The following is a 458,327-nucleotide window of genomic DNA, read 5'->3' as shown; positions in this document are numbered from 1 at the left end:
CCGATGACCATCCATTCGCCCAGCGGGATCGGAAAGGTATCGTCGTAATTGATGTCAGGGTTGGCGGCCAAAAACGCCTGCGGGTCGGCATACGCCTGTGCGGCTTCGTCTGCGATCCGGGCGACATCTTCTGGCAACATGCAGCCCGAGCTAATTTTACTGATCAGTTCTTCGAGCTGGTTTTTCATAGGGTGAATCCTGCGGCAAACAAATGGCCGCAAAGGATAGCCCGAAATCCGTCGGTAGGCGCTGCGTTTCGCATAGGAGGGCTGTTAAGCTGCGCGTTTTTCAGATGCGTACTATGGAGTTTGTGTGAGCGCTCGCATTCACCCGCTGGCCGGTCAACCGGCACCCGCTACGATGCTGACTGATATTCAACGCCTGCTGGTGGCCTACCATGAACAGCAGCCAGATCCGGCCAACCCGGCACAACGCGTAGCGTTCGGCACCTCCGGCCACCGTGGCAGCTCCTTCAATGGCAGCTTTAACGAACAGCACGTACTGGCCATCAGTCAGGCGATTTGCGAGTACCGCGCTGCACAGGGCATCACTGGGCCGTTGTTTATCGGCGCAGACACCCATGCACTGTCCCTGCCTGCGCTGGAAAGTGCGATTGAGGTGCTGGCTGCTAACGGCGTTCACACGCTGATTTCGGCAGGGGGCGAGTTCACCCCAACGCCAGCCGTGTCTCAAGCCATTCTGGTGTACAACCGTGGCCGCAGCAGCGGTCTGGCTGATGGCATTGTTATCACGCCATCGCACAACCCGCCGGATTGCGGCGGCTTCAAGTACAACCCCACCAATGGTGGTCCGGCTGACAGCGATATCACCACGTGGATTCAGAACCGCGCCAACGCGTTGCTCGAAGGCGGGCTGCGTGAGGTCAAGCGCATGCCACTGGCCCAGGCGCGACAGGCCGATAACGTGCGTGAGTACGACTATCTCAGCAGCTATGTGAATGACTTGGGCAATGTCATCGACTTTGACCCAATCCGCAGTGCAGGACTGCGCCTGGGCGTCGACCCGCTCGGTGGAGCCGGTGTGCATTACTGGGGGCGGATTGCTGAGCAGTATGGCCTGAATCTGGATGTGGTCAGCCAGGTAATTGATCCGCAGTTCGCCTTTATGAGCCTGGACTGGGATGGTCAGATCCGCATGGACCCATCCTCCAGCCACGCCATGCAGCGCCTGATCGGTTTGAAGAACGGCTACGACATCGCCTTTGCCTGCGATACCGATTACGACCGTCACGGGATTGTCACCCCGAGCGTCGGCCTGATGCCTGCTAACCATTTCCTCAGCGTGGCGATTGATTACCTGTTCCAGCACCGCCCGCAGTGGTCTGCCAACGCGGCCGTAGGCAAAACGCTGGTGAGCAGCGCCATGATCGATCGTGTAGCCCAGCGCCTGGGCCGTCCGTTGCAGGAAGTGCCGGTGGGCTTTAAATGGTTCGCCGCTGGCCTGTATGACGGTTCGCTGGGTTTTGGTGGCGAGGAGAGCGCCGGGGCGACCTTCCTGCGTCGTGACGGCCAGGTCTGGACGACGGATAAGGACGGCATTGCGCTGGCCCTGCTGGCAGCGGAAATGACCGCTGTGCGCGAGCGTGATCCGGGTGAGCTGTATCGCGGCCTGGAAAACGAGTTCGGAGCTATTTACGCCGACCGTCAGGATGCTCCGGCAACGCCGCAGCAGAAGGCTGCGCTGAGCAAACTGTCGGCGGCTCAGGTGCGCAACAGTGAGTTGGCTGGTGATGCCATTGTGCAGGTGCTGGACAAGGCGCCGGGTAACGGCGCCGGTATTGGCGGCATCAAGGTGATCAGCGAAGGTGGTTGGTTTGCTGCTCGCCCGTCGGGTACTGAAGATATCTACAAGATCTACGCTGAAAGTTTCCGCGACGAAGATCATCTACAACGCATCTTTAGCGAAGCCCAAGCGCTGGTCAGCGCGGCGCTGTAATACCTGCTGCCGGAGGCTCGCTCAGTCCAGCTGAGCTTCCGGCATCGTCAGCACCCGTGGGATGCGCGCAGCGTCCCAATGCTCCACAGCCCATTTCAATACTTCTGCTGGCTGGCCATAGGCTGCGCCGTCCGGTATCTGCTGGCCGAGCGCACGCAAGGCTCGAATCAGCAGTGGGGTTGCCTGATCGGCTGGCAAGGGCGGTGAGCGGTAGGATTTGCCCAGCTTGTGCCCATCCGGTTGAGTCAGCAGCGGTACATGCAGATAACGCGGCTGTGGCAGTCCCAGTAGTTCCTGCAAATAAAGATGACGTGGCGTGGAGTCCAGCAGGTCGGCGCCGCGCACGATATCAGTGACACCTTGCCAGGCATCATCCAGTACGACTGCCAGTTGATAGGCATATAAGCCGTCACGGCGGCGGATGATGAAGTCACCGGATTCGCGGCCCAGATGCTGGCGAAAATCGCCTTGCACCCGATCGGTGAAGTGATAGACCAGCTCAGGGACTCGGATGCGGATCGCAGCGTTATCGTATGCGTGGCCCGCATTGCGGCAGGTGCCTGGGTAAATGCCGTTGGTGCCTTCCAGCTGCTTGCGTGAGCAGGTGCAGGCATAGGCCAGGCCTTGGCTCAGCAGTTTGTCGATGATTGCCTGGTAGGCGTCATGGCGCTGGCTTTGCCTGACCACTTCGCCGTCCCACTCAAAGCCGTAGGTTTCCAGCGTTTGCAGGATCGCGGCTTGTGCACCGGGCATTTCTCTGGGCGGATCAATATCTTCCATACGCACCAGCCATTTGCCACTGGCGGCGCGGGCATCCAGATAGGAGGCGAGCGCAGCAACCAGTGAACCAAAATGCAGGTAGCCGCTGGGAGTCGGGGCAAAGCGCCCGATATACACAGGTCTGTTCATCTCAGGCAACAAATACAGCAGGCCAGAAACAACAAAGGGTGCCGAAGCACCCTTTGGGTCAGATCAGGAGCCGATCTGCTTTTCCTTGATTTCTGCCAGCGTCTTGCAATCAATGCAGAGCGTGGCAGTCGGGCGGGCTTCGAGTCGGCGGATGCCGATTTCAACGCCGCAGGAGTCACACCAGCCGTATTCGTTTTCCTCGATCAGGGCCAGTGTTTCGTCGATTTTCTTGATCAGCTTACGCTCGCGATCGCGGGCACGCAGTTCAAGGCTGAATTCTTCTTCCTGACTGGCCCGATCCGCCGGGTCCGGGAAGTTAGCCGCTTCGTCCTGCATGTGATGCACGGTACGATCAACTTCCTCCATCAGTTCCAGCTTCCACTTATTAAGGATGCCGGTGAAGTGGGCGCGCATCGGCTCGCTCATGTACTCCTCACCTTTAGTTTCCTTATAAGGTTCGAAACCACGAGTCAGGTGACTGCTTGTCGCTTTTGCTTTAGTGGGCATAGATGGCCGCCTCTCACTCTTTCTTATCCCCGCGCAGGACGGTATCCCTCACCGACAATCTTGTCGGCCCTGCGCCTGCAAGCGGGCGAACTTACCAGAACAATATGTCCGGCGCTACTCCCTGTTGTCGATGGCGCTGACGTTTACTGCGGGCCATGGTTTAGAATCGCTCTATTTCAACCCGCTCAGGCAATCCCATGGCTTTCTCTTTCAGTGCACGTAGTCGCGCCATCGAACCCTTCCATGTGATGGCGCTGTTGGCGCGCGCCAATCAGCTCCAGGCCGATGGCCATGACGTCATCCACTTGGAGATTGGTGAGCCTGACTTCACCACCGCCGCGCCAATTGTGGCTGCCGGGCAGGCTGCATTAGCCGCCGGGCATACCAGCTATACAGCTGCCCGAGGGCTGCCCGCTCTGCGTGAAGCCATCGCAGGCTTCTATGAGCAGCGTTACCAACTGACGATAGATCCTCAGCGAATTTTGATTACGCCCGGTGGCTCAGGCGCGCTACTACTGGCTTCCAGCCTGTTGGTTGATCCCGGCAAGCACTGGCTGTTGGCTGACCCAGGCTACCCCTGCAACCGCCATTTTCTGCGTTTGGTGGAAGGCGCCGCGCAACTGGTGCCGGTGGGACCAGAGGTGCGCTATCAGCTAACCCCTGAGCTGGTTGAGCGTTACTGGGATGCACACAGTGTGGGTGCGTTGGTGGCATCACCAGCCAACCCGACGGGCACGGTGCTCAGTCGGGATGAATTGGCGGGCTTGTCCAAGGCCCTGAAAGAGCGGGGCGGGCACTTGGTGGTGGACGAGATTTATCACGGCCTGACCTACGGTCTGGATGCCGCCAGTGTGCTGGAAGTGGACGATGATGCTTTCGTTTTAAATAGTTTCTCTAAATATTTCGGCATGACCGGCTGGCGTCTGGGCTGGCTGGTGGCACCGCCGGAAGCGGTGCCTGAGTTGGAGAAGCTGGCGCAGAACCTGTACATCAGTGCGCCTTCTATGGCCCAGCATGCTGCCCTGGCCTGTTTCCAGCCTGAGACTCTGGCGATTCTTGAAGAGCGCCGTGTGGCGTTTGCCCAGCGCCGTGACTATTTGCTGCCTGCGCTGCGTGAACTGGGTTTTAAAATTGCCGTGGAGCCGGAAGGAGCCTTCTATTTATATGCAGACATCAGCGCCTTTGGCGGCGATGCTTATGCGTTCTGTCAGCACTTCCTTGAAACCGAGCATGTGGCCTTTACGCCGGGGCTCGATTTCGGCCGCTATCTGGCTACCCAACACGTACGCTTTGCTTACACCCAGGACTTGCCGCGCCTTGAGCAAGCGGTAGAGCGTATCGCCCGTGGTTTGAAAACCTGGCAGGCCAGTCATGCGCTTTGAGCCCACGCTTGAGCAGGGCCGTTTGCTGCGCCGTTATAAGCGTTTTCTAGCGGATATTGAGACGGCCAGTGGCGAGCAGCTGACCATCCATTGCCCCAATACTGGCTCCATGCTCAATTGCATGGCAGACGGGGCTCGGGTCTGGTTCAGCCGTAGCAATGACCCAAAGCGTAAGTTACCGGGCACTTGGGAGTTGGGCGAAACGCCCCATGGGCGCCTGGCTGTGATCAATACCGGGCGCGCCAATGCGCTGGTCGAAGAGGCCTTACGTGCGGGCATCATTACTGAGCTGAACGGTTTTACCGGGCTTAAGCGCGAGGTGCCGTATGGGCAGGAGCGCAGCCGTATTGATTTTCGTCTGGAGTACCCGCAAGGCCCGGCTTACGTTGAGGTGAAAAGCGTTACGCTGGGCTTTGCCGACAGCCGTGTCGCTGCCTTCCCCGATGCCCGTACCGAGCGTGGCAGTAAACACTTGCGTGAATTGGCCGCGTTGGCCCGTGAAGGCACGCGAGCCGTGCAGCTTTACTGCGTCAATCTGACGGAGATTGATGCGGTCCGTGCAGCGCAAGAGATCGACCCAGCCTACGCCGCCGCCTTGCTTGAAGCTAAGGCTGCGGGCGTAGAGGTGCTTGCTTATGGCGCTGAGATCAGTGCGGATGTGGTGCGCCTGGTGCGTCGTCTGGATGTAATGATCTAGGTGCGTTCAGCGTTTCCGGGAGTGGGGCTGCGCTAGGCTCAATAGCGCTGTGCAGGAAATGCTCAAACAACTCGATAATCGCTGACCAGCCTTGTTGTGATGCATGCGCGCGCGCGTTCAGCCGCACCCGGCGCAAGGTTTCAGGGCTATCAAGCAGCCAGTTAGCGGCATAGATAAAATCATCTTCATCGTCCGGAGCGGCCAATACGCCGTTATGGCCGTGGCGAATATGCAGGGAGGCTGCCGCCAGGTCATAGGACACAACGCCAAGGCCTGATGCCAGCGCTTCCAGCACCACGTTGCCAAAGGTTTCAGAAAGGCTGGGGAACAGGAAGAGGTCACCGCTGGCGTAATGGGCAGCCAGGGCCTCACCACGCTGTATGCCGCAGAAGATGGCATCGGGTAACTGTTCCTCCAGGCTTTTGCGCTGAGGACCATCGCCCACCAGAATCAGTTTCATCGTCTGCTCTGGATGGGCCGTTTGCATGGCGTGAAACGTTTTGCCGAGTAGCAACAGGTTTTTCTCAGGTGCCAGGCGTCCCACATGGATGACGGCGATATCCTCTTCCTTCAATCCCCATTGGGCCCGCAGCTGAAGGCTACGTTTACTTGGGTGGAACAGCTGGCTGTCTACGCCGCGGCTAAGCAGGGCAAGGTTGTCATAGCCCTTGCGTTGCAGCTCAATCTGCTGGCTGATGCTGGGCACTAACGTTATCTGCGAGCGGTTGTGAAACCAGCGCAGGTACTGGCTCAGCAGCTTGGTAATCAGGCCTGCCCGATAGTGCTCGGTGTATTGTTGGAAGTTGGTGTGAAAGCCTGTGACCACAGGAATTTTCAAGCGCAGTGCGGAGCGCAGCGCCGACAACCCCAGTGGGCCTTCTGTGGCGATATAGAGCACGTCAGGTCGCTGCATTTTCCAGCTACGCAGCAGTTTATGCATGGATGACTGTCCCCACTGCAAACCCGGATAGCCGGGCAGGGGCCAGCCACGAATGAGGAGTGTTGAGTCATCCATCCGGCCTTGGTCAGAACCTTGACGAGGGCGGATTACCTGAACGCGGTGGCCTTTCGCACGTAAACCCTCCACCAGGCGACCAAGGGTGTTCGCCACACCGTTGACCTCTGGTGGAAAGGTTTCGCTGATGAGGGCAATACGAAGAGAAGATATGTTCATGGCAGCAGTGTCGGCTGCTGCCGTTTAGCTAGTGTGACGTTATTGCGGCGATGCTGTGACAGCGACCTGCGAGCGCTCACGCACCCAGAACACGGTGGCGCCGGCCACTGCGGCAGGCATCATCAAAATATTCAGGCCCGGGATCATCAGAGCCAGGTACGTCATGCCGCCGAAGCTCATGCTCTGCCAGCGGTTGGCGCGCAACCAGGCGAGCATGTCCTGCCAGCTCATTTTGTTGTTGTCCGCGGGGTAGTCGATGTATTGGATGGCCATCATCCAAACGCCGAAGATGATCCACAGCGGTGCAGCGATCAGGTTGACGACCGGGATAAAGGTCAGGATCAGCAGTGGGATTGCGCGCGGCAGAAAGTACGCAAGTTTGCGCATTTCGCGGCCCATTGTGCGCGGAACCATGGCCACCAGTTCGCCCCAGCTGAAGGGGGGGAAGTCATCCTTACCCCGAACAACGACCTCCACTTTTTCTGACAGAAAGCCGTTAAAAGGCGCGGCAATCAGTGTGGCAAGCAGGGTAAAGGTGAAAAACACCATCACCATGACCAGCACCACGAATAATGGCCACAGCACGTACTCAAGAAAAGACAGCCAAGTGGGCAGGGACGGGATGAAAGCATCAACCCAACCGCTGAACTGTTGAACGGCAAGCACGATCAGGCCGGTGAAGACGATCAGGTTGATCAATACCGGCAAGATCACGAATAAGCGCAGGCCAGGACTGAGAACCAGCTTTAAGCCTTCGCTCAGATATTGCGGGCCGGACAGTACAGGTGCAGGCATTAGAACAGTCTCCATGAAGTTACGGCGCGACCTTACCGGCTTTACAGGGTGGGTTAAAGCCTCTGAAACGGTCGTTAACGATTTAAAAAGTTGTCTGATAGGTCAGGACTATGTGAGGCATTAAGAATCGAAATTTCCTACCCACCTGCCAGAAGCATAATCTGCCGCCAGGTTTCCACCACCCCTTCCGGGGCCTTCATGCTCCTGCCACCCCTCTGGCTTATATGAAGGCTCCTTTTTATTTCCGCTGGTTGCTTAGAGGTTTGCATGGCTGCGTTACGTCATTCCCGTTTGATCATTTTGGGTTCCGGCCCGGCGGGCTACAGTGCAGCTGTTTACGCGGCCCGTGCCAATCTAAAACCATTGCTGATCACAGGCTTGCAAGCGGGCGGTCAGCTCACTACTACGACCGAAGTCGACAACTGGCCAGGTGATGTTGAAGGGCTGACAGGCCCAGCTCTGATGCAGCGCATGCAGGCTCATGCTGAGCGTTTCGATACTCATATCGTTTACGATCATGTCAATGCGGTTGATCTTGAGAGCAAGCCTTTCCGGCTGATTGGTGATAATGGTGTCTACACCTGTGATGCGCTGATTGTGGCTACCGGCGCCAGTGCCCGTTATTTGGGACTGCCCAGTGAAGAAAAGTTCATGGGCAAAGGTGTTTCTGCGTGTGCAACGTGTGACGGATTCTTCTATCGCAACCGTGAGGTGGTTGTGGTGGGCGGTGGTAACACGGCCGTTGAAGAGGCACTTTATCTGTCCAATATCGCCAGCCGCGTGACGCTGGTGCATCGGCGCAACAGCTTCCGTGCCGAGAAGATTTTGCAGAATAAGCTCCAGGCCCGCGTGGCTGAAGGCAAGATTGCACTTAAGCTAAACGCCGTAGTAGATGCGGTGCTGGGGGACGACATGGGCGTCACCGGTGTGCGCCTGTTGCATAACAACGGCATCCAGGAGGCATTAATCACCGATGGCGTGTTTGTGGCGATCGGGCATACGCCTAATACCAGTCTGTTTGAAGGCCAGTTAGTGCTTCGCGATGGCTATGTCGTGGTGAATGCAGGTCGTGATGGTAATGCCACAGCCACCAGTGTCCCTGGTGTGTTTGCTGCTGGCGACGTGGCTGATCATATCTATCGTCAGGCCATTACCTCGGCAGCATCGGGCTGTATGGCGGCATTGGATGCTGAGCGTTACCTCGACAGCCTGTGATGTCATGCCTTTAAAACAAACGCCCCGCAGATGACGGGGCGTTTGTTTGTGTGCGTGTCAGCAAAAGCCGTCGCACAGATGTATTTAGCTTAGGCTGCCTTGCGGCTTAGCGGCTGCTGGCTCAGCTTGACGCCAGCCAGGCCGTTGCTGATCAGGGCGCGAATGTTGGCGTGGTCCGACCCTTCAGGCGTTGCCAGCACGCTGCGGTAATGTTCGCCGAAGCACAACAGGGTTTCCTCCAAGTTGAAACCTTCCAGCAGGGCTAAGCCCAGCGTTTTGCACGAGCCTTCGTTTTGCCCGGCAGCATTTTCTACGTTGCCGTTAGTAAACGCGCTGGGTTGGTAATCGTAATGTTCGGCAATAAAAGCTAGGGTTTCTGCAAACTCAAACTGCTCGTTGTGCAGTTTGCTGCGGAAATCGTTAAGTGCGGTCATGCTTTACTTCCTTTATCGAAGGCAGCCTTTTGTTCGGCAGTGGCTTCTTTTTGGTATTTGGCTTTCCACTCGGCATAGGGCATGCCGTAGATTTCTTCGCGGGCCTCGTCTGGGGTGATGTTGACACCCAAGTCATCCGCGGCACTCTTGAACCATTTGGACAAGCAGTTCCGGCAGAAGCCGGCTAGATTCATCAGATCGATGTTCTGTACGTCAGTGCGCGAGCGCAGGTGTTGAACCAGGCTGCGAAAGGCGGCGGCTTCAAGTTCCAGGCGTTCTTGCTCGGTCATGTTGATGCTCTCTTTGGCTGGCTGGGAGTGTTGGCGGCGATGATAGGAGCTTGCCTGTTCAGCTGGCAACGCCTCTAGCTCAGCTATTGGATGTGGAAGAAGGCACTGTGACGTGACCCACGGCCTGCAAACCTACAGACCGTGGTGGCTGTCAGCGCTGTGCTGCAAGGGTGATCGAAACAGACTCGGCAAAGCGCAGTGCGTGGGGTTTATCTACCTCCACCTCGGCGTAGTGCACAGCCTGATTAGACATGACTAAATCCAGAATTTCCTGGGTTAAACGCTCAAGCAGAGCGAAGCGATTGCCTTCAACGTGTTGAATGATCGCTTTTGTGATGGTGCGGTAATTCAAAGCATGGTCGATGTCGTTATCGCGCACAGCTTCTGCGGCCGGGTAGAGGATGGTCAGGTTGATCAATATGTCCTGCTTGTTATTGATCTCTTCTTCCTTGATGCCGATGAAGGTGCGCAGGCACAGATCCTTGACGCGAATACGCGCCATACCGGGTTGCAGTTGCGGCATTACTTGCTCCGTCCTATCAATTGCAGAAATTCATGGCGGGTGTTGCTGGAGTCGCGGAAGGCCCCAAGCATCACTGAAGAGGTCATCACCGAGTTCTGTTTCTCCACACCGCGCATCATCATGCACATGTGCTTGGCCTCTACGACGACAGCGACACCGGCAGCCTGCGTCACTTCTTGGATGGCATCGGCAATCTGCTTGGTCAGGTTCTCCTGAATTTGCAGGCGGCGGGCGAACATGTCGACGATACGGGCAACTTTTGACAGTCCCAGTACTTTGCCAGTCGGAATGTAAGCAACATGGGCCTTACCGATAAAAGGCAGCATATGGTGTTCGCACAGTGAGTACAGCTCGATGTCCCGCACTATGACCATCTCATCATTATCGGATTCGAACAGCGCGCCATTGACCACTTCTTCAAGGCTTTTGCTGTAGCCATTGCACAGGTACTGCATGGCTTTTGCCGCACGTTTTGGCGTGTCCAGCAGGCCTTCGCGCTGTGGGTCTTCCCCCACACCCAAAAGGATTTCGCGGTAATGATCGGGCAGTTGTGAAGTCATCAAAAAATCCTCGGGCCGGCTTATTTAAGGTGGCGGCCGCCGTTTACGGTCAGAGTAGTGCCGGTGACGTAAGGGTTATCCAGTAGGTAGCGTAGGCTCTGGTAAATCACCTGGGGGCCAGGTTCGATGCCCATCAGTGATTTGCTCAGGGCTTTTTCACGGTAGGCGTCGTCATCGTCGGCGTTGAACATGATCAGTGCCGGGGCAATGCCATTCACCTTGATGGCAGGGGCATAGCGGGCGGCAAATGAGAGGGTCAGGCTATCCATGCCTGCTTTGCTGGCGCAGTACGCCGGGCGGTTGGCGCTGCCTTTACGCACGACGTCGTCGCTGATGTGAACAATGTCTGCGGGGCTGCTGCGTTCGAGCAACGCCTGGCAATGCAGGTTGATCAAGTAGGGCGCGAGCATATGCACATTGAACAGCTGGGTGAAGGCCTGGCCTTCGTTACCCGCACTTTCGGTCATCCAGTCCGAAGCGTTGTGCACAATGGCACGCAGGCTCTCAGTGTGGCTTTTGAGCTGTTCGATAAGCCTCAGGATGCCTGCTTCGGTAGAGAAGTCAGCCTTAAGAGCCGTTACACCGCGTTCCCTGAGGGCTGAAATGCTGTCGCGCTCGGTGCGGTACGTAACAATCAGCTTGAAACCGTCATCCAGCAGACGCTCTGCGCAGTACAGGCCAATACGCTGGCTGGTGCCGGTGATCAGAATGGGGGCTTTGCTGGAACTCATGTGCGACTCTGGCAAGCAATGGGATGCCAGCCTGAAGCTGGCTGAGCCTGATTAAGTGTATACCAGCACGCAGTAATGAGGCGCGCTTGTCTGGGCAAGGCAAGCGTTTGTTTGAAGTAGTGGTGTGTTACGGGGGATTTCAGCGATGAGGCTGTTTGCCAGGCGCTTTGGTCTTAAGGTGTTGCTGATAGATAAACTGGCGCAAGTGCTCGTCGCTAAGTGGGTCGCAGGCGTGCATCCAGTAGGCAGCAAAACCTTCATCGGTAGTACGCACGAGTTCACCTGCTACGGCGATCGGCGGGTAACCCTCGACTTCAATATATTGCTGGAAGCGCTTGGGTGCCGGGCGAGTTGTGATGCATTCCACCAGCGCACTGTTCATGGACAACTCATGGATCAGCAAGCCTGTGGTTGAATGGTCTTTTTTGCGCAGAGGTAATGGGGTATTCAGCTTGCTCCGCCAAGGGCGTTGGATATCGCCCTGGTCGTAAATCTGGGGGGCACCGAGCTGCAGGCTTGGCTGATTTTGCTCGTCCTGATGGATATGCAAGTCAAATGTCAGATGCTGATTGGCCAAGTGTGCGTGCAGGGTTAGTTTTTCTTCTGCTGCGTAGCGAGCGAATAGCTCAGTCAGTTGTTCGCCAATCTCAACCAATTGCAAACGTTCAGACGCAACTTCACCGGCTTCCCCTTCAGGGGCGCGGTTGAGTTGGCGTATGAAAGCCAATTCTGCTTTGGTTAGAAGTGACTGCTGGGAAGACATGACCTTGCTCATTTAGTACGGGTTTTCAAAATGTCAGACAGGATAATCAGTGTTTAGTTACTGCCATTCGTCGCGAGTTGAATGATAATTTCGTCGAACTTCTGACATGTAGCACACATCTAGTACATGTGTGCTTTTTGAGTGGCTTTCATGCCTCTTGAGTCGGTTCAATCATATTTATCTGATAACGTCATTTTTCCCGTACGGCATAATGCGTGTCTGTAGGAAATTTCCCCTCTGCTGGAGAGTTTGATGAAAGTCGCACTATTTTCCGGGTCTGTTTATGGCACAGCTGAAGAAGTGGCCCGACACGCTGAGCGCTTGTTGAAAGAGGCTGGCTTCGAAACGCGCTATGACCCACGTGCAACCCTGGAGGATATTCAAGCTTTTGCTCCTGAGGCGCTGTTGGCTGTTACCTCAACGACAGGTATGGGTGATCTGCCGGATAATCTGCAGCCGCTGTTCTATGCGATTCGTGATCAGTTTCCGGCTTGGGGCGGCTTGCCTGGAGCAGTGATTGCTTTGGGCGACTCCAGCTATGGCGATACGTTCTGTGGCGGTGGCGAGCAGGTGCGTGAGTTGTTCGCTGAACTGGGGCTGCGTGAGGCGCTGCCCATGCTGCGCCTAGATGCCAGTGAAACCGTTACCCCTGAAGTGGATGCGGAGCCTTGGTTGGCGGACCTGATCAAGACCTTGAAGGCATAATCCCGACTGTTGATAAGCGGCTCGTGCAGGTTGAGGGCGATCTGGTAGATTCGCACTCAACTTGACCCGAAATGTCAGCAGGCTGGCCGCCAGAGCAACTAACAGCTTCGCGAACTGTGTTTAGACTCCTTAGCACCAATAAAAACGAAAGCTGAGGTCACCGTAATGTCTGTAGCTCAAGCAGTATCTGTTGAAAGCGTTAAAGACCAGGTTTCCGCTGCCGAGTGGCAGACTCGTGTCGATCTGGCTGCCTGTTATCGTTTGATTGCCCTCTATGGTTGGGATGATCTGATCTTCACCCATATCTCGGCGAAAGTGCCGGGCACCGAAGATTTCTTGATCAATCCATACGGCCTGATGTTTCACGAGATAACAGCCTCTAGTTTGGTGAAGGTTGACCTCACGGGCCAAAAACTGATGCCCAGCCCGTACGACATCAACCCTGCGGGATACACCATCCACAGCGCCGTTCACGAAGTGCGCCACGATGTAGGTTGCGTACTGCATATCCATACGCCGGCTGGTATAGCTGTTTCTGCTCAGAAACAGGGGTTGCTGCCACTCTCTCAGCAGTCGCTATTTGTGCTTTCAAGCCTCGCGTATCACGGCTATGAAGGCGTTGCACTGCATCACGAGGAGAAAGCGCGCCTGCAAGCGGATCTGGGTGACAAGAATTTTATGATTCTGCCTAATCATGGTCTGCTGACCGCATTTGGCACGATTGCTGATGCATTTTTAGGCATGTTCACCCTGCAGCGTGCATGCGAGATCCAGATCATGGCGCAAAGTGGGGGCGGCGAGTTAATCCATATACCTCAACAGATTCTCAGTGGCGCCAGTGCGATGCTCGCCGGGGTTTTGAAATCTTCACAGGGGCTGGGGGGCGCATTGCCTTGGCCAGCTTTGTTACGCAAGCTCGATCAACAGATGCCAGGGTACGACGCGTGACTGCGCTGCCGGGTATTGCACTGGATGAATGGCGAAGCCAGGGACTGAGCTTCACGTTTGGCAAGCATGTCATTCGCTACTGGGTAGCAGGGGCGGAAGATGCTGAGCCCTTGCTGCTGATCCATGGTTTTCCGACTGCGAGTTGGGACTGGCATTACCTGTGGGCTCCGCTGGCGGCTCGTTATCGGGTAATTGCCTGTGACATGCTCGGTTTTGGCGACTCAGACAAGCCGCGCCCTCACCGGTATAGCCTGATGGAGCAGGCTGATATTCAGCAGGCACTGCTTAAGCATTTGCGCATCAGTGGGCCGGTTCATGTGCTGGCTCATGATTATGGTGACAGTGTTGCGCAGGAATTATTAGCGCGACATCTGGAGGGACTTTCTAAGCTGGCGAGCTGTGTGTTTCTCAATGGCGGCCTATTTCCAGAAACCCATTATCCGGTGCTCGCACAAAGGCTTTTACTGAGCCCGCTAGGTGTGGTGTTCAGTCGGTTGTTCACCCGGGAAAAAATGGCCAGTAACTTTGCCGCAGTGTTTGGTCCGAAGACCCAACCGACTGAGTCTGAGCTGGACGACTTCTGGAGTTTGATCGCCACGAATGATGGCGCGGGTGTCATGTACCGTTTGATTCATTACATCCCGGAGCGAAGACTGCGCCGTCATCGCTGGGTGCATGCCATGCAAAATACTGAGGTGCCGATGCGGGTTATTGATGGCGCGGTCGACCCGATTTCCGGCGCTCACATGGTTGAACGCTACCGCCAGCTGATTCCGGATGCCGATACTGTTTTGCTTTCCGACATTGGGCATTACCCGCAGGTTGAAGCGCCGGATCAAGTGTTGGAGCACTACCTGCAATTCCGACAGCAACTGGAGCAGGCATGAACAGACGGCAACTGCTGAAGTGGAGTGTGTTAAGCGGTGTTGCAGTGGCAGGGACAGGCTATTGGGCGTTACCCAGTGGTCCTCGGCCTGCCACTTTGAGCCTTGAGGGGGCGCAAAGCCTGTTGCGGGAGCTGGAAACGAAACAGCTGGTGAGCGTCAAGGGGTGGAGCCCGATGGAGGTGTTCAACCACTGTGCGCAAAGTATCGAATATTCCATCAGCGGCTATCCGCAAATGAAACCGGAATGGTTTCGCAAGACGATAGGGCCTCTGGCCTTTGATGTATTTGCTGCCCGTGGCGCTATGCGTCACCCGCTTGATGAGGTGATTCCGGGCGCTGCGGCGTTGGATACGCCAGATTCAGAAGCAGCAGCCCTAAAGCGCTTACAGAAAGCTTTCGCTGATTTTGCGGCTCACACCGGTGAGCTCAAACCGCATTTCGCCTACGGGCAACTGAGCCGAGCGGAATACGCCCAAGCACACGTCATGCATTTGTATAACCACCTGAGCTTATTGCGTCCTGCCTGAGCGGTAATATCCTGCTGCTTTATTGGGTGCTATTCAGGCTGGTTCGTTTTGGTTGTGACTATAAATAGCTTGTCGGACACTTTCAGGGATCGATCACTATTCAGAGGAGTGGCACATGGGTGATGTCGTTGGCTTTAAGGATCAGGTTGTCATCGTCACCGGCGCAGGTGGTGGTCTGGGACGCGCCCACGCGCTGTTGTTCGCAAAACATGGGGCTAAGGTTGTGGTCAACGACCTCGGCGGTAGCACCCACGGCGAAGGCGCCAATGCCTCTGCGGCTGACAAGGTCGTCGAAGAGATTCGAGCAGCAGGCGGCACGGCGGTGGCTAACCACGACTCAGTGACCGAGGGCGAGAAGATCGTTCAATGCGCTCTGGAAAACTTTGGCCGCATTGACGTGGTGGTTAACAACGCCGGGATTTTGCGCGACAAGACCTTCCACAAGATGGAGGATGCTGACTGGGATCTGGTCTACAAGGTGCACGTTGAGGGCGCCTATAAAGTCACCCGGGCTGCCTGGCCGCACATGCGAGAGCAGGGCTATGGTCGGGTCATCTTCACTGCATCTACGTCTGGCATTTACGGCAACTTTGGTCAGTCTAACTACGGCATGGCCAAGCTGGGGCTGTATGGTCTGACCCGTACGCTGGCGCTTGAGGGGCGCAAAAATAATATTCTGGTCAACGCCATTGCTCCGACTGGCGGAACCCGCATGACTGAAGGCTTGATCCCGCCGCAAGTATTTGAGCAGCTCAAGCCGGAGCTGGTCAGCCCGCTGGTGGTTTACCTAGCCAGCAGCGCTTGTGAAGAAACAGCGGGCCTCTTCGAGGTGGGTGGTGGCTGGATGGGTAAAGTGCGCTGGGAGCGCAGCCTTGGCGTTGGCTTTGACCCGCGTGAAGGTTTTAGCCCTGAGGATGTCGCGGCCAACTTCAGCAAAATCTGTGATTTCGAAGGCGCCGCGCACCCTAAAGACAACATTGAAGCCATGAAGGAAATGATGGCGAACTTGCAGAAGTTTGCTTAAGTCTGACCCACACTAAGGCACAGATTCTCAGGATTTAAGCGTGCCCCCGTAGGGCGGAACCGCGAAGCGTTTCCGCCGTTGAGATGGTGGTTGCGCCAGCGGAACCCGGATTACGCCTGCGGCTAAGCCAGGCTACGGCGGAGTCTCTCTGGATTAAAACGTACACCGAAGAAACTGCAGGCTAGGTCTTGGGAATTCCGTATTTGCGCAGGCGTGTGGCGATGGCGCTGTGGGATGTTTTCAAGCGGGCGGCAAGTTGCCGGGTAGAGGGGTGATCTGGGTAGAGCTTTTCCAGCAGGTTACGCTCGAACTCAGACACCGCTTCATCCAGGCTATTGATCTCACTACTGGCTTGCTCGGCGGCTACTGACGTGCCTGCAATGTCCAGATCATCAATCTGCACCAGATTACTCTCGCAAATTGCAGCGGCGCGGAAGATCACGTTTTGCAATTGCCGCACATTGCCCGGCCAGCGGTTGTTAAGGAGTGCTGGATAGGTTTCGGGCGTCAGCCGGCACGGGAGGCGCTGAATTTGCGCGCAGGCTTGCTGCATAAAGTGCCGGGCTAGCAGCAGAATGTCCTGTCCGCGCTCGCGCAGCGGCGGTACTTCCAGCTTGAGCACATTGAGGCGGTAGAACAGGTCTTCGCGGAATGTGCCCTCGTTGACCATCGCCTCAAGGTCGCGGTGGGTAGCGCTAAGAATACGTACGTTTACCTTCACTTCACGCTCACCGCCAACGCGACGGAAGCTGCCATCGCTGAGAAAGCGCAGCAGCTTGGCTTGCAGATAGGGCGACATCTCACCGATTTCGTCGAGAAACACCGTGCCTTGGTGTGCCAGTTCCAGCAGGCCGGGCTTGCCACCGCGTTGTGCGCCCGTAAATGCACCGGGGGCATAGCCGAACAGTTCGCTTTCAGCGAGGTTTTCCGGCAGTGCGGCGCAGTTCAGGGCCAAAAACGGCGCCGTACTGCGCGAGCTGCTGGCGTGACAGGCTCGGGCTACGAGCTCTTTGCCGGTGCCGGTTTCACCCTGAATCAACAGAGGGGCATCCAGCGTCGCAATACGATGGGCGCGGGCCTTGAGGTTTCGAATGGCGGTTGAATCCCCTAGCAGTGCATCAAAGCCTTCGGCATGGTCGTGGTGCAAGGCGGCCAGACGCTCACCGATCCGGTTGGGAGCATACAGGCTAAGCAAACCGCCTGTTAGGCGGCGTGTGCCGATATCAATGCTTTCTGTAATGGGCTGCGCATCCAGCAGCAAGGCTTGGCCCTTTACCGTGATCTCGCGCATTGGCAGACGAAAGTCTTGGCTGAGCAGCTCTTTTTGCAGCGGCTCATCTGCAAACAGCTCCCCAATGCTCAGGCCGTCGGGCTGGCAGCCACACAGTTCAATCAGGGCTGGGTTCGCCAGTAATATCCGGCCTTGACTGTCCACTGCCAGTACCGGGTCGGTCATGGCGGCAAGCAGGGCGTCCAACTGCAGGTGCCGACGTTGGCCGGGGAGGATATCGACAATGGTGACCGCTTGAACGCCTTGCACGTTGAACAGGGCTTCACGCAACTCATCCAGCACTTCGCTGCTTAGCGTTGGGGCGTCGATGTAAACGTTCGGCGGAACCATTTCCACCGCATCCAGATTGAGATTGCGTCCACCCAGCAGTGCCAGAACTTCCTGGGTGATGCCGACGCGATCGATAAAGGTGACGTGAATGCGCATGGATAAAAAGACTTGAGAAAGACGCTGTCAGTATGCCCGCTCAGGACGCCAGCGTCAGTGGCTTAGCCGCACGACAGGCGGACGATGACTTCATTTTCGTCGATGTCGATGTTCAGGCGCTGCGGGTTGAAGTCCCGCGTGGAGCGGTCACCGGGAGCCAGAACACGAACGGTGCTAGCGTTGGCGTCTTGCTGAAGCTCATCAACGAGATTGCCGTCGATTTGCTTGCCGCGCATTTTTTGCAGGTGCTCAACATTGCACTGAGTCGAGTCGGTAGGCGCTGAGCTGCAGCCCGCCAGCAGTGCAAGCAGCGTAAGGCCGGTAAGCGTCGGGCGAAGCACCATATGATCGGTTCCTTTGTCATGGCGTGGTTGCTCAGCCTAGCAGTGCAGTCCACTTGTACTCAATGACTGTCGTATTTGAGTACTCAAACGGTGAATCAGGTAACCGTTGGCACTGTTTGGATATCGTCGAGCTGCCTGACGCCCTAAACTGTGCAATTTTTTACGGTTAAGGTGGTCGTCCTGTGTCGGCAGTGATCTCTATTCAGCAACTCAACAAGACCTATGCCAGCGGTCATCCGGCTTTGCAGGGCATTGATCTGGAAATCCGCAAAGGCGAGATTTTTGCCCTGTTGGGGCCCAATGGTGCTGGCAAAACAACGCTGATCAGCATCATTTGCGGCATCGTCAACCCCGGTGGCGGACGCGTGTTGGTGGGCGGTAAAGACATTGTTAAAGACTACCGCGCAGCCCGTCAGCAAATCGGCCTGGTGCCGCAGGAGTTGGTCAACGAGGTGTTCGAAACCGTCTGGGCGACGGTGAAGTTCAGCCGAGGGTTGTTCGGTAAAAAGCCCGATCCGGCCTATCTAGAGCGGTTACTGCGTGACCTTTCCCTGTGGGAAAAACGCGATGCGAAAATCTTCGAATTGTCCGGTGGTATGCGCCGCCGGGTGATGATCGCCAAGGCGCTGTCCCATGAGCCGGAAATCCTGTTTCTGGATGAGCCTACAGCCGGTGTAGACGTGGAGCTGCGCCGCGATATGTGGAACATGGTGCGGACCCTGCGTGAACGCGGTGTGACCATCATCCTGACCACCCATTACATCGAAGAAGCCGAGGAGATGGCCGACCGTATCGGCGTGATCCGCAAAGGCCAGATCATTCTGGTGGAAGACAAGCACACCTTGATGCAGAAGCTCGGCAAGAAGCAACTGACGCTGCACCTGCAACAGCCCCTGAGAAGCATCCCCAGCGGCTTGTCCCACTATCCCCTGGAGTTGGCTGACGACGGCCACAGCCTGGTGTTTACCTTTGATGCCCAAAGCGAGCAGACCGGGATTGCCGAACTGCTAAAGGAGCTCGCACAGCACGGCATCGACTTTAAAGATTTGCACTCCAGCCAAAGCTCGCTGGAAGAGATTTTCGTGTCGCTGGTTTCCGAACGCTAAGCGCAGCCGTAACGATTTTAAGGACGTACAGACTATGAATTTTTACGCCATCAAGGCGATTTACCTGTTCGAGCTGGCCCGTACCTGGCGCACTCTGTTGCAGAGCATTGCCACGCCGGTGATCAGCACTTCGTTGTATTTCGTGGTGTTCGGCTCGGCCATCGGCAGCAGCATGAATCAAGTGCAGGGTGTGAGCTACGGAGCGTTTATCGTACCGGGGCTGATCATGCTGGCGCTGCTGACGGAGAGCATTTCTAACGCCTCGTTCGGCATCTACATGCCCAAGTATTCGGGCAGCATTTACGAGATTCTTTCTGCCCCTATTTCCTATCTGGAAATCCTGATTGGTTATGTCGGTGCGGCTGCGACTAAATCTGTGATTCTGGGCACGATAATCCTGATTACTGCCCGTATGTTCGTCGATTTTGAAATTCAGCACCCCGTGTGGATGGTGTCGTTTTTAGTGCTGACAGCGCTCACGTTCAGCCTGTTTGGTTTCATCATCGGGGTGTGGGCAGATGGTTGGGAGAAGCTGCAAATTGTGCCGGCACTGATCGTCACACCGCTGACGTTTCTCGGTGGTGCGTTTTACTCCATCAGCATGCTGCCGGAGACCTGGCAGACGGTAACGATGTTCAACCCTGTTGTGTACCTGATCAGCGCTTTTCGTTGGAGTTTCTTCGGCGTTTCCGATGTGAATGTGGGCTTGAGTCTGGCCATGATTGGCGGATTTTTGCTGCTGTGCATTTTGGCCGTGGGCTGGATCTTCAAGACGGGCTACCGCCTGAAAAGCTGATCTGCAGGGCTCTTTCTGGTGGTATATCTGCCATTTGATGCGCTGATAATGCCGAAATGAATTGTTTGAATTATCAGCGCATTAGCTCAGAGGCACAGGGCATCAGGGTTTCAGCCCTTTGTTTTTTTGCGGATGCAGGTTCCATGGCCTAGATCAATATTTTAGGGCTTGCCTCAGGGGGGGCTGATTGGCGTAGGCTGAAGCCGTCGCCCTGAGAAGCGGCGCAATTCGCAAGGTTGAAGAAGGAAAGCGTCATGCAAATCCAAGTTCATAGCGATCACAACATTGCTGGCAGTTCACGTCTGGTTGATTGGGTAAGTGCAAGTGTAGCCAGCCGCCTTGAGCGTTTTGATGAAGAACTCACCCGCATTGTCGTCCACCTGCACGACGACAATGGCTCGAAAGCTGGCGCCCACGATAAGCGCTGCCAGATCGAGGCCCGGCCAAAAGGCCTGCAGCCTGTCTCAGTCACCCATAAAGCTGAATCACTGGAGCACGCGATTGACGGTTCGATCGAGAAGCTGCACAGCGCCCTTGATCACCAATTCGGCAAAATGCGCAGCAAACGCGTTGCCTCCCAGCAGGCTGCTAAAGCAGCCGGAGTAGCCGATCTGGTTCTGGAAGAGGAATGATTAAAGGCTACTGAGCCAACTCCTCTATAAACCACTGGCTGCTGAGGCCAGCCAGTGAAACAGCCAAGCGCCCCCGCCTAAAACGGGGGCGCAGTCGTTTCAGGGGCTGGTTTCCTACGCTGAGCTGAGCCAAGATCGTCAACCTCACCAGACTCCTGTGTGGGTACTAACAGATTGAGGAACAAGCATGGCAACCGGTTTTTCCATGAAGGCGTTTCTGGCCTTGTCCCTGACCTTGCTAAGTGGCTTGGCGCAGGCCTCTGAGGAGACTCAGCTTATCGGCCTGATCAACCACTACCGCAGCCAGCCCCAGGCTTGTGATGGCGGCGTCTCACAGGAGTTGCCAGCGCTGAATGCTGATAGCCGTCTGGTGCTACCGGCGATAGGCGCAGTGGACTTGCAGGAGTCGATGGCGCGTAAAGGTTATCCGATGGTTAATGTGCAATCGGTCACGCTGTCTGGCCCACGGGATGCCGCCTCAGCACTGAAGGTGCTGAAGGAAAGTTTCTGTAAGGTTTTCCTTGATCCGCAATACGTTGACATTGGTGTCAGCCGTTTTGACCGTGAATGGCGCATTCTGGTGGCTCGCCCGCTGTTGGCCAGTCGCTTAGGTGAATGGCATGCTGAAGGGCAAAAGTTGCTGGAAGCCATCAACAAGGCCCGTGGCACTGCACGCCAGTGTGGCAGTGCAGAAATGCTGCCTGCTGCTGGTCCTTTGAGTTGGAATGAAACCCTGGCCAGCACAGCAGAGGCCCACAGCCGTTATATGGCCAATCACAATGTCTTCAGCCACATCGACGCTGACGGCCGTACACCGGGTGACCGCGTGGAGATTGCTGGTTACAGCGGCCAGGGTGTGGGGGAAAACATCGCTGCCGGGCAGGATACTGCGGCCAAGGTAGTGGACGGCTGGCTAAGCAGCCCTGGCCATTGCACCACCCTGATGCGGGCGCAGTACAAAGACTTTGGCGCTGCCTACGCCAGCGATCCCAAGAGTGACGCGGGCATCTACTGGACCGCCGTATTCGGCGCGCCGTGATGCCCGCTATGCCTTACTGAGCGATACCGAACACGTCACGCAGGTGCTGCTGATAGCGCAGCACGTCGTTTTCAATGTTCGGCACCTTCATCACATCGTTACAGATAAAGGTGGGCAGGGCTTGCATGCCAAGGAAGGCATTGGCCTTGTGGAACGGGAAGTAAACGGCGTCGACACCTTTGCCCTCAAAGAAATCGGTTGGGTCTTCAAAGGCCTGCACCGGGGCATTCCAGGTCACTGACAGCATGTAGCGTTTGTCATGTACCAGACCGCCGCTGCCGTATTTTTGCGAAGCATCGGAGCGGGTACGTCCATCGCTGGCATACAGGCTGCCGTGGCCTTCGGTGAACACTTCATCCATGTACTTCTTTACGGTCCAAGGTGCGCCCATCCACCAGCTGGGCATCTGCCAGACGATCACGTCGGCCCAGAGCATTTTTTCGACCTCTTCCTTCACATCGTAACCACCGTCAATAAAGGTGGTTTTGACCTCAAAACCAGCTTCTAGCAACAGCGCTTCAGCAGCGTTGTGCAGGGTAGTGTTGTATTGGCCTTGGGAATGGGCGAACGCTTTGCCGCCATCGAGCAACAGAATCTTTTTCATGGGTATCCAAATAAATCGTACGGCGCATGGCCGGTTACAGAAGGCTGCTGCGTATGCAAAAGCCTGAGCCATGGGCTGGCTCGATTGATGTTCAGGCTCAGTAGATGTGGGGTGCTGGAGAGAACTTCAAGGGGAGGGTGGTTCGTCCCTGAGAAACAGAGACGAACGGAGGGTACAAGCGTAATAACGACTGCGCGTCAGCGGGCCAGTTTGGACTCCATAACGCCTTTTTGCCCCTCGCTTTCCGATACCTCTTCTAGCTTGGCTCCCCCAACGAATACGCCGACTTTGATGGATTGGCGAACGTAATGATTCTTTCCTGCCTGGGCATCCAGAATCAGGTTGTTATTGCCGAACTCTGACTCAGTTGAGAGCGTGTGCTGACCGGGAGTGATGAGACGGTAAAAATAGGTTTTAGTCGCAGTTTCGCCAATCAATTGGTCATCAATGTAGAGACTCTTTTTGAGGGCAGGACCAAGAGACGAGTCACGGAATATGTAAAGCCCGGCTTGATTGTTAGCGGGGGACGGGAACGCTTTCAGCTGTTGATCTTTATCAGCCGACTCCATCGGCACCGAGGCGCAGCCAGCTAAAAAGAGAAAGGCGAGGGATGCAGCGGAGAGTTTCAGAGTGTTTAACATGGATACTCGTTCCTGAGTCGTTATGGCTTAGGCGGTGACATCAATGTGCCGCCGATCGGAACTGTATCTGCACTTATGTGTGTTGGAAACTGAAAATTGATGGCCTAACGCTATTAAGTACGCCTGTGCTCATCGAGCGGGCAGGCGTACTCAGAGTGGTTTATTGCTGCTTAGCAACGGTCGCTTCCGGGGTGGCTGACCACACCCGATAACGCACCTCAACATCGGCAGGGGTGTACACAACAATTGGCAGCTTGCTGTTGTAACGAACCAACTTAGCTTCGCCGCCTGCCGGGACAAATGCTTTCTTTGGCTCATTGTTTGGGCAGCCCATCATTGTGCTGATGCCGGGGCCGACATCACTCAATTCGTAATAGCTGTAACCCCAGCCTTCGGCTGTCTTGTCTTGCCACTGGCCGCCCAGACGGTGAATGTTGCAATCCACCTCCATGGTTTTACCCGCTAGCAGTTCAACCTTGTGGTCGTTCTCGTTATCCAGCTTTGGCAGGTCGATCACATGGCGCGTGTACCCTTCTGTCGGCGCTGGGTAAGGCTTGAGTGCCTCAGGCGTGGCCGCGCAGGCCATCAGCGGCAGGGTGCAGATCAGGGAGGCGAAGACTTTATTGAATTCGTACATAAAAATCCGTTTCCTGGGCTATCACGTAATAGCCGTTACAGAAGCCCGAAGGCGCTAGGTTTTACTGACCCATCTAAATAGGTCAAGTTCCCGCTTGTCGCAAGTTGGATTGTCGGCCCACATATAAGGGAACTCTTCGATGGAGAGCTACACAAGGGCCGACCGGACGTGTGCATGAGGTTGATCGCTCAATGCAACGCCATGTAAGCCCCCAGTGCAATCAGGCCGATAAAGAACAGGCGGCGAAAAGTCGTTTCGCTGATATACCGGCGCAGGTGCTGGCCGACTGACATGCCCGCTAGTGCGGCCAGTAATGCGATGAGGCACTGGCTGTAATCAATTTGCGCTAGTTGATTGTCCTGCCCGAGCTGAAGGGCAAGCCCCACAGTAGAGGCTGTAAACGCCAGGCCCAGTGCCTGGATCAGGTCATCTTTTGGCAACCTCAGGGCTTGCAGGTACGGCACCGCCGGGATAACGAAAATGCCGGTCGCAGCACTGATACAGCCCGTGATGTAGCCCAGAGTGGGGGATAGCCACCGCTCATGGCGGCCTGGATTTGGTGTGCTTTTGGCCAGTAAGCCCCATACGCCATACATAATCAGCACCACTCCCAGCGCTATTTGCGTTAACCCTGAACCAGCGCTGAGGGTTGGCAGCGGGCTAAACAACGTGCCGAGGATGATTCCGGCGAGCAGAGTCCACAAGCGCCGGATCAGCCCGAAAAAGTCAGGGCCAATCAGTAGCTGCCAGGCATTGGTGACCAGTGACGGAATAATCAGCAGGCTGGCCGCTGCGCCGGGTGGCATCACCAGACTCAGCAGGCCCATGGAAATAGTCGGCAGGCCCAGGGCAATCACACCCTTGATCACACCAGCCAACAGGAACACCAAAATAATTGCAGTCATCAATCGCTGTGCCCGGTTGAGGGGTTATACAGCGCACAGGAGGGAATGGCACTTAGCCTGATCGCCCGTCCATGAGCGGCTTCAGGCAGTTTGGTGATGGGGCTTGGGGTTGTCCAGCGTGTGCTGATCAGCAGCACCTTGAGGCGTGCAGATCAATTTTTTCCCAACCACCAGCAGAGCACGCTCGCACCCAATCAATGGTTTGTGGGCATCTTTTGCTGGGGGCGGGTGGCGGTCTTGCGCTTGGCTTTTTTGCTGGCGACAGACATTAAACGCTGGAATTTAGGACAACTCAGGTGATTGTCCTCCGAGCATTGGGCTGCGTGCTTTAAGCCATCGCGTATTGCGCTTAGTTGGCGGATGCGGTTGTCCAGTTCATCTGCCTGTTGGAGCAGGCGATCACGGTCAATGCTTGGCGTGCGGCTGTTGCCGAGCATTAAAGCAATGTCTTCGAGTGAGAAACCTGCGTTACGCCCCAACGCAATGAGGGCGAGGCGTTGAAGGACTGAATCATCAAAAACGCGTTTAAGGCCGTTTCTACCAATGGAACGGATTAATCCTTTCTCTTCGTAATAGCGCAGGGTTGAGGCCGGTTGGCCAGACCAGCGCGCAACCTGGCTGATATCCATCTCACTCATCACTTGACCTCAAGTTGGCTTGAAGTAGCAGGCTTGTATCACCGCTATTGCCGGAAGAATAGGTAGAGGATGCTATGAAAGTCGAGTTGCTGCTTCAGGTACTTGTGCTGGGTGTGGGGGCCACATGGTTTATGGATATGTGGGCGCTGCTGCGTTGGCGACTCTTTAACGTGCCGTCCTTGGATTACGCCCTTGTCGGACGATGGATCGGGCATATGCCCCGTGGTGTTTTCTATCACCCGAACATAGGCAAAGCTGCGGCTATTAACGGTGAGAAATGGATGGGATGGGTATTTCACTACCTCACCGGCGTGGCTTTTGCGGGGCTATTTGTTGTGCTGACCAGTCCGCAGTGGCTGGCTCGGCCAACCCTGGTACCGGCCCTGCTGTTTGGTGGCTTTACCGTGCTGATTCCCTGGTTGGTGATGCAGCCAGCCTTCGGCTTAGGCCTCGCTGCATCGAACCTGCCCAAACCATGGCAGGCCAGATCAAGAAGCCTTGTGACGCATTTGGTGTTTGGTTTGGGGCTCTATCTGGTGGCCGTTTTCGTTGCCGCCGCCTGGACGTGAACAAGCTGCTTGTTCGGTAGAGGCGTTACTGATGCACAGGCCAAATTAACGGCAGCACATGCTCCCGCAGCAACGGTGCGAGGGTGTCCGGGCGCGGTTCGTCCGCTGCCAGCCAGCGCAGCTCCTCCAGCTCGGCAGCCGGGCTGACAGGGTGGGGCAGATGAGCTTTATAGATACAGGCATCAATCCAGGTATCCGCCTCGTTGGCGGCTGGTGCCTGGAATCGGCCTAGGTGACTCAGGGCTTCTGCAGGTAGGCGTAGATTCAGCTCTTCTTCAAGTTCGCGCTGTAAGGCGGTGACCGCATCTTCATCGGGTTCGGCTTTGCCGCCGGGGAGCATAAAGGCGCGGGTGTTGCGTTTGCGTACCAGCAGAAGCCGACCGTTATCGTCGAACAGGCAGGCGGCGGAGATGGTGAGGGTGGTGGGCATAGAGGCTGTGTTGGATTGGTAAAACGGGGTGGGGATTTTAAACCTGTGGAAGTGGCTGGGGCGCTTTATCTAGCCCGAGGTTGTGCGAAATCATCAAAGTCAGCTTGGACTCACCTTATGTGGCGCTGTGTCCGATCATGTAGGAACACATAATTGTAAGCACAGTAAAAATTGATGTAACTCGACCTGATTTTGTTTAGTCAAACAAATTAGCCCAGTGGTGGCACGTGTAATCAAGGAAGGTTTTTAAGTGATGAAGTTAAGGATGGCAGTCGTCGCAATTTTGTTGAGTTGGTGTTCTGGTTGTGGAACTGCTGGAGCCGCGATAATGAATGGGCCGTTCTGTCCATATCAAGGAACTCATCTTGACTTACATATGATGACTGACTGGCAGTCTATCAAGATGACTGGTGGCCTGATTATTCCTCTGGCCATCATTGATTTACCGTTCAGCTTTGTTATCGACACGGCTTCATATATCAGTGAGTCATCCAGGATGGACTCTGATAAATGCCCCCGGAAATTTTGATCGTTGACTGAGAGTAGGGTGGATGACGCCTTATTCATCCACCAACGCTGGCCACGGCAACGGTTAAATCACGTGGTGTGCGCAGATCATTCGCCGTAGCCTTCGGTTCTAGGTGAAGGTTCGGTGTGCCAGTTGGCGGGGTAGATACCCATTTTTACAGCGCGGTGAAAGGTCGAGTAGGGCCAGTCGGCCAGATGGTGTACGTGGCCGTGTTTGAGCGGGTTGTAGTGGATGTAATCGAAGTGACGTTGGTAATCCTGATCGTTACGGATCAGGTGTTCCCAATATCGGCGTTGCCAGATGCCGCGTTCGTTGCGGCGGTATTGGTTTATGGTTCGGTGTTCGATAGCGGGCAGGCGTTTAGCGAAAGCGAATTTTATGGATTTCCAGCGCTTGGCAAAGTCGGCATCGCCCGGTGGCAGCGTCCACATGCAGTGCATGTGATCGGGCAACACAACCCATGCATCAATATAAAAGGAATGTCGTTCCCGCGTAACGCGCACAGCCCAACGCAGTAAATCAATTTCCCGAATCAGCAGATCGTCCGAGCGATTGCGTAAGTTGACGGTAAAAAAGTAAGTCGCCCCAGCAATACGGGCGCGGCGGTAGTTGGGCATTGCGAATGATCCACGGCAACAGAAAACCGGGACGTTGATGGGGCGGGGCGGTGGTATCCATCAGGTGATTCACAAAAATGCGATTTTGCGGAAAGCGTCCCGCAAATTATTCAAATCCCAAACGTTCCCGAGCAGGTACACAGTAAGTGAGTTAATTGCGTACCCGTAGGGTGGATGACGATTTTTTCATCCACCAAAATTGCATGTGCGACGCAAGTTATGTGGTGGGATTGCGTGCGTAATGGTGGATAAGCCTTCGGCCTTATCCACCCTACTTGCTTTCTAAGGTTTATGTTCTGAATTTTCTATCAGGTAGTTAATAAATGCTGAGCAAGTTACCAGCATGAATTTGGCGTCAGATTTTGTTAGCGTGGGCTCATCGAGTAGCGCGTGCCTTATGCCGCTTGCATCATTCGTATAGCCATAAAGTGATGATAGAGATGCTTTAAAGGCGGGGTGAAGATTTTTGGATTCTTCAAGTTTTTTCAATGCTTGGCCAAGTGTTGCCTTAGAGTCGTTGGTCAATATTTTTACTAGGCACTCAACGGCTGATATTGACTCCTTAATCGAGTTTCGAAAGTCGGGGTTGTTTCGACTGTTAAGAAGGCCTAGTGCTGTAGTTAGGTGATGATTAACGGCGGAGTACTTGGATTTTGATGCAGTTTCTACTGACTCTATTTCTTCTGGAGATGTGATTTGAGTGATTTCTTCGCACACAAAACGATATGCAGAGTTTTCTCTCTCTAGAAATGCATTGCATATTTCTATGAGGTCTTTTTTGACTCCAGTTGGGCCTGCTTTCGAAATGTACTCTATGAAATCGTAAACTTCATACCACTCACAATCAAAAAAGTACTTTCTTAATACGCTTAGGGTGTCATCCCAGTCGTACGGGATTTGATCAGTAGGAAGCTTGAAGTAATGGATCCATAGCATTTTTACTAGATTTATCAGGTTGCAATCTCCAGTTACTCTGCGTGAGTACTGAAATTTTGCTCTTTCAAAATATGTTGCGACTAAGGCGTTCCATAGACTGTTTCTAAGATCCGTATCTATAGATTCATACTGTGCAAGTTTTTCACTGGATTTTATTCCCTTGCGCTGAGAAAAGAGCATGTTATTACCTCAAGTCATAGTGCATTAGAGTTTTTATAGGTATAAAAAACCCCTCATATTTAGAGGGGCTTATTGTTCGCGCTCTAAAAACTCAGAGGGCTTAGAAAGCGGGAGGAATCAATCCCAGCTCAACGCCCCACCAGTCTGATACTCAATCACGCGGGTCTCGAAGAAGTTTTTCTCCTTCTTCAGGTCCATGATTTCGCTCATCCATGGGAAGGGGTTGGTGGTGCCTGGGTATTCTTCTTTCAGGCCGATCTGGGTCAGGCGGCGGTTGGCGATGAATTTGAGGTAGTCCTCCATCATGGCCGCGTTCATGCCCAGTACACCGCGTGGCATGGTGTCACGGGCGTATTCGATCTCCAGCTGAGTGCCTTGCAGGATCATCTGGGTGGCTTCGTCTTTCATTTCGGCATCCCACAGGTGTGGGTTTTCGATCTTGATCTGGTTGATCACGTCGATACCGAAGTTCAGGTGCATGGACTCGTCACGCAGGATGTACTGGAACTGTTCGGCGGTGCCGGTCATCTTGTTGCGGCGGCCCATGGAGAGGATCTGGGTGAAGCCGCAGTAGAAGAAGATGCCTTCCAGTACGCAGTAGTAAGCGATGAGGTTACGCAGGAACTGGCGGTCGGTTTCCGGGGTGCCGGTGTTGAACTGCGGGTCGGAAATCGAGCGGGTGTATTTGAGGCCCCAGGATGCCTTTTTCGCAACGCTCGGGATCTCGTGGTACATGTTGAAGATTTCGCCTTCGTCCATGCCCAGCGACTCGATGCAGTACTGGTAGGCGTGGGTGTGGATCGCTTCTTCGAAGGCCTGGCGCAGGATGTACTGGCGGCACTCCGGGTTGGTGATCAGGCGGTACACGGCCAGCACGAGGTTGTTGGCAACCAGGCTGTCGGCGGTGGAGAAGAAGCCGAGGTTGCGCTTAACGATGCGGCGCTCGTCTTCGGTCAGGCCGTCAGCGCTCTTCCACAGGGCGATGTCGGCGTTCATGTTTACTTCTTGCGGCATCCAGTGGTTGGCGCAGCCGTCGAGGTATTTCTGCCAGGCCCAGTCGTACTTGAACGGTACGAGTTGGTTGAGGTCGGCACGGGCGTTGATCATCTGCTTGTCGCCCACGTGTACGCGGGCGCTGGCGCCTTCCAGATCGTCCAGGCCTTCCTGGATGTCCAGCTCGTTCAGCGCGGCTTTAGCACGGGCTACGGCGTCGGAATCACTGGCGTCGATGGCGCGGGCTTCCTCTACGGAACCGGCGGCTTGGTTGTCCAGCTTGTCCAGGCCAGCCTCTACGTTGGCCTGTTGTGCGGCTGCCTTGGGTGCAGCGCCTTCTTCGGGTTTGTCGAATTCATCCCAGCTCAGCATGATGCGTCCTCCTGATCGGGTGCCGGTTTGAACCGGTCATAAAATATAGGTGCATGGTCTGCACGCAAAAACAAAGGGTGTTCGGCTGCGAGCGGCTGCGCGTCGGCATTACTGCGTTAGAAACCGGCTCGGATTGCTCATTTGCTACAGCAAACTGCGCATCCTCGCCGCTTTCTGCCTTGTACTGCTCTAGCTCGCTAGCTCTTGATCTGTAGCGTCTGCACGAAAAGAAAGGGCAGTGACGCTAGGTAAATCTTTCAACTACACATTTAGTTCATTAGACCTTAGCGATCTCACCAGCGTGGAGCTGAGCGAGTGAGCGCTAGGCACCTGCTTCGTCGAAGCCCCTGAGCGTACTTATGTACGTGATGGGGTTCGGCGGAGCAGGTAACAACGCGCGCGCCGTTCAGCTACGCGCGTTCACCACCTTATTGGCAGGCTTCGCAGTCTGGCTCGTCGATAGCACAGGCCTTTGGCACTGGAGCCGGACCCGCACTGGTGAACTCATTGCTCGGCGCCTGCGGCTTGGCCTGCAACCCTTCGGTGCCTGCGCCACTGGATACGGCGTTGAGTTTGCCGGTGTTGATGGTGGACTTCTCGGTGCTGGTGGCGGCCAGGGCACGGAGGTAGTAGGTGGTTTTCAGACCACGGTACCAAGCCATGCGGTAGGTCACGTCGAGTTTCTTGCCCGATGCGCCAGCGATGTACAGGTTCAGCGATTGAGCCTGGTCGATCCACTTCTGGCGGCGGCTGGCTGCGTCCACGATCCACTTGGTTTCCACTTCAAACGCGGTGGCGTAGAGGTCTTTCAGGTCTTGCGGGATACGCTCGATCTGCTGCACGGAACCGTCGTAGTACTTCAGGTCGTTGACCATGACCGAGTCCCACAGGCCGCGTGCTTTGAGGTCGCGAACCAGGTACGGGTTGATCACGGTGAATTCGCCGGAGAGGTTCGACTTCACATACAGGTTCTGATAGGTCGGTTCGATCGACTGCGATACGCCGGTGATGTTGGCGATGGTGGCGGTCGGTGCGATGGCCATGATGTTGGAGTTACGGATACCTTTCTTCACGCGCTCGCGGATCGGTGCCCAGTCCAGAGTCTCGGCACGGTCGACGTCGATGTATTTTTCGCCACGGGCCTCGATCAGCAGTTGCAGGGAGTCCAGCGGCAGGATGCCTTTGCTCCATAGCGAACCATCGAAGGTCGAGTAGCTGCCGCGCTCATCTGCCAGGTCACAGGAGGCCTGGATGGCGAAGTAGCTGACGGCTTCCATCGAGCGGTCGGCGAATTCTACAGCGGCGTCGGATCCGTATGGGATGTGCTGCAGGTACAGTGCGTCCTGGAAGCCCATGATGCCCAGACCCACCGGACGGTGCTTGAAGTTGGAGTTACGAGCCTGCGGTACGCTGTAGTAGTTGATGTCGATTACGTTATCAAGCATGCGCACAGCGACGCGGATGGTTTTCTCCAGCTTGGCGGTGTCCAGCTTGCCGTCAACGATGTGGTTCGGCAGGTTGACGGAACCCAGGTTACATACGGCAATTTCATCGGCGTTAGTGTTCAGGGTGATCTCGGTGCACAGGTTGGAGCTGTGAACCACGCCAACGTGCTGCTGCGGGCTGCGCAGGTTGCACGGATCTTTGAAGGTCAGCCATGGGTGGCCAGTCTCGAACAGCATCGAGAGCATTTTGCGCCACAGGTCTTTGGCCTGAATGGTTTTGAACAGCTTGATCTTGCCGTATTCAGTCAGGGCTTCGTAGTACTCGTAGCGCTCTTCGAAGGCTTTACCGGTCAGGTCGTGCAGGTCCGGTACTTCGCTCGGGCTGAACAGGGTCCACTTGCCGTCATCGAATACGCGCTTCATGAACAGGTCCGGAATCCAGTTCGCGGTGTTCATGTCGTGGGTACGGCGGCGGTCGTCACCGGTGTTTTTACGCAGCTCGAGGAATTCCTCGATGTCCATGTGCCAAGTTTCCAGGTAAGCACATACAGCGCCTTTGCGCTTGCCACCTTGGTTTACGGCTACGGCGGTGTCGTTGACGACTTTCAGGAACGGTACAACGCCCTGGGATTTGCCGTTGGTGCCTTTGATATAAGAACCCAGCGCACGCACTGGCGTCCAGTCGTTGCCCAGACCACCGGCAAACTTGGACAGCATGGCGTTGTCGTGGATGGCGCCGTAGATGCCCGACAGGTCATCCGGAACGGTGGTCAGGTAGCAGCTGGACAGCTGCGGACGCATGGTGCCGGCGTTGAACAGGGTCGGCGTGGACGCCATGTAGTCGAAGGACGAGAGCAGGTTGTAGAACTCGATAGCACGGGCTTCTTTGTCTTTCTCTTCGATCGCCAGGCCCATGGCCACACGCATGAAGAAGACTTGCGGCAGTTCGAAACGGATGCCGTCTTTGTGAATGAAGTAGCGGTCGTACAGGGTTTGCAGGCCCAGATAGGTGAACTGCTGGTCGCGCTCGTGGTTGATTGCCTTGCCCAGTTTTTCCAGGTCGAAGGAAGCCAGTTTCGGGTCGAGCAGTTCGAACTCGATACCTTTAGCAACGTAAGCAGGCAGCGCCTTGGCGTACAGATCAGCCATTTCGTGGTGGGTGGCGCTGGTGGCAACACCGAGGAAGCCCAGGCCTTCAGCACGGATGTTGTCCATCAGCAGGCGGGCAGTCACGTAGCTGTAGTTTGGCTCGCGCTCAACCAGGGTGCGGGAGGTCATGACCAGGGCGGTGTTAACGTCGCTCTGGGCTACGCCGTCGTACAGGTTCTTCAGGGTTTCTTTCTGAATCAGCTCGCCATCCACTTCGGCCAGACCTTCACAGGCTTCGCGGATGATGGTGTTCAGGCGGCCCATGTCCAGCGGCACCAGGCTGCCGTCAGCTTGGGTCACACGGATGCTTGGGTGTGGCTGGGCGATGTCGCCAGCTGCGTTGGCGCTCTTACGCTCTGCGGCGCGGGCTTCGCGGTAGATCACGTAGTCGCGGGCAACTTTTTGCTCGCCTGCGCGCATGAGGGCAAGTTCAACCTGGTCCTGAATTTCTTCGATGTGGATGGTGCCGCCGGATGGCATACGACGCTTGAAGGTCGCAGTCACTTGTTCGGTCAGGCGGGCAACGGTCTCATGGATACGCGACGAAGCGGCAGCAGTACCGCCTTCAACAGCGAGAAAGGCTTTGGTGATGGCAACAGTGATCTTGTCGTCGGTGTAAGGCACAACGGTGCCGTTACGCTTGATCACTCGCAACTGACCCGGAGCGGTGGCGCTCAGGGTGGCGTTGTCATCGCTGGCCTGCGGCGCGGTGGCCTGCGGGTTCTCGCGGGAAGTGTCGGTTTGCATGAAGGTCTCCATGGTTCTGTAATTGTCTGTATGCGTTACCGCAAATCTTGGGGTGGTACCGCTCATTCCATTTCTTACAATGCCGCCGCTCGGCTTACGCCGGGCCACGGGGACTTGCAAATAGGGCAGGTTGGCAGTCTTCGCCATCCTGGCTTTTTAGTCACAACGCAAGGCGTTTCCGCCTGAACCACTATATCTAGTAGTACCACCCGCTTGGGGTTACTGCTTTGTTCCCCCCGGCGGCCAATCGGGCCTTGCCGAGTAATGTCCTGCTTATACCGTGCAGGGGACTTGCCTAAAGAGCGTATCGGGTTTCCGGTGACAGCCTGGGATCAGGCCGTGTGCGCGTCATTCTTCTTGTGTCCGGTTACCTAGTGACACCCAATATATGGTGGGTGTCGCGTAATTGGCATACAAGATAATGCGCTAATTGGGGTAATGCAAGTTGGGAAGTTACGAACAACCTGTGGATAACGTGTGCGTGTTTTGTGGGTTGCTACTGAGGTAGGTTGGTTAGCCCGCGTACTTACTGGGTTATGCCGTCCATCGTTGTCATTTGGTACTAATAGGCTTTTTGTCTGGGTTGTGGTGCTGGCGTGCGTGAATACTATATCTAGTGTTTTGTCAAAGACGTGTCAGGCGCTATGCAGGCGAGTACGCGTTGATACAATGCAGGCCGTTCTGGCGCCGTCTTGGAGGTCTTGGTGGAACAACAGTCGTGGCACATTCTGATTGTGGAAGACGACCAGCGTCTGGCTGAGTTGACCCGTGAGTATCTTCAGAGCAATGGCCTGCATGTCTCAATCGAGATGGATGGCGCCAAAGCCGCTGCGCGCATTTTGCAGGAGCAGCCCGACTTAGTAATTCTCGACCTGATGCTGCCCGGTGAGGATGGCTTGTCCATCTGTCGCGCTGTGCGCGGTGAGTACGAGGGGCCGATTCTGATGCTGACCGCCCGTGGCGATGATATGGATCAGGTGCTGGGGCTGGAAATGGGCGCGGACGATTACGTCTGTAAGCCGGTTCGCCCGCGTGTGCTGCTGGCCCGTATCCGTGCGTTGTTGCGGCGCTATGAGGGGGCAGCCGAAGAGGTTGCGACAGATCGTCGCCGTCTGCAATTCGGCCCATTGGTCGTGGACAGCGCCATGCGTGAGGCCTGGCTGAAGGAGCAGAGCATCGAGCTGACCAGTGCCGAGTTCGACTTGCTGTGGCTGCTGACTTCCAATGCCGGGCGCATTCTCTCCCGCGAAGAAATCTTTAGCTCATTGCGTGGTATTGAGTACGACGGTCAGGACCGTTCCATTGATGTACGTATTTCCCGCATACGACCCAAGATCGGGGATGATCCGATGCATCCGCGTCTGATCAAAACAGTGCGCAGCAAAGGCTATCTGTTCGTTGCTGAGGCGGCGGAAGCACTTGTGCTTTGACGCAGAGGGAGTCGGCAAGCGCCTTATTAAAGGTGCTGCCGGGTATTTGTGCAGCCTGGAGCTGTGGTCACGATGAATTCGATATTTGTACGGATCTACGGCGGCATGCTGGTGGTGCTGGTGCTCGTGGGGTTGCTGGGGCTGGGCGCTTTGCAGTTGCTCAACGAGGTGCGGGTTGATCAGTACCGCGAGCGTCTGGCGCAGGGCACTTTCCGTCTGATGGCCGATAACCTGCATCCGATGGTGGATGTGGAGCGGCGTCGGGCGATGTCGGTGTGGGGACGTTTGCTGGGGATTCCGCTGCGTATCGACACGCTTGAGCAAGCCGGGCTGGATGCGAGCGACCGTGCATCGCTACGTCGCGGCAAGGTCTTGGTTGAGCAGACGGGCGAGCACGAGGCCAATATCTACAGTCAGTTGTCGATAGACGAGCCCAAGTTGTTGGTGGGGGAGGTGCAGCAGATCAGTGAGCAACTGCTGCGGGCCATCAGTTTTTTAGTGATCGACGAGCTGGTGCGTTATCCCTGGGGCGAGCAGCCAAAACGGCTGGCGGCCCTGCACAACGACAAGCAATTTGGCTTCGATATGCGTTTAGTGCGCTTAAGTGAAGCGGCCCTCGACCCAGACCAGCGTCGCCGTGTTGATGAGGGCGATACCGTGATGGCGCTGGGGCGTGGTGGTGACAGCGTTTACGTGTACTCCGGCATTGTCGAAACGCCTTGGGTGCTCGAAGTCGGCCCGATGTATCAGATGAACCCCTATCCGGCGCACTGGATTGTGGTGATTGGCCTTTTGAGCCTGTGCCTGATCGGCTTGATGGTTTACCTCTTGGTGCGCCCGCTGGAGCGTCGCCTGCGAGGGTTAGAGCGGGCAGCCAGTAAGATTGCCAGCGGCAAGCTGGACGCCCGTGTGCCGACCCGGGAGGGCGAGATGGACTCCGTGGGGCGTCTTGCAGCTTCCTTTAATGGCATGGCTGAGCATTTGCAGCGCTCACTGACTATTCAGCGGGAGATGGTGCGGGCGGTGTCTCACGAGTTGCGCACGCCAGTGGCGCGCTTGCGCTTCGGTCTGGAGATGGTGGCCGATGCTGACACAGAACACGCGCGGCAGAAGTACCTAGAAGGTATGGACAGCGATATTCAGGATCTCGACAAGCTCGTCGATGAGATGCTGACCTATGCGCGCCTGGAGCAGGGCTCGCCTGCGCTGAACTTCCAGCCGGTGGATCTCGGTGCGTTGATTAAGCAAGTCATCACCGAGTTGGCGCCGTTACGGGCCAGCGTACAGGTCGAAATTGGCCCCTGCCGTGATGCGCAGGATGGTGCGGGGGCGGTGGTGGAAGCTGAGTTCCGCTACTTGCATCGCGCCTTGCAGAATCTGGTGAGCAACGCCATGCGCCACGCCGAGTCGCGGGTGCGGGTGAGTTATCAGGTTGGGCCGAACCGTTGCCGCTTGGATGTTGAAGATGACGGCCCCGGTGTGCCAGAGGACGCTTGGGAACATATCTTTACCCCCTTCCTGCGACTGGATGACAGCCGTACCCGCGCTTCAGGCGGGCATGGTCTGGGGCTTTCCATTGTGCGGCGGATTACCTATTGGCACGGTGGGCGTGCAGCAATCAGTCGCAGCGAAGCACTGGGCGGCGCCTGTTTCAGCTTGATCTGGCCGCGTCGTCAGGCCTGAGGTTCAGAACGGGGCTGGTGACTCAAAGCGCAGCCGTTCACCTGTTTGTGGGTGAGTCAGGCTGAGCATGCTGGCATGCAGGCACAGGCGCGGGTAGGCAGCCAGCGCTTCAGGGTGGGCATACAAGCCGTCGCCCAGCAGTGGGTGACCAATCGACAGCATGTGCACGCGTAATTGGTGCGAGCGCCCAGTAATGGGGGTTAGCTCAACCCGACAGTGAGTGTCGTAACGCTCAACAATGCGCCAATAGGTGAGGGCGTGTTTACCCAGCTCATGGTCGACCACGTGGCGTGGTTTGGTGGGCGGGTCGTAGCGCAGGGGCAGGTCGATGCTGCCACTGTCTTGCTCCGGCTGGCCCCAGCACAGGGCGGTGTAGGCTTTTTCGGTTTCGCGGTCGTGGAATTGCCGGGACAGCTCGCGGTGGCTGTCGGCGTCGCGGGCCAGCACGATGATGCCCGAGGTTTCCCAGTCCAGTCGGTGCACGATGCGGGCTTCCGGGTAGCCGTTTTCCTGCAGGCGGGTGACCAGGCAATCGCGGTTGTCTTCGGCGCGCCCGGGTACGGACAGCAGCAAAGTGGGCTTGTTGATCACCAGCAGGGCGGCATCCTGATGGATGATTTGGACATTCGACAGCGGCATGGGTATTCCACAAACGGAAACGGCGGCCAGAGCCGCCGTTTCAGGTTATCAGAGCCTGTCTGCTGCCTTGGCAGGCGTGACAGACAGGTTCGCCGATCAACGATCGGGCAGGGTGATGTTCAGTTCCAGAATGGAGCAGTTGCCCTGGTTTTCCAGCGCGACCTGCACTTGTTCTGAATCAATATTTACGTACTTACGAATTACAGCCACCAGTTCTTGCTGAAGCGCTGGCAGGTAATCGGGCTGGCTACGCTGGCCACGCTCGTGGGCAACAATAATCTGCAGACGCTCTTTCGCGATTGCGGCAGGAGTTTCCTTCTTGCGTTCACGAAAGAAGTCAAAAATATTCATTCGCGACCTCCGAACAAGCGTTGGATGAATCCTTTCTTCTGAACGTCAAGGAAGCGATGAGGGACTTCTTTGCCGAGCAGGCGTTCAACTGCGTCACTGTAGGCCTGACCGGCGTCGCTTTGTTCATCAAGGATGACCGGGACGCCCTGGTTGGACGCTTTGAGTACGGCTTGCGACTCAGGGATTACACCGAGCAGGCGGATGGCGAGGATTTCTTCAACGTCCTCAACGCCCAGCATTTCGCCTTTAACAACGCGCTCTGGGTTGTAGCGAGTCAGCAGCAGGTGCTCTTTGATTGGCTCTTTGCCTTCCTCGGCGCGGCGCGATTTGCTCGCCAGCAGGCCCAGCATGCGGTCGGAGTCGCGAACGGAGGAGACTTCAGGGTTGGTCACGACAATCGCTTCATCCGCGAAGTACATGGCCAAGTGGGCACCTTTTTCGATACCCGCCGGAGAGTCACAGATGATGAAATCGAAGTTTTCACTCAGTTCAGCAATAACCTTGGCTACGCCTTCCTGAGTCAGTGCGTCTTTGTCGCGGGTCTGGCTGGCAGCCAGAACGTATAGATTCTCCAGACGCTTGTCTTTGATCAGAGCCTGGGTCAGGGTGGCTTCGCCGTTGACGACATTGACGAAGTCGTACACGACGCGGCGCTCACAGCCCATGATCAGGTCGAGGTTACGCAAGCCAACGTCGAAGTCGACGATGACAGTCTTATGCCCGCGCAGGGCAAGGCCGGTACCGATGGCGGCGCTGGTGGTGGTTTTACCAACGCCACCTTTGCCGGATGTAACTACGAGGATCTTGGCCAAGGTGATTCACCCCAAAATGTAGAAAAAAGCTGGCATTCCGTGACCTTTTGCAGGCTTCAGGTGCCTTGTTGGTATACCGAAAAGTGGCGAAAGTATCCGTTAAAGACGTTTGATGTTCAACACGTCACCGGATAGGAATACGTGGACTGCGTGTCCCCAGAGCGGATCACGCCTCAAGTCTTCGGCTACTTTGTACTGTCCGGCAATGGATAACAGTTCTGCGCCCATCTGTTGGCAGAAAATCCGCGCTTTCTGATTGCCTTTGACACCAGCAAGCGCACGCCCACGCATGGGCGCATATACATGGATGTTTCCATCGGCCAGAAGTTCGGCGCCGGAGCTAACTGGAGCGAGAACGACCAAGTCGCCACCCTGGGCATACACCTGCATACCACCCCGTACAGGGCTGGTGATCACTTTGGTAGGTTTAACTTCTGGCTCAGCCGGTTTGGCCGGGACTGGCGCTGGTGCCGGATCAATCAAACGTTCGCGGGCACCGGACGGCGGCAACACGGGCAGGTCAAGGGCATTGGCGGCTGCGATGTCGCCATCCCTGTTAGCACGGATAGCCAGGGTGCGCAGTCCATGCTTGCGGCACACGTCCATCAATTCGCTCAGGTTAATGTCGCCTTCTGCCTCTGGTAGTTTGTCCAGCGCAAGAACAAGCGGGGTGTTACTGAAGAAGGCAGGGGCCTGTGCAACTTTGGCGCTGAGCTGTTGGTCGAGGCGCTCAAGGTCGTTGTGCGACAGTTCCATCACGGTGATGGCCAGCATGCTGCCCTTCAGTTGAAATACGGGATCTTGGTCGAGTAGATCGGCTTGGCTCATGGTCTGCCTGATACGGCTGGGTAAAAGTAACGGACTTATAACGACAACGCCGCTTGGCCGCAAGTTGCGTGCAGTGTTAAAGCAGGTTGCCAGTGAAGTCCTGCTAGAATGCCGCGCTTTGTTGAGTGTATCGGACCTGATTGGTATGGATCGTCCTGTTTTTCGTTCGGAATTTTTGCACCCGCGCTACTGGCTGTTATGGCTGGGGCTAGGCTTGCTATGGCTGGTGGTGCAGTTGCCTTATCCGCTGTTGCTTAAATTGGGGCGGCTGCTGGGCAAAGTGATGTTCTTAGGCGCAGGCTCGCGTCGGCGTATTGCCCGGCGCAATTTGGAGTTGTGCTTCCCGCAGCTTTCCAAGCAGGAGCGTGAGCGGCTGTTGCGGGAGAACTTTGCATCGACCGGTATCGCTTTCTTTGAAATGGCGATGAGCTGGTGGTGGCCCAAGGCTCGACTGGCCAAGCTCGCCCATATAGAAGGTCTTGAGCATTTGCAGCAGGCCCAGGCAGAAGGGCAAGGCGTGATTTTGATGGCGCTGCACTTCACTACGCTGGAGATCGGTGCGGCGTTGTTGGGCCAGGTGCACACCATTGATGGTATGTACCGCGAGCATAAAAATGCGCTGTTTGATTACATTCAGCGCACCGGCCGTGAGCGGCATAACCTAGATGCCACCGCCATTGAGCGTGAAGATGTGCGTGCCATGCTTAAGGTGCTGCGGGCCGGAAGGGCAATATGGTACGCGCCGGATCAGGACTACGGGCGCAAACAGAGCATTTTTGTGCCACTGTTTGGAATTCAAGCGGCCACGGTTACAGCAACCACCAAGTTCGCGCGATTGGGGCGTGCGCGGGTCTTGCCTTTTACACAAGAGCGTTTGGCTGACGGCAGTGGCTATCGTTTAGTGATTCATCCGCCGTTGGCAGGCTTCCCAGCTGAAAGCGAAGAAGAGGACTGCTTGCTGATTAATCAGTGGGTGGAGCGATCGGTTTCAGCCTGCCCGGAACAGTATCTGTGGGCGCATCGTCGCTTTAAGACTCGCCCGGAAGGTGAGCCCAAGCTGTATAAAAAGAAGTAGTACGCATCGGTACTCAGGGGCCAGGATAGCGGGGCAGCTTATCGGTGTTGAGGCTGCCCCTAGAGGGCTCTATATTGGCTGAAACCCAAGGAGTGGTTTATGCAGGACTCTGCTTCAGTCACTCAGCCCGCCACAACCGGGCTTATTCTCTCTGGCGGCGGCGCCCGTGCGGCCTATCAGGTCGGGGTGCTGGCTGCCATAGCCGATCTGCTGCCTGACTCACGCAACCCATTCCCTGTGATTGTGGGTACCTCGGCGGGTGCCATTAATGCGGTCAGTCTGGCGTGTGGTGCGCTGGACTTTCCCGAAGCGGTGCGGCGGCTTAAGGGCGTTTGGCAGGGCTTTCATACCCATCAGGTGTATCGCAGTGACTGGCCCGGCGTGGTGCGTCAGGCCAGCCGCTTTATTGGGCGTAGTCTGCTTGGTCTGGGCAAAGAGGTTCCGGTCGCGTTGCTGGACAGCTCGCCGTTGGGTGAGTTGTTGAGCCAGCATCTGGATTTCAGTGGGATTTCCGCTGCCGTGCGCCAGCGCCGCTTACATGCCGTGGCGGTAACCGCCTTTGCCTATGAAAGTGCCCAGGCGATGACCTTCTATCAGGGGCGTGCCACCATTGATCCCTGGTTCCGCCACCGCCGCGTCGGGGTGCCGACGCGTTTGGGGCTTGAGCATCTGTTGGCCAGTGCGTCGATTCCTTTGATATTTCCGCCGGTGAAAATCGGCCGTGAATATTTTGGTGACGGCGCAGTGCGGCAGGCGGCCCCGATTAGCCCTGCGTTGCACTTAGGCGCCAGTAAAATACTGGTGGTCGGTGTGAGTAACTCTGAACCACCCGCAGAACCTGACTCTCCGAGCCGTGGCCGCTTGCCTAGCCTGGCGCAAATCGGAGGGCATCTGCTTAACAGTACCTTCATCGATAGCCTGGAAAGCGATATTGAGCTGCTGGAGCGTCTGAACTATCTGGGCAGCTTGATTCCTCCTGAAAAGCGCAGGCGCGGTCTGGGTCTGGAGCCGGTGGAGGTGCTGGTGATCGCACCGAGCCAACCGCTGGATGTGATTGCTGCGCGGCACCGTCAGGAATTGCCCCGATCCCTGCGCCTGTTCCTGCATGGTCCGGGTGCGACTCGGGACAGTGGGGCTGGTGTCTTGAGCTATCTGCTGTTCGAGTCCGGCTATTGTCACGAGCTGATTGAGTTGGGTTATCAGGATGCAATGGGGCAAAAGGCGCGGCTGAGTGAGTTTCTTGGGTTGGCGACGCCTGTTACTGAACCGCACGCCTCGGTGGGCGCATAAAAAATCTTCATTTCCCCGTCAGATAACTGCACCAAGAACGCAGCCTGCATTTAAACTGCACAGCGCCGACGCTTTATGTCGCTTTTACGCAAGTTCCGCTGTGTGCGGGGAGTGTGCTGTAAGAAGTTGTCGCATAGTGGCAAGGTCCACCCGGATTCAATCCATACAATCCTTCATACCACCTGCACCCTCAGGTAGGTGTTCCTTTTCAGGAGAACTGTAATGTCCGTTCAGCACGACGCGGTGCAACGCACCGATTTCGACCAGGTGATGGTGCCTAACTATGCACCCGCAGCTTTTATTCCAGTACGCGGCGAGGGTTCGCGAGTCTGGGATCAGAGCGGTCGCGAGCTGATCGACTTTGCCGGTGGTATCGCCGTGAATGTGTTGGGGCATGCGCATCCTGCGCTGGTCCAGGCGTTGACCGAGCAGGCCGGTAAGCTCTGGCACGTGTCCAATGTATACACCAATGAGCCAGCACTGCGTTTGGCGAAGAAGTTGGTGGACGCCACGTTTGCTGACCGCGTGTTCTTCTGCAACTCCGGCGCAGAGGCCAACGAGGCTGCATTCAAACTGGCGCGCCGTGTTGCCTTTGATAAGTTTGGTGAAGATAAGTACGAAATCATTGCGGCTACTAACAGCTTCCACGGCCGCACGCTGTTCACTGTTAACGTGGGTGGCCAGCCGAAGTATTCCGATGGTTTCGGCCCGAAAATTCAGGGCATCACCCATGTGCCGTACAACGATATTGAAGCGCTGAAAGCCGCTGTTTCCGACAAAACCTGCGCCATTGTGCTGGAGCCCGTGCAAGGCGAGGGCGGTGTGCTGCCGGCGGACCTGGCGTATCTGCAAGCTGCCCGCGAGCTGTGTGATAAGCACAACGCGCTGCTGGTGTTCGATGAGGTGCAGTCTGGCATGGGCCGTTGTGGCGAGCTGTTTGCCTATATGCACTACGGCGTAACGCCGGATGTGCTGTCCAGTGCCAAGAGCCTGGGCGGTGGTTTCCCGATTGCAGCGATGCTGACCCGCGACGAGTTTGCCAAACATCTGGCAGTCGGTACCCACGGTACGACCTATGGCGGTAATGCGCTGGCCTGCGCAGTGGGCGAAGCCGTGATTGATATCGTCAACACCCCGGCTGTTCTCGACGGCGTCAAAGCCCGTCATCAGATTTTCAAAGCCCGCCTGCAGCAGATTGGCGAGCAGTACGGCCTGTTCAGTGGTGTGCGTGGTCTCGGTCTGCTGATTGGTGCGGTGCTGTCCGATGCCTGGAAAGGTAAAGCCAAAGAGGTTCTGGATGCTGCTGTAGCAGAGGGCCTGATGGTGCTGCAAGCAGGACCGGATGTGGTGCGTTTTGCTCCGAGCCTGGTGGTGAGTGAAGCAGATATCGAAGAAGGCCTGGAGCGTTTCGAGCGCTCCGTGGCGAAACTGACTCGCGTTTGACCGTCAACCGGGCAGCGTTAACTGCGCTGCCCGGTTGGATTGTGCTCACTCTTGGATGGGATGAGCCTGCGCGGGAGCTTTGGATGTTCAGGGTTTCTTGTTTACGGTTTCTCAATTTAGGAGTGACACCATGCTGGTGATGCGACCGGCGCAAATGGCCGACCTTGCGCAAGTGCAGCGTCTTGCCGCAGAAAGCCCGGTGGGCGTGACCTCGCTACCGGATGACGCGGGCCGCTTGGGCGAGAAGATTGCCGCCGCAGAGGCATCCTTTGCCGCTGAAGTCAGCTTTAATGGTGAAGAAAGCTACTTCTTCGTGCTCGAAGACAGCGAGACAGGTCAATTGCTCGGCTGCTCGGGCATTGTCGCGTCGGCCGGATACTCCGAGCCGTTCTACAGCTTCCGGAATGAGACATTCGTTCATAATTCTCGTGAGCTTAAGATTCACAACAAGATTCACGTTCTGTCTCTGTGCCATGACCTGACTGGAAACAGTCTGCTGGTCAGCTTTCATGTCGACCGCTCCTTGGCCAATACCCCGTGGGCAGAGCTGAACTCACGCGGCCGTCTGCTCTTTGTCGCCTGTCACCCGGAGCGATTTGCTGATGCGGTGGTGGTGGAGATCGTCGGCTACAGCGATGACGCCGGTGACTCGCCGTTTTGGGATGCAGTCGGGCGCAATTTCTTTGATATGAATTACGCCGAGGCTGAGCGTTTGTGTGGCCTGAAAAGCCGTACCTTCCTAGCCGAGTTGATGCCGCATTACCCGATTTACGTGCCGCTGCTGCCGGATGAAGCGCAGGAGGCCATGGGGCAGGTGCATGAACGGGCTCAGGTTAGCTTTGACATACTCATGCGCGAAGGCTTTGAGACTGACCACTACATCGACATTTTCGATGGTGGCCCGACCCTGCATGCGCGAACTTCAAGTATTCGTTCTATCGCTCAAAGCCGAGTGGTGCCGGTGCGTATCGGTGAGCCGGAAAAGGGCGGACGTTCGTATCTGGTGTGCAATGGCCAGTTACAGGACTTTCGGGCCATTGTCGCTGAGCTGGACTGGGTGCCGGGCCGACCGGTTGTGCTGAGCGCAGAGGCTGCAGAAGTGCTGGGCGTAGGTGAAGGCACCAGTGTACGCCTGGTTGCGGTTTAAGGAGCGTCCCATGATTGTCCGGCCTGTTCGCAATACCGATCTTCCATCCCTGTTCCAACTGGCACGCAGCACCGGTGCTGGGCTGACCACGTTGCCGGCCAACGAGGAGCGTTTGGCTCACCGGGTGGCCCTGGCAGAGAAGGCCTTCACTGCTGATGTATCCCGAGCGGACGCGGATTATCTGTTCGTGCTGGAGGATGACACGGGGGCTGTGATCGGTATCTCCGCAGTGGTGGGGGCCGTTGGGCTGCGTGAACCCTGGTACAACTACCGGGTTGGTCTGACCGTCAGTGCTTCCCAAGAGTTGAACATTCACCGCCAGATTCCCACGTTGTTTTTGGCCAATGACCTTACTGGCAACTCTGAGCTGTGCTCACTGTTCCTGCATGCCGATCACCGCAGCGGCCTGAACGGGCGTTTGCTGTCCAAAGCGCGCTTTCTGTTTATTGCCGAGTTTCCTGAGCTGTTCGGAGACAAGGTGATTGCTGAAATGCGCGGTGTTTCGGATGAGCAGGGGTTGTCGCCATTCTGGGAGTGCCTGGGACGGCACTTCTTCAAAATGGAGTTTAGCCAGGCGGATTATTTAACTGGAGTCGGTAACAAGGCCTTTATTGCTGAGCTGATGCCTAAGTTCCCCTTGTACACCTGCTTTCTGTCCGAGTCTGCCCGAGAGGTGATTGGACGCGTTCACCCTGACACCGAGCCTGCGCTGGCTATGCTCAAGGCAGAAGGCTTCAGCTATCAGGGCTATGTCGACATTTTCGATGCCGGGCCTGCTATTGAGGCGCCCACTGGAAAAATCCGCGCCGTGCATGAAAGCCAGGTGTTGCCCCTGAGCATTGGCGAACCCGGCGCGGATGCCGAGTCGTTCTTGATTCACAACCGCCAGCGTACCGCGTGCCGGATTACGGCCGCTGCAGCGCGGATTGTCGAGGGGACGCTGCGGGTGGATGCGAAAACTGCAGAGCGCTTGCAGCTGGCAGCGGGCGATGAGGTTCGCGCAGTTACCTTGTCGGCACGGGACTGAACCTATCTATGCAGCTGTAACGCGTCGCGTGGAGTTGCATTCGCCCGGATGGGACTGGGCAATATTTGCTTGGAGTGATAACGCATGAGTACGCATTTTATTGCGGGCGGCTGGCATCAGGGGGATGGTGAGGAGCTAAGTTCGCTCAATCCCGTCAACCAAGCCTGTATCTGGAGTGGTCGCGCTGCATCAGCAGAGCAAGTTGATGCGGCTGTTCAAGCGGCCCGTGCGACTTTTCCTGGTTGGGCGATGCGCTCTCTGGAATCGCGTATTGCAGTGCTTGAGGCTTTTGCGGCGAGCTTGCAACAGCGAGCCGGTGAACTTGCTCAGTGCATTGGTGAGGAAACGGGGAAACCCCTGTGGGAGGCCAATACTGAAGTCACCAGCATGATTAACAAAGTGGCGATCTCGGTGCAGGGCTACCGTGAGCGCACGGGTGAAAAGAGTGGCCCTCTGGGGGACGCGACGGCTGTGTTGCGCCACAAACCCCATGGGGTGGTGGCAGTGTTCGGACCGTACAATTTTCCTGGCCATTTGCCTAATGGTCACATTGTTCCGGCACTGCTGGCGGGCAATACCGTGGTATTCAAACCCAGCGAGCAGACTCCGAAAGTGGCAGAGCTGACTGTGCTGTGCTGGATCGAGGCGGGGTTGCCGGCTGGTGTTCTCAATTTGCTGCAGGGCTCAAGGCAGACCGGTATTGATCTGGCCGCACACGACGGTATTGATGGCCTTTATTTCACAGGCTCAAGCCACACCGGCAACCAGCTGCACAGCCAGTTTGCAGGGCGTCCAGGCAAAATTTTGGCCTTGGAAATGGGCGGCAATAACCCTCTGCTGGTCGATGAGGTGGCTGATCTGAATGCGGCGGTGTACTGCATTATTCAGTCTGCCTTTATTTCAGCCGGCCAGCGCTGCACCTGTGCCCGGCGTTTACTGGTACCGCAAGGCGAGTGGGGCGACCGGTTATTGATGCGCTTGGTGGAGGTTTCCGCGAGCCTTAAGGTCGGCAACTATGATGCTGAGCCTGCACCCTTTATGGGCTCGGTTATTTCCTTGGATGCCGCCCAGCATTTGCTTAAAGCTCAGCAGCAGCTGTTGGCGCGTGGCGCAACACCACTCTTGCAGATGACGCAGCCATTGGCCGGCTCTGCTTTGCTGACACCGGGGATTATTGACGTTACCTGTGTGGAAGATCGGCTGGATGAAGAGTTCTTCGGTCCGCTGCTACAGGTATACCGCTACCGTGATTTTGCCGAGGCCATAGACGAAGCCAACAATACTCGTTTTGGTCTGGCCGCCGGTTTGTTATCTGACTCACGGGAGCGCTATGAGCAATTCTGGCTGAGCAGCCGTGCCGGTATCGTCAATTGGAACAAGCAGCTCACTGGCGCAGCCAGTAGCGCGCCGTTTGGGGGGATCGGTGCGTCGGGTAATCATCGCCCGAGTGCGTATTACGCCGCTGACTATTGTGCTTACCCCGTCGCCTCACTTGAGGCCGAAAGCTTGACGCTGCCCGCGAACCTGACGCCAGGAGTGAGCTTGTGAGCAGTGCATATGAGGTGAATTTCGACGGACTGGTCGGGCCAACCCATAACTATGGCGGGTTGTCCTACGGTAACGTTGCCTCACAGAATAACAGTCAAGCTTGCTCCAGCCCGCGCCAAGCGGCTCAGCAGGGGTTGGCGAAGATGAAGGCCCTTATGGATATGGGCTTTAAGCAGGGTGTGTTTGCCCCTCAAGAACGTCCTGATGTGGCTGCGTTGCGCAATCTCGGCTTCACCGGCAGCGATGCGCAAGTGATCGCCAAGGCTGCCAAAGAGGCAATGCCGCTTCTGGTCGCCACCTGCTCGGCTTCCAGCATGTGGACGGCTAATGCCTGTACGGTAAGCCCGGGCGCAGATACTGCAGACGGTCGGGTGCATTTCACGGCGGCGAACCTGAACTGTAAGTTTCACCGCAGCATCGAACACCCCACCACCAGTCGCATTCTTCAATCGATGTTTAATGATGAGCAGCATTTTGCCCATCACCCGGCGCTGGCAGCAGTCAGTCAGTTTGGTGATGAAGGTGCAGCTAACCACACACGCTTTTGCAAAAGCTATGGCGAACCGGGTGTGGAGTTCTTTGTATATGGCCGCAGTGCTTTTGATGCGCGTCTGCCCGCGCCGCAGCGTTATCCCGCCCGGCAAACGCTGGAGGCATCACAGGCCGTCGCCCGTCTGCACGGCTTACACGATGACAATGTGGTCTACGCTCAGCAGTCACCTGCCGTGATTGATCAGGGCGTGTTCCATAACGATGTGATCGCCGTGGGGAACGCCGAGCTGTTGTTCTACCATCAGGACGCCTTCCTTCATACGGAGCAGGTGCTGGCTGAACTGAGCGCCAAACTGGGGCGTACAGGAGGTCACTTCAAAGCGCTTTGTGTACCGCGGGATGCGGTCAGCGTTGACGATGCTGTTAAGTCCTATCTGTTCAACAGCCAATTATTGTTGCGTCCGGACGGCAAACACTTACTGATCGTGCCGCAAGAGTGTCGGCAAAATACGAATGTCTGGAACTACCTTCAACAGCAGGTCGGCCCACAAGGCCCAATTGCTGATGTACAGGTGTTCGATCTAAAACAGAGCATGCAAAACGGTGGCGGTCCTGCCTGCTTGCGTTTGCGTGTTGCGCTCAGGGAATCGGAGCTGGCTGCTGTTAATCAGGGAGTAATTCTGACACCGGCACTACACGCTACGCTTAGTGCATGGGTCGAAAAGCATTACCGCGACCGCTTGAGTGAGGCTGATTTGGCTGATCCTCAACTGTTGACGGAATGCCGCACTGCATTGGATGAACTGACGCAGATCCTTAAACTGGGCTCGGTTTATCCCTTCCAACTTGTTTAATTGAGTACTTATTAATGTCTGACGCCCTGCAACTGATCCTTGAAGACACCGACGGCACCCAGCTGGAGACCTCTTGCACCCGCTTTGCCGTGATCTGGCAAGGTCAGGAAATCTGGATTCAGCAAGTGGGTAACAACCAACTGATGATCGGCGTGGATGTGGAAGAGGGGGCTAGCGAATACGCTAACCTGCTGCTGCGTCCGCTGGCGACCAATTTGGTCAGCCTGGAGCTGGAGATGGAACCGGCGGGGCTGGGTGATGAAGACGATCACGTCCACGGCCCGGACTGCAACCACGACTGAGGTCACGCGTATGCTAGCCCTTGGAAGATTGCTTGAGCTGACACTGGCAGGCCATGAGCCTGCAGCGAAGATTCAACTGACCCCCGAGGGCACGCGTTTGCGTTGGCTGATGGAGGGGGCGCTGGAAGTGACCCCTCCTGCTGTAACGGATTCAGGGCTGGATCTGTTGTTATCCGCAGGTATCCATGGCAATGAAACGGCCCCCATTGAGCTGCTGGACCGTTTACTTCAGGACATAGCCAGTAGCCGGCTCAAGCCCCATGCCAGGGTGCTGTTCCTATTTGGCAACCCTGAAGCCATGCGTCGGGGGGAGCGTTACGTAGAGCATGACATCAACCGTCTGTTCGACGGCCAACATGACCTTCATGCTGGTCCGGAAGCTATCCGCGCCAGCGATCTTGAGCATGTATCGGCAAGTTTTTTTAGCCAGCCCGGCCGTATCCGCTTGCATTACGACCTGCACACCGCCATTCGTGGCTCCAAGATTGAGCAGTTTGCGCTGTATCCCTATCAGCCTGATCGCCCCCGCAGCCACGTAGAGCTGGAGCGCTTGCGCGCTGCTGGAATTGATGCCGTGCTGCTTTATAACAAAGGTTCTGTAACGTTCAGCGCCTACACCTACGCCAAGCTTGGCGCCGAGTCTTTTACTTTGGAGTTGGGCAAGGCACGTCCGTTCGGGCAGAACCAGCAGGTGAATCTGGACTTACTCGAACAACAGCTTCAGGCGCTTATTGAAGGGCGTGCGGTTGAGACCGCTGAGCGGCCAGCGCTGCAATTGTTTACGGTCGCCCGGGAAGTGATCAAGCACACGGATGACTTCAAGATGCACCTGCCTGCGGACGTTGAGAACTTCAGCGAGCTGCCCGAGGGTTACCTACTGGCTGAAGACATTGCAGGTACGCGTTGGGTTGTTGAGGAGCAGGGTGCACGCATCATTTTTCCCAATCCCAAGGTCAGAAATGGTTTGCGTGCGGGGTTACTCATTACGCCTGCTGCCCCTGGCAGTGTTCTCATCGGGTAGTACGTTTGCGCAAGCATAAGTTGCTTGTTAGAGCAGTTGGGGGCCTTTAGGATCAGCTATCCGCTTACCCTGAGGACAACTGGAATGTCTGTTATTGATCTGCGCAGCGATACCGTTACCCAACCCACTGCTGGTATGCGTGAAGCCATGCAGGCTGCCGAACTTGGCGATGATGTGTATGGTGAAGACCCTACTGTCAATCGTCTGGAGCAGTATCTGGCGGCCGAACTGGGCTTTGATCGTGCGCTGTTTGTACCGACGGGCACCATGAGCAACTTGCTGGGGATAATGGCTCACTGTGGTCGCGGTGATGAATACATCGTTGGCCAGCAGGCTCACACCTATAAATATGAAGGGGGTGGTGCGGCTGTGCTTGGGTCTGTTCAGCCGCAGCCGATTGACGGCGAGGCCGACGGCTCACTTGATCTGGCTAAAGTTGAAGCCGCTATTAAGCAAGATGACTTCCACTTCGCCCGCACCCGCTTACTGGCATTGGAAAACACCATGCAAGGCAAGGTGTTGCCATTGTCCTACTTGCAAGCTGCTCGTGAGTTGACTCAGCGACGTGGCCTGGCGTTGCACCTGGACGGGGCGCGACTTTATAACGCAGCAGTTAAGCAGGGTGTACACGCCAGAGAAATTGCCCAATATTTCGATTCGGTATCCGTCTGCCTGTCCAAAGGCTTGGGGGCGCCGGTCGGCTCGGTGCTATGTGGCAGCGAAGAGGTCATTAGTCGGGCGCGGCGTATGCGCAAAATGGTCGGCGGCGGTATGCGCCAAGCGGGTTTGCTGGCCGCAGCCGGTCTGTATGCCCTGGAAAATCAAGTTGAACGCCTTGCCGATGATCATGCAAACGCTCTACGGCTAGGGCAGGGGTTGGCGGAGTTGGGCTACGAAGTTGAGCCCGTACAGACCAATATGGTCTATGTAAACATTGCGCAGCGTGCCGCCGAACTGAAGGCATTCTGCGCGCAGCGGGGGATTACTCTGAGTGCGGCACCACGTCTGCGTATGGTCACTCACCTGGATATTTCCGCTGAAGACGTTGAGCAAGTTATCGCCGCATTCGCTGCATTTCGATAATATTGATTTCTTTTGAGCGGCATATAGCCGCTCTCTATCAATAAAGGCACTAGCCCCGTCGCGCAGGCCCGATATAATGCGGCCCTTTGCCGGCTTTGTCGTGGCCGCAGGTTTTTGGAAGATTCCTATGAAAAGCGCTGAAATCCGTGAAGCCTTCCTCAGCTTCTTTGAACAGAAGGGACACACCCGTGTCGCTTCAAGCTCCCTGATTCCGGGTAATGACCCGACGTTGCTGTTTACCAATGCGGGGATGAACCAGTTCAAGGACTGTTTCCTCGGCTTGGAAAAGCGCGCATACACCCGTGCGACCACCAGCCAGAAATGTGTCCGCGCAGGCGGTAAGCACAACGACCTGGAAAACGTCGGCTACACGGCGCGTCACCACACTTTCTTCGAAATGCTGGGTAACTTCAGCTTCGGGGACTATTTCAAGCGTGATGCCATTCATTACGCCTGGGAATTCCTAACCGGCGACAAATGGCTGAACCTGCCCAAAGAAAAGCTCTGGGTGACGGTTTACGCCACTGATGACGAAGCCTACGACATCTGGAACAAAGAAATTGGCGTTCCGGCTGAGCGCATGATCCGCATCGGCGACAACAAAGGTGCCCCTTACGCTTCGGATAACTTCTGGGCGATGGGCGATACCGGCCCGTGCGGCCCGTGCACCGAGATTTTCTTCGACCACGGCGACCACATCTGGGGCGGCCCACCCGGCTCACCGGAAGAAGACGGTGACCGTTACATCGAAATCTGGAACAACGTATTCATGCAGTTCAATCGCACTGCTGACGGCGTTCTGCACCCGCTGCCTGCGCCGAGCGTGGACACCGGCATGGGGCTGGAGCGCATCAGTGCTGTGCTGCAACACGTTAACTCGAACTACGAGATCGACCTGTTCCAGAACCTGCTGACCGCAGCCGCTAAAGCAATCGGTTGTGCAAACGAAGGGCAAGCTTCGCTGAAAGTGGTGGCTGACCACATCCGTTCTTGCAGCTTCCTGATCGCTGATGGCGTAACGCCTTCCAATGAAGGCCGTGGCTATGTGCTGCGCCGTATCATTCGTCGTGCTTGCCGCCACGGTAATAAGTTGGGCGCTAAAGGCAGCTTCTTCTATCAGATCGTGGCCGCACTGGTCGCGGAAATGGGCGAAGCGTTCCCTGAGCTCAAGCAGCAGCAAGCTCATATTGAGCGCGTCCTGAAAACTGAAGAAGAGCAGTTCGCCAAGACCCTGGAGCAGGGCCTGAAGATTCTTGAACAGGATCTGGCTGAGCTGAAAGGTAGCGTGATTCCGGGCGACGTGATCTTCAAGCTGTACGACACTTACGGTTTCCCGATGGACCTCACCGGTGATATCGCCCGTGAGCGTGAGCTGACCCTGGATGAAGAAGGCTTTGAGCGTGAAATGCAGGCTCAGCGTGAGCGTGCCCGTTCCGCCAGCTCCTTCGGTATGGATTACAACTCGCTGGTTAAAGTAGACAGCGACACCAACTTCCTGGGCTACACCGGCACCAGTGGCAGCGGCAAAATTATCGCTCTGTTTAAAGATGGTGCAGCTGTAGATAGCCTGAGTGAAGGCGAAGAGGGTGTTGTGGTGCTGGATCAGACTCCGTTCTACGCCGAGTCTGGTGGTCAGGTTGGGGATTGCGGCTACCTGGAAAGCGCCGGTGTTCGCTTTGATGTGCGTGACACCACCAAAGTCGGCGGTGCTTTCCTGCATCATGGCGTAGCGGTTAAAGGCGGTTTGAGCGTGGGGACTTCAGTTAAGGCTGAAGCTGACGCGTCTGTTCGTCAAGCAACGGCCCTGAACCACTCCGCCACTCACCTGCTGCACGCTGCACTGCGTCAGGTGTTGGGTGAGCACGTGACCCAGAAGGGCTCATTGGTTAACAGCCAGCGTCTGCGTTTCGACTTCAGTCATTTTGAGGCTGTAACCGCTGAGCAGATCAAAGCCCTGGAAGATATCGTTAACCGTGAGGTTCGTGCCAATAGCGATGTCGAGACCCTTGAAACTGATATCGAAACCGCTAAGGCCAAGGGCGCCATGGCGCTTTTCGGCGAGAAGTATGGCGATCAGGTTCGCGTACTGAGCATGGGCGGGGATTTCTCGGTTGAACTGTGTGGCGGTACTCACGTTAAGCGCACTGGTGATATCGGCCTGTTCAAAATTATCAGCGAAGGCGGTGTGGCTGCGGGTGTTCGCCGTATTGAGGCGGTCACCGGTGCCGCGGCTCTGAATTATCTGAATTCCGCTGAAGAGCAGCTCAAGGAAGCCGCAACGCTGGTAAAAGGTAACCGCGACAACCTGCTGGATAAGCTGGGTGCTGTGCTTGAACGCAACCGCCAGCTGGAAAAAGAGCTGGAGCAACTGAAAGCCAAAGCTGCCAGCGCAGCAGGTAACGATCTGGCTGGCTCTGCTGTCGAGATCAAGGGTGCCAAGGTATTGAGTGCACGTCTGGACGGCCTTGATGGCAAAGCACTGCTGGCAATGGTTGACCAGTTGAAGAACAAACTGGGCAGCGCAGTGATTCTGCTTGGTGGTATTCAGGACGAAAAAGTCGTGCTGGTTGCCGGTGTAACCCAGGACCTGACCAGCAAGCTCAAAGCCGGTGACCTGATGAAGCAGGCGGCTGCGGCTGTAGGCGGGAAGGGCGGTGGCCGCCCGGATATGGCGCAAGGTGGTGGTACTGACGCAGCGGCACTGGACGGTGCCCTGGAGTTGGTTAAAGGGTTCGTTGAGCAGGGCCTGTAAAGGTCGTCTTAACAGCAGGTGCCAAGGCTCGATGCACGCCCTATGAGCCTTGGCTGTAGTTGTATGTTTAATGGGCGCCCTTCACGGGCTGAGGCAGCTTTGAAATGGCTTTGATCGTACAAAAATTCGGCGGCACTTCTGTCGGCACTGTTGAGCGCATTCAGCAAGTGGCCGAAAAAGTGAAAAAATTCCGCGAAAACGGCGACGACATTGTGGTTGTGGTTTCCGCCATGAGCGGTGAAACCAATCGCCTGATCGATCTGGCCAAACAGGTCAGTGATGGTCAGCCGGTACCGCGTGAGCTCGACGTGATGGTTTCCACTGGAGAGCAGGTCACCATTGCCCTGTTGTCCATGGCGCTGACCAAGATCGGCGTCCCGGCAGTTTCCTATACAGGTGCGCAAGTTCGCATCCTGACGGACAGCTCCTTTAATAAGGCGCGAATTCTGCACATTGATGATCAGAAACTGCGTGCCGACCTGAGTGCAGGTCGTGTCGTAGTCGTAGCTGGTTTTCAGGGTGTTGATGAGAACGGCAACATCACCACGCTGGGTCGTGGTGGTTCCGATACAACAGGCGTGGCACTGGCTGCAGCCCTGAAGGCGGATGAGTGCCAGATTTACACGGATGTTGATGGTGTTTACACCACTGACCCGCGCGTTGTTCCACAAGCTCAGCGTCTGGAAAAAATCACCTTTGAAGAAATGCTGGAAATGGCCAGCCTTGGTTCAAAGGTGCTGCAGATTCGCTCGGTGGAGTTCGCCGGTAAGTACAACGTTCCGCTGCGCGTACTGCACAGCTTCAAAGAGGGGCCAGGCACCCTCATTACCCTTGATGAAGAGGAATCCATGGAACAGCCGATTATCTCCGGCATCGCCTTCAACCGCGACGAAGCCAAGCTGACTATCCGTGGCGTACCGGACATCCCGGGCGTGGCATTCAAAATTCTTGGCCCGATCAGTGCCGCGAATATTGAAGTGGATATGATCGTGCAGAACGTTGCCAACGATAACACCACAGACTTTACTTTCACTGTGCACCGCAATGACTACAACGCAGCGCTGGAGGTATTGGAAAATACCGCTCGTGAGCTGGGTGCTCGTGAAGTGGCGGGTGATACCAAAATTGCCAAGGTTTCCATCGTTGGCGTTGGCATGCGTTCGCACGCCGGTGTGGCAAGTCGTATGTTCGAAGCGTTGGCCAAGGAAAACATCAATATCCAGATGATCTCGACTTCGGAAATCAAGGTTTCCGTGGTGATCGAAGAGAAGTACTTGGAGCTTGCTGTTCGTGCCTTGCACACAGCCTTTGAGCTGGACGCACCTGCAACTCAGGGCGAGTAATCCCAAAAGGCGCGTGTATTCGCGCCTTTTGTCTTTTGGGCGGTATGATTTGGTGCTTTATTGCCAGTTCTACTGGTCAAAATTAACCGAATAGCTCAGTCTGTTAAGGTTAAGTTTCTATCTTAATTTTGCAGACTGTATGAACTGATATCCGTAAGGAGAATGGAATGCTGATTCTGACTCGTCGGGTCGGAGAGACCCTGATGGTCGGTGACGAAGTCACTGTAACTGTGCTGGGCGTTAAGGGTAACCAGGTGCGTATTGGCGTAAATGCCCCTAAAGAAGTAGCGGTTCACCGTGAAGAAATCTACCAGCGCATCCAGAAAGAAAAGGATGACGAACCAAACCTCTAATTTTATTGAATTTTTTTAAAATTCAGCTTTGCAAACGGGGAAAAGATGGTTATTATGCGCCCCGTGTTGCGGAGAGGTGGCCGAGTGGCCGAAGGCGCTCCCCTGCTAAGGGAGTACACCTCAAAAGGGTGTCGGGGGTTCGAATCCCCCCTTCTCCGCCATTATTCAGTGTTGCAGACGCTGACTTCAGTTAAGCCCTACGGTATTGGCTGAAATAGGAAATCTGCAATACGCATCAGATGTGGACTCATAGCTCAGCTGGATAGAGTACTCGGCTACGAACCGAGCGGTCGGAGGTTCGAATCCTCCTGAGTCCGCCACATCGAATGGCTTGCTAAGGCAAGCCATTTTGTTTCAACCAGCGGTAATCTGGTCTAAAAGTGCCAACGGACTCATAGCTCAGCTGGATAGAGTACTCGGCTACGAACCGAGCGGTCGGAGGTTCGAATCCTCCTGAGTCCGCCATATTGAATGGCTTGCTACTGCAAACCATCTTGTTTCAACCAGTGGTGATCTGGTCTAAAAGCGCCAACGGACTCATAGCTCAGCTGGATAGAGTACTCGGCTACGAACCGAGCGGTCGGAGGTTCGAATCCTCCTGAGTCCGCCATACAAGGCTTGCAGTGATGCGAGTTAGAAAGGGCCTGCAGAAATTCAGGCCCTTTTTTATTGTCCACTTTTTCCCCTCTGTCTCTTTGGGCTCGCGCCTTTGGTGCACCCGTACTCGTCAAAACTGACGCTGATGCTGCGCTCGCCGTTCCTGCTGCGTTTTGTTGCTGGTTGGTACAGGTAACGAGATTGTCCGTTGCTCTCAATGATTCTGTTAGGCCTGCCTAGGCTGCTTTCCACCTCTGCTTTAGTCATACCCTGGCGTATTTGTTTGCGGATGATGGCTCGGCGTTTCTCCTCCGCGCTGAGGGTGCTTTCACAGGGTGGCTCTTTTGAGCCTATCACGTTGATGATTGGGGTGCGCCGCTGCCCATTACTGGTGCTTTCTGGCATTGGTTTTAGGGATGGGGGGATGCTGCCGGGAGGAGGGTTGTGGGCGTTTTGCAACTCTAAGCTTTGTCCGGGGATGCAGCCTTGCAAGGTGTAGGTGATGTGGCCGTTAGCGTCTTTGCAGCGCATAACTTCTGTGGCAGCACCAAGAGTGGGTATGAAAATAAGGGCGTGTAAAGCGCAGTAGTAGCCTAGTCTTATCATTATTGTCGTCCTCGATGGTTAACCGATTGTCGAGAGACGATCGATTAATGCACATCAGACGTGTCTTGCTTGAGGTCATCTGCGTCGCAACTGCTGAGAGATAATTCTGCTCAGGAAAATCATGCAAACACTTGTTTTGTGTTTGTTTTTGTCACAACTGAGCAACCGGGCAGTGTTATCATTCGACTGTCAGCCCCGCCGGGGCTTGTGGAAAACCACCATGGACTTACCCAGTAGTTACTTAAATTCTTGCAATAGCAATCACGTGTTGTTTGATTGACCCTCCTCGGTGTGCTCGCCGCTGGGGGCGGAGCGTGCCATGACTGAAGTAGAAGCAAAAAAGCCGCAGGAAAGCCTGCAGGATCGCCTGTCTCAGGTCGTAGACCTGCTGCATCGCCATAAGGTTGTTGAAGACCTGACCCACCGTCAGGAAGGTGCTCACCACGAGCGCGTTGAGAACCTTGTTCACCGCCAGAATTTGGCAGAGCTGCAGCGAAAGCTGGATGAGCTGCACTCCGCTGACGTTGCCCACATCCTTGAAGCGTTGCCGCTGGATGATCGATTAACTGTCTGGCAGATGGTTAAGGTTGAGCGTGATGGTGACATCCTCCTTGAAGTATCCGATGCGGTTCGTGAGACCCTGCTTGCGGACATGGATGATCACGAGATTCTCGCTGCGGCCAGGGAGATGGATGCCGACGAGCTCGCCGACCTGGCTCATGAGCTGCCGCGGGATGTTGTCCATGAATTGATGGAGTCGCTGGATGCGCAGCAGCGTGAGCGCGTGCGCTCGGCTCTGTCCTATGAAGAGGATCAGGTTGGCGCCCTGATGGACTTCGAGATGGTGACCATTCGTGAAGATGTCAGCCTCGAAGTCGTTCTGCGTTATATGCGTCGCCTTAAAGAGCTGCCGGGTCAGACGGACAAATTGTTTGTTGTGGACTATGACGGTGTGCTTAAGGGCGTTTTGCCGATCAAGCGCCTGCTTGTCAACGACCCTGACAAACTGGTCAGCGAGGTCATGGCCACTGACCCGGTGAGTTTTCAGCCTGACGAAGATGCTTATGAAGCTGCTCAGGCGTTCGAACGTTATGACTTGGTTTCTTCACCAGTTGTGGATAAGAACGGCAAGCTGATCGGGCGTCTGACCATTGATGAAATGGTCGACTTGATTCGTGAGGAAAGCGAAAGCGAAGTCCTCAATATGGCGGGTCTGCGCGAGGAAGAAGATATCTTCGCCTCGGTCTGGAAGTCGTTCCGCAACCGTTGGGCTTGGCTGGCTGTAAACCTGGTGACGGCATTTCTGGCGTCCCGTGTGATCGGCCTGTTTGAAGGCTCGATCGAGAAGCTGGTGGCACTGGCTGCGTTGATGCCAATTGTGGCCGGGATTGGTGGTAACTCGGGTAATCAGACCATCACTATGATTGTGCGGGCGATGGCGCTGGATCAGGTCAGTACTGGGAATACATCCCGTCTGTTGCGTAAAGAGCTGGCGGTTGCGCTGCTCAACGGCATTGTGTGGGGCGGTGTGATCGGTGCTGTGGCATATGTGCTGTATGACAGCTGGTCACTGGGCTTAGTCATGACGGCTGCGATGACTCTGAATTTATTACTGGCCGCACTGAATGGTGTATTGATTCCAATGACCCTGGCGAGGCTCGGGCGTGACCCGGCAATGGGCGCCAGTGTGATGATCACTGCCATGACTGACAGCGGTGGGTTCTTCATCTTCCTGGGATTGGCCAGCCTGTTCTTGCTCTAAGCGCAAGGCCTCCTTAAGTGGAGGCCTTTATCGGCATCATAAAAAAACCGCCTGTAGGCGGTTTTTTTATGTGCGTAAATTGAAAGACCAGCCGGAGCTGGTCTTCTGGGTTGTAGATATCAGGAGTTGTCGCCGGCAGCCAGTTCGGTGTCGTGAGCGATCAGCGATACCAGGGCGTTTTGCTGACGGCGGGACAGCTGGCGGAAGCGTTGCAGCAGCTCTTTTTCGTGCAGGGACAGTTCGGGGCTGTCCAGGCGCACGTTGACATCATCACTCAGAGCGCTTTCTTGCAGCATGCTTTGTTCGAGACGCGCAATGATCTCGGAGTTCATGCTGCGGTGGTGGTTGCGGGCTACGTCCGCGATACGTTCGCGCATGCCATCAGGCAGGCGAACAACGAATTTGTCTGCGGTACGGCTGGAGTAGATAGCTTGTTTCATAGGGCGCGTACATTAAACCGGTAAGTTAATAAACGATAGCTGGCAATTTAATACTGCATTGTCAGCATTGTGACCGCCAATCGCACTAACCGTTCGCCTTGGTAACTATTTGAAATACCTATGCCTTGGGCATAAAAGGCCGGTTATTTGGCGTCAAATTCATGCCATCATTGTGCCCCTATTAAAGGCTTTTTGCTAGCACCAATTGTCCAAAATGCGGCTTGTTCAACAAAAGGCCACATATCCAAGGTTCTGAGCAACTCAGAGCAATGGTCACTGAAGTGTCATGACTCGTTAATCGGGTTGACACAGGATCTGCCTACCTTGGTCTACACCAACGCGGCTGGCTGCCGTCGTTTAAGACCAATTAACGGAGGCATTCCAATGGGCGCTGTAATTCGGGTTGATAAGCTGAACAAGACTTTCTCGGGCAAGCAGGCGCTGTTCGGTCTGGATCTTTCAGTTGAAGCCGGTGAAATGGTGGCGCTGATCGGTGCCTCCGGCTCGGGGAAGTCGACTTTGCTGCGTCATGTAGCGGGTCTGGCATGCTGTGACCGCAGTGCTGGCGGCAATATTGAGGTGCTCGGCCAGCAAGTGCAGGCTGACGGCAGGCTCAATAGTGATGTTCGACGCCTGCGTTCCGATATTGGCTACATTTTTCAGCAATTCAATCTGGTGGGCCGACTGAGTGTCTTGCAGAACGTTCTGTTGGGCTATCTGGGGCGTACGCCGCGCTGGCGTGGCACATTGGGGTTATTTACCGCTGAAGAAAAACAATCAGCCCTGAAGGCTTTGGAGCGTGTAGGCCTGGCGGGGCTTGCACAGCAGCGCGCTTCGACGCTCTCCGGTGGCCAGCAGCAGCGTGTGGCGATTGCCCGCGCCCTGTGTCAGCGGGCCAAGGTCATTCTGGCCGATGAGCCGATTGCCTCGCTGGATCCTGAGTCGGCTCGCAAAGTGATGCAAATTCTGGCGGACATCAACCGTGAAGATGGCACCACTGTAGTGGTCACCCTGCATCAGGTGGATTACGCCATGCGCTACTGCCAGCGCGCCGTTGCCCTGAAATCGGGCCGTATTCATTACGACGGCAACGCCAGTGAGTTGCATACCGACTTCCTTAACGATTTGTACGGCGCAGAGCTGACTGCTGATGCAGCCGTGTCTGCGCAATCGCTTGCTGCACCTTCCTCTAAAGCAGCCTGAGCCGTAGTTCCGTTCCTGCTGCGTAGAACCACTGCCAAAAACTAAATCACAACCTGTACCAGGAGTGCTTCGCATGTTTAAAAAAGCGAGTCGTGTTCTTGCTGTCTCCACATTGCTGGCCGGCTCTTTTTTCGGAGTTGCTCAGGCTGAGCAGCAGATCAATTTCGGCATCATCTCCACTGAGTCTTCGCAGAACCTCAAAAGCATGTGGGATCCGTTTCTGGAAGACATGAGCAAGAAGACTGGCTACAAGATCAATGCCTTCTTCGCGCCTGACTATGCCGGGATTATCCAGGGCATGCGCTTCGATAAAGTCGATGTGGCCTGGTATGGCAATAAGGCGGCGATGGAAGCAGTCGACCGGGCTGGCGGGGAGATCTTCGCCCAGACTGTGGCCGCCAATGGCGCTGAGGGTTACTACAGCTTGTTGGTCGCGCACAAAGACAGCCCGATCAACTCCGTCGAGGACATGCTCAAGAATGCCAAGAGCCTGACCTTTGCCAACGGTGATCCAAACTCCACCTCTGGCTACTTGGTGCCGGGCTATTACGTGTTCGCTCAGAACAAGGCCGATGCCAATACCATTTTTAAACGTGCGCTGATTGGCAGCCATGAAGTCAACGCCCTGTCGGTGGCCAACAAGCAAGTTGATGTGGGCACCTTCAACTCCGAAAACATGGAGCGCCTGGAGGTTACCGCGCCAGACAAGGCTGCTCAGTTGAAGGTTATCTGGACTTCGCCGCTGATTCCTGCGGACCCGTTGGTATGGCGCAAGAACCTGGATGAAGGCACCAAGGCCAAGCTGCGCGATTTCTTTATGACGTACGGCTCAACGGCTCAGGAGCTGAAAATTCTTGAAACCCTGCAATGGGGCAAGTTCAAGACCTCAGACAACGACCAGCTGCTGCCGATCCGCCAGCTTGAGCTGTTCAAGCAGCGTACCGATGTGGCCAACAACGACAAGCTCAAGGCAGACGACAAAGCTGCACAGCTGAAAAAACTAGATGACGAGCTGGCCAAGCTGGAAAAACGCATGGCTGAGCTGGCCGCCAACACCTCTGCCGGTTAACCACGGTTGCGGCCTGCGTCGGGCAGGCCGCGTTTTTTCGCTGTTTGATCGAGATGGGCTTATGACCACTGTAACTACTGCTCCAGCTCCGCATATGGCGGGCAAGCGTTCATGGATGCAACTGATCGGTTGGGGGCTGTTTCTGGCGTTCCTGGCCTGGTCATGGAAAGGGGCGGAGATGAACCCGCTGGCGCTGGTGCGCGACGCCGGCAACATGGCGACCTTTGCTGCCGACTTCTTCCCACCGGATTTCAGCAATTGGGAGCTGTACCTGAAAGAAATGATCGTCACCGTACAGATCGCCTTGTGGGGCACTGTGCTGGCGATTGTCTGTGCCATCCCGCTGGGCATTATGAGTTCAGAAAACATTGTGCCGTGGTGGGTGTATCAGCCGGTTCGCCGGGTGATGGATGCCTTTCGCTCCATCAATGAAATGGTCTTCGCCATGTTGTTTGTGGTGGCGGTGGGGCTCGGTCCTTTTGCCGGTGTTCTGGCGCTGTTTATCGGCACCACAGGGGTGCTGGCCAAGCTCTTTGCGGAAGCCGTTGAGGCGATCGACCCTGGCCCGATTGAAGGCGTGCGTGCGACAGGTGCCAGTGCTCTGCAAGAAGTGATTTACGGGGTGATCCCACAGGTACTGCCGCTGTGGATCTCCTACTCGCTGTATCGCTTCGAATCTAACGTGCGTTCAGCAACGGTGGTCGGCATGGTCGGTGCCGGTGGCATTGGGGTGATTCTCTGGGAAGCGATACGTGGCTTCCAGTTCGGCCAGACCTGCGCACTGCTGATCGTGATCATTCTGGTGGTGAGCCTGCTGGACATCCTGTCCCAGCGTCTTCGCAAGCAATTTATCTGACGGAGAGAAGGTGTCTGCGGACGCCTTTTATTAGCCATGAACTTGTCTAGACAACCTGAACCGCTTTATCGCGAACTGGCTGCCGTACTGCGGGATGAGCTGGCCTCGATGAAAGCAGGTGATTACTTGCCGCCGGAGATGCAACTGGCTGCACGGTTTTCGGTAAACCGCCACACCCTGCGCCGCGCTATGGATGAGCTGGTGCTTGAAGGGCGCCTGTTACGCCAGCAGGGAAAAGGCACCCGGGTGCTGCCTAAGCCGGTGATTTATCCGGTGCAGGCTGATAGCACCTACAGCGCATCGCTGTCTGCACAGGGGCACGAGGTTGAAGCTCGATTGCTTGAGCGTCGTTTACGTGTAGCCAACCTCGAGGAGCGTGAACAGCTGGAGCTTGAGGAGGGCGCCGAGCTGGTTGAGATCAGCACGTTGCGCCTGATTTCCGGACAGCCAGTAAGCCTTATCCGCCATGCCTTCCGAGTTGAACATGCCTCTCGCTTGTCGGATTACCGTGGTGGCTCATTGCGCCAACACCTGAACCAGAGCGGTTTGGAACTGGTGCGCAAGTCCAGCCTAATTGGTGCTCGCCTTCCAACTCAAGAGGAGGCCAACCGCTTGCTGATGCCCAGACATGCACCGCTTTTGAGTGTGCAAACCCTTTCCTGTGATGCCGATGGCCGACCGGTGGAGCTGTCGCTCTCAACCAGTCGTGCTGACCGCTTCAAATTCCAGCTAGCCCTTTGATGGAGGCATGTTGATGACCTGCAATGAGCTGCACAGTGATCCGCAGATTGCGGCCCGCCAGCGCTGGATGAGCGTACTGGCCCGTGCCGGTAACCAGCTGGTGAATTATGAGAGTGCACTGAAAGACGCGGATTACAGCCTGATCCGCGCCCCTGAAAGCGGAATGGCGCTTGTGCGTGGGCGCATGGGCGGCACGGGCAACGCGTTCAACCTAGGCGAAATGACCGTGACCCGCTGCGTGGTGCGCCTGAGCGATGGTCGCACGGGCTACAGCTACATCGCCGGGCCTAACAAGCAGCACGCCGAACTGGCCGCATTGGCTGATGCCCACCTGCAAGGGACTGACCAGCAACAGTGGATGTTGCGACTGATCGAGCCACTGCGCGCTGCCCAACAGGCACAGCGGGCAGCCAAGGCTGCTGAAACCGCAACCACCCAGGTTGAATTCTTCACCCTGGTCAGAGGAGAAGATTGATGAACCCGGCTAACAGTTCGCAATGGCTGCAACTGGCTTTCAATAATCCGGTTCTGGATGCCCAAGCCAGCTTCCGCAGCGCGCTTAAAGCGCTGGCCGAGCCGGGGCTGGTGCAACCTTTGGATCGAGCGCAGGCCCTTGATGCTCTGCATCCTGCCACCTACGCCTTGTGCCTGGCGTTCCTGGATGCAGACACACCGCTGTGGCTGGCGCCTTATTTAGACACCCCAGCGGTACGCGCCAACCTGTCGTTCCACTGCGGTTGCCCGATTGTGACGCAGCGCGAGCAGGCCCTGTTTGCGTTGCTGGATGAGTCCGAGCTGGGTGATCTGTCTGGCTTTGATAACGGCAGCGAGCGCTACCCGGATCAGTCCTGCACTTTGCTGGTTCAGTTGCCTGCTCTGGAGGGCGGGAACCGTTTGGATTGGCGCGGTCCGGGGATTCAGGACGTACGGCAGGTTTCGCTGCCACTGCGCGATGCCTTCTGGCAGCAGCGCAGTGCTCGCACTTCATTTCCCCGTGGTCTGGATGCATTTCTGGCATCGGGTCAGCAGGTGATCGGCCTGCCACGCAGCACACAGGTGCTCAACAATGCAGAGGAGGCGGCCTGATGTATGTAGCCGTTAAAGGTGGCGAGCGCGCCATCGACAATGCCCACGCACTGCTGGCCAAAACGCGCCGTGGTGATACCTCAATCCCTGAGCTGAGTGTTGAACAAATCCGCGAGCAGATGCCCCTGGCGGTTTCGCGGGTGATGACTGAAGGCTCGCTGTATGACCCGCAACTGGCTGCACTGGCGATCAAGCAAGCTGCGGGGGATCTGCTCGAAGCTATTTTCCTGCTGCGTGCTTACCGCACCACTTTGCCGCGCTTTGGCGCAACGCAGGGGCTGAACACCACGCACATGCAGATTGAGCGACGCATTTCTGCGACCTTCAAAGACCTGCCCGGTGGTCAGTTACTCGGCCCAACCTTTGATTACAGCCACCGTCTGCTGGACTTCACCCTTCTGGCTGAAGGGCAGCATCCAGGGCCGCAGCTCAAGCCTGATGCTGAGCTTTCCGCTTGTCCGCGAGTGCTGGATTTCCTAGCGGATGAAGGCCTGATGCAGCGTGAAGCGGATGACGGCCAGCCAGTGCCGGACATCACCCGCGAGCCATTGGACTTCCCCGCCAATCGGGCGCAGCGCCTGCAAGCCTTGGCCCGTGGCAATGAAGGATTCCTGCTGGCGTTGGGCTATTCGACTCAACGTGGTTATGGCCGCAACCATCCGTTTGCCGGGGAAATCCGCATTGGTGAAGTGGAGGTTTGGCTGGAACCTGAGGAGCTGGGTTTCGCGGTGCCGCTGGGTGATATCGAAGTCACCGAATGCGAGATGGTCAACCAGTTTGTGGGTGGCAAAGGTGTGGATGCGCAGTTCACCCGAGGCTATGGCCTGGCCTTCGGCAACTGTGAGCGCAAGGCCATGGGCATGGCCCTGGTGGACCGTGCGCTGCGTGCTGACGAGTACGGCGAAGAGCGTGAAGGTCCTGCGCAACAGGAAGAGTTCGTGCTCATGCATTGCGACAACGTAGAGGCCGCGGGCTTTGTCTCGCACCTGAAACTGCCGCACTACGTCGACTTCCAGTCCGAGCTGGAGCTAATCCGCAAGATGCGCAAGCAAGCCGCCGAGGAGCAACCGGTATGAACCTCACCACACCGATGACGTCTGCCCAGGCGACAGAAACCGGCTACAACTTTGCCTATCTGGATGAGCAGACCAAACGCATGATTCGCCGTGGCCTGCTTAAGGCCGTGGCCATTCCGGGTTACCAAGTGCCGTTTGGCGGCCGCGAAATGCCGCTGCCCTATGGGTGGGGCACCGGCGGTATGCAGGTGACTGCGGCCATTTTGGGTGAAGATGATGTGCTTAAGGTCATCGACCAAGGCGCGGACGACACCACCAACGCCGTCTCGATCCGCCGTTTCTTTGCCCGCACCGCTGGGGTCAAAACCACCATGTGCACGCCGGAGGCGACTGTCATTCAGACCCGTCACCGCATTCCGGAAACCCCGCTGAGCAATGATCAGATTCTGGTTTATCAGGTACCGATCCCTGAGCCGCTGCGCTTTATCGAACCCTCGGAAACCGAAACCCGGACCATGCACGCGCTGGAAGATTACGGCGTGATGCACGTCAAGCTGTATGAGGACATCGCCACCTTCGGCCACATTGCCACCAGCTATGCGTACCCGGTGACAGTCGATGACCGCTACGTGATGGACCCGTCGCCCATCCCGAAATTCGACAACCCCAAGCTGCACATGAGCCCGGCGCTGATGTTGTTCGGCGCGGGGCGTGAGAAGCGCCTGTATGCCGTACCGCCGTACACCAAAGTGGTGAGCCTGGACTTTGAAGACCACCCGTTTGCGATCCAGAGCTGGGAGGAATGCTGCGCCTTCTGTGGCAGCCACGACTCCTATCTGGATGAGCTGATTGTCGATGACGAAGGCACCAAGCGCTTTGTCTGCTCCGACACCGATTACTGCATGCAACGCCGCGATGCCATAGAGGAGGGCGTGCAATGAGTGCTGCCGAGAAATTGCAGGTACAAACCGAAACTGCTCAACCGCTGTTTAGCGTGCGTGATCTGACCCGTCTGTATGGGCCGGAGAAAGGCTGCCAGGGCGTTTCGTTCGATCTGTACCCAGGCGAGGTATTGGGCATTGTCGGTGAGTCTGGCTCGGGCAAATCAACCCTGCTCAGCCTGCTGTCAGGGCGCTGCCCGCCGGATCGCGGCAATGTCAGCTACCGCGACAACAACGGTCAGTGGGTTGACCTGTACAGCGCCAGTGAAGCCCAACGCCGGACGTTGCTGCGCACCGAATGGGGGTTTGTCGAACAAAACCCCCGTGACGGTTTGCGCATGGGTGTGTCGGCCGGGGCCAACATCGGCGAACGCCTGATGGCCCAAGGCGTTCGCAATTACAGCGAGTTGCGTGCGGCAGGCCTGGAATGGCTGAAGCAAGTGGAGATTGACCCGGCCCGTATCGACGATTTGCCGCGCACCTTCTCCGGCGGCATGCAACAGCGCTTACAGATTGCCCGCAACCTCGTTTCCAGCCCACGTCTGGTGTTTATGGACGAGCCCACTGGCGGCCTCGATGTGTCGGTGCAGGCGCGCCTGCTTGACCTGCTGCGCGGTCTGGTGCGGGAGCTGGACCTAGCTGTGGTGATCGTCACCCACGACTTGGCGGTCGCCCGTCTGTTAGCCGACCGGCTGATGGTCATGCGTCGCTCCCATGTGGTTGAGGCGGGGCTGACCGATCAGATTCTGGATGACCCGCAGCACCCCTATTCGCAGTTGCTGGTGTCGTCCGTCCTGCAACCCTGACCTGATTTCGCCATGGCTGTTTCTTAAAGCTGTAACAGCCTGTGCGGACAATGCGTGTCTCCCGTGCTGCAGCCGTTCGCAGCACGGTCTAGGAGAGGTTTATATGAACAACCTGATTGAGGTCAGCGGCCTCAGCAAAACCTTCACCCTGCATCAGCAGCATGGGGTTGTGCTGAATGTGCTGAGTGAATTGAGTTTTTCCGTCAGTGCCGGTGAGTGTCTGGTACTGCATGGCCAGTCTGGCGCAGGTAAGTCGACCTTACTGCGCACCTTGTACGGAAACTACCTCGCTGCAGGCGGCAGCATTCGTGTTCTGCACAATGGCCAATGGGTTGAATTGGTGGATGCCGAGCCGCGCCAGGTGCTGGAAGTCCGTCGCCAGACCTTGGGGTATGTCAGCCAGTTCCTGCGGGTCATTCCACGGGTCTCGACCCTGGATGTGGTGATGGAGCCAGCACTGGCGCGTGGTTGGACGAAGGACGCCGCCGAGGCGCGGGCCAAGAGCCTGCTGACCCGTCTGAATATCCCGCAAGCACTGTGGCAACTGGCGCCGGGCACCTTCTCCGGTGGTGAACAGCAACGCGTCAATATCGCCCGCGGTTTTATGGTGACCTGGCCACTGATGTTGCTGGATGAACCAACTGCATCGCTGGATGACGTTAACCGTCAGGTGGTGCTGGAGCTGATCGCTGAAGCCAAAGCTGCTGGGAGTGCACTGATTGGCATCTTCCACGATCGCACCGCCCGTGAGGCAGTGGCAGATCGTTATCTGGACATGACCCCAGAGCTATCCAAGCAGCAGGAGTATGTTTATGCAGGCTGAACAGGTACTGACCAACGCGCAGGTGGTCACCGCCAATGAGGTGTTCACCGGCACTGTCGTGCTGCGTGATGGTGTCATCGCAGATATCCAGCCGGGTGTCAGTCAACTGCCGCACGCGCAGAACCTTGGCGGCGATTACCTGTTGCCGGGGTTGGTTGAACTGCACACGGATAATCTGGAAAAGCACATGGCTCCGCGTCCAGGTGTGGATTGGCCGTCCCGTTCGGCTGTGTTTACCCACGATGCGCAGATTGTCGCCGCGGGTATCACCACGGTGTTTGATGCACTCTCCATTGGCGACGTAAACCCCCGTGGACGGCGCATGCAGCAACTACCGGCCATGCTGGAGGCGATTGCCGCTACCAGCGCGGCGGGGCAAACGCGGGCAGAACATCGCCTGCATTTGCGCTGTGAGGTGTGCCACCCGAATACATTGGGCGTGTACCGGGATCTGGTTGAAAACCCACTGGTGCAGCTGATTTCTGTCATGGACCACTCGCCGGGCCAGCGTCAGTTCGCCAATGAGGCCAAGTACCGCGAGTACTACATGGGTAAGTACAACCTCAATGAGCAGGAAATGGCCGAGTTCGCCGCCGAACAGAAGGCCAACTCCATCGAGTTCAGTGACCGTAACCGGCGCAGTATTGTGGAGGACTGCCACGTACGCGGTCTGTCTATTGCCAGTCATGATGATGCGACACTGGCCCACGCGCAGGAGTCTGCTGGTTTCGGTATGTCCATCGCTGAGTTCCCTACCACCATGGAAGCGGCCAAAGCCAGTCACGAGCTGGGTTTGAATGTGCTCATGGGCGCGCCAAATATCGTGCGCGGCGGCTCTCACTCGGGCAATATTGCAGCCTCTGAACTGGCCAGTAAGGGGGTGCTGGATATCCTGTCCAGCGACTACTACCCCTCAAGCCTGCTACAGGCGGCCTTTATGCTCGCTGAGCAAGACAACGACTACGATCTGCCCAAGGCCATCGCCACCGTTAGCCGCAACCCAGCGAAGTCAGCGGGTTTGACTGATCGCGGCGAAATTCGTGTTGGGTTGCGTGCCGATCTGGTGCACAGCCAGTTGTATGAAGGCCAGCCGGTGATTAAACAGGTGTGGAATAACGCAAAAAGGGTGTTCTGATGAGCGGCCGCCTGATCTACCTCATGGGGCCTTCTGGGTCCGGTAAAGACAGCCTCCTGCAAGCCGCGCGTGAGCGCCTTGCAGAGCATGGATGCCGCATTGTCCGGCGGGTTATCACCCGCTCCAGCGAAGCCGTCGGAGAGGACGCTGTATCCCTGACGTTGGACGAGTTTGAGTTGCAGGAAGCAGCCGGTGAGTTCGCCCTGAGCTGGCGTGCTAACGGTCTGGCTTATGGCATCCCCAAACAGATCGACGAGTGGCTCGCGGCGGGGCTGGATGTGCTGATTAATGGATCACGCGGCTATCTCGCTGAAGCACGCCAACGTTACCCGCAACTGATTGCGGTGTTGCTGACAGTGGACAACGACGTTCTGCGTGAACGTCTGCAACGTCGCCAGCGTGAAACACCTGAGCAGATCGAGCAGCGTCTGGCGCGTAATGCCCTGTTTGACCCCGCTGCAGCGGAGGCTGATGGTTTGTATGTGCTGGATAATTCCGGTGAGTTACAGCTAACCGCCGACCGTTTGTGCGCGCTGCTCGGGACGTGTCGTGCATGCGCATGACCCTACTGGGTAGCGGTGATGCACGCCAGGTTCCGGTCTATAACTGCCACTGCGCAGCCTGTGAGCGAGCCCGCTTGCAGCCTGCGCATCGGCGTGGGCCCTGCTCGGCATTGATCGAGTGTGGTGACCAGCGTTGGTTGATCGACGCCGGTTGGACGGACCTGTGCGAGCGTTTTCCACCGCAGAGCCTCAGCGGCATTTTGCAAACCCATTACCATGCTGACCATGCTCAGGGCTTATTGCACCTGCGCTGGGGGCAGGGGCTGATTATCCCGGTGCACGGCCCGGCTGACCCCGAGGGGCTGGCTGATCTGTACAAACACCCAGGTATTCTCGATTTCAGCCAGCCGTTCAGTGCTTTTGAGCATCGCCAGTTAGGGGCGCTGAGCGTCACGGCGTTGCCACTGAACCATTCCAAACTTACCTACGGCTATTTGCTGGAAGGGGCCGACGAGCACGGCGCTATAAGGCGAATCGCTTACCTCACGGATACGGTGGGCGTACCGGCAGACAGCGCTGCGCTGTTGTGTCAGCAGTCGCTGGATGTGCTGGTGCTGGATTGCTCCATGGCGCCGCAACCCATTGCACCGCGCAACCATAATGATCTGACCCGGGCGTTAGAAACCATCGAGTTGCTGCAACCCGCGCACGCAGTGCTGACCCATGTCGGCCACAGTTTTGACGCCTGGCTGATGGAAAATCCCGAGGTATTGCCCGCTAACGTCAGTGTGGCTTGGGATGGACGCGTACTGTGATCTGAATGCCGCTAATCCAGCGGCAATTCAGTGGTGCGTTTAACCTCGCTCATGGCGATATGGGTGTGGGCTTCCAGTACATGGGGACGTTGCAGCAGGTGGTCGCGTAAAAAACGCTCGTAGCTGGCAATGTCTTTGGCCACCACCTTCAGCTTGTAATCCGATGCACCGGCCATGGTGTAGCACTCCATCACTTCCGGGTAGCCGACCACCGCTTTCTCAAACTCTTCCAAGTTGCTGCGACCGTGGGCCGATAGTTTGATGTCGACAAACACGATGATGCCGAAACCCAAGCGCTTGTGGTTGAGCAGGGCGACTTTGCGCTCGATGTAGCCTTCTTCTTGCAAGCGGTTGATGCGCCGCCAGCAGGGCGACTGTGACAGCTCGACCCGCTCGGCAATTTCTGCGGCTGAAAGGTCGGCATTATGTTGCAGCAGGCGCAGAATCCTGCGATCGGTGTGGTTGAGTGGCTCTTGCATGATCGTTCCCTGATTTTTGTATTTGTTGGATAAATCATGCGCAGTATTGGCCTTTATTTCAAAAAATAGAAAGGAAATATCTGCAAGGCCGGTCCATATTTATACGCAGGTTTGTGTGGTCGTCGATCTGTAACAGGCGCCGCATTGCTACGACCGTGATCTGAGTGGTGATCCCGCTCAGGCCAATAACCGAAAGACGTTTACCCGCGTCTTTCTTGCTCTAAAAATAATAAAAGGAGCGCAACTATGTCTCTGGCCGAGATCCGTCTGGACGATAAGTACCGCCTTGCAACCGGACACCTGTACCTCACCGGCACCCAGGCCCTGACCCGCCTGCCGATGCTGCAAAAACAGCGTGACACGGCCCATGGCCTGAACACCGCCTGCTTCATTTCCGGCTACCGTGGCTCACCATTGGGCAATCTTGACAAGAGCCTGTGGGATGCCCGCGAATACCTCAAAGAGAACCACATTCACTTCCAGCCCGGCATTAACGAGGAGCTGGGCGCCACTGCCGTGTGGGGCAGCCAGCAAACCAATCTGTTTCCCGGTGCCCGCTACGACGGCGTGTTTTCCATGTGGTACGGCAAGGGGCCGGGGGTAGATCGCTGCGGCGACGTGTTTAAGCATGGCAACTCGGCAGGTGTATCACCCCATGGGGGTGTGCTGCTGTTAGCGGGGGACGACCACGGCTGCAAATCGTCCACCATCGCCCACCAGAGCGAGCACGCCTTTATTGCCGCATCCATTCCGGTGCTTAACCCGGCCAACGTTCAGGAGCTGCTGGATTACGGCATCATCGGCTGGGAGCTGTCACGCTACAGCGGCTGTTGGGTCGCGCTAAAAACCATCGCTGAAAACGTCGATTCTTCTGCGGTGGTAGAGGTCAACCCGCTGCGGGTGCAGGTCACTTACCCGGATGATTTCAAACTGCCGGACGACGGTGTGCACATCCGTTGGCCTGACCCACCACTGGTGCAGGAAGCACGCCTGAATACCTACAAAATCTACGCTGCACGGGCTTTTGCCCGGGCTAACCAGCTGGACAAAGTGATGCTGGATTCACCCAACCCGCGTTTGGGCATCATCACCACCGGCAAATCTTATCTGGATGTGCGCCAAGCCTTGGATGACCTCGGACTGGATGAAGCGCTATGCGCCAAGATCGGCCTGCGGGTGCTGAAAATTGGTATGAGCTGGCCGCTAGAGCCGGTCGCTGTGCACGAGTTTGCAGAGGGGCTGGACGAGATTCTGGTGGTCGAGGAAAAGCGCAGCATCATCGAAGACCAGCTCACCGGTCAGCTCTATAACTGGCCAGTCGGTAAGCGTCCTGTGGTGGTGGGGGAGTTCGATGAACAGGGCAATTCGCTGCTGCCGAACCTGGGGGAACTGACTCCGGCGATGATTGCTCGGGTAATCGCCAAACGCCTGGAGCCGATCTACACCAGCCCAGTGATTGTTGAGCGTTTGGCCTTTCTGGCGGCCAAAGAGGCCTCCTTGGCCGCACCGAAACACACCACTGTGCGTACCCCGCATTTCTGCTCAGGCTGCCCGCACAACAGCTCGACCAAAGTGCCCGAAGGCAGCCGCGCTCAAGGCGGTATTGGTTGTCACTACATGACCCAGTGGATGGATCGCAGCACGGACACCTTCACCCAGATGGGCGGTGAAGGTGTGACCTGGATCGGCCAGGCGCCCTTTACTGACACGCCCCATGTATTCCAGAACCTGGGCGACGGCACCTACTTCCACTCCGGGCAACTGGCGCTGCGGGCAGCGGTGGCCTCTGGGGTCAACATCACCTACAAGATTCTCTACAACGACGCCGTGGCCATGACCGGTGGCCAGCCGATTGACGGCGAGCTGCGGGTTGATCAGCTCAGCCAGCAGGTGTTTGCTGAAGGGGTGCGACGGATCGCGCTGGTCAGCGACGAGCCAGAGAAGTACCCGAATCGCGCCACTTTTGCGCCGATTGTTACCTTCCATCACCGCCGTGAGCTGGATGCCGTGCAGCGAGAGTTGCGCGAGTTTAAAGGCGTCTCGGTGATCATCTACGACCAGACCTGCGCCACCGAGAAACGCCGTCGGCGCAAACGCGGCAAGATGGTTGATCCGCAGAAGCGTGCCTTTATCAACTCCTCCGTCTGTGAAGGCTGCGGCGATTGCAGCGTGAAGTCCAACTGCCTGTCGGTGTTGCCGCTGGAAACCGAGTTAGGGCGCAAGCGTCAGATCGACCAGAACGCCTGCAACAAAGACTACGCCTGCATGGATGGCTTCTGCCCGAGCTTTGTCAGCGTTCACGGTGGCACGTTGCGTAAGCCTGAGGCTGTGGGGCTGGGCGCCTTGTTTATTGCCGTGCCGGAGCCGCATCAACCGTCGCTGGAGCGTCCATGGAATATCCTCCTGCCCGGTGTGGGCGGCAGCGGTGTCACCACCGTCGGCGCACTGCTGGGGATGGCAGCGCACCTGGAGGGCAAGGGCTGCTCGGTGCTGGATCAGGCTGGTTTGGCGCAGAAGTTTGGTCCGGTGGTGACGCACATCCGTATCGCTGCGCAGCAAGATGATATCTACGCTGTGCGTATTGCAGCCGGTGAGGCTGACTTGCTCCTAGGCTGTGATCTGGTGGTATCCGCCAGTGAAGATGCCCTGGCCAAACTCAACGACAAGATCGCCCATGCGGTGATAAACAGCCACGAAGCGCCGACAGCTGAGTTCACCCGTAACCCAGATGCTCAGGTGCCTGGGGCTGCCATGCGTGAAGCCATCATCGAGGCGGTGGGGGCGAGCAAAACCCACTTTGTCGACGCGACTCGCCTGGCGACTCGCCTGCTGGGTGACAGCATTGCCACCAACCTCTTTATGCTTGGCTTTGCTTATCAGAAAGGCTTGGTGCCGGTTTCAGCTGAGGCGATTAATAAAGCCATTGATCTGAACGCGGTGTCCGTCGAGCTGAACCAGCAAGCGTTCCTCTGGGGGCGCCGTGCCGCCCACGACAGCGCCGCTGTTGAGCGTCTGATTAAGGCCGATACAGCGGAAGCGCCGCACTGCGAGAGCCTCAGTGATTTGCTGACCGATCGTATGCAGCGGCTGCGCGACTTCCAGAGCGCCGCACTGGCGCTGCATTACCGTGAGCAGCTGGAGCGGGTTATTAAACTGGATAGCGACCCAGAGCAGCGCCTGAGCAAAGCCGTGGCGCGTAACTACTTCAAGGTGTTGGCTTACAAAGATGAGTACGAGGTGGCGCGGCTGTACAGCGATGGCAGCTTTACCCGTCAGCTGGCGCAGACCTTTGAAGGTGACTACCGCTTGGAGTTTCATCTGGCGCCTAGTTGGCTGAGTAAAGCGGATGCTAAGACCGGCGAGCCCCGTAAACGCACGTTTGGCCCGTGGATGCTCAAGGCATTTGCTGTGTTGGCGAAGTTCAAGTTCTTGCGGGGCTCGATGCTGGACCCATTCGGCTATAGCGAAGAGCGCAAGCAGGAGCGGGAGCTGATTGCGGAGTATGAAAATAACCTGAGCTTTATTCTCCGCCACCTCAAGGCTGACAACTATGGCGCAGCGGTGGAGTTGGCCAGTCTGCCTGAACAGGTACGCGGCTATGGCCACGTCAAACAACGCAGTGTGGAAAAAGCGAGGGGGCAGGCCGCCGAGCTGAAAGCCAGCATGCAGGTACAGAAAGTGAAGGTTGTGCAGTTGTTTGAGCCTGCGGCATAAAGTCGCAAATTCAGGTGGCGCCGGGTTGCACCGGCGCCATCGGGCGGATTAATCCAGCGGCAGCATCAGGCTGTAGCCATGGAGCTTGAATCCTAGGTTTTCATAGAAACGATGGGCTTCTTCCCGCTTTACATTACTGGACAGTGCAACTTTGTAGCATCCCCAGGCTTTTGCGCGCTCAATCGCCTTGCCCATCAGCGCCTGGCCAATCCCCAGCCCACGGGATTCGGCGTCTACCACCACATCTTCGAGAATCGCGGAGCGGGCAAAGTTATGCGACAGGTGTTCAATCAGGTTAATGGTGCAGGTGCCCAGCACGCGGCCGTCGCGCTCTGCGACCAGAATCTCCCGGTTGGGCGCATGTTCGGCCAAGCGTAGGGCCAGCAGCTTGCTGTCCAGTAGCGGCTCATCAGGCACCAGTTGCTGCATCAGGCCTGCCAAAGAAGGGGCGTCCTCCTGGCTGGCGCAGCGTAATTCAACGGTGGCAAAGGGTGAATCCGGGATGCTTTGGGCGGTTGCGCTGGACATGGTGAACTCCTTCCTCAATTTGCCCCGAGTATGTGCAGCAGTGATGGCAGCTGCATGACAAATCCGTCTGGTCTGGTAAGATGCGGGCCGCTGTCGACCACGCCAACGGTCAGTGTTCCCATAGTTCAATGGATAGAATAAGCCCCTCCTAAGGGCTAGATACTGGTTCGAATCCAGTTGGGAACGCCATCTCCAGCGCGTAGGCATGCAAATGCCTGCATCACTTTATTCCGAGTACACGAGCCCGCGTCCCTGTTTTTCCAGCTGCCTGCTGGGGGGCTCATGAGTGCGCTGAATAAGGAACAGGAAAGCGTTATGCACTTTTTTGCACCTGATGCGGGGGTAGAGGGTGTCTTTTTGGTGCTTGCTGTTGCGCTATAAGTGCCTGTTTTACGGCGGGTATTTATAGATTTGCACCATTAAGTTTCAAGCAGGCGACATTGTGCACTGTTGCAGCACAAGACCGACTGTTAAAGTGCAGCGCGATTTTTTAGACGATAAGCCCAGCAAAATGGGCAATGTTAGAGGTACCACATGAGCGAATCTGTCGAGCTTTTCCTCGCCCGTTTGAAGCAGCGGGATCCTAATCAGCCAGAGTTCCATCAGGCTGTTGAGGAGGTACTGCGAACACTGTGGCCATTCCTCGAAGCCAATCCTCAATATCTTGAAGCCGGTATCGTCGAGCGCATGGTTGAGCCAGAGCGCGTTGTGATGTTCCGTGTTTCGTGGGTTGACGACGCCGGTCGCGTGCAAGTGAACCGTGGTTACCGTATTCAGATGAGCAGCGCCATCGGCCCGTACAAGGGCGGTCTGCGTTTCCATCCTTCGGTAAACCTGGGCGTGTTGAAGTTCCTGGCCTTTGAACAAGTCTTCAAGAACTCCCTGACCTCGCTGCCAATGGGCGGTGGTAAAGGCGGTTCCGACTTCGATCCGAAGGGCAAGAGCGAAAACGAAGTGATGCGCTTCTGCCAGGCGTTCATGAGCGAACTGTACCGTCACATTGGTGCAGACCTCGACGTTCCGGCCGGTGACATCGGCGTAGGTGGCCGCGAGATCGGTTACATGTTTGGCCAGTACAAGCGTCTGGCTAACCAGTTCACCTCCGTACTGACCGGTAAAGGCATCACTTACGGTGGCAGCCTGATTCGTCCGGAAGCGACTGGCTACGGCTGTGTGTACTTCGCTCAGGAAATGCTCAAGCGCATCAACAAGGGCTTTGAAGGCAAGCGCGTCACCATTTCTGGTTCCGGTAACGTGGCTCAGTATGCTGCGCAGAAGGTCATGGAGCTGGGCGGCATGGTGATTTCCATGTCCGACTCCGAAGGCACCCTGCACCTGCCTGACGGCATGACAGAAGAGCAGTGGCTGTACCTGATGGACCTGAAGAATGTCCGTCGTGGTCGTCTGAAAGAAATGGCTGCCGAGTTCAAGCTGAACTTCCTGCCAAATCAGTGCCCATGGCATCTGCCATGCGATATCGCGCTGCCTTGCGCAACTCAGAACGAGCTGGATGCAGATAGCGCCCGTGCGCTGCTGAAGAACGGCTGCTTCTGTGTGGCTGAAGGCGCCAACATGCCTTCCACGCTGGAAGCGGTTGATCTGTTCCTCGAGGCCGGTATTTGCTACGCGCCTGGTAAAGCTTCCAACGCAGGCGGCGTAGCCACCAGCGGTCTGGAAATGAGCCAGAACGCCATGCGTCTGAACTGGAGCGCCGGTGAGGTTGATGAGCGTCTGCACAGCATCATGCAGAACATTCACAACGCCTGTGTGCGTTACGGCGAAGAGCCGGACGGCAGCATCAACTACGTGAAGGGCGCGAACATCGCGGGCTTCGTGAAAGTAGCTGATGCCATGCTGGCACAAGGCGTGGTTTAAGAATCAGGTAGAGCGCCGGGCCACAAGCCAGGCGTGATGCTCAAGAAGATACCCGCTCTACAGAGTGGGTATTTTTTTGCCTGGAGTTTGGGATGTGTAGTTGCTTGAGAATGGGTTTCGCCCTTCTCGGGCGAGTCCCTTTTGTCAGTCTCGACAAAAGGAACCAAAAACGCTTGCCCCTGCATCCGGCCCTGCAGCTTCGCTGAGGGTTCGTGCCCGGAATCACCGCTCCAGAGTCCCGCAGCGAAGGGCCATCCTTGGCCCATCGCTTCTCTCGCGGCATCCATGCCGCTCAACCTCTTCCACGGCAATTCCGGTCACCCTCCTGAAGGGGCGGTTGGCGGTGTTCTTACAGTTGGGGAACTGTTCTTGGGCCTCTGTGCCTTTGAACAACTTTGCGCATGTTTGCGGTTGTGTGAGCACCACCCGAATCCCCATCAGTAGGCCAAACGCAGGTGCTGCGTAGGGGCGAGCCGCATGGATGCGGCGAGAGCCATAAAGGGCCATGGACGGCCCTTGTATGGCGACCCCGGAGCGGTGCCGGAGTGCGGAAGTTTCGCGCAGCGAAACCCGGATGCTGGGGTGCATTTCTTTGCTTACTTTTCTTTGTGCAAGCAAAGAAAAGTGAGGCGTCCGTAGGGGACGCAACCCGTAGGCGCAGACAACCCGGTGCTGATAGTTATGTCCGTTCGCTCGGCTGGCCTGGTGTGTCAGGACTTGAGAATGGGTTTCGCCCTTCTCGGGCGAGTCCCTTTTGTCAGTCTCGACAAAAGGAACCAAAAACGCTTGCCCCTGCATCCGGCCCTGCAGCTTCGCTGCGGGTTCGTGCCCGCAATCACCGCTCCAGAGGCCCGCAGCGAAGGGCCGTCCATGGCCCATCACTTCTCTCGCGGCATCCATGCCGCTCAACCTCTTCCACGGCAATTCCGGTCACCCTTCTGAAGGGGCGGTTGGCGGTGTTCTTACAGTTGGGGAACTGTTCTTGGGCCTCTGTGCCTTTGAACAACTTTGCGCATGTTTGCGGTTGTGTGAGCGCCCCCGAATCCCCGCCAATGTGTAGGGTAGATAAGCCCGCAGGGTTATCTACCGTGCGGTGGCGCGGCCGGTATTAGGAGAAAGCCTTGCGGTGCTTACTGAATCTCCACCTGCAACTGCGCGGTGGCGATGGCGTTGGAGGCGACCTCAAGGGATAGAGCGGTGACGTGCACCTGTTTCTGCTCAAGCTGGTCGATCCACTGAATCAGGTTGTTCAGTGGGCCTTCCAGGGACAGGCTGATGCGCTCCGGCGTTTCATTATCCATGCGCTCTAGGTTCAGCCCCGCCAGGTTGCTGGAGCGGGCGATATGACCGGGTAGGGTGCTGGGGCTAAGGGCCGATTCGTCATTAGAGGACGCATCGAGGGGCAGCTGCTGCAATTGTTGTTGCAGCAAGGAAACCTCGCTGAAGCGATCTCTGGCCCGCTCTAATGCCTGCTCTTGTGGCTGCCAGATCAGCCTGTAAAAGCCCACCAATGCGAAGAACAAGGCAAGGCCAAGCAACGCCTGCTGTTCGCGTTTGGCTAAGCGCTGCCAGTGTGGTTGGACGCGATGCAGCACGGTTTTGAACATCGCCATAGTCACTCCTTGATCTGAAAGCGTGCGCTGACGCCCTGAATATCGCGTACCGACGAGTCGGTGCTGGCCTCCAGCCCTTGAGCGGTCAGGTTTTCCCGCAGCTGCTGAAGGTCGGAAAAAGCCGCCGCGTTGACCTGCAGGCTCCAGCCTTCATCCGCTTGATAGTCCAGGCGTTGGACTTGAGCCAGCGCGCCGTGGCTGCTGCTCCACAGCTGAGCCAGTTCGGACAGGCGCAGCGCTACGCCGTTGTAGTGGGTGGTGCTGCTGTGCTGATGACTGCTGATGTAGCTGGCGAGATCATCCAGCGGCCCGGCATCGGGAAAATGCTGACGCCACTGAGCGTCGGTTTCGGCCTGAATTTGCTCGCTTTGGTGGTTCAGGTAGGTGCTCAGAAAGATGCTTTGTAGCAGCGTGGCAAAGGCCGCAATGACCAGGGCTGACACCACCAAACGCCAGGCTGGTGGCTGTGGGATATGTTGCTGGAACTCCCCCTGAAGCAAGTTAATGGCCGCAGACGAGCCCTGGCTGAGCACATGCCAGGGTTGATCCTGCTGCTGCCAGTCGATGCAACTAGCTGTCATCTGTAGCGGCGGTTCTGGGCTTTGCCAGTGCAGGCTTTCAGGCAAAAAGGGACGAAGCCCCACCAGCTCATCTGCTGTCAGCGCGAAGCGTAGCGAGGTATCACCCCCCAGCAGCCAGCGCCCGGCAAACTCCAGGGCGTGCTCTTTGTCGGCAGGCAGGCAATCGGCATCCAGGTAGGCGCGTAACGGGCGCAGGTTTACTTCAGCGAGTTGTTCCAGGCAGCGGCTTAAAGCATCACGGTTGATGGCGGCGACGGCGCACTGACCCTTGTCCTTCAACGGGCCATGGGCAAGGTGCAGCGTGTCGATTTCGTCGATTACCTGTTCTTCCACAGCATTGCTCAGGGCTTGGCGCATCCATCGGCCACTGCGGGGCGGGATGCTGACGCAGTGGTAGCTGGCCATTTCCATCGGCAGCAGCAGGGTCAGTGGTTGTCCGGCAAGCGCGACTGCTGCTTGTGCCAGATCGCCCTGATGCAGTGGACCTTCGGCCTGCCACCAATAGCAGCAGGTGGGCTGCACATCCGGCAGCAGGTAAAGCCAGTGGCTCATTTGGGTTTATCCGCTTGGGGGTTAGTAACAGCTGGGGCCCGCAGCAGCGTGCGTTGGCGGACCTGTACGGTGTGGTTGTCGATCAGGCTCAGGTCGCTCACCAGGCTCAGCCGCTGTTGTTGGCTGTCCACGGTCACGGTGGCGCGAAACTGACGGCTGCTCACACCGAGGCCGCTGGGGTTGATATCGCGGCCTTGCAGCATGGGGTTGGAGAGAAATGCTTCCAGCGAGGGGTAACCTTTAGCGGGGCGTGATTTGGCCAGCGTGCGAGCAGTGGCCGGGTCGATGCCCTCGATACAGGCGAGGATCTCTGCGGGGGCGGTGTTGATGTTGATGCTGCTGGTATCGAAAGCCGCCACCAGCGGTGTTAGTTGTTGCAGGGCTGTGCGGTTTACGTGGGGTAGCTGGCGCAACTCGCTGATGTCGCCCAGCCTGTTGCTTGAGGACTGGTTAAACAAAATCGCCGGATCATGGGCGCTGATGCCTTGCTGAGCCAGCAAGCGCTGATAGCGGGCGCGCTGGGTGCGGTTGTTGCCCTGGCTCAGGCTGTTGAGGTTAAGGCGGGCGCTGAGGTCTTCCAGACGCACGTGGATTATTGCCCCGTCGATGTCCAGCACTGGAGCGTTTTGAGCCCACTTCTGGCCCAAATGAGTCATCAACAGGCCACCTTCGCTGCGGGCATCTTCCAGCAGCCTTTGTTGCGCCAAAACCTCACCGCTAAGGGCCAGTTGCCAGAGGGTTTGCTGGGTTTGCAGGTTGGCGCTGCTGTGCAGGTTAAAGCGCTGACGGGCGAGGATATTGCTGACTACAAGCACCACCAGTGCAGTAATCATCAGGACGCTGAGCAGGGCGACACCCATTTGGTGGCGGGGTTTATTCATCGTCCACCTCGGCTGGTGTGCGGTCTCCCGGCAGCAGGATAAAGCGGCGGATTCCAGGGTAACCGGGTGTGTTCAGGCGCAGCTCAAAGGCACTGGGCAAGGTCAGGCGATCACTGCCAGCAGGCCAGAAATCATGGAACTGGCCTGCACCGTCAACAAAGCGCAGGCTTTTCAACTCCACGTTCTGCATCAGTTGCTGCACATTGCCGGTGTTGGCCGCGTCTGGGGTTGGCGTCATGGCTTTGCTTTCCCGTACCCATACACCGTTTTGCCAGCGGTGGCTGACTTGCAGCAGCTCGCTGCGTGGTGTGTCCAGCGGGTTGCGCCAACCGCCACGGACTAAGGTCAGGCCATCGGGTTGGCTGACCATGGCCTGGCTGTGGCTGGGGTCGTCCGCCAGTGGCAGATGGCGAGCCTGCACCAAATCACGCTCTAGGATGCTCATGGCCCGTTGCAGGCGGCGCATTTGCGTTTCGTGCTGGTCCAGGCGCTTGTCGCTGCGCATAACGCGGTCGAGCATCTGCCAGGTGGCTAAGGCCAGCATGGCGAAAATGGTGATGGTGATCAGCACTTCGAGCAGGGTAAAACCACGCTGTTTCATGGGCGTGCCTCGATAAAGCCCCTGAGCTGGGCACGGCTATACTGGCGCGCACGCTGTAGGTTTTCTTCTGCTGAAACCTTGAGCTGGACCAGTAGCAGGTTCGGGATTCGGCTGGCTTTGATGGTGCTGAACAACCACCACTGGCGGCCGCCAAACTCGATGTGCTCCTGCGTCGAACCAAGCCGCGCTGGCTGTATACCGGTGCGTAGTTCGTTCATGCGGTTGTCGCTGACCCATATGGCCAGGGTGCGCTCAGAGAGTGCTGCGCTGCTACGGGTGATATGTTGCAGCGCACTGAACAGCGCCATCGACAAGGTGGCGAAAATGGTCAGGGCCACCATCACCTCAAGCAGGGTGAAGCCTCGTTCAGTTGAGAAGTTCAAGTTCTGCATCCTCAATGCCGTCGCTGGAAAGGCTCAACAGGGCTTTGTTGTCCTGTTCGATCCAGAGGGTGAAAGCGCTGATTTCGTCACTGGAAAGCAGCAAAATATGGGGCACGCCGCTGGCAACCTCGTGATTGCCCAGGCTGCTACCTGCCTCGTTGAGTTCAAGGCGAAAGCGCATCAGGTGCGGCAGGTTATGCAGGCGAAAACGCTGGTCTGGCTGCCACTGACCCTGTTCATCCAAATGCATAACGCTGTAGCTGGCGGGTTCAATACGCAGGCCGTAATCGCTGAAATTGAGCACCGCCTCATGGCGCAGCGACTGCAACAAGTCCTGCAACTGGCGGCCTTCGTAACGGGCCAGGCGGCTGCCGGATTCTGGGCTAACCAAGCTGATCATGCTGGCGCTCAGGGCAACCAACATGATGACCAGCAGCAGCTCCATCAGGGTGAAACCGCATTCAGGCTGTCGGGCCACGTTTACTTTTCCCAGTTGCCGATTTCGGCATTCAGGCCTTCGCCACCGGCTTTACTGTCTGCGCCAAAGGAGAACAGGTCGTAGGCGTTACCCCGGCTGCCGGGCAGGCGGTACTGGTAGTTGTTGCCCCATGGGTCGACGGGCAAACGCTTGAGGTAGCCGTCCGGGTTCCAGTTGCGCGCAGCTGGATTGCCACCGGGTTTAGTTACTAGCGCCTGCAAGCCTTGCTGGGTGGAAGGGTAGTGGTGGTTATCAAGTTTGTAGATATCCAGGGCCATGGCGATGGCGTTGATGTCGCTTTGGGCCGCGGTGACTTTGGCCTGATCAGGGCGGCTCATGATCTGAGGCACCACCAAGGCGGCGAGTACGCCAAGGATGACGACCACCACCATGATCTCAATCATGGTGAAGCCACGTTGTTTGCGAGGTGTGTACACGGTGCGAATCCAGGTCAGGTGATCAGTTGGTTGAGGCTGAGGATCGGCATCAGGATCGCCAGCACGATGACCAGAACCGAGGCACCCATGAACACCAGCATCGCTGGCTCAAACAGGCCCATCAGCAGCGCAATGCGCCCGGACAATTGTTCTTCTTGTTGTCGTGAGGCCCGTTCGAGCATGTTGTCCAGTTCGCCGGAGCGTTCGCCGCTGGCGATCATGTACAGCATCATGGGGGGGAAACTTCCGTTAAGTTCCAAGGCTCTGGTCAGGCTGATACCTTCGCTTACGCCCTTGACGATGTCTTTCAGACCGGTACGAATTTTCTGATTGGCAACCACTTCACTGGCGATTTCCAGCGCGTCCAGTAGCGGGACGCCGCTGCGTCCGAGAATCGCCAGGGTGCTGACAAAACGCGTGCAGTTGCTGGCTCGCACCAGTTCACCCAATAGCGGCATGCGCAGCAGCAGTTCGTGCCAGCGCGCTCGGCAGGCAGGCTTGCGCAGCAATACGCGAATGGCGGTAACGAGCGACGCGATCAACAGCAGCAGCCACAGTCCATTGCTTTGCAGAAAGCTGCTGCTGGCCACCAGCGCGCGGGTGAGTAGGGGCAGGTCTTGGCCGCTGTCGATGAACACCTTGATCACATCCGGTACGACAAAGCCCATGAGGAAGCCGACGATGCTGATTGCGGCAACCATCAGGATGCTCGGGTAGAGCATGGCCAGCTGGATTTTCTGCCGTGCTGCCTGGCTGCTTTCGGTGTAGTCCGCCAGGTTCAGCAGCACCTGGTCCAAATGCCCGGAGCGTTCGCCAGCGGCCACCGTGGCCCGGTACAAATCAGGAAATGCAAGGGGGTAATCACCCAAGGCCCGAGCCAGCGTGTGGCCTTCCAGCACGCGGCCACGAATAGCCAGCAGCATGCTTTTTATAAATTGCTTGTTGCTCTGAGCCGCCACGGCTGCCAGCACTTCTTCCAGAGGCAGTGAGGCCTGTACGAGGGTGGCCAACTGGCGGGTGAGTAAGGCCAGCTCGGCGCTATTCAGGCGCCTGCCAGACGGCTTGCCGTTGCTGGCGCTGAGGCTGCGTTTGCCCTGTACGGCGACCTTAAGCGCAATCAACTGACGTTCACGCAGTAGTTGCCGGGCTTGGCGGGTACTGTCGGCTTCGAGCACGCCGCTGGATTTTTTTCCGGAGCCATCCATGGCCAGGTATTCGTAGGCCGCCATCGTTAATCCTTCTGGGTGACGCGCAACAGTTCTTCAAGGCTGGTGAGCCCTTGCAGCACCATGCGCTGGCCGTCTTCAAAGAGGCTGGGGCTGTGCTGGCGGGCGTGGGCGGTGAGTTGGTGTTCACCAGCGCCGGTGTGGATGAGCTGGCGCAGGGTGTCGTCCAGCAGCACCAGTTCGTAGATGCCACGACGACCGCGATAGCCCGATTGCTGGCATTTGGCGCAGCCGACTGGGTGGTAAATCTGCGGAGCCTGCTGCGGATCGGCCCCCAGACGTTCGCAGGCCAGTGGGTCGGCCGGGTGAGCTTCTTTGCAATCCGGGCAGAGCAGACGCACCAGCCGCTGAGCCAGCACCCCGAGCAGCGAGGTGCAGAGCAGAAACGGCTCAATTCCCATGTCGACCAAGCGAGTGACGGCACCAATGGCGCTGTTGGTGTGCAAGGTGGACAACACCAGGTGGCCGGTGAGGGAGGCTTGCACGGCGATCTCTGCGGTTTCGCGGTCGCGGATTTCGCCCACCATCACCACGTCCGGGTCTTGCCGCAGGATGGCGCGCAAACCTCGGGCGAAGGTCATATCGACCTTGGCATTGACCTGAGTCTGGCCGATACCGGTGAGGTGATATTCCACCGGGTCTTCAATGGTCAGGATGTTGCGTTCCAGGCTGTTGAGGCTGGCCAGCCCGGCGTACAGCGTGGTGGTTTTACCGGAGCCGGTGGGGCCGGTGACCAACAGGATGCCGTGGGGTTTGTGCAGCGCAGTGTGGAGGCGCTCGCGCACCTGGGGGTTAAGCCCCAGCCGGTCCAGATCAAGGCTGCCCGCCTGTTTGTCGAGCAGGCGCATCACCACCCGTTCGCCATAGCTGGAGGGCAGGGTGGAGACCCGCACATCCACTTCATGCCCGGCAATGCGCAGGGCGATGCGGCCATCCTGCGGGATGCGCTTTTCGGCGATATCCAGCTTGGCCATGACCTTGATCCGCGACACCAAAAGCGCTGCCAGTTCGCGGCGTGGGCGCAGCACTTCGCGCAGCAGGCCGTCGATACGCAGGCGTACAGACAGATGCTCTTCGAAGGTTTCCAGATGCACGTCAGAGGCTTTGCTTTTCACCGCCTCACCGAGGATGGCGTTGATCAGGCGGATGATCGGGGCGTCATCTTCCTGCTCCATCAGGTCAGTGGTTTTCGGTAACTGATCGGCTAGGTTATCCAGGTCGAAGGCTTCGTCGAAATGCTCGCCCAACCCATCCGCCACTTGCCGCGCATCGTTCTGACCGTCGCGGTAATGGGCGGCCATGCGCAGGGCAAAGGTGGCCTCATCGAGAATTTCACTGCGCAGCGGTGCGCCATTTACACGGCGCACCTCGGCCAGTACCGACCAGGGTGTATCAGCCCGGCAGTAAAGGATGCTGCCACCCGCCTGTTGTTCAAGGATCACCCCATGACGGCGGGCGTAGGCGAAGCTCAGGCGGGGCGTGGCAGCCAGACTCATGGGCGTTTGCCTGCCGGTTGGCGAATGTCGATCAGGCCCTGATCACCTGCACTGTTCGAGTCAAACAGCTGGTGCGGGTTTTGCGGCAGGTGGCTGTCGGTCTTCTTGCCGTTAAGGCGGATCGAACGCAGGTTGTTGTACTTCTGTGCGCTGAGGCTGTCGGCATTGACCGTATCGCGCAGCAGCGTCGGACGCAGGAAGACCATCAGGTTGGTTTTTTCGGTGACTTCCTTGGTACTGCGGAACAGCTTGCCTACCCATGGAATATCCCCCAGCAGCGGCACCTTGCTGACTTGCAGCTTGATGTTGTCCTTGATCAGCCCGCCGAGCACGATGATCTGCCCGTCGTTGGCGAGAATGGTGCTCTTCACCGACCGTTTGTTGGTGATCAGGTCATTGCTGCTGATGCCCGGTGGCGCAGCGGCCAGCTCGGAGCTTTCCTGCTCGACTTGCAGGCGCAGGAAGTTGCCTTCGTTGATGTGCGGCGTGACCTTGAGGTTGATGCCCACATCCTTGCGTTCAACCGTGGTGAAGGGGTTGCTGGCGCCTGCGGTATCGGTGGTGTAGGAGCCGGTTTGGAAGGGCACGTTCTGGCCCACCAGAATCTCCGCCTGTTCGTTATCCAGCGTCAGCAGGCTAGGGGTCGACAGCAGGTTGTTGTTGGAGTCGCTGGAGAGTGCCGATATCAGCGCGCCGAAGTTGCTGCTGCCGATACCGATCAGGGTGCCGTCCGGCATTGTCGGGCGCTTATCGGCATCCAGACTTTCCAGCAACGTGCCGATGGACATACCCGCGCCGTTGAAGTTGGTGGCCCCGGCCCATTTGCCATCGGCTCCGGCCCACTGCACGCCGAGGGCTTCGTTGATGTCGCCGCTGACTTCGACAATGGCCGCTTCCACCAGCACCTGCGCGCGGGGTTTATCCAACTCGTTGATGATGCTTTCAAAGGTGGCCAGTTGCGCCGGGGAGGCCATCAGCACCAGGGCGTTCTGGCTTTCGTCGGCGCTCACCAACACCTGATTGTCCTGCCCTTGACCTTGCCCGTTGCGGCTGCCGGATTCCATACGTTTGCCGATGCCGCTGAGCAGCTCTTCCAGCTTTTTCGCATCGCTGTGATTAAGGCGGCGCACGCGGGCGTTTTCTGCCACGTTGTTGGGGACGTCGAGGCGCTGTGCCAGTTGCTGCATTTGCTGGCGCAGGGAGGCCGGGCCGACCAGAATCAGGCTGTTGCTGCGGGTGTCGGCAATCGCCTGTTTGTTCTGCTGCTCGCCGGAGCCACCGCTGAGGCTGTCGTTAAGCGTCTTGGCAATGTCGCTGGCCCAAGCATGCTTGAGCTGCAGAATGTTGTATTCGCGGCCACCGGCTACATCCAGCTGCATCACCAGTTGGCGCACGCGCTGGACGTTGTCGGCGCTGTCGGAAATCACCAGTGCATTGGAGGTGGTGGACGGCGCCAGGTAGGCATCAGCTGCCACCAGCGGGCGTACCGCGGCGGTGATCTCGTTGGCGTTGGCGTTGTGTAGTTCGATCACTTCAGTGATGAACGCGCCAGCGCTGGCTTTACCCGGTACGTAGGCTTTGGTCTTGGCTTCGGCAACCGGCAAGATCAACACCTTGTCGCCCTGATCCATGGCGGCGTACCCCTGGCTGCGCAACACGGTTAGGAACAGCGAGTAGATGCCTTTCTGGTCCATGGCCGTGCTGGATTGCACGGTGACTTTGCCTGTCAGCTGCGGGTCGAGAATCATGGTCTTGCCGGTGATCTGGCCGACCTCATTGATCAGATCGCGCAGCTCGGCATCCTGCATGTTCAGGGTCCATTGCTGCGGCTGGTCGGTCCTTTCTGCTGCATTGACGGAGCACAGCAAGGTGCTCAGGGCCAGCAGCGGGCCTGCAATAAAGGTTCGTTTCATGGCGTTCGCACGGTCACTTGGAAAGTTGCACCAGACGCCCAGACGCAGCGTCGGCGGGCTGCTGTTCAGCCTCGCTAATGGGCGTCAGCAGGCTGGAATTTGGGATGTTTAGGGGCAGGCTTTGCTCGTTGCCCAAGCGCTGAATCAACACGTCAGTGGCATTTATCTGGCGCAGGACTGCACCGCCGGGCAGGAGCTCGCCAAGGTGGTAAAAACGGCTGCCCTCCGGCGAGGCAATCAGCGCACGAGAGTGCTCAGCGGTGTGTGCCTGAAGGATGGCAAGTACGCTTAATGGCACTTCGGGTCGGCTGTCATCTGCCGTCTCCGGGAGCACACCGAACAACTGGGCAATGGCCAGCGGATCAGGGGTTTCCCTGGGCGCAGGTGGTGTCACAGGCGGGGCGATATTGGCTTGGGTTTGCAGGGTGTGCAGTTGCTGCCAGGCGTCATACCCGAGCCAGAGCAACCAACCCAGCAGAAGCAGGGCTGTAGCACCCCGCATCAGTGTACGTAGCGTGAGTGCTGGCACGTTCACAGGCTCATGCGCTTGAGGATTTTGTCGCCGCAGACGTGGTGGGCGATGACGGCGCCAATGTGGCCGACAATCAGCACCGCCATGACGATGCACGCGTATTTGTGCTGAGTGTTGAAGAACCGGGTCAGGGCAGGGTCTTGCAAAGGCTGGGGCAGTTGCACCAAGCCGAAGATATCCACTGGGCGCTCCATCATCAGCACGCCGGTTATCAAGGTCAGCGCGGTGACGATGTAGAGCAGCAGGTGACCGGTTTTGGCCAGCAGGCACAGGCCACGATGGCCGCTGTCCATTTCACGCCGGTCGAGGGCGCAGAGAATGCGCAGGGCAAACAGCGGGATCAGGAGTGCCGTCAGGGATACGTTAATAAAACCGATGGCGTTGCTGACTGAAGCAGGCAAGGAGTACAGCGCGTTGGCGAAGCCGCTGAGGGTTGCCCAGATGATGATCGTGGCAAAGGTCCAGTGCAGCAGCACATGCAATCTTGAGTAGTGACGAGTCATAGCAATACCGGGCAGCAAGGGCCTGGCACGCGAGGTGCCAGGCTTTGGGAGGGGCGAGGGCTACAGGCGATCCCAAGCCATCTTCCAGGAGTGGCCTACACCGGGTTCAAAGGCGTTAGCGCCTTGTTTCCACTGCACGCAGTAGCCGCTGTACGGGAATGGTTTGCACTGATAGCGCTGGCCATCTTTGGGTTGCAGGACCACGGTGCCGGCGGTGTAGCTGCTCAGGCCTTCCGGGAATACGTGGTCGTACTTGCCGGTGCTGCCGCCATTACCGCCTCCGGTGTTGGTTTCTTCTTTCAGCTTGAAGCGCTGGCTCTGCTGCAACACTTCATCGTTTTTGCCGGTGGCCACGACGGTTAGGTCGAAGTCGCCGGGCTTCTGACCTTTGATAGTCATGGAGAAGTGCGGTGTGTTGCCAGGCTGAGCCTGCTGGTAAGCCACCACTTCATTGTTTTTGTTAAATACGGTGGCTTTGATGGTGTATTCGCCGCCTTTGGCAATGGCGTTGAAGTGAATATCAGCTTGGCCGTTCTTAATCAGGTATTCAGGCTGCAGGCCGCTGATGCTCAGCTCACCCGGCTTGGCAGCTTGTTGTTTTTCGATAATCACGCTGGTGATATCGCTGCCTTTCTTAACCAGAATGTCGTTCTTGCCATAGGTGGGTACAACTTGATCCTGAGCGTTGACCACACCCATCAAGTAACCCTTGTTGGCCGCATTGACGCGTTTGGACAGCTCGTATGGCCATACATCTGCCTTGGCCAGCTCAGCGTTGCTGATGTCCAACGTGACCTGCTTGGTTTGGTCTTCATTTTTGGCGGTGAAGACACGGGTCTTAACCTTATCGCCGATGCTCAGTGCTTCCGGCTGCACGGTACCCACGTTATTCCAGGTGGACGGGGCTACGTTGTCGTTTTGGATATCCAGGTCAATAACTTGGTAGAAGGTGGCGTCGGTGTCGTGAACCTTCCAGGTTGCCAGCAGCACGTGGTAACCGCTGCGATCAGCCGGAATGTTGACTGTGTGATGGGTACGCTGGCCGCTTGGAACTGGCGCGTTCAGGGCTGGCCAGGCTTCATCTAACAGCGGCTTGGCTTCGAACGAAGCGCGGGTCAGCGGCTGGTTAGGGTTCCAGTCTTTCTTGGTGATGTAGAACTGCCAATAGCGAGTGGCGTGGGATGCACGGTACAGCCAGCTGACGTTCAGCGGGCCTGGCTTGACCAGGTTTTTAGTCCAGCGGGTGGCGGTCTGCTCGTTGAGTGCAGAGAAGCCCGACAGGCCACCTGCCGCGATGGTGCCATCTGCCGGGCCGCACTTGGTGAAGTCACCGGTGCAAGCCTGTGCATCACTTGGGAAGTGAGAGTGAGAGCCGCCAGGACGGCCAACGTATTCCACGCTTTGTGGCTCATAGGCAACTGAGCCGCAATTGGTATTCAGCTGGCCACCTTCCGAGTGGCACATGAAGGTACGGGACTTTGGAGATTCGACGAAGCCATGAGCAGATGCCTGCTGGCTGGCCAGAGCAGCTGCGCCAATGGCCAGTACCAAAGGCAGCTTCAGAAGGGCGTTGGCGCGGGAGGAGTTGGACATTCGATAAGCCTTGCTTTGTGTTGTTTGAGACACCACCCAGGCAACAGTCAGTTGGGATTCAGAGCACCTGACGGATGCCTGGGTGGGACTCTGCAAAGGCTACGGATCACACCTCATAGGGCCCATTGGACGAGTACGAGAGTTTTAGGCCAGGCTGGCCAGTTCCTCTTCAGCCCCTGCGCGCAGGCGATGCAGGGCCTCCTTAAGACGGGTTTGGGCTTGGCGGATGGCCTGAGCGTCTTGCTCATGGCTTTGCTCCAGGGCATGACAAGCCACCGCCAGCGCGTGGGAGTCGATCATGCAGGCTAGCCCGGAAAGGCGATGGCTCACCTCGCGGATGGCCTCTGGGTTGCGGGATAAATCCAGCGCCTGCAATGCCTGCCAGTCAGTACTCAGATTGCTGACCACCTCCGTGAGGATGCGTTGACGCAGTTGTGGGCTGTTGTGGTCTGCACCCAGAAGATGATCGAGGCTGTACAAGGACTCTTCTTCATCAGCACTGCTCAAGCCACTAAGGGCTTCGCGCAGGCGGGCCAGGGTTACCGGTTTGATCATCAGATCATCCATCCCGGCTTCGCGGCACTGCTCGGCTTCATTGCTCATGGCATTGGCGGTGTAACCGATGATCAGGCGTGCGGGCAGTGACGCCTGCTGCTCCTGCTCGCGTACGGCACGGGTTAAGGCATAGCCATCCATATCAGGCATGTTGCAGTCGCTGATCAGCACGTCGTACTCGCCCTGTTGCAAGGCCAGTAGCGCCTGCTGGCCGCTGCTGACATGCTCGGCCTGATGGCCAAGCTGAGCCAGTTGCAGGCTCAGCACCAGGCCGTTGGTGGACACATCATCCACCACCAATACCTTCAGCGGACGTTGTGTGGCCGCATCGGTGGCAGGCTCCTCGCAGAGCTGTTCCGGGCCGTGTTGCCAGTCAAGCGTGACCTCCACATGCACGCTGCACCCTGCGCCGGGTGCGCTTTGCAGCCAAATGCGTCCGCCCATCAAGGCGGTCAGTTGCTTGCAAATGGTCAGCCCCAGGCCGGAGCCGCCGTAGCAGTGCACGGTTTGCGCCGTGGCTTGGCGGTAGGGCTCGAAAATCTGTGGCTGCAACTCCAGCGGAATCCCAATGCCGGTATCGCAGACACTGAACCTGAGCAGGCTGGAGCCTTGCGCTAAGGTGGTTTCGCGCACCTGCAGCTGCACGCTGCCGTGCTCAGTAAAACGCAGGGCATTGTTCAACAGGTTATGGATGATCTGTTGCAGGCGCAGGGTGTCCACCCAATAGCAGCGTTGAGGGTCAGCTTGAAAATCCAGGCTGAGTGCCAGCTGTTTTTCCTGAGCCTGGGCCGAGAACAGGCCTAGGCTGTTGCTCAGTAACACCTCAAGTGCCGTGAGCTGGGGCGCCAGCTGCATTTGCCCGCTTTCGATCTTATCCAGATCGAGAATGTTGCCGATCAGGTCGATCATCGCCGTAGCGGACTGCTGGGCGATACGTAGGTTGCGCGATGTGTTTTTGCGGTCGCTGGTTTCCAGTTCCAACAAGCCCACCAGCGCGTTCAGCGGTGTGCGCAACTCATGGCTCATGGATGCAAGAAACTCACTTTTCGCCGCGTTGGCATCCTGAGCGACTTGCTTGGCTTCGCGCAGCTCGATCTCCAGTTGCTTACGTGCGGTGATGTCCAGCCAGCCCCCTAGCGAGCCTTGCAACTTGCCACGGGCGTTGTAGAAGGGCACCAGCCACAGGTACAGGTAATGCTCTTCGCCGTTGATGCTCAGGCAGGTGTCGAGAAAGCGCGGCTGATGGTCGAGCAGTAACTGTTGGTGCTCGTTTTCCAGGGTTAAGGCAAAGTCATGGGGAATACTCTGCTGCTCGCTGGGTAAGGCACCCTCAGCGCACTCCTGCGTGGTGGAAAAAAACTCTTCGTAAGCGCGGTTACACGCGTTGAGGCGGCCTTTGAGATCGCACACGTAAAGTGGCGTCGGCATACCGTTGAACAGCGAAAACTGAAAGGCCAGTTTGTCTTGCAAGAGGTTTTGCGCGCTGATCCGTTTTCGCACCTGAATCTGCAAGCGCCAGTTCCACAGCATCGACAAACCAAACACCAGCGCCACCGCCAGCCCGACCTGCCAGGCTTTGTCAGCCAGCCATTTCCACAGTGCGTTGCCGGGCGTCTCTGCGATGACCTGAATCTCACTCTGGGGATTGCGCGACATCGCATCCAGCAGCTTATTGATGATGCTCATCAACTCCCGTGAACCAGGCGCGACAACAAAACGGTGTGGCGTTGGCGTGGCTTTGATCGACAGGCCATATTGCAGCCCCGGCTCGGGCTGATGATCAGTAGAGGCCGTGCTGACCAGCGTGGCATCGACCTGTCGGTTCAGGATCAGGCTCATGGAGTGGCGGAAGTTTTCTGTGCCGATGAGGCGGATGTTCGGGTAGCGCTGGCGCAGCTGCTGGTACAACGGATGATCGCGGGACAACGCTAATTTGCGCCCCTCCATGGCCTCCAGTGAGCTAGGGGAGCTGTCGCCATCGCGGATCAGGAAGGTCCAATTGCGGGTGCCGTAAGGCAGGGTGAAGAGGGCGTCTTTGTCGTGGATACCCAGCGAGCGGCTGGCAAGATCGGCGCTTCCGTTGCGCAGATGGATGAGGTCATTCTCTGCCGACTGGCTGGCCATGAAATTCACCTTCAGCCCGTAGATGCTCTCCAGGGACTCCAGCAGTTTTACGCTGAGCCCGGCCCAGTGATATCCGGCACGGGAACGGTACATATAAGCCGGGGTATCGTCCGCCAGTACAGTGATCTGCTGGTGTTGTTTTAGCCATTGCTGTTCGGCTGGGGTGAGGATGTAAGCGTCGGTATAAAAATACGGAAATCGGCCGTCGCGGGCCTGCTCCTGTATCCGGTTCTTTTCGGCTTCAGGAATGCTGCGCAACACATAGTTGATCAACGCCAGCAGCACCGGCTCGTTATTGCGCACGGCAAAGGAAAACCCGGTGGGTGGCAGCTGAGCGACAAACTTGTTCTGCAATTGCAGGTCGGTGCGCTCATGCAGGTACAAATTGGCGCGGAACTGGTCAGCGATAAAGGCATCGGCTTTGTCACTGGCCAGTAATTCAAACGCCATCGGCGTGTCGCTGACTAGGCTCACCTTAGCTTTGGGATAAGCCGCCTGCACGCTGGCCGCTGGCAGGTATTCGTCCAACGTCAGAATTTGCACATCACTCAAATCCAGCGGCTGGGACTGATCAGCGCTCCGGCCAATCACAATCGGCTTAGTCGGCAGATACGGCAGGGTCAGCATCAAGCCAGGGTTCTGTTTCTCGAAACCCGTGGCGCGGGTCAGTACATCCACGTGATGGGCGATCAGCGCATCCACCCCGGCCTGGGGGGAAGCCACATCAACGAACTCAATATTCAGATCAAGGTACCGGCTGATCTGCTTCAGGTACTCGTCCGAGATGCTGTTAAGCACCTGATTCTCTGCGCGCTCTTGTTCCCGTCCCGAAGGCTGGATGCGCGCCACCCGCAACGTCTGGCTTGGCAAACTGCTGCGCATACTCAGCAAACGGTTTAACGACGGCGCTGGCACCGGCAGCATGGACGCCGCATCCGTATCCGCTTGGCTGTTGGCCGGGGTGAGCAGAGCGGCCAGGGTCGCAAACAACAAGGCACAGCACAGCAACCCCCGGCGCGTCAGGGTAGGCAAGGTGCACAACATAAAAGGCTCCGGGGGCACGGCTCAGGCGAGGCCGTGTTCCTGAATGTAGAGAAACAGACTGGCCGAGGTGTCCAGTCCGAGCTTGCGCATGGCACTGCTCTTTTGTGTGCTGATGGTCTGCTTACTGCGGCACAGGTACTGGGCAATGTTGTTCACACTCATGCCGCTGCCGTACAGGCGCAGCACCTCAATCTCGCGGGGCGTCAACTGCTCCGGCTCCATCAGCGGCTTGCCGTGCACCGCCTTGCTGGTATCCAGCAGGCTCTTCAGCGAAGGCGATATAAAGGGTGACCGGTTGCTGGCATTCACCGCCTTAGGCAAGTCATTCATCAGCCCGCGCTTACTCACCAGCCCTTGAATCCCCAGCTTAAGCACGCTGTTTAACAGCGCCGGGTTATCCAACATGGTGATCACCACAATCCCCATCTGCGGGTACTGCGTGCGCAAACGGCGGATCAGGCGGATACCGTCCACCTGCTCACTGCCCGGCATCATCAGGTCAGTCAGCAACACCTCACAGGGAAACGCCTGCAAATTGCTCAGCAGCTCATCCACGCTGAATGCCTTGGCGGCAATCTGAATATCCGGGTGGCTATCCAGCAGAGTCTGAATCCCGATCAGGGTAAGAGGATGGTCATCGGCAAGCTGCACATTGATTGGCATAGGCGTTTAACTCTCTTTTCCAGGCAATAGGACACCCAAACGCCAGACTTTAAGAAAAGTGGCGTTGACAACCGGGCAAGTAAAAAGGGCGCGCAGAATAGCACCGGGAAAAGAATTCAGAAGATTCGCTCAGAGGTTTGGGAATCTTCCTACAGATATTAGGAGTTTTGGGTTAGATGGGGCGCCCGGATGATTATTGGGGCATCGGGATTATTGCGTTGATGTGCGGATTGCTATTTGGGGCAGGGTTTTCGACACTTTGTCGACACCCTGGCGGACGCCAGAAACAAAAAAGCCCCGACGGCGTGAGCTCGGTCGGGGCTTTTAGATTCTGCGATTTGGAGCGGGTGATGGGAATCGAACCCACGGAGCTATCGCTTACCCATTAAGGCCTTGATTCTACTGGACTTGCTGCAGTTGTTTCCTTGGATTCTGTACCAGTTTTTTGTACCACGGCAACCCCTGCTTGGCTGTTCTAGATCTGCCCGACTCCCTCACCGACCAGTGCATGAGCCTTTGGCTAAACTCATCTAGCAGCTTGTGAGGAGAGGGGCGGATTTTTTACAGAGATTTTTGAGCCGGCATTAGCGGGGTGCTCTGACCGCCTTTCCCCCTCGTGCCCCGGTCAGGCTCTTGGGTTTTCCTCTGCCCCGGTAGTTGCTTGGATGAGCTGTAGCTCTGCCCCGTTGCTGGCGTAGATCCTTACGTATCCACCGCAGAACCGACCCTGTAGCTTGATGGCGCTCTCAGGTTCGCCAAGAGCTTCTCTGATAGCTGCTTCGTATTGCCTGAAAAGGGCTTCCAGATAGTCCAGTTCGGCGTACAGCCGCTGGAGCTTCATAACGTCGGCCATTGCTGTGCCATTACTCATGAAGCCTCCGCCGGGGGCAAACAATGCGCCGCCTGAGGTATTCGATACGGTGACGTTTACACGTTTTTTTCTCAGATTGCGGCGCTGTATCAGTGACAGTTGGTCTGGTGTCATTCCTACTGCACTGCTGGGTAGCAGCTCCGGCCAGTTTTGATCAATGAGGTGGACGAGATTTTCTTGAACCCAGGTATCTGGGTGATCTGGGCCATGAGGCATGGAGTCGATGAAGTAAACACAAGCGTCATTGACTAGTGCGAATGCTACATCCTTGGTGCCGGAGATCAGGCCACTGGCTTGCATGTTCTCCCCCAAGTGGAAGTGGAGGATGCCCCAGTCGTCCAGAAGACCGTCCGATTTGGCAGGGTTGAAGGTTTGACGGCTGAGGTATGGCTTGAGTGGGTCGCCTCTGTGAATGGCCTCTACTAGCCGGTCAAACCCTCGTTGCAACTCTGCAGGTACTTTGAACGTAGCTGCGAGTGCTGTGTTCCTAGGGCGTGTATGTGGGCAGCGACGCTCCAACTTGAAGAGCAGGAGGGCGCACTCGGTTAGGTCATTACTTGGTGGCTGGACGCCAAGTGCCTGTAACTCGGCAACGACGTGATCCAAAAAGTCAGCCCTCAGATCAATCTGCATGTCGTTCTTCCGCGTCTAGCCAGTGCTGATTATACCAAGAGGCCTTGCTGGTATGCGGCAGCGGTGATGGCTCAGTAAGTGTACCTTCCGAGCCAACCTGAGCACAGCTTGAGCCAGACGAAACGCTGCAGCCTTCGCATGGATCAGAACTGTTGATTTATACCGATCCATCCAATAGCATCTTGAGCTAGCTTTGTGATCCACCTAGCGCTCAAGGAGCTATTAGCCATGACCGCCACCATTGCCTACGTCCGAGTCAGCACCGACGACCAAACCACCGAGGCCCAGCGCCACGCCATCAGCCAACGCTTCAATGTCAGTGAGTGGTTCTCCGATGAGGCCACCAGCGGGGCCACCAAGGCACTGCAACGGGAGGGCTTCAAGGCACTCCACGCCTACGCCAGGAAGGGAGACACGGTTGTCGTGGCAGCCATCGACCGCCTGGGCAGGGATACCATCGACGTGTTGGAAACAGTGGAAGCCCTGAAAGCCAAGGGCGTGACCGTGGTCTCGATGCGCGAAGGCTTCGACCTATCCAGCCCAGTCGGCAAAGCCATGCTCACCATGCTGGCTGCCGTGGCGGAACTGGAGCGGGCCAATATCAAGGCACGACAGATGGCCGGGATCGAGCGAGCCAGGGCGCAAGGCAAGAAGCTGGGTGCTCCGAAGGTGATCGATGATCAGGCCGTGGCAGTCTGGAGGAAGGAGAACAAGGCCAGCATTGCGGATACGGCCAAGCACTGGGGGATCTCAACGGCTGCCGTGAAGCGGGCTTGCAGGGTACTGCGAGTGCCACAAGCGCCAGCCGTGTAGACGAGGTTGCGGGTTTGGGGGCGCATTATTTTTTGCTGTAGGCCTCATCAGAGATGAGCCTATCCACTCCTACTCATATCCGGCCTCAAACGGCCAAAAGCAGTCACTTGGATGCGTCTACGAAACCAAGGGCGATTCAATGCGATGGATCTGGACATACAATCAAGAACGGCCAAATATGGCCTTGGGTGGCATCACCCTAAAACAGAAGTTAGCCCTCGTGGCATGACCTTTACTTCTGGTGAGTGCTAAAAATGGGGGATTACCCTGGCAAGTGCTCAGCACGTACCTCAAAAGCCTAAGTCGGCTCGCGCATCTTTAATCCATACCCGAGCGCCATTTATGCCTGCCACGGCCTTTAACGGCATCGCTGGTGGCAAGCGCATCCAACTCAGCGGCTGCAAGCTAAAGTCGGCACCTTCGAGCGAGCCCTCTAATAGCAGCACTTCTAAGCCTCGTGGGTTTTCCACACTTAGTTCGGTGTAGACGCTGAGATGTTGAATCCAGACACGCTCATGCTCATTTTCAAACAGCAACTGCTCACTCTCAGCTTGTACACAACTAACCAAGTGCACGCTGTCATCTGGGTGAAACTGCCGCAGCCGCACAAAAATCACACATCCCTCAGTCGCTCCAGGCGTATGCCGACTACCGGGAGGGTTACGCACATAACTGCCCGCTGGGTAGCGGCCGTGCTCATCCTCAAACACGCCTTCAAGCACTAAAAACTCTTCACCGCCGCCATGTACATGCTCACTGAAATAACTACCCGGCGCGTAACGCACCACACTGGTTGCGCGCGCCTGCTCAGCACCTAAACGGTACAAAGGTTTTCTTTGCACCCCGGGTAGTGGGCTATCAATCCAAGAAAGCTCCGCACTGTGCTCAATGGCCCGCAGGTTAAGGTCAGCATGTAAGCGTTCTGGTATCACAACAACTCCTATCTCTAAGATCGCCGCCCGACATCACAGTCTGCGCGCATAACTGACTGCTCATGCGTAGCGCATGCGCGAGCCTCATCAGTATTAAGTCTACACAACCACGAAAACTCACACTGGCGGCAATCTGCGCCACATCTGCATAGCACAGCATTTGTACTATGAATCGCCCTTGGTTTCGTAGACGCATCCAAGCGGCTGCTTCTGGCCGCTTTGAGCCTGTCGCATCAGGCGGAGGACGGCCAAAAGTGGACATAGGCTGCCTAGGGATGATCTGAAAAAGTCCTTTCTCGAAAAATGCAGCCCAGTAACCATGCGGGATACAGGGCAGCGGTTTCGCGAAAAACGGGCTTTTTCAGAGTTTCCCTAGGAAAAGCGGGGCTATTCACGATTCATATTGACCATTTGTGCACACCTGTACTAAAAGAATGTCCTCATTAACCGCAAGAGATGTGTGACATGAAAAGACCGTTCCTCCTCCCTTTGGCTGCTCTCGCAACCGCTCTCACCTCAGGCCAGTCAACAGCAAGCGTTCCTACCGCCCCCGCACTGGAACCTGAAATGCCTACAGCACCTAAGGCTCAAACTACCGAAAACGAAGTTATTGCTGCCAAGTCTGACAGTGGGAACGTCTTCAACTTCGTGCTCAAGCGCGGCGCTGGTGGCGTTATGATGGCTTACCACTCATCCCATGCCTCGCACGCATCTCACGCATCTCACGCCTCACATGCTTCGCACGCTTCGGGGTACTGATGACATCTGTCTTTCTGAGTTTTGACGAAAAGCTTTACAACCCAGAGTCGATTCAGAAAGCAGCTTACCGAGGACAACACGCCTTCACATTGAGCCTTTGCGCCCAAGGTGGAGCGTTGACCTGTGAGCTGCTTGCAAACATTACAACTTCTGAGGAGGCCTTTAGAGTTGCGGTCGAGGAGTTCCGAAAGGACGTTCTGGATTACCAGCTGAGAATTAAGCTACAGGAACAAACTGCCAATATTAGAAACATGATCCTTGGCGTAGCATTCTCTAATAGCGGGCTAATTCAGTGAGCAAATTTCAGGGCATTGACGCCTTCAAGACTGAGGGTGCTTACGAGCTGCTGCCTTTTCAATTCGACAGGCTTGCTGACGACTCATATGTTGTCAGCAACATGGCAGGAGAGCATTTGGTCTTGGACGGCGGCACCCTATATGGGCTGGTGAATAAGACTCTCACTGAGGGCAGCAAGTGGTTCTCCGATCTTAGGTCAAAGCACTTCATTCGCTATCCGAATGAAATTTCCCCGGTGAACCTGCTGGCACTGAAGGTTCGAACTAAGTATTCGCGCCTACCAAATTTCACCAACCTCCACATTTTTGTGGTCACACTGCGCTGCGACCATAGCTGCCCTTACTGTCAAGTCTCCCGCCAGATGGAAGGTGCAGGAGCGTTCGATATGACCAAGGAGATGGCAGATAAAAACCTAGACTTCGTTTTCCGCTCACCGAATTCGGCTATAAAAATAGAGTTCCAAGGTGGCGAGCCGCTGCTGAATTTTGAGATGGTTAAGTATGTGGTGTTGGAGGCTGAGAAGCGCAACATCACTGAGCGGCGAGAGCTTCGTTTTATTATCGCAACTACCCTTTCGCTGGTGACAGACGAGATTCTAGATTTCTGTCGTGATCATGACATCCACATCTCAACCTCACTTGATGGCCCTGAGGATCTCCACAACTCAAACAGGCCTCGCCCAGGTAAGGACAGCTATCAGCGCTTCATCAGAGGCCTCAGCAAAGCGCGAGAAGCTCTGGGGTATTACAGCGTATCGGCCCTGATGACGACTACGGAAAAGAGCCTTGATCGCCCCAAAGAGATCATCGATGAATTCATTGATCTTGGCTTTGAGGGGATATTCTTGCGGTCGCTTTCGCCTTACGGGTTTGCTATCAAAACCAAGAAATACTCTGGCTATGACGTAGATCGCTGGATGGATTTCTATAAGAAAGGGCTTGAGTACATCCTTGAGCTGAACAAGCAAGGCACCCGATTTGTGGAGCACTACGCCATGCTAGTGCTTAAGAAAATGCTTACAAGCCAAGACCCTGGCTATGTTGACTTGATGAATCCTGCCGGTGCGGGTATTTCAGCCATCGTGTTTAACTACGATGGTTCGGTCTACGCATCAGATGAAAGCCGCATGTTGGCTGAGATGGGAGACGAATCGTTCAATTTAGGCAACATCATGACTGACTCCTATGAGCAGATCATGCTGTCTGACAAGCTTCTAGACGCCCTTGAAGGTTCGTTCACCCTAAGTGCACCGATGTGCTCGGAGTGTGCATTTGAGCCGTTCTGTGGCGCTGATCCAGTCTTCCACCATGCCATGTACAAGGACATTTTAGGCCGTAAGTCCGAGTCGGCTTTTTGCCGGAAAAACATGGCTGTGTTTAAGTATCTGATAAATCTGATGCAGACAGACCCCAAGGCCAAGGAAATTTTCTTAGGATGGGTTAGCCAATGATGAAGCTGGGTGGGAAGCTGGATTTGATCCCAGCCGTCGATGTTGGCCTACGGTCTTTGCTCCTTCAGGTTTCGACCGCAACGAACATGCCCGATGTTCTGAAGAAAAAGCGTGCATACCTGTGTAAGGACGAGAATGACAGGCCGGTAGGATTCTCTCACTACCTTTTCGTGAATAAGGCAGGCAAGCACCTTGAGTCAGCAGGCAATTTCATTGTACTGCCAGGCGATTACTACTATCTCGACCATGACGACATTGTGAGGATTGCAGCCGAAGGCTCAACCATTCGAGTGCTTTACCGGGCAAGCTCTCCGCATAATTTCCTGCTAATGACTGAGCAGTGCAACCACTACTGCTTGATGTGCTCTCAGCCTCCCAAGGCTGCTGACGACTCATGGCTTTTGGATGAGCTTGAACAAGTCATTCCCATGATTCCAAAAAATGCTTTCGAGATTGGCTTTACAGGCGGTGAGACTACACAGTCGCGTGATCGCTTCCTGAAAATCATCAATATGACCAAATCATATCTGCCGAGAACCGCCGTTCACATTCTCTCGAATGGGCGCTCTTTTGCGGATGAGGCATTTACCGAGAAATACTCTAAGATTGGCCATCATGACGCGATGGTTGGGATTCCGATCTACTCGGATGATCCGACCATGCATGACTACATCGTGCAAGCAAAGGGGGCTTTTGATGAAACGATTCAAGGCATCCTCAATCTGAAACGTTACGGTCAGCTGGTCGAGATCCGGATTGTTCTCCATAAGCTCTCAATTCAACGCCTGAAGGAGCTATGTGAGTTCATTAGCAGGAATCTACTTTTCGTGGATCATGTTGCACTCATGGGCCTTGAGATGACGGGGTTCACTAGAGCGAATCTTGATGAACTTTGGATTGATCCCCATGACTATAAAGACACGCTCAGCGAAGCAGTGAAAATCCTCGCTGCAACGGGGATCCGAACCTCGGTCTACAACCATCAGCTCTGTCTAGTAAATCAAGACGTGATGCCGTACTACCGCAAGTCCATTTCTGACTGGAAAAACGATTACGCATCAGAGTGCATGGACTGCGCCAAAAAGGATGAGTGCGGAGGATTCTTTGCCTCAGGCATCAAGCATGGCTACAGCCAGAAGCTGATTCCGTTCGCGAACTGAAGGGAGTCGCCCCTGGCTACCCCAAGCCTCAGCAGAGATATGTTTCATCACTGTAACGTTGTCTGCCCAGGTTGCTTATGCTCACCGTGCTCCTTTCCACCTAGGCAATCGCTTGGGATGGCTACGACTACGAAAACAGCAAGTAGGTTGAAATCGGGAAAGGCAATCTAGTCGGCCCTGGCCAAGAAATTGAATTTTACGATTATGACTCCGGCGAGTATCGCTATGGCGATGTAGAGTCCATGGAGTGCAATAGCTCTAGCGTGGAAGTTTAGGTCTATGACCAAAAAACTGGCGAGCACAGGATATTTTAAATAGAAGTCTGAAGGGCGGCCGCGAGATTATCCAAATAAACCCCTCAGCCTTAGAAGTGGCTCGCGGCTTAGAATTTTATAGACCGCAGAGCAGAGTAAAAGAACAAGTTACATATAAGGAAAATACGATGAAAACTAAAATTCTGGCGCCATTGATCTTGATCAGCGTGACTTCCGGCCATGTTGCCGCAGATAACTCCCAGGCCAACAAGGCTTACGAAGATATAATGGTGTGCCAATATAAGGCAGCCATCGAGTTAGATGACGGTATCTCAGGGGTAGAATCTATAGTGCCGGCCGTCGCCAATTCCTGCCAGAATGAAACCAATCGGTTCTATCATGCGCTGCGAAGCAGTATCAATGGCCCCATTGATGAAGCCGCTGTCCAGCGAGCAACTAGAGAGAAGGCATTGCAAACGGCCAACAGTATTATACTGATGAAGAGAGCGGATGAGAGAAAGGCGAGAGGGCAACAATAATCCTGCAAAGCACCTTAAGTAGAGATGCGCTTTCGCCCAGCCTATAAAAGATGAATCTCCCCGTTTTTTTAGACACGGGACGGCAGCTTTTGGCCGCCCCTCAAGCCAGCTACTACTGAAGACAGGGAGGCGTCGCTGGGGCGTCTAAAGCATAGGCCAGGTATGTTTACTAGAACGGGGTAGTCCACTCAAGGTGATGCGGTGTCTGAAAAAATTGTTGCGATAGGATCTACAGGCTCTGGAAGACAACCATCAGGTGATGACGGCCGGAAGCGCTGGGTAAGCGAGATGCGCTACACGTGGATACTGGTACTGCTGCTGTCTGTAGTACCTGCCGTGATTTATGGCACAGCTTTCCCGGCTGGGCTAGTTCTGATGGCTACAGTCGTTTTTGGTCTTCCGACGGGACTTGCTGCACTTCTTGTCAAAGACAAAGCCTGGCGAGGCAGTCTGTGGCGCCGGTTGGTAGTGTTGGGTTTAGTCTCTGGGGGCGCCGTTGCGCTGGTCAATCAGGCCGACAAACTAACTCCAGGCATGGCGACCCCCATCGTGCAGGCGATCGAGCAGTTCAAGCTGGACACGGGGGCCTATCCGAATACGCTTGCCGAGCTGAACTCGAAGTACCTAGAGCACCTACCGGCCGTGCGAGTGGCATTCCAACAGCCTGAAGTTACCTACGTTCTCCGAGAAGGACACCCCAAGCTCAAAATTCCCTCAGCGGCGGGTGATGCGTTCGCAAGTCACGAATATAACTTCGAAGAGAGGCGCTGGGAGCACAACAACTAGGCGCAGCCCACATCCAGGCGATCCGCCAAGTTTTGGGTTCACTCAATCCACTGCGAATGTCCGCTTCTGGCAGATAGGCGTCGCTGCGAGGATAGAAGCTCATCACCACTTCCTCTCATGGCCTCTTTTCAAGATCGCAGCACGTTCGACGAAGATCGATTACCACACTGTTATGGAGGAAAGAACGCGCAATCTCGCACGTTCGATCCTCAACCATGACGCTCGATCTTCACCGCCGGAGGAGCTGATCGAGCCAGGGAAAGGCAACAGCCCAGCGAGGCGACCGCCGAGTACCTACTGCTACTTTGAGCTTCAGGCGTACAGCCCCTCTCACTGCCCCGACCAATCGGCCAGCAGTCACGGGTGATGACGAACCTGACATAGCTGGCTGGGAGGTGATGGCACCCAGTCGAGGCTGGCTACCTGCGATGACTCGCGGGGTGTAGCGGTGGATGGCGAAGCCACTCTAAGAGTGTCTTTGAGCTGTCCTTCATCCATGGTCATTACCATCAATCCATCAATGAAGAACGAAGCAATGAGACAGCATCAAGTCTGTCTTGCGGAGGACACTGGCAGGTGCTCTTCAAGCTGCACCGCAAGTTGCTCTTGATGCCTCCCCAACTCTGCTGACACAGGATCGATGATCACCGATGACGATGTTGTCAGCGATCATCCCCGTCAGTGGTTGTCAGGAAGCCCAAGCCCCTCTGCCAGACCACCTCCTGCTCATCTTCATGTACCTCCAGATGACTCCGCCCAGGAGTTTCCTCATTCGCCTCTGTCATCCATCAGCCCTGGCCTCAGCACAGTAGCGACCTAGGCAACCACTGCTGCCCAGGCCTTGGCCCATGGACGACATCCAGGCACCGGGGATCTCCTGGGCAAGTCACCAAGCATCAACCCTGCATCCCTTGCAGATTCCCCTGAAACCCAGCCCGTTTTGTCCAGCCGTCCGAGCCGTCCGTGTTTCCCTTGTAGATGGGAGCTGGTGGCATGGATGGAAGGGACTCTGACGGCTGAACAAAAAGGAACATCTACGTTATGCAAATCGCACCCAAAGGCACTCACAACGCGACCAACACCCTGCCAACCATCGTCTACGCATTTGATGGCAATGAGATCCGCACTGTCCTGATCAATGATGATCCCTGGTTTATAGCCAAGGACGTAGCCGAAGCACTGGGCTACTCGGATACCGATGCAGCGATCCGCAAGCACTGCAGAAACGCAATGACCTGCCCCGACGAATCGACGGGTCAGGTTCGCCATATGAAGATAATCCCCGAACGCGACGTCTACCGCCTGATCTTCAGTTCACGGCTACCTTCTGCCGAGCGATTCGAGGACTGGGTTGTGACTGAAGTACTGCCCTCGATCCGCAAGCGCGGCATGTACATCATGGGCCAGCAGAAAATCCGAACTGAGCTTCTGGATGCGCTGGCAGAGAACATCCGTGAAAAGGCTCTCCCGGCGCTATGAGAGTTCGACCGCCTCACCGAACATGACCACTGGCTGGCACACAAGAATCCAGAGAAGTACAGGCGTCTCTGCCAACTCGCAATCGACAGGATTGCCCTCGACTTCGATCTCCCTCGATCCGTTATGGAAGCTATTGCCCTGACGGGGCTGGGAGCGATTACCGAGCAGCACATGGAGGTAGCCTGATGCGTCTACCTGAACTGATCTTCCTGGGCGCTCTGCTGCTCTGGCCTCTGGTTCCCTTGGTGTACCTACTCTGCATCGCCTGGCAGACCGACTTCAAGTTGGTTGCTCGATCCAAGCAGAGAACCACAGAAGGCTCTCGCTCATGAAGAGCATCGCCAGCGAAGTAAGGAAGGCCAGGAGTCGGAGAGCTTCGGGCTTGGCTACGACTGCCGGAGGCACCGCCCAACATCCGCTGCTGAGCGAGATACTGGCCGCAGACAAACGCAGATGGAAAGCAGCCCAGCAGATGAACCTTCCGGTGCTCCGGCTTTTACGAAGAGCCGCAGCCAACTGAACAGAACATCAGGAAATCCAGGCTAACCAGTACATCTGACCCAATTACCACACAGGTATGGAAGACCTTACCGACGGATTACCACACAGGTATGGAAGACCCGCCCCCGGTATGCCACACGCTGCCGGGGGTTTCTGTTTCAAGACCCACGACAACTGTGAGGAGAAACTCATGATCAATTCGAAAATCCGCTCTTTGTCCATCAAACATGAACTGATCCAGAAGACTATCGACGTGCTCGAACAACAGATCGCCGACAACGATGTGGAGATCAGCTGCAACAACGAACAGATTTTCTGCAATGCCGAGCAGACCAACCGACTGGAAGAGCGCAACCTGCTGCTGATTGCAGAAATCGACGAAGCCAGGGAGACCGTCGAGAGCCTCAAAGCCCTGATCGGTCAGTAAACAACCCCCTCACTACCAACTAACACCCATAGCCCGCCTCTGAGCGGGCTTCGTCTTTTCTGGAGGACAGAACATGAGCAAGCAACTGATCACCCGCGAGTACAACGGCAACGTATTCACCTTCCGCGAGGACGGCTACTTCAACATGACCGACGCTGCGAAGAAGTTCGGGAAAGATGTCTTCGAGTTCCTACGACTGCCGAGCACTGTGGAATATGTGGAAGCACTAACCGGGATTATCCCGGTATCTAATCTAACTGAGGCCAAACGCGGTGTAGGCACCTGGGCACACCCGAAGCTGGCCGTCTTCTTCGCCCGCTGGCTGGACGTGAAGTTCGCAGTCTTCTGCGACATGGTCATCGACGACATCCTCAACAAGAAGGCCGAGCTGACAATCACCCAGCCCGCCGAGTCGATGGCAATGAAGGTTCCCCAGTCGTTCCCCGAGGCGCTACGTCTGGCTGCCGAGCTGGCAGAGAGAAACGAGCAGCTCGCGCTGGAGAACAAGGAGATGGCACCGAAGGCTGTCGTCTTCGACAACTGCGTGGCGCTGCGTCAGGAATCCCTGGCCACCTTCGTGCGTACCCTGGAAGGCGTCAACACGATGGCCATCAAGGGCGATCTGGCTGACCAGGGCTACCTGTACCGCACCAAGAGAACCAATCAGTACCGGGTGTATGCCAGGTACCGGGACACGCTGTTCGTCGAGAAGCTGAAAGCACATCCACCAGTCCAGCCTTACTACCAGATCATTCCTACTGCAGAGGGTAAAAAGCTGATCGTCCAGCTCTATTTAGAAGGAAAGCTGACCATGAAGAAGGGATTCGCTGCGTGACCTGCAGTTTCGCCACTGCACTTCAACTACCACCAGCCCGTTTAGTCCTGCCGCTTGTGTCCGTCTGCGCTGCCCTCTGTGGTAGGCGCTGGTGGGCGTAGGCGGTGGCGACCACAAGCGGCAGAACTAAGAGGAATACCACATCCATGCAACATCAACGCATCATTCAGATATTCACCGATGGTGCTTGCCTCAACAACGGTAAACCCCAAGCTCGTGGAGGCTGGGCGGCCATTCTGCGAAACCCTGAGGGGCGCACAATGGAGATCACAGGGCCGCTTGAGGGCGATCAGCAGACCAACAACCGGGCCGAGCTGACTGCGGTCATCACGGGGCTACAAGCCCTGAAGACCCCTGGTTCGATGGTGGAGGTAGTGACTGACAGTACCTACGTTAGGAACGGCTGCACCTCTTGGCTGGCCAAGTGGAAGCAGAATGGCTGGCGCACCGCTGACAGAAAGCCGGTGGCCAATGCTGACCTCTGGCAGCTCCTCGATCAGCTACTGGCCGAGCACACGATTCACTTCAAGTGGGTGCGTGGCCATAGCGGTCATCCCGAGAATGAGAGGGCTGATGCCCTGGCTCAACGAGCTGCTCTGAGTGAGCGCGTCGAGCGTTATGGTTGAGCCTAGTGACAGCCTTCTGCTGTCTACTGCGGTAGCAGCCCTGCAGCCTTAGCTATGCTCGGGAACTTCTCCAGTTCGTTGGCCATCCGGCGAAGCGGGTTGCTCCCATAGGTCGCGCCCACATTCGGTGCCGCATGTCCTGTGATCCAATCGCTGACAGCGGTCTCGATACCGACCTCCCGGCACAGCGTCTTAAAGGTATGGCGGAAGCCGTGAGAAGGGCTGGCTTGGCTATCCAGCTTCGCCACATCCTTCAGGTACTTGCTCCATAGTTTGCCGAACGAGTGTCCATAGCCGTCCTGGCGGTGCTTCTCCAGTTTCGGGAATAGCCGTCCCTTTTGGGGGAGGCTGTCCTTGTACCCAAGAAAACCAAGCGCCAATAGGTCTTTGTAAAGTGGGATTTTCCGTCGGCTGCTCTGAGTCTTCACGGACTTGTCTTCGCCCGGTGCGATGCTCAGATACCAAATCCCGAGATCATCATCCTTGCGCACGTCGGCCACTTCCAGTTGTGCCAGTTCTTCGCGGCGTGCTCCGGTGTAGGCCATCAGAAGGGGCAGCCAGTAAAGCGCTTCGCCAACATCAGCTCGTGCGGGTTTCCACCCCGTAGTGAACAGAGGGCTGGTGAAAATGGTGACCAGCTCTGCTTGGCTGTAGCCCTTGTCTTCGATGCCCTGGGTCTTTTGTGCCGCCCTGGCCACTCGCTGGATTAACCCAGCAGCGGTGACCGGGTTCTCTTGGATGTACCCAAGGCGACAGGCTACGGCTAGGACTGCAGAGAAACTCTTGAGCCTGTTTTTGACCGTCACCAAGCTGGCAGTGGGAAGACCTTCAGCCTCGGCCTTGGCGATGAGCTGGTGTGCTGACAGGCCTCGGGTTCCTGCGCCCTTGGTAGGCATCTTCGCCAGTTTGGAGCTGAACTCCTGGCACATCGGACGGGTGATCCTGCTGACAGGCATATCGCCGAACAGCTCGGTGAAGATGGCAATGGTTGCCCCGAAGGTACTGATCGTCTTCGCTGTGCTGGGGTTGTCCCCATCGAGCTGGCGCTTGTCATCTGCCCAAAGCGTGAAGACCTCCGAGAGTTTCGGTGAGTGAGCTTCTTTCTGTTGGGCTGAGCGCTCGATAGTGAGGGGCTGCTCTGCGGCTGGAAGGCTGAGATTGGATAGCCAGTCCCCGTGATGACGGGCGAAGGCGAGACGGCACAGCTCACACCAGCGGATGTAGAAGGCGTCTTCAAGTGCTCGCCTTGCAGGATCGGCTGGTACAGGAAGCGGCAGGTTGAGCTGATGAAGTGTGTGACTGATGAAGCCGGAAAGCGCCTCGGTAAGGGCCACGGGTGTATCCATGCCCACAAAGTCAGAGGCAGGGAGGTAGTCGAGATCCGAGCCTGTATCGGACACAGCCAAGAAGTCTTTCACCTTCTCGGGGTTGGTTTCCCATTCCTGCAGAACAGCCTTAGCCCATCTGTCGGCCAGCTTGATTGCATCTGAAGGTAAGACGCGGGAGATCCCTGCGAGTTGGTCTCGCGCTGCAGTGAAGGCTTCTTCGCAGCGTTGTGCTTCCCCAATGAAGCGAAGACGTGCTTCGGGGAGATGCCGTGTCTTGAGGGAGACCTTCCATTCACGCTTGCCGATGATTCGGCGGATGTCTTCGGGGACTTCTCGGCGGAAGTAGAAGATACCGTTCTGTGGATGTTTCCAAGGTTGCGCCATGATCGCCACTGTACCAGCCCTCTGTACCAATCAGCAGAAGGGCAGCAAGCAGTCAGAAACTAAAAGCCCCTGAATCCGTTAAGAATCAAGGGCTTATGGAGTCTGGAGCGGGTGATGGGAACAAATCCGCGCATCCAACCCATTGATTAATAACGGGTTTCCCCAGTTCGGATGTCCGATTTGGGCCACAAATGATACCAGTTTTGCCCTCCTGATGGATAGATGCATCCACTGCTGTCTTAGGGCAGCTACATGTCGTTTTCAGAAGACGGCTGCACTGAACGTCAGAAGCCGACTGCACTATAGCAGCGGAGGGGTTGGATCCATCAGGCAACGACGGGCTGCTGCCGGCCATCAGCGGACGCAGGGAGGACTTTCCGCAACCGGCCGTTCGATGCGGCACCGATGGCCTTCGCGCAGGGGTAGTGAATCCGCCAGGATTGACTTGCGCTGCCCTACCTCTCACTAGTGAGGGGCGGCAGCGCATCAAGCGGTGAGCGCACTCCGGCACCGCCAACTTTCAGCACATGCGTGTAAATCATCGTCGTAGAGACGTCGGAATGGCCGAGCAGATCCTGCACGGTTCGAATGTCGTAACCGCTGCGGAGCAAGGCCGTCGCGAACGAGTGGCGGAGGGTGTGCGGTGTGGCGGGCTTCGTGATGCCTGCTTGTTCTACGGCACGTTTGAAGGCGCGCTGAAAGGTCTGGTCATACATGTGATGGCGACGCACGACACCGCTCCGTGGATCGGTCGAATGCGTGTGCTGCGCAAAAACCCAGAACCACGGCCAGGAATGCCCGGCGCGCGGATACTTCCGCTCAAGGGCGTCGGGAAGCGCAACGCCGCTGCGGCCCTCGGCCTGGTCCTTCAGCCACCATGCCCGTGCACGCGACAGCTGCTCGCGCAGGCTGGGTGCCAAGCTCTCGGGTAACATCAAGGCCCGATCCTTGGAGCCCTTGCCCTCCCGCACGATGATCGTGCCGTGATCGAAATCCAGATCCTTGACCCGCAGTTGCAAACCCTCACTGATCCGCATGCCCGTTCCATACAGAAGCTGGGCGAACAAACGATGCTCGCCTTCCAGAAAACCGAGGATGCGAACCACTTCATCCGGGGTCAGCACCACCGGCAAGCGCCGCGACGGCCGAGGTCTTCCGATCTCCTGAAGCCAGGGCAGATCCGTGCACAGCACCTTGCCGTAGAAGAACAGCAAGGCCGCCAATGCCTGACGATGCGTGGAGACCGAAACCTTGCGCTCGTTCGCCAGCCAGGACAGAAATGCCTCGACTTCGCTGCTGCCCAAGGTTGCCGGGTGACGCACACCGTGGAAACGGATGAAGGCACGAACCCAGTGGACATAAGCCTGTTCGGTTCGTAAGCTGTAATGCAAGTAGCGTATGCGCTCACGCAACTGGTCCAGAACCTTGACCGAACGCAGCGGTGGTAACGGCGCAGTGGCGGTTTTCATGGCTTGTTATGACTGTTTTTGGGGTACAGTCTATGCCTCGGGCATCCAAGCAGCAAGCGCGTTACGCCGTGGGTCGATGTTTGATGTTATGGAGCAGCAACGATGTTACGCAGCAGGGCAGTCGCCCTAAAACAAAGTTAGTCCCTGCAGGGGGGGAAGTCGGCGCTTTGAGCGTCTCAGCCTGCGTTGAAAGTTGTAGTTCCCACGCCTAGCGCCGGAGATCAGCAGATAACCTCAAGACATTCACAAGAAAGGTTAGGTATGGAACAAAGTAGTAGTGAGGTCAGTTCTACAGATGCTGGCCGGCAGTTCACGCTCCCATTTCGCTCCACGTTCGGCCTGGGAGATCGCGTGCGCAAGAAATCTGGCGCGGCTTGGCAGGGGCAAGTTGTTGGCTGGTACTCCACAAAACTAACCCCTGAAGGCTATGCCGTCGAGTCCGAGTCTCACCCAGGCTCAGTACAAATCTATCCTGTGGCCGCGCTTGAACGCGTAGCCTAACCCTTCCATCGAGCTGACATGCCCCGGCAAGCCGGGTCATGCAGCTCATGTCAAACGTTAGGCAGCACAGAGCGACCATTTCATGTCCGCGAGCACCCCCCCCATAACTCTTCGCCTCATGACCGAGCGCGACCTGCCGATGCTCCATGATTGGCTCAACCGGCCGCACATCGTTGAGTGGTGGGGTGGTGACGAAGAGCGACCGACTCTTGATGAAGTGCTGGAACACTACCTGCCCAGAGCGATGGCGGAAGAGTCCGTAACACCGTACATCGCAATGCTGGGCGAGGAACCGATCGGCTATGCTCAGTCGTACGTCGCGCTCGGAAGCGGTGATGGCTGGTGGGAAGATGAAACTGATCCAGGAGTGCGAGGAATAGACCAGTCTCTGGCTGACCCGACACAGTTGAACAAAGGCCTAGGAACAAGGCTTGTCCGCGCTCTCGTTGAACTACTGTTCTCGGACCCCACCGTGACGAAGATTCAGACCGACCCGACTCCGAACAACCATCGAGCCATACGCTGCTATGAGAAGGCAGGATTCGTGCGGGAGAAGATCATCACCACGCCTGACGGGCCGGCGGTTTACATGGTTCAAACACGACAAGCCTTCGAGAGAAAGCGCGGTGTTGCCTAACAACTCATTCAAGCCGACGCCGCTTCGCGGCGCGGCTTAATTCAGGTGTTGGGCGCACAATAAGGCTCCTTGCAGAGTTGCTTGAAAGTTGTTACGATTCAAATTTAATCATGAGATAGTCAGCAGATGAGCACTTCCAAGAACGCAGACAAGTAAGCCGCAACATCAGAATTGTTGTTGCGGCGCTCTGTAAGACCAATCCCATCTGATTGCTGACGAGCAGACGCTGCCCGGTATCCTTAATCGAGCGGTTGATTCGTCATGACCACCACACGCCCCGCGTGGGCCTATACGCTGCCGGCAGCCTTGCTGCTTATGGCTCCCTTCGACATCCTCGCCTCGCTGGCGATGGATATTTATCTTCCAGTCGTTCCGGCGATGCCGGGCGTCCTGAACACGACTCCATCCATAATCCAACTCACGTTGAGCCTCTACATGGTGATGCTCGGTGTGGGCCAAGTGATCTTTGGGCCACTCTCCGATCGCGTCGGGCGACGGCCGATCCTGCTTGTAGGCGCAACGGCTTTCGTTGCTGCGTCTCTGGGAGCGGCTTGTTCTTCAACTGCATTAGCCTTTGTTGCGTTTCGTCTGGTTCAGGCTGTTGGAGCATCGGCCATGCTGGTGGCCACCTTCGCGACCGTGCGCGACGTATATGCCAATCGTCCCGAAGGTGCCGTCATCTACGGCCTTTTCAGTTCGATGCTGGCGTTCGTGCCTGCGCTCGGCCCTATAGCCGGTGCGCTGATCGGCGAGTTTTGGGGATGGCAGGCGATCTTCATCACACTGGCTGCACTGGCTTCGCTCGCACTCTTAAACGCCAGTTTCAGGTGGCATGAAACCCGACCGTTGGATCAGGCCAGAACGCAACGATCTGTTTTGCCGATCTTCGCGAGTCCGGCCTTTTGGGTTTACACGGTCGGATTTAGTGCCGGCATGGGCACATTCTTCGTTTTCTTCTCGACAGCCCCCCGTGTTCTCATAGGCCAAGCCGGCTATTCCGAGATCGGATTTAGCTTGGCCTTCGCGACTGTCGGGCTGGTCATGGTCACGACAACCCGCTTCGCAAAGTCCTTCGTTGCCAAATGGGGTATCGCGGGATGCGTAGCGCGCGGGATGGCGTTGCTCGTTTCCGGCGCGATCCTGTTGGGGATCGGCCAACTTTTCGGATCGCCGTCATTTTTCAGCTTCATCCTGCCGATGTGGGTTGTCGCGGTCGGCATTGTCTTCACGGTGTCCGTTACCGCCAACGGCGCACTTGCGCAGTTCGACGACATCGCTGGATCAGCGGTTGCGTTCTACTTCTGCATCCAAAGCCTGATAGTCAGTATCGTCGGGACATTGGCGGTGACGCTGTTAAACGGCGATACAGCGTGGCCCGTGATTTGTTACGCCACGGCAATGGCAGTGCTGGTGTCGTTGGGGCTGGCGCTCCTTCGATCCCGTGATGCTGCCACCGAGAAGTCGCCAGTCGTCTAGCCGACGACTGGAAGCAAGCCCGCTCCGATGCGGCGCAATAATCTTCGAAACCTCGTGAATGGCGGTATCCTGTCTGGCAAGATACCGCTCATTTCCCTTGTCCCGTGGCGGCCGGTCATCGACCGCCAGCTCGGCCGTGAGGTCATGGGCATCGTGCAAAGCGGATCGGTGTCGTGGCAGTTGGGGCGGCAAAGGGGCATAAGCCTCTAATCTGTTGTAGATGAACGCAGCCGCTCGAAACCAGCGATGAGGCTGTCGAGTCCGAAGTTGAACGCAGCATCCATGCCGTCTGTTTCCAACTCGTGAAACAGATCGTGCAGGAAGGACGACGGTGCTTGCTCGGACACATCTGGCCTGTCCGGAACTCTCTCATCGGCATCAGATGCCTGCTGCTCGAGAACGGAACCGACCACATAGTGACTGACCGCCCGGAGCGCCCAAACGGCGCGCTTCGGACAAAAGCCCTCCGCGCAGAGAAAGCGTATTTGCGTCTCGGCGGTGCCAAAATTCGGTTCTGTCGGTCGAGTGCCGGCATGGATACGCGCGCCGTCCCGATAAGAGAGCAACGCCGTTCTGAAGCTCAGGGCATTCTCTTTCAGGAACACCCGCCAGTCCTCATTCTCTTCGGGTAGCGAGCGGGTATGGCGTTCCGCCAGCATCGCCTCGGCGAGCGCATCAAGCAGCGCTCGCTTGTTCTGGAAATGCCAGTAAAGCGCAGGCTGCTGAACCTTGAGGCGTTCAGCGAGCTTCCGCGTCGTCAGGCTGTCCATGCCAACCTCGTTCAACAGCTCTAGCGCCGCCGCGATCACGGTGCCCTTGTCCAGTTTGGTCATTCACGTTCCTTCGCCAGTGCTTGACAATTTATCACCGATAAGTTATATGTCCATCTCCTTATCGTTGATAAAGTCGCTCCATTGAGCGGCGCTGGAGTTTCAGGTGCGCAGCTCTGCCATCATTGCCCTGCTGATCGTGGGTCTTGACGCCATGGGTCTCGGCCTCATCATGCCCGTCCTTCCGACGCTTCTGCGTGAGCTTGTGCCAGCAGAGCAGGTCGCTGGACACTATGGTGCCTTGCTGTCGCTCTATGCATTGATGCAGGTCGTCTTCGCGCCCATGCTTGGACAGCTTTCGGATTCTTACGGTCGGCGTCCGGTACTTCTGGCTTCTCTTGCAGGAGCCGCAGTCGATTACACGATTATGGCATCAGCGCCGGTCTTATGGGTGCTCTATATCGGCCGACTCGTGTCCGGCGTCACGGGCGCAACCGGAGCTGTAGCAGCCTCAACCATTGCCGATTCGACGGGGGAAGGTTCTCGCGCACGCTGGTTCGGCTACATGGGGGCCTGTTATGGGGCGGGCATGATTGCCGGGCCAGCACTTGGTGGCATGCTCGGTGGTATCTCTGCTCATGCCCCGTTTATCGCCGCCGCCCTTCTCAACGGGTTCGCGTTCCTGCTTGCCTGCATTTTCCTCAAGGAGACTCATCACAGCCATGGCGGGACCGGAAAGCCGGTTCGCATCAAACCATTCGTTCTGTTACGGCTGGATGATGCATTGCGCGGGCTAGGTGCGCTTTTCGCAGTTTTCTTCATTATTCAACTGATCGGCCAAGTGCCTGCAGCCCTATGGGTCATATATGGCGAGGACCGTTTTCAGTGGAACACCGCGACCGTTGGTTTGTCGCTCGCGGCGTTTGGGGCAACACATGCGATCTTCCAAGCGTTTGTTACCGGCCCGCTTTCAAGCCGGCTTGGAGAGCGGCGCACGCTGCTGTTTGGCATGGCTGCGGATGCGACTGGCTTCGTTCTTCTGGCTTTTGCCACGCAGGGATGGATGGTGTTCCCGATTCTGTTGCTGCTTGCCGCCGGGGGTGTTGGCATGCCGGCCTTGCAGGCAATGCTCTCAAACAATGTCAGCAGTAACAAGCAAGGGGCTTTGCAAGGAACGCTAACGAGCCTCACCAATCTAAGCTCTATCGCAGGACCGCTTGGCTTCACAGCACTCTATTCTGCCACCGCCGGGGCATGGAACGGTTGGGTTTGGATTGTCGGCGCGATCCTCTATTTAATATGTCTGCCAATACTACGCAGACCATTCGCAACTTCATTGTGATTTAGTCATGGCGATTTGGCATGCGTAGACTTAGGAGAAATGACGGATTAAATCTGTTGAGCAATCATCTCCTTTCGGGGCGAGTGCCAATGATGACCTTAGTTCACACTCTCGCTGTCGCCGAATATCTCAACTTCCGTCACGCCGCCAACGCGCTCGGCGTTGCACAGTCCAGCGTCAGCGCCCGCGTGAAGGCACTGGAAGAAGACCTCGGCATCCTCTTGTTCGAGCGTCATGCGCGCGGCGTTCGGCTGACCGAGGCCGGACGCCATTTCGTCGAGCGGATAGCCGTAGGTATTGACCAACTCGACCATGCGGTGAAAACCGCCGGCATGGCGGCAGCCGGAGAAAGCGGCCGGCTTCGTATCGGTATCCATGCCCTGATTCCGCATAGCTTCCTCGCAAAGCTGATCGGCCAATACCGCAAGGATTACCCCGATGTTGAAGTCGAGATCGCCGAAGGCCCGGCCCGTGAAGCGGTGGTGCAGCTTCGCGCCGGCAGGTTGGACGTGGCGTTCGTCGCGGGCACGCCCCAACCACCCGACTGCCATTCCCGTCGCACATGGACCGAACCGCTCTTGGCGGTGCTACCGGAACGGCATCCGCTCGCCAAGCGGTCAGCCGTCACATGGCCCGATTTGGCAGGCGAGACGTTCCTTGCGTATAGGAAGTTCAAACGCCCTTTTCGGGCAGTCTGCTGGGTAGGCGGCGGTCGCGCAAGCCCCGTTTTGGGCACGGATCGGACGTCTGTGAGTGGGATTTCGGCATCGCGGGGCCACGCAGCGGCGTTGTCAGCAGCCATGCTTCGCTGATTCCCGACAGCGGGCCGAGCGCCGCCCTGCGGATCGTGGCCGCATCGGCTCGGATTCCGGTTTCGCCGTCGGCTGTGCAGCCGGCAGATCGTCACGCGGCTTGCACTGGCGGCGCGCGCGCTGCGGGCCTGTAGTGCGCTTCTTCCCGCGCGCCGTGCTTCTCGAAGTGGGCGAGGATGGCGCGGATGGCGGTGGGTTCCTCGATGCTGGCGACGATCCGCACGGTGCCACCGCAGTGGACGCAGGCGGTGACGTCGATGGAAAAGACCCGCTTGAGCCGTTGCGCCCAGCTCATCGCACGGCGCTTCTCCTCGGGGCTGCGCGGCGCGTCGTGGGCGCTGACGTCCACTGGCGCCGCATCGCCCGCAGGCCGCTTGCCGCGCCCCGAGGGCGTCAGCTGCGCACGCAGGTTTGCATTCGGGGCGAATACGCCGTGGAAGCGGGTGAGATGCGCGCGAGGTGGCGGGACCAACGCCGCCAGCTTGGCGATGAAATCCACCGGATCCCATTCCACATGCGTGGTGCCATTGCGCCACGGGGTCTTGAGCTGGTAACGCACCCTGCCCTGGAGCGCTATCGACAGCCGCTTCTCGCTGATCGCCGGGCGCGTGATGTAGCGGCACAGCTTTTCCAGCTTGTGGCTTTCGTGTGCTTCGGCCGCCACGCCGGCATGCAGTGAGAAGCCGCCGACCTTGCCGGCTTCGCCCTCCAGCGAACCGGCGTCACCGGGCAGCGTTTGCAGCGTGACGACCTTGCAGCCAGCGTCGCGGCCGGTGGCGATGCGGTAGGTGATCGAACTCATCCGCAGCCCATCCATGCTGTCGTCGCCTGCAGCGCTGTCTGCCAGGAAGGCCGATTCGCCCTCCCCTTCGAGCCAGCCTTTGCGCGTCAGGTGCCGACACACCCGGTGCGCGATGGTAGCTGCCAGCTGGGTCAACTGCGCGGTGGTGGGCGCACGGGCGCGGTGCAGGCGCAGTTCGCGCCGCGGCAGCTCGGTGGCTTCCACGTACACGCCGTCGAGCCACAGCATGTGGAAGTGGATGTTCAGGTTCAGCGCGCTGCCGAAACGCTGGATCAGCGTCACCGCGCCGCACTGGGCGCTGGCGCGGTCGATGCCGGCTTGATCGGCCAACCAGCCGGCGATCACGCGCTGCACGATGCCCAGCACCGGGCCAATGGCTTCTGGCTTGCTGGCGAACAGGAAACGCAAGGGGTACGGAAAGCTCAGCACCCATTGCCGCACAGGCCGCGGGCCGAACACCTCCTCGACCAGGTGCCGCGCACTCTCGGCCATGCGTCGCGCGCCGCAACTCGGGCAGAACCCGCGCTTCTTGCAGGAGAAGGCCACCAGCCTCTCTGCACGGCAGTGCTCGCACACCACCCGCAGGAAGCCGTGCTCGAGTACGCCGCAACGCAGGTAGGCATCGAACGCCTCGCGGACATACCCGGGCAGCGAGCGGCCCTCCGCTTCGATCCGTGCAATGAAGTCCGGGTAGTGCGCCTCTACCAACGCGTACAGCAGCGTGCGCTCGGGCGCGTGGCGCGCGTACCGCGAACCGGTGTGGGCGGACGGCAGTGGCGCGCATCCCGCGGCTTGCCGCCGGGATGTGGCGAGGCGCGGCACGCAGCGCTCCGGTGCGGGGACGGCTGCTCAGTGTTGCGCCTGTGTTCGCACGTTCGTATCGGTGCGTTCTGATCTTCGCGTCAGACATTGCCGCGGCGCGGGCACAACAAAAAGCCCGGCATCGCTGCCGGGCTCCGGCCCCGTCCTTGGGGCCTTGATGTCGGGTCGTTGCCGGGATCGGACCGCGCTGGCGCGGTCCGGTTCCCTGACGACCGGGCCAACCGGATCAGAAATCCATGCCGCCCATGCCGCCCATACCGCCAGCACCCGGCATGGCCGGCTCTTCCTTCTTCGGCACTTCGGCCACGACCACTTCGGTCGTGATCGCAAGGCCGGCGACGGAAGCGGCGTGCTGCAGGGCCGAGCGGGTCACCTTGGTCGGGTCCAGGATGCCCATGGCGATCATGTCGCCGAACTCGCCGGTGGCGGCGTTGTAGCCGTAGCTGCCTTCGCCGGCCTTGACGTTGGCCACGATCACGCTCGGTTCTTCACCGGCGTTGGCCACGATGGCGCGCAGCGGGGCTTCCAGCGCACGGCGGGTGATGGCGATGCCCAGGTTCTGGTCTTCGTTGATGCCCTGCCAGGGCAGATCCGTGCACAGCACCTTGCCGTAGAAGAACAGCAAGGCCGCCAATGCCTGACGATGCGTGGAGACCGAAACCTTGCGCTCGTTCGCCAGCCAGGACAGAAATGCCTCGACTTCGCTGCTGCCCAAGGTTGCCGGGTGACGCACACCGTGGAAACGGATGAAGGCACGAACCCAGTGGACATAAGCCTGTTCGGTTCGTAAACTGTAATGCAAGTAGCGTATGCGCTCACGCAACTGGTCCAGAACCTTGACCGAACGCAGCGGTGGTAACGGCGCAGTGGCGGTTTTCATGGCTTGTTATGACTGTTTTTTTGTACAGTCTATGCCTCGGGCATCCAAGCAGCAAGCGCGTTACGCCGTGGGTCGATGTTTGATGTTATGGAGCAGCAACGATGTTACGCAGCAGGGCAGTCGACCCGCGTCCTTTGAGACAACTGAATAAGGTTTCAATTTCCCAGCGTAATGCATAATCCTGAATAGCATTGGCATTAAACTGAGGAGAAACGACGAGTAAAAGCTCTCCATTTTCTAACTGTAGTGCACTTATATATAGTTTCACCCGACCAACCAAAATCCGTCGTTTACGACATTCAATTTGACCAACTTTAAGATGGCGAAATAAATCACTAATTTTATGATTCTTTCCTAAATGATTGGTGACAATGAAGTTTTTTTAACACGAATGCAGAAGTTGATGTCTTGTTCAATTAACCATGTAAACCACTGCTCACCGATAAACTCTCTGTCTGCGAACACATTCACAATACGGTCTTTACCAAAAATGGCTATAAAGCGTTGAATCAAAGCAATGCGCTCTTTCGTATCTGAATTTCCACGTTTATTAAGCAATGTCCAAAGGATAGGTATCGCTATTCCACGATAAACGATTGCGAGCATCAGGATATTAATATTTCGTTTTCCCCATTTCCAATTGGTTCTATCTAAAGTCAGTTGCACTTGGTCGAATGAAAACATATTGAAAATCAACTGAGAAATTTGACGATAATCAAAATACTGACCTGCAAAGAAGCGCTGCATACGTCGATAAAATGATTGTGGTAAGCACTTGATGGGCAAGGCTTTAGATGCAGAAGAAAGATTACATGTTTGCTTTAAAATGATCACAAGCATGATGAGCGTAAAGCACTTTAAATGTGACTTGTTCCATTTTAGAGATTTGTTTAAGATATGATATAACTCATTGAGATGTGTCATAGTATTCGTCGTTAGAAAACAATTATTGTGACATTATTTCAATGAGTTATCTATTTTTGTCGTGTACAGAGATCTATTTACTAGGCCTCGCATTTGCGGGGTTTTTAATGCTGAATAAAAGGAAAACTTGATGGAATTGCCCAATATTATTCAACAATTTATTGGAAACAGTGTTTTAGAGCCAAATAAAATTGGTCAGTCACCATCGGATGTTTATTCTTTTAATCGAAATAATGAAACTTTTTTTCTTAAGCGATCTAGCACTTTATATACAGAGACCACATACAGTGTCTCTCGCGAAGCGAAAATGTTGAGTTGGCTCTCTGAGAAATTAAAGGTGCCTGAACTCATCATGACTTTTCAGGATGAGCAGTTTGAATTCATGATCACTAAAGCGATCAATGCAAAACCAATTTCAGCGCTTTTTTTAACAGACCAAGAATTACTTGCTATCTATAAGGAGGCACTCAATCTGTTAAATTCAATTGCTATTATTGATTGTCCATTTATTTCAAACATTGATCATCGGTTAAAAGAGTCAAAATTTTTTATTGATAACCAACTCCTTGACGATATAGATCAAGATGATTTTGACGCTGAATTATGGGGAGAGCATAAAACTTACCTAAGTCTATGGAATGAGTTAACTGAGACTCGTGTTGAAGAAAGATTGGTTTTTTCTCATGGCGATATCACGGATAGTAATATTTTTATAGATAAATTCAATGAAATTTATTTTTTAGATCTTGGCCGTGCTGGGTTAGCAGATGAATTTGTAGATATATCCTTTGTTGAACGTTGCCTAAGAGAGGATGCATCGGAGGAAACTGCTAAAATATTTTTACAGCATTTAAAAAATGATAGACCTGACAAAAGGAATTATTTTTTAAAACTTGATGAATTGAATTGATTCCAAGCATTATCTAAAAATACTTAATTGTCTTTTTACGACGCTAAATTTTAAATAAATAAGTGAAGAGCGTTAGTGGAGCCATCGCTGTGCATTCCTCAAGAATAGAATGTGTCGGAAGGGTGGCGTCATTGGTGTTAGTCATCGCTTAGGATTTCTCAATCTGGCTTACACGGGCGCCTGTACCGATATCCCCGCGGATGGCGACGTATCGATGTTGAATTCCTCGCCAGACGAAGTGCAATGAGCTGCGGCTATAGGCTTGCGCAGCCTTAGATAGCCGGCCGTCGCAGGCGCGCCGGTTGGCCGGGATCTTCTTCTGCCCGTCAGGTGTCCGGTCGGAACTCCAGCACGAACGCTACGACCTTTTCGGCGGACATTTCGCACGGCTTCAACAATGTCCTGTCTGATGTAACGCGGAAGAGGTTGAAGCTGACAATGTCAGTCCCGTCCAACTCCCTGGCGAACAGACTGTTGCGACGTCCGTCCCCAGATCGCCGGACGATCAAGCTGAAACGCCGGCCTTCATAAGTCCCTTCTCTGTATCCCTCCGCAAGCTTCGCGAAAGCGGCATCGAACTCGGAATGCTCCATGTCATCCATCCTTATTGATAGAACAGAGGCGCGGCGGGTGCGAGACCGCCAGTGCCGGGTCGCGCTAAGGTGCCGGGCAGATTCCTGCAGCCGACGAGGCCCGGGGTGGGCAGGATAATTGAGATGTCGGCGCCCGCATGGCTATCAGCGAAGTCGTCCGTCCAGTCTGCTAGGCAACGTCCACGCCTTTCCAGAAAGCGATGTAATCCCGGATACCCTCGGCATCCGGAGTGGGGGCGGGATAGGTCCAAGCGGCGTTCACGTTGAGCGCGTCACCCGCGCGAACATGAAAGAAGCGCGCGGCGCCTTTGATCGGACAGACAGATGTGTGCGGGCTCATCTCAAGCAGGCTCAGGTCGACTCCTGACGGTGGGAAGTAGTGATTTCCCTCGACGATGACTGTTTCGTCGCTTGTGGCGATAGTAGTGTCTTTCCAGATGGCTGAGACCAACGGACTCTCCTTTTGTATTCATCAACCGGCGAAGGCTCGCGGGCTGGCTGCCCCAAGCCGCACCTCCTCAGGTGGCAGGCGGGTTGCGCCCGAGAAGTTTGTCGAGCTCGCCTCTGACATCGAGCGCGAATAGCTCATCGGAGCCACCGATAAGGGTGCCATTGATGAAGATCTGCGGCACGGAGCTTCGCCCCGACGCTTCCGCCATGGCCTGCCGGTGAGCCGGATCCGCCTCAATATCGAGCTCCTTCCATCGCACGCCCTTTTCCTTGAGGAGCGCCTTCGCTCGGCGGCAGAACGGGCACCAATTCGTGGTGTACAGCAATACATCAGTTGTCATATTGCATCTCCGGCAGTTGCACGCGGATCGCTGTCATGGCGTTGATCTCCAATTCGCGGCGTTCAAAGATGGCGACTGCACCTTGGCCGACATCGGAGCAGATGCTGACGATTGGCCGCTATCCAGGCGACATGGCCCAAAGTGCTTTCACCGCCAGGCAGAGGCCGCACGCGCCTCCTGTAGCGCCGAGCCGATGCTCTAAGGTAACCGAGCCTCGATTGGGACGGAAGCGGTCCCGCTCGAATCGCCCATCATGCTGGTCGAGCATATCAGGACGACGGATAGTGCAGGAACTTTCAAATTGAGCTTGATGTCGAGCCAGGTATCGCGAGCGAAGGCGTTCTAGAGGCCGGGGGGTACGAAGACTGTGTTCGGCAAAACGGTTCACGTTGATCGCCAAAGCTTCCCAGGGCGCACGTCTACGATCGGCGCGACGTGAGATAGCTCGCGCCGCTAGCCCCCGTAGCGCTCCGTCTTGATGATGGAGGCGTCCAAGCCCGCCAGCAGCGCGCTATCGGTTGCGATGTTGACGAATCCGTTAGACCCGCAGACGAACACTTGCGTCGGCTTTCCCTGAAGCCTGGTTAGAATTTCTTGGACCATCATGCCGTCGATCCGTCGCGCAAAGTCCGATGCGCGAACCGGTTTCTCGCGCGTAATCGCGAGCGCCAGGACGAACGCCGGATCGCTGATTTCGATGCAATGAAGTTCTTCTGAGAAGAGAACGTCCTCGGCGGTTCGTGCGGACAGGAGCAACGCTGTCGGAACGGCTTGGGCCAATGCGCGGCGCTGCCGGATCATTGCCATCAACGGCACGAGGCCGGAGCCTCCCCCGATCAACAGAACCGGATCTATGGCAGGCTCAGGCCAAAGGAAATGGCCACCGAGCGGACCGCGAACTTCGATTTCGTCACCAATCGCCGCGATGTCGTGAAAAAACGGCGAAACTTCGGCATCCGGCATGCGCTCGATAGCTATCTCGACGATCGGGGTCGAAACTGCCGATGACGCGATCGAGTAGCTGCGCATTGCACTGTAGCCGTCGGGCGCGGTCAGCCGGATATCGACGTGCTGACCTGCGGTGTGCGCGAACGGCTTGCTCAACCGAAGGAAGAAGCTCTTGATACTCGGTGTTTGCTGGATGATGTCGTCGATCACGCATGATTGCCACGAACGGACTTGCGCTTCGTTTTCAGTCATGGGTGTATCGTTGTTCGCGCCACGGATCGCCGTAGATGTGATAGCCGTGCAGCTCCCAAAAGCCGGCCTCGTCACGCGTCGTGAATTGCAGCGCATTCACCCATTTGGCGGATTTCCAGAAGTAAAGGTGCGGCACTAGAAGACGCGCCGGCCCCCCATGATCGCGGGAAAGTGGCTTGCCCGCATAACTGAGGGCGACCATCGCTTTCCCGGAAAGCAGATCCGTCAGAGGGACGTTTGTCGAATAATTATCGTAGCAGTGCGCCAAGACGAAATCGGTAGGCCGATCAAGCTCTGCATCTGCAAGGATGTCTTCAATGAGTACACCCTCCCAAACGGTATCCAGTTTGGACCAAGAGGTGACGCAGTGAATATCCTTTGTCACCTGGGTCTTTGGTAGAGTGTTGAATTCGCCCCAATTCCACGTTTTGACGGGCTTCGGACCAATTTTGACTGTGAATTTCCAGTCGGAGGGCTCTACCCTCGGCGTAGGGCCGGCCGACAGAACAGGGAAATCCTCCACCAGATGCTGACCTGGCGGAATCCGATCGGACTGGTCGCCTGAACCGCGACCGGTGAAACCTCTGGTGACCATAGTGACCCCTCTTGCTCGAGGCTCTGTTGCAAAAATCGTGAAGCTTGAGCATGCTTGGCGGAGATTGGACGGACGGAACGATGACGGATTTCAAGTGGCGCCATTTCCAGGGTGATGTGATCCTGTGGGCGGTGCGCTGGTATTGTCGCTATCCGATCAGCTATCGCGACCTTGAGGAAATGCTGGCGGAACGCGGCATTTCGGTCGACCATACGACGATCTATCGCTGGGTCCAGTGCTACGCCCCGGAGATGGAGAAGCGGCTGCGCTGGTTCTGGCGGCGTGGCTTTGATCCGAGCTGGCGCCTGGATGAAACCTACGTCAAGGTGCGGGGCAAGTGGACCTACCTGTACCGGGCAGTCGACAAGCGGGGCGACACGATCGATTTCTACCTGTCGCCGACCCGCAGCGCCAAGGCAGCGAAGCGGTTCCTGGGCAAGGCCCTGCGAGGCCTGAAGCACTGGGAAAAGCCTGCCACGCTCAATACCGACAAAGCGCCGAGCTATGGTGCAGCGATCACCGAATTGAAGCGCGAAGGAAAGCTGGACCGGGAGACGGCCCACCGGCAGGTGAAGTATCTCAATAACGTGATCGAGGCCGATCACGGAAAGCTCAAGATACTGATCAAGCCGGTGCGCGGTTTCAAATCGATCCCCACGGCCTATGCCACGATCAAGGGATTCGAAGTCATGCGAGCCCTGCGCAAAGGACAGGCTCGCCCCTGGTGCCTGCAGCCCGGCATCAGGGGCGAGGTGCGCCTTGTGGAGAGAGCTTTTGGCATTGGGCCCTCGGCGCTGACGGAGGCCATGGGCATGCTCAACCACCATTTCGCAGCAGCCGCCTGATCGGCGCAGAGCGACAGCCTACCTCTGACTGCCGCCAATCTTTGCAACAGAGCCTCCGTCGCCATGCTCACCTCGCTTTGGTGCACACGAGTATTGAGCATAGTCGAGATTGGTGCAGATCACTTCTGATATTGAACTGTCAGGAGCTGGCTGCACAACAGCCATTACGCCCAATCAACTGGTGCAGTCGTCTTCTGAAAATGACACTACAGGCAGCCACTGAGTTGTGTGCCCTGCGACCTGCTCCTAAGCGAAGTGGTATCAGGCGCCCTGAGCTTGTGCTACATGCAGAGCTCTGCTCTCGAATCGCTCGGAAACAGAGTTCGCTTGCCCTTGGGGTCTATGCAGGTGCGTCACGATCTCGTAGGGACCGTCGTCCAGCGGGCGCATGCTGATTCCCCATCCATGGGCGCGCTTGATGCGCGATTGCGCGGATACCCCGACACCGTAGCCGGCAGAAACCCATAGCGCCATCATCTCGAAAGACGTGACGTACTGAAGATTCTGCTGGTCAGCAGGCGGGTGCGAGAGCAGCCGATGATCCAGCAGAGAACACGTCTCAGCCCGCCAGCGAAAGATCGGGTAGTCCTGTAGATCGGCGACGGTGAGCGCTGCCTGGTCAAGCAAGGGAAACCGCAGCGGCATCGCAACAGCCATGTGCTCAATCCACAAGGGCCGGGTTTGGATGGCCGGATCGCTCGACCCTTGAAGCGACACCCCTACGTCATAGCGGCCTTCACGAAGTCCATCAAGCAGCTCGTCACCTGCAACCTCAAAGAACGCGATGCTGACCTCTGGCTCTTGCGCGCGTTGCAGCGCGAGCAGCGCCGAAAGCTGAGATGACGATACGCCTGGCGCTATCGCAAGCCTGAGGTGGGCAGGTTGGCTGGTGATGTTGTCCATGGAGAACCCACAGAAGCGACGAAGCAGGTCAAGGGCAAACCAGCATCATAGTAAAGAGAGAACTTTAACGTCTATATGTTTAACGTGGTTAATTTAAGTGGATTGTTTGACGCTTCTGTCGATGCAGAAGCTTACTATTCAGCCAGGTCGTCCACCTGGCACACCGACCTATGAATCCGAACCAGCATTAGCTTTCGGGCGGGCCGTTCGTGCCGCTCGCGTCGCGCAAGGCGTCGCTCAAGACGACTTTGCATTTCAGGCTGGAATATCGCGTTCGCACATGGGCAAGATCGAACGCGGGGAGCATGTGCCGACGCTTCCCCTGATACTGAAAATTGCTACCGCGCTCGGGATCAGCGCCAGCGAGTTGATGGCGGCGACTGAAAAGAACCTCAACTCTGGCAGTGAGCCGCAAGGCTCGCCATAAGCGGCCGCGAACTTCAGTTACGGCCCTTGCCGCCGCATCAATCGCCCGAGTGCTCGCGCAGGCGCGCGATGAACCGCTCCACCGATACCGGCATGCTCTCGCTGGTAGGTCGCAGCAAGTAGGTCGTGATGATCGCGGAATCCATAGCCAGGGGGCGGATCACCACATCGGGGCGCGGGCTCGCCGCGACCCTGGTTGCCGTGATGAAGCCTACCCCGTAGCCCGCACCGACCAGGGTAAGCATCATGTCCAGCGAAGACACATGCTCGACAACGTCGGGCTCACGCTCCAGCGGCCGCAGGAGCCGCACCAGTTCGCGGTAGCAGCCTTCGCATATCTGCGGATCGCATAAGACCAGTGGGTAGCTCGCAAGCTGATGCAGCGGAACGGCCTTGTGTGAAAGCAATGGGTGCCGGGCGGGCACCGCGACCACCAGCGAGTCGTGCCAGAGCGGCTCGGTCACGATGTCATCGCCGACCTCCGCCGTGTGCGCGAACCCGATCGAGAAGTCGCCCGAGCGCAACCCGCGCAACTGCTCGGCCAACGGCACTTCGGACAGGCGAATCTCGATCTCCGGCTCCTCCTCGCGGCAGCGGGCCAGGAGGGTCGACAACCGGGGATCGATTGCGCCATCGGACACGGCGATGCGAAGGCTTCCGCTCAGGCCCGCCGCGACCGCCCGGACATTCTCCTGAGCCTGTTTCAGCGCGGCGAACACCCTGCGCACGTCTTGCAGGAAAGTTGCGCCCGCCTCGGTAAGCACCGTACCTCGGCGGTTGCGCACGAAGAGCACCGCGCCCAGGTCGTCCTCAAGCTCCTTGATGGCGCGGGACAAGGGTGGCTGTTCGATATGAAGGCGCTCGGCGGCCCGTGTGAAGTGCAGCTCCTCTGCGAGAGCTACAAAGCAGCGAAGGTGTCGCAGTTCCATGGGCCGTGCTCCTGTTCCCTATCAAGGATCTATTCGCACCAGTTTTCGTCCGCAGGAGCCTGCTGGATGCACGCTATTCCACGGCGTTCCTGGTGCGATCCGATGGACCATCACCTACTCGTCCATGCCAGATCACTGCATTTGCGCCTCAAAAAATGGTTATCATAATGCAGCGCACTAGAAATCCAACTTAGATTTATAGACGTCTTTTCAAGCAGCTCATATACTTTCTGCAGAAATCCGCATAAGCATTCGCTAACCCGAACGAGCCAACCAGGATGCCCCACGAACAGCTTGCCGATCTAACCCAGCCACAGCGCGACCGGCTCGCGTTCGTGGAGTTGCGCGTGCGCTTCATTGGGGAGATGCGCCGCCAGGACTTGGTCAGGCGCTTTGGTATCCAGTCCGCCGCCGCATCCAGGGACTTGGCGCTGTACAAGGACTTGGCTCCGGGGAATATCGACTACGACGGCAAAGGCAAGTTCTACGTCCTCGGCCCGAGCTTCCAGCCGATCTTCGATTTCCCGCCCGAGCGGGTGTTGTCGTGGCTGACGCAGGGTTTTGGCGACGGTGAACCGATGCACATCAAGGCCTGGGTGGCCAGCGAGAGCCCGTCCCGGCTCACCCACCCTGACCTGGACATCCTGGCGAGCGTGACTCGGGCCATCCACCGCGAATGCCCGCTCGGCATCGAGTACCACTCCATCTCCAGTGGCCGCACCGTGCGGGAGATCGTCCCGTTCGCGCTGATCGACAACGGCCTGCGTTGGCACGTCCGCGCCTTCGACCGCAAATCGCAGGAATTCCGGGATTTCGTCATCACCCGGATCAAGCGTCCTGTGGTGCGCAAGGGGCAGCCCGTGGCGCCCCACGAGATGAGCGATCAGGACATTCAATGGACACGGATCGTCGAGCTGGAGCTGGTTCCTCACCCGGATCAGCCCCGGCCAGAAATCACTGAAATGGACTACGGCATGCGAGGCGGCGTGCTGCACATGAAGCTGCGCGCCGCCACCGCTGGCTACATCCTGCGCAAATGGAGTGTGGACTGCTCCCCCGACCATAGCCTGCGCGGCCCTGAGTACCGGCTTTGGTTGAAGGACCACCTCGCCATCTACGGCGTGCGCAATGCAGTGCTGGCGCCGGGGTATGCATCGCCGAGTGCAGAAACGTCGATTGCTGACTGAACGGAAACGACCATGAAGCTGATCCAAAACACCGGAACACAGCGCGTCATCGACTTGATGCAGCCCCACCTCAAGCACGGCAACCGACTCGACTGTGTAACGCCTTCGTTCTCTCTCTACGCCTTTGCAGAAATCCGGGAGGCGTTGTCTGCTCTGGATCGAGTTCAATTGATCGTGCCTCCTGACAACGAGGCACTTGAACTCTTGGGTACGGAGAGCGACCGCGCTGCACGCAATCGTCTGCAGGCACGCTGGTTGGCCAATCAATGCGCGAAATGGATCACAGAGAAAGTGGCGCTTCGGCGGGCATCAAAAGGGGTGCCACAGGGAGCTGCCGTTATGCGCGGGCCGGACGGGGCTCCTGCGCAAGTGATTCTGGGTTCTTTTGCCTTCAACACGTCTGGCCTTGGTCTGACGCCGGGCAACCCTCTGAACCTGATTCAGGCATCAGAAACGGTCGACGAAGCCGCGCAGCTCGCCCAATGGTTTGATCACCAGTGGGCAGGCTTGCATGGTGCTGATGCCACCGACTCCAAAGGCCAGCGCAACGAGAGCGAGTCCATCCTTGAAGCACTGCAGGCGCTGGGCGAGCACCGTGACCCCTTCACCATCTACACCTTGATGCTGCACCGCCTGTTTCAGGACAGCGGTGACGAGATGGACGAGGAGCGCATCGTCAAGTCCGCCACCGGCATCCGCAATACCGTGGTGTGGAAAAAGCTCTTCAAGTTTCAGCGCGACGGTGTGGTGGGTGCCATCGACAAGCTGAACCGCTTTGGCGGCTGCATCATCGCCGACAGCGTGGGTCTGGGCAAAACCTTCGAAGCCCTGGCCATCATCAAGTATCACGAACTGCGCAACGACCGCGTGCTGGTGCTGGCGCCCAAGCGCCTGCGCGACAACTGGACGCTCTACAAGGCCAACGACAAGCGTAACGCCCTGGCGGCCGACCGGTTCAACTACGACGTGCTCAACCACACCGACCTGTCGCGCGATGGCGGGGTATCTGGTGACATCGACCTGTCGCATGTGAACTGGGGCAACTACGACCTGGTGGTGATCGACGAGTCACACAACTTCCGCAACAAGGCCACGCACAAGGGCAAGGAATCGCGCTACGACCGCCTGATGCGACGCATCATCCGCGAAGGCGTCAAGACCCGCGTGCTCATGCTTTCGGCCACGCCGGTCAACAATCGCCTGGCCGACCTGCGCAACCAGATCGCCTTTGTCACCGAGGGGGATGACACTGCCCTGATGGAGCACGGCATCGCCAGCATCGAGGCCACGACCCGCAAGGCGCAGGCGCAGTTCAACCGCTGGCTGGCACTGGACGACGCTGAAAAGACACCCACCCAGTTGGTGGAAATGCTGGGTTTTGACTACTTCACCTTGTTGGATCATCTCACCATTGCCCGCTCCAGGCGGCATGTGGAGAAGTACTACGGCACCAGCGAGACCGGCCGCTTCCCCGACCGACTGCCGCCCATCAACATCAAGGCCGACGTGGACCTTGCGGGCGAATTCCGTGCCATCCGCGACATCAACCAGGAAATCCGCCGACTCACGCTCGCCAGCTACGCGCCGCTGCGCTATGTGCTGCCCCACAAGCAGGCGGCCTACGACGCCAAGTACAGCACCCAGGTGCGTGGCGGCGAAAGTTTCTTCCGTCAGGCGGATCGCGAAGAAAGCCTGATCCACCTGCTGCGTGTGAACGTGCTCAAACGCATGGAAAGCTGCGTTTCGTCCTTCACCCTGACCGTGCAGCGCCAACTCAAGGATGTAGAGAACACGCTGGCGCGCATCGAGTCCCATGCCGAAGCGCTGGAGGAAATCGACATTGCCGACGTCGATATCGACGACCCGGCGTTCGAGACCTTGTTGGTCGGGCGCAAGGTCAAGGTGCTGCTGGGCGATGTGGATCTGATTCGCTGGAAGCAGGATCTGCTGGAAGACCGCAACCGCCTGGCGACCTTGCTGGCGGCAGCGCGCCAAGTGGATGCCGCGCGTGATGCCAAGCTGGCGGCCTTGCGCGACATGATTGCCCGCAAATGCGCCCAGCCCATCAACACGCACGATGGCAAAGCCAACCGCAAGATCATCGTGTTCACCGCCTTCTCGGACACTGCGCACTATCTCTACGCCCAGCTTGCTTCCTGGGCCAGGGATACGCTGGGCATGCATACGGCCGTCGTCACCGGCAGCGCCGGCATCCAGGTCACGCTGCCGGGCCTGCGCAAAGGCATGGGCGATGTGCTGTCGGCCTTCGCGCCGCGTGCCAAGGAGCGCCCGCAAGACATGGCGGGTGAAGGCGAAATCGATCTGCTGATCGCCACCGATTGCATCTCCGAAGGGCAGAACCTGCAAGACTGCGACTGGCTGATCAACTACGACATTCACTGGAACCCGGTGCGCATCATCCAACGCTTCGGGCGTATCGATCGCATCGGCTCGCCCAACCAGCGCATCCAGTTGGTGAACTTCTGGCCCAACATGGAGCTGGAGGAATACATCAACCTGGAACAGCGCGTCAGCGGCCGCATGGTGCTGCTCGATGTCTCGGCCACCGGCGAAGAGAACCTGATCGAGCAACAGTCCGGCAACGCCATGAACGACCTGGAGTACCGGCGCAAGCAACTGCTCAAGTTGCAGGACACGGTGATCGACATGGAAGACCTGTCGACTGGCGTGGCGATCACCGACCTCACCCTGACCGACTTCCGCATCGACCTAGCGCAGTTCCTGAAAACGCACCCCGGCAAGCTGGACACCCAGCCGCTGGGCGCTTATGCAGTCACCACCACGCTGGATGCCGACATTCCGCCCGGCGTGATCTTCTGCCTGCAAGCCTGCGGCCCGGCAGCAAGGCCTGCCACGACGTCCGACTACCCACTGGCACCGCACTACCTGGTACATGTCGGCGATGACGGCCACGTGTTGCTGCCTTACCCGCAGGCCAAGCGCATTCTCGATCGTCTCAAGCGCTTGGCGCTGGGGCGCGAACGGCCGGATGACAGTGCCTGTGCGCGCTTCGACAAGGCAAGCAAAGGCGGCGAAGACATGCGCCACGCCCAGAAGCTGCTCGCAGCGGCTGTGGCATCCGTCGCCGGCAAGCACGAGGAGCGGGCCGTGGCCAGCCTGTTCACGCCCGGCGGCACACACTCCATGAAAGGCGAGTTCGCCGGCAGTGGCGACTTTGAGGTGGTGGCATTTCTCGTCGTGCTGCCCGATGAACAAAGTATTTGATTACAAGGACCCGCATGAGCTTTCGCACCGCCGAACCCGCATTGAAAGATGTCCTCGATGGCATTGCATCGGGGCAAATCCAGCTTCCTGACTTCCAACGCGGTTGGGTGTGGGATGACAACCATATTCGGTCATTGATTGCGAGCCTCTCGCTGTCCTACCCGATTGGCGCAGTGATGTTTCTGGAAGCAGGCGGTGTGCCGTTCAAACCTCGCCTGTTTGCCGGCGTCAACCTGCAGCCTGCGCCTGCTCCAAAAACCCTCGTACTTGATGGTCAGCAACGCTTGACCTCCATGTACCTGGCGCTGCGCAGCGGCCAGCCCGTGCCGACACGCACGGAGAAAGGCGCGAATATTCGCCGCCTGTACTTCCTTGACATGACCCAATGCCTGGATGAGTCGGCAGACCGGGAAGACGCAGTTCTCTCGCTGCCGGAGACACTGCAAGTCACGTCCGACTTCGGCCGTAAAGTCGATCTGGATGTCCGCACACCTGATTTGCAGTACGACCAGCGGCTCTTCCCGGTGGCATTACTCTTCGATATTCAAGGTTTTATGGCCTGGGAAAGCGGCTTCAGCGCGCACCATCAGTTCGCAGCGGAAGCCATGCAGTTCATGCAGCGGTTTCGTAACGAAATCTGGCTGCGCTTCCAACAGTTCAAGGTGCCTGCCATCGAACTGACCCAGGACACGCCGCGCGAAGCCGTGTGCCAGGTCTTCGAGAAGGTCAATACCGGTGGCGTGACGCTCACCGTCTTCGAGCTGATGACGGCAACCTTCGCGGCCGATGAATTCAATCTTCGTGATGACTGGGAGGCGCGGCAGGAGCGGCTGACGGCCAAGCATGACGTGCTCACGGCAGTGGACGGCACCAGCTTTCTCACCGCAGTGACCCTGTTGGCCAGCTACCGGCGGCACAAGGTGCAGAGCACGCCCGTCAGTTGCAAGCGCGCCGACGTGCTGAAGCTGCCGCTGGCGGACTTCAAGGCGCTGGAATCTGATTTGGAGAAAGGCTTCAAGCGGGCAGCCGAGTTGCTGGCGGAGGAAAAAATCTTCGACGACCGAAGCCTGCCTTATGCCACGCAACTCATTCCGTTGTCGGCCATCTGCGCTCATTTGGCAGACCGCACCACGCAACATGGCGTCAAACAAAAGCTGCTGCGCTGGTACTGGAGCGGTGTTCTGGGTGAACTGTACGGTGGCGCCAACGAAACCCGTTTTGGCATGGACATCCAGGATGTGGTCGCCTGGGTCGAAAGCGGCAGCGAACCGCGCACGGTGCGCGACGCCAACTTCGCGCCGACGCGCCTGCTGTCCCTGCAAAGCCGCCTCGCAGCCGCCTACAAGGGGCTGGCCGCCTTGCTCATGAAACATGGCGGCCGGGATTTCGTCAGCGGTACGCCGATTGACCTCAACACCTACTTCAACAACGCCATCGACATCCACCATGTGTTCCCCCGTGCCTGGTGCGAAAAGCAGAAATTGCCCAAGGAGAAATGGAACAGCGTGGTCAACAAGGCCCCTCTGGCCGCTGGCACCAACCGTTTCATCAGCGGGGATGCGCCCAGCATGTACCTCGCCCGCATCCAGAAAGCCAAGCAGGTGGCCCCCGATAGCCTGGACGAGTTTCTGCTCTCCCACGTGATCCCGGTGACCGCGCTGCGCTCTGACGACTTCGATGCGTTTATCCGCCAACGCGCCGCCGCACTGTTGAAGCTGATCGAACAGGCCATGGGCAAAACCATCGCCGGGCGCGACAGCGAAGAAACGGTCAAGGCATTTGGGGCGGCACTCTCGTCATGAACAGGTCGGATGTCGTCAGTGCCCTGAATCTCCCGGATAGCGCACGGGTGGGCCAGCGCGTGCCCAAAAAGCTGTTGCTGGAGAACGGTGCGGCCACGGCGTCCGACAAGCGCTTGATCACCGATGCCATTGAAGACATCCAGTGGCTGGCCGCCCTCAAGCCCAACACCATCGGCGTGCCCGAGTACCGCGATACGCAGCGCGAGTACCTGGAAATCGCGGTGCTGGCGGTCACCTTGCGCGGTGCCATCAAGCCCACCAGTCTTTCACGCCTGGTCGAATTGGTGCATCGGGCCGTGCCTTACCCGGTGCTGTTACTGCTGGATGAAAGACGAGCTGACGGGCCCACGCTGACCCTCTCGCTGGCGCATAAACGCTGGGCGCAGAACGAGGCAGAAAAAATCGTGCTCGACGGCGATCTGGTGTCGGCCTCTTTATCCCGCACGGCCAGTGGCACAACCGAGGCTGATACGAAGGCACGTCCCGAAGCCGAACATGCCTTCGTGCAATCCCTCGCAATTGCGCGTCAGCCCCAGGCCTCGCTTCATGCCCTTTATCAAGGCTGGATCGAATGCGTGCAGTCCCTGCACGCAGCGCGACGCACAGGAAGCTATCAAACCGCTGCAACACCCGAACAGACCGCGGCGCGACGACAGGCATTGATCGATTGCCAGCGGCTGGAAGGCGAAATCAGTCGCCTGCGGGCCGAGGCGGCCAAAGAAAAACAACTGGCGCGCCAGGTGGAACTGAACCTGACGCTCAAGCGCATCCAGTCCGAACTGGCCGCTGCACAACAACAGCTTTGAAGATTGAACGAATGACGGAGAAGACCATGGAAAAACTCACGGCAGCCAGCCCCGAAGCCCAATCCGCCGACCTGGTGGCGGGCAATATCGAACAGCTCAAGGCGTTGTTCCCGGAACTGCTCACGGAAGGCAAAGACGGCGTGGCCGTGAATGTGGATGTGCTCAAGGCGCTGGTGGGCGATGCCACCGTCACCGATGCTGATGAGAAGTACGGCCTCAACTGGCATGGCAAGCGCCGCGCCCGCCAACTGGCGCTCACGCCCAGCACCGGCACGCTGCGCCCCTGCCCGGAAGACAGCGTGGACTGGGACACCACCCAGAACCTGATGATCGAGGGCGACAACCTTGAGGTGCTCAAGCTCCTGCAAAAAAGCTATGCCGGCAAGGTCAAGCTGATCTACATCGACCCGCCGTACAACACCGGCAAGGATTTTGTGTACCCGGACAACTTTCAGGACAACATCAAGAACTATCTGGAATTGACCGGCCAAATCGAGGGCGGGCAGAAGATTAGCAGCAATACCGAAGCCAGCGGGAGGTTTCATACGGACTGGCTGAATATGATGTATCCACGGTTGAAGCTGGCAAAGGGTTTGCTCAAGAAGGATGGAGTCGTTTTTATCTCGATTGACGACAATGAGCTTCATAATTTCCGCATGCTCGCGGATGAAGTTTTTGGCGAAGAAAACTTCGTTGCCACCGTTGCCGTTGTCAACAATATGAAGGGGCGCAACGACAAAAAGCACATCGCCGCTTGTCACGAATACGTTGTTGTCTACGCAAATCCTGGCTTTGTTTCTAACGGCCTACCGCTGACTGAGGCGCAGCGCGCTGCATTCAAGCACGAGGATACAAATGGCCAAAAATATGCGCTTCGAGACTTGAGAAAACGTGGAGGCCCGGATCGTCGCGAGGATCGCCCCAAGATGTATTTCCCTATTTATTGGGATGAGACGACTGGCGTATGTTCACTGAGTCGAAAAAGCAACACCGATGTCGAGATTTTCCCTCTGCGTGGAGACGGTTCTGAAGGGTGCTGGCGCTGGGGATATGAAAAAGTGGAACAGCATCTGGATTGGATGCACGCAAAGCGATCTGGGCGTAGTGGCAGGCTGGATGTTGATCATCGAGTGTATCTTGATCCGTCGATTGCGGTGGATGACGCCGATGATGAAGCTGATGATGACGAAGATGAAGCCATCGAGCGCACGTCGAAGCCGAAGTCGGTGTGGTTTGGCGGCGAGTTTTCGACCGATAGCGCCAAGCGAGCATTGAAGGAGTTGATTCCGGGCGAGTCGTTCGACTTTCCGAAATCAATCGATTTTCTTCGTACGTGTGTGCTGCTCGGTTCGAGTGGGAATGACATTGTTGCCGACCTGTTTGCGGGTTCAGCAGCAGCAGGACAAGCCGTGATGCAGCAGAACGCAATCGACGGTTCTGCGCGACGCATCCTGACAATTCAACTTCCTGAGCCGTTGAATCCAACTGAAAAAAACCAGAAGGCAGCCGCCACGATATGCGACAAGCTTGGACTTAAGCGAAACATCGCTGAGTTGACGAAAGAACGTCTACGTCGCGCTGGAGACAAGGTTAAAGCGGACAACCCACTGTTCGTTGGCGACACCGGCTTCCGCGTCTTCAAACTCGACACCTCCAACATCCGCGCCTGGAATCCAAAACCGGATAATCTGGAAGCCTCGCTGTTCGACCATCAAGATCACCTGCTCGAAGGCCGCTCCGAGGCCGATGTGCTGTACGAGCTGCTGCTCAAGCTCGGCCTGGACCTGTGCGTGCCCATAGAGCAGCGCAGCATCGCGGGCAAGGCGGTGCACGCCGTCGGCGGTGGTGTGTTGCTGGCCTGCCTAAGCGAAAACATCAACGCCGCCGAGGTCGAAGCCCTGGCCGATGGCATTGCTGCCTGGCATAAGGAACTGGCCCCCGCCGGTGACACTACCTGCGTATTCCGCGACAGCGCCTTTGCCGATGACGTGGCCAAGACCAATATGGCGGCGATCCTGCAACAGCACGGCATCGCCACCGTGCGCAGTCTGTGAGGCCCGCCATGCAGCCCTATGTGCCCGATGCACTACCCCTGAGCGAACTGGATTACCGCCTGTTGCTGCCCTTGGTCGGCCAGGCCAATGCCGCACTGGCCCGTTATGACGGCTTGCTGGCGGGCATCCCCAATCCGGCGGTGATGCTCTCGCCGCTGACCACGCAGGAAGCAGTGCTGTCGTCCAAAATCGAAGGCACACAGGCGACGGTGGACGAGGTGCTGGAGCAGGAGGCGGGCTTGCTCAAGGAGGGCGAGAAATACAAGGACATCCAGGAAATTTCCAATTACCGCCACGCCTTGTTCAAGGCGCGGGAGTATCTGGAGGTGTACCCGATCCGCCTTGGTTTTGTGCGCGAGTTGCATCGCATTCTGATGAACAGCGTGCGCGGCCAGGACAAGACGCCCGGCGAATTTCGCCTCGATCAGAACTGGATCGGTCGCCAGGGCTGCAGCATGGAGCAGGCAACATTCGTGCCGCCCAACCCGTTACAGCTGCCTGACTATCTGCAGGCATGGGAGCTGTACCTGGATAGCGATGACGTGGACTTTTTGCTGCAGGTGGCGGTGGTTCATGCGCAGTTCGAGTTGCTGCACCCGTTCAAGGACGGTAATGGCCGTATTGGCCGCATTCTGATCCCCCTGTTTCTCTACCAGAAGCGCGCGCTGTCGCAGCCGATGTTCTACCTGTCCGAGTACCTGGAAAATCACCGGGATGAGTATTACCAACGGCTCAAGGCGATCTCCACCGAGCGCGATTGGGATGGCTGGATTGCCTTCTTCCTGCGCGCCATCATTGAGCAGGCGGGGCAGAACATTCGCCGGGTGGAAGCCATCAAGACGCTCTACGACGAGATGAAGGTGGCCATTCAGGAAACCACCCACTCCCAATATTCGGTGCACTTGCTGGACGCCATTTTCAGCAAGCCCATTTTCCGCACCTCGGATCTGGCGCAGCAGCTGGCGGCGGACTATGGCATTCACGACAAGACCGCCCCCGCGTTGCTGCGGCAGTTGCGCGATGCCGGCATTTTGCGCGAGCTGCAGCCCGGCAGCGGCCGCCGTGCCGCCACCCTGTGCTTTCCCCGCCTGATCAACCTTGCCGAAGGCCGGGAGGTTCTATGACGGGCTTGTGTAGCGGCTGGACTCCACAAAGATGTTTGTGGAGTCTGATTGTATTTTTGCGCTCCGCAAACGTGTTTGTGTCGTTTGCGGACTCCACAACGACCAGGATGGCCCATGAAGCTGCATTTTGAACCCGATCTCGACTACCAGCTTCAGGCCATCGAGGCGGTCTGCGACCTGTTCCGCGGCCAGGAGCAGTGCCGCACCGAATTCACGGTGACCATGAGGCTGCCCGACGAGGCGCAGATGTCGCTGGATGTGGCGCAGTCTGACCTTGGCATGGGCAACCGCTTGACCCTGCTGGATGATGAACTGCTCAAGAACCTGTCAGACATCCAGTTGCGCGGTGGCCTGCCGCCCTCCGGCGCGCTGACCTCGGGCGATTTCACGGTGGAGATGGAAACCGGCACCGGCAAGACCTATGTGTACCTGCGCACGATTTTCGAGCTGAACAAGCGCTACGGCTTCAGCAAGTTCGTGATCGTGGTGCCGTCAGTGGCGATCAAGGAAGGCGTCTACAAAACCCTGCAAATCACCGAGGAGCACTTCAAGGGGCTCTACGCGGGCGTGCCCTTCGATTACTTCCTGTACGACTCGGGCAAGCCCGGGCCGGTGCGCAACTTTGCCACCAGTTCCAACATCCAGATCATGGTGGTGACGGTGGGCGCCATCAACAAGAAGGATGTGAACAACCTCTACAAGGAGAGCGAGAAGACCGGCGGCGAGAAGCCCATCGACCTGATCAAGGCAACCCGGCCGATCATCATCGTGGATGAGCCGCAAAGCGTGGACGGCGGCCTGGAAGGCCGTGGCAAGGAAGCACTGGACGCCATGAACCCGCTCTGCACACTGCGCTATTCCGCCACCCATGTGGACAAGCACCATATGGTGTTCCGCCTGGATGCCGTGGATGCGTATGAACGCAAGCTGGTCAAGCAAATCGAGGTGGCCTCGGCCACGGTCGAGGATGCGCACAACAAGCCTTTCGTGCGCCTGGTGAAGGTGGAAAACAAGCGCGGCCGCATCAGCGCCAAGATCGAGCTGGATAAACAGGCCGCCACTGGCGTGCAGCGGGTGGAGGTGACGGTCAGCGATGGCGACGACCTTCAGCAGAGCGCCGATGGCCGCGCGATCTACGCCGATTTTCGGGTGGGCGAGATCAATACGGCCAAGGGCGAAGAGTTCATGGAACTGCGCTACCCCGGCGGCGAAGTGTTCTTGCAGCCTGGCCAAGCTCACGGTGATGTGGATGCGCTGGCCGTGCAACGCGAGATGATCCGTCGCACGATCAAGGAACACCTGGACAAGGAAAAGCACCTGCGCCCATTGGGGATCAAGGTGTTGAGCCTGTTCTTCATCGACGCGGTGGACAAGTACCGTCAGTACGATGCGGACGGCCAGCCGGTCAAGGGCGTGTATGCGCAGATGTTCGAAGAGGAATATCGCCGTGCCGCCAAGTTGCCGGCCTACCAGAGCTTGTTTGCCGAGATCGACCTGGCGTCCGCCGCCGAAGAGGTGCACAACGGCTATTTCTCCATCGACAAGAAAGGCGGTTGGACTGACACCGCCGAGAACAATGCGGGCAACCGGGAGAATGCCGAGCGCGCCTACAACCTGATCATGAAGGAGAAGGAAAAGCTGCTGTCCTTCGGCACGCCGCTGAAGTTCATCTTCTCTCACTCCGCGCTCAAGGAAGGCTGGGACAACCCCAACGTGTTCCAGATTTGCACCTTGCGTGACATTCAGACCGAACGCGAGCGCCGCCAGACCATTGGCCGTGGGCTGCGCCTGTGTGTCAATCAGGACGGCGAGCGGGTGCGCGGCTTCGAGGTCAACACCTTGACTGTGGTGGCCACGGAAAACTACGAACAGTTTGCCGAGAACCTGCAAAAGGAAATCGAGAAGGACACCGGCATCCGTTTTGGCATCGTGGAGCAACACCAGTTTGCCGCCATTGCCGTGACCGGTGCTGACGGGCATGCCACGCCGCTGGGTATCGAGCAATCGAAGGCGCTGTGGGAGCACTTGAAAGCCACCGGCCATATTGATGCCACGGGCAAGGTGCAGGATTCGCTGAAAACGGCGCTGAAGAACGGCACCTTGGAACTGCCGCCTGAGTTTGATGCGCAGAAGGCTCAGATTGCCGAAGTGCTGCGCAAGGTGTCGGGCCGGCTCGACATCAAGAATGCCGATGAGCGCAGGCAAGTGCCGCTGCGAAAGGGCAAAGATGGCAAGGCCGTTTATCTGAGCGACGAGTTCAAGGCACTGTGGGACCGCATCAAGCACCAGACAACGTACCGCGTGCAATTCGATAACGCCAAGCTGGTGACGGATTGCATTGCAGCGTTGCAGAAGGCTCCGGTGATTGCCAAGGCACGGCTGCAATGGCGCAAGGCCGACATTTCTATCGGCAAGGCGGGTGTCGCCGCGACGGAAAAAGCGGGCGCGGCGACCGTGGTGCTGGACGAGGCGGATATCGAGCTGCCGGATTTGCTGACCGACCTGCAGGACCGCACCCAGCTCACCCGACGCACCATCGTCAGCATCCTGACGGGAAGCGGCCGCCTGGACGACTTCAAGCGCAATCCGCAGCAGTTCATCGAATTGACCGCCGAAACCATCAACCGTTGCAAGCGCTTGGCCCTGGTCGATGGCATCAAGTACCAGAAGCTCGGCGACCAGCATGTCTATGCGCAGGAGCTGTTCGAGAAGGAAGAGCTCACCGGCTATCTCAAGAACATGCTGCTGGATACCCAGAAGTCGATCTACGAGCACGTGGTGTACGACTCGACCACCGAGCGGGACTTCGCCGATGGGCTGGAGAAAAACGAAGCCATCAAGCTCTACGCCAAGCTGCCAGGCTGGTTCAAGGTGCCCACGCCACTGGGCACCTACAACCCCGACTGGGCCGTGCTGGTGGAAGAGGATGGTAGCCAGCGCCTGTACTTTGTGGTGGAAACCAAGAGCAGCCTGTTCACCGACGACCTGCGCGACAAGGAAAGCGCCAAGATCGAATGCGGCAAGGCACATTTCACTGCGCTGGGGGTTGGTGAGAACCCCGCCCGGTATGTGGTTGCGCGCTCGGTTGACGATCTTTTGACCGAGGCGGCAAAGGGGTAGGTTCTGCCGTCGTTCACAGCGAGATACATAAACCACAAGGAGCAGAGGCCCGAAATGAAGATCCAATCCGTTCGCATCCGAAACTTTCGCACGTTGAAAGACGTAACGATTCCGTTCGATTCCGTCACGACTTTCATCGGGCCGAACGGTGCCGGCAAATCAACGGTGCTTCGTGCGCTTGACTGGTTCTTCAATGGCAAGCCCGGCTCGCTGACAGAAAAGGATTGCTCTTTTGGGGCGACGGACGAAGACATCGAGGTTCAGGTCACCTTCGCAGACCTCACCGAAAAGGATCGCGAGGCACTCGGCAAGTACGCACCTGAAGGAGTAGTCACGTTCACTGCATGGAAGCGCCGATCCCCTGACGGCGCCGATGTGCTCTCCGCCAATGCAAAGGGATTCCCAGCTTTCAATGCTATCAAGGCGGCAGGCGGTGTGACTGCGAAGAAAGATCTGTACGCCACTCTCCGGCGCGAGCGCCCGGAGCTTGATCTTCCTGCTGCGAATACCGGCCCGGCCGTGGAGCAGGCGATGACAACTTGGGAGGCGGCTCATACGGATCAACTTCTCGATGCCCCCGAAGCTTTGCAAACCAATTTCTTTGGGTTCAACAGCGGCGGCAAGATGAGTGGGCTCTTCGACTTCGTTTTGGTGACGGCCGACCTTCGGGCAAGTGAGGAGTCGATCGATGGCAAGGCAAGCATCATTGGGCGAATCCTTGAGCGCTCGATTGATCGAACTGCTGCTGATGAGGCGATCGCGGAAATCGTTGCCGAGTCACGGGCAAAGCAGCAACAGGTTTATGAAGAGAAGTTCAAGGAGCAACTCGGGACCATCACAACGCAGCTCAATGAGGTCGTCACAACCTATGCGCCAGGCCGGGCAATCACGGTTTCTCCGGCAGAAGTGGAGCTCAAGGCTCCCCGCACAACCTTTGATGTAGCCGTGCTCGATGGCACCACTGAAACAGCTGTAGAGCGGCAAGGGCACGGTTTTCAGCGCACGCTCCTGATCTCGGCTCTGCAGCTCTTGGCGCAATCGGGCGCGGCCTCCGCTGAGGGTGTCATCTGTTTGGCCATCGAGGAACCGGAGCTTTTCCAGCATCCGATCCAAGCGCAGACCTTTGCGAAGGTGCTTAGGTCGCTCGCCGAAGATACTGGCAAGCGCATCCAGGTAACCTATGCCACGCATAGCCCCTACTTCTTGGAGGCACGGCAATTCCACCAAGTCAGACGGCTGACGAGATCAACTGACGAAGTCCCGGTGGTGACGGTTCACTTTGCAACGGTTGAGGATGTGAAGGGCAGGCTACATGGAACAGTGGATGGCGATGTGATTGATCGCAGGCTCGACCATAACGTGGCTGACCAGCTTGCCATAGCACTCTTCGCGAATCGCGCATTTCTTGTGGAGGGGACAACCGAATCGGCTGTGTTCTACGGTATTGGCGATAGAACTTCTCCGGGGGCTCTTGAGGCAGCAGGTATCTCGATTGTTCCAGTCGGCAGCAAGACATCAATACCTCTCGCGCATGCGATTCTGAAATCTATTGGTGTTCCAGTCTATGCGCTTTTTGATGCTGACGGTGGATTTGAAGTGCGCGCCAAAGCTAAAAACAAAAAGCAAGATGACATAGATCGGGAGCGCAAAAATCATGCGGTAGAGAACCGCAGGTTAATGCGGTACTTCGGCTTGCCTGAAGAAGATTTTCCACCTGCCACCATTTCCGAAGTCGCCGCGATATTTGATGATCACCTTGAGGCGTTTCTGTCCGCGAACTGGGATGAGTGGATATCTGCCTGCAATATTATTGAGACTGATGCCGGAATAAATCTTGCGAAGAACCAGCTCGCATACCGGACTGCGACACTCCGATCAGGAGGCGAGGTGCCAGAAATGCTTGCGCAGATTTTGGTCAAAGTGGAAGGTAAGTAACCATGCATGAAATAATCTGCCCTCACTGCAGGAAAGCATTCAAGATCGACGAAGCTGGGTACGCGGACATCCTGAAGCAGGTTCGAGATAGCGATTTCGAGAGACAGTTACATGAACGGCTAGAGTTGGCCGAACAGGAAAAACGCAATGCGGTTGAGCTGGCTGAGGCCAAGGTTGCCAACGAATTACAGAAAGCCGCATCCGCCAAGGATGCCGAGATTCAGGAGCTGAAAGCCAGGCTTGATGCCGGAGAGGTTGCGCGGCAACTCGCCGTGGCCGAGGCATTGAATGCGGTGGAAAAAGAGCGTGACACGCTTGCAAATGAATTAGAACAGGCGAAGCGCGACAAGCAAGCTGTATCCAAGTTGGCAGAGGTCACGCTCATAAGCGAAGTGCAAAAGGCCGCTGCAGCAAAGGAATCGGAGATACAGGAACTTAAGGCGAAACTCGACGCCATTGTTATTGAGAAAAAGCTTGCCATTACTGAAGCAGTCAACGCAGTCGAGAGAGAGCGTGACGAAATGAAGAGCGGCTTGCAACGGGCAGAACTTGAAAAGCATCTTGCCGAGAAATCTTTGAAAGAAAAGTACGAGACGCAGATCAAGGATCGCGATGACGCAATCGAGCGTCTACGGGACATGAAGGCGCGATTATCGACCAAAATGGTTGGCGAAACGCTAGAGCAGCATTGTGAGACCGAATTCAATCGAATTCGCGCTACCGCATTTCCAAGGGCGTATTTTGAGAAGGACAATGATGCGCGCAGCGGAAGTAAGGGGGACTACATATTTCGCGACTCAGATGAAGCTGGAACTGAGATCGTCTCGATTATGTTTGAGATGAAGAACGAGAATGATGAAACCGCCGCCAGGAAGAAAAATGAAGATTTCCTGAAGGAGCTTGATAAGGATCGCACTGAGAAGGGTTGCGAGTATGCAGTGCTGGTTTCTCTGCTCGAACCTGAAAGTGAGCTATACAATACGGGAATCATTGATGTGTCCCACCGTTACCCAAAAATGTATGTTGTCCGGCCGCAATTCTTCCTCCCCATCATCACCCTGCTACGAAATGCGGCAATGAATTCGCTCAAGTACAAATCCGAGCTGGCGCTCGTGAAGGCGCAAAATATCGATATCACGAATTTCGAGGCCCAGCTGGATACGTTCAAGACTGCATTCGCCAAAAACTACGACCTCGCCTCCAGGCGATTTCAGACGGCAATCGATGAAATCGACAAGTCGATCGATCACCTACAGAAGACAAAAGAGGCCCTGCTTGGCACCGACAGAAATCTTCGACTCGCGAACGACAAGGCGCAGGACGTGACGATCAAGAAGTTGACTCGGAGTAACCCAACAATGGCTGCGAAGTTTGCCGAACTCAAGAATGGCGGATCTTCTGGTGCTGAATGAGTCTGGTCATTTACGTCGGAAGCACGGCCAGGTAGGGGTTGTTTTGTGGCATTTCACAGAATACCGATTGTGGCGGAAGAAGCAGGTAGCCGTGTAGCTTCCGTGATTTTCTGGGGCCTGTGACTTCGCAGGTCCAGATGTTCAGACCACTCGGCTGTTTGCGATGCAATTGCAGTCGCTCGAAACGCTTCTGCACCCACTGCCAATCCTGCAGGTTCTCCTGTTTGGCCAGTTTCCCTACCTGCGGGTGCTCCTGCGCATAGCGCTGAAATACGCCAGGGCTGACCAGGTAGGCGGTGTCGCTCACGGAATGCACCAGTGCTTTCGCATCGTTGATGATGAGCCGCCGCGTGGCGATGCCCTGTTTCAGCCACGCCATGAAGTGCTCGCCGGATGGCTGTGTCGTCGAGGACGTGGAAACCGGCCGTGAAGGCGCAACGTCGGCCAAGGTCGGCGGGGGCGTATCGGCAAGAACGATGGGTATTTCGTCCGGGACGGTTTCCACATCCTGATCGGTGGTTGGCGAGTTTTCCGTTCCCACCATCGCCAGCATGTCCTCCATGGCGTCGGGTATGGCCTGTGCCTTGGATGGAGGTGCCGATGCGATGCCACTACCTTCCGCTGGCGGAGCGTTTTGGTTTTCCAAGGCTGACGCCGCGCCGTCCGCAGAAAGGGTGGCCGCTACCTTGGCATCTTCACCTGCGGTGGGCGTGTCGATCGTCACCATCCCTGCAAAGGGTGCTGGTCGCTCACCAGATTCCCAGATCAGCGCTGGCGCGAGGCGGAGCAGCGTGAACGAGTGGCTCCAGCCGGTGGAACTGGTCACGGTAGCGCGCCAAATCGCTTTGCCGTCTGCTGTGGGCTGCAACATGCCGTGGTCCTGCAGCACGTTGAACACCGCGGTGTTGTTCACAGGAATACCGTTGATGCCCTGGGACAGCAGGTGCGCGCGCAGCTTGTCCGAGACCGTCTTGCTCACCAGCCACAAACCATCTTCGGTGAGCCAGCCATCGGAGGCTTCCGGCTGGTTCAGCTTCAACTCTTCTTTGAGCAGATAACGCAGCCCGTCTAGCAGCTTGCGTTGCAGCGCGTGCTTGGGCGCAGCCATGGCGCGTGTGGGGTCGCCGCCCAGTTCCTGGGCCACGGAAGCCCGGTCGGCCTGCACCACCAGTTCGCCCAGCACCCCAGCGTGCTCGTACTGTCCGGCCAGGACGTAGAGCAGCGGTGCCCACAGCGACGGATAGCCGCTGAGCCAGTCCAGGACTTCGCGGTCAAGCAGTTGGCGATAGAGCAAGCCCGTCGCGGCGCTGTGCAGGCGGTACTCGCGATCGTCACGGTAGCGGAAGCGGTATGGCTGGTGCAGTGGGCCGTGCCACGGATGCCAAGTGCTGCCGTCGGCCTGTTCGACGTGCAGATCGACGGCGAGCTTGCCGATGTCGTGCAGCAGTGCGGCGTAGGCGACGGCAGCAGTCCAGACCTCGGCTTGCGCGGCCTGGTCCTCGGGGTTGGCGCCGATGGGCAGCAAATGGGACTGCCGCAGCTTGAGGCTGTAGGCGACGATTTCCAGCCCGTGGTCGAGCATGCCGCCTGGGTAAGCATGGTGATGCGCTTCGGAGGCGGGGAAAGCCTGGACCAGCTCGGCATAGCGTTCCAGCGGCGCGCGGTACAGCGCGGCGAACTGCCTGCGCGAGAGCGAGGTGCGCTGCCAGATGTGTTCCAGCAGCTTCTGTCGGCGCGGTGTCGCCAGCAGCGACGCGGCTGATTCCGGCCAGATCAGCCCTTTCGGGAGATCGGTGGTGGGTGCTGGCGATGGAGCGGCAGCGTCCAGGGGCCGTTTTCGCTGGAACAGAGAGAGCATGTGGGTGTCCTGGTTGCGGGCCAAGCGGGAGGCCTTTTCGCCTTTTCGGGTAGGGCCTTTCCCCTTGCACCCCATTCCCTTGCCATTTCGGCCCTTTGGCCTTTAGAAGCCTTTGGATATAGAGCGGTGAGCATTGGTCGTCCACCGTCAATGCGGGTGTGGCGGGGCCAGATTGATGCGGGAAGGCTGGCTGTCCCGCCCTACGATGAGATTCATTGTTGGATGCTGGAGAACCCCGGTGAGACCTCTCATTGACACGGTAAGGATATTTCCTTACAATATAGACATTGCGATCAGGAGAGCCACCATGCCTGCCATTCACGAAGTTGCCACGCTGACCTCCAAAGGCCAGATCACGCTGCCCAAGTCCATCCGGCAGGCGCTTGGCGCCGATACCGGTAGCAAGCTCGCGTTCGAGCTTCGTGGCAGTGAGGTCGTCGTGACCCGCGCTGATGCCGAGCACGAGGACCCGGCCATTGCCGCGTTCCTGACCCTGCTGGCCCGCGACATTGAAGCAGGCCGGAATGTGCGTGGCCTGCCCGAGGATCTGGCTCGCACCATGCTGGAGCACGCGGGGCACAAGGTGGACCTGGGTGATGATTTCGATGAGGACGTGGAAATCTGATGCAACAGCATGGCTGGACACTGCTGTTCCACGACAACCTGATCGAGCAGATGATGAAGCTGCGCGCGGCCGTGCTGCGCGCCCAAGACAACGATCCGGAAGGGTTCGGATCGAACGCCAACGTCAAGTTCTTCCGGGCCTTGACCCAGTTGATACAAGACGTGGTGCCGAGTGATCCGGCGCGCGATGACTACCGTCAAGGCAACACCATGGGGCCGGCCTATCGTCACTGGCGGCGGGCCAAGCTCGGAAGGCGATACCGGCTGTTTTTCCGCTACGACTCGAAGGCGAAGGTCATCGTGTACGCCTGGGTCAACGATGAACAGACCCTGCGGTCTTCGGGAAGCAAATCGGACCCGTATGCCGTGTTCGAGAAGATGCTCGGGCGCGGGAACCCGCCGGACGAATGGAGCGCATTGGTACAGGCAAGCCAGCAGGATTGGAGCAAACTGGAGTAGCAATTTCACATGTAGAAGGTGACGACCATGAACACGACGACCCGCATCAGCACCGCAGAACGCCTCGGCCGCGCCTTGGGCCGCGGATGGCGCGCCTATGTGCGTGGCGAACGGCGAGCGTCGAACTGGTTGGTATCCAAGGGCGTGCCGATGGCAGGTGCCACCGTGCTGCTGTGGACGGTCAAGCTGGTTGTGCTGGGATTGCTGTTCTATGCAGTCTTCTGGATGGCGCTGCTACTGGTGTTCGTCATGGTGGTTGCCTGGATGGCGCGCAATGCCGACTTGAACGATGAACTGCCCGAACCAGAATGGCGAAACGGGCCTGCCGGATTCGGCCTGTACACCTACGATGGTTTTCGCATTGACCCTCATGTCCAGGACGATTAGCTGTGCTCACTTCTTCGGCACCGCGCTGATTGCGGTACTTCCTCCCTTTCCGCCAGCGGCCTTGGCATCTCCGGTAGCTCCAGCCAGGCCTTGTAAGACGTTACCGGCGCGAACGCCCGCCCAAGCCAGGGCCATGATCCAGAACGTAGGCAGCACAATAAACATCGTTCCCGTGACGAACATCAGCAGCATGTCGCCAAAGGCGTTGTTCATCCCCACCAGCGGGTCGAAGTTGCTGTGTGGCCGGTTCCAGCCGAATCCCCAGCCATAAAGCGCATCGAGGATGGTGCTGTCGATCCAGCGCGCGAGCTGGAACCAGAAATCGACGAAGAACAGCGCGAACTGCACGACGCTGACGGTGACGACGGTCTTCAGGTCATAGGTGCCCACAACCAGCACGAGCGGGATGCAGATGACCAGCGCCATCTTGAGCAAGGCGAGCACCATGGGCAGCGCCTGGCGCACCACGTCCATGGCGGGAAACGCGGCCATCGCGCCGACAGCCATCCCTACGTCGCCCGTGGCCCGCGTCACGGTGTTCGGCAGGGTCTTGTCGATCTGGCCGCCGTAGTCCGTATAGACGCTGCCCTGGTTCAATTTCTGCTGCCGTGGCGAGGCGATGGTGCGGATCACCGAGTCGTCCACATCGGCACGGGTCAGGAATCCGGCCCAGCCCGCTAGGCGATTCAGCAGGCTTGGGTCTACCTGCCCCAGCAGGCGTGCGCGCAGGCCATTGCCGGCATCGGCCCACCATTGCCTGCAGGTCGGGTAGCCGCCACCACTGGCCACCTGCGCAAGCCCCGCGTCGCGGGTGCTGTCGTAGGGCCAATCGTCGCGTGGCGTGCTGGAGCGGTAGGTGTCGTAGTAGCCGCCGGTGTCCGTGAAGAAGCGCGAGCCGATCCAGGTCACGTCGTGCATCTGCGCCTCATCGAGGTTTGGGCGCTGCATGAAGAGCTTGGCGCGCGCCGATCCGTAGCAGTCTCGCGAGAAATCCGCCACTTCCTGAGCCAATACCGGGTCGTCGATGCGGGTCGCGTCGATCTCCATCCTCATCTGCCGTAGATCGGTCCCGCAAGGGATCGCCGCCACCGAGGCCCCCGTGACGGCGCGCGAGAGTGTGTGCATAAAGGCCCACCAGACGGGCACCTTCGCCGACTGGTTGTTGATAGTGCTGAAGGACTGCGACCAACCGGTATCTGTGGGCTGCGGCACGCTGACCTGGCATTGGGCCGAGCGTGCGCTGTCGTAGCGGATGGTGTTGAGGTCCACGTCGATGAACGGTATGCCGGCGAACATCACCACCACGATGGCGACGAACACCCGGTTCTCGATGCGCGCAGCCGAGAGCACGCCCTTGTTGCCTTCGTCGGCACCCTCCGCACGGGCCTTCAACCATTCCTGCACGATGATGGCAATGAAAGGCAGCGCGAATACACCGCTCGCCACCAGTACCGCCCAGATGCCGTTGTGGACGATCCACGACACCAGCGTCAGGTAGTACTCCAAGTAGTCGGTGGTGAAAAGCGTCATGTCCTCGCCCCTTCAAGCGGCCTGCATCAACAGGCTGGCTTCCAGCGCCACAATGGCGGCGACGCCGGCGATCTCGCTGCGCAGCAGGCGCCGTCGCGCCTGCCTATCAGCCCCGCGTTGGGCCTCACGCGCCAGCAGCCGGCGGCGCATCCAGACCCAGCCGTAGGCTGTCGCGCCGTACAGGCACATCCGCCACACTAGAAAGTAGCCTGCCGTGGCCGCCAGCCACCGCTCCCAGTTGGCAACGCTGCCGACGAGATAAATGCCGACGATGTTGGCGCCCACAGCGGCGGCAACGAGCAACACCGTCCACAGCAGCGCCTTCATCGCGCGCCGGTTGAACAGCCAGCGCGGGCGCAGCCAGCTGGCACGCGACGGGTTCATGGGTTGCCTCCCGGATTGCCCTTCTGGAGCCGGTCGAGGCGGTCGGGAATGGGATCGCCTTCGTAGATGCCACGTGAGCCAGCCGCGCGTGTGCCATGGCGCTGGATGATGGCCATGGGCGAGTTGTTCGCCAGCTCGCGGCGCAGCTCCAGCTCGGTCTTGAGGTTGCGGATTTCCTGGTCGAGCGTGTCGCTCTCGTGGTTCACGGCCTCGACCGCCAACTGGTTCGCCGCGACGTTGGGCTCCTTCTTGCCGGTCAGCAGGGTGCGCTGGAGCAGCAATGCCTTCTCCAGCACCGACGCCAGCGCGACCTCCGAGGCCAGGCGCCGCGCCAGCAGGTCTTGATCCGGCTCGTCGCGCAGCGCCTCGATGACGCCGCGTGTGATGGGCAGCGAGGTGCTGCCAGCCGCACGCAGGTTCTCGAAGGTGGTGTTGCGCGTTCCCGAGACCAGTTCCTGCAAGGCTTCCAGCTTTGCCTCGTACTCCTCCTGGATCAGCGGCGTCAGCCCGACGCCGGGCACCGTTTCGGTCTTGGTGCAGGCATCGCAAGTGCGCTGCACCTGTTCGCCGAGAACCCGTGTGGCCCATTCGGTCGCCTGCTGTGGCGAGGTCCAGGTCTGGCAAGACAGACTCGCGCAACTGGCGGCAGCGATGGACGATGTGTCGGTCACGCTGCGGCCGTTGACCAGGTTGTAGCCTGCGCGGGTGACGTCGCCGACCACGCGGATGGCCGACTGGCCTGCGCCGCCCGCATTGCTACCACCCACCCAAGGCACGCCGTCGTTGCCGCGGCGCGTCTCCGCCTGTTCAATTGCCGACACGGCATCCGTGCTCGACACCGCATCGCGCAGTGCCATGCCTTCGGCCATCTGGCTCCAGCCGAGTTGTCCGCCCGCCGTGTCGGCCATCTTCTCGGCCATGGCACGGCAGGTCAGCTTGGAGCGGTCGAAATCCAGGCGCGCCTGCAGCACGCCGTTGGTCAGCAGGTTGTACAGGCCGGGATCGGCGCGCTGGATGATCAGCGCAGGCAGCGATGCCACCGCGCTGGTGGCGCTCTGGATCACGTTGCTCATGATCTGCTGAAAGCCGTTGGTGACGCCGTTGAGCTGGTTGCGCAGCGTGGTCTGGATGCTCATGTCGCCGCAGATCAGGTTGCTGTTCCAGCCCACGCCAACGCCGATCGAGCGCATGCCGGCCGCGCGGCCCATGGACACCGCGCTGCCGCCGCCAATCGAATACATCACTTCGTCGCCGATCACGGAGCCGCCGGTCTGAAATCCGGCCTGCGCCCACGCCAGGCCGCCGCCAAGAACGAGTGCGCCAGCCAGCGCCCCGGTCAACACCCCAGTCAATACCGTGGGACGCAGCAGGCGGCACGCCTTGATGGAGAGGTTTGTCAGTTCAGGACGCTTCATCGCCGTACCCTCATTGGAAATCGACGCTGCCGAGGAACACCTGGCCCCGGCGTTCGCAGCACGCATAGGGCCGCCACAGCGCCCAGGCGTAGTCGCCTTGCTGCGCCTGGGTCAGAAAGCCGCTGCGCGGGAACACCGTGCAGGACGAGGACAGGACGGGCGTGAGTTCCTGCCATTTGCCCGTCGAGGCATCGCTTTCCATCAGCGCGCCGGCAGGCCAGTAGCCGGGCCGCGAGTTGGCGAGCAGCGGCTGATAGACGTGGATTTGTCCACGGCGGGTGACGACATCGCCAGCGCGCTGGGCCACCACGGCGCCAGCCTTGTGGTCGTCGGTCTGGTGCAGGAAGCCGCCACGCGGATACACGTTGCCCCAGAGGTTCATCGTGGTGCGCGCGCCGACCTCGCGCCTGCCCGGAATCAGTGCCTCCGGGTAGGCCATCTCCGGCACGTTGTAGCGCCAGGCCAGTGTGTCCAGGGTGCTGAGCAGGTACGGCATGAACGCCGTACCCGCACCCTCGCAAAAGTAGCCCAAAGACGAGACGAACTGGTTGAACACCTCGACACCGGGGTGGCCGATCACATCTGCATTCTTGAACTTTGCGAGATTGTTCTCGTGGTCTTCGTTGGTGGTGCCGTCCCCGCCAGCCTGCGCGGATGGGTTGGGCGCGCTCATCGCCCGGACTTCGACCCAGGGGTTCTCGCCGGTGTTGCTGTAGCTGGAGACGACCGCATCGGGGATGTAGTGGCGGACCTTGATCGACGTGCGCACCGTGCAGCCCGTCCAGGTGCAGTAGAGCCAGTAGCAGATGCCGACAACGCGGTATTCGAGGCAGTCCGGCGATGCCACTGAACCAACGATGGTTGCGGTGTTGAGGGCGTAGCTGCCCGTGGCGCTGAGCAGCAGCATTGACGCCACGCCAGCACGCAGGCGGCGCATACGCTCGAAGGGTCGGGTCATGGCTGCGGCCTCCGGTGTTGCGCAACGCGCGCGACGGCACGGGCCACGTCCGGCTCGCCATAGACCACGTAACGCTGATCCACCACGACCGCCGGGATGCTGGTGACGCCCATGCTCCATGCGTCGAAGACGCCCTGGTATGCGGCAGCGATGCGGCGCTGGAGGTCGGCACCACCGTTGTTCAGGCGGCGCTTGACGATGGCCGTGGCCTGCTCAGGATCGGCGGGCAGCTGTGCGGAAAGCTCGGCTTCGATGCGCGGGCCTTCATCCAACTCGATCAACCGCTCTCCACCCATGGTCTTGACCGGGTGGCGGCTGTCGGTGACGACCACCACATCGGTGGCGAAGGTGGCTGGGCTGAAAACGGCCAAGGATGCCGGCAGTGCAACGGCCAGGCCAAGGGTTCGCCAGCCGGATGCGAAGCGGAATAAAGATGCTGGCATGTCGCGTGCCCTGTAAGTTGATCAGAGCCATAGTCGAACGCGAACCCGCTGCCGCCCCAACAAACAATGCGCATCGCGGGCACCCCGCATACCTGTTCGGTGCTGCCGCATGGAAAAAAGCGGAGGCCGAAGCCCCCGCTGTGATTACAGAAGACCAGACTCGGCGAACGAGTACGGTGCGCCCTGACCAATCACAAAATGGTCGAGTACCCGCACGTCGATAAGCGCCAAGGCCGTCTTCAACTGATCGGTCAGCAAGCGATCCGCATTGGATGGCTCGGTGGTGCCCGAGGGGTGCTGATGCGCGAAGATGACCGCAGCGGCGTTCAGTTGCAACGCTCGCTGCAGCACGACACGTGGATAGACCGAGGTCGCATTGATCGTTCCATGGAACATCGGCTCCACGGCCAGCACGTCGTGCATGCTGTTCATGAACACGACGACGAATATCTCATTGGGCTCGGCGACCAGCTTCAAGCGAAGGTAGTCCCTGACTGCAGCGGGCCGTTCAAGACGTGGCCCTGCTTTGAAAACCCGCCGCTCCAGCAACACGATAGCTTGCTGAACGATCCAGTCCTCGTTCTGAATAGAAATATCGGAAAGCGACTCCAGGCAGGAATCATTGATGACGACAGACATGGCGAACCTCCAGGCAGGAAAATCGGAGGGCGCACATGCCCCAGGAGGGCAGGCCCTCCTGGGAATGGAACAAGGGAACAAGGTGCATCCATCACCACAGCAGCGGTGATCGTTCGCGGCCAGGATGCGAGGCGAACGGGTAGCGGTCTGCGCAGCGTGCTGCGCCGTAGCCTCAATGACCGCGGGCTACCTGGGCATGTCGCCGACGACGTCGGCAGGCATTTCGGTAGTGGGTGAAGCGACCGAATCCTCAGCCGCCAGCATGTCCATGGCCGACAGCAGTGCATCGCCTTCGATCGGCCCTTGCAGCAGGATCGCCTGGCCGGTCTGGCGATCCTGTAGTCGCAGGGATGGCGTCGCGGTCACGCCACCCTTCATGGCTTCCTCGGCCTGAGCGCGAATCAACGCTTCGGGTCGCTCGCTTGCCAAACACTGCTCGACGGCTGGGTTGAGGCCGGGATAACGCAGACCCTCGGGCAAGCCCAGGCCGTCGCTGCGCGTGTGCGCATAGACCCATTCAATGGCCTGCCAGAAGGCCGCATGCCCACCTGTCTCGGCGGCGCACTCGGCCAGGCGTGCCTCGGCAGAGGCGGCCGGCTCATGCGCGGCCAACGGCAGGTGGTGCCATTGCAGGGATACGTCCGTGTTGGCACCCACCCAGCGCTTGAGCTGCGGAAAGTACTCCCGGCAGAACGGACATGCGAGGTCGGCATAGAGCGTCAGCGTGAACCGTCCCTCGGGGTTGCCCATCTGCCAGGGAGGCCCGGCCACCTGCGCGGTGCTGACCTGCGCGGGAGCCTGCGACGCAGGTTCGCTGGGTGCGCGGGACACCAGCCAGATCAGCAGCGTGATCAATCCAGCGGCCAAGAACCAGGACCAGCGCTTGCGCGAGCGCCGACGGCGGAGCGCCTGGACTGGCATCGGAACGGAAGGACGTTTCGGTTTCACGGCAGTCTCCGACGGCTATTGCGGCAGGCCCAAGGCTGGCGACTCGATGCCGCGCGCCTGGTCGATCTTCTCAGCCACCTTGAAGGCCGCGTCGAGTTCACTGATGCCGTGCTGCTGCATGAGTTGGTAACGCTCGGCTTTCTCCTCGGGTTCGGTCTGTGCGAGCGCGAGATAGAGGCTCGGCGGCACAGCCCGGAACAGCACTTCCAGGCTCTTGGAGAGGATGACGCCCTCGGTGAACTTCCCGGCTTCCTTGCGCGCGGAAAGCATCAATGCTTTCTGCGCAGGCGAGAGTTCGCGGAACCGCGCGATCTTCTCCACCTCATCGGGCGGCATCGACAGGCAGATCCACCACTCGATCATGTTGAGCATGGGCTCTGCGGCGCGCGGAAGATCGTCGATATTTTGTGTGGCAAGCCAGAACCAGGCCCCCAGCTTGCGCCACATCTTGGTGATCTTCACCACGTAGGGGGCGAGCAGCGGGTTCTTGGTGATGATGTGTCCTTCGTCGGTGACGTTGATGATCGGGCGGCCCAGGTACTGATCGCGCTCGGCAATGTTGTTCACCGTGCTGATCAGGCTGATGTAGGCAATGGAGAGCTGCGCGTTGTAGCCCTCGCGGGCATAGGTCGCCAGATCGACCAGGGTGATGTCGGCTTCGGGCCAGGGCGAGCCGTCGCGGTCGAACATCTCGCCGTCCGTGCCCTGGCAGAACATGTCCATGGCGTCGGCCATCTCCAGCAGTCGCACACGCCGCAGCTCCGGCAGCGTCGGGTCCTGACTGCGCGTTCGCAGTGCGTTGCGCACATCGCGCGTGAGCACGGTGCGCTTTTCGCCATCCTTTCTGTGGCAGTGCTCTGCGGCGTCAAGGATGCACTGACGGATCAGCGAGCGGTCGGCCCGTGTCATCCGGGCTTCTTCCTTGTCTTCGCCGCCGGTGATCATCAGCCGCGCGGTGATCTCCAATTCGCCCAGCACGTCGCGCTGCTCATCCGCCTCCATGGCCACAGCATCGGGTGGAAGGTCTTCGTCCAGCGCATCGGCGTCGAGCGTCTGCACGCCGCTGGGCGTCTCGATCAGCCGCCGCGCATCCGCGAACGGCGCGAGCGTCACACCCGAGCCTGGGGCCAGTTTGACCCGGTTCACGGTCAGACCCAGGCGCCGGGCAAAATCGCTGAACAGGCCGAAGCTGTTGCCGGCCTCGACAATGAACAGCCGTGGCCGGTAGATCGCCGTGACCTGATTCAAGAGGTTGTTGAGGGTCGCCGACTTGCCCGAACCCGTCGGGCCGAACAGAAACAGGTGGGCATTCATCTGCCGGTCAAGGCGGTTGAGCGGGTCGAAGGTGATCGGCCCGCCGCCGCGGTTGAACATCGTGATGCCGGGATGCCCCGTGCCCTGGCTGCGCCCCCACACCGGCGAGAGGTTCGCCGCGTGCTGGGCGAACATCAGTTGCGTGTACCACTTCTTGCGATCCTGGCTGGGGTTGTAGCAGCACGGTAGCCAGCGCAGGTAACTGTTGAGCGGCGCTACTTCGTCGTCCTCGCGCACCGGCTGCAAGCCAGCGTTGAGCATGACGTTCGCCAGGTCCAGGCCGCGTCGGTCCAGTTCCGCCTCATCGCGCCCGCGCAGGTAGAACGCCAGCGTGCCGCGATAGAGCTTGCGCGCGCTGCCGATCAGGGAGCGGGCTTCATGCACGTCCTTGAGCGTCTGCTCCGACGCCAGCGTCTCGCCCACGGCCTTCTTCGCCAGGTGGTTGAGATCCGCTTCCAGAACATCCTGGGGCGTGGCGACCATCGTCAGGCAAAGGGTGGTGTCCTCGGGCATCTGGTCGAACAGCGTGTTGATCGCATCGCCCTTGCGGGTCTCGCCGGTCAGGTGCCCCGTGCCCGGCGGCATGCGCAGGCGGTCGGTGATCAGCACGCGGTGCGGCAGGCCGTCGAAGTACCAGGTGCCATGCGCCACGTCGGAGCGCGGCTGGCCGAAGAACAGCCGCTGGCTGAAATCCCGCCCGCTCGCCAATTCGATCTCGCCGTCTTCGCCGGCCTCCGTACTTTCGGGGTAGCGCGCCAGCGCATAGAAGCGCTCCCGGTCTTCGGCCCCAGGCCCAAGCAACGTGGGACGCGGGTTGAACCAGCGCAGCAGCCAGTCGTGAACATCCGCAGCCACCATGCGCCTGGCCTGAATGCCGGCGTTCGCCAGTCCGCCGCACAGGCGGTCGCAGACGATATTGAGCATCTGCTCGGGCGTCTGGCCGCGGCGGCTGTTTTGCCCTTGGCCGGTCACGCGGCGATAGACCACCATGCGCACGCGCCGGGTCTGGCCGCGCCAGCGCAGCCGTGTGACCACCGTGTCCTCGAACAGACCGCCCGGCTTGGCCACCGCGCGCAGGTGGTGGCCGAAGAAGCGCAGGTAGAACTCGCTGAACGCCGTATCACGGGCGCGCGGCTGCACATAGTCGCGCAGGGTCTGCATGTACTGGTCGAAACTGGGCTCGTCCTGAGCGTAGAGCTGCAGCACCCAGGGGTTCTCGTCCAGTTCATCGAAACTGTCCTGCAGCGCGTTCTCCAAGGCATCGCGGGCCTGCGCGAGCCAGCCAGGTTCCCGGCCTTCGGTGCCCAGCGGCACCAGCTCGTAGAACGCCGCCACCGATTGCCCGTCCTCCAGCAACATGGCCTTCGACTGCGGCAGGAACTCCACCCAGGGCAGCAGTTCCACGAACGACGGCGCGACCTCGTACAGCGCCTGCTCGTCTGCCAGGGTCGCCGACCTGCGAGCTTGCACCGCCGTGCCGGGTTCGGGGATGCCGGCCTGACGCAGTGCCTCGACGTGGCGCTGCCAGCCGTCCGGCTGCTCGTCATCGCCAGCGCCGGACGCGTCCAGCTTCGGTGCGGCCAGCTTCGGCCAGGAGAGTTTCCAGCGCATCAGTAGTCCTCCACGCGCTCGCCTGGCATGGCGTACTGCACGCGCTGGTACAGCGGGAACACGGTCGTATAGCCCGGAATCGGCACCGGGTCGGTGCCCGCCAAATGGGGATACACGTACATGACCAGATCGGGGTTGGGCAGGCGCTGGAACTGGCGATAGACCTCGTTGCGCGCCGTGCGCGTATAGCGCATCTGCTCGACGGGCGCGGCTTGCACATCCATCTCGGTCAGCGGACGGCGAAGGCTCTGGCGCGCATCGAGCAACTGCCTACGCGCCACCTGGCCGCCGCCACCGCCGCCGTCACCGGCGTTCTGCTGCCAGATGTCCATCATCGTGCTGTCGCCATGAGGCAGCAGCTTTTCCTTGCTGGTGGCGCAGCCGCCGAGCAGCGCGACGGTCAAGGCCAGCGCCAGGCCCTGAGCCCAGCTATTCAAGTTCGAGAGCATGGCTTTCTCCTGCGCGGTGATCGACCTTGCGGCCTTCGGGATCGAAGTCGATGGCGAGCGGCTTTTCGAGGTGGACGGCGACCTTGGCGCCGGGCTGCACATAAACGGCAGCGAAGGCCTGGCCGTAGAGCTTGTTGACCCAGCTCGACATGTCCTGAACGCCACTGGCGAGAATCCGGCCCACGGCTTCCTGGCCGCTGATGCCCACGCTGCCGATGGAGCCGTCGGCGCCGACATAGGACGCCCTGCCGCTGTCGGATTCGATCAGTGAGGCCACGCCAGCGCCTGCCGCCGTGATCAGCGCCTGGGTGCCGAGGTACTGCTGCGCATTGCTGCGCCGCTCGCCGCTGACACAGGGAATGCCGTGCGGATCGCTGATCCAGCCCAGGCCGTCGCGTTGTTGGTTGTTTTGCTGGTTGCCCTCGCGATCCTCGGGAATGGTGCGGATGGTCCCGTCATGGAACACGAAGGTGATGCTGCGCACCTGGCCGCGCACACACGAAAGCGTCCAGTCGCCCGATGCGGTGCCGGAGAACACGGCTCCGGCCACATCGGGAATGTCGATGCCGTTCGCGGTCAAATTGTCAGGCCCGACCAAGACCTTGAAGGGGTATGGATCGTTCACCGTGCCGTCGATCGGCACGCGGCCAATCAGCGCCGTCATTGCCACCGACCCCATCAGGGTCGAGTTGGTCGGCACGGTATAGACGGGCGTCGCGCTCTTGACGCCAGCGGCGCGTGCACCCGCGTTCGCCACGGTTTGCGCTGTGGTTTCCAGCGTGCTCTGTGCGGAACCGAAGCTGGTGGGGAAGCTTATGCCGCCATTCGACCTGCCGCGCCCGTCGCTTTGTTTCGCGTCATCAGGCTCCACCCAGCGCATACCGCCTTCCATGCCAGCCTCGTCGCCGTCACGTAGGCCCAGCCCCACCGGCAAATCGGCATGGCCACCGCCACGTCCGCCGATGCTGTCCAGGCGCTGCTGCAGGTCGGCGAGCAGCCCCTCGGTCTGCTGGCGCGTGCTGGCCGCCTGCTGCTGGTCACGGCGCAGGTCGGAGCGCTCGGATTCGAGGGCCGAACTGATGCGCTGGTCGATGGCGCTCTCGCGCTGGCGCAGTCGCTGATTCTCCTCGCGCTGCGACCTGTTGTCGGACAGCGCGGTCTGAAGCTCGGTGCGCAACTGCTTCACCTGGGCAACCAGCGTCGCCACGGTGTCGCGCGGGGTGTCACCCTCGATGCCCAGCGCCTTCATTTCTTCCGGCGTAAGCCTGCCGCCGCCATCCGCGACAGGCGGTGCCGACGCACCGCCACCGGAAAACAGCCGGATGGCGACAAACAGCACCAGCAGGGCCACGGGGATCAGCAGCCACTTCAGGAGTCCGTTACTGCGCATGGCGGGCCTCCCTGTCGTCGCTGGCTGCTGCTTTGGGCTGCGGGAGATGCACAGCGGGGTCGAAGCGATGGATCGCCGGCAGCAGCGATTGCGCGAGGCCGTGCCCGCGCGTCACCAGGTACAGGACGGTGGTGTCCTCGGGGGTTCCGCGCGGGCCAAGCGCCTCGTGCTGGAAGGTGGCGGTGAGGAAATCCCCTTGCAGCACGCGCGGGTCGAGGCTGATCCAGTCGCTGCTACTGTTGGTCAGGCGCACGGCAGTGACCCACTGGTCTTCCAGGCGCCACGAGGCGAGCGCGACCGCGCGTGCCGGCAAGGTCGGCATCAGCGTGCCGAGGTCGAGGTCGCGGCGCAGGTTGACCCGCATGACGCCTGGCAAGGCTTCCACGGTGCGCAGCGGTGCGTAGAGGTTCTGCGCAGCAAAACGTGTCAGCACGACGGGGATTGGCGTTTCGCGCCGCGCCGTCCGGGTGCCCGCCTGCTCCTGAGCGCGTGCATGGGGCGCATCGGCACCGTCAGGCTGATCGCCATAGCGCGCTGTTGAGTTGTTGCCCTCGACGATTCGCACCGGTTCCAGCTCGGCTTCGCCGTCCTTGGGCGGCTCCGCCGCAATGTCGAGCAGGATCAGCGCGCCGGTGTCGGCGTCCTGCAATTGCAGCCGAGTGGGCTCGATCGGCTCGCTGGCGCGCAGGTACACCGCGCCGCCCGCGCTCTGCACGCGCAAGCGCTCACCGACGCCTGCGGGAACGCCCACGCGGACGTTTCGGTCGATGAACACGATGCGCTCCTGGCCGACCTTCAACGGCACCGCCAGCGGCATGCGCTCCCAACGCAGGATCTCCACCGCCTGGACAGCGGGGGACACGACCACTGCGGCGGCCACGGCCAGCAGCCCCAGCAGCGCGAGTACAGGATGCTTCATGGGCTTCATGGGGAATTACCTCCTTGAGGCGCTTGCGGCGTCAGGCCACCAGGCACCGGGCGCGTCGGCTCCGGTGCGCTGATGCGCTGGGGCGTGCCCTCGTAGCAGTCGATCACCAGGCCGAACGGGTTGCGTGCGGGATCGACGTCCACCCGCGCGACCTTCACGGGGTAGCGCACCAGGGCGCGCTTGACCTGCTCGGCGCCGTAGTACTCGTCGGCGCTGATGTCCAATGTCACCACCCAGTCGCGGTCGGAGATCACACGCACGCGCGCCGTGGGGTTGTCGCCATAACTGCGGCCGGGGATTTCGTAGATGCCACGCACACGCTGGCGCAGTTCGCCGGTGCTGCGGCGGTAGTCGTAGTCCGCCTTGAGGAATGCCTGGCAGGACGGGGTGAGGTATGGCGAGAGCGTGTGGAGGTTGCGCGGGTAGTCTTCTTCGCCATTTGTGGGCCAGCGATTGAGGGTCTGGAACACGTAGAACGTGAACGCATAGATCGACTCGGGCGGCACCTCCCACCACTTGCGGGTACTGCCGGAGCGCAGGTCAGGCGGGACGTGGATGGTCAGGTCGCGCGGCGCGCTCCACCAACCGCCGCCCATGACCAGGGCGACGATGACCAGCGCACCCGCGCCGAGGCGCAGCGTCTTGATGTGCGCCTGCAGGTGGGTGATCTCGTTCTTGAAACGGCTCATCGTGCGCCCCCATGCCTGCCCCTGCGGGTGGTCCAGAAACCGGAGCGCGAGATCAGCACATGGCCGCCCACCCAACCGGCCATCAGCGGATGGCGCGTGGCAATCCGCCATTGCAACTGCCGGTACAGCCAGGTGTCGGGACGCCCACGCTTGAGGCGGCGCAGGATGCCGCCGCCGATGAAAACGCCCAGCGCCACGCCCAGGACAACAAAGGTCGGCGCGATGGCAATCGTGCGGAACACCCAGGACAGCGGCGCGCCGACCACCAGGCCGGCAGCGCCGGACAGGCCGCAGCAAATCCACAACTCGTCGGCGGTGAGGCCGCGCACGACCACCGGGTGCCTGTTGAGCCGGTGTGGAAGGAACGTGACCGTCCCATCGGCACGGACATGCTGTTGCTCGGACATGGCCCGTCCTCGCTTACAGGATGCCGGTGGCTTCGGTGAGCAGCCAGATGCCGATCACGAGCAGGACGGCGCCGATGGCGACCGTGAGGCCGAACTGGCCCCAGGTCTTGCGCCCGGTGTGGATTTCCGCGTAGGTGCCGTAGGCGTGATAGCACACGCCAATGAACATCGACGCCACCACCAGCAGAGCCACGAGCATGATGATGTCGTAGCCGTAGTTCCTGATCGTTTCCATGATGCCGCTGCCAGCGCCGCGGGTTGGGTTTTCCAACTGCGGCAGCCCTTGCGCGAACGACAGCGCGGGCAGCGCGGCGGCACCCAGGGCGACGGCGGCGCGTTGGACAAAACGAGTAGTGAGGATGCGGTTTTGCATGGTCAATCCCTTCAGGTCAGGAGAGGAGGAAGAAAGTCAGCACGAGGTACATCGCGACGAAGCGGATGCAGACGCCGAGGAACTGGCGCTGGTTGAGGCGGTTCTCGGCCCACCCCACGTAGGCCGTTCGGATGGCCCAGACGCCCCAGACGAGCAGAACCGCGAACACGACGCCGACCAGGACGGTCGCCATTGCGGACGGCGCGATGCCGCTGTTGGCTTGAAATGCCGAGACCTGGGCACCGTTCATGGCCTGCCCTGCACAGTCGTCGGCAGCGATGGCGGGACGGCCCGCTCGGTGCGGTACTCGCCGGCCAGTTCGGAAAGGTCGCGCGGCTGGGCGCGCGACGGGTTGAGATGGGCCTGGATACCAGCGCGCACACGGGCCAGATCAGTCAGCAGTCGTGGGTAATCGAAGTGGTAGCGCTCGCCCGGCTGGATGGCGGTTTGCACGGAGCTGTCCTTGACGGTGCGCTCCAGCGCATCGAGCTGGCGCAGCGCAGCAACCAGCTCCTGACGCTGCGCCGGGGACTCGGCCAACGCCATCGAAGACTGCCCCATCAGCAGGGCCGTCACGAGAAAAGTGGGCACGCCGCGATGCGCGGCGCGCAGCCAGATCGGAGCCAACATCGCGCCATTCCTGTGTGATCAGCAATGGCTTGATCGTGGCGATCAGAGACGTATCAGGCCGCAAACAATAAGAACCTGCGGATGACCGGATTGATGGCCTAGAGGTACTTCTTGAAGCTCCCTGCAGTCAGGCTCACGGCCAGTCCCAGCAAGCCGGCGCTGGGCAGCAGGATCAGGAGCGGATGCACCGAGATCGGTAGCGCCAGGTACGTCACCCAAGGCAGTACGGCCAGCGGCATCAGACTGGCTTTCGCTCGGTGGTAGATAAAGCCGGACTCGCGGCCCGCGCCGAACCGGCGCACATCCCGCCTCACCAGTCCGTCGATCAAACCGACAAATGCCGCCGTGAAGATCAGCGGAAGCGTGAGCGCCAGGACCAACAGACGCACCAAAAAAGTGAGCGTGGTGAAGGCGGCAGCGATCAGGTAGCTTTCGGCCCAAACATAGACTTGGCTGATGAAGTAGCGGAAGTTTCGTGTCTGCCCCTGACTGGGCGCGCGGGCGCGCTCGGCGGTCTGGCTCATGCGCTCCAACAGCCCCGATCGCACGAACACCCATTCGTAGCCGGTGTCCACCAGCTCGTGCGCCGTTCGCCCCGGCTCCTGCACGACCACGCTGCGCGTGAAATGCTTGGACAGGTGCCCCAGCTCGTACTGCAACATTTGCTGGGAGTGCTGCCAGCCCTGGTCTTTCCAGAACAGGTGCATGCCGATGCACTCCATCAGGATCGAGAACAGCAGCGAGCCGACCAGTACCCCGAGCAGCCGGAACGGCAAGGTGATGGTGCCGACGGTCAAGCCCTGGCGGCGGTTCTGCTCGCGCTGCGCAGTCGAGGCGGCATCGCTCATGGCGCGGCCTCTTCGCTGGCCGTGTCGCCCGTGTCGGTGATGGGTGTGGCGATGGCCGCCTCATCGATCAAGTCGTCCGGCAAGGCCGCGTCCTGCAAGACCGGGGAGCTGGTGAACTCCCACCATTGCGTGGCCTCGCTGTAGCTTTGGCGCATGTGCCCTGCCAGTTGCTGCAAGTCCGCCGGCATCACTTCATCCGGGTCTGGCGCCGGCAACGGCATGCGCACCTTCCAAAGCTGGCCGCCCTGCAGCAGCGCGAAGCACTGGCCTTTGGGCAGGCCGACGATGTGCGATGGCTCGATCATCGGCACGCTGGACATGCTGATGCGGTCCTGGGTGTTTGACGTAAAGTCTGTCGCTCCACGAATATCGGAGCTGTCGGTCGCGCCGCTGACGATGGTGGTCGTATAGACCTCGACCTTCGGCAACTGCCGGGTCAGCAATTCAGCGGTAGCCGTCTCGCGCACGCGCAGCATGAACAGGTTGTTGAAGTTGCCGATCACCTGACCGGCCTTCGCGCGGTTGCCGATGCGGGCTTCGATGTCCGAGAGCGTCTGTGTGTACGCGGTAACTTGTAGGCCAGCGCCGCCGCCCTTGTTGATCAGCGGAATGAACTCGTCGCCCATCAACTCGTTGAACTCATCGGCGTGGACGTTGATCGGCACGCGCGTGCCAGCCGATGCGCCCGGCAGACCGTCGTCGATCCCGTGCTTGTAGATGTGGCCGGCGACCGAAACCAGGTCGGAGAACATGGAATTGCCGACCGCCGCGGCGACCTCGGCGTCGGACAGCGCGTCCAGGCCGACATAGACCACGGCGCGCTTTCGGATGACCTGCATCCAATCGAAGATCGGACGCGGGTCGGCCAGGTCGGAGTAGTTCGGGGCCAGAAGCTGGGCGATCTTGCCGCTGGTGAGCTTCTCCAGCAGGGGCAGCAGCGATGCGACGATCTTGTCGAAGTAGGTCTTGTCGTAGCGCACTGCCGAGCGCAGGCCGTCGAGCACCGGGTCATAGTTGCGCGCCTGCGAGAGGTACTGCTCCAGCGCCACCACGCGCTTTTCGCGCCCGATCATGTTGCGCGGGATGTTCTTTTCGTTGAGCTTGGCCTCGATCTGGACGATCACCTCCCAGGCCTTGGGCTCGGTCTTGGCGAAGTAGTGCTGGGCGTACTCGATGAACAGCGCATCGATGTTGATCACATGGCGCTGGATCAGCATGTAGTCCGGGCGCTGCCCCAGTTCCACCAGGGCGCGGGCGATGATGTTGACGAAGCGCCACGCAAACTCGCGAAATGCCGCGCTGTTGCCTTCCCCGGAGAGCTGCCCTGCAACACGGGTGGCCACCTCGCTGATGCGCCCAAAGCGGCCCACGGCGTTGTAGCGCGCGGAAATGTCCGGCCAGCCCAAATGGAAGACATAGAACTCGCCCTCGCGGCCCGCACGCTTGGCCTCGACGTACACCCGCTTCAAGAGATCGGCGTCGCCCTTGGGATCGATGACGATGACGACCTCGTGCTCGCCGTCGGCGTTCTTGCGCCGAATGTCCTGGGTCACGAACAACTCGGCCAACCGCGTCTTGCCCACGCGCGTGGTGCCCAGCACCAGCGAATGCCCGACGCGCTCACCCAGCGGCAGGCTGACGTCCACCTCATCGGGTTCGATGCCGTGCAGGCGCGGCAGGCCGCCCACAGGCGGCAGCGGGCGCACCGGGTTGAAAGGCACATCCCAGCCCGTGAGCGCGGGCAGCCGGGACAGCGGGAACGGCGCGAACTCCAGCCGTTCCTCCAGCCTGCGTGCCAGCCGGTAGGCCGGCGTTGGCTCGACGTAGCGGCGAAATTCCGGTCGGTACGTCTGCATGAGCCTATGGGTGTGTTTCTGCTCCCACAGAAACCCGCGCCCCACGAACAGACGCTGCTGGCTGACCGGCACGTCCTTGCTGGTCATCACGTAGCGCGGCAAGCGGCGAATGTTGCGCCGGTAGCGCAGGATGACGCGGGCATCGCGGTAGCGGATGGCACCGTAGGCGCAGAACGCCAGCGCACTGCCGACGCCCATGGCGGGGCTCAGCGCGAGCGACCACGGTGCCACCAAGGACAGAAACGCGGCGCCTGCACACGCCGCGACGGTATAGAACTCCACCGCTGGGCGCAGCAGAACCTCGACCGGCTGTTTCCCCGACATGGCTTCATTGCTCGATGCCGGTGGCTGTGATCAGCACCGGGTAATGGCGCAGACCCAGGCGCTCGGCCAGGTCGTCACCGACCACAGGCGCAAGGGGCACGCCCGGCACCAGGGCGCGCAGCCGTGCCAGGCCCTGCACGGTCTCGACGTTAACCACCAGGCCCACCGCGCCGCGCTCGCGCAGGGATGTTGCCTGGCGGCGCAGCCAGGCTTGGGACGCCTCGTCGTCGCCGACGACCACGAAAGGCCGCAGGCCCGGTGCCTCGATCACCCGCCGCGCGACGGTGCCAAGCGTGAGCTTGGCACTGCGCACCGGCAACATCGCGGCCTCGTCCATGGGCGTGGCGGGCACCGGGAGCATCGGGATAGGCTGTCGGGCCGGAGCATCGGCGCGCGGCTGAAGGTTCAGAGCCTCGTAGTACGGCAGCGCCGATGTGCCGCCACGGTCTTCGACCACGATCAGCGGCTCGCCGGCGCTCGAGGCCAGTGGCAGAGCCGCCAGCAGCAAGAGCAGGCCCTTCAGCGTGAGGTTGGCCAGAGGGGGCTTCGTCATGGGGATGTCTCCTGGTGCGCGGCGAGGGCCGCGGCGGTTGGGTGCGTGCCCTGCACACGGGCAAGGTGGCGCGACACGCTGCGCCGGTAACGTGCGGCAGGTTCTCCGCCCGCAGGGCGGTGGTAGCGACCGATTGCCAGTAACCAGTCCTCGCCAGTGGTGTGCTGCTCCTTCAGAATTTCAGCGGCGAGGGCGAGGTTGCGGTATGGGTCGAGCAAGTCGCACGGGCTGACATAGCGCTGCTGGTGGTAGCCGAGGTTGATCTGACCCAGGCCCGCGTCGATGCGCGTGTGCGGCGTGGCGCGCATCGCCTGCTGCAAACCGGCGCAAGCGTCGGCGCGTGTGGCGTAACGACGCGACTGGCCAGCGACGTTGAGCGACCACGGCCATGGGACGATGCGCCCGTTGCGGCGGATGCCGCTCTCCTGCAAGGCCACGGCGTAGAGCACCGTCGAGGGGATGCCTGCGCGCTGGGCGGCGAGTTGGTAGGCCGGTGGCGGAACCTCTTGGGCATGGGCGGCGCAGGCGTACAGGCCAGCAGCGAGCACCAGTGCGCGTAAGCACTGCGAAACGGAGGTGGCCGCTATGGCTGGCGTTGCCATTGGCCGTTCACCTCGCGCACGACTGCTGGAAGGTCGCCGGGCAAGCTCAGCGACAGCCACCGCCCGCCATCATGGTTGAGCGTGATGCCACCGCTGCGCACGCGCGCCGGATCGACGTTCGCACGCTTGGCCCAGTCGCGGATACGTGTGTCGTCTTGGCGGCTGCCAACCATGTACAGGTCGAACTCGGTGCCGGAGGATTGCAGGCGCTGCACAAGCTGCCCGCAGGCCGCGCAGCCGTCCTTGACGAACACTGCTGTGCGGCCTGAACCGCGCAAGGGGTTGGCGCTTGTGCCGGCGCCGGGTTTTTCGTCAGGCAGGCTCACCCGCTGCATGCCGGGATTTAGGCGCTGCCAGGCCTCGTCGTAGGCACGCTGGTAGGCGAGCAGCTTCTCGACACGGCGCGCCTCGATCTGCACCTGCAGTTCGGCGTAGCGGCGCCGTTCCTCGTCGGTGCGCGCCTCGATGCCCAGGGCGGACAGTGGGTCCAGGTTGGGCGAGTAGATGCCCAACGGCCCGTCCATCAGTTCGCGATAACGCGCCCACTCCTGCGGTTGCAGGCCCCAGTTGCTTGCCACACGGTCGTCCAGGGTGCGGGCGATCAGCGAGCGCTCCTGACTTTGTGCATTGCGGGCGGGAGCCGTGGCCGGCTGCTGCGCCCAGGTGGGCAACTGGGCAGACGCGAGCAGAAGCGCGGAAAGGATGATGGCTGGCTTCATGTCGTGTCCTCAGCTCAAGGGATCGCCACGCGACGGGTCTGGTCGCCGGCCTGAAACACGGCGGAGTTGCCCTCGACCGCCTGAAAGCGCCATGGGCCGAGCGAATCGCCGGGCAGCAGCACCTCAAGCTGGTCGGGCGTGTAAGACCCGGCGCTCGGCGCAACGGACAGGCTGCGTTGACCAGCGCGAAGCTCGGCACCGACGATGCGAAATGGCAGTGGCGGCGGTTCTGGTTTGGCGGTGGGCCTGCTCGGTGAGCGCGGCTGAGCGGGTGCTGCTGCGCGCGCAACGGTCTGGCGCGTCTTGATTTGCTCGACCTCGGTGCGCAGCGCCTGAAGGTCGTCAGCAGCGGCATAGCCGCTCAGCGTTTTCTCGAACTGGGCAGCGCGTGCTTCCAGGAGTTCGCGGGTGTCTTTGAGGTCTGCCGCCGTTGCGACGGCTGGACGCTGCTGGATGGCATCAATGGTCTCGGCCAGGCCCATCGCCTGCGCTTCGAGACGTTGCAGGCGGGTATCAAGCTGATTCTGGTCGGCCTGCTCGTTCACCGCCTGGTAGCCGAGAGCGACGAAAACGCTGAGGCCGATCAGCCAGAGCCACATCAGGCTCTGCAACACCACGGCGGTGATCGGGCGACGGGGAGACTGCGCGGCATTCATGGCTGGCCTCCCGAAACCGAAGGCATCAGCGGAAACGTCTGCACCGCCTCGGCAACAGGCGGCTCGTGTGCGTGCTCGGCGGTCGCGCTGCCTCCAGCCTGCTCAAAGCAAATCTGCCGTGCCCGGTCATTCGCATGCAGTTCCCAGGCCGGGCCAGCCAGGGTGAGCAGCGCATCGCGCAAGGTCATGGGGCCAAGATGCAGGTGCGCCGCCGGCAGCGGGAGCGCATACAACTCGCTCACGGCGCGGGACGTCTCGCAAAGCTGGTAGCCGCTGCGTTTGAGCACATGCCGCAGGCCATCGCCCACCGTGGTGCGGGCGTCCTCGGGCATGGACACGTCGATGGTCTGCAACAGCAAGTCACGCTGCGCCGCCGTGGGTGCCAGCTCGACCAGCGTGTAGCGGCCATAGCGCACGACGGGAATGAACTCGAGTGCCTCGGGTTCGGGAACGGAGGCGACTTCTTCTATGGCGTCTGGCACCAGCGGCGCGGTCGTGGTCGTGCAGCCGCTGGCCAGCGCTGCAGCCAGGAGACCAGCGCCGACCAGACACCGTGATACAGGGATTGCGGGCATGGCATCGGCTCTTCTGTTGCGATGCCGATACCTTGGCGGCGCGTCGCTGCGCGGTCAGCCAGGAATGCGAACTGGGTGGTGCCCGCTTTTCTGTCTTGGGGTAGTGCCGGGGGTGGCAATACGAAAGCGGAGACCGTCTCTATCTGTCATTCCTCGCCAACTTACTTTGGGTTACATTGCCCGAGCATGTGCCTTTATTGGCCTTGCCTGCAAGGAATCGATCTGGATCAGGATATGCCCACAGGATCACTGCTCGCATGCTGTTGTGGGTCGATGGAATTTGGCGACTACCAAATTAGGTTCTAGGAGAAACAAAGCGGCATGACGATTCGGTCACCTCATCGCGATGCACTGCGAATTTTGTTCGTCTTAAGAGCAGGAGGCAGCCCTGTCGAACCACCGACGGCTGAGCATGCTCTCGTCTTCAAAGGCGAAGCACGTCTACAAGCTTTCGATTTTTGGATGCGAAATCCAGACTATCTTGCGGCGGAGTTGCTTGATTTGTTCGCAGAGACAAAGGACAAGAGCTACTACAAAGCAGCGCAGGTGATCTTGGACGACGAGGAGCCTGACCTCCGCCGTGTTCCTATGGTTCGGTACTTCTTTGGTGCCTATGAGCGGCTGGATGATGCCCTCTCGCTGCTAAGGTCCCGGGATCTGATTCGCATCACTGGCACCAAGGGAGCCAAAAACAAGGTCTTGGAGACAGATTTCGTTCTTACGAAGTCCGGCTATGACGTCTGCTCGACCGCAGTGTCGCAGGAGCCCATTCTTCAATGGTATGCGGATAGGGCTGCATTGGTAGCCAAGATCGCGGGTCCTATGGGTGGGACAGCTTTGAAACAAAAACAGTATCAGCGCGCGAGCTACGCAGAAACCAAGTTGGGCGGAGTTATCCCGGCCATCACCGAAGATGTACGAGTTCGCCTGATACAGCTGAAATCCGTGTAACGATGGGGAGAAATATGGCAAAACCCAAGGAAGAATGGCTGCGCGCGATAGCAAATCGAGCAGAAGTGGAGACTGCCGCAGTTGAGGGCGTCCTTTCCGCTCACCGAATTCAACCATCACCTGTACTTGCCCAGCCTCGCAGACTTGTTCTGCGAGAGATCGAGTTTTCTGGCGAGAAAGATGGCATCGCGAATGCTGGCCCTTTCGCGTTTTCCTGGACGGCCCTTGATCACGGTCTGTGGGCCATGCTTTCTGAGCATAACCTACGGGGCAAATCAACCATCATCGAAATTGTTCGATGGATGATAAGAGGAAGACCATCAAGCAACTTGCAAGACGATGTGCGACGATGGGTTCATGCCGTGAGGCTGGGATTCCTCCTTGATTCAGACGAATACGAGATCGTTGCCAGAACTCAGGGTGAGCCTATCGGCAGCCTGTACCGTATTCGTGCGCCCAGCCCTAGCGGAGGCAAACCGGGGAAAACCGTTCTTGCCGACTTTGCTACCGATGGCGAGTTCGAAGCAGTCATGGCAGATTTCTTCATGCGCACGTTCGCGATGGATCCGATATCGACTTGGCGACAGGGAAAAGAAGACGAAGGTCAATCGGTAACACATAGCTGGGTATCCTTTTCAGGCGCCATGTTCATCGGCACTAACTACGAGGTACTCCTTGGCGACATGCCCGTCACCACTGGCCTCACATCGCGGTTAATGCAGATGTACCTCGGCGTTCCGTGGGTTTCAACACTCGCTGCTGCGAAGACCGCGCACCAGATCGTTGAGCAAGCTGTTCAAGTTTTTGCGAGAAAAAATGAACAGGGGCATGAGGCAAGCAAAGAGCGCATTGCAAGCATTAGCGCCCAACTGGCAGAGAAACGTGCCGACCTAGCGAAGATTCCAAGCGATGAGGCCTTGCGCAACGCCATTGATGCGGATGCGGCCGAGCTAGCTGATATTCGTCGCCAAGAACGAGCCATGGTCGAACATGCGGAACGCGCCGTTGCCGCGCTCCGAGAACTCACGGCCATTCATCAGGAGGATCGGCGGGACCTTCAGACACACATGGATGCCATGTCCGCAATGGCAGTGTTTCGTCGTCTGGAACCCAAGTGTTGCCCTCGTTGCGACCACACGATCTCCAAGGTGAAGAAGGAACTTGAAAGTTCCAACCACTCATGCTCTGTTTGCGGTGAGTCGATCACGAGCTCCGAAGATGGCGAGACGATCAAGGCTGAGCTGCAGGAGCGGGTTGCGGAATCTGATTCCGCAGTAGCGCGCGCCTCGACCAAAAAAGAAGAAGTGGAGGCTGACTTAGCCACCCTTCGAGAAAAAATTGACATCTTGCAAAGTCGTCTTGAATCAGCTTCTAAAGAGCTAGGTTCCGCAGTGCGACGGCAAGAGGTCGCAATAGCCGTAGCTGCTCTGGAAGGTCGGCTGGCGGAGGCCTCAATAAGCCCAGTTGCACAAGCTGACAACCGAAGCGACGAACTGAAAATTCTGTCTGCTGTCGTGGCGGAAACAGAGGCTCGGGTTAAGGCCGTGAGAGATGGTTTGCTCACCGATGTTTCTGCACGCCTGGTTGAATACGCCAAGGCCTTCGGAATGGAGAACTTGTTGGAGGCGTCACTGAAGGGAAACGCAGCTCTATCTTTGGTCAAAGGAGGAGTGCCCACGAGCTACAGCAAGGTAACGGAAGGCGAGAAGTTACGTCTGAAGGTGGCGACCGTTCTTGCGATGATTGAAATCTCTGAAGCGCGGGGTATTGGTCGGCACCCGGGATTGCTCATGATTGATTCGCCCGCTGCTCAAGAAGTATCCCCTGTCGACGTCGATCACCTTATTGCGGGGCTTCAGGAAGTTTTTACCAAGCTGCCGCATTTTCAAGTGTTTGTTGCCGGTATCTCGTCCAAGGCTATAACCGATCACATACCGGAGACGAATCGCCGTGAGGTTGCCGGCAATGCGTTCCTGTGGTGACCAACATGCATCCGATTGAAGCAGAACTTATAGAGGCCGTGAAGAGCGGGCGGGACTGGCAGTTGGAAGATCTTGGCGGGATCACGAAGCTTGCGTCGGCAGCACGATCGCTCGGTAGCACGCCCATGATGCCCGAACTGCTTCACCCGCTTGTGTTGGGGTGGAACGATGCAAAAACAGCAGATCGGGACGTGTACAAAGGCGTCCTGCACGATCTATTGGAGGTCGCAACAACAGATTTCGTACTCCTTGAAGCGGTCGATATCCTAGAACATCATCGCCCGCTGCCGGACGACGGAGATGAGTGTTGCTTCATGCTCTTCCTTGCAAAGGCCGCAACCGGCGACCATTCGCTCTCTGGGCTATCGCGCGGCGCGGCGCTTGATGGCGCGTTTCGCTGGGCCGGAGACAACAGGCGCTGGCAACTTCGCTTACTGGACTTCTTCCTCGGTCTTGCGCCAAGCGACGATACAGAGTTCCTGCGGCGGGCCGCCAAGATTGTCGGTGTCGCTTTTTCGCACTGGCGTGACAAGGAGTTGGTCGAGGTTTTGCACAAACTCGCCCAACTCGAAGCGGTCCGGCCCGAGGCAGCATTCGAGTTGGGAATGGCGGCTCTTGCTGAAGCCATGGATAGAGGGGACAGCAACGCGGCAGTCACGGCATTCCGTGACGCCAGAGACTGGTTTGGAGAGTCCGACGGAGTGTCTGATCACCATCCTGAAGCCAGCTTGTACCTCGATGGCCTCGACCTACTCCTGAGCTTCCACAGCGGGGCCGCAAGCGCATCGATCAGTGTCGTAAGCACTCGCGTTCAGCAGCATGCGTTCGAGCTCCACGCCTGGTCCGGAGGTTCCGGCCCTCCGTGGCTGGGGGCGAGGCAGACCGAAGCGGTGTGTTGGAGTGTGTTGGCCAGTGCTGTTGCGGGACTGGCAGGCGCACTTGACGAACCGAGTTGGTGGGAACCGGCTGTTGTCATCGAGGAAGGTCTCCTGTCGGTGTACAGCGCAAGTCGATCGATCTTGCGTCGAGATCAGCACGGTGGCGTCGAAGCGATGGTCAGGCCTCGAATACGTGCAAGTGTCGCCACTCGGGCCGGACAGGTGCATCAAGTTCGCATGTGGCTCCAGCAAAACGCGACCCATGAATGGATTGCGGAAGCGCAGGATCTGATTGCACAGATTGATGCCTTCGTTGAACAGTCAGGCGGTCGGGAAAACCCTCCTGAGGCGGCGAATGAACGGGCCCGGCTCGCCGCCATCATCGCAGGGTCCAGCATTCCAGAAGAACAGAGGAATGTCCTTCTGGGTGTAGTCGCGAACGCCATATCTCTGCAACTTTCCAACATGACAAGTGCCGAAGCCGATGTCATAGAGCGCTGCTGTAACGAAGTTCGTGGGCACTCCGACTACAGCGCGAACACGAACGGGGCACGTCTCTTCGATACCGTGCTTCTCTGGTTGGTTCGTTTTATTTTCAATCGTCTGGAATTGACTAAGGGCGATGACCCAACTGGCGCCTATCTCTTCGAACGCGATGATGGTTCACTGCCTCACGAGGATGAACTACAGCAGGACTTTTTTCGCTGGGTGGCAACGTATGCAGCAGGGAGCGACCTTGAACCGACAAACATTGCGAGTGGCAGAGCCGATATACGTCTGAAGTCTGGCCCAGAACGTCTCGTTGTCGAGGTGAAACGTGAGGAAAAGGACTGTTCTTTCGATGCGCTTTTTAAGTCATATGCAGCACAAACGGCGGACTACCAGAACGTCAGCATCCGATTAGGCGTACTGTTGGTGCTCGACTTGGCGACACCCAACCGCGAAGGCACCCCGCATTTGACGAGTTTATTTGAGGCTCGCCGCGTTCATCGCTCAGGCGAGGATCAGTCGCGGTTTATCCTAATTGTCAAGATTCCCGGTCGGCGCAAGAGACCAAGCGATCTTACAAAGCTTGCCAGAACCAGCCGGTAGCAGTTGCTCTGCGCTTGTTGGCGTTCATGGAACTTGTTGGGATAAGAAAAAGCACAGCCATGTCCACGTAAGCGTGGGCATGGCTGCAAGGTGGAAATGAGTGAGCCGGCGGCGCTAGGCCGACGATGGCGTGGAAATCAGGCGGTGACCAACTGCCGGGCCAGTGCGACCTCGACGGAATCACCGTCCTGGTTCAGAACATCCAGCCCCGATTCGGGCACATCGCCCGAGGTGGACTGCGAGACCATGATCTTCTTGGCCATCAGTTCCAGGCAGGTCATCTGCGAGGAACCGGCGTAGCCGAGGTAGATCACGCACACGGGCTGTTTCTGCCCAATGCGCCAGGAGCGGCGTGCTGCCTGTTGGAGCGAGTACACGTTGTAGCCACTTTGCATGAACACAATCGTCGGGAACTCCAGCAGGTCCAGCCCCGTCTTGACCAGCTCGGGATTGGTGACGAGCACGTCGATGCCCCGGTCCAGTTGCTCGGCGATCCAGTCCTCGCGGCGGCTGGCATCCACGCTTGCGCGCAGTACCGCCACCTTGAATCCTTCCTGCTCCAGCAGCCCCTTCAGGCGCGACGTGGTGTCGCGCGTGCCGGTATAGACCGTGTAGGCCAGAACCTTGCGGCCCTGTGTCTTCTCCTGCTTGCAGATGTCGATCAGCTCACGCTCCTTGGGGCTGATCTCGAACTCATTGAACTGAGCCGGGACAAACGCCAAGGTGTTGCGCGTGCGCGGATGCACCACGGTCTCCGACCGGAAGCAGCAATCCGGCCAGGCCAATAGCACGTTGAGCACCACACCCAGCAAGGTCGTGTCGCGTCGCGCCAGAGCCTGTTTCAGCTCTGCGGTCAGCCGACCCGCCAGATCGCGGTAGGCCGCAGCTTGCGCCACGTCCATCTGGACTTCACGAAACTCCTCGTCATACGGCGGCAGGACGTTGCCGCCGATGTCCTTGAGCTTGAGGAAAATCGTGAACGGCAGGATGCAGCGCAAGACGCCTTTCGGGCCGAAGCCGGGAGCCTTGACCGTGCGCACCGATACCTTGGTGCCATTGGCTGTCTTGTGCGCCGTGCCGGTGCTCTCGGAATAGATGTCCTTGAGGACGCCGTGATCGCGCATGAACGCCATCGCAGCCGAGGTCATGCTGCCGCTCGTGGTCGGGCGGTAGCCGTCTTCGATCATCCGTCCAGGCAGCGCCCGGAACAGCAGGTAGAACAGATCATCGCCATAGCCGCCCATCAGCGTGCCGGTCAGCAGCAAGGTCTTGCGAGCCTTCGCCGCCAGCACGCCCATGGCCTGGCCCTGGGCACTGCCACCGTTCTTGTACTCGTGCGCCTCGTCGGCGATGAGCAGGTCGAACGTGCCTTGCGGCAGGTAGCGCTTGATGAACTCGGACGGTTGGTAGCCGCCTTCGCCAAAGCCAAACTCCATGTTGGCCATCGCACGTTCCATGCGCGTGGCCTGACGGTCGGAAAACACCAGCTCGCCGTTGCCATCCATGAGGTTGATGAACTCATGGATGTTGTCGCCCAGCATCGAGGCCAGGAAGCCGTCACCGAACTTCTGCATCAGCTTCTGCGCGGTGACCTCCCCGATGGTCGGGATGCGCTTCAAGGCTTTGAGGACGACCGAGGACTGGTCACTGCCGGACAGGCTGCGCGGGCGGATCAGCGTCCACAGGGGCGCGGCGCAGTGGCTGCACTTCCTGCGGGACTCCTCGGCTTCGAGCGAGATCGGGTTGACCGGCTCGCCGTCGAGGTCGGTGATGAGCGTGCCGCAGTCCGGGCAGGCTGCCACGTCGCCGTGGCGGGTGCGCCGCTGGGTGAAGACCGGCTTCCAGTGGAACCCCATCCGCATCCTGACGCGGCCCAGGATGAAAAACTCCTGGCCCGTGGGCTGCACACCCAACTGCTCGCGCAGCTTGATGAGCTTGACCAGCGTGTCCGGGCCATTGAGCACCCAGACCTTGGCGCCGGCCACCGTCTCCTGGATCTCGCGCCGCCACTTGTAAACCAGGTGGGGTGGCGAAAGCACCAGGGTGCGGCGGTAGCCTTCGGCGTTGAGCACGGCGGCCGTGGCGATGCCGACGGTCGTCTTGCCGCAGCCCATTTCACCGTTGACGATCGCAGCGCGCTCGCCTTGATCGACCAGCAGCTCGGCGGCGGCATGGACAACGTCGGCCTGGGCCTGGAACAACTTGCGCTTGAGGCTGGCGACGACGAGTTGTCGCTGCGCCTGTGCTTGACCGGCATAGACCGGCGGGTTGGCGCGGTTGAGAGAGTCGAGCAGTTCGTCGCCGAACTCGCCGACAAAATCCTGAAGGCTCAGGGTGAGAGGGTTGGATTCCGCTTCGAGCAGTTCGTCCTGTACGGGCGCTGAATCGTTGGCGGTGGTGTCGAGATCGAGGGACATGGTGATGCTCCAAAGAAAAATGGGACATGCACCACCCCAGCGGGGCGATGGCATGCCCCGTGATGGGAAGATAGACGGCGAACCGTCGGTGGTTGGACAGTGCAGGCGCTCGCGGCCTACGGTGACAACTCGCGGTCAGTACTCGGACGGCAGCACGATGCGGGTCGCTCTGCGATCTGCTTCGGTGAAGATGCGGATGCTCAGGTCACGGGTGACGACGTAAAACGAATCGAGGCGTTCGCCAGACTCCAACGCAGCGTTGTTCTGTTGCCATTGGTTATCTGCGACGTCGCCCCAGTCGCCACGCATGTGGCGTTCGAAAAGCGGCATGGGATCGAGCCGGCCTTCGTTCATCAGGCGTTCGACGCCTTCGCTGAACTCCAGTGCACCGATCTCGAACAGCCGTTTGCGGCGGTGCTTGTCATGTTGGTTGGATGTCATGTGGCTTCCTTCTGAGTGAAGGGGCTACGGCACCCTTGCGGGGTGTCGGTGGCCCCGCGTTGGAGAAGATCAGTACTCGCTGGGCAGCAGCAGCGTGGTGACGCTGCGATCCCATTCGGTGATGATCCAGAGCTTCAGGCCGGGTGCGACCTGGTAGGAAGAAAACAGACGATCCTCGCCGGACTTCAGCGCGGCATCGTTCTGCCGCCTGTCGCTGTCGTCGAGGTCGCCCCAGTCGCCACCGAAGTGGCGGCGCAGATACGGAATCGGGTTGAGCCGGCCCTGTTGGACCAGGTCATCGACGCCGCAGGTCATGACCACCTGGCCGGGCGAGAAGCGCAGGCTCGGTGTCTGGCTGATGGAAAGTGCTTGGGCTGCCATGGAAGGCTCCTTGATATGGAAGGGCCGCGGCACCCCATCGGGGCGACTGGACCCCGGTGGGTGGAAAAAATCGACGGCGAACCGTCGGCGGTGGAGAAACGATCAGCGGATGGTCAACACCTCGCCCCGCGTGGCGGAACCCGGCGTCATGTCCCAGGCGCGGATGACGGGAACGAACTTGTCGGTGAGGATGCGCGTCTCGGCAATCGAGCCGTCTTCGCGTTCGGTGAATTCCCGCTGGAGCGTCTTGTCCTTGTGGGTGTCACCTTTGACGACGAGCACGCGCCCCGTCTTGGATTGCACGACTCCCGAGATCGCGCCCGCAGCCAAAGCCAGGGCGAGATGCCAGTGGGACAAGGCCCGCGCCGGTGGACGCAGCGTCTGCTGCGCGGCCCCCAACTGGGTATCCCGCGACGGCCAGAGGCCTTGCAGCCTGCCAACCTCATCGGCGAACTGCTCCGGCTCCATCGTCACGCGGAAGAAATGCCCCGGCTCCGCCGGGCTGGTGGGGACGATGTACGGCAGGAACGGCCATTCGCTCGGCAGCTCCTCGGCTTCGACTTCGCCAAGCCCAACCTGCAGCAGCAGATTGCGCACGGCCTTGACGCCATCGGGCGTCTGCTCACGCTGGCGCACCCGCCGTCCGAAGATCACCACCTGCTTGAACTGCGTTTCCACCGCTCGGTAGATGCGCAGATCGGTGTAGTGGCGCGTCAGCCAGCCAACCAGCTCCGCGTCGAGCACGTAGCCGGGGACGATGAAGACCAGCACGCCGCCGTACTGCAGCAGGGGCAGCGTGCGCTGGTAGAACAGTTTTTCGAGGCGGGCACGGCCCTGACCCTGATAGCCAATGTTGCCGTTGACATCCTTGGACAGGTCGCCATACGGCGGATTGAGCCAGAGCAGCCCAAAGGACTGTTTGGAGATCATCGTGTCCATCAGGTCCGCGTGCAGGCAGTGATCGACCAGGCTGCGGGCATGGCGCGCCCGCTCTGCGTCGAACTCGACGGCGAACGCCCTGGCCTGCTCGCGCCCGAGGGCATGAGCAGCTTCGGCGATTGCCACGCCTTCGCCGGCGCAGGGATCGAGGATGCACATCGGCCCATTGGATTCAGGCGCACTGGGCATCAGTGCATTGAGGGCTCTTTCGAGCGTCGGTTCGTCGGTCGGGAAGTACCCGTTCTTCACGAAATTGCGGGCGAGCCGCGGGAACATGAGAGCCATGGAAGTCTCCTGGTTGGCGGGGATGAATAGAGAAGGCGCGCCTTGGCGTGCCTGCGCAGGTGGGTCAAGCCGCTACCGTTTCCGGCGTCCAAATCTTGGCCGGATAGGGATAGGCGGTGAGCACGTCACTGCGGATCAGCGAGCCGAGCGCCTGGGTCAGCGCCGGCACGTCGATGGCGAGCCGATGGCCCACTAAAGGCCCGAGGGCGAATGGCAGACGGGTCAGCATCTCGCGGCTTTGCAGCAGTTCCAGCACGGTTTCGCGCCAGTGGTCGAGCAATGGCAGTGGGCAGGTGTCCTGCACCAACGTCCACAGGCGGTCAAGCCGGTGGTCGCTATCGCGGGGCAGCAATGCCAGTGCGCTGGCGTTGGCCTTGTCGGGCTTGACGCAGCGCCGATCGAACAGCCACACGTTGGACAGCGAACCGAACAGCGTTCGCCGGTAGGCGCGGGTCATGCGCTTTTCCAGGCGATCGACGTTGCCGACGAACACCGGGACGCTACCGTCCTGGTCGGTGATGAGGTGGAACTGCTCCAGCCCCTGCTCGTCGCGCCCGAGGGTCAGGCGAGCCAGGAACTGCTGGACGGCGGTGTCCCGCGCCCAGATCGACAGGAAGATCAGGTTGCCCTGGTCATCGCCGACGCAAGCGTCGGCCATCACGTCCGGGCATTCGTCGATGCGGTACAGCGTGGTGGAAGAAGTGTTTGCGGGCATGGTGGTGTCCTCGGATGAACGGGAACAGCACCGCCCGCAGGGGCAAGTGCTGCCCCTTGGGGTGGAAGTAAAACGCTCTGGTTCAGGCCGTCAGCGCCGTAGCTGGGGCTGTGGTCGCCTTGGGTGCGCGCCGCCGTGCGTGGTAAGCGCGAACGCCTGCACGCCAGTCGGCGGACTGCTCCGGTGCGAGGTTCAGATAGGACAGCGGGCACGAGTAGTAGTACGGGTGCATGGATTCGTCCAGCGGCTTGTAGCCCCACTGGCTGCCGCTGCGTTCCAGCAGATCGCAGCGGATGGTGCGCAGGGACTGGCCCGGTGCGAGATCACGGTGTACGCCTTCGGCCTTGGCCGTCACTTGCACAACGGACCAGAGGACGTTGCCACGCAGCGCGTGGGCGATGACCTTGACGCTGGCGCGCTCGGTCTCTTGCGGTGCGATCAACTCCGCGATCAGTTCAGACCGCGATTGGGGTGAGAAATACCAGCCCATGAGAGGCCTCCTGGAAAAATTGAGCCAGAAGCCTCCCCGGTGGGGAAGACCCCCGGCGGGTGGATGAACACCGCAGATGCGGTGTCCAGTACTACGCAGGTTGCAGTTCGGCCTGGCGGCTCCACTCCTGCGTCTTGAAGTCCAGCGCGTAGCCCAGTTCGCCCAGGCGGACGATCTGCGCGCGCAGGGTGCGGCGGTCGATGGTCGAATCCAGTTTCACGGACTCGCCCAGTGGCCAGAGCAAGCTGAACAGCGCGGCGTCGCCATCTTCGGTACTGCCGGGAGCAGTTGCCGCAGCGGGCGTCGGCGCATCCACGCCGAAGGGCGTGGTATCGACCAGCGGATCCGTGGATGCCTGCACGGGTGCGGGCTTGGCGGGCTTGGACGTTTTGGCAGTCTTGGCCGGTGTTGCCGGCGTTACTGCAGGCTGCGCGCCCAGCTCTTCATCGAGCGGATCGACGTCCTGGGTGGCGAAGCTGCGTGCCTCGTCACGGCTCAGTTTGTCGATGTCGTAGAGCGTCATCCCGTCCAGGCTGGCACGGATCTCGAAGCGCATGCCGCCACCGACCGGGTAGGACTTCGGGAAGATGTACCTGATGATGAATTCCCCGTCGTACTTGCCTTCGGGGTATTGCTCCAGCTCCGGGTCCTTGACCTCGAAGGTACCCAGGTGCGTGGCGAGGCGACCGACCGTGAAGGGGCCGTTCTTGCCGCGGATGGTGCGCAGCGTGAGCTGGCCGGGGACGACGATGGGCGAGACCGATTTCTCGGATGCCGATGTGGCTGCCATGATGGTTCTCCTTAGCGATTGGGAAAACGACAAGGCCCGCGAGGGCCTTGCCGATCAGAACGAAGCAGCCAATGCCGGCTCCTGCTTCTCGACTTCACCTTCGGGCTCGCGCTCGGCGGGCTCGGCAGGCTGATCGGCAGCGGGGTCGGCGTCCTCGGCTTCGGACGCGGATGCGTCCTGGGCTGGCGGCGTCTCGGCTTGCGCGGGGCTCGTCGGATAGACCTTGGTGCCGTCGATCTTGATCAGGCCGATGTGGATCAGCGTCGATTCCAGGCTTGCGGCCGGTTCCCCAGCGCGTTCACCCTTGGTGCGGATGTACGGATCGATCTTCATGTCGTTGAGACGGAAGGCGATCAGCACCTTGCAGTCCCCTTCGATGGCCTGCACGCACCGGCGAACCAGATGCTCGGCTTCAGGGGTGGTGACGATGGTGTCGAAGTACCGATACTCCGGTTCATCGACAGGCCCGGCCAGCGCGGCGACGGTGCAAGAGAGGAACGGGTCGCCATCTTTGGGCGTGACGTCCTTCGGACGGCTGAGGTAGCCGATGCCGCGGGTGATCAGCTCGTGCTGCCTGATCGAAGCCAGTTCGGCCCGGTCAAGCGGCTCGGCCTTGAGTAGGCGCGCCTTGAGGGACGCGGCGGCTTGACCTTTCTGATCGCCCTTGTCACGGATGTATGCATCGCCCCACAGGTCGCCGAGGCGAAAGCGCACCAGTGGGCGCTGCTTGGGATCGTCAACGCCGATGTAGCGCTCGACCAGCTTCTTGGCCTCGGCACCCGAGACCTTGACGTCGCAATAGCGATAGCTGGGGTCCTTTGCGGAACCGACCAGCGCGGCGATGGTGCATGCCAGGAAAGGCTGCGCGCGGCGGCCGCCCCGGACAGGCACTTCACGGGCACGCTGGATGTAACCGATGCCCGAGGTGTGGAGGTCGAAATACGATTTCTCGTTGGACGTGGTGCTCATGGTGAATCTCCATAGGGATGAAGCGGAGACACACCGGCCCCACGCTGCGGGGAAAGGTGCGTAACCCCGCGATGGGTTGATAAGGCGAAAGCATCCACCACCAGAGACTGGTGGCCGCTCGCGGATGGATGTGGTGCGAGCTGGCTCGGTCACGCAGTGGGAACTGCGCCGCAACCTCGAAGACCGATGGTTGCCTGGCATGTCGCTGACAACGTCAGCAGGCATGGGCTCAGCATGGCCGGGCCTCGCGCGCGAGACAGCCATCAATCGGCATCCGGTCGATTCCCTTTGATGAAATCTCCCAGGCAGAAAAAAGGCCCTCCTTCCGAATGGAGGGAGAGCCTGTGGGGGGGGCATGTCGCCTGGTTCTTTTCGTGGTGTCACGCCGGTACAGCGCGGCGCCGTCGGGACGTCTCCGCGCCGATCACGCTCACATCGATCAGACGCCAGCGCCCGTCGTCGATGAGCCGCTCCAGCACTTCGCCGAGGATGTCGAAATACACCTCGTCGTGCCGATCGACCAACTCGCCGTCGCGGCGCAGCTCCACCGCATAGGTATCGCTGCCGCGCTGGTAGAGGATCGTCACCTGGCCGGCGAACTTCGCGGTCGAAACCGTGAAACTGATCGCCGGAGGCGTTTCGATGATCCTGGACGGCTTCGGATCGACCCAGGTGAAGTCGTGGGCGCCCGCATCGACCAGCATGTGGGTGATGCGCCGGAACCCGTCGGGCGCCGGCATTTCCTCCAACTGCTCGATGAGCTGACCCAGTTCCATGCACTGCGGCTCGGGAATGGGCAGCTTGGCCGGCGCGGAGCCGAGGATGTGTGTCTTGACGGTGTAGGGAGTGCCGTCGGACATCATCTCGGTGCGCTCTTCTGGCGTGTCCGCACGCAGACCGTCGAAACGACGACGGGCATAGGGTTGGACATGCACCTTGGTGCCCTCACTGGGAATGCTGGTCACCAGGTTGGGATCGAGTACCGCGAACTCGCTGGGCTTGAGCTTGACGACGATGGCGTCTTCGCTGGCTGCGACCACCTTGCCGTCGAAGGGCTGGGGATCAATGATGAAGCCCAGTGTCGAGGACTGTGGCTGATCATCGAACACGCGGTACTTGAACGACCGCACGTTGCGGGGCACATGGCCTGCGACCAGCGAAGGCATCAGGGTCTTGATAAGAGAGCGATCCATGTGAATCTCCTTGAGGAAGAACAAGGGATTCCCCGCCCGCAAGGGAGAGGTCCCTTGTGGGTGAATGGGCGCAATGCGTCCGTAGGAAGAAACAACCAGCACGGTTTCCCGCGCTTGCAGCCTTGAAGGTCTTGGCTGCCTGGGCATGTGTCGGCAACGCCGACGAACATGGGGCAAGGATGGCCCTGGAGTGAGCCGCCTGCGCTCAGGAAACCGCACCGCGCCGCACCCGCTTTCCTGCGTCGCGACAAGAAAAGCCCCTCGAAAGGGGCTGGGTGGTCAGGCTTGGTACACGAAGTAGTGTTCGCGCTGACGTGGAAAGAACACGTGCTTCCACGTGTCGCCGCCGGTGTTGCCACCGTCGAAGACGACCATTTCGTAGGCATCAATGTCGGTGTCTGCCAGATCGGCGCTGGCGATATGGCGCATGTGCAGCATGCCGCTCAAGCGCTCGAATACCAGGATCTGGCCGATGGCGTCGTCCTGGCCCATGGCGTTGACGCAGGCTCCAAGCTGATGCTCGAAGTCGCGTGCGGGCGAGATGAGGTCGGGGAACATAAAGTGCTCCTATGGAATTGGACCAGCCCGGCTCCCAGAAAGGAGACGGGCTGGCATGGAGGACAAAGAGGAAGGTGGGCGCGTGGTGTGTTTGCTCTAGGACTCGGCCAGCGGCAGGCCCAGCAACACGGGCGCGTCAGCGTCGAGGATGAGGATGCGCACATCGGCCTGCCCAGCCAGTTCCAGGATGTTCGCCAGGTCGTCTGGCATGCCCTTGCTGCGGTGCTCCTGCCGAAGCTGCTCGGCGGTGATGCCCTCGGCGTGCTCCAGGTTCTTGTCCGTCCAGGGTGTGGAGATCAGCTTGACGCCGATCGCCGGGCTGTACGGAACCCGAAAGGCGATGAACAAAAAGGCCTCCGGCGTGGCAAGATCCGCCAGATTGGCGAGGTACTGGTCGGTTTCCGGGCTGATGTGCGCGCTGCTGATCTCCCAGCATCGGCTGTAGTAGCCGGTCTCGAAACTCAGGCGCTGCACGACTTCCCGCGCGGCCTCGACCGAATAACTGTCACCAACGTGGATCAGGCGACCGTCGAAGTCCTCGCCATGAATGGCATAGACCACGGCATTGATCACGCCTTCGCCGTTAACGCCTTCATCGGCATCGCATTCGGCCAGTACCTCGGCACTCACAGGTTCAGAGCCGTTCGTGACCACCGCGAAATCGCTGGTGACGATGCAGGACGATGAAATCAGTTCCTGGTCGGAAAGGTGTTGCTGGCTCGGGTGGATGTTTCGCCAGACATGCGGGCTTCCGTCCTCGTAGCTGATGGACAGCGTGCGGACGATGTTCAAATTCCAGTAGCCGCGCAGAAAGGGATTTGGATTCTGAGACATGGGAACGCTCCTGATTGAATAATGGAGCCAATTCCCGCCACCGGGAATTGGACCCGGTGGGTTGAAAGTGGAAAATGCGTCAGGCAGAGGTGATCGTTGGCTTTGATTCAGCCTTACGCTGGGCAACGGAAAGGAAATTGAGGGACATGACCGTGTAGGCGCATGTCTCTCGTGGGGAACGAAAAGGCGATGGTGTGCCGGAAACGGGGTCACCAACCGCTGTAGTTCAGCATCAAGTCGGCAATGACCTTGCGGCGTTCCAGGTCGAGACCGTCGAAGTCCGACAGCCCGTGGAAGTGGCAGCGTTTGAGCATGGCACCGCCCTCGCGCGCGTTGTAGAAGCTGACCATGGCGGACAGAAACATGCGTTGCCCGCTGCTCAGGACACCGAGGGCGTCGTTGAGCCGCAGCATGTTGGGACGCAGATCCCACTTGCTCTTGGCCTGGTTCAGGCCGTCACGGGTGCCATCGCCAAACCATTCGGGGCCAGCGATCTCGGCACCACGCTTCCAGGCCTCGAAGAAGGCTTGGGGCGCGGCAGCGAAATGCTGCTCTTCCCGCATGATCTGATCGACGACTTCCTGCGGCAGCAGTTGATTCATGGCGTGATTCCTCCAGTTGGATCAGGGAATGGCGAGCTGGGACCAGCCGCCTCTTTCGAGGGCACGTTGAGCCGCCGCATGGCTGCGGAAGTACTCGTGCGATTCCCGCGAAACGGGACCTTCGGTATCGCGCGTGCCGATGTAGTGGCCGGCGGCGCTTTGCAGGACTTCGAGCGGCAGGAACTTGCCGCAATAGGTCAAGGCCAACTGGCCGAAAGAGGCTATGTGGGACATGGGTAGGCTCCTTGGAAAAGCGAGGCCTTGTCCCTCACGGGATGGCAGCTCCCGCACGCGGTGGATAAAAAGCATCGGCGTCACGGGGACGCGCGTCCGCAGACTTGATGCGATACGGACTGGCGGGTTACGCGGGAAGAACCCGCGGCAGCCAGGAACCCATGGCTGCTGGCATGTGCTGACGAATCAGCGAACATGCGGGCAGCTTCATGCGGGGGCCGCGCTGCGTCAGTTGGAAAACGGCATTCGGCCCAGCCCGGATTGATCGGCGCAGAGAAAGAAAACCCGCATCAAGTGCGGGCTGTCAGGGTGGTGCGTGGGTGCGTTGGCTCACTCGGGCGTGTCGCCCAGGACATGCTGCTTCCACAGGGCGAATGCCTCGTCCTGTCCCAGTTCGGCCAGGACCACAATGGGTTGCGCCTGCCGCGCACGCAGCGAAGCGAAATACGCCTTACGGTCGGCGATGGCCTTGAGGTTGATGCCATCGATGAACAGCAGTTTGCCGCCCTTGATGAACAGCACCTTGTTGCCAAGGTCGCGCTCGAACGCGGCTCGTACTTTCTCCGGTTGTTGCATGCGTCGGTTTCCTGTTGCTGTGGCCGTCCATTGGGTCGGAATGTTGATCGGCGAGATAAAGACGCCGAAGGCTCGCTGACCTTCGGCTCGGGAGGAAATAACCACCCGTGGGCTGTTGCAGGCCCGGTCGTCGCTAGAACCGTCTGCTCATCAGCAATCACACCCGGCCCATGTCGTGGCTGGGGCCGGCATCGTCTGGCGCACATCCGCGCACAAAGGGAGCCCGTTTTTGCGCCGGTGGGCACCGGCACCGAATACCGCTGACCACAAAGGGTCTCCGGAGGGTTCGCGCAGCCTGGCAAGCCATCGGGGGACCCTTCGCAGTGGGCGGGAGAAACACAGACCAGCAGAACACGCGGGAGACGGTTCGCGGAAAAGCTACCTTCAGGTCCCGCAGCCGGGGACGGCTGGACGGGACGCGCACACGGACAAGAAGGCGTTGCGCGCTGGGCGACCCGCAGGGGCGTGCGGGACACGGGCCACGCCTTTGAAACAGAGCGCGGCCCACGGGAAACGGAGTCGGTCAGGTGCCTTTGCGGCCGCTGCTATGCGAGCGCGAAGCGCCACGCTTGGGCGTACCGGATTCGACCGGCAGCGTGCCTTGGCAGTCGGGGTAGCGACTGCACGACCAGAATGGGCCGCTCTTGCCGGTGCGCTGGCGCGTCGGTGCGCCGCACTGCGGGCATATTGGCCCATGGGGAAGCTTGATGGACAGGGACATGCTGCCGTACTGCGCGGTCAACTGCGAAATCCAGGTGGCCTGCTTGCTGAGGAATACGTCCAGGGTGAGCTGTCCGGCCTCGATCATGTCGAGCGCCTGCTCCCACACCGCAGTGGTGCCGGGATCTGCAATCGCTGCGGGCACGGCGTCGATCAGCGTGAACGCCGCATCCGATGCGCGAATGGAGCGTCCCTTCTTCACGATGTAGCCACGGGCGATCAGCACGCTGATGATGTTGGCTCGCGTCGCCTCGGTGCCGATGCCCGTTGTGTCCTTCAGCTTCTGTTTCAGACGCGGGTCGGTCACGAAGCGCGCAACGCCCTTCATCGACTTGACCAGTTCGCCCTGGGTGTAGGGCTTGGGCGGCATCGTCTTGAGCGCCTTGATCTCGACCTCGGCCACCTGGCACGCCAGGCCCTCACGCAGCGGGGGCAGCACCTGGCTGCGCGTCGCGTCGTCGCCGTCCTCATCCGCTTTCGGTTCGGCCAGCACCAGACGCCAACCCTTGACGACCACCTGTTTACCGGTGGCCACCAGCGTCTGCTGCCCGCAGGAAAACTCAGCCACGGTACGGTCGAACTCGTGGTGTGGGAGGAACTGCGCCAGGTAATGCGCCCGGATCAGCCGGTACACCGCCAGCTCCTTCTCGCTCAGAGCAGAGAGGTTCGCGGGTTCGAGCGTCGGAATGATGCCGTGGTGCGCCGTGATCTTGCCGTCGTTCCAGGCGCGCGAACGCTGGGAGCGGTCGAGCTGACCCATGATCGGTCGCAGCGACGGGTCGGTCTTGAACAGGCTGTCCAGGACAGTGGGCACCTCGGCGAACATGCTTTCGGGCAGGTAGCCGGAGTCCGAGCGCGGGTAGGTCGTGGCCTTGTGCGTCTCGTACAGGGCCTGGGCGATCTGCAATGTCTCCTGCACGTCCAGCCCGAGCTGCCTGGAACAGACCTCCTGAAGCGTCCCCAGGTCGAACAGCAGCGGCGGGCCTTCGCGCACGCGCTCGGTCTCGACCGACACCACCTGGGCGCTGCCCGCAGCGCGAATCTGCTGCGCCGCCTGCTGGGCGACCGGCTGTTGCAGGCAACGACCGGCGTCGTCGGTGCAGCCGTCGGGCGCAACCCACTGCGCGGCGAAAGCCTGACCCTCTGCGGACAGAGACACGTCGATGGCCGAGAACGGCACCGACTTGAAAGCCGCGATTTCGCGGTCGCGGTCCACGACCAGCTTCAGGGTCGGGGTCTGGACACGTCCGACCGACAGCACGCCGTCGTAGCCCGCCTGCCGCCCGAGCACAGTGAAAAGACGGCTGAGGTTCATGCCGACGAGCCAGTCTGCCCGCGAACGTGCCAGCGCCGAGTAATACATCGGCAGCGTATCGGACGACGGTCGCAGCTTGCCGAGCGCAGTGCGGATCGACGCATCGTTGAGTGCCGATAGCCACAAGCGCTCGATGGGGCCACGGTAGCCGCACAGGTCGATGATCTCGCGGGCAATCAGCTCGCCCTCGCGGTCGGCATCGGTGGCGATGACGAGATGGGTCGCCTTCGCCAGAAGCGCCTTGACGACCTTGAATTGCGTGGCGGTCTTGGGTTTGACCTCGACCCGCCACTGCTGGGGAATGATGGGCAACTGCTCCAGTGACCAGCGCTTGAGCGCCGCGTCATAGACCTCGGGTGCTGCCGCTTCTACGAGATGGCCGATGCACCAGGTAATCGTGACGCCGGAGCCGTTGAGGCAGCCTTCACCGCGCTGTGTCGCGCCGAGAATCCGACCAATATCCTTGCCCTGGGAGGGCTTCTCGCACAAGAACAGCCGCATATCCGTCCATCCGATTTCCGTGGTTCATTGAGTTGCTGGAATCGAGGATGCCGGGCACCGCCAGGGGCAACAGCAAACAAGTCGCAAGCGGTGGCGACCACTTTCACGGGATGGAATGGCTGGGGCGGAGATGGCGTGCAGCTGGGGTGTGCGGGCCGGGAGCCGCGATTTTCGGGAGCGCGTGGAAGCCGGTGGACGTTGATGGAGCTATCCCCTGGGGATAGCTCGCAGGTGCATGGATAGCAGCGAAGCACCGCAACCGCCTCCATGCCGGATCACTTCCTGCGCTTGACCTCCTTCGGCGCAGCCGGTTCCTGGGCTGCTTGGGGCTTCGGCTGCGCGTCCTGCGCGGTCTTGGGGCTGAGGGTCACGGACTCGACGCGGAACGGCAGGATGCCAACGCTGCGCGCGTTGATCTGCCAGGTTTCGCGCGGCTGATCCTCGTTGTCCGTCCAGGGTTCGCGCTCCATGCGTCCGACGACCAGGACGCGCATGCCCTTCTGGTAGAGGTTCTTCCAGTGCGCGGCGTCGCGGTGCCAGATTTCCACCGGTGCCCAGAAGCCGCCGCGATCCTCGAAGTCACCGCCTTTGGTGGGAATGGGGTTGTCGAAATACACGTTCAACCGCAGCAAGCGCCGCGGCTCGTCGTTGCCGTTGGGGAACTCCCGGTACTCGGGCGGGGAGCCAATGTTGCCTTCGCCCCAAAAATGCGTGCTCATGTTGCAATCTCCATGGTGGTTGAAATACCCGTGCCACGTCGGTGCCGGGCGTGTACTGGGGTGTCCGGTGCAATCACCGATCACGCATTCCAGGTGGGATGGACTTGAGCCTGCGCAGGTAGGCGTCTTCCGCCTTGGCGGCCTTGCTGGCGCACTCCTGGGCCTGCCTGCCCAAGGTGTGCAACAGGCTGATCTGCATGTTCAGCGTGATGCGCTGAAGCTCGATCGCGTGCAGCTCGGCCAGCAAGTTGACCGGCGTGCCGGTGCTCGCCATCAATTCCTGCCACAGGGCTACGCCCATGGCTGAGCGGTCGTGCTTGCGCCAGCGCAAAAACGCCGTGCCTGCGCCAGTGGTTTGCTGGGCCAACTCCACGGGCAGCAGGTGGAAGGGATGCCCGACTGCCTGTTGCAGCACCTGCCGCTGCGTCAAGCCAATCAACTCGTCGCGCATGGCGAAGCACTGGCTGGCCCAGGCCTCAAGATCCCCCTTACCCTTAAAAGGCTTCAAAAGGCCTTTTAGAGAGGCAGCGTGTTCCAGCTTCATGAAGGCAGCCTGTTGCAGGCCCTGGAAGTAACGGGGTTCGCGATTCGGATCGCTCATGCCTGCTCGCCCTCGACCTCGCCGGCGCTGACTTCGGGTGCTGCGTCAGTGGCGGGCTCGTCGGTGGTGGCCGCGTCGTTGTGGGCAGGCGCTGCAGCAGGACTCTCAGCACGCTGTTGCAGGCCACGGCGCACGATGGGCGGCGCGAACTTCGAGCGGCGCGTGCCTTCCAACACGTCCTGCGGCAGTTCGCCGAATTTCTCCAACGCCGCCCGTGCTGCGGCGTTCTTTGATACGAAGTCGTCGCGCGTGCAGCCCGAATAGCGGTATTGCTGGGCCAGCGAGAACAGGCTGCGCAGTGCATGGGCGCCCTCGTTGAGCCAGCGCTCCAAGGTGCTGCGGTCGATGAGCGCCGTGTGGTGGGCGAGGATCAGTTTGCGGGCGATGTCGTCGTAGTCGGCCAGCAGATAGACGGCGGCAAAGCCGAGCTGCGCATTGACGAACAGCGGCAACTTGACGGGCTGCACGTTGAGGTTTTCGCCCAGGCTGAGTGCCGGCGGCACGCTCGCCAGCGCCTGATCCACCTGCTCGCGCAGCGATTGCAGCGTGGTCTTGGTCTGGTCGAGCTTGACCTCGATGCGCAGCATCCACCAATCCGAGTACGGGTCGTCCTGTTCCGAACCGCGCCGCATCTTGTTCATTTGGGCGATGTAGCCGTTCAGGCCAACGATGCCCGGTCGCCCCTCGGCGGCGGCACGGCCATGCCAGATGCGCGAAGCGTGGTGCGTGTGAAGCGTCAGCGACATCGCGCTGCGCAGGGAGCCGAGATTCAGTTGCAGAGGTTCATTGGTTGCCATGGTGTCCGCTCGTTGTGTGGAAAGGAGCGGTCAGCTTCGGCAGGAAGCGGAAGGCCGTCAGTCAACAAACCGAAACCTGCCAGACCCCGGTTCAGCGCGTGGTGGCCGCCTGCGGCGCGAGCTATCCCCTGGGGATAGCTCCATGGAGCGCCAACGAACGCTGCACGTCGGGATCAGGGCGGACAACGCCGATGCTGCTGCAGATGTTCGAGGCCAGGCTTGCGACTGCACGGCATCCGCCCCAACGGTGGAACTATCCCCAGGGGATAGCTCTATTGGCATCCATGGGCGTCCACTTCACGGCCTTGTCGGCCGGCTCACTTGCTGGCGAGCAGATCTCGCAGCCGCTCGATGTGCTGCCTGGCGACTTCTGGTGGCACCGGCTTACCCTGCGTTTGGGCCGGCGGTGTGGGTGGTGGCCGTTCGTTTGGCGGAGCGGGTGCCGGTGGCGGGTCTTTCTTGGCCCAGGCATTGAACTCGCCGTGGATAGCTCGCTGGATGATGCCGAATAGATACCCAGCGGGATTGCGGATGCCGTGGTTGCTACAACGCGCGGCCCATTCGTCCAGCACGTCCTGCCTCAGCGAGGCATCAACCTGCTGCAATGCCACCTTGGCACCCGCCTGCTGTTCCGCCTTCAGTTGCGCAAAGCGCTTGGGCCATTGCAGATCGTCCAGCGCGCGCGCCTGCGCAGTAGTACGTATTTCATTAATACAACTACTACGTACTGTACGGGCCTGCTTCGGATTCCGAAGAGAGACGTCTGGCGCGGGTTCCGACCCTGCTTCGGAATCCGTAGCGGGTCGTTCACGATTCCGAAGAAGGCTCGGAGCCCCTTCTTCGGAATCGTGAATGGCGTCTTCCTGTGGATAACTATCGCTGGCCGTGAGGTCCTGGTTGGCGAGACGTTCGGCCATCACCTGCAACCGTGACGGGAGGGTGCGTCCGACCAGTAATGGGTCTTCGCCGATTTCCTTGAGCGTGTGCAGGCCCACGATCTGCACGGCCTTGGCAGAATGGCCGAGTGCCTGGCTGACGAGTTGCAGGTAGTCCGGGTCGAGCTGCATGGCCTCGAACGGTGTCAGGGGTTCGTCGTGCAGCACGTACAGATTGCCGAGGATGCGGCCGGTCTTGGGGTCACGCCGTCGCCGAACCAGGCTCAGCCAGCGGGTCAGGCGCATCAGTGTCAGCGCCCGTGCCACGGTTTCATGCGAGGCCTGCCCTGCGCAGGGCATGGACGCCAGCCAGGGCCGCAACTGCTCGTAGGTGGGGAATGCGGTCACGCCATCGTCGTTGAGCATCAGCCGGAACACTTGCCAGGCGTTTCGTTCCAGCGGCGTCAAGCGGCGGTCGAGGAACAGCTTGCGTGGCACCGTCTCGTGCCGGTTGCCACTGAACAGGAAAGCATCGCCGGAGGTAGGCGTGGGCGACTGTGCAGGTGTAGACGCAGGTGTGCTGGGGGCGGGCTTGGGCGCAAGGTCTTTCAGCGCAGCATCGAACAGCTCTGCGAGTGCGATGGGGCCTTGGCGTCGGACTCGTGGTGCGGTGTCGTCCACGGCCATGACTCAAGCCAATCCCTGATCGACCCAGCTCTTGATCGAGGCCCAGACCACCGACAGAGGCAGCGACATGCCTTCGGCCAAGTCCATGGCGGCATCGAGGATGGAGGTTTCGTCTTCGAGATCGACCGTTCTGCTGTTGGTCACGGCCTTCCATTGCCGCCACAGCTCCGTGTCCTGCTCCTCGTCCAGCACGGGGTGCCGACCCTTGCGTTTGGGCAGACCGAGGATTTCACGGCGAAGTGCCACTTCCTGATGCGTCAAACCATAGAACTTGCTGACCATCTCCGTGCTCGCGCCCAGCCTGAGCATGCGATCGACTGTGGCGATTTCCTTCTCCACGTCCTGCGCCTGCTGGAGCAGCCGCCGCAGCACTTCGCGGTTGACCGTCACTGAGCACCAGGAGACGTTGGCATTGGCCAGCACGCTGATCAGCGCGGGATGCTTGAGGGCGTCCAGCTCTGCCTCGCCAAACCCCATCAGTTTGCAGCGGCGCAGTTGCCCATTGCGCAGGTCATAGAGGGCCTGGGCGATGACAGCCTGGTTGAGTGGGTGTGCTGTGGACATGCTGGCCTCCCTCGCTTAGGTTCCAGAGTCCGCAGCGCCGGCTTCGAGATCGAGCAGGCGGCGGGCCAGTCGCAGCAGGCGAAACAGCTTGACCAGCGCGGTGTCGCTCAATCGTCGGGTTACGTCGCCCTGGCCGTGCAGCAGCGCCGGCAGGTCGATGACGAGTTTCCCGTTGTCCAGACCGACGTCGGCGGGCTGCTGATCGGCCAGGCAAGCTAACAGCGCATGGACGGCACGGCCCAGCGGCGCTGGGTTTGTGGTGCGAGCGCGGCAGGCGAAGCCGATGCCGTCTGGGCGGTCATCGATGCACTCGCCCAGGTCTGCCTCGACCGCAATCTCGCGGGCAAACTGCGCGATGTGGATGCGCAGGTGCTCGGGTGTGTCCAGGCCAGGGGTGATGTACCAGACATCCGAGATCGGATAGAGCCCGCCGGCCTGCACCGGGATGGACTGCAAGACGTTCGCTGAGAAGGTGGGCGGCAGCGCATCGCCCAACTGGTCGGCGACCATGCGTTGGATGGACTCAAGTCGCTCCGTTGTCGGCGCCGGGGAAACAATGTGCTCCCGAAGCAGGTCGCCATCTGCCGCCGGACTGACCGCGCCCGAATGACTGGCATCCGCGTCGCTCTCGCCCGTCGAGGGCGTTGCCGTCGGCCTCGCATCAGGTGGCGCAGTATCGGCAGGAGGGCGCGCGATGGCTTCTGGCTCTGGCAAGGCGGGCGGCGTCGAGGGCGGCGTCGGCTCGCTGACCAAGGCACGCTGGCGGCTCTCGGATTCGGTCATGTCTAGAGCGAGCACGTCGTAATCAACACCCAGCAATTCGGTCATCTGGCCGATCAGTTCGTCCTGTACGCGTTGCGCAGAGAATTCGTCGGCCTGGGCATCGAATTGCGACAGCACTTCCTGAAAGAACTCGTCGAATTCCTGCACCAGTGAGCGGCCTTTGGCGTAATGCTCCCAGGTGCGCTCGCAGGCCTTGCGCATGACCGACAACCGCTCGACCTGGTGACGCCCCAGGCCGGCGTAGAGCACGGTCGGGATTGCGGGCAGCAGGTAGCGTACGGCGTCGGCCATCCGGCTGATGTGCGACTGCTGCACGGGGTATCCATCGGCGGCCAGGCGGCGGGCCAGCTCGGACTGGCTCAGGGGGGAGCCGCTTTCCAGTTCGTAGAACTCGCGCGCTTTCTCGACGCCCAAAGCGCGCTCGATGAAGGTGAGGCCACCGCGCAGTTCGTTTTCCGCAAGATGCCCGGTGAGCGCGACGATCTCGCCACGCTCGGGCCACGGGCGGAACAGGCATGAGACCCGAAAAAATCGTTCGTCCCTGGTCTCCGACCAGAGTTCGCGCAGGATTGCCAGTCGCGTGTTGCCGCCATTGCGGATGATGTAGTGATCGTCGCCGGGCCGCCGGGTGATGGCCGGTGCCGCGTCCAGACCACGCTCGCGGATGGATGCCTTGATTTCCTCGTACACCGGATTGCGCTTCTTGCGCGGGTCGTGGTCGTAGGGGCGCAACTGGTCCAGGGTCACGACCATGGGCGTGTCGGCGATCGGGTCGCTCAAGGACGTTGCTGACGGGCCGCTGCGCTCGAACCCGGATGCAAGCAGTTTGCCGGCCATCTGCTGGGAGGTGATCTCAGTCATGGCCGCCCCCCTGCGCTTGGGACCGGGTCTCGCGCTCAGCACGACGGATCTGCGCACGGGCGTTGAGGGCTGCCCGGTGATCGCTGGCCGTCGAACTGGTGTAGATCGCGGCGCAGCCTGCCTTGGTGAACTTGAGGTGACCGCCCGCCGTGCGCTTGACGTGCCAGCCTTCATCGACGGCGAACTCGATCAGGGCGCGCAGCCGGCTGTGGCCTCGGGCCAGTTCATGTGCGTTGGCCATGGGACCTCCTGGTATCAAGAGGCTGTAGCGGACGGCCGGGCACGGCGGCAAATCGATCCTGCCACTGCGGGAGCAATTCGCCGGCAAGATCGCGCATGGTGGCGAGCGCGGCGGGAGCGACTCTGCCCACTGGTTGGCGGTACTCGACCCGATGCACCGGCAGGCCGCGCGTCGCAGCACGCGGATAAGCCTCAATGGCCGGTACGTCGGTGGCCAGAATCCGAATGTCGGTGTGGCCCTGGAAAAGATCGCGCAGCGCCTGCTGGATCAGCCGGGCGTTGGCGGACACCGGATGGACGCGGTTGATGAGCAGGTACAGCGGCGGCGGCCCGATACCCAGGTGCCGGTATGGTGCAATGTCCTCCAGCAACTGCATGGTGCCGCGCCGCAGTTCGCGGGCGGCGAGGATTTCCGGAGTCACGGGCGACAGCGCGAGGTCGGAGGCAAGCACCGCCATCTCCAGCAGCACCGAGCGCGCGCCCTGGGTGTCGATCAGCACCAGGTCGTAGAGGGGGTTCAGTATCGGCAGCAGATGCCGCAGCCGCAGGCGCCCGTCTGGCGCATGCAGCAGCAAAGTGTTCAGTTCTCCTCGGTGGTCGTTGGAGAGCACCAAGTCCAGGCCCGCGATGATCGTGCGGGACACAAGCTGGTCGAGGTCGCGCTCGTTGAAGGCCAGCAATTCATAGATGCCGCCGGGCGCGCGGTGAGCCAGCTCATAGTAGGAGGACAAGGTGGGCTGCACATCGAGATCGAGCAGCAGCACGCGCAGTCCGGCGTCCGCAGCGAGACCGCCCAGGTTTGCGGCCGTGGTGGTCTTGCCGACCCCGCCTTTGGTTGAAATGATGGATACGACCTGCATGGTGTTCTCCGTATGAGGATGGAAAGTCCGCGGGAGAACGGATCAGGCCCGGTTGTTGACGCGCTCGTCGATCCACTGATCGATTTCGATGGAGTCCCAGCCCACGGCGCGCACGCCCAGACGCAGCGCTTGCGGGAACTGGCGTTTCTTCATCAGGTTGTAGATGTGGGCGCGCTTGAAACCGGATTTCGCTTCGACTTCTTCCAGGCGCAGGATGCGGCGCTCGTTTGGCGGCAGTACAGGTGTTTGCGACATGGCGGTCACTCCTGAACGCTCAGTGGCGTTTGTTGGCGTGACCTCTATTCAATAGACACGGCAGCGAAAAGACATTGCAAATGCAATCTCCGCTACTGCACATACAAGCTGGCAAATCTCAGCGGGAGGCGCTACGCAACCGGCGCCTGGCGGTGGCGAACTTGCCGTTCAATGTCCGCTCCGCGATACCCATGGCGCCGCTGTGATGGGCGACCAGCGCGCTGACCACGGCCTCCTGCGTCTTGAAGCTGGAGTACGGCGTGCCCGATGGCGACTGGCCGAGCATCAGCTCTAACAGGCCGCCAACGATGTTCAGGTAGGTGGCCTCGGCCCGATCACTGATCGGACACTGCGCGCATGCCGAAATCACCGTGGACTGCTTGAGCAGCGCGTCATGCTTGTCCTGCAACTCGCGAAGCTGACGTTTGGTCTGTTCCAGGGCGGATTTCAAAGCCTGGCGTTCGACCAGCATGGCTTGCCCTGTTTCTAGGGAGATGAAGGGATGGATGATGCGCTCGCTGCGGGAGAAGAGAAAGCCGGGCCGCTGCTCGGGGTAGTGCTGGCGCATCCAGCACTTCAGATCGACATGGCGTACCGTCAGATCAGGCGATTCGATCAACGCGGTGTCGCGTGTCGTGATGCCATGCTGCCCGAAGGGCAGTTCCCCGTTGAGGATGCCGTCATAGATGCGGTCGGTGTACAGCCGCAGTTCGCCCAAACGCGGGCAGTCCAGCGACTGCGGCAGATCCATAGGCGACGAGACCGAAGCCAGGATCACCTGCTCGTATCGCAGCAGTCCGGCCCAGCGGATGGACGCTTCGAGCGGGCGGTAGAACACCTTTGATGTTGGTGCATCATTTTTGTTCTCGTGCATGCTCCGTCTCCTTCCAGGAGAAGAACTACAGGGCCGACTGCTTTTGCAGCCGTCCTCATGGTCGGCCTGTTGTCCGCGCAAGACGCGAGTGATGACGCCCGCTTTTGATGACTTCTGATCAGTTCGCGCAACGAGTAGGCGTTGTGTGCTCGATGTGCAAAAATCCATCGGGCACAAGAAAACCGAGCGTCTGTCGCGGCTCGACAGTGACGCTTGCGCTATCAGGATCGTGAGAAGTGGCTGCTCTCGCAAAACCGTATCGGTATGGTCTGATGCGCCAGCGGTTTCAAAAAGCGGCGAACGCTCGGAATCTATTGATCGGGGCTTGAGATTGGCAACGAAAATCCGCTGGTGTCATATCCGATCGAGATACTGATATAGCGAGATAGCATTACCGAGAAGTCGCCTATGGTGACTGCCGAGCGCTGATCCGACGCTAAACGCTGCCTGCCAAAACGTGGAAATTGCGAGTTGGCCGCGCAGAAGACGGATGGGCGGCCATGCGAAGCGATCGACGTTCCCTCCTTTGACCTTGACCGGACGGTGCTGCCGCCCGGCCTCAGCTCAACGGGCGACGGGATCTTCGGGCATATCAACCAACATTGCCGTTTTTACCAGGCGCTCTACAGTCTGCCTGGCCAGCACCGGAGACGCCTCCGATTGCTCTGCAAGCTCATCGGTTTCTATGGCATGTGCGGCGACCAGTCGAGCTGCAAGATGCAGGTTGGTCGGATCGACGGCCTCGATGACTGGACACTTGCCCAGGGCATCGTATGGCCGCAGCAGTGCGTGATAGATGTGCCAGGTGTCGATACCGCGCGGCACCAGCTTCAGGACAGCCTGAATCAGCTTGCGCTTGATGGGGTCGAGTTGCCAGTCCGGGACGCGCTGCCCACGGTGACCCAGATGGATCGACAGGAGATTGCCGGCCTGAATCTCGTAAGTGATCCAGCGGCGGGACTTGCCAACCAGCTTGGCGTAATCGGCCACCGACAGGTTGTGGGATGCCTCGAATATCTCCAGCAATTGCAAGCGCTCGCGCTGCACCTCTGACAGCGTGGGTCGCGCGTACTCGGGCAGATGCACCGCCGAAAGTCGATAGACGGAAGCTGGAACCGCTGGTGCATCGGGTGCAGGCGCAACGATCAACTGAGGGGCGTTTGGATTCAGGGCGGGCGGCTGCGCTGCCGCCTGTCCGGCGATTGTGGGCAGGCCCTGCAACGTGATGGTCAAGTGCGTGCTGGCAACTTCGACCTGATTCTGCTCGAACAAGTCCAGCCGGTCGGCCCAGTCCTGCATCATGACGCGGCGTTGCTCGACGTACTCGGCGTGGTTGTAGGTCGCGCTGATCCGATCCGGATCGGCATGCGAAAGTTGGGCGTCTACCCACTTGGGCGGATACCCCAATTCATTGAGCGCAGTCGAGATGGTGGCGCGAACGCCATGCCCAGTGAGTTGGTCTTCATAGCCCATACGCTTGAGCGCGCCATTGAGCGTGTTCTCGCTCAGAGGGTTTTTCAGGCACCAATCACCGGGGATAAGATACACCTGTGCTGGCTTCAGATTTCCCAGCAAATGACGAACGACCTCTTGTGCCTGCAACGACAGTGGCACGATGTATGGCGGGATGTCGGCGAAACGCTGGCGCTTCTTCTTGGTGAGCTGCTTGCGTTGCTTGAGCCTGACAACCGGGATGATCCACAGACCGCGCTCCAGATCAAACTGATCGGGCGTGGCGTAGCGCAATTCACCGGTGCGCACGCCCGTGAGCAGCAGCAGACGTAGACCCAGTTGCGTATTCAGGCGACCGCTGTACTTGCGCAACGTCTGCAGCATTGCCGGCAGCTCGGGCATGCGCAAAAAGGGATTGTTCTCCACCGGGGGCAGCGGCATCGCCACCACGTCCAAATCCTTGGCCGGGTTGTCGCCCATGTTGGGCACCACCACCGAGGCGTAGGTGAATAGCTGGCTGAACCAGGTGCGCAGCTTCTCGGCCACCGACAGCGAGCCACGCTTTTCCACTCTGCCGATGATGTCCAGCAGGTGGGCGCGGGTGACGTCGTAGATGGTCAGGTGGCGCAATACGGGAAACACGTCCTTGGCGAAGACGCGCCCGATCTGCTTGGGCGTACTTTGGCGGCCCTCATTTTCCAGAGAGAGGCTGCGGTGGGCCAGCCATTTGTCGTAGATGGTCTGGAAGGTGTGCTCGCCAGCCAGGACAATCACGTGACGTTTGCGCTTGCGTTCCGAGTGCGGGTTGATGTCCTTGGCCAGCAGCGCCCGCGCCTCTTCACGCAAGTCGCGAGCCTGTTTCAAGGAGAGGGCCGGATAGCCGCCAAAGGTGATGCGCTCACGCTTGCCCAGCCAGGAATAGCGGAAGTGCCATACCTTGCTGCCGATGGCGGAGACGTAGAGGTAAAGGCCGTCGAAATCGGCAAGCGAGTACGGCTTGCCGGTGGCCTTGGCTTGCCGAGCCATGAGGTCCGAGAGCATATGTCCAACTCCAGAAGGCGAGTTGAATGCAATCGTTCTCTTCTAGCGCCAGCTCCTCCAGCAACAATGCGGATTGGGAACCTCGCACATTGTTTGGGCCACTTTTTGTACCAGTTTGGGCCGGTTGTCAGTGGTTCTCGCTGGATGTCAGTGGATCGAGGCTGGGTGAAAATCCTCAATTCTGACAATGACTTACGGTGTTCTATGGACTCCGGTGGAAGTCCCTGGAAAGTCGAAGTGGAGCGGGTGATGGGAATCGAACCCACGGCTCTAGCTTGGGAAGCTAGGGTATTACCATTATACGACACCCGCAGAGGGTGCCCTTTATACCGGAAGTCGCTGGCAAAAAGAAGCCCCGGCGTTTTTTGTCTGATCAGCGTCACGGTCTTAAGGCGTTGATTTATCAGCCTGTTTTAGCAGCTAGCGATTTCTGCGGCGGTCAGTGAGCGGTACTGGCCGGGGGCGAGGCTGGGGTCTAGCTGGATGGCGCCCATGCTCAGACGGTGCAGGCCGATGACCTTGTTCTGGAAGTGGCCGAACATGCGTTTGACCTGGTGGTAGCGGCCTTCGTGCAGGGTGAGCAGGGCCTGGTGGCTGCTGAGGATTTCCAGTTCGGCGGGCAGGGTGGTGAGGTCTTCGTAGGCGAAGTACAGGCCTTGGGCGAAGACGTCGGCGTATTCCTGTGTGATGGGCTGTTCGGTATCGACGCGGTAGACCTTGCCCAAGCGGCTGCGCGGTTCGGTGAGGCGGCGGGACCATTGGCCGTCGTTGGTGATGATCAGCAGGCCGCTGGTGTTAAGGTCCAGCCGCCCGGCCAGGTGCAGGTCGTGTTTGTCCGGCTCATCCAGCAAGTCCAGCACGGTGCGGTGCTCGGGGTGTTCGGTGGCGCTGACCACGCCAGCTGGTTTGTGCAGCATAAAGTAGCGGGCGGGTTTGCCGAGTTGCAGCACATCGCCGTTCAGCTCTACGCGGTTGAACTGGCTGATGTTGTAGAGGCCATCGGTGATGGTGGCGTTATCCACCTGCACGCGACCTTCCAGCAGGAGCTGGCGCACTTTTTTGCGGTTGAGGTGGGGTTGGCTGCTGAGCAGGCGATCCAGGCGCATGGCTACTGGCTGTCGCTGTCGGCAGCTTTATGCCCACGTGCGCAGGCGGGGCAGAGGCAACTTAAATCAACGCTATCGCCTGTCTGTACGGGCAGGTGCTGCCGGTCGATGGTCACATCAAAACACCAACAATGGCTGACCGGCGCTTCTGCACCTGCTTGGGCGCATTGGTTGCTTTTGCCGCAGCTCGGGCAGATGGCTGGGTTGTTGGGCTGTTTGGACACGGCGGAATTCGGCTGCAGGTGGCGATGGCGCGGATTGTAGCGCGGCGGGCTTGTTGGAGGAGGGGCTTTAGCCACGAATTTCGGCGGGGTGGGTTATTGGATTAGAGCTTCACGGCTGAAGCCGTTCCCACGGAGGGCGCTGTTATGGGCGCCGATAGCTGAGAATTTTTTGTGGGCTGCGTCGCACTTATTTGTGGAACTCGTGTCTTATTTGCTGGGGTGAATGCCCTGGTTCCGACATGGGTCGGCGCCGTCTAGCGGTCTTAGGAGGCCGCCATGCGCTATTACTCGTTTTTGCCGTTGTTGCTGGTTGGTTCGCTGACTGGTTGTGCTGTGTATGGTGGCAGTTATGGCCATTCCGTTTACGAGCGCTCTTATGGGCCCGCCTATGAAGTGCGCAGGGCTCCGGTGTATGTGGCGCCGCGCTATCCGGTGCGTTATTACGACTCGCGCCGTGATGACTACCGCCAGCCGCCCCGGCACTACGCACCACCACCGCCGCCACCACGGGCCTATCGCCCGCCGATGCAGCAGGGCTGGAATAGCCCGCGCTATCCGGATCGTTCGTGGGGAAACGCCTTCGAGCAGCGTAATCAGCATCGTCCGCCACCACCGCCGCCGAAGCAGCGTTATGACAACCGCCGTGGTGAGGTCAGGGGCTGGGAGACGCGTCGTTAAGGCTACTGAACAGTTGTTCGTCGCGCAGGATTTCTGTGCGGATCGCCTGCGCAGCCGGTGACAGGCTGCGCCCGGCCTGAGTGATCAGGGCGTAGGCGGATTGGCCCATCATCACTTCGGGTAAGGGTAGGTTAGCCAGGCGACCTGTCTGTATGTCTTCGGCTACTACATCCCAAGGTGCCAAGCTCAGTACATCGCTGCTGGCGACCAAGGTTTTCAGCACCATAAAGTTGTCGCACTGAATGCTCAGCGGCTCGTCCCGTGCGGTGATGGTTTGCAGGTGTTGGCGCACTTCCTGCGGCAGCTGGGTGCTGGCCATGGGGTAGTCGAACAGGTCGTTAAGCGTGGGGGTGGGTTTTCTCAGCAGCGGGTGTTCCGGGCGGCAGAAAATCACGCCACGGTAAGGGCGCAGGGGTTCAACGTTCAGGCGCGGGTCGTTGAGCAATTCACGGCTGTCGGCCACAAACAGTTCCAGTGCGTTGTCCAGTAACTGGTCGCGCAACTCCAGCCAGTTATTGATCTGCAACGTAATGCGCACCTTTGGGTAACGCTTGGCCATGCGCCCGATGGCATTGGGGATCAGCCGTGCCGCCGGGTAAGGCCCCGAACCTAAACGCAGCTCACCGGCTTCTAGGTTGTCGAGCTGGCTGACGGCGTTCTTTAGCTCGCGATTGCCCGCCAACAAGCGTTGGGCATGTTCCAGCACCAATTCACCGTGGGTGGTGAGGCTGATGCCCCGCGTGTTGCGGTCTAGCAGGCGGCAGCCGAGGTTGCTCTCCAGCGCTTGGATGCTGCGGCTGAGCGCGGGCTGGCTCAAGTGCACGGCATCGGCGGCACGGGCGAAGTTGCCATGCTCGGCAAGGGCAACAAAGTGGCGAAGCTGACGAAGATCGCTCATGTGTTTTTTGCATCACTCTGTGATTGGGAATGCATTGGAATTATTGGTACGGATTGCTCAGTCTGCCAAGGTCTAATAAGAACGAGTGATCCCCGATGATTTCCATAAGCCGATTGGCCGTTGCTGTACTGAGCTTTAGCTGTGCTTTGGGCGCACACGCCGCACTGCCGGATGAGCAGATCAAACCGTCGATTCACCCTGAGTTAGCGGCCCATGGAAAACTATTCGCCCCCCATGTGTACAAGGTGGCGGACAGCGTGTATTCCGCTGTGGGCTGGCAGCTGGGCAACGTGGTGATGATCGAGGCGCCGGAAGGCTTGATCATCGTGGACACTGGCGAGTCGGTCAGTGAGTCGCGCAGGATCATGGCGGAGTTTCGCAAGCTCACCGACAAGCCGGTCAAGGCGGTGGTTTACACCCACTTCCACCCAGATCACATCAACGGCGTTAAGGCGTTTGTCACTGAAGAGCAGGTGAAGAGCGGTGAGGTTGAGATCATCGCCCATGACACGCTGTTGCAGAACGTGGTGGCGCAAGGGGCGCTGGTGGGGCCGATTCTGTCGGTGCGTTCCGGCTACAGCTTTGGCGTCGCTTTACCGGGGGCTGACCATGAGCAGATGAACTCGGGCATTGGCCCATTGGGCAAGGCGGAGGCGTCGAGTTTTATCGCGCCGACGCGGACCTTCAAAGATCGTCTGGATACCACCATCGCCGGGTTGGATCTGCAATTTCTGCATGTGCCCAGCGAGGCGCCGGATGAAATCGTGGTGTACCTGCCGGGCAATCGGGTGTTGGTCAGCGCAGAGGTGATCCAAGGGCCGACCTTGCCGAATATTCACACGTTGCGTGGCACGCGTTTCCGTGACCCGGTGTTGTGGGTTGAGAGCATCGATAAGCTCCGTGACTTTAAGGCTGAGCACATGGTGCCGCTGCACGGCAGGCCGGTGTCCGGTGCTGAGAAGGTGGAGGAGGTGCTGCGCATGAGCCGCGACGGCATCGCCTATATCCACGACCAGAGCGTACGTTGGATGAACAAAGGGCTGACCCCGGACGAGCTGGTTGAGAAGGTCAAACTGCCGCCTCACCTGGCCGGTTATACGCCGTATCTGCGGGAGTATTACGGCACGGTGAAACACAGCGTGCGGCAGATTTATAACGGCTATTTAGGCTGGTTCCAAGGGGACCCGGTGGCGCTAAACCCACTGCCACCCAAAGACAAGGCCGAGCGCCTGACTGAGCTGATGGGCGGGCGTGAGAAGGTGATGCTGGCGGCTGGGCAAAGTTATCTCAAAGGTGACTATCAATGGGCGGCAGAGCTGGCCAGTTACCTGATCCAGATTGACCCGCAAGACGCCATGGCCCGCGATATCAAAGCGCGCAGCTTTCGTAAGTTGGGCTACGCCAGTATGAATATCAACTGGCGCAACTGGTACCTGATGAGTGCCATGGAGCTGGAAGGCAAACTGCAAGGCGATGAAGTGAAGGCGATGTCGGCCGAGCTGCGCAGTGCATTCCTGTCACCGGACATGCTGCGTAACTTCCCGGCTGAGGTGTTTTTGCAGAACTGGATCACCCGGGTTGATCCGGATAAGGCCAACGACGTGCACATGAGTCTGGCTTTTGTCTTCCCGGATATCGGTGAGGAGTGGACTTTGGAAGTGCGTCGTGGCGTGGCTCAGCTGCACAAGGGGATTGCTGAGGGCACCACGCTCAGGCTGACCTTGGATAAGGCCTATCTGGACACTGTGATGAGCGGTGAGAACGGTTTACTGAAAGGGGCGCTGCTGGGCGATGTGAAGATCGGCGGCAATCTGTTGGATCTGAAAACCTTCCTCGGCTGCTTTGATTTCAGCGAGGACGCCATAGCGCTGACGGTGCGCTAATTCGCGGTTGAAACCGCTCCTACAGTGAGTGAAATGCTCTGTGGGAGCGGCTTTAGCCGCGAATAGCATGACAGGCGTCAGGCGCCGTTGAGTCTACGCGGCGAGGGTCGGTTGTCTTGGTATTCATCAAGGCGAAGGCTGATCTGGCAATCTTTCGGGCCAACCCCGTAGCCTGGATTAGCCGCAGGCGTAATCCGGGGGACGCCGTCGCAGCCAACACCGCAACGGCGGAAACGCTATGCGGTTCCGCCCTACGACCTGACTGCGTGCGGCTCTAGCCGCAAAGCAGACGACGTTTGATCCGGGCTTAGATCAGCCCTGATTCGTCTTCGTTGATCAGGCGGTTGAGGCCGCCGAGGGCGTCCCGCGCTTTACTTCGGCCGATCAGTTTGCTTTGTGCGGCTTCTGGCAGATCAGTAATACGGACCACGCCTTTGCGGATCAGCGCGTCGATCAAGTCTTCCAGTACCCGGATCATGTCCAGGTCACTTTGCTTGAGTTGCAGCAGGCTGTTTTGGGCGTACCAGGCTTGTGCTTCAGGGCTGTCGACAGCTAGCTCTTCGGTCATCCCGGCGAAGGGTGCTGTTTCTACCTGTTGGAGATTGCCTTGTTCGTCGCGCTTTGCGTACAGCATTTATCCGCTCCTTTATTGTTCTTGGCAGAAGTCAGCCTTGCCCGAAACTGCGAGATTACTTTATCTGGAACAAAATTCCCAAATTTGCCCAGTGTGTTGACCTTGGGCTCAAGCTGCAAGTGAGTAGGGGGATGCGATAAAGCACGACACCCCGAGCGGGGCGTCGTGTGGTGGGGCGGGCTTATTCGACAAACAGCTGTTGAACGACTGAGAAGTCCTGTTTGCCTTTGCCTTGTTTGATCAGCAGGCGGTACAGCTGCAGGGCAAGGGCGCCCATTGGGGTGCTGTTGCCACTGGCCTGTGCGGCTTCCTGAGCCAGACCGAGGTCTTTGGTCATCAGTTCGGCCATAAAGCCGCCGCTGTAGTTGTTGGATGCCGGGGCGTGCGGCATGACACCGGGCCACGGGTTGTATTTTTCCAGCGTCCAGTTGCCGCCGGAGCTTTGCCGCATGATCTCGGCCAGCACGGCTGGGTCCAAGCCATTGGCAACGCCCATGGCCATGGCTTCAGACGTGGCGATCATCTGCACGGCAAGCACTTGGTTGTTGCAGACTTTGGCGACTTGGCCAGCACCTTCCGGGCCTGCGTGGAAGATGTTTTTACCCATGGCTTCGAACAGCTTGCGGGCTTTTTCCAGGGTGCTGGCTGCACCGCCGATCATAAAGGTCAGCGTACCGGCCGCTGCACCGCCGGTGCCGCCTGATACAGGAGCATCCAGCAGCTCAATACCGCGTTCGCGGGCGGCTGCGTGCACATGGCGGGCGGCATCCGGCGCGATGGTGGAGCACTCCAGCACCAAGGTGCCGGGGGCCAGTTTGGAGAACAGGCCGTTCTCACCCAGGTAGAGCCCCTCAACATGGCGGCTGGCGGGCAGCATGCTGACAACCGCGCTGGCGCCTTGTGCGGCATCCTCGGCGCTGCTGGCGGCAATGGCACCTTCAGCGGCCAGTTGTTCAACGGCGTTTTTTTGCAGGTCAAAAGCTTTAACGGCAAACCCTGCTTTGAGCAGGTTGCGCGCCATAGGCAGGCCCATGTGGCCGAGGCCGATAAAGGCGATGTGTGTCATTGTTATTCTCCTGCCGGTAGTGTCTGTGAATTACAGGTCCGCTAAGGGATGTGGGCCGTCCCATACGGGTTGGAAGTGTGCGTCGATGACGCCGCTGGCGATGTTGCTGACGTCCGGCCAGTGCCAGTGTGGTTTCTGGTCTTTGTCGATGAGGCGGGCGCGCACACCTTCCGGGAATTCCGGGTGGCGGCAGCAGTTCAGGCTCATGGCGTACTCCATGCGGAACACTTCGGCCAGGGACAGGTGGCGGGCACGTTTGATTTGCTCCCAAACCAGATGAGCTGTCAGCGGTGAGCCTGCGGCCAGAGTCTTGGCTGCGCGGGCGATCAGAGCGTCTTCGTCGTTTTGCAGGGCGGTCAGCGCTTGCCAGCAATGGGCGACATCGGACTGGTCGAGCAGGGCGTCGATGCGTTCGCGGCGCGGCAGCCATTGGGCTTCCGGCAGGGATGGGCGCGCCTCATCTTCCAGGGCTTTAAGCAGGCTGTGCAGCTGCGCCTGTGGGTTGTCGTGCCAGTTGAGTTGGCTGAGCCCTGCGATCAGGTCGTCTTGCTGAGTGTCGAGCAGAACGCGGTCTGCCAGATTCAAATCCAGCGCGTCGCGGGCGTTGATGGTGCTGGCGGTCAGGCCGAGGAACAGGCCGAGTTTGCCCGGCAGGCGAGCGAGGAACCAACTGCCGCCCACATCCGGGTACAGGCCGATGTTCACTTCTGGCATGCCGAGGCGGCTGCCCGGTGTCACGATGCGAATGCCTGCGCCCTGCATCAGCCCCATACCGCCACCCAGTACGTGGCCGTGGGCCCAGCAGATCAGCGGTTTGGGGTAGGTGTGGATGCGGTAGTCGAGGCGGTATTCATCCTCGAAGAAGCGCCGCGCCAACGGCGGTACTTCGCCGGGATGCTCGCGGCATTGTTGCACCAGTTGCACCACGTCGCCGCCGGCGCAGAACGCTTTAGGGCCATTGCCGCGAAGGATGACGCAGGCAATGGTCGGGTCGTCGGCCCACTTGTCGAGCTGCGCGCTCAATGCCTCAATCATCGGCATCGACAAGGCGTTCAGGCTCTTTTCTGCATCCAGCGTAGCAATGCCGATGGACTGGCCGTGCTGCGCTGCACAGGTTTCAAATTGCACATTCATGGTGGGGCTTCCGCTTATTTGTTGTTCCACTTGGCGTCGCGTTTTTCCAGAAACGCATTCACGCCTTCGCGGGTGTCGGCAGAGTCAAAAAGGTCGACAAAGCGTTCACGCTCTTCGCTCAGCCAGGAGTTCGGTCCGCGCTCGCGGGCACCTTGAATCAGCGGTTTGATGGTGCGCACGGCAACCGGGCTTTGCCGCGCGACGTTGGCGGCCAGCAGCAGGGCGTGATTACGGGCTTCGCCGGTGTCGACCACTTGCTCAACCAGACCAATGCGTTGCGCGGTTTCGGCGTCTACGCGTTCGCCACACAGGATCATGCGCTTAGCCCAACCTTCGCCCACCAGCCATGGCAGGTGTTGGGTGCCGCCTGCGCAAGGCAGCAGGCCGACGGTGGCTTCTGGCAGGGCCATTTGTGCCTGGCGTTCGGCAATGCGGATGTCGCAAGCCAGTGCGCACTCAAGGCCACCGCCCATGGCGTAGCCGTTGATGGCGGCGATGGAGACGCCACGGAAATCGCGTAGGGCTTCAAAAGCCTCACCGAAGCGGCGTGCCATTTCGCGGGCGCGGGCTTTGTCGCCATCGGCAAACAGGTTGAGGTCGGCGCCTGCGCTGAAGAATTTAGTGCCTTGGCCGGTGATCACCAGCGCGTAGATATCATCGTCGCGGTTAAGGTGTTCCATCAGCTGCTTGAGGCCGATCAGAGAGTCGCGGTCCCAAGTGTTGGCTGGCGGGTTGTTGATGGTGATCAGTGCTGTGTGGCCGTGTTTTTCTACGGTCAGTTTGTGGGTCAGGTCGAACACGCCGGTTTTGTAGGTTTCGAGTGCGGTAGACATGATGATCCTCGTCAGTGATTGCTGAACGCCCGCGTTGGCGGGCGCGATCTGTTTTAGAGCAGATTATCTAGCATGCCACCTTGTTCTAGCAGGCGGCGAGCAATGATGACCCGCATAATCTCGTTGGTGCCTTCCAGAATCTGGTGCACGCGGCTGTCACGTACCCAACGTTCCAGTGGGTAATCGTTGAGGTAACCATAACCGCCGTGCAGTTGCAGGGCCTCATTGCACAGGTTAAAGCAGTGGTCGGTAGCAAAGCGTTTAGCCATGGCACAGTAGAGGCTGGCTTCACCGTGTTGATGATCCAGCTTATGCGCGGCCAGGCGGACCATTTGCCGGCTGGCGGTAAGGTCGGTGAGCATGTCGGCCAGTTTGAATTGCAGGGCCTGGAAATGGCTGAGGTTTTTGCCGAATTGCTTGCGCTCATCAACGTAACGCAGGGACTGTTCCAGTGCGGCTTGCGCTGCGCCAAGGGAGCAGCTGGCGATATTGATGCGGCCACCGTCGAGGCCTTTCATGGCGTAGACAAAGCCCATGCCTTCTGGGCCAATGCGGTTGCTGGCCGGGATGCGTACACCTTCAAAGGTGATGGTGCGGGTGGGCTGGGCGCACCAGCCCATTTTCAGTTCGTTGCGACCGTATTTCACGCCTTCGCTATCACCCGGTACAAGGAAGCAGGAAATGCCTTTGGCGCCGTCTTCACCGGTGCGTGCCATGACGATCAATACATCGGTGCTGCCTGCACCTGAAATAAAGCATTTGCTGCCGTCGATGATGTAGTCGTCGCCGTCACGTTTGGCGCGGGTGCGCAGGTGGGCAGCGTCGGACCCTGCATCAGGTTCTGTCAGGCAGTAGGAGGCCAGCCGCTCCCCGCTGATCAGGCTGTCCAGCCAGGTGTCTTTGAGGCTCTGATCACCGAATGAAGCCAGCATCCACGTGGCCATGTTATGGATGGTGATGTACGCCGTTGTGGCCACACAGCCTGCGGCCAGTTGTTCGAAAATGAGTGAGGAGCTGAGGCGGGATAAGCCCAGGCCACCATCTTCTTCGTTGATGTACAGGCCTAGATAGCCCTGTTCAGCAGCGCGTTTAATGACGTCTACCGGGAAGTGGTGGTCGCGGTCCCAGTCCGCAGCATGGGGGCTGAGTTCATGGGCGGCAAATGCGCGGGCGCTATCAACCAGCAGGCGCTGTTCGTCGCTGAGTTCGTAGTCCATAAATCCTCATCGCGGGCGGTGGGGCCCGGTCTTTGTTTTACTTGTTATCCCTGAAAGGCCAGCAGCGCTGGGCTGTGGCCTTTCTGCAATGATCTGTTTATACCTCTGAGGCCCGGCCTTTGCACTGTGGGTAAAGGCCGGGCTGGAGGTTTACTTGAGTTGAATGGTCAGGTTCGGGCCGTTCACGTCGTCTTCATCAAACCAGCGGCTGGTGACGGTTTTTGTTTCGGTGAAGAAGCGCACACCTTGTTTGCCATAGGCGTGCAGGTCGCCGTAGAACGAGCCTTTCCAGCCGGTGAAGGAGAAGAACGGCAGCGGCACCGGAACCGGAACGTTCACGCCAACCTGACCCACTTCTACCGCGTGCTGGTAATGACGGGCGGCTGCGCCGGAGCGGGTGAAGATAGAGGTACCGTTGCCATACGGGCTGGCGTTGACCAGCTCAATGGCTTCCTCCAGCGTGTTCACTTCCATGCACACCAGCACTGGGCCGAAGATTTCTTCACGGTACAGGCTCATGTTCTGGGTCACGCCGCGGAACAGGGTCGGGCCGACCCAGTTGCCATTCGGATAACCTTCAACCGTGCAATGGCTGCCATCGAGCAGGCATTCGGCGCCTTCGGCTTTACCTTCTGCAATCAGGTGCAGCACGCGCTGTTTGGCTTGTTGGCTGATCACCGGGCCGTAGGCGGAGTGGCCGTCGCGCCAGTAGCCGGGTTGCAGGGCTTCCATTTGTTCTTTGAGTTCGCCGATCCATTGCTTGGAGTCACCGACAAACACTGCGACGCTGATGGCCATACAGCGTTGCCCGGCGGCACCGCAGCTGGCACCGACCAAGTTGCTCAGCACCTGCTGCTTGTTCGCGTCAGGCATGATCACCATGTGGTTTTTTGCACCGGCGAAGGCTTGCACGCGCTTCATGTGAGCGCTGCCGGTGCGGTAAATGTGCTGGCCTACCGGCACGGAGCCAACGAAGGAGATGGCGCGTACGTCAGGGTGCGTCAGCAGGGTGTCGACCACTTCGCGACCGCCATGCAGCACTTGCAGGATGCCTTTGGGCGCGCCGGCTTCGATAAACAGTTCTGCCAGGCGATTTGGGGTCAGCGGGTCTTGCTCGGACGGCTTGAGGATAAAGCTGTTACCGGCCGCGATGGCCAGTGGGAACATCCACAGGGGAATCATCGCCGGGAAGTTGAAGGGGGTAATACCGACGCACACGCCCAGCGGTTGAATCCAGCTGGCGGTGTCGATATTGCGGGCGACGTTTTCCATGGTCTCGCCCATCATCAGGCTGGCAATATTGCAGGCCTGTTCAACCACTTCAATGCCACGCCAAACGTCACCTTTGGCATCGGCCAGGGTTTTGCCGGTTTCGCTTGCCAGCAGCTCGGCGATTTCGTCCTGGTGTTCTTTGAGCAGGTGCTGATAGCGCAGCATCAGGCGGGCGCGATCTGAAACCGGGACTTCACGCCAGCTCAGAAAAGCAGTTTTGGCGCTGGCAATTGCCGCTTCGATTTCTTCTGAAGTGGCCTTTGGCGCAAGGGCGAGAACTTCTTGGGTGGCAGGGTCGGTGACTTCGATGAATTCACGGCTGCGACTTTCACACCATTCACCGTCGATCAGTTGTGCGACTACTTTGCTCATTCTTTTCTCCCAGCGAATCTCAACGGATTCGGTTGTTGTTTTGCGCTTTTATAAGCGCCTTTTGCGGGTTTGTGGATTGACGATCTTGGTAGGTGGATGGATTATCTTGGGATTGAAGTGCTCGTGGGGTGTTGAGTGATCGAACAAGTAGAAACATCCAGCTGGCCACTTCCGGCCAATGGCGTACGGTTTATTACGCCCCCACGACTGCGCCGTCAGTTACTCCGTCATAGCCTGACAAGTGCTTGTTACCCGCTCGCGCTGGGGTTTTATCCGAATGCCCACGAGCACCGGATGCAGCGGTTGCAGCCGGAGGATCATTTGATCATTTACTGCCGTTCAGGGCAGGGGTGGTTGGATATTGGGGATGGACGATTAGCAGTCAGTGGTGGCGATTTGCTGGTGCTGCCCAAGGGGCTCGCCCATGCCTATGGGGCCGATGAAAACCGGCCCTGGACCATTTATTGGGTGCACTTCGAAGGGGAGTTGGTTGAGGAATATTTGCAGCCGCTCGGGCGGGGTCCCATTTTGTCCATTGGCGTGCAACCGCGCCTGTTGGCAGAGTTCGATGCGTTGCTCGGGCTGCGCAAACAGGGCCTGAATTTCCCGCACTTTATCCACGCGACGCATCAACTGCAGGTGCTGCTGACTTCACTGGCGGTGATGCCCGCGCGGACCACCCTTAAGTCTGGGCGGGTGTTGGATGTGGATGCAGTGCATGCGGTGATGCGTGCACACTTGCATGACTCACTGAACCTCGACGAGCTGGCGGCGCAGTTCAAGTTGTCGCGTTTTCATTTCGCCAAAACCTACCGTGCCCTCACTGGGCATGCGCCCATTCAGGATTTTATTCAGCTGAAGATGGCCCACGCCTGTCGTCTGCTGGATGAGGGCAGCCAAAGTATTCGCCAAGTGGCCGAGCAGTTGGGGTACGAGGACGTGTACTACTTCTCCCGCTTGTTCCGCAAAGTGGTGGGCACGGCGCCGAGCCATTATCGGGCACTGCATCAGGGTTGACTTGGGGCGGGGTGAGCTCTAGCGTGCCGCTTTTGTTTTTACAGGCAGGAGCCGCCATGAGCGCCGCAGATAAAGTCAAACTCGAAGCCGGATGGAAACAGGCGTTGCACGAGGAGTTCGATAAGCCCTACATGCAGGAGCTGGGGGATTTTCTGCGGGCGGAAAAGGCAGCAGGCAAGGTCATCTACCCACCGGGACCGCTGATTTTCAACGCACTCAATTCCACTCCGTTGGATCAGGTGAAGGTGGTGATCATCGGCCAGGACCCGTACCACGGCCCAGGGCAGGCGCATGGCTTGTGCTTCTCGGTGCAACCGGGCGTCAAAACGCCGCCCTCACTGGTGAACATTTACAAAGAACTCAAGCGTGACCTGAACATCGACATCCCATCCCATGGTTGCTTGCAGCATTGGGCCGATCAGGGCGTGCTGCTGCTCAACACGTCGTTGACCGTGGAGCAGGCCATGGCTGGCTCGCACGCTGGTCGCGGTTGGCAGCCGTTTACGGATAAGGTCATCGAAGTGGTCAGCGCCCACCAGCCGCATTTGGTTTTCCTACTGTGGGGCTCCCATGCCCAGAGCAAAGAAAAGCTGATCGACACCACTAAGCACTTGGTGTTGAAGTCGGTGCATCCGTCACCGTTGTCTGCGCATCGTGGATTTATCGGTAACGGTCATTTCAGCCGCTGCAATAAATTCCTCGAACAAAATGGCCTGGCGCCCATTGATTGGAAGTTGCCGGAGCTTTGATCGTCAACGTCACACGTGCAGCGGTGGGTAAGCCTTCGGCCTTACCCACCCTACGGAGCGTACACCTAGTGTAGGGTGGTATTAGCCTGCGCAGCAGGTTATCCACCATGGATTGTCGCTAGGCTTTTTCACCCTTGCGCAGCCACAGATTGAACACCGGTCTTGCCAAAAACAGTTGCAGAAACAGGCGCAATATCTGCAAGGCTGAGACCATCGCCACAGACAGGTGCAAGGCCTCAGCTGTCAGGCTCAGTTCGGTAATGCCGCCGGGCATCAGGCCCAGCATCAGCGAGACTGACTCAACCCCACTGATCCAGCCCAATCCGAGCCCCAGCAGCGCAGCGCCCGCAATGGCCAGCAGGCTGAACACGAAGATGCGCGTCATAAATGCCGGAGCAGTGCGAAAGAACTCTCGGCTGAAGTGGCAGCCCAGCGCGCAACCAATCAGCCATTGCCCCACATGGCCGAGCCACGAAGGCAGCCCCAAGTGCAGGTTAAACACCACACTGGCGGTTGCACTGACGATGATGGGGCCAAGCATCCACGGGCTGGGCTGCTTCAACAGTCGCCAGACCCTGGCCAGCACAGCACCCGCAAAGAGTAAGCCAAGCAGCCACGGCCAGTTGACCTCGGCGGGTTGAGGTGGCTGCACGGCGGGCAGCGACCAAGTGAACAGCGCCGGAATCAGCAACACCACCATCAGCAGGCGCAGGCTGTGGGCCGCAGCGATTCGGGCAGAGTCGGCGTCGTAACCGCGCGCCATGTTGACCATTTCCGTCGCGCCGCCGGGCATGCTGGCGAAGAACGCGGTGGCTTTATCCGTGCCGCCCCGGCGCAGAATGACGATGCCGATCAGGCTTAACGCCAGTGTGCCGAGTGATCCGATGATGATCAGTGGCAGGTGCGTGATCACCTGCTGGAATACTTCGTAAGTGAAATGCAGGCCGATGCTGGTGGACACAAGCCATTGCCCGGTTTGCCGACCGCCGGGGATTTCGCGGATGGCCGGGCCGAAACAGCGGAACAGAATAACGGCCAACAGGGAGCCGATGATCCAGGGCAATGGCCAGCCAATTAGGCTGGCCAGGTACCCGCCAAGCCCACCTACAAGCGGCGTTAGCCACCAATTGCGGATGTGCTTGGGATTTTCGTGCGGGTCGGGCATTAATCAGGCTACTTTTGGTTGGCTGCGTTTACGCCAGTTGCGCCAGAAGGGCAGAGCAATCATGACCGCAATCAGTGTCCATACGCCCCATGTAATCGGGCTGGCAAAGAGGATGCCCAGTTCACCGTTGGAGATGGATAGAGCGCGGCGCAGATTTTGCTCCATAAGCCCGCCCAGAATAAAGCCCAACAGCACCGCAGACAGCGGAAAGTCCATCTTGCGTAGGATGTAACCGGCAATGCCGATGCCCACCATCAGGAACAGATCGAAGGTGGTGGCATGCACGGCGTAAACGCCGATAGAGGTGATGATCGCAATCGCCGGAACCAGCGCCCAGTAGGGGACGGCCAGAATCTTGGTGAAGATTTTGATCATCGGGATATTCATCACGATGAGCATCACGTTGGCCACGAAGAGAGAGGCGATCAGCCCCCAGACAATATCCGGCTGGTTCTGGAACAGCAGCGGACCCGGTGTGATGTTGTACAGCGTCAGTGCGCCAAGCATCACGGCGGTTGTGCCTGAACCCGGTACACCCAGGGTCAGCATCGGGACCATGGAGCCGCAAGCTGAGGCGCTGTTGGCGGTTTCCGGGGCTGCCAGACCGCGCAGGTCGCCATCACCGAATTTGTTTTCTTTAACCGCCAGGCGTTTTTCTGTCATGTAGGCCACGGCGCTGGCCAGGGTCGCACCGGCGCCCGGCAAAATGCCGAGAATAAAGCCAAGGCTGCCGCTGCGCAGATTGGTCAGCAGAACGGAGGCGCCTTCTTTGAGGTTGAACAGCATGCGGCCTTTGGCTTCAAGGGTTTTCTGACCGTGATGGGTGCGCTCCAGCAGCACCAGAATCTCGCTTACTGAGAACAGGCCGAGCACCAACACGACAAACTGGATGCCATCGGACAGACCGAGGCTGCCGAAGGTGAAACGGTACACGCCGCTGTTGGAGTCGATGCCGACGCAGGACAGGAACAGACCGATACAGGCGGCAATCGCCGTCTTCATCGGTTTGTTGCCGGCCATCCCAGCCAGGCAGACGATGGCAAACACCATCAGCACAAAGTACTCAGCCGGGCCGAAGGCCACCGCCCATTTCGCCAGCAGCGGGGCAAAGATGACTACGCCGCAGGTGGCAATCAGACCGCCGACAAACGAGCTCCAGGCCGAGATTGACAGGGCAATCCCCGCTTTGCCCTGACGAGCCAGCGGGTAGCCGTCCAGGGTGGTCATTACCGCAGAGGCTTCACCAGGGATATTGAGCAGGATTGAGGAAATCCGTCCGCCGTATTCGCAGCCCAGATACACCGCAGCCAGCAGAATCAGCGCCGTTTCCGGTGGCAGACCGAGGGCGAAGGCAATCGGGATCAGCAGTGCTACACCGTTGATCGGTCCGAGCCCCGGGAGCAGGCCGACGACGGTACCGATCAGTGTGCCGCACAGGGCTGTCAGCAGGTTGTAAGGGCTCAGAGCGACACCGAAGCCCTGGCCAAGATAGTTAAGCGTTTCCATGTCTTAGTTCTCCAGAGCTGAAAGCAGGCCAAGGGGCAGCGGCACATCGAGAATTTTGTCGAACAGCAGGTACAGCCCGATCGACAGCAGCACACCGGCAATCACACTGGCGACCCAGCGACCGCCGTACAGCCGGGACATGGCGACGCCAAAAAGGGCACTGGAGATGACAAAGCCCAAGGTTTCAAAAAACGCTGCATAGAGCACCATGATCAGCACGCAGAGGCCGATCTTGAGCAAAACGTGGGAGGTCAGAGGCCCTTCCTCACCATGGTCAATTTCGCCACCTTTTATCAGCAGGTAGATGGCGCCGAGCCCGGTCAGGGTTAGCAGCAGCAGGGGATAGGCGCGTGGGCCTACAGGTTCATAGGAGAAAGGCGCGTGATACGTCCAGGCAACGATGCCCAGTCCGATACTGATGAGTAGCAGGACGAGCCCGAATATACGTTGAGACATTGCTAATGCCCTCATTTATGCAATAGCAGGCCCATTCCCCGTATTAAACGGGGAAGGTCTGTCGTAGCGAGGTTGGCGGTAGCGGGCTGAACTACTGGATCAGGCCGAAGTCCTGGGCAAGCTTCTTGTAGTCGGCTACCTGTTTTTTTACGTAGCTGTCCAGTTCTTCGCCCGTCATGGCGAAGGGGTACAGCTCGCGTTCGGTGCGCAGCTTGGCGAAGTCTTCTGAGGCCAACAGCTGATCGAAGGAGCTCTTCCACCAGGCGTATGCCTCGTCGCTGACTTTAGGGCCGAGATAGAAGCCGCGGATTACCGGCCAGACCACGTCGAAGCCTTGCTCCTTAGCGGTCGGAATGTCTGCCACGACTTTGCCGGGCAGGCGTTCTTCTGACATCACCGCAAGGATGCGCATATCGCCGCTGGCAATGTGTGGCACGGAGTCAGAAATATCGGTGCTGGCGACTTGGATATGGCCGCCCAGCAGGGCTGTGGCCAATTCACCACCACCTTCCATGGCGACATAACGCAACTCTCGCGGGTTAATACCGGCGGCCTTAGCAATCAGCGCGGTTTGCATCCAGTCCTGGCTGCCAACCGTGCCGCCTGAGCCGATGACAACTTTGCCAGGGTTGGCCTTGATGGCATCAACCAAGTCCTTGAGGTTTTTGTAGGGGGAGTCGCTGCGCACAGCAATGGCGCCGTAGCTGCTGCCAATCGCTGCAATCCACTTCACGGCACCTTCGTCGAAACGGCCAAACTTACCTTGGGCAAGGTTGAGCAGTGATCCGCTGGAAAATGCAGTGATGGTGCCAGCATCAGCAGGGCGTTGAGCGACCACGGCGTTGTAGGCCACAGCGCCCACGCCACCAGGCATGTAAGTGACACGCATGGGGGCTTTTAGCAGTTTTTCCTGCACGAGAGCGCTCTGCGCCAGTTTGCAGGTCAGGTCAAAACCGCCACCGGGCGCAGCAGGTGCAATGCATTCAGGGCGTTTAGGTTCGTCCGCCAAAATCGGCGCAGCAAGGGCCATGCAGGCAGTGGCAAAGGCAATGCGGGTGATTGAAGTTTTCATGCTGAAATCCTTTTGCCGTGATTACCAGATGGGGAGGGTGTAGCCGACGATGATGCGGTTTTCATCGGCGTCGCGGGCGAAATCTGAGCGGAATGTGGCGTTGCGCAGGCGTACATAGACGTCTTTGAGCGGGCCACTTTGCACCACGTATTTGATCTCGCTGTCACGCTCCCATTCGCTGCCGCGCTTGTTGCTACCTGCAATCTGAGCATCATCGCCAGAAATATAGCGTGTCATAAAGGTTAATCCGGGAATTCCGATGCTGGCCAGATCAAAGTCGTAGCGGGCTTGCCATGAACGCTCGTCGGCGTTGGCAAAGTCGTTGATTTGTACGAAGTTGATCAGATACGGGTCACTGCCATCGAGGTAAGCAAAGCCAGTGTCACCGCCCATGTCCTGGTAGCCAAGCCCAAACTTGTGCGCGTCATAGCTGTAGGTAAACATGGCGCCGAACGCGCGGTTATCCACCTTGCCACCTGTGGCTGCACCGGTGTCCTTACTGAGGGCCAGGCGGATGTCGGCGGACAGGGTGCCGGGGCCGATCGGGTGGGATCCTAGCAGGCCGAAATAATGCTGGCGATAAACGTCATCCAGCTCTGCGGCGTGATAGCGCCCCGTCCATTTGTCGGTGAATGCATACTCGGCGCCGATTAGATCCATGTGATCGGCGCGGGCATCACTGCGGAAACGCTTGTTCTTGCTGTTGAGAACCAATTTTTCAGAGTTAGTGGAGGCGCGATCGACCACTTTGGTCAGGCGTCCACCGAGCAGCTGCAGTCCGTCAATCTCTTTGGAGGTCAGCAGACCGCCTTCAAAAACTTGTGGCAGCAAACGGCTTTGGCTGGATTTAGCCACGGGCAGCTCAAGAATATGGGAGCCGTAGCGGAATTCAGTTTGGGAAACTTTGATTTTCCCTGTCAGGCCCAGGTGTCCGAAGGTGTCAGGAGCGCCGCCGTCATCTTGGGTGGGTAACAGGTCGGTGCCGGAGGTGCCTCTGCCTGAGTCGAGCTTGATGCCCATCAGGCCCAAAGCATCTACCCCTACGCCCACAGTTCCGTCGGTGTACCCGGATTTGATGTCCAGAATAAAACCTTGGCCCCATTCTTCACGTTTATTCTGACCTTTGTTCTCACGGAAATCCCGGTTCAGGTAAATGTTGCTGGTTGTCAGGGAGGCGGAGCTGTCTTCGATAAAGTCGGCTAAGGCAGCAGGTGAGGCGGTAGCGGCGAGGCCCAAAGTGAGCAGTGAAGCTGGCGTGCGAGCCGTTAGTGATGCGATACGCATTCTGTGGTCTCCATTGTTATTTTTGTAACGAACGCTCTCCACTGAGCCGTTCGTCTTAGCGCGGAAGTTCCATCCACTTTTCGATCCTAGGAGTCCAACCTTTCGCCAACCTTTCACTATCCTGACAGCTATTAAAGTTTTGATATGGCTCAAGACTTCAACGTGGTTATTCACAATCTCTGGCAGCTCTGTAAACTTGCCTCCCCCTTAATAAGGGGCATTAGGTGAGCTGGTTCAGGTGATATGGACAGGTGCGACAAGGACAGGAGGTATTCGTGCGAATTCTGCTGGTTGAAGACCATGTGCAGTTAGCTGAGAGCGTGGCTCAAGCACTGAAAAGCGCTGGCTGGACAGTGGACATGCTGCACGATGGGATTGCAGCGGATCTGGCCTTGAGCAGCGAAGACTATGCACTGGCCATCCTGGATGTGGGCTTGCCGCGCATGGATGGATTTCAGCTGCTGGCGCGGCTGAGGGAGCGTGGTAAAAACCTGCCTGTGCTGATGCTAACGGCTCGCGTAGAAGTGAAAGACCGGGTTCACGGCCTTAATCTGGGAGCTGATGATTACCTGGCTAAACCGTTTGAGCTGTCCGAGCTTGAGGCGAGAGTTAAAGCCTTATTACGCCGTTCTCTGATGGGTGGTGAACGTCAACAGCGCTGCGGCAGCCTTGTATATGACCTCGACACACGCCGCTTCAGCCTCGATGGTGAGCTGTTAGTGCTGACATCCCGTGAGCAGGAGGTCCTGGAGGTCATGATTGCCCGACCGGGCCGAGTCATGAGCAAAGAGCAGCTGGCGTCGCAGGTGTTCGGCCTGGATGAAGAAGTGAGTACGGATGCGATTGAAATCTACATTCATCGCCTGCGAAAAAAACTGGAGGGCGGGCAGGTGCGGATCGTAACGTTCCGTGGGCTAGGGTATCTGTTAGAAGCCAACAATGTTTAAAAGTGGCAGCCTGCGCGGTCGACTGCTGCGTCGACTGGCCTTCTTACTGGCCATCATTCTGCTTATCAGCAGTTTTACTGCTTACTGGAGTGCAAGGCGTGCTGCCGATACCGCCTATGACCGAACGCTGCTGGCGTCTGCTCGTGCGGTGGTCGCAGGGCTGTATTCGGAAGACGGCCATCTCAGTGCCAATATCCCTTATATCGCGTTGGACAGCTTTGCTTACGACAGCGAAGGGCGCATTTACTATCAAGTCCTCGATCCCAAGGGGGCCTTGGTCTCGGGTTATGAAGGTTTGCCAGGCCCACCTGCCAGTGTTGAGCTGACGCGGGACTATCCGGCATTGGCTCGTTTCTACGATGCGGAATACCTAGGTCAGGGGGTGCGGGTCGTCAGCCTGATGAAGCCGGTGAGTGAGCCTGACCTGACGGGCATGGCGGAGATTCGTGTGGCGGAGACGTTGGGCGCGCGTGAGCGCTTGGCTCGTGATCTGCTGATGGGGACGCTGTGGCGTATGTTGTTCCTATCGTTGACCGCGTTATTGCTGGTTTGGCTGGCGGTAAGTGTGGCGCTGCGGCCGTTGAATATTTTGCGTCGTCGCCTGGATATGCGCAGCAGTGATGAACTGCGACCGCTGCCGGTTGAAAGCATGCCTCGTGAGTTGCAGCCTTTGATTCTGGCACTCAATCAGTTCAATGAGCGGTTGCGTAACTTGTTTGAACGCCAGTCGCAGTTTATTGCTGACGCCTCCCATGAGCTGCGCACGCCGCTGGCTACGATGAAAGCGCGGGTTGAGTTGGGGCTGCGCTCTAGTGAGCCGGAGGTTTGGCTCGGCACTTTGCAGGCAACCGCGCAAAGTACTGACAAATTGACTCACTTGGCGAATCAGCTGTTGTCGTTGGCGCGTATTGAAAGTGGAGCAAGGGCGATTCTTGAAGGCGGCGCACAGCCCCTTGATCTGACTGAGCTGGCCCGTGAGCTGGGCCTGGCCATGGCGCCATTGGCTCATGGCAAAGGGATCGCGCTGGCGCTGGAGGCCGAAGAGCCTGTATGGGTGAGGGGGGAGCCCACGCTGTTAAATGAGCTCCTGTCTAACTTGCTGGATAATGCGCTGGCCCACACACGCCCTGGCGGTAACGTGATTTTGAGGGTGCTGCCGGCTGGGACGCTTGAGGTTGAGGACGATGGCCCTGGTATTCCAGAGGCTGAATATGAGCGGGTGTTTGCTCGATTTTACCGGACGACAAACCGCAGCACGGGCGCTGGATTGGGGTTAGCTATTGTCGGTGAAATCTGTCGGGCCCATCAGGCCAATATCAGCCTGCATCAGGCAGCCTCGGGTGGGCTTCTGGTGCGCGTGACGTTTACGTCTGTAGGTTAGGCCTCAGGGCGTAGCCGCTCTGAGGCCTTTGGCGTTACCAGGTTACTGCAACATGGTCATGGCAGCTTCCATGGCAGCTGACAGGTCCTCGTCGTCATTGAGGTTCTGGCCTGGGTCGAGTCCTAGTTTGCGGAAGGACGCGATTGAGCTCCAGTCCAGCTGAGTGTAAGGGTGCTCAGTACCCAAGTAGCTTTGCAGGGTGGCGACTTGAACGATATCGGTGTAGTCGACTTTGTTGCTGTCGCGGTTAAAGTCCAGGTAGTTGCCCGGCACGTTGGCAATCATTTCCGGGAAGTCCCAGGTACGCAGAATCTTTTCGCCAATGATCGGGTGAATCTGCTCAATCACGTGGTTAAGGCTGATTGAGTCTGCCAACAGCTCACTGTGCTCTTCAGCGTAGGTAAGAATGGGCAAGACGCCGATCATGTGCACAAGGCCTGCGAGTGTCGCTTGGTCGGCTGGCAGGCGCGTGTAGTTTTTGCAGAGTACGTGACAGATACCTGCAATCTCAGTGCTCTTGTTCCAGACTTCGCGCATTTTGCGATCAATCACGTCACTGGTGGCTTGGAACATTTGCTCCATGGCCAGGCCGGTGGCCAAGTTGCAGGTGTAGTTGATGCCCAGGCGGCTCACAGCCATTTGCAGGTCTGTGATTTCTTTGTTGGTGCGCAGCAGAGGGCTGTTGACCACTTTGATGATGCGGGCAGTCAGGGCGGCATCATTGCCGATAACCTTGCACAGTTGTGGGACACTAATGTCCGGGTCTTCTGCGGCCTCTCGTACGCGCAAAGCAACTTCCGGCAGTGTAGGCAGTACCAGTTCATCGCGCTCGATGGCCTGGGTCAGATCCTGTAGGACTTTTTCAGATAGCGTGCTCATTTGTGTACTTCTCTTAACTGCCGAAGCAGTTGCAGGGAGCGGTGGCAGAACCGCAGATTATTATTTTTAACGCTGAATTTCGCGATCAGAATCAAGGGTATACGGCAAACTTAGAAGCTTCAGAGGCTGTCCATCGCCTGAGTTCAGTGTAATGCGACCGTCGACAACGGCATCTTCCTGCAATACGGCCAGCAGCTCCACGGTTGTATCGGTACGGGCAGCCAGTACGACTTCTCCGACGCTGGAGCTGTGTACCGGAGAGAATAGCTCGGCGCCCGGCGCAGGTAGATCGGCAGAGGAAAGCTCCAGACGGTAGAGGCGTCGTTTGAGTTTGCCCAGATACTGCATGCGCGCCACAATTTCTTGGCCGGTATAACAGCCCTTTTTAAAGCTGACGCCCCCCACAGCCTGCAGGTTGATCATCTGTGGGATGAACAGCTCGCGAGTCTGTCCGGTGACTTGACCAATACCGGCACGTATTTGGGTCAGAAGCCACTGATTGAGTGGCGCTTCCTTCAGCTGCGAGGACAGTTTGTTTTTAATGTCGTCCAGTTGGTTGTTTGGTACCCACAATTCCGCCCGGCCATCGCTCAGGCGTATGGCTAGAAGGTCGCCCTGACGAGCAACCGAGTCGGTTTCATTGGGTAGGTCAATATTGAGGTCAGCCAGCAGGGCGTCGGCCCCAACAAGACCGAAGCGCGACCAGTCATGACTGACATCACTCAGTGTAGCTTTGCTGAAGACAGCATATTTTTTCAGGTCAGCAAGCTGTCCTTCCAGCAATTCACTGGCTAGGGCGAGAAAAAAACCATCATTGCTGCTGACAATGCGAAAGCTAGACAGCATGCGTCCTTTAGGCGTGCAGCGTGCGCCTAGGCTGCTGTGCGAGTCACTCAGATAATTGATATTGCAGGTGATCTGGCCCTGAAGAAACTTGCCGGCATCCGGCCCACTTACAGCAAGAATACCTTCGTGACTGAGCAAGCAAAAAAACGGGGAATTGGCCATGTGGGTATCGCAGGGGAAAAGTTAGGTTGCTCATCATAGAGCGAGCACTGCCTCTTGTCAGCGCTTGAACGATTTAATCGGTTCATGGCGGAACCATGTTTTATGCGGTCAACAGAGGTGTTTTCCCCGTATACTTGGCGTCTAGTTAAAAGGAGCCTGTACATGGTTGATTCGGTTGAACTCAAGCGCCTCTACTGGCACAGCCGTCGTGGCATGCTGGAGCTGGATGTGCTGTTGGTGCCTTTTGTCGAGGAGGTTTACGCGACTCTTGATGAAGAAGATCAGGCGCGTTTCCGCAAGCTGCTCGAATGTGAAGATCAGGACATGTTCGGCTGGTTTATGCAGCGTGGCGAGCCTGAAGATGCTGATCTGAAACGGATCGTGCGGATGATTCTGGACCGTGTCCAGCCTAAGTGATTACTTCGAGTGTCGCTGGCGGGCTTCCCGCTGGCTGTTGTGTATTTATGCACTGTTGCAGGCAATGCTGCTGTGTTGCCTGTACCCGCTTGATCTAGCGGTCTGGTGCAAACTGCTTATTGTATTGATGTGCATTTCCCACGCCGTTTGGGTGGTTCCCCGGTACTTATTAAACTCGCGGCGCAGCGCCTATCAGGGGTTACGTTGGACGGAATCAGGCTGGCAGGTCTTCAGCGAGTCCGAGGGGTGGCAGGCGATCGAGCTACACCCAGACAGCTTGGCGTTACCGTTAATGGTCTTTTTACGCTTCAGGCTGGCGGGGCAGCGGAGAGTGCGCTCGCTGTGTGTTGCCCGTGATAGCCTTTCCTATCACGAGCATCGTCGGTTGCGTGTGCGGCTTAAGTTCAGTCGCTATAGGTGGGCGGTTGCAGAATAGTGTCCCTAGCTTCAGGTAACTGTTGCGGGTAGTCGAGGGTGTAATGCAGGCCACGGCTTTCACGGCGCTGCATGGCTGAGCGGATGATCAGTTCCGCGACCTGGGCCAAGTTGCGCAGCTCAATCAAGTCCCGGCTGACTTTGTAGTTGCTGTAGAACTCATCGATCTCGTCCAGTAGCAGCCGTACCCGATGTTCTGCACGCTGTAGGCGCTTGCTGGTGCGCACGATGCCTACGTAGTCCCACATAAAGCGCCGTAGCTCGTCCCAGTTGTGAGCGATGATGACGTCCTCATCGGAGTCTGTAACCTGGCTGGCGTCCCAGCAGGGCAGCTGAGGTGGTTCTTGGACCGTGTCCAGTTGGGCTGTGATATCAGCGGCAGCCGAGCGGCCATAAACAAAGCATTCCAGCAGAGAGTTACTGGCCATACGGTTAGCACCATGAAGGCCGGTAAAGCTGGTTTCGCCAATGGCATAAAGCCCAGGGATGTCGGTGCGCCCATGTTGATCAACAACAACGCCGCCACAGGTGTAGTGGGCAGCGGGGACCACTGGGATGGGTTCTCGGGTAATGTCGATGCCAAATGTCAGGCAGCGTTCATACACGGTCGGGAAGTGTGATTTGATGAAGTCAGCGGGTTTGTGGCTGATGTCCAGATAGACGCAGTCGACACCCAGTCGCTTCATTTCATGATCAATGGCGCGCGCTACGATATCGCGAGGGGCAAGCTCTGCGCGTTCATCAAAGCGTGGCATAAAACGCTCGCCGTTAGGCAGTTTAAGCAGAGCGCCTTCACCGCGCAGGGCTTCGGTAATCAGAAAGCTCTTGGCCTGAGGGTGATACAAGCATGTCGGGTGGAACTGGTTAAATTCAAGGTTGCCAACCCTGCACCCAGCGCGCCAAGCCATGGCAATACCATCACCACAGGCGCTGTCTTGGTTGCTGGTGTACAGGTAAACCTTAGCGGCGCCGCCAGTAGCAAGTACGACAAATCGGGCATTGTAGGTGTCGACTTCACCGGTCTCGCGATTGAGCACGTATGCGCCGAGGCAGCGTTGCCCTGGCAGACCGATCTTACGCTCGGTAATCAAATCGACGGCGACGCGCTGCTCCAGCAGCTCTACATTGCTACGTTTGCGGGTTTGTTCAAGCAGTGTGTTAAAAATGGCGGCGCCAGTTGCATCAGCAGCATGAATAATGCGGCGGTGGCTGTGACCGCCCTCGCGGGTCAGGTGAAACTCAAACCCGCCGTCTTCTTTATGCGGTTCATCGTCACGGGTGAAGGGCACGCCTTGGTCGATAAGCCACTGAATGGCTTCGCGGCTGTGCTCAACGGTGAAGCGCACAGCATCTTCGCGGCATAGACCTCCACCCGCGATTAACGTGTCTTCAACATGGGACTCGACAGTATCTGTTGTGTCCAGAACTGCGGCAACGCCACCTTGGGCCCAATAGGTCGAGCCATTGGACAGGTTACCCTTACTGAGGACGGCAATACTCAAGTGGCCTGGCAATGTGAGTGCCAGGGTCAGTCCCGCTGCGCCGCTGCCGATAACCAGTACATCGTGTTGGAAGTGTTGGCTCATGTCAGAATTCCCGCAAAGTGCGCCGCTAGTATATAGAGGGGGCGGACGGCACAATAGCGTAGAGTGGTTTAGTAAGTTGATAGGGAACTTCTAAGCTAGTTTTTGTTCTATAAGCGGTTGTTTAGAGCTATTGGGCCTATCAAGGTTTTTTTTATAACGCTTGTGAAGCTATTTAACCGGTTTTGCCAGTGTTTCAGATTATTGATGCAGCCAATTTGCTAGGCGCTGCATTTTTTCCTGACAAAACGACATCAGAATTTGCAGGAAGGTTGTTTGAGGGAGAGAACTTTTGCGAATTGCCCAAGTCTATTCAGGCAGATCGATGCAAGGGTTGGTGTTACGCTCCTTTGGACTTAATTAAGGAGATTTCATGCTAACCCAGGAAGAAGATCAGCAGCTGGTCGAGCGCGTGCAGCGCGGCGATAAGCGCGCATTTGATCTGTTGGTGATGAAGTATCAACACAAGATTCTCGGGTTGATTGTGCGTTTTGTGCATGACAGCCATGAGGCTCAGGACGTTGCGCAGGAAGCTTTCGTCAAGGCTTATCGGGCGTTAGGTAACTTTAGGGGCGACAGTGCTTTCTATACCTGGCTTTACCGAATTGCCATCAATACGGCGAAGAACTATTTGGTATCGAGAGGACGTCGTCCGCCAGATAGTGATGTCAGTGCAGAGGATGCTGAATTTTATGATGGTGATCATGCCCTTAAGGACATTGAATCGCCTGAGCGCGCACTGCTGCGCGATGAAATTGAGGCAACTGTGCATCGCAGTATTGAGCAGTTACCAGAAGACTTGCGCACGGCGCTGACGCTGCGAGAGTTTGATGGGTTGAGTTACGAGGATATAGCCAGTGTTATGCAATGTCCTGTCGGTACCGTGCGTTCACGTATTTTCCGCGCGCGGGAAGCCATAGATAGATCCTTGCAACCATTGTTGCAGGAAGCCTGAGACAGCGGCGAAAGCCTAGAGAGGAACCGCAATGAGTCGTCAAACCATGCAGGAATCGCTGTCCGCGGTGATGGATAACCAAGCGGATGAGTTAGAGTTGAGGCGTGTATTGGCCGCTTGCGAGGACGGGGAAGTCCGCGCAACGTGGGCTCGCTATCAACTGGCACGGGCAGCTATGCATAAAGAGCTGCTGGAGCCCCGTTTGGATCTGGCGTCTGCGGTATCTGCAGCCATCGCCGATGAGCCTGTGCCTGTGGTTCAGCAGCGTGTTGCTGGCAGCCGTATGCGTACGGTTGGGCGCTGGGCTGTTGCTGCTTCTGTGACGGTGGCTGTTCTGGCCGGAGTTCGTCTGTACAATCAAAATGATATTGCGGGTTTGGAGATGGCACAGCAAACTGTCGCTCCATTGTCGATGCCGCAGTCAAATAGTCTGGCGATGTTGGCGACGTTCAAAACATCTGAAGATACGGTGCCGCCCTCTGTGAGTGCCGCAGATCAAGAACAGGCTCAGTGGCATGAGCAGCGCTTGCCAATCTATTTACGTCAGCACGCTCAACAGGCTGCTGGTGCTAGTGATGTTGCGTTGCCTTTCGCCCGTGCTGCTAGTTTGGAAGGTCGTTAAGGGGCCTCATGCGCTTTATTCCTTTTAGCGTTGTATTGGTTGCCGCTAGCTGGTTGAGTCAACCAGCTAGCGCAGCAGACGGGCAGGATCTATTGCAGCGTCTCAATGATGCACAGCGCAAGCAGAGCTTTCATGGCACATTCGTTTACGACAGTAATGGCGCTTTCTCAACGCATGGGATCTGGAGCCTCGTTGGGGATGATGGTCATGCGCGCTTACGTTTGTTGCAGCTAGATGGTGCAGAACAGGAAGTTCTGCGCGTCGATGGTCAGGTTGAGTGTGCCAGTGGGGAAATGGGGGATGAGCTGAGCAAGAGCCAGTTATGGTCAGCTCGGCAGCTTGATCCCAAGCAATTGAACGAGTGGTATGAACTGATTGTTTTGGGGGACTCACGTGTTGCGGGTCGTCCAACTACAGTGCTTGCGCTTGTTCCGCGTGATCAGAACCGCTACGGCCTTAAACTACATTTAGATCGTCAAACGGGCTTGCCGCTGAAGTCTCTGCTTGTTAATCAAAAAGGCCAGCTGCTTGAGCGATTTCAATTTACCCGCCTGCATCTAGAAGCTCCCACGTCCGCTGCCCTTGAACCAGGCGCGGGCTGTAGGCCCGTGCAGGATACCAAGCAGCCCGTAGCGCAGGCGTCTGAGTGGATAACTGAATGGTTGCCTCCAGGATTTGTCCTTAGTTCAACTTCCCAGCGTTTAAGTCCTGTGTCAGATGAGCCCGTTGCTTGTCAGGTTTATGGTGATGGGCTAGCAAGCTTTTCTATTTTTGTTGAGCCGTTGAAAGGCGCAGTAGCTGGGGATTTTCGCACACAGCTGGGGCCAACTGCTGCAGTGTCCCGTCGGGTGCAAACTGCTGATGGTGACGTGATGGTGACTGTGGTGGGGGAAATCCCCGTTGCGGCGGCCGAGCGTGTGGCGTCATCACTTAAGATACCTAGGGGTTCCGAGTAGTGATTGAAGAGCGAGGGCGTGTTGTTGCGCTCGAACCTGGAGCTGTCTGGGTTGAAACTCGGCGACAAAGTACATGTGGCAGTTGTTCTGCCAAGGCTGGCTGTGGGCATGGTGTTTTGCAGCAGCTAGGATTTCGAGAGCGTTATGCGAGGGTTCGGGCATTGTCTGATCTGGACCTGCAGCTAGGGGATTCTGTTGTCATTGGTGTTCGTGAGGACACTTTGGTGCGGGGTTCTCTGATGGTTTACCTGTTGCCGCTGCTGGGGCTTTTTGCAGCAGCTGTTTTGGTAGAGCAGATGGCGGTGGACGAGCGCTGGGTCATTCTCAGTGCGTTGTTGGGTTTTGTTGTGGCTGGCGGTGTGGTGCGTTGGCGAAACCGTTTCTGGGTCAATGATGCTGCCATGCAGCCTGTGGTGTTGCGCGCATATCTTGCGGTTGGCGCAACGGAATATTGAGACTTTTGCCTGCTTGATAGGGGAGATGTATGTCGAAGTCTAGTCTGAAGTCTTGCTTTGCCGGGTTGTTTGCTGTGCTGCTCTACGGCCAGGCCATGCTCGCTGAAGCAAGTCTGCCTGATTTTACTGAACTGGTTGAGCAGGCATCACCTGCGGTAGTCAACATCAGTACGCGTCAGAACATGCCTGATCGGGTCGCTGGTGGTGCTCAGTTGAATATCCCTGATCTTGAGGGGTTTCCACCTATATTTCGTGAGTTCTTTGAGCGGAGTATTCCTCAGGCACCACGTGCGCCGGGTGGAGGCGGGGGGCGCCAGCCAGAAGCTCAGTCTCTGGGATCCGGCTTCATCATCTCGGATGATGGCTATGTGCTGACCAATAACCATGTCGTGGCTGATGCTGACGAGATTATTGTTCGTCTGTCAGACCGCAGTGAGCTTGAGGCCAAGCTTATTGGTGCTGATCCGCGCAGCGATGTGGCGCTGCTTAAAGTTGATGCTAAAGGTTTGCCGACAGTCAAAATCGGTAAGTCTGACAACCTCAAAGTAGGTGAGTGGGTGCTGGCTATCGGTTCCCCCTTTGGTTTCGACCATTCCGTAACTGCCGGGATCGTCAGTGCTAAGGGACGTAGCTTGCCTAACGAGAGCTATGTGCCGTTTATCCAGACTGATGTGGCCATTAATCCAGGTAACTCAGGTGGTCCGCTGTTTAACCTGGCAGGCGAAGTCGTAGGTATCAACTCGCAAATTTTCACCCGCTCGGGTGGGTTTATGGGCTTGTCTTTCGCTATCCCGATGAGTGTTGCGATGGATGTAGCTAACCAGCTTAAAGCGGATGGCAAGGTAAGTCGTGGCTGGCTGGGCGTGGTGATTCAGGAGGTCAATAAAGACCTAGCTGAGTCCTTCGGTCTAGAAAAGCCTGCAGGCGCACTGGTCGCTCAAGTTCTTGAGGGTGGTCCGGCTGCCAAGGGTGGTTTGCAAGTGGGCGATGTGATCCTGAGTCTTGATGGTCAGCCGATCATCATGTCTGCTGATCTTCCGCATCTGGTTGGTTCCATGAAGCCTGGTGCTACCGCCGAGCTGAATGTAGTGCGTGATGGTTCACGTAAGACGCTTAAACTGGCCATCGGGGCGTTGCCAGAAGATGGTGAAACCATTGCAGATGCGGGGCAGTCCGGCGTTGAGCGCAGCAGCAACCGTTTGGGTGTCAAGGTGGCCGAATTGACTGCAGAGCAAAAGAAAAGCCTCGACCTGAAGGGTGGGGTGGTCATTTCCGAAGTTCTCAATGGCCCTGCTGCGCTAATTGGTCTGCGTCCGGGTGATGTGGTAACGCATCTGAATAACCAAGCGATCAACTCTGCTAAGACCTTTACTGAAGTGGCGCAAGCTCTACCGAAGAATCGTTCGGTGTCCATGCGTGTGCTGCGTCAGGGGCGCGCCAGCTTTATTACCTTCAAGCTGGCTGACTAAGAATCAGCACCAAAAAAAGGGCGACTTAGGTCGCCCTTTTTTTGGTGCCGCTTTTAACCTGTGGTGACGTAGCAGCGGGGTTTCAGGTAAACTTCGCGGCTATTTTGGCGGACTGCCGCCTGTAACCTTTTTGAGTGATGATCCGTGAGTGATTTGAGTCATATCCGCAACTTCTCCATCATCGCCCACATCGACCACGGTAAGTCGACATTGGCTGACCGTTTTATTCAGATGTGTGGCGGTCTTGCTGATCGCGAGATGGAGTCCCAAGTATTGGACTCCATGGACCTCGAACGCGAGCGTGGAATTACCATCAAGGCCCACAGCGTTACCCTCTACTACAAGGCCAAAGACGGTAAAACCTATCAGCTGAACTTCATTGATACGCCGGGCCACGTTGACTTTACCTATGAGGTGAGCCGTTCACTGGCCGCCTGCGAAGGGGCGCTGCTGGTGGTTGATGCGGGGCAGGGGGTTGAAGCTCAGTCTGTAGCCAACTGCTATACCGCTATTGAACAGGGCCTGGAGGTAATGCCGGTCCTGAACAAAATTGACCTGCCGCAGGCTGAGCCTGAGCGTGTTAAGGAAGAGATCGAAAAGATCATCGGCATTGATGCGACTGATGCAGTGACATGCAGCGCCAAGACCGGCCTAGGTGTCGATGAGGTACTGGAGCGACTGGTTCATACTATTCCAGCACCTGAAGGCGAGATTGATGCTCCGCTGCAGGCGCTGATCATTGACTCTTGGTTCGACAACTATCTGGGCGTTGTGTCTCTGGTTCGTGTGCGTCAGGGCCGTGTCAAAAAAGGCGACAAAGTTCTGGTCAAGTCCACCGGTAAGGTGCACTTGGTCGACAGCGTTGGCGTGTTCACACCTAAGCACACCGCTACAGCTGATCTAAAGGCTGGAGAAGTGGGCTTTATCATCGCTGGCATCAAAGACATTCATGGGGCACCGGTAGGTGACACACTGACCCTCAGTTCAACGCCTGAGGTCGAAGTTCTGCCGGGTTTCCAGCGTATCCAGCCGCAAGTTTATGCCGGTCTGTTCCCGGTCAGCTCCGATGACTTTGAGGACTTCCGCGAAGCGTTGCAGAAGCTCACGCTGAACGACTCGTCGTTGCAATACACCCCGGAAAGTTCCGATGCATTGGGCTTCGGTTTCCGTTGCGGCTTCCTCGGCATGCTTCACATGGAAATCATCCAGGAGCGCCTGGAGCGCGAGTACGACCTGGACCTGATTACCACGGCGCCGACGGTAATTTATGAGCTTGAACTGAAGACGGGTGAGACGATCTACGTTGATAACCCGTCTAAGCTGCCAGATATTTCGGCAATCATGGACATGCGTGAGCCTATTGTCCGCGCCAATATCCTGGTGCCGCAGGAGCACTTGGGTAACGTGATTACCCTGTGTATTGAAAAGCGCGGTGTGCAGCGTGATATGCAGTTCCTGGGATCGCAGGTTCAGGTGACCTATGATTTGCCGATGAACGAGGTGGTGCTGGACTTCTTCGATCGTCTGAAGTCGACCAGTCGCGGCTATGCTTCCTTGGACTACCACTTCGACCGATACCAATCAGCTAATCTGGTGAAACTGGATGTTTTGATTAACGGTGACAAGGTTGATGCATTGGCCTTGATTGTTCACCGTGACAACGCTCACTACAAAGGGCGTGCGTTAACGGAGAAGATGAAGGATCTGATTCCACGTCAGATGTTCGACGTGGCAATTCAGGCAGCCATCGGTGGTCAGATTGTTGCGCGTACAACAGTCAAGGCTTTGCGCAAAAACGTATTGGCCAAGTGCTATGGCGGTGACGTAAGCCGTAAGCGCAAACTGCTCGAAAAGCAGAAGGCTGGTAAGAAACGGATGAAGCAGGTAGGTAACGTGGAGATCCCACAAGAAGCCTTCCTTGCTGTACTGAGGTTGGAAAACTAGGCCCTATGTCATTCAATTTCCCGCTGTTACTGGTCATCGCCGTTGCCGTCTGTGGTTTGTTGGCGCTGTTTGATCTTGTGTTCCTGGCCCCTCGTCGTCGTGCAGCCATTGCGGCTTACAACGGACAGGTGAGTGAGCCGGATGAGGTCGTGATCGAGCGTCTTAACAAAGAACCTTTGCTTGTGGAATACGGCAAGTCGTTCTTCCCTGTGCTGGCAATTGTGTTGGTGTTGCGCTCATTCTTGGTTGAACCGTTTCAGATCCCATCTGGTTCGATGAAGCCAACCCTTGAAGTTGGTGACTTCATTCTGGTGAACAAGTTCGCCTACGGTATCCGTCTACCGGTGTTGGACACCAAGGTGATTGAGGTGGGCAACCCGCAGCGCGGCGATGTAATGGTGTTCCGTTATCCCAGTGACCCGAACATTAACTACATCAAGCGGGTGATAGGTTTGGCCGGCGACCGGATTGCCTACAGTTCGGACAAGCGCCTGACTGTTAATGGTGTGCAGGTTGCTGAAACACTGATCGGTGATGAACCTGGAAGCTTGGGCAGTGCAGTGCTGTTCAAGGAGAAACTGGGGGAAGTTGAGCATCAGATCCGCAAGGAAATGAAGCGCTACCGGGTTGAGCCAGGACGTGAATGGGTTGTGCCAGAAGGTTATTACTTCATGATGGGGGATAACCGTGACAACTCAAACGATAGCCGTTATTGGAATGATCCGAACATTCCACAACCTCTGCATGGCATGGTTCCTGACCAAAATATTGTGGGCAAGGCATTCGCGGTTTGGATGAGCTGGCCGGATCCGAAATCCAGCAATCTTCCCAACTTTTCACGCGTGGGCCTGATTCACTAATTTGTGGGTTGAACAGAATGCTGCTTCGGCAGCATTCTCTGTTATGCGCAGTCCTGTCTAAGCCGCACGGCAATCAATAACACTAAAAGGTAGGGGCAATATGAAGTCTGCACGTTCACAACGGGGCATGTCGTTTCTCAGCTGGCTGGTTGTTTTAGGCCTAGTAGCGTTTATTGCCAGCGCTCTGTTCAAAGTTCTGCCGCATTACTTTGATTTTATGTCGATGGAGAAAATCATCACCTCCGTTGAGACTGACAAGGCTTTGGAAATTAATACCGTGGGTGAGTTCTACTCCCACATAACTAAGGGTATGCAGGTCAATAATATTCGCGATCTGAATGCTCAAGATGCAGTGAATATCAAGATCGAAAACAACCAGTTCTTGGTTCACGTTAAGTACGAGAAACGTGAGTCCCTGATTGAGAATATCGATCTGGTTGTGAGCTTTGATAAAGAATTTCGTGTGGGGATGCCGTGAGTGTTTCGTTAAGTCGGCTTGAACGCCGGCTGGGTTATACCTTCAAGGACCAGGATCTGATGGTGCTGGCCTTGACCCACCGTAGTTTCGCAGGGCGCAATAACGAGCGCCTTGAGTTTCTCGGTGATGCCATTCTGAATTTTGTTGCGGGTGAAGCTCTATTTCAACGCTTCCCCATGGCCCGGGAAGGGCAGTTGTCACGTCTCAGAGCTCGATTGGTAAAAGGGGAAACCCTGGCTATATTGGCTCGGGGCTTCGATTTGGGTGAATACCTGCGTCTGGGTTCAGGCGAGTTGAAAAGCGGCGGTTACCGTCGTGAGTCGATCCTTGCTGATGCGCTTGAGGCATTGATCGGTGCAATCTATTTGGACTCTGGTATGGAGGTTGCGCGTGAGCGCGTGCTGGCCTGGCTAGAGGGGGAGTTGGAAGGTTTAACGTTGGTTGATACCAACAAAGACCCGAAGACCCGTTTGCAGGAGTTTCTGCAATCCCGCGGTTGCGAGCTACCCCGCTATGACGTGGTAGATATTCAAGGCGAACCGCATTGCCGGACATTCGTTGTTGAGTGTCAGGTGACCTTACTGAATGAAAAAACCATGGGCCAGGGCGGCAGTCGGCGAATAGCCGAGCAGGTCGCGGCGGCGGCAGCGCTGATTGCCCTAGGTGTGGAGAATGGCAATGACTGATACACCTGTTACACGCTGTGGCTATGTCGCCATCGTCGGCCGGCCCAACGTGGGCAAGTCGACATTGCTCAATCATATTCTCGGGCAGAAGCTGGCCATTACTTCGCGTAAGCCGCAGACCACTCGGCACAACATGCTGGGTATCAAGACCGAGGGTGATGTGCAGGCGATCTACGTGGATACGCCCGGCCTGCACAAAAACAATGAGAAGGCACTCAACCGCTACATGAACAAGAACGCGGCCTCGGCACTTAAAGATGTCGATGTGGTGATTTTTGTGGTGGATCGTACCCGCTGGACTGATGAAGACCAGATGGTGCTTGAGCGTGTCCAGTATGTTCAGGGGCCGGTGATTCTGGCAATTAACAAAACTGACCGCCTAGATGACAAGGCTGAACTGATTCCGCACCTGAAATGGCTGGCCGAGCAGTTGCCTGATGCTGAAATCGTTCCGGTTTCAGCTCAGCAAGGCCACAACCTTGAGACGCTTGAAAAGCTGGTGGGGGAACGTCTTCCTGAAGGGATCCACTTCTTCCCAGAAGATCAAATCACTGACCGCTCTGGCCGTTTCTTTGCAGCAGAACTGGTTCGCGAAAAAATCATGCGCCAGTTGGGGGCTGAGCTGCCTTACCAGATTACGGTTGAGATTGAAGAGTTCAAACGTGAAGGTCGCATTCTGCACATTCATGCGTTGATTCTGGTGGAGCGTGAAGGGCAGAAGAAAATCATCATTGGCGACAAGGGTGAGCGCATTAAGCGTATTGGCCAAGATGCGCGCCGGGATATGGAGTCGATGTTTGACACCAAAGTCATGCTGAACCTGTGGGTCAAGGTGAAAGGTGGCTGGTCCGATGATGAGCGTGCATTACGTTCGTTGGGCTTCGACAACATCTGATCCATTCCGGCCTGAGTGCCGGTTCGCCGAGTAAGCCTTATGCTGGGTCAACCTGCCTATGTTCTGCACACCCGGGCCTATCGGGAAAGCAGCGCGCTGGTTGACTTTCTGACTCCGCAGGGCCGACTGAGAGCTGTGTTGCGGGCTGCTCGGGGTAAGAAGGGCAGCCTGGCGCGTCCTTTCATTCCGCTTGAGGCCGAGTTTCGCGGCAATAGCGATCTCAAAAGCGTGTCACGCCTTGAGCCCGCCGGTATACCTAATCTTCTTTCGGGGGAGGCGCTGTTCAGCGGTATTTACCTCAATGAACTGCTGATTCGCCTTTTACCTGCAGAAGATCCGCACCCTGTACTGTTTGAAACCTACGCACTGACCGTTGCTGCACTGGCTCAGGGGCGTCCGCTTGAGCCATTGTTACGTGCTTTCGAGTGGCGTCTGCTGGATGAGTTGGGCTATGGTTTCGCCCTCGATATTGACAGTGAAGGCGTTCCTATTGCGTCTGCCGGTTTATATCGGCTGGATAATGAGAAGGGGTTGGTGCCTGTCGGGCAGTTGCAACCCGGTGTTTTTCATGGAGCTGATTTGCTGGCAATGGCTGAAGCTGACTGGAGCGCGGTGGGTGCGCTGGCGGCGGCCAAGCGATTAATGCGCCAGGCATTAGCTCCCCATTTAGGTGGCAAGCCGCTGGTAAGCCGCGAACTTTTCATGGCGCTCAAGGAGCCAAGTCGTGACTGATGCAAATCGTATTCTGCTGGGCGTAAATATCGACCATGTGGCCACACTGCGCCAGGCTCGTGGCACCCGCTACCCTGACCCAATTAAGGCCGCGCTGGATGCTGAAGAGGCGGGGGCGGACGGTATTACGATCCACTTGCGTGAAGATCGTCGGCATATTCAAGAGCGCGATGTGCGAGTGCTTAAAGAGGTCATGCAAACGCGCATGAACTTCGAGATGGGCATCACCGATTTCATGCTGGATTTTGCAGAGCAAATTCGCCCTGAGCACATCTGTTTGGTGCCAGAAACCCGCCAGGAGCTGACCACTGAGGGTGGCTTGGATGTAGCGGGGCAGGAAGATCGTATTCGTGCGGCTGTGGAACGTTTGAGCCGTATTGGTTGTGAAGTGTCATTGTTTATTGATGCAGAAGAGCGCCAGATTGAGGCTGCCAAACGCGTTGGTGCTCCTGCTATCGAGTTACACACCGGACGCTATGCCGATGCGGTGACTGTGCAGGATCAAGCGCTTGAATTGGCGCGGATTGCACAGGGTGTTGAACTTGGGCTGGAGCACGGCTTGATCGTTAATGCCGGTCATGGGCTGCATTACCACAATGCTGAAGCGGTGGCGGCCATTGCGGGTATCAATGAGCTGAACATTGGTCATGCGCTTGTAGCTCACGCTCTGTTTGTCGGTTTCAAGCAGGCTGTTGCTGAGATGAAAGCGCTGATTGTCGCTGCGGCAGAGCGACGTTAACGGCTTGTAACGGGGGAGGGGGAGCGTAACCCGGGCACTTCCTCTCCTGGCAGCCACCGTTGGTAAATTTTACGGAATGTGCCATCGCGCTTCATTTCATCGAGTGCTTTTTGCCAGCGCTCAATTTCATTGTCGTCAGTTCCTTTCCAAAAACTGATATAGCCGTAGGCGCGCCGGTATGGATAAACCGCTTTAACGTCTTGGCGGCTTAGATGTCCAACCAGTGGTGCTGCGTTGCCCTGAGCATGAAAGCTCAGATTGTCGGCGAGTATGAGTTTGACTCGGCCCTGTCGGAGTAGGTGGAACATTTGCGCGGGCTCGGTGACACCGAGCAAGTTTTTCATGCCATCGGCATGCAGTTCCTGATAGCTGAACCAGTCTCTTGGCACTGCAATGTTGTCGATTTGAGCCAGTTCCTGATCGTTTCGAATGCTGATATCAGTCGTCTTAAGTGCGTAAAAACTGTCCATCGATACCATGATGGGCCCCACCCACTTGAACAGTGGTTCACGCTCAGCCGTGCGCATGGTGACAAACGCTGCGGTGTCAGGATTATTCTGGGCAGAGTGATAGGCGCGAGACCACGGCACCACGTGTATTTCAGCTTTACGATCGAGTCGCTTCAGCAACTCACTGACCACTTCAGGTGCAAGTCCGTGGATATGGCCTTCATGGGAGAAGCTAAGAGGCGGGTACTCCTCTGTGTACAGCTGAAGTGCTTGTGCTGCGTTCAATGACAGCCAAGCTGCTATAAGAACTGCAGGCTGATATGCCTTCATTTAGCAATGCCCCGAGCGGAATTAGCGTAATCCACAAATGTGGTCACTCTTACTTACCATGCCGCTCGGCTGATTGTCCTACGATTTCCTTTGTGCGGCTATCCCTATGCCGCAGAAGTTTTTGCCTCAGCGGCCCTCACAGAACTGCAAGATCTTTGCACAGTTGAGTCAGGGTTTTCTTGCCAGAATGACTGCACGAGTCGGTGAAGGGAGGCCTTCGATCGTTCGGCTGTGATCGCTTGGGTCAAGGAAATCGGGCAGCGACTGGAAGCGCATCCAGTCGGTAGCACGTTGTTCTTCAATGCTGGTGGTGCTTACATCTACACAGCGGACATCTACGTAGCCGGCCCGCCGTAGCCATAGCTCAAGCGCAGGCACTGAAGGCAAGAACCACACGTTACGCATCTGTGCGTAGCGGTCTTCAGGAACGAGAACCTGTTGAGCATCCCCTTCGACAACCAGGGTTTCCATAACCAGCTCGCCACCTTTTACCAAGCAGTCTTTGAGATCAATCAGGTGGTCGATTGGTGAGCGGCGGTGGTACAGAACGCCCATGGAGAAGACGCAATCGAAGCCTTCCAATTTGGCTGGCAGCTCTTCAAAAGCCAGCGGCAGGTGCCAAGCGGGGAGGTCGGGTAGGTAGTTCTTCATGGCTAAGAACTGGCAAAGGAACAACCAGTTGGGGTCGATACCGACCACGCTTTTGGCACCAGCGCCGAGCATGCGCCACATGTAATAACCGTTGCCGCAGCCAACATCAAGGATGCGTTTGTGTTTGAGGTTCAGGTGCGGCGCAACCCGTTGCCATTTCCAGTCCGAGCGCCATTCAGTATCCACATGCACGCCAAACAGATGGAATGGGCCTTTTCGCCAGGGAATTAGCCCCTTCAGGGCGTTTGTCAGGGCTGCGCGGGTGTCGTCGTCGCAGGCCCCGTTAAAGCTGAATTCTTTAACCAGCTCAAGCTGTTCAACTGTCAGCGGAGGGAGAGCCTGTACAGCGCCATACCAGCGGGCTAGGTCACCATGACCGATGGCTAACTTGCGGTCAATTTGGCCAGGCAAATCGGCTGCCCAGTCTTGCAGGGGGGGGCCTGCAAGTTGGGCTTGCAGTGTGTCTAAGTCAAAGCGGTTGATCATGGCAATGCAATCAGGGAGGCGAAGTTAAGGCACTGGAACCAAGGAACGACCTGAGTGAAACCGGCTTCAAGCAGGCGCTCGCGGTGTTTCTCGAAACTGTCCGGGAGCATGACTTTTTCGATGGCACTGCGTTTCTGGGCAATTTCCAGTTCGCTGTAGCCATTGGCGCGTTTGAAGGCAATGTGCAGGTCTGTTAGCAGGTCATGCTGACTGGCATCTTCGAAACGAAGTTTCTCAGATAGGATCAGGGCGCCACCTGGCAGCAGTGCTTGATGGATCTTTTTGAGCAGGTTGCAACGATGTTCCGGCTGGATGAATTGCAGTGTGAAGTTCATCGCAATCAGTGAGGCCGGTTGGAATTCAAGTTCAAGAATATCGGCTTCTACCACTTCGACTGGCAGCAACTCTTGAAACATGGAGTCCTGTGCGTGCAGATATTCGCGGCAGCGCTCGACCATCGCGCTGGAGTTATCCACGGCAATGACCTTGCAGCCTTCAACTTGCACATGGCGGCGTAATGCTTGTGTGACGGCGCCAAGTGAGCTGCCAAGGTCGTACAAAACACTGTTGGGTTGCGCAAACTGGCCAGCCAGCACGCCGATGTTTTCGACAATGGTGGGATAGCCCGGAACAGAGCGCTTGATCATGTCCGGAAAAACCCGCACCACGTCCTCGTTGAACACGAAATCAGGCACCTGATCCAGAGGCTGAGCAAAAAGACGATCGGGTTGTTTGGTCACGATGGGCTGCGCATGGTTTGGGAAAGCCGACCATTTTAGCCAACATCGGCGCTGAGCTGAACGCTGATTGCACAAATGGTCGGAAATAGCTGCGCAGAATTTGCCTACGACGGGTTATCTGGCCTTTCTGTGGCTTGCGAAAATGCTGATGCGGCAATTCCCCACTGGCCGAGCCAGTAGGTGGTGATAATGGTGAAGGTAGAGGCCTCGAACGGCCAAACGAAGCGGTTGATGGCGATCATGCCGTCAGATAAGACGAAGAGTGCGGCTCCGCCAGCTGCTAACTGGGCAGAACGAACGCTTATGCCAGGTTGGGTCAGGCGGGCTAATGCTCGCCAAAGCATGATGCTGATGACCAAGGCGTAACAACCTACCGGAATTAACAATGGTCCAAGGTTGTAGATAGAAACGATGGCAAACATGCCGCCGCCTGTCAGCAGTGCGACGAGTAGGGCTAGCCAGGCTGGGCGTTTACAGTCGATGATATAGGCGCTTAAGTAGGCCAAGTGGGCTATCAGGAATGCACTCAGCCCGAACACGAACAAGTCATCGGGCCAATCGAGCAACAGGTCGCCGGCCAGCGAGAACAGTAAGCCAATGCTGATCCAGCGGCGGTATAGGCTGGCTGGCGCCTCGCGCAGCCATAGAATCAGCAGGATGACCGGGATGCCTTTGCTGATGAAGCTTAAAGCATGCAGGTCGTTGTACTGTGCGTAGAGATAAGCAGCGGCTGCCATCAAGGCGAGCAACAGATAGCGCATGGTCTGCGTCCTTATTATTGTCAGGGGCAGACTATGCCTGTTTGTCAGGGATTTGACCAAGCTTCCTATGCCAGCCTAGGCGTCAATGTGCGCCAATCCCCTCTATTAGATGAGTCAGTGCGCTGCCAGTTTGCAATTGAAGCTCTGTGCGGGTGCTACATTGGGTTCCCAGGGTTGGGAATAGGCCAGTTTCAACTCGGCCTTGCCCTCGTTAGCAACGCGAAAACGCCAGGTGGAAATTCCGCCACTGCCCACTAAGCCTGTGTCTTCCGGGTTTGTGTAGACCTCAGGGCCAAGCTTTTCGAGCACGGGGGCTCCTGCGTCGAGCATCTTCCAGCGAAAACCTGTGGTGGGGTTGCTGGGCAGCGTCAGAATAAATTGCTGGCCGACATACAGGTCCAGCGGGCATTTGCTCTGTTGATCGTGCTGGAGAGTGACTGTGGCGGGCTTGTGCGAGCAAGCCGCAAGCAGGGTGAACGCAAACATGAACAGCAGGCGAGGCATGACTGACTCCTGATTCTTGTAGTGCGGACAGAATATCGGTTCCTGAACGCCAATGCTAAGGGGGGGCTAAAGGGTACCTGAAGATTGTGTCGGGTCGTTTGTCATGTCGACTGTAGTCACGGCGGGGAAAAGGGTAAAGTAGGCAAAGGTACTACTAGGTTGCACCTTATGCTGACTGCCCGTCTGATGAGGCTTGATGATCAGGCCCACAAACATACCCATGATCACCACCAGCTCGTGATGTCTTTGGCTGGGCGGGCGGAGTTCGAGGTAAACGGTCGTGGTGGGGAAGTCAGCCGAATGCAGGCTTGCTTAGTACCCGGTGATGCAGGGCATCAATTCGCAGGGTTAGGTGATAACCGCATGCTCATCATTGATTTGGATGGGCAAGGGGCATTGGGTGATGATGCTCAATTGCTCTCGCGTTTATTTGAAAGCCCACGCTACCCGCAGTTGGACACCGATTTCCAAAACTTGCTGAATTATGCCGGTGCTGAGTTGCAGCGCTATGGTTCTGACCCTGTATTAACTCGTGATCTCAGCGGTTTGCTGCTGCGGGCGCTGTATTTGCGGTTGTTTGGTGAGCAGCCCGCTCCGCGTGTCAGTGGCCTCAATATCGAACAGCTTGATAACTACATCGCTAAGCACCTGTTTAGGCGTATTAGCGTTGCAGAGCTTGCCCATACTGCATGCTTGAGCCCAAGCCATTTCCATGCTTTGTTTAAAGACAGCCTAGGGTTAACCCCGCATCAGTATCTGCTCAAGGCCCGACTGGATCGAGCCAGCCAACTACTGCGTGAAAGCAGTTTGCCGCTGATTCGTATTGCCGAAGAGTGCGGCTTTTCCAGTCAGAGCGCTTTGACGACCGCCATGCGCCGCTATCTAGGCTTAACCCCTAAACGCGTACGCGACAGTGCAAGTCTTGGTTGGAATGAATAACTCAGCGAAGTGACTGGGCGAGCAGCTGAATGTCATGTTGATGGCTGCTGAGCAATTTCAGTGTGCCGTCGTCATCGATTTCATTTAATGGGGGCGGAAGTTTTTTCCAGGCAGGCAGCTCCTCCAATGACGGAAGTTCATCCTCGGATGCACGGCCTTGAGCGATGTGATGAAGCGCCAAGTTGACCACGTCAATCACTTGTAAGGTGTTGCCCTTGGTGTAAAACCAATTGCCGGTCTCGCGGGTTATCTCGATATATTCATCATCAACAGCCCACTTTTTCAGCACGATGACCCCCAGAGATTTTCCGTACTCTCGGCAAAGTTTTTCGTAAAGCGCTTTGCTGGGGATCTCTTCTGCGCTCTTGAAACCCGATAGAACAGTAAGGCTACCCACTTCACTGAGCAGGCTGGCTAACAGGGCATGCTCAGCGCTGATTCGACCAACCAGCCGGGCGAGCATTGCGCTGGTGCTGGCTTTGTTAATCAGCCTTTCCCATGCTTCTAGGAATAGGTTCTTATGAGCCGCGCTGTGCAAGGTAAATAAGCTTTTGACGCTGTGTAGCATGGTGATGCGACCCACTTCGCGGAGGCCGAGTTGATTAACCACATCATTAAGCGTTTTGGGCGCCTGGACTTGGCGATACAAAGGGCTGGATGCATGCTTCATCAGCAGTGCACTGAGTCCAGGATCACGGCTGATCAGGCCTACAAGAGCCGAAATCGAGATCGTGTCATCATTCAAAGCACGGCGAATTTCCAGCGTTATGTTAGGAAGGCTTGGCAGCTGTTCCTGATCGTGCATGAGTTGTGTCACTAACCGACGGTAAGTCGAATAAAGCGATTGTTCCGCCTGCAAAGCCGGGCTCCTGATAAGAGTATGTTAATAGTCTAGGACGTTTCAGATGAACGTGGGAGTCTCATCTGTTTATTGAGGAAACCTGATCGCCTTTCGACGGAATAGGACTTTTTACGGGGCTCTGGGCTGCGATTTTGGAGTTTTTTGAAAAAGAACAGGAGTTTTTTGCAAGAATCTCGTGGCGTCGAGCCACTAAATTCCGTCACCTGTTTTTGCATATAAATAGCCGTTGTGGGCATTACACTCCTACGGTTTGCAATTATTACGCTACACCTATACAGGAAGAACCGCTGATTTCAGGTAATAGATGCTGATTGATGCGTAGGGGTGATGGGCTTCTGAGTCATTGCACGGAAGTCAGGTGAACTATGGATAGCGCCACGTAAGTGAGACAGGCTTGCAATCTGTTTTTCAGCATTACAACACCTGCTGGATCAAGGGTGTGGACGTTTACGTTGGCGGCGGGGCTGTTCCCCTACGTCGAATAACAACAATTCAAGAGGGAGCTCTTAATGACAGCTAATACACCGATGATTGTCACCTTCGTGGTGTACATCGCGTTGATGGTATTGATTGGCTTATTTGCCTATATGCGTACCAATAACCTGTCCGACTATATTCTCGGCGGCCGTAGCCTCGGAAGTTTCGTCACTGCTCTGTCGGCTGGCGCTTCAGATATGAGTGGTTGGTTGCTGATGGGTTTGCCCGGGGCCATTTACCTGTCCGGTCTTTCTGAAGCCTGGATTGCTATCGGCCTGATCGCCGGTGCCTACCTGAACTGGCTGTTTGTAGCGGGTCGCCTGCGTGTACAGACTGAGCACAATGGTAATGCGCTGACGCTGCCTGACTATTTCACCCACCGTTTTGAAGACAACAGCCGCGTGCTGCGTATCTTCTCGGCTCTGGTGATTCTGGTGTTCTTCACCATCTACTGTGCTTCCGGTGTCGTCGCGGGTGCTCGTCTGTTCGAAAGTACCTTTGGTATGTCGTACCAGACTGCATTGTGGGCTGGCGCTGCGGCCACCATCGCTTACACCTTCATTGGCGGATTCCTGGCGGTGAGCTGGACTGACACGGTTCAGGCTACCCTGATGATCTTTGCGCTGATCCTGACGCCAGTTGTTGTCATGGTTGCTACCGGCGGTATTGATCCGACCTTCGCCGCCATTGAGCTGCAGGACGCCACCAATTTCGACATGCTTAAAGGTGCAACCTTTGTTGGTGTGATTTCCCTAATGGCGTGGGGCTTGGGCTACTTTGGTCAGCCGCATATCCTGGCGCGTTTTATGGCGGCTGATTCGGTCAAATCCATTCCGGCTGCACGCCGTATCTCCATGACCTGGATGATCCTGTGCTTGGGTGGTGCTGTAGCCGTGGGCTTCTTCGGTATTGCCTACTTCTCGGCTAACCCGTCTGTAGCGGGGCCGGTTACTGAAAACCCAGAGCGTGTGTTCATTGAGCTGGCCAAGATCCTGTTTAACCCATGGATCGCTGGTGTGCTGCTGTCGGCCATTCTGGCTGCGGTTATGAGCACCCTGAGCTGCCAATTGCTGGTGTGCTCCAGTGCGCTGACCGAGGACTTCTACAAGGCCTTCATCCGCAAGCAGGCTTCACAGAAAGAGCTGGTGTGGGTCGGTCGCGCCATGGTGATGCTGATTGCAATCATCGCCATCATGCTAGCTGCTAACCCGAACAACCGTGTACTGGGCCTGGTGTCCTATGCGTGGGCTGGTTTCGGTGCTGCGTTTGGTCCTGTCGTGATCCTGTCATTGGTTTGGAAACAAATGACGCGTAACGGTGCTCTGGCCGGCATGATTGTCGGTGCCGTGACTGTGATCCTGTGGAAAAACTACCTGGCGCATCTGGGGCTGTATGAAATCATCCCTGGCTTTATCTTCGCGACGCTGGCCATCCTGATCTTCAGCAAGGTCGGTAATGGTCCATCGGCCAGTATGCTCAAGCGCTTTGATGAAGCTGAGAAAGAATACCGCTCAGCCTAAGGCTGGACGTTACGGCAGCTGAGAGGTCGCTCAGCTGTCGATGTAGTTGAGTGCGTGCGACCATTCATGACCGGCCCGGCTAATTAGCCTGGCCGGTTTTTTATTGGCACATATTTTTATATCAGTGCTTTCAGTCTCAAGCTGGCTTGGCTAAGGTGTCGGCGTATTTTGTATAAGGACAAAGGTTTGCATGAGTCACTCATCAAATAACCCGCTGCATGGTGTCACCTTAGAGGCGCTGCTCAATGAGCTGGTGTCCCGCTACGGGTGGGAGGGGCTGGCTCAGCGCATAGATATTCGCTGTTTCAAAAACGACCCGAGCATCAAGTCGAGCTTGAGCTTTCTTCGTAAAACGCCTTGGGCGCGGGAAAAGGTTGAAGCGTTGTACATCCGCATGAAGCAGGCATAAACCGGTTTTAGACCCTGTCTGAACCTTCTACTCATAAATCTGGCATCTTTGTTGCACTACCTCATGCAAACGCCGCGAAGCGTCAAAAAAATCGCGGCCCGTGGAGGTAGAGATGAGCCAAGGTATTGAATTCAATCGCTTAATGTTGGAAATGCGCTCGCTGCAGGCTGATGCCATGGCGCGTCAGAAGCCTGTGAGCAGTGTCCCGGAAGCGGGGATGCCGAGCTTCTCCGACATGTTGGGGCAGGCGGTTAATAAGGTGCATGAGGCCCAGCAGGCTGCTAGCCAGCTGGCGACAGCCTTTGAAATGGGTACCAGTGGTGTTGATTTGACCGATGTGATGATTGCGTCGCAGAAGTCCAGTGTTTCCTTTCAGGCTATGACCCAGGTTCGTAATAAGCTGGTTCAGGCCTATCAAGACATTATGCAGATGCCGGTATAAGGGTGGAGCTGAATCATGGCTGAGGCTGCTGCAAACGTTCCTGCCACCACAGGTGGTGAAGAACCGAAAAAACCACTGTTCGGGCTGACATTCCTGGAAAACCTTTCCGATATGTCGATGCTGCGGCAGGTTGGCCTATTGGTAGGGTTGGCTGCCAGTGTGGCAATCGGTTTTGCCGTTGTGCTGTGGTCGCAACAGCCGGATTACCGTCCTTTGTACGGCAGCCTGGATGGTATGGACGCCTCGCAGGTTATGGAAACGCTCTCTGCCGCGGACATCCAGTACACCGTTGAGCCTAACTCCGGTGCGCTGTTGGTTAAGGCAGATGATTTAGCCCGCGCCCGTATGCGTCTTGCTGCCGCGGGTGTGGCCCCGCGTGACACCAGTGTCGGCTTTGAAATTCTCGATCAGGAGCAAGGCCTGGGTACCAGCCAGTTCATGGAGAGCACGCGCTACCGCCGTGGCTTGGAAGGCGAGCTGGCTCGTACTATCTCCAGCTTGAACAACGTTAAATCAGCACGTGTTCACTTGGCCCTGCCCAAAAGCTCCGTGTTCGTTCGTGATGAGCGTAAACCGAGCGCTTCGGTACTGGTTGAGCTGTATTCCGGGCGTGGCTTGGAGCCGAGCCAGGTCATGGCCATTGTGAATCTGGTCGCAAGCAGTGTGCCGGAGATGAACAAGAACCAGGTCACTGTGGTTGATCAGAAAGGTAATTTGCTTTCCGACATTCAGGAAATGTCTGAGCTGACCATGGCTGGCAAGCAGTTCGAGTACAGCCGCCGTATGGAAAGCCTGTTTACCCAGCGTGTACACAATATTTTGCAACCGGTGCTGGGCAACGGCCGCTACAAGGCTGAAGTGTCGGCAGATGTAGACTTCAGTGCAGTTGAGTCCACTTCGGAGTCCTTCAACCCGGATCAACCTGCCCTGCGCAGCGAACAGTCGGTCAATGAGCAACGTACTAGCAGCCAGCCTCCCCAAGGCGTACCAGGAGCCCTGAGCAACCAACCTCCGGCGGCGGGTGCTGCGCCGCAACAAGCTACAGCTGCTGCCGCGCCAACTGGTCCAGTGCCGGCTGGTCAGCCCTTACTGGATGCCAACGGTCAGCAGATCATGGACCCGGCTACCGGCCAGCCGATGTTGGCTCCGTATCCTGCTGACAAGCGTGAGCAGGCTACCCGAAATTACGAGCTGGACCGTTCTGTCAGCTACACCAAACAGCAGCAAGGACGTCTGCGTCGACTTTCTGTCGCGGTGGTGGTGGATGATCAAGTCAAGGTCGATCCGGCTACCGGTGCGGTTACTCGTACTCCGTGGAGCAGTGAGGATTTGGCACGCTTTACCCGTCTGGTGCAAGATTCCGTCGGTTTCGATGCCACCCGTGGTGACAGTGTCAGTGTGATCAATACGCCGTTCAGTGATACCGGTCTGGAGGAAGAAATCGACATTCCGTTCTATACCCAGCCGTGGTTCTGGGACATCGTTAAGCAAGTGCTCGGCGTCGCATTCATCCTGATTCTGGTGTTTGGCGTCCTGCGTCCAGTGCTCAAGAACATTACTAACCCGAACAAGCCTGCTGAAGATGAGCGCGATGGTGAGTTGGAGTTGGGTGAAATGGGCGCGCTGGGCTCTGATCTCGCAGAAGACCGGGTCAGCATCGGTGGCGCAGCACAAAGCATTCTGCTGCCGAGCCCGAGTGAAGGGTATGATGCACAGCTAAATGCCATCAAAAATCTGGTGGCAGAAGACCCGGGTCGGGTGGCTCAAGTAGTTAAAGAGTGGATTAACGCCGATGAGTGATAATCGAGCCGTCAGCAAAATGAACAAAGTCGACAAGGCAGCCATTCTGTTGTTGTCGCTGGGCGAAACCGACGCTGCTCAGGTCTTGCGTCACCTGGGGCCAAAAGAGGTGCAGCGCGTCGGTATGGCGATGGCGAGCATGCGCAACATTCAGCGCGAGCAGGTTGAGCAGGTGATGGCTGAGTTCGTCGAAATTGTTGGCGATCAGACCAGCCTGGGCGTTGGTGCCGACGGCTACATTCGTAAGATGCTTACCCAGGCGTTGGGTGAGGACAAAGCGGGCAGCCTGATCGACCGTATTCTGTTGGGTGGCAATACCAGTGGCTTGGACAGCCTGAAGTGGATGGAGCCGCGTGCGGTCGCGGATGTGATTCGCTACGAGCACCCACAGATTCAAGCCATCGTAGTGGCCTATTTGGATCCTGATCAGGCGGGTGAAGTGCTCAGCCACTTCGACCACAAGGTGCGACTGGATATTGTCCTGCGGGTTTCTTCCCTGAACACCGTGCAGCCAGCCGCACTGAAAGAGCTGAACCAAATTCTCGAGAAGCAGTTCTCTGGCAGTTCCAACACTTCCCGCGCGGCCTTGGGCGGCGTGAAGCGGGCTGCAGACATCATGAACTTCCTCGACAGTTCGGTGGAAGGTCAGTTGATGGACGCCATTCGCGAGATCGACGAAGACCTGTCCGGGCAGATCGAAGACCTCATGTTTGTATTCGACAACCTGGCCGATGTGGACGACCGTGGTATTCAGGCGCTTCTGCGCGAGGTCTCGTCCGATGTATTGGTTCTGTCCCTGAAAGGGGCAGACGATGCGGTCAGAGAAAAGGTCTTCAAGAACATGTCCAAGCGTGCTGCCGAGTTGCTGCGTGATGATCTTGAGGCTAAAGGCCCGGTTCGCGTCAGTGATGTGGAAGCAGCGCAGAAAGAAATCCTCACCATTGCCCGCCGTATGGCTGAGGCAGGGGAGATCGTTCTGGGTGGTAAGGGTGGCGAGGAAATGGTCTAAACCATGACGACCAAAGAGTCCTCCAGCGATTTGATTCGCGCGCAAGACCTTAAGGGTGTCGATGTCTGGCGACTGCCCAGCTTTGACCCGGATGTGCCTGAGCCGGAACCGGAGCCCGTTATTGTCGAAGAGGCCATTCCTGAGCCCGAGCCTGAGAGCCAGGAAGTGCCTATCGAGGAAGTCAAACCTTTGACACTCGAAGAGTTGGAGGCTATCCGTCAGGATGCCTACAACGAAGGTTTTGCCACGGGTGAGAAGGACGGTTTCCGTGCCGGTCAGCTTAAGGCCAGGCAGGAGAGTGAAGAGGCGTTGACGCCTAAGCTGGCCGCTCTTGAAACTCTGCTGAAGAACCTCTTTGCGCCGATCGCCGAGCAGGACCAGCAGCTGGAAGAGGCCATGGTCGCATTGGTTGAGCACGTCGTCCGTGAAGTGATCCAGCGTGAGCTGGAAATAGACTCCAGCCAGATTCGTCAGGTCCTTACGGAAGCGCTCAAACTGCTGCCCATGGGGGCCGAAAATATTCGCGTCTTTGTTAACCCCCAAGACTTTGAACTGATCAAGGCTCTTCGTGAGCGTCAGGAAGAAAACTGGCGCATTCTTGAAGATGCATCGCTGTTGCCCGGCGGTTGTCGGGTCGAGAGCGAGGTCAGTCGCATTGATGCAACGATGGAAACGCGCCTTGATCTGGCCATCAAGCAGTTGCTGGATCAGAAGCGTGAGCAGCGCACCAATCCGCAAGACCCGGACATGGACATTGACCTAGAGGCTCCGGTTGATGAGGACGCCCCGGATGCGCCTTGAGCGAACCAGCTTCGCCAAACGGCTGTTTGGCTACACCGATGCTGTTCAGTTGCCGTCCCAACCTGTGGTTGAAGGACGGCTGCTGCGCATGGTTGGTCTGACGCTGGAGGCCGAAGGGTTGCGTGCGGCATTGGGGAGTCGCTGCTTGGTGATTAACGACGATAGCCATCATCCGGTGCAGGTTGAGGCCGAGGTGATGGGGTTCTCGTCCGGCAAGATATTCCTGATGCCGGTTGGCAGTCTGGCAGGTATTGCACCGGGCGCGCGCGTTGTGCCTTTGCCGGATACCGGGCGCCTGCCCATGGGCATGTCGATGCTTGGCCGTGTGCTGGATGGGGCCGGTCGCCCCCTCGACAGCAAAGGCGGGATGAAAGCCGAGGACTGGGTGCCGATGGATGGGCCCACCATCAACCCGCTCAATCGACACCCGATCTGTGAGCCGCTGGACGTGGGTATCCGCTCTATCAACGGTTTGTTGACCGTAGGGCGTGGTCAGCGTCTTGGTCTGTTTGCCGGTACCGGTGTCGGTAAGTCGGTGCTGCTGGGCATGATGACGCGGTTTACCGAGGCTGAAATCATCGTGGTCGGCCTGATCGGTGAGCGGGGCCGCGAAGTAAAAGAATTCATTGACGAAATCCTGGGGGAGGAGGGCATCAAGCGTTCTGTCGTTGTCGCTTCCCCTGCAGATGATGCGCCACTGATGCGCCTGCGTGCTGCTCAGTACTGTACCCGTATCGCTGAATATTTTCGGGACAAGGGCAAGAACGTCCTGCTTTTGATGGACTCCTTGACCCGTTACGCGCAGGCCCAACGGGAAATCGCCCTGGCCATTGGCGAACCCCCCGCGACTAAGGGCTATCCGCCTTCGGTATTTGCCAAGCTGCCGAAGCTGGTAGAGCGCGCCGGTAACGCCGAAGAAGGTGGGGGTTCTATTACCGCCTTCTACACCGTGCTGTCTGAAGGTGACGACCAGCAGGACCCGATTGCCGATGCGGCGCGGGGTGTGTTGGACGGTCACTTCGTATTGTCCCGCCGCTTGGCTGAAGAGGGGCACTATCCGGCTATCGATATTGAAGCGTCCATCAGCCGGGTTATGCCACAAGTGGTGAGCCCTGAGCATTTGCGTCAGGCTCAGCGCTTCAAGCAGTTGTGGTCGCGTTATCAACAAAGTCGCGATCTGATCAGCGTCGGGGCATATGTGCCTGGCGGTGATCCGGATACTGATATGGCCATTGCCCGTCAACCGGCCATGGTCAGCTATTTGCGTCAGGGCCTGCACGACAATGAGAGCATGGAGGCTTGCCGCACGTTGTTGGCCGCAACCTTAAATCCGCAAGCTGCGGGCGGTGCTTGATAAATGTCAAAGGCCCGTGCCGCACGCCTGGCACCAGTGGTGGAAATGGCTGAGAAAGAGGAGCGAGACGCTGCGACTCTGCTTGGCCGTTGCCAGGGGCAGTTGCAACAGGCCGAACGTCAGCTCGGTGATCTGCAAAACTACCTTGGTGACTATCAGCAGCAGTGGATCACTGAAGGCCAGCGTGGTGTATCGGGGCAGTGGCTGATGAACTATCAGCGCTTTCTTTCTCAGTTGGAAACCGCGATTAACCAGCAGCGCAATAGCGTCGAATGGCACCGTTCCAATATGCTCAAGGCTCGTGATGCTTGGCAACAGCGCTATGCCCGCCTGGAAGGGTTGCGCAAACTGGTCAAGCGCTACCTTGATGAGGCCAGAATGGCTGAAGATAAGCGCGAGCAGAAACTGCTGGATGAACTTGCGCAGCGTTTACGTCCGAACAACCATCCCGATTGAGATGAGTCCATCCCCTCAAAAACGCTGAAAGTACTGCAATTAACCCTGTGCGTAGCGTTTTAAAAGTAGCCCCTGCATAATCCCAAGTCCACGCCAGCGGAGGGCACAGGTGTGTCTGATATCCACGTAGATGATGACGTTTTAACGACTTTGCGGGACGTTATGGAAGATGAGTATCCGGCTTTGCTGGAGGCTTATCTGGTTGACGCTGAAGAACGTCTGAGTGTGCTGCGCGAGACCCTAGCTCGGGCAGATGCGGAGGGGATGCGCCAGGCTGCACACAGCTTCAAAGGTAGCTGTGGCAATTTAGGGGTGGCGCGGCTGGCAGAGTTTTGCCAGCAACTGGAACGTGTTGCGCGGGCGGGCGAGCTTGAGCTCGGCCAGCACTTGCTGGCGCAGATGGAGCTGGAGTTTGTCTTGGTTCGTGGCCTGTTCGAGGCAGAATTGAAACGCTTTATTGCGTAATCACACGCCATAAAAATTAAATCTGTGTAAGTTGGCCCGCCGTTTGCTTTGACATAGGCATCACCCACTTGTACGGAGAGTATGCATGTCGGTTGCTCCCGATCTGCTGTTGAATACAACGGCAGAAATCAAAAACCGGAACGCTCCATCTCAGACACCTGCGAGACAGGCAGAGCCCAGTCAGAATGAGTCTTCCAGCTTTTCTCAGGTCTACGCCAAAGAGCGTCAGGCTCAGGTTGCCGAGCGCCGGGATGCTGCCGCCGAGCGGGTCCGCGAGAGCCAGGCAAAGGATCAGGCTGTCAAAGAACCAGCACCAGAGGACGCCGTTGCGGTCGATGACGTTGCCGAAAGCGGCAATGACTTGCCGGAAGACGAAGTCGAAACCTCAGCACTTGACCCGCTGCTGCTGTTTGGCATGACTGGTGAGTTGCCGGATGCTGCTCTGCCCGGCCAAGTGGATGCTGACGCTTTCTTGGCAACCGCCAATCTACAAAGCTCCGGCCCAGCTTCGCTGACTGAAGCCAGCTTTGATCCTGAGCAAGACGCACTTAACCAGATGCAGGCTGTGAAAATGGCCCTGAACATCGGCCAGCAAGCGCAGGGTAAGCCTGGGAGTCCATCTGCAGAGCTGAGTGACGATCTGTTGGCTCAGCAGCTTATCGCGGATGGAGCAGATGCTGAAGGCGGTGATTTGGAACTGACTGAGTTCGACTTACAGGGTTTAACCGGTAAATCGCTGGAAGCCCTGAAGGAAGGAACGGCCAACGCTGCGCCTGAGAATTTCGTCAGTAAGTTGAGTGCACTGAGTCAGGCTGTGACCCAGCAAGCCTCTGCGGCGCGTAGCCCTATCGTCGGTCAGCCGGTTGCTATGCAGCAGGGGGGCTGGACTGAAGCAGTGGTCGACCGGGTGATGCTGATGTCCAGCCATAACCTAAAAACCGCTGAAATTCAACTCGACCCAGCGGAGTTGGGGCGTCTCGATATTCGTATCAGTGTGAATCAGGACCAGAGTTTGGTGACCTTTGCCAGCCCTCATGCCGGGGTGCGTGAAGCGCTGGATTCACAAATGCATCGCCTACGGGAAATGTTCGCTCAGCAGGGCATGGGGCAGGTGGATGTGAATGTCTCCGATCAGTCACCTAACCGTGGTTGGCAGGGGCAGGAGAGCCAAGCTGAAGGGGGGCAGCGTGGCTTGGGGGCTGAAGGCGGGCTGGCTGAGAGTGAGGGCTCGCATCAGTCAGTCGCTGCTGAACCCACAACTCGGGCTTCGCTATTAGCGCGTAGCTTGGTTGATTATTACGCCTGATGCGTCTGCTGCTGTAGTTGTAAGCCGCTCTGTTCTAAACTGCGTGTCGCCCGCTCCCGGCTTCGGGGCGGGCGATTTTGTTTGTAAGATGGCGATAAACTATCACTGCTCTTGTTGATCGGGTTTAAAGGTCATCACGCATTTGGGCGGGTTTGCTGAAAGTCTGGCATAACACTTGCTCATAACCCATTGAATACGGATAACTCTCCGAATAACGACGGATTATTGGCATGGCTAAGAAAGGTGCAGCGCCTAACCCTGCGGGTAACGAAAAGCCGGCAGGCAAGTTCAAACTGATCATTGTGATCTTGATCGCCGTTTTGGTGGCGATGGCGCTGTCGGTTGCTGGAACTTGGTTTTATCTGAGCAAACAGTCTGGTGGTGATTCTGAGCCATCGGCGAGCGCGGAGCAGGCTGCCCCTGTCGGTAAACAACCCGCCATTTACGAAGAGCTAGCGCCTGCTTTTGTGGTGAATTTTACACATGAGGGCCGCGCTCGCTACATGCAGGTAAGTGTTGCTTTGATGGCGCGGGATAAGGCTGCGCTAGACGCGTTAAAAGTACATATGCCGGTACTGCGTAATCGTCTAGTCATGCTGTTTGGCAATGCCGACTTTGGTACTTTGATGAGTGCCCCCGGCCGAGAATTACTGCGTCAGCAGGCCACTGTCAGTGTGCAAGAGCTGGCACAAAAAGAGACCGGCAAAGTGACGGTCGAGCAAGTATTGTTTACCAACCTCGTATTGCAGTAACCAGGAGCCCTGTATGGCTGTGCAAGACCTGCTTTCCCAAGATGAAATTGACGCGCTGTTACATGGTGTCGATGACGGCTTGGTTGAAACCGAGGACGATGCCGAACCGGGCAGTGTCAGGCAGTATGACCTGACCAGTCAGGACCGAATTGTCCGGGGACGCATGCCGACCCTGGAAATGATTAACGAGCGTTTTGCCCGTTACACCCGTATCAGCATGTTCAACCTGTTGCGTCGCTCCGCCGATGTGGCCGTGGGTGGCGTGCAGGTGATGAAGTTTGGTGAGTACGTGCATTCGTTGTACGTGCCGACCAGCCTCAACTTGGTCAAGATGAAGCCTTTGCGCGGCACATCGCTATTCATCCTGGATGCCAAGTTGGTGTTCAAGTTGGTGGACAACTTCTTCGGTGGCGATGGCCGTCATGCCAAGATTGAAGGCCGTGAGTTCACGCCCACTGAGCTGCGGGTAGTGCGCATGGTGCTGGATCAGGCGTTCACTGACCTGAAGGAAGCCTGGCATGCGGTGATGGATATCAACTTCGAGTACGTCAACTCGGAAGTGAATCCGGCCTTGGCCAACATCGTCAGCCCCAGTGAAGTGGTGGTGGTGTCCACTTTCCATATTGAGCTGGACGGTGGCGGCGGTGACCTGCACATCACCATGCCGTATTCGATGATTGAGCCGATCCGTGAAATGCTCGATGCCGGTTTCCAGTCGGATGTCGACGATCAAGACGAGCGCTGGGTTAAGGCTTTGCGCGAAGACATCATGGGGGTCAGTGTTCCTCTGGGGGCCACCATTGCCCGTCGCCAGCTCAAGCTGCGCGATATCCTGCATATGCAGCCGGGTGATGTGATCCCGGTTGAGCTGCCTGAAGACGTCATCATGTGCGCCAACGGAGTGCCAGCCTTTAAGGTCAAGCTGGGTTCGCATAAGGGCAATCTGGCTTTGCAGGTGCTCGATCCGGTCGAGCGTCAGCGCTAATTTTTTATCCCATTCAACGCCAGCCGAGGAAAGACCATGGCAGACGAAAATCAAAACGAAGGCACTTCCGCCGAACAGGCGTTAGCCGATGAGTGGGCTGCTGCATTGTCAGAGGCTGGATCACCGGCCAGTCAGGATGATATTGACGCTATGTTGGCCGCCAGCGATCCGGTCCCAGCTCCGCCGCGTGCGCCGATGGAAGAGTTCAACAGCGCTCCTAAATCAAACGTGCCTGTGAATCTGGATGGCCCGAATCTCGATGTGATTCTGGACATTCCGGTGTCCATTTCCATGGAAGTCGGTAATACCGACATCACCATCCGCAACTTGCTGCAGCTCAATCAGGGGTCGGTGATTGAGCTGGACCGGTTGGCCGGTGAGCCACTGGATGTGCTGGTCAACGGTACGCTGATTGCTCACGGTGAAGTGGTTGTGGTCAACGAGAAATTCGGTATCCGCCTGACTGATGTGATCAGCCCGAGCGAACGTATCAAGAAGCTGCGCTGACATGCATAAGTGGATTCTTTCAAGCCTGCTTCTACCGCTGACGGCTGTCGCAGCTGAGCCCGCGACGCCTCAAGTCAGCAGTGGCGATATGGGCAGCCAGCTGGGTCAGATGCTGTTTGGCTTGCTGTTGGTGATCGGCCTGATCTTCGCATTGGCCTGGCTGATGCGCCGGGTGCAGCGCATTGTTCCGCGTGGCGGGCAGGTGGTTAAGGTGCTGGCGACCCAGCCCTTGGGCCCGCGGGACCGTTTGCTATTGGTGCAGGTCGGCAGTGAGCAAGTGCTGCTTGGATTTACCCCCGGCAACATCACCACGCTGCATGTGCTTAAAGAACCTGTGCATTTGCCGGATACCGAGCCTGCAACCGGCGAGTTTGCTCAGCGGCTGATGGAGCTGTTGGGCAAAGACCAGAAGGACAAGTCTTGATGAGCGTGCTGCGCCTGTTGCTGTTGCTGGTTGCTTCTTTGGCTGCGCCGCTGGCGCTGGGGGCTGATAACCCGCTGTCGATCCCAGCCATAACCCTGAGCACGGATACAGAGGGGCAGCAGGAGTATTCGGTCAGTCTGCAAATTTTGATGATTATGACGGCGCTGAGTTTTATCCCAGCGTTCGTCATGCTCATGACCAGCTTCACCCGCATCATCATTGTGTTTTCCATCTTGCGTCAGGCCCTGGGCCTGCAGCAGACGCCATCCAACCAGATTCTGGTGGGTATGGCGCTGTTTCTGACCATGTTCATCATGGCGCCGGTGTTCGATGAGATTAACCGTGATGCTTTGCAGCCGTATCTGAATGAGCAGTTGCCCGCGCAAGAAGCGATCCGTAAGGCCGAGCTACCGATGCGCAACTTTATGTTGTCGCAGACCCGTGAGAGTGACCTTGAACTGTTTGTGCGTCTTTCAAAGCGCACCGACATTGCCAGCCCAGACGAAACCCCGCTGACGATTCTGATCCCGGCGTTTGTGACGTCTGAGCTAAAAACTGCGTTCCAGATCGGCTTCATGATCTTTATTCCGTTCCTGATCATCGACATGGTGGTGGCCAGTATCCTTATGGCGATGGGTATGATGATGCTCTCGCCACTGATCATTTCCCTGCCGTTCAAAATCATGTTGTTTGTGCTGATTGATGGCTGGGCTTTGATTATGGGCACGCTGGCCGCTAGCTTCGGAGGAACCTAGCAATGACGCCTGAAGTTGCAGTCGACATTGTGCGTGAGGCGTTGTGGCTGACCTCCTTGATCGTTGCGGTCATGGTTGTGCCGAGCCTGGTGGTCGGTTTGATTGTGGCCATGTTTCAGGCGGCCACCCAGATAAACGAACAAACCTTGAGCTTTTTGCCCAGGCTGCTTGTCATTCTTCTGGCGCTGATTTTTGCTGGCCCGTGGCTGGTGCGTCAGTTGATGGAGTACACGCAGAATTTGATCATGAACATTCCCATGTTGATCGGCTGACATGCTGGAGTTAACCAACGCGCAGATCGGGGCCTGGGTGGGGAGTTTTATCCTGCCGTTGTTCCGCATCAGTGCCTTGTTCATGTTTATGCCGCTGATTGGCACGCAACTCGTTTCAGCGAGGATTCGACTGTACCTGGCGCTGGCCATCTGCATAGTGATTGTGCCGACGCTTCCACCGATGCCGCAGGTGGATGCGATCAGCCTCAAGGCGATCTGGTGGATTGCTCAGGAAGTGCTGATCGGCGCGATGATGGGGTTTGCCCTGCAGCTGTTGTTTCAAGTCTTCACCATTGCCGGTCAAATCGTCGCCATGCAAATGGGCTTGGGCTTTGCTTCCATGGTCGATCCGGCCAACGGGGTTTCTGTGGCGGTCATCGGTCAGGCCTTCATGATTTTGGTGACCTTGCTGTTTTTGGCCATGAACGCTCATCTGGTGGTGTTCGAGGTGCTGGCCGAAAGCTTTGTCACCCTGCCGGTGGGCAGTGGATTTCAGGTGGAGACCTACTGGGGGATCGTAACCCGGTTGGGGTGGGTGTTTGGGGCTGCGCTGTTGTTGGTGTTGCCTGCGATTACTGCGCTGCTGGTGATCAACCTGGCTTTCGGCGTAATGACCCGTGCGGCCCCGCAGCTGAATATCTTTTCCATCGGCTTCCCCCTGACGCTGGTGCTGGGGTTGGTGATCGTCTGGTTGGGGGTGGCGGATGTTCTCAGCCAGTACCAGTTGTTTGCGACTGAAGCACTGCAATTCATGCGTGATCTGGTGCGGGTGAAATAAACCATGGCCGAATCCGAAAGTGGTGCCGATAAGAGCGAGGAACCCACGGAGAAACGCCTGCGCGAATCCCGTGAGAAGGGCCAGATTGCCCGTTCCAAAGAGCTCAATACGTTGGCTGTAACCCTGGGTGGATTTGGCGGCATGCTGGCGTTCGGGGGCGGCATCGGCAACGCGATGCTGGACATCATGCGCGGCAACTTTGAGCTGAGCCGCGATGTGATCATGGATGAAAACAGCATGGGTCTATGGTTGGCGGCTTCTGGCCAATTGGCGCTGGAGTCGCTGATGCCGCTGTTGGTGCTGCTGCTGATTGTGTCGATTGCCGGTCCGATCTCGTTGGGGGGCTGGCTGTTTTCCGCCGAGTCGATGGCACCTAAGTTCAGCCGAATGAACCCCTTGTCGGGGCTTAAGCGCATGTTCTCCATGCAGGCTCTGGCTGAGCTGCTCAAGGCGTTAGCTAAGTTTCTGGTGATTTTGATTGTTGGTGTCAGCGTATTGTCATCCTGGAAAGGGGATTTGCTGGCCATCGCCCATGAGCCGATTGAAACCGCCATCATCCATTCCATGATCATTGTGGGCTGGAGTGCGTTGTGGATGTCTTGCGGGTTAATTCTGATTGCTGCTGTGGATGTGCCGTTCCAGCTGTGGAGCACTAAGCAGAAGTTGATGATGACCAAGCAGGAGGTTCGTGACGAATACAAAGACTCTGAAGGTAAACCTGAAGTTAAATCGCGTATTCGCCAGATGCAGCGGGAAATGGCTGAGCGCCGTATGATGCAGGCGGTGCCGGAGGCTGATGTGGTCATTACCAACCCGACCCACTTTGCGGTGGCGCTCAAATACGATGCGGATAAGGGCAACGCACCGATTCTGCTGGCCAAGGGGGGCGACTTCACTGCCTTGAAAATCCGTGAAATCGCCAATGAGCACAAAGTCATGGTGCTGGAGTCCCCGGCGCTGGCTCGGGCGGTGTATTACTCGACGGATTTGGATCAGGAGATCCCAGCAGGGCTCTATTTGGCCGTGGCGCAGGTACTGGCTTACGTCTACCAGTTGCGCCAGTACCAAGCTGGCAAGGCAAAGCGCCCTGGTCCGTTGCCGGATCTGCCGATTCCGCCGGATCTACGTCGCGACGAATAATTTTTACCCCTCAATACCCTGATTTCCATCTGATTTTTGCAATGAGTGCAAAGTTGGAAGGGTTCTTGCAGACCTCAGCTGAAAAGGCGTAATCGCGTCAAAAGTTTGATAGGTCTGGGGTATGGCAGTGGCAATCAATCGCGCACAACTGGTAAGTGATGCTCGCAGTAATCTGGCGGGCTTGCGGCATGGCAATCTGGGGATTCCCTTGTTGCTGCTGGTCATGCTGGCGATGGTCATGCTGCCGGTGCCGCCGTTCCTGCTGGACGTGCTGTTCACCTTCAGTATTGCCTTGTCGATTGTGGTCCTGCTGGTTGCCATCTACGCCTTGCGGCCGCTGGATTTCGCCGTCTTCCCAACCATTTTGCTGGCTGCCACGCTGCTGCGTCTGGCGCTTAACGTTGCCTCTACGCGGGTGGTTTTGCTCCACGGTCAGGACGGTCATGACGCTGCCGGTAAGGTGATTCAGGCCTTCGGTGAGGTGGTGATCGGCGGTAACTACGTAGTGGGTATCGTGGTGTTTGCGATCCTGATGATCATCAACTTCGTGGTGGTCACCAAGGGGGCTGGACGTATTTCCGAGGTAAGTGCCCGCTTTACCTTGGATGCAATGCCCGGCAAGCAAATGGCCATTGATGCCGACCTTAACGCTGGTCTGATTGATCAAGCTGAAGCCAAGAAACGCCGTAGTGAAGTGGCTCAAGAAGCCGACTTCTATGGCTCCATGGACGGTGCGAGTAAGTTCGTCCGTGGTGATGCCATTGCTGGTCTGCTGATCCTCTTCATCAACCTCATCGGTGGTATGGCCATCGGTATCCTGCAACACGACCTGACGTTTGCGGACGCGGGCAAGATCTACACCCTGCTGACCATTGGTGACGGTCTTGTGGCGCAGATTCCGTCGCTGCTGCTCTCCACTGCTGCCGCAATCATGGTGACCCGTGTCTCCAGCGCTGAAGACATGGGTGCCCAGGTTAACCGTCAAATGTTTGCCTCACCTCGTGCGCTGGCCGTAACAGGGGCGGTGATGATTGCGATGGGATTGGTGCCGGGCATGCCTCATGTACCGTTCATTGGCCTCGGACTGATCGCAGCGGGAGCGGCCTATTGGATTGCCAATAAAACACGCAAAGTTAAGGAAGAAGAGGTTAAAGAAGCGGCTCGTCAGCAGGAGCTGCTGCCTGCTCAGCGCGCCCAAGAGGTCAAAGAACTGGGGTGGGATGACGTGCAGCTGGTGGATATGGTCGGCTTGGAAGTGGGTTATCGCCTGATTCCGCTGGTGGACCGTAACCAAGGTGGTCAATTGCTGGCGCGTATCAAGGGCGTGCGTAAGAAATTGTCGCAAGAGATGGGCTTCCTGATGCCGTCGGTGCACATCCGCGACAACCTTGATCTGCAACCCAATGGTTATCGCTTGACCCTGATGGGGGTCAGTGTGGCTGAGGCTGAGGTGTATCCAGAGCGTGAACTGGCGATTAACCCTGGTCAGGTGTTCGGCCCGCTTAACGGCATTGCGGCACAGGACCCAGCGTTTGGTCTGGAAGCGGTGTGGATTGAGCCAAGCCAGCGTGATCAGGCGCAGTCACTGGGCTACACCGTGGTAGACGCAAGCACTGTAGTGGCTACGCACCTGAACCAGATTCTGCACAAGCATGCTCATGAATTGCTGGGGCATGAAGAAGTGCAGCAGCTCATGAGCCTGTTGGCGAAAAGTTCGCCGAAGCTGGCCGAGGAATTGGTTCCCGGGCTGGTGTCGCTGTCGACCTTGCTGAAAGTGTTGCAGGCGTTGTTGCAGGAGCAGGTGCCAGTGCGGGATATCCGTACTATCGCTGAGGCCATCGCCAACGTCGCGCCTAAGAGTCAAGATCCCGCCGCGATGGTAGCAGCAGCCCGTGTCGCATTGTCCCGTGCAATCGTGCAAAGCATTGTGGGACTAGACTCCGAGCTGCCTGTGATTACCTTGGAACCAAGGTTGGAACAGATATTGCTTAATAGTATCCAGAAGGCCGGACAAGGTTCCGAGGAGGGCATCCTCCTTGAACCTGGAATGGCAGAAAAGCTGCAGCGTTCGTTGATAGATGCAGCCCAGCGTCAGGAAATGCTCGGCAAGCCAGTCATTCTGCTGGTGGCCGGTCCTGTAAGGGCAATGCTCTCGCGATTCGCGCGGTTGGCAGTTCCGAGTATCCATGTTTTGGCATACCAGGAAATTCCGGATAACAAGCAAGTCACCATCGTTGCGACGGTAGGACAGAACTAATCGAGGTTACAGGCCATGCAGGTCAAACGTTTTTTCGCAGTCGATATGCGCACCGCTATGAAATTGGTACGCGATGAGCTGGGTGCCGACGCCTCGATTATTGGTAATCGTCGAGTGGCCGGAGGTGTTGAGTTGACCGCAGCGCTTGATTATCAAGCACCGCCTGCGGCGACCCGCCAGGCTAACCCGGCACTCGAAGCCGAGCTGCGTAAAACTCAGGCGAAAATTGCCTCGGCTCATGCGGAACTGACCACTCGCGCCACCACTAACGCGAGCAAGGATCGTCAACTGTTTGGCGCAGACTTGCCAAATGTTCAGGCGGACCAATTAAGTGAGGCCCTTCGGGGTAAAGCTGCTGCAACTGCGATGCCTACCAGTGCCGCTGCGGTAGACCAGAATGCGCTCGATGCAATGCGTTACGAGCTCAATGGTCTGCGTGAATTGATTGAGGTGCAGTTGGGCTCCATTGCCTGGGGGCAAATGCAAAGCCGCAAGCCGCAGCAAGCTAACCTCTGGCGTCGGCTGCAGCGCATGGGGATTCCTGCTGACTTGGCTAAGACGCTGCTTGATCGCGTTGCGACGATTACTGAACCGCGTCAGGCTTGGCGCATGCTATTGGCTCATTTGGCCCACAGCATCAAAACCCCGCAGCATGAGCCGATGGAAGAGGGCGGTGTGATTGCCCTTGTCGGTCCGGCAGGTATGGGCAAAACCACAACGCTGGCCAAACTGGCAGCACGTTATGTGCTCAAATATGGCGCCCAAAATATCGCGCTGGTCAGCATGGACAGCTATCGTATCGGTGCGCAGGAGCAGATCAAGACGCTGGGGCGCATTCTCGATGTGTCGGTGACCTTGGTTGATCCAACCCAGTCATTGACTCAGGCGCTGGCCCCTCTGGCACGTAAGCGCGTGGTATTGATTGATACCGCTGGACTGCCGGTGAATGACCCGGCTCTGCGCATGCAGCTCGAAGCGCTGGCTAGTCGTGGTATCAATGCAAAAAATTATCTGGTTATGGCAGCGACAAGTCAGGGCCAAGTGCTCAAAGCGGCCTACCATAGTTATAAGCGCTGCGGTCTTGCTGGTTGCATCATTACCAAGGCTGATGAGGCTGTCAGCATGGGTGAGGTTTTAGGGCTGGCAATTAGCCAGTGTCTACCGGTAGCCTATCTCACCGATGGGCCGCGAATTCCAGATGACCTGCAGGTTCCACGCAGTCATCAATTGGTCAGCCGTGCTGTAGGTCTGCAGGCTGGTCAGGAGCCGAGTGAGGATACAATGGCTGATATGTTTGCTGGGCTGTATCAACAACCTGCCCGGCAGGTCGGTTAATAGCCCGCTCAGCTGGATCAAGATTAGATGGCCAGGTGGCCGGTCGAAGTTAGACAAGGTGTGTAAAAAATATGGGTATGCATCCCGTTCAGGTGATTGCGGTGACCGGCGGCAAAGGTGGCGTCGGCAAAACCAATGTGTCAGTCAATCTGGCACTGGCGCTGGCCGATCTCGGGCGTCGGGTCATGCTGATGGACGCTGACCTGGGCCTGGCCAACGTCGATGTGCTGCTCGGCCTCAATGCCAAGCGCACCCTTGAAGATGTGGTAAGTGGCGAGTGTGACTTGCGTGATGTTCTGATTCAGGGTCCCGGTGGTATCCGTATCGTGCCGGCTGCATCGGGTATCCAGAGCATGGTGCAACTGTCTCCGATGCAGCATGCGGGGCTAATTCAGGCGTTCAGCGAAATCAGTGACAATCTGGATGTTCTGATCATCGATACTGCGGCCGGGATTGGTGATGGTGTGGTCAGCTTCGTTCGCGCTGCGCAGGAAGTACTGGTGGTGGTCTGTGACGAGCCCACTTCGATCACGGATGCCTACGCTTTGATCAAACTTCTCAACCGTGATCATGGTATGACGCGTTTCCGGGTGTTGGCCAACATGGCTCACAGCCCTCAGGAAGGACGCAATCTGTTCGCCAAACTGACTAAGGTCACTGATCGCTTTCTGGATGTTGCCCTACAGTATGTAGGTGCGGTCCCTTATGACGAGTCTGTGCGCAAAGCTGTGCAGAAGCAAAGGGCCGTTTATGAGGCGTTCCCACGCTCTAAGTGTGCTCTGGCATTCAAGGCTATTGCGCAGAAGGTTGATGCCTGGCCACTGCCAGCCAACCCGCGTGGCCACTTGGAGTTTTTTGTTGAGCGCCTGGTACAACAGCCGGTTACGGATTCTTCTGTATGACAGTTGCTTCGGGTCTTCGTATGTACAGTAAAGCGCAGGCTCAGGACTCCAAATATCAGTTGGTGGAGCGCTATGCGCCCCTGGTAAAGCGCATTGCTTACCACATGTTGGGGCGTCTGCCAGCCAGCGTACAAGTCGATGACTTGATTCAGGCCGGTATGATTGGCCTGCTGGAAGCTGCGCAAAAATATGATGCGACTAAGGGCGCCAGTTTCGAAACATTTGCCGGTATTCGCATTCGTGGCTCCATGCTGGATGAGGTGCGCAAGGGCGACTGGGCGCCACGTTCGGTGCACCGCAACAGCCGTATGGTCAGTGATGCCATACGAAAAGTTGAGGCTAGAACAGGCCGTGATGCTAAAGATCAGGAAGTTGCTGCCGAACTCCAATTGAGTCTCGAAGATTACTACGGCATTCTTGGCGACACTTTGGGCAGCCGTTTGTTCAGTTTTGATGACCTGTTGCAGGACGGTGAACATGGGGGGATGTCCGAAGACGCTAGCAACACCAACCATGAACCCTCGCGTGATCTGGAAGATGAGCGATTCCAGGCAGCACTGGCGGATGCCATTGCCAACCTGCCGGAGCGTGAGCGACTGGTTCTTGCACTTTATTACGACGAAGAATTGAACCTTAAAGAGATCGGTGAAGTGCTGGGCGTGAGTGAGTCGCGTGTTAGCCAGTTACACAGTCAATGTGCTGCGCGTTTGCGGGCTCGCCTGAGCGACTGGCGCGCACATTGAATAAAGCCGGTTTCACGATTAAAAGCGCAAACAGAATGCTGAGTGCGTTTGGGACTGTACGGAGGTCGACTTGGACAAGAATATGAAAATCCTCATCGTTGACGATTTTTCGACGATGCGACGGATCATTAAGAACCTCCTGCGTGATTTGGGGTTCACCAACACTGCAGAAGCGGACGATGGCACCACTGCGTTGCCGATGCTGCAAAGCGGCAATTTCGATTTTCTGGTAACGGACTGGAACATGCCTGGAATGACCGGCATTGACCTGCTGCGCGCAGTGCGTGCAGACGACCGTCTAAAGTCCATGCCAGTGCTGATGGTTACTGCTGAAGCCAAGCGTGATCAGATCATTGAAGCGGCCCAAGCCGGGGTAAATGGCTATGTGGTCAAACCTTTCACAGCGCAGGTCCTGAAAGAGAAGATCGAAAAGATTTTCGAACGGGTCAACGGCTGAGGTTCGGCATGAGGCTGCTATGGAAAATAAAGACTCCGTGCAAGGCGAACTTGAGTCGACCTTGAAACAAAATGCCCGGCAATTGGTTGAAAGCCTTGAGCAGGGTAAGTTCGGCGATGCGGTCCAGCTGATTCACGAGCTTAATAAGGCGCGTGACCGTGGTCTTTACCACGAAGTCGGCAAATTGACGCGTGAGCTGCACAACTCCATCGTCAATTTTCAAATTGATCCACGGGTTCCGTACGCCACAGAAATTTCTCAGATCACTGATGCAACCGAGCGCCTCAACTACGTAGTGACGATGACTGAAAACGCAGCCAATCGCACTATGGATCTGGTTGAGGAAAGCGCTCCAGTGCTTAACGACATAGCCGATGAAGCTAAGAGCTTGAGCGAGGACTGGGGGCGTTTCATGCGTCGTGAAATGAACGCAGAAGGCTTTCGTGATCTGGCTAAGCGGGTTGATCAGTTCTTGGCGCGTAGCGTTCGGGATAACCACACCGTATCCAGCAATCTGAACGATATTTTGCTGGCTCAGGACTATCAGGACCTGACCGGCCAAGTCATCAAACGCGTTACGCAACTGGTGACAGAGGTTGAGCAGAACCTGCTGAAGCTGGTGATCATGGCCAGCCAAGTCGACCAGTTCGCCGGTATTGAGCACAACTATGAGTTGCTGCGCGCGGAACAGGAACAACTAAAAAAACCTTCTCAAGGTGAAGGTCCGCAGATTAATGCCGATAAGCGTGAAGACGTCGCATCGAGTCAGGATGATGTCGACGATCTGCTTTCCAGCCTGGGATTTTAGGAGTAACCCTTATGAGCTTTGGCGCCGATGAAGAGATCCTCCAGGACTTCCTGGTGGAGGCCGGCGAGATTCTTGAACAATTGTCCGAGCAGCTGGTAGAGCTGGAAAGTCGTCCGGACGACATGGATCTGCTCAATGCCATCTTTCGTGGTTTTCACACCGTTAAAGGTGGCGCGGGTTTTCTCCAGCTCAATGAGCTGGTCGAATGCTGCCATGTTGCAGAAAACGTTTTTGACATCCTTCGCAAGGGCGAACGTCGTGTCGACTCCGCTCTCATGGATGTGGTGCTGGAAGCACTGGACGCTGTTAACGGTATGTTTGCCGAGGTGCGCGAGCGCACCGATCTGACACCGGCCTCGCCTGAGCTGCTTGAGGCATTGGCACGCTTGGCTAAACCTGGCGATTCAGAGGAGGCAGCGCCTGCGCAAGAAGAAGTTGTGGCAGAACCCGAGCCTGAGCCCGTTGCTGTTGTAGCGGAATCTCCTGTGGAGGACATTACCGACAGTGAGTTCGAACAGCTTTTGGGCGCGCTTGATGAGTCAGCCAGTCAGGCCGCTGCCGCTGCAGGCAACGATGAAATTACTGACGACGAGTTCGAATCGCTGTTGGATCAGTTGCATGGCAAAGGTCAGTTCTCTGCCCAAGCAGTGACACCTGCACCCGAGCAGCCTGCTGCAAGTGGCGATGAGATTACGGACGATGAGTTCGAGTCATTGCTGGACCAGTTGCACGGCAAGGGCCAATTCTCACCGCAAGCTGTGGCACCTACGCCTGTGGCTAGTGAGCCAGCTAGCGACAACATCACCGATGATGAATTTGAAGCGCTGCTGGACCAACTGCACGGCAAGGGTAAATTCGGCGAGGCTGATACTGCTGCACCGGCTAGTACCGTAGCTCCTGCTGCCAAGGCTGCAGAGCCTGTTAAACCTGCCGAACCGGTCAAGGCGGCACCTGCACCTGCACCTGCAGCCAAGCCTGCTCCTGCAAAAGTAGCTCCAGCCAAAGCGCCTGCGCCCGCTGCTGCGCCTGCCGACAAAGCGGCTCACGCAACCGAGGCAGAAACGACTGTTCGCGTGGATACTGCACGCCTCGATGAAATCATGAACATGGTTGGCGAGCTTGTGCTGGTGCGTAACCGCTTGGTTCGGTTGGGGGCTAGCAGCTCGGATGAAGCCATGTCCAAGGCCGTTTCGAACCTTGACGTGGTGACTGCCGATTTGCAAACGGCAGTGATGAAGACGCGTATGCAGCCGATCAAGAAAGTATTCGGCCGCTTCCCGCGCCTGGTTCGCGACTTGGCTCGTAACCTTAAAAAAGAGATCAACCTGGAACTGGTCGGTGAAGAAACCGATCTGGACAAAAACCTGGTTGAAGCGCTGGCCGATCCGCTGGTGCACTTGGTTCGCAACGCGGTTGACCACGGCATTGAAACCCCGGAAGAGCGTGAAGCGTCCGGCAAGTCTCGCAGTGGCAAGGTCGTGCTGGCAGCCGAACAAGAAGGCGACCACATCCTGCTGACCATCTCTGACGATGGTAAAGGTATGGATGCCAATATCCTGCGTGCCAAAGCGGTTGAGAAAGGCATGCTGGACAAAGACGCCGCCGAACGATTGAGCGACTTTGAGTGCTACAACCTGATCTTCGCGCCGGGCTTCTCGACCAAAACTGAGATTTCCGATGTGTCGGGGCGTGGTGTGGGCATGGACGTGGTGAAAACCAAGATTTCCCAGCTCAACGGCACAGTCAATGTCTACTCCAGCAAGGGCCAGGGCTCCAAGATCGTCATTAAGGTGCCGCTGACATTGGCGATCATGCCAACGCTGATGGTGATGCTGGGTAACCAGGCGTTCGCTTTCCCGCTGGTGAACGTCAACGAAATTTTCCATCTGGACCTGTCCCGTACCAACGTGGTGGACGGTCAGGAAGTGGTGATCGTTCGTGATAAGGCCCTGCCGCTGTTCTACCTCAAGCGTTGGTTAGTTAATGGCGCTGCGCATGAGGAGCAGAGGGAAGGTCACGTAGTCATCCTCACGGTGGGCAGTCAGCGTATTGGTTTTGTTGTCGATCAATTGGTCGGGCAGGAAGAAGTGGTCATTAAACCACTGGGCAAAATGTTGCAGGGTACGCCGGGTATGTCTGGTGCAACCATTACCGGTGACGGCCGTATTGCCCTGATCCTTGATGTCCCCAGCATGCTTAAACGTTACGCTCGACGTATCTGATTGTTTGCGGTGCAGAGGTATTAGTTGCACCGTTTGGGAGTATTTATGGCTGTTAAGGTGCTGGTAGTTGATGACTCCGGTTTTTTCCGTCGGCGTGTGTCGGAGATCCTTTCAACTGATCCGAACATTCAGGTTGTAGGCACTGCTACTAATGGCCGTGAGGCCATTGATCAGGCCCTTGAGCTGAGGCCGGATGTCATCACCATGGACTATGAGATGCCGACCATGGACGGCATCACCGCTGTACGTAACATTATGCAGCGCTGCCCGACGCCGGTATTGATGTTCTCCTCACTGACACATGAGGGTGCCCGGGTAACGCTGGACGCCCTTGAGGCCGGTGCTGTCGATTTTTTGCCGAAGAACTTCGAGGATATTTCCCGTAACCCGGAGCGGGTTAAGCAACTGCTGTGCGAAAAGATCAATACCATTTCCCGCAGTAACCGCCGTGGCCTCAGTTCATCCCTGAGTTCGTCGGCACCCACACCGGCTTCAACTGTCGGTACTGGTAGTCGTCTGGGCCCTCGCCCAGCACCGACAACAAGTGCGCCTCGCACAACGGCTGCGCCTGCCGCAGCGGCTCAAGGTAGCAATGCTCCTGCTAATAGCCCTGCGCCTAAACGCAGGTCCTACAAACTGGTGGCTATTGGTACTTCGACCGGCGGGCCTGTTGCATTGCAGCGGGTTTTGACACAGTTGCCGGCCAGCTTTCCTGCGCCGATTGTTCTGATCCAGCACATGCCTGCAGCCTTTACCAAAGCTTTCGCAGAGCGCCTAGATAAGCTGTGCCGCATCAGCGTTAAAGAGGCTGAAGATGGTGATGTAGTGCGCCCCGGTTTGGCGTTGTTGGCGCCTGGGGGCAAGCAGATGATGATCGACGCCCGTGGCGTAGTGAAAATCCACCCCGGCGATGAGCGCCTTAATTACAAACCTTGTGTCGACATTACCTTTGCCTCGGCTGCCAAGTCATACGGTGACAAGGTCCTGGCTGTTGTGCTGACCGGTATGGGGGCCGATGGACGTGAAGGTGCTCGCTTGCTGAAACAGGGCGGAAGCCAAGTGTGGGCGCAGGATGAAGCCAGTTGTGTGATTTATGGCATGCCAATGGCCGTGGTCAAAGCCAACCTGGCCGACGCGGTTTATTCATTGGATGACATGGGCCGGTATCTGGCGGAGGCCTGTTCCTGATGGATGTATTGAGCATCATCGGGTTCATTCTGGCCTTTGTTGCAATTCTGGGTGGTAACTACCTAGAAGGCGGGCATATCTCGGCATTGCTCAACGGCCCGGCGGCCTTGATCGTGATTGGCGGTACATTGGGGGCGGCACTGCTGCAAACCCCGATGTCCGTGTTCAAGCGGGCGCTGTCTATCATCGGCTGGATTTTCTTTACCCCTCATATTGATTTACCCGGCGGTATTAATCGCGTGGTGGGCTGGAGTATGACGGCGCGTAAGGAGGGGCTGTTAGGGCTGGAAGCAGTCGCGGATTCAGAAGCGGACCCATACGCCCGTAAGGGCTTACAGTTGCTGGTTGATGGTGCAGAGCCTGAGGCCATTCGCAGCATTCTTGAGGTCGATCTGTATACCCAAGAAGGGCGCGATCTTCAGGCTGCCAAGGTGTTTGAATGCATGGGTGGTTATGCTCCGACCATCGGTATCATCGGGGCAGTGATGGGCCTGATCCATGTAATGGGCAACTTAGCTGATCCAGCTATGCTCGGTAACGGTATTGCCGTTGCATTTGTTGCGACTATTTACGGTGTGGGTATTGCTAACCTGCTGCTGTTGCCAGTGGCCAATAAACTCAAGTCGGTCGTGCAGCGTCAGTCCCGTTATCGGGAAATGCTGCTTGAAGGCATTTTGTCCATTGCTGAAGGGGAAAACCCTCGCTCCATCGAACTTAAGCTGCAAGGCTTCATGGACTGATGGGGAGTTGCTATGGCTCGCAGACGCCAGCAAGAAGAGCATGAAAACCACGAGCGGTGGTTGGTTTCATACGCTGACTTCATAACCTTGTTGTTCGCTTTTTTTGTGGTCATGTACTCGATTTCATCCATCAATGAAGGCAAGTACAAGATTCTCTCCGACTCACTTACAGGCGTATTCACTGAGCCTGATCGTGCGATCAAGCCCATTCCTGTAGGTGACGAGCGTCCGCGAACCACGGAGCCGGATCGTTCATTGGTTGATGAAAGTCACCCGTCACAAGGGGACTCTCTGGAGCGTATTACTCAGAGTGTGAAGGATGCCTTCGGTGATCTGATCAATTCTGACCAGTTGAAAATCAGTGGCAGTGAAACCTGGATCGAAATCGAGCTGAGTTCTAGCCTGCTCTTTGGTAGTGGCGATGCGGTCCCCAATAATGCGGCCTTCGATATTATCGAGCGCGTTGCCAAAATTCTGGCGCCCTACGAGAACCCCATTCAGGTTGAAGGCTTTACCGATAACCAGCCGATTCAGACGGCGGCTTATCCAACCAACTGGGAGCTGTCCACTGCCCGTGCGGCCAGTGTGGTGCGTATGCTGGCAATGGATGGTGTAAATCCGTCGCGTATGGCTGCTGTGGGTTACGGCGAGTTCCAGCCGGTGGCGCCTAACGAAACCGTGGCTGGGCGAGCGCGTAATCGCCGGGTTGTGCTGGTGATCTCCAGGGATGTGGACGTACGCCGCCGACAAACCAAGGCTGACGATACGCAAAGTAGTAAAACACCGAGCAACCCTCAGGCTGGCACGCAACCTGCACCAGTGCCTGCAACAACACTCCCGCAGGCGGGAGTCGTCAATTCACCGTCGCCAGCCCTCTGAAACGGGGCGTTGATCTCGGACTGGCAGTTGCCACGCCGGGAGGAAGAAAACGATGAAAGTCTGGGCAGTAGCCAATCAAAAAGGTGGAGTCGGTAAGACCACCACATCCATTGCGCTGGCAGGGTTGCTGGCGGATGCCGGCCGCCGTGTGGTCGTGGTTGATCTCGATCCGCACGGCTCGATGACCAGTTATTTCGGGCATGACCCGGATACCTTGGAGCGCAGCTGTTTTGATCTGTTTCAGCACAATGGCAGCGTCCCGGAGGGACTACCGAAAAGTCTGCTGCTGCCCACCAGTCATGAACAAATATCGCTGCTCCCTTCTAGCACTGCGTTGGCCACGTTGGAGCGGCAATCACCCGGGCAAAATGGCTTGGGACTGGTTATTTCAAAAAGTTTGGCTCAGCTGTGGCAGGAGTTTGACCACGCGATTATCGACAGTCCGCCTTTGCTGGGAGTGTTAATGGTCAATGCCCTGGCTGCAAGTCAGCAATTGGTGATCCCGGTGCAGACTGAGTTTCTCGCGGTCAAGGGCTTGGAGCGTATGGTCAATACGCTTGAGATGATCAATCGTTCACGGCGCCAGGCGCTGCCTTACACCATTGTGCCAACGCTGTTCGACCGTCGTACGCAGGCATCTTTGGGTACATTGCGGGTATTGCATGAGGCATTTCCGCAGCAGCTATGGCAGGCCTATATTCCTGTTGACACGCGTTTGCGCGATGCCAGTCGGGCAGGGCGTACACCGTCGCAGTATGACAAGAACAGCCGCGGCGTGATTGCCTACCGTGCTTTGCTTAAGCATCTGCTGTCGCAGCCGCTGGCTACACAGGTCGCTTGAAATGCACAGGTGTAAATTGCAGTTAGACTCAAGTCAGACACAGAGTCGGCCGATAGCCTCTAGACTTTGTCATTTCAGGTTGTGCCCATGAGCCGTCCACTTGCCACCGCCACCCGTACTCAACTGGCCTTGCAGTCCTATTTGGACGATCTGTTGCAAGAGGCGACTGAAGAGTTGCCCGTCGTTGAGAGCTCCAGTGTCAGCGCTGATGAGTTTGAGCTGGCTGTGCTGGAAGAGCAGGTGCGCGATTCCCGCTTACACTCCCTGTCAGTCCCAGCTAATCTGACAGTTCAGGAGCCAGTTGCTCCTGCGCCGCAAATTGCGCTTGTTGCGCCTGCGCCGATTGAAGCACCTGTAATCCGTGAAGAACGGGTTACGCTGGTGAAGCTTGACGAGCAATCGATGCCTGTTGTGCAGAAGGGGCAGCGCCCGGCATGGGCTGATGGGCCTTTTGAGTGTTTGTTATTTGATGTGGCGGGGCTAACCCTGGCTGTGCCTCTGGTGTCGTTGGGTTCTATCTATCCCCTTGAGGGACAGGAGCTGACACCTTTATTCGGCCAGCCGAACTGGTTTCTCGGTATCCTGCCGTCCCAGGCAGGCAACCTGAAAGTGGTGGATACGGCACGCTGGGTGATGCCTGACCGCTACCGCGACGAGTTTCGCGACAATTTGCAGTATGTGATTTCTGTGGGGGGCTATGAGTGGGGGTTGGCCGTGCATCAAGTCAGCCGCTCCATTCGCATAGACCCTGATGAGGTTAAATGGCGTAGCCAGCGCACGCAGCGGCCTTGGCTTGCCGGTACAGTGATTGAGCATATGTGTGCACTGCTGGATGTGGCCGCATTGGCCGAGTTGATTGCCAGCGGAGCGACCCGGAATATGTCTGCTGGGCAGGCACATTGATTACGCAACGCTGTACGCGGTTTACAGCTTTGCAACTATAGTAATGCGCGCGGGGCCAACACCCGCCAACGCCGTGAAAGCGGTTATTGATGAGGCTAGGGAATATGAAGAAGAGTTCTGCACAAGGTTCTGAAGATCCGATTCTGCAGTGGGTAACCTTCCGACTGGACAATGAGACCTATGGCATCAACGTGATGCAGGTCCAGGAGGTATTGCGTTACACCGAGATCGCTCCGGTACCTGGGGCTCCGAGTTATGTGCTGGGTATCATCAACCTTCGCGGCAATGTCGTTACCGTGATCGATACCCGTCAGCGCTTTGGTCTGGACTCCAGTGAAGTCACCGACAATACCCGCATCGTCATCATCGAAGCGGATAAGCAAGTGGTGGGTATTCTGGTTGACAGCGTGGCTGAAGTGGTTTACCTGCGTCAGTCTGAGATTGAAACCGCGCCTAACGTCGGTAATGACGAGTCTGCCAAGTTCATTCAGGGCGTGTGCAACAAGAACGGCGAGCTGCTGATTCTGGTTGAACTCGACAAGATGATGACTGAGGAAGAGTGGTCAGAGCTGGAGAGCATCTAAACCATGCTGGATGTGTTGCTGGTTGTATTACTCGTCGCGGTGCTCTTGCTCAGTATGGGGCTGGCAGGGGTATGCGTCTGGTTTGCCAGGCAGTTGCGCGAGTCAGAAAGCCGGCAGCGTGAGCGTGATGCTCTGCATGAGCGGCGGGTGAAAGAGCTAAACCGCCGCCTTGATGCCTACCTGACGGGTAGCGTCAAAATGGGTGAGGAGCTGCAAGAGTTGCGGCATGTGGTAGCGCCATTACCCGACAAGCTCAATCAGATTGAACAGCGTGATCCCGGCAGCTTGTCGTTCACTCAGGCTGCACGTTTGGCCGGGATGGGGGCTAGTGTCGATGAGTTGACGCAGTCTTGTGGTTTGAGTCAGGGCGAGGCTGAGTTGATCAGCCGTATGCAGCACGCACGGCGCTAATCCAGCTGCCGCTTATACCGAGTCGAGCCGTGCCTTTGCAGGGGGCAATTGCGCAGCGCTTCCGCCGTGGCGGTGTAGGCTATGACGACGAAATCCGGATTACGCCTACGGCTAATCCAGGCTACACGCTCACTTAATTCTGTGGCCCAGGCAGGCGGGGCAGGTACTCGTTCGTGTCGTCTGCTCCTGCAGGGGTAAAGCCTTCAGGACATTTGCCTTTCAAATACCAGGCAAAAGCGATGATTTCGGCAATGCAGCGATACAGCTGCTCAGGAATTGCGTCACCTAGTTCCATTCGCGCCAACAGTCTGACCAGCTCTGCGTTTTCGTATATCGGCACCTCATTCTCACGGGCAATGGCGAGGATGGCTTCGGCCAGTTCGTCATCACCTTTAGCGCTGAGAATCGGCGCGTTCTTGCCGTCATAATTCAGGGCTATGGCCTGGCGCGGGGCTTTCTTCTTCATGCGGTTTCATCCACCCAGCGCTGTTCTAAACTGGTACGCGGGCCTTGGGGGGGGATGCCACGGTTGCAGACCAGTTCAGCAATGTTGACCCCTGCATCACTGAGGCGTTGGCGCAGATTGTTCAACTCACTGTTGATCAGGCGTGCGGTGGTTTCCCGTTCGGCCCAGAGCTGACTGGACAGCTGTGCATGCAGCAGCTGTGCCTGTACTTGCATGGGGCCTAAGGGGTCAATGTCGAATGCCAGCTCGATTTTCCACAGGGTTTCCTGCTTCTCCTGTTTTCGCTCGTTACTGTCTTCGCGTTGTAGTTTGACCTGAAGTGGAACCACGTCGTGCTGGTTCCTCATGGGGATTTCAAGCTGCCAGGTGGTCAGCAAGTTGCCATCTGGTCCGACCTGACTTTGTGTCAGGCTCGATAATTGGTGAGTCTGTAGGCGGGAAATGGCAGCTGCAGCCAGTTTCAATGTGGCTTCAAGATCATCTTCGCCTTCTTCGTTTTTCAGCAGCCGATTGGGTAGAGGGAAGCTCAGGCCCAGTTGGCGGGTACTGTCTTTGCTTAGCGATTGCAGGAGGTCGCGAGCTACGGAAGGTAGCGCTTGAGCTAATGCTGCGCTGCTTTGAGTCGAGTTGAGCGCCGCACCAGGCGCCATGCCTGGCATGATCTGCGAAATCAGGCGTAACAGGTTGGCTTTAAGGTCTGTCGATAAGCCCTGAGTCTGGCCGCCGAGCAGCTTTCCTTCGAGGAAAACGCCACTGTCCTTCAGCGCCTGTGCCAGACCTTTGGCGGTGCTCAGTTGCCCTGCGTCAGGTAAACCGGCAAGCAGTTTGTCGATGCTGGAGAGTAGGCCGTCACTGAGCCCGCCACTACCGCGCAAGCCTTGCAGGGCACCAAGAAGCCCCTCCAGAGAACCCTGGCGATTAAGCTGATTACCCAATTGCTGACTCAGTGCCAGTTGGTCAAGTCGTCCGCTGAGAGGGAGAAAACCGAGCGACTGGTTGCCTTGTACTTTGGCGCTGAGGAGGCTGCCGATGGGCAGGGCATTTTCACTGTCGATGGCCAGTTGGCTACCGGCCAGTGAGGTATTGAGCAGGTTTACCACAACACGATAAGTCGCTGTGCCCGGCAACTGGCTGCTTGAAACGACTTTACCTTGGATCAGCGTACCGACGGGCAGTTGTTCTAAGTCCAGGCTAGTCATGGGTTTATTACTGCCACCAGTCAGGGCTGACAGCGCCAGGCGCGTCTGGGACAAGGCGGTGACGGCCAAGGTGCTACCTTGTTCAACCGGGCGCGGGCTATTGGCTTCCAGCAGGGCCTGACGGCCATTGTCGAGGGTTAGCCGCAGTAGCACCTGAAAGTTCTGCGCCAGTGCTTTCTGGGCGATCACTTCTGCCTTGGCTGATTCACCATCTGCTAGCAAATCCTGCATGGGTTGCAGGAGTTTTACCGACAGATCGCTGCTCGGCGCGGCGGGGCGGCTGGGGGCAGCGGAGGGCGCTATTGGCCGGGAACTGCTGATTTCACTCATCGGTGGGTTACACCCTGTCGAAAATGCCCGCTGCGGTAGGCGGTGGCAGGCATGTATAATCACGCCCCGTCGTGCGGGTACGCATGTCTATTGCGTCAGTATATAGCGGCCAATGTCTGTCTGACTTGAAGCCTTTTAGTCCTTGATTGTAGGTGTCGATGTTTTGACCAGCCCTGTTCTTGAAGCCGTTGCGCTCGCCTGTGAGCGGGATTGGCGCATGCTGTTCGAGCAACTGGATCTGCGCCTGATGCCCGGCGAAATGCTTCAGGTGGTAGGCCCTAATGGCAGTGGCAAAACCAGCCTGCTGCGCTTGCTCGGCGGGCTGATGCCGCCAACCGATGGCGAAATTCTGCTGAACGGTTGTCCGTTGCATGAGCAGCGGGCAGAGTTGGGACGCACGCTATTGTGGATCGGGCATGCAGCTGGCATCAAAGGGCTGCTGACTGCGGAAGAGAATCTCACCTGGCTGTGTGCACTGCATCAGCCGGTTAGTCGCGACGCTATCTGGAGTGCTCTAGCCGCTGTGGGGTTACGTGGCTTTGAGGATGTCCCGTGCCATACCCTGTCGGCTGGGCAGCAACGTCGTGTTGCACTCGCCCGTTTATACCTGCCGGGGCCCAAACTGTGGGTGCTGGATGAGCCATTTACCGCACTGGATAAAGCCGCTGTTGCCCAGCTGGAAAATCACTTGGCACAACATTGCGAGCAGGGCGGTCTGGTGGTGCTTACCACGCACCATGAAATGACCTTAAAACCTGCGGGTTACCGTGCATTGGATCTGGGGCAGCGTGAATCATGAGCAATGTGTTTACCTTGTTGCTTGCCCGCGAGTCGCGCCTGCTGTTTCGTCGTCCCGCGGAACTGGCTAATCCGTTGGTTTTCTTCGCCATCGTGATCGCGTTGTTTCCATTGGCAGTCGGCCCACAAACCCAGTTGTTACAAAGCCTTTCTCCCGGACTGATCTGGGTGGCTGCGTTATTGGCCGTGTTGCTCTCGCTGGATGGGCTGTTTCGCAGTGATTTTGAAGATGGCTCACTGGAACAGTGGGTCCTTTCGCCGCACCCCCTGCCTCTTCTGGTTCTGGCAAAGGTGCTGGCACACTGGCTGTTTTCTGGCTTGGCTCTGGTTCTATTAGCGCCGTTGTTGGCCTTAATGCTGGGGCTGCCCGGTCGTTGTCTGCCGGTATTGCTGATTTCTCTTTTGCTGGGTACGCCTGTACTGAGCCTGTTGGGTGCTGTGGGTGCGGCGCTGACGGTTGGGTTAAAGCGAGGTGGGCTGCTGCTGGCACTGCTGATTCTACCGTTGTATATCCCGGTGCTGATTCTTGGCAGCGGGGCATTACAAGCCAGCCTGCAAGGATTGCCGGCGGTCGGCCACCTGTTATGGCTGGCCAGCCTTACCGCCTTGGCGGTGACCCTGACACCTTTTGCAATTGCTGCTGGTCTGAAGATCAGTGTTGCAGAGTAACCATAAGCCGTAATCGTCGGTTGAGCTGCCCAGGCATGTACCTGCCAGCCAATCTACATAGCATTGATGAGTAACCTGATGAACTGGACGTGGTTTCATAAACTCGGCTCGCCCAAATGGTTTTACGAGATCAGCTCGCGCTGGTTGCCTTGGTTGGTCGTGGCTACTGCACTATTGCTGACTGTCGGACTGGTTTGGGGTTTGGCGTTCGCACCGCCGGATTACCAGCAAGGTAATAGCTTTCGCATTATCTATATCCATGTACCTGCTGCATTTTTGGCTCAGTCCATTTATGTGATGCTGGCTGTAGCCGGGATTGTTGGTCTGGTCTGGAAAATGAAGCTGGCCGATGTCGCCTTGCAGCAGGCAGCTCCAATCGGTGCCTGGATGACAGCCATTGCATTGGTGACCGGAGCCGTGTGGGGTAAACCGACCTGGGGCACCTACTGGGTGTGGGATGCGCGCCTGACCTCCATGCTGATCCTGCTGTTCCTGTATTTCGGGGTGATTGCTCTGGGGCAGGCGATTACCAACCGTGACAGCGCGGCTAAGGCTTGTGCTGTGCTGTCGATCGTCGGTGTCGTGAACATTCCGATCATCAAGTACTCAGTGGAGTGGTGGAACACCTTGCATCAGCCTGCCACGTTCAGCGTGGTGGAAAAGCCTGCCATGCCATTTGAAATGTGGATGCCCCTGCTGATCATGGTGTTGGGCTTCTACTGTTTCTTTGCCGTCGTACTGTTCCTGCGTATGCGTCTTGAGGTGCTCAAGCGAGAGTCCCGCAGCAGTTGGGTTAAGGCTGAGGTCAAAGCACTGGTGGAGAAAGGCCAATGAGTTTCGCCAGCTTTAGTGAGTTCATCGCCATGGGCACCCATGGTCCTTACGTTTGGTCCTGCTATGCCATAACCTTGGCTGTGTTGGCGCTGAATGTGGCGCTGCCGGTTCTGGCACGTCGCCGTTACCTGCAAGATGAGGCGCGTCGTTTGCGTCGGGAGGAGAACAAGTGAATCCGGTGCGTAAAAAACGCCTCTTTATCATTCTGGCGATTCTCGCTGGTGTGGGCATTGCGGTGGCCTTGGCCCTCAGTGCGCTGCAACAGAACATCAATCTGTTCTACACCCCGACTCAAATCGCCAATGGTGAAGCGCCGAAGGACACACGTATCCGCGCAGGCGGTCTGGTCGAGGCCGGTTCGGTCAAACGTTCCGATGATTCGTTGGAAACCCGTTTCGTAGTGTCCGATGGCGCGCACAACGTCACTATCAGCTACACCGGTATTCTTCCTGACCTATTCCGCGAAGGGCAGGGCATTGTGGCTATGGGCAAGTTAGATAACAGCGGCTTGCTGATTGCTGACGAAGTGTTGGCTAAACACGATGAAAACTACATGCCGCCCGAAGTGATGCAGGCGCTGGAGCAAAGCGGTATGAAGCAGAAGCATGATGCTGCCACGCAGGGGAGCGCTCAATGATTCCTGAACTTGGCCATCTGGCTCTGATCCTGGCGCTGTGCATGGCAGTGGTGCAGTCCACTCTGCCGATGATCGGTGCCTGGCGTGGCGATCGTCAGTGGATGGGCCTGGCCCAGCCAGCGGCCTGGGGGCAGTTCGCTTTCATGCTGTTCTCCTTTATCTGCCTGACGTACGCGTTTTTGGTGGACGACTTTAGCGTTGCCTATGTCGCTCACAACTCCAACAGCATGCTGCCCTGGTACTACAAGTTCAGTGCCGTGTGGGGTGCCCACGAAGGTTCGCTGCTGCTGTGGGGGCTGATCCTGGCAGGCTGGACTTTCGCGGTGTCGATTTTCTCCCGGCAGTTGCCGGAGGAGATGCTGGCTCGCGTACTGGCCGTTATGGGCATTATCAGCATCGGCTTTTTGCTGTTCCTGATCATCACATCTAATCCGTTCGAACGTATCCTGTTTGACACGCCCGCCGATGGTCGCGATCTGAACCCGCTGTTGCAGGACTTCGGTCTGATTGTCCATCCACCCATGCTGTACATGGGCTACGTGGGCTTCTCGGTTGCCTTTGCCTTCGCTATTGCTGCCCTGCTGGGTGGCAAGCTGGATGCAGCGTGGGCGCGCTGGTCGCGTCCGTGGACCATCGTAGCGTGGGCTTTCCTCGGCATTGGTATCGCCCTGGGCTCGTGGTGGGCTTACTACGAGTTGGGTTGGGGCGGCTGGTGGTTCTGGGACCCGGTGGAAAACGCCTCCTTCATGCCATGGCTGGTCGGCACTGCGCTGATTCACTCACTGGCTGTGACTGAAAAGCGCGGTGTGTTTAAAAGCTGGACCGTGCTGTTGGCCATTGCTGCGTTCTCCCTGAGCCTGCTGGGTACATTCCTGGTGCGTTCTGGTGTACTGACGTCGGTGCATGCATTTGCCAGTGATCCTGAGCGGGGGAGCTTTGTACTCGCGTTTCTGTTGGTGGTGGTGGGCAGCTCACTGACGTTGTTCGCTGTCCGAGCGCCAGTGGTGAAGAGCCAGGTGGGGTTTGCGCTGTGGTCGCGGGAGACATTCCTGCTGGTCAATAACCTGATTCTGGTTGTGGCGGCTGCCATGATCCTGCTGGGTACGCTGTATCCACTGGTACTGGATGCAATCAGCGGCGCCAAGCTGTCGGTTGGTCCTCCTTACTTCAACGCATTGTTTGTGCCGTTGATGGCGCTGCTGATGGTCATGATCGCTGTTGGTGTGATCGTGCGCTGGAAAGACACGCCGCTGAACTGGCTGATGTCCATGCTCAGCCCGGTGCTGATCGGCAGCATTGTGTTGGCAGTGGTTGCCACCTTCATTGTCGGTGACTTCAACTGGGGCGTGCTGGCGGTATGGCTGTTGGCAGCCTGGATCATTCTTGCCGGGGTGCGCGACATTCTCGACAAGACTCGTCACAAAGGCTTGCTTAAAGGCTTGCCGAGCTTGGGCCGCAGCTACTGGGGCATGCAAATGGCCCACCTGGGGATGGCGGTGTGCGCGCTGGGTGTGGTATTGACCAGTGTTGGCAGCTACGAGCGCGATATGCGCATGGCGCCGGGCGACAGTGTCGAAATTGGCGGTTATCACTTTGTCTTCGAAGGTGCTAAGCACTTCGAAGGGCCTAACTTCACCTCCGATCGCGGCACGGTTCGTGTCTTGAAGGACGGCGAAGAGCTTTCCGTACTGCACCCAGAGAAACGTTTGTATGTCGTTCAGCAAGCGACCATGACGGAAGCAGGTATTGATGCAGGGCTGACCCGTGACCTGTTTGTTGCACTGGGGGAGCCACTGGAAAATGGTGCCTGGGCGGTACGTGTACACATTAAACCGTTCGTTCGCTGGATCTGGTTGGGCGGCTTGCTGATGGGCTTCGGCGGCTTCCTGGCTGCCGCTGACAAACGCTACCGCATGAAAGTCAGAACCCGTGTGCGTGATGCATTGGGCATGGCGGAGGCCAAAGCATGAAGCGTCTTTTACTGTTACTGCCACTGGCGATCTTTTTAGGTGTAGCGGTGTTCCTCTACCGCGGCTTATTCCTTGATCCTTCAGAGTTGCCATCGGCCCTGATCGGTAAGCCATTGCCAGCGTTTACCCTGCAGTCCGTGCAGGGCGAAAAGCAGCTGACAGAGGCTGACCTCAAGGGCAAGCCTGCGCTGGTCAACATCTGGGCAACCTGGTGTGTGGCCTGCCGTGTGGAGCATCCGGTGCTGAACAAGCTGTCTGAGATGGGTGTGAACATCTACGGTGTGAACTACAAGGACTACAATGCTGCCGCTCAGAAATGGCTGAAGGACTTCCACAACCCGTATCAGCTTAACGTGGCTGATACCAGTGGCAGCCTGGGCCTTGATCTGGGGGTGTACGGTGCACCGGAGACTTTCCTGATCGACAAGGATGGCGTTATCCGTCACAAGTTTGTCGGCGTGATTGATGAGCGAGTATGGCGTGAGCAGCTGGCGCCGCTTTATCAGCAGTTGGTCGATGAGGCTCAGCCATGAAGCGTTTTCTGAGCGCAGTGGCGCTGGGACTGGCTGTATTCAGCACGGCTCAGGCGGCAATCGATACGTATGAGTTTGCCAGCGAGGCAGAGCGCCAGCGTTATCGCCACTTGGTTGAGGAGCTTCGTTGCCCTAAGTGCCAGAACCAGAACATCGCCGACTCCGATGCGCCGATTGCCATGGACCTGCGTGCACAGATTTACCGCATGCTGGAAGAGGGTAAAAGCGACAAGGACATCGTCGATTATCTGGTCAGCCGTTATGGTGATTTCGTTCTCTACAACCCGCCTGTCACGAGCCGCACCTTGTTGCTCTGGTACGGCCCCGCGGGCTTGCTGGTGGGCGGATTTGTCCTGCTCGGCGTGATCCTGCTACGCCGTCGCCGCGTCAGCAAAGAGGCTCCCGCTTCGGGCCTTTCTGCGGAAGAACAACAGCGTTTGTCTGCTTTGCTCAATCAACCGCCTCTGGATAAGAAAGACTGATGATTGAATTCTGGTTGTGTGCAGGGCTGCTTTTGTTGGTAGCCCTGGCTTTTCTGCTGATCCCTGTTCTGCGTGGCCGAAAGGCTCAGGCCGAAGAGGACCGTACCGCGCTGAACGTGACCCTTTATCAGGAGCGTTTACAAGAGCTTCAAGCGCAACATGAAGCCGGGGCGCTCAACGATCAGCAACTGGCTGACGGTCGCGATGAAGCAGCCCGTGAGCTGCTGGCGGACACTGAAGGTGCACAGGCGCTGCCTCGGCAACGCCGCTTGGGCACGGCTGTGCCGCTAATCGCATCGCTGCTGGTGCCGTTTGTGGGCATTGGCTTGTATATGCATTGGGGCGCTCAGGAAGAGATTGAACAGGCGCGTCAGTTTGCTCAGCAGCCGAAAAATATTGAGGAAATGACCGAACGCCTTGAGCTGGCGGTCAAGATGAACCCTGAGTCGCCTGAGAGTTGGTATTTCTTGGGGCGTGCTTACATGGCTCAGGACCGTGCGGCTGAAGCAGCACCTGCTTTTGAAAAGGCCGTGAACTTGGCCAATCGCGCCCCAGAACTTTTGGGCCAGTGGGCTCAGGCACTGTATTTCGCCGGCAATAAGCAGTGGACTGATCAGCTGCAAAAACTGAGCGACGAGGCACTTAAGGCCGACCCGAACGAGGCGACTACGCTGGGCTTGCTCGGCATTGCTGCCTTTGAAGACGGTCGCTATGCAGAAGCCGTTGAAAACTGGCAGAAGCTGGTGGCGCTGCTGCCTGCTGATGACCCTTCTCGCCAGGCTATCGATGGTGGTATTCAGCGCGCACGTGAGCAATATGCGGCTGAAACCGGTAAGGAGCTGGAACAAGCTGCACCGGCTGCTGTTCACCAACTGACCGTTCGCGTAGATCTGGCTGCCGAGTTGAAAGACAAGGTACAAGCCGATGATGCTGTATTTGTCTTTGCCCGTGCCGTGTCGGGCCCGCCGATGCCTCTGGCGGTCAAGCGCCTGAAGGTTTCAGAGCTGCCGGCAGAGATAACCCTGTCTGATAACGATGCGATGATGCCGCAGATGAAAATCTCCAGCTTCCCTCAGGTACAGCTAGGTGCACGGATTTCCCGTAGCGGAAATGCCACTGCGGGTGAGTGGGTGGGCAATGGCCAGCCTGTCGCTAGCAACAGCAGTGAGCCACAGACGCTGCTGATCGATACGGCGGACAGTGCCAAGTGATGACCTGGCTGTGTCGTGCAGGCTTGTTGCTGGGCATTCTGAGCCTAGCAGCCTGTGTGCACAGCCCTATCACGCAACCCGCGCCGACGATCAAGCAAGGCTCAATCAGTAACCATCCGCGTTTTGCGCCGCCACCAGGTGTGAAAAGCCAGTGGGATGCTGCACTGGGGGCCTATGTGGTGTCGGGGATGCCCCATGTGTTTTACCGCGAGCGTACTTACTATCGCTGGAATAACGGCTGGAGCTGGTCGACCTCGGCCAATGGCCCGTGGACGCCGACCGATACCAGCGGCGTGCCCCCAGGCCTGTCCCGTTATTACGATCAGTAGGTAATTGCTGAATGCAAAAATGCCGCAAGGAGCAATCCCTGCGGCATTTTTTTTGATGCGATGTCAGTCGGCAATTTGCAGCTTGCGAGCTTCTGTATAAACGAAGCGCACTTTTTCATACTCGAAAGGAGAGTTCAGCTGGCCATAGCGGAAGTTAACGGTGGAACGCTGATCAATCACTTCCAGTAGTGTGATTTCCGGATGGTCACTGCTGCTTTCGGCTACATCGAGCCAGTTCACATAATGTTTGGTGCTGTAGTCCACTACCAGACCACCTGCATCACGCAGATCAGAAGGGCCCAGCAGCGGCAGGATCAGGTACGGGCCAGCAGGCACGCCGTAATAACCCAAGGTCTGGCCGAAATCCTCGGAGTTGCGGTGCAGGCCCATCATGGTTGCAGGATCCCAAATGCCACCGACGCCGATAATGGTGTTGATCATCAGCCGAGCTGTGGTCTCCATGGAGCGCTGTGCCTTGAGCTGCAAAACGCTGTTGACCAATGTCGGCACTTCACCCAAGTTACGGAAGAAATTAGTGACCCCTTTTTCAACTAAATCCGGCGTGACATAGCGATAGCCCTTAACAACCGGCAGAAACACCCATTCATCGAAGCGGTAGTTGAAGTGGTAGACACGTCTGTTCCACGACTCCAGCGGGTCATAGACATTTAGGGCGTTGAGGGTGGAACGCTCAAATTCGCGTTGATCAAGGCCTGGGTTAAATTGCAGCTGCTGCAACGGATTTTTGAAGCCGTCAGCATCAGGTGTGGTTTCGGCCTTAACGGTAAGGCTGGCCAGCAGTGCAGTCGCCAGCAGGCAGAGGTTCAGAGACTTAGCCACGGAAAAACTCCAGCATAGCGTCACTGTTGACGCGGTAGTTGAGGTTGCCGCAGTGGCCACCGTACGGGTAGAGAGTCAGGCGGTCGCCAAAGGTGTCGCGCAGAAAACCGATATCACCCGGGCCGAGAATGATGTCGTCGGCGTTATGCATGACGGCAATCTTGCTGTTGGTTTTCAGGTAGTCCTTAAGCGCATACAGGCTGATCTCATCGACCAGTTGCGTGACGCTGCCACCTCCAGTGCGGGCGCGCCACATGGGGATCAGTTGTTCTGTCATGTAGCAGTCAAAATCGCAGTACAGCGCGTTTTTGAAGAAGGGTGTGAGGCTGGTGCCTTCCTTGATCGGATAACCGATGGGCGTGACCAACCCGCGTCGGTTGATCAAGTCGGAGGTAAAAGCAATGTCCGCCGAGGAGAAGCGAAATACAGTACCAATCAACATGGCCAACTGTTCGTTGGTGAGATGTTCTTTGGACTGCTGGAAATCAAAGAGCATGGCCTCATTGATATCCACGTACCCTTTGCTCTGGAAGTAGCGGGCCAGCTTGCCCAGTACCAGTTCATAGAAGGTGGTAGTGTCATCCACATCTTTCACGTGGGTCTGGACCAATTTGTCCAGATTAGTGATGGAGGTGTATAGGTTCACGGGTGGGTTAAGCAGCAGCACACGCTTGAAATTGAAGCTCTGCTTGGTCTCGTCCATCTTGCTGACAAAGGCGGCATTTAACGCCCCTAAGCTATAGCCGGTCAGGTAGAAGTCGCTGACCTTGAGGTTATGGTGCTCAGCGCGGATGCTTTGCATGGCCAGGTAGAGGTCGGCCGCATCATCTTGGCTGATGCCCGGTGTGGCGGTGCGGGATGCAGAGACGATGAAATCGAAGCTGGTTGGCGAGGACAACTGCACCACATGGTAGCCAGCCCCGTAGAAGAGCTTCTTCAGGTAGTCAGGGGTACTGCCGGAATAGGGCGTACCGGTGCCCGCGATGATGAAGATCAGCGGTGCTTCGCCGGGCTGTTCGGCCAAGCGGTAGTGCATCTTGGTGACAGACCAGAAGTTTTCCGGGACTTCAAACTGACGCTCCGGGCGCAACTGAATCTCATAGTCCGCCTGCTTGATGTCCTTATCCGCAGGCAGCGCGGGCTGCAACATGGAGGGGGTAGTCGCGATGGTTGCTTCAAATGGGTTGGTCAGGGGGTAACCATAGGTGCTGGCATCTATGTCAGCAGCGTGCAGCTGGCTCGCAAGGGCCAAGCATCCTACTAAGGCAAGCAAGCGTGATCTGTACGACATGGCAAAGTCTCTGGCACGGGACAACGGAATGTTTAGTACACACTTGGACTGTAGAAAACGGTCTAAGTGCAATTCCTTTATATTGACTGGTTCTTAAAACAGCGAAGTTTTTAAGTATTTTCTTGGGATATCAAGGCGGGAAACGTCCTGTTCGTCGGCGAATGCCGGTATGGCGCATCCTGATGTTTATGTAGTGTAGATAGGCATTGGCACTTAGCGGTAATTTTGAGTGCCAGCGACCGCTACTGAGCATATCCTTGGCGCCTCTTGATGCCTGCCCTGAGTTTTTATGAAACGTTACCTGCCTTATGTTGCTTTTTTTGTGCTGGCGGCCGCTGCACTGTATGTCAGCCTGATCCTGCGTACACAACTGATGGAGAACGACCGCTGGGTAGGTTTGTGTTTGGCCGAGCCTGAGCGCTTGGAGTGCCAGATACGGGCTTCACTGGGCTGGCTGATTCACTTCAGCGTCATCGCCTATTCGGCGTTGGCAGTCGCTGTGATTGCCTTTATCTGGCGTGGCCGTGCAGGGCAGGTGTTGGCCGGGCTGTCGCTGTTGATAGGTCTGCCAGCGTTGGTGCTCTACAGTGCCAGCCTCGGTGTGATTGCCGTGGTATTGGCACTGCTGCGTCTGGTTCGCGCTACTAAATCAGCATAGTTATATGGTTTGAGGGCTACGTCTTAGGCTGCGCCACAAGGCGATGACCAGTAGCGTTGAAACCAGTGCCCAGCCAATGGCCTGCATGTTGTGTGGGCCTTCTTGGTACAGCTGAGGCGCGATACCCGCTGCAATGAGTAGCGTGAGCAAGGCTATTTCGCGGCGGTAGCCAGTAGTTGGTTTAAACAGGTAAACAACCGCTGGTAGCAGCAAAGCGGCGCTCGGGAAGCTGCGATAACGGGCATCAACCACCAACGCCAGCATCATCACCGCGCCAGCAAAAGCGCTGAGAACCAGCCACAGGCCGCGCTTGCTCTGTAGCCAATGGTACAGCGGCAGTCGGCGTTGGCTTTTACTGCCTAGATGCAGGGCGGCATAAGCCAGAACCACCAGGTTGACGCCCAACAGTGCAGCGGCCCACAGCCATTCCCCGATAAAGCGTGCGGTGACCAGCGTCAGCTCTGCATACAGCCCTATGCAACCAGCGCCCAAGGCTGCCAGCAGCGGTAGCGCGACGGCCGAGCGGTGAGACTCTGGGCGGCCAGCCAGCAGCAAGGTGCCGGCGAAAATGGCCAGGCTCAGCCCCAGCCAAGCCGGCCACTGCGGCAGGTTGGAGACTGGGCCAGCGAGGATAGATTTCTCCTGCCGGTCGGCATCAAACAATCCCCAGTAACCGCCAACAGCACCTTCACTGATGCGTTTCCAAGGTTGGTCGAAGGCTTCGATCAGGTTGTATCGCCAGCCGTTTTCTTCGGCCATGGCAACAAAGCCGCGCATGAACTTGGCCTGATTGACCCGGCTCGGTACCGCGGTTTCGCGCTGACGCCCTTCGCTGGGCCAGCCAGTTTCACCAATCAGGATGTCTTTAGGGGCATAAGCGTTGCCAAATGTCTGGCGCACGCTGGCAACTTTCTGCAGTGCCTCGTCAATGCCTGCTGGGTCGTCTTCCCAATAGGGCAGCAGGTGGATAGTGATGAAATCCACGGCTGGAGCGATTTCCGGGTGTTTTAACCAGAACTCCCAGACATCGGCATAGGTCACCGGCTGCTGAATGTGCGCTTTGACCTTATCAATCAGGGTTACAAGCTGCTGGGCCGTAACCTCTTTGCGCAGCAGCGTTTCGTTGCCGACGATGACGGCCTGAATCACATCCGGGTGGGCGTTGGCGATCTTGATCGCGTTGTCGATTTCAATCGCTGTGTTTTCCTGACTACGACTGACCCATGCGCCGACCATGAGCTTCAGTCCGTATTTACGCGCCAGATCTGGCAGAGCCTCCAGCCCGGTTACGGAGTAAGTACGCAGACAGGTAAAGCGTTTCGACAGTTGGGCCAGATCCGTCTCCATCTGCTCGGGGCGCAGCTGCATGGGTTGATCAAACGGCGATTGGTCCTTCGCGAAAGGCGTGTATGACGCGCACTGCAGTTTATGTGTGGGTGTGGCGACATCAGGCAGCGTCACGGCTTTGCCTAAGTTGTACCAGAGGGCAAACAGGGCAATTAGCGCAACGAGACAGGAGCAAACAAAAGTGGCGGCAAGGCTGCGGGATTTGGTGGGCATGATCAGGCGTGCATGGGGACTGAAGCGCGCATAGTAGCGGATACCTTCAGCCTCATGCTGCCAGTTTTACGTGTTGCTTCGGGATTAAGACGAATGTTTCCCGGATCATGCCTGATGATGCAGCCATGCATGGCTGGGCTGATTTTCTACAGGCTGCGATCGGCCTTCAATGCGCTGCCAGACCTTCTCGTGGAGGTAGAAGCCAACGGAGTTGCACAGTGGCTCAATCGCAGCAACCAGGCCACTGGCCGCTACGCTGCCAGTCAGCGCGTAGGTCACACCGAATGCAATGCAGAAGTGCATAACGGTGAAGGTCAGTGTCTTGAGCATGGTACACCTCGATTGAGAATCATTCCTTGTTGCGAGGAATCTTAATCATCAGGTTTTGGTTGATAAAATAATTCAATGAAATGGCTCTAATAGATTTTTCGTATCAGTGGCGTGCATCCAATCTAGAAACGAGCCAGCCTGAAGGCCCTGAGCAGTGCCAATTCCGGTTGTTTGAGAGCGTGCGGGTAGGCATTCAGGCGTGCAATCAACTCGGCTGTGTAAGCGGCCTGGGTTAGGCCTAAATGTTGGTGACCAAAGGCTAGCAGCACCTTGCCGTCGCAGCAGCTGTCGATAACCGGCAGAGAGTCAGGCAACGACGGACGAAAGCCCATCCACGGACTGGCATTGACGGGGCTCAAGTCTTCGTTGAATAAGCCTTTGCTTAGGTGGTGCAACTGCCAGGCTCGCTGCATGTTGGGTGCACGTTCAAGCCCAGCGAACTCAACTGTGCCTGCTAGTCGCAAACCTTCGCTCATGGGCGTCATGATGAACTTGCGTTCAAAGGACGTTACCGGGAAGGGCAGTCGTTCGTGTTCATGGGGCAGCATCAGGTGATAGCCGCGTTCTGTTTCTAAAGGCACCTTGCATCCGCTCAGGGCCTCTGTCAGTGCGGCCGAGTGGGCGCCGCAAGCAATCAGCACTTTGCTGCTGTTGAATGTGCCCTGATCGGTAAGCAGGCTGACGCCACTGATTGTCAGGTGTGCGTTTTGCACCTGACGCCTGAGGAAGTGCACGCCAGCCGCTTGGCAGGCCCTTACCAGCTCTTCGACGACGCGGTACGGGTCAATAAATTGCCCCGTTGCTGGAAAGTACAGCCCACCCCTGATTCGTTGGCTGAGTTGCGGCGCGCTGTTACGTACAGCCCGTGACTCCCACAAATCGACTGGAACACCTTGCTGTAGCATACGCAGCTGCAACGCTTCGATGGCGGTGCGCGACTCGCTGCGCTCAAACACCAGCAGTGAGCCTTCTTCGCGCAGCAAGTGCGGATGGGCGATCGAGTTCAACAGCCGTTGCCAGGCATGCAGGCTGCCTTCATTGAGGGCGCGCAGCCCGGCGACTGAGCGCTGAAATGGCTCCGGACGAAGGTTGGCCAGCAGTTTGATAAACCAGGGTAGTGCCTTGGGCAGGTATCTCCAGTCCAGCCGCAACGGCCCTTTCGGGTCAAGCAGCATGGCAGGCAGGCGCATGAGAATGGACAGGTCAGCTATTGGGAACACTTGCTCCGTGGCCAGATGCCCGGCATTGCCGAATGAGGCGCCGTGGCCGGGGGGCTGCTGATCAACCACCACAACGCGCAGACCCTGCCGGGCCAGTTGTAGGGCGCAGGCCACGCCGATGATGCCAGCACCGACGACGGTGATATCCGGGTGGTCATTCGTTACGGTTGAATGGGCTGAGAGATTCATCGTCTCAGGCCTCCCTTTGACCATCGAGCAAGCGACGCAGGTGCATTGGGTTGTCATGGCGCAGTGCCGTGGGGAGCAAGTCGTCTGGGAAGTCCTGATAGCAAACGGGGCGCAGAAAGCGCTGGATAGCAGCGGTACCGACCGATGTACTGCGCACATCTGAAGTGGCGGGGAAAGGGCCGCCATGAACCATGGCTTCACACACTTCGACGCCGGTTGGCCAGCCGTTGACGAGCAGGCGACCGGCCTTGCGTTCCAGGGTAGGGAGCAGGGTTTGGGCGAGGGGTAGGTCGTCCGCATCCAAGTGCAGGGTAGCGGTCAGTTGTCCTTCCAGATGTTCGCAGACCTTGCGAACTTCCTCTGCATCACGGCACTGCACCAGCAGTGAGGCCGAGCCGAATACTTCAGCTTGCAGGTTTTCGTCGCGAAGGAAGTCTTCTGCTGAGGTACTGAACAGGTGGGCCTGACACTGGTTGGGTGCTTCGCTACTCAGACCGGCGGCAATCAGTTGGGCCTTGGGGTTAGCTTTGAGCTGACTGACGCCGTGCTGGTAAGCGTGAAAGATGCCAGGGGTAAGCATGGTTTGGGTCGGGATGCGTTTTATAAGCTCACCCGCGCTGCTGATGAAGCGCTCAAGGTCTGGGCCTTGCTGGGCAATAATCAACCCTGGATTGGTACAGAACTGCCCTGCACCTTGGGTCAGCGAGGTTACAAACCCCTGGGCCAGTGCTTCGGCCCGTGTCTGTAAGGCTGAAGGGAATAATAGAACCGGGTTGATTGAGCTCATTTCTGCATACACCGGTATGGGATCTCGGCGCGCCTGAGCGGCTTTGCTCAGGGCTAAGCCTCCACTGCGCGAACCGGTGAAGCCGACCGCTTTGATGCGCGGGTCGCTGACCAGTGCAGTACCGACTTCGCGGCCCGAGCCGTACAGGAGAGAGAACACGCCCTCCGGCAGGCCGCAGTTTTTCACCGCTCGGGCAATGGCATGGCCGACCAGTTCGCTGGTGCCCGGATGAGCGCTGTGGGCTTTGACGATTACTGGGCAGCCTGCGGCGAACGCCGAAGCGGTATCGCCGCCTGCTACGGAAAAAGCCAGGGGGAAGTTGCTGGCGCCAAATACCACCACCGGGCCGAGCGGCACCTGACGCTGGCGCAGATCGCTGCGGGGCATGGGTTGACGCTGAGGCAAGGCCGGGTCGATCCGTACATCCAGCCACTCGCCTTTGCGCAGTACAGTGGCGAACAGGCGCAACTGCTGGCATGTACGCCCGCGCTCACCTTGGATGCGGGCGAGGGGAAGGCCGCTTTCTGCAACGGCGCGTTCAATCAGCTGATCGCCCAACGCTTCGATTTCATTAGCGATGCATTCCAGAAAGAGGGCGCGCTCAGCGGGTGCGATTTCGCGGAACGAGTCAAATGCTGCGCTGGCCAATGCACAAGCCTGATCCACATGGCTGGCGTCGCCACCGGGATAGTCGGGCGCCAACGGCGTATTGGTGGCGGGGTTGATGGCGTGAATGATCTCGCCGTTGCCGGTTACAGTGCGGCTGCCGATAAGCAGTTGGCCAGTCAGCGTCATGTCGACTCCTGAAAATGAGGGCCGGGCAATAGGCTGGCCCGGCAGGCATAAATGAGCGGCGGTGCATCCGGGCACCGCCGTGGTGGGGCTGATCAGGCGAAGTTCTGTTCGGTATTCCAGTTGCTGTACCACTGGCGGAACAGCGCGTATTGGTTCTCGGCGTAGTGACGTTGGGCGTCACTGAGCACATCGGTTTCGTTGAAGTGCAGGGTGTATTCCTTGTCGCCGTTGAGCACCATCAAGTACTTGTAATAGAGGACAAGGTCAGTGCCTTCATCGAAGGACGACAGAACGCTCAGCGCATTCTCAAGCTCCTGTGCCTGACGGCGGGCTTTGGGGTCACCCTTGGCGGCCTTCTTGCTCAGCTCGACCAGTTGCAATACTTCGCGCGGTAGCACGTTGCCGATCCCGGTTATGGAACCGGTGGCATTGCAGTTAACGAAGCCGTGCACGACTTGGGTGTCGACCCCAACCATCAGGGTGATGTCATCGTTGGTGGAGGTGATGTGCTCGGCGGCATAACGCAGCGGTTCAGCGCCACCAAACTCTTTGAAACCAATCAGGTTCGGATGGGCGTTGCGCAGTTCGAAGAACAGATCGGCGCGGGTGGCGAAGCCATAGTGAGGGCTGTTGTAAATCACTGCTGGCAGATTGGGTGCAGCCTGAAGAATCGCTTTAAAATGGGCTTTTTGTGCCGCCGGGGATACGGCCCGGGACAGCAGACGAGGGATCACCATCAGGCCCTGGGCACCGACTTGAGCAGCATGTGCAGCATGGGATACGGCTTCTCGGCTGTTGACCGCACCGGTGCCGACGATGGTTGGAACGCCAGCAGCAACCAAGCGGGCCACACCTTCCTGACGCTGTGCTTCGCTCAGCAGCGGCCAGTCGCCCATGGAGCCGCAATAGACCACGGCGCTCATGCCCAGCTTGATCAGCTCTTTGCCTTTGGCTACCAGTGCATCAAAGTCTGGCTGGCGATCAGTCGTGCATGGGGTCATCAGGGCCGGAATGCAGCCGGTGAAAATATTATCGCTCATGGGTTTTCTCCTTGTTTAAACAGTGGGGCGCGGGGGTTCAGATGCCCCAGGCGAAAGGGTCTTGCTCGTCAATCAGCAGGGTGCTGTCTGCGGTCATGTAGGCGCGGCCAGTTAGGGTGGGGCGGATGTGTTCGCCCTCCCACTGGTAGCTGCCGACAAATTGGCTTCCGGTGATGCTGGCCTGCACCCATTGCTCTCCGGGAGCCAGCTTGCCGTCAGCGGCCAGACACGCCAGCTTGGCGCTGGTGCCGGTGCCACAAGGTGAGCGGTCGTAGGCCATGCCGGGGCAGAGGACGAAGTTACGGCTGTCGGCCTTGTCGTCATCGGCGAACAACTCAATGTGGTCGATAGGGGCACCGTCTTCGCCCTGGATTCCCTCGGTGTGCAGGGCCTTGAGCAGCGCGCGGGTGAAGTGAGTCAGCGCTTCGACGTTATCCAGCTGCAGCCGTTGGCCGTGCTCGGAAACCAGAAAGAACCAGTTGCCGCCCCAGGCGATGTCGCCCAGAAAGTAGCCGTAGCCCGGTACTTCCACAGGTACTTGTTTGCGGTAACGGAAGGCCGGCACGTTGCGCAGGGTTACAGCGCCATCTTCGTGCAGGGTGGCATTGACCGGGCCGACCGGTGTGTCGATTTTGTGTTCGCCGGGGCTGATCAGCCCTTGGTAGTGCAGGGAGGCTACCAGCCCGATGGTGCCGTGGCCGCACATGCCTAAGTAGCCTGCGTTGTTGAAGAAAATCACGCCGCAGGTGGCATCTGCTGAAACCGGCTCGCAGTACAGCGCGCCGACCAGCACATCATTGCCTCTGGGCTCAAGCAGGCAGGCGCGTCGCCACTGATCATGCTCGTTGCGCAACGCCTCAAGCCTGGCTGTCATGCTGGTGGCGGGCAGCTCAGGGAAGCCTTTCATCACCAGACGTGTCGGTTCGCCGCCGGTATGGGAGTCGATGACATGCAGCTGTTTCATATAGGTATCCACTGGATAAAAAACGGGTGTTCAGTTCAGGAGCTGTTCGATGTCGCGCAGCAGGGCCGCGTCTACCCACACACCGTCGCGTTCCGAGCGCTTACGTGCGGCAAAGCGGCGTTGCGAAGGCAGGCGGGCCCCCTGATCGGTGATGGCACTGAACAGCGTCTCTGCGCGTTGTTGATTAAGGGCCAGCTCATCACCCAGGAAACGCTGTGGATCGAACGCCAGCAGCAGTTCGCCATGGCACGGCGTGGCGCCTGTACCTTGGTCAAACGCCATGGATTCGGCACTGGTCATATCGCCAATCAGGGCGGCTGCCATCAACTCGATCATCGCGGCCAGTGCTGAGCCTTTATGTCCACCGAATGTCTGCATGGCGCCTTCGAGGACAGCTCTGGCGTCTGTGGTGGGATTACCGTTGGTATCGACCCCCCAGCCGAGTGGGATCGGTTTGTTCTGGCGGGCATGCAGCTCGATATCGCCTCGCGCAATGGCACTGGTGGCGAAGTCGAAGACAAACGGCTCAGTCGGGTTTGGGCGCGGCCAGGCGAAGGCCAGCGGGTTGGTGCCAAATACGCCTTTGTGACCGCCCTCCGGTGCGACCCAGGCGTGGCTCGGAGTCATGGCCAAACCGACCAGCCCGTGACGGGCGATGGCTTCGACCTCCGGCCAGAGCGCAGAAAAGTGGAAACAGTTGCGGATCACTAACGCAGCCACACCTTGTTGGCGAGCCTGTTCGATTAGGGATGGCAGACCGGTCTGAAAGGCAAGCAACGAATAGGCCTGATGGGCATCTACGCGGGTGATGGCCGGAGCAGGTTGGGTCACTGTAGGCAAGGCATCCGGGGATACCTTGCCTGAGCGCAAAGTACGCACGCAGACCAAGACACGGTAAAGACCATGGGAGTTGCATTCATCGCGCTGCCCCTGGGTGATGACATCGGCAATTGCAGCTGCGTGGGCTGCACTCATGCCATTGTGGGTCAGTGCCAGTAGCGCCAGATCGTAGACCTGATCGAGGCTGAGGTTGATTTTTTCACTCATGGTCTTGCTCCATCTGTTTCTGCTAAGCCCTTGCTTCGGGCATACCTTCCCTGTCATCCGGCTGGCCTGGGCCGTCGGACTTTTCGGGAGCTGGGTAGTGGCTGCCGTAGCAGCCGTTGATCAATGACTGTGTTTCGCTGCGCCAACTGGCAGTTGAGGGCGAGCAGAGGCGGGGCTTTCCTGCTCGTCTTCGTCGAGGGACAGATCAACCAGGTGTGCTGGAACACCGGTGGCGGCGCCCCAGTAGTAGATGCCTAGCGCACATACCGCCACAGCCAAGGTGTCGAATGGGTGCGTCAGGACGCCGATGCCACCGAAGGAGCCGAGCCAGGACAGCAGGATGGCGACGGCGTAGAAGCCGATCAGCCATAGTGACGAGCGCACCTGTTGGCGGATATTCAGGCGTGCGGTTGGCACGTAACGGGCGCACAGCAGGTACAGCACAAACATCAGGATTTGCAGGCCCAACAGCCAAGACACGGTATTCCATCCAGACCAGTACACGATCAGTGAGGCGATCACGAACGACAGCGGGCCTAGAATTGCGAAGTTTTTGACTCGGAATGGACGTGGCATGTTTGGCGCATTGCGGCGTAGCGCTGCAACAGTCACCGGTGCCACTGCGTAGCTGAGTACCAGTGCGGCGGAGACGACGTTGATCAGCGCTTCCCAGGACGGGAAGGGCAGGGTCCAGAACACTGACAGGCCAAAGGTCAGCCACAGGGCTGGGCGCGGGATACCGTTTTCTTCAATACGTGTGAAATAGCGGAAGAAGGTGCCGCTTTTGGCCCAGCCATACACCACGCGGGGTGTGGCATTCATATAGATGTTGCCGCAGCCGCTCGGGGAAATGACCGCATCCGCCACCACCAGATAAGCCAGCCAGCCAATGCCCAGCGCCATGGCGATATCGCGGTAAGGCAGAGAAAGCTCTTTGGATACGCCGGACCAACCATTAGCCAGCATTTCGGTGGGAATGCCGCCGAGGAAGGCCGTCTGCAACAGCACATAAATGGCGGTGGACAGCAGCACTGAGAGGATCAGGGCAAAGGGAATGGTGCGCTGCGGATTTTGCACTTCGCTGGCCACGGAAATGATCGGGGTCAGACCGAGAAAGGCAAAGATCACCCCGCCAGCCGATACCGCCATTTCTATGCCCGACAGGCCGAAGGGAGCAAAGCCCTGAATCTTGAAGTTCTCCGGTTTGAAAAAGGTGAACAGTACGCCGATGACCAGCAGAGGTACGATGAACTTGAAGATGCTGACCAGATTGTTGGCCTTGGCAAAGGTCTTCACGCTACGGTAATTGAGCATGAAAAACAGACAAAGCAGGGCAAACTGCACAAGCCAGCCAATAATGGTCGGTGAACTTGAACCCGGGTGAGTCAGGGATGGGAACCACGCCGCTGCGTATTGGCGAGACGCGACCACTTCAATAGCGATCAGGCTGGAAAACGCAATCAGCGTGATTGAGCCCATCAGGTAACCCAGCAGTGGGCCGTGGGAGTAAACCGGGTAGCGCACCGCGCCGCCTGCCACCGGCAGGGCCGCGCCCAGCTCGCAGTAGACAATGCCTAGCAGCAGCACGGCAAAACCACCCAGCAGCCAGGAGAAAATGCCGGCTGGTCCGGCAATCGCGGATACATGGCTGGCGGCAAACAACCAGCCGGAGCCGAAGATGGCCCCAAGGCCAATAAAGGTGAGGTCTATCAGTGAGAGTTGTTTCTTGAACTTGCCGTTGCCTGACATAGCGGTCGCCTTCTTGTGGGTTATTGAAGAGGCATGTTGGATGTCACGTTGAAACGTTCCCGGTTCGTGCCGGGCAGGGCAGGCCGGCACATGCAGACAGGCCGTGTAGGGCCTGGCAGCAAAGGAGGTCGGTATAGAGTGAGTGCTTCGGATTTGCAGCGATTGATGCTATTCGCAGGCAGGCATGACGAAATCGGCACAATTCCTATTTTTGCCCGGCCTCTGTACGGCTAGGCTTGTTTCTATTCGACAAGAAGAGACACAGCGATGGATTCGAGTGTTTTGGCAACGTTTGGGCAGGGGCTCGGTGGCAGTCGGCCACGCTCGCTTGAGGAGTTGCTGGTGGGTGTCATGCAACTACTGCCTATGCTGGATGTACTCCCCAATGCCACCATCTTTATCAAAGACCGAAAGGCGCGTTATGTGCTGGCCAATAACACGTTGGTGCGGCGCTGCGGGCTCAAAGCGTTGAACCCCCTGTTAGGCAAAACCAGCGCTGAAGTCTTCCCTGCACAATTAGGGCCGGGTTATACCGAGCAGGATCAGCGAGTGCTGGAGCAGGGGCACGTACTTGAAGATCAGCTTGAGCTGCATCTGTACGGTTCGCAGGAACCGGGCTGGTGCCTCACATACAAATGGCCGCTTTATAGCTGCGAAGACAAAGTGATCGGTCTTGTCGGTATTTCAGTCGATCTGCAGGCAGCCAGAGAAACCCATCCGGCCTATCAGCGGCTGGCTGAGGTGGATGACTATATTCGGGCAAACTTCCATCGACGTGTAACCATGAGCGAGTTGACCTGTATCGCCGGGGTTTCAGTGGCGCAGCTTGAGCGCTACTGCAAACGGGTTTTTCAGCTCACACCCCGGCAGATGATCCAGAAAGTTCGTCTGGAGCATGCCCATCGCCTGCTCCAGACCGGTCTGCCGATCACCGAAGTGGCCCTGCAATGTGGTTACACCGATCACAGTGCTTTTACCCGGCAGTTCAAGGAACTGACGGGATTCACCCCGAGTCAGTACAGGCAGATGGCTGCCGGGTAGATCCTAAACCCGGTTTACGCCCGCGGCGCGTGCTAATCCAGGCTACGAGGGGTAGGCGACACGCCAGCGGTGTGTCGCCCGGGGCGATGTCTTACTGCACGTCAAGATAATCTGCCGGTAACGCAGAACTGGCGAACTCTTCTAGGCGACTGATCAGGCTGTCTTTCACGGTGTAGACCTGCACCCATTGCTGCTGCAACACATCAGAACCGTCGAGTTTGGTGAACTTCTCCTCCCCAATGACGATTACTACATTGCCTTGCTGATACAGCTGCTTAACCCGGAAGTAGTCTGTTCTGAGGGTTGAAAAGTTAGTCTCAAAGAACTGTTTGACGCCGTTCTTACCGATAAAGCGCACGGAGGGGAGTTTCTGAGAGCCGTGATGGATCCACACGACATCTTCTGAAACCGTGTCGACAGCGGCAGCCAGATTCTGATCGGCAAAAGCGGCAAACATTTCTTCGACGATGGCACGTTCAGGTGTACTCATGATGTGCATCTCCTGCTCAGGTGGAGGTGCAGTCTATAAAGTAGACCAGCTGAATAGCACTCTCAGAGATGATAGTAAGACAGGAATTACCGAGGATTTCGAATTTGGCTCCGCGACCTGGACTCGACAGCGCAGCTGAATGCGCTTTAGCGCGGCCCCGGAGGGGTGAGCGAAGCGAATAACCGGGGACGTAGTCCCTGGTGAGAGTCCGCGGGCAATAAAAAACCCGGCCTATTGACCGGGTTTCTAGAATTTGGCTCCGCGACCTGGACTCGAACCAGGGACCCAATGATTAACAGTCATTTGCTCTACCGACTGAGCTATCGCGGAACAACGGTGCGTATCCTACTGATTAAAAAGGAGAAGTCAACACTTTGACCTCTCCTTTTCGCAGGTTACAGAACCTTCGCAATCGCCTGAGTAACAGCTGGCAGGTTGCTCTGGTTCAGTGCAGCGACGCAGATGCGACCGGTGCTGACAGCATAGATGCCAAATTCGTTTTTCAGGCGCTCTACTTGCTCGGCGGTGAGGCCAGAGTAAGAGAACATACCGCGCTGGCGGCCAACGAAGCTGAAGTCGCGTTTGTCGGTCAGGGCGGCCAGTTGCTCAACCATAGCCATGCGCATGCTGCGGATGCGATCACGCATGCCAGCCAGCTCTTCTTCCCACAGGGCGCGCAGCTCAGGGCTGTTCAGTACGCTAGCAACCACGGTTGCACCGTGAGTTGGCGGGTTGGAGTAGTTGGTGCGGATAACGCGTTTGGCTTGGGACAGAACGCGGCCTGCTTCTTCCTTACTGCCAGTGACGATAGTCAGTGCACCGACACGCTCGCCGTACAGCGAGAAGGATTTAGAGAAGGAGCTGGACACGAAGAACGGCATGCCAGAGGCTGCGAACAGGCGCACGGCGAAGGCGTCTTCGTCGATGCCTTCACCAAAGCCCTGGTAGGCGATGTCGAGGAACGGTACGTGCTCGCGCTCACGCAGCACTTCCAGAACGGCTTTCCAGTCGTCCAGGGACAGATCAACGCCGGTCGGGTTATGGCAGCAAGCGTGCAGCACAACGATGGAACGAGCTGGCAGGTTGCGCAGGTCTTCCAGCATACCAGCTTGGTTTACACCGTTAGTGGCGGCGTCGTAGTAGCGGTAGTTCTGCACCGGGAAACCAGCGGACTCGAACAGGGCACGGTGGTTTTCCCAGCTTGGGTCGCTGATGGCGACCACTGCGTTTGGCAGCAGGCGCTTAAGGAAGTCTGCACCGGTTTTCAGTGCGCCAGTGCCGCCCACCGCTTGGGTGGTGATGACCTGGCCTGCGGCGATCAACTCTGAGTCTGCACCCAGCAACAACTTCTGTACGGCGCTGTCGTAGGCTGCGATGCCTTCGATTGGCAGATAGCCGCGCGGAGCATGGGCTTCAATACGTGCCTTTTCCGCCTCAGCTACGGCGCGCAACAGTGGGATGCGGCCTTCCTCGTTGTAGTAGACGCCTACACCCAGGTTGACCTTATTGGCACGGGTGTCTGCATTGAATGCTTCATTGAGGCCCAGAATGGGGTCGCGCGGAGCCATTTCGACGGCGGAGAACAGACTCATGGATACGGCAGCTCGAAAATGAGGGTGAGTATCAGCAATCCCCTGTTAGGGAATTGCGCAATTGGCCCGGTAGTATACCGGGGCTAAACCTGTGCTGCGACAGCAGGCACACCTTTATGTGGGTTTTGACGTAGGCTTTTCGTTTGCGTCACACCTGTTTGCCGAGGTTTGTTATGTCCGAGTTTCAATTGGTCACCCGTTATCAGCCAGCAGGCGATCAGCCCGAGGCGATTCGGCAGATGGTCGAGGGCCTTGAAGCGGGGCTGTCACACCAGACACTGCTGGGTGTGACAGGTTCTGGTAAGACCTTTTCCATTGCCAATGTGATCGCCCAGGTACAGCGCCCGACGCTGGTGCTGGCCCATAACAAAACCCTGGCTGCCCAGCTGTATGGCGAGTTCAAGAGCTTCTTTCCGAACAACGCGGTGGAGTACTTCGTTTCGTATTACGACTACTACCAGCCAGAAGCCTATGTGCCGTCCTCGGATACCTTTATCGAGAAGGACGCGTCGATTAATGACCACATCGAGCAGATGCGTCTTTCCGCGACCAAAGCCCTGATTGAACGCAAGGATGTGATCGTGGTTTGCACCGTGTCGTCGATCTACGGCTTGGGCAGCCCCGAGGAGTACCTGAAGATGGTGCTGCACCTCGATCGTGGCGACAAGATGGATCAGCGCGCCTTGCTGCGCCGTCTGGCCGAGTTGCAGTACACCCGCAACGATATGGATTTCGCCCGCGCCACGTTCCGTGTGCGTGGCGATGTAATCGACATCTTCCCGGCGGAATCCGATCTGGAAGCGATCCGCATCGAGTTGTTCGATGATGAGGTGGAAAACATCAGCGCCTTTGATCCGCTGACGGGGGAGGTTATCCAGAAGCTGCCGCGTTTTACCTTCTATCCCAAGAGCCACTATGTGACGCCGCGGGAGACCCTGCTTGAAGCGGTCGAAGGCATCAAAGCTGAGCTGCAACAACGGCTGGAGTACCTGCGCGATAACAATCGACTGGTCGAGGCGCAGCGCCTTGAGCAGCGAACCCGCTACGACTTGGAGATGATCCTGGAGCTGGGGTACTGCAACGGTATCGAAAACTACTCGCGTTACTTGTCCGGCCGTGGACCGGGTGAGCCCCCACCGACTTTGTATGACTACTTACCGGATGAGGCGCTGCTGGTGATCGACGAGTCCCACGTGTCGGTTCCTCAGGTCGGCGCCATGTATAAAGGGGACCGCTCGCGTAAGGAGACCCTGGTGGAGTACGGCTTCCGCCTGCCATCGGCATTGGATAACCGACCGATGCGTTTCGAAGAGTGGGAGGCTGCCAGCCCGCAAACTATCTTTGTGTCAGCCACACCAGGGCCTTATGAGGCAGAGCACTCTGGTCGAGTCATTGAGCAAGTGGTGCGCCCGACAGGCTTGGTAGACCCGGAAATTGAGGTTCGTCCGGCCCTGACCCAGGTGGATGACCTGCTCTCGGAAATCAACAAGCGCGTGGCGGTTGAAGAGCGGGTGCTGGTCACCACGCTGACCAAGCGCATGGCTGAAGACTTGACTGATTATCTGGCGGACCACGGCGTTAAAGTGCGTTACCTGCACTCGGATATCGACACGGTCGAACGGGTTGAGATTATCCGCGATCTGCGTACCGGTACGTTCGATGTGTTGGTGGGGATTAACCTGCTGCGCGAAGGTCTGGACATGCCGGAAGTGTCGCTGGTGGCCATTCTCGACGCAGATAAGGAAGGCTTCCTGCGCAGCGAGCGTTCCCTGATTCAGACTATTGGCCGTGCAGCGCGAAACCTTAACGGCAAGGCGATTCTGTATGCCGACCGTATCACCGGCTCGATGGAGCGGGCGATTAGTGAGACCGAGCGACGCCGTACCAAGCAGATCGCCTTTAACGAAGAGCATGGCATCGTGCCTAAAGGCGTTGTACGGGACATCAAGGACATCCTTGAGGGTGCCGTTGTGCCTGGGGCGCGCAGTAACAAGCGCAAAGGCATGGCCAAGGCTGCTGAGGAAAGTGCCCGTTACGAAAGCGAGCTGCGTTCGCCGAGTGAAATTACCAAGCGTATCCGTCAACTGGAGGAGAAGATGTACCAGTTGGCCCGCGATCTGGAGTTCGAAGCGGCTGCGCAGCTGCGGGATGAAATCCAGAAGCTGCGTGACCGCTTGCTGCAGGTTTGAGCTTGGTCAGCGGCGTGCAAGGATGATCAGCACCACGCCGCCTAAGGTAATGGCACACGCTAGCAGGGCGGTCAGACTGAGTTGTTCACCGAGTAGGATATAGCCGAGCAGCAGGGCAACCACCGGGTTTACAAAGGCAAAGGTGGATACCAGGCTCGGCTTTACCTCCCGCAGCAGCCAGAAATAGGCCGGATAAACGCCTAGGCTCACCGGAACGATGAGATAGGCCAACCATAGCCATCCATGAATACTGATCTGGCTGAAATCAGCGTGCTGCCAGTCACCGTGCCACAGGCCAAATAACCCCAGTAATACTGCGCCGATAATCATCTGCAAGCTGAGCCCAAGCCAGCTCGATTTGAACGGCGGGCGCTGGCGCATCATCCAGGCACCACCAGCCCAGCACAGGGTGGCAGCCACCACTAACAGTCCAGCGAACCATTGATCGGCTGAAGCGCGCTGGTCCAGCCCATTGCTCATCAACAGGATGATGCCTGCAAAGGCCAGCGCCAGCCCTGCAATGACCCAGAATGGCGGGCGCTCTCCCAGTACCCACTCAAGGGCCACACTCCACAGCGGTAGGGTGGTGTAAAGCATCGCCAGCATTCCGGTGGGCAAGTACTGGTTGGCATAGATCAGTGCCCCTTGTCCAACCGCAATCAGGGCCAGGCTGCCAATCAGCACGCCACCCCAGTCGCTGTGTTGAATATGCAGTTGCTTGCTGGCAATCACCCAACCGAGGGCCAGCAGGCCGGCAATCGCAAAACGCAGCGTGCCGATAATGAAGGGTGGCAGCTCCCTAAGCAGAAAATGGTTGGCCAGATAGGTTGTGCCCCAGCCGATATAAATAATGGCAAAGGCAAGCACTAACAGCAGGTTGCGAGCTGGTGATGTGTTTGAAGGCATGAGTTAACCGAAGGGCTAAAAAGGAAACATCCGTGTTGCGAGCCGGTTAATGGGCTGCGGTTCCCGCACTGCCAGCAGGCAACTTACGGGTGAGAAGAACGGCAATCATACTGATACCAAGGACAATGCCGATACAGTGAAAGGCGTCATTGTAGGCCATGATTGCAGCTTGCTGATGGGTGATCTCACTGAGTTTACCCAGTGCCGCCTCTTCACTACCGAGGGTCTCCGTCAATAGTGACAGTCGCTCCGCAACCTGCGGGTTAGCCGATGTCAGCGACTCACGTAGGTAGTCGAAATAGACCTTGGTTCTGCTGTCGAGCAAGGTTGAGAGCAGGGCAATACCGATAGCACCACCCAGGTTTCGCAGAATGTTGAACAGGCTGGAGGCTGAACCGGCATCCTGCGGCTGGATATATGCCGTTGCGATCAGTGAGATTGTCACCATCACGAATGGCTGGCCCATGGCGCGCAGCATCTGGATATGGTTGAACTGCTCGCCTGCGAAGTCCGGGTCCAGCACGCCGGAAAGAAAACTCGCTAGGCCGAACAGGGCAAAACCCATGGCGCACAGCCATTTGGGCGAGACTTTCTTCATCAGCAGCGGTACCAATGGGATCAGGAACAGCTGGGGAATACCCATCCACATGATAACTTCGCCGATCTGCAAGGCGTTGTAACCTTGAATTTGCGCCAGATACAGCGGTAGCACATAGATCGAACCGTACAGCCCCATGCCCAGACCAATGCTGGAGATACTCGACAGGCCGAAGTTACGCTCACGTAAGACACCGAGGTTGATCAGTGGATTTTCCCGGGAGGTTTGCAGGATCACAAACAGCATTAAGCTGACGGCGGCGATGCTGCCCAGCCCGGCGATCAGGCTGGACTCCAGCCAGTCTTTGCGATGACCTTCCTCAAGGAAAACTTGTAAGCAGCCAAGGCCAAGGGCGAGGGTGAAAATGCCCGCATAGTCGGTACGTTTAAGCAGCTCCCAGTGCGGTGGCTTTTGGTCCAGGCCGTAGAGCAATCCGGCAATCATCAGCAGGCCCGGAGGCACGTTGATATAGAAGATGTATTCCCAGCCAAAACTCTCTGTCAGCCAGCCGCCGATGCCGGGACCAATTGAGGGAGCAAAAGTCGCCGTCATGGCAAAAAGAGCCATGCCTTTGGGGCGGTGATGCTCAGGCAGTTTGATCAGCGTCAGAGTGAATGCCAGTGGGATAAGGGCTCCGCCGGTGAAGCCCTGCATGGCACGGAACACGATCATGCTTTCAAGGTTCCACGACAGCGAGCACAGCAGTGAAGACACCAGAAAACCAAGCGACACCCACAGCGCAAGTCTGCGTGCCGACAGCAACTGCACCAACCAGGCGGTCAGTGGAATCATGATGATCTCGGCGACCAGATAGGACGTGGAGATCCACGAACCTTCTTCTAGCGTGGCTGACAGCGCGCCCTGGATATCTTTCAGCGATGAGTTGGTGATCTGGATGTCCAGTACCGCCATAAAAGCGCCGAGCATGGCGCTCATCACTGCGATCCAGTCGCGCCGGCTGGGTTCCCCGGTCGGACGAATCAGCGAATCAGCCGCCATGTTGGGGCTCTGATTTGATATTTACCGTGGCCTCAACCGACATGCCGGGGCGGATCAGCCCCTTGAGCGGGTTGTCAGGCTTGAAGGTCAGTTTCACCGGAATCCGTTGCACGACTTTAGTGAAGTTACCGGTGGCGTTATCCGGTGGCAGGAGGCTGAACTGCGCTCCGGATGCTGCGAACAGGCTATCGACCCGGCCTTCAATCGGTGTGTCAGGGTAAGTGTCGAATACCAGCTCGGCAGGCTGGCCGGGGCGAATCTGGCCAATCTGGGTTTCTTTAAAGTTGGCTTGCACCCAGATTTCCTCATCCGGCACAAGTGACAGCAAGTAGCTACCGGTTTGCACGTATTGACCCTCGCGGGCTGAACGTTGGCCAATATGGCCGCTGATGGGGGCGCGGATTTCTGTGCGGTTGAGGTTCAGTTCGGCCTGTGCCAGTTCGGCTCTGGCGCTTTGAATCAGGGCATCGAGGCGTTTGATCTCGGCTTGCAGCGCTGCTACTTGCTGATGTTGTGCCTGCAGGTCGGCACGGGCTTTAGCCACTTGAGCATCGGCGATGCGCCCGTCCGCGTTCAGGGTGGTGACCCGTTCTTCCGACACATAGCCGGATTTGCGCAGGGTTTGTGCGCGGGACAGATCAAGTTGGGTACGGCTGTGTGTCGCTTGGGCAGCTGCAACGTCGGCCTGGCTCGCTGAGATCAAGCTGGTTTGCTGTTCCAGTTTGGTATGCGCCTGATTGAGTTCGGCCTGGCGGGTTTCCAGCGTCGCTTCGGCGCGCTGGCGGGCCAGCTCGAAGTCTGCCTGCTCCAGCACTACCAGCAGGTCGCCCTTACTAACAGACTGGTTGTCCTCGACCAGTACTTGCTCAATGCGTGCAGAAAGCTGGCTTGAGACGCGGGTAATTTCACCCTGCACGTAGGCATTGTCCGTACTGACCCGATAACGGCCTGTGAGAAGCCACTGAGCCAACAGCGCTGAGCCTACAAGTAGAACGAGGAGGGCGAAGACCAGTAGGCGGCTTTTGAGTTTAGAGGGCATAGAGGTATGAGCAGGCGTTATATGGAATTTGTAAGCAAATTTAACAGGCTTCATTGTGCCTTTACAGACACTGCTGTCTGTAAAACGGTATGAGCACTCTTAAAGTGGTATGTGACTACCTGTAGGAGGTTATAAGTCGGGATTCTCAGAGCTGTTTGTCACGGTCGCGATGGGTCTTGCTGGAGCCATCCGGGTCTGGCCTGCTAACATTCCGCTTTTAATCGCGTTCCTTGCAATTCTTCGAGAACTTCCATGACCACCGTACGCACCCGTATCGCGCCGTCGCCAACCGGCGATCCGCACGTAGGTACCGCCTATATCGCTCTGTTCAATATGTGCTTTGCCCGTCAGCACGGTGGCGAGTTCATCCTGCGTATCGAAGACACTGACCAGCTGCGCTCGACCCGTGAGTCCGAGCAACAGATCTTTGATGCTCTGCGCTGGCTGGGTATCGAATGGAGCGAGGGGCCGGATGTTGGTGGTCCCCACGGCCCGTACCGGCAGAGTGAGCGCGGCCACATCTACCAGAAATACAGTGCCGAGCTGGTCGAAAAAGGCCATGCCTTCCACTGTTTCTGTAGCGCCGAGCGTCTGGATAAAGTGCGTGCTGAACAAATGGAAGCCAAGCAGACGCCGCGTTATGACGGACACTGCATGCACCTGTCAGCTGAAGAAGTGCAAAAGCGCTTAGCCGCAGGCGAACCCAATGTGGTGCGCATGAAGGTGCCGACCGAAGGTGTCTGTGTGGTACCGGATATGCTCCGTGGCGACGTCGAGATTCCGTGGGATCGTATGGACATGCAGGTTCTGATGAAGACCGATGGCCTGCCGACTTACTTCCTGGCCAACGTGGTCGACGACCACTTGATGGGTATCACCCACGTACTGCGTGGTGAAGAATGGTTGCCGTCAGCACCTAAACTGATCCTGCTGTATGAATACTTCGGCTGGGAGCAGCCCAAGCTGTGCTACATGCCGCTGCTGCGTAACCCGGACAAGAGCAAGCTGTCCAAGCGCAAGAACCCGACTTCGATCACTTTCTATGAGCGCATGGGCTTCCTGCCTCAGGCGATGCTTAACTACCTCGGTCGTATGGGCTGGTCGATGCCGGACGAACGCGAGAAGTTCACTCTGGATGAGATGATCGCCAACTTTGACATCAACCGTGTGTCGTTGGGCGGTCCAATCTTCGATTTGGAAAAACTGTCCTGGCTTAATGGCCAATGGATGCGTGAGCTGAGTGTTGAAGATTTTGCTAGAGAAGCTCAAAAATGGGCTTTCAACAGCAATTACATGATGCAGATTGCTCCGCATGTGCAGGGTAGGGTTGAAACGTTTAGCCAGATTGCGCCACTGGCCAGTTTCTTCTTCGCTGGTGCTCTGAACCTTGATGCCAAGCTGTTCGAAAGCAAGAAGCTCTCTGCTGATCAGGTGCGCCAAGTGATGCAGCTGATTTTGTGGAAGCTGGAAGCCCTGCGTCAGTGGGAAAAAGACAATATCACAGCTTGCATCCAGGCTGTGGTTGAGCATTTGCAACTGAAGTTGCGCGATGCCATGCCGCTGATGTTCGCCGCAATTACAGGGCAGGCCAGCTCGGTTTCGGTGCTGGATGCCATGGAAATTATCGGCCCTGACCTGACCCGTTTCCGCCTGCGCCAAGCCATCGAACTGCTCGGTGGTGTGTCGAAGAAGGAAAACAAAGAGTGGGAAAAGCTGCTGAGCGCGATTGCCTGATCAGCAGCAGTGGCTGGTCGGCGCGATGCGACGATCGGCCATATTGGGTAAGTGTTTGTTCTGTCAGCAGAAAATATTGTGCTAGCGCATAAAAATTTGTTGACACAGGCGGGGCGCGCTCTTAACATGCGCCCCGTCCTTGAGATGGGGCTATAGCTCAGCTGGGAGAGCGCTTGCATGGCATGCAAGAGGTCGACGGTTCGATCCCGTCTAGCTCCACCAATCTCAAAGCCGAAAGGCTTGCCACAGTGGGCTCAATATGAGTCGGCTGTTTTGAAGGGTTTTTGCGTCCCCTTCGTCTAGTGGCCTAGGACACCGCCCTTTCACGGCGGTAACAGGGGTTCGAGTCCCCTAGGGGACGCCACTATTTCCAGCCCAGTGCTTCGGCGCTGAGTGTCGAGAGACGTTAAATCCGGGGCTATAGCTCAGCTGGGAGAGCGCTTGCATGGCATGCAAGAGGTCGACGGTTCGATCCCGTCTAGCTCCACCAATTTCACGACAGGTCAGCAAAATCGCTGGCTTTGTTCTCGAAGGTTTCCGTCCCCTTCGTCTAGTGGCCTAGGACACCGCCCTTTCACGGCGGTAACAGGGGTTCGAGTCCCCTAGGGGACGCCATTTTTACCTGCCTTGCAGGCTCTGAAAGGGTCATTCGTATGAATGGCCCTTTTGTTTTATCTGGCTCCTGCACACTAATCCCCAGCATTAATGGCGCTGCGAATGATGCATTGTCATCTTTGGCGTTCAGCATTTTTGTAGCGCATAGGGTTATCGGCTCTATATCTGCCGTTATAGACTGCCCAGCTGTTGTGCCCTGTCATACTCAGTAGAGTGTCATTCTGCGCTCTGGAGCGGGGGCAGGCATTTTGTTCGCAGAAAGACAGGTGTGGAGAGCAAGGTATGAGCCTGACGATGGATGCAGTACTCCGCCAAGCCCGTCCGGTTTTACCGGTTTTGGTAATCGAAGATGTGAGCTTGGCTGTTGATCTGGCTGCTGCATTGCAGGCAGGCGGGATCAGTGTGCTTGAGGTGACGTTGCGGACGCCCGTTGCACTTGATGCGTTGCAGGCCATGCGTAAAGCACTGCCGGATTTGCTCATTGGTGCGGGGACACTGATCCATGTCGAGCAATTCGAAGAGGCCAAAGATGCTGGGGCTCAATTTGCCGTCAGTCCCGGATTTACTGAGCGTCTTGCAACGGCTGCAGATGCATCAGGGTTGCCTTACCTGCCCGGTGCTATGACGCCTTCTGAAGTGCTAATGGCGCTGGAGCATGGTTATCGCTCACTGAAATTGTTTCCAGCGGATGGCGCCAGCAGCATCAAAATGCTGAAAAGCTTCAAAGGGCCCTTCACCGGCATCCGCTTTTGCCCGACAGGTGGTGTTAACCCTGACAACCTTCTGAATTTCTTGCACTTGCCCAATGTGGCTTGTGTTGGCGGGACTTGGATCGCTCCGAGTAATTTGGTGCGCGCCCGCGCATGGGATCAAATCACTCAGTTGGCCAAGGAAGCGTGCGAGCTGGCCGGTAACTTGGAGCAAACCTTATGACTTGGGACTACGCCAATCCATTTGTGATTGATTTGCGCGTCAATGCTGATGACATTGATGGATTGGGGCATGCGAATAATGCGGTTTACGTCAGTTGGCTCGAGCGCTGTGCATGGCGTCATTCGCAGTTTTTGGGCTTGGACTTGGCAGAATACCGTCGCCTGGATCGCGCCATGGCTGTTGTGCGGCATGAGATCGACTATTTAGCCAGTGCCTATGAGGATCAGCAGTTGCAGATGGCGACCTGGATCGTTGAGTCAGATAACCGATTGAAGATGAGTCGGCATTTTCAACTGATTCGCCCTGAGGACGGCCTCACCTTGTTGCGGGCGAAAACGACATTCGTTTGCATCGAGTTATCCACTGGCAAGCCAAAACGCATGCCGCCTGAGTTTGTTGAAGGTTATGGTGGTGCTCTGCTGTCCGCCGATTTGCTGCAGTAATTGGTTACTGGCTGTTCATCAGAAAAGCTACGCCGCGTACACTACGCGGCGTTTTTTCGAGAGCTGACCTGATGCAGATTGCCTTAGCCCCGATGGAGGGGCTGGTTGATGAAATTCTCCGTGATGTCCTGACCCGTGTTGGTGGCATCGACTGGTGTGTGACCGAGTTTATTCGCGTCACTGAGCGTGTGTTGCCGACCAGTACCTACCAAAAACTGGCCCCTGAGCTGTTTGCCGGTGCGCAGACCGCGGCTGGAACGCCAATGCGCGTGCAGTTTCTGGGCTCCGATCCGACTTGCCTGGCGGATAATGCGGCGTTTGCTTGCACCTTGGGGGCGCCGGTCATCGACCTGAACTTTGGCTGTCCGGCCAAGACTGTTAACAAGTCTCGGGGTGGCGCCATCCTGCTGAAGGAGCCGGAGCTGCTGCATGCCATTGTTCGTGAGGTCCGTCGCTCGGTTCCGTCCCATATACCGGTGACTGCCAAGATGCGTCTGGGGTTTGATCACAAAGACTATGCGCTGGAGTGTGCAGAGGCGTTGGCGGAGGGCGGGGCTGCGCACCTTGTGGTGCATGCCCGGACTAAGGTCGAGGGTTATAAGCCGCCTGCACACTGGGAATGGGTGGCCAAGGTTCAGGAAAGCGTCAAGGTTCCGGTGTTCGCTAACGGTGAGGTGTGGACCTTGGACGATTGGCGGCGCTGCCGTGAAGTAAGTGGTGTCGAAGACATCATGCTGGGGCGGGGCCTGGTGGCTCGCCCTGACCTGGCCAGGCAGATCGCGGCGGCAAAGGCGGGGACCGAGGTGGCTGCAATGACTTGGCAAGAGCTTCAGCCGCTTTTGGCTGATTTCTGGTTGCAGGCTCGTCGTAAGCTTTCGCCGCGTTATGCGCCGGGGCGAATCAAGCAATGGTTGGCCATGCTGACCCGCAGTTATCCAGAGGCCACTGAGCTGTTTAGTGTGCTGCGCCGTGAGACAGACTGCCGGCGTATCGATCAGTTGCTGGGTGTTGATTGCCCTGAAACCCCATGGCTGCATGCTCATCTCTAAGGGGGTGTAAGAAATTTTTTCAAGGTCTTGAAAACCCTTTGAGTGACCACATGTTTATTAGCGTGGGATGCCGAAGTCGGGTCCCGCGTGAAATTACTCGCTGAATATCAGGAGATTTAAACATGAGCACTGCATTTTCTCTGACCCCACTTTTCCGTCATTCCGTTGGCTTCGACCGTTTTAACGATCTGTTTGAATCGGCCATGCGTAATGAAAGCGGTAGCAGCTACCCACCCTACAACGTTGAAAAATATGCCGATGACAAATACCGCATTGTGGTTGCGGCGGCAGGTTTCCAGGAAGAAGACCTGGAGTTGCAGGTAGAGCGTGGCGTGTTGACCGTGACCGGTAGCAAGCGCGAGTCTCAAGGTGAGAGCGTAACGTACCTGTATCAAGGCATCGCCCAGCGCGCATTCAAACTGTCGTTCCGTCTGGCTGACCATATTGAAGTTAAGTCGGCAGCCCTGGCAAACGGCCTGCTGAACATTGATCTGGTACGCATCATCCCGGAAGAGGCGAAGGCCAAGCGCATTCCGATTGGTGCAACCACACCGGCGCTGCAAAACTAAGCCGCCATCTGGCTGGTAGCCGTCTATTAACCAACAAGGGCACCTTACGGTGCCCTTGTTGTTTCAGAAGGTATTTGGCAGTCGGTTTTCGATCAGCAACTCTGCGAACTCATCTGCAGGCACTGGTTTGCTGAAGAGATATCCCTGATAGTCGTTGCAGCCCTGCATCTGAAGGAACTGCAGCTGTTCAACTCGCTCCACGCCTTCAGCGACTACGCTCAGCCCCAAGCTACGAGCCATGGCAATAATGGCGCGGATGATACCGGCATCATTGCTGTCCAGTACGGCGTCACGGACAAAAGATTGATCGATTTTCAGTGTCTCGACTGGTAGACGTTTCAGGTAAGTCAATGAGCTGTAGCCGGTGCCAAAGTCATCCATAGCGAAGCTCACGCCGATACGTTTCAGGCGGTGCATCTTGGCGATCGTGTCATCCAGGTGCTGAATGACAATGCTTTCCGTGATCTCTAGCTTGAGCATGCGCGCAGGCAGCTGGGTTTCACGAAGAATTCCTTCAACTTGCTCAACGAAATCAGGCTGGCGGAACTGGCGGGGGCTGATGTTGACGCATAGGCTGAAATCCAGAGGGCTGATCAAGTCTTTTTGAACGAGCTGTGCGCATTCAGAACAGGCCTTTCTCAGGACCCAGTTTCCCACCTCGATGATGAGGCCGCTTTCTTCAAGTACATGAATGAACAGTGCGGGGGATTGCTGGCCGTTAAGTGGGTGAAACCAGCGTAATAGCGCTTCACAACCGATAATTTTGTTTTCGCTGGCATTGATTTGTGGCTGAAAAAACAATTCAAACTCATTGCGGGCAAGTGCCTGCCCGAGCTCGTTTTCCAGTCGCAGTCGTTCACTGGCTGCCTGCTGCATGGACTCATGGAATAGCTCGGTGGTGTTTCGTCCGCCATCTTTGGCTCGGTACAGGGCGATATCGGCGCGCTTGAGCAAGTCGTCTGGGTTGTCTCCGTGGTCGGGGATTAGGGCAATACCAATACTGGGGGTAATCCGCAGTTGGTGGCCGTCTACTTGCATGGGGTCAATTAACAATTGGCGCAGTTTTTCAGCCAATTCACGAATGTGCTTGAGGACTGATGCGCGTCTCCCTTCAAGCCCGGAGATGAGGATGACGAACTCATCTCCACCCAATCGCGCGACGGTGTCTTCCTGGCGTACGCTGGCCTCCAAGCGTGCGGTAATCAGTTTCAGTACAGCATCACCTACCGGATGTCCCAAGGAGTCGTTGATGTGTTTGAAGTGATCCAAATCGATAAACATCAACGCGCCGCGGAGATTGTGGCGCTTTAGCAGGGCAATTTGCTGAGTGAGTCGATCTAGCAACAGAGCGCGGTTGGGTAGGTTGGTTAGAGGGTCGTGGTAGGCCAGATGTTGTACCTGTGCTTGTGCCTCTTTCAGGTCGCTAATATCACGGGCGGTGAGGAGTAGGCAGGGTTTGCCGTGGAGGTGAATAGGTTCGACGGAGACTTCGACCACGCGCACTTTTCCATCGCGCTGACGGCCATGCATTTCCATGTGATACACGTGTCCGTCCTCTTTTACACGACGGATCATCATTTCGCGTTCGTGGGGATAAACCCAGACATTTAGCTCTTCAGTTGTACGGCCTATCACTTCCTCTGCGCTGTAACCTGTCAGGCGGCAGAATCCTTCATTAACTTCCAGGCAGCGGCCAGTATCGCGTTCGGTGATGGTGATGGAGTCAGGGCTGGAGTGGAAAGCAATGGCAAACTTTTCTTCACTGGCTTTCAGCTCTTCCTGCGCTTGTTGCAGCTGGGTAATGTCCCGGAACGTGCTGAGCAGGCATGGTTGCTCGTTAATCATGATGGCTCTGGAGGAGACTACGCAGGTGATCGGTTTGCCGTTTCTATCCAGATAGTGGGCGACTTCGTTGTCCAGTCGCTGGCTAAGCTGAATTTTTTTATAGAGCTTCTGGCGTTCTTCAAGGTCTGCCCACAGCTTCACATCCGTCATCTTGCGACCCAGAACTTCCTCCGGCGTCCAACCAAAGGTCTGAGTGAAGCTGGAATTTATTTCTAGGGCGATTCCATCAGGAAGTGTGGTGAGTGTCACCGGGTCAGGGCTGGCTTGGAACAAGCTGGAGAATTTGGCTTCGGAGGCAGCTAAATCTTTTTCGCGAAGAACACGGTCAGTGATATCGATCAGGATGCCTGCCATGCGCTCAGGTTTTCCGTCTGCGCAGCGATACAGTTTGGCGGTGCTCTCTAGATAGCGAACCTGATTGTCAGGTAGTAGAGCTTTGTAGGTGATTTGAAAGTTTGCGCGAATTCCTTGCAAGATTTGCTCGTACTGTTCGCGCATGCGCCGGCGATCCTCCATTGGGATCACCGAGAAAAAGTCTCCGAAACAGTCCTGGAATGGTTCTTCTGGTAGGCCGTGTAATTGTGCTGCCCGGGCTGAGCCGAATAGGGTATTGCTTGGGATATGCCACTCCCATGTGCCTAGGTCCACAGACGCTAAAGCAAGATTAAGCCTTTCTTGGCTGTTTCTGAGTTCTTCTTCTTGCTGACGTTGCAGTGTGATGTCGCGTAGCGACAGAACAAGGCATGGCTTATTTTCTAGGTTGATTATCCCGCCGAATATCAGGACGCGACATTGGGTGCCGTCACGGTGATAAAGCGAAACCTCCAATCCATTGAGCCGGTCTGTGCGAGCTGCTTCAACCATGCGCAGACGGTCTTCGTTGCTTCCCCACAAGTTGAGTGCAGTGGACGTCTGGCCAATGGTTTCCTCGCTAGTCCAGCCGAACTGCTGTTCGAATCCACGGTTTACTTCTATAAAACGGCCTTCGTTGAGCGTGGTGATGACCACTGCGTCGGGTGTGTAATGAAAGGCTTGAGAGAACTTGTCTTCGCTGTTGCGTAAGGCCTGTTCTTGAGTTTGCTGCTGGGTAATATCCCGAATAACGCCCATGACCCGCTGTTTACCATCGGCGTCCTGTTGCATGCTGCCGCTGATTTCCAGCCAGTGCAGGGTGCCGTCAAGCCAGTAAATGCGGTGACGAATTGCGCTGCGAGCTGGGTTGCCTTTGAGGAATTGTTCAAAGACCTCAATAACAGCCGGGCGGTCATCTTCATGGATCAGGTCGATGTATTCGACGGGGCTGCTCAGTGGGTGGTTGGGATCGAGCCCAAACAGGGCTTGGGCGCCGCGTGACCAGCAAATAGCGCCGCTCTCGATATCCCAGTACCAGGCTCCTAATTTGGCGCCAGTCAGGGCTCTCAAAAGCCTCGGAGCATCGTTCCAAGTGCTTTCGAACTCGGCAGGGTCAGTGGCAGGAATATACGGTAGACGGGGATGGCGATCAGTGGGTGTGGCCACATCCGCGTTTCCTTCTGGTTAGTGAGATGCGCTGAACAGCCACTGGGGCTTATTCGTGCAAACCCTTTCTTATATTTGTATACGCAAGTTAGCGTTTTGTCGCTTCCCTATGCAAGGTCGTCTCGGTGTGAATCCAGAAGCTGCATAAAGGCCCGCGCCGCGTTGGACAGAGTTCTTTCACCATGAAAGATATAGCCCAGTTGTCGCGAAAGTTGAATGCCGGGTAAGGGGAGGCGGAAAACCTGATCGTCCAGCATGGTGCGCGGTAGCACGCTCCAGGCGATGCCGATCGAGACCATCATCTTGATGGTCTCTAGGTAGTTGGTGCTCATGCCAATATTGGGTGTCAGGCCCTGGGCTTCGAACAAACCGCTGACGATATGCCGGGTAAAGGTATTGCCCCCAGGAAACACCGCTGGGTGGCGTGCCACATCTGTCAGGGTGATGGCGTCAATCTGCGCCAGTGGGTGGCCAGGGGCTGCTACGAAGTCTAAGGGGTCATCCCACACCGGTACGGCATGCACGGGCTCGCGGGTTTGAGGGGCGAGGGTGATAACTGCCAGTTCGGCTCGGCCGTGGAGGACTTCCTCGTAAGCCACCTCTGAGTCCAGAAACTGAATGTCCAGTGCGACCTTGGGGTGGGCCTGGGTATAAGCCCGCAGCAGCGGTGGTAGCCGATGCAGACCAATGTGGTGACTGGTGGCCAAAGTGAGGCGGCCGCTGATCTCGCCGTTGAGGTTGGTCAGGGCCCGACGCGTATCATCGAGCACGTTAATTATTTGGTAGGCTCGGGGCAGCAAGGCGCGGCCTGCCTCGGTGAGGCTGATTTCCCGGCCAAGGCGATCAAACAGGCGCATTTCCAGTTGTTGCTCTAGGCTGGCGATGCGTTTGCTCACGGCGGGCTGAGTGAGGTGCAAGTGTTCGCCAGCTTCAGAAAAGCTGCCGTGTTCGGCCACGGCGATAAATGCGTGCAGGGCGGCTAAGTCCATGGCGCCTATCTCACGGGTTGGAGGATGGGGGATTTAAGTATTCCAAGTGGGAATCCATAAGATGAAAAATATGAATTTGAGTAATTTAACTCAAAATCATAGGATTGACACATAAGCCAGAGGGCTATTGGCCCTGGCATATAAATACGCTGATGAGGATAGGCTGATGGCCGGCAAAACGCTGTATGACAAGCTTTGGGATATGCATGAGGTCAAACGTCGTGACGATGGTTCGTCACTGATCTATATCGACCGTCACATTCTTCACGAAGTGACTTCGCCGCAAGCGTTTGAAGGCCTGCGTCTGGCTGGCCGCAAACCTTGGCGCATTGATGCCAACATCGCGACGCCTGACCACAACGTGCCGACCAGTAAGGACGAGCGCGAGGGCGGTGTAAGCGCCATTGTTGACGAGGTGTCCCGCATCCAGGTGCAGACGCTCGACGAGAACTGTGATGCCTTCGGAATTCTTGAGTTCAAGATGAACGACATCCGTCAGGGTATCGTTCACGTAGTTGGTCCAGAGCAGGGCGCGACTCTGCCAGGCATGACTGTTGTGTGTGGCGACTCCCACACTTCGACTCATGGCGCTTTCGGTGCTTTGGCTCACGGCATTGGTACCTCTGAAGTGGAGCACGTGCTTGCCACTCAGTGTCTTGTAGCCAAGAAAATGAAAAACATGCAGGTGCGTGTTGAAGGCAAGCTGCCGTTTGGCGTGACTGCTAAAGACATCGTATTGGCTGTGATCGGTAAGATTGGTACTGCTGGTGGTACTGGCCATGCGCTTGAGTTCGCGGGTAGTGCCATCCGTGACTTGTCCCTCGAAGGCCGCATGACCCTTTGCAACATGTCCATTGAAGCCGGTGCCCGCGTTGGCTTGGTGGCTGTTGATGAAAAGACTATTGCCTACGTGGAAGGCCGCCCGTACGCACCGAAAGGTGCAGATTGGGAAAAGGCCGTGGCTCAGTGGAAGGGGCTGGTTTCCGATGCTGACGCGCACTTCGATACAGTTGTCGAGCTGAAAGCTGAAGACATCAAGCCGCAAGTCAGCTGGGGCACGTCCCCTGAGATGGTTTTGGCTGTCGATCAGTGTGTGCCGGATCCGGCCGCTGAGGCTGACCCGGTCAAACGTGACTCCATCGTGCGCGCACTTAAGTACATGGGCCTGACTGCTAACCAGCCGATCACTGATATTCGTCTGGATCGTGTGTTTATCGGCTCTTGCACCAACTCACGGATTGAAGACTTGCGTGCGGCAGCTGAAGTTGCCAAAGGCCGCAAAGTCGCAGCTAACGTGAAACAGGCATTGGTTGTACCTGGTTCGGGTTTGGTTAAGGCTCAGGCTGAGAAAGAAGGTCTGGACAAGATCTTTATCGAAGCGGGTTTCGAGTGGCGTGAGCCGGGTTGCTCCATGTGTCTGGCCATGAACCCGGACAAACTGGGCAGCGGTGAGCATTGCGCCTCCACCTCCAACCGTAACTTTGAAGGGCGTCAGGGTGCCGGTGGTCGTACTCACCTGGTTAGCCCAGCCATGGCCGCTGCAGCTGCCGTAGCAGGCCACTTTATTGACGTACGTGAATTTCTCCAGGCCTGAGGACACGATCATGAAAGCTTTTACTCAACACACCGGTCTGGTCGTACCTTTGGATCGCGCTAACGTCGATACCGATCAGATCATCCCGAAGCAGTTTCTGAAGTCGATCAAACGTACCGGCTTTGGCCCGAACCTGTTTGATGAGTGGCGTTATCTGGATGTTGGGCAGCCCAACCAAGACAACTCCAAGCGTCCGATTAATCCGGAGTTCGTATTGAACTTCCCGCGTTACCAGGGTGGCAGCGTCCTGTTGGCACGCGAAAACTTCGGCTGTGGCTCCAGCCGTGAGCACGCACCGTGGGCATTGGACGAGTATGGCTTCCGTGCGGTGATCGCACCGAGCTTCGCTGATATCTTCTTTAACAACAGTTTCAAGAACGGCCTGCTGCCGATCATCCTCAAAGAGGATGAAGTGGATGTGCTGTTCCAGCAGGCTGAGGCCACTGTCGGGTATCAGTTGACCGTTGATCTGGCGGCACAAACAGTAACCCGTCCGGACGGTGTGCAATACAGTTTTGAGGTAGATGCTTTCCGTAAGCATTGCCTGCTTAATGGTCTGGACGATATCGGCCTGACCTTGCAGGACGCTGAAGCCATTAAGGCATTTGAAAGCAGCTATCAGCAGAGCAGCCCGTGGCTGTTCGGCGCTATTAAGTAATAAGTCGGGTGAGTGCGAGGCGCTCGCCCCATTAGAAGAATTGAGGAAAGCATGTCCAAACAGATTCTGATTCTCCCAGGCGACGGTATTGGCCCGGAAATCGTGAACGAAGCCGTCAAAGTGCTGCGTACCGCGAACGAAAAATTCCAGTTGGAGCTTGAGCTGAGCTTTGACGAGCTGGGTGGCGCTGCCGTAGATAAATACGGAGTGCCGTTGGCTGACGAGACGTTGGAGCGTGCCCGTGCAGCAGACGCCATTCTGCTGGGGGCTGTTGGCGGCCCGAAATGGGACAAGATCGAGCCTGCAATCCGTCCGGAGCGTGGCCTGCTGAAGATTCGTTCTCAACTGGGTCTGTTTGCTAACCTGCGTCCGGCCATTTTGTATCCGCAACTGGCTGCAGCTTCTTCTCTGAAGCCTGAAGTTGTATCGGGTCTAGACATCCTTATCGTGCGTGAACTGACCGGCGGTATCTACTTCGGTCAGCCTCGCGAAAGCAAGGTGCTGGAAAATGGCGAGCGTATGGCCTTCGATACGCTGCCCTACAGCGAGAGCGAAGTCCGTCGGATTGCCCGTGTCGGTTTCGACATGGCGCGTGTGCGCGGCAAGCGTCTGTGCTCGGTAGACAAGGCAAACGTGCTGGCCTCCAGCCAACTGTGGCGTGCAGTCGTCGAAGAAGTGGCCAAGGACTATCCAGACGTAGAGTTGTCACATATGTACGTCGATAATGCCGCCATGCAGCTGGTACGTGCACCGAAACAGTTTGATGTGATGGTTACTGACAATATGTTCGGTGACATTCTCTCGGATGAGGCTTCCATGCTGACCGGTTCCATCGGTATGCTGCCTTCCGCATCGCTGGATGCCAACAACAAGGGCATGTATGAACCTTGTCATGGCAGTGCCCCGGATATCGCGGGTCAAGGCGTTGCTAACCCGCTTGCAACCATTCTGTCCGTATCGATGATGCTGCGTTATAGCTTCGGTCAGAGCGCCGCTGCTGATGCGATCGAGCTGGCAGTCAGCAAGGTTCTGGATCAGGGCCTGCGCACGGGTGATATTTACAGCGAAGGTACGACCAAGGTTGGAGCTGCCGCGATGGGTGACGCTGTAGTCGAAGCGTTGCGCAATCTGTAATCTTTCTGGCCCGCCGGGTACCTCCGGCGGCTAGCTTATATAGGTGTAGTTGTTATGAAACGTGTAGGTCTTATCGGCTGGCGCGGCATGGTTGGTTCCGTGCTGATGCAGCGCATGCTGGAAGAGCGGGATTTCGACTTGATCGAGCCTGTCTTCTTCACCACTTCCAATGTTGGCGGTCAGGGACCGGCTATTGGTAAGGAAATTGCGCCTCTCAAGGATGCTTACAGCATCGATGAGCTGAAAAACCTTGACGTTATTCTGACCTGTCAAGGTGGCGACTACACCAATGAAGTATTCCCTAAGCTGCGTGAAGCAGGTTGGCAGGGCTACTGGATTGACGCTGCATCCTCGCTGCGCATGGATGATAGCTCCGTTATCGTGCTGGACCCGGTTAACCGTAAGGTTATAGACCAGCAGCTGGATGCAGGTGTTAAAAACTACATCGGCGGTAACTGCACCGTCAGCCTGATGCTGATGGCGCTTGGCGGTCTGTATGAAGCCGGCTTGGTTGAGTGGATGAGCGCCATGACCTATCAGGCGGCTTCCGGTGCTGGTGCGCAGAACATGCGTGAGCTGATCAAGCAGATGGGGGCGATCAACGCTTCCGTTGCTGATGAGCTGGCAGACCCGGCCAGTGCAATCCTGGATATCGACCGTAAAGTGGCTGAAGCCATGCGTGACGACGCCTTCCCGGTCGATAACTTCGGTGTGCCACTGGCTGGTAGCCTGATCCCCTACATCGACAAGGAACTGCCTAACGGTCAGAGCCGTGAAGAGTGGAAGGGCCAGGCTGAAACCAACAAGATTCTGGGTCGCTTCAAGAATCCGATTCCGGTTGATGGTCTGTGCGTACGTATCGGCGCCATGCGCTGCCACAGCCAGGCGCTGACCATCAAGCTGAACAAAGATGTGCCACTGTCGGATATCGAAGGCCTGATCAGCCAGCACAACCCTTGGGTTAAGTTGGTGCCGAACAACCGCGAAGCGAGCATCCGTGAGCTGGGGCCGACTGCCGTCACTGGCACTTTGAGCGTGCCTGTTGGTCGTTTGCGTAAGTTGAACATGGGCTCTCAGTATTTGGGCGCTTTCACTGTAGGTGACCAGCTGCTGTGGGGGGCTGCTGAGCCTTTGCGCCGTATGCTGCGAATCCTGCTGGAGCGTTGATGCGCTGAGGCCAATGCCTCGAAGTAAATCCGCTGAAGCGGGCTGCTGGATATTGACTTAGGTCGGTGTCTGGTAGCCCGCTTCTTTGCATTTGCCTGTCTGATCTATACAGTGCTGCACCTATTTGCTTAGCGACGTAGACCAATGAGTAAGACATTTGATATCGCCGTGATCGGCGCCACGGGCAGTGTGGGGGAAACGCTTGTACAGCTCCTCGAAGAGCGGGAGTTTCCCTTAGCAAACCTGCATTTGCTCGCCAGTGCAGAGTCGGCCGGTCAATCAGTGGCCTTTAAAGGTCGGAACCTGCGCGTCAAGGATGTACAGACGTTCGATTTTTCGACCGTGCGCATTGTCTTTTTTGCTGCAGGCAAGTCTATTACCCGTACTTACGCTGCCCAGGCCAGTGCAGCGGGTTGCTCGGTCATCGACTTGAGCAATGCCCTGGCGCCCGAACAGGCTCCTAGGGTTGTGCCTGAAGTCAATCCACAGTGTCTGGATGAGCTGAGTGCGCCTTATGTGCTGGCAAGTCCTACCCCGGCCAGCATATCTCTTGGCTGCACGCTCGCTGCTTTACCTGAGTCAATCAGCATCAAACAGGTGACAGTCACAGCCTGTATGGCGGTTTCGAGTCGAGGGCGAGAGGGCGTTAGTGAGCTAGCGCGGCAGACCGCGGAGTTGTTGAACGCACGTCCTTTGCAGAACCATGTGTTTGACCGGCAAATGGCATTCAACGTACTGGCTCAGGCCGAGTCAGTTGAAAGTGATGGGCATAGTGCCACCGAGCGACAGATTGCCGCTGATTTGAAGGGGCTACTTGGTCTGCGTGAGTTGGATGTAGCAATTACCTGTATTCAGGTTCCGGTTTTCTTTGGTGATAGCCTCAGCGTCTCTCTGCAAACTGAAAGTGATATAGACCTTCAGCAGGTCTTGGCAGCGCTAGAGGCCGCGCCTGCTCTTGAATTGGTTGACGCTGATGATTACCCGACTGCTGTCGGTGATGCAGTTGGTCAAGACGCTATTTATGTCGGAAGAGTGCGTTCTGGTTTTGACAAGCGTTCTGAACTGAATTTGTGGATTACGTCTGATAATGTGCGTAAGGGCGCTGCGCTAAATGCTGTGCAACTAGCAGAATTATTGATAAAACACTATCTGTAAAAGATACTTACCAAGAAATTTGAAGAAACTTTCGAGCTTGGCAATACTGCTTCGAAGCATTGCTGGACGGGGGAGCACGTTAAGCGTGGAAGTTCAGCGACGCTCAATTAACTCTCGCAGGCTGAGATAAAAAGATAATCAAGGGATAACGCTATGGTTCGGGTTCGCAAACTTGTGCTGGCAATAGCAGCTGCTTCGGCACTGTCATCCGGTATGGCGCATGCTCTGGGACTGGGGGAGGTCACACTGCGCTCAGCTCTGAATCAGCCGCTGCTTGCAGAGATCGAGTTGCTGGAGACGCGTGACCTCTCGTCCAATGAACTCGTGCCCGCGCTGGCCTCTCAGGAAGATTTCAGCAAGGCCGGCGTTGACCGTCAGTACTTCCTTTCGGACCTGAAGTTCACCTCTGTTGTGAAGCCTAACGGCAAGAGCGTGATTCTAGTGACTTCTAGTAAGCCAATGCGCGAGCCATACCTCAACTTCTTGGTGGAGGTGCTATGGCCTAACGGCCGTTTGCTGCGTGAATACACCCTGTTATTGGATCCGCCGCTGTACACCCCGCAAAGCGTTATTCCTGCCAATACCCAGATGCCAGTGGCCTCTGCGCCCGCGCCTCGAATTCAGCCCGCCCCTGTTACATCCTCCCCACTTCCTGCTGTTGCCGTAAATCCTGCCCCACGTCCCAGTGCCGCTGCTCCCGCAGCCGTGCCAAGCCAAGCCAAGCCAGCAACGAGGGCGCTGAGTGACAGTGAGTACCGGACAACGCCTCACGATACCTTATGGGAAATAGCCCGAAGCTCCCGTGGTAACAGCAACGTGCATCAGGTCATGTTAGCGATTCAGGATCTGAATCCTGGGGCGTTTATTGATGGAAACATCAATCGGTTGAAAAGCGGGCAGGTTTTGCGTTTGCCGAGTGATGAGCAGATTCGCAGTCGTTCCCGTAATGATGCGGTTGCCCAAGTGGCTGAGCAGAACAACGCGTGGCGTGAAGGTCGCAGGATTGCAGCAGCTCCCAGTGCCCGACAATTGGATGCCACTCGCCGTACTGCGGCTGAGCCAGCTCCTGCAAAAGTTGAGCAGACAGACAGCCTGAAACTGGTTGCTGCAGACACTGGCAAGGCAGCTGTTGGTAGCGAGGCAGGGTCGGCAGATAGCAAGGCATTGGCCGATAAGCTGGCCGTTACGCAAGAGAGCCTGGACTCTAGCCGCCGGGAAAGTGCAGAGCTCAAGAGCCGTCTTGAAGACTTGCAAAGTCAGCTGGACAAGCTACAGCGCCTGATGGAGCTTAAAGACAGCCAGCTGGCGAAGCTCCAAGCTGACCTTGCTGCACCAAAAGAGCCTGCTGTGGCTCCAGCTACTGTAGCCGAGACGCCTGTTGCGGCGCCTGCCGTTGCCCCAGCGGCTGAAGCTCCGGTTGCCGCGTCAGCACCGGTAGTGACCGAGGCTCCGGCTGAGGAAGTGGCGGAAGCTCCGAAAGTAGCAGAAACTCAGCCAGCTGCCGAAACAGATTACAACTACGCAGAAGAGCCCGCCGCTGAACCTGCTGCTCCGACCGCTAGTGCTGAGCCGGTTGTCGAGGCGCCGGCCGCTCCAGCTGCCCCGGCAGCACCTGTTGCTGATGCGGACGACAGTACTGCGCCGAAAGACGATATTCTCGCCAGTATTTTGGCCAACCCGTTGTGGCTTGGCCTTGCCGGTGGAGCTGCGCTGTTGGCGTTGCTCTTGGCGCTGATGATTGTTTCGCGCCGCAATGCGCTGAAAGAAGCTGAGTTGCAGCAAAACCTCGCTGCTGATAGCGACAAGCCCGATGACCTTGATCCCGACATGCAGCTGCCGGACGATAGTTTCGAAGGGCTGAATGACAGTGCTGAAACCGCCCAGGCAGAGTCTGCAAGCGATGAGCGGGTTACCGCACAAACCGCCGATGTTCTTGGCGAGGCTGATATTTACATCGCCTATGGCCGTTTCCCGCAAGCGGCAGAGCTCCTTGAGGGGGCTATTAAGGAAGAGCCTCAACGCACTGATCTTCGCCTAAAACTGATGGAAGTCTATGCGGAAATGGGCGAGCAGAGCGCCTTTGCCAGTCAGGAAGAAGCGTTGCGCTCGTTGGGTGCAGCTCAGTCTGATATTGATCAGCTCAAGAGCAAATACCCCTCAGTTGCACCAATGGCTGCTGCAGCAATTGCTGGCGGTGCGTTGGCCGCAGCCCCAGAAGCAGAAGCTGATGAGTTGAATCTGGATGACTTGGTGCTGGATGAGCCAGCAGCCTCGGTCGCGCAGGAGGTTGAGGCTGCTCCAGTGCAGGCGATGCCTACAGATCTGGATGATGCATTTGATCTGAGCTTGGATGATCTTGAGGCTGAGCTTGATCGTGAGTTGCAAGCCCCTGCACAGGCTCCAGCTGACGCTGAGCTTGATCTGGATGCGCTCTCTCTGGATAGTGATGAGTTCACCGCATCGTTTGATGAAATCCAGAGTGCTGAACTGGCTACAGCGGATACCTTAGAATTTGATTTGGGGCTGAGCGACGAGCGCGATACTGGCGCTACGCTTGAAAATGACCTAGCTGACTTCAGTTTGGATCTTGAGGAGCCCGCTCAGCCGACGGCTGCAAGCTTGGATGATGAGTTCCTGCTCAGCCTTGATGACGAGCCCGTAGTAGAGCCTGTTTCCGCTCCAGCTGCACCAGTGCCAGATACCGAGGCATTAGCCCAAGACAAACTTGAGCATGACTTTGATCTGGCTGCTGAGTTTGATCTGGCTGAAAGTGATGAGCCTGCTGCACAGCCGTCGGCCGATACTTTTGCCGCTCAGTTGGATAAGGTCAGTGCCGAGTTGGATGGGCTCAGTGTGGATCTGGCGCAGGCTGATCAAACCGGTTCGGAACTCCCTGCATTTGATGATCTGGATGCAGACGACGACTTCGATTTCCTCTCGGGTGCAGATGAGTCCGCTACAAAGCTTGATCTAGCACGTGCATATATTGATATGGGCGATGCTGACGGAGCCCGTGATATCCTCAACGAAGTCATCAACGAAGGTAATGAAGGTCAGCAACAGGAAGCCCGTGAGCTGATCGCTAAATTGGTCTGATACATGTCTGATGGTGTTACTACAGCGGCAGCCGAATCGGCTGCCGCTGGCGTTTTTAAGATAGCGCTTGGCGTTGAATATAAGGGCTCGCGGTACCGTGGCTTTCAGCGGCAGTCTGCTGGGGTGCCTTCCGTTCAGGGAGCGCTGGAGAAGGCTTTGACCAAGGTGGCCGGTGGCTCTCCTATAACCATCAGTTGCGCGGGGCGTACTGACGCCATGGTGCATGCTTGTGGTCAGGTCATCCATTTCGAGACCACGGTTGCGCGTCCTCTGCATGCATGGGTTATGGGCGGCAATATGAACCTACCTGGTGATATCAGTGTCACCTGGGCCAAGGAGATGCCGGCTCATTTCGATGCGCGATTCAGTGCCATGGCCAGACGTTATCGTTATGTGATTTATAACGATCAGATTCGCCCTGCCCATCTTGCCGAAGAGGTGACTTGGAATCATCGCCCGCTTGATGTGGCGCGTATGCGTGAGGCGGCCAAAACGTTGATTGGCACACATGACTTCAGTTCGTTCCGGGCTAGTCAATGTCAGGCCAAGTCGCCAGTCAAAACCATTCATCACCTTGAGCTGATCGAATTCGGGCGTTTACTGGTGCTGGATATTCGCGCCAATGCGTTTCTGCATCATATGGTGCGCAATATTGCAGGCGTTCTGATGACTGTCGGTGCGGGCGAACGTCCGGTGGAATGGGTGCATGAAGTCCTCGAACGCCGAGAGCGTCGCGCCGGTGGGGTCACGGCTCATCCCTATGGGCTGTATTTGGTTAAGGTTGATTACCCGGAAGAGTTTGAGATTCCCCAGCGTTACTTGGGGCCACACTTCTTGTCCGGATTGCCTGATGTGGCGGCTGACGCCTGAGAGGCTATTTGTTAGCATCCGGCGATTATTGAATGGATTGAGGTCTGCCTGTTGTCAGTCGTTCGAAGCAAAATTTGCGGAATTACCCGCGTAGAAGACGCTCTGGCTGCTGTGCAAGCTGGTGCAGATGCCATCGGCTTTGTGTTTTACGCTAAAAGCCCGCGTGCGGTTAGCGTACAGCAGGCTAGGGCGATCATTGGTGCTTTGCCGCCGTTTGTAACAACGGTGGGTTTGTTTGTGAACGCCAGCCGCTGCGAGTTAGGCGAGATTCTGGATGCCGTTCCGCTGGATTTACTGCAATTTCACGGTGATGAAACACCGGCTGAGTGTGAGGGTTATCACCGCCCTTATATCAAGGCGTTGCGGGTGAAGGCGGGCGACGATATTGCGGCTCAGGTTGCTCGTTACAACAACGCCAGCGGTATTTTGCTAGACACCTTTGTGCAGGGGGTACCGGGGGGGACGGGTGAAGCGTTTGACTGGTCACTGGTACCTGAAGGGCTGAGTAAATCTGTAATTTTGGCTGGAGGGCTGACGCCCGACAATGTCGCTGACGCCATTGCACAGGTTCGACCCTATGCCGTTGATGTCAGTGGTGGGGTGGAGAAGGGTAAGGGCATTAAGGATGCTGAAAAGATTCAGGCCTTTATGCAGGCAGTGCACAGCGTAAAAGCGCGCGGCTGAATGTGACGATGCGGCCAGCTGGGCCGTCCATACACCTATTGCAGGTTATGGGAACACTGCGGGCAGCTGTAAAGGTGGCGTGTGAGGGGTAAGTGGTTAGGTGTCACCCTGAGCCGGCCCCTTAAGTGGCTGTACTTATGAATTTATCTGGATGGGCAAAGCCCTGTTGGCGCAGCCTGTCCGGTCAATAGCTTGGAGAGTCAAGAGCATGAGCAACTGGTTGGTAGATAAACTGATCCCATCGATCATGCGTTCCGAGGTCAAAAAGAGTTCGGTTCCGGAAGGTTTGTGGCACAAGTGCCCGTCTTGCGACGCAGTGCTGTACAAGCCCGAGCTGGAAAAGACGCTGGATGTCTGCCCCAAGTGCAACCATCACATGCGCATTGATGCGCGGACCCGCTTGGATATTTTCCTGGATGTTGACGGTCGTGAAGAGCTGGGTGCCGACCTGGAGCCAGTTGATCGTCTGAAGTTCCGTGATAGCAAAAAGTACAAAGACCGCCTGACTGCGGCCCAGAAACAAACCGGCGAGAAAGATGCTTTGGTTGCCATTCGTGGCACCTTGGAAGGTATGCCGATTGTAACGGTCGCTTTCGAGTTTTCATTCATGGGCGGCTCCATGGGCGCTATCGTTGGTGAGCGCTTTGTCCGTGCGGCCAATGTGGCTCTGGAGCAGCGCTGCCCGCTGGTGTGCTTCTCTGCTTCGGGCGGTGCTCGTATGCAGGAAGCGCTGATCTCTCTGATGCAGATGGCCAAGACCTCTGCGGTGCTGGCGCGTCTGCGTGAAGAGGGTATCCCGTTTATTTCCGTGTTGACTGACCCGGTTTACGGTGGTGTGTCGGCCAGTCTGGCGATGCTGGGTGATGTGATTGTTGCTGAGCCGAAGGCCCTGATTGGCTTCGCCGGTCCGCGCGTTATTGAGCAGACTGTGCGTGAGAAACTGCCTGAAGGCTTCCAGCGCAGTGAGTTCCTGCTGGATCACGGTGCTATCGACATGATTATTCCGCGTGCTGAGCTGCGCCCGCGTCTGTCCCGCCTGCTGGCTCAGTTCATGGGCCGTCCGTCTCCTGCGGCGCTACCGGAATCTGCATGAGCAAGCGGTCCCTTGCTGAGTGGCTGAGCTACCTTGAGCAGCTGCACCCCAGCGCCATTGATATGGGGCTGGAACGCTCCCGTGCGGTACTGGATCGACTAAACCTCGGCGCTGTGGCGCCGAGGGTCGTTACGGTCACGGGGACCAATGGCAAGGGTTCTACCTGCGCCTTTATTGCGTCATTGCTGGCAAGCCAAGGCCTGCGGGTCGGTGTCTATAACTCCCCCCACCTGCTGCGTTACAACGAGCGTGTGCAGGTCGCGGGTGTCGAGGCATCCGATGCTGAGCTTTGTGAAGCATTTGAAGCAATTGAAGCGGCTCGCGGTGATATTTCACTGACCTATTTCGAGATGGGGACTCTGGCTGCCTTCTGGTTGTTTAAGCAGGCTGATCTGGATGCTCTGGTTCTTGAGGTGGGCCTCGGTGGCCGTTTGGATGCGGTGAATCTGCTGGACGCCGATGTGGCTGTGGTGACCAGTATTGGTCTTGATCATTCTGACTGGCTGGGTGATACCCGAGAGTCGGTCGCATTCGAGAAAGCCGGTATATTCCGTTGCGGAAAGCCTGCGGTTTGTGGTGATGTGCAACCGCCGCAGCCACTTCTGGATCAGTCTGATTTGCTCAAAGCGCCGTTTTATTTGCGCGGTCGTGACTTCAATCTGAAGGTTAAGGCTGGCAATTGGTCATGGCAGGGCTGTAATCAGCAGGGTGAGTCACTGGTTTTGGAGCAGATCCCGCTGCTTGACCTGCCGATGGAGAATGCTGCTCTGGCGCTTCAGGTCTATGCCTTGCTGGATATGCCCTGGCAGCCGCAGACTGCGATGTCGGCATTGTGCGCTGCCCGGGTTACCGGGCGCCTTGATCGTCGCGCACTCACCTGGCAGGGCAAGAAGCTGACGTTGCTGCTGGATGTCGGGCACAATCCGCATGCGGCTAACTACTTGGCGCAGCGTCTGGCAGCGCGTCCATTGACACATAAGCGTCTGTCTGTGTTTGCTTTACTGTCTGATAAAGATCTTCAGGGAGTGGTTACGCCGCTGCTTGGGGAGATCGCTCATTGGGCCGTGGCACCACTGCCGACCACCCGCACCCGTGAGGCCGCTGAGTTGCAGCAGTGTTTGCAGGGGCTAGGAGCGCAGGCAGAGGCGTTTGATTCTGTTAAAGCGGCGCTGGAAGCGCAGCTAACAAAGGCAGCAGACGGTGACGAGGTGCTGCTGTTTGGTTCATTCTATTGTGTGGCCGAGGCCCTTGAGTGGCTTAGCCACCAGGCTGATGAGGACGTGCAGGATGGCTTTGCTGGATAAAGGATTGAAACAGCGCATGGTCGGTGCGCTGGTTTTGCTGGCGCTGGCAGTCATTTTGCTGCCCATGCTGCTTTCACGCCAGGACGAGCCGAGAGTCGTCGAGGTGAATGCACCTGAAATGCCCGAAACGCCTCAAATTGTAGAGATTGAGCCCGAGCCGGTTGCTGTTCCCGAACCGCAGCTTGTGCCAGAGGAGCTGGTCGTGCAGCAGGCGGAGCCTGTTGTGCCCGAGCCTGTCGTGAGCAATCCTGCACCTGCACCTGCACCTGCACCTGCACCTGCACCTGCACCCGCCAAGCCTGCTGTTGTCGAAAAACCTGTTGTAACCGCCCCTGTAGCTCAGCCACAGAGTCGTCTGGATGCCAACAGTCTGCCGATCAGTTGGTCGATTCAGGTGGCCAGCTTGTCCAGTGCCGAGGGCGCCAACAAGCTACAAAACACCCTGCGTGGCCAAGGCTATAACGCGTACGTACGCTCTTTTGATGGCATGAATCGTGTGTTTGTCGGCCCCGTAATTGATCGTGCTGAGGCTGAGAGAATGCGCGATCAGTTAAACCGCAAGCACAAAGTAAGCGGTTTCTTGGTGCGCTTTCAGCCAGAAAGTCGTTGATTAAAGGCCCGGTTTTACCGGGCTTTGTCATTTTCTGATCAGCGATTGCGGCTGATATCAATCCTTTGCTTACGCCTGCCCTGTGGCTCTGTTAAAATACTGCGCCTTTCCCGTAGGTAATCAGCATCGTGGCTTTCACCTGGGTCGATTGGGCGATCATCGCCATTGTCGTCATTTCAAGTTTGATCAGTTTGAGCAGAGGTTTCGTTAAAGAGGCCTTATCCCTGCTTAACTGGATAGTTGCAGGCGTTGTGGCCTGGATGTTTGGCGGGGCGCTTGCCGGGCATCTCGCGGCTTATATCGAAACGCCATCTGCGCGGGTTATTGCTGCTTGCGCCATTCTTTTCGTCGTCACACTTTTAGTTGGCGCGCTGATCAGTTATCTGATCGGTGAGCTAATCCGTGTCACTGGCTTGTCTGGCACTGATCGATTTCTGGGCATGGTCTTCGGCGCGGCCCGTGGCGGCTTATTAGTGGTCGTACTGGTGGGCCTGTTGAGCCTGGCACCGGTGCAAGAGGATCTGTGGTGGCAACAGTCGACTCTGTTGCCACATTTTCTGATGGTGGCTGATTGGTCCAAGAATTTGATTTTGGGGTTGTCCAGTCAGTGGCTTGCCAGTGGTGTTACGGCGCCAGTGGAGTTACCGTTCAAAGAGGTATTGCAGCCATAACGGCCGCAGTGCATTGAGATTCACGTGTTTCATTAAGTAGGGGTTGCGTCACATGTGCGGCATTGTCGGTATTGTCGGTAAATCAAACGTCAATCAGGCGCTGTATGACGGTCTGACTGTCCTCCAGCACCGCGGCCAGGACGCTGCCGGTATTGTCACCAGTCACAACGGACGTCTTTTCCTGCGTAAGGATAATGGTCTGGTACGTGATGTGTTCCAACAGCGCCATATGCAGCGCTTGGTTGGTAACGTCGGTATCGGTCATGTGCGTTATCCGACCGCTGGTAGCTCCAGCTCGGCTGAGGCTCAACCGTTTTACGTCAACTCGCCTTATGGCATCACCTTGGCGCACAACGGTAACTTGACCAATGTTGAGCAGTTGGCCAAAGAGATCTACGAATCTGACCTGCGCCATGTGAACACGAATTCCGATTCGGAAGTGCTGCTCAACGTGTTTGCCCACGAGCTGGCGGTGCGCGGCAAACTGCACCCGACTGCTGACGATATTTTTGCCGCGGTCTCCAGCGTGCATGAGCGCTGTGTAGGCGGTTACGCTGTGGTGGCAATGATTACCGGGTATGGCATTGTTGGCTTCCGCGACCCTAACGGTATCCGCCCGATCGTTTTCGGCCAGCGTCACACTGATGATGGCGTTGAATACATGATCGCTTCGGAAAGCGTATCCCTGGATGTATTGGGCTTCACCCTGATTCGCGACTTGGCACCGGGCGAGGCTGTATACATCACTGAAGAAGGCGAGTTGTTCACCCGTCAGTGTTCGCAAAATCCGAAATATGCCCCTTGCATCTTTGAGCATGTTTACCTGGCGCGCCCAGACTCGATCATGGACGGTGTCTCGGTTTATAAGGCTCGTCTGCGCATGGGCGAGAAACTGGCTGAGAAAATTCGCCGCGAGCGCCCGGATCACGATATCGACGTGGTCATCCCAATTCCTGATACCAGCCGAACCTCTGCGTTGGAGCTAGCCAACCATCTTGGCGTTAAGTTCCGCGAAGGCTTTGTGAAGAACCGCTATATCGGCCGTACCTTCATCATGCCGGGGCAGGCCGCACGTAAAAAATCCGTGCGCCAGAAGCTCAATGCGATTGAGCTAGAGTTCCGTGGCAAGAACGTGATGCTAGTCGATGACTCGATTGTGCGCGGTACCACCTGCAAACAAATCATTCAGATGGCCCGTGAAGCGGGTGCTAAGAACGTGTATTTCTGTTCGGCAGCGCCAGCCGTTCGTTACCCGAACGTGTACGGTATCGACATGCCAAGCGTGCACGAGTTGATCGCCCATAACCGTACCACTGAAGAAGTGGCAGAGTTGATCGGTGCCGATTGGCTGGTGTATCAGGACCTGCCGGATCTGATCGATGCAGTGGGCGGCGGCAAAGTGAAGATTGAGAACTTCGACTGTGCTGTATTTGATGGCAAGTATGTCACCGGCGACGTGGATGAAGCCTATCTGAACAAGATTGAGCAAGCGCGCAATGACGCCACTAAGTCGAGTGTGCAGTCCGTCAGCGAGATCATTGATCTGCACAACAACTAATGGAAGCGCGGCTCGATTGCCGGGCCGCTGAGAGGGTGCAATGACGATTGAATGGGATGCCGGGCGTCTGGACAGTGATCTGGATGGCGTGAGTTTCGATACCCTGGCGGTCCGTGCCGGTCAGCAACGTTCGCCTGAGGGCGAGCACAGTGAGGCGCTGTTCCTGACCTCCAGCTATGTGTTCCGTACGGCTGCCGATGCGGCGGCGCGTTTTGCCGGTGATGTACCGGGCAATGTGTATTCGCGTTACACCAACCCGACTGTGCGTGCTTTCGAAGAGCGCATGGCGGCGTTGGAGCAGGCAGAACAGGCAGTGGCGACATCCTCCGGGATGGCTGCAATTATGTCTGTGGTTATGAGCCTGTGCAGTGCGGGTGACCATGTGCTGGTTTCACGCAGCGTGTTTGGCTCGACCATTAGCCTGTTTGAAAAGTACTTCAAGCGTTTTGGGGTTGAAGTCGACTACGTGCCGTTGGCTGATCTCGATGCTTGGGCTACTGCTTTTAAGCCGAACACCAAGCTGTTGTTCGTCGAGTCGCCGTCCAACCCGCTGGCTGAGCTTGTGGATATTGCCGCTCTGGCTGAGTTGGCTCATGCCAAGGGCGCACTACTGGCGGTAGACAACTGTTTCTGCACTCCTGCATTACAGCAGCCGTTGACCCTGGGCGCGGACGTTGTGATTCACTCCGCCACCAAATATATCGACGGCCAGGGCCGTAGCATGGGCGGAGTTGTGGCCGGTCGTGCAGAGCTGATGAAAGAGGTGGTTGGTTTTCTGCGTACTGCAGGCCCGACGTTGAGCCCGTTCAATGCTTGGCTTTTCTTGAAAGGGCTGGAAACCCTGCGTATCCGTATGCAGGCGCACTGTCAGAGCGCTTTGCAGCTGGCTCAGTGGCTTGAGCAGCAGCCGGGGATTGAACGGGTGTATTACGCGGGCCTGACCAGCCACCCGCAACATGAGCTGGCTAAGCGTCAGCAGCGTGCATTCGGGGCTGTGGTCAGCTTTGAAGTTAAAGGTGGTAAAGAGGCTGCTTGGCGTTTTATTGATGCAACCCGAGTGATCTCCATCACCACCAACTTGGGTGATACCAAGACCACCATTGCCCATCCTGCGACCACTTCCCACGGTCGTCTCAGCCCTGCTGAGCGCGCCAATGCGGGAATCAGCGACAGCCTGATTCGCGTTGCCGTTGGGCTGGAGGATGTCGCCGATTTGCAGGCCGATCTGGCCCGTGGTCTGGCCGCCATCTGATCCGCTGCAAACTCACTGGCGTGCCAGTGAGTTTGTCTTCACCGAGTCATTTTCCATTGGTTCTGCTTTAAAGCGTGTAGATTACAACTAGAGACCCTTGTTAAGGGCCGCTAGTTGTTTCTATAGAAAGAAGACAGAGTCGGATAAAAAGTTATTACCGAAAAGTGCAGATAAAAAGGCCCTGCATAGGCGGAGCCTTGATAACTGCACCTCGTTTAACGCAGATCAATGGTGCTAGCTTTATCCGACTTGTCGAACAGCAGTGTTGGGTCGCGGGGCAGAATGCCCGGTTTGTAGTCTTCACGACCGTCACCCAAGACACGTATATCGCTGTACTTCTTGCCTGACAATGCAGCCAGGCCTGCCGCGTCACGAACCACGGTAGGGCGTAGGAATACCATCAAGTTACGCTTAACACGTGTTTCTTTGCTGGAGCGGAACAGACGGCCCAAAAAGGGGATATCGCCCAATAGTGGCACCTTGGAGTCTGCTTGGGTGACGTCATCCTGAATCAGTCCGCCGAGCACGATGACCTGGCCGTCCTCGGCGAGGATGGTGCTCTTAATTGAGCGCTTGTTGGTGATTAAGTCGACAGCTGATATGCCTTGTGTAGTAGGGGCGATGGATGAAATTTCCTGTTCGATCTCCAAGCGTAACGAGGCACCGTCATTAATATGCGGCGTAACTTTGAGCGTTACACCAATATCCTGGCGCTCAATTGTGGTGAATGGATTATCTGCACCCGATGAATTGGTGGTGAACGATCCTGTTTGGAAAGGAACGTTCTGACCCACCAGGATTTCAGCCTTTTGGTGGTCCAGAGTCAGTAGGCTTGGTGTTGATAACAGGTTGCTCTTACTGTTAGCCGATAGGGCAGTAATGAGCATGCCGAACTTATCAGTACCCACACCTATAATTGCACCATCTGGCAAGTTGCCGATGGCACTGTTATCGGAGCCTTCGCTCTTGTCGAGAAACGCTTGCAACACTTTGCCGACAGAGAGGCCGGTACCGCTAAAGTTTGTACCACCCAAGCCCCCAGTGCTGCCTCTTGCATCGATTGCCCATTGCACCCCAACGGCATCAGAAATGTCGCCGGAGACTTCAACGATTGCGGCTTCGACCATCACCTGGGCGCGGGGCACATCCAGCTGTCGTACAATATCTTCGAGTGTCGCGACCACGTCGGGCTCTGCAAGCAGAACCAAGGCATTGAGGCTTTCGTCTGCGCGAATGAGCAGGTTTTGCGGTTTACCGGTCCCGGCTTCGCCGCTGCCTTCTGGCTTGAGCTTCTCAGACAGTTCGCCCAGGGTTTCAGCGAGACTTTTAGCATCGCTGTGACGCAGTCGGATGACTCGTGTGTTGGCTGAGCGGCTGGTGGGCGTATCGAGGGAATGGGCAAGATTGATCAGTTTGGTTCGTGCGGCGGGTGGGCCGAGAATAATCAAACGATTGGTCCGCCCGTCAGCAATTACCTGAGTGCCGGACGCGCCTTTGGTCTGGCCTCGATCGATGGAGTTACGCAGTACTTCAGCGGTATCCATAACCCAGGCATGTTGCAGGTTCATGACGCTGTAGTCGTTCTGGCCTTTTTGATCCAGCTGGCGGATCAGGTCTTCGATGCGCTGAATATTCGCGCTGCGGTCGCTGATGATGATCGCGTTAGCACTGGTGATTGCAGCCAAGTGGCCATATTGAGGTACCAGTGGTCGGATTAACGGAATCAATTCAGCGGCAGAAGATTGCTGGACCTGAATTAGGCGGGTTTCCAGGCGATCAGGCGCAGCGCGACCGCTGTCGGCCTCCGCTTTAGCTTCAGCGTTGGGCACGATCCGGGCCTGATCCCCTTGGGTGATCACGGTAAAACCGTGAGTGGCCATGACCGAAAGGAACAGCTGATAGACCTCAGTCAAATTCAGTGGGCTGTTTGACACAACACTGACTTGACCTTTCACCCTGGGGTCGACTACGAAGGTCTGTCCGCTGATCTGGGCAACCTGGTCGACAAACTCCCTGATATCAGCGCCTTTGAGGTTGATCGTCCAGCTTTCCTCTTGCTGACTGTTGCTGGGCGTAATGCCTGTGGGGGCCGCAAGCGCTGGTAAGGGGCTGAAAACTAGGCCGGCAAGCAGCAGGGCAGAGGTAATTCGCGAGAGAGTCGGAGTCATCGGTTCACTGGCTTTCCGTGTCAGATTCACTGTTGGCAGCAGGTTCCGCGGCACTGTCGGTTCCCTGCATTTGCTGTTGGAGTTCGCGCATGCGTTCGCGCAATTGCTTCAAATCATCGGACTCAAGCACTTCAAGCTGCTCAGGTGTCAGGTTTTCTTCTGCTGCCTGAGGCTCAGTGGCCATGTCTGTCACGGCAAATGAACTCGATTTTGAAACCGGAAAACTGAGACTCTCGCGCCGTCCGTTGCGCATCAGTTCAACCTGGTTGGTGGATACAGAGTGCAGGGTTACACCGCTGCTGATTTCATCGCCGACGCGGTAACGTTGCGCGGTTGCACCATTGAGAATAATAGCGCTGGATTGTTGCGAATCAGGGTGCACGAAGCTGCCAAGCAGCGTCAGATTTAAGTTGGTGCTGGGCGCCGGGCCCTGTTGAGTCGCGGCGCTTTTGCCGAAGAGTTTGTTCAGCTGCGGGTCTAGGGTGTTGTCATGCGCGGCATTAGCTGCCGTGGGCGCAGACGCAGGTTTGGACTGGATCAGCCGCATCCAGTCGACACTCTGCCATGCCAGGCTGATGCTCATGGCAATAATCAAGGCTAACCCTACTAATGTAGGGGCATGCCTGTGCAGCCAGCGCTGTGAAGCTGGTAGAGGCAAGGGGTGTCACTCCATGGCTTATTATTATATCGGTGTCGCAATGAGGCCGATCATAACGCCTTGAACTCCATTTGCCAGCCCCTCGTAAGGATGGTGTTTCGTTCAGCGCAATGTGCTAAAGATAACGCGCTGCTTTGAGGAGGTTGCGGTCAAATAATAACAATTAGCACGCAGAATCCATTTTGAGCCTGTCAGAGGATTGGTCAGGTTGTTAATGGAGCGTATGTGTCAAAAGAAAGGCAACTTAGGGATGAATGCGCTGCTCACCGATACGCCATTAAGGCGTCTACCATTTAGTTTCGCCAAGCGCCATGGCGTGCTTTTGCAGTCCACTAACGGGCTGCCCGGGCTTGCATACCGGCCAGGTGTCGACCCGGTTGTGCTGGCTGAAGCCCGGCGATTTTGTGGATGTAATCTGGCCCTGATTCCCCTTTCCAGTGAGGCGTTCGATCAGGCACTTGGTGCGGCCTATCAGCATGACTCCGCCTCAATGCAACTGGCTGAAGACATTGGCGGTAGCTTGGATCTGGCCGCGCTGGCGGATCAGGTTCCGGAAACCGAAGACCTGCTGGAGCAGGAAGACGATGCGCCGATTATTCGCCTGATCAATGCCATTCTTGGTGAGGCGATCAAGGAGAACGCCTCCGATATTCACTTGGAAACCTTCGAGAAACGCTTGGTCGTGCGCTTTCGCGTGGACGGTGTATTGCGTGAGGTGCTGGAGCCTAAGCGCGAACTGGCCGGTTTGCTGGTGTCCAGGGTCAAGGTGATGGCGCGGTTGGATATCGCCGAAAAACGTATTCCTCAGGATGGGCGAATCTCACTGAAGGTCGGTGGGCGCGAGGTGGATGTGCGGGTGTCGACATTGCCTTCTGCAAATGGCGAGCGGGTGGTGCTGCGTCTGCTGGATAAACAGGCCGGTCGTCTGAATCTTCAGCATTTAGGCATGAGCCCACGAGATCGTGACCTGATGGAAGAAACCGTGCGTAAGCCTCATGGCATTTTGCTGGTAACGGGGCCTACCGGATCGGGTAAGACAACCACGCTGTACGCCAGTTTGACCAGCCTTAACGACAGTACGCGCAACATCCTGACCGTCGAAGACCCGATTGAATACCACCTCGAAGGCATCGGTCAGACCCAGGTTAACTCCAAAGTTGATATGACCTTTGCCCGTGGTCTGCGGGCAATCCTGCGGCAAGACCCGGATGTGGTGATGGTCGGTGAAATCCGTGACCGGGAAACCGCCGAAATTGCGGTCCAAGCATCGCTGACCGGGCACCTTGTGTTGTCCACACTACACACCAACAGCGCTATTGGCGCCATTACTCGTTTAGTCGACATGGGTGTGGAGCCATTCTTGCTGTCGTCCTCGCTTTTAGGCGTATTGGCGCAGCGTTTGGTTCGAGTTCTATGCCCGCACTGCAAGGAACCTTACCAGGCTGACGAGGCTGAGTGCCGATTGCTGGGAGTAGGTCCTGATCAAGCACCGACATTGCATCGTGCTCGTGGTTGTGCGGAATGCCATCAGCAGGGGTATCGAGGACGTACCGGTATCTACGAGCTGGTGGTGTTCGATGATCAGATGCGTACCTTGATTCACAACGCAGCCTCTGAGCAGGAGATGAACCGGTATGCCCGCAGCCTTGGGCCGAGTATCCGCGATGATGGTCGGCGTAAGGTGCTGGAAGGGGCCACGACCATCGAGGAAGTGCTGCGTGTGACGCGGGAGGAATAGCTTTGGCCGCGTTCGAATACATTGCGCTGGACGGCAAAGGCCGTCAGCAGAAAGGTGTGCTGGAGGCCGATAGCGCGCGACAGGTTCGGCAGATCCTTCGCGAGCGGCAAATGGCGCCTCTGGAGGTCAAGGCATCGCGCAGCCGGGAAAACACCAGCACGGCGGCTCGGTTCAGTTTCAATCGGGGCATTTCCGCCGCTGATCTGGCCTTGATCACCCGCCAGTTGGCGACACTTGTGGAGGCTGCCTTGCCGATCGAAGAGGCCTTGCGGGCTGCTGCTGCACAGGCCACTTCCTCCCGCGTGCAAAGCATGCTGCTGGCGGTACGTGCGCGGGTGCTGGAGGGGCATGACCTAGCCAGCAGTCTGAAAGAATTCCCTTCGGCATTTCCCGAGCTTTACCGCGCAACTGTTTCAGCGGGTGAGCATGCCGGACATTTGGGGCCGGTACTGGAGCAACTGGCGGATTACACCGAACAGCGTCAGCAGTCACGGCAAAAGATTCAACTGGCGTTGCTGTATCCATTGATTCTGATGGGCGCTTCGCTGCTGATTGTCGGCTTTCTGCTCGGCTATGTGGTGCCGGATGTGGTGAAGGTCTTCATTGATTCCGGGCAGACCTTGCCAGCGCTGACCCGTGGCCTGATTGCTCTGAGTGACTGGGTCAAGGGCTGGGGGTGGCTCGCTGTTTTACTGATTGCGGCTGGGGTTGTGGCGTTGCGTGTTGCCTTGCGCGATGAGTCTTTCCAGACCCGTTGGCATGCATTTTTGCTGCGGGTGCCATTGGTTGGGCGCTTAATCCGTGCGACGGATTGCGCTCGCTTTGCCTCAACGCTGGCAATTCTGACTCGCAGTGGCGTGCCTCTGGTTGAGGCGTTGCACATTGCAGCGCAGGTGATCGCCAATCGGATGATTCGCGCCGATGTGTTGGTGGCCGCGCAAAAGGTGCGCGAGGGGGGGTCGCTGACCCGTGCGCTGGAGGTCAGCGGGCAGTTCCCGCCGATGATGCTGCACATGATCGCCAGTGGCGAACGCTCTGGTGAACTGGATCAGATGCTAACGCGCACCGCAGCGAATCAGGAAAGTCAGTTGGGTGCGCAAATTGCGCTGTTGGTTGGGCTTTTTGAGCCCTTTATGTTGGTGTTTATGGGAGCGGTGGTGCTGGTCATTGTGCTGGCTATCTTGTTGCCAATTCTCTCTCTCAATCAGTTGGTGGGTTAAGTAATGAAGAAACGTCAGAGCGGTTTTACCCTGATCGAAATCATGGTCGTGGTGGTCATCCTCGGCATCCTTGCAGCGTTGGTAGTTCCACAGGTGATGAGTCGCCCGGATCAAGCCAAGGTGACCGCCGCGCAGAACGATATCCGCGCCATTGGTGCAGCACTGGATATGTACAAACTCGACAACCACGCCTACCCAAGTACCCAGCAGGGGCTTGATGCGTTGGTGAAAAAGCCCAGTGGCAATCCGCAGCCGAAAAACTGGAACCGAGATGGCTACCTGAAGCGCCTGCCAATTGATCCGTGGGGTAACCCGTATCAGTACCTGGCGCCGGGCACTAAAGGTCCGTTTGATCTGTACTCCTACGGTGCCGACGGTAAAGAAGGCGGCAGCGATCAGGATGCTGATATCGGTAACTGGGATCTCTAACCAGCATGAGCCAGCGGCGGACAAAAAACAGGGGATTTACCCTGATCGAGTTGCTGGTTGTGCTGGTGATTCTGGGCGTGCTGATTTCGCTGACAGCCTTTAGCAGCGGTATCGCCGGGCCGGGGCGTAAGCTGCAAGGGGAGGCTGAGCGCCTGGCAGGTTTGATAGGTGTACTGGCAGAGGAGGCCGTATTGGATGACCAGGAATATGGTTTGTTGTTAACGCCAAACACCTATCAGGTCTTACGTTACGAGCCCTTCAAGCGTGAGTGGCTACCTTTGCCCGGTAAACCCTATGCCTTACCGGACTGGGCCGAGCTGACCATGGAGCTGGAAGGGGCAGCGCTCGCGCTACCTGAGCAAGAGAAAAAAACGGCGAAGCCCGGCAAACCAGTACCACAGTTATTACTGCTGTCTAGCGGGGAAATGAGTCCTTTCCGGTTGCGTGTGGCAGAGCGCAGGCCGGATGGATTGCGTATGCAGTTGGTCAGCGACGGCTTCCAGTTGCCTAAGGCTGAGCTGGAGCAGACAACGGGAGCGCGCAAATGAGGCGTGCACGCGGTTTCACCTTGCTTGAGGTCTTGGTCGCACTGGCCATTTTTGCCCTAGTGGCCGCCAGTGTGCTTAAGGCTGGCAGCGGCAGTCTGCAAACCGCAGCCCGGCTTGAGGAAAAGACCTTGGCCATGTGGGTGGCGGATAATCGTCTGGTTGAAATGCAGCTGTCACAAGAGCCGGTTGCCGATGGCCGTGAGCAGGGCGATACCGAGCTGGGCGGCCGTCGTTGGCAATGGATGAGCGAAGTAAAGAATACCAGTGAGCCGGACATGCGCCGGGTTACTTTGTGGGTTGCACTGTACAACCCGAAAGAACTCACCACGGATATTAGGGAGCGTGCCGTGGTCAGCCTTAGTGGCTTTATCGGGCTGGCACCATGAGGCGTGTACAAGGTTTTACCTTGCTGGAGCTGCTGATAGCCATAGCCATCTTTGCGCTGCTGGGGCTGGCGACTTACCGCATGCTCGACAGCGTGATGCAGACCGATAAGGTTACCCGCGCCCACGAGGCGCAATTGCGCGAACTGTTGCGAGGTATGGCTGCATTCGAGCGGGATGTGGTGCAGGTGATTGCACGACCGGTGCGTGACCCTTTTGGTGAATCCCGGGCCGCCTTGATTGGTGAGGATTTGAACGGTGCTGTCATTGAACTGACCCGTAGCGGCTGGCGTAATCCATTGGAGCAACCTCGCTCCAACCTGCAACGCGTGCGCTGGCAGCTCAGTGGTGAGCAATGGCAGCGCCGCTACTGGACCGTGCTGGATCAAGCACAAGACAGCCAGCCGCAGATACAGCAAGCGTTAACGGGGGTAACTGAGGTGCGCCTGCGGTACATGGATAAGGATCATAACTGGCAGGAAACTTGGCCTCCGCCCAACAGCAGCACTCAGGAATCCCTCACGCTGCTGCCACAAGCAATAGAGTTGCGTTTGCAACATGAGCGGTATGGCGAACTTTATAGGTTGATTCGCTTGCCCGAGGGCATACCGGAAAAAGCCCGTCAGGCGGGTGGCACTCCACCTGATGAGGAGTCCGGTGAGGCTCAGCCCGAGGTGCCGCAGACATGAAACGGCAGCAGGGTATGGCCCTGATCACCGTGTTGTTGGTAGTGGCTGTCGTGACAGTAATTAGCGCCGGCATCATCGCACGTCAGCAGGTGTCGATCCGCAGCAGCGGTAACCAACTCCATGTGCGCCAAGCCCTGCATTACGCGATGGGCGGTGAAATTTTGGCGAAAGCCATACTGCAACGCGACCTCAGCCAGGGAAATCCGCGAGAGCCGGTCGATCACCTTGCTGAGCGCTGGGCCCGGCCCAATAAGCCGTTTGCATTGGACGAGGGAGGGCAGCTGCAAATGCAGATTATCGACCTGTCCAGTCGCTTCAATATCAACAGCCTGGTACGCAATGGGCAGCCGAACCAGCCCGCTGTGGCGCAATTCCGCCGGTTGCTGCTAACCCTGCAAATTGATGCGCCCTATGCTGAGCGGCTGATTGATTGGATCGACGCGGATGACCAGCCCTCCGGTGGATTCGGCGCCGAAGACAACCAGTATCTACTGGACCCGCCTGCTTATCGTGCGGCCAATCGCGAATTTGCTGATGTCTCCGAATTGCGCTTGATTTTGGATATGACACCGGAGGACTACCAGCGCTTACAGCTGTATGTCACTGCGTTGCCAGCGGATGCCCCCTTGAACGTCAATACGGCCAGTGCCCGGGTACTGACGACGCTTGCGGATGGCATTTCTTTCAGTACGGCGCAGGGGCTAGTGGCGGCTAGGGGGGCAGAGGGGTTCCCCAATATAAAAGCATTTGAAGCCCAAGTGGGCGGTATGAAATTGCAAAGCCAGCGTCTGGATGTGGGTAGTCGTTATTTTCAGGTGATTACGGATGTGACCGTCGGTGATCGTCGCCAGGTATTGCGCAGCAACCTGTATCGGGGCGCTGATGGCAAGGTATACGTACTAAGCAGGGATTTGGGGCAGGGGGCGTTAATGCCAGTGGTCGTTGAGGAAGAGCAACAATGAATACTCGTATCTTTCTGCCGCCAGAGGCGTGTGCGGAGGTAAACGCAGAACTGCTGGTTTGGTTAGTGACTGCCGAGACCAGTGAAGCCCTTAGCTTTGCCGAAGCGCAGTCACGCATAAGTGGCAGTTGGACGTTGGTGTTACCGGTGGAGGTAGTGACCGCGTGCGCCGTCAACCTGCCTACCCGCAAAGCGCGCTGGTTACGCCAAGCGTTGCCGTTTGCCGTGGAGGACATTCTGGCTGATGACGTAGAGCTGATGCACCTGGCGTTGGGGGAGCAATTGGCAGATGGGCGTCATCGTGTATATGCCGTTCGCAAAAATTGGTTGGCTGGTTGGTTGAGTGCCTGCACGCATGCGCCCCAAGCGATAGCAGTGGATGCTGACCTGTTACCGCACGAAGGTTGTAGCCTGTTGATGCGTAATGATCGATGCCTACTTGGCGGTGAAAGCGCCGCCCGGCTCGCGTTCAGCCTGCAAGACTGGGAGCACTTGGGAGCGCTTGTTGCTCAGCCCGTTCGGGCATGGCATGAAGAAGATGTGACTGTTCCGGCAGATATAGAACAGCGCGAATCGCTGGCTGATTCCTACCGGTGGTTAGCGCAGCAGCCGCTGCGCAACAATCTTGCCCAAGGTGAGTTTGCGGTGCAGAGCAGCAATGGCCAATGGCAGCGGTTTAAGCCTGTGGCGGCGGTGGTAATCCTATTGCTGGCCATGCAATGGGTGTTCAATCTCGCCCAGGGGTGGCACCTGCAGCGTCAGGCGGATGTCTATGCCGAAGCCAGTGAGGCGTTGTATCGGGAGTTATTTCCGGATGATACCCGCTTGGTGAATGTCCGGGCGCAGTTCGATCACCATCTTCAGGGAGCAACAGAGGGCGGTCAGTCTCGTATGCTCAATCTGCTTAGTCAGGTCAGTGTGGCGCTCAATCAGAGTGGTAGACGGGTTGAGATTGCTCAGGTCGATTTTAGTGAGGTGCGGGGAGACTTAGCCATGCAGGTTGTAGCCAGTGGTTTTGCTGATCTGGAGCAGTTGCGTGAGCACTTACAAAGCAGTGGTTTAAGTGTGCAGCTAGGCTCCGCCACGCGTGAAGGTGAGGGGGTAAGTGCAAGGGTGGTGGTCGGAGGATGAGCATATTAGCGAAGACCCAAGGGCTAACCCGCCAGTTTGAAAACTCCCAGTTACTGCAACGCTGGCGCACCTTGGCGCCCCGTGAACAGGTTGCATTGGGTGGATTACTCATGTTTCTGGTGTTGGTACTGCTGTATCTGGCGCTTTGGCAGCCTGCCCAGAAGCATGTCCAGCAGGCTAAGCTGGCGTTTGAGTCGCAGCGTGATTTGCATGCCTATATGCAAGCCAATGCCGAGCGGGCCAAAGCGGCCATAAACGTTCCGCAAGTAGCCGTTGACCCTGCGCGTCTCCAAGGCCTGGTTACCTCTACCGCCGCTGCTCAGGGGTTAATGGTTGAACGCGTCGACAGTGATGGCAGCGGTGTCGTCCAAGTGAACCTGCGTCCAGCTCCTTTTGCCCAATTGCTACGCTGGTTTACCCTGCTGCAGGAACAAGGTGTGGGGATTGCCGAGGCTGGGCTGAATCGGGGGGATGACAATCTTGTTACGGCTCGACTGAGTTTGCGAGTGGCTAACTAAACCCCACAAGACCTCGGAGGATGCTCCGAGGGGGGAGGCTGCGCAGTGAGATGTTTTTTCTCTTTTTTAGAAAAACTTCAAGCAGGGTGTTGACTTACGTTCGGTTCATCCGTACATTGCGCACCTCGCAAGCAAGCGGGTGATTAGCTCAGCCGGGAGAGCATCTGCCTTACAAGCAGAGGGTCGGCGGTTCGATCCCGTCATCACCCACCACTTGCTGTGAAGGACATTATGTCCAAACCGACGCGCAGCGGTAGTTCAGTCGGTTAGAATACCGGCCTGTCACGCCGGGGGTCGCGGGTTCGAGTCCCGTCCGCTGCGCCACATTTTCCATCTCAGGCATGCTTGGGATGAGGCAGAAAAGCAAAGCTTAGCTGCCAGACGAAGCAAGAGTTGTACTGGGCATTATGCCCAAACCGACGCGCAGCGGTAGTTCAGTCGGTTAGAATACCGGCCTGTCACGCCGGGGGTCGCGGGTTCGAGTCCCGTCCGCTGCGCCATATTTAAAAGCCCTTTTTAGTAAGGGTTTTGATGAGAAGTAAAACCGGGTGGTTAGCTCAGCCGGGAGAGCATCTGCCTTACAAGCAGAGGGTCGGCGGTTCGATCCCGTCACCACCCACCATTTTTGTTGTACCGGGCGTTATGCCCAAACCGACACGCAGCGGTAGTTCAGTCGGTTAGAATACCGGCCTGTCACGCCGGGGGTCGCGGGTTCGAGTCCCGTCCGCTGCGCCATACAAGAAACCCTCAGGTAGCAATACCTGAGGGTTTTTTCTTGCCTGAGACAAATTGTCATATTGCGTTCATATTCATTCTTTAGCTTGATACCTATCATCTTTTAGAGCGGAACCTCCGCTACAGGGATGAGTCAGAGCTATTAATCAATAAAGGAGAATGAAATGGACGAGTATCAGGAAGAACTGCTGGAGGCCCGTGCTGCTGAGTACGATCCCGCAGAGTTGGACGAAGACGCTACCGAGCTTTAACGAGGTAGCGTTTTTTATGGGGTTCGGCGCTGTTCGCGTCGGTATTCACCCGGGGTCTGCTGGTTCCAGCGTTTGAAGGCCCGTTGAAACGCCTCGGCTGAGGCAAAACCCAGCAAGTAGGCAATCTCCCCAAAACTGAGTTCGGTATCGCGGATGTAGGCGACCGCCAAGTCTCTGCGCGTGTCATTAAGCAAGGTGCGGAACTGTGTGCCTTCTTCTGCCAGCCTACGGCGCAGTGTCCAAGGTGGTAGGTGCAAGCGTGTGGCGACTTCCTCTAAGTCGGGCTCGCGGCCCTGCAATAGCGCTCCCAGCAAGTGTGTGATGCGTTCGCTGAGGTTGCGTGTGCGTGTCAGTTGTTCCAGTTCCTTTTCGCATATCTCCAAAAGATGAGCCCATGTACCCGGGCAATGCTCTGGGTTGCGCAGGTTGAGTGCCTGTTGGCTCAGGCGAAGCTGGTTGTGACTGGCTGAAAACTCCACCGGGCAGTTAAGCAGGCTGCTATAGCGCTCAGCATAATCTGGCTCTGCAAACTCAATCTGCACCTTGTCGACTTCGATTGGCTGCTGCGCCAATTTACTCAGGTGGTGCAGCCACCCGGAGAGCACAGAGTCAACCACAAAACGGTTGTAGGCGTTGTAAGGGCTGATGGAATAGAAGCGCAGCCAGGCACCCCGTGTGTCCTCGTGAAAACTGGATTGACCGCGGTAGTTGGCAGCATACAGCGGCTCAAAGCGAATGATCGTTCGCGCGGCTTCGCGTACCGTGGGCGCTTGGGCTGCGGTAACGCCTGCCAGCCCAAGTTGGCTCAGGCGCGCATGCTGGCCCATCAGCAGCCCAAGCGCCGGTTCGTTGCACTGTTGGATAGCGCTGTGCCCCAAGCGCATAAAGCGCGGGATCGACAGTCGAGCTCTAGGTTCGGCCAGTCGACTTGCATCCAGTCCGTAGGCTTCAAGCATAGGCTCCGGAGCATAGCCGCACTGCTTCATGGCATCGGCTAGCCCGTAGACAAAGCCCACTGATAAGTTGCCGAGTCTGATCCGGGCCTTGTTCATGTTTTTGAGCCTGTCTGATTGCGAGCTGGCGCTGTGAAGGTAGGTGACTGCTTTGGTTTTGCCAAGCCTATCTGTAACTTTTGATCAGTATCTTGTTATTTATGGTCATTGAGCGCTCAGGTGCGGGTGACTATTGTCATGTCCATATCGACTGGCACCCAGTAAGAGGTGCTGGCGCTTCCGTGTAATGCCAAAGCCCGATGTGGAGATTGTCATGACTGCTTACCCTAATTTGTTGGCCCCGCTGGACCTCGGCTTCACCACGCTGCGCAACCGTACTCTGATGGGTTCCATGCACACAGGGCTGGAGGAAAGGCCAGATGGCTTCGAGCGTATGGCAGCCTATTTTGCTGAGCGTGCCCGTGGTGGTGTTGGCCTGATGGTGACGGGCGGAATTGGACCGAACGTGGAGGGCGGTGTGTACTCCGGCGCAGCCAAGCTGACAACGCCGGAGGAGGCCGACAAGCACCGTATCGTGACCCGTGCCGTGCACGAAGCGGGCGGTAAAATCTGCATGCAGATTCTTCATGCTGGCCGTTATGCCTACAGCCCGAAGTCGGTAGCACCGAGCGCCATTCAGGCGCCGATCAACCCGTTTAAACCCAAAGAACTGGACGAAGAGGGCATCGAGAAGCAGATCGCCGATTTTGTGACCTGCGCAACGCTGGCCCAGCAGGCTGAGTATGACGGCGTTGAGGTGATGGGGTCGGAAGGTTATTTCATTAACCAATTCCTGGTTGCGCACACCAACCACCGTACTGATCGTTGGGGTGGTTCTTACGAAAACCGTATGCGCCTGCCTGTGGAGATCGTGCGCCGTGTGCGTGAGGCGGTGGGGCCGAACTTCATCATCATCTATCGGCTGTCCATGCTCGATCTGATCGAGGGCGGCAGTACCTGGGATGAAATCGTGATGCTGGCCAAGGCGATTGAAAAGGCCGGTGCCACCATTATTAACACCGGTATCGGCTGGCATGAAGCGCGCATCCCGACCATCGCCACCAAGGTGCCGCGTGCGGCCTTTACTAAGGTCACTGCCAAACTGCGTGGTGAGGTGAGCATCCCGCTGATTACCACCAACCGTATCAACACCCCGGAAGTGGCTGAGCAAGTGCTGGCTGAAGGGGATGCGGACATGGTGTCGATGGCCCGACCATTTCTGGCTGATCCTGAATTCGTCAACAAGGCGGCTGCTGGTCGGGCGGACGAAATCAATACTTGCATCGGCTGTAACCAGGCCTGCTTGGATCACACCTTTGGCGGCAAGCTGACCAGTTGCTTGGTTAACCCCCGTGCCTGCCATGAGACTGAGTTGAATTACATCCCCACCACTCAGGTGAAAAAGATAGCCGTGGTAGGTGCAGGCCCTGCGGGGTTGTCGGCAGCCACTGTAGCGGCAGAGCGCGGCCATAGTGTTGTGCTGTTTGATGCTGCCAGTGAGATCGGCGGGCAGTTCAATGTCGCCAAGCGCGTACCGGGCAAGGAAGAATTTTGCGAGACGCTGCGTTACTTCAAGAACAAGCTGAAATCCACGGGCGTGGATGTGCGCCTGAACACCCGCGTCAGTGCGGATGATCTGGTTAAGGGCGGTTATGACGAGATCATTCTGGCAACGGGTATCGTGCCGCGCACACCAGCAATTCCCGGTATCGAGAGTGAGAAGGTGATCAGCTATTTGGATGCGATCCTTGAGCGTAAACCGGTAGGACAGAAGGTCGCGGTGATTGGCGCAGGCGGTATTGGTTTTGACGTCTCCGAGTTCATTACCCACCAAGGCGAGTCCACCAGCCTCGACCGCGATGCGTTCTGGAAAGAATGGGGTATCGACAAGGCATTGAATGCGCGTGGTGGCGTTGCGGGCGTTAAAGCAGACGTTCATCCGGCGGCTCGTCAGGTGTTCTTGCTGCAACGTAAGAAAAGCAAAGTCGGCGATGGACTTGGCAAAACCACCGGTTGGATTCACCGCACTGGCCTGAAGAACAAGAACGTGCAGATGCTCAACTCGGTCGAGTACTTGAAGATTGATGAGGCTGGTTTGCACATTCGTATAGCTGAAGGCGAGCCTCAGGTATTGCCGGTGGATACGGTAATCGTGTGTGCGGGCCAGGATCCGCTACGCGATCTGCATGGTGGGTTGGTGAATGCTGGCCAAAGTGTGCACCTGATTGGCGGTGCTGATGTGGCAGCTGAGCTGGATGCTAAGCGTGCGATCAATCAGGGCTCGCGCCTGGCAGCAACTCTGTAAACATGAAGCCCCGCGTGATGCGGGGCTTTTTTATGTGTTGGTAACGCTGTAGTGATCGAATAAGAACAAGGAGAGGATCATGAGCTGTGAATTGCAATTGCAGCCCGCTGCTGCCGCAAGTCTGGCCCGCTGGCATCAGTTCGTTGAGCAAAAAGACCTGAGCGGTTTGCCGGGGTTGTTGCATCCACAGGCTGTTTTTCGTTCGCCTGTCGCGTACAAGCCTTATAGCGGAGCCCCTGTGGTTTCGCTGATTCTAAATACCGTGATTAAGGTGTTTGTCGATTTTACTTATCACCGTGAGTTGGTCACAGTGGATGGGTTAAGTGTGGTGCTGGAGTTTAGTGCCAAGGTCGCAGGGCGTGACTTAAAGGGTATCGACCTGATCCGTTTCGATGAGGAAGGCAAGATTGTTGAGTTTGAAGTGATGGTACGCCCAATGAGTGGCTTGCAAGCGTTGGGGGAGGAGATGGGGCGTAGGTTGGCACCGTTTCTTTCGGCCGGGAAACCTGATTCAAATTAAGAATGCTATTTGACTAATCTGATAGTTTGTAGCGATGACGCTGTTAACGGGGTGAGTGATAACTGTGTCACATGGTTCGCGGGTTCTTTCCCATAGACTTGCGGTCATAGGGCTTAAGCAAAGGCTGTAGATCGCCAATTCTAGGGCTGTCTGATTGCCGCTATTTGCTAAATAAATATGAAAACGCACTCAACACGTGCCAACCGTGTTGCAGGCTGGACAGGCATTCTGTTCGGGCGAGGGAGATTCGATGGGGCTGAAAAAGAAACCTCAGATGGTCGAGGCGGTTTTGTTCTTCAATGAGCAGGGCGGCATCGGCAAGCAGATGATGTTCACCGAGTTCGAAGCATTGCTGGATGGCGTGGTGAACATTGCAGAGTTTGCTGATCAGCAAAAAAAAGTGGCGTATGTCCTGATCACGCCGCGTTTGTTGGTTAAGTCTGTGGTCTGTTTCTATCTCGATTTTGATGAAGATGGCGCGCCGGACCGGGGCTGGAACATTCCTCTGCAACTGCTTGCGGATAAAGCCCAGTTTGGCCCTGATTTAGGTGGCGGCCCTATACGCCTTGTATCCCGTGATAACTGCTCAGTTAGCAGTCATCACCATTTTCTTTGGGAGCCTGATTTTGCGGCGCAAAAAAATGAGTTGGTGCTGCTAGCGGAGGCCGTCAAGCGCAACTCGCTGGGTATTCTGGTTGAGGAGGAGCCCCGGGGCACTCAGGCTGCCTTGAATATCGCTGGCACTAAAGACGATACACAGCTCCGGCTAGACCGTGACCAGCGGATGAAAAACGCCGAGCTGCTAAAGCAGCAACGTCAGCTTCTGGAAACATTGACCCGGGAGCACGAGGCAGAGTTGGGGCGCCTCAAGGACGAGCTACAGCAACAGAGTGCGGGTTTTCACCAACAGATCGCCCGCCTGCAAAGTGAGCTGTCACAGCAGCAGGCTGAAAATGCTGCATTACGGGTGCAGATTGCCGAGTTGCAGGCTGAATCTGCGGCGCAGGCTGCGCGTTTTCAGGCCAGTCGAAAGGAAATGGGCGACCAGTTACGTAGCCTTGAACAGGATGCGCGTCAGGAAACTGAGCAATTGCGGATGCAGTTTGAGCGGGTAATGCAGGATAAATTGGACAAGCTGCAAGCTCAGCATAAAGAGCAACTGTCCATTCGTGATGTTGAGATGGCTTATCTGCATGAGCAGGATGGTCATAACCAGCAGGAAATTAAGCGCCTGACAGAGGCTAATACACAGCTGTTAACCCAAGGTGGACTGCGCTACCTGGAAGGGCTTAATGCATTGGGTGTGATGTTTGTGGTGTATCACCCCGGAGCTGGGCATTTGACGATACCGATACAGGACATTGCTCATTATCAGGACAACCCGATGGCGTACGCAGCGAGCAAATGTTTTGTCAGCGAAGAGCAATATCGCTTGTGGGTCGAGCACTACCAGCAGCCCACTTGCATTGCTGTTATGGCCAATGGTGAACGCTGCGCTATCCCGCTGGATCGGGTGGATGTACCTGGACGGTTTATCGCGGGTGAGTCCAATTGTTGTTCTCGCCACAAGACAGGTGCGCGTCTGCGCAGTGCAGGCTGATTTTGCCGGTCATCCTGCCCGCCTGGGCTCCTCAGGCGCCTTTGCAATCGCTGAGCTTTGACTGGGCAGCAGCGGCCGGTGTGCAACTGGCCGTGTTGCGTCTGGATCTGCTTGACCCGCTGATCAGTGGAAATAAATGGTTCAAGTTGCGCCATCATCTGCAAGCAGCCGCTGAGTGCAAGGCTGCTGGAGTGATCAGTCTGGGCGGTGTCCATTCCAATCACCTGCATGCACTGGCCGCTGCGGGTAAGCGGTTCGGCTTTAAAACTGTGGGCCTGCTACGCGGCGATGAACAGGACACACCGACCGTTCGCGACCTGCGCGAGCTGGGTATGCAGGTGCACTGGCTGGGTTATGGCGGCTATCGCCAGCGGCATGCTCCGGGTTTTTGGGCGCCTTGGCTGAAGCGTTATCCGCAGTTTTATCCGGTGCCGGAAGGCGGCGCGGGCGAGCAAGGTATGGAAGGCTGCGCCCAGATCGTAACGATGATTCGCCAGCAGCTGCCTCTGCTTGGCTGGGATGATTACGATGCCTGCTGGCTGGCCGCAGGCACAGGTACAACCGCCGCAGGTATGCTGCTGGCTGAGGAGTTAGGGCGAACTGTGCACGTCGCAGCGGCGGTGCCTCCTGGGCATGGCGTTGAAGCGTGTCTGAAGGCTGTTGCCGATCAGGCTCGTGCGGGGTACGTCTTGCATGATGCCAGTTGTGGCGGTTTTGCCAAAACCAGTCAGGCGTTATTGGATTTTATGTTGGCTGCGGAAGTTGAAAGTGGCGTGCCGCTTGAGTCGGTGTACACCGCCAAGGCATTAATGGCATTGCGCCATTGCGTGCTGGGCGATTACCTTGCCGCCGGTAGCCGTCTGGTGTTTGTTCATACCGGAGGTTTGCAAGGTCGCGCCGCGGCTTTGAGTGCCGTTGCAAAGATAGCTAAGTGAGACCGCTCAGGCTTGTGTAAACCGCAAGTTCACTTGCCGACCGAAGTTAGTCGTAATTCATCCCGATGACTGGAGAGACTATGGTTGCCACACTTAATCCTGACCAGCTGCGTAGCCTGACTCCGCTCAATGTGTTGTCCGAACAGCAATGGCGTGAGTTGCGTCCACAGCTCTCGCCACAGCCCTTGCTTGCCGGGCAGACGCTGTTTGCGCTGGGGGATCGGCAACCCCGCACCTATTACCTGTTGGCAGGCGAACTTCAGCTCACCGCTCAGGATGGCCAAATAGAAACAGTCCGCGCAGGTAGTCAAAGCACGTGTCATCCGCTGTCGCCTGTTTTGCCGCGTATTCACGAGGCACGGGCACTCAGCGATTGCAGCTTGCTGGTGCTGGACAGCGCTGATCTTGATCGTCTGGTTACCTGGCAACTGGCGTTTCAGGATTTGTTGCTGGAGCTGGGGCAGAGCCATGATGACCTTGAGTGGTTGGAGCGTTTGTTGGAGAACCCCTTATTCGCCAAAGTGCCGCCAACCAACGTGCGCAGCATGCTGGAACGACTGAAGCCGGTGGCGCTGGCAGCGGGCAACCAAGTGTTGCGCGAAGGTGAAATAGGTGACTGCTGCTATTTCCTTAAGCAGGGGCGTGCTGAGGTGATTCGCGGTGCTGACAGCTCACTGCAATTGCTGGCGGAGCTGGAGAGTGGCGCCTGTTTCGGTGAGGAGGCATTGCTTGCCGATAAACCTCGAAATGCCACTGTCACCATGCTTGAGGACGGTGTGGTTATGCGCCTGGATCGGCAGGACTTCTTTGAGCTGCTCAAATCGCCTGTTGTGGCCGAGGTTGGGTTGAATGAAGCGCAGAGCCTGATTGAGGCGGGAGCGCAATGGTTGGACGTGCGTTTGCAGGATGAATACGAGCGTGGCCATGCCAGCGAGGCCTTGAACATGCCGTTGCAATTGCTGCGCCTGAAGGCTCGCCTACTTGACCCTGCACGCACTTACCTGTGTTGCTGTGACAGCGGCAAACGCAGCACCAGTGCAGTGTTCTTGCTCTCGCAGTTGGGTTACCGTGCTTTTGCCTTGCGAGATGGCCTTGATGCACTCTCGGCAGAGCAGCGCGAGCAACTGTTGTGCGAGCAGGGCGCTGGTTATTTGGTGCGTTCAGGCGGGCGGATTGAGCGCAGCTTGTAACTTCAGTTCGGCTGCGGCCAGTGGTCATTGACCAGAAAGGCCCGCTCAGCTTCTACCCATTCACCGTTGTTACCCGGTTCCAGCTTGACCAGCAGTTGGGCGTTGCTGTCCGTTTTCAGCCCTGAGCGCCAGGTTTCGAACTGCTCGATGCTCCAGACTTCTTGCGGGGGAAGGCGTGCCGGTGCGAGCCAGGCTAGGCGTGGTAGTGGTTGCCAGTTTACGGGGTTGTTTCCGATAAAGTCTGCCCATTGCCGCTGATGCAGCCATCGACCTTTGTGATGTTGTGGGTTATGCCCCAGAGGCCCACCGCAGGGCTGATCCCAAGGGCTGAACAGATAACCGGACAGCCATAGCGTGGCCTGAGGTGGCTCAATCTGCAAATTCGCCATGCTTGCCAAGGCTTCTGGGCTGGAAGACAGCGGCAACTGATGGCTGATGAGATGGTGCAGTTTGATATCCAGGCGGTCGTGGCTGCCGGGGCCGAGCCAGTCAGCATGCGCCGAGCCGCCAGTATCACGTCGCGCGAGGTAGAACTTCACGGCTAACTCAAGGTGATGAACGCCTTCGTCGTCGCGCAGCAGTAAGTCCATTTCCCCCAATGTGTGGCCGTGCTGGCGAATCGGCAAATTAGCGCTCAGCACCTCGACATCGGGCGCGGCTTGCAGGGCAAATTGCCACAGCTGCTCGTAATACAAGCCCAAGCGTCGTACCGGTCTTTGCTGCAAGTGTCGATTAAGCGTTGAACCGTCCGCATCCAATGCCAGCAGCCAGTCTGTGAGCGCAGTGTGATCCCGCATCCAGCGGCTGGCTTGCAAAGGGTGGCGCTGTGAAGCTGGCAGATCGCTGAGCAGTGCGGGCGATAGCAGTGTCCAGGCCAGGTCGCGTACGGCACTCTGGCGCAGTTCAGCCATCAGATAGTCAAGGGTAGAGGAGTTGTCCATGCAGCGAGCATAGCGCTAATCAGCGACCTGCACAGGCCTTCGGTTTGCTGCCATAGCGGGCTTTCGCCCATAATCCGGTATTGGTTTTTGAGTCGGCGGGAGCATCATGGAACAGTTTCGTAATATCGGCATCATCGGGCGTCTGGGCAGCAATCAGGTGCTCGACACCATCCGCCGGCTGAAGACGTTTCTGCTTGCCCGCCACCTGCATGTGATTCTTGAGGACACCATTGCCGAAGTCCTGCCGGGTCATGGCCTGCAAACCTGTTCGCGGAAGATTCTAGGTGAGGTGTGCGACCTGGTCATCGTCGTGGGCGGCGATGGCAGCATGCTCGGCGCGGCCCGTGCGCTGGCACGGCATAAGGTACCGGTCTTGGGTGTTAACCGGGGCAGCTTAGGGTTTCTCACCGACATTCGCCCGGATGAGGTGGAAATCAAAGTAGCCCAAGTGCTGGAAGGGCACTACACCACTGAGACGCGCTTTTTGTTGGAGGCCGAGGTGCGCCGCCACGGTGAAGCCATTGGCCAGGGCGACGCCATGAACGATGTGGTACTGCACCCTGGCAAGTCCACCAAGATGATTGAATTTGAGTTGTATATCGACGGCCAGTTTGTCTGCAGCCAGAAAGCGGATGGCCTGATTGTGGCAACGCCGACTGGCTCCACCGCGTATGCCTTGTCTGCGGGTGGCCCGATTATGCACCCCAAGTTGGACGCTATTGTCATCGTACCGATGTACCCGCACACGCTGTCCAGCCGACCGATTGTGGTGGATGGCAACAGTGAGCTGAAAATCGTGGTGTCCAAGGATTTGCAGGTGTATCCGCTGGTTTCTTGTGATGGGCAGAACCACTTCACGTGTGCGCCCGGTGACACCATCACGGTGGCCAAGCGTCCGCAGAAACTGCGCCTGATTCACCCGCTTGATCACAACTACTACGAGGTGTGCCGTACCAAGTTGGGCTGGGGCAGCCGACTCGGCGGGGGTGACAGCTAATGGAGCTTGATCCCGCGCGTGGTTATGACCTGATTGGCGATATCCATGGTTGCGGCAAGACCCTTGAGCGTCTGCTGAGCGATATGGGTTATGCGAAGCAGGATGGTGTCTGGCGTCATCCTAAACGGATGGCGATTTTTGTCGGTGACCTGGTAGACCGTGGCCCACGCATCCGCGAAACGCTGCATTTGGTGCATGACATGGTTCAGGCCGGTCAGGCCCTGTGTGCCATGGGTAACCATGAAATGAACGCGTTGGCATGGAATACCCTGGCGCCGCCGGGCAGCGGTCGGCAATACGTACGCGAGCACTCGCCGCGCCACACCCGCTTAATCAAAGAAACCCTGGAGCAGTTCGAGGCCTACCCGGATGAATGGCAGGCTTTTCTGGATTGGTTCTATGAGTTGCCGCTGTTTATTGATGCCGGGCATTTCCGTGTTGTGCATGCCTGTTGGGACCAAAGCCTGATTGATCCGTTACGGGCGCAGTTCCCCGATGCCCGCATCACCGAGGCTTTCATTCAGGAGTCGGCTGAGCATGGCAGCTTTGCCGATATCGCTCTGGATCGGCTGTTACGTGGCACCAACATGCGCCTGCCGGATGGTATGACGTTGACCAGTTATGACGGCTTTACCCGTTCTTCTTTCCGTACCAAGTTTTGGGAAGAGAACCCGCAGACGTACGGCGACATTGTCTTCCAGCCGGATGCCTTGCCTGAACTGGCTGCGCAGATGCCACTGAGCGAGTCGCAGAAAACCGAATTATTGAAATACCCGGCCGATGAGCCACTGCTGTTTGTGGGGCACTACTGGCGCAGTGGGAAGCCCACGCCGATCCGTAGCAACTTGGCCTGTCTGGATTACAGTGCGGTGCTCAACGGCAAGCTAGTGGCTTATCGACTGGATCAGGAAACCCGCCTGGATGCCGACAAGTTTGTCTGGGTGAATGTTGACCGGCCGGAGGCCCGCCCATGAGTGCTGTTGTAGCCATGCGTCTGCCTGAGCAGGTGGACTTGAGTCAGTTTGTTGCCCTGATGCGCCGTTTGCAGGTGCCGCACCGTGTTGCGGAAGAGGCGGGTGAGCAGGTGGTGTGGGTGCCGGATGAAACCTTGGCGGAGCATGTGCGAGAGTTGTACGCCCGCTATCCGCAGGGCGATCAGGCCATTAGTGCTGCAATAGATGAGGCGACTACCCACGGCGCGGCTCAGAGCACGCGTGCAGGCTTTGTTCAGCAATTAGCAGCCAGCCCGATGACGGCCGCAGTGTTGGTTATCACACTGCTGTCAGCGCTGGTCACTATGCTTGGTGACAACCTGGACACTGTGCGCTGGCTGAGCTTTGTTGATTTCCAAGTACAGGGCCAATACATCTACTTCGCCACGCTGGAGCATACCCTGAGCAGTGGCCAGTGGTGGCGTCTGTTGACGCCGATGTTTATCCACTTCGGCATTCTCCATCTGGCGATGAATACCTTGTGGTATTGGGAGTTGGGTAGGCGTATTGAATGGCAGCAGGGGCGGCTCATGCTGCTGGGTTTGAGCCTGCTGTTCAGCCTGGCTGCCAACTTTGCCCAGCACCTGTACGGTGGTCCATCGTTGTTTGGTGGCCTCTCCGGTGTGCTTTATGGTCTGCTTGGGCACTGCTGGATTTACCAGCGCATAGCACCGAATAACGCTTACCGTCTGCCACCCGGCGTGCTGGTGATGATGCTGGTCTGGCTGCTGATCTGCATGACCGGGGTGTTTGAGCTGCTGCAATTCGGGGCCATTGCCAATGCGGCTCACGTTGGTGGACTGGTCGCAGGCTGTCTGACCGGGCTGTTAGGCGGTGCACTGGCCCGCAGTCGCCGGTAAACTGGCCATTATTTTGAGTATGGAGGTGCCTATGTCGACCTTTCTCGACGCGATTGCGAATATCACCCCTGAGATTTATCAGAACCTCAAACTGGCGGTGGAAATCGGCAAATGGCCCGATGGACGCAAGCTGACTCAGGAGCAGAAGGAGCTGACTTTACAGGCACTGATAGCCTGGGAGATGCAGAACCTGCCTGAGGAGGAACGTATCGGTTACATGGGGCCACAGGAATGCAGCTCCAAGTCCGCGCCGATCCCTAATCTGTTGTTTAAGTCTTCGGACACGATGCATTAATTTTTCCTGATTAAACGAGTGTGTAATGAGTGAGTTGGCTCGCGGTTCCCTGAGCAAAATGGCGGCGCAGTTAGACGCGCCTGTGCAGTACAGCTTTCGCTTGGGCGATGAACTGCTGCCGGTTAATCCGCTGATCGGTAAAACCCTGCGTCTGGAATACCTGGGCGCGATCCATTGCAGCCACTGCGGGCGCAAGACCAAAACCAGTTTCAGCCAGGGTTATTGCTACCCGTGCATGCAGAAGCTGGCCCAGTGCGATGTCTGCATCATGAGCCCGGAGCGCTGCCATTACGATGCGGGCACTTGCCGCGAGCCGAGCTGGGGTGAGCAGTTCTGCATGACGGATCACGTGGTCTATTTGGCCAACTCCAGCGGCATCAAAGTCGGTATTACCCGTGCAACCCAGATTCCAACGCGCTGGATTGATCAGGGCGCCAGCCAGGCCATGCCAATCATGCGTGTGGCGACACGTCAGCAGTCAGGTTTTGTTGAAGACCTGCTGCGCACCCAAGTAGCCGATAAGACCAACTGGCGTGCGTTGCTCAAAGGCGATGCAACGCCGCTGGACCTGCCCGCTGTGCGGGATGAACTGCTCAATAGCTGCGCTGAAGGCATCACTGCCCTGCAACAGCGTTTTGGTATCCAGGCCATTCAGCCGCTGGCGGAATCACAGGTGGCGCAGATCAATTACCCGATTGAGGCCTATCCAGCCAAGATCAGCAGCTTCAATCTGGATAAAAATCCGCTGGCCGAAGGTACCCTGCTGGGCATCAAGGGCCAGTACCTGATGTTTGATACCGGCGTGATCAACATCCGCAAATACACAGCGTATCAGCTGGCCGTCCACGAACTGGCCGTCTGACAACTCTTACCGTGAATCCGGCGTACCACCGCCGCAGAGAAAGGGCCACAAGCCATGCGTACTGAACAGCCTAAGATGATTTATCTGAAGGACTACAAGGTTCCTGATTATCTGATCGACGAGACTCACCTGACCTTTGAGTTGTTCGAGGATCACACCCTGGTTCATGCGCAGTTGGTAATGCGCCGTAACCCTGAGGCGGGTGAAGGTTTGCCCGCCTTGACGCTGGATGGTCAGGAGCTGGAGCTGCTGAGCATCTCCCTGAATGACCGTGAGCTGAGCAGTGCGGACTATCAGCTGACTGACAGCCACCTGACTCTGCAGCCGGACAGCGCCAGCTTCGTCATCGACAGCAGCGTGCGCATCCACCCAGAAACCAACACGGCGCTGGAAGGCCTCTATAAATCTGGCAGCATGTTCTGCACTCAGTGTGAAGCTGAAGGCTTCCGCAAGATCACCTATTACCTCGACCGCCCGGACGTGATGAGCAAATTCACCACCACGGTCAGCGCTGAACAGCATCACTATCCGGTGCTGCTGTCCAACGGCAACCCGATTGCCAGCGGAAGCGAAGAGGGCGGCCGTCACTGGGCGACCTGGGAAGACCCGTTCAAAAAGCCTGCCTATCTGTTTGCATTGGTTGCAGGTGATCTCTGGTGCGTCGAAGACACCTTCACCACCATGAGTCAGCGTGAGGTGGCACTGCGTATTTACGTTGAGCCGGAAAACATCGACAAGTGCCAACACGCCATGGACAGCCTCAAGCGCTCCATGAAGTGGGACGAAGAGGTCTACGGCCGCGAATACGATCTGGACATCTTCATGATCGTGGCAGTCAACGACTTCAACATGGGCGCCATGGAGAACAAGGGCCTCAACATCTTCAACTCCAGCTGCGTGCTGGCCAAGGCTGAAACCGCCACTGACGCGGCTCATCAGCGTGTTGAAGCGGTTGTAGCGCACGAATACTTCCATAACTGGTCGGGCAACCGCGTGACCTGCCGTGACTGGTTCCAGCTGTCCCTGAAAGAAGGCTTCACTGTGTTCCGTGATGCCGAGTTCAGTGCTGACATGCATTCACGCACGGTTAAGCGCATCGAAGATGTGGCTTATCTGCGGACTCACCAGTTCGCTGAAGATGCAGGCCCAATGGCGCATCCGGTACGTCCTGATGCCTTTATGGAAATTTCCAACTTCTACACCCTGACCGTTTACGAGAAGGGCTCGGAAGTAGTGCGCATGATCCACACCCTGGTCGGCGCAGAAGGCTTCCGCAAAGGCAGCGATCTGTACTTTGAGCGCCATGATGGCCAAGCCGTGACCTGCGATGACTTCATCAAGGCCATGGAAGAAGCCAATGGCATCGACCTGACTCAGTTCAAGCGCTGGTATAGCCAGGCCGGTACGCCGCGTGTTGTGGTCAGCGAGAGCTACGACGCGGCTGCTAACAGCTATCGCCTGAAATTCCAGCAGAGCTGCCCGCCGACGCCAGGGCAGGCTGAGAAGCTACCATTTGTGATTCCGGTCGAGTTGGGATTGTTGGATGCTCAAGGCCGTGAAATGCCGCTGCAACTGATCGGTGAAGATGCGCCGGTTGGCCGTAGCCGTGTTCTGCAACTGACCGAGGCAGAACAGACCTTTACCTTCGTCAACTTACCGGAAAAGCCGCTTCCGTCGTTGCTACGCGGCTTTTCAGCCCCAGTGAAGCTGAGTTTCCCCTATAGCCGTGATCAGCTTATGTTCCTGATGCAGCATGACGCTGACGGCTTCAACCGTTGGGAGGCTGGGCAGCAGCTCAGTGTGCAGGTTCTGCAAGACCTGATCGCTCAGCAACAGCGTGGCGAGCAGATGGTGCTTGACCAGCGTTTGGTAACGGCACTGCGTAGTGTGCTGGAAAACGACAGTCTGGATCAGGCGATGGTGGCAGAGATGCTGTCACTGCCGGGTGAGGGCTATCTCATCGAGATCAGTGAAGTGGCTGACGTTGACGCCATCCACGCCGCCCGCGAATTCGCTCGTGAGCAACTGAGTGCTGAGCTGTTTGATCTGCTCTGGCAGCGCTACCAGCGTAACCGTGAGTTGTCCCGTAACAGCGCGTACGTGGCGCAAGCCGAGCATTTTGCCCGCCGTAGCCTGCAAAACATTGCCCTGTCTTACCTGATGCTCAGCGGCAAGCCAGACGTACTGGCGGCCTGTCTGGAGCAGTTCGAGAAGGCTGACAACATGACCGAACGCCTGACTGCTCTGGCGGTTCTGGTTAACTCACCTTTCGAGAAAGAAAAGGCACTGGCGCTGGAAAGCTTTGCCGACTACTTCAAGGATAATCCGCTGGTGATGGATCAGTGGTTCAGTGTTCAGGCCGCCAGCGCGCTGCCGGGGGCGCTGCAACGTGTTGAGCAACTGATGCAGCACCTTGCGTTCACACTGAAGAACCCGAACAAAGTGCGTGCGCTGATTGGTGCATTTGCCGGGCAAAACTTTGTTGGCTTCCATGCCGCAGACGGTTCGGGGTATCGCTTCCTGGCTGATCAGGTGATTACGCTCAACGGGTTGAATCCACAGATCGCTTCGCGCCTGCTGGCGCCATTGACCCGCTGGCGCAAGTACGACAGCGCCCGACAGACCCTGATGAAGGCGCAATTGCAGCGCATTCTGGATTCAGGGGATCTGTCCAGTGATGTCTTTGAGGTCGTGAGCAAGAGCCTTGCGGGGTGATTGATCCAGCCTCTTAACGATCTAGAGCAGTAAACATGGCTCGGTGTGTGATGCATCGGGCCATTTTTTTTGCCGGTAGTTCGAGGCTGACAAGTGTTACCCATCTATCCAGGTAACAAATAAGTGTTACCTACGCCATCTGACTGGATTCGACAGGCTGTAAAGTTTTGTACAGGGCTTGATCTTTCTGCGACGAGGTGAACAAGAAGATCGCTCTATGTCGGTGTTCTTGTCTGCTTTGTAGGACGATTGTTTCTTATTTGTACGTTTTGTTCAGTATTTGTTTGGTGAATGTACAGTCATTTTATGAATTCATTGAGTTGTTCATGACTGTGTAGATATTTCTCAAATTTCGCCGAGTTGGCGTGATGGTTGCTTTGACTCGAGCGAATGAGTTTTCGGCACTAGAGTTTTGATTAAGGGCGCAGGGGGAAATTGCGCTCAAGCGGGATTGAGGTCGGCCACTGGTGGTGACCTTTTGCTATGCGCCGGAACGCTAATAAAAAGAGATTTGTTTACGGAGTAAATTTCAATGGGGATTCTCACAGGTAAGTCCGTGCTGTCTTTTGCGCCAGCCAAGGCCGGTTTTGCCCTGGCAGGTGTGCTGCCATTGCTGTTGGCAGCCCAGGCGCAAGCAGTAGAGTTCAGCTTTGCCGAGGGAGAAGTGTCAGGTTCCATCGACACCACCGTTTCGTATGGTCAACTGTGGCGTGTTCAGGGACAGGACAAAAGCAACAACGACGTCAACACCAACGATGGCAATCGTAATTTCGATACCGGCTTAGTATCTGAAGTGTTCAAGATCACTTCTGACCTGGAAGTGACTTGGCAAAACTACGGCGCCTTCATCCGCGGTACTGCGTTTTATGACACGCAGATCATGGATAAGCGCAATGACTTCTATGACAACAACTCGCCGGTACAGCCTAGCCAAACGTATCCGCGTGATAACACCTTTACCTACGAGACCCGCCACAAGGCTGGCCGCGATGCGCAGATTCTGGATGCCTACCTTTATGGCAACTGGGATATCGCCGACATGCCGGTTACGGGGCGCATTGGCAAGCAGGTGTTCAACTGGGGTGAAGGCTTGTTCTACCGGGGCGGTGTCAACACCACTAACCCGATCAATGCCGGGCAGTTCCGCCTGCCAGGTTCTGAGCTGAAAGAAGTTTTGGTGCCGGTTGAGGCGCTGAGCTTCAATATCGGTTTGACTGACAACCTGTCCATGGAAACCTTCTACCAGTTCAACTGGAAAGAAAGCGCTCTGGACCCGGTCGGCACCTATTTCGCTGAAACTGATCTGTTTGCCGATGGCGGCAGCATTGCTTACACCAGCTTGGCAGGTACCGCGTTGACTGCACCTCAAGCTGCACTGGGCGGGGCTTCACTGACTCAGCTATATGGGGCAGGTGCGGGCGGCCTGTGTGGCTTCCAAGTGGGGGGGCTGTGTGGCAACGGGCAAAACTTTGTCTACGAAGGTGACCAGATTGTTCGCGTGGCTAATGTCGGCCCTGACATTAATGCCAAGAACGATGGCCAATATGGCGTTGCCTTCCGCTACATCGCTGAAGAGTTGAACTCGACGGAGTTCGGCTTCTATTACATCAACTACCACGCCAAAGAACCGACCATCTACGCAGATCTGGGCAGCTATCAAGGCGTCAACTTGGATGAGGTTGCCAGCTTTATGCCGGGTGGTCTGAGTGTGGCGAACGTGACCGCAGCGGGTGGTCTGGCGACTCTGGACACCCTGGGTAACGTACAGGCTCGCCGAGAGTTTGCGGAAGATATCCGCATGATGGGCCTGAGCTTCAACACCACCATCAACGAAACCTCGGTATTTGGTGAGTTGGCGTACCGCCCGAACATGCCGATTGGTATTTCAACCACCAACGATTTGCTGGGTGATTTGATTGGGCAGGCGGCCAAGCTGTCGAATACAGGGCCAATCGCCAATGCGCTGGGTGGTCTGGATGGTTCTGCACTGCTCGCAGGTGAAACCCTGCGTCTGGGCGATTCTGTTCATAACTACGAACGCGTGGAGATGTTCAATGCATCGCTGGGTGCGATCCACAACTTTGGTCCAAGCCTGGGCTTTGACTCGCTGATCGGCGTGGCGGAGCTGGCTTCGGAGCATGTACGCGGTAGCGACCTTAAGTACACCGACTTCAACGGCAATACCCGTTACTATTCTGGCCGCCCTAACAACTCTTATGTTGCGGGCTACGATCGCGATTCGCAGATCGACAAAAATGCTTATGGCTACACCCTGGTGGTATCCGGTACCTGGAACGACGTTTATGCGGGTGTGAACCTGTCTCCGTTCGCCGTGTACAAGGATGACTTCAAGGGCAACTCGCACCAGACCGGTAACTTTATTGAAGGGCGCAAGGCGTACACCTTGGGCGTGCGCGCCAGCTACATGAACAGCCTTGAGGCCGAGTTGCAGTACACCGAGTTCTATGGCGCAGGCCAGGACAACTCCGGTCGTGACCGCGACAACATCGGCTTTAACGTTAAGTACTCCTTCTAACGACATATTTAAGCCGGAGTCTTAGGGTTCCGGCACCTGAACAGCTTCGGAGATTGAAGATGCTGAAGAAACACACGCTGATCGGAGCCGCTATTGCGCTGACTCTGTCTGCGGCCAACGCTCTGGCGGCGGCAGCCCCAGAAGACGTCGCTAAACTGGGCAAAAGCCTGACGCCGTTCGGTGCTGAAAAAGCGGGCAACGCGGCCGGTACCATCCCTGAGTGGACCGGTGGTATCACTCAAGCGCCTGCTGGTTACAAGGGCTCGGGCAGCCACCATGTTGATCCGTTTGCAGAAGACCAGCCCCTGTTTACCATCACCAAGGCTAATTTGGATCAGTACAAGGCCAACCTGACCCCTGGTCAGATCGCCATGTTCAACACCTATCCTGATACTTATCAGATGCCGGTGTATCAGAGCCGTCGCTCTGGTTCCGCGCCGCAGTGGGTGTATGACAACACCATCAAAAACGCCGCTACTGCCAAGCTTTTGGATGGTGGCAACGGTTTCTCCGATGCCTACGGTGGTATTCCGTTCCCAGTGCCGAACAATGGTGTCGAAGCGCTATGGAACCACATCGCCCGTTATCGCGGTTCTTATGTCGTTCGCCGTGCTGCGGAAGTAGCCGTACAGCGTAATGGCAGCTACTCGCTGGTCACCTCTCAGCAAGAGGCCATGTTCAAGTTCTACGATCCTAAAGGTAGCGCTGAAACATTGGGCAACATCATGTTTTACTACCTGACGTTCACCAAGAGTCCGGCGCGTTTGGCCGGTGGTGCAACCCTGGTGCATGAGACGCTTGATCAAGTCAAAGAACCTCGTCAAGCCTGGGCATACAACGCCGGTCAGCGCCGTGTACGCCGCGCTCCCAATCTGGCCTACGACACCCCGATCGCCGCTGCTGACGGCCTGCGTACTGCAGACGACACCGACATGATCAACGGCTCGCCGGATCGTTATGACTGGAAACTGGTTGGGAAGAAGGAAATTTATATTCCTTACAACAACTACAAAATCACCAGCCCTGACGTGAAGTACAGCGAACTGCTCAAGCCAGGGCACGTTAACCCGGCAGTGACGCGAAACGAACTGCACCGCGTATGGGTGGTTGAAGGCACGCTGAAACCGGGCGCTCGCCACATCTATTCCAAACGTACCCTGTTCCTCGATGAAGACAGCTGGCAAGCCGCTGTTGTAGACCAGTATGATGGTCGTGGTGACCTGTGGCGCGTTTCAATCGCCTACCTGAAGAACTATTACGACCTGCCTACCACCTGGACTGCCCTGGATACCTTCCACGATCTGCAAGCTCGTCGCTATCACGTACAGAATCTTGATAACGAAGAGCCCGGCACAATCGATTTCAGCCAGGTAATCCCGGACGATGGCTACTTCAAGCCGGCGGCATTACGTCGTCGTGGAACTCGCTGATTTTCGTGTGAGTGACGCAAAAGGCCGCTACTGTTGTAGCGGCCTTTTGCTATTTGAGGCGTTTGTAGTTCATTTAAGTAAACGGGCTTAACAAAACATAACGTCACGCTGATTGTCAGCGCTTTTCAAAGCTAAGTAGGATAGGTGTACTGCTTAAATAGTTAGTACTGCCTAATAAGAATAAGGGGGAAAGTATATGAGTGAGCCCGTCATGTGGCGCACCCTGATCGGTCATGCAGCAGGATCGCTTCGCACACCGATGCCGCGGGTACGTACGCCAATGGCCAAAGCGCTTCGCCTGTGCGGTGCCCTTTCTGTGGTAGTGCTGGCTGGCCTGTCTCAGCCTCTGTTGGCTGAAACTGCTTCGGCTGAGGTGCTGGCTGTCGAGTCTGCCAAAGCCCAACATTCCCTACTGGTCGATATTGCCAATTTGGGCAAACGTCTGGTTGCGGTCGGTGACCGTGGCCATATTCTCTATTCCGATGACAACGGTAACAGCTGGACACAGGCCAAAGTGCCGACTCGCCAGTTGTTGACGGCGGTCTATTTTGTCGATGACAGCCACGGCTGGGCTGTCGGCCATGACGCACAGATTCTGGCGAGCACAGATGGTGGCGTGACCTGGACCAAGCAGTTTGAAGACCTTGAACTTGAGGCGCCGCTGTTGGATGTGTGGTTCAAGGATCGTAATACCGGTTTTGCAGTGGGGGCCTACGGTGCGTTGCTGAGCACCAACGATGGTGGCGCTCATTGGGAAAACGTCAGTGATCTGATGGATAACGAAGACGCCTATCACCTCAATGCCATTACCGAAGTGAGTGGCCAGGGTCTGATTGTGGTGGGAGAGCAGGGCGTTATTTTCCGCTCGCCTGACTATGGCCAGACATGGGAAACCTTGGAAAGCCCCTATGAGGGTTCTCTGTTTGGAGTTCTCGACGCGGGTGAGCCGGGTGCGGTCCTCGTTTACGGCTTACGTGGACATTTGTTTCGCTCTGCTGATTTCGGCAGCACTTGGCAGCGCATAGAGCTGAAGCGGGAAAACAATGGGCCGCTTGAGTTTGGCCTGGCCAATGGCAGCAAACTGGCAGATGGCAGTTTGGTCATCGTCGGCCACGGCGGCACGATCCTGCGCAGTACTGACAATGGGCGCAGTTTCACCGTACAAAATCGCCCTGATCGCTTGTCTCTGGCTGGCGTAGCGGCCGACGGCAAAGGTCGATTGATCTTTGTCGGGCAGGGCGGCGTGCAATTCTCTGCGCCGACTGAAACCAGTCGTGGTCAACAATAATAAGCTGGGGTAGCGTTTGATGAGTAACCATCACCAGGATAAGGCTAGCTTTCTTGAGCGGCTGATTTTCAACAACCGGCCTGCAGTTATCTTGATCTGTACGCTGGTCAGCATTTTCCTGTTCTATCAGGCGACGCAAGTGCGTCCCTCGACCAGTTTCGAAAAAATGATCCCGCTGAGCCATCCGTTCATTCAGAACATGATGGAGCACCGCAACGATCTGGCTAACCTCGGTAACACGGTGCGTATTTCGGTATCGGTGAAAGAGGGCGACATCTTCACCAAGGAGTACATGGAGACCCTGCGTCAGATCAACGACGAGACCTTCTATATTCCCGGTGTTGACCGTTCCGGCCTGAAATCCCTGTGGACCCCAAGCGTCCGCTGGACTGAAGTGACTGAAGAGGGCTTTGCCGGTGGCGAGGTGATCCCGCAGACCTACGATGGCAGTGCTGAGAGCCTTGAAGAGTTGCGCAGCAACGTACTCAAGTCGGGGCAGGTTGGTCGTCTGGTGGCGAACAACTTCAAGTCGAGCATTGTTGATGTGCCGCTGTTGGAGTCCTATCCAGACCCGAATGACCAGAGCAAACTCGTTGCGCTGGATTACCGTCAGTTCTCCCATGAACTCGAGGAAAAAATCCGCGAGAAATATCAGGCGCAAAACCCCAACATTGAAATCCAGATCGTTGGTTTCGCCAAGAAAGTCGGTGACTTGATTGATGGTTTGGTCATGGTGGTGGCGTTCTTTGCTATCGCCCTGCTGATCACCTTTGCGCTGCTGTACTGGTTCAGCTGGTGTATTCGCAGCACCATTGGTGTGTTGATTACCACCCTGATTGCTGTGGGCTGGCAGCTGGGTCTGATGAATCTGGTCGGCTTTGGCCTTGATCCGTATTCCATGCTGGTGCCGTTTTTGATCTTTGCCATTGGTATTTCCCATGGCGTGCAGAAGATCAACGGTATTGCGCTGCAATCCAGTGATGCGGATAACTCGCTGACTGCTGCGCGACGAACTTTCCGTCAGTTGTTCCTGCCGGGCATGATCGCCATTCTGGCGGACGCGGTAGGGTTCATCACGCTGCTGATCATCGACATCGGGGTGATCCACGAGCTGGCCATCGGTGCCTCCATCGGTGTGGCAGTGATTGTTTTCACTAACCTGATTCTGTTGCCGGTTGCGATTTCCTATCTGGGTATCAGCAAACGTGCAATTGAACGCAGCAAGAAAGACGCTGTGACCGAAAAACCATTCTGGCGTGCACTGTCCGTTGTAGCTCACCCGAATGTGGCACCGTTTATGGTGGTGCTGGGCCTGGCGGCTGGTGTGGCGTGCTTCTTCTATCAGAAGGAAAACCTGCAAGTCGGTGACCTTGATCAGGGGGCTCCTGAGCTGCGTCCTGACTCCCGTTACAACCTGGACAACGACTTCATCATCAAAAACTACTCAACAAGTTCCGATGTACTGGTGGTCATGGTCAAGAGCGCCCCTGAAGGCTGCTCCACCCATGAAGCGCTGGCTGCAATGGACGAGCTGATGTGGAAGATGGATAACACCGAAGGTGTGCAGTCGGCCGTGTCCATGGTTACGGTTTCGCGCCAGATGATCAAAGGCATGAACGAGGGCAACTTGAAGTGGGAAACCCTGTCCCGTAACCAAGATGTACTGAACAACTCCATCGCCCGCGCAGACGGTCTGTACAACGCCGATTGCTCGGTAGCGCCGGTGCTGGTGTTCCTTGAAGATCACAAAGCAGAAACCCTCAAGCGCGCCGTCAAAGCGGTACAGGAGTTCGCTGCCGAGAACAACAAGGATGGCCTGGAGTTCCGCCTAGCCGCCGGTAATGCGGGTATTGAGGCTGCAACTAACGAAGTGATTTCGACCTCGGAACTGAGCATTCTGGTGCTGGTGTACATCTGGGTGGCGGTGATGTGCTTGATCACCTTCCGCTCCATCCCGGCCACTATCTGCATCGTGCTGCCGCTGATCCTGACCTCCATTCTGGGTAACGCGTTGATGGCCTTCCTCGGCATCGGCATGAAGGTTGCGACCCTGCCGGTTATCGCGTTGGGTGTCGGCATCGGTGTGGACTACGGCATCTACATCTACAGCCGCCTGGAGAGCTTCCTGCGTGCTGGCCTACCGTTGCAAGAAGCCTACTACCAGACGCTCAAGTCCACCGGTAAAGCCGTACTGTTCACCGGTCTGTGCCTGGCGATCGGCGTAGCCACCTGGATCTTCTCGGCCATCAAGTTCCAGGCCGACATGGGCCTGATGCTGACCTTCATGTTCATCGTCAACATGTTCGGTGCGCTGCTGCTGTTGCCTGCACTGGCTCGCTTCCTGATCAAACCGGAGAAGTTGGTGGGCAAGCAGGGTGGTTCGCTGTTCGCGCATTAATTTCCTGCAGTCGCTGAGTCCTAAAAGCCTCGCTGAGAAATCAACGAGGCTTTTTTGTATCTGCTCACCAGAAGTCTATGGTGTGCATGGCAATAAATTGTCGAGAACAGTTTTCTTCAATACATCCGTTTTAGAGGGGTTTAACGTCGTCCTCATTGATTGAACAGGGAGTGGGAGTGATGAGTCTTTATTGGGCGATGGCTGCGTTTGCGTTGGCGATGTCTATTTCACCAGGGCCGGTGAATATTGTGGCGTTGAGTGCGGGTGTGCGGTTTGGTGTATGGGCCAGTTTGCGTCATGTGACCGGCGCAACGGTGGGGTTTACCTTGCTCTTCCTGCTGGTTGGTTTAGGCCTGCATGGGCTGTTGGAGCGTTGGACGTCGTTAACTCTGGCAATCCAATTAGCCGGTGTGGGTTTTCTGCTTTATATGGCCTGGAAGCTGGCCTGTGATGATGGGCAGTTGAGTCAGGCTGAGGTGCAGGGGCCGTCGTTTGTGCATGGCGCTCTGATGCAGTGGCTTAACCCCAAGGCCTGGTTGGCTTCTGTATCAGGTATGGCGGCGTTTGTGGCCGACGGCAATGTCGGCAGGGTGTTGCTGTTTGCCCTGATTTACTTTGTTGTCTGTTATGCCTCGGTTGCTGCCTGGGTGTGTGCCGGGGCACTGCTGGGGCGATATCTGGATCAGCCGGGTAAGGTGAGGCTATTCAACCGCTGCATGGCCGCGCTGCTGGTGGGGAGTGCGCTTTATCTGCTGATCCCTGAATGACTGCGGTAGTGGCCCGGTGTCGCCGCCAGTAAGTGTTTGAAGGTGCGCTGGAGATGTGCCTGATCAGCGAAGCCTGCTTGTTGGGCAACATCGGCCAGTGTGTGCCCGTGTCTGAGCAGTTCGCGGGCTAACTGAACGCGTTGGTTGAGCAGGAAGGCGTGGGGTGTCATTCCATAGTGCTGCTTGAACGCCCGGTTGAGGTAGGAGGCCGAGAGGCCGGCGGCGGCGCAGATATCTTCGATTTTCACGGCATCTGCGCAGTGCATGCGGATAAAGTGCGCGGCTTTCTCCAGTTGAGTGTGGACGTCCTGGCTGGCTTCAGCAGGTGCGTCGAGACGTTCCAGCATCTGTGTGAAGAACTGTTCTGAGGCCTGCCGCTTGATTGTCAGGTCGTTACCGGTGCTGAGGGTTTGGTACAGCTCGATCAGGCCAGAATACAGCGCTGGGTCCTGGCTCATGATGCTGTCGAGGCGTTTGAACGCTGGGCCTTGGTTGAAGCCGAGCTGTTGCTGCAGGTCACCGAGCCAAGCGCAGTCGACATACAGCATGATGTAGGACCACGGCTGGTCTGCAACGGGGTTGCAGGCATGAACGTCGCCGGGGTGCATCAGCACAACGGTGCCGGTCTGCACGTGATGCCAATCGTCACGGTTGAAGTACGTACTGGTGCCGCCGGTAATGGCGCCAATAGAGAAGGTGGCGTGGGCGTGTCGTGCGTAGCACAGTGCACGCCCGTCAGTGACGTACCGGGCTTCGATAAAGGGTAGGGCAGAGTCGCGCCAGAAGGTGCTGGTTGTGTGCATGTTCTGACTCATCGTCTGCTCCTTCACCTTAACGCGGGTATAGCGGTGGAAGCGGGCTGGGCTCTTGTGCCGTGCCGGCCTCATTGTCATCGAGGTCTGGCAGGCTGCGTATTGCCAGCCACAGGTTGCGCCCCTGCCAATGTTGGCCGCTTTCGCTGTAAAGCGCGCCGTTCAGACCGTCCAGTGCCTCGGACAGCGGCGTGTAGCGGGCGGCCATGTCGGCAAGGGTTTCAGGTTGCTGGCGAGCCCAGGCATCTAACGCATAGCGAGTGGCCTGAGAGTCGTTGGCCAGACAAGTGCGCTTGAGTTCATCCAGTAGGTCCTGGCTGCTCGGGCCGTCTTGTTGGCTCGGCAATACCGCGGGTTGTCTGCGAGCACGCCACCAAAGGAAGAAGCCGAGCAAGGTCGTCAGCGCAAAGAACGCTGTGCTGAGTTGCCATGGCCACAGCCGTGGGTTTTCAGCGTTGATTGCAGTAGCGCTGGAGGGGGCTTCATTGCTGGGCTGAGGGCTCAAGGTCGGGTTGGCCGATACGGTGAAGGTCCGCGCTGGCAGGCTGGTGCGTTCCAGTTTGTCGGTTCCGGTATTCCACCAGTACACCTCAACTTCGGGCAGGGTGATTTCGCCCTCGCGGTTAGCCACGAGTGCTTCACGCTCTTCGCGGCTGCCAATAACGCCTTGTTCGGTGGTCTGGTTGGACAGCTGAGGCTGGTCAGGATAGCGGCGCAGCTCTGGAACTTGGGTTGCTGGTAATGGTTGCAACTGGGCGCTGGAGAGGCCTTCTGCCCTGATGGTCAGGCTGCGGGTCAGGGAGTCGCCGAGTTGGGCTTGCTCTGGCTCCGGCTTCCAGCTTTCGCTCAGGCTTAGCGCTCGGGCAGGTAACCATGGCGCATTGGCTGGGTAGTCAGCTGGTTTGCCTTTGACCTGCAGGGGAATAACCGGTGATTTAACCCGTACGCGTTTGCCTGGGCGTGGGCCGAATGGGTTATAGGCGTTGCTGTTGCGCTCAACGGTGGTGGCGGTAAAGACCTGGGATGGGATCTCCAGCTTGCCGCTTTCCTGAGGGAAGATGGCGTAGCGCAGTTCAATTACACCGTGGCGAACGCCATTTAGATCAGTCTCATAGGTGCGCGGCTCGCCCAGCGATTCGATACGCGCTTTGGGCATTTTTAGTGGCGTCAGGCTGCTGTCGTCGTAGAGCGAGACAGAGTGATAAATGCGCAGGGTCAAGATGGCTTGGGCCTGCACATAGAGCGTGTCATGGTCGACGCTGGCGGTGATGTACACAGGCGCCACCTGATTACCATCGGCACCTGTACTTTCCTGGACGTAGATGACCACCGGATCACTTTTCAAGTCGCCCAACGTGAGCGGTGGAATGACGACATAACCGCTGTTTTTCGGTTGCAGGGTAACAATCCAGCGAGTGCTCGATTCTGTTCCGTTGCTGCCGCTGCTCAATCGATTGACCTGACGGGTGCCGAGTACGTCGAACAGTTCATTGAGCGGCTGCAGGTCAGGCTTTCCGAATTGGGTCGAATCGTTGGTTTCAAGTGTCAGCTCAATGGTCTCACCTTCGCTGATGCGGGTACGGTCAACGCTGGCATGGAAGATGGCGGCGTTGGCGGTGAAAGCCATGAGGCTGAGCAGAAGGGTGCAGAGCAGTCGGCTCATTGCTGTTGCTCCAGGCGCTGTTGTTCCAGTCTGAATTTGCGGCGCAGTAGCTCGCCCGGATCATCGGGGATTTGTCGCAGCCATTGTTCCAGTGACTGCCGACGTTCTTCATCCAGAGCGGGATCGGTACTGGCTTGCTGCTGTGCGGCGTTGTCGGGTTGCTTGTCGGGTTGTTTCTCAGCGGATTGCTGTTGATCCGATGTGTTGTTTTGCGGGGCTTTCGGTTGCGCTTGTTCCGGTTCAGCTGAAGCGTCTTGGGGCTGCTCAGGCTGTTGGTTTTGTTGCTGATTCTGGTTGTCTGACTGGCCGTTGGCCTGCTGTTGCTGCTCGTTTTGCTGATCTTGCTGCTGGTCTTCAGACGCGTTCGACTGGCTCTGACTTTGCTGCATAAGCTGCTCGATCAGGGCTTTGTTTTTGCTGGCCTGAGGGAAATCTGGCTGGATTTCCAGTGCTTGGTCGTAGGCTTCGATGGCGGCTTCCAATTCGTTGCTGCGGGCCAGGGCATTGCCGCGGTTGTAGTGATCTGCCGCGCTGTCGCCATGCGCAAAGCGTTCGGCGGCCGCAGCGTAGTCGCCAGCCTGATACAGGGCATTGCCTTGCCAGCGCGGATCGCTGAAGCGCTCGGCGGCTTCTTTGGGTTTTTGTGCTTCGAGCAGGCGCTGGCCCTGTTGGTCGGGGCGCAGCCAAAGATCGGTAAAGCTAAAGGCATAGCTATTTTGTGGCAGGCACAGCAGCAGCGGCAAGCACAGTAGCCAGCCACGTCGGGCACCGCAGGCGGCAATCAAAAGCAGGGCAAGTAGCAGCCAGTGGCTGTGGTCGGCCCAAGCCTCTAAGCGCACCATTTGGTTGTCTTCACGGATGCTGCGGCCGCTGTCGAACAGGCCCAATGTGTGCAGATCGCTTTCATCCAGTGTCGCCCTTTGGTAGCGCGCCCCGACTTTGCTGGCAAAGCTGGACAGACCGGCGTTATCCAGACGCGGCATGATGATCGCGCCCTGGCTGTCTTTCATGAACGAGCCGTCTTCCAACAGGATAGGTGCGCCTTCTGGGCTGCCGACGCCGAGGATGTTCAACCTGTTGCTGTTGCCGCTCAGGGCTTGGCTGATGCCTTGTTCTTCGGCCTGAGTCAGGGCGCTGGTGATGATCAGCAGGCGACCATTACCTTGTGAGCCTTGCTCAAGTAGTTGCAGGGCTTTGGCTACTGCTAAGTCGGCACGCTTGCCGGGCTTGGGCATGATGGTGGGGGTCATGGCATCCAGCAGGTTGCGGCTGGTGGCCAGATCGTCGGAAAGCGGCACTACGGTGTGGGCACTGCCCGCGTAGACGATGACGGCGGTTTGCGAGTCCGGGCGTGCCTCCAGCAAGTCGAGAAGCTTGCGCTTGGCTTGCTCCAAGCGGTTGGGCGAGGCATCGCTGGCGAGCATGTCCGGTGTCATCTCGATCATAACCACCAGCGGGTTGGCTGGCTTGGGGCTGCTTTGCTCGATGCGCTCCCAACTTGGTCCCATCAGCGCCAGCAGGGCGAGTAACCAAGCGAGGCACAGGGCATACCAAGGCAGGCGACTTTGTCGGCCAGTTTGGGTACTGAGTAGCGTAGCGTGGAAGGCGGCAGGTAACAGCGCCTGCCAGCGCCCGGTGCGTTTTTTAAGGTGCCACAGGCGCCACAGCAAATAACTCAACAGGGGTAACAACAGCAGCCAGAAGGGGCGCTGCCAGTGCGGCCACAGGTCCAGCAATGCGCTCATGGCTGCACCTCTGTTTTGCGCTGAAGGCGGTTGATCAAGCTTATTTGCCAGTCAGGCCAGAGTCGCTGACTCACAAACCAAATGCTCAGTAATAGCGCTAAGGCCAGAGGCCAGGGGTAAAGCGTGTGCGTTGGGCGTGTCAGGGTGGGTTTCTGCGCGACCGGTTGCAAGCGATCAAGGGTTTCTTCAATGGCCTTGAGTTCTTCGCTGTTGCGGGCGCGGAAGTACTGCCCACCTGTTGTTTCAGCGATGCTGCGCAAGCTCTCTTCGTCCAGCTCGATGCCTGGGTTGAAGCCTAACATGCCGAGTACGCCGCCTTGTTTTGGGTCTGCGCCGATGCCGATGGTGTAGATAACAATCTGTTCTTCGGCAGCCAGCTGCGCAGCGGTAGACGGCTCGATTTCACCCGCATTATTGGCGCCGTCGGTGATCAGCACCAGAACGCGGCTTTGTGCCGGGCGTTGGCGCAGGCGTTTGACGGCCAGACCAATGGCGTCGCCAATGGCGGTCTGCGGGCCTGCGATGTTCTTTTCTGCCTCATGCAGCCAGGTGCGTACGGTCTGCCGGTCGAAGGTGAGCGGGGATTGCAGGTAGGCGCGGTTACCGAAGAGGATCAGGCCGACACGGTCGCCTTGGCGGTCATCAATGAAGTGACCGAACAGGTGTTTAACCAGCACTAAGCGACTCACATCCTGCCCGTTCCAGACCATGTCGGGGTAATCCATGGAGCCGGAAACATCCACCGCTAGCAGCAGGTCACGCCCGCTAGAGGGTAATGGCAGTGGCTCGCCTAGCCATTGCGGGCGTGCACAGGCGATCAGTAACAGTAGCCAGATCAAAATGTATGGGGACTGCTGGCGCAACGCGGGTTGGCGGATGCGTGCACGGCGGCCGCTGAGGGATTCCAAGTCGGCCAGGAAGCTCACTTTAAGCGCAGCTTCGCCACTGTCGGCAGGCGGCAGATAGCGGCGCAGCAGCCAGGGCAGCGGTGCGAGGAGGAAAATCCAAGGCCAGGCGAACTCAAACATGCTTGCGAATCCAGGTGGAGACAGCCTGATGCAGCCCGTCGATGGCCTTGTCATCCAGTTTGCACTGAGGCTTGTAGGCGCCTTCCACCAGAATCATCCAGCGGGTGAGGCCGGCCGCCGGACAGCGGGTGTCGAGGAAGGCCAGCCAGGCACGGCTGCTCAGGGTGTGGCTGTTACTGTGCGGATAATGCTCGCGGCACAGGCGTTTGAGAATGTTGTTGAGCTGCTGCAGCCAGGGCCCTGCGTCCTGATCGTAAGGTCTGGGCAGGCGCTCAAGTTCTGCCAGCGCGGCCTGACGCAGTGGGTCGAGGGCGTCCACGGGAGCCTCAGACCGTACCCGGCTGCGCAGACGTTTGAACAGGCGCAGGCCCAGCCAGATCAATACGGGCAGCAAAACAGCCAGCAGCCACCAGCCCGGGGCAGGCGGCCACCAAGTGACAGGTGCAGGTGCAATCAGAGGTTCCAGCTGGTCGAGAGGGTTCACTGGCTCTTCCTCTGGCGCTGCCCGTTCAGGTATTCGCGTAGCTGCTCAATCATTTCCCGTTGCGTACTCAGTGGCATCAACGGCACCCGAAGCTTGTCGGCCAAACGCTGCCAGCGGGCCTGGCGGGCAACGCCAAGGTCCCGGTAGGCCTGACGCAGTTCTGCGTCGTGGGTGTCCAGTTCCAGTTGTGCACCCTGTTCGGCAAAGCGCAGCAGGCCTGCGTTGGGGAGGGCGTGGTCAAGGGGATCGGAGATTGGTAATAAGAGCAGGTCTGTGTGGCGGGCGAGTAGTTGCAACTGCTGCTCGCTGCCATTGCTCAGGGTGCGCTCATCACAGATCACGACCACCAGGCTACCGGGGCGCAGCACTTCACGAGCCCGGCGCAAGGCGAGGACAAAACTGTCGCGCTCGCTTTGTTTCTCGCAGGTCAGGGCTTGGTTGGCTTTGCTCAGACGGCTAAGCAGTTGTAGCAGGCTTTGTTTGCTGCGCCGGGGGCGTACTTCGTGATGTTCGTCATCGCCGAACACCAAGCCGCCAATACGGTCGTTATGGCTCAGCGCCGCCCAGCCAACAAGGCTGGCTGCGTGGGCGGCGAGTGCAGATTTGAATTGCAGCCCGGTGCCGAAGAATAAACGGCTGCTTTGTTCCACCATGATGTAGATCGGCCGTTCACGCTCTTCATGGAACAGCTTGGTATGCGGCTCCTGTGTGCGTGCGGTGACACGCCAATCGATGGTCCGTATGTCGTCTCCGGGTTGGTAAACCCGCACTTGGTCGAAGTCCACCCCGCGGCCGCGTAGCTTTGAATGGTGCAGACCAATCAGCGGGCTGCGTCGGGCAGGAGTAGAGAACAGTTGCACTTCCCGCACGCGATGGCGCATCTCAATCAGCTCGGTGAGGCTGACGTGGATGGCGGATTGTGCAGGAACGGCCGTCATGGTTATCAGGCGACCGCAACCACATCGAGGATGCGCTGAATCACGCGATCCTGATCAATGCCAGCGGCTTCTGCTTCGAACGATAGGATGATGCGGTGGCGCAGGACATCAAACAGCACGGCTTGAATATCTTCCGGGCTGACAAAGTCGCGTCCGGCCAGCCAGGCGTGAGCCCGTGCGCAGCGATCCAGAGCGATGGTGCCGCGTGGGCTGGCGCCGTAGGCGATCCATTCGGCCAGCTCAGCATCAAACTTGGCCGGTGTGCGCGAGGCCATGACCAGTTGCACCAAGTACTCCTCCACTGCGTCCGCCATGTACAGGCCGAGGATCTCCTGGCGGGCGGCAAAAATGGCCTGCTGGCTCAAACGCTGCTCTGGCTTGCTTTCACCGTTAAGCGCTTCACCGCGGGCTTGAGCGAGAATCTTGCGTTCTACACTGGCATCCGGGAAGCCAATCTTCACGTGCATGAGGAAGCGGTCGAGCTGAGCCTCAGGCAGCGGATAGGTGCCTTCCTGCTCAATTGGGTTTTGTGTCGCCATCACTAAAAACAGCGGCGACAGATTATAAGTGCTGCGGCCGATACTGACCTGACGCTCGGCCATCGCCTCCAGCAGGGCGGACTGCACTTTGGCAGGGGCGCGGTTGATTTCGTCAGCCAGTACCAAATTGTGGAAGATCGGACCCTGCTGGAATACGAAGCTGCCGGTTTCCGGGCGGTAGATTTCCGTGCCGGTGATGTCGGCGGGCAACAGGTCTGGGGTGAACTGAATACGATGGAACTCCGCCTCGATACCTTCGGCCAGGTCTTTGATGGCCTTGGTCTTGGCCAGCCCCGGAGCACCTTCGACCAGCAAATGACCATCTGCCAGTAGCGCGATCAGGAGACGATCGATGAGTTTTTCCTGCCCGAGGATCTGAGCTGAAAGAAATTGTCGCAGCGCGATAAGCGCTTCCCGATGTTCCATGGTTAAGCTCACCCAGTAAGTGTGACCGGCTAGTCTAATCTGACCGGAGTTTAAGGGATGCAACTTTACTTTAAGAGCAGCCCTCTAGACTAATGCTGAACCACAGGGTTGTGGCACAGGTTGTATGTCACGACATATCCAGTCGTTGAAGTACAGGCCAGGGGAGCGAACTCATGGCGTTTTTTACTGCTGCAACACAGGCAGATTTCCAAAACCACCTGCAAACCGCATTAGCTAAGCACGTCAGTGCACAGGAGCTGGCGCAGGTCAGTCTGTTTGCGGAGCAATTCTTTGGAATTGTCGCGCTTGAGGAACTGACTCAGCGCCGCCTTTCTGACCTGCTGGGATGCACCCTGTCATCCTGGCGATTATTGTCCCGATTTGAATCGGACAAACCTCAGGTCCACGTATTCAACCCCGATTACGAAAAGCATGGCTGGCAGTCGACCCATACGGCCGTGGAAGTGCTGCACAGCGATATCCCGTTTCTGGTCGACTCCGTACGCATGGAGTTGAACCGCCGGGGTTATAGCATCCATGCATTGCAAAACAATGTGTTCAGCGTGCGCCGCAATAGTAACGGTGAGCTGCTTGAAATTCTGCCAAAGGCCAGCCAGGGCGCAGATATCCGTCAGGAAGCCCTGATGTACCTGGAGATTGACCGCTGCGCCAGTTCGGCGGAAATGAAAGAGCTGGAAAAGGCCTTGCTTGAGGTACTGGGCGAAGTGCGCCTGAGTGTCGCTGACTTTGCCGCGATGAAAGCCAAAGCCCAGGAGTTGTTGACCTGGTTGGCCAAAGGCAAATTTAAGGTGGATGCCGCTGAGCTGGAAGAAGCCCAGCAATTCCTCAAGTGGCTGGTGGATGACCACTTTACCTTCCTCGGTTATGAAGAGTTCAGCGTGGTTGACGGGGCGGATGGCGCCCACGTGCAGTACAACGAGCCATCGCTGCTGGGGTTGTCAAAGCTGATACGCAGCGGTCTGAGGCCAGACGATCTGGGTGTGGAAGCCGAGGCCTTGGAGTATTTGCGTGAACCGCAGCTGCTGTCGTTCGCTAAAGCAGCAATGCCCAGCCGGGTACACCGCCCTGCGTATCCCGATTTGGTCTCAATTCGCGAGCTGGACGACAAAGGGCGGGTTGTCCGCGAGTTCCGTTTTATGGGGCTGTACACCTCAGCGGTGTATTCGGAGAGTGTCAGCAGCATTCCTTTTATTCGCCGCAAAGCAGCGGCGATCAGGCAGCGCTCAGGCTTCGACAGCAGCGCCCACTTAGGTAAAGAGCTGGCGCGGGTGCTGGACGTGCTGCCACGGGATGATCTGTTCCAAACGCCGGTGGATGAGCTGTTCAATACCGTGCTGGCTATTGTGCAGATTCAGGAGCGCAACAAGGTGCGGGTGTTCCTGCGCCGTGACCCTTACGGGCGTTTTTGCTATTGCCTGGCGTACATCCCCCGGGACGTCTACTCCACTGAAAGCCGCCAGCGTATTCAGCAGGTGCTGATGGAGCATTTGCAGGCCAGCGATTGCGAGTTCTGGACCTATTTTTCTGAGTCTGTACTGGCGCGGGTGCAGTTTATCCTCAAGGTCGACCCGAAGAACCGCGTACAGATTGATCCGCAACGGCTGGAGCGGGAAGTGATCCAAGCCTGCCGCTCTTGGCAGGATGACTACCGCAGCCTGATCGTCGAAAGCCTGGGAGAGGCCGCCGGAACAGAGGCGCTCAGTGACTATCCAGGCGGTTTCCCGGCTGGTTATCGTGAGCGTTTTGCGCCCCATTCAGCTGTGGTGGACATGCAGCATCTGCTCACGCTCAATGGCGAGCGACAGCTGGTGATGAGCTTCTACCAACCGCTGAGCCAGGGCGGGCAAACATTGCACTGCAAGCTGTACCACGCTGATACACCGTTGCCACTCTCCGATGTTTTGCCGATTCTGGAAAACCTCGGTCTGCGCGTGTTGGGGGAGTATCCGTTCAAGCTGCAACGGGCCGATGGGCGCGAATTCTGGATTCATGATTTCGCCTTCACCTACGCCGAGGGCCTGGATATTGATATCCAGCAGCTCAATGACACCTTGCAGGAAGCCTTCGTCAAAATCGTTGGTGGGGTGGCAGAGAACGATGGCTTTAACCGGCTGGTGCTGATGGCCGGCATGCCCTGGCGTGATGTGGCGTTGCTGCGGGCTTATGCACGCTACCTGAAACAAATTCGCTTGGGCTTCGACCTCAGCTATATCGCCACTACCCTGATCAATCACGCCGAGATAGCCAAAGAACTGGTGCGCCTGTTCAGGATTCGCTTTTACCTGGCGCGCAAGCTCAGCAGCGATGACCTTGAAGACAAGCAACAAAAATTGGAGCAGGCGATTCTGGCAGCGCTGGACACTGTTGCAGTGCTTAACGAAGACCGCATCCTGCGGCGCTACTTGGATCTGATTAAAGCCACGCTGCGCACCAACTTCTATCAAAGTGGTGCTGACGGCCAGCCCAAGGCGTATTTCAGCTTCAAGCTCAACCCTCGGGCCATCACGGATATCCCACGGCCGACGCCCAAATTTGAGATTTTTGTCTATTCGCCCCGTGTTGAGGGTGTGCACCTGCGCTTTGGCGATGTGGCCCGAGGCGGCTTGCGCTGGTCCGACCGTGAGGAGGATTACCGCACCGAAGTGCTGGGGCTGGTCAAGGCTCAGCAGGTTAAAAACGCGGTGATTGTGCCCATGGGGGCTAAAGGTGGCTTTGTTCCCCGGCGATTGCCGCAAGGCGGCTCGCGGGACGATGTGCTGGCCGAAGGCATCGCCTGCTACCGCATTTTCATCAGCGGCCTGTTGGACATCACCGATAACCTTAAAGAGGGTGCTGTGGTGCCGCCGCAAAACGTGCAGCGCCACGACGGTGACGACCCCTATCTGGTGGTGGCGGCTGACAAAGGCACCGCCACATTCTCTGATATCGCCAATGGCATCGCCCGTGACTACGGTTTCTGGCTGGACGATGCATTCGCTTCTGGCGGTTCCGCCGGTTACGACCACAAGGGCATGGGCATTACCGCCAAAGGTGGCTGGGTCTCCGTGCAGCGGCACTTCCGCGAGCGCGGGATAGATGTGCAGCAAGATAACGTCACGGTGATCGGCATTGGCGATATGGCGGGCGACGTGTTCGGCAACGGGCTGTTGCAATCCGAATCGCTGCAGTTGGTTGCTGCTTTCAACCATCTGCACATTTTTATCGATCCGAACCCGGATCCGGCCCGCAGCTTTGCCGAGCGCAAGCGCCTGTTCGAATTGCCGCGCTCCAGTTGGGCAGATTACGACAGCACCCTGATTTCAGAGGGCGGCGGGGTATTCCTGCGCAGTGCTAAAAGCATCGAAATCAGCCCGCAGATGAAGGCTCGTTTCGACATCAGCGCAGACCGCTTAGCGCCCACCGAACTGCTGAATGCGTTGCTCAAGGCCCCGGTCGACTTGCTGTGGAACGGCGGCATTGGCACCTACGTGAAATCCAGCCGTGAAACCCATGCTGACGTAGGTGACAAGGCCAACGACCAACTACGGGTCAATGGCAGTGAACTGCGTGCCAAGGTCGTGGGTGAGGGCGGTAACCTCGGCATGACCCAGCTGGGCCGGGTCGAATATGGCCTGAACGGCGGCAAGAGCAACACCGACTTTATCGACAACGCCGGTGGCGTGGACTGTTCCGACCACGAGGTGAACATCAAGATTCTGCTTGGCGAGATTGTCGCGGCTGGCGATATGACGGGTAAGCAGCGCAACAAGCTGCTGGTGGAAATGACGGAGGCCGTCGGCAACTTGGTGTTAGGCAATAACTACAAACAGACTCAGGCGTTGTCGTTGGCTGAGCGCCGTGCCCGTGAGCGTGTCGCGGAGTACAAACGCTTGATGAGTGCGCTGGAAGCCAGTGGCAAGCTTGACCGCAGCCTGGAGTTTTTACCGACTGATGATGAGCTAAACGAACGCGCGGCCAAAGGGCTTGGGCTGACCCGACCAGAACTGTCGGTGCTGATCTCTTACAGCAAGATCGACCTGAAAGAGGCGCTGCTCAAATCTCAGGTGCCGGATGATGAATACCTGGCCCGGGAAATGACCACGGCGTTTCCTGCGCTACTGGCCGAAAAATTCCCCGATGCGATGGCGCGCCATCGTCTCAAGCGGGAAATTGTCAGCACCCAGATTGCCAATGATCTGGTCAACCACATGGGCATTACCTTTGTGCAGCGGCTCAAAGAGTCCACCGGCATGAGCGCAGCCAATGCGGCCGGGGCCTATGTCATTGTGCGCGATTTGTTCCGGCTGCCCCATTGGTGGCAGCAGATTGAGGCGCTGGATTACAAAGTCCCGGCAGACCTGCAACTGCAACTGATGGATGAGCTGCAGCGCCTCGGTCGGCGCGCGACACGATGGTTCCTGCGCAGCCGCCGCCATGAGCTGGACGCAGCGCGTGATGTGGCACATTTCGCGCCACGTATCGAAACCCTGCTTGGGTATCTGGACGAATTGTTGGAGGGGCCTGCCCGTGAGCAGTGGCAAGAGCGCTTCCAAGGGTTTGTTCAGGCCGGTGTCCCGGAGGAATTAGCCCGCGTGGTGGCAGGCACCAGCCATTTGTACACCTTGCTGCCGATCATTGAGGCCGCTGACCAGACCGGGCAGGAGCCTGCACGTGTTGCGGCCGCTTACTTCGCGATTGGTGGCGCTCTGGAGTTGTCTTGGTACTTGCAACAAATCACCAGTCTGCCAGTGGAAAACAATTGGCAGGCGCTGGCTCGCGAAGCGTTTCGCGATGATCTGGACTGGCAGCAACGGGCGATCACTGTATCGGTCCTGCAAATGGCGGATGCGCCGGAACATATCGAGCAAAGGGTGTCGTTGTGGTTAGAGCAACATCAGGACTTGGTAGGGCGTTGGAAGTTAATGCTGAGTGAATTGCGCGCAGCCACGACCACTGACTACGCCATGTATGCAGTGGCGGGCCGTGAGTTGATGGACTTGGCTCGCAGCGCTTAAGGAGGCACCTGCAAACCTAGGTGGTCCTCGCTGCTTTACCTGCGTTGACTGCCCGGGAGCGATTTACCTAAGCGCACGCTGAAGCCATCTCAACCGTCCGATTCAAGAACGGTTGAGATGGCTCATGCGGTGTCTGCCTATATTTTATTTTTTAAGCGACTTGTTCCACGGAAGATGCCTGGCTATTTGCGGGATAAGGCAGTTCGATTTCTCGTATAGATATGGGCTGAGTAATAAAGTGGGCGAACGCTTTAATGGAGTTTCGAGCCAAAGCAGGCATGTGCAAATGTCTCTTGCAGAAGCGGGCTTTATAAAAATTGAAAAATTGACATTGAACGACCATGAAATAAATCAGGTCGTCAATGTTTGGTATGACGCGTCTGTTAAAGCCCATCATTTTATCAGCGAGCGATTCTGGTACTCGAACCGCGAAGTGATGGAAAAACTGTATATCCCCAACTCTGAAACCTTCGTCGCCAAGCGTGAGGGCGCAATTGTCGGGTTCTTCAGCCTCGTAGGTAATACGCTGGCCTCTATTTTTGTAGCGCCGGACTGGCAAGGCGCAGGCATCGGTAAAGCCTTACTGCTTAATGCGCAGTCACGCCGCAATGAGTTGCAGTTGAATGTTTATCGTAAGAATAAACGGGCAATAGCTTTTTATAAGAAATATGGTTTTTTTGATGTTGAAGAAGGGCTTGATGAAAATACAGGAGAGCCGGCCATAACGATGAAGTGGCAAGAAACGCCCTCAACTTAATGGCTCTGTTCGCTAAAACAAAGCCCCGCTGTGTGCGGGGCTTTGTTTTAAAGGTTAATGACTGGCTGGACGCTTAGTCATCAAAATCCATCCAACCGCCCATTTCCTTCCAGCGGTTAACGATGCCGCAGAACAGCTCGGCAGTCTTCTCGGTGTCGTAACGGGCCGAGTGTGCTTCTTTGCCGTCGAACTCAATCCCTGCCGCCTGACAGGCTTTAGCCAGCACCGTTTGCCCATAAGCAAGGCCAGCCAGGGTAGCGGTATCGAAGCTGGAGAACGGGTGGAATGGATTGCGCTTGATCCCAGTACGGGCAACCGCAGCATTCAAAAAGCCCAGATCAAAGCTGCTGTTATGGCCGACCAGGATGGCTCGCTTGCAGCTGTTGGCTTTCAGCGATTTGCGCAGACCGCGAAAAATTTCGGTCAGCGCATGCTCTTCGGTCACCGCCATGCGCAGCGGGTGATCGAGTTTAATGCCGGTGAAATCCAGCGCAGCTTGCTCGATATTGGCGCCTTCGAACGGCTCGATCCGGAAGAAGTGGGTGTGTTCCGGGAACAGGAAACCGTCTTCGTCCATGCCGATGGTGGTCGCAGCAATTTCCAGCAGAGCGTCTGTGGCCGCGTTGAAGCCGCCTGTTTCCACGTCGACTACGACGGGCAGGTAGCCACGAAAGCGCGCTGCCATCGGGTGGCGTGGGCCAGAAGGCGGGGTGTCCAGCTCGTCGTCGTACAGGTCTTCGCTCACGCGTTGCTCTCCAGCAGACGCCAGCGCAGGGCTTCACCTGCACGCAGCGGAATTACGGTTTGATCGCCCAGCGGCAGGCTGGCTGGAGCGGTCCATTCTTCACGAACCAGAGTGATGGTATCGCTGTTATGTGGCAGACCGTAGAAGTCTGGGCCATTTTTACTGGCGAAGGCTTCCAGTTTGTCCAAGGCATTACGTTGTTCGAACGCTTCGGCGTACAACTCAATCGCAGCATAGGCGGTGTAGCAGCCCGCGCAACCGCAGGCAGCTTCCTTGGCATGCTTGGCATGGGGCGCCGAGTCGGTGCCGAGGAAGAATTTCGGGTTGCCGCTGGTAGCCGCATCCAGCAGGGCTTCCTGGTGGGTGTTGCGCTTAAGAATCGGCAGGCAATAGAAGTGCGGGCGAATGCCGCCAACCAACATGTGGTTGCGGTTGTAAAGTAGGTGGTGTGCCGTGATGGTGGCTGCCACGTTAGTGGAGGCACCCTGCACGAACTGCACGGCATCGCCTGTGGTGATGTGTTCGAACACCACTTTAAGGCTCGGGAAGCGCTCAACAACGCGGGTCAGGTGTTCACCGATAAAAGTTTTCTCACGGTCGAACACGTCAATTTCGTTGCGGGTCACTTCACCGTGTACCAACAGCGGCAGGCCGACTTCAGCCATGGCCTCAAGCACCGGGAAGATCTTGTCGATGCTGGTGACGCCAGAGTCCGAGTTGGTGGTAGCGCCAGCTGGGTAGAGCTTGGCGGCATGCACAAAGCCACTGGCCTTGGCGCTGCGGATATCGTCTGGCTGGGTGTTGTCGGTGAGGTACAGCACCATCAGCGGTTCAAAGCGACTGCCTTGTGGACGTACATTGAGAATGCGCTGGCGATAGGCGTCCGCTTCGGCGGCATTGCGAACCGGCGGCACCAGGTTAGGCATGATAATGGCGCGGCCAAAGGTGCGGGCTACATCAGCCACAGTGTGTTGCAGAACAGCACCATCGCGCAGGTGGATGTGCCAGTCATCAGGACGCAGCAGAGTAAGGCGGTCAGTCATGGAAGCTTCCAGGCGGGCAAAACTTGGCGGGAATGCTACCGGAAAAAGGCTCGCGACGGCACCTTTGGTGCGTATTCAGTCGCTGCTATGTGTCAGTTTTATGGTGGTGTGAGGCGTGTATAAGCGGTTGAGAAAATGCTCAAGTTTTTGCAGTTGGCACCGATAGACAGAAGGTAAGCCGTTTTCCCTGGGGTGTGTGGTGCGCGTCTATCCACTTGTTATCTTTAGCCTTCTGGCCAGTCAGGCAGCCAGTGCCATCAGTTTCCAGACGCGTCTGGAGAAAGTGGAGTGGCAGGTTGAAGGTGACAAATTTGAGTGCCGCCTGTCCCAGCCCATCGCTAATTTTGGCTCGGGCGTTTTTGTGCGCCGCGCTGGGGAGCAGGCCACATTCACCCTGAAATCTCAGGAGCGTTGGCTTGGCACAGGACAAGCCACACTGCTGGCGGCGGCTGCGCCATGGCAACCGGGCAGGGGAGATATCAATCTGGGCTCGGTCACTGTCAACGGCGTGCCTGGTGTGTTCAACAGCTCCCAAGAGCAGGGCACACGGCTGCTGACAGGGTTGTTGGAGGGCCGCAGCCCTGTTGTGCGCCATCGCACCGCAGCAGGTCGCGACCCGCTTGAAGTGCGCCTGCTGCCCACCAAGTTTAACGACGCCTACCAGAAGTACCTGGAATGTGCGGCCAAACTCTTGCCTGTGAATTTTGATCAAATCCGCAACACTCAGGTCGGTTTTCCCGGTGGAGGCATTGAGCTGGAGCCGATGGCGATGGCGAAGCTGGATATCATCCTCGACTACATCAAGGCCGATCCCAGTGTTAATCGCATCCAGCTTGATGGGCATGCGGATAACAGCGGTAACCGCCTGTCCAATCGCGATACGTCACGTCGTCGGGCATTGGCTGTTATGGAATACCTCAAATCCAGAGGTTTCCCCGAGGAACATATCACCGTGCGTTTTCATGGTGAGCGCTACCCACTGGTGCCAAACAACAGCGCTGCTAACCGTGCCAAAAACCGCCGGGTAACACTGCTGCTGGATCGCGTCCCCGAAGCAGAAACAGAGCCGCAACCCGAGGCGGCTCCTGAGGCTGCACCCGCCGTAGAAGAGGCTGCACCTGCGGCAACGCCTGAAGCAAAGCCGGTTTAGTGGTCGGAATATCCGTCGCCTGATCGTCTTAAGCTGTCGCGCCACTGTAAATAAGGCGTTTACAGCAGTAGAATCGTCGGTTTTCCCGCACACCCCCGTGGAGTTGATGGCATGGCCGACGTTAAAAAGGTAGTCCTCGCATATTCCGGTGGCCTGGACACTTCGGTGATTCTCAAATGGCTGCAAGATACCTACAACTGTGAAGTCGTAACCTTCACTGCTGACCTTGGCCAAGGTGAAGAAGTAGAGCCGGCGCGCGCCAAAGCCCAAGCAATGGGCGTTAAGGAAATCTACATCGATGACCTGCGCGAAGAGTTTGTCCGTGACTTCGTCTTCCCGATGTTCCGCGCTAACACCATTTATGAAGGCGAATACCTGCTGGGCACGTCTATTGCCCGTCCGCTGATCGCCAAGCGCCTGATCGAAATCGCTAACGAAACTGGCGCTGACGCCATTTCCCACGGCGCAACCGGTAAAGGTAACGACCAGGTTCGTTTCGAGCTGGGTGCCTATGCACTGAAGCCGGGCGTACAGGTTATTGCTCCGTGGCGTGAGTGGGACCTGACCTCCCGCGAAACCCTGATGGCTTACGCTGAAAAAGCCAACATCCCAGTTGATTTCAACAAGGCTGGTAAAAAGTCCCCGTACTCCATGGACGCCAACCTGCTGCACATCTCCTATGAAGGTGGCGTGCTGGAAGACACCTGGACCGAGCACGAAGAAGACATGTGGCGTTGGACCAAGTCTCCGGAAAACGCGCCGGACACCCCGACCTACATCGAGCTGACCTACCGTAAGGGCGACATCGTTGCCATCGACGGCAAGGAAATGACCCCGGCAGCCGTACTGACCGAGCTGAACCGCATCGGTGGTGAGAATGGCATCGGTCGTCTGGATATCGTTGAAAACCGTTACGTGGGCATGAAGTCCCGTGGCTGCTACGAGACTCCCGGCGGCACCATCATGCTGCGCGCTCACCGCGCCATCGAGTCCATCACTCTGGACCGCGAAGTCGCTCACCTGAAAGATGAGCTGATGCCTAAATACGCCAGCCTGATCTACAACGGCTACTGGTGGAGCCCGGAGCGTCAGATGCTGCAACAGATGATCGACGCTTCCCAGGCCACAGTGAACGGCGTAGTGCGCCTGAAGCTGTACAAAGGTAACGTCATTGTTGTTGGCCGTAAGTCCGATGACAGCCTGTTCGACACCCGTATCTCGACGTTCGAAGACGATGCCGGTGCCTACGACCAGAAAGATGCCGCGGGCTTTATCAAGCTCAACGCTCTGCGTCTGCGTATTGCTGCCAACAAGGGCCGTTCGCCGCTCTAAGCAAATGGCGCTTTTAAAAACGGGCCTTCGGGCCCGTTTTTTGTCTGCGTCGAAAAATGCTCTGGTAACATGGCCGTTTTAAAAATGCGCATCGACGCATCGCCTGAGGAGAACATGATGAGACTGCTGCATACCATGCTGCGCGTGGGCGATATGGATCGCTCCATCGAGTTTTACACCGAAGTGCTGGGCATGACCCTGCTGCGCCGCAAAGACTACCCAGAAGGTAAATTCACCCTGGCGTTTGTCGGTTATGGTGACGAGGCGCATAACAGCGTGATCGAACTGACCCACAACTGGGGCGTAGAAAGCTACGAGCTGGGCACTGGCTACGGCCATATCGCCCTGGAAGTGCCGGACGTCTACAAAGCCTGTGAAGACATCCGCGCCCGTGGCGGCAAGATCACCCGTGAAGCGGGCCCAATGATGCACGGCTCCAGCATTTTGGCCTTCGTTGAAGACCCGGATGGCTACAAAATCGAGCTGCTGTCGCCTTCGCGCCAAGACTAAGGCGCAGTGTGCAGAGGCCGGCCGCTGGTGACCTGCCTCTGCAAAACGCTTTTTCAAAAGCAGTTAAGTTAGCGTTAGCTGGTTGGTCGTTGGTCCATAAGGGTATGGACATGAGCACAGTGAAAATCCGTCACAGCGAGCCCGAGGATTACCTCGCCTATCATAGGATCTTGGCCCATCCGCTTGTATACAGGGATACCTTGCAGATCCCTTTCCCGTCCCTGGATCTGTGGTCACAAAAGACTAAAGAATTGCCTGCTGGTATGCACAGGCTGGTGGCCTGTGAGCAGCCCCGCAGCCTGCGAGAGCAAGGTTTTGCTGGGCTTTCATTGAACTCAGCGTTTCGAAGAAATGTTCTGAGCGACAGGCACGCTGATACAGATTGAAATGCATAAATCTGTACAAATAATAATTTATGTATAGATTTAGGTGTGTCACATCCATCTGCAATGGACACGCCTATGCCTCGCATTTCTTGCTTACTTCAGATGCTGTTGGCCACGCTGCTGATCTGCACGCAGGCCCAAGCTAGCTGGCGGGAGGCCATTCCGGACTCGCGCCTGATTGGCTCGGGCGAGCTGCGTATGTTTGGCTTCTCCATCTATAAGGCGGAGCTGTGGAGCGATGCTGGTAGCGCTGATTCGCTGCTGTCGTTTCAGGAGCCTTTTGCCCTGCAACTCACCTACAGCCGATCAATCAGCGCAGATGATTTGGTCGCAACCAGCATTAAGGAAATTCGCCGTATTCAAGGATCTGTGGTCGATCCCGCGCAGTTGGACCGCTGGGCGCTTGAGATGCAGCAGGCGTTTGTCGATGTCGCAGAGGGCGAGCGCATCACGGGGGTTTTTCTGCCCGGCAGAGGCGCGCGTTTCTATGCAGGTGACGCCTTCAGGCATGGGGTGAGCGACCAAGCGTTCGCCCGTGCTTTCTTTTCAATTTGGCTGGACGCGCAGACTCGCACACCTGAGCTACGGGCCCGGCTCATTGGTGCTATAGAACCCTGATTGCGAGGAGTAACCATGTTCAGAGTCCTGATGTTGTCGTTGTGTGTGCTGTTGAGCAGTTGCACGCAGGTGGATGTACACACCTACAAGGATGAGGAGCCGAAACTTGATCTGCGGGCATTTTTCACCGGTGAGGTGGAGGCCTGGGGGATGTTCCAAAAGCGTTCAGGCGAGGTGGTCAAACGCTTTCATGTGGACATAAAGGGCTACGCTCAAGGGGATGATCTGATTCTCGACGAGTCGTTCTCTTACAGTGATGGCACCCGGCAGAAGCGTGTCTGGACCTTATCAGCGACTGCTCCCGGGGAGTGGCGCGGAACTGCTGCGGATGTGGTCGGTGAGGCTGAGGGCGAGGTTGCTGGCAATGCCCTACGTTGGCGCTACGTGCTGAGTTTGCCGGTGGATGATCAGGTGTATGAGGTATTTCTGGATGACTGGATGTACCTGCTGGACGAAAACACCATGGTCAACCGTTCCTTCATGAGTAAGTTCGGGATTGAGGTGGGGCAAGTCACTTTGTTTTTCCGTAAGAAGTCTTAGGTTCTGTACGGAAAGTGCCTGTGCTCGGAGACTTCTCGTACAGAACCTAGATCAGCGTTGGTGGCTGCCAGCCAATCTGTGCAAGGCTGGCAGCAGAACCGCCCAAATAAGCGCCAACAGAGCCAGACTCAGCGGTTCACCGAGGGGCAGTCCAACGTCAGCCAATCGAGCCCCGGCTAAGTAAGACAATGGGCCGCAACAGGCGCCCAGTAAACAGCTCAGCCACATAGGCCGGGCTGACCAAGCCAGGCTGTAGCGAAGCGTGCTGGCGAATAACAGCCAGAGCAACATCAGCCAGGCGGGCAGGATTAGCGTAGTGCCGAAGTCGAACAGTCCTGTATGCATCAGCGCGCTGTCCACAATCCAACCGGCTGCTGCTACGCGCAAAATCACAAAACACTCTGCACGTCGGTCATCGGCAACCCATCCCAAGTGAGCACCCAGACACACTGCGGCCACCGCCAGCCACGCAGGATTGCTGGCGCCAAATACACAGGCCAACCAGCCGAGCTGGAACAGCCCGGCATTGAGCAGTAGGCGTTTGCGCAGGCTCACGCACTAATTCCGAACGGTTGCGGGCGCGCTTCAGGTTTGGCCAATAAGAGGTGGGCTGTGCCAATACTGCGCTCCAGGAAGCCGCCTTCGCAGTAGCAGAAGTAAAACTCCCACAAACGGTAGAAGGTTTCGTCATAGCCGAGGCCTTCTAGCGTGTTGCGGCTGCGGCGTAGGTTCTCGTGCCAGAAGCGAAGGGTCCGCGCGTAGTGCAGGCCAAAATCCTCCATGTGGTGCAGGTTCATATCTGTCTGGGTATTGATGCAGTTGAGCATGGCGGTTACCGAAGGCAATGCTCCTCCGGGGAAGATATGGCGTTGAATAAAGTCGACGGAGCTCTTGGCCTGCTCATAGCGCTGATCACGGATGGTAATGGCTTGAAGCAGCATGAGGCCGCCGTCTTTAAGCAAATGGCTGCACTGCTTGAAGTACACGGGCAGATAACGGTGGCCGACAGCCTCAATCATTTCAATGGAGACGAGTTTGTCGTATTGGCCTTTAAGGTCGCGGTAATCCTCCAACAACAAGGTGATGCGATCTTGCAGGCCCTGTTCCTTGATGCGCTTCTGGGTGTAGGCGTACTGTTCACGGGATAGGGTGGTTGTGGTCACCTTGCAGCCATAGTGCGTAGCGGCATACAGCGCCATGCTGCCCCAGCCGGTGCCAATCTCCAGCAGGTGGTCAGTGGGTTTGAGCTCCAGCTTTTGGCAGATGCGCTCAAGCTTGTTCAGTTGCCCCTGCTCCAGCGTGTCGTCTTCACTGCGGAAGATGGCAGAGGAGTACATCATGGTCGGGTCCAGCAACTGCTCGAAGAGGGCATTACCCAAGTCGTAATGGGCGGATATGTTGCGCCGTGATCCGTCTCGGGTGTTGCGGTTGAGCCAGTGCAGGGCTTTGACCAGCGGGCGCCGAAGGCGGGCTAGGCCATTTTCGACGGTATCCAACAGATCAAGATTGGCTGCAAACAAGCGGATGACCATGGTCAGATCAGGGCTGGTCCAATAGCCCTGTACGTAGGCTTCACCTGCACCGATGGAGCCATTACTGGCCACCATCGACCAGAACGCACTGTGCTGCACGCTCAATTCAGCCTGTAGTGCAGAGGCCTTGTCACCGAAGCTCAGGGTTTCGCCTTCCGAATGGATCAGCAGGTGACCGTGGCGCAGTGCGCTGAGCTGGCGCAGTACAAGTTGCCTCAGCAGGCGGGTGCTGAAAGTGGCAGAGCTGGCACTGCTGGTGGCCGCAGGGTTCAAGCTAGGGTTGTTCATGGCGAGACTCCAGAGTGGCGGTACGGAAATGCCCGTCGGCGGCTTGGTGATTAAAAACAGGGGTGCGCTTAAGCAACAGGCGCAAGGCTTGCCAATAAATGGCGAGAAGGGTTTTGCCAGTCATCCAGGGGAAGGCCAGTAGATGCCGGTGCAGGCTGTGGCGGCTTAGCTCGGTGCGCTTAAGGCTCATGCCTGCTTCAAAGACTTTTTGTGGGCCTTGCCAATCCTGCATGGTGATGTGCAATTGCTGATCGGGCTGGCTGAAGCGCATGCGGTATTCCAGATCCAGCGGCATAAACGGCGAGACGTGAAAACTCTTTTGAACCCGGTGGCGTGACTCACCCTCGGCATGGGCAGGCAACACGTAGTGATAACGCTCGTGCCACGGTGTATTGCTGACCTCGCAGAGCATGGCGGCGAGTTGTCCGGCTTCATCAAAGCAGTAAAAAATGCTCACTGGATTGAATGACAGGCCCCAGCTGCGGGGCTGAGTCAGCAGGCAGACTCGCCCATTAGGGGGCGAGGGCAACGCTTCGCTGAGGCATTGGCGGACGGCCTCGATGAGGGGGATACCCAGCTCAGTCAGGTGCGGCAGGTAGTCAGTCTCTCTGAAAGAAAAGGGTGCCCAGCGCGATGAGCCAGCCAGTGCTGACAGCTCTAGAACGTCAGCCTGTTCGGCTAGGTCCAGGTAGAGCATGCCGATTCGATAACGGAACCCGTGGGCGCGCGGGTGTAGGCGCTGGTGGCCTACCCAGCCGCTATACAGCGCGCTGTTCACAGGTGCTCTCCGAATTGCGCTGCAACGCGCAACGCACTGACCACGCCATCTTCATGGAAGCCATTGGCCCAGTAAGCACCGCAGAAATAGCTGTTTTGTTGACCTTGTAACTCAGCCCAGCGACTCTGCGCGGCGACCGCTGTCAGGCTGTATTGAGGGTGTGCGTACTGGAAACGCTGAAGAATTTTATTGGGCGCGATGGCCTGAGTCTGATTAAGGCTCACGCAGAAGGTGGTGTCGCTCTTAAGCCCTTGCAGGATGTTCATGTTGTAGGTCACCGCGGCCGGAACCCTGTCGGAGTCGCTCAGGCGGTAGTTCCAGCTGGCCCATGCCAACTTGCGGTCGGGGAGCAGGCGGGTATCGGTATGCAGCACCACGTCGTTATCCGCGTAATGGATTGCCCGAAGAATTTCCCATTCCGTTTGCGAGGGCTTTCGTAGCAGGCTCAGGGCCTGATCGCTGTGGCAGGCGAAGACCACTTTATCGAACTGTTCCTCGCCCCATTCACTGCTGATCACGACGCGATCATCGCTGCGAGATACGCTGTGAACCGGGCAGTTGAGACGAATGCGCTGCTCAAAGCTTGCGCATAGCTTGGGGATATAACTGCGTGAGCCGCCGCTAATAACATGCCATTGAGGGCGGTTATTGACGGACAACAGGCCGTGGTTTTTACAGAACCGAACGAAGAATTGCAGCGGGAAATTCTGCATATCAGCCATGGACATTGACCATATGGCTGAACCCATCGGCACGATGTAGTGCTCGATAAAGCGTTGACCGTAGCCATTGGCTTTGAGGTATTGGCCTAGGGTAGTCGCTTCGTCTATTCGATTCTTTTCCAGATCATCGAGTACGCATCGGTTGAAGCGCGTGATGTCCCACAGCATGCCCCAGAATCCAGGTGATACGAGGTTCCGGCGCTGAGCAAACAAACTGTTCAGGTTGTTGCCGTTGTACTCAAGACCGCTTCGGGGATCATGGACGGAAAAGCTCATTTCAGTGGGCTGCGAGGCCACACCGAGTTGCTGAAGCAAGCGGATAAAGTTGGGGTAGGTCCAATCGTTGAAAACAATAAAGCCGGTGTCGATGGCATATGGGGTGCCAGCAACCTCAACGTCCACGGTATGGGTGTGACCACCAATCCAGTCGTTGCTTTCAAATACGTGTACTTCGTGGTTGCGGCTGAGCAGGTAGGCGCAGGTCAGGCCAGAAATACCGCTGCCGATGATGGCAATTTTCATGACTGTTTATCCGTTGAGGGGCGGGACAACTGTTTGCCCAGATGGAGTTGCAAGCGTTGTGGCAGCAGAGCCAGCAGACGCAAGGCCGCTATAAATGGAGTGGGGAAGGCAATTTCCAGGGGGCGTTTAGGCAGCCGCTTTACGATGTGTCTGGCTGCCTTTTCTACAGGCCAACGCATCGGCATCGGGAAGTCGTTTTTGCGGGTCAGCGGGGTGTCTACAAAGCCAGGGCTGACTAGCGTTACGTCAATCCCCGCGCTGGCCAGATCAATGCGCAGCGAGTTGAACAAATAGCGCATGGCCGCTTTGGAAGCACCGTAGGCGCCAGCTCTGGGCAGTGGCAGGTAGGTAACCGAGCTGCTGATGGCGACTATGTGTCCGCGCTGGGCATTGCGTAAAAGTGGCAGCGCGACTTCGATGCAATGAGCGGCCGAGAGCAGATTGGCGCGCATCACCCGCTCAACCATGGCAGCTTCAAATTGCTTAACGTCGATGTACTCGCACGTCCCAGCGTTGAGGATGACTTGGTCGAGCTGTCCCCAAAGTGCTCTGATGCGTTCTCCCATGCGCTGAACTTCGTCAGCCTCGGCAAGATCACCCGCAACAATGAGAACCTGATTGGGGTACTCCTGCTGAAGAAGGTTGAGAGGTTCAACCGTTCGAGCACTGACGGCCACTCCGTGTCCTTGCTCCAGTAGAAGGCGTGCCAGCTCTAAGCCGATGCCGCTGCTGGCTCCGGTGATCCAGATCCGTTTCATGCCAGCCTCCCTTTGAGCCAGCGAATTAGCTTGCCGGCGAGAGGGAGGTGTTCGTAAAGCATGGCACCTGCGTCGAAGTAGTCGTGATGCAGATAGACCTTTTCGTGCCAGCGTAAGTAGGTGCAGCCCTTAACCATGACTGGGTTGCCGCCATTTAAGCGCGGGTGACGGAATTGCATCGTCCAGCGCAGGTAGCCCGACTTGCCTGAGGTAAGGGTGTCGAGTTGCTCAAACGTAAACTTCAGGTCGCTGACATTGGCGTACAGGTTGGCAAAGTAGTCCTGCACGGCTGGCAGGCCCTTGATGGTGTGCAACGGGTCCTGAAACACCACATCATGACTGTACAGCTCACCTAAATGGTCAAGGTTGTCAGCAGTGAGACTGGCAAACTTATGGGCGAATCGGTGCAGGAACTCAGACATCATGCCCCTCCAACACAGAAAGGCTGCGGAAGGTGTGCAAGACCCGATCACGGCTGTGGTTAAGGTCAATCATGGGTTGTGGGTAGTCTGGCCGCGCAAAAAGACTGCCTGCTTTCCACGGCTCATGAATGAATTTTTCATCCAGATCAGCCAGCTCGGGGAGCCAATGCCGGATAAAGCGCCCCTGCGGATCGAAACGACGTGACTGATTGATCGGGTTGAACAGGCGGAACCAAGGCACGGCATCCGTGCCGGTAGATGCGCTCCACTGCCATCCTCCATTGTTGGCGGCAAGGTCACCATCAATCAGGTGGGCCATGAAAAAGCGCTCGCCCTCGCGCCAGTCGATCAACAGGTTCTTGCTCAGAAACATCGCCACAACCATCCGCAGGCGGTTGTGCATCCAGCCGGTTGCCAGCAGTTGGCGTATGGCTGCATCAACCAATGGAAAGCCTGTTCGGCCTTCCTTCCAGGCTTGCAGTTCTTGGGGGGCATGCCGCCATGGGATGGTTTTGGTCTGCGCGCGAAAGGGCTGGTGCCGCGAAACCTGAGGAAAGCCCACCAGAATATGTTTGTAGAACTCGCGCCAGAGCAGTTCGTTGATCCAGGTAACAACGCCTGGGGTGCCGCTTTCAAACTCGCCACGGTTGCTCATCAAGGCCGCTTCAAGGCACTGCCTTGGCGAAAGCACCCCGGCTGCCAGGTAGGGCGAAAGCTGGCTGGTGCCCGGTATGGCGGGCAGGTCGCGCTGAAGGTCGTAATCCTCCATGTACTCATCCGCAAAACGCTGCAGGCGCAGATGGGCTTTGATTTCCCCAGCCGGCCAGAGCTTTTGCAGAGCGTCGGTGGGTTTGTCGAAACCAGCAACTTCAGTTGGAACCTTATCGCTTTCAATCCCAAGGTTGGCTTGAGCTTTCGGCAGCGGGTGTGTGCTGGGCATGGCTGTGTGCAGTCGCTGATAGCAGACCTTACGGAACTGACTATAAACCTGAAAATAGTTGCCGCTGCGGTTGAGGATACTGCCGGGTTGAAACAGCAATTGGTCCAAATAACCGTTGAATTGCACGCCCAGCTTGGAGAGGCGATTGGCTACCTGCTGATCCCGGTGAGCTTCATTCAGACCGTACTCTTCGTTGCTGTGTACGGCACAGATGGTGTGCTCCTGGCACAGTTTTGCCATCTCTTCAGGTACATCACGCCAGAACGCTACATGGCGTATCAGCAGCGGTACGTTGAGTGATTTCAATTGCGCTTGCAGGCTATGTAAGTTACGTAACCAGAAGTCGACTTTGCTCGGTGCATCATCGTGTTCCAGCCATTGACCCGGCGTGATGAAAAACACCGCCAGGGTCGGGCCGTTTTGCATGGCCGCGTTTAAAGCAGTGTTGTCTTGAGTACGCAGGTCGCTGCGAAACCACATCAGTTGGCGCATGGGCAGTCTCCCTAACAATGCGTAATGAGGCCGAGGCGCTGCAGGCAGTGCAGGGCGTTCAGGGGGGATTCGGCAAGGTGCAGATGCGGGCAGCCGCTCAGCGCCTCGTTGTGGATGGTTGCGGCCATTCCACAGAGCATTTGTGGGTGGGCGTGGGTGTTTGCCACCAGGCGTAAATAAGCGGGCGCCACGCAGTGGTCGCTGTGAAACAGCACCGCACGGGGTGCTATCAGGCTGATTGCGCGGCTGATCTCGGCGGGCGAAATAGGCTGGTCGAATACACGCACTGGACTTCCGCTGGTGCTGGCCAGCCAGGCGCACAGCCACAGGGTGGGTTGCATTGGCTGGTTGGACAGGCTCAACAGCAGCAGCGGAGGGCCACTGTGCAGGCAATTGCCGTGGTAGATGCGTGTTTCGAGCTTGCTGCGTAGCCACGAGAGAAAAAACACGCGTTCCAGCTGCTCGCTGGCTAATAAACTCCAGCGCTGTTGCAGCTCATCGAGAAGCGGTAACAACAGGTGCAGGCACATTGTTTCAGCGGGATAGAGCGCCAGTGAGCGGTTGAAGCTGTCATCCAGAGAACGTTCAGCCAGTTGCTCGATGCAATTCAGCCAAAGGCGTCTTTCTTCATTCCAGGCATCGCCAGCAACAGACGCGGGCAGTGGGTGTTCAAGTAAGCCTCTGACTTGGCTGACGGCCACACCACGGGCGAGCCAAGCCAGTACCTGTTGGATTTGCTCAATATGGTGCTGGTTATACAGGCGGTGGCCTTTGCCGGTCCGGTGTGGGCGGATCAATCCATAGCGGCGCTCCCACGCACGCAGCGTGACTGGGTTGACTCCGGTTAAGCGAGCCACCTCACGGATCGGCACAAGGTCTGTATCCGCTTGTACGGCATCCACACGACGATCATCAGTGCTCATAGCGCGTTACGCAGCCCCAGTGCATCTGGGTGTGGTTGCAGGTATGCCTGGCGAGCAATGTAAGCGTCGGGGTGGTGGCGGAAGTGATGGCGCAGCAGCGTCAGAGGCGAGATCAGCGGCACGATGCCGTTGCGGTATTGCAGAATCAGCTCATGCAACTCGCGCTTGTCATCGGAGCTGATGGCGTGCTTCAGATAGCCCGACAAATGCTGGAGGACATTGGTGTGGGTGCCTCGGTTAGCGGGCTGTTTGAGGGCAGCCATCAATTGGCTGAAGTACTGGGGCGCCAAGCTGTGCAGGTCCGTGTTGCCGCATTGGGCAACCAATTGCCCGAGTTGTTTGTACTGCTTTCTGGCAGTCGCCATAAGCAGGTACTTGTAACGTTCATGGAAACGGATCAGGCCTTGGCGGGTCAGGCCTTGATTCATGAGGTTTTGCCATTCGGCATAAACGAACACGCGGGTAATGAAGTTTTCTCGCAGCACTGGGTCGTTCAGGCGGCCGTCTTCCTCAACGGGAAGGTCCGGGCAGGCTCGCATCAGCGCCGCTGCAAACAGCCCGCGTCCTGTTGAGTCGCTGGGTTGGCCGTTGTCTTGGTAGACCTTCACCCGTTCCATGCCGCACGACGGGGACTTCTGCATCAAGATGTAGCCGCAGATTCCTCCCAGGTTTTCAGCTGCGTGCTGGCCCACTTGAGTCAGTGCATCACTGACATCCAGGTTCGGGTCGACAGTTCCAACGGCGCGCGGACCTTCTGGGTGGCTAACCAGGCGTATAGGTTGACGCGGTGTTGTCAGGCCGATGGCTTGCTCAGGGCAAACAGGAACAAAATCGAAGTAGTGCGATAGAACGTCCTGGCACAGCTGCGAGGCTTTGTGGCCGCCATTGAAACGCACGGGCTGGCCTAGCAGGCAGGCACTGATGCCAATTTTGATCGAGCCATTGAGAACGTTCATGTATCCCTCTTTCTTGTACATTTAAATTTTCTTGTACAGGTTAAGAGGTTAAGGAATAAATTGTACAAGTCAATATATGTGTACAAATAAAATTAGTTTTGTATAGGTTTTTGGGCGCGGGCACGCGATAGCCGATACCTGATAAGGGCACTACGGGATCGGCTTTGAGTGATATTTGGGGCGCCTATTGAAGGGCTTCACATAGGCGCGGGGGGAGGGGAGACGATAAGGGGCAGGTTTAACGGCGGGCAACGCTCAGTTTGTTTTCGAGCTGTCTTGCACGCTTGCCAACTGAGCCTTTAGTGCAGCGACTTCGGCCTCAAGCTCGCGCACTCGTTCTAAGGCCTGCACGGTGTCGCTGACATCTTTCTGGATGCCGATGAAGTAGGTCAGTTGGTCTGCTTCATTAAAAACTGGAGTGATGGACAGTTCATTCCAGAAGGCACTGCCGTCCTGCCGGTAGTTACGAATGATCTGCCGGCATGGCTTGTTGTGGCGAACCGCTTCACGAATGACGTTGAGGCCTTGTTGGTCCCGGTCACTCCCCTGCAAGAAGCGGCAGTCCTGATACAGAATGTCGTCAACGTTATAGCCAGTCAGGCGCTGAAACGCCGGGTTGGCATAGATCAGGATGTTGTCGTCGCCCTCTTGCTCGGCTACTACGATGCCATCGTTAGAGGCTTCTACTACCAGTTGCAGCAGTTTGGCGTTGATCATTCTTTTATCCTTCGTAGAACCGTGATCGGGTGAGCGTGGCTGCGCGAAGCGATCCAGGCTACGTCTATGAACGGTGAGGGCGCAGAGTATATCCTGCGATTTCGTACAGATTGCACTCTTGTAAACGTCCAGTGCCGTTGACCGCTGTACAATGCCAGCAGTTATTAGCTGCGGCTAACTTTTCTATGACTGAAAGAGTAGAGGCTTCGGTGAGCGTTGCTGAGCATCCAGTGAGTGACGAGCTGCTTCCCATCCGTGAGGTTGTACGCCAGACAGGTGTCAACCCGGTCACGCTGCGAGCTTGGGAGCGCCGTTACGGATTGATCCGACCGTACCGCACTGAAGGCGGGCACCGGCTGTATACGCTGGAAGATATCGCGACGATTCGCGACATCATGGCTTGGACAGAACGTGGGCTGGCAGTGAGTAAGGTGGGTAACCTGCTTGCCCGTAGACGAGAAGAGGCTGCCTCTGCATCGTTTACCCAAGCAGAGCCTGCAGCGTCAGGAGAATCACAGCAGGCGGAGTGGCAAACGCGTATCTGCCAAGCTCTGCAAGCATTTGATGAAGAGCGCCTGGAACAGCTGTACGGCCAGATATTTGCCACCTTCCCGCTGCAGATGGCCTTCGAGGAGATTCTGCTTCCCGTATGGCGTCAGGGGATCAATGACGCCGGTTTTGGCCAGCTAAGCCAATGGCTGTTCTACGATGCATTCCTGCGCAGCAGAGTGTTGCAACGTATGCAGATGCTTAAGCGTGATGCCCAAGGGGACGTATTGTTTGTTGGCATCCCCGACCAGCACCGTGAACTCGAATTATTGGTCAGTGGCTTGCTCGTGAGCGGCGACACGTCGCGCCTGAGGATTCTGCCGGTGGGCCAGCCGCTGGAAGAGGTGCCGGTGATCTGCCAGTCCATCCAGCCGCGAGCGCTGGTGGTACTGGCTGCCATGCCACCCACACAGGTGCAGTTACGTCAGCTCTTTAAACTGGCTTTGTCTGTGGACTGCCCGATGGCCTTGGCAGGGCTGGGAGCAGAATTGGCAGAGGCACAGCTGCAAGGCAGCCCAATAGCCAACCTGGGTGCTCATACCGGCCTTATGCGTGACCGCTTGAGACAACTCATAGAAGGGCGTTTGGATACCTAATGCGCCACACAACAAAAGCCCCGCTTTTAAGCGGGGCTTTGTGCCAATCAGATATCGAAATCGTATTCGGCTAATTGTTTATTGAGGCGACGCTCTTCAAGGAAGTTGTCGATGATGCGGCGTTTGGTCAGGTTGGTTTTAGCAACCTCAATTGGCGCATCCGCCTCATCGGCGTCATCTGAAACAAAGTCTTCGTCTAATTCGAGGTCTTCTTTATCCGTGGTCATCTGTCTCACTCCAGGCTGTCAGGCCATTTGCCGACCTTATAGCGACAAAAGATGAGTGGGTAAAAAAGATTTTTTCAATCAGGGCGATTAAAAATCTTCGGATTAATCAATCGTCAGATGTTTTCTGTTTGTATTCACAAAGATCTTCGATGATGCAACTTCCGCAGCGGGGCTTGCGTGCCTGGCATACATAGCGTCCGTGCAGGATCAGCCAGTGGTGTGAATCCAGCAGAAATTCCTTGGGTACAAACTTCAGCAGCTTCTTTTCGACCTCAAGTACGTTCTTGCCAGGCGCAATGCCGGTGCGGTTGCTGACACGGAAGATGTGGGTGTCCACCGCCATTGCCACTTGTCTGAACGCTGTGTTGAGCACCACGTTGGCGGTTTTGCGGCCGACGCCTGGCAGGGCTTCCAGCTCTTCCCGTGTTTGCGGGACCTCACCGCCGTGGCGCTCCAGCAGCAGACGGCAGGTTTCGATGACGTTCTTAGCCTTGCTGTTGTACAGGCCGATGGTCTTGATGTATTCACTCAGGCCTTCAACGCCCAAGTCGTAAATCGCTTGTGGGGTGTTGGCTACCGGGAACAGTTTGGCGGTGGCCTTGTTGACGCTGACGTCGGTGGCCTGGGCAGAGAGGGTGACGGCAATCAGCAGCTCAAATGGATTGCTGTATTCCAGCTCGGTCTTCGGCTCAGGGTTTTCAGCATGCAGGCGGCGGAAGATTTCCAGGCGTTTGGCGGCGTTCACTCAATGACTCCGGTCACACGTACACGGCGGCTGGCAGCAGGTGCTTGTGGGGCAGCGGCCAGTTTGGCTTTGGCTTCGAGGTGTTCATCAATGCGGTTTTTCGCAGCCACCAGCAAGCCCAGCACCAGAAACGCACCCGGCGGCAGAATCGCCAGCAGGAAGCCTTTGTAGTCTTCAACAAAGGTGATTTGCCAGTTGGCGGCAATCGGCCCGAACAGCAGCTGCATATTGGCAAACAGCGCACCGGTGCCCAGTAGCTCACGTACAGCACCGATCACAACCATAACCAGCCCAAAGCCAATTCCCATCATCAGGCCGTCAAAGCTTGCGTGGCTGACTTTATTTTTCGCGGCGAAGGCTTCGGCGCGACCGAGGATGATGCAGTTGGTGGTGATCAGTGGGATAAAGATGCCCAGGATCTGGTACAGCTCGTAGGTGAAAGCCTGCATCAACAGCTCGGTGCAGGTGGTCAACGCGGCGATGATCATCACAAACGCCGGCAGGCGCACAGCATCGGTCACCGCATTGCGGATCAGTGAGACGGCGGCGTTAGAGCAGGCTAAAACCAGTGCTGTGGCCAAGCCCATGCCCAATGCGTTTACGACTGAGTTACTGACACCCAGCAGCGGGCACAGGCCGAGTAGTTGCACCAGCCCTGGGTTGTTCTTCCACAAGCTGTTGCTGACGATTTCGCGGTAACTAGCCATTGTTCGGCTCCAGCGGCTTGAGCAGGGTTTCGCGGTTAGCGTCGAAGTACTGCAGGGCTTTATGTACAGCTTTGACCACGGCGCGAGGCGTGATGGTCGCCCCGGCAAACTGGTCGAATTCGCCACCGTCTTTCTTCACCGCCCAGCCGGTTTCGTCTGGGTTGTGCAGAGACTTACCGACAAAACTGTTGATCCATTGATCTTTAGCCAGTTCGATTTTGTCCCCGAGGCCCGGTGTTTCCTTATGGTTGATTACGCGAACGCCCGCTAAGCGACCATCGGCAAAAATCCCGATTAGCAGGCTGATGCTGCCGCTGTAGCCGTCCGGCGCATTGGCTTGCAGGATGACGGCGGCGGGTTCGCCTTTGAGGGTGGCGAGGTAAGCCGGAGTCGCTGTTTTGTTGCCCAACAGCGGATCATTCACCTCACGCACCGAGTCGAGCAGGTGATTGTCGAAAGAACCAGCAGGCAGAATTTGCGCCAGCGCTTGAACCTTGGCCTCCCGTTGAGCGGTCTCAATGCGCTCGGTGGTGCCGACTTGGGTGATGGCGACGATACCGACCGTGAGGACGGCAAAGGCACCGAGCACCAGGCTGTTTTTCAGCATCGAACGGCTGATTTCAGGCAGGGCCATGGTTAATCCCCCAGCTTGAAGCCGCGAGTCGGCTTACTGTGGCCGTAACTGCGCGGCCGGGTGTAGTAGTCGATGGTGGGGGCGCAGAGGTTCATCAGCAACACGGCAAACGCTACGCCGTCCGGGTAGCCGCCCCAGGCACGGATTACATAGACCAGCACACCAACGCCGATGCCGAAGATCAGGCGGCCGAGATTGCTGGTTGCGCCACTGACCGGGTCAGTGACGATAAAGAACGCACCCAGCATGGTTGCGCCAGTCAACAGGTGAAACAGCGGCGAGCCGTTCGAATCTGATCCAGATCCGTTCCAGAACAGCAGGCTCATGACGGCCAGTGCCGCCAGCATGCCGACCGGGGCGTGCCAGGTGAACAGGCGCTTGTGCAGCAGGTACAGGCCGCCTAGTAGGAAGGCCAGGTTGACGATTTCTACGGCGTTACCACCGAAGTGACCGAATGCAGGGTTCTGTGTCCACAGCTCATCGACGGTCAGGCTCTTGTTGGTTTTCAGCACATCCAGTGCAGTGGCCTGCGCCCAGCCATCTGGCAAGGCGGCGATGCCGAGAATCTGCTGTAGGCCTTCGGACATGCCGACGCTGTGTGGAGCAGGCCAGCTGGTCATTTCAACTGGGAAGGAAATCAGCACCACCACATAGCCGAGCATGGCCGGGTTAAACGGATTTTGACCCAGGCCACCGTAGAGCTGCTTACCGAAAACGACAGCAAAGCCCGTGGCGACTAAGGTCAGCCACCAAGGTGAGTAGGGCGGCAGTGCTAGTGCCAGCAGCACGGCGGTGACGATGACGCTGTAGTCCTTGAGGAAGAACAGCGCCGGGCGTTTGCGCAGGCGCAGGATGGCTGCCTCAAAGCCCAGCGCGAAGATGCTAGCCAGCAGCAGATTGATCAGGGTACCAATGCCGAACAGCCAGGTCAGGGCGATGATTGCCGGCACAGTGGCCAGCAGCACCTGCAGCATGACTTGCTGTGTGCGGTTTTTGCCCTTGGCGTGGGGCGATGTGATGCGGGGCAGGGCCATGGATGCTCCGGTTCTGACACAGGCCGCCTTAAAGGCTGCCTGTGTGCTCCTGTAGTTTGCGTTCGGCTTCGTTCAGACGCGCCCGGGCCGCCTCAAGGGCATCCGCCGGGCTACTCCCTTCGCGTTCAAGTTTGCGCAGGTCGGCGCGGGCGAAGGCCACTTCGGTCTTTAGCGCACGGGTGGTTTCGTCGATCGGCTTTTTGTCTGTACGCACCAGTTCGGGGGCTGGTTTGCCCGAGGCCTCTTCTGCGGCGTGCAGGGCTTGTTCAGCCTCCGCCAGCGACTGTTGTAGTGGTGCTAGGGTGGCTTCATCGGCACCGGCTTTTTCCGCCTTCTTCAACTCGGCGCGGCGCATCGCCAGCTCGACTTTAGCTTTCTTCAGATTGCTTTCGCCTTCTGTGGGCTGAGGCTTCTCGGCTGCTGGGGCTTGGTTTTGCAAATCGGCCAGCCGTTTCTCCGCAGCCTCTAACTGGCTGCGTAGCTGTTGCAGTTCTGCTTGCTGCTCAGGCGTTGGCTCCTCGACTTTCTCCAGCTTGCGCAGTTGGGCCTTGAGCATGGCAGCGTCGATCTTGGCTTTCTTGAGCTCGGCATCATCGGCAGCCGGGGCGGCCTTGGTCGTTGCAGGAGCTTGTTTTTGTAGGCTGGCGAGCAGCTTCTCTGCAGTCTCCAGCTGGCTGCGCAGTTGTTGCAGCTCAGCTTGTTGCTCGGCGCTAGGCTCTTCGACCTTCTCCAGCTTGCGCAGTTGGGCCTTGAGCATGGCAGCGTCGATCTTGGCTTTCTTCAGCTCGGCATCATCGGCAGCTGGTGCGGCCTTGGTCGTTGCAGGCGCTTGTGTTTGCAGGCTGGCGAGCAGCTTTTCTGCAGCCTCCAGCTGGCTGCGCAGTTGTTGCAGTTCGGCCTGCTGTTCAGCGGTTGGTTCCTCGACTTTCTCCAGCTTACGCACTTGGGCGCGCAGCATGGCGGCGTCGATTTTGGCCTTTTTCAGGTCGGCATCATCCGCTGCTGGGGCGGCAGCCGGTGCTGCTGGGGTGCTGGCCATTGCCGCATCCAGCGCCTTTTGCGCAGCGGCAGCGGCCTGACGCAAGGCTTCGACCTGAGCCTGCAACTCTGGTGTGTCATGGGCGGCCAATTGCTTCTCGGCCTTTTTCAGGGCGACCTGAGCCATGCTGGCTTCGATCTTGAGTTTCTTCTGTTCTTCACTCAGGCCCGGTTTGGCAGGCGCGGCTGCGGCTTCAGGGGCTGCCGGGGTTTGCGCTTGGGCAGCTTTGGCAGCAGCAGCGCGGGCGGCACGGGCCTGGCGATCAGCTTCTTTCTGCTCTTCTGCGCGGCGCAGACGCTCCTGGCGCAGCTCGAAGCGCTGTTTGGAGTGTTCGGCCTTGAGTTGTTTCTGTTCCAGTTCGCGGATTTCTGCCTTGGCCACGCGGTAGTACTGCACCAGCGGGATGCTGGACGGGCAGACATAGGCGCAGGCGCCACATTCGATGCAGTCGAACAGGTTGTGGGCCTTAAGCTGTTCGTGCTCTTGGCCGATGGCGAAAAAGTGCAGCTGTTGCGGCAGCAGGCTGGCCGGGCAGGCTTCGGCGCATTCACCACAGCGGATGCAGGGCATCGCCGGAGGTGGTGGTGGCAGTTCCTCAGCGGTGCTGGCTAGCAGGCAGTTGGTGGTCTTAATCACCGGCACGCGGGTGTCGGTGAGGGTAAAGCCCATCATCGGGCCGCCCATGATCAGACGGTTCAGCTTGTTTTCATTCAGCCCCGCAAATTGCAGCAGTTCGCTCACCGGTGTGCCCAGCAATACCTCAACGTTCATCGGGCGCTCTAGCGCTTCGCCGGTCAGGGTGGTGATGCGTGAAATCAGCGGTTTACCGTGGATCACGGCATCATGCACAGCCACACAGGTGCCGACGTTCTGACAAAGCATGCCGATATCGGCGGGCAGGCCTCCGGATGGAACTTCAACACCGGTCAGGATCTGGATCAGCTGCTTCTCACCGCCTGACGGGTATTTGGTCGGGAAGACTTTGATCGCATAGCTGCGCTCGCCCATGGCTGCACGGATGGCGCTGATAGCTTCGGGTTTGTTGTCCTCAATGCCGATCAGCACCTGTTCGGGCTGGATCAGATGCGCAAGGATATCGACCCCGGACAGCAACTCGGCGGCGCGCTCGCGCATCAGCACATCATCGGCGGTGATGTACGGTTCGCACTCAGTACCGTTGATGATCAGGGTGTGAATCTTTTGGGTTGGCCGTGCGTTGAGCTTTACCGCTGTGGGGAAGCCTGCACCGCCCATGCCACTTATGCCAGCCTGGCGAATGCGCTCCAGCAGTTCAGCAGGCTCAAGGGCGCGATAGTCCGGGCACGGACTCAGCTCAGTCCATTCATCCAGGCCGTCAGCGTCGATAACAATCGCGCTGGTGAGCATGCCGGAGGCGTGAGGGTAGGGTTGCGGCCCGATAAAGGATACGGTGCCGGAAGTCGGTGCGTGCAGCGCAGCACTGACAAAACCGTTGGCGCGGGCAATCTGCTGGCCTTTAAGTACGCGCTCACCTACTGCTACAACAGGCTCGGCTGGGGCGCCAATATGTTGGTTCAGTGGCAGCGTCAGGCGTTTGGCCTGTGGCGCAGGCTGGATCGGCATGCGGTTGGACAGCTCTTTGCGTTCTTCCGGGTGAATGCCGCCGGGAATGTCCCAGATTCGTGTGTTGGGCGTGCTCATGGCGGTCATGCTGCCTGCTCCCGGTCGCTGGCGATCAGTTGCCCGGCGGGCAGGGGTTTATCCCATTTCCAGCTTTGAACGCTGGAGGGCACTTCGAGCATGTCGATGCAATCCACCGGGCACGGCTCGACACACAGGTCGCAGCCAGTGCATTCGCTGGCAATGACGGTATGCATCTGCTTAGCCGCGCCGACAATGGCATCCACCGGGCAGGCTTGAATGCATTTGGTGCAGCCGATGCATTCCGCCTCGCGGATATAGGCGACCATTTGCGGTTTTTCGCCTTCCACGGCATCCAGCGGCTCCGGCTCTACATCGAGCAGATCGGCCAGGGCCTGAATCGTTGCTTCGCCACCCGGCGGGCACTTGTTGATTTTGTCGCCACCGGCAATCGCTTCGGCGTACGGCTTGCAGCCAGGGTAGCCGCATTGGCCGCACTGAGTCTGTGGCAGCAGGGCGTTGATCTGCTCGGCAATCGGGTTGCCTTCAACGCGGAAACGTACGGCGGCAAAGCCTAGAATGGCGCCTGCTACCAGGCACAGCGCCAGTAGCGCGAGAACGGCGATCAGCACCACAGTCATAGCTTGATCAATCCGGTAAAGCCCATAAACGCCAGTGACATCAGGCCTGCGGTGATCATGCCGATGGCCGCGCCTTGGAACGGTTTGGGCACGTCAGCAATGGCGATGCGCTCACGCATGGCGGCAAACAGCACCAAAACCAACGAGAAACCAAGGCCCGCAGCGAAGCCGTTTGCAGTGGCGGTGACAAAAGTGAACTCAGCCTTGTTGGCGTTCAGCAGGGCTACGCCAAGCACAATGCAGTTGGTGGTGATCAGCGGCAGGAAGATGCCGAGCACGCGGTAGAGCAGGGGGCTGGTCTTGTTCACCACCATTTCGGTGAACTGCACCACCACGGCAATCACCAGAATAAAGCTGATGGTGCGCAGGTATTCGATGTCCAGTGGCTGCAGAATGTACTTCTGCACCAGATAGCTGCACATAGCGGCCAGCGTCAGGACGAAGGTGGTGGCCAGAGAGAGGCCGATGGCGGTTTCGATTTTCTTCGAAACACCCATGAACGGGCACAGGCCAAGGAACTGGACCAACACAAAGTTGTTGACCAGGATGGCGCTGACCATGATTAAGGCGAGTTCGGTCATTGGGCTGCCGTAGCGTGCAAAAGGCCATAGGAAAAGGGCGCCTATTATCGGGAAGCAGCCTAGACCATACAAGCCGGATGCGGCGAATTGCCTGAAGTCGGACTCACACCGCTGCTGTCTGTCAGCGGTTGCTGAGGTGTCTCCACAGCTTGCGCAGTGCGAGTGCCAGGGGGAACAGCACTATGAGGAAGGGTAGGCTATAGCCGATAAACTCGATTAAGTTGGCGGTACCTTCGGCCAGATTATCGGTCAGGCGTGAGAACGCCTCGCCGATACGGCCAAGTGGTGAGCTTGCGTAAGGGCTGCTGAAATTCAGGGTCAGCAGGTTGGTGTCCAAGCGCCGCTGTTGTTGGGCGGCCTCTTGAGCAATGGCTTGCAGCTGCACATCTAGGGCGGCTTGCTCGCGAGCCAGAGTCAGCAGGTCGGAGACGGACAGGTCGTTACGTTTCTCGAACTGTTGCAGGGTTTCTTGCTGGCGCAATAACTGCTCGTGCTGGCGGCGGTTGTCGCCTACGGCCTGGGCCAGATCTTCAGCACGGGTAGTGCGATTGACCAGCTTCCCACCTTCGCTGGCCAGAGAAGTAATGGCTTCGACACCTTCCGGCACGATGCGCAGGGTTAGCTCACCATAAGGCCCATTGCTGTTTTGCTGTGCAGCGATCAGGCTGCAGCGGCCGAAGCGCGTGCTCAGGCAGGCTTCGCGGGTGGCCGCGAAGCGTTCAGCAATCTGTTCGGCGGGCAGCTCAATGCCAACATGGTGCTCATAAGCCAGGTAGCTGCCGGTCTGGTTGCGTTCACCCTGAAGGGCGCCGCCGAGCGATGTGCCTGACTGTTCGGAACAGCCTGTCAGTACGCTCAGCAGCGCTACAACCATCCATGGTTTCATCCTGCCTCCTGCGGGATTACTTAACGCGCTGACCCGGTTTGGCGCCGCTGTCTGGGCTCAGCAGGTAGATTTCTTCGCCGCCTGGGCCTGCGGCCAGCACCATGCCTTCGGATACGCCGAACTTCATCTTGCGCGCAGCCAGGTTGGCGACGTACAGGGTCAGGCGTCCTTCCAGCCTGCTTGGGTCCGGGTAGGCACTCTTGATGCCGCTGAACACGTTGCGCTTCTCATCGCCGATATCCAGCGTCAGGCGCAGCAGTTTGTCTGCACCTTCCACGAACTCACACTTCTCAATCAGGGCGATACGCAGATCAACCGCTGCAAAGGCGTCGAAGGTGATCTCGGCTGCCAGCGGGTCTTTGACCAGCTCACCGTTGCCTTGTGGCTTCGGCGCTTCTGCAGCGAGGTCTTCTTTACTGGCTTCAACCATGGCGTCTACCTTGGCAGGTTCAATACGGGTCATCAGCGGGGTAAAGGCGTTCAGCTGGTGGTTGTACAGGCCTTTATCGAGGTCTGCCCAAGTCAGCGGTGCCACATTGAGGAATTCCTCGGCGGCTTTGCTCAGCACTGGCAGGACCGGTTTGAGCATGATCACCAACTGGCGGAACAGGTTGACGCCTGCGGTGCAGATTTCCTGCACTTCAGCTTGTTTGCCTTCGACCTTGTTCAGCGCCCATGGGGCTTTATCAGCGATCCAGGCGTTGGCCAGGTCGGCGAGGGCCATGATTTCACGCATGGCGCGGGCGAAATCGCGCTTCTCATAGGCGTCAGTGATGCTTGGTACGGCATCGCTGAAGGCTTTGCTCAGCTCAGGTGCTGCATCTGTCGCAGCCGTCACGCCGCCATTGCCTTTATGGATGAAACCGGCGCAGCGGCTGGCGATGTTGACGACTTTGCCGACCAGATCAGAGTTGACCTTCTGCACGAAGTCTTCGAGGTTCAGGTCCAGGTCATCCACACCACGGCCCAGCTTGCTGGCGTAGTAGTAACGCAGGTATTCCGGATTCAGATGATCCAGGTAGGTGCGGGCCTTGATAAAGGTGCCGCGGGATTTGGACATCTTCTGGCCGTTGACGGTCAGGTAACCGTGCACGTTCAGTGCAGTTGGCTTGCGGTAGCCTGCGCCTTCCAGCATGGCAGGCCAGAACAGGGCGTGGAAGTTGACGATGTCTTTACCGATAAAGTGGTACAGCTCGGCGCTGGAGTCTTTTTTCCAGTACTCGTCGAAGTCCAGCTCTGGGCGGCGGGCGCACAGGTTTTTGAAGCTGGCCATGTAGCCAACCGGCGCATCCAACCAGACGTAGAAGTATTTGCCCGGCTCATCCGGGATTTCGAAGCCGAAGTAGGGCGCGTCGCGGGAGATGTCCCACTCTTGCAGCCCGCTGTCCAGCCATTCGGCAATCTTGTTGGCGACGGCGTCTTGTAGAGCACCGCTGCGGGTCCATTGCTTCAGCATGGCCTCAAAGTCAGGCAGCTTGAAGAAGAAGTGCTTGGAGTCGCGCAGTTCCGGTACCGCGCCGGAAATGGCCGAGCGTGGATTCTTCAGCTCGGTCGGTTCGTAGGTAGCACCGCATTTTTCGCAGTTGTCGCCGTACTGATCGTCAGTGCCGCATTTCGGGCAAGTGCCTTTGATGAAGCGGTCAGCCAGGAACATGCCCTTTTCAGGGTCAAAGTACTGGGTGACGGAGCGGGTGGCGATGTGGCCGTTGTCGCGCAGGGCCAGGTAGATCGCCGTGGACAGCTCGCGGTTTTCTTCGCAGTGGGTGGAGTGGAAATTGTCAAAATCCACCAGGAAGTCTGCGAAGTCGGCGCTGTGCTCAGCCTGTACGTTGGCAATCAACTGCTCTGGGGTAATGCCTTCTTTCTCGGCGCGCAGCATGATGGCGGAGCCGTGGGCGTCGTCGGCACAGACATAGGTGCAGGTATTGCCGCGCAACTTCTGGAAGCGCACCCACATATCGGTTTGCACATACTCCAGCATATGGCCGAGGTGAATCGAACCGTTGGCATAGGGCAGGGCGCTGGTAACAAGAATTTTGCGGGCTTCAGTCATGGGAGTCGGCTGCACTGGTAACTCAGGAAGCCGATAACTATATAGGGGCGGAGGATTTTTTTCACCTTTGGGCAGATGAAGGCGATTGGGCCGAGGGTTCAATTCTGTTCATCTGCGAACGTATGCCGTATACGCCTGTCTAGCTAGCGGTGAGGTACTATATCCACCTGATTTGCTCAGCCTTTCGGAGTTATCCATGAGTGTTGTTACCCGCGCTGCCATTGAAGCTGCCTTGTCCCAGTACACCGATCCCCATTTGAATCAGGACCCGGTTAGCGCCGGTTGTCTGCGTGAAGTCGACATTCAGGGCGGGGCGGTCAAGGTTCGCCTGGTTTTGGGGTATGCCGCAGGTCTGTTTAAAAACGGTTGGGCGCAAATGCTGCAAATGGCACTGGAAAACCTCGACGGCGTTGAGCGTGCCGAGGTGCAGATCGAGTGTGAAATCGAGGCGCACAAAGCACAGGATCAAGTCCCGGCACTGAACAACGTGAAAAACGTGATTGCGGTTGCCTCGGGCAAAGGCGGCGTAGGTAAGTCCACCACAGCGGCCAATTTGGCGCTGGCACTGGCCCGTGAAGGGGCTCGGGTGGGTATTTTGGATGCGGATATCTATGGTCCTAGTCAAGGCATCATGTTCGGCATCCCGGAAGGCACCCGACCACAGGTCAAAGACCAGAAGTGGTTTGTACCGCTCAAAGCCCATGGTGTTGAGGTGATGTCCATGGCCTTCCTGACCGATGACAACACGCCGGTGGTCTGGCGCGGGCCGATGGTTTCTGGTGCTCTGATCCAACTGATCACACAGACGGCCTGGGATAATCTGGATTACTTGGTGGTGGACATGCCGCCGGGTACCGGTGATATCCAACTGACTCTGGCGCAAAAGGTGCCGGTAGCTGGGGCGGTGATTGTTACAACCCCGCAGGATCTGGCGCTGTTGGATGCGAAGAAAGGCGTGGAAATGTTCCGTAAGGTGAACATTCCAGTGCTGGGCGTGGTGGAAAACATGGCCGTGCACATCTGCTCCAATTGTGGCCATGCCGAGCACCTGTTCGGTGAAGGGGGCGGACAGAAGCTGGCATCGCAGTTTGGTGTCGACCTACTGGCCTCGCTGCCTCTGTCTATGGCGATTCGCATGCAGTCTGATGGCGGTAAGCCAACGACGATCGCTGATCCTGAAAGCCAGATAGCCATGATTTATCAGGAAACAGCGCGCACAGTGGGGGCGCGTATTGCTCAGGCTGGGACGGTGGGTATGCCGAGCTTCTCAGTCAGTGACGACTGATCATCCTGCCCGGCAGGTTGTTATGAGTCGGGCTTTATTTGAAAAACTTGCCCAGCATGCGTGAGACGAGTCCTTTATCCAGGCTCTTCCTCACGTAGGGCGAGTAGTGTTTGTCTTCGTGCTTGATGTGGTTGATCAGCCATAGACCGATGTCGGTTCGCATTTCCCGGGCAATCTTGAGTTTGTCTGCGCCGCTGTCGATTCGCTGCAAGTAGCCCTGTGTGCGTTGCTTGAAGGCCTCGTGTACCCGATGGTGCCCCTCCAGCATCGGGTAACCCGCTTGCTCCATCAAGGACTCTTCAAACGAGTTATGTGACACCGCGTAGTCAATCAAGCCACGGCATAGCTGTTCAACCGACGCAGTATCTTCGGCTGCAATGCATTGCTCAATGTCCTGAAAGTACGTGAAGAGACGCTGGTGCTGGCTGTCAATTATGTCGATACCGGTAGCAAAATCGTCGGACCAAACAATACTCATCCCCATGGTCTAGCCTCTGCGTTTTTATGGTTATACGGTGAGCAGCTATGGCACTGGCGGCCATTCGAAGGCTAGGGTAGTTGTCGGACAATCTGCATTTATTGATCTGGATCAGTATCCGGCGGGCGTTTTTCAGACACAAAAAAACCCGCCGAAGCGGGTTTTTTTAAGCGAGTAAGCGCAGGTTAGATAACCTGAACTTCTTCAGCTTGCATGCCTTTCTGGCCGCGGGTAGCGACGAAAGAAACTTGCTGACCTTCTTTCAGGCTCTTGAAGCCATCGCTCTGGATAGCTTTGAAGTGAACGAAGAGGTCGTCACCGGATTGCGGAGTGATGAAGCCGTAGCCTTTCTCATCGTTGAACCACTTAACGGTGCCAGTTTGACGATTGGACATGTGAATGTCTCCTAATAAAAAGTAAATACAGCCCTGGAAAAGCCCAGGCCGGGACTGAGTGCAACGAGTACTAGGAGTCGGACGATGTTTGATCGAAATCTAGGCATCAAGCAGCGATTCGTGGTGACACATGCAGCACAGTTCGTCCACCATACTCGTTTTTATGATGAAGCGCGAATGCTCTGTGCATCTTTCTGATATTTATCAATAGTTAGCTTGCTGGCTATTTCACGCAAAGCGATGGAAACTGACCTTTGAACACGGTCGCCAGCCCCGGTAAGATGCCTGCACTTTTCACCTTTGCCTTATTAGCAGGACACATGCCATGAGCATCAAATCGGATAAGTGGATTCGCCGCATGGCTCTTGAGCACGGCATGATCGAGCCCTTTGTAGAGCGCCAGGTGCGTACCGAGGGGAGTGAGCGTCTAATCTCCTACGGCGTCTCCAGCTACGGCTACGATGTGCGTTGCGCCGATGAATTTAAAGTTTTCACCAACATCAACTCGGCCACGGTTGACCCGAAGAATTTCGACGAGAAGAGTTTTGTCGATGTCAAAAGCGACGTCTGCATTATTCCGCCGAACTCTTTCGCGTTGGCGCGTACTGTTGAGTTTTTCCGCATTCCTCGTGATGTGTTGACGATTTGCCTGGGCAAAAGCACCTACGCGCGCTGCGGCATTATCGTCAACGTCACTCCGCTTGAGCCGGAGTGGGAAGGCCATGTGACGCTTGAGTTCTCCAACACCACCACGCTGCCTGCGAAAATCTATGCCAACGAGGGCGTGGCGCAGATGCTGTTCCTGCAATCCGATGAGGCTTGCGAAGTGTCCTATAAGGACCGTGGTGGTAAGTATCAGGGCCAGCTGGGTGTAACCCTTCCGCGTGCCTGATCAGTGCTGATACGAAAAAGCCGGGTTATTACCCGGCTTTTTGTTGTCTCGAATTTAGCCATTAAGGCGCAAATGGCATCACGCGCTTGTGCTGGCTGTTGTCATAGGTGCGTACGATGATGGCGTAGGCCTCATCGCTGACCGGCTTACCGTGCAGGAAGGCGTCGATTTCTTCGTAGGTCACGCCATGGGATTCTTCATCTGGTTTGCCGGGGCGTAGTTCTTCAAGATCAGCTGTCGGGACTTTGAACACTAGATCGTCCGGTGCGCCCAGATGCTTGGCAATGGCACGGACTTGGTTTTTTACCAGACCGGATAGCGGGGCCAGGTCGCAGGCGCCGTCACCGAACTTTGTGAAAAAGCCCATCACGGCTTCGGCTGCGTGGTCGGTGCCAATTACCAGCCCGTTATTGGCATTGGCAATGGTGAACTGCGCCACCATGCGGATACGGGCTTTGACGTTGCCCAGGACAAAATCACGGCGAGCGGCGGGCAGTTTGTCCAGATCGCTGACTTGTTTGGCCAGACCCAGCACGCTGTCGGCAATATTGACGGTGCTTTCTTCGTCAGCGCGGATAAAGCGCAGGGAGGCTTGAGCATCGTGCTCATCGTGCTGGACGCCATGGGGCAGGCGCACGGCAATAAAACGGTAGGCGTCATCGCCTGTCTCGGCACGCAGTTCCTCAACGCAGATCTGTGCCAGGCGCCCGGCGGTCAGAGAGTCGACGCCACCGCTGATACCGAGTACCAGTACCTTAAGGCCCGCGTTCTTAAGGCAGTTTTTGATAAAGGTTTTGCGCAGCTCGATTTGTGCAATCAATGCAGCTTGATCAGCGAAAGGCGGCACCACATTCAGGGCGGCTGCGATTTCGGCTTGGCGGTTGCTCATTACAAAGTCCTCGGAAAACAGAACACCTGAGCGCTGAAAAGGAGGCTCAGGACAGCATTAGGCAGGCGCTATACAGCTTACGTTGAATGGGGTGGTTATGCACCTTGCTGAAACTGTTCTGAGCCGGTTGTAGGAGCCTGTACTGAGGTAGCTTTTGTGCGCTCCTGTAAGGCGGGAGCCGACCGCTAGACATTGACGAACGTCCCATTTAAATAATACTGTTTATATATACAGTATTACCAGATGAGCACTATCCCTTGGCTGGCATCACGCTACTTGGTCAGGTCGCGTCCGGCGGCACTGAGCTTTCCTTCTTTCTTCCCAGTGTTCCTGCCGGGTTTCCCAGCCCGGCACAGGATCACTTGGAACAGCGTATTTCTCTGGATGAGGTATTTGGCCTGCACCGGCCGCAAATATTTTTGGCGCGTGTAGAGGGTTGTAGCCTACAAGGGTTGGGCATCCTCGATGGCGATTTGGTGTTGATCGATAAGTCTCTCAAAGCCCGGCGAGGCGATGTGGTGATTGCCTGCGTAAATGGTGAGCCAATGCTGAAAATGCTGGATGGAGACCAGCATCAGGTCATTTTGCTTTCTGCCAATCCAACGTATCCGCCGCGCTATGTGTTGGAGTCAGAGGACTTCACCATCTGGGGCGTATACATCGGCTTGTGTCGGCAGGGGCGTAACAGTGTCTGAGCGTGTTTTTGCCCTGATCGACTGCAATTCGTTTTATTGCAGTTGCGAACGTTTATTCCGGCCAGAACTCATGCGTAAACCTGTGGTGGTGCTCTCCAATAACGACGGCTGTGTGGTGAGTCGTACGGCAGAAGCCAAAGCGCTGGGTATCCCTATGGGGGCACCGTGGTTTCAGATACGTAAAGCCTATGAGGCGGCCGGAGGTGTGGCATTCAGCTCCAACTATGCCCTTTATGGCGATATGAGCGAGCGTGTGATGACCCTTTTAGAGGGGCTGGTGCCGCACCTCGAGGTGTACAGCATTGATGAGGCCTTTGCTGATCTGACCGGTGTTGGGGGCGATCTTGAGGCGCTTGGCCGTGACATTCGGGCGCAGATTTTGAGTTGTACCGGGCTGCCTACAGGGGTGGGTATCGCCAGCACGAAAACCTTGGCCAAATTGGCCAACTACGCCGCTAAGCGCTGGCAGCGCCAGACGGGAGGTGTTGTCGATATTCGTGATCCGTTGCGCTGCAGCAAACTTTTGGCGGCGACGCCGGTCGGCGAGGTGTGGGGCGTTGGTCGGCGGTTAAGCCAGCGACTGCAGGCAATGGGTATATCTACGGCAGCTGATTTGGCAGCGGCAGATGCCCGCACGCTGCGTAAACAGTTCTCTGTAGTATTGGAAAAGACGGCGCGGGAGCTGCGTGGCACGTCTTGTCTGGAATTGGATGGCGCGCCACCGGCCAAACAGGAAATCTGTTGCAGCCGCATGTTTGGCCAGCGCCAGTACGAACTGGCGCCTATCCGTGAGGCTGTCGCCAGTTATGCAGAGCGTGCCAGTGAAAAACTGCGCGCTCAGAACTCCTTGTGTAAAAAGGTGAGGGTGAGTATACGCACGGGTATGCACAATCCTGATGAAGCCAAATTGGCTCAGGGAATGCTGTGTGAACTGCCATATCCTACCAACGATACCCGACTGATTAGCGCAGCGGCGTTGCGCGGGCTGGAGGCCATTTATCGCCCCGGCTATGCCTATTCCAAAGCGATGGTACTGCTAATGGATATTTGCCAACGGGGCGAATACACCGATGATCTGTTCGCGGCTACCCAGCCTGCCAGCTCAGAACGGGTGATGGCTGTGCTGGACTCCATCAACGGTCGCTGGGGACGGGGGACACTACGACCGGCTGCGGTACCAGCCCAGCCGCGCTGGGGAATGCGTCGGGAGATGATGAGCCAGAGCTACACCACGAAACTGGAGCAGATATGGCGAGTGGGCGCGTAAAGTCTCGTGCTGCGGTGGGCGTTTTGCTCAGGTCTGTAGAGGATGCTGGTAAAGTCTGTGTCCGGATTACCTGCCACGACCACCCGGCTGACTGACTTCATCCCGTATGAGCCAACGCAAGATCATCCACGTTGACTGTGATTGCTTTTACGCAGCGATCGAGATGCGTGACGACCCGAATCTGGCCAATAAGCCGATTGCGGTGGGCGGTTCGGCGGATCGGCGGGGGGTGATTGCGACCTGTAACTATGAGGCGCGGGCGTATGGTGTGCGTTCGGCAATGGCTTCGGCGCAGGCGTTGAAGTTGTGTCCTGATTTGCTGATCGTGAAGCCGAGAATGGAGGTGTATCGCGCTGTATCGCGGGAGATTCATGCCATTTTTCGCGAGTTCACCGATCAAATCGAACCGCTGTCGTTGGATGAGGCCTATTTGGATGTCAGCGATTGTCCGCAGTTCTCAGGCAGCGCCACGCGTATTGCCCAAGAAATTCGTCGCAAGGTCTGGCAGACGCTAAACATCACGGTGTCTGCTGGCGTAGCGCCGAACAAGTTTATTGCCAAAATCGCCAGTGACTGGCGCAAGCCCAACGGCTTGTTTGTGGTTACGCCGGATCAGGTGGAAGATTTTGTCGCGGCGTTACCGGTCAACAAGTTGCATGGCGTTGGCAAGGTTACGGCAGACAAGCTCGGGCGCCTGGGTATCCGTACATGCAGCGATTTGCGTGAGTGGAACAAGCTGGCGTTGGTCAAAGAGTTCGGCAGCTTTGGTGAGCGCCTGTGGGCGCTGGCGCGGGGCATTGATAACCGCCCAGTGGAGAATGATAGCCGCCGCCAGTCCGTCAGCGTGGAAAACACCTTTGACGCTGACTTGCCGGACCTAGAGGCTTGTCTGAATGAGTTGCCCGATTTGCTTGAGCAACTCAAGACACGTCTGGACCGACTGGACGCCAGCTACCGGCCGGATAAACCGTTCGTCAAAGTGAAGTTTCACGATTTTACCCAGACCACGCTGGAGCAAAGCGGCGCCGGGCGGGACTTGGAGAGCTACCGGCGTTTGCTGGCCAGCGCCTTTGCCCGGGGTAATAAGCCTGTGCGCTTGCTGGGAGTGGGCGTACGCTTGCATGACTTACGCGGCAAGCTGGTGCAGCTGGAGTTATTTGAAGGCTGACCGGCATCTCAGGGAGGAGAGCGGTTATGACCCCGACATTGCGACACGCTCAGGTGCTATGGGACTTTTTATCGGCAGGGCGTGGTCATGCTGAGTGTGAGCTTCTGATTGTTTGTGGCAGTTATGACTTGCGGGTTTGCGACTATGCCTGTGAGTTGCTGGACCAGGGCGTGGCCGAGCACATCGTGTTTTCAGGTAATACCGGCAACTGGACGCGGCATTTGTGGGAACGCCCCGAAGCTGAGATTTTCGCTGAGCGCGCTATGGCGCTTGGCGTTAGGCCAGAGCAATTCAGTCTGGAAGCCCGCTCGACCAATTTTGCAGAAAATATTGCCTTTACCCGCGAGCTGTTTCCGCACGTTCGCCGCGCCACCTTTCTGACCAAGCCAAATTCGATCCGCCGGGTGAAACTGACGCTGCCAATCCGTTGGCCGGAATTGACTGCATGGGTGGATGCACCGGGGTATCGCTTTCCCGATGGCGTTGCCAATGTGGTCGGCTTGTTTGGGCTGATTGCGGAGATGGTTGGCGATGTACAGCGCATCAAGCTGTATCCGCAGGCTGGCTTTCAGGTGGCTCAGGAGCTGCCGGAGGCGGTCGAGCAGGCCTGGCAGTTTCTGGTGGAGCAGGGCTTCGATCATCACAAAATTCGGACCCAGCGGGATTAGGTGTATTTGCAGCAGGCACAAAAAAGGCGAAGCATGAGCTTCGCCTTTTTTATTCCACCGATCAGTGCTTGCGGGGGACCGCTTTGAGCAGTTCGTCTGGCGGCATTTCGCAGGCGATCTTGCGACCCAACAGCTCTTCAATGGCTGGCAGGGCGTAGGCGTCGTCTTCACCGGCGAAGCTGATCGACGTGCCGCTGGTACCGGCACGGCCGGTACGGCCGATACGGTGCACGTAGTCGTCCGGGGTTTCCGGCAGGGTGAAGTTGATCACGTGGCTGATGCCGTCGATATGAATGCCACGACCGGCAACATCGGTGGCTACCAACACGCGGATTTTGCCTTCACGGAAGCCTTCCAGCACCTTGATCCGCTTGTGCTGCGGCACGTCGCCGGACATTTGTGCAGCGCTGACGCCATCACGGGTCAGGCGCTCCTCAATGCGGCGTACTTCGTCCTTGCGGTTGGCAAAGACCATCACCCGACTCCAGTCATTCTGGGTGATCAGGTTGTACAGCAGCTTGTACTTGTCGCTACCGGCGACCGCGTAGACGTGTTGTTCAACGGTGTCGCTGGCGACGTTTTCCGGTTCGATCTCAACAATGGCCGGGTTGGTCGTCCACTGCTTGGCCAGGTTCATCACGTCTTCAGTGAAGGTGGCGGAGAACAGCAGCGTCTGGCGCTCACCCTTCATCGGCGTTTGGCGGATGATCTGGCGCACTTGCGGGATAAAGCCCATGTCGAGCATGCGGTCGGCTTCGTCCAGCACCATCACTTCGACCATGTCCAGGTGCACTTCACCACGCTGGTTAAAGTCCAGCAGGCGGCCTGGGGTGGCCACGAGAATGTCGCAGTAGCGTGACTCCAGCTGTTTGAGCTGCTTGTCGAAGTCCATGCCACCGACAAAGCTCATGACGTTCAGACCACAGTATTTAGTCAGGGCTTGGGCGTCTTTGGCGATTTGTACTACTAGCTCGCGGGTCGGCGCGATGATCAGCGCACGGGGCTCGCCCATGTAGCGCTCTTTTGGCGGCGGCGTTTGCAGCAGCTGGGTGATAGTGGAAATCAGGAAAGCAGCGGTTTTGCCGGTGCCGGTTTGCGCGCGGCCAATTGCATCGCGACCACTCAGGGTAAAGCCCAGTACTTGTGCCTGAATCGGCGTGCAGTATGGGAAGCCCAGGTCGTGGATCGCATGCATCAACTCAGGGGAGAGCTTGAAGTCGTGGAAGCGGGTTTTGCCTTCAGCAGGCTCTACGGCGAAGTCTTCCAGCTTCCAGGTGTCGACTGGTTTGGCAGGACGTTCGCGTTGGGGGCGCTCCTGTTTGCCTTTGTTCGGCGTAGCTTTGCCAGTGGCTGCTTGGCCACGAGGTTTGGCGGAGCGGCTGGATTTTTCCGCTTTAGGCTCTTCTTTGACGTGTTTGGCGCTGGGCGCTACAGGTTGACCAGCAGGGTTGGGCGTTTGGTTTTCGGTCTTGCCGAAAATCTTTTTAAGTGCTTTGAGCACGGCCATCTCGTCAATTGGTTAAGGAATGTACGGGCCACAGTGTAAAGCATGAAGCGGCCATGGCGAAGCATTGTGCCGGTTCTTGAAATATTTGCGCAGTTAAATGGAGATTTATGCTGATGTTTAAGGTGGTGGCGCAATGCCTTTATTGTTGGATGCGATCAGCAAAATAGGCAGTTGCGACCGAATTGCTTGGCTTTATATAGCGCTTTATCGGCTCGGGCGATAAGGGTAAGCAAGGTGTCGCGGTATTGCATTTGAGCGATACCGATTGAGATGGTCACTCCTGGGAGTGCGCCGACAGGTGAGTGGAACTGCTCGATTTGCTCAATGGCAATGCGCATACGTTCGCCAATATGGCGGGCCTCGTTAAGAGAAGCAGGCATGAGGATGACAAACTCTTCACCGCCGTATCGAACAAGCGTATCGCCAGGTCTCAGCTGATTTGCCAGAGTCTCGGCGACCAGCGAAAGGGCATAGTCGCCAGCGAGGTGGCCGTGCTGGTCGTTGTAGCTTTTGAAGTGGTCAACATCAAGCATGAGCAGGCATAAGGGGCTTTGATCAAAGGCGCTGCGGGTGCTTTCGCGTTGAAAGATGTGTTCCAGCCAGCGACGGTTATAAATGCCGGTCAGTGCATCGATATTGGCGCTTTGTTCACTGTCGCGGAACATGCGGTTGACTTGCCGGGTGCGGTTGCACAGTAGTGACAGCAGGTTGCACAAAAGCTCGGGTGAGTGCTGGCTGAGGTCGAGGAGCGAGTTGCGATGCAGGCGCAAGACCTGGCAGGGCTTGCTTGCTACAACATAGGCGGTAGGGGGCTGGCAGTCGATAAAACTCAGCTCACCGGTGCAATCGCCTGAGTGCAGACTGTCGACGCAAGGGCTATCTGGGGACTCCAAGTAGATATCTAACTGTCCTTTGATTAACAGGTAGAGGTACTGGTTGCGCTGGAGCGGAGACAGGAGTATTTCGCCGGGCTCCAGGTTGTAAGGACTGAAGGGCTTAAGCGAAGGGCGGAGGCTGCGAATCGGTAGGTTATGAAACAAAGGCAGCTGCCGCAGTTGTCGCAGATTCACCGGCCACGTGGCGCGTTTCATGTCTAAGGTCGTCTGCTCGGAGCCCGTCTGAATTGCGGGTAGGGCGAATTCCGTGGGTTTCAGGAGTTTTAGACCATAGTCCTGTGGGCTGGTGGTGACAATGACCCATGCGCTTTGTGGTCATTTGAGTCTCAGGTTTGTTGAATTGCTCACAGTATTTGACTGGGCAGCCAAGAAATCCCCAGGGTGTATATGGGAACTTTCTTGGCTGCTGACGCTAGGTGATTTAGCCGTTCAGGCGCTGCTCAAGCCATTGGGCGATATCGCGAATTTCTTCATTAACGACTTCATGGCCCATGGGATATTCGTGCCATTGCACGGTGACGCCCGCACTCACCAGAAAATCATGAGCAGCACGGCCCATGGCGGGCAGAACAATATCGTCATAGACGCCGTGCAAACACAGAACAGGGAGACTCAGTTTGCTTTCAGGCAGTTTGACGGCCTCGGTAAAGGTCGGAGCGTAGGTCGATAAAGCCATAACCCCGCCGAGCGCGAACTGCCAGCGCAGGAATGCGGTATGCAGGACCACGGCACCGCCCTGAGAGAAGCCCGCCAGGATGATCCGCGACGGATCAATACCACTGTCCCGCTGCTGTTCAATCAGTTGAATGATCTGTTGGGCAGAGGCCTCCAGCTGAGCGTGGTCGATGGCTCGGGCCGGGCTCATGGCGAGGATGTCGTACCAGCTTGGCATGGCATAGCCGCCGTTGATGGTTACTGGCTGTGTGGGCGCTTGGGGCAACACGAAGCGGGTGCTGGGCAAACGCTGTTGCAGGAGTTGGGCAACAGGCTGGAAGTCGTAGCAATCAGCGCCTAGGCCGTGCAGCCAGATGACACAGGCGTCGGCATCGCGGTTTGGGTGCAGGATCAACGGTTCGGTCATGGAAGGCTCCGCTTTAGTGCAGACGCGTAGGCTTGGTGCGCCTGAGGGGGATTTTGTTAAGGAAAACCAAGTGGCGAATTTTCCAACATATTCAGGGATTTGTCGCCGTGCGTGGAGCTTCGGGTAAAGACCACGGGAGCTGGTACGCGCTTTGCTGGAAGCAACAGGCTCTTAGGTGTTGCCACGTGCGAGGGCTGAGTTCTCAAGTGTGCAGTGCTGAGCTGCATTTCAGTGCGAATCATGTGATGCAGTTGGTGTTTTTAACCTATTAGGACGGAGTTCAGGAGGGTTGGGGGAGGGTTTATGGCTGATGGGGGAAACCACAACTAGACTCGAGGCAGGTCTTACCTTTGGCAATGACGGAGCGACATGCCAACCCTAAATAGGGAGGAGGTGAAACCAAGACTCCAATCAAAACAAAAGCAACTGGAGATTCAATATGAAGCGGGTGAAATCAACATTAGCCGTACTGTGCGCCGCAGCTGTTCTAGGCGCGAGCTCGTTTGTTCATGCAGGCGCAACGCTGGACGCTATTCAGAAGAAAGGATTCGTTCAATGCGGTATCAGTGACGGTCTTCCGGGATTCTCATATGCAGATGGCAAGGGCAACTATGTGGGGATTGATGTTGATGTGTGCCGCGCTGTTGCGGCAGCCGTATTCGGTGATGCAAAAAAGGTTAAGTACAGCCCGCTGACGGCCAAAGAGCGGTTTACGGCGCTGCAATCGGGTGAGGTGGATGTTCTGTCACGTAACACCACCTGGACCAGCTCCCGCGATGCAGGATTGGGCCTGAACTTCGCCGGTGTGACCTACTACGACGGCCAGGGTTTTCTGGTTAACAAAAAGTTGGGGGTAGCCAGCGCAAAAGAACTTGATGGCGCCACAGTATGTATTCAAGCCGGTACAACGACTGAGCTGAATTTGTCCGATTATTTCCGCGCTAACGGCCTCAAATACACGCCTATCACCTATGACACTTCCGATGAAAGCGCCAAATCAGTAGAGGCCGGGCGTTGTGACGTGCTGACTTCCGATCAGTCACAGCTTTACGCGCAGCGTATTAAGTTGGCTGATCCTGATTCTTATGTGGTGTTGCCTGAGGTGATCTCTAAAGAGCCGCTGGGGCCAGTCGTGCGTCAGGGGGATGAGGAGTGGTTCGATATTGTGCGCTGGTCGTTGTTTGCTTTGCTCAATGCTGAGGAACTGGGAGTGACATCAGCCAATGTCGAGGAGTTGGCTAAAACCACCAAGAACCCGGATATCGCGCGTTTGCTGGGGGCTGAAGGAGAGTTTGGCAAGGATCTCAAGTTGCCTAAAGACTGGGCGGTGCAGATCGTCAAGCAGGTGGGTAATTACGGTGAAGTGTTTGAGCGCAACGTCGGTGCGGGGAGTGAGCTGAAGATCGAGCGCGGCCTCAATGCGCTGTGGAACAAGGGCGGTCTGCAATACGCACCACCCGTGCGCTGACCCTTGGGTGCCGGTAGCTATAGGGACTGCCGGCATTGATCCACTGTACGTGTGCAATGCCGGAGTTATCTGGCGTTGCCGCTACTCTGTGAGGCCTTTTATGCATATACGAGCAGAGGTCCCGCGTCCACGAGGTTCTTTCTGGACTGATCCAGTGCTGCGGGCCTGGGCATTTCAGATTATTGCGGTGGTGGCGGTTGTTGCGCTGGGTTGGTTTTTGTTTGAGAACACGCAGGCGAATTTGGCCAAGCGTGGAATCACGTCGGGATTTGCTTTCCTGGATAACAGCGCGGGGTTTGGTATTGCCCAGCACCTGATCCCGTATCAGGAAAGCAATACCTACGGCCGTGTGTTTTGGGTCGGTCTGCTCAATACGTTGCTGGTGTCGGTAATCGGTATCGTACTGGCAACGCTGTTGGGCTTTGTTATTGGCGTGGCCCGGCTTTCGCCTAATTGGCTGGTGAGCAGGCTGGCCGCTGTCTATATAGAAATTTTCCGCAATATCCCGCCGCTGCTGCAGATATTCTTCTGGTACTTCGCGGTAATGCTGGCGTTGCCTGGGCCGCGCCAGAGTTTGAATGTGGCTGACAGCTTCTTTCTTAATAGTCGTGGCCTGTATCTGCCTGCTCCGATTGTCGCGCAGGGGGGCTCAGTATTTTTCGTCGCGTTGATTCTGGCGGTTGTCGGGGGGCTGTGGCTGCTGCGTTGGAGTCGCAAGCATTTTGAGCAAACCGGCCAGACGTTCCCGGTAGCGCTGGGATGGCTGGTGTTGCTGGTGGGCTTGCCAGGGCTGACTGTTCTGCTGACAGGTAGCCCGGTTAGCTGGAGTGTGCCGGAGCTGGCTGGTTTTAACTTTCGCGGCGGTTGGGTGTTTATCCCAGAGCTATTGGCGCTGACCTTGGCGCTAACGGTGTATACCGCCGCTTTTATTGCGGAGAACGTGCGCTCGGGTATCAAAGCCGTTAGCCAGGGCCAGACCGAGGCGGCTCTTTCTTTGGGCTTGCCGCCAGCGAAAACCCTGCGGCTGGTGATTATTCCCCAAGCCATGCGGGTGATTATTCCGCCACTGACCAGCCAGTACCTCAATCTGGTGAAAAACTCCTCGTTGGCAGCCGGTATCGGCTATCCAGACATGGTCTCGCTGTTTGCCGGTACGGTGCTGAACCAGACCGGACAGGCAATTGAGGTCATTGCCATCACCATGAGCGTGTACCTGGCTATCAGCATCAGCATTTCCCTGTTGATGAATGGGTACAACCGGCGCATGGCGCTGATTGAGCGATAGGGGGTGGTATGCAGACTCATCAATTCAAACCGGATCTGCCGCCACCTGCCATGAGTGTCGGTGTACTGGCTTGGCTACGCGGGAATCTGTTTTCAGGCTGGTTCAACACGTTGCTAACCCTGTTTGCTGTGTATCTGCTGTGGCTGTTGATTCCGCCATTGATTCAGTGGGCCTTTATTGATGCTGACTGGCATGGCACCAGTAAAGCCGACTGCACCAGCGGTGGGGCTTGCTGGGTCTTTGTGCAGCAGCGCTTTGGCCAGTTCATGTATGGCTTTTACCCGCAAGAGCTACGCTGGCGGGTCGATCTGACGCTGTGGCTGGCGATTATCGGGGCTGCGCCTTTATTTATCCCTGCGATGCCGCAGCGGCTTAAATATGCCATCGGCTTTTTACTGGTATATCCGCTGCTGGCTTACTGGCTGCTGCATGGCGGTTTTGCTGGTCTTTCGGTGGTGCCAACCAGCCAGTGGGGCGGCTTGATGCTGACGTTGGTGATCGCCGCTGTGGGCATCGCTGGGGCTCTACCTCTGGGGATCCTGCTGGCGCTGGGAAGGCGCTCGGACATGCCAGCGATCCGGGTTATTTGCGTGACGTTTATCGAGTTCTGGCGTGGTGTGCCCCTGATAACCGTGTTGTTTATGTCGTCGGTGATGCTGCCGCTGTTTCTGCCCGAGGGGATGAGCTTCGACAAACTGGTGCGGGCGCTGATTGGGGTGATCATGTTCCAGTCGGCCTACATCGCCGAGGTGGTGCGTGGTGGCCTGCAAGCAATCCCCAAAGGCCAGTACGAGGCGGCTGCGGCGATGGGCTTGGGCTACTGGCGGATGATGGTGTTGGTGATTTTGCCGCAGGCTCTGAAACTGGTCATTCCGGGCATCGTTAACACCTTTATTGCGCTGTTCAAAGACACCAGTTTGGTGATCATCATCGGTCTGTTCGACCTGCTTAACAGCATTAAGCAAGCCACCACTGATCCTGCCTGGTTGGGCATGGCCACTGAGGGCTATGTGTTTGCTGCGCTGATTTTCTGGATTTTCTGCTTCGGCATGTCCCGCTACTCCCTGCACTTGGAGCGCAAGCTGGATACCGGCCACAAACGTTAGGAGTCAGGTCAATGAGTGAAGCCAACAAACAGGTAAACGCAGGGCCGATCATTCAGTTACAGGGCGTCAACAAGTGGTATGGGCAGTTTCACGTGCTTAAGGACATCAGTCTGGATGTCCAGCCGGGGGAGCGTATTGTCATATGTGGGCCTTCCGGCTCCGGTAAGTCCACAACCATTCGTTGCATCAACCGGCTGGAGGAACATCAGCAGGGGCGGATTGTGGTGGATGGCACCGAGCTGAGCTGTGATCTCAAAGACATTGAAACCATACGCAGTGAAGTCGGTATGGTCTTTCAGCATTTCAATCTGTTCCCTCATCTGAGCGTATTGCAGAACTGTACCCTAGCCCCGATGTGGGTACGCAAGATGCCCAAGCGCAAGGCTGAAGAGATTGCCATGCATTATTTGGAGCGGGTGCGAATCCCTGAGCAAGCGCATAAGTTTCCGGGGCAGTTATCGGGTGGGCAGCAGCAACGGGTAGCGATTGCCAGGGCGTTGTGCATGCGCCCGAAAATCATGCTGTTTGATGAGCCAACATCAGCCCTTGATCCTGAAATGGTCAAGGAAGTGCTGGATACCATGATCGGGTTAGCGCAAGACGGCATGACCATGCTGTGCGTGACCCACGAAATGGGCTTCGCCCGTACCGTGGCTAATCGGGTGATATTTATGGATCGCGGGGAAATTGTTGAACAGAACGAGCCGGATGCTTTTTTTACAAATCCGCATAACGAACGTACCCGCTTATTCCTCAGCCAGATTATTCATTGAAAAAGTGTTTCTATACGTATCGCGGTTCACTTGCTAGTGTTAGCAGGAGGAGCCATAGGCTCCTTTTGCATTTGATTTACGCACTAATACCAGTTCGCTGGTTACAAGAAAGATGAGGATTTAGAAATGTTAGGAGCAAGGACGGGCGTACTCGCGCTGGGGATTCTGGCCGCTACGCAGGCAATGGCTGAGGGGCAAGCCGACTCTCAGGGATTTGTTGAGGACAGTCATCTGGATTTGTTCTTTCGCAATGCTTACATCAATCGCGATTACAAAAATGGCAGTGATGACAAGGCCGAGTGGGGGCAGACGGCTGAGGCTTACTTCAAGTCCGGCTTTACTCAAGGCACTGTTGGGGTAGGGGTCGACGCGTTTGCGCTGTATGCGCTACGCCTGGATGGTGGCAAGGGCCGAGCTGGTGCAGGTGGTATCGACTTCTTCAAAGTGGGTGACAGCGGCGAAGCGGCTGACCAATTGTCCCGTCTCGGTGGTGCGGTTAAGTTCCGTGTATCCAATACCGTATTGAAGTACGGCGACCAGATGCCGCAGTTTCCTGTGTTGAATTACGACAACTCGCGCCTGTTGCCTGAAAGCTTTACCGGTACGTTGCTGACTTCGAAAGAAATCGAAGGTCTGGAAATCAACGTCGGTCGCTTTACTCAGGAAACCCGCAAGAGCACTAGCTCTCGTGACAGCGGTGAGTTGGATCGACTGGACGTGTGGGGCATCGCCTATCAGTTCACTGATAACTTCAAGGCGTCTTACTACGGCACCAACATCAAAGACGTGCTCGATCGCCACTACGTCAACATGAACTATGTGATTCCGCTGAGCGAAGAGCGCTCGCTGACGCTGGACTTTAATGACTACTACACCAGCTTCGACCGTGATTTCGGCACTCAGCTGAACGCCGGCACCGATGGCAGTCAGAGCAGCAAGAACAACATCTGGAGCCTGGCGGCGACCTACGCCTTTGGCCCCCACGCTCTTACCCTGGCCCATCAGCGCAGTACAGGGGATAGCGGTTACAACTACGGTGGCTATCGCAGCAATGGCTGGGTTGGCGATGGTGGCACCAGTATCTTCCTGTCCAACTCCTACTGGTCTGACTTTAACGCCGAAGACGAACGCTCCTGGCAGCTGGCATACGATCTGGACTTCGCCGCTTTTGGCGTACCGGGCCTGAGCTGGCGCACCGCTTACGTGCGTGGTGACAACATCAACGACCGTTCCGGTCGTGGTGAGGGTACCGAGCGCGAAATCTTCAACCAGGTGAAATACGTCGTGCAGAGCGGCCCTGCCAAGGACCTGAATGTGCGTGTACGCAGTTCGATCCTGCGTGTCTCCAACAACGCCAGCAACTACAACGCCGACGGCAATGAAGTACGGGTGTTTGTGGATTACCCAATCAACGTGTTCTAAGCCTGTTTGCCCCTCAGCCTGATCTCCAGGCTGAGGGGCTTCTTACATCTGCTTCAGCGAGTTTCAGGCCACAGGCGCAGTGGCTTGCCGTTGGCGGGCCAGAGTCGTAGCTGGTCCAGAGCGGAAAAGTCCCAGCGTTCGACTTGGGTCAAGCTCTCGAGAAAGCGTGTCTCCTGCTCCATGAGAGCCGGTGAGCACATTTTTCGGGTGCTGCCTGGCGCTTCAAAGCGGATCGAGTTGCCTTCTAGGGTGTAGCTGGCGAACCAGTGGTTGCAGCCTGCATTGCCGTAAGCCCGGCCATCATCACCTAGGGTGATGGTGAGGTGGCTGCGGTCAATCAACGGACGCTCACCAATCCACTCCACTTGATAAGTCAGTTCGGTTTGCAGTTGAGGGGCAGAACTTGCACACCCGGCCAGAGCGGCGGGTAGCAGGCAGGCTGCGAGTACTGGTTTCATGCAGTTTCCTTAGCAATACAAACGGGGCACAGATGCTGGCCGTTAACGCTTTTCCAGCCTAGCTCCTGTACGCGAGCTTCAGCAGCCGGGGCATGAGCTTTTTTACCCAAAGTGGCATCGACGGCAAATTCAAAGTCTAGCTGCTTGGCACAACTGTCGCAGTTTACTTTCCAGTTAAGGATCGACAGCTCCTTGAACACCGGGCCGGTGGCTACGGCAACCCACTGTCCGCGTGGGTTGATCAGGTGGCGAACTTTGTCGGTGTGCAGGCGCATCGACAGGTCGCGGCTGCCCTTGAGGCTCACCAGCAGGGTGTCGCCATTTTGAATAGAGCCGCCATTACCTGTGACTTGGTAGCGGCCTGGAGCCAGTGCGCGGCATTCGATCAGGGTGTGTTCAGGGTTTAGCAGGTTGTAGCGAAAGTCGTGTTCAGCCATGGGTCCTCCAAATTTGCGCGAATGCTACCACGCAGCGCTTGTTATGCGGCGGCCCCCGGCTGTTTCAGACCTTACGGGTTCTCTGCGGCATTTGCGGTGCGCGCTAGGTTGAGTATGGCGTCGTCTAGGTCTTCTAAGGCTTGTTTTGCTGCAGGGTCATTCTGCTTGAGCAGTGTTTCGCTACGCTGGCAAGCGGCCCGTAGTTGTGGAACTCCGCAATAGCGAGTGGCGCCGTGAAGGCGGTGAACCCGCTCGATCAGGGCGTTGCGATCGTTACTCTCATGGGCCTGGCGGATTGCCTGTCGGTCGTTTTCAAGGCCGGACAACAGCATGCCCATCATTTCTTCGGCCAAATCAGCTTTGCCTGCAGCCAGGCGAAGGCCTTCCTCCGGGTCCACTACTTTAAGAACACCGCTCGGTGGGGCTGTAGGGGCCTGTTCTTCGCCATGGCGCAGGGCGATACCGGTCCACTTGAGGATGACCTGAGACAACTGCCGTTCGTTAATGGGCTTGGTTAAGTAATCGTCCATTCCGCTTTGCAGCAGGTTACGTTTTTCATTGGCCAAAGCGTGGGCGGTCAGGGCAATGATGGGGACGTGTGGGCTGTTTCCGCGGCCTTCTTGTAGACGAATTTCTTCAGTGGCTTGGCGGCCGTCCATGCCTGGCATCTGCACGTCCATAAAAATCAGATCAAAATGCTGTTGGCCTGCCATTTCCACGGCATCGTAGCCATTGTCGGCGGTGTGCACCTTGGCACCCAAGTCGTCGAGCAGGGTTTGAACCAGCAGAAGGTTAGCGGGGTTGTCATCTACGCAGAGAATCTGAGGGCTGCGGCCAGTGTATTTTCTGGGTTCGGCAAGCTGCTGTTGTGAAGGGTTGAGCAGGCCAACCAGGGCACGCTGAAGTGTGCGGGTGCAGGCCGGTTTTACATGCAGCTGCTGATGCGGATCGTCCAGCAGGCTCTGGTAAAACGCTTGTTCAGTGGTTGGGCATAGCAGTAAGGCTTTGCAGGACAACTGCTTGAGTTCACGAATTGGCTGCTCAAGTTGTTCCGGCAGGATGGTCTGGGTGCTGACGCCTAGAAGGGCAAATTCGATGGGCTCCGAGCTGAGCAGCGATTCCTTAACGGTATCGATCAATGCAGGCAGTTGGGCAAAGCTGTTGACCTGCATGCCGCAATCCTCCAGTTGATGCTGTAAGGACTGACGGGCCAACTCATGCTTTTCAAGGATGGCTATGCGGCGGCCGACCAGGGGCGGTTGTGGCAAGTCATCTTCATCGTTTCGGCCTTTGGGCAGATTAAGGCTGATCCAGAACTCTGAACCTTCATTCGGTGTGCTTTCTGCGCCGATTTCCCCTCCCATCTGTTCAACCAGACGTTTGGAAATGACCAGCCCAAGACCAGTGCCGCCAGCTTGCCGGCTCAGGGAGTTATCCGCCTGGGTAAAGGCCTGGAACAGCTCGCGAAGGTCTTTGTCACTGAGGCCGATGCCGGTGTCCTGAACGCTGATGCGCAGTTGGACGCGGTCGACGCTTTCGTCCTCAATCATGGCACGAACAACAATGGTGCCGGTCTGTGTGAACTTGATGGCATTGCTGACTAGGTTGGTCAGAATCTGCTTGATCCGCTGCGGATCACCGATCATTGAAAGTGGCGTGTCACGGTAGACCAAGCTGAGTAATTCAAGCTCTTTGGCATGGGCTGCTGGGGCCAGAATGGTCAGTGCGTCCTGCAGCAGATCGCGCAGGTTGAACTGCACATTCTCAAGTACCAGCTTGCCTGCCTCGATTTTTGAGAAGTCGAGGATTTCATTGATGATGCCGAGCAGGCTGTCAGCAGATTTCTCGATAGTTTTAAGGTAGTCCAGCTGTCGAGGGCTCAGCTCACTTTTCTGCAACAGATTGGTAAAGCCCAGGATGCCATTGAGCGGAGTACGGATTTCATGGCTCATGTTGGCCAGAAACTCAGATTTAATGCGGCTGGCTTCAAGGGCTTCTTTGCGGGCTAAGTCGAGCTCAATGTTCTGGATTTCGATGGTCTCCAGATTCTGCCGGACATCTTCTGTGGCTTGGTCAATGCTGTGCTGAAGCTCTTCCTGGGCGTTTTGCAGGGATTCAGCCATCAGGTTGATGCCTGCGGCCAGTTCATCAAGCTCTTGGCTGCCCAGTGGTGGTAGCCGGGTTTTAAGGTTGCCTTCTTTTAATTGGGCCACGCTGCGCTGGATCTGCCGCAGTGGGTAGCTGATCGAGCGGCTCATGCGTACTGCCAGCAGGCCGGTAATGATCAAACCCATACTGATAAGCAGCATGCTGGTGAGCAGGCTGCGGTAGCCGCTGACCAAAGTATTAGTGTGGGATAACTCCAGCTCGACCCAGCCAAGTGGAGGATTATTGGGAGCCTCTGGTATTTCGCTGGTCAGATTCAGATGGTGCTGGTAGACCGGCATTAGAAAACGTGACGACTCCTGCCCTGAGCTTTGAGCCAATATCGAGCTCTGGGCTGGAAGAGGGCTGAGCATGCGCGGCCCTGAGTGGGCTAACAGGTTGCGGCTGGCGTTGAAGAAGCTGACCGAACGGACATCAGGCTGCTCAAGGGCTTGATTAGCGATGCGTTGCAGCACTTGGCTATTGTTGGTGTTTAGAGCCTGTGCGCTAAGTGGGGCTAACTGTTGAGTAATCAGTTGTCCCCGTTGCAGCAGCTGGTCGTGGAGTCCGCTCCATTGAATCCACGTGAAGTAGCCGCCCAGTACCAACGTTAGAATCGTAGCGGGCAGCAGTGTCAGCATGAGTACACGGCTTTTGATGCCTAAATCCTTCAACGCTTGGTCCTCCCGGAGATTGAGTCCCCAGTGTAGCGATTCACAGCGCGAGAATCTTTAGATGAGTTAGTACAAAATGATAGGTAGAATAATTCGTATTTAGATTAGTTCGGGGGTCACGGTGTTAGCTAGTAATGTTCCCGCTGCACGGATACTGGTTGTCGAGGATGACCCTCTGCTTGCAGCACACTTGCACAAAAGCCTTATGGATCATGGCTACCAAGTGACTTTGAGTAATGATGGACGCGAAGGCCTTGAGCTGGCTCGCAGCGGCGACTTTGACCTTATTTTGCAGGACATCCTGCTCCCCGGTGTGTCAGGGCTGGACGCCTTGCAGACGCTGCGTAAAGACGATGTGGTACCCGTGATCCTGATGTCTGCGCTGGGCGAAGAGCAGGACCGCATCGCCGGTTTCAGCCAAGGTGCTGATGACTACTTGCCCAAGCCCTTTAGCATGGCTGAGTTGCAGGTCAGGGTGGAGGCCGTCTTACGCCGAGTGGCCTATGAGCGTGCAGAGCCTGCTAACTTGAATCCCGATCCACAGCTGATTTTTGAAGAGCGCCGCACAGACGTCTGCATGAATGGTGCTTGGGCTGATTTGACCTCGACGGAGTACCGGGTTCTAGAGGCATTGATGCGTGATGAAGGAGAGGTGCTGACAAAAGCCTTCTTGTATCAGCAGGTGTTGCATCGGGCTTACTCGCGTCATGACCGCAGTCTGGATATGCACATCAGCCATATACGCCGTAAATTGCAACTGATCGGCTACACGGCCGGACGTATTGATACCGTGTGGGGCAAAGGCTATGTGCTGACCCGGTTGGAAACATGAACCTGCCCGATCGGCACTCCCTGTTCTGGAAGCTGGTCGGTGTGCTGGGGTTGTTCTGCCTGTTGTTGATCAGCCTCAACGTAGACCTGATTTCCAGGCTCAATCAGGCCAACGCGCGTCTGGATGATGAGGCGCGCGAGGTCCTCCTCAAGTACGGCAGTCAAGCCAATGCTGCTTGGCGTCAGGGTGGGCAGAAGGGGGTGCATGCCTTTCTGGAGCAGCTCAAAGCCACGGAGCACATCTGGGCTGTAGTGGTGGATGAGTCACTGAGATCCCTATCCTCAACTGCTCTGACGAAAGCAGAGCGAAGACGATTGAATTTTGTTCGAGAGCTAGATGGCACTGTCGGGCGACCTGGCAGTGAGCCCGTGTTCAGTGTGCCTTTTGCCAGTGGCAATGCACGGTTGGTGATCGAGCTTCCCAAACGTTTGGATCCCCGACGCCATATGCCTGTGTGGGAGTTGATATTTCATCGATTGCTCCCGGGAGTGCTGGCAATTTTACTTGGGCTTGTCATTTACCGGGTTCTGATTGGCCCGCTGCAAATTCTCCAGCGTCAGGCTAATACGCTGAGCTCAGGTAACCTCTCTGCACGGGCCGGCAGCCTTGTGACGGCGCGCCGGGATGAACTGGGAGATCTAGGGCGTGCGTTTGACCACATGGCCGGGCGCTTGGAAAGCACTGTGAAGTTCCAACGTCAGTTGCTCCATGACCTTTCTCACGAGCTACGCACACCACTAAGTCGTCTGCGAGTGGCAGCGGAGGGAGAGCAAAACATCGACGCTTTGCGCCGACGGATGGAGCAGGAAGTGGAAGGCATGGAAAAGCTTGTAGCCGATACGCTCGAATTTGTCTGGATGGGGGATGAGCACCTCAAGTTGCCATTGGAACCAGTTAACGTCAGCCGTCTATGGGATGTGGTGCGTGAAAACGCCAGCTTTGAGACAGGCTGGTCGCCGGATCGGATGCCTTGTGATTTACCGGCCGACTGTCAGGTACTGGGTTATCTCAATGGTTTAGCTCAAGCGCTCGAGAATATTTTGCGCAATGCCATCCGCTATTCACCTGAAGGCGCAGTGGTGCGTTTGAGTGGTCAGCGCGAAGGTGATTATTGGTTGTTAACCATTGAGGATCAGGGACCAGGCGTCCCACCTGAAAACCTGGAGCAAATATTTCAGCCATTCATTCGCCTCAGCGCAGCTCGGCCTGGGGGAGATGGTTTTGGCCTGGGGTTATCCATCGCAAGGCGCATGATAGAACGCCAGGGTGGAGCCCTTTGGGCGGAAAACGCAGACAGTGGCTTACGTCTGCGGTTCAAGCTGAAAGTGTATTATTTGTAAATGCGATTTACTCTCATTTGTTGATGTATATCATCTGCGCCGACAACAGGTTCGGTGCATCTGTGACTCACCTCAGGCACCGAACAAGTCGCTGAAGTTCAGCGGATAAGAGGGCGCAGCTTTGCGTAGGCCTTCTTACTTTTTCAGGTATCCCGGGGAGACATAGATGTCACGCACAGCACAACCGTTCGTATCCACGTTGCAGCCCAGCTTCAGCAAAACGCTGCTTGCTGCAACCGTTGCTTCCATGGCGTGTTCCGTATACGCCGATGATCAGATGCAGCTGGATACTGTCGTTGTGACAGCCTCCGGATTTGAACAGAGTGTTAAGGATGCGCCGGCCTCTATCTCGGTGATCAGCGCAGAGGAGCTGAAAAAGCGTTCTTATACGGACGTGACCGATGCACTGAAAAACGTGGCAGGTGTTCAAGTCATCGGTGGTGGCGTTGAGCAGTCGATCTCCATCCGCGGGATGACTGCAAGCTACACACTGTTCTTGATCGACGGTCGTCCAGTGCAGGGCAACGACGCATTCGGAATCCGCGGTGCTCAGGCGGGCACGCCGATCAATTTCCTGCCTCCTATTGAAGCCATTGAGCGTATCGAGGTCATTCGTGGCCCAGCTTCAGCACTTTATGGTTCAGACGCCATGGGTGGCGTGGTCAACATCATCACCAAAAAGGTTGGCAATGAAATTCGCGGCAGTATTACTAGCGAATACACCGTTGCAGACAGCAAAAACAAGGTGAATGAAAATGCCTTCCAGAGCAGTGCCTATGTTGATTTGCCACTGATCCCGGATGTGCTTTCCCTCCAGCTCAATGGTGCTATTCATGACCAGCAGGAAAGCCATTTTGTAGGCGGTAGTGACAGCTCGGCGAGCGACCCGGATTACGAGAAAGAGAACATCGGCGGCAAACTGTCCTGGAACATCAACGACGACAATCTACTGACATTGGGGCACACCTACTCCAAGCAGGAGCGTACTTCCAATCCGGGTAAGAGCATCGCTGAAGATGGCACCAAGAGCTATCGCGAGTCGGTGAAGGAAAACTACTTCCTGGCCCATGAGGGTTCTTACGGCAGCCTGCAAACCAACTCGTACATTAACTACGATAAGTCCGACAATAAGTCCTCCCTGAACACCACTACAGGGAAAGGCATCACCTATGACGTGTTGACGGTAAATACGCAGGGTACTTACTTCTTTGATCGCCATACGGTAACGGCTGGCCTGACCCACAAGTATGAAGACCTGAAAGACGGATCATCCAATGGTTTGAAACGGCCGATTGTTGAGGATCCGAACGCCGTTGTGGAAATGAATCGCTACCAGAACTCCTTCTTTGTGGAGGACAGCTGGGCGATGACTGATGACTTCACCCTGACACTGAGCGGTCGTTATGACGATAACCAAGCGTTTGGTGATCACTTCAGTCCGAAGGTCTATGGTGTCTATCACATCAATGAAAACTTCACCCTCAAAGGGGGGGTGACTTCAGGCTTTAAAGCGCCTGACCTGCGTAACGCCGCCAGCGACTACGGCCTCTCCTCCATGGGCGGGACTGTGATTGGCAACCCGGATCTCAAGCCTGAAAAGAGCCTGAACAAAGAAATCGGCTTGGCGTACGAGAACTTCGACTGGGGGCTGGAAACAACTGTGACCGTGTATGTCACCGACTACAAGGACAAGGTAAACCGCACTGGCAACATCTGTGACACCGTTAATAAGGTGTGTGAGTGGAATGGCACCATCTACCCGTACGAAGATCGTGGCTATACCGCCAACGAGAACGTGGATGAGGCTGAGCTGCGTGGTATTGAATGGACTCTGGATTACAAAATCCTAGATAACCTGACTTACCGTCATAGCTACACCTTTACAGACACAGAGCAGAAGTCTGGCGTCTATAAGGGCGAGGCGCTCAACGATATGGCTAAGCACAGTTTCAATGCGTCGCTGGACTGGGACGTAACTGAGCGCCTGAATGCCTGGACGCAATTTAACTACCGTGGCTCAACCTCCGGTCGTTGGCAGACGGGTACGAGTGGTTCGTCCACTAATGGTGTGACCTATCCGGCGTACCGATTCTTTGATGTGGGACTGGGCTACAAGGCCACTAAAGACCTGACACTCAAGGCCGGTATTTACAACCTGGGCAATGAGAAGGTGAACACCGACGACGGCTTCAACTACAACCTGGATGGTCGTCGCTATATCTTCTCGCTGACTCAAGCCTTCTAAGCGATCGCACTGAGTCACTGATTCCCCGGCAGTTTCTGTCGGGGAATTTTCGTATTCGCAGGGTATTGATCCTGCTGCGCTAAGAGGTCTGCGTGAGCACTAAACAAAGCGGTTATGTAACGGACGTCAGCTATCCTGCGCATTTCCACAAGGAGATTCAGCCGGTCTGGCTGGTAACCTTAGCGACCTTAAAAGGCTTGCAGGTGCCAGACATCACCCAGGGCTATTCCTATTGCGAGATCGGCTGTGGGCTGGGCGTCAATCTGTTGCTGGCCGCTGCTTGTAACCCGCAGGGCGATTTCGTTGGTGTGGATTTTAATCCGCAGCACATCGCCTTCGCCCGTCAGTCCGCAGAGCTACTAGGCCTTAAAAACCTGCGCTTTATTGAGGCTGACTTTGCTGAGTTCGCCCAGAGCAATGCGTTGTTCTTTGACTTTATGGTCTGCCACGGTGTCTGGTCGTGGATACCACAGGTTACGCAACAGCAATTGTTAAAAGTGGTAAAGCGTAGCCTGAAGCCTAGAGGTTTGTTCTATCTGCACTACATGTGCCATCCGGGGGCTACTCAGATGATGCCGGTACAAAAGCTGCTTAATGAGCTGGCTCATACGTTATCGGGCACGTCTGAGCAGAACATGGGCGCGGGCTTGGATCTGCTGAATCGCTTGGATCAGGCCAGCGTATTCCATGATCAGCCCAGCCTGAGCGCCAACCTTGGCCGCCTTGGGCAAATGAACAAAGCCTATCTGGCCCATGATCTGCTCAGCGATCACTGGAGCCCGCAGCACTCCGTGGATGTGCACCGCATTGCGGCTCAGGTCGGCCTGACCTACCTGGACAGCGCCAACGCTTTTGAAATGATCGAGGTGCTGTCTATTCCGCAATCGGCACAGGCATTGATTGCCAATGTATCGTCACCTGCTGTTCGCGAGTCGCTGAAGGATCTCGCGCGTAATCAACGGCAGCGTCAAGACCTGTTTCAGAAACAGCCACAAGCCTTGGCGGCTGATGTATGTGTTCAGCGCATCGGCCAACTGATGTTCGAGCTGATGCCAACAGCACCACGTTCCGGCGGGCAGGTGTTCAGAACGCCAATTGGCGAAATCGACGGTCCGGCTGAATTGCTGTCACCTGTTTTGGAGCGTTTGGCGCAAGGTCCTGCGCAGGTCGTAGAGCTGTGTCGTTTACCGGCCTATGCAGGCAACCTGACCCAGCTAATGCAGAGCCTGTTGCTGTTAATGTGGCGCGGCCATGTTCATCCCCAGCGGCCTGACGCGTCGGCCAATCCGGTGCAGGCTGCGCTGCTGCGTAGCTGGATACAGCAACATGATTTGAAAATAGAGGCGGTGCCATCCTGCGGCACGGCTGTAGTGGATGAGTCGGCGCTAAGCGTGTAGCCGTCATTCGAGTAATAACACGGTGTAGTCGCTCAGCCCTTGTTGTCAGGGCTTGGGCAGAACAGAGGTTGAGGTGTATGGCGCGAATAAGCTCATCAAGTCAGGTGCTGATTGCCCGCTGCCTGTTGGCAGTCTTGGGTGGCTACCTGTTCACTTACACAGCCAGTGCTGCGTTGGCCCGTGTGCTGCCCGTTAAACCTACAGAGGCAGTGGTGATCTCTGCACTGCTGAGTTTTGTGGTGTACCTGGGCTTTATTATCTGGAGCTTTGTGGAGGCTCGCGTAAGCAGGGTAGCGATGGGCGTGGCGTTGTCAGTGCCGCTTGCTGTGATTGGCTTTTGGCCGCAACTGATGGAGCGTCTGGCATGAAGCACAACATCACCCAGTCGCTTTCATGGTTGCACACCTGGTCTGGCCTAGTGTTTGGTTGGGCGCTGGTGGCTATCTTCCTGACGGGAACGCTGGCTGTATTCGATAAAGAGATCAATCTGTGGATGCAGCCTGAGGTACCAACCCAGACTGTTGACCGTGAGCAGGCGGTTGCGACTGCGATAAAGCATTTGCGCACCCATCACGCGGATGAGAGCAGCTGGCAGGTCGCATTGCCGAGTGAGCGTTCACCGCGTTTGGCTGTTTCAGCAGGTGAACAGCAGGGCGGTGGCGGCGGTCGTGGTAACGCCATGACTGTGCTTGATCCGGCAACCGGTGAGGTGATCACGCCCCGCCAGACCGCTGGAGGCAACTTTTTCTTCCGTTTCCATTACACCCTGCATTTCCCGCGCAACATTGGCATCTGGGTTGTGGGCTTTATGGCCATGGCGATGCTGGCGGCTATCGTCAGCGGCATCGTGATCCATAAGAAGTTCTTCAAGGAGTTTTTTACGTTTCGCCCGAATAAGGGTCAACGCTCCTGGCTGGATTATCACAATGCCAGTGGCGTGTTGTTACTGCCTTTCCACATCATGATCACCTACACGGGGTTGGTGATCTTCTTCCTTATCTATATGCCTGCGCCAATGGATGCCCTGTTCGATGGTGATCGTCAGGCCTATCAGGCGGCCATGCGTGGCGATTCAACCGCTGGCGCTCAACACCAGGGCGAGCGTGGCGCGCAGAGGCAGCAAGGTGGGCGTGGCGAGCAGGGGGCGGGTGGCCAGCGTGGGCAGCGTCAGCAGCGTCAGCAGGCCGAGCGTGTACCACTGATGGACCGCACTGATGACATCGATTTTATGGCGCTGATTGCCCGTGCCGAGGCAGACCTGGGTTCGCTATCAGGCTTTAACCTCAAGCGTAGCGCCAATGGCGATGCGGTATTTGAAGGCCGTCCTGTGCTGGGTAATGTCATTGAACTGACTAAAGGGCGCAGCATGAGCCTGAATGCCCTTACGGGTGAGGTGATTCGCCCAGCACCAGATTCAGTTGGTGCCACTCTGGTTCAGCGGGTACTGGCCGGTTTGCACTTTGCTCAGTTCGGCGGATACCCAATGCGTTGGGTGTACTTCATCTGCGGCATGATCAGTACGGCGATGATGGCCGGTGGGCTGATCCTGTTTACCGTTAAGCGTCGTCGCCGTTATGCCAAAGAAAGCCGCCCAGCGCGCTCTGGTTATGCGTTTATCGAACGGGTCAACATTGCGATTGTGGCCGGGCTGATGATTGCCTGTGTTGGCATGCTGTGGGCAAACCGCTTGTTGCCAGTTGAACTGACCGCACGACCCAATGCCGAGGTGAATGCCTTCTTTGCCTTGTGGGGGCTGAGTTTTGTGCATACGAGTCTGCGTCCATGGATGCAGGCCTGGCGTGAGCAACTGTGGGTTGGCGCTCTATTAATGCTGGCACTGCCGCTGGCCAACGCGCTGAATGGTTTGCCACTGCTGGGTAATGGTATTGGGCTGTATGTCGAGCTGACCACGATGGCGATGGGCGCGCTGGTGCTGCTTGCGGCTTTGCGCACGGGCCAGGGGGGCGAATACGTCAGTGATGCCCGTAAGCAGCGGGCTGCCAAGGAGGAACTGGCATGCTGAGTATTCTGGGGGCTTCAGCGCTGGCTTATTCCTCAATGGTAGGTTTGTGTCAGGGTATTAAACGGCATCAGGTAGCAGTTTGGGGCAAGCCCTGGCCCGATTACTGGCACCGTATGCTGCGGGTTTACGGTTGGCTGGCGTTACCGCTGTGTTTGTGGCTTTGCGCCCAGCACTGGGGCTGGGCCATGGGCAGTGTTGGGGTATTTGGCCTGGTATCGCTGGCTGGGTTCATTCTGGTACTGGGGTTGCCGTACTTCCCACGGTTTCTGGTAAGCCTGGGGTTTGTGGGGGGCGTACTGGGTTTATTGGAATTTGCTTATAGCTTGCTGTTCTAAGCGGCTTTCCATATCTGATATGGCTGAATCGGGTTTGTCGGTATCATGCGCGACTTACCCCGATTCTGGATTTCTTGTTCGCCATGAGCTTCGAGTTCCCAACCATCGCCGATTGCATCGGCAACACCCCACTGGTTCGTTTGCAACGCCTGCCGGGCAATACCAGCAACACCCTGTTGCTGAAGCTGGAAGGCAACAACCCCGCAGGTTCGGTCAAGGATCGACCTGCGCTGTCGATGATCAATCGCGCCGAGCTGCGTGGCGACATTAAGCCAGGCGATGTACTGATTGAGGCCACCAGCGGCAATACCGGCATTGCCCTGGCCATGGCGGCTGCCATCAAAGGTTACAAGATGGTGCTGATCATGCCGGACAACTCCACTGCTGAGCGTAAGGCCGCAATGACCGCCTATGGCGCTGAGCTGATTTTGGTGGAGGGCATGGAAGAGGCTCGCGATCTGGCTCTGCAGATGCAAGCTGAGGGCAAGGGCAAAGTGCTCGACCAGTTCGCCAATGGTGACAACCCAGAAGCTCACTACCGCAGCACTGGCCCGGAGATTTGGCAGCAGACAGGTGGTCGTATTACCCATTTCGTCAGCTCCATGGGTACAACTGGCACTATCATGGGCGTTTCTCGCTACCTGAAAGAACAGAACCCCGATGTCCAGATCGTCGGCTTGCAGCCGATGGAAGGCTCAGCGATTCCGGGCATTCGCCGCTGGCCGCAAGAGTACCTGCCAAAAATTTATCAGGCTGAACGTGTGGATCGCGTGGTCGACATGAGCCAGCTTGAAGCTGAACAGGTCATGCGCCGTCTGGCGCGTGAAGAAGGCGTTTTCTGCGGCGTATCGTCCGGTGGTGCTGTGGCAGCCATGCTGCGCCTGTCTCAGGAAGTGGAGAACGCGATCATGGTGGCAATCATCTGCGACCGTGGCGATCGCTACCTGTCCAGTGGCATCTACGATGTTCAAGACAACTAATGGCCAAGAAAACCAGTAGCTTGCGCTTCCAGCCCAGCGGCGGGAGCAAGGCGCAGCAAGTGCCTGTTGGCAAAAAGCTCAAATTGCACATTGAGCGTCAGGCCAATGATGGGCGTGGTATTGGCTTCAATGAGGGGCGCACCTGGTTTGTCAGCGGTGCCTTGCAAGGCGAACAGGTTGAGGCACGGGTGCTGGCTGCGCACGGCAAGGTGGTCGAGGCGCGGGTGGAGCGTGTCCTTGAGCCGAGCCCAGCACGTCGAACAGAGGCGTGCGCTCATGCGCGCGCATGTGGCGGTTGCAGCCTGCAACATATGCCCCACACCGATCAGCTGGCCCTGAAACAACGCATGCTTGAAGAGCAGCTAAGTCGTTTAGCGGCTATTCAGCCGACGCAGTGGGCGGCCCCTCTGGTCGGGCCTGAGTTGGGCTATCGGCGTCGCGCCAGAGTGGCGGTGCGCTGGGACCCAGCCGCACGCCATTTGGCGGTTGGTTTCCGTGCATCTGCCAGTCAAGACATCATTGATATTGAGCAATGCCCGGTTCTGGTCCAGCCTTTGCAACCAATCTTGCAGGCGCTGCCATCCGTATTGCGCAGTCTGGAGAAACCGCAGGCTATTGGGCACGTTGAGCTGTTCAGTGGTGACAGCAATGCTGTGCTGATCAGGCATACCAGTGCTTTGTCCGAGGCGGATCTGGCGCGTCTGAGCAGCTTCTGCTCGGAGCAGGCTGCGCAGCTCTGGCTACAGGGTAAGGATGATCCGCAACCTTATGTCGCAGATCAGCAGTTGAATTACCGGCTGGAGCAATACAACCTGATGCTGGCCTATCGCCCTGGCGATTTTGTACAGGTCAACCAACCCGTGAATGACGCCATGGTGGCGCAGGCGCTGGATTGGCTGGTGCCGCAGGCCAACGAGCGGGTACTGGACTTGTTTTGTGGTCTGGGCAACTTCGCCTTGCCATTGGCTCAGCGGGTACGCGAGTTGGTGGCGGTGGAGGGGGTTGATGTGATGGTGCAGCGCGCCAAACACAATGCGCAGATGAATGGTTTGAACAATACGCACTTTTATCAGGCGGATTTGTCGAAGCCGCTTAGCGAAGCGGATTGGGCAGTGGGCGGTTTTGATGCTGTACTGCTGGATCCGCCCCGCGATGGCGCATTGCAGGTGGTTAAGCAGATGAAAGCCCTTAATGCTGGACGTGTGCTTTATGTCTCCTGTAATCCGGCTACGCTGGCACGTGACAGCGCCGAGTTACAACAGCAGGGATACCGGCTGGAACGGGCAGGTATTCTGGATATGTTCCCTCAGACAGGGCATGTCGAAGCCATGGCGTTGTTTGTCAGGCAGTAATCGTTCACCGGGTTATAAGGTGTTGCAGGTGCGCTCTGTTTGTCGGGCTACAGGATGAGCGGAGTGTATACCTTGTTGAGTTATTGGACGGTCTCGCAGAAGACTGGAGCCAGTGAGTGGGCATGAAGCCCGTCACGGCTGAATGATTAAAGGATAGGATTTGCATGGTTCAGGTCAGAGCTCATCAGCCGATTAACGCGGACGGCAGCATCAACCTTGAGGCATGGCTCGACCATGTGCTGAGCGTCGATCCCGCCTTGGATCGTGAAGGTCTGCGAGATGCCTGTGAGTTTGCCCGTGAGGCTGAACAGCAGGCCAATGCCGCGCAGAATCTCTGGACCGAAGGCTCATCCAGCTTCCGTGTGGGGCTCGAGATTGCCGAAATCCTCGCCGATCTGAAACTGGATCAGGACTCGCTGGTTGCAGCGGTCATCTACCGCTGTGTACGTGAAGGCAAGGTGTCCTTGCCTACTGTTCAGCAGCGATTTGGTCAGGTTGTGGCCAAGCTCATTGAGGGTGTGCTGCGAATGGCAGCCATCAGCGCCTCGCTGAATCCGCGCGACTCCCTGGTCCTGGGTTCCCAGGCCCAGGTGGAAAACCTGCGCAAGATGCTGGTGGCCATGGTCGATGATGTGCGGGTTGCCCTGATCAAACTAGCAGAGCGAACCTGTGCAATTCGTGCGGTAAAAGAGGCCGACGACGAGAAGCGTCAGCGTGTAGCCCGCGAGGTGTTCGACATCTATGCACCGTTGGCCCATCGTTTGGGCATTGGTCATATCAAATGGGAGTTGGAAGATTTGTCCTTCCGCTACTTGGAGCCTGACCAATACAAGCAAATCGCTACGCTGTTGCATGAGCGCCGTCTTGATCGCGAGCATTACATCAATGAGGTGATGAGCCAGCTGCGCACTGAACTTGAAGCCACCGGCATCAAGGCGGATATCAGTGGGCGGGCCAAACATATTTACTCCATCTGGCGGAAAATGCAGCGCAAGGGCCTGCAATTCAGCCAGATTTATGATGTGCGCGCCGTACGTGTGCTGGTGCCACACGTGCGCGACTGCTACACAGCGCTGGGTATCGTACATACCCTGTGGCGGCACATCCCCAAGGAGTTTGACGACTACATCGCTAACCCCAAGGAAAACGGCTACCGCTCGTTGCACACCGCTGTGCTCGGGCCTGAAGGTAAGGTGCTGGAGGTGCAGATTCGCACCCAGGCCATGCATGAAGAGGCTGAACTGGGAGTTTGCGCACACTGGCGTTACAAGGGGACGGACGTTAAATCCGGCTCCAACCATTATGAAGAGAAAATCTCCTGGCTGCGGCAAGTGCTGGAATGGCACGAAGAGTTGGGGGATATCGGCGGGCTGGCCGAGCAGTTACGGGTGGATATCGAACCTGACCGGGTTTATGTTTTTACCCCTGATGGCCACGCAATCGACTTGCCTAAAGGGGCGACCCCTTTGGATTTCGCTTACCGCGTGCACACTGAAATCGGCCACAACTGCCGTGGTGCGAAAATCAACGGCCGTATTGTGCCCCTGAACTACAGTCTGCAAACCGGTGAGCAGGTCGAGATCATCACGGGCAAGCAGGGGGCGCCAAGTCGGGACTGGCTTAACCCGAACCTGGGCTATATCACTACCAGCCGGGCACGCGCCAAGATCATTCACTGGTTCAAATTGCAGGACCGTGACCACAACGTGTTGGCCGGGCGTACGCTGCTTGAACGCGAACTGACCCGCCTGGCCCTCAACGGCGTTGATTATGATCGCTTGGCGGAAAAGGCCAACCTGAGAACGGCAGAAGACCTGTTTGCTGCACTGGGCGCCGGTGATGTCCGTCAGGCCCATGTGATTAACCTCGCGCAACAACTGGTTGAGCCTGAGCGCAGTACTGAACAGCTGGAGCTGATCCCACGTAAGGCCCAGGGTTACCGCCCAGGCAAGCGTGGCGACATTCAGATTCAAGGTGTCGGCAACCTGCTCACTCAAATTGCTGGGTGTTGCCAGCCATTACCGGGCGACCCGATTGTGGGCTACATCACCTTGGGGCGTGGCGTCAGTATCCACCGTCAGGACTGCACCTCCGCACTGCAACTGTCGGCCCGTGAGCCAGAGCGCATCATCCAGGTCAGCTGGGGGCCAGTGCCGGTGCAGACCTACCCGGTGGACATCAGTATCCGTGCTTACGACCGCTCAGGTTTGCTGCGAGATGTTTCTCAAGTGCTGCTCAACGAGAAGATCAACGTGCTCGCGGTCAATACCAGCTCGAACAAGGATGACAACACCGCCTCCATGTCGATCACCGTCGAGATTCCAGGGTTGGATGCGCTGGGTCGTTTGCTGGGGCGCATTTCGCAGTTGCCGAACATTATTGAAGCCCGCCGTACCCGGCCCTGATTTGACGAGCGCCCCATGTACCAACTGGATGATCTCTTGCATTTGATGGCCCGGCTTCGCGACCCGCAGCATGGCTGCCCTTGGGACCTCAAGCAGAGCTACGCCACCATCGTGCCTTACACGTTGGAGGAAGCTTACGAAGTTGCCGACGCTATTGAGCGCGGCGACTACGACCACCTGCCGGGCGAGCTGGGTGACCTGTTGTTTCAGGTGGTCTACTACAGCCAGTTGGCGCGTGAAGAAGGGCGCTTTGAGTTTGCCCAAGTGGTCGATGGGATCACCCGTAAGCTCGTGCGCCGTCACCCTCACGTCTTCCCGGACGGTGATCTCTACGGAGCAGTTGATACCCCGAAACTCAGCGAAGCCGAGATCAAGCAACGCTGGGACGAGATCAAGGCTGAAGAGCGAGCTGAGAAGGCAGCTGCACCCGAGCAGTTGTCACTGTTGGATGATGTACCGGTGGCTTTGCCTGCGTTGAGTCGCGCCATCAAGTTGCAAAAGCGCACAGCTCAGGTGGGATTCGACTGGCCAGAAGCGCTGCCTGTGGTGGATAAGGTGCGCGAAGAGCTGGATGAAGTGCTCGAAGCCATGAGTGAAAACGATCCCCAAGCAATTGCTGAAGAAATCGGCGACCTGTTATTTGTGGTCAGCAACCTTGCCCGCCACCTGAAAGTTGATCCTGAAACAGCATTGCGAGCTGCTAACAGTAAGTTTGAGCGCCGTTTTCGGTTTATTGAGCAGGCATTGCATGAGCAGGGGCTGAGGGCCGATCAATGTTCGCTGGAAACGCTTGATGCACTTTGGGGCGAAGCGAAAAAAAGTGAAAAGTCCAAAGGCCCCAGCTGCTGAGGCCCGTCTAATGCCCAGCGCGTCAAGGGTCGCCAGCATTTGCAACGCTCAGCCTCTAAAACCGGCTGGACTCCGTTGCCTGCATTACACCAGCCATCGGTACACCAACAGAGCAATTCCGATTGCCAGTGCAATACGCATGGACTTGTAGCCTTTAGGGTTAGCACGTTTGAAGCGGCGTATATGGCAGCCAAACCAGTTACCGATCCGTATTAAGTGCGAGTAGGCTCGGTTAATACTGCCAACAGGTTCATTGGCTATGTTTTGTGGGGCAGTAGCGTGCCCAAGTACTGAGCTGAGCCAGCGATTAATGCGGGTTAGCAGGCGGCTGCGTAAAGGACGCTCAATATCGCAAAACAGAATCACACGGGTTTGATTCGTTTCATTCTTAACCCAATGCACGAATGTTTCATCGAATATAACGTCCTCGCCATCGCGCCACGCATAGGGCTCACCGTCTACATAAATCCTGCAGTTGTCAGAGTTTGGAGTGGATAACCCCAAGTGATAGCGCAATGAGCCGGCATAAGGGTCGCGATGTGGGTTGAGGTGGCTGTTGCCGGGCAATTAAGGCAAACATGGCGCCTTTGACTTCAGGCACTTTGCTGATCAGCTCAACGCTTCGCGGGCATAGATGCACAGCGGAAGGTAAAGGCTTGTCGTACCAAGTGAGATAAAAGCGTTTCCAGCCTTTTTTGAAGAATGAGCTGAATCCCGCTTCATTGTTATTCAGCGCATCCCTGATGAAACCTTCATCCATCAAGTTCTTCGCTTCATCTCTGAATACCTCCCAGTTGTCCCTCAGCACATCCAATTCAGGAAAGTCTCTGCGCTCTAGGTAAGGTGTAGGGGAGGGCTTTGAGAATAAATACATCAAGGCGTTGTAAGGGGCGAACCAGGCGGAGTGGTTGACCAGTTGCCTTAAAAACGGCAATCGCGCCTTGCCTCGAAAATGAATGAAAAGCACGCTGGCGATAAAGGCCAGGAGTAAAGCAATTTTTAGAGCGTCCATGTTCTATTGCTCCTTGGGTCATGCAGTAATTTTTTACTCTTGTATGAGCCAATTGGCAGGCCGGAGCCTGAAGATTGCGACTGCAGCACCCCTAGGAGTAGACTCGCGTCCATTATTTATAGGCTACAGGTTTTTAACGTGTCTAATAGACGCGCTAGATAAGTGGACTTTTATACAATGAGCATGTCATTACGCGATCAGCTGCTAAAAGCGGGGCTGGTCAACGAAAAGCAAGTCAAGCAGGCCTCTAAGCAAAAGCAGAAGCAACAACGTCTGGAGCAGAAAGGCCAAGTTGAGAAAGATGAGTCGCAAAAGTTAGCTGCTCAGCAGGCAATGGCCGAAAAAGCAGCTCGTGACCAAGAGCTCAATCGTCTGCAGCAAGAAAAGCAAGAGAAGAAGGCGCTGGCGGCTCAGATCAAGCAACTGATCGAGTCTTCTCGTTTACCTAAGTTGACGACTGAGGACTACTACAACTTCGTCGACGACAAGAAGGTGAAGCGTATTTCGGTGAATAACCTGATGCGCGACAAGCTCAGCAGTGGCTCACTGGCCATCGTTCGTCATGGCGGTGCTTACGAAATCATCCCGCGTGATGCAGCACTGAAGATTCAGGAGCGCGATGCCCAGCGTATTGTGCTGCTGAACACGCAAACTCAAGCACCGGATGAAGATGATCCGTATGCAGCGTATCAGGTGCCAGATGACCTGATGTGGTAAGACTGAAAGCCGGGCAGCAGCCCGGCTTTTTGTTGTCACCGCAATTAAAAAAACCGGGCAGGTGCCCGGTTTTTTGTGAGGGTAGGAGGTGACTAGTCTTTGCGGCCTTCAACGGTTTTGCCGTCAACAATGCCGTCTTTGAGCATGATCTGGTATTCCTTGCCGTCCTTTTCCACCTGATGCAGACGAACCAGCAGGTAGTCCCAATCCTTGGCGAACCACAGGATCGTTTTGCGGCTGCTTTGAGTAGGGTCGCGGACACGCTCGACTTTAATGGCATCTACCAAGCCAGCTTTGGTTCGGACAACTTCTTCGCCCAGAACGCGGAAGTCATAAGTCTCTACTTCGTCACCATCGACAACCTGATAGCTCATGGTCTTGGTGCCAGCTGCCACGTCTTCTTGTAGAGCGAGCTGGTAGGTGGACTTGTCCAACAGGCCACGTACCAGTGGCAGTTTCACAGCATCGCCACGGTCGTTGCCGGTCACCTGCTTGGCTGTCCAGTCAAAGGTCAGATCAATCTTCTTGCCTTTACCAAGACCATTACGTTCATACGAATAGCTTTGCGGCAGAAAGCTGTTGCCGTCAATGCGAATGATGCTTTCTTCAGTCAGGCCCGCCACGAGCATGGAGGCTGTGAAGTTCAGCTTCCACTGGCCGTCGGCCAAAGATTCGAGGCTGCGTTCAGCGCTGCCGCTGACAGGCAGTTGCTTCCAGTCTGCGGTATAGCTGGCAGAAAAGGGTTTCAGCTCAACTGCAAGAGCCGGCAAGCTAAACAGGGTTAGTGCGAGCAGTAAAACGCGACTCATGTTTTCTCCTGATTGAGCGGTGTGCGGATTGGCTGAGGCTTCATATGCAGCGTGTATTTTGCCCGAGCCAATCGCTACTGATCTTGAGCCGGAAACGCTTGGTTACGAATGAGGCGTCCGGTTTTGGGTAGCAGTTGGTTATCCAGCATTGCCCCTTGAGCCGTCAAGTGCAAGCGGCCTTCGGCGAACCAGCGGACAGCCAGAGGATATATCAGGTGTTCTTGCTGGTGCACTCGGGCCGCCAGAGTGCTAGCGGAATCGTCAGCAAGAACAGGCACTACTGCTTGTACGACAATAGGGCCTCCATCCAGTTCCTCACTGACAAAGTGCACGCTGCAACCGTGTTCGCTGTCACCCGCATCCAGTGCTTGTTGGTGCGTATGCAAGCCTTTGTATTTGGGAAGCAGGGAGGGATGGATGTTGAGCAGCCTTCCACTGTAGTGACGTACAAAGCCAGGGGTGAGGATGCGCATAAAGCCAGCGAGCACAACTAAGTCGGGTGCATGGTCGTCGATAGCTTGGATCAGGGCCGCATCAAAAGCTTCACGCCCGCCGTACTGCTTGTGGTCCAGTACGTGTGTAGGGATTCCAGCTGCTTGTGCCCGTTGCAAGCCAAATGCATCGGTGCGGTTGCAGACCACCGCACTGATGCGGGCCGGGATTTCCCCGGCCTGGATGCGATCAAGTAGCGCTTGCAGATTACTGCCTGAGCCCGAGATCAGCACCACGATGTTGCATGGCTGAGGCATCAGTGTTGTTTCAGGTTGTTCAGGACGACCTGAGCAGCTCCTTCGGCAGCTTGGTTGATCTGGCCGATCACCCAAGGCTGTTCGCCTGCTGCGCGCAGGGTTTCCAGGGCTACTTCGACCTGATCCTGGGCGACGCAGATAACCATGCCAACGCCGCAGTTCAGAACACGGTGCATTTCGTGCTCGTCCACGTTGCCTTTTTCTTGCAGCCAGTCAAACACTGCAGGGCGGGTCCAGCTGGCTACGTCGATCACCGCTTGAGCACCTTCAGGCAGAACACGCGGGATGTTATCCAGCAGACCGCCACCTGTGATGTGGGCCATGGCTTTAACTGCGCCAGTGTCTTTGATCAGCTTGAGCAGGGCCTTGACGTAGATGCGGGTAGGCGCCATCAGCAGGTCGGCCAGTGGTTTGCCGTCGATCTGGGTGTTTTCGATATCAGTGCCGGCGACTTCAAGAATCTTACGGATCAGCGAGTAGCCGTTGGAGTGCGGGCCGGAAGATGGCAGGGCGATCAGTGCGTCGCCAGCAGCCACTTTGGAGCCGTCGATGATTTCGGCTTTTTCCACCACGCCGACGCAGAAGCCTGCCAGGTCGTAGTCTTCACCTTCGTACATGCCGGGCATTTCAGCCGTTTCACCGCCTACCAGTGAGCAGCCTGCCAGTTCGCAGCCTGCGCCAATGCCGGTAACAACGGTGGCGGCTACGTCTACGTTGAGTTTGCCAGTGGCATAGTAGTCGAGGAAGAAAAGAGGCTCAGCGCCGCAGACAACCAGGTCATTCACGCACATGGCGACCAGATCCTGGCCGATGCTGTCGTGTTTGTTCAGGTTCAGAGCCAGGCGCAGCTTGGTGCCCACACCATCAGTACCCGAAACCAGTACAGGCTGTTTGTAGCCAGCCGGGATTTCGCATAGCGCGCCAAAGCCACCCAGGCCACCCATAACTTCAGGGCGTGCGGTGCGTTTGGCGACACCCTTGATGCGTTCAACCAGGGCTTCGCCTGCGTCGATATCTACACCTGCGTCCTTGTAGCTGATGGAGGGTTGCTTGCTCATAGATCCAGGCCTTTAAGGGAATTCGGAGGAAAACCTGCGCATGTGAAGGCAGGTTTGCGAAGGCGCGCGATTTTATCAGGCTTACCTTGTACGGGCCACCCGCGTGACTCAGGTTGCGGGTAAGAGGGAGGCTGTTTAAGGTAATCAACTGGTACAAAACTGTTCGGTGAACGATGAGCAGCTGAATAAAATGCTCAGTTTCACGTCTAACTGGCATATGTTCATGCTGCACTGCTATTAATGAACTAGCTTTGCTTAGGCTGCGTTTAATTATTAAGCCAGTCTGAAATACTCAAATTCCCGTCAATCGAGAACCTATTCATGCGTTTTATCGACCGTCTGCTTGTTGCCAGTCTGATGTTGTCTGGCTTGCCTGCTGTAGCTGCCCCGGTCAGCGATCTGTACAAAGTCCGTGAGCCCGTTGCCAGTCAGCAGCCGGAGGATCGTGCCGCGGCTTTGACGCGGGCGCTCGATACGTTGGTGCTGAGACTGACCGGTAAGGATGATGTGGCCAAGAATCAAGCATTGGCCGAGTTGCGCAAAGATCCGCAGCAGATCATCAGTCAATACGGTTACGAGGAAGACAAGCTGACCGTGGACTTTGATCCGACCAGCACCGAACGCGCTTTGCGTCAGGCTGGCCTGCAACTGTGGGGCAACAACCGTCCGGTGGTTATGACCTGGTGGTTGAATGCGAGTGCTGAGGGCACAAGTCTGGTGGGCGATGCGCAACTTGCGGCTGAAACGTTGAGCCAGGCGGCGCAGAACCGTGGCCTACCGTTGCGTCTGCCGCTGGCTGATTTGTCCGAGCAACTTGTCGGCACCGAAGAGAATATTGCCAGCGATGATGCCAGTGCTCTGCGTGCGGCATCGGAGCGCTACTCTGCCGATGCTTTGCTCTCTGTACTGGCCCGTGAGAGCGGTGGTGAGTGGCAGGCCCAGTGGCGCCTGTGGCAGGGCGACAAGCGTGAACAGGGCTCAGTCAGTGGTGCTGACCAGGCAGCCGTGGCAGATGCTGTGCTATTGCAGGTCAGTAAACGCTTGACCTCCCAGTTCATGGCGACGGCAGGTGCCGCGAGCAATCTGACTCTTGAAGTGCAGGGGGCGGACCTCAATCGTTACGCAGAATTGCAACGGGTTCTTGAACCTTATGGCGCAGTGTTGCGCTTGGTCCAGGGCGACAAGCTGGTATTCGGGGTCAATGCCAACGCCGATCAATTGCGTGCTCAACTGGCGCTGTCGCATTTGCAGGAGGTGACCGCAGAGGCCATAGATGCTGCCCAGGCTCCAACAGCCGACGGGGCCGTTGCCCCTGTAGCGCCTGCGGCACCGGTGCCAAGCAATGTGCTGAAATTCCGCTGGTAGGCGGGATTTCAGGCTGCAGCGGATCGCTGTGGTGGGATGTGAGCTGAGGTTTTTCAGGCAGATAATCTGCAGAGGGAGAGGCAGGATGGTTGATTCACAACGTTGGGTTTGGATTATTGCGGCAGTTTTACTTGGCGGAGTCCTGTATTTACTGTCGCCTATACTGGCCCCGTTTTTGATCGGCATTCTGCTGGCTTACTTGGGCGATCCTGTCGTGGATCGTCTGGAGCGTTGGGGTTTGTCGAGAACCTGGGGCGTTATCACGGTTTTTGCCTTGATCACGCTCGTCTTAGCTATTCTGTTGCTGGTCTTGGTTCCAATGCTGGGGCGTCAGTTAGTTCGTTTGTACGAGTTGGCGCCACAAATGCTGGATTGGATCCAGCATCAAGCCTTGCCATGGGTTCAGGTCAAGCTTGGGCTCAGTGATGGTTTCTGGCGGCTGGATAAACTCAAATCTGCATTCACAGATCAGTTGGACAAAACAACGGATATTGTTGGCGTTGTGGTTTCTACGGCAACGGCGTCAAGCTTGGCCTTTATGGGCTGGTTGGCCAACATGCTGCTGATCCCTGTGGTCAGCTTTTACCTGATGCGTGATTGGGATGTGATGCTGGTTAAGTTGCGCAGCCTCTTGCCCCGTGAGCGCGAGGATAAAGTGGTTGAGCTTTTTGGCGAGTGCCATGAAGTGTTGGGTGCGTTTTTGCGTGGCCAGTTGTTGGTGATGTTGGCCCTGGGCGTGATGTACGCAACGGGGCTTATGTTGATTGGTGTGGAACTGGGTTTATTAATCGGGATGTTGGCTGGCTTGGCCAGCATTGTTCCGTACCTGGGGGTTTTTGTCGGGGTTGCGGCTGCGCTGGCGGCAGGGTTGTTCCAGTTTGGTCTCGATCTGTATCCGCTGCTGGGCATTGTGGCGGTGTTTGTGGTCGGGCAAATGCTTGAGGGCATGCTCCTGACTCCACTGCTGGTAGGGGACCGTATCGGCCTGCACCCTGTCGCAGTGATCTTTGCGATTATGGCAGGCGGACAGTTGTTTGGTTTCACCGGAATTTTGGTCGCGCTGCCGGTGGCAGCTGTGATCATGGTGCTGATACGCCATCTGCATGATTTTTATAAACAGTCCGATACCTACGTCGGTACGTCCGATGGAGAACAGAGCTAGTTTTGCATTGAAATGGTTCAGGGTGCGGCATCCGGCGCACCCTGTTTGGCGATCTCAGGCTATAGCCGTCTCGACGTATGGCGCTATGAAAAATGCCCTTGCTGTTATAAGACGGCTTTATCCATCAATGACTTAGCAACCAGAACCCGATAAACTTCCGCAAACCTAACGGTGAGCCAGCGGTTCTGGAACTGCCCGATCAGTATGATACCTACACAGTTGCCCCTAGGCGTTCGTCTACGCGATGACGCCACATTTGCCAATTTCTACCCCGGAGCCAACGCGGCCGCGCTCGGCTACGTTGAGCGTTTGTGTGAGGCTGATGCGGGCTGGACTGAAAGTTTGATCTACCTGTGGGGCGCAAATGGTGTTGGGCGCAGCCATCTGTTGCAGGCGGCGTGCCTACGTTTTGACCAATTTGGAGAGCCAGCCGTCTATCTTCCCTTGGGCTTTTTGGCACAGTACGGCACGGCGCTATTGGACAACCTGGAGCAGTTCGAACTGGTCTGTTTGGATGATCTGGATGCCGTTGCAGGCGACAAGGTGTGGGAAGAGGCGCTGTTCCATTTGTTCAACCGTCTGCGAGATTCCGGGCGCCGCTTACTGATATCGGCAAACGCCCCGCCTAGGGAGCTGCCGATAAAGCTGCCTGATCTTAAATCACGCCTGACGCTGGCGCTGGTCTTTCAGCTGCAACAGCTTTCGGATGAAGACAAGCTGCGTGCCTTACAGTTGAGGGCTTCACGCCGCGGACTGCAACTGAGTGATGAGGTGGGACGGTTTATCCTCACGCGCGGTGAGCGCAGCATGAGTTCGTTGTTTGACCTGTTGGAGTGCCTTGATCAGGCGTCGCTGCAGGCCCAGCGCAAGCTGACAATTCCATTCCTGAAAGAAACGCTCGGCTGGTAAGGCCAACAATACTGTTCAGATGTGAGGCGGGCACCTGAAATATTCAGGCGCCCGTTGTGCCGTGCCCGTTATCAGGATTCTCCGGCCAGTTTTCGTTCGTACTGAAAACGCCAGCGTGTATACATCAGGGCTGCGCAAAACAAACTGAGGCTGAACAGTGTCAGTAGCCAGCCATACACGGCCTTGCTCGGGTCGAATGCAGCCAGTACACCTTGAATAAAGTAGATGTTGACCACAAAGCAGGTCCAGGCATGTGCGCGTGCGTTGCCGATTAACAGGCCAGGAGCCAGGATCAGTAATGGCACCACCTGGAGGCCAATGACTGGCCACAGGAGCTTCTCCGGGATGTTCGCAAAGTGCAGGTTCCACACGAGCAACAATGCAATCAGGGCCAAGAAGCTACTCAGGGTGGCTACCCGGCTGATAAGAAGGCGTGGCTTGAGCCATTCCAGCGATGGCAGTGGTTTCGGGGTTCTAGCCACGGGCTGGCTCCAGTTTTTTTGCGGTTTGTGCAAGTCGTTGACCCAAGGCGCGGCATAGGGCGATTTCGTGTTCATCCAGCGCGCGCTTTCCGTCAGCCCCGGCGAAATGACTCGGGCCGTAAGGTGTGCCGCCACCGCGAGTTTCCAAAAGGGCGCTCTCACTGTAAGGCAAGCCTGTAATCAACATGCCGTGATGCAGTAACGGCAGCATCATCGAGAGCAGCGTAGATTCCTGGCCACCATGCAGGCTGGATGTCGACGTGAACACACCAGCAGGTTTGCCTACCAATGCACCGGTCAGCCACAAGCTGCTGGTGCCATCCAGGAAGTATTTCATCGCGGCGGCCATGTTGCCGAAGCGTGTCGGACTGCCTAAGGCCAGGCCTGCGCAGTTCTTTAGCTCGTCAATGCTTGCATACAGTGCGCCTTCAGCAGGCAGGTCAGGGGCTACAGCTTCGCAATCGGCGGAAACGGCAGGCACTGTGCGCAGGCGCGCTTCCAGACCACCCATTTCTACGCCGCGGGCAATCTGTCGGGCCATTTCAGCGGTCGCGCCGTGGCGGCTGTAATACAGCACCAGAATGTAAGGGGTACTCATGCCAGAATCTCCAGCACTTTCTCCGGTGGACGGCCGATTACGGCGCGGTCACCAGCAATCAGGATCGGGCGCTCGATCAGCTTGGGGTGGCTGGCCATGGCTTCGATGAGTTGCAGATCGGTCAGCTCCGGGGCGCTCAGGCCAAGTTCACTGTATTCATCCTCGCCAGTACGCAGAAGTTGGCGCGGGGTGATAGCCAGTTTTTTCAGCAAGCTTTGCAGCTCGTTGACGCTGGGCGGTGTTTCCAGGTAGCGAACGATGGTCGGGGTCAGGCCGCGCTCTTCTAGAATCTGCAGTGCGCTGCGGGATTTAGAACAGCGTGGATTGTGATAAAGGATGAGATCAGTCATGTACGGGTCGCCTGTTACCGTTAATGGCGGCTATTCTACCTGCTTATGACGGTTACGCCTGCGCCCGTGCGTATGCAGGTTAGAAGGTAGCTAAGGAGAGGGCATGAAGCGGCGCATTGGAAATCAGTTTGAGTTCTGGCGTTATGTAATTCGACGTTTTTTTGCAGACCAATGCACGACCAATGCGGCGGCGCTGACCTATACAACGCTTTTTGCTGTTGTACCGATGATGACAGTAACGTTCTCCATGCTGTCGGCCATTCCGGCGTTTCAAGACACCGGAGAGGACATTCAAGGTTTTATCTTCCGTAACTTCGTGCCTTCAGCGGGCGAAACGCTTCAACAGTATTTGCGCGATTTTACCACCCAGGCCCGTCAACTGACGTGGATTGGGGTGGCGGTGTTAGCCGCTACGGCTTTCTGGATGTTGGTCACCATTGAAAAGACGTTCAACACGATTTGGCGCGTGCGCAAATCCCGTCGCGGTGTTTCAAGTTTTTTACTGTATTGGGCTGTTCTTAGCTTGGGCCCGCTGCTGCTAGGTGGGGGCTTTGCAATTACAACCTACATCACCTCCCTTCAACTGATTTCCGGGCCTGATGCGTTACCGGGCATTCGTTCGTTACTCAAATTCACGCCTCTGATCTTCAGTGTTGCAGCCTTCACCTTGTTATATGCCACGGTACCCAACACGCGGGTACCGCTGCGGCATGCATTGGTCGGAGGTGTTATTGCTGCTGTGATGTTTGAGGTGGCCAAGATGCTGTTTGGCTTGTACGTACGGCTCTTTCCTGGTTATCAGCTTATTTACGGTGCATTTGCTACGGTTCCGCTGTTCTTGCTGTGGATTTATGTCTCTTGGTTGATTGTGTTGTTTGGGGCCGAACTGGTTTGCAATCTGGGTGTTTCAGGGCAGTGGCGTCAGCGGGATATGCCGAAGTTATTGATCACGCTAGGGGTGTTGCGTGTATTCCACGATCGCCAGCGTGCAGGGTTGCACGTGCGCTTGAAAGATATACAGCGGCAAGGCTGGCAGATGGCGGAACACGAGTGGGCGGAAGTCTTGAGCTTTTTGGAGCAACAGCGGCTGGTAGTATCGGTGGGTTCGGGCGCTTGGGTTCTGAGTCGCGACCTGAATGAGTACAGCATGCAGCAGTTGATCAACAGCAGCCCGTGGCCACTTCCACGTGCTGAAAACCTGCCGGATCAACTGGAGGAGCCTTGGTATCCGTTATTACACGATGCGCTCGCGGCGATGCACGCCAATCAGGCGCAATTGTTCGGCCAGGGCTTGGCTGTGTGGCTACAGGCCGGGGTTAAACCTGAAGCTGAGGCCCTGTCGTCGAACAGTTCGGCCACTTGATGAACCTAAACGGTGAGTTATTTCTGGGAACTGTTAGGGTTTGAAGAACGCTGTTCCACGGCTTGAACAAACAGCTCTTCGACTTGTGGGTTGCTGGGTAAGTGCTCGCCTTTCAGGTAGAGCTCAAGGTTTTCTAGCTTCTTCGGTTGCGGGTGGTATTGGTGTGAAGAGTGTATTCATGAATAGATATGCGGGACGGGCAGGGCAACTGCTCTTCGGGGTGTTAATTAGTGTTTTTTTGACGGCTTGTTCGCCAAGTTATGGGCCTGATCAGCATGGCAAGGAGATCACTGCGCGTGATTTGGATGGCAAGTGGCTAGTCATCAACTATTGGGCACAGTGGTGTGCGCCTTGTCGAAGCGAAATTCCGGAATTGAATGCCCTGGATCAACAGTCGGCCGCAATCAACCTAGCAGTGCTTGGGGTTAACTTTGATGCGCTACAAGGTGACGCACTGAAGAAAGCGGCGGAGGAAATGGGGGTGAGCTTCCGGGTCTTGGCCGTTGATCCGGCGGAACGATTCAAACTCGACCGTGCAGAAGTCTTGCCTGTTACTTACATCGTCGATGCCGAAGGTCAGGTCCGTGACCGCCTGGTGGGCGAGCAAACGGCGGCGGGGCTGACAGCTCGTCTGGCTGAGCTTAGGGCTGAGGCTGGCGAATGAACCGTATCTGCATGCATGGTTATGTGAGTGGACGGGTGCAGGGGGTGTATTTCCGCCAGTCAACCGCACAAGAGGCTGATCGACTCAATCTGGATGGCTGGGTCAGGAACCTGCCGGATGGACGGGTGGAAGTATTGTTCGAGGGGGCGGAAGCTGCGGTAGAAGGTCTAGCCGAGTGGCTCAAAAATGGGCCTGAAAACGCTGACGTTAAAAGTCTTGAGTTGTCACCGCAGCCAGTGCAAGGCATTGCAGGATTTATAGTTCGCCGCTAAGCCATGCCGCTGTTAGTGCGGCATGGGCGTTATATGCCTTCAGGGTGTTTGGCTGATTGACCATTGCCCCGACTAAGGGCCAGCAGGAAGACTTTTTGTAACTCAGGATCATTGCGTGTCAGTTCTATCAAGCTTTGTTCCAGTTCGTTGGCTTCTTCCTCTAGGCCAAGTTCAGACAGGCGTTTGACCCGGTAAACCCATTGGGCAACGTCATCGCCCTCAAGGTCGTTGTAAATCAAATCGTGGGCTTCCCGCAGCTTGCCACGCAAGGTGCGGCTGACCGGCAATGTTGCTTCGGCGTGGGCTGAGCCTTGGTCGTCGCTCACGCTCAGCTCCAGTGTGCTGATGCGGGCCACATCCTGCTCTGCAAATGGGCTGTCGAGTAGGTTCAGACGCAAAATGCCGTTGCGGTCGGTCATGAGCTCATGAGTTTTGCCAGCTGCTTTGACCATAACTGGGCGTTCGGCCCAAGGCAGGCTGGAATACTCAGTGGTCGGCTCCTGGCGTTGTTCTTCCAAGCTTGCGAGGTTTTGCTGAGAGCGTCCGTTCGACTCCACGTTCATGGCTGGGTTTAGACCTGCTATCCCGTAGTTGATCCAGCCTTTTGTCACGCTGTCAGGCAAGCTGCCGAAAAGGAACACGTTGAGGATGTTTGCTCCAACGCCACCCACCACAGCCACGGCACCAAGCGGTACTTCATACAGCTCGCGCCAAGGCTGATAGGGGGTGTAGCGGTCGTAACGACGGGTTACGTTGATCGTCGTTACTTCGTAGGTCTTTTGTTCATGCACTCGAACGCGGCGCTGGGGTAACTCCAGCACCTGAAGCTCACCGATATCAATCTGCAGGCTGTGATCAATGAGGTTACGTTCGACGCGTTCTTCATGTTCGCTGCGCTGCGGCAAATGGTTGGCGCAACCGTTGAGCAGCAAGATGCTGCTCAACAGGGTGATGGCAGGGATGAAGGTGTTTCGCTGATGCATGAGTTCTCTGACTTATAGACGTTGGATCACAAGCTGATACGGTTCTTCAGGAAGCCGATGATGTCGGCGACAGGTACAGTCTGAGCATCAGTTTCCTGACGGCTCTTGTACTCCAGATTACCTTCAGCCAGGCCCCGGTCGCTGACGACAATGCGATGCGGGATGCCAATCAGCTCCATATCAGCAAATTTGATGCCCGGGCTTGTCTTTTTGTCACGGTCATCCAGCAGAACTTCGTAACCGGCTGCAGTCAGTTCGGCATACAGCTTATCGGTTGCTTCACGAACCGCCTCGGTTTCGTAGCGCAGTGGTACCAGTGCGATTTGGAAGGGCGCCAGGGTATCGGTCCACAGAATGCCACGCTCGTCGTAGTTCTGCTCAATAGCCGCCGCCACAACGCGGGAAACACCAATGCCGTAACAGCCCATAACCAATGTCACCGGCTTGCCGTTCTCGCCCAGCACCTGGCAGTTAAGTGCTTCACTGTACTTGGTGCCAAGCTGGAAGATGTGGCCAACTTCGATGCCGCGTTTGATTTCCAGGGTACCTTGGCCGTCGGGGCTAGGATCGCCAGCGACGACATTACGCAGGTCTGCCACTTCAGGCAGGGGCAGGTCGCGCTCCCAGTTCACGCCGAAGTAGTGCTTGTCATCAATATTGGCGCCAGAGGCGAAGTCGCTCATCAGGGCTACAGAGCGGTCGATGATGCAAGGGATTGGCAGGTTGACCGGGCCCAGTGAGCCAGGTCCTGCACCCACTACGTCACGAATTTCGGCTTCAGAGGCAAAGACCAGAGGGCTTGCAACCTGTTCAAGGTTGGCGGCTTTGATCTCGTTCAGTTCGTGGTCACCACGGACGATCAGGGCGACCAAGGTGCCTTCTTCTGCGCCATGCACGATAAGGGTTTTAATGGTCTTTTCGATAGCCAGCGAGAAGCCCTGAACCAGTGCCTCAATGGTTTTGGTGTTGGGTGTATCAACCAAACGCATTTCTTCTGTGGCAGCGCCACGGCTAGTTTCCCGTGGGATCGCTTCGGCCTTTTCGATGTTGGCTGCGTAGTCAGAGACGTTGCTGAAGGCGATATCGTCTTCACCAGACTCAGCCAGAACATGGAACTCATGGGAGCCAGTGCCACCGATAGAACCGGTGTCAGCTTGTACTGGGCGGAAGTTCAGGCCCAAACGGGTAAAGATGTTGCAGTAGGCCTGATGCATGCGGTCGTAGGTTTCTTGCAGGGAAGCCTGGTCGGCATGGAATGAATAGGCGTCCTTCATGATGAACTCACGGCCGCGCATCAGGCCGAAGCGTGGGCGGATTTCGTCACGGAACTTAGTTTGGATCTGATACATGTTGATCGGCAGCTGCTTGTAGCTGTTCAGCTCATTGCGGGCCAGATCAGTGATCACTTCCTCGTGGGTCGGGCCTACGCAGAATTCACGGTTATGGCGGTCGTGCAGGCGCAGCAGCTCAGGGCCGTATTGCTCCCAGCGGCCGGATTCCTGCCACAGCTCGGCAGGTTGAATGGCTGGCATGAGGACTTCTAAGGCGCCGGCTGCGTTCATTTCTTCGCGCACAATTCTTTCAACTTTACGCAGTACGCGCAGGCCCATAGGCAGCCAAGTGTAGAGGCCTGAAGCCAATTTGCGGATCATTCCGGCGCGCAGAAGCAGCTGATGGCTGATGACTACCGCATCGGATGGGGTTTCTTTTAGGGTCGAGAGCAGGAACTGACTGGTACGCATAATTGGCTGTTCTGTCGGTTGCAAGAGATTTTTAATGGTCGGCATTGTACGGTGCCTGTACCAATGCGTACAGGACGCTGATGATTGCCGACTTTATGGGGGCTGTATGAGTGCGCTCACTGCTGAACAGGTACAGGCACTGATTCGTAATGGTTTGCCGATGGCTGATGACATTGATCTTTGTATCGACAGGCTGGATTCACAAGGTGTACTGGCTCGTGTGCCGTTTCACAACAAATTAGTGAGGCCAGGAGGGACTCTGTCTGGCCCGACAATCATGGCGCTGGCGGATGCAGCCATGTATGCGGTCGTGCTTGGCCGCCTGGGGCGTGTTGAGATGGCGGTTACCTCGAACTTGAATATCAATTTCTTGGTTAAGCCCAAGCCCGTAGATTTGTTGGCTGAAGCAACTATCCTGCGGCTGAGTCGACGCCAAGCGGTGTGTGAAGTGGCAGTGTATTCCCTGGGTAATGAGGATGAGCTGGTGGCTCACGTGACAGGTACTTACGCACTGCCTTTATAACGTTTAGACAGATAAAACAAACCCGGCATTAGCCGGGTTTGTTTGAATCGCGGGTATCAACTGAGGGTTACAGAACGCTCAGCGGGTACTCAACGATCAGGCGCAGATCGTTCATGTCACCGATCCACTCGTCGTTTTGATCCTGAGTTGCGCGGTAGTTTGCATAACGCACACGCAGGGACAAGTCTTTAGCGGCGCCTTCTTGAACAACGTATTTGGTCTCGAAGTTCCACTCGCGCTCTTTACCTTCATCCTCGTAACCCCAGTCGATGTTGTCGCCGGTGATGTAACGAGTCATGAAGCTCAGGCCTGGCACGCCATAGGCTGCCATGTCCAGGTCGTAACGTACTTGCCAGGAGCGCTCGTCTTTACGATCGAAGTCGGAAATCTGAACGGAGTTGGACAGCCATACGGTACCCCAGCCATCGGCATCGCCGTAGGAGTAGCCGGTGTCACCGGAGGAGCGCTGGTGGGCAACGGTGAGCGTATGAGCGCCCAAGTTGTAGGCAGCTGCCAAGCTCCAGATTTTGTTGTCGATTTCGCCGGTACGCGCTTCACCTTGGTCGGTGGTGCGGTAGCCGTTAAAGTCGAAGTTCAGAGACTGATCCTCTGCCAGTGGCAGGTTGTAGTTCAGGTTCAGGTAAGTCTTCTTGTGGAAGTCTTCGATGTTTGCGTGGTGCAGGGCTGCACTGAAGTTATCAGTGAAGGAGTAAGAAGCACCGAAGATGTCCGCTTCAGAGAGGCGGTTGGTATCACGATCAGTCGATACTTGGCTGCTGATTGCAGTGAAGCGACCGGCAGTCAGTTCCAGACCTTCAATTTCGTTGCTGGTGATCAGCGTACCGGTTGCAGTTTCCGGCAGGATACGGCTGTCATCAGTAGAGAATACTGGGCTGGCTGTGAACATGTTGCCGTGTTTCAGAACGGTGTCAGAAACGCGGAACTTGATGGCACCACCGACTTCAGTTTGGGTGTCATCAGCGCGGCCGTCGCTAGTGGTGTCAAATTGGCCTGTGCCGATACGGCCGCGGCCGCTGTCGAGCTTGATGCTGCTCAGGGAGTGAGCGTCAACGCCAACACCTACGGTGCCTTGAGTGAAGCCGGATTCCAGCAACAGGCGAATACCGAGGCCAGTTTCTTCGCTGTAGCTTTGAGAATCGCGATCGTTGTTTTTGAAATCGCGGTTCATGTACATGGCGCGGTTGAAGATTTGGAAGCTGGTATCTTCAATGAAGCCTTTGGATTCGGACTGGCTGGATGCCACTGCCATCTGGCTGGTACCAGCGGCTACTGCGAGGGCGATTACGCTCCACTTCATCACTTGCATCGTGATTGCTCCTTTGGTTTATAAAAGTTGTACCGCCAGGTTTGTAGTTATAGGGCGGCTCTTTTCTTCTTGTCTCGACGCGAGTTTATAGCACGGTCGTGTCGTTTATTAATAGATAAAACTGCAATGCGCCTTTGAGTCACAAATATGTGAGTCGTGAATGGGTTAGACCCATAGCTTCATGAGGAACGTAAGCTATATAGCAGCCGATTAGGCTCCGTCGTTTACATGTGTACGACCTGCACATCCGGTACTACGACAGACTATGCAAAACCTGTGCGCAAATTAAAATTGAACGAGTACCAAAGGTGAAAAAACCAATAGAAGATGAAAAAACGAAGAAAAAACCCGTTTTTTCAGCAGTTTATATGACTCCTTTTTTTATATGCCCCAGTGAGTAGGTTTCTTGGATCGGCACGTGATTACCAAAAGAAACATTTTAGTGCGCATGTGCGTGCCAAAGGTATTGGAGTGCCAGAAAGTGGGGCGCACGCCGGGTTTGCTACAGCAGTAATGAATAGGGTGTGGAGGCTTGACTGGATATAATTGATAACCGGATCAAGTTGATATTAATAAAGCCCATGTGTGGTGCGTTTTTGAGGTAAGTATGTTTGTTATCGATTCTCAGTTGCAGCGAGACACTGTTTGGCTGGGCGATTTTCCTTTATCCAGCTTGCTGTTGATGAACGATTCGCAGTACCCCTGGTTCATTCTTGTGCCGCGTCGTGAGGATGTGAGTGAGTTGTTTCAATTGAGTGCAGAGGATCAGCAGCAGCTGTGGCATGAAACCACGTCACTGGCAGAAACACTCAAGGATTGCTTTGCTGCTGACAAAATGAATGTCGCGACTCTGGGTAATGTGGTCAGTCAAATGCATATGCATGTCATTGTGCGGCGTAAAACGGATGTGTCATGGCCGGCTCCAGTCTGGGGGAGGCATCCTGCCAAGCCATACACACCTGATGAGCTTGAGGCGCTCAAAGTGCGCTTGCGTGCTGTATTAACCGATAATTTTCATTTCGCAGAGAGTTGAGTGTGGACATTGAGCAGAGAGTGAACGATCTGGAAATGCGGCTGGCATTTCAAGACGATACGATTCAGGCGCTCAACGATGTCTTGTACGAGCAGCAGCGTCTGATCGAAAGGCTTCAGATGCAGGTTGTGGCCTTATCCAAGCGGCAAGATGAGGTGAGTGCGCAATTTGGCATCGAAGAGGATGTGGTACCTCCGCCACATTACTGAGTTGCTCTAAAAACAAAGGCCCGCATTAGCGGGCCTTTGTTTTGGGGTTAGCGGCGCTGTGGTGACGGTGTTACGTCCTCAGCTTGCAAGCCTTTGTCTCGTTGCATTACAGAGAACTCAACGCGCTGACCTTCGATCAGTACGCGATGTCCTTCACCCCTGATTGCACGGAAGTGTACAAAAATGTCGTCGCCTGAATCCCGGGAGATAAAGCCGAAGCCTTTCGAAGTATTGAACCACTTCACGGTACCGGTCTCACGGTCGCCTGCCGGTTGGGGGAAAGTGTGGCCACCCAGTTTAATGCGCAGGTTTGTCGCCAGATGAACGATAACGGCTAAGGCAAAGAGGCCGACGCTGAAAAGTTCTGCTGGCTGGCCAGCAATGCTTGGCAGGGGGGCCAGTACAATCAGTGCTTGCAGCAGTGTTGCGACTAGCACGAGGGCTGAAACCAGGTTCTGTGTATGTTGGCGTGTGCCGTCATGCCAGATTGGCAGTTGAGGAGCGAATAGTAAGTTGCTGAGGCCAAACAGAGCAAGACACAGAGCACTTGTGTGCTGCAAGAAGAACTCGGCTGGCGGGGTGAGTGAAGGGATTAATGAAAGCAGCAAGGCGACTAAGCCTGCCAGTAAATGGACGATTTTCAACATATTTAATGAGCTCGCTTTGCTTAATTAACTACCACTGAAATAACAGGCTGCGCGTATTGATTCATGGCCAGAAAGGATCGGCGTGAGGTGTCAGCCTGAGGCGGGGCTAAATGCTGGCCCGGCGCCACGGGCGGTATTTAACCGTAAAGGCTTGGGCTACTCAATCGAACCTGTACAAGTTTGCCGATTTGCAACCGCGCGTGAGGTGTTGTGAGGGGCCGTTTGGGTTATGCGGCTGGAGGAGAGGTGGGGGTATTGCTTGTTGGGGGGTATTGAAGAAGGAGCCCGCACCAGGTGCGGGCTTCACGGAGTTAGGCGGCCAGCAGGCTGCGCAGCATCCAAGCGTTCTTTTCGTGGATTTGCATGCGTTGAGTCAGCAAGTCTGCAGTCGGCTCATCGCTGACTTTGTCCAGCAGAGGGAAAATGCCGCGCGCTGTGCGAGTGACAGCTTCCTGGCCCTGAACTAGCAAACGAATCATTTGCTCAGCGCTGGGTACGCCTTCCTCTTCTTTGATTGAGGACAGTCGTGCGTAAGCAGCATAAGTGCCCGGTGCAGGGAAACCCAGGGCGCGGATACGTTCTGCGATCAGGTCTACCGCCAAGGCGAGCTCGTTGTACTGACCTTCAAACATCAGGTGCAGTGTGTTGAACATCGGTCCTGTTACGTTCCAGTGGAAGTTGTGCGTCTTCAGATACAGGGTATAGGTGTCTGCAAGCAGTCGGGAAAGGCCTTCGGCGATGGCTGCACGATCTTGTTCGGCAATGCCGATGTTGATTTCCATTACACGTTTCCTCTCGATGGACTCGGGGTGGGTTAAGAATCTGCCCGTGACAGTCTAGTAAGGTTATCACGGCAGTCCCGTTGAGTGGCTTAGGGGGAATTTGAATCTACTCAGGGTGAGTATGTGGGCAATGCTACTAATTTGTTTGGCTGATTTAGCAGGGGATATCAGTTGATTGAGTGTACCGCTAAGTAGGCTTGTGTCTCATCTGAATGGTGAGCGTAGAAGCGGCGGCTGCAACCGGGTGATTATCCATATATAATGCGCAGCTTTGCCGGGTTTTGTGGGGTGGCCTCTGGGTGAATATTCGCCACTGGTCATGAATATCCTGTAAGACAGAGCAATAGCGGAAAATGGCGTACGCGCCAGCCGGGAAGCCGGCCACGAGCGCCGCAGAATGTGCGGCCCGACGAATTCAAGACTCTAGAGAAGCGACTACCACCATGATGCGCAGCCATTATTGCGGCCAATTGAACGAGAGCCTGGACGGCCAGGAAATTACCCTTTGCGGTTGGGTGCACCGCCGTCGTGACCATGGCGGGGTTATCTTCCTCGATATTCGCGACCGTGAAGGTCTGGCTCAGGTGGTATTCGATCCGGATCGCGCTGAAACCTTCGCCAAAGCCGACCGTGTTCGCAGTGAATATGTAGTGAAAATCACTGGTAAGGTGCGCCTGCGCCCGGAAGGTGCCCGCAACGCCAACATGGCCAGTGGTGCCATTGAAGTGCTGGGCTATGAACTTGAAGTACTCAATGAGTCCGAAACGCCGCCATTCCCGCTTAACGAATACACGGATGTAGGCGAAGAAACCCGCCTGCGTTACCGTTTTATTGACCTGCGTCGCCCGGAAATGGCTGAAAAGCTGAAGCTGCGCTCGCGCATTACATCCAGCATCCGTCGTTATCTGGATGAAAATGGCTTCCTCGACGTTGAAACGCCAATCCTGACCCGCGCTACGCCGGAAGGCGCACGTGACTATCTGGTACCGAGCCGTACCCACGCCGGTAGCTTCTTCGCACTGCCGCAGTCGCCACAGCTGTTCAAGCAGCTGCTGATGGTGGCGGGCTTTGACCGCTACTACCAGATCGCCAAGTGCTTCCGTGACGAAGACCTGCGTGCAGACCGCCAGCCGGAATTCACCCAGATTGACATTGAAACCAGCTTCCTCGACGAGGCTGACATCATGGGACTCACCGAAAAAATGGTGCGCCAGCTGTTTAAAGAAGTGCTGGATGTTGAGTTCGGTGAGCTGCCGCACATGACGCTGGCAGAGGCTATGCGCCGCTTTGGTTCGGACAAACCGGATCTGCGTATTCCGCTGGAGCTGGTAGACGTTGCCGATCAACTGAAAGACGTCGAGTTCAAGGTTTTTGCCGGTCCTGCCAATGATCCGAAGTGCCGCGTAACCGCGCTGCGCGTACCGGGCGGTGCGAGCATGCCGCGTAGCAAAATCGACGAATACACCAAGTTTGTCGGCATTTATGGTGCGAAAGGTCTGGCCTATATCAAGGTCAATGAGCGGGCTAGCGGTGTTGAAGGCCTGCAATCGCCAATCGTTAAGAACATCCCGCTGGATAACATTAATGTGATCCTGGATCGCGTTGGTGCAGTGGATGGCGACATCGTCTTCTTCGGTGCGGATAAGGCTAAGATCGTTAGCGAAGCGCTGGGCGCACTGCGTATCCGTTTGGGTCATGATCTGAACCTGCTGACCTGTGAGTGGGCTCCGCTGTGGGTTGTGGACTTCCCGATGTTCGAAGAGAACGACGACGGCAGCCTGACAGCTATGCACCACCCGTTCACTGCACCGAAGTGCACGCCGCAAGAGCTGGAAGCAAATCCGGCTGCTGCGCTGTCTCGCGCTTATGACATGGTGCTCAATGGCACTGAGCTGGGTGGCGGCTCCATTCGTATCCACGATAAGAGCATGCAGCAGGCCGTCTTCCGTGTGCTGGGTATCAGCGAAGATGAGCAGCAAGAGAAGTTCGGCTTCCTGCTCGATGCGCTGAAGTTCGGTGCGCCACCTCATGGTGGTCTGGCGTTCGGCCTGGATCGTCTGGTCATGCTGATGACCGGTGCGCAGTCTATTCGTGAAGTGATTGCCTTCCCGAAAACTCAAAGTGCTGCCTGTGTGATGACTCAGGCGCCGGGCGAGGTGGACAACAAGTCTCTGCGCGAGCTGCACATTCGCCTGCGCGAACAGCCGAAAGCTGAATAAAGTGTGAAAAGAAGCCTGGTTATCCAGGCTTCTTTGTAATGGTCGGGTGAAAGTCGGCAGTGCCGTCTGAGTCTGTATCGTGAAACTGATGGAGTCGGAGTGAAGTTATGGCTGGTCATTCCAAATGGGCCAATATCAAGCACCGTAAAGGGCGTCAGGACGCCAAGCGCGGGAAGATTTTCACCAAGCTTATTCGGGAGCTGACTGTGGCGGCCAAGCATGGCGGCCCGATCCCTGCGGACAACCCGCGCCTGCGTCTGGCGGTGGACAAGTCGCTGACGGCGAACATGTCCCGCGATGTGATTGACCGTGCGATTGCTCGCGGTGCTGGTAATAACGAAGCCGATAACATGATCGAGCTGAGCTACGAGGGCTATGCTCCGAGTGGTGTTGCGATCATTGTCGAGGCCATGACAGACAACCGTAACCGCACAGCTGCAGAAGTCCGCCATGCCTTCACTAAGTGCGGCGGCAATCTGGGGACTGATGGTTCGGTTGCCTACATGTTCGACCGTAAAGGTCAAATCAGCTTTGCGCCGGGGGTCGATGAAGATGCCCTGATGGAGGCCGCGCTTGAGGCCGGTGCGGATGATGTCGAAATGGGCGAGGATGGCTCGGCAGTTGTCAGCACCAGCTTTGCTGACTTCCATGCAGTGCTTGAAGCGCTCAGTGCGGCAGGTTTCAAGAGCGAAGAGGCTGAGATCGCGATGGTGCCGTCGATTTCTGCGCCGGTGGGTGATTTAGACGTTGCTCAGAAAGTCATCAAGCTGATCGATATGCTGGAAGATCTGGATGATGTACAGAACGTCTACCACAACGCTGAAATTCCAGATGAGATCATGGAGCAACTTGGCTAACGCTAAGTGGGCAGTACAGGGCCGGGTGTGCTATCGCACATCCGGCTTTTTTATGTGCGTGCTGAGGTGACGGCGGGGCTTTGTAGCCCCTATACTGCGCAACTGGATAAATACACAGTTCGCTGAAGATTTCGGCGTGCATCAGGAACGAGCAAAGCATGACCCTGATTCTCGGCATTGACCCCGGTTCGCGTATCACTGGGTATGGTGTAGTACGCGATAATGGCCGCAATTGTGAGTACGTAGCTTCGGGCTGTATCAGAACGGGCAATGGCAGCATGCCTGAGCGCTTGCAAATCGTTTTTCGGGGCGTGCGCGAGGTGATCGAGACCTACGGGCCGGTCACCATGGGGATTGAGCAGGTGTTTATGGCGCGCAACCCGGATTCTGCACTCAAGCTGGGGCAAGCGCGGGGCGCTGCCATTGTTGCCGCCGTTGAGGCAGGGCTGGATGTATCAGAATACACAGCGACTCAAGTCAAGCAGGCCATTGCTGGAACCGGTGGGGCGGATAAAGAGCAGGTGCAGATGATGGTTATGCATTTGCTTAAGCTGGTACAAAAGCCTCAAATTGATGCGTCGGATGCGCTTGCTATTGCACTGTGCCACGCTCACCACAGACAAAGTCTGATACCCCATGGCTTATTGGGGGCTAAAAGGCGTGCGGGTCGTCTTCGTTTATAACTCAGGATCGGGAACACAGCGGTGATCGGACGTTTGCGCGGTACTCTGGCTGAAAAGCAGCCGCCCCATATAATTGTTGACATAAATGGTTTGGGTTATGAGGTGGAAGTCCCCATGACCACGTTGTACCGTCTGCCCTCGGTAGGGGAGCCTGTGACACTGCACACGCATCTGGTGGTGCGTGAAGATGCTCATCTTCTCTATGGGTTTGCCGAAAAGCGCGAGCGCGAACTATTTCGTGAGCTGATCCGCCTCAATGGCGTTGGGCCGAAATTGGCATTGGCACTTATGTCAGGCCTTGAGGTCGATGAGTTGGTGCGTTGTGTACAAGCACAGGACACGTCTGTGCTGGTTAAGATTCCTGGGGTCGGCAAAAAAACCGCGGAACGTTTACTGGTGGAGCTGAAGGATCGCTTCAAGGCATGGGAGACTGTCCCGGTTATGTCAGGCCTAGTGGTAGAAGCTCGTGCGGGGGCGCCTGCATCAAGTGCAGAGTCGGATGCGGTCAGTGCACTTATTTCGTTGGGCTACAAACCCCAAGAGGCAAGTCGTGCCGTCTCAGCAGTCAAGGAAGATGGTTTGAGTAGTGAGGATATGATTCGTCGAGCCCTGAAGGGAATGGTGTAGTGCTAGAAGCAGATCGTTTGATTACAGCAACCGCACGTGAGCGCGACGAGCAGGTTGATCGGGCCATTCGCCCACTAAAACTCGCTGAATATATCGGTCAGCCGATTGTGCGTGAGCAGATGGAGCTGTTCATCCAGGCTGCACGTGGACGGGCCGAAGCGCTGGATCATACGTTGATATTCGGGCCGCCTGGCCTCGGTAAAACAACCCTAGCGAATATCATTGCTCAGGAAATGAATGTTTCCATTAAAAGCACCTCCGGGCCTGTATTGGAGCGTCCAGGGGATTTGGCTGCGCTGCTGACCAATCTTGAGCCAGGCGATGTGCTGTTTATCGATGAGATTCATCGCCTGTCGCCTATTGTCGAGGAAGTCCTGTATCCAGCGATGGAGGACTTTCAGCTCGATATCATGATTGGCGAAGGACCTGCTGCTCGTTCGATCAAGCTTGATCTGCCGCCCTTTACATTAGTTGGGGCTACGACCCGAGCAGGAATGCTGACCAATCCTCTGCGCGACCGCTTCGGTATTGTTCAGCGGCTGGAGTTTTACAATACCGAAGATCTGGCCACGATTGTGAGTCGCTCCGCAGCCATTACAGGGCTGCAGATTGATCCGCAAGGGGCTGTTGAAATTGCCCGGCGTGCCCGTGGTACGCCGCGTATTGCTAACCGTTTACTGCGACGCGTACGGGATTTCGCTGAAGTAAGAGGGCAGGGCGATATTACCCGGGCTATTGCCGACAAAGCACTGAATCTGCTTGATGTGGATGAGCGTGGTTTCGATCACCAAGATCGTCGCTTACTGCTCACCATGATTGAGAAATTCGAAGGTGGCCCGGTTGGGATTGATAATTTGGCAGCTGCTATCAGTGAAGAGCGACACACGATTGAAGATGTGTTGGAGCCCTATCTGATTCAGCAAGGCTATATCATGCGGACCCCAAGAGGGCGTGTCGTTACCCGTCACGCTTATCTGCACTTTGGTTTGAATGCCCCCAAACGAACACTGGATACACCCACCGCCGATCTGTTTGCGTCGGAAGAATGAAAAAATACTTGCTACAGACAATTGGCAAGAGCAGGAGCTGGCACTAGAGTATGCGCGCGCAAAACGGAGTTGAGCCGTTCACCCATCGCTGTCGTGTCTATTATGAGGACACAGATGCTGGCGGTATCGTCTACTACGTCAATTACCTCAAATTTATGGAACGGGCTCGTACCGAGTGCTTACGTGAGCTGGGCTATTCCCAATCGACGTTAGCCGAGGAGGGCCTTTTGTTCGTTGTGCACTCAGCTGAGGCGCGTTACCAAGCTCCAGCTAGGCTTGACGACGAGCTATCCGTGACTGCTGAAGTGATTGAGTTAAACCGCGCCAGCCTTCGTTTTCGTCAACAGGTCAAGCGGTTAGTAGATGACGTATTGCTGTGTGAAGGGCACTTTGTAGTGGCCTGTGTTCGTGCCGAAAATTTAAAACCTCGCGCCATTCCAAACCAAATGCATGAAGCATTTGCCGGGCAAGGTGGGGCGAGTAAATCTAATGCTGCAGGAGAGTAAGCGTGGAAGCCAATGCCGTTGACCACATGTCGATGTGGAGTCTGATCAGCAACGCCAGTCTGGTCGTGCAACTGGTGATGCTGGCTCTGGTGGCCGCATCGGTCATTTCTTGGGTTCTCATCTTTCAGCGTACTGCTTTGCTGCGTGCAGCCAAACGTGCGCTGGATAATTTCGAAGAACGTTTCTGGTCGGGTATTGATCTGTCCAAGCTCTATCGTCAGGTGGGTACCAACCCAGATCCTGATTCAGGCCTTGAGCAAATCTTTCGCGCAGGCTTCAAAGAGTTTTCCCGTCTGCGTCAACAGCCGGGCGTAGAGCCGGATGCGGTAATGGATGCAGTGGCTCGTGCGATGCGTGTAGCGATCTCCCGCGAGGAAGAAAAGCTTGAGCAGAGCCTGCCATTCTTGGCAACTGTAGGTTCCACCAGCCCCTACATCGGTCTGTTTGGTACTGTATGGGGGATTATGAACTCCTTCCGTGGGCTTGCTCAGGTTCAGCAGGCAACACTGGCAACTGTAGCTCCGGGTATCGCTGAGGCCTTGATCGCAACAGCTATCGGTTTGTTTGCCGCTATTCCTGCTGTAATTGCCTACAACCGCTTCTCTGCGCGTGGCGAAATGCTGATTGGTCGCTATTACAC

437 protein-coding genes, 16 tRNA genes and 9 pseudogenes (2 of these 462 only partly in view) are annotated in these 458,327 nt (G+C 57.2%); 251 read left to right on the top strand and 211 right to left on the bottom strand.

Annotation, left to right across the window (positions count from 1 at the left end; all coding sequences use genetic code 11):
- Positions 1-188: the start of a hypothetical protein gene (locus tag WG219_15665; protein WXL24738.1), read on the bottom strand. It extends 346 nt beyond the left edge of the window; only the first 188 of its 534 coding nucleotides appear in the window; its start codon is at positions 186-188; its stop codon lies beyond the left edge, outside the window.
- A gap of 172 nt (positions 189-360) precedes the next feature.
- Between WG219_15665 and pgm the strand changes: the two genes are divergently transcribed.
- Positions 361-1,956 carry a phosphoglucomutase (alpha-D-glucose-1,6-bisphosphate-dependent) gene (gene pgm, locus WG219_15660; protein ID WXL28020.1) on the top strand — a complete coding sequence of 532 codons (1,596 nt, stop codon included), beginning with the start codon at positions 361-363 and terminating at the stop codon, positions 1,954-1,956.
- Positions 1,957-1,977: 21 nt separating this feature from the next.
- Here pgm and gluQRS read toward each other — a convergent pair whose 3' ends face one another.
- The gene (gluQRS, locus tag WG219_15655; protein WXL24737.1) at positions 1,978-2,865 is read right to left on the bottom strand and encodes a tRNA glutamyl-Q(34) synthetase GluQRS; all 888 of its coding nucleotides are present in this window, start codon (positions 2,863-2,865) and stop codon (positions 1,978-1,980) included.
- Positions 2,866-2,928: 63 nt separating this feature from the next.
- Positions 2,929-3,372, bottom strand: coding sequence for an RNA polymerase-binding protein DksA (dksA, locus tag WG219_15650; protein WXL24736.1), 444 nt, complete (start codon positions 3,370-3,372; stop codon positions 2,929-2,931).
- Positions 3,373-3,569: 197 nt separating this feature from the next.
- On the opposite strand from dksA, the gene WG219_15645 reads away from it, so the two are divergent.
- Entirely contained in the window at positions 3,570-4,754 is a 1,185-nt protein-coding gene (locus tag WG219_15645; GenBank protein ID WXL24735.1) for a pyridoxal phosphate-dependent aminotransferase, read from the top strand.
- Positions 4,744-5,451, top strand: a complete 708-nt coding sequence (gene sfsA / locus WG219_15640) for a DNA/RNA nuclease SfsA (GenBank protein WXL24734.1) — start codon at positions 4,744-4,746, stop codon at positions 5,449-5,451. Before WG219_15645 ends, sfsA begins: the two co-directional genes overlap by 11 nt.
- Here sfsA and WG219_15635 read toward each other — a convergent pair.
- Together WG219_15635 and cysZ are read right to left on the bottom strand one after the other, a co-directional pair.
- Entirely contained in the window at positions 5,402-6,625 is a 1,224-nt protein-coding gene (locus WG219_15635; protein ID WXL24733.1) for a glycosyltransferase family 1 protein, read from the bottom strand. The genes sfsA and WG219_15635 overlap by 50 nt on opposite strands.
- A 39-nt stretch (positions 6,626-6,664) precedes the next feature.
- The gene (gene cysZ, locus WG219_15630; GenBank protein ID WXL24732.1) at positions 6,665-7,420 is read right to left on the bottom strand and encodes a sulfate transporter CysZ; all 756 of its coding nucleotides are present in this window, start codon (positions 7,418-7,420) and stop codon (positions 6,665-6,667) included.
- A 267-nt stretch (positions 7,421-7,687) separates the two neighbouring features.
- Here cysZ and trxB point away from each other — a divergent pair, with 267 nt between their 5' ends.
- A complete protein-coding gene (gene trxB / locus WG219_15625; GenBank protein ID WXL24731.1) occupies positions 7,688-8,635 on the top strand; it encodes a thioredoxin-disulfide reductase in 948 nt (315 codons plus the stop codon).
- Positions 8,636-8,724: 89 nt separating this feature from the next.
- On the opposite strand, the gene WG219_15620 is transcribed toward trxB, so the two are convergent.
- The 6 genes from WG219_15620 to WG219_15595 form a co-directional block, all read right to left on the bottom strand.
- A complete protein-coding gene (locus tag WG219_15620) occupies positions 8,725-9,069 on the bottom strand; it encodes a HopJ type III effector protein (protein ID WXL24730.1) in 345 nt (114 codons plus the stop codon).
- A complete protein-coding gene (locus WG219_15615) occupies positions 9,066-9,359 on the bottom strand; it encodes a DUF1244 domain-containing protein (GenBank protein WXL24729.1) in 294 nt (97 codons plus the stop codon). The genes WG219_15620 and WG219_15615 overlap by 4 nt, the downstream gene beginning before the upstream one ends.
- A 151-nt stretch (positions 9,360-9,510) precedes the next feature.
- Positions 9,511-9,882 carry a dihydroneopterin triphosphate 2'-epimerase gene (gene folX, locus WG219_15610; GenBank protein WXL24728.1) on the bottom strand — a complete coding sequence of 124 codons (372 nt, stop codon included), beginning with the start codon at positions 9,880-9,882 and terminating at the stop codon, positions 9,511-9,513.
- On the bottom strand, positions 9,882-10,442 hold the full coding sequence (folE, locus tag WG219_15605; protein WXL24727.1) for a GTP cyclohydrolase I FolE: 561 nt from the start codon (positions 10,440-10,442) through the stop codon (positions 9,882-9,884). Before folE ends, folX begins: the two co-directional genes overlap by 1 nt.
- 20 nt (positions 10,443-10,462) lie before the next feature.
- Positions 10,463-11,173, bottom strand: coding sequence for a dihydromonapterin reductase (gene folM, locus WG219_15600; protein ID WXL24726.1), 711 nt, complete (start codon positions 11,171-11,173; stop codon positions 10,463-10,465).
- Between the two features lie 139 nt (positions 11,174-11,312).
- Complete coding sequence (locus WG219_15595; protein WXL24725.1) at positions 11,313-11,936, bottom strand: hypothetical protein; 624 nt, start codon at positions 11,934-11,936, stop codon at positions 11,313-11,315.
- Between the two features lie 252 nt (positions 11,937-12,188).
- Between WG219_15595 and WG219_15590 the strand changes: the two genes are divergently transcribed.
- The 5 genes from WG219_15590 to WG219_15570 all read left to right on the top strand — a co-directional run bounded on the left by WG219_15590 (position 12,189) and on the right by WG219_15570 (position 16,027).
- On the top strand, positions 12,189-12,641 hold the full coding sequence (locus WG219_15590; protein WXL24724.1) for a flavodoxin: 453 nt from the start codon (positions 12,189-12,191) through the stop codon (positions 12,639-12,641).
- A 165-nt stretch (positions 12,642-12,806) separates the two neighbouring features.
- Entirely contained in the window at positions 12,807-13,589 is a 783-nt protein-coding gene (locus tag WG219_15585; GenBank protein ID WXL24723.1) for a class II aldolase/adducin family protein, read from the top strand.
- Positions 13,586-14,476, top strand: coding sequence for an alpha/beta hydrolase (locus WG219_15580; protein WXL24722.1), 891 nt, complete (start codon positions 13,586-13,588; stop codon positions 14,474-14,476). Before WG219_15585 ends, WG219_15580 begins: the two co-directional genes overlap by 4 nt.
- Positions 14,473-15,003: a DUF1569 domain-containing protein gene (locus tag WG219_15575; protein ID WXL24721.1), complete on the top strand. Its 531-nt coding sequence runs from the start codon at positions 14,473-14,475 to the stop codon at positions 15,001-15,003. The genes WG219_15580 and WG219_15575 overlap by 4 nt, the downstream gene beginning before the upstream one ends.
- Positions 15,004-15,118: 115 nt before the next feature.
- Complete coding sequence (locus WG219_15570) at positions 15,119-16,027, top strand: SDR family oxidoreductase (GenBank protein WXL24720.1); 909 nt, start codon at positions 15,119-15,121, stop codon at positions 16,025-16,027.
- A 181-nt stretch (positions 16,028-16,208) separates the two neighbouring features.
- Here WG219_15570 and WG219_15565 read toward each other — a convergent pair whose 3' ends face one another.
- Both WG219_15565 and WG219_15560 read right to left on the bottom strand, forming a co-directional pair.
- Entirely contained in the window at positions 16,209-17,744 is a 1,536-nt protein-coding gene (locus WG219_15565; GenBank protein ID WXL24719.1) for a sigma-54-dependent transcriptional regulator, read from the bottom strand.
- A 62-nt stretch (positions 17,745-17,806) separates the two neighbouring features.
- The gene (locus tag WG219_15560; protein WXL24718.1) at positions 17,807-18,088 is read right to left on the bottom strand and encodes an I78 family peptidase inhibitor; all 282 of its coding nucleotides are present in this window, start codon (positions 18,086-18,088) and stop codon (positions 17,807-17,809) included.
- Positions 18,089-18,270: 182 nt separating this feature from the next.
- On the opposite strand from WG219_15560, the gene WG219_15555 reads away from it, so the two are divergent.
- The 4 genes from WG219_15555 (at position 18,271) to WG219_15540 (ending at position 21,661) form a co-directional block, all read left to right on the top strand.
- On the top strand, positions 18,271-19,194 hold the full coding sequence (locus WG219_15555; GenBank protein ID WXL24717.1) for an ABC transporter ATP-binding protein: 924 nt from the start codon (positions 18,271-18,273) through the stop codon (positions 19,192-19,194).
- A gap of 34 nt (positions 19,195-19,228) precedes the next feature.
- Positions 19,229-19,990, top strand: coding sequence for an ABC transporter permease (locus tag WG219_15550; GenBank protein ID WXL24716.1), 762 nt, complete (start codon positions 19,229-19,231; stop codon positions 19,988-19,990).
- Between the two features lie 254 nt (positions 19,991-20,244).
- Positions 20,245-20,622 (top strand): HPF/RaiA family ribosome-associated protein, encoded by a 378-nt coding sequence (locus WG219_15545; GenBank protein ID WXL24715.1) that lies wholly within the window; start codon positions 20,245-20,247, stop codon positions 20,620-20,622.
- A gap of 205 nt (positions 20,623-20,827) precedes the next feature.
- Positions 20,828-21,661: a CAP domain-containing protein gene (locus WG219_15540; GenBank protein WXL28019.1), complete on the top strand. Its 834-nt coding sequence runs from the start codon at positions 20,828-20,830 to the stop codon at positions 21,659-21,661.
- A 13-nt stretch (positions 21,662-21,674) separates the two neighbouring features.
- On the opposite strand, the gene WG219_15535 is transcribed toward WG219_15540, so the two are convergent.
- The 5 genes from WG219_15535 to WG219_15515 all read right to left on the bottom strand — a co-directional run bounded on the left by WG219_15535 (position 21,675) and on the right by WG219_15515 (position 25,086).
- Positions 21,675-22,265: an NAD(P)H-dependent oxidoreductase gene (locus tag WG219_15535; GenBank protein ID WXL24714.1), complete on the bottom strand. Its 591-nt coding sequence runs from the start codon at positions 22,263-22,265 to the stop codon at positions 21,675-21,677.
- 197 nt (positions 22,266-22,462) lie between these two features.
- Complete coding sequence (locus tag WG219_15530; GenBank protein WXL24713.1) at positions 22,463-22,906, bottom strand: DUF2846 domain-containing protein; 444 nt, start codon at positions 22,904-22,906, stop codon at positions 22,463-22,465.
- A 160-nt stretch (positions 22,907-23,066) separates the two neighbouring features.
- Positions 23,067-23,543, bottom strand: coding sequence for a serine protease inhibitor ecotin (gene eco, locus WG219_15525; GenBank protein WXL24712.1), 477 nt, complete (start codon positions 23,541-23,543; stop codon positions 23,067-23,069).
- A 188-nt stretch (positions 23,544-23,731) separates the two neighbouring features.
- Positions 23,732-24,448, bottom strand: coding sequence for a sulfite exporter TauE/SafE family protein (locus WG219_15520; protein ID WXL24711.1), 717 nt, complete (start codon positions 24,446-24,448; stop codon positions 23,732-23,734).
- Between the two features lie 194 nt (positions 24,449-24,642).
- Entirely contained in the window at positions 24,643-25,086 is a 444-nt protein-coding gene (locus WG219_15515) for a helix-turn-helix domain-containing protein (GenBank protein WXL24710.1), read from the bottom strand.
- A gap of 74 nt (positions 25,087-25,160) precedes the next feature.
- Here WG219_15515 and WG219_15510 point away from each other — a divergent pair, with 74 nt between their 5' ends.
- Positions 25,161-25,655, top strand: a complete 495-nt coding sequence (locus WG219_15510; GenBank protein ID WXL24709.1) for a DUF2938 domain-containing protein — start codon at positions 25,161-25,163, stop codon at positions 25,653-25,655.
- Positions 25,656-25,680: 25 nt separating this feature from the next.
- On the opposite strand, the gene WG219_15505 is transcribed toward WG219_15510, so the two are convergent.
- The 5 genes from WG219_15505 to WG219_15485 all read right to left on the bottom strand — a co-directional run bounded on the left by WG219_15505 (position 25,681) and on the right by WG219_15485 (position 33,053).
- Entirely contained in the window at positions 25,681-26,085 is a 405-nt protein-coding gene (locus tag WG219_15505) for an NUDIX domain-containing protein (protein ID WXL24708.1), read from the bottom strand.
- Positions 26,086-26,700: 615 nt separating this feature from the next.
- Complete coding sequence (locus WG219_15500) at positions 26,701-27,231, bottom strand: transposase (GenBank protein ID WXL24707.1); 531 nt, start codon at positions 27,229-27,231, stop codon at positions 26,701-26,703.
- Positions 27,232-27,513: 282 nt separating this feature from the next.
- A complete protein-coding gene (locus WG219_15495; protein ID WXL24706.1) occupies positions 27,514-28,347 on the bottom strand; it encodes a hypothetical protein in 834 nt (277 codons plus the stop codon).
- A gap of 117 nt (positions 28,348-28,464) precedes the next feature.
- Complete coding sequence (locus WG219_15490) at positions 28,465-29,712, bottom strand: ribonucleotide-diphosphate reductase subunit beta (GenBank protein ID WXL24705.1); 1,248 nt, start codon at positions 29,710-29,712, stop codon at positions 28,465-28,467.
- Between the two features lie 428 nt (positions 29,713-30,140).
- Entirely contained in the window at positions 30,141-33,053 is a 2,913-nt protein-coding gene (locus WG219_15485; protein ID WXL24704.1) for a ribonucleoside-diphosphate reductase subunit alpha, read from the bottom strand.
- A 704-nt stretch (positions 33,054-33,757) separates the two neighbouring features.
- On the opposite strand from WG219_15485, the gene WG219_15480 reads away from it, so the two are divergent.
- Positions 33,758-34,483 (top strand): response regulator, encoded by a 726-nt coding sequence (locus WG219_15480; GenBank protein ID WXL24703.1) that lies wholly within the window; start codon positions 33,758-33,760, stop codon positions 34,481-34,483.
- 72 nt (positions 34,484-34,555) lie between these two features.
- Positions 34,556-36,166, top strand: coding sequence for an ATP-binding protein (locus tag WG219_15475; protein WXL24702.1), 1,611 nt, complete (start codon positions 34,556-34,558; stop codon positions 36,164-36,166).
- Between the two features lie 3 nt (positions 36,167-36,169).
- On the opposite strand, the gene WG219_15470 is transcribed toward WG219_15475, so the two are convergent.
- From WG219_15470 to minC, 4 genes are all read right to left on the bottom strand, one after another.
- Complete coding sequence (locus WG219_15470) at positions 36,170-36,805, bottom strand: RluA family pseudouridine synthase (protein ID WXL24701.1); 636 nt, start codon at positions 36,803-36,805, stop codon at positions 36,170-36,172.
- A gap of 96 nt (positions 36,806-36,901) precedes the next feature.
- The gene (gene minE, locus WG219_15465; protein ID WXL24700.1) at positions 36,902-37,156 is read right to left on the bottom strand and encodes a cell division topological specificity factor MinE; all 255 of its coding nucleotides are present in this window, start codon (positions 37,154-37,156) and stop codon (positions 36,902-36,904) included.
- Entirely contained in the window at positions 37,153-37,968 is an 816-nt protein-coding gene (minD, locus tag WG219_15460) for a septum site-determining protein MinD (GenBank protein WXL24699.1), read from the bottom strand. The genes minE and minD overlap by 4 nt, the downstream gene beginning before the upstream one ends.
- 99 nt (positions 37,969-38,067) lie before the next feature.
- A complete protein-coding gene (minC, locus tag WG219_15455; protein WXL24698.1) occupies positions 38,068-38,796 on the bottom strand; it encodes a septum site-determining protein MinC in 729 nt (242 codons plus the stop codon).
- Between the two features lie 145 nt (positions 38,797-38,941).
- On the opposite strand from minC, the gene WG219_15450 reads away from it, so the two are divergent.
- From WG219_15450 to mgtE, 18 genes are all read left to right on the top strand, one after another.
- Positions 38,942-39,871, top strand: coding sequence for a lipid A biosynthesis lauroyl acyltransferase (locus WG219_15450; protein ID WXL24697.1), 930 nt, complete (start codon positions 38,942-38,944; stop codon positions 39,869-39,871).
- Positions 39,872-39,970: 99 nt separating this feature from the next.
- A complete protein-coding gene (locus WG219_15445; protein ID WXL24696.1) occupies positions 39,971-41,161 on the top strand; it encodes a patatin-like phospholipase family protein in 1,191 nt (396 codons plus the stop codon).
- Positions 41,162-41,383: 222 nt separating this feature from the next.
- The gene (locus tag WG219_15440; GenBank protein WXL24695.1) at positions 41,384-42,604 is read left to right on the top strand and encodes an aspartate aminotransferase family protein; all 1,221 of its coding nucleotides are present in this window, start codon (positions 41,384-41,386) and stop codon (positions 42,602-42,604) included.
- A 130-nt stretch (positions 42,605-42,734) separates the two neighbouring features.
- On the top strand, positions 42,735-43,751 hold the full coding sequence (aruF, locus tag WG219_15435) for an arginine/ornithine succinyltransferase subunit alpha (GenBank protein WXL24694.1): 1,017 nt from the start codon (positions 42,735-42,737) through the stop codon (positions 43,749-43,751).
- 10 nt (positions 43,752-43,761) lie between these two features.
- Positions 43,762-44,778, top strand: coding sequence for an arginine N-succinyltransferase (gene astA, locus WG219_15430; GenBank protein WXL24693.1), 1,017 nt, complete (start codon positions 43,762-43,764; stop codon positions 44,776-44,778).
- Between the two features lie 84 nt (positions 44,779-44,862).
- Positions 44,863-46,326 (top strand): succinylglutamate-semialdehyde dehydrogenase, encoded by a 1,464-nt coding sequence (gene astD, locus WG219_15425; protein ID WXL24692.1) that lies wholly within the window; start codon positions 44,863-44,865, stop codon positions 46,324-46,326.
- On the top strand, positions 46,323-47,672 hold the full coding sequence (astB, locus tag WG219_15420) for an N-succinylarginine dihydrolase (GenBank protein ID WXL24691.1): 1,350 nt from the start codon (positions 46,323-46,325) through the stop codon (positions 47,670-47,672). The genes astD and astB overlap by 4 nt, the downstream gene beginning before the upstream one ends.
- Positions 47,673-47,686: 14 nt before the next feature.
- Positions 47,687-47,974: a topoisomerase II gene (locus WG219_15415; protein ID WXL24690.1), complete on the top strand. Its 288-nt coding sequence runs from the start codon at positions 47,687-47,689 to the stop codon at positions 47,972-47,974.
- 10 nt (positions 47,975-47,984) lie between these two features.
- On the top strand, positions 47,985-48,995 hold the full coding sequence (gene astE, locus WG219_15410) for a succinylglutamate desuccinylase (GenBank protein ID WXL24689.1): 1,011 nt from the start codon (positions 47,985-47,987) through the stop codon (positions 48,993-48,995).
- A gap of 84 nt (positions 48,996-49,079) precedes the next feature.
- A complete protein-coding gene (ltaE, locus tag WG219_15405; protein WXL24688.1) occupies positions 49,080-50,078 on the top strand; it encodes a low-specificity L-threonine aldolase in 999 nt (332 codons plus the stop codon).
- A gap of 127 nt (positions 50,079-50,205) precedes the next feature.
- Positions 50,206-52,830, top strand: a complete 2,625-nt coding sequence (alaS, locus tag WG219_15400) for an alanine--tRNA ligase (GenBank protein ID WXL24687.1) — start codon at positions 50,206-50,208, stop codon at positions 52,828-52,830.
- A gap of 104 nt (positions 52,831-52,934) precedes the next feature.
- The gene (locus tag WG219_15395; protein WXL24686.1) at positions 52,935-54,173 is read left to right on the top strand and encodes an aspartate kinase; all 1,239 of its coding nucleotides are present in this window, start codon (positions 52,935-52,937) and stop codon (positions 54,171-54,173) included.
- A gap of 167 nt (positions 54,174-54,340) precedes the next feature.
- Positions 54,341-54,526: a carbon storage regulator CsrA gene (gene csrA, locus WG219_15390; protein WXL24685.1), complete on the top strand. Its 186-nt coding sequence runs from the start codon at positions 54,341-54,343 to the stop codon at positions 54,524-54,526.
- 70 nt (positions 54,527-54,596) lie between these two features.
- A tRNA-Ser gene (locus WG219_15385) sits at positions 54,597-54,687 on the top strand.
- Positions 54,688-54,769: 82 nt separating this feature from the next.
- Positions 54,770-54,846: transfer RNA gene (locus WG219_15380), tRNA-Arg, on the top strand.
- A 68-nt stretch (positions 54,847-54,914) separates the two neighbouring features.
- A tRNA-Arg gene (locus tag WG219_15375) sits at positions 54,915-54,991 on the top strand.
- A 68-nt stretch (positions 54,992-55,059) separates the two neighbouring features.
- Positions 55,060-55,136, top strand: a tRNA-Arg gene (locus tag WG219_15370).
- A gap of 912 nt (positions 55,137-56,048) precedes the next feature.
- Entirely contained in the window at positions 56,049-57,491 is a 1,443-nt protein-coding gene (mgtE, locus tag WG219_15365; GenBank protein WXL24684.1) for a magnesium transporter, read from the top strand.
- A gap of 119 nt (positions 57,492-57,610) precedes the next feature.
- Here the strand turns inward: mgtE and WG219_15360 are convergent, their stop codons facing one another.
- Entirely contained in the window at positions 57,611-57,931 is a 321-nt protein-coding gene (locus WG219_15360; GenBank protein ID WXL24683.1) for an Arc family DNA-binding protein, read from the bottom strand.
- 384 nt (positions 57,932-58,315) lie between these two features.
- On the opposite strand from WG219_15360, the pseudogene phnC reads away from it, so the two are divergent.
- From phnC to phnP, 13 genes and pseudogenes are all read left to right on the top strand, one after another.
- A pseudogene (gene phnC, locus WG219_15355) lies at positions 58,316-59,071 on the top strand (phosphonate ABC transporter ATP-binding protein).
- A 136-nt stretch (positions 59,072-59,207) separates the two neighbouring features.
- The gene (phnD, locus tag WG219_15350; protein WXL24682.1) at positions 59,208-60,203 is read left to right on the top strand and encodes a phosphonate ABC transporter substrate-binding protein; all 996 of its coding nucleotides are present in this window, start codon (positions 59,208-59,210) and stop codon (positions 60,201-60,203) included.
- A 61-nt stretch (positions 60,204-60,264) separates the two neighbouring features.
- A complete protein-coding gene (gene phnE / locus WG219_15345) occupies positions 60,265-61,059 on the top strand; it encodes a phosphonate ABC transporter, permease protein PhnE (GenBank protein WXL24681.1) in 795 nt (264 codons plus the stop codon).
- A 36-nt stretch (positions 61,060-61,095) separates the two neighbouring features.
- A complete protein-coding gene (gene phnF / locus WG219_15340; GenBank protein WXL24680.1) occupies positions 61,096-61,800 on the top strand; it encodes a phosphonate metabolism transcriptional regulator PhnF in 705 nt (234 codons plus the stop codon).
- Positions 61,801-61,828: 28 nt separating this feature from the next.
- Positions 61,829-62,275, top strand: coding sequence for a phosphonate C-P lyase system protein PhnG (gene phnG, locus WG219_15335; protein ID WXL28018.1), 447 nt, complete (start codon positions 61,829-61,831; stop codon positions 62,273-62,275).
- Positions 62,275-62,886 carry a phosphonate C-P lyase system protein PhnH gene (gene phnH, locus WG219_15330; GenBank protein ID WXL24679.1) on the top strand — a complete coding sequence of 204 codons (612 nt, stop codon included), beginning with the start codon at positions 62,275-62,277 and terminating at the stop codon, positions 62,884-62,886. Before phnG ends, phnH begins: the two co-directional genes overlap by 1 nt.
- A complete protein-coding gene (locus WG219_15325) occupies positions 62,886-63,962 on the top strand; it encodes a carbon-phosphorus lyase complex subunit PhnI (protein ID WXL24678.1) in 1,077 nt (358 codons plus the stop codon). The genes phnH and WG219_15325 overlap by 1 nt, the downstream gene beginning before the upstream one ends.
- A gap of 14 nt (positions 63,963-63,976) precedes the next feature.
- Positions 63,977-64,843 carry an alpha-D-ribose 1-methylphosphonate 5-phosphate C-P-lyase PhnJ gene (locus WG219_15320; GenBank protein ID WXL28017.1) on the top strand — a complete coding sequence of 289 codons (867 nt, stop codon included), beginning with the start codon at positions 63,977-63,979 and terminating at the stop codon, positions 64,841-64,843.
- Complete coding sequence (gene phnK / locus WG219_15315) at positions 64,840-65,649, top strand: phosphonate C-P lyase system protein PhnK (protein ID WXL24677.1); 810 nt, start codon at positions 64,840-64,842, stop codon at positions 65,647-65,649. The genes WG219_15320 and phnK overlap by 4 nt, the downstream gene beginning before the upstream one ends.
- A gap of 103 nt (positions 65,650-65,752) precedes the next feature.
- The gene (phnL, locus tag WG219_15310; GenBank protein WXL24676.1) at positions 65,753-66,472 is read left to right on the top strand and encodes a phosphonate C-P lyase system protein PhnL; all 720 of its coding nucleotides are present in this window, start codon (positions 65,753-65,755) and stop codon (positions 66,470-66,472) included.
- Entirely contained in the window at positions 66,462-67,607 is a 1,146-nt protein-coding gene (locus WG219_15305; GenBank protein WXL24675.1) for an alpha-D-ribose 1-methylphosphonate 5-triphosphate diphosphatase, read from the top strand. The genes phnL and WG219_15305 overlap by 11 nt, the downstream gene beginning before the upstream one ends.
- Positions 67,607-68,170 carry a phosphonate metabolism protein/1,5-bisphosphokinase (PRPP-forming) PhnN gene (phnN, locus tag WG219_15300; GenBank protein ID WXL24674.1) on the top strand — a complete coding sequence of 188 codons (564 nt, stop codon included), beginning with the start codon at positions 67,607-67,609 and terminating at the stop codon, positions 68,168-68,170. The genes WG219_15305 and phnN overlap by 1 nt, the downstream gene beginning before the upstream one ends.
- Positions 68,161-68,925 carry a phosphonate metabolism protein PhnP gene (phnP, locus tag WG219_15295; protein ID WXL24673.1) on the top strand — a complete coding sequence of 255 codons (765 nt, stop codon included), beginning with the start codon at positions 68,161-68,163 and terminating at the stop codon, positions 68,923-68,925. The genes phnN and phnP overlap by 10 nt, the downstream gene beginning before the upstream one ends.
- An 11-nt stretch (positions 68,926-68,936) precedes the next feature.
- On the opposite strand, the gene WG219_15290 is transcribed toward phnP, so the two are convergent.
- Positions 68,937-69,404: an Lrp/AsnC family transcriptional regulator gene (locus tag WG219_15290; GenBank protein ID WXL24672.1), complete on the bottom strand. Its 468-nt coding sequence runs from the start codon at positions 69,402-69,404 to the stop codon at positions 68,937-68,939.
- 246 nt (positions 69,405-69,650) lie between these two features.
- Here WG219_15290 and WG219_15285 point away from each other — a divergent pair, with 246 nt between their 5' ends.
- Positions 69,651-73,118, top strand: a complete 3,468-nt coding sequence (locus WG219_15285; protein WXL24671.1) for an indolepyruvate ferredoxin oxidoreductase family protein — start codon at positions 69,651-69,653, stop codon at positions 73,116-73,118.
- Positions 73,119-73,166: 48 nt separating this feature from the next.
- Here the strand turns inward: WG219_15285 and WG219_15280 are convergent, their stop codons facing one another.
- Positions 73,167-73,646: a GNAT family N-acetyltransferase gene (locus WG219_15280; GenBank protein ID WXL24670.1), complete on the bottom strand. Its 480-nt coding sequence runs from the start codon at positions 73,644-73,646 to the stop codon at positions 73,167-73,169.
- Positions 73,647-73,760: 114 nt separating this feature from the next.
- On the opposite strand from WG219_15280, the gene WG219_15275 reads away from it, so the two are divergent.
- Both WG219_15275 and gdhA read left to right on the top strand, forming a co-directional pair.
- Positions 73,761-73,835, top strand: a tRNA-Arg gene (locus tag WG219_15275).
- Positions 73,836-74,180: 345 nt separating this feature from the next.
- Positions 74,181-75,521 carry an NADP-specific glutamate dehydrogenase gene (gene gdhA, locus WG219_15270; protein WXL24669.1) on the top strand — a complete coding sequence of 447 codons (1,341 nt, stop codon included), beginning with the start codon at positions 74,181-74,183 and terminating at the stop codon, positions 75,519-75,521.
- A 1,130-nt stretch (positions 75,522-76,651) separates the two neighbouring features.
- Here the strand turns inward: gdhA and gspM are convergent.
- The 16 genes from gspM to WG219_15190 all read right to left on the bottom strand — a co-directional run bounded on the left by gspM (position 76,652) and on the right by WG219_15190 (position 94,200).
- A complete protein-coding gene (gene gspM / locus WG219_15265) occupies positions 76,652-77,134 on the bottom strand; it encodes a type II secretion system protein GspM (GenBank protein ID WXL24668.1) in 483 nt (160 codons plus the stop codon).
- A gap of 2 nt (positions 77,135-77,136) precedes the next feature.
- The gene (gene gspL, locus WG219_15260; protein WXL24667.1) at positions 77,137-78,267 is read right to left on the bottom strand and encodes a type II secretion system protein GspL; all 1,131 of its coding nucleotides are present in this window, start codon (positions 78,265-78,267) and stop codon (positions 77,137-77,139) included.
- Positions 78,264-79,148, bottom strand: coding sequence for a type II secretion system minor pseudopilin GspK (gene gspK, locus WG219_15255; GenBank protein WXL24666.1), 885 nt, complete (start codon positions 79,146-79,148; stop codon positions 78,264-78,266). The genes gspL (WG219_15260) and gspK (WG219_15255) overlap by 4 nt, the downstream gene beginning before the upstream one ends.
- A complete protein-coding gene (gspJ, locus tag WG219_15250) occupies positions 79,141-79,749 on the bottom strand; it encodes a type II secretion system minor pseudopilin GspJ (GenBank protein ID WXL24665.1) in 609 nt (202 codons plus the stop codon). The genes gspK (WG219_15255) and gspJ (WG219_15250) overlap by 8 nt, the downstream gene beginning before the upstream one ends.
- The gene (gene gspI / locus WG219_15245; protein WXL24664.1) at positions 79,746-80,132 is read right to left on the bottom strand and encodes a type II secretion system minor pseudopilin GspI; all 387 of its coding nucleotides are present in this window, start codon (positions 80,130-80,132) and stop codon (positions 79,746-79,748) included. Before gspI (WG219_15245) ends, gspJ (WG219_15250) begins: the two co-directional genes overlap by 4 nt.
- Complete coding sequence (gspH, locus tag WG219_15240) at positions 80,116-80,610, bottom strand: type II secretion system minor pseudopilin GspH (GenBank protein WXL24663.1); 495 nt, start codon at positions 80,608-80,610, stop codon at positions 80,116-80,118. The genes gspI (WG219_15245) and gspH (WG219_15240) overlap by 17 nt, the downstream gene beginning before the upstream one ends.
- Before the next feature lie 2 nt (positions 80,611-80,612).
- Positions 80,613-81,047 carry a type II secretion system major pseudopilin GspG gene (gspG, locus tag WG219_15235; GenBank protein WXL24662.1) on the bottom strand — a complete coding sequence of 145 codons (435 nt, stop codon included), beginning with the start codon at positions 81,045-81,047 and terminating at the stop codon, positions 80,613-80,615.
- Positions 81,048-81,061: 14 nt separating this feature from the next.
- Positions 81,062-82,276, bottom strand: coding sequence for a type II secretion system inner membrane protein GspF (gspF, locus tag WG219_15230; protein ID WXL24661.1), 1,215 nt, complete (start codon positions 82,274-82,276; stop codon positions 81,062-81,064).
- A gap of 2 nt (positions 82,277-82,278) precedes the next feature.
- Entirely contained in the window at positions 82,279-83,769 is a 1,491-nt protein-coding gene (gene gspE, locus WG219_15225) for a type II secretion system ATPase GspE (GenBank protein WXL24660.1), read from the bottom strand.
- A complete protein-coding gene (gene gspD / locus WG219_15220) occupies positions 83,766-85,682 on the bottom strand; it encodes a type II secretion system secretin GspD (protein ID WXL24659.1) in 1,917 nt (638 codons plus the stop codon). The genes gspE (WG219_15225) and gspD (WG219_15220) overlap by 4 nt, the downstream gene beginning before the upstream one ends.
- 13 nt (positions 85,683-85,695) lie before the next feature.
- A complete protein-coding gene (locus tag WG219_15215; protein WXL24658.1) occupies positions 85,696-86,211 on the bottom strand; it encodes a type II secretion system protein N in 516 nt (171 codons plus the stop codon).
- Positions 86,212-86,213: 2 nt separating this feature from the next.
- A complete protein-coding gene (locus WG219_15210) occupies positions 86,214-86,717 on the bottom strand; it encodes a cytochrome b/b6 domain-containing protein (protein ID WXL24657.1) in 504 nt (167 codons plus the stop codon).
- A gap of 60 nt (positions 86,718-86,777) precedes the next feature.
- Positions 86,778-88,310 (bottom strand): N-acetylglucosamine-binding protein GbpA, encoded by a 1,533-nt coding sequence (gene gbpA, locus WG219_15205; GenBank protein ID WXL24656.1) that lies wholly within the window; start codon positions 88,308-88,310, stop codon positions 86,778-86,780.
- A 144-nt stretch (positions 88,311-88,454) separates the two neighbouring features.
- Entirely contained in the window at positions 88,455-92,033 is a 3,579-nt protein-coding gene (locus tag WG219_15200; protein ID WXL24655.1) for a transporter substrate-binding domain-containing protein, read from the bottom strand.
- 21 nt (positions 92,034-92,054) lie between these two features.
- Positions 92,055-92,696 (bottom strand): response regulator transcription factor, encoded by a 642-nt coding sequence (locus tag WG219_15195; protein ID WXL24654.1) that lies wholly within the window; start codon positions 92,694-92,696, stop codon positions 92,055-92,057.
- Positions 92,697-93,321: 625 nt separating this feature from the next.
- Positions 93,322-94,200, bottom strand: a complete 879-nt coding sequence (locus WG219_15190) for a hypothetical protein (protein ID WXL24653.1) — start codon at positions 94,198-94,200, stop codon at positions 93,322-93,324.
- A 228-nt stretch (positions 94,201-94,428) separates the two neighbouring features.
- Between WG219_15190 and WG219_15185 the strand changes: the two genes are divergently transcribed.
- A complete protein-coding gene (locus WG219_15185) occupies positions 94,429-95,013 on the top strand; it encodes a recombinase family protein (protein ID WXL24652.1) in 585 nt (194 codons plus the stop codon).
- A 290-nt stretch (positions 95,014-95,303) separates the two neighbouring features.
- Here the strand turns inward: WG219_15185 and WG219_15180 are convergent, their stop codons facing one another.
- Positions 95,304-95,945 carry a cupin domain-containing protein gene (locus WG219_15180; protein ID WXL24651.1) on the bottom strand — a complete coding sequence of 214 codons (642 nt, stop codon included), beginning with the start codon at positions 95,943-95,945 and terminating at the stop codon, positions 95,304-95,306.
- 758 nt (positions 95,946-96,703) lie between these two features.
- On the opposite strand from WG219_15180, the gene hxsD reads away from it, so the two are divergent.
- The 10 genes from hxsD (at position 96,704) to rnhA (ending at position 105,058) form a co-directional block, all read left to right on the top strand.
- On the top strand, positions 96,704-97,000 hold the full coding sequence (gene hxsD / locus WG219_15175; protein ID WXL24650.1) for a His-Xaa-Ser system protein HxsD: 297 nt from the start codon (positions 96,704-96,706) through the stop codon (positions 96,998-97,000).
- On the top strand, positions 96,997-98,451 hold the full coding sequence (gene hxsB, locus WG219_15170; GenBank protein ID WXL24649.1) for a His-Xaa-Ser system radical SAM maturase HxsB: 1,455 nt from the start codon (positions 96,997-96,999) through the stop codon (positions 98,449-98,451). The genes hxsD and hxsB overlap by 4 nt, the downstream gene beginning before the upstream one ends.
- Positions 98,448-99,611, top strand: coding sequence for a His-Xaa-Ser system radical SAM maturase HxsC (gene hxsC, locus WG219_15165; GenBank protein ID WXL24648.1), 1,164 nt, complete (start codon positions 98,448-98,450; stop codon positions 99,609-99,611). The genes hxsB and hxsC overlap by 4 nt, the downstream gene beginning before the upstream one ends.
- 442 nt (positions 99,612-100,053) lie before the next feature.
- The gene (locus tag WG219_15160) at positions 100,054-100,404 is read left to right on the top strand and encodes a hypothetical protein (GenBank protein ID WXL24647.1); all 351 of its coding nucleotides are present in this window, start codon (positions 100,054-100,056) and stop codon (positions 100,402-100,404) included.
- Between the two features lie 201 nt (positions 100,405-100,605).
- Complete coding sequence (locus WG219_15155) at positions 100,606-101,190, top strand: hypothetical protein (GenBank protein ID WXL24646.1); 585 nt, start codon at positions 100,606-100,608, stop codon at positions 101,188-101,190.
- A gap of 1,041 nt (positions 101,191-102,231) precedes the next feature.
- Positions 102,232-102,669, top strand: a complete 438-nt coding sequence (locus WG219_15150; protein WXL24645.1) for a BRO family protein — start codon at positions 102,232-102,234, stop codon at positions 102,667-102,669.
- Positions 102,670-102,854: 185 nt separating this feature from the next.
- Positions 102,855-103,001, top strand: coding sequence for a hypothetical protein (locus WG219_15145; protein ID WXL24644.1), 147 nt, complete (start codon positions 102,855-102,857; stop codon positions 102,999-103,001).
- A gap of 359 nt (positions 103,002-103,360) precedes the next feature.
- Positions 103,361-103,597 (top strand): hypothetical protein, encoded by a 237-nt coding sequence (locus tag WG219_15140; GenBank protein WXL24643.1) that lies wholly within the window; start codon positions 103,361-103,363, stop codon positions 103,595-103,597.
- A gap of 73 nt (positions 103,598-103,670) precedes the next feature.
- On the top strand, positions 103,671-104,432 hold the full coding sequence (locus tag WG219_15135; protein ID WXL24642.1) for a KilA-N domain-containing protein: 762 nt from the start codon (positions 103,671-103,673) through the stop codon (positions 104,430-104,432).
- Between the two features lie 146 nt (positions 104,433-104,578).
- Complete coding sequence (gene rnhA / locus WG219_15130) at positions 104,579-105,058, top strand: ribonuclease HI (protein WXL24641.1); 480 nt, start codon at positions 104,579-104,581, stop codon at positions 105,056-105,058.
- Between the two features lie 23 nt (positions 105,059-105,081).
- Here the strand turns inward: rnhA and WG219_15125 are convergent, their stop codons facing one another.
- Both WG219_15125 and intI1 (WG219_15120) read right to left on the bottom strand, forming a co-directional pair.
- The gene (locus WG219_15125) at positions 105,082-106,770 is read right to left on the bottom strand and encodes a site-specific integrase (protein WXL24640.1); all 1,689 of its coding nucleotides are present in this window, start codon (positions 106,768-106,770) and stop codon (positions 105,082-105,084) included.
- 455 nt (positions 106,771-107,225) lie between these two features.
- A complete protein-coding gene (intI1, locus tag WG219_15120) occupies positions 107,226-108,239 on the bottom strand; it encodes a class 1 integron integrase IntI1 (protein ID WXL24639.1) in 1,014 nt (337 codons plus the stop codon).
- 261 nt (positions 108,240-108,500) lie between these two features.
- Here intI1 (WG219_15120) and dfrB point away from each other — a divergent pair, with 261 nt between their 5' ends.
- From dfrB to WG219_15100, 4 genes and pseudogenes are all read left to right on the top strand, one after another.
- A complete protein-coding gene (dfrB, locus tag WG219_15115) occupies positions 108,501-108,740 on the top strand; it encodes a trimethoprim-resistant dihydrofolate reductase DfrB (protein WXL24638.1) in 240 nt (79 codons plus the stop codon).
- Between the two features lie 82 nt (positions 108,741-108,822).
- Positions 108,823-109,377, top strand: a complete 555-nt coding sequence (locus WG219_15110; protein ID WXL24637.1) for an aminoglycoside N-acetyltransferase AAC(6')-IIa — start codon at positions 108,823-108,825, stop codon at positions 109,375-109,377.
- A gap of 261 nt (positions 109,378-109,638) precedes the next feature.
- Complete coding sequence (gene floR / locus WG219_15105) at positions 109,639-110,853, top strand: chloramphenicol/florfenicol efflux MFS transporter FloR (GenBank protein WXL24636.1); 1,215 nt, start codon at positions 109,639-109,641, stop codon at positions 110,851-110,853.
- A 93-nt stretch (positions 110,854-110,946) separates the two neighbouring features.
- Positions 110,947-111,063: pseudogene (locus tag WG219_15100) on the top strand (DUF3363 domain-containing protein).
- On the opposite strand, the gene tetR(G) reads toward WG219_15100, so the two are convergent.
- On the bottom strand, positions 111,060-111,686 hold the full coding sequence (gene tetR(G) / locus WG219_15095) for a tetracycline resistance transcriptional repressor TetR(G) (GenBank protein WXL24635.1): 627 nt from the start codon (positions 111,684-111,686) through the stop codon (positions 111,060-111,062). The pseudogene WG219_15100 and the gene tetR(G) sit on opposite strands and share 4 nt — an antisense overlap.
- Positions 111,687-111,789: 103 nt before the next feature.
- Here tetR(G) and tet(G) point away from each other — a divergent pair, with 103 nt between their 5' ends.
- Both tet(G) and WG219_15085 read left to right on the top strand, forming a co-directional pair.
- Positions 111,790-112,965, top strand: a complete 1,176-nt coding sequence (tet(G), locus tag WG219_15090; GenBank protein WXL24634.1) for a tetracycline efflux MFS transporter Tet(G) — start codon at positions 111,790-111,792, stop codon at positions 112,963-112,965.
- A gap of 20 nt (positions 112,966-112,985) precedes the next feature.
- The gene (locus tag WG219_15085) at positions 112,986-113,777 is read left to right on the top strand and encodes a LysR family transcriptional regulator (GenBank protein WXL24633.1); all 792 of its coding nucleotides are present in this window, start codon (positions 112,986-112,988) and stop codon (positions 113,775-113,777) included.
- A gap of 91 nt (positions 113,778-113,868) precedes the next feature.
- Here WG219_15085 and WG219_15080 read toward each other — a convergent pair whose 3' ends face one another.
- The 4 genes and pseudogenes from WG219_15080 to WG219_15065 all read right to left on the bottom strand — a co-directional run bounded on the left by WG219_15080 (position 113,869) and on the right by WG219_15065 (position 117,205).
- Positions 113,869-115,353, bottom strand: a complete 1,485-nt coding sequence (locus WG219_15080) for an IS91 family transposase (GenBank protein ID WXL28016.1) — start codon at positions 115,351-115,353, stop codon at positions 113,869-113,871.
- A gap of 274 nt (positions 115,354-115,627) precedes the next feature.
- Positions 115,628-115,978, bottom strand: a pseudogene (locus WG219_15075) (TCP-1/cpn60 chaperonin family protein).
- Between the two features lie 3 nt (positions 115,979-115,981).
- Positions 115,982-116,281, bottom strand: a pseudogene (gene intI1, locus WG219_15070) (class 1 integron integrase IntI1).
- Between the two features lie 124 nt (positions 116,282-116,405).
- Positions 116,406-117,205 (bottom strand): annotated as a pseudogene (locus WG219_15065) (IS4-like element ISAba1 family transposase).
- 130 nt (positions 117,206-117,335) lie between these two features.
- Here WG219_15065 and WG219_15060 point away from each other — a divergent pair.
- On the top strand, positions 117,336-118,115 hold the full coding sequence (locus WG219_15060; GenBank protein WXL24632.1) for an APH(3')-VI family aminoglycoside O-phosphotransferase: 780 nt from the start codon (positions 117,336-117,338) through the stop codon (positions 118,113-118,115).
- A 326-nt stretch (positions 118,116-118,441) separates the two neighbouring features.
- On the opposite strand, the gene WG219_15055 is transcribed toward WG219_15060, so the two are convergent.
- The 5 genes from WG219_15055 to WG219_15035 all read right to left on the bottom strand — a co-directional run bounded on the left by WG219_15055 (position 118,442) and on the right by WG219_15035 (position 121,294).
- On the bottom strand, positions 118,442-118,708 hold the full coding sequence (locus tag WG219_15055; GenBank protein WXL24631.1) for a hypothetical protein: 267 nt from the start codon (positions 118,706-118,708) through the stop codon (positions 118,442-118,444).
- 169 nt (positions 118,709-118,877) lie between these two features.
- Entirely contained in the window at positions 118,878-119,159 is a 282-nt protein-coding gene (locus tag WG219_15050) for a DUF427 domain-containing protein (GenBank protein WXL24630.1), read from the bottom strand.
- Positions 119,160-119,226: 67 nt separating this feature from the next.
- Complete coding sequence (gene grxC, locus WG219_15045) at positions 119,227-119,499, bottom strand: glutaredoxin 3 (GenBank protein ID WXL24629.1); 273 nt, start codon at positions 119,497-119,499, stop codon at positions 119,227-119,229.
- 453 nt (positions 119,500-119,952) lie between these two features.
- Positions 119,953-120,699 (bottom strand): ferredoxin reductase, encoded by a 747-nt coding sequence (locus WG219_15040; protein ID WXL24628.1) that lies wholly within the window; start codon positions 120,697-120,699, stop codon positions 119,953-119,955.
- Entirely contained in the window at positions 120,692-121,294 is a 603-nt protein-coding gene (locus WG219_15035) for a sulfite oxidase-like oxidoreductase (GenBank protein ID WXL24627.1), read from the bottom strand. Before WG219_15035 ends, WG219_15040 begins: the two co-directional genes overlap by 8 nt.
- 80 nt (positions 121,295-121,374) lie before the next feature.
- Between WG219_15035 and WG219_15030 the strand changes: the two genes are divergently transcribed.
- The gene (locus tag WG219_15030) at positions 121,375-122,139 is read left to right on the top strand and encodes an IS6-like element IS6100 family transposase (GenBank protein WXL24626.1); all 765 of its coding nucleotides are present in this window, start codon (positions 121,375-121,377) and stop codon (positions 122,137-122,139) included.
- A 139-nt stretch (positions 122,140-122,278) separates the two neighbouring features.
- Here the strand turns inward: WG219_15030 and WG219_15025 are convergent.
- Both WG219_15025 and WG219_15020 read right to left on the bottom strand, forming a co-directional pair.
- Positions 122,279-122,344: pseudogene (locus tag WG219_15025) on the bottom strand (hypothetical protein).
- 56 nt (positions 122,345-122,400) lie between these two features.
- A complete protein-coding gene (locus WG219_15020) occupies positions 122,401-123,042 on the bottom strand; it encodes a substrate-binding domain-containing protein (GenBank protein ID WXL24625.1) in 642 nt (213 codons plus the stop codon).
- Positions 123,043-123,163: 121 nt separating this feature from the next.
- Here WG219_15020 and WG219_15015 point away from each other — a divergent pair, with 121 nt between their 5' ends.
- On the top strand, positions 123,164-123,469 hold the full coding sequence (locus tag WG219_15015; GenBank protein ID WXL24624.1) for a helix-turn-helix transcriptional regulator: 306 nt from the start codon (positions 123,164-123,166) through the stop codon (positions 123,467-123,469).
- Between the two features lie 37 nt (positions 123,470-123,506).
- Here the strand turns inward: WG219_15015 and WG219_15010 are convergent, their stop codons facing one another.
- Positions 123,507-124,397, bottom strand: coding sequence for a LysR family transcriptional regulator (locus WG219_15010; protein ID WXL24623.1), 891 nt, complete (start codon positions 124,395-124,397; stop codon positions 123,507-123,509).
- Positions 124,398-124,675: 278 nt separating this feature from the next.
- Between WG219_15010 and WG219_15005 the strand changes: the two genes are divergently transcribed.
- From WG219_15005 to WG219_14965, 9 genes are all read left to right on the top strand, one after another.
- Positions 124,676-125,584, top strand: coding sequence for a WYL domain-containing protein (locus tag WG219_15005; GenBank protein ID WXL24622.1), 909 nt, complete (start codon positions 124,676-124,678; stop codon positions 125,582-125,584).
- A gap of 12 nt (positions 125,585-125,596) precedes the next feature.
- A complete protein-coding gene (locus tag WG219_15000) occupies positions 125,597-128,830 on the top strand; it encodes a helicase-related protein (protein ID WXL24621.1) in 3,234 nt (1,077 codons plus the stop codon).
- Between the two features lie 14 nt (positions 128,831-128,844).
- The gene (locus WG219_14995) at positions 128,845-130,632 is read left to right on the top strand and encodes a DUF262 domain-containing protein (GenBank protein WXL24620.1); all 1,788 of its coding nucleotides are present in this window, start codon (positions 128,845-128,847) and stop codon (positions 130,630-130,632) included.
- Positions 130,629-131,438 carry a DUF4391 domain-containing protein gene (locus WG219_14990; GenBank protein WXL24619.1) on the top strand — a complete coding sequence of 270 codons (810 nt, stop codon included), beginning with the start codon at positions 130,629-130,631 and terminating at the stop codon, positions 131,436-131,438. The genes WG219_14995 and WG219_14990 overlap by 4 nt, the downstream gene beginning before the upstream one ends.
- 26 nt (positions 131,439-131,464) lie before the next feature.
- The gene (locus WG219_14985) at positions 131,465-133,492 is read left to right on the top strand and encodes a site-specific DNA-methyltransferase (GenBank protein WXL24618.1); all 2,028 of its coding nucleotides are present in this window, start codon (positions 131,465-131,467) and stop codon (positions 133,490-133,492) included.
- Between the two features lie 8 nt (positions 133,493-133,500).
- Positions 133,501-134,616 (top strand): Fic/DOC family N-terminal domain-containing protein, encoded by a 1,116-nt coding sequence (locus tag WG219_14980; protein WXL24617.1) that lies wholly within the window; start codon positions 133,501-133,503, stop codon positions 134,614-134,616.
- A gap of 114 nt (positions 134,617-134,730) precedes the next feature.
- Positions 134,731-137,736, top strand: a complete 3,006-nt coding sequence (locus WG219_14975) for a DEAD/DEAH box helicase family protein (protein WXL24616.1) — start codon at positions 134,731-134,733, stop codon at positions 137,734-137,736.
- Between the two features lie 54 nt (positions 137,737-137,790).
- Positions 137,791-139,671 (top strand): ATP-dependent endonuclease, encoded by a 1,881-nt coding sequence (locus WG219_14970; GenBank protein ID WXL24615.1) that lies wholly within the window; start codon positions 137,791-137,793, stop codon positions 139,669-139,671.
- Positions 139,672-139,673: 2 nt separating this feature from the next.
- Positions 139,674-141,083: a DUF2130 domain-containing protein gene (locus tag WG219_14965; GenBank protein WXL24614.1), complete on the top strand. Its 1,410-nt coding sequence runs from the start codon at positions 139,674-139,676 to the stop codon at positions 141,081-141,083.
- 10 nt (positions 141,084-141,093) lie between these two features.
- On the opposite strand, the gene mobH is transcribed toward WG219_14965, so the two are convergent.
- Positions 141,094-142,941 carry a MobH family relaxase gene (gene mobH, locus WG219_14960; protein WXL24613.1) on the bottom strand — a complete coding sequence of 616 codons (1,848 nt, stop codon included), beginning with the start codon at positions 142,939-142,941 and terminating at the stop codon, positions 141,094-141,096.
- Positions 142,942-143,248: 307 nt separating this feature from the next.
- On the opposite strand from mobH, the gene WG219_14955 reads away from it, so the two are divergent.
- The 3 genes from WG219_14955 to WG219_14945 are packed head-to-tail and all read left to right on the top strand — an operon-like array spanning position 143,249 to position 144,411.
- The gene (locus WG219_14955) at positions 143,249-143,566 is read left to right on the top strand and encodes a type II toxin-antitoxin system PrlF family antitoxin (protein WXL24612.1); all 318 of its coding nucleotides are present in this window, start codon (positions 143,249-143,251) and stop codon (positions 143,564-143,566) included.
- Positions 143,566-144,024: a type II toxin-antitoxin system YhaV family toxin gene (locus tag WG219_14950; GenBank protein WXL24611.1), complete on the top strand. Its 459-nt coding sequence runs from the start codon at positions 143,566-143,568 to the stop codon at positions 144,022-144,024. The genes WG219_14955 and WG219_14950 overlap by 1 nt, the downstream gene beginning before the upstream one ends.
- A gap of 27 nt (positions 144,025-144,051) precedes the next feature.
- Positions 144,052-144,411 (top strand): DUF3742 family protein, encoded by a 360-nt coding sequence (locus tag WG219_14945; GenBank protein WXL24610.1) that lies wholly within the window; start codon positions 144,052-144,054, stop codon positions 144,409-144,411.
- A 6-nt stretch (positions 144,412-144,417) separates the two neighbouring features.
- Here the strand turns inward: WG219_14945 and WG219_14940 are convergent, their stop codons facing one another.
- The 23 genes from WG219_14940 to WG219_14830 form a co-directional block, all read right to left on the bottom strand.
- Positions 144,418-145,941 carry a conjugal transfer protein TraG N-terminal domain-containing protein gene (locus WG219_14940; protein WXL24609.1) on the bottom strand — a complete coding sequence of 508 codons (1,524 nt, stop codon included), beginning with the start codon at positions 145,939-145,941 and terminating at the stop codon, positions 144,418-144,420.
- Positions 145,942-145,953: 12 nt separating this feature from the next.
- Positions 145,954-146,325: a hypothetical protein gene (locus WG219_14935; protein ID WXL24608.1), complete on the bottom strand. Its 372-nt coding sequence runs from the start codon at positions 146,323-146,325 to the stop codon at positions 145,954-145,956.
- Positions 146,322-147,740: an integrating conjugative element protein gene (locus WG219_14930; protein ID WXL24607.1), complete on the bottom strand. Its 1,419-nt coding sequence runs from the start codon at positions 147,738-147,740 to the stop codon at positions 146,322-146,324. Before WG219_14930 ends, WG219_14935 begins: the two co-directional genes overlap by 4 nt.
- Before the next feature lie 10 nt (positions 147,741-147,750).
- Complete coding sequence (locus WG219_14925) at positions 147,751-148,698, bottom strand: TIGR03756 family integrating conjugative element protein (GenBank protein WXL24606.1); 948 nt, start codon at positions 148,696-148,698, stop codon at positions 147,751-147,753.
- Positions 148,695-149,141, bottom strand: a complete 447-nt coding sequence (locus WG219_14920; protein WXL24605.1) for a TIGR03757 family integrating conjugative element protein — start codon at positions 149,139-149,141, stop codon at positions 148,695-148,697. Before WG219_14920 ends, WG219_14925 begins: the two co-directional genes overlap by 4 nt.
- 144 nt (positions 149,142-149,285) lie before the next feature.
- A complete protein-coding gene (locus WG219_14915; GenBank protein ID WXL24604.1) occupies positions 149,286-149,780 on the bottom strand; it encodes a JAB domain-containing protein in 495 nt (164 codons plus the stop codon).
- 186 nt (positions 149,781-149,966) lie between these two features.
- Positions 149,967-150,728 carry a thioredoxin domain-containing protein gene (locus WG219_14910; protein WXL24603.1) on the bottom strand — a complete coding sequence of 254 codons (762 nt, stop codon included), beginning with the start codon at positions 150,726-150,728 and terminating at the stop codon, positions 149,967-149,969.
- Positions 150,729-150,743: 15 nt separating this feature from the next.
- Positions 150,744-153,653 carry a conjugative transfer ATPase gene (locus WG219_14905; GenBank protein WXL24602.1) on the bottom strand — a complete coding sequence of 970 codons (2,910 nt, stop codon included), beginning with the start codon at positions 153,651-153,653 and terminating at the stop codon, positions 150,744-150,746.
- The gene (locus WG219_14900; GenBank protein WXL24601.1) at positions 153,653-154,102 is read right to left on the bottom strand and encodes a TIGR03751 family conjugal transfer lipoprotein; all 450 of its coding nucleotides are present in this window, start codon (positions 154,100-154,102) and stop codon (positions 153,653-153,655) included. The genes WG219_14905 and WG219_14900 overlap by 1 nt, the downstream gene beginning before the upstream one ends.
- The gene (locus tag WG219_14895; protein ID WXL24600.1) at positions 154,083-155,492 is read right to left on the bottom strand and encodes a TIGR03752 family integrating conjugative element protein; all 1,410 of its coding nucleotides are present in this window, start codon (positions 155,490-155,492) and stop codon (positions 154,083-154,085) included. The genes WG219_14900 and WG219_14895 overlap by 20 nt, the downstream gene beginning before the upstream one ends.
- Positions 155,482-156,411, bottom strand: a complete 930-nt coding sequence (locus WG219_14890) for a TIGR03749 family integrating conjugative element protein (protein ID WXL28015.1) — start codon at positions 156,409-156,411, stop codon at positions 155,482-155,484. Before WG219_14890 ends, WG219_14895 begins: the two co-directional genes overlap by 11 nt.
- A 5-nt stretch (positions 156,412-156,416) precedes the next feature.
- Positions 156,417-157,109, bottom strand: coding sequence for a TIGR03746 family integrating conjugative element protein (locus WG219_14885; GenBank protein ID WXL24599.1), 693 nt, complete (start codon positions 157,107-157,109; stop codon positions 156,417-156,419).
- Entirely contained in the window at positions 157,106-157,516 is a 411-nt protein-coding gene (locus WG219_14880) for a TIGR03750 family conjugal transfer protein (GenBank protein ID WXL24598.1), read from the bottom strand. Before WG219_14880 ends, WG219_14885 begins: the two co-directional genes overlap by 4 nt.
- A gap of 13 nt (positions 157,517-157,529) precedes the next feature.
- The gene (locus WG219_14875) at positions 157,530-157,889 is read right to left on the bottom strand and encodes a TIGR03745 family integrating conjugative element membrane protein (GenBank protein WXL24597.1); all 360 of its coding nucleotides are present in this window, start codon (positions 157,887-157,889) and stop codon (positions 157,530-157,532) included.
- A 16-nt stretch (positions 157,890-157,905) separates the two neighbouring features.
- Positions 157,906-158,139 (bottom strand): TIGR03758 family integrating conjugative element protein, encoded by a 234-nt coding sequence (locus WG219_14870; GenBank protein ID WXL24596.1) that lies wholly within the window; start codon positions 158,137-158,139, stop codon positions 157,906-157,908.
- Positions 158,136-158,519 (bottom strand): RAQPRD family integrative conjugative element protein, encoded by a 384-nt coding sequence (locus WG219_14865; protein ID WXL24595.1) that lies wholly within the window; start codon positions 158,517-158,519, stop codon positions 158,136-158,138. The genes WG219_14870 and WG219_14865 overlap by 4 nt, the downstream gene beginning before the upstream one ends.
- Positions 158,520-158,617: 98 nt before the next feature.
- A complete protein-coding gene (locus WG219_14860; protein ID WXL24594.1) occupies positions 158,618-159,367 on the bottom strand; it encodes a TIGR03747 family integrating conjugative element membrane protein in 750 nt (249 codons plus the stop codon).
- On the bottom strand, positions 159,364-161,547 hold the full coding sequence (gene traD, locus WG219_14855; GenBank protein ID WXL24593.1) for a type IV conjugative transfer system coupling protein TraD: 2,184 nt from the start codon (positions 161,545-161,547) through the stop codon (positions 159,364-159,366). The genes WG219_14860 and traD overlap by 4 nt, the downstream gene beginning before the upstream one ends.
- 4 nt (positions 161,548-161,551) lie before the next feature.
- A complete protein-coding gene (locus tag WG219_14850; GenBank protein ID WXL24592.1) occupies positions 161,552-162,100 on the bottom strand; it encodes an integrating conjugative element protein in 549 nt (182 codons plus the stop codon).
- Positions 162,097-162,702: a transglycosylase SLT domain-containing protein gene (locus WG219_14845; protein WXL24591.1), complete on the bottom strand. Its 606-nt coding sequence runs from the start codon at positions 162,700-162,702 to the stop codon at positions 162,097-162,099. Before WG219_14845 ends, WG219_14850 begins: the two co-directional genes overlap by 4 nt.
- The gene (locus WG219_14840; protein ID WXL24590.1) at positions 162,684-163,421 is read right to left on the bottom strand and encodes a TIGR03759 family integrating conjugative element protein; all 738 of its coding nucleotides are present in this window, start codon (positions 163,419-163,421) and stop codon (positions 162,684-162,686) included. Before WG219_14840 ends, WG219_14845 begins: the two co-directional genes overlap by 19 nt.
- A gap of 14 nt (positions 163,422-163,435) precedes the next feature.
- Positions 163,436-164,077: a hypothetical protein gene (locus WG219_14835; protein ID WXL24589.1), complete on the bottom strand. Its 642-nt coding sequence runs from the start codon at positions 164,075-164,077 to the stop codon at positions 163,436-163,438.
- The gene (locus WG219_14830) at positions 164,074-164,652 is read right to left on the bottom strand and encodes a PilL N-terminal domain-containing protein (protein ID WXL24588.1); all 579 of its coding nucleotides are present in this window, start codon (positions 164,650-164,652) and stop codon (positions 164,074-164,076) included. The genes WG219_14835 and WG219_14830 overlap by 4 nt, the downstream gene beginning before the upstream one ends.
- Before the next feature lie 321 nt (positions 164,653-164,973).
- Between WG219_14830 and WG219_14825 the strand changes: the two genes are divergently transcribed.
- The 3 genes from WG219_14825 to WG219_14815 are packed head-to-tail and all read left to right on the top strand — an operon-like array spanning position 164,974 to position 169,555.
- Positions 164,974-165,603, top strand: a complete 630-nt coding sequence (locus WG219_14825) for a hypothetical protein (GenBank protein ID WXL24587.1) — start codon at positions 164,974-164,976, stop codon at positions 165,601-165,603.
- Positions 165,604-165,617: 14 nt separating this feature from the next.
- The gene (locus tag WG219_14820) at positions 165,618-167,585 is read left to right on the top strand and encodes a large ATP-binding protein (GenBank protein ID WXL24586.1); all 1,968 of its coding nucleotides are present in this window, start codon (positions 165,618-165,620) and stop codon (positions 167,583-167,585) included.
- A gap of 5 nt (positions 167,586-167,590) precedes the next feature.
- Positions 167,591-169,555 (top strand): hypothetical protein, encoded by a 1,965-nt coding sequence (locus WG219_14815; protein WXL24585.1) that lies wholly within the window; start codon positions 167,591-167,593, stop codon positions 169,553-169,555.
- 137 nt (positions 169,556-169,692) lie between these two features.
- Here the strand turns inward: WG219_14815 and WG219_14810 are convergent, their stop codons facing one another.
- From WG219_14810 to WG219_14670, 29 genes are all read right to left on the bottom strand, one after another.
- Entirely contained in the window at positions 169,693-171,972 is a 2,280-nt protein-coding gene (locus tag WG219_14810; protein ID WXL24584.1) for a helicase-related protein, read from the bottom strand.
- A 135-nt stretch (positions 171,973-172,107) separates the two neighbouring features.
- Positions 172,108-172,413 (bottom strand): hypothetical protein, encoded by a 306-nt coding sequence (locus WG219_14805; protein WXL24583.1) that lies wholly within the window; start codon positions 172,411-172,413, stop codon positions 172,108-172,110.
- A gap of 69 nt (positions 172,414-172,482) precedes the next feature.
- Positions 172,483-172,794: a hypothetical protein gene (locus WG219_14800; protein ID WXL24582.1), complete on the bottom strand. Its 312-nt coding sequence runs from the start codon at positions 172,792-172,794 to the stop codon at positions 172,483-172,485.
- A gap of 102 nt (positions 172,795-172,896) precedes the next feature.
- Positions 172,897-174,018, bottom strand: coding sequence for a DUF6094 domain-containing protein (locus WG219_14795; protein WXL24581.1), 1,122 nt, complete (start codon positions 174,016-174,018; stop codon positions 172,897-172,899).
- A 64-nt stretch (positions 174,019-174,082) separates the two neighbouring features.
- Positions 174,083-174,733: a hypothetical protein gene (locus WG219_14790; GenBank protein WXL24580.1), complete on the bottom strand. Its 651-nt coding sequence runs from the start codon at positions 174,731-174,733 to the stop codon at positions 174,083-174,085.
- Between the two features lie 82 nt (positions 174,734-174,815).
- Entirely contained in the window at positions 174,816-175,223 is a 408-nt protein-coding gene (locus tag WG219_14785) for a hypothetical protein (GenBank protein WXL24579.1), read from the bottom strand.
- Between the two features lie 91 nt (positions 175,224-175,314).
- The gene (locus WG219_14780) at positions 175,315-176,013 is read right to left on the bottom strand and encodes a DUF3275 family protein (GenBank protein WXL24578.1); all 699 of its coding nucleotides are present in this window, start codon (positions 176,011-176,013) and stop codon (positions 175,315-175,317) included.
- Positions 176,014-176,067: 54 nt separating this feature from the next.
- Positions 176,068-176,982: a DUF3577 domain-containing protein gene (locus WG219_14775; GenBank protein WXL24577.1), complete on the bottom strand. Its 915-nt coding sequence runs from the start codon at positions 176,980-176,982 to the stop codon at positions 176,068-176,070.
- A 380-nt stretch (positions 176,983-177,362) separates the two neighbouring features.
- The gene (locus WG219_14770) at positions 177,363-178,175 is read right to left on the bottom strand and encodes a GTPase (GenBank protein ID WXL24576.1); all 813 of its coding nucleotides are present in this window, start codon (positions 178,173-178,175) and stop codon (positions 177,363-177,365) included.
- Positions 178,176-178,454: 279 nt separating this feature from the next.
- Positions 178,455-178,733 carry a uridylate kinase gene (locus WG219_14765; GenBank protein WXL24575.1) on the bottom strand — a complete coding sequence of 93 codons (279 nt, stop codon included), beginning with the start codon at positions 178,731-178,733 and terminating at the stop codon, positions 178,455-178,457.
- Positions 178,734-178,829: 96 nt separating this feature from the next.
- Positions 178,830-179,567, bottom strand: a complete 738-nt coding sequence (locus tag WG219_14760) for an ABC transporter substrate-binding protein (protein WXL24574.1) — start codon at positions 179,565-179,567, stop codon at positions 178,830-178,832.
- Between the two features lie 209 nt (positions 179,568-179,776).
- Positions 179,777-180,169 carry a hypothetical protein gene (locus WG219_14755; GenBank protein ID WXL24573.1) on the bottom strand — a complete coding sequence of 131 codons (393 nt, stop codon included), beginning with the start codon at positions 180,167-180,169 and terminating at the stop codon, positions 179,777-179,779.
- Positions 180,170-180,190: 21 nt separating this feature from the next.
- Positions 180,191-180,403, bottom strand: coding sequence for a hypothetical protein (locus WG219_14750; GenBank protein WXL24572.1), 213 nt, complete (start codon positions 180,401-180,403; stop codon positions 180,191-180,193).
- 330 nt (positions 180,404-180,733) lie between these two features.
- Complete coding sequence (locus tag WG219_14745; protein ID WXL24571.1) at positions 180,734-180,979, bottom strand: hypothetical protein; 246 nt, start codon at positions 180,977-180,979, stop codon at positions 180,734-180,736.
- Between the two features lie 523 nt (positions 180,980-181,502).
- Complete coding sequence (locus tag WG219_14740; protein ID WXL24570.1) at positions 181,503-183,515, bottom strand: DNA topoisomerase III; 2,013 nt, start codon at positions 183,513-183,515, stop codon at positions 181,503-181,505.
- A gap of 275 nt (positions 183,516-183,790) precedes the next feature.
- Positions 183,791-184,234 (bottom strand): single-stranded DNA-binding protein, encoded by a 444-nt coding sequence (locus WG219_14735; GenBank protein ID WXL24569.1) that lies wholly within the window; start codon positions 184,232-184,234, stop codon positions 183,791-183,793.
- Positions 184,235-184,307: 73 nt separating this feature from the next.
- Positions 184,308-184,835: a DUF3158 family protein gene (locus tag WG219_14730; protein WXL24568.1), complete on the bottom strand. Its 528-nt coding sequence runs from the start codon at positions 184,833-184,835 to the stop codon at positions 184,308-184,310.
- Positions 184,832-185,632: a TIGR03761 family integrating conjugative element protein gene (locus WG219_14725; protein ID WXL24567.1), complete on the bottom strand. Its 801-nt coding sequence runs from the start codon at positions 185,630-185,632 to the stop codon at positions 184,832-184,834. The genes WG219_14730 and WG219_14725 overlap by 4 nt, the downstream gene beginning before the upstream one ends.
- Before the next feature lie 317 nt (positions 185,633-185,949).
- Entirely contained in the window at positions 185,950-187,194 is a 1,245-nt protein-coding gene (locus WG219_14720; GenBank protein ID WXL24566.1) for an STY4528 family pathogenicity island replication protein, read from the bottom strand.
- A 3-nt stretch (positions 187,195-187,197) separates the two neighbouring features.
- On the bottom strand, positions 187,198-187,758 hold the full coding sequence (locus WG219_14715) for a DUF2857 domain-containing protein (protein ID WXL24565.1): 561 nt from the start codon (positions 187,756-187,758) through the stop codon (positions 187,198-187,200).
- 15 nt (positions 187,759-187,773) lie between these two features.
- Positions 187,774-189,402 carry a ParB family protein gene (locus WG219_14710; protein WXL24564.1) on the bottom strand — a complete coding sequence of 543 codons (1,629 nt, stop codon included), beginning with the start codon at positions 189,400-189,402 and terminating at the stop codon, positions 187,774-187,776.
- Positions 189,395-189,643, bottom strand: coding sequence for a type II toxin-antitoxin system HicA family toxin (locus tag WG219_14705; protein WXL24563.1), 249 nt, complete (start codon positions 189,641-189,643; stop codon positions 189,395-189,397). Before WG219_14705 ends, WG219_14710 begins: the two co-directional genes overlap by 8 nt.
- On the bottom strand, positions 189,627-190,502 hold the full coding sequence (locus WG219_14700) for a ParA family protein (GenBank protein WXL24562.1): 876 nt from the start codon (positions 190,500-190,502) through the stop codon (positions 189,627-189,629). The genes WG219_14705 and WG219_14700 overlap by 17 nt, the downstream gene beginning before the upstream one ends.
- A 42-nt stretch (positions 190,503-190,544) precedes the next feature.
- On the bottom strand, positions 190,545-190,757 hold the full coding sequence (locus WG219_14695; GenBank protein WXL24561.1) for an AlpA family transcriptional regulator: 213 nt from the start codon (positions 190,755-190,757) through the stop codon (positions 190,545-190,547).
- Positions 190,758-190,875: 118 nt separating this feature from the next.
- Positions 190,876-191,631, bottom strand: a complete 756-nt coding sequence (locus WG219_14690) for a hypothetical protein (GenBank protein WXL24560.1) — start codon at positions 191,629-191,631, stop codon at positions 190,876-190,878.
- Positions 191,632-192,195: 564 nt separating this feature from the next.
- On the bottom strand, positions 192,196-194,124 hold the full coding sequence (locus WG219_14685) for an integrase arm-type DNA-binding domain-containing protein (protein WXL24559.1): 1,929 nt from the start codon (positions 194,122-194,124) through the stop codon (positions 192,196-192,198).
- A 238-nt stretch (positions 194,125-194,362) separates the two neighbouring features.
- Positions 194,363-194,436, bottom strand: a tRNA-Gly gene (locus WG219_14680).
- A gap of 101 nt (positions 194,437-194,537) precedes the next feature.
- A complete protein-coding gene (locus WG219_14675) occupies positions 194,538-195,230 on the bottom strand; it encodes a pseudouridine synthase (GenBank protein WXL24558.1) in 693 nt (230 codons plus the stop codon).
- Positions 195,231-195,232: 2 nt separating this feature from the next.
- Positions 195,233-195,454 carry a cysteine-rich CWC family protein gene (locus WG219_14670; protein ID WXL24557.1) on the bottom strand — a complete coding sequence of 74 codons (222 nt, stop codon included), beginning with the start codon at positions 195,452-195,454 and terminating at the stop codon, positions 195,233-195,235.
- Positions 195,455-195,730: 276 nt separating this feature from the next.
- On the opposite strand from WG219_14670, the gene WG219_14665 reads away from it, so the two are divergent.
- Complete coding sequence (locus tag WG219_14665; protein WXL24556.1) at positions 195,731-196,132, top strand: hypothetical protein; 402 nt, start codon at positions 195,731-195,733, stop codon at positions 196,130-196,132.
- Here the strand turns inward: WG219_14665 and WG219_14660 are convergent.
- Positions 196,107-197,030, bottom strand: a complete 924-nt coding sequence (locus WG219_14660) for a LysR family transcriptional regulator (GenBank protein ID WXL24555.1) — start codon at positions 197,028-197,030, stop codon at positions 196,107-196,109. The genes WG219_14665 and WG219_14660 overlap by 26 nt on opposite strands.
- A gap of 95 nt (positions 197,031-197,125) precedes the next feature.
- Here WG219_14660 and WG219_14655 point away from each other — a divergent pair, with 95 nt between their 5' ends.
- Positions 197,126-198,913 carry an alkyl sulfatase dimerization domain-containing protein gene (locus WG219_14655; protein ID WXL24554.1) on the top strand — a complete coding sequence of 596 codons (1,788 nt, stop codon included), beginning with the start codon at positions 197,126-197,128 and terminating at the stop codon, positions 198,911-198,913.
- A gap of 307 nt (positions 198,914-199,220) precedes the next feature.
- On the opposite strand, the gene WG219_14650 is transcribed toward WG219_14655, so the two are convergent.
- From WG219_14650 to WG219_14625, 6 genes are all read right to left on the bottom strand, one after another.
- Positions 199,221-199,547, bottom strand: a complete 327-nt coding sequence (locus WG219_14650) for a tryptophan synthase subunit beta (protein WXL24553.1) — start codon at positions 199,545-199,547, stop codon at positions 199,221-199,223.
- A 181-nt stretch (positions 199,548-199,728) separates the two neighbouring features.
- A complete protein-coding gene (gene mmsB / locus WG219_14645; GenBank protein WXL24552.1) occupies positions 199,729-200,613 on the bottom strand; it encodes a 3-hydroxyisobutyrate dehydrogenase in 885 nt (294 codons plus the stop codon).
- A 30-nt stretch (positions 200,614-200,643) separates the two neighbouring features.
- A complete protein-coding gene (locus WG219_14640) occupies positions 200,644-201,747 on the bottom strand; it encodes an enoyl-CoA hydratase/isomerase family protein (GenBank protein WXL24551.1) in 1,104 nt (367 codons plus the stop codon).
- Positions 201,748-201,761: 14 nt separating this feature from the next.
- Positions 201,762-202,580, bottom strand: coding sequence for an enoyl-CoA hydratase (locus tag WG219_14635; protein WXL24550.1), 819 nt, complete (start codon positions 202,578-202,580; stop codon positions 201,762-201,764).
- Between the two features lie 53 nt (positions 202,581-202,633).
- The gene (locus WG219_14630; GenBank protein ID WXL24549.1) at positions 202,634-203,797 is read right to left on the bottom strand and encodes an acyl-CoA dehydrogenase family protein; all 1,164 of its coding nucleotides are present in this window, start codon (positions 203,795-203,797) and stop codon (positions 202,634-202,636) included.
- Positions 203,798-203,947: 150 nt separating this feature from the next.
- On the bottom strand, positions 203,948-205,441 hold the full coding sequence (locus WG219_14625; protein WXL24548.1) for a CoA-acylating methylmalonate-semialdehyde dehydrogenase: 1,494 nt from the start codon (positions 205,439-205,441) through the stop codon (positions 203,948-203,950).
- Positions 205,442-205,576: 135 nt separating this feature from the next.
- Between WG219_14625 and WG219_14620 the strand changes: the two genes are divergently transcribed.
- Positions 205,577-206,458 carry an AraC family transcriptional regulator gene (locus tag WG219_14620; GenBank protein ID WXL24547.1) on the top strand — a complete coding sequence of 294 codons (882 nt, stop codon included), beginning with the start codon at positions 205,577-205,579 and terminating at the stop codon, positions 206,456-206,458.
- A 56-nt stretch (positions 206,459-206,514) separates the two neighbouring features.
- On the top strand, positions 206,515-207,207 hold the full coding sequence (ung, locus tag WG219_14615; protein WXL24546.1) for a uracil-DNA glycosylase: 693 nt from the start codon (positions 206,515-206,517) through the stop codon (positions 207,205-207,207).
- Positions 207,208-207,325: 118 nt separating this feature from the next.
- On the opposite strand, the gene WG219_14610 is transcribed toward ung, so the two are convergent.
- The 5 genes from WG219_14610 to WG219_14590 all read right to left on the bottom strand — a co-directional run bounded on the left by WG219_14610 (position 207,326) and on the right by WG219_14590 (position 212,690).
- A complete protein-coding gene (locus tag WG219_14610) occupies positions 207,326-208,372 on the bottom strand; it encodes an AbrB family transcriptional regulator (protein ID WXL24545.1) in 1,047 nt (348 codons plus the stop codon).
- Positions 208,373-208,375: 3 nt separating this feature from the next.
- Positions 208,376-209,878 carry a tripartite tricarboxylate transporter permease gene (locus WG219_14605; protein ID WXL24544.1) on the bottom strand — a complete coding sequence of 501 codons (1,503 nt, stop codon included), beginning with the start codon at positions 209,876-209,878 and terminating at the stop codon, positions 208,376-208,378.
- Between the two features lie 3 nt (positions 209,879-209,881).
- The gene (locus WG219_14600) at positions 209,882-210,334 is read right to left on the bottom strand and encodes a tripartite tricarboxylate transporter TctB family protein (protein WXL24543.1); all 453 of its coding nucleotides are present in this window, start codon (positions 210,332-210,334) and stop codon (positions 209,882-209,884) included.
- A 91-nt stretch (positions 210,335-210,425) separates the two neighbouring features.
- A complete protein-coding gene (locus tag WG219_14595) occupies positions 210,426-211,364 on the bottom strand; it encodes a tripartite tricarboxylate transporter substrate binding protein (GenBank protein WXL28014.1) in 939 nt (312 codons plus the stop codon).
- A gap of 63 nt (positions 211,365-211,427) precedes the next feature.
- On the bottom strand, positions 211,428-212,690 hold the full coding sequence (locus WG219_14590) for an OprD family porin (GenBank protein ID WXL24542.1): 1,263 nt from the start codon (positions 212,688-212,690) through the stop codon (positions 211,428-211,430).
- Positions 212,691-212,965: 275 nt separating this feature from the next.
- Here WG219_14590 and WG219_14585 point away from each other — a divergent pair, with 275 nt between their 5' ends.
- Positions 212,966-213,637, top strand: coding sequence for a response regulator (locus tag WG219_14585; protein WXL24541.1), 672 nt, complete (start codon positions 212,966-212,968; stop codon positions 213,635-213,637).
- Complete coding sequence (locus tag WG219_14580; protein WXL24540.1) at positions 213,630-215,018, top strand: sensor histidine kinase; 1,389 nt, start codon at positions 213,630-213,632, stop codon at positions 215,016-215,018. Before WG219_14585 ends, WG219_14580 begins: the two co-directional genes overlap by 8 nt.
- Before the next feature lie 42 nt (positions 215,019-215,060).
- Here WG219_14580 and WG219_14575 read toward each other — a convergent pair whose 3' ends face one another.
- Together WG219_14575 and WG219_14570 are read right to left on the bottom strand one after the other, a co-directional pair.
- Entirely contained in the window at positions 215,061-215,897 is an 837-nt protein-coding gene (locus WG219_14575; protein ID WXL24539.1) for an HDOD domain-containing protein, read from the bottom strand.
- Positions 215,898-215,963: 66 nt separating this feature from the next.
- On the bottom strand, positions 215,964-216,905 hold the full coding sequence (locus WG219_14570; GenBank protein WXL24538.1) for a folate-binding protein YgfZ: 942 nt from the start codon (positions 216,903-216,905) through the stop codon (positions 215,964-215,966).
- A gap of 162 nt (positions 216,906-217,067) precedes the next feature.
- On the opposite strand from WG219_14570, the gene WG219_14565 reads away from it, so the two are divergent.
- On the top strand, positions 217,068-217,322 hold the full coding sequence (locus WG219_14565; GenBank protein WXL24537.1) for a succinate dehydrogenase assembly factor 2: 255 nt from the start codon (positions 217,068-217,070) through the stop codon (positions 217,320-217,322).
- Entirely contained in the window at positions 217,306-217,758 is a 453-nt protein-coding gene (locus WG219_14560) for a protein YgfX (protein WXL24536.1), read from the top strand. Before WG219_14565 ends, WG219_14560 begins: the two co-directional genes overlap by 17 nt.
- On the opposite strand, the gene nadB is transcribed toward WG219_14560, so the two are convergent.
- Positions 217,727-219,343 carry an L-aspartate oxidase gene (gene nadB, locus WG219_14555; GenBank protein WXL24535.1) on the bottom strand — a complete coding sequence of 539 codons (1,617 nt, stop codon included), beginning with the start codon at positions 219,341-219,343 and terminating at the stop codon, positions 217,727-217,729. The genes WG219_14560 and nadB overlap by 32 nt on opposite strands.
- A gap of 370 nt (positions 219,344-219,713) precedes the next feature.
- On the opposite strand from nadB, the gene rpoE reads away from it, so the two are divergent.
- From rpoE to pdxJ, 12 genes are all read left to right on the top strand, one after another.
- Positions 219,714-220,295, top strand: a complete 582-nt coding sequence (gene rpoE / locus WG219_14550) for an RNA polymerase sigma factor RpoE (protein WXL24534.1) — start codon at positions 219,714-219,716, stop codon at positions 220,293-220,295.
- A 31-nt stretch (positions 220,296-220,326) separates the two neighbouring features.
- A complete protein-coding gene (locus tag WG219_14545) occupies positions 220,327-220,917 on the top strand; it encodes an RseA family anti-sigma factor (GenBank protein ID WXL24533.1) in 591 nt (196 codons plus the stop codon).
- 8 nt (positions 220,918-220,925) lie between these two features.
- Entirely contained in the window at positions 220,926-221,873 is a 948-nt protein-coding gene (locus tag WG219_14540) for a MucB/RseB C-terminal domain-containing protein (GenBank protein ID WXL24532.1), read from the top strand.
- A complete protein-coding gene (locus tag WG219_14535) occupies positions 221,873-222,328 on the top strand; it encodes a SoxR reducing system RseC family protein (protein WXL24531.1) in 456 nt (151 codons plus the stop codon). The genes WG219_14540 and WG219_14535 overlap by 1 nt, the downstream gene beginning before the upstream one ends.
- 29 nt (positions 222,329-222,357) lie before the next feature.
- Positions 222,358-223,797, top strand: a complete 1,440-nt coding sequence (locus tag WG219_14530) for a DegQ family serine endoprotease (protein WXL24530.1) — start codon at positions 222,358-222,360, stop codon at positions 223,795-223,797.
- A 144-nt stretch (positions 223,798-223,941) separates the two neighbouring features.
- Positions 223,942-225,741: a translation elongation factor 4 gene (gene lepA / locus WG219_14525; GenBank protein WXL24529.1), complete on the top strand. Its 1,800-nt coding sequence runs from the start codon at positions 223,942-223,944 to the stop codon at positions 225,739-225,741.
- Positions 225,742-225,746: 5 nt separating this feature from the next.
- On the top strand, positions 225,747-226,601 hold the full coding sequence (lepB, locus tag WG219_14520) for a signal peptidase I (GenBank protein WXL24528.1): 855 nt from the start codon (positions 225,747-225,749) through the stop codon (positions 226,599-226,601).
- 100 nt (positions 226,602-226,701) lie between these two features.
- Positions 226,702-227,079, top strand: a complete 378-nt coding sequence (locus tag WG219_14515; GenBank protein ID WXL24527.1) for a DUF4845 domain-containing protein — start codon at positions 226,702-226,704, stop codon at positions 227,077-227,079.
- On the top strand, positions 227,076-227,765 hold the full coding sequence (rnc, locus tag WG219_14510; GenBank protein WXL24526.1) for a ribonuclease III: 690 nt from the start codon (positions 227,076-227,078) through the stop codon (positions 227,763-227,765). The genes WG219_14515 and rnc overlap by 4 nt, the downstream gene beginning before the upstream one ends.
- Positions 227,758-228,660 carry a GTPase Era gene (gene era / locus WG219_14505; protein ID WXL24525.1) on the top strand — a complete coding sequence of 301 codons (903 nt, stop codon included), beginning with the start codon at positions 227,758-227,760 and terminating at the stop codon, positions 228,658-228,660. Before rnc ends, era begins: the two co-directional genes overlap by 8 nt.
- Before the next feature lie 39 nt (positions 228,661-228,699).
- Positions 228,700-229,392, top strand: a complete 693-nt coding sequence (gene recO / locus WG219_14500) for a DNA repair protein RecO (GenBank protein WXL24524.1) — start codon at positions 228,700-228,702, stop codon at positions 229,390-229,392.
- Positions 229,385-230,131, top strand: coding sequence for a pyridoxine 5'-phosphate synthase (gene pdxJ, locus WG219_14495; GenBank protein ID WXL24523.1), 747 nt, complete (start codon positions 229,385-229,387; stop codon positions 230,129-230,131). Before recO ends, pdxJ begins: the two co-directional genes overlap by 8 nt.
- On the opposite strand, the gene WG219_14490 is transcribed toward pdxJ, so the two are convergent.
- The 5 genes from WG219_14490 to WG219_14470 all read right to left on the bottom strand — a co-directional run bounded on the left by WG219_14490 (position 230,128) and on the right by WG219_14470 (position 234,052).
- Positions 230,128-230,910, bottom strand: a complete 783-nt coding sequence (locus tag WG219_14490; GenBank protein ID WXL24522.1) for an ABC transporter substrate-binding protein — start codon at positions 230,908-230,910, stop codon at positions 230,128-230,130. The genes pdxJ and WG219_14490 overlap by 4 nt on opposite strands.
- Positions 230,911-231,078: 168 nt before the next feature.
- Positions 231,079-232,047, bottom strand: coding sequence for a tRNA 5-methoxyuridine(34)/uridine 5-oxyacetic acid(34) synthase CmoB (cmoB, locus tag WG219_14485; GenBank protein WXL24521.1), 969 nt, complete (start codon positions 232,045-232,047; stop codon positions 231,079-231,081).
- Positions 232,044-232,787: a carboxy-S-adenosyl-L-methionine synthase CmoA gene (cmoA, locus tag WG219_14480; protein ID WXL24520.1), complete on the bottom strand. Its 744-nt coding sequence runs from the start codon at positions 232,785-232,787 to the stop codon at positions 232,044-232,046. The genes cmoB and cmoA overlap by 4 nt, the downstream gene beginning before the upstream one ends.
- A 104-nt stretch (positions 232,788-232,891) precedes the next feature.
- Complete coding sequence (locus WG219_14475; GenBank protein ID WXL24519.1) at positions 232,892-233,548, bottom strand: lysoplasmalogenase; 657 nt, start codon at positions 233,546-233,548, stop codon at positions 232,892-232,894.
- A 114-nt stretch (positions 233,549-233,662) separates the two neighbouring features.
- Entirely contained in the window at positions 233,663-234,052 is a 390-nt protein-coding gene (locus WG219_14470) for a protease inhibitor I42 family protein (protein WXL24518.1), read from the bottom strand.
- Positions 234,053-234,220: 168 nt separating this feature from the next.
- Between WG219_14470 and WG219_14465 the strand changes: the two genes are divergently transcribed.
- Positions 234,221-234,991: an AraC family transcriptional regulator gene (locus WG219_14465; GenBank protein WXL24517.1), complete on the top strand. Its 771-nt coding sequence runs from the start codon at positions 234,221-234,223 to the stop codon at positions 234,989-234,991.
- 1 nt (position 234,992) lies between these two features.
- Here the strand turns inward: WG219_14465 and WG219_14460 are convergent, their stop codons facing one another.
- The gene (locus tag WG219_14460) at positions 234,993-235,850 is read right to left on the bottom strand and encodes an HDOD domain-containing protein (GenBank protein ID WXL24516.1); all 858 of its coding nucleotides are present in this window, start codon (positions 235,848-235,850) and stop codon (positions 234,993-234,995) included.
- A gap of 512 nt (positions 235,851-236,362) precedes the next feature.
- On the opposite strand from WG219_14460, the gene putP reads away from it, so the two are divergent.
- The 32 genes from putP to WG219_14300 all read left to right on the top strand — a co-directional run bounded on the left by putP (position 236,363) and on the right by WG219_14300 (position 265,775).
- A complete protein-coding gene (putP, locus tag WG219_14455; GenBank protein WXL24515.1) occupies positions 236,363-237,850 on the top strand; it encodes a sodium/proline symporter PutP in 1,488 nt (495 codons plus the stop codon).
- Between the two features lie 190 nt (positions 237,851-238,040).
- The gene (locus tag WG219_14450; GenBank protein WXL24514.1) at positions 238,041-238,259 is read left to right on the top strand and encodes a VF530 family protein; all 219 of its coding nucleotides are present in this window, start codon (positions 238,041-238,043) and stop codon (positions 238,257-238,259) included.
- 112 nt (positions 238,260-238,371) lie between these two features.
- Positions 238,372-238,701, top strand: coding sequence for a flagellar hook-basal body complex protein FliE (gene fliE / locus WG219_14445; GenBank protein ID WXL24513.1), 330 nt, complete (start codon positions 238,372-238,374; stop codon positions 238,699-238,701).
- Positions 238,702-238,716: 15 nt separating this feature from the next.
- Positions 238,717-240,501: a flagellar basal-body MS-ring/collar protein FliF gene (gene fliF / locus WG219_14440; GenBank protein WXL24512.1), complete on the top strand. Its 1,785-nt coding sequence runs from the start codon at positions 238,717-238,719 to the stop codon at positions 240,499-240,501.
- Complete coding sequence (gene fliG / locus WG219_14435) at positions 240,494-241,510, top strand: flagellar motor switch protein FliG (GenBank protein ID WXL24511.1); 1,017 nt, start codon at positions 240,494-240,496, stop codon at positions 241,508-241,510. Before fliF ends, fliG begins: the two co-directional genes overlap by 8 nt.
- A gap of 3 nt (positions 241,511-241,513) precedes the next feature.
- Positions 241,514-242,311 (top strand): flagellar assembly protein FliH, encoded by a 798-nt coding sequence (gene fliH, locus WG219_14430; GenBank protein WXL24510.1) that lies wholly within the window; start codon positions 241,514-241,516, stop codon positions 242,309-242,311.
- Complete coding sequence (fliI, locus tag WG219_14425; GenBank protein ID WXL24509.1) at positions 242,301-243,665, top strand: flagellar protein export ATPase FliI; 1,365 nt, start codon at positions 242,301-242,303, stop codon at positions 243,663-243,665. Before fliH ends, fliI begins: the two co-directional genes overlap by 11 nt.
- Positions 243,666-243,668: 3 nt before the next feature.
- Positions 243,669-244,121: a flagellar export protein FliJ gene (gene fliJ, locus WG219_14420; GenBank protein ID WXL24508.1), complete on the top strand. Its 453-nt coding sequence runs from the start codon at positions 243,669-243,671 to the stop codon at positions 244,119-244,121.
- A 111-nt stretch (positions 244,122-244,232) separates the two neighbouring features.
- Positions 244,233-244,586, top strand: coding sequence for an Hpt domain-containing protein (locus WG219_14415; GenBank protein ID WXL24507.1), 354 nt, complete (start codon positions 244,233-244,235; stop codon positions 244,584-244,586).
- An 85-nt stretch (positions 244,587-244,671) separates the two neighbouring features.
- Positions 244,672-245,892 carry a flagellar hook-length control protein FliK gene (locus WG219_14410; GenBank protein ID WXL24506.1) on the top strand — a complete coding sequence of 407 codons (1,221 nt, stop codon included), beginning with the start codon at positions 244,672-244,674 and terminating at the stop codon, positions 245,890-245,892.
- Between the two features lie 230 nt (positions 245,893-246,122).
- On the top strand, positions 246,123-246,644 hold the full coding sequence (locus WG219_14405; GenBank protein ID WXL24505.1) for a flagellar basal body-associated protein FliL: 522 nt from the start codon (positions 246,123-246,125) through the stop codon (positions 246,642-246,644).
- A 13-nt stretch (positions 246,645-246,657) separates the two neighbouring features.
- Positions 246,658-247,629 (top strand): flagellar motor switch protein FliM, encoded by a 972-nt coding sequence (gene fliM, locus WG219_14400; protein ID WXL24504.1) that lies wholly within the window; start codon positions 246,658-246,660, stop codon positions 247,627-247,629.
- Positions 247,630-247,665: 36 nt separating this feature from the next.
- Entirely contained in the window at positions 247,666-248,136 is a 471-nt protein-coding gene (fliN, locus tag WG219_14395; protein ID WXL24503.1) for a flagellar motor switch protein FliN, read from the top strand.
- A gap of 1 nt (position 248,137) precedes the next feature.
- A complete protein-coding gene (fliO, locus tag WG219_14390; GenBank protein WXL24502.1) occupies positions 248,138-248,560 on the top strand; it encodes a flagellar biosynthetic protein FliO in 423 nt (140 codons plus the stop codon).
- Positions 248,560-249,315: a flagellar type III secretion system pore protein FliP gene (gene fliP / locus WG219_14385; protein ID WXL24501.1), complete on the top strand. Its 756-nt coding sequence runs from the start codon at positions 248,560-248,562 to the stop codon at positions 249,313-249,315. The genes fliO and fliP overlap by 1 nt, the downstream gene beginning before the upstream one ends.
- Positions 249,316-249,317: 2 nt before the next feature.
- On the top strand, positions 249,318-249,587 hold the full coding sequence (fliQ, locus tag WG219_14380; protein ID WXL24500.1) for a flagellar biosynthesis protein FliQ: 270 nt from the start codon (positions 249,318-249,320) through the stop codon (positions 249,585-249,587).
- A gap of 1 nt (position 249,588) precedes the next feature.
- Positions 249,589-250,365: a flagellar biosynthetic protein FliR gene (fliR, locus tag WG219_14375; protein ID WXL24499.1), complete on the top strand. Its 777-nt coding sequence runs from the start codon at positions 249,589-249,591 to the stop codon at positions 250,363-250,365.
- Between the two features lie 3 nt (positions 250,366-250,368).
- Positions 250,369-251,505, top strand: coding sequence for a flagellar biosynthesis protein FlhB (flhB, locus tag WG219_14370; protein ID WXL24498.1), 1,137 nt, complete (start codon positions 250,369-250,371; stop codon positions 251,503-251,505).
- 133 nt (positions 251,506-251,638) lie between these two features.
- Positions 251,639-253,762, top strand: a complete 2,124-nt coding sequence (flhA, locus tag WG219_14365) for a flagellar biosynthesis protein FlhA (GenBank protein ID WXL28013.1) — start codon at positions 251,639-251,641, stop codon at positions 253,760-253,762.
- Positions 253,763-253,777: 15 nt separating this feature from the next.
- The gene (gene flhF / locus WG219_14360) at positions 253,778-255,097 is read left to right on the top strand and encodes a flagellar biosynthesis protein FlhF (protein WXL24497.1); all 1,320 of its coding nucleotides are present in this window, start codon (positions 253,778-253,780) and stop codon (positions 255,095-255,097) included.
- Between the two features lie 71 nt (positions 255,098-255,168).
- Positions 255,169-255,999, top strand: a complete 831-nt coding sequence (gene fleN, locus WG219_14355; GenBank protein WXL24496.1) for a flagellar synthesis regulator FleN — start codon at positions 255,169-255,171, stop codon at positions 255,997-255,999.
- Positions 255,996-256,742, top strand: coding sequence for an RNA polymerase sigma factor FliA (gene fliA, locus WG219_14350; protein ID WXL24495.1), 747 nt, complete (start codon positions 255,996-255,998; stop codon positions 256,740-256,742). The genes fleN and fliA overlap by 4 nt, the downstream gene beginning before the upstream one ends.
- A gap of 82 nt (positions 256,743-256,824) precedes the next feature.
- A complete protein-coding gene (locus tag WG219_14345) occupies positions 256,825-257,199 on the top strand; it encodes a chemotaxis response regulator CheY (GenBank protein ID WXL24494.1) in 375 nt (124 codons plus the stop codon).
- Positions 257,200-257,218: 19 nt separating this feature from the next.
- Positions 257,219-258,007: a protein phosphatase CheZ gene (locus WG219_14340; protein WXL24493.1), complete on the top strand. Its 789-nt coding sequence runs from the start codon at positions 257,219-257,221 to the stop codon at positions 258,005-258,007.
- 11 nt (positions 258,008-258,018) lie between these two features.
- Complete coding sequence (locus tag WG219_14335) at positions 258,019-260,229, top strand: chemotaxis protein CheA (GenBank protein ID WXL24492.1); 2,211 nt, start codon at positions 258,019-258,021, stop codon at positions 260,227-260,229.
- Between the two features lie 45 nt (positions 260,230-260,274).
- A complete protein-coding gene (locus WG219_14330; protein ID WXL24491.1) occupies positions 260,275-261,417 on the top strand; it encodes a chemotaxis response regulator protein-glutamate methylesterase in 1,143 nt (380 codons plus the stop codon).
- Entirely contained in the window at positions 261,417-262,157 is a 741-nt protein-coding gene (locus WG219_14325; protein ID WXL24490.1) for a flagellar motor protein, read from the top strand. Before WG219_14330 ends, WG219_14325 begins: the two co-directional genes overlap by 1 nt.
- Positions 262,158-262,169: 12 nt before the next feature.
- The gene (motD, locus tag WG219_14320) at positions 262,170-263,036 is read left to right on the top strand and encodes a flagellar motor protein MotD (GenBank protein ID WXL24489.1); all 867 of its coding nucleotides are present in this window, start codon (positions 262,170-262,172) and stop codon (positions 263,034-263,036) included.
- Between the two features lie 52 nt (positions 263,037-263,088).
- The gene (locus tag WG219_14315) at positions 263,089-263,877 is read left to right on the top strand and encodes a ParA family protein (GenBank protein WXL24488.1); all 789 of its coding nucleotides are present in this window, start codon (positions 263,089-263,091) and stop codon (positions 263,875-263,877) included.
- An 87-nt stretch (positions 263,878-263,964) separates the two neighbouring features.
- Positions 263,965-264,780, top strand: a complete 816-nt coding sequence (locus tag WG219_14310; protein ID WXL24487.1) for a CheW domain-containing protein — start codon at positions 263,965-263,967, stop codon at positions 264,778-264,780.
- 104 nt (positions 264,781-264,884) lie between these two features.
- Positions 264,885-265,364 (top strand): chemotaxis protein CheW, encoded by a 480-nt coding sequence (locus WG219_14305; GenBank protein WXL24486.1) that lies wholly within the window; start codon positions 264,885-264,887, stop codon positions 265,362-265,364.
- A gap of 3 nt (positions 265,365-265,367) precedes the next feature.
- Entirely contained in the window at positions 265,368-265,775 is a 408-nt protein-coding gene (locus WG219_14300) for a DUF2802 domain-containing protein (protein ID WXL24485.1), read from the top strand.
- Between the two features lie 133 nt (positions 265,776-265,908).
- Here WG219_14300 and WG219_14295 read toward each other — a convergent pair whose 3' ends face one another.
- Together WG219_14295 and WG219_14290 are read right to left on the bottom strand one after the other, a co-directional pair.
- Positions 265,909-266,241 carry an EscU/YscU/HrcU family type III secretion system export apparatus switch protein gene (locus WG219_14295; protein ID WXL24484.1) on the bottom strand — a complete coding sequence of 111 codons (333 nt, stop codon included), beginning with the start codon at positions 266,239-266,241 and terminating at the stop codon, positions 265,909-265,911.
- Positions 266,238-267,770, bottom strand: coding sequence for a flagellar hook-length control protein FliK (locus tag WG219_14290; GenBank protein ID WXL24483.1), 1,533 nt, complete (start codon positions 267,768-267,770; stop codon positions 266,238-266,240). Before WG219_14290 ends, WG219_14295 begins: the two co-directional genes overlap by 4 nt.
- A gap of 217 nt (positions 267,771-267,987) precedes the next feature.
- Between WG219_14290 and ccmA the strand changes: the two genes are divergently transcribed.
- From ccmA to WG219_14240, 10 genes are all read left to right on the top strand, one after another.
- Positions 267,988-268,569: a cytochrome c biogenesis heme-transporting ATPase CcmA gene (gene ccmA / locus WG219_14285; GenBank protein ID WXL28012.1), complete on the top strand. Its 582-nt coding sequence runs from the start codon at positions 267,988-267,990 to the stop codon at positions 268,567-268,569.
- Positions 268,566-269,237, top strand: a complete 672-nt coding sequence (gene ccmB / locus WG219_14280; protein ID WXL24482.1) for a heme exporter protein CcmB — start codon at positions 268,566-268,568, stop codon at positions 269,235-269,237. The genes ccmA and ccmB overlap by 4 nt, the downstream gene beginning before the upstream one ends.
- A gap of 75 nt (positions 269,238-269,312) precedes the next feature.
- The gene (locus WG219_14275) at positions 269,313-270,071 is read left to right on the top strand and encodes a heme ABC transporter permease (protein WXL28011.1); all 759 of its coding nucleotides are present in this window, start codon (positions 269,313-269,315) and stop codon (positions 270,069-270,071) included.
- Positions 270,068-270,244, top strand: a complete 177-nt coding sequence (gene ccmD, locus WG219_14270) for a heme exporter protein CcmD (GenBank protein ID WXL24481.1) — start codon at positions 270,068-270,070, stop codon at positions 270,242-270,244. Before WG219_14275 ends, ccmD begins: the two co-directional genes overlap by 4 nt.
- Positions 270,241-270,708: a cytochrome c maturation protein CcmE gene (gene ccmE, locus WG219_14265; GenBank protein WXL24480.1), complete on the top strand. Its 468-nt coding sequence runs from the start codon at positions 270,241-270,243 to the stop codon at positions 270,706-270,708. The genes ccmD and ccmE overlap by 4 nt, the downstream gene beginning before the upstream one ends.
- Entirely contained in the window at positions 270,705-272,678 is a 1,974-nt protein-coding gene (locus tag WG219_14260) for a heme lyase CcmF/NrfE family subunit (protein ID WXL24479.1), read from the top strand. The genes ccmE and WG219_14260 overlap by 4 nt, the downstream gene beginning before the upstream one ends.
- Positions 272,675-273,211 (top strand): DsbE family thiol:disulfide interchange protein, encoded by a 537-nt coding sequence (locus tag WG219_14255; GenBank protein ID WXL24478.1) that lies wholly within the window; start codon positions 272,675-272,677, stop codon positions 273,209-273,211. The genes WG219_14260 and WG219_14255 overlap by 4 nt, the downstream gene beginning before the upstream one ends.
- The gene (locus tag WG219_14250; GenBank protein ID WXL24477.1) at positions 273,208-273,693 is read left to right on the top strand and encodes a cytochrome c-type biogenesis protein; all 486 of its coding nucleotides are present in this window, start codon (positions 273,208-273,210) and stop codon (positions 273,691-273,693) included. The genes WG219_14255 and WG219_14250 overlap by 4 nt, the downstream gene beginning before the upstream one ends.
- Positions 273,693-274,904 (top strand): c-type cytochrome biogenesis protein CcmI, encoded by a 1,212-nt coding sequence (ccmI, locus tag WG219_14245; GenBank protein WXL24476.1) that lies wholly within the window; start codon positions 273,693-273,695, stop codon positions 274,902-274,904. The genes WG219_14250 and ccmI overlap by 1 nt, the downstream gene beginning before the upstream one ends.
- On the top strand, positions 274,904-275,233 hold the full coding sequence (locus WG219_14240) for a hypothetical protein (GenBank protein ID WXL24475.1): 330 nt from the start codon (positions 274,904-274,906) through the stop codon (positions 275,231-275,233). Before ccmI ends, WG219_14240 begins: the two co-directional genes overlap by 1 nt.
- Positions 275,234-275,296: 63 nt before the next feature.
- On the opposite strand, the pseudogene WG219_14235 reads toward WG219_14240, so the two are convergent.
- A pseudogene (locus WG219_14235) lies at positions 275,297-275,992 on the bottom strand (VacJ family lipoprotein).
- A 73-nt stretch (positions 275,993-276,065) separates the two neighbouring features.
- Positions 276,066-277,364 (bottom strand): serine/threonine protein kinase, encoded by a 1,299-nt coding sequence (locus WG219_14230; GenBank protein WXL24474.1) that lies wholly within the window; start codon positions 277,362-277,364, stop codon positions 276,066-276,068.
- Positions 277,365-277,653: 289 nt separating this feature from the next.
- Here WG219_14230 and WG219_14225 point away from each other — a divergent pair, with 289 nt between their 5' ends.
- Positions 277,654-278,022, top strand: a complete 369-nt coding sequence (locus tag WG219_14225; protein WXL24473.1) for a hypothetical protein — start codon at positions 277,654-277,656, stop codon at positions 278,020-278,022.
- On the opposite strand, the gene WG219_14220 is transcribed toward WG219_14225, so the two are convergent.
- The 8 genes from WG219_14220 to WG219_14185 form a co-directional block, all read right to left on the bottom strand.
- On the bottom strand, positions 278,023-279,582 hold the full coding sequence (locus tag WG219_14220; protein WXL24472.1) for a glycosyl hydrolase family 17 protein: 1,560 nt from the start codon (positions 279,580-279,582) through the stop codon (positions 278,023-278,025).
- 105 nt (positions 279,583-279,687) lie between these two features.
- On the bottom strand, positions 279,688-279,912 hold the full coding sequence (locus WG219_14215; GenBank protein ID WXL24471.1) for a DUF2061 domain-containing protein: 225 nt from the start codon (positions 279,910-279,912) through the stop codon (positions 279,688-279,690).
- A gap of 122 nt (positions 279,913-280,034) precedes the next feature.
- The gene (locus WG219_14210; protein ID WXL24470.1) at positions 280,035-281,321 is read right to left on the bottom strand and encodes an FAD-dependent oxidoreductase; all 1,287 of its coding nucleotides are present in this window, start codon (positions 281,319-281,321) and stop codon (positions 280,035-280,037) included.
- 4 nt (positions 281,322-281,325) lie between these two features.
- On the bottom strand, positions 281,326-282,903 hold the full coding sequence (locus WG219_14205) for an aldehyde dehydrogenase (NADP(+)) (GenBank protein ID WXL24469.1): 1,578 nt from the start codon (positions 282,901-282,903) through the stop codon (positions 281,326-281,328).
- Between the two features lie 92 nt (positions 282,904-282,995).
- Positions 282,996-283,943 (bottom strand): dihydrodipicolinate synthase family protein, encoded by a 948-nt coding sequence (locus tag WG219_14200; GenBank protein ID WXL24468.1) that lies wholly within the window; start codon positions 283,941-283,943, stop codon positions 282,996-282,998.
- Positions 283,944-283,980: 37 nt separating this feature from the next.
- A complete protein-coding gene (locus tag WG219_14195) occupies positions 283,981-284,907 on the bottom strand; it encodes a 4-hydroxyproline epimerase (GenBank protein WXL24467.1) in 927 nt (308 codons plus the stop codon).
- 30 nt (positions 284,908-284,937) lie between these two features.
- Positions 284,938-285,954, bottom strand: coding sequence for an Ldh family oxidoreductase (locus tag WG219_14190; protein WXL24466.1), 1,017 nt, complete (start codon positions 285,952-285,954; stop codon positions 284,938-284,940).
- A gap of 120 nt (positions 285,955-286,074) precedes the next feature.
- Positions 286,075-287,703 (bottom strand): APC family permease, encoded by a 1,629-nt coding sequence (locus tag WG219_14185; protein ID WXL24465.1) that lies wholly within the window; start codon positions 287,701-287,703, stop codon positions 286,075-286,077.
- Between the two features lie 267 nt (positions 287,704-287,970).
- Here WG219_14185 and WG219_14180 point away from each other — a divergent pair, with 267 nt between their 5' ends.
- The gene (locus WG219_14180) at positions 287,971-288,744 is read left to right on the top strand and encodes an AraC family transcriptional regulator (GenBank protein ID WXL24464.1); all 774 of its coding nucleotides are present in this window, start codon (positions 287,971-287,973) and stop codon (positions 288,742-288,744) included.
- A 91-nt stretch (positions 288,745-288,835) separates the two neighbouring features.
- Here WG219_14180 and WG219_14175 read toward each other — a convergent pair whose 3' ends face one another.
- From WG219_14175 to WG219_14165, 3 genes are all read right to left on the bottom strand, one after another.
- Entirely contained in the window at positions 288,836-289,234 is a 399-nt protein-coding gene (locus WG219_14175) for a nuclear transport factor 2 family protein (protein WXL24463.1), read from the bottom strand.
- 254 nt (positions 289,235-289,488) lie between these two features.
- Positions 289,489-289,564: transfer RNA gene (locus WG219_14170), tRNA-Asn, on the bottom strand.
- Between the two features lie 65 nt (positions 289,565-289,629).
- Complete coding sequence (locus WG219_14165) at positions 289,630-290,826, bottom strand: amino acid aminotransferase (protein ID WXL24462.1); 1,197 nt, start codon at positions 290,824-290,826, stop codon at positions 289,630-289,632.
- Positions 290,827-290,999: 173 nt separating this feature from the next.
- On the opposite strand from WG219_14165, the gene uvrB reads away from it, so the two are divergent.
- A complete protein-coding gene (uvrB, locus tag WG219_14160) occupies positions 291,000-293,015 on the top strand; it encodes an excinuclease ABC subunit UvrB (GenBank protein ID WXL24461.1) in 2,016 nt (671 codons plus the stop codon).
- 6 nt (positions 293,016-293,021) lie between these two features.
- On the opposite strand, the gene WG219_14155 is transcribed toward uvrB, so the two are convergent.
- From WG219_14155 to WG219_14145, 3 genes are read right to left on the bottom strand one after another with little or no spacing between them, the layout of a single operon-like run.
- Positions 293,022-293,921 (bottom strand): EamA family transporter, encoded by a 900-nt coding sequence (locus WG219_14155; GenBank protein WXL24460.1) that lies wholly within the window; start codon positions 293,919-293,921, stop codon positions 293,022-293,024.
- 46 nt (positions 293,922-293,967) lie between these two features.
- Positions 293,968-295,458, bottom strand: a complete 1,491-nt coding sequence (locus tag WG219_14150) for an MDR family MFS transporter (protein ID WXL28010.1) — start codon at positions 295,456-295,458, stop codon at positions 293,968-293,970.
- 49 nt (positions 295,459-295,507) lie between these two features.
- A complete protein-coding gene (locus WG219_14145) occupies positions 295,508-296,557 on the bottom strand; it encodes an HlyD family secretion protein (GenBank protein WXL24459.1) in 1,050 nt (349 codons plus the stop codon).
- Between the two features lie 252 nt (positions 296,558-296,809).
- Between WG219_14145 and gltX the strand changes: the two genes are divergently transcribed.
- The 9 genes from gltX (at position 296,810) to WG219_14100 (ending at position 301,900) form a co-directional block, all read left to right on the top strand.
- The gene (gene gltX / locus WG219_14140; protein WXL24458.1) at positions 296,810-298,291 is read left to right on the top strand and encodes a glutamate--tRNA ligase; all 1,482 of its coding nucleotides are present in this window, start codon (positions 296,810-296,812) and stop codon (positions 298,289-298,291) included.
- Between the two features lie 146 nt (positions 298,292-298,437).
- Positions 298,438-298,513 (top strand) — tRNA-Ala (locus WG219_14135).
- A 66-nt stretch (positions 298,514-298,579) separates the two neighbouring features.
- A tRNA-Glu gene (locus WG219_14130) sits at positions 298,580-298,655 on the top strand.
- A 50-nt stretch (positions 298,656-298,705) separates the two neighbouring features.
- Positions 298,706-298,781, top strand: a tRNA-Ala gene (locus WG219_14125).
- Positions 298,782-298,830: 49 nt separating this feature from the next.
- Positions 298,831-298,906, top strand: a tRNA-Glu gene (locus WG219_14120).
- 282 nt (positions 298,907-299,188) lie between these two features.
- Entirely contained in the window at positions 299,189-299,839 is a 651-nt protein-coding gene (locus tag WG219_14115) for a bifunctional 4-hydroxy-2-oxoglutarate aldolase/2-dehydro-3-deoxy-phosphogluconate aldolase (protein WXL24457.1), read from the top strand.
- The gene (locus WG219_14110) at positions 299,836-300,282 is read left to right on the top strand and encodes a thioesterase family protein (protein ID WXL24456.1); all 447 of its coding nucleotides are present in this window, start codon (positions 299,836-299,838) and stop codon (positions 300,280-300,282) included. The genes WG219_14115 and WG219_14110 overlap by 4 nt, the downstream gene beginning before the upstream one ends.
- A gap of 71 nt (positions 300,283-300,353) precedes the next feature.
- Positions 300,354-301,331, top strand: a complete 978-nt coding sequence (locus WG219_14105) for a tRNA-dihydrouridine synthase (GenBank protein WXL24455.1) — start codon at positions 300,354-300,356, stop codon at positions 301,329-301,331.
- A 122-nt stretch (positions 301,332-301,453) separates the two neighbouring features.
- Positions 301,454-301,900, top strand: a complete 447-nt coding sequence (locus WG219_14100; protein WXL24454.1) for an Hsp20 family protein — start codon at positions 301,454-301,456, stop codon at positions 301,898-301,900.
- A 63-nt stretch (positions 301,901-301,963) separates the two neighbouring features.
- Here the strand turns inward: WG219_14100 and WG219_14095 are convergent, their stop codons facing one another.
- Together WG219_14095 and WG219_14090 are read right to left on the bottom strand one after the other, a co-directional pair.
- Positions 301,964-305,263: a PAS domain S-box protein gene (locus WG219_14095; GenBank protein WXL24453.1), complete on the bottom strand. Its 3,300-nt coding sequence runs from the start codon at positions 305,261-305,263 to the stop codon at positions 301,964-301,966.
- 107 nt (positions 305,264-305,370) lie between these two features.
- The gene (locus WG219_14090) at positions 305,371-306,252 is read right to left on the bottom strand and encodes a LysR family transcriptional regulator (protein WXL24452.1); all 882 of its coding nucleotides are present in this window, start codon (positions 306,250-306,252) and stop codon (positions 305,371-305,373) included.
- A gap of 166 nt (positions 306,253-306,418) precedes the next feature.
- Here WG219_14090 and leuC point away from each other — a divergent pair, with 166 nt between their 5' ends.
- The 14 genes from leuC (at position 306,419) to WG219_14020 (ending at position 323,098) form a co-directional block, all read left to right on the top strand.
- A complete protein-coding gene (gene leuC / locus WG219_14085) occupies positions 306,419-307,846 on the top strand; it encodes a 3-isopropylmalate dehydratase large subunit (GenBank protein ID WXL24451.1) in 1,428 nt (475 codons plus the stop codon).
- A 10-nt stretch (positions 307,847-307,856) separates the two neighbouring features.
- The gene (leuD, locus tag WG219_14080) at positions 307,857-308,504 is read left to right on the top strand and encodes a 3-isopropylmalate dehydratase small subunit (protein WXL24450.1); all 648 of its coding nucleotides are present in this window, start codon (positions 307,857-307,859) and stop codon (positions 308,502-308,504) included.
- 51 nt (positions 308,505-308,555) lie between these two features.
- Positions 308,556-309,638: a 3-isopropylmalate dehydrogenase gene (leuB, locus tag WG219_14075; protein ID WXL24449.1), complete on the top strand. Its 1,083-nt coding sequence runs from the start codon at positions 308,556-308,558 to the stop codon at positions 309,636-309,638.
- 54 nt (positions 309,639-309,692) lie between these two features.
- Entirely contained in the window at positions 309,693-310,805 is a 1,113-nt protein-coding gene (gene asd / locus WG219_14070; protein ID WXL24448.1) for an aspartate-semialdehyde dehydrogenase, read from the top strand.
- A gap of 144 nt (positions 310,806-310,949) precedes the next feature.
- Complete coding sequence (locus tag WG219_14065; protein WXL24447.1) at positions 310,950-311,960, top strand: aspartate-semialdehyde dehydrogenase; 1,011 nt, start codon at positions 310,950-310,952, stop codon at positions 311,958-311,960.
- A gap of 153 nt (positions 311,961-312,113) precedes the next feature.
- Entirely contained in the window at positions 312,114-315,056 is a 2,943-nt protein-coding gene (locus WG219_14060) for a FimV/HubP family polar landmark protein (protein ID WXL24446.1), read from the top strand.
- Between the two features lie 3 nt (positions 315,057-315,059).
- Positions 315,060-315,926 (top strand): tRNA pseudouridine(38-40) synthase TruA, encoded by an 867-nt coding sequence (gene truA, locus WG219_14055; protein WXL24445.1) that lies wholly within the window; start codon positions 315,060-315,062, stop codon positions 315,924-315,926.
- 51 nt (positions 315,927-315,977) lie between these two features.
- Positions 315,978-316,610: a phosphoribosylanthranilate isomerase gene (locus WG219_14050; GenBank protein WXL24444.1), complete on the top strand. Its 633-nt coding sequence runs from the start codon at positions 315,978-315,980 to the stop codon at positions 316,608-316,610.
- 208 nt (positions 316,611-316,818) lie between these two features.
- Positions 316,819-317,703, top strand: a complete 885-nt coding sequence (gene accD, locus WG219_14045) for an acetyl-CoA carboxylase, carboxyltransferase subunit beta (protein ID WXL24443.1) — start codon at positions 316,819-316,821, stop codon at positions 317,701-317,703.
- Positions 317,700-319,007, top strand: a complete 1,308-nt coding sequence (gene folC, locus WG219_14040) for a bifunctional tetrahydrofolate synthase/dihydrofolate synthase (protein WXL24442.1) — start codon at positions 317,700-317,702, stop codon at positions 319,005-319,007. The genes accD and folC overlap by 4 nt, the downstream gene beginning before the upstream one ends.
- Positions 318,991-319,617: an SPOR domain-containing protein gene (locus WG219_14035; GenBank protein ID WXL24441.1), complete on the top strand. Its 627-nt coding sequence runs from the start codon at positions 318,991-318,993 to the stop codon at positions 319,615-319,617. The genes folC and WG219_14035 overlap by 17 nt, the downstream gene beginning before the upstream one ends.
- A gap of 128 nt (positions 319,618-319,745) precedes the next feature.
- Positions 319,746-320,288 (top strand): CvpA family protein, encoded by a 543-nt coding sequence (locus WG219_14030; GenBank protein WXL24440.1) that lies wholly within the window; start codon positions 319,746-319,748, stop codon positions 320,286-320,288.
- A gap of 52 nt (positions 320,289-320,340) precedes the next feature.
- A complete protein-coding gene (gene purF / locus WG219_14025) occupies positions 320,341-321,846 on the top strand; it encodes an amidophosphoribosyltransferase (GenBank protein WXL24439.1) in 1,506 nt (501 codons plus the stop codon).
- A 40-nt stretch (positions 321,847-321,886) separates the two neighbouring features.
- A complete protein-coding gene (locus WG219_14020) occupies positions 321,887-323,098 on the top strand; it encodes an O-succinylhomoserine sulfhydrylase (GenBank protein ID WXL24438.1) in 1,212 nt (403 codons plus the stop codon).
- Positions 323,099-323,313: 215 nt separating this feature from the next.
- Here WG219_14020 and gspD (WG219_14015) read toward each other — a convergent pair whose 3' ends face one another.
- Both gspD (WG219_14015) and WG219_14010 read right to left on the bottom strand, forming a co-directional pair.
- The gene (gspD, locus tag WG219_14015) at positions 323,314-325,266 is read right to left on the bottom strand and encodes a type II secretion system secretin GspD (protein WXL24437.1); all 1,953 of its coding nucleotides are present in this window, start codon (positions 325,264-325,266) and stop codon (positions 323,314-323,316) included.
- Between the two features lie 4 nt (positions 325,267-325,270).
- Positions 325,271-325,849 carry a type II secretion system protein N gene (locus WG219_14010; protein WXL24436.1) on the bottom strand — a complete coding sequence of 193 codons (579 nt, stop codon included), beginning with the start codon at positions 325,847-325,849 and terminating at the stop codon, positions 325,271-325,273.
- Positions 325,850-326,174: 325 nt separating this feature from the next.
- Here WG219_14010 and gspE (WG219_14005) point away from each other — a divergent pair, with 325 nt between their 5' ends.
- From gspE (WG219_14005) to WG219_13940, 14 genes are all read left to right on the top strand, one after another.
- A complete protein-coding gene (gene gspE, locus WG219_14005; GenBank protein WXL24435.1) occupies positions 326,175-327,662 on the top strand; it encodes a type II secretion system ATPase GspE in 1,488 nt (495 codons plus the stop codon).
- A gap of 2 nt (positions 327,663-327,664) precedes the next feature.
- Positions 327,665-328,882, top strand: a complete 1,218-nt coding sequence (xcpS, locus tag WG219_14000; GenBank protein WXL24434.1) for a GspF family T2SS innner membrane protein variant XcpS — start codon at positions 327,665-327,667, stop codon at positions 328,880-328,882.
- A gap of 3 nt (positions 328,883-328,885) precedes the next feature.
- Positions 328,886-329,311 carry a type II secretion system major pseudopilin GspG gene (gene gspG / locus WG219_13995; GenBank protein WXL24433.1) on the top strand — a complete coding sequence of 142 codons (426 nt, stop codon included), beginning with the start codon at positions 328,886-328,888 and terminating at the stop codon, positions 329,309-329,311.
- A 5-nt stretch (positions 329,312-329,316) separates the two neighbouring features.
- Entirely contained in the window at positions 329,317-329,859 is a 543-nt protein-coding gene (gspH, locus tag WG219_13990; protein ID WXL24432.1) for a type II secretion system minor pseudopilin GspH, read from the top strand.
- Complete coding sequence (gene gspI, locus WG219_13985) at positions 329,856-330,245, top strand: type II secretion system minor pseudopilin GspI (protein ID WXL24431.1); 390 nt, start codon at positions 329,856-329,858, stop codon at positions 330,243-330,245. Before gspH (WG219_13990) ends, gspI (WG219_13985) begins: the two co-directional genes overlap by 4 nt.
- The gene (gene gspJ / locus WG219_13980) at positions 330,242-330,931 is read left to right on the top strand and encodes a type II secretion system minor pseudopilin GspJ (GenBank protein ID WXL24430.1); all 690 of its coding nucleotides are present in this window, start codon (positions 330,242-330,244) and stop codon (positions 330,929-330,931) included. The genes gspI (WG219_13985) and gspJ (WG219_13980) overlap by 4 nt, the downstream gene beginning before the upstream one ends.
- The gene (gspK, locus tag WG219_13975) at positions 330,928-331,893 is read left to right on the top strand and encodes a type II secretion system minor pseudopilin GspK (GenBank protein WXL24429.1); all 966 of its coding nucleotides are present in this window, start codon (positions 330,928-330,930) and stop codon (positions 331,891-331,893) included. The genes gspJ (WG219_13980) and gspK (WG219_13975) overlap by 4 nt, the downstream gene beginning before the upstream one ends.
- Complete coding sequence (gene gspL, locus WG219_13970) at positions 331,890-333,023, top strand: type II secretion system protein GspL (GenBank protein ID WXL24428.1); 1,134 nt, start codon at positions 331,890-331,892, stop codon at positions 333,021-333,023. Before gspK (WG219_13975) ends, gspL (WG219_13970) begins: the two co-directional genes overlap by 4 nt.
- Positions 333,020-333,541 carry a type II secretion system protein M gene (locus tag WG219_13965; protein WXL24427.1) on the top strand — a complete coding sequence of 174 codons (522 nt, stop codon included), beginning with the start codon at positions 333,020-333,022 and terminating at the stop codon, positions 333,539-333,541. Before gspL (WG219_13970) ends, WG219_13965 begins: the two co-directional genes overlap by 4 nt.
- A 137-nt stretch (positions 333,542-333,678) precedes the next feature.
- A tRNA-Val gene (locus WG219_13960) sits at positions 333,679-333,754 on the top strand.
- 34 nt (positions 333,755-333,788) lie between these two features.
- Positions 333,789-333,865, top strand: a tRNA-Asp gene (locus WG219_13955).
- A 99-nt stretch (positions 333,866-333,964) separates the two neighbouring features.
- Positions 333,965-334,041 (top strand) — tRNA-Asp (locus tag WG219_13950).
- A 46-nt stretch (positions 334,042-334,087) separates the two neighbouring features.
- Positions 334,088-334,163 (top strand) — tRNA-Val (locus WG219_13945).
- A 36-nt stretch (positions 334,164-334,199) separates the two neighbouring features.
- A tRNA-Asp gene (locus tag WG219_13940) sits at positions 334,200-334,276 on the top strand.
- 265 nt (positions 334,277-334,541) lie between these two features.
- On the opposite strand, the gene WG219_13935 is transcribed toward WG219_13940, so the two are convergent.
- Positions 334,542-335,579 (bottom strand): AraC family transcriptional regulator, encoded by a 1,038-nt coding sequence (locus WG219_13935; protein WXL24426.1) that lies wholly within the window; start codon positions 335,577-335,579, stop codon positions 334,542-334,544.
- 214 nt (positions 335,580-335,793) lie between these two features.
- On the opposite strand from WG219_13935, the gene WG219_13930 reads away from it, so the two are divergent.
- The 5 genes from WG219_13930 to WG219_13910 all read left to right on the top strand — a co-directional run bounded on the left by WG219_13930 (position 335,794) and on the right by WG219_13910 (position 342,069).
- The gene (locus tag WG219_13930; protein WXL24425.1) at positions 335,794-337,824 is read left to right on the top strand and encodes an NADPH-dependent 2,4-dienoyl-CoA reductase; all 2,031 of its coding nucleotides are present in this window, start codon (positions 335,794-335,796) and stop codon (positions 337,822-337,824) included.
- 79 nt (positions 337,825-337,903) lie between these two features.
- Entirely contained in the window at positions 337,904-338,344 is a 441-nt protein-coding gene (locus WG219_13925) for a nuclear transport factor 2 family protein (protein ID WXL24424.1), read from the top strand.
- 250 nt (positions 338,345-338,594) lie between these two features.
- On the top strand, positions 338,595-339,944 hold the full coding sequence (locus WG219_13920) for a chromosome partitioning protein ParA (GenBank protein ID WXL24423.1): 1,350 nt from the start codon (positions 338,595-338,597) through the stop codon (positions 339,942-339,944).
- A 2-nt stretch (positions 339,945-339,946) separates the two neighbouring features.
- Complete coding sequence (locus WG219_13915; GenBank protein WXL24422.1) at positions 339,947-340,879, top strand: pyridoxal-phosphate dependent enzyme; 933 nt, start codon at positions 339,947-339,949, stop codon at positions 340,877-340,879.
- An 80-nt stretch (positions 340,880-340,959) separates the two neighbouring features.
- A complete protein-coding gene (locus tag WG219_13910) occupies positions 340,960-342,069 on the top strand; it encodes a cyclic nucleotide-binding domain-containing protein (GenBank protein WXL24421.1) in 1,110 nt (369 codons plus the stop codon).
- Positions 342,070-342,071: 2 nt separating this feature from the next.
- Here the strand turns inward: WG219_13910 and WG219_13905 are convergent, their stop codons facing one another.
- On the bottom strand, positions 342,072-343,010 hold the full coding sequence (locus WG219_13905) for a DUF1853 family protein (GenBank protein ID WXL24420.1): 939 nt from the start codon (positions 343,008-343,010) through the stop codon (positions 342,072-342,074).
- A gap of 106 nt (positions 343,011-343,116) precedes the next feature.
- On the opposite strand from WG219_13905, the gene WG219_13900 reads away from it, so the two are divergent.
- The 11 genes from WG219_13900 to WG219_13850 all read left to right on the top strand — a co-directional run bounded on the left by WG219_13900 (position 343,117) and on the right by WG219_13850 (position 358,150).
- Entirely contained in the window at positions 343,117-344,007 is an 891-nt protein-coding gene (locus WG219_13900; protein ID WXL24419.1) for an NAD(+) kinase, read from the top strand.
- Positions 344,007-344,981, top strand: coding sequence for a metallophosphoesterase (locus WG219_13895; protein ID WXL24418.1), 975 nt, complete (start codon positions 344,007-344,009; stop codon positions 344,979-344,981). Before WG219_13900 ends, WG219_13895 begins: the two co-directional genes overlap by 1 nt.
- Positions 344,978-345,859, top strand: a complete 882-nt coding sequence (locus WG219_13890) for a rhomboid family intramembrane serine protease (protein ID WXL24417.1) — start codon at positions 344,978-344,980, stop codon at positions 345,857-345,859. Before WG219_13895 ends, WG219_13890 begins: the two co-directional genes overlap by 4 nt.
- A 31-nt stretch (positions 345,860-345,890) precedes the next feature.
- Positions 345,891-346,154, top strand: coding sequence for a DUF1315 family protein (locus tag WG219_13885; protein WXL24416.1), 264 nt, complete (start codon positions 345,891-345,893; stop codon positions 346,152-346,154).
- A gap of 25 nt (positions 346,155-346,179) precedes the next feature.
- Positions 346,180-347,016, top strand: coding sequence for a DUF2797 domain-containing protein (locus tag WG219_13880; GenBank protein WXL24415.1), 837 nt, complete (start codon positions 346,180-346,182; stop codon positions 347,014-347,016).
- Positions 347,017-347,070: 54 nt separating this feature from the next.
- Positions 347,071-349,731: an aminopeptidase N gene (gene pepN / locus WG219_13875; GenBank protein ID WXL24414.1), complete on the top strand. Its 2,661-nt coding sequence runs from the start codon at positions 347,071-347,073 to the stop codon at positions 349,729-349,731.
- A gap of 532 nt (positions 349,732-350,263) precedes the next feature.
- Positions 350,264-352,267: a DUF1302 domain-containing protein gene (locus WG219_13870; GenBank protein WXL24413.1), complete on the top strand. Its 2,004-nt coding sequence runs from the start codon at positions 350,264-350,266 to the stop codon at positions 352,265-352,267.
- A 59-nt stretch (positions 352,268-352,326) separates the two neighbouring features.
- The gene (locus WG219_13865; protein ID WXL24412.1) at positions 352,327-353,697 is read left to right on the top strand and encodes a DUF1329 domain-containing protein; all 1,371 of its coding nucleotides are present in this window, start codon (positions 352,327-352,329) and stop codon (positions 353,695-353,697) included.
- A gap of 196 nt (positions 353,698-353,893) precedes the next feature.
- Positions 353,894-354,985, top strand: coding sequence for a YCF48-related protein (locus tag WG219_13860; GenBank protein ID WXL24411.1), 1,092 nt, complete (start codon positions 353,894-353,896; stop codon positions 354,983-354,985).
- Between the two features lie 19 nt (positions 354,986-355,004).
- Positions 355,005-357,383: an RND family transporter gene (locus WG219_13855; protein ID WXL24410.1), complete on the top strand. Its 2,379-nt coding sequence runs from the start codon at positions 355,005-355,007 to the stop codon at positions 357,381-357,383.
- A 179-nt stretch (positions 357,384-357,562) separates the two neighbouring features.
- Positions 357,563-358,150: a LysE family translocator gene (locus WG219_13850; protein WXL24409.1), complete on the top strand. Its 588-nt coding sequence runs from the start codon at positions 357,563-357,565 to the stop codon at positions 358,148-358,150.
- On the opposite strand, the gene WG219_13845 is transcribed toward WG219_13850, so the two are convergent.
- From WG219_13845 to WG219_13815, 7 genes are read right to left on the bottom strand one after another with little or no spacing between them, the layout of a single operon-like run.
- Positions 358,129-358,965, bottom strand: coding sequence for an AraC family transcriptional regulator (locus WG219_13845; protein ID WXL24408.1), 837 nt, complete (start codon positions 358,963-358,965; stop codon positions 358,129-358,131). The two genes, WG219_13850 and WG219_13845, sit on opposite strands and share 22 nt — an antisense overlap.
- Before the next feature lie 16 nt (positions 358,966-358,981).
- Entirely contained in the window at positions 358,982-360,625 is a 1,644-nt protein-coding gene (locus WG219_13840; protein WXL24407.1) for a BatD family protein, read from the bottom strand.
- Positions 360,622-362,370: a VWA domain-containing protein gene (locus WG219_13835; protein WXL24406.1), complete on the bottom strand. Its 1,749-nt coding sequence runs from the start codon at positions 362,368-362,370 to the stop codon at positions 360,622-360,624. The genes WG219_13840 and WG219_13835 overlap by 4 nt, the downstream gene beginning before the upstream one ends.
- Complete coding sequence (locus WG219_13830; protein WXL24405.1) at positions 362,367-363,398, bottom strand: VWA domain-containing protein; 1,032 nt, start codon at positions 363,396-363,398, stop codon at positions 362,367-362,369. The genes WG219_13835 and WG219_13830 overlap by 4 nt, the downstream gene beginning before the upstream one ends.
- Positions 363,391-363,882, bottom strand: coding sequence for a DUF4381 domain-containing protein (locus tag WG219_13825; GenBank protein WXL24404.1), 492 nt, complete (start codon positions 363,880-363,882; stop codon positions 363,391-363,393). The genes WG219_13830 and WG219_13825 overlap by 8 nt, the downstream gene beginning before the upstream one ends.
- Positions 363,879-364,820 (bottom strand): DUF58 domain-containing protein, encoded by a 942-nt coding sequence (locus WG219_13820; GenBank protein WXL24403.1) that lies wholly within the window; start codon positions 364,818-364,820, stop codon positions 363,879-363,881. The genes WG219_13825 and WG219_13820 overlap by 4 nt, the downstream gene beginning before the upstream one ends.
- Positions 364,821-364,825: 5 nt before the next feature.
- The gene (locus tag WG219_13815; GenBank protein WXL24402.1) at positions 364,826-365,785 is read right to left on the bottom strand and encodes a MoxR family ATPase; all 960 of its coding nucleotides are present in this window, start codon (positions 365,783-365,785) and stop codon (positions 364,826-364,828) included.
- A 173-nt stretch (positions 365,786-365,958) separates the two neighbouring features.
- Here WG219_13815 and WG219_13810 point away from each other — a divergent pair, with 173 nt between their 5' ends.
- Positions 365,959-370,800 (top strand): NAD-glutamate dehydrogenase, encoded by a 4,842-nt coding sequence (locus WG219_13810; GenBank protein WXL24401.1) that lies wholly within the window; start codon positions 365,959-365,961, stop codon positions 370,798-370,800.
- A 286-nt stretch (positions 370,801-371,086) separates the two neighbouring features.
- Entirely contained in the window at positions 371,087-371,557 is a 471-nt protein-coding gene (locus tag WG219_13805; GenBank protein WXL24400.1) for a GNAT family N-acetyltransferase, read from the top strand.
- A 73-nt stretch (positions 371,558-371,630) separates the two neighbouring features.
- Here WG219_13805 and rnt read toward each other — a convergent pair whose 3' ends face one another.
- Together rnt and pyrC are read right to left on the bottom strand one after the other, a co-directional pair.
- Complete coding sequence (rnt, locus tag WG219_13800; GenBank protein ID WXL24399.1) at positions 371,631-372,302, bottom strand: ribonuclease T; 672 nt, start codon at positions 372,300-372,302, stop codon at positions 371,631-371,633.
- Positions 372,299-373,345, bottom strand: a complete 1,047-nt coding sequence (gene pyrC, locus WG219_13795; GenBank protein ID WXL24398.1) for a dihydroorotase — start codon at positions 373,343-373,345, stop codon at positions 372,299-372,301. The genes rnt and pyrC overlap by 4 nt, the downstream gene beginning before the upstream one ends.
- 199 nt (positions 373,346-373,544) lie before the next feature.
- Between pyrC and WG219_13790 the strand changes: the two genes are divergently transcribed.
- From WG219_13790 to WG219_13770, 5 genes are all read left to right on the top strand, one after another.
- On the top strand, positions 373,545-374,495 hold the full coding sequence (locus WG219_13790) for an OmpA family protein (GenBank protein WXL24397.1): 951 nt from the start codon (positions 373,545-373,547) through the stop codon (positions 374,493-374,495).
- Between the two features lie 111 nt (positions 374,496-374,606).
- Positions 374,607-375,827, top strand: a complete 1,221-nt coding sequence (locus tag WG219_13785) for an argininosuccinate synthase (GenBank protein WXL24396.1) — start codon at positions 374,607-374,609, stop codon at positions 375,825-375,827.
- A 117-nt stretch (positions 375,828-375,944) separates the two neighbouring features.
- A complete protein-coding gene (gene gloA, locus WG219_13780) occupies positions 375,945-376,337 on the top strand; it encodes a lactoylglutathione lyase (protein WXL24395.1) in 393 nt (130 codons plus the stop codon).
- Positions 376,338-376,798: 461 nt separating this feature from the next.
- Complete coding sequence (locus WG219_13775; GenBank protein WXL24394.1) at positions 376,799-377,341, top strand: chalcone isomerase family protein; 543 nt, start codon at positions 376,799-376,801, stop codon at positions 377,339-377,341.
- A 15-nt stretch (positions 377,342-377,356) separates the two neighbouring features.
- Entirely contained in the window at positions 377,357-377,881 is a 525-nt protein-coding gene (locus WG219_13770; GenBank protein ID WXL24393.1) for a DUF3833 domain-containing protein, read from the top strand.
- A gap of 51 nt (positions 377,882-377,932) precedes the next feature.
- Here the strand turns inward: WG219_13770 and WG219_13765 are convergent, their stop codons facing one another.
- The 10 genes from WG219_13765 to WG219_13720 form a co-directional block, all read right to left on the bottom strand.
- Positions 377,933-378,436: a DUF2878 domain-containing protein gene (locus WG219_13765; GenBank protein WXL24392.1), complete on the bottom strand. Its 504-nt coding sequence runs from the start codon at positions 378,434-378,436 to the stop codon at positions 377,933-377,935.
- A complete protein-coding gene (locus WG219_13760; protein ID WXL24391.1) occupies positions 378,433-379,701 on the bottom strand; it encodes a cyclopropane-fatty-acyl-phospholipid synthase family protein in 1,269 nt (422 codons plus the stop codon). The genes WG219_13765 and WG219_13760 overlap by 4 nt, the downstream gene beginning before the upstream one ends.
- Complete coding sequence (locus WG219_13755) at positions 379,688-380,479, bottom strand: DUF1365 domain-containing protein (GenBank protein ID WXL24390.1); 792 nt, start codon at positions 380,477-380,479, stop codon at positions 379,688-379,690. Before WG219_13755 ends, WG219_13760 begins: the two co-directional genes overlap by 14 nt.
- Positions 380,476-381,723 carry an FAD-dependent oxidoreductase gene (locus tag WG219_13750; protein ID WXL24389.1) on the bottom strand — a complete coding sequence of 416 codons (1,248 nt, stop codon included), beginning with the start codon at positions 381,721-381,723 and terminating at the stop codon, positions 380,476-380,478. The genes WG219_13755 and WG219_13750 overlap by 4 nt, the downstream gene beginning before the upstream one ends.
- Positions 381,720-382,481, bottom strand: a complete 762-nt coding sequence (locus WG219_13745) for an SDR family NAD(P)-dependent oxidoreductase (protein ID WXL24388.1) — start codon at positions 382,479-382,481, stop codon at positions 381,720-381,722. The genes WG219_13750 and WG219_13745 overlap by 4 nt, the downstream gene beginning before the upstream one ends.
- Positions 382,478-382,903 (bottom strand): nuclear transport factor 2 family protein, encoded by a 426-nt coding sequence (locus WG219_13740; GenBank protein WXL24387.1) that lies wholly within the window; start codon positions 382,901-382,903, stop codon positions 382,478-382,480. Before WG219_13740 ends, WG219_13745 begins: the two co-directional genes overlap by 4 nt.
- The gene (gene phrB / locus WG219_13735) at positions 382,896-384,335 is read right to left on the bottom strand and encodes a deoxyribodipyrimidine photo-lyase (protein WXL24386.1); all 1,440 of its coding nucleotides are present in this window, start codon (positions 384,333-384,335) and stop codon (positions 382,896-382,898) included. Before phrB ends, WG219_13740 begins: the two co-directional genes overlap by 8 nt.
- A gap of 11 nt (positions 384,336-384,346) precedes the next feature.
- The gene (locus tag WG219_13730) at positions 384,347-385,258 is read right to left on the bottom strand and encodes a MerR family transcriptional regulator (GenBank protein WXL24385.1); all 912 of its coding nucleotides are present in this window, start codon (positions 385,256-385,258) and stop codon (positions 384,347-384,349) included.
- Positions 385,255-386,214 (bottom strand): DUF523 and DUF1722 domain-containing protein, encoded by a 960-nt coding sequence (locus WG219_13725; protein WXL24384.1) that lies wholly within the window; start codon positions 386,212-386,214, stop codon positions 385,255-385,257. Before WG219_13725 ends, WG219_13730 begins: the two co-directional genes overlap by 4 nt.
- 255 nt (positions 386,215-386,469) lie before the next feature.
- Complete coding sequence (locus tag WG219_13720) at positions 386,470-386,931, bottom strand: PAS domain-containing protein (GenBank protein WXL24383.1); 462 nt, start codon at positions 386,929-386,931, stop codon at positions 386,470-386,472.
- Between the two features lie 185 nt (positions 386,932-387,116).
- Here WG219_13720 and WG219_13715 point away from each other — a divergent pair, with 185 nt between their 5' ends.
- On the top strand, positions 387,117-388,076 hold the full coding sequence (locus WG219_13715; GenBank protein ID WXL24382.1) for a MerR family transcriptional regulator: 960 nt from the start codon (positions 387,117-387,119) through the stop codon (positions 388,074-388,076).
- Positions 388,077-388,123: 47 nt separating this feature from the next.
- Here WG219_13715 and WG219_13710 read toward each other — a convergent pair whose 3' ends face one another.
- The 10 genes from WG219_13710 to metG all read right to left on the bottom strand — a co-directional run bounded on the left by WG219_13710 (position 388,124) and on the right by metG (position 398,243).
- Positions 388,124-388,303 carry a hypothetical protein gene (locus WG219_13710; GenBank protein ID WXL24381.1) on the bottom strand — a complete coding sequence of 60 codons (180 nt, stop codon included), beginning with the start codon at positions 388,301-388,303 and terminating at the stop codon, positions 388,124-388,126.
- Positions 388,304-388,409: 106 nt separating this feature from the next.
- Positions 388,410-389,048: an endonuclease III gene (gene nth, locus WG219_13705; GenBank protein ID WXL24380.1), complete on the bottom strand. Its 639-nt coding sequence runs from the start codon at positions 389,046-389,048 to the stop codon at positions 388,410-388,412.
- Positions 389,045-389,755, bottom strand: coding sequence for an electron transport complex subunit E (locus WG219_13700; GenBank protein ID WXL24379.1), 711 nt, complete (start codon positions 389,753-389,755; stop codon positions 389,045-389,047). The genes nth and WG219_13700 overlap by 4 nt, the downstream gene beginning before the upstream one ends.
- Entirely contained in the window at positions 389,748-390,389 is a 642-nt protein-coding gene (rsxG, locus tag WG219_13695; GenBank protein WXL24378.1) for an electron transport complex subunit RsxG, read from the bottom strand. Before rsxG ends, WG219_13700 begins: the two co-directional genes overlap by 8 nt.
- A gap of 2 nt (positions 390,390-390,391) precedes the next feature.
- On the bottom strand, positions 390,392-391,423 hold the full coding sequence (locus WG219_13690; GenBank protein ID WXL24377.1) for an RnfABCDGE type electron transport complex subunit D: 1,032 nt from the start codon (positions 391,421-391,423) through the stop codon (positions 390,392-390,394).
- 28 nt (positions 391,424-391,451) lie between these two features.
- Positions 391,452-394,151 (bottom strand): electron transport complex subunit RsxC, encoded by a 2,700-nt coding sequence (gene rsxC / locus WG219_13685; GenBank protein WXL24376.1) that lies wholly within the window; start codon positions 394,149-394,151, stop codon positions 391,452-391,454.
- Positions 394,148-394,723 carry an electron transport complex subunit RsxB gene (gene rsxB, locus WG219_13680; protein WXL24375.1) on the bottom strand — a complete coding sequence of 192 codons (576 nt, stop codon included), beginning with the start codon at positions 394,721-394,723 and terminating at the stop codon, positions 394,148-394,150. Before rsxB ends, rsxC begins: the two co-directional genes overlap by 4 nt.
- On the bottom strand, positions 394,720-395,304 hold the full coding sequence (gene rsxA, locus WG219_13675; protein ID WXL24374.1) for an electron transport complex subunit RsxA: 585 nt from the start codon (positions 395,302-395,304) through the stop codon (positions 394,720-394,722). Before rsxA ends, rsxB begins: the two co-directional genes overlap by 4 nt.
- 121 nt (positions 395,305-395,425) lie before the next feature.
- A complete protein-coding gene (locus tag WG219_13670; GenBank protein ID WXL24373.1) occupies positions 395,426-396,190 on the bottom strand; it encodes a DUF4349 domain-containing protein in 765 nt (254 codons plus the stop codon).
- 16 nt (positions 396,191-396,206) lie between these two features.
- Entirely contained in the window at positions 396,207-398,243 is a 2,037-nt protein-coding gene (metG, locus tag WG219_13665) for a methionine--tRNA ligase (protein ID WXL24372.1), read from the bottom strand.
- A gap of 196 nt (positions 398,244-398,439) precedes the next feature.
- Here metG and apbC point away from each other — a divergent pair, with 196 nt between their 5' ends.
- Complete coding sequence (gene apbC, locus WG219_13660; GenBank protein ID WXL24371.1) at positions 398,440-399,528, top strand: iron-sulfur cluster carrier protein ApbC; 1,089 nt, start codon at positions 398,440-398,442, stop codon at positions 399,526-399,528.
- A 34-nt stretch (positions 399,529-399,562) separates the two neighbouring features.
- Here the strand turns inward: apbC and WG219_13655 are convergent, their stop codons facing one another.
- Positions 399,563-400,006 (bottom strand): bacteriohemerythrin, encoded by a 444-nt coding sequence (locus WG219_13655; protein ID WXL24370.1) that lies wholly within the window; start codon positions 400,004-400,006, stop codon positions 399,563-399,565.
- A gap of 185 nt (positions 400,007-400,191) precedes the next feature.
- Complete coding sequence (locus WG219_13650; protein ID WXL24369.1) at positions 400,192-400,401, bottom strand: cold-shock protein; 210 nt, start codon at positions 400,399-400,401, stop codon at positions 400,192-400,194.
- A 325-nt stretch (positions 400,402-400,726) separates the two neighbouring features.
- Between WG219_13650 and dcd the strand changes: the two genes are divergently transcribed.
- On the top strand, positions 400,727-401,293 hold the full coding sequence (gene dcd / locus WG219_13645) for a dCTP deaminase (protein ID WXL24368.1): 567 nt from the start codon (positions 400,727-400,729) through the stop codon (positions 401,291-401,293).
- A 61-nt stretch (positions 401,294-401,354) separates the two neighbouring features.
- On the opposite strand, the gene nadE is transcribed toward dcd, so the two are convergent.
- Positions 401,355-402,182 carry an ammonia-dependent NAD(+) synthetase gene (nadE, locus tag WG219_13640; GenBank protein ID WXL24367.1) on the bottom strand — a complete coding sequence of 276 codons (828 nt, stop codon included), beginning with the start codon at positions 402,180-402,182 and terminating at the stop codon, positions 401,355-401,357.
- Between the two features lie 257 nt (positions 402,183-402,439).
- On the opposite strand from nadE, the gene WG219_13635 reads away from it, so the two are divergent.
- The 4 genes from WG219_13635 to WG219_13620 all read left to right on the top strand — a co-directional run bounded on the left by WG219_13635 (position 402,440) and on the right by WG219_13620 (position 405,980).
- On the top strand, positions 402,440-402,877 hold the full coding sequence (locus WG219_13635) for a S24 family peptidase (GenBank protein ID WXL24366.1): 438 nt from the start codon (positions 402,440-402,442) through the stop codon (positions 402,875-402,877).
- Positions 402,870-404,144 carry a translesion error-prone DNA polymerase V subunit UmuC gene (umuC, locus tag WG219_13630; GenBank protein WXL24365.1) on the top strand — a complete coding sequence of 425 codons (1,275 nt, stop codon included), beginning with the start codon at positions 402,870-402,872 and terminating at the stop codon, positions 404,142-404,144. Before WG219_13635 ends, umuC begins: the two co-directional genes overlap by 8 nt.
- A 106-nt stretch (positions 404,145-404,250) precedes the next feature.
- The gene (gene dinB, locus WG219_13625; GenBank protein WXL24364.1) at positions 404,251-405,312 is read left to right on the top strand and encodes a DNA polymerase IV; all 1,062 of its coding nucleotides are present in this window, start codon (positions 404,251-404,253) and stop codon (positions 405,310-405,312) included.
- Positions 405,313-405,338: 26 nt separating this feature from the next.
- Positions 405,339-405,980 (top strand): YdcF family protein, encoded by a 642-nt coding sequence (locus WG219_13620; protein ID WXL24363.1) that lies wholly within the window; start codon positions 405,339-405,341, stop codon positions 405,978-405,980.
- A 61-nt stretch (positions 405,981-406,041) separates the two neighbouring features.
- Here WG219_13620 and rhlB read toward each other — a convergent pair whose 3' ends face one another.
- The 3 genes from rhlB to WG219_13605 form a co-directional block, all read right to left on the bottom strand.
- Positions 406,042-407,481 (bottom strand): ATP-dependent RNA helicase RhlB, encoded by a 1,440-nt coding sequence (gene rhlB / locus WG219_13615; protein ID WXL24362.1) that lies wholly within the window; start codon positions 407,479-407,481, stop codon positions 406,042-406,044.
- Between the two features lie 161 nt (positions 407,482-407,642).
- Positions 407,643-408,578, bottom strand: a complete 936-nt coding sequence (locus WG219_13610; GenBank protein ID WXL24361.1) for a GGDEF domain-containing protein — start codon at positions 408,576-408,578, stop codon at positions 407,643-407,645.
- A gap of 226 nt (positions 408,579-408,804) precedes the next feature.
- Positions 408,805-409,464 carry an alpha/beta fold hydrolase gene (locus WG219_13605; GenBank protein WXL24360.1) on the bottom strand — a complete coding sequence of 220 codons (660 nt, stop codon included), beginning with the start codon at positions 409,462-409,464 and terminating at the stop codon, positions 408,805-408,807.
- 439 nt (positions 409,465-409,903) lie between these two features.
- Between WG219_13605 and WG219_13600 the strand changes: the two genes are divergently transcribed.
- The 5 genes from WG219_13600 to WG219_13580 all read left to right on the top strand — a co-directional run bounded on the left by WG219_13600 (position 409,904) and on the right by WG219_13580 (position 415,518).
- Positions 409,904-410,932, top strand: coding sequence for an amino acid ABC transporter substrate-binding protein (locus WG219_13600; GenBank protein WXL24359.1), 1,029 nt, complete (start codon positions 409,904-409,906; stop codon positions 410,930-410,932).
- Positions 410,933-411,032: 100 nt separating this feature from the next.
- Positions 411,033-412,217: an amino acid ABC transporter permease gene (locus WG219_13595; protein ID WXL24358.1), complete on the top strand. Its 1,185-nt coding sequence runs from the start codon at positions 411,033-411,035 to the stop codon at positions 412,215-412,217.
- 8 nt (positions 412,218-412,225) lie between these two features.
- Positions 412,226-413,323, top strand: coding sequence for an amino acid ABC transporter permease (locus WG219_13590; protein ID WXL24357.1), 1,098 nt, complete (start codon positions 412,226-412,228; stop codon positions 413,321-413,323).
- A gap of 11 nt (positions 413,324-413,334) precedes the next feature.
- A complete protein-coding gene (locus WG219_13585) occupies positions 413,335-414,096 on the top strand; it encodes an amino acid ABC transporter ATP-binding protein (GenBank protein ID WXL24356.1) in 762 nt (253 codons plus the stop codon).
- Positions 414,097-414,222: 126 nt separating this feature from the next.
- Complete coding sequence (locus WG219_13580) at positions 414,223-415,518, top strand: OprD family porin (GenBank protein WXL24355.1); 1,296 nt, start codon at positions 414,223-414,225, stop codon at positions 415,516-415,518.
- A gap of 53 nt (positions 415,519-415,571) precedes the next feature.
- Here WG219_13580 and WG219_13575 read toward each other — a convergent pair whose 3' ends face one another.
- The 3 genes from WG219_13575 to WG219_13565 all read right to left on the bottom strand — a co-directional run bounded on the left by WG219_13575 (position 415,572) and on the right by WG219_13565 (position 419,199).
- A complete protein-coding gene (locus tag WG219_13575) occupies positions 415,572-415,976 on the bottom strand; it encodes an META domain-containing protein (GenBank protein WXL24354.1) in 405 nt (134 codons plus the stop codon).
- Positions 415,973-416,413 carry a hypothetical protein gene (locus WG219_13570; GenBank protein WXL24353.1) on the bottom strand — a complete coding sequence of 147 codons (441 nt, stop codon included), beginning with the start codon at positions 416,411-416,413 and terminating at the stop codon, positions 415,973-415,975. The genes WG219_13575 and WG219_13570 overlap by 4 nt, the downstream gene beginning before the upstream one ends.
- Positions 416,414-416,484: 71 nt before the next feature.
- On the bottom strand, positions 416,485-419,199 hold the full coding sequence (locus WG219_13565) for a response regulator (protein ID WXL24352.1): 2,715 nt from the start codon (positions 419,197-419,199) through the stop codon (positions 416,485-416,487).
- 154 nt (positions 419,200-419,353) lie between these two features.
- Between WG219_13565 and WG219_13560 the strand changes: the two genes are divergently transcribed.
- From WG219_13560 to mazG, 11 genes are all read left to right on the top strand, one after another.
- Positions 419,354-420,064: a response regulator transcription factor gene (locus WG219_13560; protein WXL24351.1), complete on the top strand. Its 711-nt coding sequence runs from the start codon at positions 419,354-419,356 to the stop codon at positions 420,062-420,064.
- Complete coding sequence (locus tag WG219_13555) at positions 420,061-421,404, top strand: histidine kinase sensor domain-containing protein (GenBank protein WXL24350.1); 1,344 nt, start codon at positions 420,061-420,063, stop codon at positions 421,402-421,404. The genes WG219_13560 and WG219_13555 overlap by 4 nt, the downstream gene beginning before the upstream one ends.
- Before the next feature lie 166 nt (positions 421,405-421,570).
- Positions 421,571-423,649, top strand: a complete 2,079-nt coding sequence (locus tag WG219_13550) for a TonB-dependent receptor (protein WXL24349.1) — start codon at positions 421,571-421,573, stop codon at positions 423,647-423,649.
- 92 nt (positions 423,650-423,741) lie between these two features.
- Complete coding sequence (locus WG219_13545; protein WXL24348.1) at positions 423,742-425,046, top strand: class I SAM-dependent methyltransferase; 1,305 nt, start codon at positions 423,742-423,744, stop codon at positions 425,044-425,046.
- Between the two features lie 77 nt (positions 425,047-425,123).
- Positions 425,124-425,414 carry an iron transporter gene (locus tag WG219_13540; protein ID WXL24347.1) on the top strand — a complete coding sequence of 97 codons (291 nt, stop codon included), beginning with the start codon at positions 425,124-425,126 and terminating at the stop codon, positions 425,412-425,414.
- Positions 425,411-427,069: a PepSY-associated TM helix domain-containing protein gene (locus tag WG219_13535; GenBank protein WXL24346.1), complete on the top strand. Its 1,659-nt coding sequence runs from the start codon at positions 425,411-425,413 to the stop codon at positions 427,067-427,069. Before WG219_13540 ends, WG219_13535 begins: the two co-directional genes overlap by 4 nt.
- A complete protein-coding gene (locus WG219_13530) occupies positions 427,063-427,404 on the top strand; it encodes a DUF3325 domain-containing protein (GenBank protein WXL24345.1) in 342 nt (113 codons plus the stop codon). Before WG219_13535 ends, WG219_13530 begins: the two co-directional genes overlap by 7 nt.
- A gap of 83 nt (positions 427,405-427,487) precedes the next feature.
- Entirely contained in the window at positions 427,488-428,384 is an 897-nt protein-coding gene (gene cysM / locus WG219_13525; protein ID WXL24344.1) for a cysteine synthase CysM, read from the top strand.
- Complete coding sequence (gene rlmD / locus WG219_13520) at positions 428,384-429,736, top strand: 23S rRNA (uracil(1939)-C(5))-methyltransferase RlmD (protein ID WXL24343.1); 1,353 nt, start codon at positions 428,384-428,386, stop codon at positions 429,734-429,736. The genes cysM and rlmD overlap by 1 nt, the downstream gene beginning before the upstream one ends.
- A gap of 164 nt (positions 429,737-429,900) precedes the next feature.
- On the top strand, positions 429,901-432,141 hold the full coding sequence (gene relA, locus WG219_13515; protein ID WXL24342.1) for a GTP diphosphokinase: 2,241 nt from the start codon (positions 429,901-429,903) through the stop codon (positions 432,139-432,141).
- Positions 432,142-432,156: 15 nt separating this feature from the next.
- A complete protein-coding gene (mazG, locus tag WG219_13510; protein WXL24341.1) occupies positions 432,157-432,990 on the top strand; it encodes a nucleoside triphosphate pyrophosphohydrolase in 834 nt (277 codons plus the stop codon).
- 84 nt (positions 432,991-433,074) lie between these two features.
- On the opposite strand, the pseudogene WG219_13505 reads toward mazG, so the two are convergent.
- Positions 433,075-434,002 (bottom strand): annotated as a pseudogene (locus tag WG219_13505) (aspartyl/asparaginyl beta-hydroxylase domain-containing protein).
- A 177-nt stretch (positions 434,003-434,179) separates the two neighbouring features.
- Here WG219_13505 and WG219_13500 point away from each other — a divergent pair.
- Positions 434,180-434,719 carry a DUF2058 domain-containing protein gene (locus WG219_13500; protein ID WXL24340.1) on the top strand — a complete coding sequence of 180 codons (540 nt, stop codon included), beginning with the start codon at positions 434,180-434,182 and terminating at the stop codon, positions 434,717-434,719.
- Between the two features lie 92 nt (positions 434,720-434,811).
- Here the strand turns inward: WG219_13500 and WG219_13495 are convergent, their stop codons facing one another.
- The 3 genes from WG219_13495 to purM form a co-directional block, all read right to left on the bottom strand.
- Positions 434,812-435,528 carry a DUF3108 domain-containing protein gene (locus WG219_13495; GenBank protein WXL24339.1) on the bottom strand — a complete coding sequence of 239 codons (717 nt, stop codon included), beginning with the start codon at positions 435,526-435,528 and terminating at the stop codon, positions 434,812-434,814.
- A 74-nt stretch (positions 435,529-435,602) separates the two neighbouring features.
- A complete protein-coding gene (gene purN / locus WG219_13490) occupies positions 435,603-436,277 on the bottom strand; it encodes a phosphoribosylglycinamide formyltransferase (GenBank protein WXL24338.1) in 675 nt (224 codons plus the stop codon).
- A complete protein-coding gene (gene purM / locus WG219_13485; GenBank protein WXL24337.1) occupies positions 436,277-437,335 on the bottom strand; it encodes a phosphoribosylformylglycinamidine cyclo-ligase in 1,059 nt (352 codons plus the stop codon). Before purM ends, purN begins: the two co-directional genes overlap by 1 nt.
- A gap of 321 nt (positions 437,336-437,656) precedes the next feature.
- Between purM and WG219_13480 the strand changes: the two genes are divergently transcribed.
- The 3 genes from WG219_13480 (at position 437,657) to hda (ending at position 440,771) form a co-directional block, all read left to right on the top strand.
- Complete coding sequence (locus WG219_13480) at positions 437,657-438,700, top strand: DUF2066 domain-containing protein (protein WXL24336.1); 1,044 nt, start codon at positions 437,657-437,659, stop codon at positions 438,698-438,700.
- Between the two features lie 85 nt (positions 438,701-438,785).
- Positions 438,786-439,862, top strand: a complete 1,077-nt coding sequence (locus tag WG219_13475) for an AI-2E family transporter (GenBank protein ID WXL24335.1) — start codon at positions 438,786-438,788, stop codon at positions 439,860-439,862.
- 204 nt (positions 439,863-440,066) lie between these two features.
- Positions 440,067-440,771 (top strand): DnaA regulatory inactivator Hda, encoded by a 705-nt coding sequence (gene hda, locus WG219_13470; protein WXL24334.1) that lies wholly within the window; start codon positions 440,067-440,069, stop codon positions 440,769-440,771.
- A gap of 71 nt (positions 440,772-440,842) precedes the next feature.
- Here hda and WG219_13465 read toward each other — a convergent pair whose 3' ends face one another.
- From WG219_13465 to arsC, 3 genes are read right to left on the bottom strand one after another with little or no spacing between them, the layout of a single operon-like run.
- The gene (locus WG219_13465) at positions 440,843-441,253 is read right to left on the bottom strand and encodes a DUF2069 domain-containing protein (GenBank protein WXL24333.1); all 411 of its coding nucleotides are present in this window, start codon (positions 441,251-441,253) and stop codon (positions 440,843-440,845) included.
- Entirely contained in the window at positions 441,246-441,851 is a 606-nt protein-coding gene (gene wrbA / locus WG219_13460; protein ID WXL24332.1) for an NAD(P)H:quinone oxidoreductase, read from the bottom strand. The genes WG219_13465 and wrbA overlap by 8 nt, the downstream gene beginning before the upstream one ends.
- The gene (gene arsC, locus WG219_13455) at positions 441,848-442,201 is read right to left on the bottom strand and encodes an arsenate reductase (glutaredoxin) (GenBank protein WXL24331.1); all 354 of its coding nucleotides are present in this window, start codon (positions 442,199-442,201) and stop codon (positions 441,848-441,850) included. The genes wrbA and arsC overlap by 4 nt, the downstream gene beginning before the upstream one ends.
- 103 nt (positions 442,202-442,304) lie before the next feature.
- On the opposite strand from arsC, the gene WG219_13450 reads away from it, so the two are divergent.
- The 3 genes from WG219_13450 (at position 442,305) to WG219_13440 (ending at position 444,500) form a co-directional block, all read left to right on the top strand.
- Positions 442,305-443,564 (top strand): virulence factor BrkB family protein, encoded by a 1,260-nt coding sequence (locus tag WG219_13450; GenBank protein ID WXL24330.1) that lies wholly within the window; start codon positions 442,305-442,307, stop codon positions 443,562-443,564.
- A 178-nt stretch (positions 443,565-443,742) separates the two neighbouring features.
- A complete protein-coding gene (locus WG219_13445; GenBank protein ID WXL24329.1) occupies positions 443,743-444,228 on the top strand; it encodes a TlpA disulfide reductase family protein in 486 nt (161 codons plus the stop codon).
- Positions 444,225-444,500 carry an acylphosphatase gene (locus WG219_13440; GenBank protein WXL24328.1) on the top strand — a complete coding sequence of 92 codons (276 nt, stop codon included), beginning with the start codon at positions 444,225-444,227 and terminating at the stop codon, positions 444,498-444,500. Before WG219_13445 ends, WG219_13440 begins: the two co-directional genes overlap by 4 nt.
- Before the next feature lie 29 nt (positions 444,501-444,529).
- Here WG219_13440 and WG219_13435 read toward each other — a convergent pair whose 3' ends face one another.
- Both WG219_13435 and WG219_13430 read right to left on the bottom strand, forming a co-directional pair.
- Positions 444,530-445,483, bottom strand: a complete 954-nt coding sequence (locus WG219_13435) for a hypothetical protein (GenBank protein ID WXL24327.1) — start codon at positions 445,481-445,483, stop codon at positions 444,530-444,532.
- A gap of 26 nt (positions 445,484-445,509) precedes the next feature.
- Positions 445,510-447,225 carry a proline--tRNA ligase gene (locus WG219_13430; GenBank protein ID WXL28009.1) on the bottom strand — a complete coding sequence of 572 codons (1,716 nt, stop codon included), beginning with the start codon at positions 447,223-447,225 and terminating at the stop codon, positions 445,510-445,512.
- 106 nt (positions 447,226-447,331) lie between these two features.
- Here WG219_13430 and WG219_13425 point away from each other — a divergent pair, with 106 nt between their 5' ends.
- A complete protein-coding gene (locus WG219_13425; protein ID WXL24326.1) occupies positions 447,332-447,748 on the top strand; it encodes a PaaI family thioesterase in 417 nt (138 codons plus the stop codon).
- 67 nt (positions 447,749-447,815) lie between these two features.
- Here WG219_13425 and WG219_13420 read toward each other — a convergent pair whose 3' ends face one another.
- The gene (locus tag WG219_13420; protein WXL24325.1) at positions 447,816-449,075 is read right to left on the bottom strand and encodes an OprD family porin; all 1,260 of its coding nucleotides are present in this window, start codon (positions 449,073-449,075) and stop codon (positions 447,816-447,818) included.
- Positions 449,076-449,682: 607 nt separating this feature from the next.
- On the opposite strand from WG219_13420, the gene WG219_13415 reads away from it, so the two are divergent.
- Both WG219_13415 and WG219_13410 read left to right on the top strand, forming a co-directional pair.
- Positions 449,683-450,108 (top strand): HIT domain-containing protein, encoded by a 426-nt coding sequence (locus tag WG219_13415; GenBank protein WXL24324.1) that lies wholly within the window; start codon positions 449,683-449,685, stop codon positions 450,106-450,108.
- On the top strand, positions 450,105-450,317 hold the full coding sequence (locus WG219_13410; GenBank protein WXL24323.1) for a SlyX family protein: 213 nt from the start codon (positions 450,105-450,107) through the stop codon (positions 450,315-450,317). Before WG219_13415 ends, WG219_13410 begins: the two co-directional genes overlap by 4 nt.
- 47 nt (positions 450,318-450,364) lie before the next feature.
- On the opposite strand, the gene WG219_13405 is transcribed toward WG219_13410, so the two are convergent.
- From WG219_13405 to WG219_13395, 3 genes and pseudogenes are all read right to left on the bottom strand, one after another.
- On the bottom strand, positions 450,365-450,613 hold the full coding sequence (locus WG219_13405; protein WXL28008.1) for a cold-shock protein: 249 nt from the start codon (positions 450,611-450,613) through the stop codon (positions 450,365-450,367).
- Positions 450,614-450,691: 78 nt separating this feature from the next.
- Positions 450,692-450,964, bottom strand: a pseudogene (locus WG219_13400) (cold shock domain-containing protein membrane protein).
- A 311-nt stretch (positions 450,965-451,275) separates the two neighbouring features.
- Positions 451,276-451,746 (bottom strand): Dps family protein, encoded by a 471-nt coding sequence (locus WG219_13395; protein ID WXL24322.1) that lies wholly within the window; start codon positions 451,744-451,746, stop codon positions 451,276-451,278.
- Positions 451,747-452,189: 443 nt separating this feature from the next.
- Between WG219_13395 and aspS the strand changes: the two genes are divergently transcribed.
- The 7 genes from aspS to tolQ form a co-directional block, all read left to right on the top strand.
- Positions 452,190-453,965: an aspartate--tRNA ligase gene (aspS, locus tag WG219_13390; protein WXL24321.1), complete on the top strand. Its 1,776-nt coding sequence runs from the start codon at positions 452,190-452,192 to the stop codon at positions 453,963-453,965.
- Between the two features lie 107 nt (positions 453,966-454,072).
- Positions 454,073-454,822 carry a YebC/PmpR family DNA-binding transcriptional regulator gene (locus WG219_13385; protein ID WXL24320.1) on the top strand — a complete coding sequence of 250 codons (750 nt, stop codon included), beginning with the start codon at positions 454,073-454,075 and terminating at the stop codon, positions 454,820-454,822.
- Positions 454,823-454,980: 158 nt separating this feature from the next.
- Positions 454,981-455,505 carry a crossover junction endodeoxyribonuclease RuvC gene (ruvC, locus tag WG219_13380; GenBank protein ID WXL24319.1) on the top strand — a complete coding sequence of 175 codons (525 nt, stop codon included), beginning with the start codon at positions 454,981-454,983 and terminating at the stop codon, positions 455,503-455,505.
- 21 nt (positions 455,506-455,526) lie between these two features.
- Positions 455,527-456,132, top strand: coding sequence for a Holliday junction branch migration protein RuvA (ruvA, locus tag WG219_13375; protein ID WXL24318.1), 606 nt, complete (start codon positions 455,527-455,529; stop codon positions 456,130-456,132).
- Positions 456,132-457,181 (top strand): Holliday junction branch migration DNA helicase RuvB, encoded by a 1,050-nt coding sequence (gene ruvB, locus WG219_13370; protein WXL24317.1) that lies wholly within the window; start codon positions 456,132-456,134, stop codon positions 457,179-457,181. The genes ruvA and ruvB overlap by 1 nt, the downstream gene beginning before the upstream one ends.
- A 50-nt stretch (positions 457,182-457,231) precedes the next feature.
- Positions 457,232-457,687, top strand: coding sequence for a tol-pal system-associated acyl-CoA thioesterase (gene ybgC, locus WG219_13365; protein ID WXL24316.1), 456 nt, complete (start codon positions 457,232-457,234; stop codon positions 457,685-457,687).
- A gap of 2 nt (positions 457,688-457,689) precedes the next feature.
- On the top strand, positions 457,690-458,327 hold the 5' portion of the coding sequence (tolQ, locus tag WG219_13360) for a protein TolQ (GenBank protein WXL24315.1). It continues 58 nt past the right edge of the window; 638 of the gene's 696 nt are visible here — the first part of the coding sequence; its start codon is at positions 457,690-457,692; its stop codon lies beyond the right edge, outside the window.

The organism is Pseudomonas mendocina (assembly GCA_037482215.1).
Taxonomy (GTDB): Bacteria; Pseudomonadota; Gammaproteobacteria; order Pseudomonadales; family Pseudomonadaceae; genus Aquipseudomonas; species Aquipseudomonas mendocina_E.
Note: the sequence above shows the minus strand (reverse complement) of the source record. Positions and strands in the feature narration are given on the sequence as shown.

Excerpts from the sequence above, each read along its gene's own strand:
- pgm (WXL28020.1), top strand. The coding sequence starts at position 361 with ATGCTGACTGATATTCAACGCCTGCTGGTGGCCTACCATGAACAGCAG.
- gluQRS (WXL24737.1), bottom strand. The coding sequence starts at position 2,865 with ATGAACAGACCTGTGTATATCGGGCGCTTTGCCCCGACTCCCAGCGGC.
- dksA (WXL24736.1), bottom strand. The coding sequence starts at position 3,372 with ATGCCCACTAAAGCAAAAGCGACAAGCAGTCACCTGACTCGTGGTTTC.
- WG219_15645 (WXL24735.1), top strand. The coding sequence starts at position 3,570 with ATGGCTTTCTCTTTCAGTGCACGTAGTCGCGCCATCGAACCCTTCCAT.
- sfsA (WXL24734.1), top strand. The coding sequence starts at position 4,744 with ATGCGCTTTGAGCCCACGCTTGAGCAGGGCCGTTTGCTGCGCCGTTAT.
- WG219_15635 (WXL24733.1), bottom strand. The coding sequence starts at position 6,625 with ATGAACATATCTTCTCTTCGTATTGCCCTCATCAGCGAAACCTTTCCA.
- cysZ (WXL24732.1), bottom strand. The coding sequence starts at position 7,420 with ATGCCTGCACCTGTACTGTCCGGCCCGCAATATCTGAGCGAAGGCTTA.
- trxB (WXL24731.1), top strand. The coding sequence starts at position 7,688 with ATGGCTGCGTTACGTCATTCCCGTTTGATCATTTTGGGTTCCGGCCCG.
- WG219_15620 (WXL24730.1), bottom strand. The coding sequence starts at position 9,069 with ATGACCGCACTTAACGATTTCCGCAGCAAACTGCACAACGAGCAGTTT.
- WG219_15615 (WXL24729.1), bottom strand. The coding sequence starts at position 9,359 with ATGACCGAGCAAGAACGCCTGGAACTTGAAGCCGCCGCCTTTCGCAGC.
- folX (WXL24728.1), bottom strand. The coding sequence starts at position 9,882 with ATGCCGCAACTGCAACCCGGTATGGCGCGTATTCGCGTCAAGGATCTG.
- folE (WXL24727.1), bottom strand. The coding sequence starts at position 10,442 with ATGACTTCACAACTGCCCGATCATTACCGCGAAATCCTTTTGGGTGTG.
- folM (WXL24726.1), bottom strand. The coding sequence starts at position 11,173 with ATGAGTTCCAGCAAAGCCCCCATTCTGATCACCGGCACCAGCCAGCGT.
- WG219_15595 (WXL24725.1), bottom strand. The coding sequence starts at position 11,936 with ATGTCTTCCCAGCAGTCACTTCTAACCAAAGCAGAATTGGCTTTCATA.
- WG219_15590 (WXL24724.1), top strand. The coding sequence starts at position 12,189 with ATGAAAGTCGCACTATTTTCCGGGTCTGTTTATGGCACAGCTGAAGAA.
- WG219_15585 (WXL24723.1), top strand. The coding sequence starts at position 12,807 with ATGTCTGTAGCTCAAGCAGTATCTGTTGAAAGCGTTAAAGACCAGGTT.
- WG219_15575 (WXL24721.1), top strand. The coding sequence starts at position 14,473 with ATGAACAGACGGCAACTGCTGAAGTGGAGTGTGTTAAGCGGTGTTGCA.
- WG219_15570 (WXL24720.1), top strand. The coding sequence starts at position 15,119 with ATGGGTGATGTCGTTGGCTTTAAGGATCAGGTTGTCATCGTCACCGGC.
- WG219_15565 (WXL24719.1), bottom strand. The coding sequence starts at position 17,744 with ATGCGCATTCACGTCACCTTTATCGATCGCGTCGGCATCACCCAGGAA.
- WG219_15560 (WXL24718.1), bottom strand. The coding sequence starts at position 18,088 with ATGGTGCTTCGCCCGACGCTTACCGGCCTTACGCTGCTTGCACTGCTG.
- WG219_15550 (WXL24716.1), top strand. The coding sequence starts at position 19,229 with ATGAATTTTTACGCCATCAAGGCGATTTACCTGTTCGAGCTGGCCCGT.
- WG219_15545 (WXL24715.1), top strand. The coding sequence starts at position 20,245 with ATGCAAATCCAAGTTCATAGCGATCACAACATTGCTGGCAGTTCACGT.
- WG219_15540 (WXL28019.1), top strand. The coding sequence starts at position 20,828 with ATGAAGGCGTTTCTGGCCTTGTCCCTGACCTTGCTAAGTGGCTTGGCG.
- WG219_15535 (WXL24714.1), bottom strand. The coding sequence starts at position 22,265 with ATGAAAAAGATTCTGTTGCTCGATGGCGGCAAAGCGTTCGCCCATTCC.
- WG219_15530 (WXL24713.1), bottom strand. The coding sequence starts at position 22,906 with ATGTTAAACACTCTGAAACTCTCCGCTGCATCCCTCGCCTTTCTCTTT.
- eco (WXL24712.1), bottom strand. The coding sequence starts at position 23,543 with ATGTACGAATTCAATAAAGTCTTCGCCTCCCTGATCTGCACCCTGCCG.
- WG219_15520 (WXL24711.1), bottom strand. The coding sequence starts at position 24,448 with ATGACTGCAATTATTTTGGTGTTCCTGTTGGCTGGTGTGATCAAGGGT.
- WG219_15515 (WXL24710.1), bottom strand. The coding sequence starts at position 25,086 with ATGAGTGAGATGGATATCAGCCAGGTTGCGCGCTGGTCTGGCCAACCG.
- WG219_15510 (WXL24709.1), top strand. The coding sequence starts at position 25,161 with ATGAAAGTCGAGTTGCTGCTTCAGGTACTTGTGCTGGGTGTGGGGGCC.
- WG219_15505 (WXL24708.1), bottom strand. The coding sequence starts at position 26,085 with ATGCCCACCACCCTCACCATCTCCGCCGCCTGCCTGTTCGACGATAAC.
- WG219_15500 (WXL24707.1), bottom strand. The coding sequence starts at position 27,231 with ATGCCCAACTACCGCCGCGCCCGTATTGCTGGGGCGACTTACTTTTTT.
- WG219_15495 (WXL24706.1), bottom strand. The coding sequence starts at position 28,347 with ATGCTCTTTTCTCAGCGCAAGGGAATAAAATCCAGTGAAAAACTTGCA.
- WG219_15490 (WXL24705.1), bottom strand. The coding sequence starts at position 29,712 with ATGCTGAGCTGGGATGAATTCGACAAACCCGAAGAAGGCGCTGCACCC.
- WG219_15485 (WXL24704.1), bottom strand. The coding sequence starts at position 33,053 with ATGCAAACCGACACTTCCCGCGAGAACCCGCAGGCCACCGCGCCGCAG.
- WG219_15475 (WXL24702.1), top strand. The coding sequence starts at position 34,556 with ATGAATTCGATATTTGTACGGATCTACGGCGGCATGCTGGTGGTGCTG.
- WG219_15470 (WXL24701.1), bottom strand. The coding sequence starts at position 36,805 with ATGCCGCTGTCGAATGTCCAAATCATCCATCAGGATGCCGCCCTGCTG.
- minE (WXL24700.1), bottom strand. The coding sequence starts at position 37,156 with ATGAATATTTTTGACTTCTTTCGTGAACGCAAGAAGGAAACTCCTGCC.
- minC (WXL24698.1), bottom strand. The coding sequence starts at position 38,796 with ATGAGCCAAGCCGATCTACTCGACCAAGATCCCGTATTTCAACTGAAG.
- WG219_15450 (WXL24697.1), top strand. The coding sequence starts at position 38,942 with ATGGATCGTCCTGTTTTTCGTTCGGAATTTTTGCACCCGCGCTACTGG.
- WG219_15445 (WXL24696.1), top strand. The coding sequence starts at position 39,971 with ATGCAGGACTCTGCTTCAGTCACTCAGCCCGCCACAACCGGGCTTATT.
- WG219_15440 (WXL24695.1), top strand. The coding sequence starts at position 41,384 with ATGTCCGTTCAGCACGACGCGGTGCAACGCACCGATTTCGACCAGGTG.
- aruF (WXL24694.1), top strand. The coding sequence starts at position 42,735 with ATGCTGGTGATGCGACCGGCGCAAATGGCCGACCTTGCGCAAGTGCAG.
- astA (WXL24693.1), top strand. The coding sequence starts at position 43,762 with ATGATTGTCCGGCCTGTTCGCAATACCGATCTTCCATCCCTGTTCCAA.
- astD (WXL24692.1), top strand. The coding sequence starts at position 44,863 with ATGAGTACGCATTTTATTGCGGGCGGCTGGCATCAGGGGGATGGTGAG.
- WG219_15415 (WXL24690.1), top strand. The coding sequence starts at position 47,687 with ATGTCTGACGCCCTGCAACTGATCCTTGAAGACACCGACGGCACCCAG.
- astE (WXL24689.1), top strand. The coding sequence starts at position 47,985 with ATGCTAGCCCTTGGAAGATTGCTTGAGCTGACACTGGCAGGCCATGAG.
- ltaE (WXL24688.1), top strand. The coding sequence starts at position 49,080 with ATGTCTGTTATTGATCTGCGCAGCGATACCGTTACCCAACCCACTGCT.
- alaS (WXL24687.1), top strand. The coding sequence starts at position 50,206 with ATGAAAAGCGCTGAAATCCGTGAAGCCTTCCTCAGCTTCTTTGAACAG.
- WG219_15395 (WXL24686.1), top strand. The coding sequence starts at position 52,935 with ATGGCTTTGATCGTACAAAAATTCGGCGGCACTTCTGTCGGCACTGTT.
- csrA (WXL24685.1), top strand. The coding sequence starts at position 54,341 with ATGCTGATTCTGACTCGTCGGGTCGGAGAGACCCTGATGGTCGGTGAC.
- mgtE (WXL24684.1), top strand. The coding sequence starts at position 56,049 with ATGACTGAAGTAGAAGCAAAAAAGCCGCAGGAAAGCCTGCAGGATCGC.
- WG219_15360 (WXL24683.1), bottom strand. The coding sequence starts at position 57,931 with ATGAAACAAGCTATCTACTCCAGCCGTACCGCAGACAAATTCGTTGTT.
- phnD (WXL24682.1), top strand. The coding sequence starts at position 59,208 with ATGTTTAAAAAAGCGAGTCGTGTTCTTGCTGTCTCCACATTGCTGGCC.
- phnE (WXL24681.1), top strand. The coding sequence starts at position 60,265 with ATGACCACTGTAACTACTGCTCCAGCTCCGCATATGGCGGGCAAGCGT.
- phnF (WXL24680.1), top strand. The coding sequence starts at position 61,096 with ATGAACTTGTCTAGACAACCTGAACCGCTTTATCGCGAACTGGCTGCC.
- phnH (WXL24679.1), top strand. The coding sequence starts at position 62,275 with ATGAACCCGGCTAACAGTTCGCAATGGCTGCAACTGGCTTTCAATAAT.
- WG219_15325 (WXL24678.1), top strand. The coding sequence starts at position 62,886 with ATGTATGTAGCCGTTAAAGGTGGCGAGCGCGCCATCGACAATGCCCAC.
- WG219_15320 (WXL28017.1), top strand. The coding sequence starts at position 63,977 with ATGACGTCTGCCCAGGCGACAGAAACCGGCTACAACTTTGCCTATCTG.
- phnK (WXL24677.1), top strand. The coding sequence starts at position 64,840 with ATGAGTGCTGCCGAGAAATTGCAGGTACAAACCGAAACTGCTCAACCG.
- phnL (WXL24676.1), top strand. The coding sequence starts at position 65,753 with ATGAACAACCTGATTGAGGTCAGCGGCCTCAGCAAAACCTTCACCCTG.
- WG219_15305 (WXL24675.1), top strand. The coding sequence starts at position 66,462 with ATGCAGGCTGAACAGGTACTGACCAACGCGCAGGTGGTCACCGCCAAT.
- phnN (WXL24674.1), top strand. The coding sequence starts at position 67,607 with ATGAGCGGCCGCCTGATCTACCTCATGGGGCCTTCTGGGTCCGGTAAA.
- phnP (WXL24673.1), top strand. The coding sequence starts at position 68,161 with ATGCGCATGACCCTACTGGGTAGCGGTGATGCACGCCAGGTTCCGGTC.
- WG219_15290 (WXL24672.1), bottom strand. The coding sequence starts at position 69,404 with ATGCAAGAGCCACTCAACCACACCGATCGCAGGATTCTGCGCCTGCTG.
- WG219_15285 (WXL24671.1), top strand. The coding sequence starts at position 69,651 with ATGTCTCTGGCCGAGATCCGTCTGGACGATAAGTACCGCCTTGCAACC.
- WG219_15280 (WXL24670.1), bottom strand. The coding sequence starts at position 73,646 with ATGTCCAGCGCAACCGCCCAAAGCATCCCGGATTCACCCTTTGCCACC.
- gdhA (WXL24669.1), top strand. The coding sequence starts at position 74,181 with ATGAGCGAATCTGTCGAGCTTTTCCTCGCCCGTTTGAAGCAGCGGGAT.
- gspM (WXL24668.1), bottom strand. The coding sequence starts at position 77,134 with ATGGCGATGTTCAAAACCGTGCTGCATCGCGTCCAACCACACTGGCAG.
- gspL (WXL24667.1), bottom strand. The coding sequence starts at position 78,267 with ATGAGCCACTGGCTTTACCTGCTGCCGGATGTGCAGCCCACCTGCTGC.
- gspK (WXL24666.1), bottom strand. The coding sequence starts at position 79,148 with ATGAATAAACCCCGCCACCAAATGGGTGTCGCCCTGCTCAGCGTCCTG.
- gspJ (WXL24665.1), bottom strand. The coding sequence starts at position 79,749 with ATGAAACAGCGTGGTTTTACCCTGCTCGAAGTGCTGATCACCATCACC.
- gspF (WXL24661.1), bottom strand. The coding sequence starts at position 82,276 with ATGGCGGCCTACGAATACCTGGCCATGGATGGCTCCGGAAAAAAATCC.
- gspE (WXL24660.1), bottom strand. The coding sequence starts at position 83,769 with ATGAGTCTGGCTGCCACGCCCCGCCTGAGCTTCGCCTACGCCCGCCGT.
- gspD (WXL24659.1), bottom strand. The coding sequence starts at position 85,682 with ATGAAACGAACCTTTATTGCAGGCCCGCTGCTGGCCCTGAGCACCTTG.
- WG219_15210 (WXL24657.1), bottom strand. The coding sequence starts at position 86,717 with ATGACTCGTCACTACTCAAGATTGCATGTGCTGCTGCACTGGACCTTT.
- gbpA (WXL24656.1), bottom strand. The coding sequence starts at position 88,310 with ATGTCCAACTCCTCCCGCGCCAACGCCCTTCTGAAGCTGCCTTTGGTA.
- WG219_15200 (WXL24655.1), bottom strand. The coding sequence starts at position 92,033 with ATGTTGTGCACCTTGCCTACCCTGACGCGCCGGGGGTTGCTGTGCTGT.
- WG219_15195 (WXL24654.1), bottom strand. The coding sequence starts at position 92,696 with ATGCCAATCAATGTGCAGCTTGCCGATGACCATCCTCTTACCCTGATC.
- WG219_15190 (WXL24653.1), bottom strand. The coding sequence starts at position 94,200 with ATGCAGATTGATCTGAGGGCTGACTTTTTGGATCACGTCGTTGCCGAG.
- WG219_15185 (WXL24652.1), top strand. The coding sequence starts at position 94,429 with ATGACCGCCACCATTGCCTACGTCCGAGTCAGCACCGACGACCAAACC.
- hxsD (WXL24650.1), top strand. The coding sequence starts at position 96,704 with ATGACATCTGTCTTTCTGAGTTTTGACGAAAAGCTTTACAACCCAGAG.
- hxsC (WXL24648.1), top strand. The coding sequence starts at position 98,448 with ATGATGAAGCTGGGTGGGAAGCTGGATTTGATCCCAGCCGTCGATGTT.
- WG219_15160 (WXL24647.1), top strand. The coding sequence starts at position 100,054 with ATGAAAACTAAAATTCTGGCGCCATTGATCTTGATCAGCGTGACTTCC.
- WG219_15150 (WXL24645.1), top strand. The coding sequence starts at position 102,232 with ATGCAAATCGCACCCAAAGGCACTCACAACGCGACCAACACCCTGCCA.
- WG219_15145 (WXL24644.1), top strand. The coding sequence starts at position 102,855 with ATGCGTCTACCTGAACTGATCTTCCTGGGCGCTCTGCTGCTCTGGCCT.
- WG219_15140 (WXL24643.1), top strand. The coding sequence starts at position 103,361 with ATGATCAATTCGAAAATCCGCTCTTTGTCCATCAAACATGAACTGATC.
- WG219_15135 (WXL24642.1), top strand. The coding sequence starts at position 103,671 with ATGAGCAAGCAACTGATCACCCGCGAGTACAACGGCAACGTATTCACC.
- rnhA (WXL24641.1), top strand. The coding sequence starts at position 104,579 with ATGCAACATCAACGCATCATTCAGATATTCACCGATGGTGCTTGCCTC.
- WG219_15125 (WXL24640.1), bottom strand. The coding sequence starts at position 106,770 with ATGGCGCAACCTTGGAAACATCCACAGAACGGTATCTTCTACTTCCGC.
- intI1 (WXL24639.1), bottom strand. The coding sequence starts at position 108,239 with ATGAAAACCGCCACTGCGCCGTTACCACCGCTGCGTTCGGTCAAGGTT.
- dfrB (WXL24638.1), top strand. The coding sequence starts at position 108,501 with ATGGAACAAAGTAGTAGTGAGGTCAGTTCTACAGATGCTGGCCGGCAG.
- WG219_15110 (WXL24637.1), top strand. The coding sequence starts at position 108,823 with ATGTCCGCGAGCACCCCCCCCATAACTCTTCGCCTCATGACCGAGCGC.
- floR (WXL24636.1), top strand. The coding sequence starts at position 109,639 with ATGACCACCACACGCCCCGCGTGGGCCTATACGCTGCCGGCAGCCTTG.
- WG219_15085 (WXL24633.1), top strand. The coding sequence starts at position 112,986 with ATGCGTAGACTTAGGAGAAATGACGGATTAAATCTGTTGAGCAATCAT.
- WG219_15060 (WXL24632.1), top strand. The coding sequence starts at position 117,336 with ATGGAATTGCCCAATATTATTCAACAATTTATTGGAAACAGTGTTTTA.
- WG219_15055 (WXL24631.1), bottom strand. The coding sequence starts at position 118,708 with ATGGAGCATTCCGAGTTCGATGCCGCTTTCGCGAAGCTTGCGGAGGGA.
- grxC (WXL24629.1), bottom strand. The coding sequence starts at position 119,499 with ATGACAACTGATGTATTGCTGTACACCACGAATTGGTGCCCGTTCTGC.
- WG219_15040 (WXL24628.1), bottom strand. The coding sequence starts at position 120,699 with ATGACTGAAAACGAAGCGCAAGTCCGTTCGTGGCAATCATGCGTGATC.
- WG219_15035 (WXL24627.1), bottom strand. The coding sequence starts at position 121,294 with ATGGTCACCAGAGGTTTCACCGGTCGCGGTTCAGGCGACCAGTCCGAT.
- WG219_15030 (WXL24626.1), top strand. The coding sequence starts at position 121,375 with ATGACGGATTTCAAGTGGCGCCATTTCCAGGGTGATGTGATCCTGTGG.
- WG219_15020 (WXL24625.1), bottom strand. The coding sequence starts at position 123,042 with ATGGACAACATCACCAGCCAACCTGCCCACCTCAGGCTTGCGATAGCG.
- WG219_15015 (WXL24624.1), top strand. The coding sequence starts at position 123,164 with ATGCAGAAGCTTACTATTCAGCCAGGTCGTCCACCTGGCACACCGACC.
- WG219_15010 (WXL24623.1), bottom strand. The coding sequence starts at position 124,397 with ATGGAACTGCGACACCTTCGCTGCTTTGTAGCTCTCGCAGAGGAGCTG.
- WG219_15005 (WXL24622.1), top strand. The coding sequence starts at position 124,676 with ATGCCCCACGAACAGCTTGCCGATCTAACCCAGCCACAGCGCGACCGG.
- WG219_15000 (WXL24621.1), top strand. The coding sequence starts at position 125,597 with ATGAAGCTGATCCAAAACACCGGAACACAGCGCGTCATCGACTTGATG.
- WG219_14995 (WXL24620.1), top strand. The coding sequence starts at position 128,845 with ATGAGCTTTCGCACCGCCGAACCCGCATTGAAAGATGTCCTCGATGGC.
- WG219_14990 (WXL24619.1), top strand. The coding sequence starts at position 130,629 with ATGAACAGGTCGGATGTCGTCAGTGCCCTGAATCTCCCGGATAGCGCA.
- WG219_14985 (WXL24618.1), top strand. The coding sequence starts at position 131,465 with ATGGAAAAACTCACGGCAGCCAGCCCCGAAGCCCAATCCGCCGACCTG.
- WG219_14980 (WXL24617.1), top strand. The coding sequence starts at position 133,501 with ATGCAGCCCTATGTGCCCGATGCACTACCCCTGAGCGAACTGGATTAC.
- WG219_14975 (WXL24616.1), top strand. The coding sequence starts at position 134,731 with ATGAAGCTGCATTTTGAACCCGATCTCGACTACCAGCTTCAGGCCATC.
- WG219_14970 (WXL24615.1), top strand. The coding sequence starts at position 137,791 with ATGAAGATCCAATCCGTTCGCATCCGAAACTTTCGCACGTTGAAAGAC.
- WG219_14965 (WXL24614.1), top strand. The coding sequence starts at position 139,674 with ATGCATGAAATAATCTGCCCTCACTGCAGGAAAGCATTCAAGATCGAC.
- mobH (WXL24613.1), bottom strand. The coding sequence starts at position 142,941 with ATGCTCTCTCTGTTCCAGCGAAAACGGCCCCTGGACGCTGCCGCTCCA.
- WG219_14955 (WXL24612.1), top strand. The coding sequence starts at position 143,249 with ATGCCTGCCATTCACGAAGTTGCCACGCTGACCTCCAAAGGCCAGATC.
- WG219_14950 (WXL24611.1), top strand. The coding sequence starts at position 143,566 with ATGCAACAGCATGGCTGGACACTGCTGTTCCACGACAACCTGATCGAG.
- WG219_14945 (WXL24610.1), top strand. The coding sequence starts at position 144,052 with ATGAACACGACGACCCGCATCAGCACCGCAGAACGCCTCGGCCGCGCC.
- WG219_14940 (WXL24609.1), bottom strand. The coding sequence starts at position 145,941 with ATGACGCTTTTCACCACCGACTACTTGGAGTACTACCTGACGCTGGTG.
- WG219_14935 (WXL24608.1), bottom strand. The coding sequence starts at position 146,325 with ATGAACCCGTCGCGTGCCAGCTGGCTGCGCCCGCGCTGGCTGTTCAAC.
- WG219_14930 (WXL24607.1), bottom strand. The coding sequence starts at position 147,740 with ATGAAGCGTCCTGAACTGACAAACCTCTCCATCAAGGCGTGCCGCCTG.
- WG219_14925 (WXL24606.1), bottom strand. The coding sequence starts at position 148,698 with ATGACCCGACCCTTCGAGCGTATGCGCCGCCTGCGTGCTGGCGTGGCG.
- WG219_14920 (WXL24605.1), bottom strand. The coding sequence starts at position 149,141 with ATGCCAGCATCTTTATTCCGCTTCGCATCCGGCTGGCGAACCCTTGGC.
- WG219_14915 (WXL24604.1), bottom strand. The coding sequence starts at position 149,780 with ATGTCTGTCGTCATCAATGATTCCTGCCTGGAGTCGCTTTCCGATATT.
- WG219_14905 (WXL24602.1), bottom strand. The coding sequence starts at position 153,653 with ATGCGCTGGAAACTCTCCTGGCCGAAGCTGGCCGCACCGAAGCTGGAC.
- WG219_14900 (WXL24601.1), bottom strand. The coding sequence starts at position 154,102 with ATGCTCTCGAACTTGAATAGCTGGGCTCAGGGCCTGGCGCTGGCCTTG.
- WG219_14895 (WXL24600.1), bottom strand. The coding sequence starts at position 155,492 with ATGCGCAGTAACGGACTCCTGAAGTGGCTGCTGATCCCCGTGGCCCTG.
- WG219_14890 (WXL28015.1), bottom strand. The coding sequence starts at position 156,411 with ATGAAGCATCCTGTACTCGCGCTGCTGGGGCTGCTGGCCGTGGCCGCC.
- WG219_14885 (WXL24599.1), bottom strand. The coding sequence starts at position 157,109 with ATGAGCCGTTTCAAGAACGAGATCACCCACCTGCAGGCGCACATCAAG.
- WG219_14880 (WXL24598.1), bottom strand. The coding sequence starts at position 157,516 with ATGTCCGAGCAACAGCATGTCCGTGCCGATGGGACGGTCACGTTCCTT.
- WG219_14875 (WXL24597.1), bottom strand. The coding sequence starts at position 157,889 with ATGCAAAACCGCATCCTCACTACTCGTTTTGTCCAACGCGCCGCCGTC.
- WG219_14870 (WXL24596.1), bottom strand. The coding sequence starts at position 158,139 with ATGAACGGTGCCCAGGTCTCGGCATTTCAAGCCAACAGCGGCATCGCG.
- WG219_14865 (WXL24595.1), bottom strand. The coding sequence starts at position 158,519 with ATGTTGGCTCCGATCTGGCTGCGCGCCGCGCATCGCGGCGTGCCCACT.
- WG219_14860 (WXL24594.1), bottom strand. The coding sequence starts at position 159,367 with ATGAGCGATGCCGCCTCGACTGCGCAGCGCGAGCAGAACCGCCGCCAG.
- traD (WXL24593.1), bottom strand. The coding sequence starts at position 161,547 with ATGTCGGGGAAACAGCCGGTCGAGGTTCTGCTGCGCCCAGCGGTGGAG.
- WG219_14850 (WXL24592.1), bottom strand. The coding sequence starts at position 162,100 with ATGACGAAGCCCCCTCTGGCCAACCTCACGCTGAAGGGCCTGCTCTTG.
- WG219_14845 (WXL24591.1), bottom strand. The coding sequence starts at position 162,702 with ATGGCAACGCCAGCCATAGCGGCCACCTCCGTTTCGCAGTGCTTACGC.
- WG219_14840 (WXL24590.1), bottom strand. The coding sequence starts at position 163,421 with ATGAAGCCAGCCATCATCCTTTCCGCGCTTCTGCTCGCGTCTGCCCAG.
- WG219_14835 (WXL24589.1), bottom strand. The coding sequence starts at position 164,077 with ATGAATGCCGCGCAGTCTCCCCGTCGCCCGATCACCGCCGTGGTGTTG.
- WG219_14830 (WXL24588.1), bottom strand. The coding sequence starts at position 164,652 with ATGCCCGCAATCCCTGTATCACGGTGTCTGGTCGGCGCTGGTCTCCTG.
- WG219_14825 (WXL24587.1), top strand. The coding sequence starts at position 164,974 with ATGACGATTCGGTCACCTCATCGCGATGCACTGCGAATTTTGTTCGTC.
- WG219_14820 (WXL24586.1), top strand. The coding sequence starts at position 165,618 with ATGGCAAAACCCAAGGAAGAATGGCTGCGCGCGATAGCAAATCGAGCA.
- WG219_14815 (WXL24585.1), top strand. The coding sequence starts at position 167,591 with ATGCATCCGATTGAAGCAGAACTTATAGAGGCCGTGAAGAGCGGGCGG.
- WG219_14810 (WXL24584.1), bottom strand. The coding sequence starts at position 171,972 with ATGTCCCTCGATCTCGACACCACCGCCAACGATTCAGCGCCCGTACAG.
- WG219_14805 (WXL24583.1), bottom strand. The coding sequence starts at position 172,413 with ATGACATCCAACCAACATGACAAGCACCGCCGCAAACGGCTGTTCGAG.
- WG219_14800 (WXL24582.1), bottom strand. The coding sequence starts at position 172,794 with ATGGCAGCCCAAGCACTTTCCATCAGCCAGACACCGAGCCTGCGCTTC.
- WG219_14795 (WXL24581.1), bottom strand. The coding sequence starts at position 174,018 with ATGGCTCTCATGTTCCCGCGGCTCGCCCGCAATTTCGTGAAGAACGGG.
- WG219_14790 (WXL24580.1), bottom strand. The coding sequence starts at position 174,733 with ATGCCCGCAAACACTTCTTCCACCACGCTGTACCGCATCGACGAATGC.
- WG219_14785 (WXL24579.1), bottom strand. The coding sequence starts at position 175,223 with ATGGGCTGGTATTTCTCACCCCAATCGCGGTCTGAACTGATCGCGGAG.
- WG219_14780 (WXL24578.1), bottom strand. The coding sequence starts at position 176,013 with ATGGCAGCCACATCGGCATCCGAGAAATCGGTCTCGCCCATCGTCGTC.
- WG219_14775 (WXL24577.1), bottom strand. The coding sequence starts at position 176,982 with ATGAGCACCACGTCCAACGAGAAATCGTATTTCGACCTCCACACCTCG.
- WG219_14770 (WXL24576.1), bottom strand. The coding sequence starts at position 178,175 with ATGGATCGCTCTCTTATCAAGACCCTGATGCCTTCGCTGGTCGCAGGC.
- WG219_14765 (WXL24575.1), bottom strand. The coding sequence starts at position 178,733 with ATGTTCCCCGACCTCATCTCGCCCGCACGCGACTTCGAGCATCAGCTT.
- WG219_14760 (WXL24574.1), bottom strand. The coding sequence starts at position 179,567 with ATGTCTCAGAATCCAAATCCCTTTCTGCGCGGCTACTGGAATTTGAAC.
- WG219_14755 (WXL24573.1), bottom strand. The coding sequence starts at position 180,169 with ATGAATCAACTGCTGCCGCAGGAAGTCGTCGATCAGATCATGCGGGAA.
- WG219_14750 (WXL24572.1), bottom strand. The coding sequence starts at position 180,403 with ATGTCCCACATAGCCTCTTTCGGCCAGTTGGCCTTGACCTATTGCGGC.
- WG219_14745 (WXL24571.1), bottom strand. The coding sequence starts at position 180,979 with ATGCAACAACCGGAGAAAGTACGAGCCGCGTTCGAGCGCGACCTTGGC.
- WG219_14740 (WXL24570.1), bottom strand. The coding sequence starts at position 183,515 with ATGCGGCTGTTCTTGTGCGAGAAGCCCTCCCAGGGCAAGGATATTGGT.
- WG219_14735 (WXL24569.1), bottom strand. The coding sequence starts at position 184,234 with ATGAGCACGCATTTTTGGGGCGAAGGCAACATTGGCTCCCCGCCCGAG.
- WG219_14730 (WXL24568.1), bottom strand. The coding sequence starts at position 184,835 with ATGAGCGATCCGAATCGCGAACCCCGTTACTTCCAGGGCCTGCAACAG.
- WG219_14725 (WXL24567.1), bottom strand. The coding sequence starts at position 185,632 with ATGGCAACCAATGAACCTCTGCAACTGAATCTCGGCTCCCTGCGCAGC.
- WG219_14720 (WXL24566.1), bottom strand. The coding sequence starts at position 187,194 with ATGGCCGTGGACGACACCGCACCACGAGTCCGACGCCAAGGCCCCATC.
- WG219_14715 (WXL24565.1), bottom strand. The coding sequence starts at position 187,758 with ATGTCCACAGCACACCCACTCAACCAGGCTGTCATCGCCCAGGCCCTC.
- WG219_14710 (WXL24564.1), bottom strand. The coding sequence starts at position 189,402 with ATGACTGAGATCACCTCCCAGCAGATGGCCGGCAAACTGCTTGCATCC.
- WG219_14705 (WXL24563.1), bottom strand. The coding sequence starts at position 189,643 with ATGGCCAACGCACATGAACTGGCCCGAGGCCACAGCCGGCTGCGCGCC.
- WG219_14700 (WXL24562.1), bottom strand. The coding sequence starts at position 190,502 with ATGCAGGTCGTATCCATCATTTCAACCAAAGGCGGGGTCGGCAAGACC.
- WG219_14695 (WXL24561.1), bottom strand. The coding sequence starts at position 190,757 with ATGTCGCAAACACCTGTACTGCCGCCAAACGAGCGCCGCATCCTGCGC.
- WG219_14690 (WXL24560.1), bottom strand. The coding sequence starts at position 191,631 with ATGCACGAGAACAAAAATGATGCACCAACATCAAAGGTGTTCTACCGC.
- WG219_14685 (WXL24559.1), bottom strand. The coding sequence starts at position 194,124 with ATGCTCTCGGACCTCATGGCTCGGCAAGCCAAGGCCACCGGCAAGCCG.
- WG219_14675 (WXL24558.1), bottom strand. The coding sequence starts at position 195,230 with ATGCGCCTGGATCGCCTGCTCAGCAGCCAACCCCACCTCAACCGCAAA.
- WG219_14665 (WXL24556.1), top strand. The coding sequence starts at position 195,731 with ATGCGCTATTACTCGTTTTTGCCGTTGTTGCTGGTTGGTTCGCTGACT.
- WG219_14660 (WXL24555.1), bottom strand. The coding sequence starts at position 197,030 with ATGAGCGATCTTCGTCAGCTTCGCCACTTTGTTGCCCTTGCCGAGCAT.
- WG219_14655 (WXL24554.1), top strand. The coding sequence starts at position 197,126 with ATGATTTCCATAAGCCGATTGGCCGTTGCTGTACTGAGCTTTAGCTGT.
- WG219_14650 (WXL24553.1), bottom strand. The coding sequence starts at position 199,547 with ATGCTGTACGCAAAGCGCGACGAACAAGGCAATCTCCAACAGGTAGAA.
- mmsB (WXL24552.1), bottom strand. The coding sequence starts at position 200,613 with ATGACACACATCGCCTTTATCGGCCTCGGCCACATGGGCCTGCCTATG.
- WG219_14640 (WXL24551.1), bottom strand. The coding sequence starts at position 201,747 with ATGAATGTGCAATTTGAAACCTGTGCAGCGCAGCACGGCCAGTCCATC.
- WG219_14635 (WXL24550.1), bottom strand. The coding sequence starts at position 202,580 with ATGTCTACCGCACTCGAAACCTACAAAACCGGCGTGTTCGACCTGACC.
- WG219_14630 (WXL24549.1), bottom strand. The coding sequence starts at position 203,797 with ATGGACTACGAACTCAGCGACGAACAGCGCCTGCTGGTTGATAGCGCC.
- WG219_14625 (WXL24548.1), bottom strand. The coding sequence starts at position 205,441 with ATGAGCAAAGTAGTCGCACAACTGATCGACGGTGAATGGTGTGAAAGT.
- ung (WXL24546.1), top strand. The coding sequence starts at position 206,515 with ATGAGCGCCGCAGATAAAGTCAAACTCGAAGCCGGATGGAAACAGGCG.
- WG219_14610 (WXL24545.1), bottom strand. The coding sequence starts at position 208,372 with ATGCCCGACCCGCACGAAAATCCCAAGCACATCCGCAATTGGTGGCTA.
- WG219_14605 (WXL24544.1), bottom strand. The coding sequence starts at position 209,878 with ATGGAAACGCTTAACTATCTTGGCCAGGGCTTCGGTGTCGCTCTGAGC.
- WG219_14600 (WXL24543.1), bottom strand. The coding sequence starts at position 210,334 with ATGTCTCAACGTATATTCGGGCTCGTCCTGCTACTCATCAGTATCGGA.
- WG219_14595 (WXL28014.1), bottom strand. The coding sequence starts at position 211,364 with ATGGCCCTTGCTGCGCCGATTTTGGCGGACGAACCTAAACGCCCTGAA.
- WG219_14590 (WXL24542.1), bottom strand. The coding sequence starts at position 212,690 with ATGCGTATCGCATCACTAACGGCTCGCACGCCAGCTTCACTGCTCACT.
- WG219_14580 (WXL24540.1), top strand. The coding sequence starts at position 213,630 with ATGTTTAAAAGTGGCAGCCTGCGCGGTCGACTGCTGCGTCGACTGGCC.
- WG219_14575 (WXL24539.1), bottom strand. The coding sequence starts at position 215,897 with ATGAGCACGCTATCTGAAAAAGTCCTACAGGATCTGACCCAGGCCATC.
- WG219_14570 (WXL24538.1), bottom strand. The coding sequence starts at position 216,905 with ATGGCCAATTCCCCGTTTTTTTGCTTGCTCAGTCACGAAGGTATTCTT.
- WG219_14565 (WXL24537.1), top strand. The coding sequence starts at position 217,068 with ATGGTTGATTCGGTTGAACTCAAGCGCCTCTACTGGCACAGCCGTCGT.
- nadB (WXL24535.1), bottom strand. The coding sequence starts at position 219,343 with ATGAGCCAACACTTCCAACACGATGTACTGGTTATCGGCAGCGGCGCA.
- rpoE (WXL24534.1), top strand. The coding sequence starts at position 219,714 with ATGCTAACCCAGGAAGAAGATCAGCAGCTGGTCGAGCGCGTGCAGCGC.
- WG219_14545 (WXL24533.1), top strand. The coding sequence starts at position 220,327 with ATGAGTCGTCAAACCATGCAGGAATCGCTGTCCGCGGTGATGGATAAC.
- WG219_14540 (WXL24532.1), top strand. The coding sequence starts at position 220,926 with ATGCGCTTTATTCCTTTTAGCGTTGTATTGGTTGCCGCTAGCTGGTTG.
- WG219_14530 (WXL24530.1), top strand. The coding sequence starts at position 222,358 with ATGTCGAAGTCTAGTCTGAAGTCTTGCTTTGCCGGGTTGTTTGCTGTG.
- lepB (WXL24528.1), top strand. The coding sequence starts at position 225,747 with ATGTCATTCAATTTCCCGCTGTTACTGGTCATCGCCGTTGCCGTCTGT.
- WG219_14515 (WXL24527.1), top strand. The coding sequence starts at position 226,702 with ATGAAGTCTGCACGTTCACAACGGGGCATGTCGTTTCTCAGCTGGCTG.
- era (WXL24525.1), top strand. The coding sequence starts at position 227,758 with ATGACTGATACACCTGTTACACGCTGTGGCTATGTCGCCATCGTCGGC.
- recO (WXL24524.1), top strand. The coding sequence starts at position 228,700 with ATGCTGGGTCAACCTGCCTATGTTCTGCACACCCGGGCCTATCGGGAA.
- WG219_14490 (WXL24522.1), bottom strand. The coding sequence starts at position 230,910 with ATGAAGGCATATCAGCCTGCAGTTCTTATAGCAGCTTGGCTGTCATTG.
- cmoB (WXL24521.1), bottom strand. The coding sequence starts at position 232,047 with ATGATCAACCGCTTTGACTTAGACACACTGCAAGCCCAACTTGCAGGC.
- WG219_14475 (WXL24519.1), bottom strand. The coding sequence starts at position 233,548 with ATGCGCTATCTGTTGCTCGCCTTGATGGCAGCCGCTGCTTATCTCTAC.
- WG219_14470 (WXL24518.1), bottom strand. The coding sequence starts at position 234,052 with ATGCCTCGCCTGCTGTTCATGTTTGCGTTCACCCTGCTTGCGGCTTGC.
- WG219_14465 (WXL24517.1), top strand. The coding sequence starts at position 234,221 with ATGCTGACTGCCCGTCTGATGAGGCTTGATGATCAGGCCCACAAACAT.
- putP (WXL24515.1), top strand. The coding sequence starts at position 236,363 with ATGACAGCTAATACACCGATGATTGTCACCTTCGTGGTGTACATCGCG.
- WG219_14450 (WXL24514.1), top strand. The coding sequence starts at position 238,041 with ATGAGTCACTCATCAAATAACCCGCTGCATGGTGTCACCTTAGAGGCG.
- fliE (WXL24513.1), top strand. The coding sequence starts at position 238,372 with ATGAGCCAAGGTATTGAATTCAATCGCTTAATGTTGGAAATGCGCTCG.
- fliF (WXL24512.1), top strand. The coding sequence starts at position 238,717 with ATGGCTGAGGCTGCTGCAAACGTTCCTGCCACCACAGGTGGTGAAGAA.
- fliG (WXL24511.1), top strand. The coding sequence starts at position 240,494 with ATGAGTGATAATCGAGCCGTCAGCAAAATGAACAAAGTCGACAAGGCA.
- fliH (WXL24510.1), top strand. The coding sequence starts at position 241,514 with ATGACGACCAAAGAGTCCTCCAGCGATTTGATTCGCGCGCAAGACCTT.
- fliI (WXL24509.1), top strand. The coding sequence starts at position 242,301 with ATGCGCCTTGAGCGAACCAGCTTCGCCAAACGGCTGTTTGGCTACACC.
- fliJ (WXL24508.1), top strand. The coding sequence starts at position 243,669 with ATGTCAAAGGCCCGTGCCGCACGCCTGGCACCAGTGGTGGAAATGGCT.
- WG219_14410 (WXL24506.1), top strand. The coding sequence starts at position 244,672 with ATGTCGGTTGCTCCCGATCTGCTGTTGAATACAACGGCAGAAATCAAA.
- WG219_14405 (WXL24505.1), top strand. The coding sequence starts at position 246,123 with ATGGCTAAGAAAGGTGCAGCGCCTAACCCTGCGGGTAACGAAAAGCCG.
- fliM (WXL24504.1), top strand. The coding sequence starts at position 246,658 with ATGGCTGTGCAAGACCTGCTTTCCCAAGATGAAATTGACGCGCTGTTA.
- fliN (WXL24503.1), top strand. The coding sequence starts at position 247,666 with ATGGCAGACGAAAATCAAAACGAAGGCACTTCCGCCGAACAGGCGTTA.
- fliO (WXL24502.1), top strand. The coding sequence starts at position 248,138 with ATGCATAAGTGGATTCTTTCAAGCCTGCTTCTACCGCTGACGGCTGTC.
- fliP (WXL24501.1), top strand. The coding sequence starts at position 248,560 with ATGAGCGTGCTGCGCCTGTTGCTGTTGCTGGTTGCTTCTTTGGCTGCG.
- fliQ (WXL24500.1), top strand. The coding sequence starts at position 249,318 with ATGACGCCTGAAGTTGCAGTCGACATTGTGCGTGAGGCGTTGTGGCTG.
- fliR (WXL24499.1), top strand. The coding sequence starts at position 249,589 with ATGCTGGAGTTAACCAACGCGCAGATCGGGGCCTGGGTGGGGAGTTTT.
- flhB (WXL24498.1), top strand. The coding sequence starts at position 250,369 with ATGGCCGAATCCGAAAGTGGTGCCGATAAGAGCGAGGAACCCACGGAG.
- flhF (WXL24497.1), top strand. The coding sequence starts at position 253,778 with ATGCAGGTCAAACGTTTTTTCGCAGTCGATATGCGCACCGCTATGAAA.
- fleN (WXL24496.1), top strand. The coding sequence starts at position 255,169 with ATGGGTATGCATCCCGTTCAGGTGATTGCGGTGACCGGCGGCAAAGGT.
- fliA (WXL24495.1), top strand. The coding sequence starts at position 255,996 with ATGACAGTTGCTTCGGGTCTTCGTATGTACAGTAAAGCGCAGGCTCAG.
- WG219_14345 (WXL24494.1), top strand. The coding sequence starts at position 256,825 with ATGAAAATCCTCATCGTTGACGATTTTTCGACGATGCGACGGATCATT.
- WG219_14340 (WXL24493.1), top strand. The coding sequence starts at position 257,219 with ATGGAAAATAAAGACTCCGTGCAAGGCGAACTTGAGTCGACCTTGAAA.
- WG219_14335 (WXL24492.1), top strand. The coding sequence starts at position 258,019 with ATGAGCTTTGGCGCCGATGAAGAGATCCTCCAGGACTTCCTGGTGGAG.
- WG219_14330 (WXL24491.1), top strand. The coding sequence starts at position 260,275 with ATGGCTGTTAAGGTGCTGGTAGTTGATGACTCCGGTTTTTTCCGTCGG.
- WG219_14325 (WXL24490.1), top strand. The coding sequence starts at position 261,417 with ATGGATGTATTGAGCATCATCGGGTTCATTCTGGCCTTTGTTGCAATT.
- motD (WXL24489.1), top strand. The coding sequence starts at position 262,170 with ATGGCTCGCAGACGCCAGCAAGAAGAGCATGAAAACCACGAGCGGTGG.
- WG219_14315 (WXL24488.1), top strand. The coding sequence starts at position 263,089 with ATGAAAGTCTGGGCAGTAGCCAATCAAAAAGGTGGAGTCGGTAAGACC.
- WG219_14310 (WXL24487.1), top strand. The coding sequence starts at position 263,965 with ATGAGCCGTCCACTTGCCACCGCCACCCGTACTCAACTGGCCTTGCAG.
- WG219_14305 (WXL24486.1), top strand. The coding sequence starts at position 264,885 with ATGAAGAAGAGTTCTGCACAAGGTTCTGAAGATCCGATTCTGCAGTGG.
- WG219_14300 (WXL24485.1), top strand. The coding sequence starts at position 265,368 with ATGCTGGATGTGTTGCTGGTTGTATTACTCGTCGCGGTGCTCTTGCTC.
- WG219_14295 (WXL24484.1), bottom strand. The coding sequence starts at position 266,241 with ATGAAGAAGAAAGCCCCGCGCCAGGCCATAGCCCTGAATTATGACGGC.
- WG219_14290 (WXL24483.1), bottom strand. The coding sequence starts at position 267,770 with ATGAGTGAAATCAGCAGTTCCCGGCCAATAGCGCCCTCCGCTGCCCCC.
- ccmA (WXL28012.1), top strand. The coding sequence starts at position 267,988 with ATGCTGTTCGAGCAACTGGATCTGCGCCTGATGCCCGGCGAAATGCTT.
- ccmB (WXL24482.1), top strand. The coding sequence starts at position 268,566 with ATGAGCAATGTGTTTACCTTGTTGCTTGCCCGCGAGTCGCGCCTGCTG.
- ccmD (WXL24481.1), top strand. The coding sequence starts at position 270,068 with ATGAGTTTCGCCAGCTTTAGTGAGTTCATCGCCATGGGCACCCATGGT.
- WG219_14260 (WXL24479.1), top strand. The coding sequence starts at position 270,705 with ATGATTCCTGAACTTGGCCATCTGGCTCTGATCCTGGCGCTGTGCATG.
- WG219_14255 (WXL24478.1), top strand. The coding sequence starts at position 272,675 with ATGAAGCGTCTTTTACTGTTACTGCCACTGGCGATCTTTTTAGGTGTA.
- WG219_14250 (WXL24477.1), top strand. The coding sequence starts at position 273,208 with ATGAAGCGTTTTCTGAGCGCAGTGGCGCTGGGACTGGCTGTATTCAGC.
- ccmI (WXL24476.1), top strand. The coding sequence starts at position 273,693 with ATGATTGAATTCTGGTTGTGTGCAGGGCTGCTTTTGTTGGTAGCCCTG.
- WG219_14240 (WXL24475.1), top strand. The coding sequence starts at position 274,904 with ATGACCTGGCTGTGTCGTGCAGGCTTGTTGCTGGGCATTCTGAGCCTA.
- WG219_14230 (WXL24474.1), bottom strand. The coding sequence starts at position 277,364 with ATGTCGTACAGATCACGCTTGCTTGCCTTAGTAGGATGCTTGGCCCTT.
- WG219_14225 (WXL24473.1), top strand. The coding sequence starts at position 277,654 with ATGAAACGTTACCTGCCTTATGTTGCTTTTTTTGTGCTGGCGGCCGCT.
- WG219_14220 (WXL24472.1), bottom strand. The coding sequence starts at position 279,582 with ATGCCCACCAAATCCCGCAGCCTTGCCGCCACTTTTGTTTGCTCCTGT.
- WG219_14215 (WXL24471.1), bottom strand. The coding sequence starts at position 279,912 with ATGCTCAAGACACTGACCTTCACCGTTATGCACTTCTGCATTGCATTC.
- WG219_14210 (WXL24470.1), bottom strand. The coding sequence starts at position 281,321 with ATGAATCTCTCAGCCCATTCAACCGTAACGAATGACCACCCGGATATC.
- WG219_14205 (WXL24469.1), bottom strand. The coding sequence starts at position 282,903 with ATGACGCTGACTGGCCAACTGCTTATCGGCAGCCGCACTGTAACCGGC.
- WG219_14200 (WXL24468.1), bottom strand. The coding sequence starts at position 283,943 with ATGAGCGATAATATTTTCACCGGCTGCATTCCGGCCCTGATGACCCCA.
- WG219_14195 (WXL24467.1), bottom strand. The coding sequence starts at position 284,907 with ATGAAACAGCTGCATGTCATCGACTCCCATACCGGCGGCGAACCGACA.
- WG219_14190 (WXL24466.1), bottom strand. The coding sequence starts at position 285,954 with ATGAGTGAAAAAATCAACCTCAGCCTCGATCAGGTCTACGATCTGGCG.
- WG219_14185 (WXL24465.1), bottom strand. The coding sequence starts at position 287,703 with ATGTCAGGCAACGGCAAGTTCAAGAAACAACTCTCACTGATAGACCTC.
- WG219_14180 (WXL24464.1), top strand. The coding sequence starts at position 287,971 with ATGGATTCGAGTGTTTTGGCAACGTTTGGGCAGGGGCTCGGTGGCAGT.
- WG219_14175 (WXL24463.1), bottom strand. The coding sequence starts at position 289,234 with ATGAGTACACCTGAACGTGCCATCGTCGAAGAAATGTTTGCCGCTTTT.
- WG219_14165 (WXL24462.1), bottom strand. The coding sequence starts at position 290,826 with ATGAGTCTGTTCTCCGCCGTCGAAATGGCTCCGCGCGACCCCATTCTG.
- uvrB (WXL24461.1), top strand. The coding sequence starts at position 291,000 with ATGTCCGAGTTTCAATTGGTCACCCGTTATCAGCCAGCAGGCGATCAG.
- WG219_14155 (WXL24460.1), bottom strand. The coding sequence starts at position 293,921 with ATGCCTTCAAACACATCACCAGCTCGCAACCTGCTGTTAGTGCTTGCC.
- WG219_14145 (WXL24459.1), bottom strand. The coding sequence starts at position 296,557 with ATGCCCTCTAAACTCAAAAGCCGCCTACTGGTCTTCGCCCTCCTCGTT.
- gltX (WXL24458.1), top strand. The coding sequence starts at position 296,810 with ATGACCACCGTACGCACCCGTATCGCGCCGTCGCCAACCGGCGATCCG.
- WG219_14115 (WXL24457.1), top strand. The coding sequence starts at position 299,189 with ATGAGCCTGACGATGGATGCAGTACTCCGCCAAGCCCGTCCGGTTTTA.
- WG219_14110 (WXL24456.1), top strand. The coding sequence starts at position 299,836 with ATGACTTGGGACTACGCCAATCCATTTGTGATTGATTTGCGCGTCAAT.
- WG219_14105 (WXL24455.1), top strand. The coding sequence starts at position 300,354 with ATGCAGATTGCCTTAGCCCCGATGGAGGGGCTGGTTGATGAAATTCTC.
- WG219_14100 (WXL24454.1), top strand. The coding sequence starts at position 301,454 with ATGAGCACTGCATTTTCTCTGACCCCACTTTTCCGTCATTCCGTTGGC.
- WG219_14090 (WXL24452.1), bottom strand. The coding sequence starts at position 306,252 with ATGGACTTAGCCGCCCTGCACGCATTTATCGCCGTGGCCGAACACGGC.
- leuC (WXL24451.1), top strand. The coding sequence starts at position 306,419 with ATGGCCGGCAAAACGCTGTATGACAAGCTTTGGGATATGCATGAGGTC.
- leuD (WXL24450.1), top strand. The coding sequence starts at position 307,857 with ATGAAAGCTTTTACTCAACACACCGGTCTGGTCGTACCTTTGGATCGC.
- leuB (WXL24449.1), top strand. The coding sequence starts at position 308,556 with ATGTCCAAACAGATTCTGATTCTCCCAGGCGACGGTATTGGCCCGGAA.
- asd (WXL24448.1), top strand. The coding sequence starts at position 309,693 with ATGAAACGTGTAGGTCTTATCGGCTGGCGCGGCATGGTTGGTTCCGTG.
- WG219_14065 (WXL24447.1), top strand. The coding sequence starts at position 310,950 with ATGAGTAAGACATTTGATATCGCCGTGATCGGCGCCACGGGCAGTGTG.
- WG219_14060 (WXL24446.1), top strand. The coding sequence starts at position 312,114 with ATGGTTCGGGTTCGCAAACTTGTGCTGGCAATAGCAGCTGCTTCGGCA.
- truA (WXL24445.1), top strand. The coding sequence starts at position 315,060 with ATGTCTGATGGTGTTACTACAGCGGCAGCCGAATCGGCTGCCGCTGGC.
- accD (WXL24443.1), top strand. The coding sequence starts at position 316,819 with ATGAGCAACTGGTTGGTAGATAAACTGATCCCATCGATCATGCGTTCC.
- folC (WXL24442.1), top strand. The coding sequence starts at position 317,700 with ATGAGCAAGCGGTCCCTTGCTGAGTGGCTGAGCTACCTTGAGCAGCTG.
- WG219_14035 (WXL24441.1), top strand. The coding sequence starts at position 318,991 with ATGGCTTTGCTGGATAAAGGATTGAAACAGCGCATGGTCGGTGCGCTG.
- purF (WXL24439.1), top strand. The coding sequence starts at position 320,341 with ATGTGCGGCATTGTCGGTATTGTCGGTAAATCAAACGTCAATCAGGCG.
- WG219_14020 (WXL24438.1), top strand. The coding sequence starts at position 321,887 with ATGACGATTGAATGGGATGCCGGGCGTCTGGACAGTGATCTGGATGGC.
- gspD (WXL24437.1), bottom strand. The coding sequence starts at position 325,266 with ATGACTCCGACTCTCTCGCGAATTACCTCTGCCCTGCTGCTTGCCGGC.
- WG219_14010 (WXL24436.1), bottom strand. The coding sequence starts at position 325,849 with ATGAGCATCAGCCTGGCATGGCAGAGTGTCGACTGGATGCGGCTGATC.
- gspE (WXL24435.1), top strand. The coding sequence starts at position 326,175 with ATGAATGCGCTGCTCACCGATACGCCATTAAGGCGTCTACCATTTAGT.
- gspG (WXL24433.1), top strand. The coding sequence starts at position 328,886 with ATGAAGAAACGTCAGAGCGGTTTTACCCTGATCGAAATCATGGTCGTG.
- gspH (WXL24432.1), top strand. The coding sequence starts at position 329,317 with ATGAGCCAGCGGCGGACAAAAAACAGGGGATTTACCCTGATCGAGTTG.
- gspI (WXL24431.1), top strand. The coding sequence starts at position 329,856 with ATGAGGCGTGCACGCGGTTTCACCTTGCTTGAGGTCTTGGTCGCACTG.
- gspJ (WXL24430.1), top strand. The coding sequence starts at position 330,242 with ATGAGGCGTGTACAAGGTTTTACCTTGCTGGAGCTGCTGATAGCCATA.
- gspK (WXL24429.1), top strand. The coding sequence starts at position 330,928 with ATGAAACGGCAGCAGGGTATGGCCCTGATCACCGTGTTGTTGGTAGTG.
- gspL (WXL24428.1), top strand. The coding sequence starts at position 331,890 with ATGAATACTCGTATCTTTCTGCCGCCAGAGGCGTGTGCGGAGGTAAAC.
- WG219_13965 (WXL24427.1), top strand. The coding sequence starts at position 333,020 with ATGAGCATATTAGCGAAGACCCAAGGGCTAACCCGCCAGTTTGAAAAC.
- WG219_13935 (WXL24426.1), bottom strand. The coding sequence starts at position 335,579 with ATGAACAAGGCCCGGATCAGACTCGGCAACTTATCAGTGGGCTTTGTC.
- WG219_13930 (WXL24425.1), top strand. The coding sequence starts at position 335,794 with ATGACTGCTTACCCTAATTTGTTGGCCCCGCTGGACCTCGGCTTCACC.
- WG219_13925 (WXL24424.1), top strand. The coding sequence starts at position 337,904 with ATGAGCTGTGAATTGCAATTGCAGCCCGCTGCTGCCGCAAGTCTGGCC.
- WG219_13920 (WXL24423.1), top strand. The coding sequence starts at position 338,595 with ATGGGGCTGAAAAAGAAACCTCAGATGGTCGAGGCGGTTTTGTTCTTC.
- WG219_13910 (WXL24421.1), top strand. The coding sequence starts at position 340,960 with ATGGTTGCCACACTTAATCCTGACCAGCTGCGTAGCCTGACTCCGCTC.
- WG219_13905 (WXL24420.1), bottom strand. The coding sequence starts at position 343,010 with ATGGACAACTCCTCTACCCTTGACTATCTGATGGCTGAACTGCGCCAG.
- WG219_13900 (WXL24419.1), top strand. The coding sequence starts at position 343,117 with ATGGAACAGTTTCGTAATATCGGCATCATCGGGCGTCTGGGCAGCAAT.
- WG219_13895 (WXL24418.1), top strand. The coding sequence starts at position 344,007 with ATGGAGCTTGATCCCGCGCGTGGTTATGACCTGATTGGCGATATCCAT.
- WG219_13890 (WXL24417.1), top strand. The coding sequence starts at position 344,978 with ATGAGTGCTGTTGTAGCCATGCGTCTGCCTGAGCAGGTGGACTTGAGT.
- WG219_13885 (WXL24416.1), top strand. The coding sequence starts at position 345,891 with ATGTCGACCTTTCTCGACGCGATTGCGAATATCACCCCTGAGATTTAT.
- WG219_13880 (WXL24415.1), top strand. The coding sequence starts at position 346,180 with ATGAGTGAGTTGGCTCGCGGTTCCCTGAGCAAAATGGCGGCGCAGTTA.
- pepN (WXL24414.1), top strand. The coding sequence starts at position 347,071 with ATGCGTACTGAACAGCCTAAGATGATTTATCTGAAGGACTACAAGGTT.
- WG219_13870 (WXL24413.1), top strand. The coding sequence starts at position 350,264 with ATGGGGATTCTCACAGGTAAGTCCGTGCTGTCTTTTGCGCCAGCCAAG.
- WG219_13865 (WXL24412.1), top strand. The coding sequence starts at position 352,327 with ATGCTGAAGAAACACACGCTGATCGGAGCCGCTATTGCGCTGACTCTG.
- WG219_13860 (WXL24411.1), top strand. The coding sequence starts at position 353,894 with ATGAGTGAGCCCGTCATGTGGCGCACCCTGATCGGTCATGCAGCAGGA.
- WG219_13855 (WXL24410.1), top strand. The coding sequence starts at position 355,005 with ATGAGTAACCATCACCAGGATAAGGCTAGCTTTCTTGAGCGGCTGATT.
- WG219_13850 (WXL24409.1), top strand. The coding sequence starts at position 357,563 with ATGAGTCTTTATTGGGCGATGGCTGCGTTTGCGTTGGCGATGTCTATT.
- WG219_13845 (WXL24408.1), bottom strand. The coding sequence starts at position 358,965 with ATGAGTCAGAACATGCACACAACCAGCACCTTCTGGCGCGACTCTGCC.
- WG219_13840 (WXL24407.1), bottom strand. The coding sequence starts at position 360,625 with ATGAGCCGACTGCTCTGCACCCTTCTGCTCAGCCTCATGGCTTTCACC.
- WG219_13835 (WXL24406.1), bottom strand. The coding sequence starts at position 362,370 with ATGAGCGCATTGCTGGACCTGTGGCCGCACTGGCAGCGCCCCTTCTGG.
- WG219_13830 (WXL24405.1), bottom strand. The coding sequence starts at position 363,398 with ATGTTTGAGTTCGCCTGGCCTTGGATTTTCCTCCTCGCACCGCTGCCC.
- WG219_13820 (WXL24403.1), bottom strand. The coding sequence starts at position 364,820 with ATGACGGCCGTTCCTGCACAATCCGCCATCCACGTCAGCCTCACCGAG.
- WG219_13815 (WXL24402.1), bottom strand. The coding sequence starts at position 365,785 with ATGGAACATCGGGAAGCGCTTATCGCGCTGCGACAATTTCTTTCAGCT.
- WG219_13810 (WXL24401.1), top strand. The coding sequence starts at position 365,959 with ATGGCGTTTTTTACTGCTGCAACACAGGCAGATTTCCAAAACCACCTG.
- WG219_13805 (WXL24400.1), top strand. The coding sequence starts at position 371,087 with ATGTCTCTTGCAGAAGCGGGCTTTATAAAAATTGAAAAATTGACATTG.
- pyrC (WXL24398.1), bottom strand. The coding sequence starts at position 373,345 with ATGACTGACCGCCTTACTCTGCTGCGTCCTGATGACTGGCACATCCAC.
- WG219_13785 (WXL24396.1), top strand. The coding sequence starts at position 374,607 with ATGGCCGACGTTAAAAAGGTAGTCCTCGCATATTCCGGTGGCCTGGAC.
- gloA (WXL24395.1), top strand. The coding sequence starts at position 375,945 with ATGAGACTGCTGCATACCATGCTGCGCGTGGGCGATATGGATCGCTCC.
- WG219_13775 (WXL24394.1), top strand. The coding sequence starts at position 376,799 with ATGCCTCGCATTTCTTGCTTACTTCAGATGCTGTTGGCCACGCTGCTG.
- WG219_13770 (WXL24393.1), top strand. The coding sequence starts at position 377,357 with ATGTTCAGAGTCCTGATGTTGTCGTTGTGTGTGCTGTTGAGCAGTTGC.
- WG219_13760 (WXL24391.1), bottom strand. The coding sequence starts at position 379,701 with ATGAACAACCCTAGCTTGAACCCTGCGGCCACCAGCAGTGCCAGCTCT.
- WG219_13750 (WXL24389.1), bottom strand. The coding sequence starts at position 381,723 with ATGAAAATTGCCATCATCGGCAGCGGTATTTCTGGCCTGACCTGCGCC.
- WG219_13745 (WXL24388.1), bottom strand. The coding sequence starts at position 382,481 with ATGAAACGGATCTGGATCACCGGAGCCAGCAGCGGCATCGGCTTAGAG.
- WG219_13740 (WXL24387.1), bottom strand. The coding sequence starts at position 382,903 with ATGTCTGAGTTCCTGCACCGATTCGCCCATAAGTTTGCCAGTCTCACT.
- phrB (WXL24386.1), bottom strand. The coding sequence starts at position 384,335 with ATGCGCCAACTGATGTGGTTTCGCAGCGACCTGCGTACTCAAGACAAC.
- WG219_13730 (WXL24385.1), bottom strand. The coding sequence starts at position 385,258 with ATGAGCACTGATGATCGTCGTGTGGATGCCGTACAAGCGGATACAGAC.
- WG219_13725 (WXL24384.1), bottom strand. The coding sequence starts at position 386,214 with ATGAACGTTCTCAATGGCTCGATCAAAATTGGCATCAGTGCCTGCCTG.
- WG219_13720 (WXL24383.1), bottom strand. The coding sequence starts at position 386,931 with ATGATCAACGCCAAACTGCTGCAACTGGTAGTAGAAGCCTCTAACGAT.
- WG219_13715 (WXL24382.1), top strand. The coding sequence starts at position 387,117 with ATGACTGAAAGAGTAGAGGCTTCGGTGAGCGTTGCTGAGCATCCAGTG.
- WG219_13710 (WXL24381.1), bottom strand. The coding sequence starts at position 388,303 with ATGACCACGGATAAAGAAGACCTCGAATTAGACGAAGACTTTGTTTCA.
- WG219_13700 (WXL24379.1), bottom strand. The coding sequence starts at position 389,755 with ATGGCTAGTTACCGCGAAATCGTCAGCAACAGCTTGTGGAAGAACAAC.
- rsxG (WXL24378.1), bottom strand. The coding sequence starts at position 390,389 with ATGGCCCTGCCTGAAATCAGCCGTTCGATGCTGAAAAACAGCCTGGTG.
- WG219_13690 (WXL24377.1), bottom strand. The coding sequence starts at position 391,423 with ATGGCCCTGCCCCGCATCACATCGCCCCACGCCAAGGGCAAAAACCGC.
- rsxC (WXL24376.1), bottom strand. The coding sequence starts at position 394,151 with ATGACCGCCATGAGCACGCCCAACACACGAATCTGGGACATTCCCGGC.
- rsxB (WXL24375.1), bottom strand. The coding sequence starts at position 394,723 with ATGACTGTGGTGCTGATCGCCGTTCTCGCGCTACTGGCGCTGTGCCTG.
- rsxA (WXL24374.1), bottom strand. The coding sequence starts at position 395,304 with ATGACCGAACTCGCCTTAATCATGGTCAGCGCCATCCTGGTCAACAAC.
- WG219_13670 (WXL24373.1), bottom strand. The coding sequence starts at position 396,190 with ATGAAACCATGGATGGTTGTAGCGCTGCTGAGCGTACTGACAGGCTGT.
- metG (WXL24372.1), bottom strand. The coding sequence starts at position 398,243 with ATGACTGAAGCCCGCAAAATTCTTGTTACCAGCGCCCTGCCCTATGCC.
- apbC (WXL24371.1), top strand. The coding sequence starts at position 398,440 with ATGAGTGTTGTTACCCGCGCTGCCATTGAAGCTGCCTTGTCCCAGTAC.
- WG219_13655 (WXL24370.1), bottom strand. The coding sequence starts at position 400,006 with ATGAGTATTGTTTGGTCCGACGATTTTGCTACCGGTATCGACATAATT.
- WG219_13650 (WXL24369.1), bottom strand. The coding sequence starts at position 400,401 with ATGTCCAATCGTCAAACTGGCACCGTTAAGTGGTTCAACGATGAGAAA.
- dcd (WXL24368.1), top strand. The coding sequence starts at position 400,727 with ATGAGCATCAAATCGGATAAGTGGATTCGCCGCATGGCTCTTGAGCAC.
- nadE (WXL24367.1), bottom strand. The coding sequence starts at position 402,182 with ATGAGCAACCGCCAAGCCGAAATCGCAGCCGCCCTGAATGTGGTGCCG.
- dinB (WXL24364.1), top strand. The coding sequence starts at position 404,251 with ATGAGCCAACGCAAGATCATCCACGTTGACTGTGATTGCTTTTACGCA.
- WG219_13620 (WXL24363.1), top strand. The coding sequence starts at position 405,339 with ATGACCCCGACATTGCGACACGCTCAGGTGCTATGGGACTTTTTATCG.
- WG219_13610 (WXL24361.1), bottom strand. The coding sequence starts at position 408,578 with ATGAAACGCGCCACGTGGCCGGTGAATCTGCGACAACTGCGGCAGCTG.
- WG219_13605 (WXL24360.1), bottom strand. The coding sequence starts at position 409,464 with ATGACCGAACCGTTGATCCTGCACCCAAACCGCGATGCCGACGCCTGT.
- WG219_13600 (WXL24359.1), top strand. The coding sequence starts at position 409,904 with ATGAAGCGGGTGAAATCAACATTAGCCGTACTGTGCGCCGCAGCTGTT.
- WG219_13595 (WXL24358.1), top strand. The coding sequence starts at position 411,033 with ATGCATATACGAGCAGAGGTCCCGCGTCCACGAGGTTCTTTCTGGACT.
- WG219_13590 (WXL24357.1), top strand. The coding sequence starts at position 412,226 with ATGCAGACTCATCAATTCAAACCGGATCTGCCGCCACCTGCCATGAGT.
- WG219_13585 (WXL24356.1), top strand. The coding sequence starts at position 413,335 with ATGAGTGAAGCCAACAAACAGGTAAACGCAGGGCCGATCATTCAGTTA.
- WG219_13580 (WXL24355.1), top strand. The coding sequence starts at position 414,223 with ATGTTAGGAGCAAGGACGGGCGTACTCGCGCTGGGGATTCTGGCCGCT.
- WG219_13575 (WXL24354.1), bottom strand. The coding sequence starts at position 415,976 with ATGAAACCAGTACTCGCAGCCTGCCTGCTACCCGCCGCTCTGGCCGGG.
- WG219_13570 (WXL24353.1), bottom strand. The coding sequence starts at position 416,413 with ATGGCTGAACACGACTTTCGCTACAACCTGCTAAACCCTGAACACACC.
- WG219_13565 (WXL24352.1), bottom strand. The coding sequence starts at position 419,199 with ATGCTGACACTGCTGCCCGCTACGATTCTAACGTTGGTACTGGGCGGC.
- WG219_13555 (WXL24350.1), top strand. The coding sequence starts at position 420,061 with ATGAACCTGCCCGATCGGCACTCCCTGTTCTGGAAGCTGGTCGGTGTG.
- WG219_13550 (WXL24349.1), top strand. The coding sequence starts at position 421,571 with ATGTCACGCACAGCACAACCGTTCGTATCCACGTTGCAGCCCAGCTTC.
- WG219_13540 (WXL24347.1), top strand. The coding sequence starts at position 425,124 with ATGGCGCGAATAAGCTCATCAAGTCAGGTGCTGATTGCCCGCTGCCTG.
- WG219_13535 (WXL24346.1), top strand. The coding sequence starts at position 425,411 with ATGAAGCACAACATCACCCAGTCGCTTTCATGGTTGCACACCTGGTCT.
- WG219_13530 (WXL24345.1), top strand. The coding sequence starts at position 427,063 with ATGCTGAGTATTCTGGGGGCTTCAGCGCTGGCTTATTCCTCAATGGTA.
- cysM (WXL24344.1), top strand. The coding sequence starts at position 427,488 with ATGAGCTTCGAGTTCCCAACCATCGCCGATTGCATCGGCAACACCCCA.
- rlmD (WXL24343.1), top strand. The coding sequence starts at position 428,384 with ATGGCCAAGAAAACCAGTAGCTTGCGCTTCCAGCCCAGCGGCGGGAGC.
- relA (WXL24342.1), top strand. The coding sequence starts at position 429,901 with ATGGTTCAGGTCAGAGCTCATCAGCCGATTAACGCGGACGGCAGCATC.
- mazG (WXL24341.1), top strand. The coding sequence starts at position 432,157 with ATGTACCAACTGGATGATCTCTTGCATTTGATGGCCCGGCTTCGCGAC.
- WG219_13500 (WXL24340.1), top strand. The coding sequence starts at position 434,180 with ATGAGCATGTCATTACGCGATCAGCTGCTAAAAGCGGGGCTGGTCAAC.
- WG219_13495 (WXL24339.1), bottom strand. The coding sequence starts at position 435,528 with ATGAGTCGCGTTTTACTGCTCGCACTAACCCTGTTTAGCTTGCCGGCT.
- purN (WXL24338.1), bottom strand. The coding sequence starts at position 436,277 with ATGCCTCAGCCATGCAACATCGTGGTGCTGATCTCGGGCTCAGGCAGT.
- purM (WXL24337.1), bottom strand. The coding sequence starts at position 437,335 with ATGAGCAAGCAACCCTCCATCAGCTACAAGGACGCAGGTGTAGATATC.
- WG219_13480 (WXL24336.1), top strand. The coding sequence starts at position 437,657 with ATGCGTTTTATCGACCGTCTGCTTGTTGCCAGTCTGATGTTGTCTGGC.
- WG219_13475 (WXL24335.1), top strand. The coding sequence starts at position 438,786 with ATGGTTGATTCACAACGTTGGGTTTGGATTATTGCGGCAGTTTTACTT.
- hda (WXL24334.1), top strand. The coding sequence starts at position 440,067 with ATGATACCTACACAGTTGCCCCTAGGCGTTCGTCTACGCGATGACGCC.
- wrbA (WXL24332.1), bottom strand. The coding sequence starts at position 441,851 with ATGAGTACCCCTTACATTCTGGTGCTGTATTACAGCCGCCACGGCGCG.
- arsC (WXL24331.1), bottom strand. The coding sequence starts at position 442,201 with ATGACTGATCTCATCCTTTATCACAATCCACGCTGTTCTAAATCCCGC.
- WG219_13450 (WXL24330.1), top strand. The coding sequence starts at position 442,305 with ATGAAGCGGCGCATTGGAAATCAGTTTGAGTTCTGGCGTTATGTAATT.
- WG219_13445 (WXL24329.1), top strand. The coding sequence starts at position 443,743 with ATGAATAGATATGCGGGACGGGCAGGGCAACTGCTCTTCGGGGTGTTA.
- WG219_13440 (WXL24328.1), top strand. The coding sequence starts at position 444,225 with ATGAACCGTATCTGCATGCATGGTTATGTGAGTGGACGGGTGCAGGGG.
- WG219_13435 (WXL24327.1), bottom strand. The coding sequence starts at position 445,483 with ATGCATCAGCGAAACACCTTCATCCCTGCCATCACCCTGTTGAGCAGC.
- WG219_13430 (WXL28009.1), bottom strand. The coding sequence starts at position 447,225 with ATGCGTACCAGTCAGTTCCTGCTCTCGACCCTAAAAGAAACCCCATCC.
- WG219_13425 (WXL24326.1), top strand. The coding sequence starts at position 447,332 with ATGAGTGCGCTCACTGCTGAACAGGTACAGGCACTGATTCGTAATGGT.
- WG219_13420 (WXL24325.1), bottom strand. The coding sequence starts at position 449,075 with ATGCAAGTGATGAAGTGGAGCGTAATCGCCCTCGCAGTAGCCGCTGGT.
- WG219_13415 (WXL24324.1), top strand. The coding sequence starts at position 449,683 with ATGTTTGTTATCGATTCTCAGTTGCAGCGAGACACTGTTTGGCTGGGC.
- WG219_13395 (WXL24322.1), bottom strand. The coding sequence starts at position 451,746 with ATGGAAATCAACATCGGCATTGCCGAACAAGATCGTGCAGCCATCGCC.
- aspS (WXL24321.1), top strand. The coding sequence starts at position 452,190 with ATGATGCGCAGCCATTATTGCGGCCAATTGAACGAGAGCCTGGACGGC.
- WG219_13385 (WXL24320.1), top strand. The coding sequence starts at position 454,073 with ATGGCTGGTCATTCCAAATGGGCCAATATCAAGCACCGTAAAGGGCGT.
- ruvC (WXL24319.1), top strand. The coding sequence starts at position 454,981 with ATGACCCTGATTCTCGGCATTGACCCCGGTTCGCGTATCACTGGGTAT.
- ybgC (WXL24316.1), top strand. The coding sequence starts at position 457,232 with ATGCGCGCGCAAAACGGAGTTGAGCCGTTCACCCATCGCTGTCGTGTC.